441 protein-coding genes, 3 tRNA genes, 1 other RNA gene, 1 pseudogene and 2 riboswitches (1 of these 448 cut by a window edge) are annotated in these 453877 nt (G+C 58.3%); of the genes and pseudogenes, 223 read left to right on the top strand and 223 right to left on the bottom strand.

Translation table 11 applies throughout. The annotated features are described in order from the left end of the window. A protein-coding gene (phoB, locus tag DHN55_RS02225; protein ID WP_108879769.1) for a phosphate regulon transcriptional regulator PhoB crosses the window boundary here: on the top strand, positions 1-459 show its 3' portion. It extends 246 nt beyond the left edge of the window; 459 of the gene's 705 nt are visible here — the last part of the coding sequence; its start codon lies off the left edge, out of view; its stop codon occupies positions 457-459. A gap of 79 nt (positions 460-538) precedes the next feature. On the opposite strand, the gene DHN55_RS02220 is transcribed toward phoB, so the two are convergent. Then, positions 539-1090 carry a GcrA family cell cycle regulator gene (locus tag DHN55_RS02220; protein ID WP_337659826.1) on the bottom strand — a complete coding sequence of 184 codons (552 nt, stop codon included), beginning with the start codon at positions 1088-1090 and terminating at the stop codon, positions 539-541. A 416-nt stretch (positions 1091-1506) separates the two neighbouring features. Here DHN55_RS02220 and DHN55_RS02215 point away from each other — a divergent pair, with 416 nt between their 5' ends. From DHN55_RS02215 to DHN55_RS02205, 3 genes are all read left to right on the top strand, one after another. Then, positions 1507-2694, top strand: coding sequence for an acetylornithine transaminase (locus tag DHN55_RS02215; RefSeq protein ID WP_108879768.1), 1188 nt, complete (start codon positions 1507-1509; stop codon positions 2692-2694). A gap of 63 nt (positions 2695-2757) precedes the next feature. Next, positions 2758-3693 (top strand): ornithine carbamoyltransferase, encoded by a 936-nt coding sequence (gene argF / locus DHN55_RS02210; RefSeq protein ID WP_108879767.1) that lies wholly within the window; start codon positions 2758-2760, stop codon positions 3691-3693. A gap of 23 nt (positions 3694-3716) precedes the next feature. Next, positions 3717-4703 carry an Hsp33 family molecular chaperone gene (locus DHN55_RS02205; protein ID WP_337659825.1) on the top strand — a complete coding sequence of 329 codons (987 nt, stop codon included), beginning with the start codon at positions 3717-3719 and terminating at the stop codon, positions 4701-4703. An 87-nt stretch (positions 4704-4790) separates the two neighbouring features. Here the strand turns inward: DHN55_RS02205 and DHN55_RS02200 are convergent, their stop codons facing one another. The 4 genes from DHN55_RS02200 to apaG form a co-directional block, all read right to left on the bottom strand. Continuing rightward, positions 4791-5894, bottom strand: a complete 1104-nt coding sequence (locus tag DHN55_RS02200; protein ID WP_108879765.1) for an enolase C-terminal domain-like protein — start codon at positions 5892-5894, stop codon at positions 4791-4793. After that, a complete protein-coding gene (locus DHN55_RS02195; protein WP_108879764.1) occupies positions 5891-6970 on the bottom strand; it encodes a zinc-binding dehydrogenase in 1080 nt (359 codons plus the stop codon). Before DHN55_RS02195 ends, DHN55_RS02200 begins: the two co-directional genes overlap by 4 nt. A gap of 401 nt (positions 6971-7371) precedes the next feature. After that, complete coding sequence (argE, locus tag DHN55_RS02190; protein WP_337659824.1) at positions 7372-8535, bottom strand: acetylornithine deacetylase; 1164 nt, start codon at positions 8533-8535, stop codon at positions 7372-7374. 32 nt (positions 8536-8567) lie between these two features. Next, positions 8568-8960, bottom strand: a complete 393-nt coding sequence (gene apaG / locus DHN55_RS02185; RefSeq protein ID WP_108881658.1) for a Co2+/Mg2+ efflux protein ApaG — start codon at positions 8958-8960, stop codon at positions 8568-8570. A gap of 194 nt (positions 8961-9154) precedes the next feature. Between apaG and DHN55_RS02180 the strand changes: the two genes are divergently transcribed. After that, positions 9155-10255 (top strand): 2'-deoxycytidine 5'-triphosphate deaminase, encoded by a 1101-nt coding sequence (locus DHN55_RS02180; protein ID WP_108879762.1) that lies wholly within the window; start codon positions 9155-9157, stop codon positions 10253-10255. 294 nt (positions 10256-10549) lie between these two features. Here the strand turns inward: DHN55_RS02180 and lepA are convergent, their stop codons facing one another. Next, the gene (gene lepA, locus DHN55_RS02175) at positions 10550-12352 is read right to left on the bottom strand and encodes a translation elongation factor 4 (RefSeq protein WP_108879761.1); all 1803 of its coding nucleotides are present in this window, start codon (positions 12350-12352) and stop codon (positions 10550-10552) included. A 135-nt stretch (positions 12353-12487) separates the two neighbouring features. Here lepA and DHN55_RS02170 point away from each other — a divergent pair, with 135 nt between their 5' ends. The 3 genes from DHN55_RS02170 to mbfA all read left to right on the top strand — a co-directional run bounded on the left by DHN55_RS02170 (position 12488) and on the right by mbfA (position 15099). Beyond that, positions 12488-13663: an MFS transporter gene (locus DHN55_RS02170; RefSeq protein ID WP_108879760.1), complete on the top strand. Its 1176-nt coding sequence runs from the start codon at positions 12488-12490 to the stop codon at positions 13661-13663. A 151-nt stretch (positions 13664-13814) separates the two neighbouring features. Next, entirely contained in the window at positions 13815-14075 is a 261-nt protein-coding gene (locus tag DHN55_RS22170; protein ID WP_337659823.1) for a hypothetical protein, read from the top strand. A gap of 67 nt (positions 14076-14142) precedes the next feature. Further along, the gene (mbfA, locus tag DHN55_RS02165; protein ID WP_108879759.1) at positions 14143-15099 is read left to right on the top strand and encodes an iron exporter MbfA; all 957 of its coding nucleotides are present in this window, start codon (positions 14143-14145) and stop codon (positions 15097-15099) included. Between the two features lie 20 nt (positions 15100-15119). Here the strand turns inward: mbfA and DHN55_RS02160 are convergent, their stop codons facing one another. The 6 genes from DHN55_RS02160 to DHN55_RS02135 all read right to left on the bottom strand — a co-directional run bounded on the left by DHN55_RS02160 (position 15120) and on the right by DHN55_RS02135 (position 20628). Further along, positions 15120-15866 carry a DUF3750 domain-containing protein gene (locus DHN55_RS02160; RefSeq protein ID WP_108879758.1) on the bottom strand — a complete coding sequence of 249 codons (747 nt, stop codon included), beginning with the start codon at positions 15864-15866 and terminating at the stop codon, positions 15120-15122. Between the two features lie 53 nt (positions 15867-15919). Then, the gene (locus tag DHN55_RS02155) at positions 15920-16621 is read right to left on the bottom strand and encodes an ATP-binding cassette domain-containing protein (protein ID WP_108879757.1); all 702 of its coding nucleotides are present in this window, start codon (positions 16619-16621) and stop codon (positions 15920-15922) included. 4 nt (positions 16622-16625) lie between these two features. Then, positions 16626-17372 (bottom strand): ATP-binding cassette domain-containing protein, encoded by a 747-nt coding sequence (locus DHN55_RS02150; protein WP_108879756.1) that lies wholly within the window; start codon positions 17370-17372, stop codon positions 16626-16628. Next, positions 17365-18276, bottom strand: a complete 912-nt coding sequence (locus tag DHN55_RS02145) for a branched-chain amino acid ABC transporter permease (RefSeq protein ID WP_108881657.1) — start codon at positions 18274-18276, stop codon at positions 17365-17367. Before DHN55_RS02145 ends, DHN55_RS02150 begins: the two co-directional genes overlap by 8 nt. Before the next feature lie 93 nt (positions 18277-18369). Then, positions 18370-19290 (bottom strand): ABC transporter permease subunit, encoded by a 921-nt coding sequence (locus DHN55_RS02140; protein ID WP_108879755.1) that lies wholly within the window; start codon positions 19288-19290, stop codon positions 18370-18372. Between the two features lie 156 nt (positions 19291-19446). Further along, positions 19447-20628 (bottom strand): ABC transporter substrate-binding protein, encoded by a 1182-nt coding sequence (locus DHN55_RS02135; protein WP_108879754.1) that lies wholly within the window; start codon positions 20626-20628, stop codon positions 19447-19449. Positions 20629-20841: 213 nt separating this feature from the next. Here DHN55_RS02135 and DHN55_RS02130 point away from each other — a divergent pair, with 213 nt between their 5' ends. Both DHN55_RS02130 and DHN55_RS02125 read left to right on the top strand, forming a co-directional pair. Next, on the top strand, positions 20842-21288 hold the full coding sequence (locus DHN55_RS02130) for a cupin domain-containing protein (RefSeq protein WP_108881656.1): 447 nt from the start codon (positions 20842-20844) through the stop codon (positions 21286-21288). A 39-nt stretch (positions 21289-21327) separates the two neighbouring features. Further along, on the top strand, positions 21328-21897 hold the full coding sequence (locus tag DHN55_RS02125) for a DUF2199 domain-containing protein (protein WP_108879753.1): 570 nt from the start codon (positions 21328-21330) through the stop codon (positions 21895-21897). 134 nt (positions 21898-22031) lie between these two features. Here DHN55_RS02125 and DHN55_RS02120 read toward each other — a convergent pair whose 3' ends face one another. Continuing rightward, the gene (locus DHN55_RS02120; protein WP_337659821.1) at positions 22032-22430 is read right to left on the bottom strand and encodes a GFA family protein; all 399 of its coding nucleotides are present in this window, start codon (positions 22428-22430) and stop codon (positions 22032-22034) included. A gap of 84 nt (positions 22431-22514) precedes the next feature. On the opposite strand from DHN55_RS02120, the gene DHN55_RS02115 reads away from it, so the two are divergent. Further along, the gene (locus DHN55_RS02115; RefSeq protein WP_337659820.1) at positions 22515-22940 is read left to right on the top strand and encodes a winged helix-turn-helix transcriptional regulator; all 426 of its coding nucleotides are present in this window, start codon (positions 22515-22517) and stop codon (positions 22938-22940) included. 40 nt (positions 22941-22980) lie between these two features. Here DHN55_RS02115 and DHN55_RS02110 read toward each other — a convergent pair whose 3' ends face one another. The 3 genes from DHN55_RS02110 to DHN55_RS02095 form a co-directional block, all read right to left on the bottom strand. Then, positions 22981-24225 carry an FAD-dependent monooxygenase gene (locus tag DHN55_RS02110; RefSeq protein ID WP_108881655.1) on the bottom strand — a complete coding sequence of 415 codons (1245 nt, stop codon included), beginning with the start codon at positions 24223-24225 and terminating at the stop codon, positions 22981-22983. 79 nt (positions 24226-24304) lie between these two features. Next, entirely contained in the window at positions 24305-25498 is a 1194-nt protein-coding gene (locus tag DHN55_RS02105; protein ID WP_108879750.1) for an ABC transporter substrate-binding protein, read from the bottom strand. Positions 25499-25875: 377 nt separating this feature from the next. After that, positions 25876-27072 carry a 3-hydroxybenzoate 6-monooxygenase gene (locus DHN55_RS02095; protein ID WP_108879748.1) on the bottom strand — a complete coding sequence of 399 codons (1197 nt, stop codon included), beginning with the start codon at positions 27070-27072 and terminating at the stop codon, positions 25876-25878. 149 nt (positions 27073-27221) lie between these two features. On the opposite strand from DHN55_RS02095, the gene DHN55_RS02090 reads away from it, so the two are divergent. Next, positions 27222-28541 (top strand): Rieske 2Fe-2S domain-containing protein, encoded by a 1320-nt coding sequence (locus DHN55_RS02090; RefSeq protein WP_108879747.1) that lies wholly within the window; start codon positions 27222-27224, stop codon positions 28539-28541. Between the two features lie 3 nt (positions 28542-28544). Beyond that, complete coding sequence (locus DHN55_RS02085) at positions 28545-29999, top strand: glutamine synthetase family protein (RefSeq protein ID WP_337659819.1); 1455 nt, start codon at positions 28545-28547, stop codon at positions 29997-29999. A gap of 13 nt (positions 30000-30012) precedes the next feature. Here the strand turns inward: DHN55_RS02085 and pcaDC are convergent, their stop codons facing one another. After that, complete coding sequence (pcaDC, locus tag DHN55_RS02080; protein WP_337659818.1) at positions 30013-31170, bottom strand: bifunctional 3-oxoadipate enol-lactonase/4-carboxymuconolactone decarboxylase PcaDC; 1158 nt, start codon at positions 31168-31170, stop codon at positions 30013-30015. Positions 31171-31319: 149 nt separating this feature from the next. On the opposite strand from pcaDC, the gene DHN55_RS02075 reads away from it, so the two are divergent. The 3 genes from DHN55_RS02075 (at position 31320) to DHN55_RS02065 (ending at position 34252) form a co-directional block, all read left to right on the top strand. Next, complete coding sequence (locus DHN55_RS02075; RefSeq protein WP_337659817.1) at positions 31320-32246, top strand: DMT family transporter; 927 nt, start codon at positions 31320-31322, stop codon at positions 32244-32246. Positions 32247-32265: 19 nt separating this feature from the next. After that, complete coding sequence (locus DHN55_RS02070; RefSeq protein ID WP_108879744.1) at positions 32266-33447, top strand: aminotransferase class I/II-fold pyridoxal phosphate-dependent enzyme; 1182 nt, start codon at positions 32266-32268, stop codon at positions 33445-33447. 364 nt (positions 33448-33811) lie between these two features. Further along, entirely contained in the window at positions 33812-34252 is a 441-nt protein-coding gene (locus DHN55_RS02065; protein ID WP_108879743.1) for a rhodanese-like domain-containing protein, read from the top strand. Positions 34253-34296: 44 nt separating this feature from the next. Here DHN55_RS02065 and DHN55_RS02060 read toward each other — a convergent pair whose 3' ends face one another. From DHN55_RS02060 to DHN55_RS02040, 4 genes are all read right to left on the bottom strand, one after another. Further along, positions 34297-35595, bottom strand: a complete 1299-nt coding sequence (locus DHN55_RS02060) for an MFS transporter (RefSeq protein ID WP_337659816.1) — start codon at positions 35593-35595, stop codon at positions 34297-34299. Positions 35596-35763: 168 nt separating this feature from the next. Beyond that, positions 35764-36354, bottom strand: coding sequence for a TadE/TadG family type IV pilus assembly protein (locus DHN55_RS02050; protein WP_337659815.1), 591 nt, complete (start codon positions 36352-36354; stop codon positions 35764-35766). Between the two features lie 52 nt (positions 36355-36406). Then, positions 36407-36997 (bottom strand): TadE/TadG family type IV pilus assembly protein, encoded by a 591-nt coding sequence (locus DHN55_RS02045; protein WP_337659814.1) that lies wholly within the window; start codon positions 36995-36997, stop codon positions 36407-36409. A 342-nt stretch (positions 36998-37339) separates the two neighbouring features. Next, positions 37340-37831: a pilus assembly protein N-terminal domain-containing protein gene (locus DHN55_RS02040; RefSeq protein ID WP_337659813.1), complete on the bottom strand. Its 492-nt coding sequence runs from the start codon at positions 37829-37831 to the stop codon at positions 37340-37342. 532 nt (positions 37832-38363) lie between these two features. Here DHN55_RS02040 and DHN55_RS02035 point away from each other — a divergent pair. The 9 genes from DHN55_RS02035 to DHN55_RS01995 all read left to right on the top strand — a co-directional run bounded on the left by DHN55_RS02035 (position 38364) and on the right by DHN55_RS01995 (position 47464). Continuing rightward, complete coding sequence (locus DHN55_RS02035; RefSeq protein WP_108881653.1) at positions 38364-38531, top strand: Flp family type IVb pilin; 168 nt, start codon at positions 38364-38366, stop codon at positions 38529-38531. A gap of 299 nt (positions 38532-38830) precedes the next feature. Continuing rightward, entirely contained in the window at positions 38831-39346 is a 516-nt protein-coding gene (locus DHN55_RS02030) for a prepilin peptidase (RefSeq protein WP_108879737.1), read from the top strand. A gap of 170 nt (positions 39347-39516) precedes the next feature. Continuing rightward, a complete protein-coding gene (gene cpaB / locus DHN55_RS02025; RefSeq protein WP_108879736.1) occupies positions 39517-40320 on the top strand; it encodes a Flp pilus assembly protein CpaB in 804 nt (267 codons plus the stop codon). 12 nt (positions 40321-40332) lie between these two features. Then, positions 40333-41802, top strand: coding sequence for a pilus assembly protein N-terminal domain-containing protein (locus DHN55_RS02020; protein WP_108879735.1), 1470 nt, complete (start codon positions 40333-40335; stop codon positions 41800-41802). 23 nt (positions 41803-41825) lie between these two features. After that, positions 41826-42521 carry a CpaD family pilus assembly protein gene (locus DHN55_RS02015; RefSeq protein ID WP_337659812.1) on the top strand — a complete coding sequence of 232 codons (696 nt, stop codon included), beginning with the start codon at positions 41826-41828 and terminating at the stop codon, positions 42519-42521. A gap of 26 nt (positions 42522-42547) precedes the next feature. After that, positions 42548-43810, top strand: coding sequence for an AAA family ATPase (locus DHN55_RS02010; protein WP_108879733.1), 1263 nt, complete (start codon positions 42548-42550; stop codon positions 43808-43810). Then, the gene (locus tag DHN55_RS02005) at positions 43810-45339 is read left to right on the top strand and encodes an ATPase, T2SS/T4P/T4SS family (protein WP_108879732.1); all 1530 of its coding nucleotides are present in this window, start codon (positions 43810-43812) and stop codon (positions 45337-45339) included. The genes DHN55_RS02010 and DHN55_RS02005 overlap by 1 nt, the downstream gene beginning before the upstream one ends. A gap of 132 nt (positions 45340-45471) precedes the next feature. Continuing rightward, positions 45472-46470, top strand: coding sequence for a type II secretion system F family protein (locus DHN55_RS02000; protein ID WP_108879731.1), 999 nt, complete (start codon positions 45472-45474; stop codon positions 46468-46470). A gap of 22 nt (positions 46471-46492) precedes the next feature. Further along, positions 46493-47464, top strand: a complete 972-nt coding sequence (locus DHN55_RS01995; RefSeq protein ID WP_337659811.1) for a type II secretion system F family protein — start codon at positions 46493-46495, stop codon at positions 47462-47464. A gap of 113 nt (positions 47465-47577) precedes the next feature. On the opposite strand, the gene DHN55_RS01990 is transcribed toward DHN55_RS01995, so the two are convergent. Further along, positions 47578-48351: a tetratricopeptide repeat protein gene (locus DHN55_RS01990; protein ID WP_337659810.1), complete on the bottom strand. Its 774-nt coding sequence runs from the start codon at positions 48349-48351 to the stop codon at positions 47578-47580. A gap of 215 nt (positions 48352-48566) precedes the next feature. On the opposite strand from DHN55_RS01990, the gene DHN55_RS01985 reads away from it, so the two are divergent. The 3 genes from DHN55_RS01985 to DHN55_RS01975 all read left to right on the top strand — a co-directional run bounded on the left by DHN55_RS01985 (position 48567) and on the right by DHN55_RS01975 (position 51391). Beyond that, on the top strand, positions 48567-49973 hold the full coding sequence (locus DHN55_RS01985; RefSeq protein WP_108881651.1) for a leucyl aminopeptidase family protein: 1407 nt from the start codon (positions 48567-48569) through the stop codon (positions 49971-49973). A gap of 180 nt (positions 49974-50153) precedes the next feature. Then, a complete protein-coding gene (locus tag DHN55_RS01980; protein WP_108879729.1) occupies positions 50154-50510 on the top strand; it encodes a MarR family transcriptional regulator in 357 nt (118 codons plus the stop codon). Continuing rightward, entirely contained in the window at positions 50507-51391 is an 885-nt protein-coding gene (locus DHN55_RS01975; RefSeq protein ID WP_108879728.1) for an NlpC/P60 family protein, read from the top strand. Before DHN55_RS01980 ends, DHN55_RS01975 begins: the two co-directional genes overlap by 4 nt. On the opposite strand, the gene DHN55_RS01970 is transcribed toward DHN55_RS01975, so the two are convergent. From DHN55_RS01970 to DHN55_RS01940, 7 genes are all read right to left on the bottom strand, one after another. After that, complete coding sequence (locus DHN55_RS01970) at positions 51385-52332, bottom strand: NAD(P)-dependent oxidoreductase (RefSeq protein ID WP_108879727.1); 948 nt, start codon at positions 52330-52332, stop codon at positions 51385-51387. The two genes, DHN55_RS01975 and DHN55_RS01970, sit on opposite strands and share 7 nt — an antisense overlap. 2 nt (positions 52333-52334) lie before the next feature. Then, complete coding sequence (locus DHN55_RS01965; protein ID WP_108879726.1) at positions 52335-53972, bottom strand: dipeptide ABC transporter ATP-binding protein; 1638 nt, start codon at positions 53970-53972, stop codon at positions 52335-52337. Continuing rightward, positions 53969-55114: an ABC transporter permease subunit gene (locus tag DHN55_RS01960; RefSeq protein WP_108879725.1), complete on the bottom strand. Its 1146-nt coding sequence runs from the start codon at positions 55112-55114 to the stop codon at positions 53969-53971. Before DHN55_RS01960 ends, DHN55_RS01965 begins: the two co-directional genes overlap by 4 nt. Positions 55115-55116: 2 nt before the next feature. Then, the gene (locus DHN55_RS01955) at positions 55117-56232 is read right to left on the bottom strand and encodes a microcin C ABC transporter permease YejB (RefSeq protein ID WP_108879724.1); all 1116 of its coding nucleotides are present in this window, start codon (positions 56230-56232) and stop codon (positions 55117-55119) included. A 57-nt stretch (positions 56233-56289) separates the two neighbouring features. Next, positions 56290-58104: an ABC transporter substrate-binding protein gene (locus tag DHN55_RS01950; protein WP_108879723.1), complete on the bottom strand. Its 1815-nt coding sequence runs from the start codon at positions 58102-58104 to the stop codon at positions 56290-56292. Then, positions 58104-59960: an ABC transporter substrate-binding protein gene (locus DHN55_RS01945; protein WP_108879722.1), complete on the bottom strand. Its 1857-nt coding sequence runs from the start codon at positions 59958-59960 to the stop codon at positions 58104-58106. Before DHN55_RS01945 ends, DHN55_RS01950 begins: the two co-directional genes overlap by 1 nt. A gap of 159 nt (positions 59961-60119) precedes the next feature. Further along, a complete protein-coding gene (locus tag DHN55_RS01940) occupies positions 60120-60746 on the bottom strand; it encodes a c-type cytochrome (RefSeq protein ID WP_337659809.1) in 627 nt (208 codons plus the stop codon). Positions 60747-60950: 204 nt separating this feature from the next. On the opposite strand from DHN55_RS01940, the gene DHN55_RS01935 reads away from it, so the two are divergent. Further along, entirely contained in the window at positions 60951-61829 is an 879-nt protein-coding gene (locus tag DHN55_RS01935; protein ID WP_108879721.1) for a prephenate dehydratase, read from the top strand. Between the two features lie 34 nt (positions 61830-61863). On the opposite strand, the gene nudC is transcribed toward DHN55_RS01935, so the two are convergent. Next, a complete protein-coding gene (gene nudC / locus DHN55_RS01930; RefSeq protein WP_337659808.1) occupies positions 61864-62754 on the bottom strand; it encodes an NAD(+) diphosphatase in 891 nt (296 codons plus the stop codon). Between the two features lie 193 nt (positions 62755-62947). Between nudC and ffs the strand changes: the two genes are divergently transcribed. The 5 genes from ffs (at position 62948) to DHN55_RS01905 (ending at position 67506) form a co-directional block, all read left to right on the top strand. Then, positions 62948-63048: signal recognition particle sRNA small type (ffs, locus tag DHN55_RS01925), an RNA gene on the top strand. A 34-nt stretch (positions 63049-63082) separates the two neighbouring features. Further along, positions 63083-64912: a DNA polymerase III subunit gamma/tau gene (locus DHN55_RS01920; RefSeq protein WP_108879719.1), complete on the top strand. Its 1830-nt coding sequence runs from the start codon at positions 63083-63085 to the stop codon at positions 64910-64912. 57 nt (positions 64913-64969) lie between these two features. Then, entirely contained in the window at positions 64970-65296 is a 327-nt protein-coding gene (locus DHN55_RS01915; RefSeq protein WP_108879718.1) for a YbaB/EbfC family nucleoid-associated protein, read from the top strand. Positions 65297-65369: 73 nt separating this feature from the next. Further along, positions 65370-65975 (top strand): recombination mediator RecR, encoded by a 606-nt coding sequence (gene recR / locus DHN55_RS01910; RefSeq protein ID WP_108879717.1) that lies wholly within the window; start codon positions 65370-65372, stop codon positions 65973-65975. A 208-nt stretch (positions 65976-66183) separates the two neighbouring features. Next, complete coding sequence (locus DHN55_RS01905) at positions 66184-67506, top strand: TadE/TadG family type IV pilus assembly protein (RefSeq protein WP_337659807.1); 1323 nt, start codon at positions 66184-66186, stop codon at positions 67504-67506. 36 nt (positions 67507-67542) lie between these two features. Here the strand turns inward: DHN55_RS01905 and DHN55_RS01900 are convergent, their stop codons facing one another. The 7 genes from DHN55_RS01900 to DHN55_RS01870 form a co-directional block, all read right to left on the bottom strand. Then, positions 67543-68703, bottom strand: coding sequence for a DNA recombination protein RmuC (locus DHN55_RS01900; RefSeq protein ID WP_108879715.1), 1161 nt, complete (start codon positions 68701-68703; stop codon positions 67543-67545). A gap of 120 nt (positions 68704-68823) precedes the next feature. After that, positions 68824-69033, bottom strand: a complete 210-nt coding sequence (locus tag DHN55_RS01895) for a cold shock domain-containing protein (protein WP_108879714.1) — start codon at positions 69031-69033, stop codon at positions 68824-68826. A 229-nt stretch (positions 69034-69262) separates the two neighbouring features. Beyond that, on the bottom strand, positions 69263-69838 hold the full coding sequence (locus DHN55_RS01890; protein ID WP_108879713.1) for a lysozyme inhibitor LprI family protein: 576 nt from the start codon (positions 69836-69838) through the stop codon (positions 69263-69265). Between the two features lie 25 nt (positions 69839-69863). Next, the gene (locus DHN55_RS01885; RefSeq protein WP_337659806.1) at positions 69864-70868 is read right to left on the bottom strand and encodes a L,D-transpeptidase; all 1005 of its coding nucleotides are present in this window, start codon (positions 70866-70868) and stop codon (positions 69864-69866) included. Between the two features lie 19 nt (positions 70869-70887). Next, positions 70888-71595 carry a hypothetical protein gene (locus DHN55_RS01880; protein ID WP_337659805.1) on the bottom strand — a complete coding sequence of 236 codons (708 nt, stop codon included), beginning with the start codon at positions 71593-71595 and terminating at the stop codon, positions 70888-70890. A gap of 60 nt (positions 71596-71655) precedes the next feature. Next, the gene (locus DHN55_RS01875) at positions 71656-72135 is read right to left on the bottom strand and encodes a hypothetical protein (RefSeq protein ID WP_337659804.1); all 480 of its coding nucleotides are present in this window, start codon (positions 72133-72135) and stop codon (positions 71656-71658) included. A 46-nt stretch (positions 72136-72181) separates the two neighbouring features. Next, the gene (locus DHN55_RS01870) at positions 72182-72397 is read right to left on the bottom strand and encodes a hypothetical protein (RefSeq protein WP_337659803.1); all 216 of its coding nucleotides are present in this window, start codon (positions 72395-72397) and stop codon (positions 72182-72184) included. A gap of 257 nt (positions 72398-72654) precedes the next feature. Here DHN55_RS01870 and DHN55_RS01865 point away from each other — a divergent pair, with 257 nt between their 5' ends. Then, positions 72655-73647, top strand: a complete 993-nt coding sequence (locus tag DHN55_RS01865; RefSeq protein WP_337659802.1) for a helix-turn-helix domain-containing protein — start codon at positions 72655-72657, stop codon at positions 73645-73647. Positions 73648-74065: 418 nt separating this feature from the next. On the opposite strand, the gene groL is transcribed toward DHN55_RS01865, so the two are convergent. Beyond that, positions 74066-75718, bottom strand: coding sequence for a chaperonin GroEL (groL, locus tag DHN55_RS01860; protein ID WP_108879708.1), 1653 nt, complete (start codon positions 75716-75718; stop codon positions 74066-74068). A 93-nt stretch (positions 75719-75811) separates the two neighbouring features. After that, the gene (locus DHN55_RS01855) at positions 75812-76117 is read right to left on the bottom strand and encodes a co-chaperone GroES (RefSeq protein WP_108879707.1); all 306 of its coding nucleotides are present in this window, start codon (positions 76115-76117) and stop codon (positions 75812-75814) included. Positions 76118-76366: 249 nt separating this feature from the next. On the opposite strand from DHN55_RS01855, the gene DHN55_RS01850 reads away from it, so the two are divergent. Beyond that, positions 76367-76777: a hypothetical protein gene (locus tag DHN55_RS01850; RefSeq protein ID WP_108879706.1), complete on the top strand. Its 411-nt coding sequence runs from the start codon at positions 76367-76369 to the stop codon at positions 76775-76777. 138 nt (positions 76778-76915) lie between these two features. Here the strand turns inward: DHN55_RS01850 and DHN55_RS01845 are convergent, their stop codons facing one another. Then, positions 76916-77299: a hypothetical protein gene (locus DHN55_RS01845; protein WP_108879705.1), complete on the bottom strand. Its 384-nt coding sequence runs from the start codon at positions 77297-77299 to the stop codon at positions 76916-76918. A 310-nt stretch (positions 77300-77609) separates the two neighbouring features. Here DHN55_RS01845 and DHN55_RS01840 point away from each other — a divergent pair, with 310 nt between their 5' ends. From DHN55_RS01840 to DHN55_RS01830, 3 genes are all read left to right on the top strand, one after another. Further along, positions 77610-78782 (top strand): EAL domain-containing protein, encoded by a 1173-nt coding sequence (locus DHN55_RS01840; protein ID WP_108879704.1) that lies wholly within the window; start codon positions 77610-77612, stop codon positions 78780-78782. 8 nt (positions 78783-78790) lie between these two features. Beyond that, on the top strand, positions 78791-79675 hold the full coding sequence (locus tag DHN55_RS01835; RefSeq protein ID WP_108879703.1) for a TIGR01459 family HAD-type hydrolase: 885 nt from the start codon (positions 78791-78793) through the stop codon (positions 79673-79675). A gap of 103 nt (positions 79676-79778) precedes the next feature. Then, positions 79779-80792 carry a bifunctional riboflavin kinase/FAD synthetase gene (locus tag DHN55_RS01830; protein WP_108879702.1) on the top strand — a complete coding sequence of 338 codons (1014 nt, stop codon included), beginning with the start codon at positions 79779-79781 and terminating at the stop codon, positions 80790-80792. 16 nt (positions 80793-80808) lie between these two features. Here DHN55_RS01830 and DHN55_RS01825 read toward each other — a convergent pair whose 3' ends face one another. From DHN55_RS01825 to ubiA, 4 genes are read right to left on the bottom strand one after another with little or no spacing between them, the layout of a single operon-like run. Beyond that, complete coding sequence (locus DHN55_RS01825; protein ID WP_108879701.1) at positions 80809-81045, bottom strand: DUF4170 domain-containing protein; 237 nt, start codon at positions 81043-81045, stop codon at positions 80809-80811. 33 nt (positions 81046-81078) lie between these two features. Further along, positions 81079-81891 (bottom strand): inositol monophosphatase family protein, encoded by an 813-nt coding sequence (locus DHN55_RS01820; protein ID WP_108879700.1) that lies wholly within the window; start codon positions 81889-81891, stop codon positions 81079-81081. Further along, on the bottom strand, positions 81878-83218 hold the full coding sequence (locus tag DHN55_RS01815; protein ID WP_108879699.1) for a metallopeptidase TldD-related protein: 1341 nt from the start codon (positions 83216-83218) through the stop codon (positions 81878-81880). Before DHN55_RS01815 ends, DHN55_RS01820 begins: the two co-directional genes overlap by 14 nt. After that, complete coding sequence (ubiA, locus tag DHN55_RS01810) at positions 83215-84162, bottom strand: 4-hydroxybenzoate octaprenyltransferase (protein ID WP_108879698.1); 948 nt, start codon at positions 84160-84162, stop codon at positions 83215-83217. The genes DHN55_RS01815 and ubiA overlap by 4 nt, the downstream gene beginning before the upstream one ends. 98 nt (positions 84163-84260) lie before the next feature. Here ubiA and DHN55_RS01805 point away from each other — a divergent pair, with 98 nt between their 5' ends. The 13 genes from DHN55_RS01805 to DHN55_RS01740 all read left to right on the top strand — a co-directional run bounded on the left by DHN55_RS01805 (position 84261) and on the right by DHN55_RS01740 (position 98484). Next, positions 84261-84821, top strand: a complete 561-nt coding sequence (locus DHN55_RS01805) for a DUF3291 domain-containing protein (protein WP_337659801.1) — start codon at positions 84261-84263, stop codon at positions 84819-84821. Between the two features lie 9 nt (positions 84822-84830). After that, positions 84831-85598: a 16S rRNA (uracil(1498)-N(3))-methyltransferase gene (locus DHN55_RS01800; protein ID WP_108879697.1), complete on the top strand. Its 768-nt coding sequence runs from the start codon at positions 84831-84833 to the stop codon at positions 85596-85598. Positions 85599-85612: 14 nt separating this feature from the next. Next, entirely contained in the window at positions 85613-86113 is a 501-nt protein-coding gene (locus tag DHN55_RS01795) for a hypothetical protein (protein WP_108879696.1), read from the top strand. 127 nt (positions 86114-86240) lie between these two features. Further along, positions 86241-87623, top strand: a complete 1383-nt coding sequence (locus tag DHN55_RS01790) for a glutamate--cysteine ligase (RefSeq protein ID WP_108879695.1) — start codon at positions 86241-86243, stop codon at positions 87621-87623. 153 nt (positions 87624-87776) lie between these two features. Continuing rightward, positions 87777-89000, top strand: coding sequence for an enolase C-terminal domain-like protein (locus DHN55_RS01785; RefSeq protein WP_108879694.1), 1224 nt, complete (start codon positions 87777-87779; stop codon positions 88998-89000). A gap of 32 nt (positions 89001-89032) precedes the next feature. Next, positions 89033-89989 (top strand): NAD(P)-binding domain-containing protein, encoded by a 957-nt coding sequence (locus DHN55_RS01780; RefSeq protein ID WP_108879693.1) that lies wholly within the window; start codon positions 89033-89035, stop codon positions 89987-89989. A gap of 474 nt (positions 89990-90463) precedes the next feature. Then, a complete protein-coding gene (locus tag DHN55_RS01770) occupies positions 90464-91549 on the top strand; it encodes an ABC transporter substrate-binding protein (protein WP_337659800.1) in 1086 nt (361 codons plus the stop codon). A 154-nt stretch (positions 91550-91703) separates the two neighbouring features. Next, positions 91704-92600 (top strand): MurR/RpiR family transcriptional regulator, encoded by an 897-nt coding sequence (locus DHN55_RS01765; RefSeq protein ID WP_337659799.1) that lies wholly within the window; start codon positions 91704-91706, stop codon positions 92598-92600. Next, entirely contained in the window at positions 92597-93448 is an 852-nt protein-coding gene (locus DHN55_RS01760; RefSeq protein WP_108879690.1) for a nitrilase-related carbon-nitrogen hydrolase, read from the top strand. Before DHN55_RS01765 ends, DHN55_RS01760 begins: the two co-directional genes overlap by 4 nt. Positions 93449-93551: 103 nt before the next feature. Beyond that, positions 93552-95948 (top strand): FAD-dependent oxidoreductase, encoded by a 2397-nt coding sequence (locus tag DHN55_RS01755; protein WP_108879689.1) that lies wholly within the window; start codon positions 93552-93554, stop codon positions 95946-95948. A 111-nt stretch (positions 95949-96059) separates the two neighbouring features. Then, complete coding sequence (locus DHN55_RS01750) at positions 96060-97148, top strand: Rid family hydrolase (protein WP_108879688.1); 1089 nt, start codon at positions 96060-96062, stop codon at positions 97146-97148. A gap of 18 nt (positions 97149-97166) precedes the next feature. Then, complete coding sequence (locus DHN55_RS01745; protein ID WP_108879687.1) at positions 97167-98057, top strand: cobaltochelatase CobT-related protein; 891 nt, start codon at positions 97167-97169, stop codon at positions 98055-98057. A gap of 103 nt (positions 98058-98160) precedes the next feature. Next, complete coding sequence (locus DHN55_RS01740; RefSeq protein ID WP_108881646.1) at positions 98161-98484, top strand: low molecular weight protein tyrosine phosphatase family protein; 324 nt, start codon at positions 98161-98163, stop codon at positions 98482-98484. A 130-nt stretch (positions 98485-98614) separates the two neighbouring features. Here DHN55_RS01740 and aqpZ read toward each other — a convergent pair whose 3' ends face one another. The 3 genes from aqpZ to DHN55_RS01725 form a co-directional block, all read right to left on the bottom strand. Continuing rightward, positions 98615-99301, bottom strand: a complete 687-nt coding sequence (aqpZ, locus tag DHN55_RS01735; RefSeq protein WP_108879686.1) for an aquaporin Z — start codon at positions 99299-99301, stop codon at positions 98615-98617. Between the two features lie 195 nt (positions 99302-99496). Continuing rightward, on the bottom strand, positions 99497-99907 hold the full coding sequence (mscL, locus tag DHN55_RS01730) for a large conductance mechanosensitive channel protein MscL (protein WP_108879685.1): 411 nt from the start codon (positions 99905-99907) through the stop codon (positions 99497-99499). 16 nt (positions 99908-99923) lie between these two features. Next, positions 99924-100265 carry a DUF2853 family protein gene (locus DHN55_RS01725; RefSeq protein ID WP_108879684.1) on the bottom strand — a complete coding sequence of 114 codons (342 nt, stop codon included), beginning with the start codon at positions 100263-100265 and terminating at the stop codon, positions 99924-99926. Positions 100266-100444: 179 nt separating this feature from the next. On the opposite strand from DHN55_RS01725, the gene DHN55_RS01720 reads away from it, so the two are divergent. Continuing rightward, positions 100445-101311, top strand: a complete 867-nt coding sequence (locus DHN55_RS01720; protein ID WP_108879683.1) for a LysR family transcriptional regulator — start codon at positions 100445-100447, stop codon at positions 101309-101311. Between the two features lie 263 nt (positions 101312-101574). Further along, entirely contained in the window at positions 101575-103209 is a 1635-nt protein-coding gene (locus tag DHN55_RS01715) for a diguanylate cyclase (RefSeq protein ID WP_108879682.1), read from the top strand. A gap of 30 nt (positions 103210-103239) precedes the next feature. Here the strand turns inward: DHN55_RS01715 and DHN55_RS01710 are convergent, their stop codons facing one another. From DHN55_RS01710 to DHN55_RS01695, 4 genes are all read right to left on the bottom strand, one after another. Then, the gene (locus tag DHN55_RS01710) at positions 103240-104205 is read right to left on the bottom strand and encodes a DnaJ domain-containing protein (RefSeq protein ID WP_108879681.1); all 966 of its coding nucleotides are present in this window, start codon (positions 104203-104205) and stop codon (positions 103240-103242) included. Positions 104206-104451: 246 nt separating this feature from the next. After that, positions 104452-104754 carry a hypothetical protein gene (locus tag DHN55_RS01705; RefSeq protein WP_108879680.1) on the bottom strand — a complete coding sequence of 101 codons (303 nt, stop codon included), beginning with the start codon at positions 104752-104754 and terminating at the stop codon, positions 104452-104454. A 106-nt stretch (positions 104755-104860) separates the two neighbouring features. Beyond that, positions 104861-105077, bottom strand: a riboswitch (cobalamin riboswitch). A gap of 216 nt (positions 105078-105293) precedes the next feature. Continuing rightward, on the bottom strand, positions 105294-105887 hold the full coding sequence (locus DHN55_RS01700; RefSeq protein ID WP_337659798.1) for a hypothetical protein: 594 nt from the start codon (positions 105885-105887) through the stop codon (positions 105294-105296). 379 nt (positions 105888-106266) lie between these two features. Next, positions 106267-107142, bottom strand: coding sequence for a LysR substrate-binding domain-containing protein (locus tag DHN55_RS01695; protein ID WP_108879678.1), 876 nt, complete (start codon positions 107140-107142; stop codon positions 106267-106269). A gap of 173 nt (positions 107143-107315) precedes the next feature. Between DHN55_RS01695 and DHN55_RS01690 the strand changes: the two genes are divergently transcribed. Continuing rightward, complete coding sequence (locus DHN55_RS01690) at positions 107316-107564, top strand: DUF1127 domain-containing protein (RefSeq protein ID WP_108879677.1); 249 nt, start codon at positions 107316-107318, stop codon at positions 107562-107564. 8 nt (positions 107565-107572) lie between these two features. On the opposite strand, the gene DHN55_RS01685 is transcribed toward DHN55_RS01690, so the two are convergent. The 6 genes from DHN55_RS01685 to DHN55_RS01660 all read right to left on the bottom strand — a co-directional run bounded on the left by DHN55_RS01685 (position 107573) and on the right by DHN55_RS01660 (position 113427). Further along, on the bottom strand, positions 107573-108424 hold the full coding sequence (locus tag DHN55_RS01685) for a DUF937 domain-containing protein (protein WP_108879676.1): 852 nt from the start codon (positions 108422-108424) through the stop codon (positions 107573-107575). A 48-nt stretch (positions 108425-108472) separates the two neighbouring features. Then, positions 108473-109144, bottom strand: coding sequence for a DUF937 domain-containing protein (locus DHN55_RS01680; RefSeq protein ID WP_337659797.1), 672 nt, complete (start codon positions 109142-109144; stop codon positions 108473-108475). Continuing rightward, a complete protein-coding gene (locus DHN55_RS01675; protein WP_108879674.1) occupies positions 109141-110514 on the bottom strand; it encodes an MATE family efflux transporter in 1374 nt (457 codons plus the stop codon). The genes DHN55_RS01680 and DHN55_RS01675 overlap by 4 nt, the downstream gene beginning before the upstream one ends. After that, a complete protein-coding gene (locus DHN55_RS01670) occupies positions 110511-111134 on the bottom strand; it encodes an HAD family hydrolase (protein ID WP_337659796.1) in 624 nt (207 codons plus the stop codon). Before DHN55_RS01670 ends, DHN55_RS01675 begins: the two co-directional genes overlap by 4 nt. A gap of 11 nt (positions 111135-111145) precedes the next feature. Further along, positions 111146-112576, bottom strand: a complete 1431-nt coding sequence (gene tldD / locus DHN55_RS01665) for a metalloprotease TldD (RefSeq protein ID WP_108879672.1) — start codon at positions 112574-112576, stop codon at positions 111146-111148. Positions 112577-112740: 164 nt separating this feature from the next. Continuing rightward, positions 112741-113427 (bottom strand): invasion associated locus B family protein, encoded by a 687-nt coding sequence (locus tag DHN55_RS01660; RefSeq protein ID WP_337659795.1) that lies wholly within the window; start codon positions 113425-113427, stop codon positions 112741-112743. Between the two features lie 380 nt (positions 113428-113807). Between DHN55_RS01660 and coxB the strand changes: the two genes are divergently transcribed. From coxB to DHN55_RS01605, 12 genes are all read left to right on the top strand, one after another. After that, positions 113808-114677, top strand: coding sequence for a cytochrome c oxidase subunit II (gene coxB / locus DHN55_RS01655; protein WP_108879670.1), 870 nt, complete (start codon positions 113808-113810; stop codon positions 114675-114677). Positions 114678-114709: 32 nt separating this feature from the next. Next, entirely contained in the window at positions 114710-116368 is a 1659-nt protein-coding gene (ctaD, locus tag DHN55_RS01650) for a cytochrome c oxidase subunit I (RefSeq protein WP_108879669.1), read from the top strand. A gap of 107 nt (positions 116369-116475) precedes the next feature. Beyond that, on the top strand, positions 116476-117405 hold the full coding sequence (locus DHN55_RS01645; RefSeq protein ID WP_337660232.1) for a heme o synthase: 930 nt from the start codon (positions 116476-116478) through the stop codon (positions 117403-117405). 3 nt (positions 117406-117408) lie between these two features. After that, a complete protein-coding gene (locus DHN55_RS22165) occupies positions 117409-117573 on the top strand; it encodes a hypothetical protein (RefSeq protein ID WP_337659794.1) in 165 nt (54 codons plus the stop codon). Position 117574: 1 nt separating this feature from the next. Beyond that, positions 117575-118171 carry a cytochrome c oxidase assembly protein gene (locus DHN55_RS01640; protein WP_108879667.1) on the top strand — a complete coding sequence of 199 codons (597 nt, stop codon included), beginning with the start codon at positions 117575-117577 and terminating at the stop codon, positions 118169-118171. A gap of 61 nt (positions 118172-118232) precedes the next feature. Then, on the top strand, positions 118233-119096 hold the full coding sequence (locus DHN55_RS01635; RefSeq protein WP_108879666.1) for a cytochrome c oxidase subunit 3: 864 nt from the start codon (positions 118233-118235) through the stop codon (positions 119094-119096). Positions 119097-119225: 129 nt separating this feature from the next. Then, a complete protein-coding gene (locus DHN55_RS01630; RefSeq protein WP_108879665.1) occupies positions 119226-119606 on the top strand; it encodes a DUF983 domain-containing protein in 381 nt (126 codons plus the stop codon). Continuing rightward, positions 119603-120388: an SURF1 family protein gene (locus DHN55_RS01625; protein ID WP_337659793.1), complete on the top strand. Its 786-nt coding sequence runs from the start codon at positions 119603-119605 to the stop codon at positions 120386-120388. Before DHN55_RS01630 ends, DHN55_RS01625 begins: the two co-directional genes overlap by 4 nt. 21 nt (positions 120389-120409) lie before the next feature. Beyond that, positions 120410-121813 (top strand): threonine synthase, encoded by a 1404-nt coding sequence (gene thrC / locus DHN55_RS01620; protein WP_108881645.1) that lies wholly within the window; start codon positions 120410-120412, stop codon positions 121811-121813. Then, positions 121810-123069 carry an insulinase family protein gene (locus DHN55_RS01615; RefSeq protein ID WP_108879663.1) on the top strand — a complete coding sequence of 420 codons (1260 nt, stop codon included), beginning with the start codon at positions 121810-121812 and terminating at the stop codon, positions 123067-123069. The genes thrC and DHN55_RS01615 overlap by 4 nt, the downstream gene beginning before the upstream one ends. Before the next feature lie 40 nt (positions 123070-123109). Beyond that, positions 123110-123697, top strand: coding sequence for a GNAT family N-acetyltransferase (locus DHN55_RS01610; protein WP_108879662.1), 588 nt, complete (start codon positions 123110-123112; stop codon positions 123695-123697). Positions 123698-123892: 195 nt separating this feature from the next. After that, positions 123893-128041, top strand: coding sequence for an EAL domain-containing protein (locus DHN55_RS01605; RefSeq protein ID WP_337659792.1), 4149 nt, complete (start codon positions 123893-123895; stop codon positions 128039-128041). Between the two features lie 39 nt (positions 128042-128080). Here the strand turns inward: DHN55_RS01605 and DHN55_RS01600 are convergent, their stop codons facing one another. Further along, positions 128081-128668, bottom strand: coding sequence for a YqgE/AlgH family protein (locus DHN55_RS01600; RefSeq protein ID WP_108879660.1), 588 nt, complete (start codon positions 128666-128668; stop codon positions 128081-128083). 142 nt (positions 128669-128810) lie between these two features. On the opposite strand from DHN55_RS01600, the gene DHN55_RS01595 reads away from it, so the two are divergent. Both DHN55_RS01595 and DHN55_RS01590 read left to right on the top strand, forming a co-directional pair. Then, positions 128811-129647, top strand: a complete 837-nt coding sequence (locus tag DHN55_RS01595; protein WP_108879659.1) for a protein-disulfide reductase DsbD domain-containing protein — start codon at positions 128811-128813, stop codon at positions 129645-129647. Between the two features lie 51 nt (positions 129648-129698). Beyond that, the gene (locus tag DHN55_RS01590; RefSeq protein ID WP_108879658.1) at positions 129699-130184 is read left to right on the top strand and encodes a redoxin family protein; all 486 of its coding nucleotides are present in this window, start codon (positions 129699-129701) and stop codon (positions 130182-130184) included. A gap of 60 nt (positions 130185-130244) precedes the next feature. On the opposite strand, the gene rnhA is transcribed toward DHN55_RS01590, so the two are convergent. From rnhA to DHN55_RS01540, 10 genes are all read right to left on the bottom strand, one after another. After that, entirely contained in the window at positions 130245-130685 is a 441-nt protein-coding gene (gene rnhA / locus DHN55_RS01585) for a ribonuclease HI (protein ID WP_108879657.1), read from the bottom strand. Positions 130686-130711: 26 nt separating this feature from the next. Beyond that, a complete protein-coding gene (ispH, locus tag DHN55_RS01580; protein WP_108879656.1) occupies positions 130712-131701 on the bottom strand; it encodes a 4-hydroxy-3-methylbut-2-enyl diphosphate reductase in 990 nt (329 codons plus the stop codon). A 188-nt stretch (positions 131702-131889) separates the two neighbouring features. Then, the gene (locus DHN55_RS01575; protein WP_108879655.1) at positions 131890-132375 is read right to left on the bottom strand and encodes a F0F1 ATP synthase subunit B family protein; all 486 of its coding nucleotides are present in this window, start codon (positions 132373-132375) and stop codon (positions 131890-131892) included. A gap of 9 nt (positions 132376-132384) precedes the next feature. Continuing rightward, positions 132385-132870, bottom strand: coding sequence for a F0F1 ATP synthase subunit B family protein (locus DHN55_RS01570; RefSeq protein WP_337659791.1), 486 nt, complete (start codon positions 132868-132870; stop codon positions 132385-132387). 116 nt (positions 132871-132986) lie between these two features. Further along, positions 132987-133214: a F0F1 ATP synthase subunit C gene (locus DHN55_RS01565; protein WP_108879653.1), complete on the bottom strand. Its 228-nt coding sequence runs from the start codon at positions 133212-133214 to the stop codon at positions 132987-132989. A 51-nt stretch (positions 133215-133265) separates the two neighbouring features. After that, positions 133266-133988: a F0F1 ATP synthase subunit A gene (locus DHN55_RS01560; RefSeq protein ID WP_108881644.1), complete on the bottom strand. Its 723-nt coding sequence runs from the start codon at positions 133986-133988 to the stop codon at positions 133266-133268. A 119-nt stretch (positions 133989-134107) separates the two neighbouring features. Further along, positions 134108-134464 (bottom strand): AtpZ/AtpI family protein, encoded by a 357-nt coding sequence (locus tag DHN55_RS01555; RefSeq protein ID WP_108879652.1) that lies wholly within the window; start codon positions 134462-134464, stop codon positions 134108-134110. Positions 134465-134683: 219 nt separating this feature from the next. Next, positions 134684-138139 carry a chromosome segregation protein SMC gene (smc, locus tag DHN55_RS01550; RefSeq protein ID WP_108879651.1) on the bottom strand — a complete coding sequence of 1152 codons (3456 nt, stop codon included), beginning with the start codon at positions 138137-138139 and terminating at the stop codon, positions 134684-134686. A gap of 162 nt (positions 138140-138301) precedes the next feature. After that, complete coding sequence (locus DHN55_RS01545) at positions 138302-138946, bottom strand: thioredoxin domain-containing protein (protein WP_108879650.1); 645 nt, start codon at positions 138944-138946, stop codon at positions 138302-138304. A gap of 84 nt (positions 138947-139030) precedes the next feature. After that, positions 139031-139525: a DciA family protein gene (locus DHN55_RS01540; RefSeq protein ID WP_108879649.1), complete on the bottom strand. Its 495-nt coding sequence runs from the start codon at positions 139523-139525 to the stop codon at positions 139031-139033. Positions 139526-139632: 107 nt separating this feature from the next. Between DHN55_RS01540 and mutY the strand changes: the two genes are divergently transcribed. Further along, positions 139633-140706 (top strand): A/G-specific adenine glycosylase, encoded by a 1074-nt coding sequence (mutY, locus tag DHN55_RS01535; RefSeq protein WP_108881643.1) that lies wholly within the window; start codon positions 139633-139635, stop codon positions 140704-140706. Positions 140707-140756: 50 nt separating this feature from the next. On the opposite strand, the gene DHN55_RS01530 is transcribed toward mutY, so the two are convergent. From DHN55_RS01530 to DHN55_RS01515, 4 genes are all read right to left on the bottom strand, one after another. Next, positions 140757-141557 (bottom strand): sulfotransferase family protein, encoded by an 801-nt coding sequence (locus DHN55_RS01530; protein ID WP_337659790.1) that lies wholly within the window; start codon positions 141555-141557, stop codon positions 140757-140759. Between the two features lie 278 nt (positions 141558-141835). Further along, positions 141836-142330 (bottom strand): arsinothricin resistance N-acetyltransferase ArsN1 family A, encoded by a 495-nt coding sequence (locus DHN55_RS01525; protein ID WP_108879647.1) that lies wholly within the window; start codon positions 142328-142330, stop codon positions 141836-141838. Positions 142331-142333: 3 nt separating this feature from the next. Beyond that, positions 142334-143440, bottom strand: a complete 1107-nt coding sequence (locus DHN55_RS01520; RefSeq protein ID WP_108879646.1) for a DNA methyltransferase — start codon at positions 143438-143440, stop codon at positions 142334-142336. A 157-nt stretch (positions 143441-143597) separates the two neighbouring features. Then, a complete protein-coding gene (locus DHN55_RS01515) occupies positions 143598-144233 on the bottom strand; it encodes a ribonuclease HII (RefSeq protein ID WP_108881642.1) in 636 nt (211 codons plus the stop codon). 155 nt (positions 144234-144388) lie between these two features. Between DHN55_RS01515 and DHN55_RS01510 the strand changes: the two genes are divergently transcribed. After that, on the top strand, positions 144389-145330 hold the full coding sequence (locus tag DHN55_RS01510) for an EamA family transporter (RefSeq protein WP_108879645.1): 942 nt from the start codon (positions 144389-144391) through the stop codon (positions 145328-145330). A gap of 11 nt (positions 145331-145341) precedes the next feature. On the opposite strand, the gene DHN55_RS01505 is transcribed toward DHN55_RS01510, so the two are convergent. Continuing rightward, a complete protein-coding gene (locus DHN55_RS01505; RefSeq protein WP_108879644.1) occupies positions 145342-146274 on the bottom strand; it encodes an AEC family transporter in 933 nt (310 codons plus the stop codon). 91 nt (positions 146275-146365) lie between these two features. Next, positions 146366-147220: a LysR substrate-binding domain-containing protein gene (locus DHN55_RS01500; RefSeq protein ID WP_108879643.1), complete on the bottom strand. Its 855-nt coding sequence runs from the start codon at positions 147218-147220 to the stop codon at positions 146366-146368. Between the two features lie 96 nt (positions 147221-147316). On the opposite strand from DHN55_RS01500, the gene DHN55_RS01495 reads away from it, so the two are divergent. Beyond that, entirely contained in the window at positions 147317-148339 is a 1023-nt protein-coding gene (locus DHN55_RS01495; protein WP_108879642.1) for a permease, read from the top strand. 259 nt (positions 148340-148598) lie between these two features. On the opposite strand, the gene DHN55_RS01490 is transcribed toward DHN55_RS01495, so the two are convergent. Then, positions 148599-149729, bottom strand: a complete 1131-nt coding sequence (locus tag DHN55_RS01490; RefSeq protein ID WP_108879641.1) for a PA0069 family radical SAM protein — start codon at positions 149727-149729, stop codon at positions 148599-148601. A gap of 101 nt (positions 149730-149830) precedes the next feature. Between DHN55_RS01490 and DHN55_RS01485 the strand changes: the two genes are divergently transcribed. Together DHN55_RS01485 and DHN55_RS01480 are read left to right on the top strand one after the other, a co-directional pair. Beyond that, the gene (locus DHN55_RS01485; RefSeq protein ID WP_337659789.1) at positions 149831-150496 is read left to right on the top strand and encodes a TIGR04283 family arsenosugar biosynthesis glycosyltransferase; all 666 of its coding nucleotides are present in this window, start codon (positions 149831-149833) and stop codon (positions 150494-150496) included. Next, positions 150493-151089 (top strand): TIGR04282 family arsenosugar biosynthesis glycosyltransferase, encoded by a 597-nt coding sequence (locus DHN55_RS01480; protein WP_108879639.1) that lies wholly within the window; start codon positions 150493-150495, stop codon positions 151087-151089. The genes DHN55_RS01485 and DHN55_RS01480 overlap by 4 nt, the downstream gene beginning before the upstream one ends. A gap of 10 nt (positions 151090-151099) precedes the next feature. Here DHN55_RS01480 and DHN55_RS01475 read toward each other — a convergent pair whose 3' ends face one another. The 3 genes from DHN55_RS01475 to DHN55_RS01465 form a co-directional block, all read right to left on the bottom strand. Then, complete coding sequence (locus tag DHN55_RS01475; protein WP_108879638.1) at positions 151100-152089, bottom strand: MBL fold metallo-hydrolase; 990 nt, start codon at positions 152087-152089, stop codon at positions 151100-151102. A 339-nt stretch (positions 152090-152428) separates the two neighbouring features. Continuing rightward, positions 152429-152977: a molybdenum cofactor biosynthesis protein B gene (moaB, locus tag DHN55_RS01470; RefSeq protein WP_108879637.1), complete on the bottom strand. Its 549-nt coding sequence runs from the start codon at positions 152975-152977 to the stop codon at positions 152429-152431. A gap of 93 nt (positions 152978-153070) precedes the next feature. Then, positions 153071-153967, bottom strand: coding sequence for a uracil-DNA glycosylase (locus DHN55_RS01465; protein WP_337659788.1), 897 nt, complete (start codon positions 153965-153967; stop codon positions 153071-153073). A gap of 202 nt (positions 153968-154169) precedes the next feature. Here DHN55_RS01465 and DHN55_RS01460 point away from each other — a divergent pair, with 202 nt between their 5' ends. After that, positions 154170-155843: a 4Fe-4S dicluster domain-containing protein gene (locus DHN55_RS01460; protein ID WP_108879636.1), complete on the top strand. Its 1674-nt coding sequence runs from the start codon at positions 154170-154172 to the stop codon at positions 155841-155843. Positions 155844-156163: 320 nt separating this feature from the next. Then, positions 156164-157279 (top strand): hypothetical protein, encoded by a 1116-nt coding sequence (locus tag DHN55_RS01455; RefSeq protein ID WP_108879635.1) that lies wholly within the window; start codon positions 156164-156166, stop codon positions 157277-157279. On the opposite strand, the gene DHN55_RS01450 is transcribed toward DHN55_RS01455, so the two are convergent. Further along, positions 157260-158555 carry a lytic murein transglycosylase gene (locus DHN55_RS01450; RefSeq protein WP_337659787.1) on the bottom strand — a complete coding sequence of 432 codons (1296 nt, stop codon included), beginning with the start codon at positions 158553-158555 and terminating at the stop codon, positions 157260-157262. The genes DHN55_RS01455 and DHN55_RS01450 overlap by 20 nt on opposite strands. Positions 158556-158881: 326 nt before the next feature. Between DHN55_RS01450 and DHN55_RS01445 the strand changes: the two genes are divergently transcribed. Beyond that, the gene (locus DHN55_RS01445; RefSeq protein ID WP_337659786.1) at positions 158882-160588 is read left to right on the top strand and encodes a tetratricopeptide repeat protein; all 1707 of its coding nucleotides are present in this window, start codon (positions 158882-158884) and stop codon (positions 160586-160588) included. A gap of 21 nt (positions 160589-160609) precedes the next feature. Further along, positions 160610-161482 carry a 4-(cytidine 5'-diphospho)-2-C-methyl-D-erythritol kinase gene (locus DHN55_RS01440; protein WP_108879633.1) on the top strand — a complete coding sequence of 291 codons (873 nt, stop codon included), beginning with the start codon at positions 160610-160612 and terminating at the stop codon, positions 161480-161482. A 12-nt stretch (positions 161483-161494) separates the two neighbouring features. On the opposite strand, the gene DHN55_RS01435 is transcribed toward DHN55_RS01440, so the two are convergent. Further along, a complete protein-coding gene (locus DHN55_RS01435; protein ID WP_108881639.1) occupies positions 161495-162511 on the bottom strand; it encodes a polyprenyl synthetase family protein in 1017 nt (338 codons plus the stop codon). Between the two features lie 151 nt (positions 162512-162662). Here DHN55_RS01435 and DHN55_RS01430 point away from each other — a divergent pair, with 151 nt between their 5' ends. The 9 genes from DHN55_RS01430 to DHN55_RS01390 all read left to right on the top strand — a co-directional run bounded on the left by DHN55_RS01430 (position 162663) and on the right by DHN55_RS01390 (position 173422). After that, positions 162663-162887, top strand: coding sequence for a putative signal transducing protein (locus tag DHN55_RS01430; protein WP_108881638.1), 225 nt, complete (start codon positions 162663-162665; stop codon positions 162885-162887). A 20-nt stretch (positions 162888-162907) separates the two neighbouring features. Beyond that, positions 162908-163735 carry a tRNA1(Val) (adenine(37)-N6)-methyltransferase gene (locus DHN55_RS01425; protein WP_337659785.1) on the top strand — a complete coding sequence of 276 codons (828 nt, stop codon included), beginning with the start codon at positions 162908-162910 and terminating at the stop codon, positions 163733-163735. 97 nt (positions 163736-163832) lie between these two features. Continuing rightward, positions 163833-164732: a S49 family peptidase gene (locus DHN55_RS01420; RefSeq protein WP_108879631.1), complete on the top strand. Its 900-nt coding sequence runs from the start codon at positions 163833-163835 to the stop codon at positions 164730-164732. Between the two features lie 42 nt (positions 164733-164774). Further along, positions 164775-164954: a hypothetical protein gene (locus DHN55_RS01415; protein ID WP_108879630.1), complete on the top strand. Its 180-nt coding sequence runs from the start codon at positions 164775-164777 to the stop codon at positions 164952-164954. Positions 164955-165085: 131 nt separating this feature from the next. Beyond that, a complete protein-coding gene (locus tag DHN55_RS01410) occupies positions 165086-166015 on the top strand; it encodes a glycine--tRNA ligase subunit alpha (RefSeq protein WP_108879629.1) in 930 nt (309 codons plus the stop codon). Then, positions 166008-168122 carry a glycine--tRNA ligase subunit beta gene (gene glyS, locus DHN55_RS01405; RefSeq protein WP_108879628.1) on the top strand — a complete coding sequence of 705 codons (2115 nt, stop codon included), beginning with the start codon at positions 166008-166010 and terminating at the stop codon, positions 168120-168122. Before DHN55_RS01410 ends, glyS begins: the two co-directional genes overlap by 8 nt. Before the next feature lie 454 nt (positions 168123-168576). After that, on the top strand, positions 168577-171252 hold the full coding sequence (gene ppdK / locus DHN55_RS01400; protein ID WP_108879627.1) for a pyruvate, phosphate dikinase: 2676 nt from the start codon (positions 168577-168579) through the stop codon (positions 171250-171252). A gap of 198 nt (positions 171253-171450) precedes the next feature. Next, positions 171451-172377: a cell wall hydrolase gene (locus DHN55_RS01395; RefSeq protein WP_337659784.1), complete on the top strand. Its 927-nt coding sequence runs from the start codon at positions 171451-171453 to the stop codon at positions 172375-172377. A gap of 196 nt (positions 172378-172573) precedes the next feature. Next, positions 172574-173422: a branched-chain amino acid aminotransferase gene (locus DHN55_RS01390; protein ID WP_108879625.1), complete on the top strand. Its 849-nt coding sequence runs from the start codon at positions 172574-172576 to the stop codon at positions 173420-173422. Here DHN55_RS01390 and DHN55_RS01385 read toward each other — a convergent pair. The 3 genes from DHN55_RS01385 to ygfZ are packed head-to-tail and all read right to left on the bottom strand — an operon-like array spanning position 173419 to position 175518. Then, entirely contained in the window at positions 173419-174036 is a 618-nt protein-coding gene (locus DHN55_RS01385; protein WP_108879624.1) for an HD family hydrolase, read from the bottom strand. The two genes, DHN55_RS01390 and DHN55_RS01385, sit on opposite strands and share 4 nt — an antisense overlap. A 4-nt stretch (positions 174037-174040) precedes the next feature. Further along, a complete protein-coding gene (locus tag DHN55_RS01380) occupies positions 174041-174649 on the bottom strand; it encodes a DNA-3-methyladenine glycosylase I (protein WP_108879623.1) in 609 nt (202 codons plus the stop codon). Next, positions 174649-175518 carry a CAF17-like 4Fe-4S cluster assembly/insertion protein YgfZ gene (ygfZ, locus tag DHN55_RS01375; RefSeq protein ID WP_108879622.1) on the bottom strand — a complete coding sequence of 290 codons (870 nt, stop codon included), beginning with the start codon at positions 175516-175518 and terminating at the stop codon, positions 174649-174651. Before ygfZ ends, DHN55_RS01380 begins: the two co-directional genes overlap by 1 nt. A gap of 136 nt (positions 175519-175654) precedes the next feature. On the opposite strand from ygfZ, the gene acuI reads away from it, so the two are divergent. Continuing rightward, a complete protein-coding gene (gene acuI, locus DHN55_RS01370; RefSeq protein ID WP_108879621.1) occupies positions 175655-176644 on the top strand; it encodes an acrylyl-CoA reductase (NADPH) in 990 nt (329 codons plus the stop codon). 37 nt (positions 176645-176681) lie between these two features. On the opposite strand, the gene DHN55_RS01365 is transcribed toward acuI, so the two are convergent. The 3 genes from DHN55_RS01365 to DHN55_RS01355 form a co-directional block, all read right to left on the bottom strand. After that, positions 176682-176930: a hypothetical protein gene (locus DHN55_RS01365; protein ID WP_108879620.1), complete on the bottom strand. Its 249-nt coding sequence runs from the start codon at positions 176928-176930 to the stop codon at positions 176682-176684. Positions 176931-177153: 223 nt separating this feature from the next. Continuing rightward, positions 177154-178149, bottom strand: coding sequence for a DUF3179 domain-containing (seleno)protein (locus DHN55_RS01360; RefSeq protein ID WP_108879619.1), 996 nt, complete (start codon positions 178147-178149; stop codon positions 177154-177156). A 44-nt stretch (positions 178150-178193) separates the two neighbouring features. Further along, positions 178194-178619: an NUDIX domain-containing protein gene (locus DHN55_RS01355; RefSeq protein WP_108879618.1), complete on the bottom strand. Its 426-nt coding sequence runs from the start codon at positions 178617-178619 to the stop codon at positions 178194-178196. A 45-nt stretch (positions 178620-178664) separates the two neighbouring features. Here DHN55_RS01355 and DHN55_RS01350 point away from each other — a divergent pair, with 45 nt between their 5' ends. Then, a complete protein-coding gene (locus DHN55_RS01350) occupies positions 178665-179357 on the top strand; it encodes an SOS response-associated peptidase family protein (RefSeq protein ID WP_108879617.1) in 693 nt (230 codons plus the stop codon). Here DHN55_RS01350 and DHN55_RS01345 read toward each other — a convergent pair. Beyond that, positions 179349-179783, bottom strand: a complete 435-nt coding sequence (locus tag DHN55_RS01345) for a GNAT family acetyltransferase (protein ID WP_108879616.1) — start codon at positions 179781-179783, stop codon at positions 179349-179351. The genes DHN55_RS01350 and DHN55_RS01345 overlap by 9 nt on opposite strands. Before the next feature lies 1 nt (position 179784). Continuing rightward, positions 179785-181185: an FAD-linked oxidase C-terminal domain-containing protein gene (locus DHN55_RS01340; RefSeq protein WP_108879615.1), complete on the bottom strand. Its 1401-nt coding sequence runs from the start codon at positions 181183-181185 to the stop codon at positions 179785-179787. A 138-nt stretch (positions 181186-181323) separates the two neighbouring features. Here DHN55_RS01340 and DHN55_RS01335 point away from each other — a divergent pair, with 138 nt between their 5' ends. Beyond that, complete coding sequence (locus DHN55_RS01335) at positions 181324-181884, top strand: MarR family transcriptional regulator (RefSeq protein WP_108879614.1); 561 nt, start codon at positions 181324-181326, stop codon at positions 181882-181884. Positions 181885-181969: 85 nt separating this feature from the next. Beyond that, entirely contained in the window at positions 181970-182644 is a 675-nt protein-coding gene (locus tag DHN55_RS01330; RefSeq protein ID WP_108879613.1) for a DUF4166 domain-containing protein, read from the top strand. 235 nt (positions 182645-182879) lie between these two features. Here DHN55_RS01330 and DHN55_RS01325 read toward each other — a convergent pair whose 3' ends face one another. From DHN55_RS01325 to DHN55_RS01300, 6 genes are all read right to left on the bottom strand, one after another. Beyond that, complete coding sequence (locus tag DHN55_RS01325; RefSeq protein ID WP_108879612.1) at positions 182880-183668, bottom strand: DUF1194 domain-containing protein; 789 nt, start codon at positions 183666-183668, stop codon at positions 182880-182882. A gap of 89 nt (positions 183669-183757) precedes the next feature. Continuing rightward, positions 183758-184573: an ABC transporter permease subunit gene (locus DHN55_RS01320; protein WP_108879611.1), complete on the bottom strand. Its 816-nt coding sequence runs from the start codon at positions 184571-184573 to the stop codon at positions 183758-183760. Position 184574: 1 nt separating this feature from the next. Further along, entirely contained in the window at positions 184575-185489 is a 915-nt protein-coding gene (locus tag DHN55_RS01315) for an ABC transporter permease (protein WP_337659783.1), read from the bottom strand. Next, entirely contained in the window at positions 185486-186607 is a 1122-nt protein-coding gene (locus DHN55_RS01310; RefSeq protein WP_337659782.1) for an ABC transporter ATP-binding protein, read from the bottom strand. Before DHN55_RS01310 ends, DHN55_RS01315 begins: the two co-directional genes overlap by 4 nt. A 65-nt stretch (positions 186608-186672) precedes the next feature. Further along, on the bottom strand, positions 186673-187731 hold the full coding sequence (locus tag DHN55_RS01305) for an ABC transporter substrate-binding protein (RefSeq protein WP_337659781.1): 1059 nt from the start codon (positions 187729-187731) through the stop codon (positions 186673-186675). 55 nt (positions 187732-187786) lie between these two features. Then, positions 187787-189184 (bottom strand): FAD-dependent oxidoreductase, encoded by a 1398-nt coding sequence (locus tag DHN55_RS01300; protein WP_108879610.1) that lies wholly within the window; start codon positions 189182-189184, stop codon positions 187787-187789. Between the two features lie 112 nt (positions 189185-189296). Here DHN55_RS01300 and DHN55_RS01295 point away from each other — a divergent pair, with 112 nt between their 5' ends. Next, the gene (locus tag DHN55_RS01295) at positions 189297-190178 is read left to right on the top strand and encodes a LysR family transcriptional regulator (protein ID WP_337659780.1); all 882 of its coding nucleotides are present in this window, start codon (positions 189297-189299) and stop codon (positions 190176-190178) included. Between the two features lie 40 nt (positions 190179-190218). On the opposite strand, the gene DHN55_RS22160 is transcribed toward DHN55_RS01295, so the two are convergent. The 3 genes from DHN55_RS22160 to DHN55_RS01280 form a co-directional block, all read right to left on the bottom strand. Then, complete coding sequence (locus DHN55_RS22160) at positions 190219-190824, bottom strand: hypothetical protein (protein ID WP_337659779.1); 606 nt, start codon at positions 190822-190824, stop codon at positions 190219-190221. A 278-nt stretch (positions 190825-191102) separates the two neighbouring features. Then, positions 191103-191588 (bottom strand): hypothetical protein, encoded by a 486-nt coding sequence (locus DHN55_RS01285; RefSeq protein ID WP_337659778.1) that lies wholly within the window; start codon positions 191586-191588, stop codon positions 191103-191105. A gap of 11 nt (positions 191589-191599) precedes the next feature. Continuing rightward, on the bottom strand, positions 191600-192748 hold the full coding sequence (locus DHN55_RS01280) for an alanine racemase (protein WP_108879607.1): 1149 nt from the start codon (positions 192746-192748) through the stop codon (positions 191600-191602). Positions 192749-193350: 602 nt separating this feature from the next. On the opposite strand from DHN55_RS01280, the gene DHN55_RS01275 reads away from it, so the two are divergent. Continuing rightward, on the top strand, positions 193351-194583 hold the full coding sequence (locus DHN55_RS01275) for an amidase family protein (RefSeq protein ID WP_108879606.1): 1233 nt from the start codon (positions 193351-193353) through the stop codon (positions 194581-194583). 1 nt (position 194584) lies between these two features. Here the strand turns inward: DHN55_RS01275 and DHN55_RS01270 are convergent, their stop codons facing one another. From DHN55_RS01270 to DHN55_RS01245, 6 genes are all read right to left on the bottom strand, one after another. Continuing rightward, positions 194585-195952: an MmgE/PrpD family protein gene (locus tag DHN55_RS01270; RefSeq protein ID WP_337659777.1), complete on the bottom strand. Its 1368-nt coding sequence runs from the start codon at positions 195950-195952 to the stop codon at positions 194585-194587. A 78-nt stretch (positions 195953-196030) separates the two neighbouring features. Then, positions 196031-196990 carry an arginase family protein gene (locus DHN55_RS01265; protein ID WP_108879604.1) on the bottom strand — a complete coding sequence of 320 codons (960 nt, stop codon included), beginning with the start codon at positions 196988-196990 and terminating at the stop codon, positions 196031-196033. Between the two features lie 125 nt (positions 196991-197115). Next, positions 197116-197934 carry an ATP-binding cassette domain-containing protein gene (locus DHN55_RS01260; protein WP_108879603.1) on the bottom strand — a complete coding sequence of 273 codons (819 nt, stop codon included), beginning with the start codon at positions 197932-197934 and terminating at the stop codon, positions 197116-197118. Between the two features lie 4 nt (positions 197935-197938). Continuing rightward, positions 197939-198649 (bottom strand): ABC transporter permease subunit, encoded by a 711-nt coding sequence (locus DHN55_RS01255; RefSeq protein ID WP_108879602.1) that lies wholly within the window; start codon positions 198647-198649, stop codon positions 197939-197941. Positions 198650-198656: 7 nt separating this feature from the next. Further along, positions 198657-199319, bottom strand: coding sequence for an ABC transporter permease subunit (locus DHN55_RS01250; RefSeq protein WP_108879601.1), 663 nt, complete (start codon positions 199317-199319; stop codon positions 198657-198659). 117 nt (positions 199320-199436) lie between these two features. Next, positions 199437-200291 (bottom strand): transporter substrate-binding domain-containing protein, encoded by an 855-nt coding sequence (locus tag DHN55_RS01245; RefSeq protein WP_337659776.1) that lies wholly within the window; start codon positions 200289-200291, stop codon positions 199437-199439. A 220-nt stretch (positions 200292-200511) separates the two neighbouring features. On the opposite strand from DHN55_RS01245, the gene DHN55_RS01240 reads away from it, so the two are divergent. Further along, positions 200512-201393, top strand: coding sequence for a LysR substrate-binding domain-containing protein (locus DHN55_RS01240; protein WP_108879600.1), 882 nt, complete (start codon positions 200512-200514; stop codon positions 201391-201393). A gap of 383 nt (positions 201394-201776) precedes the next feature. Here the strand turns inward: DHN55_RS01240 and DHN55_RS01235 are convergent, their stop codons facing one another. Continuing rightward, the gene (locus DHN55_RS01235; RefSeq protein ID WP_108879599.1) at positions 201777-202721 is read right to left on the bottom strand and encodes an L-threonylcarbamoyladenylate synthase; all 945 of its coding nucleotides are present in this window, start codon (positions 202719-202721) and stop codon (positions 201777-201779) included. A 97-nt stretch (positions 202722-202818) separates the two neighbouring features. Between DHN55_RS01235 and DHN55_RS01230 the strand changes: the two genes are divergently transcribed. The 3 genes from DHN55_RS01230 (at position 202819) to DHN55_RS01220 (ending at position 205905) form a co-directional block, all read left to right on the top strand. Beyond that, complete coding sequence (locus tag DHN55_RS01230) at positions 202819-204576, top strand: acyl-CoA dehydrogenase family protein (protein WP_108881633.1); 1758 nt, start codon at positions 202819-202821, stop codon at positions 204574-204576. Positions 204577-204691: 115 nt separating this feature from the next. After that, on the top strand, positions 204692-205657 hold the full coding sequence (locus tag DHN55_RS01225; protein WP_108879598.1) for a histone deacetylase family protein: 966 nt from the start codon (positions 204692-204694) through the stop codon (positions 205655-205657). Further along, positions 205657-205905 (top strand): exodeoxyribonuclease VII small subunit, encoded by a 249-nt coding sequence (locus DHN55_RS01220; protein WP_108879597.1) that lies wholly within the window; start codon positions 205657-205659, stop codon positions 205903-205905. The genes DHN55_RS01225 and DHN55_RS01220 overlap by 1 nt, the downstream gene beginning before the upstream one ends. Positions 205906-205934: 29 nt before the next feature. Here the strand turns inward: DHN55_RS01220 and DHN55_RS01215 are convergent, their stop codons facing one another. Continuing rightward, the gene (locus tag DHN55_RS01215) at positions 205935-206741 is read right to left on the bottom strand and encodes a methyltransferase domain-containing protein (RefSeq protein ID WP_108879596.1); all 807 of its coding nucleotides are present in this window, start codon (positions 206739-206741) and stop codon (positions 205935-205937) included. Positions 206742-207047: 306 nt separating this feature from the next. Between DHN55_RS01215 and DHN55_RS01210 the strand changes: the two genes are divergently transcribed. Then, positions 207048-208433 carry a DUF3179 domain-containing (seleno)protein gene (locus tag DHN55_RS01210; protein WP_108879595.1) on the top strand — a complete coding sequence of 462 codons (1386 nt, stop codon included), beginning with the start codon at positions 207048-207050 and terminating at the stop codon, positions 208431-208433. Between the two features lie 85 nt (positions 208434-208518). Here the strand turns inward: DHN55_RS01210 and DHN55_RS01205 are convergent, their stop codons facing one another. From DHN55_RS01205 to DHN55_RS22155, 5 genes are all read right to left on the bottom strand, one after another. Beyond that, positions 208519-209811, bottom strand: a complete 1293-nt coding sequence (locus DHN55_RS01205; protein WP_337659775.1) for an adenylate/guanylate cyclase domain-containing protein — start codon at positions 209809-209811, stop codon at positions 208519-208521. A 409-nt stretch (positions 209812-210220) separates the two neighbouring features. Then, entirely contained in the window at positions 210221-210598 is a 378-nt protein-coding gene (locus tag DHN55_RS01200) for a hypothetical protein (protein WP_108879593.1), read from the bottom strand. A gap of 58 nt (positions 210599-210656) precedes the next feature. Continuing rightward, complete coding sequence (locus DHN55_RS01195; protein WP_108879592.1) at positions 210657-211121, bottom strand: YbaK/EbsC family protein; 465 nt, start codon at positions 211119-211121, stop codon at positions 210657-210659. 300 nt (positions 211122-211421) lie between these two features. Next, positions 211422-212333 (bottom strand): EamA family transporter, encoded by a 912-nt coding sequence (locus DHN55_RS01190; RefSeq protein WP_108879591.1) that lies wholly within the window; start codon positions 212331-212333, stop codon positions 211422-211424. A 24-nt stretch (positions 212334-212357) separates the two neighbouring features. After that, positions 212358-212615: a hypothetical protein gene (locus tag DHN55_RS22155; RefSeq protein ID WP_337659774.1), complete on the bottom strand. Its 258-nt coding sequence runs from the start codon at positions 212613-212615 to the stop codon at positions 212358-212360. Here DHN55_RS22155 and DHN55_RS01185 point away from each other — a divergent pair. Then, positions 212499-213326: a LysR substrate-binding domain-containing protein gene (locus DHN55_RS01185; protein WP_443111121.1), complete on the top strand. Its 828-nt coding sequence runs from the start codon at positions 212499-212501 to the stop codon at positions 213324-213326. The genes DHN55_RS22155 and DHN55_RS01185 overlap by 117 nt on opposite strands. A gap of 64 nt (positions 213327-213390) precedes the next feature. Continuing rightward, positions 213391-214482 (top strand): methyltransferase domain-containing protein, encoded by a 1092-nt coding sequence (locus tag DHN55_RS01180; RefSeq protein ID WP_108879589.1) that lies wholly within the window; start codon positions 213391-213393, stop codon positions 214480-214482. On the opposite strand, the gene DHN55_RS01175 is transcribed toward DHN55_RS01180, so the two are convergent. Both DHN55_RS01175 and aroC read right to left on the bottom strand, forming a co-directional pair. Then, a complete protein-coding gene (locus DHN55_RS01175; protein WP_108879588.1) occupies positions 214479-215195 on the bottom strand; it encodes a haloacid dehalogenase type II in 717 nt (238 codons plus the stop codon). The genes DHN55_RS01180 and DHN55_RS01175 overlap by 4 nt on opposite strands. Positions 215196-215200: 5 nt before the next feature. Beyond that, positions 215201-216286: a chorismate synthase gene (gene aroC, locus DHN55_RS01170; RefSeq protein ID WP_108881632.1), complete on the bottom strand. Its 1086-nt coding sequence runs from the start codon at positions 216284-216286 to the stop codon at positions 215201-215203. Between the two features lie 243 nt (positions 216287-216529). Here aroC and DHN55_RS01165 point away from each other — a divergent pair, with 243 nt between their 5' ends. Next, the gene (locus DHN55_RS01165; protein ID WP_108879587.1) at positions 216530-217894 is read left to right on the top strand and encodes an outer membrane beta-barrel protein; all 1365 of its coding nucleotides are present in this window, start codon (positions 216530-216532) and stop codon (positions 217892-217894) included. Between the two features lie 107 nt (positions 217895-218001). Here the strand turns inward: DHN55_RS01165 and DHN55_RS01160 are convergent, their stop codons facing one another. Continuing rightward, positions 218002-218607 (bottom strand): histidine phosphatase family protein, encoded by a 606-nt coding sequence (locus DHN55_RS01160; RefSeq protein ID WP_337659772.1) that lies wholly within the window; start codon positions 218605-218607, stop codon positions 218002-218004. Then, a complete protein-coding gene (fabI, locus tag DHN55_RS01155) occupies positions 218600-219421 on the bottom strand; it encodes an enoyl-ACP reductase FabI (RefSeq protein ID WP_108879585.1) in 822 nt (273 codons plus the stop codon). Before fabI ends, DHN55_RS01160 begins: the two co-directional genes overlap by 8 nt. Positions 219422-219686: 265 nt before the next feature. Between fabI and pdxH the strand changes: the two genes are divergently transcribed. The 4 genes from pdxH to DHN55_RS01135 all read left to right on the top strand — a co-directional run bounded on the left by pdxH (position 219687) and on the right by DHN55_RS01135 (position 223081). Further along, on the top strand, positions 219687-220307 hold the full coding sequence (pdxH, locus tag DHN55_RS01150) for a pyridoxamine 5'-phosphate oxidase (RefSeq protein WP_108879584.1): 621 nt from the start codon (positions 219687-219689) through the stop codon (positions 220305-220307). Positions 220308-220369: 62 nt separating this feature from the next. Continuing rightward, on the top strand, positions 220370-221131 hold the full coding sequence (locus DHN55_RS01145) for an SDR family oxidoreductase (protein ID WP_108881631.1): 762 nt from the start codon (positions 220370-220372) through the stop codon (positions 221129-221131). Continuing rightward, complete coding sequence (locus DHN55_RS01140) at positions 221124-222266, top strand: PLP-dependent transferase (protein ID WP_108879583.1); 1143 nt, start codon at positions 221124-221126, stop codon at positions 222264-222266. The genes DHN55_RS01145 and DHN55_RS01140 overlap by 8 nt, the downstream gene beginning before the upstream one ends. Then, the gene (locus tag DHN55_RS01135) at positions 222263-223081 is read left to right on the top strand and encodes an FG-GAP-like repeat-containing protein (RefSeq protein WP_108879582.1); all 819 of its coding nucleotides are present in this window, start codon (positions 222263-222265) and stop codon (positions 223079-223081) included. Before DHN55_RS01140 ends, DHN55_RS01135 begins: the two co-directional genes overlap by 4 nt. Here DHN55_RS01135 and DHN55_RS01130 read toward each other — a convergent pair whose 3' ends face one another. Then, a complete protein-coding gene (locus DHN55_RS01130; protein WP_108879581.1) occupies positions 223082-224470 on the bottom strand; it encodes an aminotransferase in 1389 nt (462 codons plus the stop codon). 110 nt (positions 224471-224580) lie between these two features. Here DHN55_RS01130 and DHN55_RS01125 point away from each other — a divergent pair, with 110 nt between their 5' ends. The 3 genes from DHN55_RS01125 to DHN55_RS01115 all read left to right on the top strand — a co-directional run bounded on the left by DHN55_RS01125 (position 224581) and on the right by DHN55_RS01115 (position 228971). Next, entirely contained in the window at positions 224581-225996 is a 1416-nt protein-coding gene (locus tag DHN55_RS01125; RefSeq protein ID WP_108881630.1) for an amidase family protein, read from the top strand. A 52-nt stretch (positions 225997-226048) separates the two neighbouring features. Beyond that, positions 226049-227686, top strand: a complete 1638-nt coding sequence (locus DHN55_RS01120) for a long-chain-fatty-acid--CoA ligase (protein ID WP_108881629.1) — start codon at positions 226049-226051, stop codon at positions 227684-227686. Positions 227687-227762: 76 nt separating this feature from the next. After that, positions 227763-228971, top strand: coding sequence for an oxidoreductase (locus DHN55_RS01115; RefSeq protein WP_108879580.1), 1209 nt, complete (start codon positions 227763-227765; stop codon positions 228969-228971). A gap of 33 nt (positions 228972-229004) precedes the next feature. Here DHN55_RS01115 and DHN55_RS01110 read toward each other — a convergent pair whose 3' ends face one another. Then, entirely contained in the window at positions 229005-229925 is a 921-nt protein-coding gene (locus DHN55_RS01110; protein WP_443111120.1) for an MBL fold metallo-hydrolase, read from the bottom strand. A 102-nt stretch (positions 229926-230027) separates the two neighbouring features. Between DHN55_RS01110 and DHN55_RS01105 the strand changes: the two genes are divergently transcribed. The 5 genes from DHN55_RS01105 to DHN55_RS01085 all read left to right on the top strand — a co-directional run bounded on the left by DHN55_RS01105 (position 230028) and on the right by DHN55_RS01085 (position 233859). Further along, entirely contained in the window at positions 230028-230624 is a 597-nt protein-coding gene (locus DHN55_RS01105) for a biotin transporter BioY (RefSeq protein ID WP_108879579.1), read from the top strand. Between the two features lie 7 nt (positions 230625-230631). Next, on the top strand, positions 230632-231837 hold the full coding sequence (pcaF, locus tag DHN55_RS01100) for a 3-oxoadipyl-CoA thiolase (RefSeq protein ID WP_108879578.1): 1206 nt from the start codon (positions 230632-230634) through the stop codon (positions 231835-231837). A 148-nt stretch (positions 231838-231985) separates the two neighbouring features. Next, positions 231986-232306: a DUF1294 domain-containing protein gene (locus DHN55_RS01095; RefSeq protein WP_108879577.1), complete on the top strand. Its 321-nt coding sequence runs from the start codon at positions 231986-231988 to the stop codon at positions 232304-232306. A gap of 277 nt (positions 232307-232583) precedes the next feature. Continuing rightward, positions 232584-233132: a hypothetical protein gene (locus DHN55_RS01090; RefSeq protein ID WP_337659771.1), complete on the top strand. Its 549-nt coding sequence runs from the start codon at positions 232584-232586 to the stop codon at positions 233130-233132. Between the two features lie 103 nt (positions 233133-233235). Next, positions 233236-233859, top strand: coding sequence for a hypothetical protein (locus DHN55_RS01085; RefSeq protein ID WP_108879575.1), 624 nt, complete (start codon positions 233236-233238; stop codon positions 233857-233859). A 148-nt stretch (positions 233860-234007) separates the two neighbouring features. Here the strand turns inward: DHN55_RS01085 and gcvP are convergent, their stop codons facing one another. The 4 genes from gcvP to DHN55_RS01065 form a co-directional block, all read right to left on the bottom strand. Continuing rightward, positions 234008-236914, bottom strand: coding sequence for an aminomethyl-transferring glycine dehydrogenase (gene gcvP / locus DHN55_RS01080; protein ID WP_108879574.1), 2907 nt, complete (start codon positions 236912-236914; stop codon positions 234008-234010). Positions 236915-236969: 55 nt separating this feature from the next. Next, entirely contained in the window at positions 236970-237347 is a 378-nt protein-coding gene (gene gcvH / locus DHN55_RS01075; RefSeq protein WP_108879573.1) for a glycine cleavage system protein GcvH, read from the bottom strand. 28 nt (positions 237348-237375) lie between these two features. Then, the gene (gcvT, locus tag DHN55_RS01070) at positions 237376-238512 is read right to left on the bottom strand and encodes a glycine cleavage system aminomethyltransferase GcvT (protein WP_108879572.1); all 1137 of its coding nucleotides are present in this window, start codon (positions 238510-238512) and stop codon (positions 237376-237378) included. A gap of 165 nt (positions 238513-238677) precedes the next feature. Further along, a riboswitch (glycine riboswitch) is annotated at positions 238678-238769 on the bottom strand. A 96-nt stretch (positions 238770-238865) separates the two neighbouring features. Continuing rightward, positions 238866-239738 (bottom strand): SIS domain-containing protein, encoded by an 873-nt coding sequence (locus DHN55_RS01065; protein WP_108879571.1) that lies wholly within the window; start codon positions 239736-239738, stop codon positions 238866-238868. A 139-nt stretch (positions 239739-239877) separates the two neighbouring features. Between DHN55_RS01065 and DHN55_RS01060 the strand changes: the two genes are divergently transcribed. The 8 genes from DHN55_RS01060 to DHN55_RS01025 all read left to right on the top strand — a co-directional run bounded on the left by DHN55_RS01060 (position 239878) and on the right by DHN55_RS01025 (position 248307). Next, positions 239878-240657: an N-formylglutamate amidohydrolase gene (locus DHN55_RS01060; RefSeq protein WP_108879570.1), complete on the top strand. Its 780-nt coding sequence runs from the start codon at positions 239878-239880 to the stop codon at positions 240655-240657. After that, a complete protein-coding gene (locus DHN55_RS01055) occupies positions 240657-241163 on the top strand; it encodes a TRAP transporter small permease subunit (protein WP_108879569.1) in 507 nt (168 codons plus the stop codon). Before DHN55_RS01060 ends, DHN55_RS01055 begins: the two co-directional genes overlap by 1 nt. A 1-nt stretch (position 241164) precedes the next feature. Continuing rightward, entirely contained in the window at positions 241165-242487 is a 1323-nt protein-coding gene (locus DHN55_RS01050) for a TRAP transporter large permease subunit (protein ID WP_108879568.1), read from the top strand. Positions 242488-242600: 113 nt separating this feature from the next. After that, a complete protein-coding gene (locus DHN55_RS01045; RefSeq protein WP_108879567.1) occupies positions 242601-243635 on the top strand; it encodes a twin-arginine translocation signal domain-containing protein in 1035 nt (344 codons plus the stop codon). A gap of 81 nt (positions 243636-243716) precedes the next feature. Then, the gene (locus DHN55_RS01040) at positions 243717-245084 is read left to right on the top strand and encodes a glutamine synthetase family protein (RefSeq protein WP_108879566.1); all 1368 of its coding nucleotides are present in this window, start codon (positions 243717-243719) and stop codon (positions 245082-245084) included. 8 nt (positions 245085-245092) lie between these two features. Further along, the gene (locus tag DHN55_RS01035; protein ID WP_108879565.1) at positions 245093-246475 is read left to right on the top strand and encodes an aldehyde dehydrogenase family protein; all 1383 of its coding nucleotides are present in this window, start codon (positions 245093-245095) and stop codon (positions 246473-246475) included. Beyond that, a complete protein-coding gene (locus DHN55_RS01030) occupies positions 246472-247617 on the top strand; it encodes an iron-containing alcohol dehydrogenase (protein ID WP_108879564.1) in 1146 nt (381 codons plus the stop codon). The genes DHN55_RS01035 and DHN55_RS01030 overlap by 4 nt, the downstream gene beginning before the upstream one ends. Positions 247618-247719: 102 nt before the next feature. Continuing rightward, positions 247720-248307, top strand: coding sequence for a class I SAM-dependent methyltransferase (locus DHN55_RS01025; RefSeq protein WP_108879563.1), 588 nt, complete (start codon positions 247720-247722; stop codon positions 248305-248307). Positions 248308-248737: 430 nt separating this feature from the next. Here the strand turns inward: DHN55_RS01025 and DHN55_RS01020 are convergent. Continuing rightward, positions 248738-248814 (bottom strand) — tRNA-Pro (locus tag DHN55_RS01020). A 151-nt stretch (positions 248815-248965) separates the two neighbouring features. Between DHN55_RS01020 and DHN55_RS01015 the strand changes: the two genes are divergently transcribed. The 3 genes from DHN55_RS01015 (at position 248966) to DHN55_RS01005 (ending at position 251345) form a co-directional block, all read left to right on the top strand. Further along, a tRNA-Gln gene (locus DHN55_RS01015) sits at positions 248966-249040 on the top strand. Between the two features lie 44 nt (positions 249041-249084). Continuing rightward, complete coding sequence (locus DHN55_RS01010; RefSeq protein WP_108879562.1) at positions 249085-250353, top strand: MFS transporter; 1269 nt, start codon at positions 249085-249087, stop codon at positions 250351-250353. Next, on the top strand, positions 250350-251345 hold the full coding sequence (locus DHN55_RS01005) for an asparaginase (RefSeq protein ID WP_108879561.1): 996 nt from the start codon (positions 250350-250352) through the stop codon (positions 251343-251345). Before DHN55_RS01010 ends, DHN55_RS01005 begins: the two co-directional genes overlap by 4 nt. 4 nt (positions 251346-251349) lie before the next feature. Here the strand turns inward: DHN55_RS01005 and DHN55_RS01000 are convergent, their stop codons facing one another. Further along, complete coding sequence (locus DHN55_RS01000) at positions 251350-252123, bottom strand: MmyB family transcriptional regulator (RefSeq protein WP_108879560.1); 774 nt, start codon at positions 252121-252123, stop codon at positions 251350-251352. Positions 252124-252263: 140 nt separating this feature from the next. Between DHN55_RS01000 and DHN55_RS00995 the strand changes: the two genes are divergently transcribed. The 3 genes from DHN55_RS00995 (at position 252264) to DHN55_RS00985 (ending at position 254249) form a co-directional block, all read left to right on the top strand. Continuing rightward, the gene (locus tag DHN55_RS00995) at positions 252264-252692 is read left to right on the top strand and encodes a hypothetical protein (protein WP_108879559.1); all 429 of its coding nucleotides are present in this window, start codon (positions 252264-252266) and stop codon (positions 252690-252692) included. Positions 252693-252864: 172 nt separating this feature from the next. After that, entirely contained in the window at positions 252865-254019 is a 1155-nt protein-coding gene (locus DHN55_RS00990; protein WP_337659769.1) for an aromatic ring-hydroxylating oxygenase subunit alpha, read from the top strand. After that, positions 254016-254249 (top strand): hypothetical protein, encoded by a 234-nt coding sequence (locus DHN55_RS00985; protein WP_337659768.1) that lies wholly within the window; start codon positions 254016-254018, stop codon positions 254247-254249. The genes DHN55_RS00990 and DHN55_RS00985 overlap by 4 nt, the downstream gene beginning before the upstream one ends. Positions 254250-254308: 59 nt before the next feature. Here the strand turns inward: DHN55_RS00985 and DHN55_RS22150 are convergent, their stop codons facing one another. The 7 genes from DHN55_RS22150 to DHN55_RS00960 all read right to left on the bottom strand — a co-directional run bounded on the left by DHN55_RS22150 (position 254309) and on the right by DHN55_RS00960 (position 258675). Then, complete coding sequence (locus DHN55_RS22150) at positions 254309-254449, bottom strand: hypothetical protein (RefSeq protein ID WP_337659767.1); 141 nt, start codon at positions 254447-254449, stop codon at positions 254309-254311. Positions 254450-254621: 172 nt separating this feature from the next. Beyond that, entirely contained in the window at positions 254622-255122 is a 501-nt protein-coding gene (locus DHN55_RS00980; protein ID WP_108879558.1) for a hypothetical protein, read from the bottom strand. Positions 255123-255136: 14 nt separating this feature from the next. Next, entirely contained in the window at positions 255137-255826 is a 690-nt protein-coding gene (locus tag DHN55_RS00975) for a L,D-transpeptidase family protein (protein WP_108879557.1), read from the bottom strand. Between the two features lie 171 nt (positions 255827-255997). Next, on the bottom strand, positions 255998-256366 hold the full coding sequence (locus DHN55_RS22145; RefSeq protein WP_337659766.1) for a hypothetical protein: 369 nt from the start codon (positions 256364-256366) through the stop codon (positions 255998-256000). Positions 256367-256469: 103 nt separating this feature from the next. Next, positions 256470-256910 (bottom strand): GFA family protein, encoded by a 441-nt coding sequence (locus DHN55_RS00970; protein WP_108879556.1) that lies wholly within the window; start codon positions 256908-256910, stop codon positions 256470-256472. Next, positions 256907-257803, bottom strand: a complete 897-nt coding sequence (locus tag DHN55_RS00965) for an EamA family transporter (RefSeq protein WP_108879555.1) — start codon at positions 257801-257803, stop codon at positions 256907-256909. Before DHN55_RS00965 ends, DHN55_RS00970 begins: the two co-directional genes overlap by 4 nt. After that, positions 257800-258675, bottom strand: a complete 876-nt coding sequence (locus DHN55_RS00960; protein ID WP_108879554.1) for an EamA family transporter — start codon at positions 258673-258675, stop codon at positions 257800-257802. Before DHN55_RS00960 ends, DHN55_RS00965 begins: the two co-directional genes overlap by 4 nt. A 108-nt stretch (positions 258676-258783) precedes the next feature. Here DHN55_RS00960 and DHN55_RS00955 point away from each other — a divergent pair, with 108 nt between their 5' ends. Further along, positions 258784-259248, top strand: a complete 465-nt coding sequence (locus tag DHN55_RS00955) for a winged helix-turn-helix transcriptional regulator (protein ID WP_108881625.1) — start codon at positions 258784-258786, stop codon at positions 259246-259248. A 37-nt stretch (positions 259249-259285) separates the two neighbouring features. Continuing rightward, complete coding sequence (locus DHN55_RS00950) at positions 259286-259720, top strand: DUF1801 domain-containing protein (RefSeq protein WP_108881624.1); 435 nt, start codon at positions 259286-259288, stop codon at positions 259718-259720. A 7-nt stretch (positions 259721-259727) separates the two neighbouring features. Here DHN55_RS00950 and scpA read toward each other — a convergent pair whose 3' ends face one another. The 3 genes from scpA to DHN55_RS00935 form a co-directional block, all read right to left on the bottom strand. Next, on the bottom strand, positions 259728-261884 hold the full coding sequence (scpA, locus tag DHN55_RS00945; RefSeq protein ID WP_108879553.1) for a methylmalonyl-CoA mutase: 2157 nt from the start codon (positions 261882-261884) through the stop codon (positions 259728-259730). Next, positions 261881-263743 (bottom strand): methylmalonyl-CoA mutase family protein, encoded by a 1863-nt coding sequence (locus DHN55_RS00940; RefSeq protein WP_108879552.1) that lies wholly within the window; start codon positions 263741-263743, stop codon positions 261881-261883. Before DHN55_RS00940 ends, scpA begins: the two co-directional genes overlap by 4 nt. Positions 263744-263822: 79 nt before the next feature. After that, positions 263823-264215, bottom strand: a complete 393-nt coding sequence (locus DHN55_RS00935) for a hypothetical protein (protein WP_337659765.1) — start codon at positions 264213-264215, stop codon at positions 263823-263825. Positions 264216-264320: 105 nt separating this feature from the next. On the opposite strand from DHN55_RS00935, the gene DHN55_RS00930 reads away from it, so the two are divergent. Next, entirely contained in the window at positions 264321-265835 is a 1515-nt protein-coding gene (locus DHN55_RS00930) for a helicase HerA-like domain-containing protein (protein ID WP_108879550.1), read from the top strand. A 12-nt stretch (positions 265836-265847) separates the two neighbouring features. On the opposite strand, the gene ribB is transcribed toward DHN55_RS00930, so the two are convergent. The 5 genes from ribB to DHN55_RS00905 all read right to left on the bottom strand — a co-directional run bounded on the left by ribB (position 265848) and on the right by DHN55_RS00905 (position 270836). Next, positions 265848-267149 (bottom strand): 3,4-dihydroxy-2-butanone-4-phosphate synthase, encoded by a 1302-nt coding sequence (gene ribB, locus DHN55_RS00925; protein WP_108879549.1) that lies wholly within the window; start codon positions 267147-267149, stop codon positions 265848-265850. A gap of 92 nt (positions 267150-267241) precedes the next feature. Then, a complete protein-coding gene (locus DHN55_RS00920) occupies positions 267242-268171 on the bottom strand; it encodes an EamA family transporter (protein ID WP_108879548.1) in 930 nt (309 codons plus the stop codon). A gap of 186 nt (positions 268172-268357) precedes the next feature. Further along, on the bottom strand, positions 268358-268957 hold the full coding sequence (locus DHN55_RS00915) for a Fe-Mn family superoxide dismutase (protein WP_108879547.1): 600 nt from the start codon (positions 268955-268957) through the stop codon (positions 268358-268360). Between the two features lie 38 nt (positions 268958-268995). Further along, positions 268996-270210: an acyl-CoA dehydrogenase family protein gene (locus DHN55_RS00910; RefSeq protein WP_108879546.1), complete on the bottom strand. Its 1215-nt coding sequence runs from the start codon at positions 270208-270210 to the stop codon at positions 268996-268998. Between the two features lie 254 nt (positions 270211-270464). Beyond that, the gene (locus DHN55_RS00905) at positions 270465-270836 is read right to left on the bottom strand and encodes a VOC family protein (protein ID WP_108879545.1); all 372 of its coding nucleotides are present in this window, start codon (positions 270834-270836) and stop codon (positions 270465-270467) included. 51 nt (positions 270837-270887) lie between these two features. On the opposite strand from DHN55_RS00905, the gene DHN55_RS00900 reads away from it, so the two are divergent. Both DHN55_RS00900 and DHN55_RS00895 read left to right on the top strand, forming a co-directional pair. Continuing rightward, positions 270888-271406 carry a winged helix-turn-helix transcriptional regulator gene (locus DHN55_RS00900; RefSeq protein ID WP_337659764.1) on the top strand — a complete coding sequence of 173 codons (519 nt, stop codon included), beginning with the start codon at positions 270888-270890 and terminating at the stop codon, positions 271404-271406. Between the two features lie 171 nt (positions 271407-271577). Beyond that, positions 271578-271949, top strand: coding sequence for a hypothetical protein (locus DHN55_RS00895; RefSeq protein ID WP_108879543.1), 372 nt, complete (start codon positions 271578-271580; stop codon positions 271947-271949). Positions 271950-272015: 66 nt separating this feature from the next. Here the strand turns inward: DHN55_RS00895 and DHN55_RS00890 are convergent, their stop codons facing one another. From DHN55_RS00890 to DHN55_RS00880, 3 genes are read right to left on the bottom strand one after another with little or no spacing between them, the layout of a single operon-like run. Beyond that, positions 272016-274109, bottom strand: coding sequence for a prolyl oligopeptidase family serine peptidase (locus DHN55_RS00890; RefSeq protein WP_108879542.1), 2094 nt, complete (start codon positions 274107-274109; stop codon positions 272016-272018). A gap of 36 nt (positions 274110-274145) precedes the next feature. Then, entirely contained in the window at positions 274146-274544 is a 399-nt protein-coding gene (gene msrB / locus DHN55_RS00885) for a peptide-methionine (R)-S-oxide reductase MsrB (RefSeq protein ID WP_108879541.1), read from the bottom strand. Then, on the bottom strand, positions 274541-275011 hold the full coding sequence (locus DHN55_RS00880; protein WP_337659763.1) for a MaoC family dehydratase: 471 nt from the start codon (positions 275009-275011) through the stop codon (positions 274541-274543). The genes msrB and DHN55_RS00880 overlap by 4 nt, the downstream gene beginning before the upstream one ends. A 128-nt stretch (positions 275012-275139) precedes the next feature. On the opposite strand from DHN55_RS00880, the gene DHN55_RS00875 reads away from it, so the two are divergent. The 3 genes from DHN55_RS00875 to DHN55_RS00865 all read left to right on the top strand — a co-directional run bounded on the left by DHN55_RS00875 (position 275140) and on the right by DHN55_RS00865 (position 277979). Beyond that, on the top strand, positions 275140-276495 hold the full coding sequence (locus DHN55_RS00875) for a DUF2336 domain-containing protein (RefSeq protein WP_108879539.1): 1356 nt from the start codon (positions 275140-275142) through the stop codon (positions 276493-276495). 246 nt (positions 276496-276741) lie between these two features. Next, positions 276742-277161 carry a MucR family transcriptional regulator gene (locus DHN55_RS00870; RefSeq protein WP_108879538.1) on the top strand — a complete coding sequence of 140 codons (420 nt, stop codon included), beginning with the start codon at positions 276742-276744 and terminating at the stop codon, positions 277159-277161. Between the two features lie 293 nt (positions 277162-277454). Then, positions 277455-277979 (top strand): PAS domain-containing protein, encoded by a 525-nt coding sequence (locus DHN55_RS00865; RefSeq protein WP_337659762.1) that lies wholly within the window; start codon positions 277455-277457, stop codon positions 277977-277979. A gap of 48 nt (positions 277980-278027) precedes the next feature. On the opposite strand, the gene DHN55_RS00860 is transcribed toward DHN55_RS00865, so the two are convergent. Continuing rightward, positions 278028-278453 carry a SufE family protein gene (locus tag DHN55_RS00860; RefSeq protein ID WP_337659761.1) on the bottom strand — a complete coding sequence of 142 codons (426 nt, stop codon included), beginning with the start codon at positions 278451-278453 and terminating at the stop codon, positions 278028-278030. Positions 278454-278775: 322 nt separating this feature from the next. Further along, on the bottom strand, positions 278776-279303 hold the full coding sequence (locus DHN55_RS00855) for a DUF5330 domain-containing protein (RefSeq protein WP_337659760.1): 528 nt from the start codon (positions 279301-279303) through the stop codon (positions 278776-278778). 289 nt (positions 279304-279592) lie between these two features. Here DHN55_RS00855 and DHN55_RS00850 point away from each other — a divergent pair, with 289 nt between their 5' ends. Beyond that, the gene (locus tag DHN55_RS00850; RefSeq protein WP_337659759.1) at positions 279593-280357 is read left to right on the top strand and encodes a peptidoglycan-binding domain-containing protein; all 765 of its coding nucleotides are present in this window, start codon (positions 279593-279595) and stop codon (positions 280355-280357) included. Positions 280358-280387: 30 nt separating this feature from the next. Beyond that, complete coding sequence (locus tag DHN55_RS00845; RefSeq protein WP_108879534.1) at positions 280388-280714, top strand: DUF1491 family protein; 327 nt, start codon at positions 280388-280390, stop codon at positions 280712-280714. Positions 280715-281179: 465 nt separating this feature from the next. On the opposite strand, the gene DHN55_RS00840 is transcribed toward DHN55_RS00845, so the two are convergent. The 3 genes from DHN55_RS00840 to DHN55_RS00830 all read right to left on the bottom strand — a co-directional run bounded on the left by DHN55_RS00840 (position 281180) and on the right by DHN55_RS00830 (position 284822). Next, on the bottom strand, positions 281180-281737 hold the full coding sequence (locus DHN55_RS00840; protein WP_108879533.1) for a DUF1254 domain-containing protein: 558 nt from the start codon (positions 281735-281737) through the stop codon (positions 281180-281182). Continuing rightward, the gene (locus tag DHN55_RS00835) at positions 281734-282270 is read right to left on the bottom strand and encodes a DUF1214 domain-containing protein (protein ID WP_337659758.1); all 537 of its coding nucleotides are present in this window, start codon (positions 282268-282270) and stop codon (positions 281734-281736) included. The genes DHN55_RS00840 and DHN55_RS00835 overlap by 4 nt, the downstream gene beginning before the upstream one ends. Before the next feature lie 266 nt (positions 282271-282536). Beyond that, positions 282537-284822 (bottom strand): PBP1A family penicillin-binding protein, encoded by a 2286-nt coding sequence (locus tag DHN55_RS00830; RefSeq protein ID WP_108879531.1) that lies wholly within the window; start codon positions 284820-284822, stop codon positions 282537-282539. A 195-nt stretch (positions 284823-285017) separates the two neighbouring features. Between DHN55_RS00830 and DHN55_RS00825 the strand changes: the two genes are divergently transcribed. After that, complete coding sequence (locus tag DHN55_RS00825; protein WP_108879530.1) at positions 285018-285461, top strand: YcgN family cysteine cluster protein; 444 nt, start codon at positions 285018-285020, stop codon at positions 285459-285461. Here DHN55_RS00825 and DHN55_RS00820 read toward each other — a convergent pair. After that, positions 285413-286309, bottom strand: a complete 897-nt coding sequence (locus tag DHN55_RS00820) for a LysR substrate-binding domain-containing protein (RefSeq protein WP_108879529.1) — start codon at positions 286307-286309, stop codon at positions 285413-285415. The two genes, DHN55_RS00825 and DHN55_RS00820, sit on opposite strands and share 49 nt — an antisense overlap. Before the next feature lie 137 nt (positions 286310-286446). On the opposite strand from DHN55_RS00820, the gene DHN55_RS00815 reads away from it, so the two are divergent. From DHN55_RS00815 to DHN55_RS00790, 5 genes are all read left to right on the top strand, one after another. Beyond that, positions 286447-286863: a globin domain-containing protein gene (locus DHN55_RS00815; RefSeq protein ID WP_108879528.1), complete on the top strand. Its 417-nt coding sequence runs from the start codon at positions 286447-286449 to the stop codon at positions 286861-286863. Positions 286864-286902: 39 nt separating this feature from the next. Next, complete coding sequence (locus DHN55_RS00810) at positions 286903-287823, top strand: 2-dehydropantoate 2-reductase (RefSeq protein ID WP_108879527.1); 921 nt, start codon at positions 286903-286905, stop codon at positions 287821-287823. A 106-nt stretch (positions 287824-287929) separates the two neighbouring features. Continuing rightward, on the top strand, positions 287930-288604 hold the full coding sequence (locus DHN55_RS00805) for a nitroreductase family protein (RefSeq protein ID WP_108879526.1): 675 nt from the start codon (positions 287930-287932) through the stop codon (positions 288602-288604). Between the two features lie 571 nt (positions 288605-289175). Beyond that, positions 289176-289847, top strand: a complete 672-nt coding sequence (locus DHN55_RS00795; protein ID WP_108879524.1) for a response regulator — start codon at positions 289176-289178, stop codon at positions 289845-289847. After that, the gene (locus DHN55_RS00790; RefSeq protein ID WP_108879523.1) at positions 289834-291225 is read left to right on the top strand and encodes an ATP-binding protein; all 1392 of its coding nucleotides are present in this window, start codon (positions 289834-289836) and stop codon (positions 291223-291225) included. The genes DHN55_RS00795 and DHN55_RS00790 overlap by 14 nt, the downstream gene beginning before the upstream one ends. Here the strand turns inward: DHN55_RS00790 and DHN55_RS00785 are convergent. After that, positions 291222-292214: a helix-turn-helix domain-containing protein gene (locus DHN55_RS00785; protein ID WP_108879522.1), complete on the bottom strand. Its 993-nt coding sequence runs from the start codon at positions 292212-292214 to the stop codon at positions 291222-291224. The genes DHN55_RS00790 and DHN55_RS00785 overlap by 4 nt on opposite strands. A 207-nt stretch (positions 292215-292421) precedes the next feature. Between DHN55_RS00785 and DHN55_RS00780 the strand changes: the two genes are divergently transcribed. Together DHN55_RS00780 and ddlA are read left to right on the top strand one after the other, a co-directional pair. Next, complete coding sequence (locus DHN55_RS00780) at positions 292422-293315, top strand: hypothetical protein (RefSeq protein ID WP_337659757.1); 894 nt, start codon at positions 292422-292424, stop codon at positions 293313-293315. A gap of 147 nt (positions 293316-293462) precedes the next feature. Next, positions 293463-294557: a D-alanine--D-alanine ligase gene (gene ddlA, locus DHN55_RS00775; RefSeq protein WP_108879520.1), complete on the top strand. Its 1095-nt coding sequence runs from the start codon at positions 293463-293465 to the stop codon at positions 294555-294557. Between the two features lie 12 nt (positions 294558-294569). Here the strand turns inward: ddlA and DHN55_RS00770 are convergent, their stop codons facing one another. From DHN55_RS00770 to DHN55_RS00755, 4 genes and pseudogenes are all read right to left on the bottom strand, one after another. After that, complete coding sequence (locus DHN55_RS00770; RefSeq protein ID WP_337659756.1) at positions 294570-295181, bottom strand: sarcosine oxidase subunit gamma; 612 nt, start codon at positions 295179-295181, stop codon at positions 294570-294572. Further along, entirely contained in the window at positions 295174-298212 is a 3039-nt protein-coding gene (locus DHN55_RS00765) for a sarcosine oxidase subunit alpha family protein (RefSeq protein WP_108879518.1), read from the bottom strand. The genes DHN55_RS00770 and DHN55_RS00765 overlap by 8 nt, the downstream gene beginning before the upstream one ends. 131 nt (positions 298213-298343) lie before the next feature. Beyond that, positions 298344-298637: pseudogene (locus tag DHN55_RS00760) on the bottom strand (sarcosine oxidase subunit delta); the annotation flags it as partial. A gap of 10 nt (positions 298638-298647) precedes the next feature. Then, positions 298648-299898: a sarcosine oxidase subunit beta family protein gene (locus DHN55_RS00755; RefSeq protein WP_108879516.1), complete on the bottom strand. Its 1251-nt coding sequence runs from the start codon at positions 299896-299898 to the stop codon at positions 298648-298650. A gap of 203 nt (positions 299899-300101) precedes the next feature. Here DHN55_RS00755 and ccmI point away from each other — a divergent pair, with 203 nt between their 5' ends. The 13 genes from ccmI to DHN55_RS00690 all read left to right on the top strand — a co-directional run bounded on the left by ccmI (position 300102) and on the right by DHN55_RS00690 (position 314620). Beyond that, positions 300102-301277, top strand: coding sequence for a c-type cytochrome biogenesis protein CcmI (ccmI, locus tag DHN55_RS00750; RefSeq protein ID WP_108879515.1), 1176 nt, complete (start codon positions 300102-300104; stop codon positions 301275-301277). Positions 301278-301301: 24 nt separating this feature from the next. Beyond that, a complete protein-coding gene (gene ccmE, locus DHN55_RS00745) occupies positions 301302-301763 on the top strand; it encodes a cytochrome c maturation protein CcmE (RefSeq protein ID WP_108881622.1) in 462 nt (153 codons plus the stop codon). Further along, complete coding sequence (locus DHN55_RS00740; protein WP_108879514.1) at positions 301760-303739, top strand: heme lyase CcmF/NrfE family subunit; 1980 nt, start codon at positions 301760-301762, stop codon at positions 303737-303739. The genes ccmE and DHN55_RS00740 overlap by 4 nt, the downstream gene beginning before the upstream one ends. A 6-nt stretch (positions 303740-303745) precedes the next feature. Next, entirely contained in the window at positions 303746-304216 is a 471-nt protein-coding gene (locus DHN55_RS00735) for a cytochrome c-type biogenesis protein CcmH (RefSeq protein WP_108879513.1), read from the top strand. 16 nt (positions 304217-304232) lie between these two features. After that, positions 304233-305453, top strand: a complete 1221-nt coding sequence (locus DHN55_RS00730; RefSeq protein ID WP_108879512.1) for an alpha/beta fold hydrolase — start codon at positions 304233-304235, stop codon at positions 305451-305453. A gap of 113 nt (positions 305454-305566) precedes the next feature. Continuing rightward, positions 305567-307072 (top strand): Do family serine endopeptidase, encoded by a 1506-nt coding sequence (locus tag DHN55_RS00725; protein WP_108879511.1) that lies wholly within the window; start codon positions 305567-305569, stop codon positions 307070-307072. 211 nt (positions 307073-307283) lie between these two features. Then, positions 307284-307964 carry a winged helix-turn-helix domain-containing protein gene (locus DHN55_RS00720; RefSeq protein ID WP_108879510.1) on the top strand — a complete coding sequence of 227 codons (681 nt, stop codon included), beginning with the start codon at positions 307284-307286 and terminating at the stop codon, positions 307962-307964. Beyond that, positions 307927-309333, top strand: coding sequence for an ATP-binding protein (locus tag DHN55_RS00715; protein ID WP_108879509.1), 1407 nt, complete (start codon positions 307927-307929; stop codon positions 309331-309333). Before DHN55_RS00720 ends, DHN55_RS00715 begins: the two co-directional genes overlap by 38 nt. Before the next feature lie 81 nt (positions 309334-309414). Further along, entirely contained in the window at positions 309415-312330 is a 2916-nt protein-coding gene (locus DHN55_RS00710; protein ID WP_108879508.1) for a bifunctional [glutamine synthetase] adenylyltransferase/[glutamine synthetase]-adenylyl-L-tyrosine phosphorylase, read from the top strand. Between the two features lie 139 nt (positions 312331-312469). Then, a complete protein-coding gene (locus tag DHN55_RS00705; RefSeq protein ID WP_108879507.1) occupies positions 312470-312940 on the top strand; it encodes an EF-hand domain-containing protein in 471 nt (156 codons plus the stop codon). A gap of 8 nt (positions 312941-312948) precedes the next feature. Next, the gene (locus DHN55_RS00700) at positions 312949-313599 is read left to right on the top strand and encodes a sigma-70 family RNA polymerase sigma factor (RefSeq protein WP_108879506.1); all 651 of its coding nucleotides are present in this window, start codon (positions 312949-312951) and stop codon (positions 313597-313599) included. Continuing rightward, positions 313596-314108, top strand: coding sequence for a hypothetical protein (locus DHN55_RS00695; protein WP_108879505.1), 513 nt, complete (start codon positions 313596-313598; stop codon positions 314106-314108). The genes DHN55_RS00700 and DHN55_RS00695 overlap by 4 nt, the downstream gene beginning before the upstream one ends. Beyond that, on the top strand, positions 314105-314620 hold the full coding sequence (locus tag DHN55_RS00690; protein ID WP_108879504.1) for a periplasmic heavy metal sensor: 516 nt from the start codon (positions 314105-314107) through the stop codon (positions 314618-314620). Before DHN55_RS00695 ends, DHN55_RS00690 begins: the two co-directional genes overlap by 4 nt. 63 nt (positions 314621-314683) lie before the next feature. Here the strand turns inward: DHN55_RS00690 and DHN55_RS00685 are convergent, their stop codons facing one another. The 5 genes from DHN55_RS00685 to DHN55_RS00665 form a co-directional block, all read right to left on the bottom strand. After that, positions 314684-315430: a sulfotransferase family protein gene (locus tag DHN55_RS00685; RefSeq protein ID WP_108879503.1), complete on the bottom strand. Its 747-nt coding sequence runs from the start codon at positions 315428-315430 to the stop codon at positions 314684-314686. After that, positions 315430-316266 (bottom strand): hypothetical protein, encoded by an 837-nt coding sequence (locus tag DHN55_RS00680; RefSeq protein WP_337659755.1) that lies wholly within the window; start codon positions 316264-316266, stop codon positions 315430-315432. The genes DHN55_RS00685 and DHN55_RS00680 overlap by 1 nt, the downstream gene beginning before the upstream one ends. Positions 316267-316427: 161 nt before the next feature. Further along, positions 316428-318812, bottom strand: coding sequence for a PAS domain-containing sensor histidine kinase (locus DHN55_RS00675; protein WP_337659754.1), 2385 nt, complete (start codon positions 318810-318812; stop codon positions 316428-316430). Between the two features lie 411 nt (positions 318813-319223). Then, positions 319224-321866 (bottom strand): aminopeptidase N, encoded by a 2643-nt coding sequence (gene pepN, locus DHN55_RS00670; RefSeq protein WP_108879501.1) that lies wholly within the window; start codon positions 321864-321866, stop codon positions 319224-319226. Between the two features lie 18 nt (positions 321867-321884). Beyond that, positions 321885-323153: an FAD-dependent oxidoreductase gene (locus tag DHN55_RS00665; protein ID WP_108879500.1), complete on the bottom strand. Its 1269-nt coding sequence runs from the start codon at positions 323151-323153 to the stop codon at positions 321885-321887. 89 nt (positions 323154-323242) lie between these two features. On the opposite strand from DHN55_RS00665, the gene DHN55_RS00660 reads away from it, so the two are divergent. Continuing rightward, a complete protein-coding gene (locus DHN55_RS00660) occupies positions 323243-323659 on the top strand; it encodes a Rid family hydrolase (protein WP_108879499.1) in 417 nt (138 codons plus the stop codon). 15 nt (positions 323660-323674) lie between these two features. Beyond that, positions 323675-324838 carry an SRPBCC family protein gene (locus DHN55_RS00655; protein ID WP_108879498.1) on the top strand — a complete coding sequence of 388 codons (1164 nt, stop codon included), beginning with the start codon at positions 323675-323677 and terminating at the stop codon, positions 324836-324838. Positions 324839-324884: 46 nt separating this feature from the next. On the opposite strand, the gene DHN55_RS00650 is transcribed toward DHN55_RS00655, so the two are convergent. After that, complete coding sequence (locus DHN55_RS00650; protein ID WP_108879497.1) at positions 324885-325697, bottom strand: LuxR C-terminal-related transcriptional regulator; 813 nt, start codon at positions 325695-325697, stop codon at positions 324885-324887. A gap of 209 nt (positions 325698-325906) precedes the next feature. On the opposite strand from DHN55_RS00650, the gene DHN55_RS00645 reads away from it, so the two are divergent. The 3 genes from DHN55_RS00645 to DHN55_RS00635 all read left to right on the top strand — a co-directional run bounded on the left by DHN55_RS00645 (position 325907) and on the right by DHN55_RS00635 (position 328962). Beyond that, positions 325907-326320, top strand: a complete 414-nt coding sequence (locus DHN55_RS00645) for a nuclear transport factor 2 family protein (protein ID WP_108881620.1) — start codon at positions 325907-325909, stop codon at positions 326318-326320. A gap of 79 nt (positions 326321-326399) precedes the next feature. Then, positions 326400-327566 carry an MFS transporter gene (locus tag DHN55_RS00640; RefSeq protein WP_108879496.1) on the top strand — a complete coding sequence of 389 codons (1167 nt, stop codon included), beginning with the start codon at positions 326400-326402 and terminating at the stop codon, positions 327564-327566. 97 nt (positions 327567-327663) lie between these two features. After that, the gene (locus DHN55_RS00635; RefSeq protein WP_108879495.1) at positions 327664-328962 is read left to right on the top strand and encodes an FAD-dependent oxidoreductase; all 1299 of its coding nucleotides are present in this window, start codon (positions 327664-327666) and stop codon (positions 328960-328962) included. Positions 328963-328975: 13 nt separating this feature from the next. On the opposite strand, the gene DHN55_RS00630 is transcribed toward DHN55_RS00635, so the two are convergent. Beyond that, positions 328976-329548: a TetR family transcriptional regulator gene (locus DHN55_RS00630; RefSeq protein ID WP_108879494.1), complete on the bottom strand. Its 573-nt coding sequence runs from the start codon at positions 329546-329548 to the stop codon at positions 328976-328978. A 78-nt stretch (positions 329549-329626) separates the two neighbouring features. Here DHN55_RS00630 and DHN55_RS00625 point away from each other — a divergent pair, with 78 nt between their 5' ends. Genes DHN55_RS00625 through DHN55_RS00615 form a run of 3 tightly spaced genes read left to right on the top strand, consistent with a single transcriptional unit; the run spans position 329627 to position 331241 of the window. Further along, complete coding sequence (locus tag DHN55_RS00625; protein WP_108879493.1) at positions 329627-330418, top strand: crotonase/enoyl-CoA hydratase family protein; 792 nt, start codon at positions 329627-329629, stop codon at positions 330416-330418. A gap of 23 nt (positions 330419-330441) precedes the next feature. Further along, a complete protein-coding gene (locus DHN55_RS00620) occupies positions 330442-330786 on the top strand; it encodes an antibiotic biosynthesis monooxygenase (protein ID WP_108879492.1) in 345 nt (114 codons plus the stop codon). 41 nt (positions 330787-330827) lie between these two features. Beyond that, a complete protein-coding gene (locus tag DHN55_RS00615; protein ID WP_108879491.1) occupies positions 330828-331241 on the top strand; it encodes a DUF1330 domain-containing protein in 414 nt (137 codons plus the stop codon). Between the two features lie 100 nt (positions 331242-331341). Here DHN55_RS00615 and DHN55_RS00610 read toward each other — a convergent pair whose 3' ends face one another. Continuing rightward, positions 331342-332478, bottom strand: a complete 1137-nt coding sequence (locus DHN55_RS00610) for an SRPBCC family protein (RefSeq protein ID WP_108879490.1) — start codon at positions 332476-332478, stop codon at positions 331342-331344. After that, positions 332475-333062: a TetR/AcrR family transcriptional regulator gene (locus DHN55_RS00605; protein ID WP_108879489.1), complete on the bottom strand. Its 588-nt coding sequence runs from the start codon at positions 333060-333062 to the stop codon at positions 332475-332477. The genes DHN55_RS00610 and DHN55_RS00605 overlap by 4 nt, the downstream gene beginning before the upstream one ends. Positions 333063-333149: 87 nt before the next feature. Between DHN55_RS00605 and DHN55_RS00600 the strand changes: the two genes are divergently transcribed. Beyond that, complete coding sequence (locus DHN55_RS00600) at positions 333150-334049, top strand: sterol desaturase family protein (RefSeq protein ID WP_108879488.1); 900 nt, start codon at positions 333150-333152, stop codon at positions 334047-334049. A 9-nt stretch (positions 334050-334058) separates the two neighbouring features. Next, a complete protein-coding gene (locus DHN55_RS00595) occupies positions 334059-334541 on the top strand; it encodes a DUF2141 domain-containing protein (protein WP_108879487.1) in 483 nt (160 codons plus the stop codon). 29 nt (positions 334542-334570) lie between these two features. Here the strand turns inward: DHN55_RS00595 and DHN55_RS00590 are convergent, their stop codons facing one another. Further along, positions 334571-336571, bottom strand: a complete 2001-nt coding sequence (locus DHN55_RS00590) for an FAD-dependent oxidoreductase (protein WP_108879486.1) — start codon at positions 336569-336571, stop codon at positions 334571-334573. A 211-nt stretch (positions 336572-336782) separates the two neighbouring features. Here DHN55_RS00590 and DHN55_RS00585 point away from each other — a divergent pair, with 211 nt between their 5' ends. Continuing rightward, a complete protein-coding gene (locus DHN55_RS00585; RefSeq protein ID WP_337659753.1) occupies positions 336783-338531 on the top strand; it encodes a tetratricopeptide repeat-containing sulfotransferase family protein in 1749 nt (582 codons plus the stop codon). 53 nt (positions 338532-338584) lie between these two features. Here DHN55_RS00585 and DHN55_RS00580 read toward each other — a convergent pair whose 3' ends face one another. The 3 genes from DHN55_RS00580 to argE (DHN55_RS00570) form a co-directional block, all read right to left on the bottom strand. After that, positions 338585-339634 carry a Gfo/Idh/MocA family protein gene (locus DHN55_RS00580; protein WP_337659752.1) on the bottom strand — a complete coding sequence of 350 codons (1050 nt, stop codon included), beginning with the start codon at positions 339632-339634 and terminating at the stop codon, positions 338585-338587. A 97-nt stretch (positions 339635-339731) separates the two neighbouring features. Beyond that, positions 339732-340184, bottom strand: a complete 453-nt coding sequence (locus DHN55_RS00575) for a hypothetical protein (protein WP_108879484.1) — start codon at positions 340182-340184, stop codon at positions 339732-339734. A gap of 174 nt (positions 340185-340358) precedes the next feature. Next, entirely contained in the window at positions 340359-341519 is a 1161-nt protein-coding gene (argE, locus tag DHN55_RS00570; protein ID WP_337659751.1) for an acetylornithine deacetylase, read from the bottom strand. Positions 341520-341662: 143 nt separating this feature from the next. Between argE (DHN55_RS00570) and DHN55_RS00565 the strand changes: the two genes are divergently transcribed. Next, positions 341663-342802 carry an oxidoreductase gene (locus DHN55_RS00565; protein ID WP_108879482.1) on the top strand — a complete coding sequence of 380 codons (1140 nt, stop codon included), beginning with the start codon at positions 341663-341665 and terminating at the stop codon, positions 342800-342802. 4 nt (positions 342803-342806) lie between these two features. Here the strand turns inward: DHN55_RS00565 and DHN55_RS00560 are convergent, their stop codons facing one another. Together DHN55_RS00560 and DHN55_RS00555 are read right to left on the bottom strand one after the other, a co-directional pair. Then, positions 342807-343445 carry an HD domain-containing protein gene (locus DHN55_RS00560; protein WP_108879481.1) on the bottom strand — a complete coding sequence of 213 codons (639 nt, stop codon included), beginning with the start codon at positions 343443-343445 and terminating at the stop codon, positions 342807-342809. Between the two features lie 6 nt (positions 343446-343451). Further along, the gene (locus DHN55_RS00555) at positions 343452-344327 is read right to left on the bottom strand and encodes a phytanoyl-CoA dioxygenase family protein (RefSeq protein WP_108879480.1); all 876 of its coding nucleotides are present in this window, start codon (positions 344325-344327) and stop codon (positions 343452-343454) included. A gap of 165 nt (positions 344328-344492) precedes the next feature. On the opposite strand from DHN55_RS00555, the gene DHN55_RS00550 reads away from it, so the two are divergent. Beyond that, entirely contained in the window at positions 344493-345482 is a 990-nt protein-coding gene (locus DHN55_RS00550; RefSeq protein ID WP_108879479.1) for a hypothetical protein, read from the top strand. Between the two features lie 179 nt (positions 345483-345661). Next, on the top strand, positions 345662-347110 hold the full coding sequence (locus DHN55_RS00545) for an aldehyde dehydrogenase family protein (protein ID WP_108879478.1): 1449 nt from the start codon (positions 345662-345664) through the stop codon (positions 347108-347110). On the opposite strand, the gene cobC is transcribed toward DHN55_RS00545, so the two are convergent. From cobC to cobT, 3 genes are read right to left on the bottom strand one after another with little or no spacing between them, the layout of a single operon-like run. Further along, positions 347107-347658: a histidine phosphatase family protein gene (gene cobC / locus DHN55_RS00540; protein ID WP_108879477.1), complete on the bottom strand. Its 552-nt coding sequence runs from the start codon at positions 347656-347658 to the stop codon at positions 347107-347109. The two genes, DHN55_RS00545 and cobC, sit on opposite strands and share 4 nt — an antisense overlap. Continuing rightward, positions 347649-348422 carry an adenosylcobinamide-GDP ribazoletransferase gene (cobS, locus tag DHN55_RS00535; protein ID WP_108879476.1) on the bottom strand — a complete coding sequence of 258 codons (774 nt, stop codon included), beginning with the start codon at positions 348420-348422 and terminating at the stop codon, positions 347649-347651. Before cobS ends, cobC begins: the two co-directional genes overlap by 10 nt. Then, the gene (gene cobT / locus DHN55_RS00530; RefSeq protein ID WP_108879475.1) at positions 348419-349474 is read right to left on the bottom strand and encodes a nicotinate-nucleotide--dimethylbenzimidazole phosphoribosyltransferase; all 1056 of its coding nucleotides are present in this window, start codon (positions 349472-349474) and stop codon (positions 348419-348421) included. The genes cobS and cobT overlap by 4 nt, the downstream gene beginning before the upstream one ends. 188 nt (positions 349475-349662) lie before the next feature. Between cobT and DHN55_RS00525 the strand changes: the two genes are divergently transcribed. Then, complete coding sequence (locus tag DHN55_RS00525; protein ID WP_108879474.1) at positions 349663-350787, top strand: efflux RND transporter periplasmic adaptor subunit; 1125 nt, start codon at positions 349663-349665, stop codon at positions 350785-350787. After that, the gene (locus DHN55_RS00520; protein WP_108879473.1) at positions 350784-353897 is read left to right on the top strand and encodes an efflux RND transporter permease subunit; all 3114 of its coding nucleotides are present in this window, start codon (positions 350784-350786) and stop codon (positions 353895-353897) included. The genes DHN55_RS00525 and DHN55_RS00520 overlap by 4 nt, the downstream gene beginning before the upstream one ends. 20 nt (positions 353898-353917) lie before the next feature. On the opposite strand, the gene DHN55_RS00515 is transcribed toward DHN55_RS00520, so the two are convergent. Continuing rightward, positions 353918-354349 carry a MarR family transcriptional regulator gene (locus DHN55_RS00515; protein WP_108879472.1) on the bottom strand — a complete coding sequence of 144 codons (432 nt, stop codon included), beginning with the start codon at positions 354347-354349 and terminating at the stop codon, positions 353918-353920. An 89-nt stretch (positions 354350-354438) separates the two neighbouring features. Between DHN55_RS00515 and DHN55_RS00510 the strand changes: the two genes are divergently transcribed. Both DHN55_RS00510 and DHN55_RS00505 read left to right on the top strand, forming a co-directional pair. Beyond that, positions 354439-354807, top strand: coding sequence for an antibiotic biosynthesis monooxygenase (locus DHN55_RS00510; RefSeq protein WP_108879471.1), 369 nt, complete (start codon positions 354439-354441; stop codon positions 354805-354807). A 20-nt stretch (positions 354808-354827) separates the two neighbouring features. Next, positions 354828-355268 (top strand): hypothetical protein, encoded by a 441-nt coding sequence (locus DHN55_RS00505; RefSeq protein WP_108879470.1) that lies wholly within the window; start codon positions 354828-354830, stop codon positions 355266-355268. Between the two features lie 70 nt (positions 355269-355338). Here the strand turns inward: DHN55_RS00505 and DHN55_RS00500 are convergent, their stop codons facing one another. Together DHN55_RS00500 and DHN55_RS00495 are read right to left on the bottom strand one after the other, a co-directional pair. Next, positions 355339-356937: an ABC transporter substrate-binding protein gene (locus DHN55_RS00500; RefSeq protein WP_108879469.1), complete on the bottom strand. Its 1599-nt coding sequence runs from the start codon at positions 356935-356937 to the stop codon at positions 355339-355341. Positions 356938-356993: 56 nt separating this feature from the next. Beyond that, positions 356994-358997 (bottom strand): CocE/NonD family hydrolase, encoded by a 2004-nt coding sequence (locus tag DHN55_RS00495; RefSeq protein WP_108879468.1) that lies wholly within the window; start codon positions 358995-358997, stop codon positions 356994-356996. 186 nt (positions 358998-359183) lie between these two features. On the opposite strand from DHN55_RS00495, the gene DHN55_RS00490 reads away from it, so the two are divergent. Beyond that, on the top strand, positions 359184-359993 hold the full coding sequence (locus DHN55_RS00490; RefSeq protein ID WP_337659750.1) for a helix-turn-helix domain-containing protein: 810 nt from the start codon (positions 359184-359186) through the stop codon (positions 359991-359993). A 27-nt stretch (positions 359994-360020) separates the two neighbouring features. On the opposite strand, the gene DHN55_RS00485 is transcribed toward DHN55_RS00490, so the two are convergent. Further along, entirely contained in the window at positions 360021-360404 is a 384-nt protein-coding gene (locus DHN55_RS00485; protein ID WP_108879466.1) for a Rid family hydrolase, read from the bottom strand. Between the two features lie 86 nt (positions 360405-360490). On the opposite strand from DHN55_RS00485, the gene DHN55_RS00480 reads away from it, so the two are divergent. Both DHN55_RS00480 and DHN55_RS00475 read left to right on the top strand, forming a co-directional pair. Next, the gene (locus DHN55_RS00480) at positions 360491-361021 is read left to right on the top strand and encodes an AsnC family transcriptional regulator (protein WP_108879465.1); all 531 of its coding nucleotides are present in this window, start codon (positions 360491-360493) and stop codon (positions 361019-361021) included. Positions 361022-361113: 92 nt separating this feature from the next. Beyond that, entirely contained in the window at positions 361114-361569 is a 456-nt protein-coding gene (locus DHN55_RS00475) for a VOC family protein (protein ID WP_108881618.1), read from the top strand. 37 nt (positions 361570-361606) lie between these two features. Here DHN55_RS00475 and DHN55_RS00470 read toward each other — a convergent pair whose 3' ends face one another. From DHN55_RS00470 to DHN55_RS00445, 6 genes are all read right to left on the bottom strand, one after another. Further along, complete coding sequence (locus DHN55_RS00470; RefSeq protein ID WP_108879464.1) at positions 361607-362206, bottom strand: short chain dehydrogenase; 600 nt, start codon at positions 362204-362206, stop codon at positions 361607-361609. 1 nt (position 362207) lies between these two features. Further along, entirely contained in the window at positions 362208-362561 is a 354-nt protein-coding gene (locus tag DHN55_RS00465; protein ID WP_108879463.1) for a MerR family transcriptional regulator, read from the bottom strand. 104 nt (positions 362562-362665) lie between these two features. Further along, complete coding sequence (locus DHN55_RS00460) at positions 362666-363598, bottom strand: arginine deiminase family protein (RefSeq protein ID WP_108879462.1); 933 nt, start codon at positions 363596-363598, stop codon at positions 362666-362668. A 149-nt stretch (positions 363599-363747) separates the two neighbouring features. Continuing rightward, the gene (locus DHN55_RS00455) at positions 363748-364938 is read right to left on the bottom strand and encodes a CoA transferase (protein WP_108879461.1); all 1191 of its coding nucleotides are present in this window, start codon (positions 364936-364938) and stop codon (positions 363748-363750) included. 96 nt (positions 364939-365034) lie between these two features. Then, the gene (locus DHN55_RS00450; RefSeq protein ID WP_108879460.1) at positions 365035-365769 is read right to left on the bottom strand and encodes an SDR family oxidoreductase; all 735 of its coding nucleotides are present in this window, start codon (positions 365767-365769) and stop codon (positions 365035-365037) included. Then, positions 365766-366494 carry an SDR family oxidoreductase gene (locus DHN55_RS00445; protein WP_108879459.1) on the bottom strand — a complete coding sequence of 243 codons (729 nt, stop codon included), beginning with the start codon at positions 366492-366494 and terminating at the stop codon, positions 365766-365768. Before DHN55_RS00445 ends, DHN55_RS00450 begins: the two co-directional genes overlap by 4 nt. A 146-nt stretch (positions 366495-366640) precedes the next feature. On the opposite strand from DHN55_RS00445, the gene DHN55_RS00440 reads away from it, so the two are divergent. The 8 genes from DHN55_RS00440 (at position 366641) to DHN55_RS00405 (ending at position 376591) form a co-directional block, all read left to right on the top strand. Next, positions 366641-367351 carry an FCD domain-containing protein gene (locus DHN55_RS00440; protein ID WP_108879458.1) on the top strand — a complete coding sequence of 237 codons (711 nt, stop codon included), beginning with the start codon at positions 366641-366643 and terminating at the stop codon, positions 367349-367351. After that, positions 367341-368246, top strand: a complete 906-nt coding sequence (locus DHN55_RS00435) for a dihydrodipicolinate synthase family protein (protein WP_108879457.1) — start codon at positions 367341-367343, stop codon at positions 368244-368246. The genes DHN55_RS00440 and DHN55_RS00435 overlap by 11 nt, the downstream gene beginning before the upstream one ends. A gap of 1 nt (position 368247) precedes the next feature. Continuing rightward, positions 368248-369750, top strand: coding sequence for an aldehyde dehydrogenase family protein (locus tag DHN55_RS00430; RefSeq protein ID WP_108879456.1), 1503 nt, complete (start codon positions 368248-368250; stop codon positions 369748-369750). Beyond that, entirely contained in the window at positions 369747-371306 is a 1560-nt protein-coding gene (locus DHN55_RS00425; protein ID WP_108879455.1) for a trimethylamine methyltransferase family protein, read from the top strand. Before DHN55_RS00430 ends, DHN55_RS00425 begins: the two co-directional genes overlap by 4 nt. 6 nt (positions 371307-371312) lie before the next feature. After that, complete coding sequence (locus DHN55_RS00420) at positions 371313-372656, top strand: FAD-dependent oxidoreductase (protein WP_108879454.1); 1344 nt, start codon at positions 371313-371315, stop codon at positions 372654-372656. Between the two features lie 243 nt (positions 372657-372899). Then, positions 372900-374492, top strand: a complete 1593-nt coding sequence (locus tag DHN55_RS00415; protein ID WP_108879453.1) for an ABC transporter substrate-binding protein — start codon at positions 372900-372902, stop codon at positions 374490-374492. Between the two features lie 166 nt (positions 374493-374658). Further along, positions 374659-375774: a cis-3-hydroxy-L-proline dehydratase gene (locus tag DHN55_RS00410; protein WP_108879452.1), complete on the top strand. Its 1116-nt coding sequence runs from the start codon at positions 374659-374661 to the stop codon at positions 375772-375774. A gap of 85 nt (positions 375775-375859) precedes the next feature. Continuing rightward, positions 375860-376591 (top strand): hypothetical protein, encoded by a 732-nt coding sequence (locus DHN55_RS00405; RefSeq protein ID WP_108879451.1) that lies wholly within the window; start codon positions 375860-375862, stop codon positions 376589-376591. 156 nt (positions 376592-376747) lie between these two features. On the opposite strand, the gene DHN55_RS00400 is transcribed toward DHN55_RS00405, so the two are convergent. The 3 genes from DHN55_RS00400 to DHN55_RS00390 all read right to left on the bottom strand — a co-directional run bounded on the left by DHN55_RS00400 (position 376748) and on the right by DHN55_RS00390 (position 379888). Beyond that, positions 376748-377800: a BMP family ABC transporter substrate-binding protein gene (locus DHN55_RS00400; RefSeq protein WP_443111119.1), complete on the bottom strand. Its 1053-nt coding sequence runs from the start codon at positions 377798-377800 to the stop codon at positions 376748-376750. Positions 377801-377951: 151 nt separating this feature from the next. Continuing rightward, positions 377952-378728 (bottom strand): nitrilase-related carbon-nitrogen hydrolase, encoded by a 777-nt coding sequence (locus DHN55_RS00395; protein ID WP_108879449.1) that lies wholly within the window; start codon positions 378726-378728, stop codon positions 377952-377954. 2 nt (positions 378729-378730) lie between these two features. After that, positions 378731-379888 carry a M24 family metallopeptidase gene (locus DHN55_RS00390; protein WP_108879448.1) on the bottom strand — a complete coding sequence of 386 codons (1158 nt, stop codon included), beginning with the start codon at positions 379886-379888 and terminating at the stop codon, positions 378731-378733. Between the two features lie 132 nt (positions 379889-380020). Between DHN55_RS00390 and DHN55_RS00385 the strand changes: the two genes are divergently transcribed. After that, the gene (locus DHN55_RS00385; protein ID WP_108881617.1) at positions 380021-380782 is read left to right on the top strand and encodes an arylmalonate decarboxylase; all 762 of its coding nucleotides are present in this window, start codon (positions 380021-380023) and stop codon (positions 380780-380782) included. Positions 380783-380784: 2 nt separating this feature from the next. Here the strand turns inward: DHN55_RS00385 and DHN55_RS00380 are convergent, their stop codons facing one another. Further along, positions 380785-381426, bottom strand: coding sequence for a LysE family transporter (locus DHN55_RS00380; protein ID WP_108879447.1), 642 nt, complete (start codon positions 381424-381426; stop codon positions 380785-380787). Positions 381427-381602: 176 nt separating this feature from the next. Between DHN55_RS00380 and DHN55_RS00375 the strand changes: the two genes are divergently transcribed. Next, entirely contained in the window at positions 381603-382205 is a 603-nt protein-coding gene (locus tag DHN55_RS00375; protein WP_108879446.1) for a LysE family transporter, read from the top strand. Between the two features lie 40 nt (positions 382206-382245). Further along, on the top strand, positions 382246-382875 hold the full coding sequence (locus DHN55_RS00370) for a LysE family transporter (RefSeq protein WP_108879445.1): 630 nt from the start codon (positions 382246-382248) through the stop codon (positions 382873-382875). Here DHN55_RS00370 and DHN55_RS00365 read toward each other — a convergent pair. Continuing rightward, a complete protein-coding gene (locus DHN55_RS00365) occupies positions 382863-383810 on the bottom strand; it encodes a DMT family transporter (RefSeq protein WP_337659749.1) in 948 nt (315 codons plus the stop codon). The two genes, DHN55_RS00370 and DHN55_RS00365, sit on opposite strands and share 13 nt — an antisense overlap. A 258-nt stretch (positions 383811-384068) precedes the next feature. Between DHN55_RS00365 and blaOXA the strand changes: the two genes are divergently transcribed. Further along, positions 384069-384869 carry a class D beta-lactamase gene (gene blaOXA, locus DHN55_RS00360; protein WP_337659748.1) on the top strand — a complete coding sequence of 267 codons (801 nt, stop codon included), beginning with the start codon at positions 384069-384071 and terminating at the stop codon, positions 384867-384869. Positions 384870-384929: 60 nt separating this feature from the next. Beyond that, positions 384930-385406, top strand: coding sequence for a nucleotidyltransferase domain-containing protein (locus tag DHN55_RS00355; RefSeq protein WP_108879443.1), 477 nt, complete (start codon positions 384930-384932; stop codon positions 385404-385406). A 45-nt stretch (positions 385407-385451) separates the two neighbouring features. Here the strand turns inward: DHN55_RS00355 and DHN55_RS00350 are convergent, their stop codons facing one another. The 3 genes from DHN55_RS00350 to DHN55_RS00340 all read right to left on the bottom strand — a co-directional run bounded on the left by DHN55_RS00350 (position 385452) and on the right by DHN55_RS00340 (position 387667). Continuing rightward, positions 385452-386339 carry a LysR substrate-binding domain-containing protein gene (locus tag DHN55_RS00350; protein WP_108879442.1) on the bottom strand — a complete coding sequence of 296 codons (888 nt, stop codon included), beginning with the start codon at positions 386337-386339 and terminating at the stop codon, positions 385452-385454. 233 nt (positions 386340-386572) lie between these two features. Further along, on the bottom strand, positions 386573-386845 hold the full coding sequence (locus DHN55_RS00345; RefSeq protein WP_108879441.1) for a hypothetical protein: 273 nt from the start codon (positions 386843-386845) through the stop codon (positions 386573-386575). Positions 386846-386857: 12 nt separating this feature from the next. Next, positions 386858-387667: a methyltransferase gene (locus DHN55_RS00340; protein WP_108879440.1), complete on the bottom strand. Its 810-nt coding sequence runs from the start codon at positions 387665-387667 to the stop codon at positions 386858-386860. A gap of 66 nt (positions 387668-387733) precedes the next feature. Between DHN55_RS00340 and DHN55_RS00335 the strand changes: the two genes are divergently transcribed. Further along, positions 387734-388639: a rhomboid family intramembrane serine protease gene (locus DHN55_RS00335; RefSeq protein ID WP_108879439.1), complete on the top strand. Its 906-nt coding sequence runs from the start codon at positions 387734-387736 to the stop codon at positions 388637-388639. A 337-nt stretch (positions 388640-388976) separates the two neighbouring features. Here the strand turns inward: DHN55_RS00335 and DHN55_RS00330 are convergent, their stop codons facing one another. After that, positions 388977-389858 (bottom strand): LysR substrate-binding domain-containing protein, encoded by an 882-nt coding sequence (locus DHN55_RS00330; protein ID WP_108879438.1) that lies wholly within the window; start codon positions 389856-389858, stop codon positions 388977-388979. A 107-nt stretch (positions 389859-389965) separates the two neighbouring features. On the opposite strand from DHN55_RS00330, the gene DHN55_RS00325 reads away from it, so the two are divergent. Further along, positions 389966-390442 (top strand): cytochrome c, encoded by a 477-nt coding sequence (locus DHN55_RS00325; protein ID WP_108879437.1) that lies wholly within the window; start codon positions 389966-389968, stop codon positions 390440-390442. Positions 390443-390868: 426 nt separating this feature from the next. Beyond that, positions 390869-391672, top strand: a complete 804-nt coding sequence (locus tag DHN55_RS00320) for an arylamine N-acetyltransferase (RefSeq protein ID WP_108879436.1) — start codon at positions 390869-390871, stop codon at positions 391670-391672. 21 nt (positions 391673-391693) lie between these two features. On the opposite strand, the gene DHN55_RS00315 is transcribed toward DHN55_RS00320, so the two are convergent. Genes DHN55_RS00315 through DHN55_RS00300 form a run of 4 tightly spaced genes read right to left on the bottom strand, consistent with a single transcriptional unit; the run spans position 391694 to position 393897 of the window. Further along, a complete protein-coding gene (locus DHN55_RS00315; RefSeq protein WP_108879435.1) occupies positions 391694-392059 on the bottom strand; it encodes a Lin0512 family protein in 366 nt (121 codons plus the stop codon). A gap of 2 nt (positions 392060-392061) precedes the next feature. After that, positions 392062-392322: a hypothetical protein gene (locus DHN55_RS00310; protein ID WP_337659747.1), complete on the bottom strand. Its 261-nt coding sequence runs from the start codon at positions 392320-392322 to the stop codon at positions 392062-392064. Then, positions 392319-392675, bottom strand: a complete 357-nt coding sequence (locus DHN55_RS00305; RefSeq protein WP_108879433.1) for a Lin0512 family protein — start codon at positions 392673-392675, stop codon at positions 392319-392321. The genes DHN55_RS00310 and DHN55_RS00305 overlap by 4 nt, the downstream gene beginning before the upstream one ends. 28 nt (positions 392676-392703) lie before the next feature. Then, the gene (locus DHN55_RS00300; RefSeq protein WP_108879432.1) at positions 392704-393897 is read right to left on the bottom strand and encodes an aminotransferase class I/II-fold pyridoxal phosphate-dependent enzyme; all 1194 of its coding nucleotides are present in this window, start codon (positions 393895-393897) and stop codon (positions 392704-392706) included. 200 nt (positions 393898-394097) lie between these two features. Here DHN55_RS00300 and DHN55_RS22140 point away from each other — a divergent pair, with 200 nt between their 5' ends. Next, positions 394098-394262 (top strand): hypothetical protein, encoded by a 165-nt coding sequence (locus tag DHN55_RS22140; protein ID WP_337659746.1) that lies wholly within the window; start codon positions 394098-394100, stop codon positions 394260-394262. Positions 394263-394276: 14 nt separating this feature from the next. Here DHN55_RS22140 and DHN55_RS00295 read toward each other — a convergent pair whose 3' ends face one another. The 6 genes from DHN55_RS00295 to DHN55_RS00270 all read right to left on the bottom strand — a co-directional run bounded on the left by DHN55_RS00295 (position 394277) and on the right by DHN55_RS00270 (position 400384). Beyond that, positions 394277-395437: a CaiB/BaiF CoA transferase family protein gene (locus tag DHN55_RS00295; protein ID WP_337659745.1), complete on the bottom strand. Its 1161-nt coding sequence runs from the start codon at positions 395435-395437 to the stop codon at positions 394277-394279. Between the two features lie 32 nt (positions 395438-395469). After that, on the bottom strand, positions 395470-396252 hold the full coding sequence (locus DHN55_RS00290) for an enoyl-CoA hydratase (protein ID WP_108879430.1): 783 nt from the start codon (positions 396250-396252) through the stop codon (positions 395470-395472). 20 nt (positions 396253-396272) lie between these two features. Further along, positions 396273-397556 (bottom strand): TRAP transporter large permease subunit, encoded by a 1284-nt coding sequence (locus DHN55_RS00285; protein ID WP_108879429.1) that lies wholly within the window; start codon positions 397554-397556, stop codon positions 396273-396275. A 2-nt stretch (positions 397557-397558) separates the two neighbouring features. Beyond that, a complete protein-coding gene (locus DHN55_RS00280; protein WP_108881615.1) occupies positions 397559-398050 on the bottom strand; it encodes a TRAP transporter small permease subunit in 492 nt (163 codons plus the stop codon). 114 nt (positions 398051-398164) lie between these two features. After that, entirely contained in the window at positions 398165-399148 is a 984-nt protein-coding gene (locus DHN55_RS00275; RefSeq protein ID WP_108879428.1) for a DctP family TRAP transporter solute-binding subunit, read from the bottom strand. A 39-nt stretch (positions 399149-399187) separates the two neighbouring features. Beyond that, a complete protein-coding gene (locus tag DHN55_RS00270) occupies positions 399188-400384 on the bottom strand; it encodes an aminotransferase class V-fold PLP-dependent enzyme (RefSeq protein ID WP_108879427.1) in 1197 nt (398 codons plus the stop codon). 181 nt (positions 400385-400565) lie between these two features. Between DHN55_RS00270 and DHN55_RS00265 the strand changes: the two genes are divergently transcribed. The 3 genes from DHN55_RS00265 (at position 400566) to DHN55_RS00255 (ending at position 404500) form a co-directional block, all read left to right on the top strand. Continuing rightward, positions 400566-403418, top strand: coding sequence for an FAD-linked oxidase C-terminal domain-containing protein (locus tag DHN55_RS00265; RefSeq protein WP_108881614.1), 2853 nt, complete (start codon positions 400566-400568; stop codon positions 403416-403418). Beyond that, on the top strand, positions 403415-404092 hold the full coding sequence (locus DHN55_RS00260; protein ID WP_108879426.1) for an FCD domain-containing protein: 678 nt from the start codon (positions 403415-403417) through the stop codon (positions 404090-404092). The genes DHN55_RS00265 and DHN55_RS00260 overlap by 4 nt, the downstream gene beginning before the upstream one ends. Before the next feature lie 177 nt (positions 404093-404269). Then, the gene (locus DHN55_RS00255) at positions 404270-404500 is read left to right on the top strand and encodes a hypothetical protein (RefSeq protein ID WP_337659744.1); all 231 of its coding nucleotides are present in this window, start codon (positions 404270-404272) and stop codon (positions 404498-404500) included. Between the two features lie 78 nt (positions 404501-404578). Here the strand turns inward: DHN55_RS00255 and DHN55_RS00250 are convergent, their stop codons facing one another. The 9 genes from DHN55_RS00250 to DHN55_RS00205 form a co-directional block, all read right to left on the bottom strand. Then, complete coding sequence (locus DHN55_RS00250) at positions 404579-405526, bottom strand: cyclase family protein (protein WP_108881613.1); 948 nt, start codon at positions 405524-405526, stop codon at positions 404579-404581. Between the two features lie 123 nt (positions 405527-405649). After that, positions 405650-406720: a 2Fe-2S iron-sulfur cluster-binding protein gene (locus DHN55_RS00245; RefSeq protein ID WP_108879424.1), complete on the bottom strand. Its 1071-nt coding sequence runs from the start codon at positions 406718-406720 to the stop codon at positions 405650-405652. A 10-nt stretch (positions 406721-406730) separates the two neighbouring features. Then, a complete protein-coding gene (paaD, locus tag DHN55_RS00240; RefSeq protein ID WP_108879423.1) occupies positions 406731-407234 on the bottom strand; it encodes a 1,2-phenylacetyl-CoA epoxidase subunit PaaD in 504 nt (167 codons plus the stop codon). A gap of 5 nt (positions 407235-407239) precedes the next feature. Then, a complete protein-coding gene (paaC, locus tag DHN55_RS00235) occupies positions 407240-408013 on the bottom strand; it encodes a 1,2-phenylacetyl-CoA epoxidase subunit PaaC (protein WP_108879422.1) in 774 nt (257 codons plus the stop codon). Next, positions 408013-408300, bottom strand: a complete 288-nt coding sequence (gene paaB, locus DHN55_RS00230; protein ID WP_108879421.1) for a 1,2-phenylacetyl-CoA epoxidase subunit PaaB — start codon at positions 408298-408300, stop codon at positions 408013-408015. Before paaB ends, paaC begins: the two co-directional genes overlap by 1 nt. Positions 408301-408552: 252 nt before the next feature. Beyond that, complete coding sequence (locus tag DHN55_RS00220) at positions 408553-409035, bottom strand: DUF3291 domain-containing protein (RefSeq protein WP_108879419.1); 483 nt, start codon at positions 409033-409035, stop codon at positions 408553-408555. After that, the gene (locus tag DHN55_RS00215; RefSeq protein WP_108879418.1) at positions 409035-409439 is read right to left on the bottom strand and encodes a VOC family protein; all 405 of its coding nucleotides are present in this window, start codon (positions 409437-409439) and stop codon (positions 409035-409037) included. The genes DHN55_RS00220 and DHN55_RS00215 overlap by 1 nt, the downstream gene beginning before the upstream one ends. After that, complete coding sequence (paaA, locus tag DHN55_RS00210) at positions 409439-410422, bottom strand: 1,2-phenylacetyl-CoA epoxidase subunit PaaA (RefSeq protein ID WP_108879417.1); 984 nt, start codon at positions 410420-410422, stop codon at positions 409439-409441. Before paaA ends, DHN55_RS00215 begins: the two co-directional genes overlap by 1 nt. 42 nt (positions 410423-410464) lie before the next feature. Then, positions 410465-411313 (bottom strand): PaaX family transcriptional regulator C-terminal domain-containing protein, encoded by an 849-nt coding sequence (locus DHN55_RS00205; RefSeq protein WP_108879416.1) that lies wholly within the window; start codon positions 411311-411313, stop codon positions 410465-410467. Between the two features lie 68 nt (positions 411314-411381). Between DHN55_RS00205 and DHN55_RS00200 the strand changes: the two genes are divergently transcribed. Then, entirely contained in the window at positions 411382-412311 is a 930-nt protein-coding gene (locus tag DHN55_RS00200; protein ID WP_108879415.1) for an aminotransferase class IV, read from the top strand. On the opposite strand, the gene DHN55_RS00195 is transcribed toward DHN55_RS00200, so the two are convergent. After that, positions 412308-413009, bottom strand: coding sequence for a UTRA domain-containing protein (locus DHN55_RS00195; RefSeq protein WP_108879414.1), 702 nt, complete (start codon positions 413007-413009; stop codon positions 412308-412310). The genes DHN55_RS00200 and DHN55_RS00195 overlap by 4 nt on opposite strands. Continuing rightward, on the bottom strand, positions 413006-414370 hold the full coding sequence (locus DHN55_RS00190) for a formimidoylglutamate deiminase (RefSeq protein ID WP_108879413.1): 1365 nt from the start codon (positions 414368-414370) through the stop codon (positions 413006-413008). The genes DHN55_RS00195 and DHN55_RS00190 overlap by 4 nt, the downstream gene beginning before the upstream one ends. Before the next feature lie 122 nt (positions 414371-414492). Between DHN55_RS00190 and hutI the strand changes: the two genes are divergently transcribed. From hutI to DHN55_RS00130, 12 genes are all read left to right on the top strand, one after another. Further along, positions 414493-415662 carry an imidazolonepropionase gene (gene hutI / locus DHN55_RS00185; protein ID WP_337660231.1) on the top strand — a complete coding sequence of 390 codons (1170 nt, stop codon included), beginning with the start codon at positions 414493-414495 and terminating at the stop codon, positions 415660-415662. After that, positions 415659-417200: a histidine ammonia-lyase gene (hutH, locus tag DHN55_RS00180; protein WP_108879412.1), complete on the top strand. Its 1542-nt coding sequence runs from the start codon at positions 415659-415661 to the stop codon at positions 417198-417200. Before hutI ends, hutH begins: the two co-directional genes overlap by 4 nt. A 4-nt stretch (positions 417201-417204) precedes the next feature. Continuing rightward, positions 417205-418878, top strand: coding sequence for a urocanate hydratase (hutU, locus tag DHN55_RS00175; protein WP_108879411.1), 1674 nt, complete (start codon positions 417205-417207; stop codon positions 418876-418878). 292 nt (positions 418879-419170) lie between these two features. Further along, positions 419171-420265 (top strand): TRAP transporter substrate-binding protein DctP, encoded by a 1095-nt coding sequence (locus DHN55_RS00170; RefSeq protein WP_108879410.1) that lies wholly within the window; start codon positions 419171-419173, stop codon positions 420263-420265. Between the two features lie 66 nt (positions 420266-420331). Next, a complete protein-coding gene (locus tag DHN55_RS00165) occupies positions 420332-420832 on the top strand; it encodes a TRAP transporter small permease subunit (RefSeq protein ID WP_108881611.1) in 501 nt (166 codons plus the stop codon). Next, positions 420829-422400 carry a TRAP transporter large permease subunit gene (locus DHN55_RS00160; protein ID WP_108879409.1) on the top strand — a complete coding sequence of 524 codons (1572 nt, stop codon included), beginning with the start codon at positions 420829-420831 and terminating at the stop codon, positions 422398-422400. The genes DHN55_RS00165 and DHN55_RS00160 overlap by 4 nt, the downstream gene beginning before the upstream one ends. A gap of 175 nt (positions 422401-422575) precedes the next feature. Continuing rightward, positions 422576-424006, top strand: coding sequence for an FAD-linked oxidase C-terminal domain-containing protein (locus DHN55_RS00155; protein WP_337660230.1), 1431 nt, complete (start codon positions 422576-422578; stop codon positions 424004-424006). Then, on the top strand, positions 424003-425145 hold the full coding sequence (gene glcE / locus DHN55_RS00150; protein ID WP_108879407.1) for a glycolate oxidase subunit GlcE: 1143 nt from the start codon (positions 424003-424005) through the stop codon (positions 425143-425145). Before DHN55_RS00155 ends, glcE begins: the two co-directional genes overlap by 4 nt. Positions 425146-425151: 6 nt before the next feature. Beyond that, positions 425152-426456 carry a glycolate oxidase subunit GlcF gene (gene glcF / locus DHN55_RS00145; protein WP_108879406.1) on the top strand — a complete coding sequence of 435 codons (1305 nt, stop codon included), beginning with the start codon at positions 425152-425154 and terminating at the stop codon, positions 426454-426456. 519 nt (positions 426457-426975) lie between these two features. Next, complete coding sequence (locus DHN55_RS00140; RefSeq protein ID WP_337659743.1) at positions 426976-427332, top strand: hypothetical protein; 357 nt, start codon at positions 426976-426978, stop codon at positions 427330-427332. Between the two features lie 265 nt (positions 427333-427597). Then, positions 427598-428542: a glycosyltransferase gene (locus tag DHN55_RS00135; RefSeq protein WP_108879404.1), complete on the top strand. Its 945-nt coding sequence runs from the start codon at positions 427598-427600 to the stop codon at positions 428540-428542. A 315-nt stretch (positions 428543-428857) separates the two neighbouring features. Beyond that, positions 428858-429076 (top strand): hypothetical protein, encoded by a 219-nt coding sequence (locus DHN55_RS00130; RefSeq protein WP_108881610.1) that lies wholly within the window; start codon positions 428858-428860, stop codon positions 429074-429076. Positions 429077-429092: 16 nt separating this feature from the next. On the opposite strand, the gene DHN55_RS00125 is transcribed toward DHN55_RS00130, so the two are convergent. Further along, positions 429093-430178, bottom strand: coding sequence for a glycosyltransferase (locus tag DHN55_RS00125; protein WP_108879403.1), 1086 nt, complete (start codon positions 430176-430178; stop codon positions 429093-429095). Between the two features lie 123 nt (positions 430179-430301). Here DHN55_RS00125 and argC point away from each other — a divergent pair, with 123 nt between their 5' ends. From argC to DHN55_RS00110, 3 genes are all read left to right on the top strand, one after another. Then, complete coding sequence (gene argC, locus DHN55_RS00120; protein WP_108881609.1) at positions 430302-431351, top strand: N-acetyl-gamma-glutamyl-phosphate reductase; 1050 nt, start codon at positions 430302-430304, stop codon at positions 431349-431351. A 2-nt stretch (positions 431352-431353) separates the two neighbouring features. Further along, complete coding sequence (locus DHN55_RS00115) at positions 431354-432505, top strand: oxidoreductase (RefSeq protein ID WP_108879402.1); 1152 nt, start codon at positions 431354-431356, stop codon at positions 432503-432505. Between the two features lie 134 nt (positions 432506-432639). Beyond that, positions 432640-433032, top strand: coding sequence for a DUF3775 domain-containing protein (locus DHN55_RS00110; protein WP_108881608.1), 393 nt, complete (start codon positions 432640-432642; stop codon positions 433030-433032). A gap of 163 nt (positions 433033-433195) precedes the next feature. Here DHN55_RS00110 and DHN55_RS00105 read toward each other — a convergent pair whose 3' ends face one another. Beyond that, the gene (locus DHN55_RS00105; RefSeq protein WP_337659742.1) at positions 433196-434422 is read right to left on the bottom strand and encodes an MFS transporter; all 1227 of its coding nucleotides are present in this window, start codon (positions 434420-434422) and stop codon (positions 433196-433198) included. On the opposite strand from DHN55_RS00105, the gene DHN55_RS00100 reads away from it, so the two are divergent. Continuing rightward, on the top strand, positions 434415-435518 hold the full coding sequence (locus DHN55_RS00100) for a GlxA family transcriptional regulator (protein WP_337659741.1): 1104 nt from the start codon (positions 434415-434417) through the stop codon (positions 435516-435518). The two genes, DHN55_RS00105 and DHN55_RS00100, sit on opposite strands and share 8 nt — an antisense overlap. 153 nt (positions 435519-435671) lie before the next feature. On the opposite strand, the gene DHN55_RS00095 is transcribed toward DHN55_RS00100, so the two are convergent. Beyond that, on the bottom strand, positions 435672-436610 hold the full coding sequence (locus DHN55_RS00095; protein ID WP_108879401.1) for an EamA family transporter: 939 nt from the start codon (positions 436608-436610) through the stop codon (positions 435672-435674). Between the two features lie 105 nt (positions 436611-436715). Here DHN55_RS00095 and DHN55_RS00090 point away from each other — a divergent pair, with 105 nt between their 5' ends. After that, positions 436716-437627: a LysR substrate-binding domain-containing protein gene (locus DHN55_RS00090; RefSeq protein WP_108879400.1), complete on the top strand. Its 912-nt coding sequence runs from the start codon at positions 436716-436718 to the stop codon at positions 437625-437627. A 222-nt stretch (positions 437628-437849) separates the two neighbouring features. Here DHN55_RS00090 and DHN55_RS00085 read toward each other — a convergent pair whose 3' ends face one another. From DHN55_RS00085 to rocF, 5 genes are all read right to left on the bottom strand, one after another. Continuing rightward, positions 437850-439670, bottom strand: a complete 1821-nt coding sequence (locus DHN55_RS00085; RefSeq protein WP_108879399.1) for a class I poly(R)-hydroxyalkanoic acid synthase — start codon at positions 439668-439670, stop codon at positions 437850-437852. 129 nt (positions 439671-439799) lie between these two features. Continuing rightward, positions 439800-440354 (bottom strand): dihydrofolate reductase family protein, encoded by a 555-nt coding sequence (locus tag DHN55_RS00080; protein ID WP_108879398.1) that lies wholly within the window; start codon positions 440352-440354, stop codon positions 439800-439802. A 31-nt stretch (positions 440355-440385) separates the two neighbouring features. Beyond that, positions 440386-441444, bottom strand: coding sequence for an ornithine cyclodeaminase (locus tag DHN55_RS00075; protein ID WP_108879397.1), 1059 nt, complete (start codon positions 441442-441444; stop codon positions 440386-440388). Between the two features lie 13 nt (positions 441445-441457). Next, complete coding sequence (gene ctlX, locus DHN55_RS00070; protein WP_108881605.1) at positions 441458-442345, bottom strand: citrulline utilization hydrolase CtlX; 888 nt, start codon at positions 442343-442345, stop codon at positions 441458-441460. Positions 442346-442377: 32 nt separating this feature from the next. After that, positions 442378-443307: an arginase gene (gene rocF, locus DHN55_RS00065; protein WP_108879396.1), complete on the bottom strand. Its 930-nt coding sequence runs from the start codon at positions 443305-443307 to the stop codon at positions 442378-442380. Positions 443308-443438: 131 nt separating this feature from the next. Here rocF and DHN55_RS00060 point away from each other — a divergent pair, with 131 nt between their 5' ends. Beyond that, a complete protein-coding gene (locus DHN55_RS00060; protein WP_108879395.1) occupies positions 443439-443870 on the top strand; it encodes an Lrp/AsnC ligand binding domain-containing protein in 432 nt (143 codons plus the stop codon). Between the two features lie 12 nt (positions 443871-443882). On the opposite strand, the gene DHN55_RS00055 is transcribed toward DHN55_RS00060, so the two are convergent. Next, positions 443883-444635 carry an SDR family oxidoreductase gene (locus tag DHN55_RS00055; RefSeq protein WP_108879394.1) on the bottom strand — a complete coding sequence of 251 codons (753 nt, stop codon included), beginning with the start codon at positions 444633-444635 and terminating at the stop codon, positions 443883-443885. Between the two features lie 183 nt (positions 444636-444818). Between DHN55_RS00055 and DHN55_RS00050 the strand changes: the two genes are divergently transcribed. The 3 genes from DHN55_RS00050 to recJ are packed head-to-tail and all read left to right on the top strand — an operon-like array spanning position 444819 to position 448923. Further along, positions 444819-446132, top strand: a complete 1314-nt coding sequence (locus DHN55_RS00050) for a homoserine dehydrogenase (protein ID WP_108879393.1) — start codon at positions 444819-444821, stop codon at positions 446130-446132. A gap of 32 nt (positions 446133-446164) precedes the next feature. Continuing rightward, positions 446165-447112: a class II fructose-bisphosphatase gene (gene glpX / locus DHN55_RS00045; protein ID WP_108881604.1), complete on the top strand. Its 948-nt coding sequence runs from the start codon at positions 446165-446167 to the stop codon at positions 447110-447112. Positions 447113-447117: 5 nt separating this feature from the next. Then, positions 447118-448923, top strand: coding sequence for a single-stranded-DNA-specific exonuclease RecJ (gene recJ / locus DHN55_RS00040; RefSeq protein ID WP_108879392.1), 1806 nt, complete (start codon positions 447118-447120; stop codon positions 448921-448923). Positions 448924-448946: 23 nt separating this feature from the next. Here recJ and DHN55_RS00035 read toward each other — a convergent pair whose 3' ends face one another. After that, complete coding sequence (locus DHN55_RS00035) at positions 448947-449912, bottom strand: hypothetical protein (RefSeq protein WP_108879391.1); 966 nt, start codon at positions 449910-449912, stop codon at positions 448947-448949. A gap of 226 nt (positions 449913-450138) precedes the next feature. Between DHN55_RS00035 and DHN55_RS00030 the strand changes: the two genes are divergently transcribed. Further along, positions 450139-450213 (top strand) — tRNA-Glu (locus DHN55_RS00030). Here the strand turns inward: DHN55_RS00030 and DHN55_RS00025 are convergent. Both DHN55_RS00025 and DHN55_RS00020 read right to left on the bottom strand, forming a co-directional pair. Further along, positions 450201-450773: a cytochrome b/b6 domain-containing protein gene (locus DHN55_RS00025; RefSeq protein WP_108879390.1), complete on the bottom strand. Its 573-nt coding sequence runs from the start codon at positions 450771-450773 to the stop codon at positions 450201-450203. The two genes, DHN55_RS00030 and DHN55_RS00025, sit on opposite strands and share 13 nt — an antisense overlap. 66 nt (positions 450774-450839) lie before the next feature. Further along, a complete protein-coding gene (locus tag DHN55_RS00020) occupies positions 450840-451259 on the bottom strand; it encodes a VOC family protein (protein WP_108879389.1) in 420 nt (139 codons plus the stop codon). A gap of 41 nt (positions 451260-451300) precedes the next feature. Here DHN55_RS00020 and DHN55_RS00015 point away from each other — a divergent pair, with 41 nt between their 5' ends. After that, positions 451301-452050 carry a Sir2 family NAD-dependent protein deacetylase gene (locus DHN55_RS00015; RefSeq protein WP_108879388.1) on the top strand — a complete coding sequence of 250 codons (750 nt, stop codon included), beginning with the start codon at positions 451301-451303 and terminating at the stop codon, positions 452048-452050. 15 nt (positions 452051-452065) lie between these two features. Here the strand turns inward: DHN55_RS00015 and DHN55_RS00010 are convergent, their stop codons facing one another. Next, positions 452066-452764, bottom strand: coding sequence for a DUF2161 family putative PD-(D/E)XK-type phosphodiesterase (locus DHN55_RS00010; protein ID WP_108879387.1), 699 nt, complete (start codon positions 452762-452764; stop codon positions 452066-452068). Between the two features lie 546 nt (positions 452765-453310). Next, the coding region (locus DHN55_RS00005) for a BCCT family transporter (RefSeq protein WP_337659740.1) at positions 453311-453877 on the bottom strand (567 nt) is incomplete at its 5' end.

The following is a 453877-nucleotide window of genomic DNA, read 5'->3' as shown; positions in this document are numbered from 1 at the left end:
ACGGCGCGCGGAGAGGAAACCGAGCGGGTGCGCGGCCTGGCCACCGGTGCCGACGACTATGTGGTCAAGCCGTTTTCGGTGCCGGAGCTTCTGGCGCGGGTCAAGTCACTATTGCGCCGCTCCAGCCCCGATGCTGTCGCCGACATGCTGCAGGCCGGCGATATCTCTCTCGACCGCCGCACCCGCCGGGTTCAGCGTTCCGGGCGTGACATAGACCTGTCGCCGACCGAGTTCAAACTGCTGGAACACATGATGCAGACGCCCGGGCGTGTCTACACCCGTTCGCAATTGCTCGATTCTGTGTGGGGCAGGGATGTCTATGTGGACGAGCGCACGGTGGATGTTCACGTCGGGCGCCTGCGCAAGTCCATCAGCCGGGCCCGGGAGGTTAACCCGATCCGCACCGTGCGCGGCATGGGATACTCGTTTGACGAGCGCTTCGGCGCAGTCAAGGCCTGACTGTTTTCCGCAAGCCACAAAAAAATCTGGTGGAGCAGGTGCGCCACCGGATCTTTTAAAAACTGCTGCGGTTTCGTGTTCAGCCGGTGCGGCGGCTTCTGTCGCGCTGCGGCTGGTAGGCAAGCGCTGCGTGACCGGCGCAGTAAGGTGCGCCTTCCTTTGGTGCCTTGCCGCAGAAGCAGAATTCCTCACTGCCGGGATCGCCGATCGGCCAGCGGCAGGTTTTGTCGGACAGCATCAGGATGGTGACCCGTTCACCGACCGGAATATCGGCAATATGGATCGGTACCGGTTCGAGGATGGGTTCGGGTTTCACCGACGCCAGTGGCTTCAGTGCGTTATTGCCTGCCGTGCGCGGTGTACTGCTTGACGAACTCGCCCGGCCTGGATGGCTCGGTTCACGTGTCTTGCGGGTGCGCGGTGTGGAAACCCGGGCCCGGGTAACGCGTCCGGACAGCCCCATGCGATGAACCTTGCCGATCACGGCATTACGGGTCACACCGCCTGCAAGCTTCGCTGCAATCTGGCTGGCGCTCAGGCCTTCGGCCCACATCTTCTTCAGCGCCTCGACCCGGTCGTCGGTCCAGGGAAGTTTTTGTGGGGGTTCACCCGGTAATTGTTCATCGCTCACAAGCGGAATCCTTCTTCATTCGCCGGCCATAATCGGTTCGGCGTGAAACGCATATGTACGGACAGAAATCGCTACATTTCGTAGACTGTGATCGGGACCCTACTAAATAGGCTGAATCTCGTGCAAGAGTCAGGCAACGGATTTCACCGGTTTTCCCCAGCTTCGGCCCAAAAACATGGTTAACCACAGGTTAATCCCCAGCTTTGTGGCAGGTCGATGCGGCGTTCTGACTCAGGCAGACGTCATATTGCGATTTTGAGACCCGATTTATCAGTTTCGGGTGGTTTGCCGTCACGGTGTTCACGTTGCCAACGTGTTAAAAACACAATATACTGACGGAACACGAAGTTACGCCGCCGCTTGCCGGTGGCGTTTGCTGTTTCAAGGGTTGGCGTACCCGGAAGGTCTGTTTGAGTATGACACAAGCTGTTCTGCCGACATATAATCGCACGGCGTTTTCCATTGAAAGCGGCGAAGGTGCGTGGGTAAAGGCATCTGACGGGCGCACGCTGCTTGATTTCGGGGCGGGTGTCGCGGTCAATGCGCTTGGTCACTGCCATCCGCATCTGGTTGACACCCTGAAAAAACAGGCTGAAAAGCTGTGGCACACGTCAAACCTGTATCGCATTCCCGACGGCGAACGCCTGGCCGAGCGTCTCTGCGAGGCAACCTTTGCTGACACCATGTTCTTCACCAATTCCGGTGCGGAAGCGATGGAGTGTTCCATCAAGATGGCGCGCAAGTACCACGCAGCCTGCGGTCACCCTGAAAAATACCGTCTGATCACATTCGAAGGTGCCTTTCATGGCCGCACCCTGGCCACCATCGCCGCCGGTGGTCAGCAAAAGTACATAGACGGATTTGGCCCTGCCGTTGACGGCTTTGACCAGGTGCCGTTTGCTGATCACGAGGCTGTTGAAAACGCCATTGGGCCTGAAACAGCCGGTATTCTGGTTGAACCGATACAGGGTGAGGGCGGCATCAGGACAGTGCCTGCCAAATGCCTGAAAGGCTTGCGCGAACTGTGCGACAAGCACGGCATCCTGCTGGTGTTCGATGAAATCCAGTGTGGAATGGGACGTACCGGCAAGCTGTTTGCTCATCAGCATTCGTCTATTGCGCCGGATATCATGGCGTCGGCGAAAGGCATCGGCGGTGGTTTTCCGCTGGGAGCCTGCCTTGCCACATCAGAGGCCGCCAAGGGCATGGTCGCAGGGTCTCACGGCTCTACCTATGGCGGCAACCCGATGGCCATGGCAATCGGCAATGCCGTACTCGACATCGTTCTGGAAGACGGCTTTCTGGATCATGTGGGCCAGATGTCATTGTTGTTGAGCCAGAAGCTTGCTGGCCTGACAGACGAATTCCCGGATATCCTTGCCGGGGGGCGCGGCAGCGGACTGATGCTCGGCCTGGAATGCAAGCTTCCAAACACCGACGTTCAGGCAGCCTGTGTTGCCAATGATCTTCTGGTTATTGGTGCAGGCGACAATGTCGTGCGCCTGCTGCCGCCGCTGAATATTAGCGCCGATGAAGTTTCCCAGGCGGTTGCGCGCATTGAAGCAGCTTGCCGCCAGCTTCGATCATCGACTGCCAGCAACTAGAAATCCGTTTCAATTCGGGGCCCCGGGTCCCGGCCAATAATTCAAGAGGTTCCGGCATATATCATGTCTGACACAACGAAATCATTTTTGGATATCTCGGGCGTCTCCACCGATGACCTCAATGCAATACTGTCCGGCGCATTGTCCGCAAAGCGCGCCCGCGCCGGATTGCCAAAGGGCGTCGCAGACGGCCAGCGCCCGCTTGAGGGTCATCTGCTGGCCATGATTTTCGAAAAACCGTCTACCCGGACGCGGGTGTCTTTCGACGTTGCCATCCGGCAACTCGGTGGTGAGTCACTTGTGCTGTCGGCTGCCGACCTGCAGCTTGGCCGCGGCGAGACCGTGGCAGACACGGCCCGGGTGCTGTCGCGCATGGTGGATGCCATCATGTTGCGCACCCATGGTGAGGAAAAACTGCACGAACTGGCCGCAGAAGCAACGGTGCCGGTGATCAACGGGCTGACCGATGCATCACATCCCTGCCAGATCATGGCGGATTTGCTCACGCTGCAGGAGCACAAGGGCGCGATTTCCGGCCGGTCCGTTGCCTGGGTCGGTGACGGCAACAATGTACTGACCTCGTGGATACATGCGGCCGGCAAGCTGGATTTCGAACTCCGCGTGGCAACACCGCCGGAGCTGGCGCCCGACAAGGCAGCGCTTGAATGGGCCAAGGACAACGGCGTCAGGCTGCATCTGGGAACCGACCCTCAGCAAGCTGTCTCCGGTGCCGACTGCGTGGTCACCGACACCTGGGTTTCGATGAACGACCAGGACGCAACAAACCGTCATAATCTTCTGATGCCCTATCAGGTAAACGATGCCCTCATGGCGCGCGCGGATAAAGACGCCGTCTTCATGCACTGCCTGCCGGCTCACCGGGAAGAAGAGGTCACAGGCTCCGTCATTGACGGCGCGAAGTCCGTGGTCTTTGACGAGGCGGAAAACCGGCTCCACGCGCAGAAAGCCATCCTGCGCTGGTGTCTCGGCAAGCTGTAGGAAACTTGAGGATAGATTTAGTCGTGACGGAACCTTCGATGCTGGACATAACAACCGTGATTTCGGTTGAGGACGCGGTACTGCCGTTTGACATCAAGCCGCTGGGCGTGCGCGGTCGGGTCGTGCGCCTTGGCGGCATTCTCGATGACATTCTGGGCCGCCATGATTACCCGATGGCCGCGTCCGCCGTGCTGGCGGAAGCTGTCGCACTGGTTGCCATGTTCGGCGCCATGCTCAAGTTCGACGGCAAGTTCATCCTGCAGACGTCAACCGACGGGCCGGTGTCTATGCTGGTGGCTGACTTCGTGTCGCCTGACCAGATCAGGGGCTATGCGCGTGTCGATACCGACGCGCTTGCCCGCCTGGAGGCAACCGGTGGCGTAACGGCGCAGTCCGTCATCGGAAACGGGCATCTTGCCATGACGGTTGACCAGGGTGAGGACATGGAACGCTACCAGGGCATTGTCGGGCTCAACAATGCCTCGCTGGTTGATGCGGCGCATGACTACTTCCGCCAGTCCGAACAAATCCCGACCCTGTTGCGTCTCGCGTCCGGTCCGCTGGTCGGCCGCGCCGGGCAGCAGGACAAATGGCGCGCCGGTGCCATCATGATCCAGCATCTGCCGGAAGACGGCGGCATCAGCCCCATGCAGGTCTATTCCGGTGATGATCCGTCAGGCAACGGCGAGCCTGAGGTCGATGAAGACGACAATTGGCGCAAGGCAAAACTGCTGCTGGAAACCGCGGAGGATCATGAGCTGATTGATCCGCTGCTGTCATCGGAACGCGTGCTGTACCGGTTGTTTCACGAAGACGGCGTCACGGTTTATCCGGAACTGAAACTCAAACGCTATTGTTCCTGTTCGGCAGACCGGCTGAAGGGCATTCTCGCCACCATGCCGGACGACGACAAGGCGCACATGGCCGAGGACGGCAACATCGACGTGAAGTGCGAATTCTGCTCGGCCAGCTACCGGTTTGACGCAGATGAGATCCTGAATGCGGAGTAACTCACGCTCGGTAGCGAGCAGTCTGTTCCAATGTCTGCAACGCGCAAACCTGTCTGACCTTTCGTGAGCTCAGGCCGGACTGGGTTTTTAATATTCGACAACCGGCGGGCCAAACGCCGCTTCATCAGGAGTGACGCCAAGCCCGGGGCCCTTGGGCAGATTGATGTGTCCATCTTTAGGTTCTATGCAAACTTCGGGGCAATAGTGGCCATCAATATAGGGCGCGGCCAGCCAGACGCCTTCCAACAAATCGGGGCGCACGGTTGCCCCCAGGTGCGTACAGGCCGCCGCGAGTATATCGCCACCCCACGCGTCGTCACATGTGTGTGGCAAATTCCTCGCGGCACAGATGTCACGCACCGTTGTCATCGGATGCAATCCGCCCAGCCTTGTGAGTTTACACCCGAACCCATCTACTAACCCGGATCCAGCAGCGCTGATAACCGTGTTTACGTCACGGGAACTCTCATCCATGTAAAGTGGATGGTGCAGCATTGACCGCACCTGACGCATTTCTTCATTCGTACTGCATGGTTGTTCCATAACAAGCGGGATGTCACGACATGCAAGGCTGATGTGTATGGTATCGCGTGTGGTCCATCCTCTGTTGGCATCAATGGCAAGACGCACGCCACTACCCCTGATGGCTTCCCAGACCTTGTGGATGACTTCAAGGTCGAGCTCCAGAGGATGCGCGCCGACTTTCAGTTGCAGCCGCGGGTAGCCCTCTGCACGCTTCTCGGCAGCTATCCGCGCTGCATCATCAGGCGTTTCAATCCCGATCGCGTAGTAAGAAGGGACGCGATCACGCACAACGCCCCCCAACAGATCCGCGATGCGCAGACCAAGTGACTTGCCCAATGCATCATGCACAGCAATGTCCACGGCAGCTTTGGCGTAGCTGTGACCATTCTGCAGCTGATCCATTCGTCGATGTACACTAAGCGGCAAAACCTCCGTTCCGATCAAACCTGGAGCCATGCCGGAAAGTGCTGCGCGTGCTCCTTCAGCGTGAGCTTCGGCATAGATCGGTCCAAGTGGGCACGTTTCGCCCCAGCCGACGATGTCTGTGTCCGTGACGAGCTTTACAAGCGTCGTGTCCAATGCCGATATTTCACCATAGGACATCGTATACGGGCCGTTTTTAACCGGCAGATCATGTTGGTAGATGTGCAACTGAGCGATTTTCATGATGCAATCCCCGGTGGGATCAGGACCAGTTTCCCGGTATGGTTCTTAGCCAGGAAGTCCTCTTGTGCCTGGGCGATGTTGCGCAGCGGATAGGTTTTGGCAACAACGGGACGAATTTCACCAGCTTCGATGTAGTTGATCAAATTGGCAAATACTTCATCTTCCTGAAAGGTGCATCCCATGAGTGTGAGATCTTTGAGATAAAGCGTACGCACGTCGATCTGAGCGATTGGTCCGGCAATGGCGCCAGCGGTTGCATAACGCCCGCCGCGTCGCAATACATCGAGAAAGGCGGGCCATTGTTCCCCTGCGACCAGATCAATCACCACATCGATCGAGCCGGCACCCAGTTCTGCCACCAGATCGGCGTTCCGGTCGAGAACCTGATCTGCACCAAGAGCTTCCACTTCTGTTGCTTTGGCCGCTGATGAAAGCGCAATCACCTTTGACCCGCGTCGCTTGGCGAGTTGTACAGCGGCGGATCCGACACCTCCTGACGCGCCTGATACCAAAACCCGTTCCGCGCCAACGCCTGCGCGATGCAACATGTTCTCTGCGGTGGAATACGCGCAAGGAACCGAAGCAAGTTCTGCGTCTGTCCAATCGCAGTCTACACAGTGAGTTTCGCGTGCCGGTGCCACAACAAACTGGGCGAAGCCGCCGTCACACTCACTGCCGATCGTCCAGCATTCATATGGACGATACTCGACATAGGATCGCAGCATATTGCGCACCACTACCCGCTCGCCGATACGGTCGTCGCTGACACCTTCGCCAACCGCCACGACATAGCCACAGACATCCGCGCCCTGAATCCGCGGAAAACTGAGCGGCTTGCCGGACCAGCTGGCGTCGTCGTCGTTGACACTTTCAAAACCCACAGCCCCGCCGGAATTCGTTGCTTCCTGGACGGCCTTTGAGTACCAGCCAATACGCGTGTTGATATCGGTATTGTTGACGCCTGCCGCCGCCGTCCGGATCAACACCTCACCGGGCATGGCTTTCGGGACCGGGGCGTCGGTTCGGTACTGTAGTTTTTCCAGACCTCCGTGGCCAGTTAGCACAACCGCGTGCATTGTCTTCGGGATTTCCAATGTTTATCTGGCCCTTCCTGCGAACGCATACCAAAGATACGAGTGGTTTTTCCTGAGCACTCTATATCAGCTAATTTCAGTGGCATGTCGGTTTGCGACGATTGCGAACCCATCTGCCGTCTTGGTTCAAAGTGCCACCAATTGTATCGCACGCTCAGGCGATAAGCGTGGAAACCGGCCATTGCCATGACTGCGGCGAAAGACAACGTCGTCCGCACGTCAGCTATTCGACGTTTGTTCGATTTATGGATCTGAAACCTGGAGCTCGATAATTGCAACATCACTACACCCCCCGGCGAAGGCTGGGGTCCAAAACAGCTTGCTGTCACCGTCTGGTTGAGTGTCTGCGCCGGCATGACGGATATGGAGACATCTGACCTCTCTTAAGACCCGCTGAGGTCATCTCCCAGCCGGTCGAGAAACCTGTCACATTCCACAAGCTGGCCTGCGGCAACGAACTCGTCCGGCTTGTGGGCCTGGTCAATCGATCCCGGCCCGCAGATAACCGTCGACATGCCTGCCGCCTGGAAGTGGCCGGCTTCGGTGCCGTACGACACCACCCCGGTGTGGTTTGTGCCGGTGAGCCGCATGGCAAGTGATTTTGCCTCGCCGTCCGGTTCCGGTTCCAGCCCGGGTACATTGACGTAATTGTCGGTCTCAATCCCGGCATCGGGATATGTCGCACGGATCACCTCGTTGCGGCCTTGCACGAACCGTGCGACCCGGTCGCGAATTTCACTGGTGTCCTGATCCGGCAGCAACCGTGCCTCCCACGAGATCGTAGCCAGGTTGGGAACGATGTTCACTGTCGTGCCGGAGTGCACGGCACCCACGTGCACGGTTGTGAAGGCCGGGTCGAACGGGCAGTTCGCGTTGTCCTTGTCGCGCATTTCCTGCGCAATGGCATTGATCTCGGTGATCAGCAGGTTGGCTTCATTCAGCGCGCTCCAGCCCAGCGCCGGTTTGCTGGAGTGGGCTTCAACACCGGTGATGGTTGTCACAAACGCCTGGCATGCCTTCTGGCCCGTCATCACGTCCATCATGGTCGGCTCTCCGACAATACAAATCGAAGGTGTCGGCATGTCGTGGCCGAAGCGCCTGACGGCAGGGATCACACCTTCACAGCTCACTTCCTCATCGCATGAAAACACCAGATGAACCGGGCGCTTCAGGTTGCGTGCCTTGAGCTGCGGGACTGCAGCCAGGCAGCACGCCAGAAACCCTTTCATGTCACAGGTGCCGCGGCCAAACAGATTGCCGCCGACATCGGTCATGCTGAACGGATCGGTGGCCCAGGTCTGGCCGGTTACAGGCACAGTATCGGTGTGGCCCGACAGCACGACCCCGCCATCAACGGCAGGCCCGATGCTGGCGACAAGATTGGTCTTGCCGGGCGCATAGTCTGCCCGTACGGCTTCGATGCCCTGTTCGCGCAAAAACGCTTCGGCAAATTCGATCAGCGGAAAATTGGAGTTGCACGACGTGGTGTCAAAACTGATCAGGTGTCCCAGCATTTCTGCTGACGACATGGTGTGCTGGATACTCAAGGCTTAAAGGTCTCCAAAATTCTCAGGACGCGTCAGTTGATGGTAAGTTGAGCATCTGGCGAGTCCAGCGAAAACGCCGGGACTTCGACCTGCAGCATTTCCCCGTTGGCGCCTTCCATTGTGTAGAAACCGGCCATGAAGCCGCTCGGCGTGGCCAGCGGGCAGCCGGAGGTATACTCAAACCGCTCGCCGGGGCCGAGCGTCGGTTGCTTGCCGATGACGCCTTCTCCGTCAACATCCTGGCGCTGGCCGTTGGCATCGATGATTTCCCAGTGTCGGGTGCGCAGGGTGACGGTTTTGTCGCCCTTGTTTTCAATCGACACCGTATAGGCCCAGACATAGTAGTTTTCATCAGGCGCGGAGCGGTCGTCCAGGTACTGCGGCAGGACCGATACTTCTATGTCGTGTGTAACTGCCTGATACATGTCCATGATTCGCTTTACCGATGGTTTGTCCGAGCGCCTTTGGCGATACGATGAAAGTTTGGACCAAACGTCTTGGTGCGCCTGTTTATCCACGAAAATCAACCCGTATGCGGCTGATAAGTGATCGTTACAGCCGACTCCGAATTGCCGATATGCTAACTCTGTTGTCTGAAACGCATCAGAAAGCATTACAGATGACCACTCAAGCTGCAAATGGCATTGTACCGGCCCATATTATCCGCCAGATGGTCGAAACGGGCCACATTATTGCCGAAAGCGTCCTGGATGTGGATCAGGTACAGCCTGCCAGCCTGGATTTGCGGTTGGGAGAGGTAGCCTGGCGGGTACGTGCGTCGTTCATGCCCGGCCCGCGCAACACTGTTGCCGACCGGCTGGATCAGCTTTCCCTGCACAAGGTTGACCTGACAGACGGTGCAGTACTGGAAGTTGGTTGCGTGTATATCGTGCCGCTACTGGAGTCGCTGGCGCTGGACCCCGCCATGTCGGCAGCCGCCAATCCCAAGAGCTCAACCGGCAGGCTGGATATCTTCACCCGCGTCATCGCCGACAACGCGGCCGAGTTTGACACAGTGCCTGCCGGATACGAGGGCCCGCTTTACGCTGAGATATCCCCGCGCACGTTTCCGATCCTGGCACGGACCGGTTCGCGCCTGTCGCAAATCCGCTTTCGCGCCGGCACCGTGTCGCCCAGTGACGATCTGATCCACGAACTGCACAATCAGAAACCGCTGGTCACTTCAGGAGAAGTCTCCATAGACAATGGCATAGCCCTGAGCGTCGACCTGTCGAGTTTCGGTGACAATCAGCCGGTCGGGTTCCGCGCCAAGCGCCATTCCGGCCTGGTAGATGTGGACCGCAAGGCAGGTCTTAAAGTCCTCGACTACTGGGACCCGATCTGGCAGCGCGGCTCCCTGATCCTGGATCCGGACCAGTTTTACATTCTGGCGTCGAAGGAAGCGGTTCGGGTGCCGCCGACACATGCCGCGGAGATGGTTCCGTTCAACCCGCTGGTCGGCGAATTTCGCGTGCACTATGCCGGCTTTTTTGATCCCGGTTTTGGTGACGTGTCGGGCGACGGTGAAGGCTCGCGCGCCGTGCTGGAAGTCCGCAGCCACGAAGTGCCGTTCATCCTCGAAGACGGCCAGATCATCGGCCGCCTCGTCTACGAACCCCTGAGCGAGCCGCCGGAAACCGTGTACGGCCAGGGCATCGGTTCGAACTACCAGAAGCAGGGTTTGAAGCTGTCGAAGCATTTCAAGGCGTTTGAGGGCTGAGTTTGGTTTGATTCCGCTCACGCGAACTGGCTGGTTTATTCCGCTCACGCAAGCAGCCTTCGGCTGCGCTCCGCTAGGGCGCGCTCCGCGCGGCGGCCTGTCGGCCTTGCCTCAGCACGTTCCGTGCCTCGGAGGAGTTCATCACTATGGTTGTTCGGGGTCGGAGAACGGCCCGCCGAAGGCGGATAAGCTGTTCGACTGCTTAGAAATAACCAGACCCGACGGGTCTCGGGCCGGTCAGGCCCGCCCCCGCGGAGCGCAGCCGAAGGCTGCTTGCGTGAGCGTTACAAAACTCTAATTCTCGTCCATCTTCAACGCTGCGATAAACGCGGTCTGCGGAATTTCGACGCGGCCGAACTGGCGCATTTTCTTCTTGCCTTCCTTCTGCTTGTCCAGCAGCTTGCGCTTGCGTGAGACGTCGCCGCCATAACATTTCGCCGTTACGTCCTTGCGCATGGCTGAAATGGTTTCACGCGCAATCACCCTGCCGCCGATGGCGGCCTGGATGGGAATCTTGAACATGTGGCGCGGGATCAGGTCTTTGAGTTTTTCAACCATGACCCGGCCGCGTTGTTCGGCGCGGCCCCGGTGCACGATGATGGCCAGTGCATCCACCGGCTCCTCATTGACCAGCACGTGCATGCGTACCAGGTCGCCGGGCTCGTATCCGGTCATCTGGTAATCGAAACTGGCATAACCGCGCGTCACTGACTTGAGCCGGTCATAGAAATCAAACACCACTTCATTGAGCGGCAGCTCATAGATCAGCATGGCGCGCGACCCGGCATAGGTCAGTTCCTTCTGACGCCCGCGGCGGTCTTCACACAGCTTCAGAACCGCACCGAGATACTCGTCCGGCACCAGGATGGTCGCCTGGATCCACGGTTCGTCAATGGTGTCGATATAGTTGGGTTCGGGCATGTCGGCAGGGTTGTGCAGTTCCAGCATCTCGCCCTTGATCTGGTGGATGTGGTAGATCACCGACGGTGCCGTGGTGATCAGGTCGATGTTGAACTCCCGTTCCAGCCGGTCGCGCACGATCTCCAGGTGCAACAACCCTAAGAACCCGCAGCGGAAACCGAAGCCGAGTGCGGCGGAGGTTTCCATTTCAAACGAGAAGCTGGCATCGTTCAGGCGCAACTTGCCCATGGCCTCACGCAGGTCTTCAAACTCTGCCGTATCTACGGGGAAGAAACCTGCAAACACCACGGGTTGAGCCGGTTTGAAACCGGGCAGGGCTTCGGCGCACGGGCGTTTTTCTTCCGTTACCGTGTCACCGACACGGGTGTCTGCGACTTCCTTGATGGCGGCGGTAAAGAAGCCGATTTCGCCGGGGCCCAGATCGGTCACCATTTCCTGTTTCGGACGGAACACGCCGACCCGGTCGACCAGGTAATTGGCGTCGGTGGACATCAGCTTGATGCGCATGCCCTTTTTGAGCCGGCCATCCAGTATGCGCACCAGCACGATGACGCCGAGATAGGCATCGTACCAGCTGTCGACCAGCATGGCTTTCAGCGGTTGGTCTGCCTCGCCTTTCGGCGCGGGCAACTGGTGGACAATTGCTTCCAGCACTTCCTTGATGCCGATACCGGTCTTGGCGGAGATTTCCAGCGCGCCGGATGCATCCAGCCCGATCACGTCTTCAATCTGCTGGCGCACCCTGTCGGGCTCCGCCGCGGGCAAATCCACCTTGTTGAGGACAGGCACGATCTCGTGGTCGTTCTCGATCGCCTGGTACACATTGGCCAGCGTTTGCGCTTCCACGCCCTGGGCGGCATCGACCACCAGCAGTGATCCTTCCACCGCCGCCAGTGACCGGTTGACCTCGTAGGCGAAGTCGACATGGCCCGGTGTGTCGATCAGGTTCAGTTCGTAGGTTTCGCCATTGTCGGCGGTATAGTCGAGGCGCACCGTCTGGGCCTTGACGGTAATGCCGCGCTCACGCTCGATCTCCATGGAATCGAGTACCTGCTCCTTCATCTCGCGCGCGGTCAGCCCGCCGCAGGTCTGGATCAGCCGGTCTGCCAGCGTGGACTTGCCGTGGTCGATATGCGCAACAATGGAAAAATTGCGGATGTGCGATGTCTCTGTCATGGGCTGGTGTTTGGCAGTGGATGAGGTTTCCGTCAAGCGGACAAATTGCTCTACTGCCGAACTTGGAGTTGCGGTAATACTGCGTTCACACACACACGATGGCAGATCAACACCGGCGAAAGGGTTTCATGGTTCATGGTTGAGGTCGCAGAACCGCAACCGGGTGGACGTGCCGGCCTTCTGGCCATCCTTTCGCTGGGGAATTTTGCCATTGGCATGGGGGCCTTTGTCGTCATCGGCATTCTCACCCCGCTGGCGTCTAGCCTGGCGATGAGCAATGCCGAAGCCGGACTTGTGCTGACGGTCTATGCCATTGCTTACGCGATCAGCTCACCCTTGCTGGTCAGCCTGACCGGTACGCTTCCTCGCCGCCTGGTTCTTGTCGCCGGCCTGTCACTGTTCCTGCTGGCGGCAGTATTGAGTGCCCTGGCGGTATCGCCCGCCACACTGTTTGCTGCACGCATTGTGGCAGCGGCAGGAGCCGGTATCTACACCCCTGTCGCGGCCGCCGTGGCCGTGTCGTGCAGTGCACCGGCGCAACGCGGGCGAGCGCTGTCCACGGTGTTCTTCGGACTGACTCTGGCACAGGTTCTGGGCGTACCGGTGGGAAGCTGGGCCGGCTATACCTATGGCTGGCAGGCCGCGTTCTGGATTGTTGCAGTCATCACCGGCGTAAGCCTGGTTGGAGTCATGGCGCTGGTCCCGGGCCGGGTACCGTTTCAACAGGCGTCTCTTGCCAGTCTGGGCAAGGTGCTGTCCGCGCCCCGCATCTTGTTTGCTGTTACCTTCACCGTCTCTTTTCTGGCGGCGAATTACATCCTCTACACCTATATAGCGCCCTTGCTGGAAGCAAAAATGGGCTTTGGCCGCAATGGTGTGACGTTCATGCTGACACTGTTTGGGCTGGGGGCCGTGGTGGGCAACATTCTGGGCGGCTTCCTGACCGATCGTGTCGGCGGATTCCGGACATTGATCGTATTGTGCGTGGCGCAAATTATGGTATTGCCGGTGTTTTCACTGCTGCCGCTTCCCGAAGCCCTGGTGGCTGCGGCCATGTTCGGATGGAGCGTCGTCGGATGGTCATTCATGGTGCCGCAACAGGCCCGCCTTATCGAGCTTGCACCGGACCAGCAGAATGTCGTGCTGTCGCTCAATTCAGCCTGCATCTACCTGGGTGCGTCTTTGGGGTCTGCCCTCGGCGCGCTGGTCATATCGACCTGGAGCATTGCCGCAAGCGGCGTGGCCGCGGCCATCGCTATGGCTGCGGCATTCGCACACTTACTACTGTCGGCGGCAGTGCAGCGCGACTAGGATCAGGTGTGGCCGTGAGCGCCAACTCCGGTTACGGGCGTTAAGGATCGCCGCTCTTTGGTTTCATTTTTATCAGTCCGGTTAACATTCCGTAGTCTGATGTTATCTAACATGTTGCCGTGTAACACCTGTATCTGATGGGGGAGCCGGCATGGCACGAGTTAAATCCGGAACACCAACCAGACTGACGGCAACAGCTGTGCTGGTATTGCTGATGGCAGTCATGTTCTCCGAAAGCACGCACGGGCAGTCTGCAGACAGCCAGATCACTGCTGCGGACACAAGCCAGTTGCCAGAAAGCTTCGTCAAAAATCTGACCAACCAGCCTGGAACCGAGATAGACCGGTCACCAGACAGGGAGAGCGGAGTTATCAGAAATTTGTGTCCCGGTCACCTGAGTGCTGGACTGTAATCTGGAATTATTCTAAAAACGTTTCCTGAAACCCGTAATCGATTCCAGACCAAGAAGACCGCCGCCCGTGAAACCTTTTGCCGACCTCTCAGAAAAAGAAATCCTCGCCCTTGCGATTTCAAGCGAGGACGATGATGCGCGCACCTATATGGCATTTGCCAATTCGCTGCAGGAGCAATATCCGTCCTCCGCGCGTGTGTTCATCGACATGGCGGAAGAAGAGCATGAACATCGCCGCCGTCTGACGGAATTGTACCAGACCAAATTTGGCGACTTCATCCCTCTGATCCGCCGGTCCGATGTGGCCGGTTTCGTCAAGCACAAGCCGGCCTGGCTGATGCAGCAGCTGTCACTGGACGTGGTGCGCAAGCGTGCCGAGGTGATGGAGCTTGAGAATTACCGGTTTTACAAGCAGGCCGCGGAGCGCACGTCGGATGATGATGTGAAAAAACTGCTGCTTGATTTGGCCGAAGAGGAAAAGGGCCACGAGAACCTTGCTGCAAAGTTGACCGAGAAGCATCTTGATGCCGACACCAAGCTGGAAGAGGCGGACGCTGAAAAACAACTGTTCCTGCTGCAGATCGTGCAGCCCGGCCTGCTCGGCCTGATGGACGGGTCGGTGTCGACGCTGGCGCCGCTGTTCGCCGCTGCGTTTGCAACCCATGACACTTGGCAGACATTTCTGGTGGGCATGGCTGCTTCGGTCGGCGCGGGCATCTCTATGGGCTTTGCCGAAGCCCTGTCGGATGATGGTGAACTGACCGGCCGCGGGCATCCGTGGATCCGTGGCTCTGCAGCCGGCATCATGACGGCTGTGGGCGGGATCGGTCATACGCTTCCCTACCTGATCAATGACTTCTGGACGGCGACAATGCTGGCCGTGATCATTGTGTTCATCGAGCTGTGGGTGATCTCGTGGATCCGCTTCAAATACATGGACACGCCGTTTATGCGCGCAGCGTTCCAGATTGCCGTGGGCGGCTTCATCGTGTTCCTGGCGGGAATACTAATAGGCAGCGCCTGACGACGATTCGCGGTCGAAAGCTATCTCAGCCCGATCTTCCCCAGCGCCGGCAGCTTGATGGCCAGATCGTCGAAATCGACGCCGATGGTTGCGCCCAGCACGTGCAGTTCGATCCCTTCACGCCGGCTTATGCCGACCCCGATATAGCCGTCATAGGAAATTTGAATACCGGTCCCCGACGGCATCACGCCGGTTCGGAGTCCAGGACCAAGCCAGTCCTTGCCGACACCGGCTGGGTCCAGTTCCGCGCCGAGTTCGGGCACCTCGCGCGCGATACTGGCGATAAAGGTATTTGAGTTGGGGCCGGGCCAGACGACATAGTCACCGAACGCCGACCATTCGTAGATGCGCGCTGCTGTGATAACCTTTGGAAGCAGGGCTTCTGCTTTCGCACCATGCACCTCATGAACGACGTAAGGCTCGTTGGAATACCAGCGCCCGTCCGGTGCATAGGCGTTGTGGCGCACCGGCGAGCCCCATCCTACCACTTCAAACCGCTCATATTCGGAAGCTCCGGCGGGCTTGATCACCAGCCAGTGATGAACGGCGAAAATGCCTTTCCAGCGACCGGACCGTGCCGCCATGATGTAGATGGCAGCCGGCTCATCCGTTGCAGCCTCCGGCAGAAGTCCCGAAGATGACCAGTCAGCCGAACGCCAGCTGCTGGGCCAGCCCTTGGCGTAGGAATAAGCCGCACCTGCCGCGATGGGCAGCGCGATCAGCACAATTGCAAAGGCAGAAAGAAATTTAACGAGTCGCCGCAACATGAACCTGATTGGACACTCCTATTGCGGCGGAACTTTAACACGCAAAATGGCAGTTAAACACCCAGGTAACGATGTTGAACGTCTTCGGCCTTGGAAAGTTGTGCGGACGTACCGTTCCATACAACCTGTCCCTTCTCGACGATGAAGTGGCGATCCGCCAGTTTTAAAAGGTCTTTCAGGTTCTTGTCGACCAGCAGGATGGACAGGCCGCTCTTGCGGATGTCGGAAAGTGCCGCCCAGATTTTCTCCCGGATCAGCGGGGCCAGTCCCTCGGTTGCCTCGTCAAGCACCAGCAGGCGCGGATTGGTCATCAGGGCGCGGCCGATCGCCAGCATCTGCTGTTCACCGCCGGACAGAAGATTGCCCATTGACGTTGCCCTCAGTTCAAGCTCTGGAAACATCGAGTAGACTTTTTCGATGGTCCATGGGTCGTCGAGCCCCTGATGATTGGACGCGGTTGCCACCAGGTTTTCGCGAACCGACAGGTTGGGGAAGACCTGCCGACCTTCGGGCACCAGTCCGATGCCGAGATTTGCAGTCTTGAACGAGGCGAGTTTCGATACTTCCTGGCCGGCAAACTCGATCGATCCTGAAGTCGGCGGCACGATGCCGATGATCGAATTGATGGTTGTGGTCTTGCCCATGCCGTTGCGGCCCATCAGGGTAACAACCTCGCCGGAGTTGACGTCAAATGTCATGCCGAACAGGGCCTGGCTAGTGCCGTAGTAGGTCTCAAGGCCGGATACTTTCAGCATTGCATCAGACCTCCCCGAGATAGGCGCTGCGCACGTCGGCATTCTTGCGAATGTCTTCCGGCTTGCCGGTGGCGATGATGCGGCCATAGACAAGTACCGAAATGCGGTCCGCCAGGGCAAACACCGCATCCATGTCGTGTTCCACAAGCAGAATGGTTTTCTCGCCCTTCAGGCTTCGCAGTATGGACACCATGGCGGCACTTTCCTCCACGCCCATGCCGGCCATCGGTTCATCAAGCAGCAGGAAGCTCGGGTCCGTGGCCAGGGCCATGGCGATTTCAAGCTGGCGGCGTTCGCCGTGCGACATGGCCGAGGCAATCGTCCCGGCCCGGTTGGCCAGCCCGACCTTTTCCAGCACCTCAAGTGCCGGTTTGCGCAACCGGGCCTGGGTAGTGGCCGGTTGCCAGAACCTGAACGAATGTCCGTCGTGGGCCTGCACGGCCAGCGCGACATTGTCGATGACGCTGAGCCCCATGAACACGGATGTGATCTGGAATGACCGGGCCAGCCCGAAATGCGAACGGCGATGGGTTGGTACGGTCGTGATGTCCTTGCCGTTGAACACCACATGACCAGCATCAGGTGTCAGGTCTCCGGACAATTGTGCAATCAGCGTTGTCTTGCCGGCGCCATTGGGCCCGATGATCGCGTGCAGTTCTCCGGCCTCAACGCCCAGTGTCACACTGTCGGTCGCGACAACACCGCCAAACGATTTCTTCAGGCCCTGAATGTCGAGCATGGTCTCAGCCACGGCGCCATCCCCGCTGGATCAGGCCGTTCAGGCCGCCCTTGATAAACAGGACGCTCAACACCAGCAGCACGCCGAACGGCAGCGCCCAGTAGGTGGTGAAGGTGGACAGCAGTTCCTCGATGAACACGAACGTAACCGCCCCGAACACCGGGCCGAACAGCGATCCCGTACCGCCCAGGATCACCATGAACATCAGTTCACCGGAGCGCGACCAGCCCATCATGTCGGGAGAGATGAAGGTGGTGAAATTGCCCAGCAGCGCGCCGGCCAGCCCGCACATGCCGCCCGCGATGACATAGGCAGTGAGTTTGTAGGCATAGGTGTTGTAGCCCAGCGCCTTCATGCGCGCCTCGTTGGACTGGCAGCCGCGCACCACCATGCCGAAGCGGGAATTGACAATCCGGTAGACCAGGTAGATCGACCCGGCAAGGCAGATATAGGTCAACAGGAACAGCACCATCTTGTTTTCGATATTGATGATGTTGAACACCGACCGCGAATAGATGGTCAGTCCATCGTCCCCGCCATACTCGTCCAGCGACAGGAAAAAATAATATCCCATCTGCGCAAACGCCATGGTGATCATGATGAAATAGACCCCCTTGGTGCGCAGCGAGATGGCGCCGGTGACCAGGGCAAAAGCGGCACTGGCAAAGATTGCCAGCGGGAAATGCAGCCACCCGGATTCGTAGCCGTGATAGGCCGGGATGCCGACGCAGTAAGCGCCGATGCCGATATATGCCGCATGACCGAATGAAATCATGCCGCCAAAACCGAGTATCAGGTTGAGGCTGACGGCGGCAATTGCCAGGCACAGGATGCGCGTGATGAAATCCAGCGAAACCAGCTGCAGGCGGATGCCGAGGAAATAGGCGGCCAGCGGCACGCACAGCAGGACGGCCATGAACACCAGGGTAATGATGCGGCCGCTGGCCGAACCGAAAAGGTCAGGCGCCCGCAGGTGCTCGCTGAGCTGGGCCGACGTGGTATCAGTCATCTAGCGCACCTTTGGTGGAAACAGGCCTTGCGGGCGGAACGCCAGCACAGCAGCCATGATGAGATAGATCAGCATTGACGAAATTGCCGGGCCTGCGGTTTCCGCCGCATTGACGGGGATGAACAATTTCAGGATATCGTCGAGGAAAGAACGGCCCAGCGTATCGATCAGTCCGATGATCAGGGCGCCGATGAAGGCACCTTTCATGGAACCGATACCGCCCACGATGATCACGACGAACGCGGTGATGATAATGTCATTACCCATGCCGATGGTTGCTTCGGTGATCGGTGCGATCAGCATGCCGGCCAGCCCGGCCAACACCGCACCAAGGGCAAAAACCGCCGTAAACAGGGTTTTTATGTCGATGCCGAGTGCCGATACCATGGTCCGGTTGGATGCGCCGGCCCGGATTAGCATGCCAAGACGGGTATGCGTGATCAGCCAGTAGAGCCCGAATGCCACCAGCAGTCCGCAGCTGATAATCACCAGGCGGAAAGTCGGAAAGATGATGCCCGGCAGTATCTGCACCTGGCCCTGCAGGTAGTCGGGCAGCGGGATGGCAATGCCTTCCGGGCCCCAGATCAGGTGCACGAGCGTGTCCGCGATCAGGATGAACCCGAAGGTGGCCAGTACATGGTCAAGATGGTCGCGCTGGTACAGATGTCGGATCACCCCCATCTCCAGCGCCAGCCCGACCAGCGCGGTCAGCGGGATTGCCAGCAGCACCGCCCACACGAACGACCCGGTCCAGAATGTCAGCGTGGCGCAGAAAAACGCACCGACCATGTACAGCGAGCCGTGCGCCAGGTTGACGAAGTCCATGATGCCGAACACCAGCGTCAGGCCTGCTGCCAGCAGGAACAGCAATACGCCGAGTTGCAGCCCGTTCAGGAACTGAATGAAAAACAGTGTGCTCATCGCCCCAAATTACCCAGCCTGGATATCAATCCCACAATAACACCAACCCCAATGCCAATCCCAGAGACCCATCCCATGGCCCACCCGCCATGAAACAAGTTTACGGGGAGAACAAAAAGTTCTCCCCATGAAACAGCGTTCTATTCGCCGTGTGGCTTATTTGGCCAACGGACACTCGCCGACATATGGATCAACGTGGTTTTCGTAAACCGTCTTGACCACCTTTGTCGTCCAGTTCCCGGCATCGTCGGCAACAACTTCACGCAGATAGAAGTTCTGTATCGGCATGTGGTTCTTGCCATAGGTATATTTGCCGCGCACCGACGCATAATCGGCCTTGGCCATGGCTGCGCGCAGTTCGTCGGTCTTGCTCATGTCGCCGCCGACAGCTTCAACACCGGATGCGATCAGGTTGATTGTGTCATAGGCCTGTGCCGCATAAAACGACGGGTAGCGCTTGTACTTTTCACGGAAGTCGGCAACGAACTTCTTGTTGGCTGCGTTGTCCAGTGTCGGGTCCCATTGCTGCGTCAGCCGCGAACCCAAGACACCTTCAAGCTTGGCTGCCTGCAGTTTCGGCAGCGAAATGGCATCCACGGTAAATACCGAATACAAATCCAGTTCGCCCTTCAGACCTGCCTGCTGGTACTGCTTGATGAACGCGCCGCCGGCCTTGCCCGGATAGAACACGAAAATGGCTTCCGCGCCGGATGCCTTGGCTTTTGCCAGTTCAGCGGAAAAATCAAGCTGGCTTGGCCATTTGGTCAGGTCCTTGCCCTTGATCTCGCCCTTGAAGGTGCGCTCCACGCCGGTCATCATGTTCTTGCCGGCGGCATAGTTGGGGCCGAGCAGGTACAGTGACTTGACGCCCTGCTGGTTCAACACTTCGCCCATCGCCATCGGAGTCTGGTCGTTCTGCCACGACGTCGAGAAGAAGTTTGCGTTGCACAGCTTGCCGGCAATCTGCGACGGTCCGGCATTCGATGAGATCAGGAATTTGCCCGCGTCCAGCACAGACTTGGCCGATGCCAGCAGCACGTTGGACCAGATATAACCGGCAACGATCGGCACATCGTCCTGCTGTACCAGCTTGTCGGTTTTCTGCTTGCCGATCTCGGGCTTGAAGCCGTCGTCCTCAAAAATGATTTCAACGGATTTTCCGGCCATCTTGCCGTCAAGATGCTCCACCGCCAGGTTGACGGCGTCCTTCATGTCGTTGCCGAGAACCGCAGCCGGTGTGGTCAGTGTCGTCACGTAACCGATCTTGATGTCGGCAGCGTACGAGGCTGATGCCATCAGCGCCAGACCAAGCGCCGCAATTCCTGTCTTCTTCAACATTATCAAACTCCTCCCGAGTGTTCTCGTATCTGAGTGCCGTCTTGTTTCGTCCCGACGAGCTACTGAATATGCACGATAGAGATAAAAGATACAGACTTCAAATGCCTGCAGTCTGAATTATTTTGCACTATTCAGGTCTTGCACGGCGCCGGTTCCCGGTGTCGAATGCACCCATCCAAGTTCATTGAACGAGCAATCCGGCAGGAGACAGACATGATCGAAATGACCGCAGGCGTCACGCCGGCAAGTGAAGGCATCGACGGCATCAAGTGGAATATCCTGGGACAGACCTATGTTCCCAAGCACCTGTGCGAAAGCTCGTTTTCCTGGCACGCGACGTTTCCCGACGGCACGTTCGTACCGCCGCATATCCACCCTGACCAGGATGAATTCATCTATGTTCTGGAAGGCCGCTTCGACCTGTTTCTGGACGGAACTGATGCAACCGCCGGTGCCGGTGAACTGATCCGCCTGCCGCGCGGCCAGGCGCACGGCATCTTCAACAATTCCGGTCACGACGTGAAGTGCGTGTTCTGGGTGTCGCCCACCCAGCAATTGTGGGACCTGTTCACCAAGATCAACAATGTGCCGGATCCGGCCGAGGTGGTGCGCCTCGCCAGCGAGCACAATATCCACTTCCTGCCGCCGCCGGATGCCTGAGTGAGTCATCATCCCGCTAGCTTACAAGAGAGTTAGGTAATGGATTTGACCATTGACAGCAGGTGGTCGCTTTTGAGCAGCGGTGACTGGCGCTGTCCTTGCTGCGGTCTGCAACACAATGGAGTTTTCGACCTGGCATGCGATGCGCCGGATTTCTGGCAAGGGTCAAGGGAGTGGCTGCCAAATGAGAAGCTTTTCAGTTCCGATAACATATTGACGGAAGACTTTTGCATCATCGACGGAGAGAATTTCTTTATCCGTTGCGTGCTGGAATTACCATTGCTCGGCTCAGATGGACAGACGTTTGGTTTTGGTGTTTGGAGCACACTTTCGAAAACGAATTTCGACATTTGCGTCAACACATTTGACGACGGCAAGCAGGGCCACCTGGGGCCCTGGTTTGGATGGTTTTCCAACCGCCTGAAGGGGTATCCGGACACGCTCAACATGAAATGCCAGGTTTATCCACTCGACGAAAGACAACGCCCGACAATTGAACTTGAAAGCTCTGATCATCCGCTGGCGGCAGCCCAGGCAGATGGCATCGATTTTGACCAGTTGTTGGATATCTACGCAGCCAACGATCATGACATAAGGCCTGCTTTGTGATCAGCAATCCGGAGAGTTGACTGCGTCAGTCACAGTTATGGCGTTTGCAGGTTTCCCGGTTGAATAGTGTGCGTGGCTGCGCAAGTTGCGGGTTTTCACAGGCCCGCCCGAACGCTTTCCGGCCTGTCTTCTGTCTACGGCATTGTTGCGAAGCCGGGAAGCGTCGCGTCCATGTGATCCCATGTGGCGGCGCGGTCGGTATAGACCCGCATCTGCGGTTTGAAGTTGTCCGGATCGTCGAGGCTGGACGCCCTGACAAAAACCATGCCGGGCATGGATGAATTGGTCGAATAGATAGCAGAACCGCACGCCGGGCAGAAACCGCGGCTGACCATGTTGCCGCTGTCGGCGGGCTTGTCGAAGAACCTGATCTCACCGGTCATTTCGAACCCGGCCTCGGGAACTATCATGTGTGAACCGTGTCCAGTGCCGCTGGTCTTGCGGCAGTCGTTACAGTGGCAATGGCCTCCACCGGTTTCCTCAGCACACGTGTACCGGACAGTCCCGCATAGGCATCCACCAGCAATGGTCATTGTCATTCCTCCTGTTCACTTGCTATCTACAAGTGATCATATTAATTTGCTTGCATATTGCAAGTGAAATATTTGGAAAATCACATGCCTCCGTCCTCTGAACCGCGCCGCTCCGATTGCCCGATCAGTTTTGCCCTGGAAATCTTCGGGGACCGCTGGACGCTGATTGTCCTGCGCGACCTGATGTTGAAATCGCGACAGCGCTACAGGGAACTGCTGGAGGGCGACGAAGGCATCGCCACCAATGTGCTTGCAGAAAGACTGAAGCGGCTTGAGCATCGCAAGCTGGTCACCAAGAAACGTGACCCGACAGATGCCCGTCAGTTCATCTACCTGCCGACCGAACTGGCGGTCAGCCTGGTGCCAATGCTGGTGGAAATGACCGTCTGGGGCCTCAGGACCAGCGACAACGGCATAGGCGCAGAGTACCTGGAGAAATTTGAAACCGACCGTGACAGACTGATCACTGAACTGCAGGCGAAGATCCGAAAGGACGCCGGCTTGCAATGAAGCTCACCAGGTTGATCATTTTGGGAAAAGCCTGGCTCGATTAGCGGTTGACTGAAGCCTTGTCGAAGCCCGCGGTCTTCTGATAGCCGCGCACCACTGCTTCCAGCTCTTCGTGTCCGGCGACATCCTCAAGCGTATCGAACCCGTCGGGTGCACGCTGGTTGACCAGGTCGATGACCCGCTCCGGTCCGCCGCCGCGGTTTTGCCGCACGATCTCCGACGTGGCAGGCAGGCGGTCTGCTTCGTAGGCCAGCAGGGCAGCGCTCGTGTCACCGCCGCAATCAGCAAGCTTGTCGGCCAGACAGCGGGCGTCGAGTATCGCCTGGCTGGCGCCGTTCGAGCCCACCGGATACATCGGATGCGCGGCGTCCCCGAGCAAGGTCACCGTGCCGAATGTCCACTGCTCGACCGGGTCCCGGTCACACATGGGATATTCGTAAAATGTCCCGGTCTCGCGTATAAGGGCCAGTGGGTCCAGCACGTCCAGTGTGAACGTGTCTTCGACGAACGGCAGGAGCTCGCTCATGAGACCTTCGCGGTTCCAGTCTTCGCGCCGCGGCATCGGTGTTGAGCCATCCCCCATCTTTGCCGCCACCGCCCAGTTCATCAGCACCTTGCCGTCGGCACGGTTATCGTTGGCAATCGGGTACAGCACCAGTTTCGCGTCCATGCCGCCGGCGATCACCATGGATCGTCCGGTCCCGAACGGTTCCCACAGGCACGCGCCGCGCCACAACATGATGCCGTTCCATTTCGGGTCGCCCTGATTGCGATAGAACTGCTTGCGCACAACCGAGTGAATGCCGTCACAGGCGATGACGGCATCGCCTTCCGCCAGCAATTCTTCCCTCTCGGCCGTTTGAAAGACTGCCGTCGCGGACCCGTCGCCCGGCCTCACCCCGGTACATGCATGGCCTGTCCTGATAGCGTCCGGCCCCAGCCGGTCGATCACCGCATCGCGCAGCACACCCTGCAGGCGGCCGCGATGAATAGAAAATTGCGGCATGTCGAGGCCGGCATCGGTGCCGCGCAGTTCCTGCCAGATGGTCTGACCCTGCCGGTTCTGGTAGATCAGTTCATGGGTGCGGATGGCGACCTGGTCCAGCGCATCGAGCAGGCCGATATTGGCCAGTTCCCTGATCGCATGCGGCAGGGTGTTGATGCCCACACCGAGTTCGCGGATTTCTTCCGAGCGCTCGTAGACTTCAGCTTCAATGCCGCGATCATGCAGCATGAGGGCCGCCGCCAGCCCGCCGATACCGCCTCCAACAACTACGACCTTCAACGACATTCTCCTTCAGCACAAAAAACCCGCCCTCAATACTGCTTGAGAGCGGGCTGGATTGTCGAGACGGAAATCCCGCCTACTTCATTGCGCAATCCTTGGCGTGGTCATCCCCGGTCGCTTCATAAACCGTTGATACCGTCTTGTGGGTCCACTTGCCGTCCGGACCTTCCACAACCTGGCGCAGATAGTAGTTCTGAACAGGGAAGTGGTTGTTGCCATAGGAATAGTCACCGCGCACGGACTTGTAATTGGCCTTTTTCAGCTCCGCCCGGAACGCATCCTTGTCCTTGACATTGCCGCCGGTGGCGACCACGGCTGAATTGATCAGGTTGATCGCATCATAGGCCTGTGCCGCATAGAAGCTCGGATACCTCTCATGCTTGGCACGATAGTCGGCCACGAACTTCTTGTTGGCTGCGTTGTCCAGGTCAGGGCTCCACTGCATGGTGTCATAAGCACCAAGCACTGATTTGATGCCGCCAGCCTGGAATTTCGGCAGCGACAGTCCGTCCACCGAGAACACGTTGAAGAACTGCATCTTGCCGGCAAGACCGGCCTGGCCGAACTGCTTCAGGAACGCGCCGCCTGCCTTGCCCGGATAGAACACGAAGATCGCTTCAGCACCCGAGGCGGACGCTTTTGCAAGCTCAGCCGAGAAATCAAGCTGGGCATCCTTGCCCCACTTGGTGAAATCCTCGCCCTTGACTTCGCCCTTGAAAGAGCTTTTCACGCCGGCCACCATGTCTTTGCCGGCAGCGTAGTTCGGCGCCATGATGTAGAGCGACTTCACGCCGCGCTGATTGAGCACTTCACCGAGCGCTTTCGGCACCATGTCGTTCTGCCAGGACGAGGAGAAGAAGTTCTCGTGGCATTCCTTGCCGGCCACATGCGAAGTGCCGGCATTGGCGCCGATCAGGAACTTGCCGCCTTCCAGGATGGATTTCTTCGACGCCAGCAACACGTGCGACCAGATAATGCCGGTCACGATGTCGACATCGTCCTGAGACACCAGCTTGTCGGCTTTCTGCTTGCCGATGTCGGGTCTGAAGCCGTCGTCTTCCGCGATGATCTCAACTTCCGTGCTGCCCATCTTGCCGCCCAGGTGCTCCATGGCCAGGTTGATGCCGTTCATCTGTTCAGCGCCCAGAACGGCCGCCGGTGTGGTCAGCGTGGTAATGACGCCGATCTTCACCTTGTCGGCGGCAATGGCGGCGGTTGCCGTTGCCGAAATGCCAAGCGCCAGCGCGCCGGCGAGAATTTTGCGGATCATGTTTCTACTCCCTGATACTCAATTCTTGTGTGATTGCCGTTGATGGCAGGTTCAGCCTCGAATTGATCCTAGAGCACATCCGGTTCAAATAGAAGCATTTGATGGTACCAAATCAGTTCACTCGGCTAGGCGCAAAGTGAAGCGCGATGCGGTGCATCGGGCAAGCTTTGCAACAACGCCGATGGACTGATTTGGTCCACCGAAGGCCGGATTTCTGCGCCCACTGGACTGCGTTACGGCTCCCTTGCGGTCAACCAGATCACGGCGGGACCCGCGCCTTGCCAGAGACCGCAAAAAACCGGTCAATTGTTTCTATTTGAACCGGATGTGCTCTTGCATCGGCGTTTGCCTTGGCAATGGCTTTGTTACAAAACGGTTTACTGCAGGATCTGCTGGCCGCGCGCATTGACGCCCGCGTACAGCCAGCTCATGCCGTCATAGGCCTGTTGCGCCGTTCTGCCCGACAGCATCATCTGCCTGAGTTCCGCCACCGGACCGGCGGCGTGATAGATATCCCCATAGAGCCGGGCCGTCATCTGCACCCGCGCGGTGCGCAGATACCGGTCGGCCTGGTAGGCGAGGAAAGCATCCGCCGGATCGCCGTGTGCCGCCACGTGGTGCGCCAGGCATACTGCGTCTTCGGTCGCCATGCATGCGCCCTGCGCCAGATATTGCAGCATGGGGTGCGCGGCATCGCCGAGCAGCGTAACGCGGCCCTTGCTCCAATTTTTCACAGGATCGCGGTCGCACAACACCCACATGCGCCAGCTCTCGATCTTGTCGAGCATGCCCATCACTTCCGTTCTCTGTCCGGCAAATCGCTGGTTCAGTTCGCTGATGTCGCCATACACATCCCAGCCTTCTTCATAGGCATCGGAATGAAATACCGATACCAGGTTGAAAATGTCGCCGCGATGTAAAGGGTAGTGCACCAGGTGGGTCTTGGGTCCGGCCCACAGGATCACTTCGTTCCTGTGGTTTGCGTCGGGCACGTCGGCTTCCGGCAGCACGGCCCGATAGGCAATGTGGCCCGAAACCCGGGGGCGGCCGTCCGAAACGATTGTCTCGCGAACTTTCGACCATAGGCCGTCGGCACCAATCAGGGCTTGCGCCTCGATTGTGCTGTCATCGCCCAGGGTTACGCGCACACCGTTGCCGGTGTCTTCATAGGCCTCGACCTTCGCGCCCAGCCTCACGGTCACCCTGCCGGTTGCCCTGGCCGCGTCGATGAAAGTGTCATGCAGGTCCGGCCGGTAGATCACGCCATAGGGGTATTCAAAGCGGTCAGTGAATTCAGGTGTATTTAGCGGTACCCGTGTCACTTGTGACCCGTCGAGCGCATCCATCATGACCAGCGCCTCGGGAAACACCGCATTGGCCCGGATCGCGTCGGTTACGCCAAGCGTGTCGAACATGCGAAACCCGTTCGGGCCGAGCTGAATACCGGCACCGGCTTCGCGCAGTTCCTCCTCACGTTCGATGACGATACTTTCAATGCCCTTTTGCGCCAGCGCCAGCGCGGCTGCAAAGCCGCCTATGCCGCCACCGGCGATCAGATAAGGTTTGGTGTTCAAGTTAGTTGCCCCGGTTCAGGTCGGTGTTGGTTGGTCATCCGCATACAACCCGCAAACCCCGGTTTCGGCAAGCCTTGCCCGGAACTTGCGCTATGCGCGCTGCCTGCCTAACGTGTGCGGCATCAGACCAGAAAACAGGACGCCCACCTATGCTGTCGAAAGACATAAACGATCTCATTACGCAAACCGGCTCCGGCACGCCGTGCGGCAAGCTGATGCGGCAATACTGGCAACCGGCTGCCTTGAGCGATGAACTTGAAGGCCCTCGCCCCGTCGTGCCGGTGCGCCTGCTTGGCGAAGACCTGGTGCTGTTTCGCGACAATGACGGTGAGTTGGGCCTGATCGGGCGTCATTGTCCGCATCGTGGCGCTGACCTGTGTCACGGCCGGCGCGAGGACAACGGCCTGCGCTGCCCGTTTCACGGCTGGCATTTCGACCGCTCCGGCCAGTGTGTCGAACAGCCCGGCGAGCCTGAAGGCAGCACCATGCACGAGCAGATAAAGACCGCATCCTATCCGGTCGTGGAGAAAAACGGCATTGTCTTTGCCTTCATGGGCGAGGGCGCACCGCCGCCATTTCCCGAACTGGACTGTTTTGTTGCCCCGGATACACACGTGTTTGCCTTCAAGGGTTTGTGGGAGTGCAACTGGCTGCAGGCCATGGAAGTGGGCATCGATCCGGTTCATGCATCCTTCCTGCATCGGTTCCTGCAGGATGAAGACCCGGCCGACAGTTACGGCAAGCAGTTCCGCGACACTGCCGCCAATACGGAAATGCCGATGACGCAGTTGCTGCGCGAATATCCACGGCCCGACATAGAGGTGGAAGAAACCGACTACGGATTGCGCCTGATTGCGCTCAGGCACCTGGATGACGGCCGCACCCATGTGCGCGTGACCAACCAGATATTTCCCGAAGCCATCTGCATCCCGATGTCCAACGATATGACCATCACCCAGTGGCATGTGCCGGTGGATGACGAGACCTGCTATTGGTATTCGATGTTCACCAGCTTCGCCGGCCCGGTGAACAAGCAGCTGATGCGTGAACAGCGGCTTGCCGAACACCGCCTGCCGGACTACGCACCGCTGAAAAACAAGCGCAACAACTACGGGTTCAACCCGGCTGAACAGGAAGCTGAGACCTATACCGGCATGGGGCTCGACATAAATGTCCATGATCAGTGGGCCGTAGAAAGCCCGGGGCCGGTTTTCGACCGCACCAACGAACACCTTGCCACGTCCGACAAGGCGATCATTGCCTATCGGCGCATGTTGCGCCGGGCGATTGATGCAGTGGGCGAAGGCGGTCATTTGCCAGGCATTCCCAATGGCGAAGCATTGAACACAAAGGGTCCCGTTGCCGTTGATGCCATTGCGCCGGATGCAGATTGGCAGGCGGTCTGGCGGGACCGGGATGCCGACCGCCGCGACGGGTGCTCGTGGGCAAGCGCAACGGCCGGGAACTAGTTGATGAGTGATGTAGGGCGCGAAGGCTTGGCCGCACTTGCCGGCATGGACAGTGCTGATCGACGCACGGCATGCGCAACTGTGCTGGAGCAAATCGAAAATCATGGCCTGGACACCGTGCGGCTTGCCTTTGTGGACCAGCACGGGGTGCTGCGCGGCAAGACACTGATGGCGGCGCAGGCTGCAGGCCTGCTGGCCAATGGCTGTGCCATGACCTCGACCCTGCTGGCAAAGGACACCTCGCATCGCACCGTCTTCCCCGTCTGGCAGGCCGGCGCCGGCCTTGATATGGCCGAGATGGAAGGTGCCGGAGACATGATGATGTTGCCGGACCCCGAAACCTTTCGTGTACTGCCCTGGGTCGAAGGCTGCGGCTGGCTGTTGTGCGATCTGTTTTTCACCGACGGGAAACCTGTGCCGTTTTGTGTGCGCCGGAAACTCCGTGATGCCGAGGCAGAACTTGCAAACAGGGAACTGGATATACGCTTCGGCCTCGAGGCTGAATTCCACATTCTGCAAGTCGACGACTGGAACAGGCGCCCGGAAGATGCCGGGCAGCCGGGAGCCGTGCCGGATGTCTCGCTGATGACGCACGGCTTTCAGTACCTGACCGAGGCACGTGGCGACCAGCTGGAGCCGGTGACGGAGGTGTTGCGCAAGGCGTGCGTGGCGCTCAATCTGCCGGTACGCTCGATCGAATGCGAGTTCGGCCCCAGCCAGGTGGAGTTTACCTTTGCTCCCATGCAGGCGGTGCAGGCAGCCGACGCCATGACCCTGTTTCGCTCCATGGTGAAACAGGTCTGCCGGCGCCAGGGCCTGCATGCAACCTTCATGTGCCGGCCACAGGTTGCAAACCTGTTCGCGTCAGGCTGGCATGTGCACCAGTCGCTGCTATCGGCGACATCCGGCGACAACCTGTTCACGCCTGAAGCCGGTAGCGACCTGCTGTCGCTGCTGGGCCTGCATTATACGGCGGGCCTGCTTGCCCATGCGGTTGAGGCCAGCGTTTTCGCGGCGCCCACCATCAATGGCTACAAGCGCTACAAGTCATTCCAGCTGGCCCCTGACCGGGCGATCTGGGGCAGGGACAACAAGGGCGTTATGGTTCGGGCTATAGGCGGTCCCGGTGATCCGGCGACACGGGTGGAAAACCGGGCCGCGGAAGCTGCAGCCAACCCCTATCTTCATCTGGCCGCGCAAGTCTGGGCCGGGTTGCAGGGTATCGATGACAAGCGCGATCCCGGTCCTGCCGCAGATACACCCTACAAAACCGATGCAACAATGCTGCCAACCAACCTGATGGATGCCGTCGACGCGCTTGAGGCGTCTCAACTGTTCCGGCGGCGCTTTGGCGAAAAGTTCGTGGACTACCTGATCCACATCAAGCGCGCCGAGATTGCCCGCTTCCTGTCAGAGGTGACGGACTGGGAACATCGGGAATATTTTGACCTTTACTGATGTTGTCTGACGTCTAGGTTTTCAACTGCTTTCCGGCGCGGGCAAACGCGGTGTTGGCTGCCGGCACGCCGGCATAGATGGCTGTCTGCATCAGCACTTCGCGAATGGTCTCCTGCGAAACACCTGCGCGCAATGCCGCTGCCAGGTGCAGGTCGAACTCCTCCCATCGCGACAGCGCCGCGCAAATCGCCAGCACCAGCATGCGGCGGGTGGTTTCGTCCAGCCCCGGCCGGGTCCAGATTTCGCCCCAGGCGCCGCGCGTGATCATGTCCTGAAACTCGGCGTTGAATTCGGTTCGGTTCCGAATCGAAGCATCTACATAGTCGTCGCCCAGTGCTGCTCTGCGGCGTTTCATTCCGGAGGTGAATCGGTGATCGCTCGGCAAGGTGTCGGCGCTCACGAAGCCTGCAAGCGTGCGGGTAAAGTCGTTCGGGCGTTCAGCATTTGACACATGAGCTGCATCCAGGACCACGTGGACAGCGCAGGAAATTTCCGCAGCCATCATTTCACCGCGCTCCGGCGGCGTTGACTGGTCATGCCGGCCGGAAATGATCAGTGTCGGCGTGGTAATCTCTTTCAGGCCGTCGAACGTGTCGGCTTCTCTCAGCATGGCCGAGCATCCCAGATAGCCTTTCGGGTCCATCTGCTCCAGGACACTGCGGAAATCGCTTACCGTGCCGGGATCGCTTTCATGGAAGCTCTCGGTAAAAAACCTGCCCAGTACCATGTCGGATATGGCGCTCATGCCGCCCTGGCGGATCATGTCCATGCGTTGGTCCCACATCTCCGGCGGACGGAAGTGCGGCGATGTATCAGCCAGCGTGAGAGTGGTGAGCCGGCTGCCGGCATTGATGCCGAGCCATTGCCCGGTCAATCCACCCATGGAAAGCCCGCAGAAATGAAATTCGTCGAGACCCAGATGATCTGCGATTCCGATAACATCTGCGCCTAATCTTTCCAGCGGGTACATGCCGTCCGGCACATCGGACGCACCATGGCCGCGCTGGTCATATCGCACGACACGGAAGCGGTGCTTCAGGGCATCTGCCTGTGCCTGCCACATCAGGTGGTCACAGCCCAGCGAGTTGGAAAATATGATGGCTGGGGCATCTGTCGGGCCTTCTGAGCGATAGAATATCCGGCAATCATCGCTTTGTGTCACGTACGGCATGGGCGGTTCCTTTTTTCCATTGATCCTGTCACATCGTAAAATTCCGGGTGTGTCAAACCTTGAAACCGGATTCTGGGCTGGACGCATTCCCATCATGCCTTTACGGCTGAAAAGACCCTGGCCATGCCACCCGCCTATGGCAGCTGAAAGTGATCGGACTTCTCTTCATGGCAATACCCGGCAGTGCCCAGTCGCCTCAGACGGATAATGTCACGACCGGCATAGTGTTGATGGTGGGCGCTGTTGCCACGTTCACCATCATAGACGCCTGCGCAAAGTATCTGCTGGCAGCCGCGGTGCCGCCGATGATGGTGGTGTTTGCCCGCTACAGCCTGTCATTGCTGTATGTGCTGGGACTGATGTGGTGGACCGGCACGCTGACCTTCAAATCCCATCATCCCGGATTGCAGGTGCTGCGCGGTGTCCTGCTGTTCGCTTCGACCCTGATGAACTTCATTGCCTTGCAGTATCTGCGCCTGGATCAGACATCCGCCATATTCTTCTCAAACCCGCTGTGGGTCTGCGCCCTGTCGCCGTTTTTGCTCGGCGAGCGGATCGGGCCGCGTCGCTGGGCGGCGGTGGTCATCGGGTTTCTCGGTGTGTTGCTGATCATCCGGCCCGGCGCTGACGGTTTTCACTGGGCCATGCTGCTGTCGGTGACGGTGGCGGTTATCACCTCGCTGTACCAGATCATCACCCGCAAGATCGGCGGTCGTGACCCGGCGCTGGTATCGTTACTGCTGCCCTCGATTGTCGGCTCCGCTCTTGCCATGCCGATGGGTATCCTCAACTGGCATGTGCCGGTCTGGGGACTTGTCGCCCTGATGCTGCTGATGGGGCTGGCCGGCGGTATCGGCCATCACATGCTGATCAAGGCACACACCATGGCACCTGCGCCTACACTGGCGCCGTTTATCTACACCCAGATAATCTGGATGATCATTGTCGGTTATGTCGTGTTCGGCGATGTGCCGGACATTCACACGCTGGTCGGCGCCGGCATCGTGGTGTCCAGCGGCCTGTATGTCTATTATCGCGAGCAGGTCACCAAGCGCCGAACCTTGCGATCGACATGACTTAGAAACAGGAACTTTCATGAGCCATCTCAAATTGAATCCCGCGGTCGCAAGCCTGGAAGAAGAGGGCGCATTCTTCGTTCTCGACAAGGCGTTGAAGATGAAGGCGGAAGGCCGTCCGGTAATTAATCTCGGCATTGGCCAGCCGGACTTTTCACCACCGGCCCACGTGCTGGACGCCGGGCTCCGGGCGGTCAGGGATGGTCCGCACGGATACACTTCCCCGGTTGGCATGCCGTCTTTGCGCGACGCCGTCGCAAGCAGCGTGGCCACCCGCTATGATGTGCCGGTCGAGGCTGATCGGGTGGTCATTGTGCCGGGTGGCAAGGTCACGATCTTCTTTGCCTGCATGGTATTCGGCGGGGCAGGGACCGAAATCCTGTATCCTGATCCCGGATTTCCGCCCTATCGCGAAGCCATAAAGGCGGCGTCGGCAGGGCCGGTTCCATATGCCATTCGTGAAGACCGGAATTTTGGCTTCGACGCCGACGAGGTGCTGTCCCAGATTACACCGGCAACACGCCTGATTATCATCAATTCACCCGCCAACCCGACCGGCGGCGTGGTTGAAACGGGCGAACTGGACAGGCTGGCAAAAGGCCTGGAAGCGCATCCTCAGGTGGCAATCCTGTCGGACGAAATCTATTCGCACCTGGTGTTTGAAGGATCAGGCTTTCGCTCTTTGCTGCAGTTTCCGGCGCTGGCAGACCGGGTCATCCTGCTCGACGGGTGGTCGAAGACCTTTGCCATGACCGGGTGGCGGCTGGGGTACGGCATCTGGCCGGCACAGCTGGTCGACGCGGTGCGCGGATTGATTACCGTCGATCATTCCTGCGTCAATGTTGCCGCCCAGTTCGCCGGCCTTGCGGCCATTGAAGGCCCCATGGACGAGATCGACCGGATGCGTGCAACATTTGCGCAGCGCCGGGATGTGGTTGTCGCCGGTCTCAACAGCATGCCGGGGGTCACCTGCCGGGTACCCGGTGGCGCCTTTTACGCGTTTCCCAACATCACCGGAACCGGTATCGGCTCAAAGCAGCTTGCGGATCGTTTGCTGATGGAAGCCAATGTGGCGCTGATACCCGGTGACAGTTTCGGGAACAACGGCAAGGGCTATCTGCGCCTGTCATATGCCGCCGGCCTTGACGAAATCGAAGAAGCTCTTGCGCGCATGCACGGCCTGATCAGCGCATCTGTGTGAAAAACAAGGTCCCGTGCCAGGAGCGGGGTGGGAAATGGCGGGTGCTTTCCCGGCACGGGTGTCCTTAAAGGCAAGAGCAGCATGCGTTCAAGCGCATGAATGACGTTGCTCGCGCACTTTCAAGTCGATCGGGTTCAGGCATTTCGACTGCTTCAGTCAAAGCGCCCCCTGATTTTGTGCAGGAAACAGGTTTCTTTTTTGGTTTACGCAACTGACGCCTTCCTTGCACGACGGTTGGCTTATCCGGTTTGCATGACAGCTACGTGTCAAAATGAAGTCGGTCGCTGCACAAGCGCAACTGCCACAAAGCTGATCGCGGAACTTTGATTTGATAATTTCAAGCCTTGATGACACTGGTTGACCCATGAATTTGACCCGCCGACATATTATTGCGCTCATTGGTTCAACCTTGCTTGGCGGTATCACAGCTCCGCTGGCATTTGCGTCATCCGGTATAATGTCTGCGCCGGATGCGCTGGCCGCAGCCGACAGGGGTGAAATCGTGCTCGTGGATATCCGCTCCCGCGGCGAGTGGAAGCAGACCGGTCTGGCAAAGCCCGCTGTTGCCATTTCCATGCACGAAGCCGGCTTTGTCAGAAACCTCGCCAAGGCACTGGGCGGCAATCGCGCCAACCCGGTTGCCCTGATTTGTGCCGTCGGAGGGCGCAGCGCTCACATGCAACGCATTCTGGCCACTGCCGGCTTCACCAATGTCATCGATGTGTCTGAAGGCATGTTCGGTTCCAGCGCAGGGCCGGGATGGCTGAAACGTGGATTGCCCGTAAAGGCCTGGGCGAAAAACTGAGCAGGTGCTGCGTCGGAAACCTCCAGCTATCACTCACCGGCAGTTCACTGCACAACAGGTTTGCAGTTTGTTTCACGCAAAGTGAGGGACAGGAGAAATCCGGCGCCGGACCAGACGACAAGGCAGATGAAAGCAAACCTGTAGTCGGCGGTCTGGTAAATCCTGGCACCTTCCAGCATCGTACCGTCCCAGCGCAGGTCCAGCATCCAGCCGATAATGGGCTGCAGGATAGCGCCTGCGCCCACCGTGGCGGCGTTCACCAGGCCCGAAACCGAGCCATGCAGGCGCCTCGCCGACACTTCCCGCGCCAGCGCGAAAGTGACCACCATGCAACCGCCCGTGAGGCCGGACAGAAAGAATGCTGTTGCCATGAATGTCAGGCTGAGGTTTGGAACGAAGGCGATGATGGCGAGGAGTGCGAAGTTTGACGCCGTGCCGACAACCAGGGGAAGTTTCCGGCGGCCGATCCTGTCAGACAGCCAGCCCGACAGGGGAGCGCCAACCGCCCAGCCCAGCAGGGACAGCGAGGTGTAAATGGCGCTGGTTGGCCGGTCCAGTTCATAGGCGCCGGCAAGGAAAGGCACCCCCCACAACCCGCCAAGCGCCAGCATTGGTCCGGACATGCTCATCGCCACAATGGCAATACGCCAGATCTCGGAACGTTTTATGGTGTCTTTCAGGCCGGCCCAGATTTCTGCCCAGCGGTTGTCATTGGCCTGTTCTGCAGTGGCGGCGTCGGGCGAGTTGCGCACGACGAGTGCGGTCAAGGCCGCCAATCCGGCAGCAAACACCCCGGCCCATATCATTGTCTGGCGCCACCCGAATGCTTCAACGGCAAGCGCCAGAGGCGCCTGGCCGGCTATGCCGCACACCATGGCAAAGAACATTGCAAGGCCGGTTAAAAGGGCAAAATGCCTGGGATGAAACCATCTGGCGGCCAGTGCCATGCTGGCGATAAAACCGACCGCGGAGCCGGCTCCAACCATGAACCGCCCTGTATAGGCGGCATTCACTGATCCCGCGGTTCCGAAGATGATGCTGCCGACCGCGGCAAGCAGTAGCGCAATGGTGAGCATGAGCCTCGCGCCATAGCGGTCAAGCAGAGCTCCAATGGGCAACTGCATTGCCGCGTAGGGGTAAAAGTATAAGGCCGAGAGCTGTCCCATGACCGCGCCGGTGACCGCGAATTCTGCCATCAGGTCCGGGATCATGACACTGGGGGCTACGCGCTGGAAAAAAGCATATCCGAATGCAAGTGCACTGAGAGACCAGATGCTCAGCGCCAATGCCAGGCTGGCCGGGCTTGCCGCCTGCGGTGATGATTTTACGGACTCTGTAACCACGATCAGTATCAACACCGCCTGGGCGCAGCATCCACTTCTGGAGACTGGCGAAACAATCAATCAGTGTAGAGTGTTTGACGGTGCAGGGCGCAAAAGTAAAGGCCCCTGAGAGGGTATCTCAGGGACCTTTGATGAATTTGCTGAAACGATATTAGCGAATACGCAAGATCAGCAATCGTTGCATTTAAGCGTCGGGCCGTTGCGGGGGCGTTGCGCATAGGATTCCGCGACACTCCACGCGGTGCCGCCGGCAATGTAGCCGACAAGTGGCTGGAATGTCAGGCATACCGTGGCAACAACGATGTCATTTTCGTCGCCTTGTTCGCCGGTCAGGTTGGTCAGCGCCGCGTTGGTCATGTTTGGCGGGTTGCCGCAGCCACCGCGCGAATGCGACCATCTCTCGACCACATTGCTGCCGTCCCGTTCAAAGTTGGTCACCTCGACATTGATGTTTGACGCCACGATGGGTTTCAGGATGGCGTCGGCTGCCAGAATGAAGTCATCCAGGTCGCTTTTGTCCAGGCTTACGGATTCCTGCGTCGTCAGGTCGACGACCGCACTTGCGGCCACGGCGAGTTTTCGTTTGATCGAGACAGCATGCGTCAGATCAACCATGCCGAGCAGCAGCAGGATCATGAAAGGAAACAGAAAAGCCGATTCAATGCTGACAACGCCATCTTTCTTGCGGCCGAAGCTCGCAAGTTTGCAGATAACACCGGCATGAACTGGGTCCGGCTTGGTGACTGGTGGGTTGTCCATTGTAGTGGCTTCCTGAACGGATGGAGACTTGGTTGAATAATGTGCCATTGGATCAATCAAACGGCTCGTTGCGGAACACTGCGACACCTCGGATCAGATGTTTTTTCTCGCCGTGATTTGCCAGCCAGTAAGGCTGGGCAGCGCCCGTGCCGTTAAGGGCGAGCAGTTCCATGACGTATGGGGTGAACAAATCCCACTCATAAAACGTCTCGACGATCACGACGTCTTCGGCGTTACCTGGCTCAAATGCTGAACCGGCTGTGACACCGTCGCTCAGTTCGCCATCTTCTGAAGCATCCGTCCGTTCGGCGGCCTCGGTAAAATTGTTGCGCACTTCGACATTGATGTAGATCTTGTCGCAATCGATCAGGGAAGGAAGCAATCCACACAACTCGGTCTTGAACTGGGCTTTTGAAAAGCCTTGATCCTGCACCTGTCCGGTCCGGATCAGGCGGGCCGCCGAGGTAGTTGCGCTTTGGACGGCATATTCGGACAAGAATGTAAGGCCGGTCTCAAAGGTTGCAATCAGCAGAAACAGGAAGGGTGCCCCGACGAATGCAAATTCGACTGCCGTTGCGCCGCTGTCATCTTTGCGAAAACCCCTGCGTACGCGGTTTAGGGTTCTGTTCAACTTCAAGATCATGCCGTGCTCCCGAACTTTCATCAACCGCAGTATTTCAAATCAGCTGGATTGGCGGTTATATCGCCTGTCCGACCCGCAGTTTCACCTGGGATTTTCTGCAGTTTCAATTATTCGGGAGAAGTTACAGGACTGACCTTTACAAGTTCTAAGTATCGACGGGCGAATTTTAGTGATTTTGTTAAGAAACTGTTAACCAGAGCTGCCAGCTGCTGGTGTTGCAAATGTAGTGATTGCCAGTGCGATCTGCTGTTAAACGGCCCAGGTGGACGGGGTCAGACAGGAACAGGTTTGCCTGACAGAACATATTTCTGCCCGGCAACGCCTGTGCGGATGAGACCCAATTTACTGTGCTTCGCCGCTTCCTGAGGTGGCTGCACCTGATGACAAGCCGGTCTTTCCGGATATCTGCGTAGTTTGATCCTTGAACCTGACAGCGTCGTCGTTCACGACCATTGTCTGATCACAAAACGGTTCGCAAGTCATGGTTCTGCGGACGCCGGCGCGGTATACGCTGACGATCTGGTTTTCCACGCGTTGAACCTTCACCATCATGTTGGCGAGCTGCTTGCCGTCAAAATCCAGTACGATAATTTTTGTGCGGCCGGTATTCTTGCCGATTACAATCAGCTTGTTTCCCTGGATGCTGGCATCGGCAAACATCGGATTGGAGACGACCACGGTCGACGGTTCTCCTGCCAGCTTCACCAGCTTGGCATCATCCACATCCAGTGCGAGAGATGAATCAGCAATGGCTGTGCCGGTTACGGCAAGCATCCCGGCCAGGCCAACTGCGGCGCCAAGAAAGAAGTTACGGGTTGTTGCCAGAGAACTCATTTTAATAACGATCCTTGTTCGCATGATCACTTTGCAGGCGCTGGACAGCGTCGCACCCAATCGATGCTGCCTATAACACCTGAAAATGGTGAATGAACCCTTACGATGAGGAAATTGATCTTGAGACATGCCCGCGCAGGACCAGCTTTCGACATTATAATATAGGGCTGTCCGATAAAGTGTTGAAAATGCCGGGGCGAGAGCTGCGCCAATCGAAGCGAGCGTGGTTCTCTCACTAGTCTTTATAGTGACCGCATATAGCCAGGAGCAATTGAAGATCAAAATATACACATCATTTTTATTGTGTAAAATTTAAATAAAATTCAATTTTAATTTTAAAAGTAATGATTTGTTTTCCATTCGATGATGACGGGCCTGTTGTCGATCGCTTTTCATTGGCTGTTTACTTGATGTTAATAGCTGGGGCCTAGGTTGAGCCTCGGTTCAGACGACAAACCCCTCAGGGGATCACCCATCAAGGGTAGTTTGATCCGGTGCTGTATAAACTGTGAGAAAATCTAAGGAGAGAATTATGTTCGCACGTTTCATTAAAGACGAGTCTGGTGCCACTGCTATTGAGTATGGCCTCATTGCTGCTGCTACCGGTCTTGCCCTGGTTGCTGTTATGCCTGTTATCGGCACTAGCTTGGAAGCAATCTTCCAGGCAATCTCTGATAGCCTGGCTGCTGCTGCTGCCTAAGTCGGAGCTAACAAGCTACCGACACGCGAAAGCGTAATCGCAGGCAGATGAGCCTGGCCAGCGATTGAAATTTACAGGGAGGCTCCCTAAGCCGCCGGTCATGTACCGGCGGCTTTTGTTTGTCCGTACCAGGTAACCGTGATGCGGTCGGACCTGGAGGCGGCTGCAATGCCGCATCAAAACCGTACCGTGTTTAACCGCCCCTTTACCGTCATTGTGAGACTTTGCTCCAATTATGAAATTACCCTGCCGGCAACCTGCCGTGCCGGATGAACGACTAAACGGGAGTTAAACCTGCAATGATCGAAACGCTGATATTCTCACTGTTTGCAACCTTGATGATTGCGGCAGGCATTGGAGACTGTCTGACAATGAAAATTCCGAACTGGCTGAACGGCCTGATCGGCATCAGTTTTTTCGGAGCCGCGTTTGTTGCCGGCATGCCGCTTGAGCAAATCGGCTGGCATGTCGCTGTCAGTGTGGTTGTACTGTTCCTCGGCTTCGGGCTGTTTGCGGCCGGGTTTCTCGGGGGCGGCGATGCAAAACTTCTGGCAGTTGCTGCGTTGTGGCTGGGAAGCGGGCAGCTGCTCGAATTTCTCGTCATCATGGCATTGGCTGGCGGTGCGCTGGCGATTGCCATGCAGGTTTGGTGGTGGATCAAGCTGGAAATCGAGCTGCGAGGCTCTGATAAGGTAAAGTCCAAGGTCAAAACGTCTATCGATTTGCCTTATGGCATAGCCATTGCCGTGGGCGCCCTGTTCGCCTTCAGGCACAGCTGGTGGCTGGAACCGGCGAACGCACAGCTTCTTGGTTGAGTTTATCAATGCCCGCGTCAAGCGGGCATTTTTGATTCTTGACGGCAGCAAGATGTTTTTTAGGCAAAACTAAGATTGTTTAGTGCCGGTTAACCATAATTTGACGTTTCCCGATCATTCTGCAGTTGAGATATCCGAACGAGCTTCCGTTCCTACTGGAGAGTTATCAGATGAGTAAATCACGTGTCCTTGCCATGGGCGTGGCCGCAGTTGCAGCCGGAGCCGCGGCGTTTCTGGCCAATGGTTTCCTGAGCCAGCCGCAGAAAGCGGAGGTTGTTGAGGTAAACAAGGTTGCCATGACGCCTGTCCTGGTCACATTGAAGGACGTTCGCGTTGGCGAAGTCCTGGATGCGTCCAACCTGGGATGGAAAGACTGGCCCTCCGACCGGGTCGGCAACTTCATGGTTACCAAAGGCGGCAGTGCCGACATATTCGAAGAACTCAAGGGCGCACGGGCGCGCGCGGGCCTGTATGAAGGTGAGCCGCTTAACAAGCGCCGTATTGTTGAAGTCGGCGATGCCGGCTTTATGGCCGCGGTCCTGCCAAAGGGCATGCGGGCAATTTCGATCCGCGTTTCTGCAGAAACCGGTGCAGGTGGGTTTATTCTGCCCAATGACCGGGTTGACGTTCTTCTCACCCGCAAGGTTGCAGGAAATCGGGACGTGTCCGAGATTGTACTGACCAATGTTCGCGTCCTGGCGATCGATCAGCAGATCAAGACCACTGATGATGGCGGGCAGGTGATTGTCGGCAAGACGGCAACGCTCGAACTCAACCCAAGCCAGTCTGAAGTTCTTGCGCTGGTCGAAAGTTCGGGCCAGCTGTCACTCGCCCTTCGCTCGCTTGCCGATGCAGGCGACAAGAAGCTCGGAGATGATGGTCCGCGGGTTTCGGAAAAGTATGCACGTGGTTCAAAAGGCACCATCCAGCAATTCCGCTACGGCATCATGAACCAAGTCGTGAATTCAAAGTAAGGCAGACAACTGATGTATCCCTCACCCCTCAGCATGCCCAGGCTTGATATGGGCACCAAGGCACCAGCCAGAGCGATTGTTTCTCTGGTCGCGGCACTCACAGTATTCTTCATCGTGCTGACGGCGGCTTTCGCACCCGCCCAGGCGGGCGATGATTCACGTTTTCTGCGCATGGGCTTGAACAAGTCGGTTGCGATCAGGTTGCCTGTCGCCGCCAAGGATGTTCTTGTCGGCAACCCGGCGATTGTTGATGCTGTGGTTCGCACCCGTACCACCGCTTATCTGTTCGCCAAGTCCAACGGACAGACGAATATCTTCTTTTTTGATGCTGCCGGCAGGCAGATCCTGAATCTCGATATAGAGGTTGCCGCAGATACCAAGGCGTTGAAGCAGCTGCTTGACCGCACTTTGCCGGACAACCAGATCAAGATTGATACAGTAGCTGACAGCATCATTTTGCGCGGTGTTGCTGCATCTGCGGGCGAAGCCAAGCAGGCAACCGACCTGACCGAGCGTTTTCTTGGTGCCGGTGGGACCGACGGATCCGCCAAGGTGGTTTCCGCCATGACCATTGCGGCGCGCGAACAGGTGACACTGCGGGTCCGCATTGCAGAAGTTCAACGTGATGTGCTGAAGCAACTCGGTGTTGATTACAATACTGCGTTTTCGTCGGGAAGTTTTTCCGCGGGCATGCTGACCGGAAACCCGTTCTTGCTGAACGGCCCACTGGGTGTCGGCACACTTCCAGCCAACCCGATTTCGGGTCTGGGTGGTGCCAACGCCCTCACCGGCGCCCGGCTCCAGTACGGCGACAGCATTGACGCTTTCATCCAGGCCATGGAGCAGGACGGCTTGCTGCGCACGCTTGCTGAGCCGACACTGACCGCAATTTCAGGTGAAAGCGCCAAGTTTCTTGCCGGTGGTGAATTCCCCATTCCGGTGGCCGTGGATGACAATACCATCTCGGTGGACTTCAAGGAATTTGGTGTGGCGCTGGGTTACTCCCCGGTCGTCCTGTCGTCCGGACGCATCAGTCTGAAAATAAACACGGAAGTTTCCGAACTGACCCCGCAAAACGGCATCCAGGTGCAAGGCATTACCCTGCCTGGCCTGACAACCCGCAAGGCCGAGACAACTATTGAGTTGCCGTCAGGTGGTTCAATGATCATGGCCGGTCTTATCCGCGATCAAACCCGGCAGACGATTGCAGGTATTCCCGGTGCCAAGGATCTTCCAATTCTCGGACAACTGTTCCGCTCGCGTGACTTCCAGAAGAACACGTCTGAACTGACGGTCATGGTAACGCCGTTTATCGTCAAGCCGGTCAATGAGCGTTCACTGACAAATCCTGCCGAGCAACTTTCGGTAGCCACCGATCGCCAGGCCATTCTGTTTGGCCGCCTCAACAAGATGTACGGCACCCAGGGCGGTACCGGAAAAGGAACCACCTATCACGGCAATGTCGGCTTCATCGTCGAATAATGGCAGCGCCACGGAGAATGAAAATGAACAAGTTTGTATCAAAGTCCCGCATAGCAATGCGTACCCTGGCCCCGGCTGTGACCCTTTTGGCTCTGACCGCATGTCAGCACCAGATGTCAGGTGGCGTGGATGATGTCTACATGCCGCAAATGCATTATGAAATCCATCCGATCGAGGTCGCCAAGGGCACTGTGAAACTTCAGGTGCCGACCCGGTCTGCCAAGCTCACCATCAAAGAGCAGAACGCAATCAAGCAATTTGCACATCAGGCCAACGAAACCGATGCGGCAAAGGTGTTTGTACGTCGCCCCGCCGGCGGCATGGTAGGCAATGCAGTAGCAGCGAAAGTCACGCAATTGCTGGAGCGTGAAGGCGTCAGTCCGTACCGCATCAAGCATTCTTCCTACAAAGGAGGTGCCCGTTCACCTGTTCTGATGTCATTCACCCGCAAATTCGCGGTTACCAGCGAATGTGGCGACTGGAGTGAAAACCTTTCTGAAACTTATTCCAATCAGAATTACAAGAACTTTGGTTGTTCCGGGCAGCATAATCTCGCCGCCATGGTCGCCAATCCGGAAGATTTCGAAGCGCCGCGCACATCCACGTCGGCAAGTGCAAGCAGGCGTAATGAGATCTTCAAGAAATACATTGGTGGTGAAGACACTACCGCCGCCCAGGCATCTCAGGCCGCAGCCCAGTCCAGTGGACTGGCTGAGTAACAGTTGAACAGACAAGAGTGGAAACCATGAACCAAACTGAACCACAAGCTTTAGCGGCCGATACCGCAACGCCGGTTGTTGCTGTAGTGCCTCGCATCAATATCACCGTGTTTTGTTCAACACAGGCGACACAAGCAGCGATGCAGCAGGTTGTTGTCGATCGCCGTATGGCAAGGGCGCATGTTGATGTGCGCAATGGCGGCATCATGTCGGCTGCCCAGGCATACAGTCAGGCAACAACACCTGAAGTTCTCGTTCTGGAAACCGAAGGCCATCGCGATCAGGTCCTGTCAGAGCTGAGTCAGCTCGCCCAGGTTTGCGACCCGTCTACAAAGGTTGTTCTGATCGGCCACGTAAACGATGTCATCCTGTACCGCGAGCTGATCCGTCAGGGCCTGAGCGAATATCTTGTGGCACCGGTCCATCAGCTGCAGGTGATTGACGCCATCAGTTCGCTGTTCAATGAACCCGGCGCTGATCCGATTGGGCGCATTGTCGCGTTCATCGGCGCGAAAGGCGGAGTTGGGTCCAGTACCATCGCCCACAATGTAGCGGCATTGGCCTCAGGTGAAGACAAGGTCGACACGATTGTTACCGATCTTGATCTGGCTTTTGGTACGGCCGGTTTGAATTTCAATCAGGACCCTGCTCACGGTATCGCGGAGGCGATTGCGTCTTCTGATCGCATTGACCAGACCATGCTTGAGCGCCTGCTGACCAAATGCGGCGAGCGGCTGAACCTTCTGTCAGCACCGGCGCAAGTGGAAAAGTCGCTTGGTATCGAAGATGATACTCTCGAGCCGATCATCGATGCGGTCCGCTCCAGCGCTCCGCTGATTATACTTGATATCCCCAACTTGTGGACCGTCTGGTCGAAGCAACTTCTTATCGGTGCTGATGATGTCATAATAACATCCACTCCCGACCTTGCCTCCTTGCGCAATACCAAGAACATTTTTGACTTCCTGACCGCTGCGCGTCCCAACGACAAGGCGCCGTTGATTATTCTCAACCAGGTCGGTGTGCAAAAACGCCCCGAAATTCCGGTGGCAGAGTTTTCAAAGGCAATTGGCGTTGAGCCGACCGCGGTCATTCCGTTTGATGCGCATGTGTTCGGTACTGCGGCCAGTAATGGTCAGATGGTTGGAGAAGTTGGTCCGAAATCCAAGGCCGCCGAACAAATCTCCATGCTGGAGCAGTTGCTGATAGGCAAAGATCCGGAAGCTTCGATGAAGAACAAGGGCGGCTCTGCGCTTGCCAAACTGCTGCCAATGCTGAGGAAGAAGTAATGTTCGGTAAACGGGGAGAAGATTCAACAGCACAGCCGCCGGCACAGCCCGCTGCGCCTGAGGGTGAATCGCAGCAGGCCGCGCCGGCACCGGCAGCTGCCAGCGCACAAGTTATTCCCGGACTGGACCTGGGCGGCGCAAGCGCCGCTCAGCCGACTGAGGCTGGTCCGGAGGTGGCGGCACCTGCAAAGGCTGCACCACCGAAGCCGGCACGTGAGAGCAAGTCCGGGCGCTCGGATAACTACTACGATATAAAAACCACTATTTTCAACGCGTTGATCGATGCCATCGATCTGACCCAACTTGGACAGCTGGAACGAGATGCAGCGCGTGACGAAATTCGCGATATCGTCAATGAAATCATTTCTCTCAAAGACGTTGCAATGTCGATTGCCGAGCAGGAAGAACTGCTCGAAGACATTTGCAACGACGTGCTTGGTTACGGGCCGCTTGAGCCCCTGCTTGCGCGCGATGACATTGCCGACATCATGGTCAACGGTGCGGACCTGTGCTTCATCGAAGTTGACGGCAAGATGCTGGATGCCGGCATCAGGTTTCGTGACAACGCCCAGTTGCTGAATATCTGCCAGCGTATCGTTAGTCAGGTCGGCCGCCGCGTCGACGAAGCCAGCCCGATCTGTGATGCGCGTCTGATGGATGGCTCACGTGTCAACGTGATCGCTCCTCCGCTCGCAATCGACGGTGCCGCGCTGACCATTCGTAAGTTTAAGAAAGACCGTCTGCGCCTGGATGACCTGGTGAAATTCCAGTCCATTACGCCTGACGGAGCTGAAATACTGCAGATCATTGGCCGGGTCCGCTGCAACGTGCTGGTATCGGGCGGTACCGGTTCGGGCAAGACAACCCTGTTGAACTGTCTGACGGGTTACGTGGATCATGAAGAACGTGTCATCACCTGTGAGGATGCGGCCGAGCTGCAGCTTCAGCAGCCGCATGTCGTGCGTCTTGAAACCCGCCCTCCGAACCTTGAGGGTGAAGGCGAGATCACCATGCGCGATCTGGTCAAGAACTGTCTGCGTATGCGTCCTGAACGCATCATCGTGGGTGAGGTTCGCGGACCTGAGGCTTTTGACCTTTTGCAGGCAATGAACACCGGCCATGACGGCTCTATGGGCACGCTGCACGCCAACTCGCCGCGTGAAGCCCTGTCGCGTCTGGAATCTATGATCACCATGGGCGGGTTTTCGCTGCCGTCCAAGACCATCAAGGAAATGATTACCGGTTCCATTGACGTGATTGTTCAGGCTGCCCGTCTGCGTGACGGCTCGCGCCGCATTACCCATGTGACCGAAGTTGTCGGTATGGAAGGCGACGTGATCATTACGCAGGATCTGTTTGTTTACGAAATTGTCGGTGAAGACGCCAATGGCAAGATCGTTGGCCGGCACCGTTCGACCGGTATTGCGCGTCCGAACTTCTGGGATCGTGCGCGCTATTATGGTGAGGAAGCTCGGCTGGCAACAGCGCTGGAAAACGCTGAAGTGGCCGATGAAGAATATAGCGGCTGACCGTCGCGACACTGGAGCGACATGAGTTCAACTGAACCCATGAAATCGTTCAAGCAAGTTGGAAACGATCAGTTTTATGAATTTTGATTGCTTCAATCAAAAGTCACACTGATCTAAGAGGCAAGACAGGAAATGGAATTTAGTCCGGAATTGACGAAAGTCGCGTTTGTGGTATTCGCGGCCTTGAGTGTGGGCGGCCTGGCAATCGGTCTGCTGTTTCCATACTTCTCGGGTCAGGCAGACGTCAACAGGCGTGCCCGTCGGGTCACGTCGGGAGAGGTCAGTGCCAAAGCCAAGACCGGCGGCAAGGACAAATCCGCCGCGCGGCGTCGCCAGATTCAGGATACCCTGAAACAATTTGAAGAAGCGGAAAAGAAGCGCCGCAAGAAACTGACTGTGCGTCAGATGATTGGCCAGGCGGGGCTCGATATCTCGATGAACGCGTTCGTTATCACGTCGATCATTGTCGGAGTGGTTTTCTTCATTGGTTCGTTTGTCGTCGGGGTTCCGATTTATGTTTCGGCCGTCGCCGCCATAGTCGGAGCGTTTGGCCTGCCACGCTGGTTCCTGAACTATCTGGCAAAACGCCGTCGCGAGACCTTTCTGCGGGAATTTGCCGATGCAATTGACGTGATGGTGCGCGGTATCAAGGCCGGACTTCCGGTGTCTGATGCACTCAAGGTGATTGCAAAGGAAACGCCTGCTCCCGTGGGCCCGGAATTTTCCGACGTGGTTGAAGGCCAGCGTCTCGGGATTACCATCGAACAGGGCCTGGAGCGCATGTATGAGCGCATGCCGCTGGCAGAAGTGAACTTCCTGGCCATTGTGATGGCCATTCAGGCCAAAACCGGCGGTAACCTTGCTGAAGCTCTTGGCAATCTGTCGCGTGTGTTGCGTGACCGCAAGAAGATGAAGCAGAAAATTACTTCCGTGTCCCAGGAGGCTAAAGCATCTGCCGCTATCATTGGCGCGCTTCCGTTCGTGATTGCCGGAGCCATGATGGTGCTCAACCCGACTTATCTGAATCCGCTGTTTGAAACCAAAATCGGCAACGTGATGCTGTTGGGCTCGGGACTGTGGATGAGCTGTGGCGTGCTGGTCATGCGTAAAATGATCAACTTCGATTTCTGATCAAACTGGAAACTAGACCATCATGATCGAGTTTATTTATTCCCTGCTGGAACCGCGTAATCTGATTACGATCCTCGTCGCAATAACAGCGTTTGCAACCGTTGTGACATTGACGGCACCGTTGCTCCAGGGCGACAAGGCCGAGGCCCGCATGAAGACCCTGGCGGTCGAGCGTGACAAGTTGCGCACTCAAAATCGCCAGAATCTGCAGGACAAGGATAACAAGCGCCTCAGGGACAATGCTCCGAAGGGTGTTGCCGCCCAGATTGTGGACGCACTGAACCTCAAGAATGTTCTGGAGGCGGAAACCTCTCGAATCCGATTGCGGCAAGCCGGACTTCGCTCGGAAAAGCATCTGGTGACGTATCTCGCTGCCAGGGCAATCACGCCGATTGTCGCCGGTGTCATCGTGTTTGTGTATTCTTCCACCGTGTTTGCCGATCAGGTCACCGGCTCCATGCGCATAACCACCGCGCTGATTGGTGCCGTTGCCGGCTTCTACCTGCCGAACCTGTTCCTTACCAATATCATCAAGCGCCGCCAGCAGTCGATTCAGCGGGCGTGGTCCGATGCACTTGATCTGTTGCTGATTTGCGTAGAGTCAGGCATGTCCGTCGAGGCTGCTCTGGCTCGCGTATCGCAGGAAATCGGGTCGCAGTCGGTGCCGCTTGCTGAAGAACTGACGCTGACGATCGCAGAGCTTTCATTCATCGGCGACCGCAGCAAGGCTTTTGAAAACCTGGCGCAACGTACCGGCATGGCAACCGTGAAATCGGTTGTGACCAGTCTTGTGCAGTCGGAACGTTATGGTACGCCGATCGGCGTTGCACTGCGCGTGCTTGCGCAGGAAAACCGCGATGACCGCATGGCCATGGCTGAAAAGAAAGCCGCTGCACTGCCGCCGAAACTGACGGTACCAATGGTCGGCTTCTTCCTGCCGGTTATCTTTATCGTGCTGCTTGGTCCCGCCGGCATCCTCGCTTTCGGGTCCTGACACCGCACTACACGAACGACCGCTACCAAAAAGGCCGGATCCTCAATGAGGTCCGGCCTTTTCATTTGGGCTCTGCAAGAGATGGGCCGCGAAGCATACGGTCAGGTCAAGGATCAGCTGGCGGCTTTCATCTGCTGCCAGGTGTTTCTCTGGTTCAGCATGCGTTTGAGAAACGCCAGGTTCTGTTCCACCTGCTCAGGCGGCAGGTCACGGCTTGCAATTTCGCTTGCTTCCTTGAACCTGCCCTGCAGTCCGACCGACAGTGCCAGATTCTGGCGCAGCGTCTGGTTGAATTCACCTTCCGGCAGCCTCTGTGCGGCCCGCAGTGAAGTTTCAGCCTGTCTGAGGTTGCCCTCGAGAATATAGGACATGCCGATATTGTTGTGGATCGAAACCTTTTTCGGCTGCTGGGCCAGTGCGCTTTGATAGGCGGCACGGGCCTGGCTGTGTTTGCCGGTCTGATCGTAGGCCGATCCAAGCGCCGAATACACTTTCCAGTTGTTTTCACCGGCGCCAATGGCCTTGTTCAATTGTTTGATGCCGGCTTTCGGGCGGCCGGACAAAACCAGCTCCTTGCCCAGATAGGCGACCAGTTTTGCGTCATCGGGATTGTGCGTCAGTGTTGTTTCCAGGACCTTGATCACCGCGGTCTTGTTGCCACTGGCATCCAGCAGCCGCGCATAGGTGACAGCCCGTCGAACGCTGTGCGGTTTCTCTCTCCACGCATTTGCAGCTTCCGCCGTCGCCCGGATGGAAGGTTGCGGCGCTGCGGAACCGGTGACAACGGGATCTGCCGCTTCGGACGAGAGTTTGTTGTCGCCGGCACACCCGGTGAGTAGCAGCGCTGCCGTGCAGGCCGCAGCTGTCAGTTGTTGACGCATTGTCATTGTAGGTCGTTGCCGCCGCATATGTTCACCCCTATCGATGGAATCACCGACTGGCCGTTAATCTCAAAGCCGATCTTGGAGCGCGAACTCTCAATAAACTGTTAACCATGATTGACGGTCTGTTGCGCGACCGCCATTTTGTGGCACACAGTCGAAACCTCCAGGCAAATTGCATTCAGTGTTTGCCGGCTCCACCCAGCAAGGTGCAACCAGCCATGATACCTGCAAAATCAATTCTTCTGAGCGCGTCAAAAGCCGGCAAAGCCGTACCTGTGCATGCGTTGACGCCCGATATGCTGCCCGCACTGGTCAAGTCCCTGTCGGCTGTCCAGAAAGCCTGGATCGAGGCCAATGGCTTCAAGGCCAAGCCCAACACCCACTTGTGCATTGCCGGTAATGACGGCAGCCTGGCGATGGTGCTGTATGGCGCCCGCACCGAAGACGATGCCGATCCTTTTGAACCGGGTACGTTGTCGTCCGCACTGCCGTCTGGTGATTATGATCTGGCGTCCGGATTTTCCAACCCGGATCTGGTTGCGCTGGGTTGGATACTGCACAGCTACAAATTCACTCGCTATCTGAGCAGCAAGAAGACGGCCAAATCCGGCCAGGGTGCCCGGCTGGTGTGCCCTGACGGTGTGGACCGGCCCGGCCTGCTGGCCCGCGCCGACGCGGTTATGCTGGGGCGCGATCTGATCAACACGCCGGCGGAGGACATGGGCCCGTCCCAGCTGGAAGCAGCAGTGCGCGATGCCGCCCGGCAGTTCAAGGCGGAAGTGACCGTCACCAAGGGATCAGTGCTGCAGAAGAAGTTTCCCTTGATCCATGCGGTCGGACGCGCCTCGGATGATGCGCCACGTCTTCTGGATTTGCGCTGGGGGCCGCAGCGGGCGCCCAAGGTCACCCTGGTCGGCAAAGGCGTGTGTTTCGACACCGGCGGGCTGGACCTGAAATCGGCCGCCGGCATGGTCTTGATGAAAAAGGATATGGGGGGCGCTGCAGCCGTGCTGTCGCTTGCATCCATGATCATGGCGGCACAGCTGAATGTCCGGCTGCGCGTGTTGATCCCGGCGGTTGAAAACGCCGTGGCAGGTAACGCTTTCCGGCCGGGCGATGTCCTGGCCAGCCGAAAGGGGTTGAGCGTGGAGATTGGCAACACCGACGCGGAAGGCCGTCTTGTGCTGGCCGACGCTCTCGATCTGGCAGATGCCGAACGCCCGGAACTGCTGATAGACATGGCAACCCTTACCGGCGCCGCGCGTGTGGCGCTTGGTCCGGACCTGCCGCCGTTTTACACCGATGATGATGAACTGGCTGCCCAGCTTGCGCGCCATTCCATGACGAGCAGTGATCCCGTCTGGCGTTTGCCGTTCTGGCATCGCTACAACGACATGTTTTCAAGCAAGATTGCCGATATCAACAATGCCGGTACCGGCGGCTTTGCCGGGTCCATAACAGCCGCGCTGTTTCTCAAGAGGTTTGTGGAGAAAGCGCGCTGCTATGTTCATCTCGACATATATGGCTGGGTGCCTGCCGCACGGCCTGGAAGGCCCGCGGGCGGCGAACCGCAGGCAGCACGTGCCCTGTTTTCCCTGCTGAGTGAGCGTTATCCTGGAGAGTAGGGCGTTTCCGGCTCAGATAATTCTTGTGCTGCGTCTGGAATCACGTTTAAATGAAACGGGTCCGTAACGATTTTTGATGGATGCTCTGTCATGTAACGGATCGGACCTGGTTGTTCTGGTAAGTTGTGATGTGTGCAAGTGAGTGGCAGTCGCTCTTGAAAAGAGCGGGTGAAGAACCGGATGAGTATTCAACTGACAACGGCTGAAGTTCTGGGCTTGTGGCACAATGTGCACCTGGCGCTGGTTCGTGATGATGAACCGGATTTGTCTGCCCGCCAGGTCACTATATTGTTGACCGTCTATCTGGAGGCGCCGCCACATACGGTTCGTGATCTGGCGGCGCGTCTCGGGGTGTCAAAACCGGTCATCACCCGGGCTCTGGACACAATGGGTAAACTGGGGCTTGTCAGCCGGCGCCGGGATGACAAGGACAGGCGCAATGTGCTCATCCAGCGGACCGTAGAAGGAGCGTTGTTTGTTGAACGCCTTGCCGATACTATTTCAGTGCGCGCACAAGAGTTGAGAACAGATCTATGACCCTTGATCCACGTCTTCATGCCTATCGCGAGGATATTGCCGACATCGCATTGCGCGGCAAGGTCGAAGCACTGCGCTTCGTAAAACCCGAACTGCGCCAGATTTCGGTTTCCATTGCCTCGGTTCATGCAGAACCGCGCATGGATGCAACGACGGTAACCGAGGCCCTGCTGGGAGAGCAGGTCAATGTATTCCAGGTCCAGGACGGCTGGGCCTTTGTGCAACTGGTCATTGACAGCTATGTGGGCTACCTGCCGGCACGCTGCCTGACCAACCAGGTGATGGAAACCACTCATCGTATCGCGGTGCCTTCGACACTGCTGTACGTCAAGCCGGATATCAAGTCGAACCCCGTACAGCACGTCTACATGAACTCGCTTGTGTCTGCGATCAAGATCGAGGGGGATTTTGCGCGTTTGCGGGATCATCGCTTCGTCTGGCTCAAGCATCTGATGCCGTCAGGCAAGAACTGGGATGATCCGGCAACCATAGCCGAAGCCTTCGTCAATGCGCCGTACCTGTGGGGTGGCAAAAGTGCCGCTGGCCTGGATTGTTCCGGTCTTGTGCAACTGGCGTGGCAGGCGTGCGGCTTTGACTGCCCGCGCGATTCCGACATGATCCAGAACGGGTTTGGAAAACCGCTGAAGCGGGATCGCGACCTCAGGCTTGCGCGTAATGACATGGTGTTCTGGAACGGCCACATCGGGCTGATGCTGGACGCAACCAATCTGATCCATTCAAATGGCCATCACATGCAGGTTGTGGTCGAACCGCTAAGCGGCGCAATCAAGCGCATTGCCAATCTGTACGGTCAGGTCACCGGTGTTTCCCGGGTGCCGGAGATGTACAAGGCCGAAGGTGCCAGTGAGGCGGCTCAGTAGCCGGCCTGGCGGCTCACCACGTTCTGCAGATCCTCGCCTGCTTCACGCCGTTTGATCTGGCCCAGAATGTATTTGCACAAGGCTTCAGGATCGCTGTCGGCGGCATTGTGAGGGGTGAGTGTTACCTTGGGGTGGCTCCATAACCGGCTGTCGGTGGGCAGCGGTTCGATTTCAAACACATCCAGTGTCGCAGCGCCCAGTTCGCCGGCATCAAGGCTTGCCAGTATGTCGTCCTCGACCTGGAGCTTGCCGCGTCCGGCATTGATCAGCACCGGTGCGCCCAGTGGTCCGTCAGATTTAAGTTTCCGGAACAGGTCGCGATTGAGGATGCCTTGGGTATCCGGCGTATGCGGCAACAGGCACACCAGGATATCGCTCACGCCCAGAAACGCATCCAGTTCGTCCTGGCCGGCATATGCAGTGACACCGTCGATCTGCTTTGCAGAATTGCTCCAGCCGTTTACCTGGAATCCGAGGTGAACCAGCTTCTCAGCCGCATCGCGGCCCAACTCGCCGAGGCCCATTATGCCGACACACATGGAAGCCGCTGACCATTGCGGTCTTTCCGTCCAGTCCAGTTTCGCCTGGTCTGCGTCCAGGAGCCTTTGCTGGCGGTGATGCATCAGCACATGCAGGCAGACATATTCGCTCATCCGCATGGTCAGGTCCGGATCGACCACCCGCACCAGCGGCACATCGGGTAATTTCGGTTCACGCAGAATATGGTCGACACCGGCACCAAGTGAAAAGATGGTCTTCAGGTTTGAAAACCCGGCAAGAACACCCTCCGGCGGTTGCCACGCCAGTGCATATTCAATGTCTTCAGGCGCAGTGTCGTCGTCAGGCCATTTGCAGACGTCGAGTTCCGGAGCCAGTGCTGCAAACCGGTCGATCCAGGGTTGCGGATCCCATCGTGATATGACCAGGGCGAGTTTCGTCATGCCTACTGTGCAATCTCCACGCCATGTTCGGTTTTCAGATCGAATGCGGCCGCAAGCAGAGCCCGTGTGTAGTCGGTTTCAGGCTTGTCGAAAATCTGTTGTGCCGGACCTTGTTCCACCACCAGTCCGTTGCGCATGACAACCACGTCATTGGCCAGCGCACGCACCACCTTCAGGTCGTGGCTGATAAACAGGTAGGCAAGGTCATGATCTTTCTGAAGCTTGCGCAAAAGGTCGACGATCTGTGCCTGCACCGACATGTCCAGCGCGCTGGTCGGCTCGTCCAGCATGACAAACTTCGGTTCCAGCACCATGGCGCGCGCAATGGCAATGCGCTGGCGCTGGCCGCCGGAAAACTCATGTGGATAGCGATCCATTGCGGCAGCGGGGACGGCGACCTCTTCCAGCACTTTCGCAATCCGCTCGGTGCGTTGATCATAGCTTAGTTCGGGTTGCTGGATCAGCAGTCCCTCCTCGACGATCTGGCGTATCGACATGCGTGGTGACAGGGAGCCGTAGGGGTCCTGAAACACCACCTGCATGTCTCTGCGCAGCGGGCGCATGTCCTTCTCGGTCTTGTCATCGATCCGGTCGCCCATGTAGACGATCTGGCCTTCCGAACTGATCAGCCTGAGAAGTGCCAGACCCAGTGTTGTCTTGCCTGATCCGGACTCGCCGACCACACCCAGCGTCTGGCCTGCACGCACGGTGACGGAGACATGGTTGCAGGCCTTGACGTGACCCACGGTGCGGCGGAAAAACCCGCGCTTGATGGGGAACCAGACCTTCAGGTCCGTGGTTTCGACCACAACCGATGCAGAAGCATCCGCCTGCGGGGGTTTGCCCTTTGGTTCAGCTTCCAGAAGCATTTTTGTGTAGGCGTTTTTCGGCTTGGCGAACAGTGTCCCGGTGGGCCCGGCTTCGACGATTTTGCCCTGCTGCATGACGCACACATGGTCTGACACATTGCGCACAATGCCGAGATCGTGGGTGATCAGCACGATCGCCATGCCGAACTCCTTCTGCAGGTCACGCAACAATTCAAGGATCTGCGCCTGCACAGTCACATCAAGCGCCGTGGTCGGCTCGTCGGCAATCAGCAGTTCAGGATTGTTGGCCAGTGCCATGGCAATCATCACGCGCTGGCGCTGGCCGCCTGACAACTGGTGCGGGTAGGCGCCAAGCCGACTCTCGGCATCGCGGATACCGACCTTTGCCAGAAGTTCCAGCGTGCGCTCGCGGGCCTGGGTTTCCCCCATGCCCTGATGGACTTCCAGAATTTCGCCGATCTGCCGCTCGATCGTATGCAGCGGATTAAGCGACGTCATCGGCTCCTGGAAGATCATGGTGATGTCGTTGCCGCGCACCCGGCGCAGGTCGCTCTCGTCACTGTCCAGCAACTCTTCGCCCTTGAACAGGACGGAACCGGACGGATGATGAGCTGCGGGGTAGGGAAGCAGCTTGAGGACGGACAGCGCGGTGACGGACTTGCCGGATCCGGACTCACCCACCAGGGCCAGTGTCTCGCCGCGTTTGACCTCGAACGACACGCCGTTGACGGCATGGGTCACGGTTTCGCCCTGCCGGAAGTCCACTGCCAGGTCTTTCACGCTCAGCAGCACGTTGTTGTCGGTGCTCATGAGAACGTCTTCCTCGGATCAAACGCATCACGTACACCTTCACCGATAAACACCAGCAGCGACAGCATGATGGACACGACTGCAAATCCGGTCAGGCCCAGCCAGGGCGCCTGCAGGTTGGCCTTGCCCTGGGCCAGGAGCTCGCCCAGCGAGGCGGATCCGGGCGGCAGTCCAAAGCCGAGGAAATCAAGCGCGGTCAGGGTGGTAACGGAGCCCGACAGGATGAAAGGCATGAATGTAACGGTGGCCACCATTGCGTTCGGCAACAGATGCTTGAACATGATCTTGCGGTCGGTGAGACCGAGCGCACGTGCGGCCCTGACATATTCGAAATTTCGCCCGCGCAGGAATTCTGCCCGCACCACCCCGACAAGGGCAGTCCAGGAAAACAGCAGCATGATGCCGAGCAGCAGCCAGAAATTGGGTGTCAGGAATGCCGCCAGGATGATCAGCAGGTACAGCGTGGGGATGGATGTCCAGATCTCGATAAAGCGCTGGAACAGCAAGTCCGTCCAGCCGCCGAAATAGCCCTGGACCGCACCTGCCGCCACTCCGACGATCGACGACAAGACGGTGAGGATGAGCCCGAACAGGACCGATATGCGGAAGCCGTAAATCAGCCTGGCGATAACATCGCGGCCCTGATCATCGGTGCCCAGCCAGTTCATGTTGCCGAAGACGCAGTTTATGTCATCAACGCCGTTGTCATAGCGTGCACAGGCTTTGTCTTTCGCCAATGATATGGCCGGTGGTGACGGGGCGGGGCTGGGCAGTTCATTGTTGACCGTTTGATAGCTGTAGCGGATCGGCGGCCAGATCATCCAGCCGCTGCCGTTGACCTCTTCCTGGATGAACGGGTCGCGGAAATCGGTTCGAGCAAGAAACCCGCCGAACTTGGACTCCGGATAATCGGCAAACACGGGCATCAGTATCTCGCCCTTGTAACTTGCAATAATCGGCCGGTCGTTGGCGATGAACTCTGCACACAGCGATGCAAGAAACAGAAACAGGAATATCCAGAATGACCAGAACCCGCGCTTGTTCGCCTTGAACAGGGCCAGCCGACGCTGATTGATGCCGGACAGCCGCGACGGTTTTTGCGGCTTCAGTTCGACCTGATCGACTGTGGTGGTGGCGTCCATGATCACACCTGCCGTGATTCAAAGTCGATGCGCGGGTCGATCCAGGTGTAGATCAGGTCCGTCACCAGGTTCATGAACAACCCGAGCAGGGAGAAAATGTACAAGGTGGCAAACACCACCGGATAGTCGCGGTTAACCGCGGCCTCAAAGCCGAGCAGCCCAAGCCCGTCCAGGGAGAAAATCTGTTCGATCAGCAGCGAACCGGCGAAGAAGGCGGAGATAAACGCGCCGGGAAAACCGGCAATCACGATCAGCATGGCATTGCGGAAAACATGGCCGTACAGCACGCGCTTCTCGGTCAGCCCCTTGGCCCGTGCCGTGGTGACATACTGCTTCTTGATTTCGTCCAGGAACGAGTTTTTCGTCAACAGCGTCATGGTGGCAAACGAGGATACCGCCAGTGCGGTCAGCGGCAGCACCAGGTGCCAGGCATAGTCCAGCACCTTCTCCCACCAGCTGAGATCGGCAAAATTGTCCGACACCAGCCCTCGAAGCGGGAAGATGTTCCAGAACGAGCCGCCGGCAAACAGCACGACAAGCAGGATGGCGAACAGGAACGATGGTATGGCATAGCCCACGATAATGACGGCCGACGTCCAGACATCGAATTTTGAACCGTCGTGCACCGCTTTTGCCACGCCCAGCGGAATTGAAATCGCATAGGACACAAAGGTCAGCCACAGTCCCAGCGAGATCGAAACCGGCAGTTTTTCCTTGATCAGCTGCAATACCGGCACATCGCGGAAGTAGCTCTGCCCGAAATCGAACGTCGCGTAGTTCTTGAGCATGATGAAAAAGCGTTCATGGGCCGGCTTGTCAAACCCGAACTGCTCTTCCAGTTTCTTGATGAATTCCGGATCAAGACCCTGCGCGCCGCGATATTTGAAGCTGCCTTCGCTGCCACCAGCGCCACCCGGCGCCTGGCCGCCGCCGACTTCGCCGCCACCGGTGCCGCCGCCGATGCGCGCGGTTGCGCCGACATCGGTGCCTGCCAGTTGCGCGAGTACCCGCTCAACCGGGCCGCCGGGTGCGAACTGGATGATGGCAAACGAGATCAGCATTATCCCGAACAGTGTCGGGATCATCAGCAACAGTCGTTTGGCGATATATGCGCCCATGCATTTTTCCGGTCTGGTTTCGGTTTTTCTGTTTAAGGCAGGCTTTTGTGATTCGCTCTATGGACCGCGTTTCACACTAGCGGCCCTGGCGCCATCAATCCACCATGTGTCGAATACGGCCCTGGCGAAGCGCGGTTTGGTCTCCGGTTTTCCGAATATGTTCCAGTACGCCAGCGTATGTGCACCCTTGTACCATTGCGGCACCCAGAACTGTTCTGCCCGCAACACCCGGTCCAGCGTCTTTGCGGCAACCGTCAGCGATTTCCGGTCCTCAGCCTGCATGATCTTTTCTATCAGCGTATCCACGGCCTTGTTCTTGATCCCGGCAAGATTGAAGCTGCCCGGTGTTTCTGCGTTGGCTGATCCAAAAAACGCCTTCAACTCGACACCAGGTGTTTCGGGCATTGAAAACCGCTGCACGGCGACATCAAAATCAAAATTCTTCAATCTTTCCTGATACTGGGCGGCTTCCACCTGACGGATCGACGCATCAATGCCCAGCAATTTGAGGTTGCGTACATAAGGCCCGATGATGCGTTCGAATGTTGGGGCGAAAATCAGGAACTCCACCGTCAGCGGTTTGCCTTCGGCGTTGACCCGGGTACCGTTCCTGACCTCCCACCCGGCTTCGCCCAACAGGTCGGCGGCCTTGCGCAGCATTTTCCGATCCTGGCCGGATCCGTTGCTGACCGGTGGCTCGTAGACGGCGTCAAACGTGGCAGCCGGCAGCAAGTCTTTCAGCGGTTGCAGCAGAGCCAGTTCCTCAGTCGTTGGTTTGTCGGAGGCGCGCAAAACTGAATTTTCAAAGAATGAGCCGGTGCGCTTGTAGGCATCGAAGAACAGGTTCTTGTTGGTCCATTCAAAATCAAACGCCATGTCCAGCGCCTTGCGCACCCGAATGTCGGCGAACTTGTCGCGCCGCATGTTCAGGAAGAAGCCTTGTGCACCCGACGCCCGCGCATCCGGCAGGGTTTCCTTGATCAGACGGCCTTCTTTCACCGCCGGAATGTCGTACTCGGTCGCCCAGCTTTTTGAAGTGAACTCCTCGCGCAGGTCCAGATTGCCTGCCTTGATCGCTTCCAGTTCTGCCGTCCGGTCACGGAAATACAGCAATTTTATCTCATCGAAATTATATCGTCCGCGATTGACCGGCTTGTCCTTGGCCCAGTAGTCCTGCCTGCGTTCATAGGTGATGAACTGGCCCTGCTTGAGTTGCTTTACCTTGTAGGGCCCGGACCCCAGTGGCGGGGCCAGTGTGGTCTTGTCGAACTCGTTGGCCTCATAGAACGCCTTGGAGAAAACCGGCAGCACGGCGACAGTTGCCGGCAGGTCACGAACATTGGAGCCCTTGAACTTGTAGGTTGCCTGGTTGGCGCCATCGACCGTGCAGCTCTCCACATCGCCCAGCGATATCTGGTAACTGGGGTGGCCCTTGTCTTTCAGCAGGCCGAAAGTGGCACATACATCATCCGCGGTCAGTTTTGATCCGTCGGAAAAGGCGGCAGCCTCGTCCAGCACGAAGGTGACGCTCATCCGGTCTGCTGCGACATCTGCCGTTTTCGCAACCAGCGAATATACCGCATCCGGTTCGTTTTGATTGCGCACCATGAGTGTATCGAACAGCAATGTCAGTTCCTGCGCCGCAACGCCTTTCAGGATAAAGCCGTTCAGGCTGTCGAATGTGATGCGGCCTGCCGTGCCCAGCGTTGTGATCCGCCCGCCCTTCGGCGCGTCCGGGTTGACATAGGGAAGCCGGTCAAAGTCTTCAGACAGGGCCAGTTCGCCAAAGGCCGATATGCCGTGGCGGGGCTCCGCCAGTGCGCCACCGGTTGCCAGCAACACCCCCAGCGCGCCTGCGAACACCGCCCGCATCAGGTTTTTACCTTTGCTGCTTTTGCTTCGTCGAACCACCAGATGGAGGGGAAGCCGAGTGAATGATCCGGTTGCACATCCGGCTTGCCGAAACGATTCCAGTAGACCACACGCTGATACGGGATATGCCACATGGGCACGACGAAATGGTTCCATAACAAGGCCCTGTCCAGCGCCTTGGTGGCTGCCACGAGTCCTTCCCTGTCCTTGGCGAAAATCACCTTGTCGATCAACTGGTCAATGGCTTCGTCCTTGATGCCGACGATGTTGCGGCTGCCATTGCGCTCGGCGGACGCCGAACCCCAGAAATCCCGCTGTTCATTGCCGGGTGACAGCGATTGCCCCCAGCTGCCGACGATTATGTCGAAGTCAAAGGTCTGGACGCGCCTTGTGTACTGGCTGTCGTCGACCGTGCGCACCCTGGTCTGGATGCCCAGCAGTTTCAGCTGTTGCACGTAAGGCAAAACGATGCGTTCAAACAGCGGAGACACCAGCAGGAACTCTATCGAAAAGGCTTCGCCCTTGGCATTGCGCAGCACCCGTTTGGCATCGACTTTCCAGCCTGCTTCCTGCAGCAGCTTGGCAGCGGAACGCAGGTTCTTGCGCTTGTTTTTCTGTGAGCCATAGACCGGATTGGTGTACTCGGTGGTGAACACTTCAGGAGGCAGCTTGTCCTTCAGCGGCTCAAGTATCGCCAGTTCGGCATCTCCGGGCTTGCCCGTTGCCGCCAGTTCGGAATTCGAAAAGAAGCTGTTGGTGCGCACATACTGGCCAAAAAACAGGTTCTCATTGGCCCATTCAAAGTCGAACGCCAGGTTAAGTGCCTTGCGCACCCGTGCATCGGCAAACTTTTCGCGCCGGGTATTGATGGCGAAGCTCTGCATGCCCTGCGAATTCTGCAGTGTGATCTCTTCCTTGATCACATCGCCTCTTTTCACGGCCGGAAAATCATAGGCCGTTGCCCAGTCCTTCGAGGAGTTCTCCACCCGAAAGTCATACTCGTCGCCCTTGAACGCCTCCAGCGCCACCGTGCTGTCGCGATAGTAGATGGTGAAAATCTCGTCGAAATTGTTCTGTCCGCGATTGACCGGCAGATCCTTGCCCCAGTAATCATCTGCCCGTTTCAGTGTAATGGATCGTCCGGGTTTCACGCTGGCTACCTTGTAGGCGCCATTGCCCAACGGTGCCTCCAGGGTGGTCTCCGCGAGATTGCGGGCTTCGCCCTTGTCGTTCTTGCCGGTCCACCAGGCTTTCGACAGCACCGGCAGTTGGCCAACGATCTGCGGCAGTTCGCGATTTCCGCTTTCGGAAAACTTGAACATCACTTCCCGGTCCCCGGTTTTTTCACCGGACACCACGTTCTTGTAATAGAAATTGTACGCCGGGTGCGCCTTTTTCAGCTCGGTCATCGACCAGATCACATCTTCCGGTGTAACCGGTGATCCATCGTGGAATTTCGCTTCCGCGCGCAGCTTGAATGTCACGGAAGAAAAATCATCCGGCATTTTTGCAGCTTCAGCGATCAGCCCGTATTCCGAACCGGCTTCGTCAAGTGATGATGCCATCAGGTTGTCTATCGTCAACCCGATCACACTGGTCGCATTGCCCTTGAAGGTATAGGGGTTGAGACTGTCAAATGTGCCGACAGAGAACCGTCTGGCCCGCCCGCCCTTGGGCGCGTCTACATTCACATAGTCGAACTTCTCAAAACCGGCGGGGTATTTCAGGTCACCGAACAGCGAAAGGCCGTGGCGCCATTCGTCTGCTTGCGCGCTGGCGGTCGTTTGCACTGAAAACGGAAGGCCTGCAGCGCCTGCAGCGGCGGTAAGTTGGAGTAGGGTTCTGCGATCTATCAAGGTCGGCTCCTGTGAACGGCAACATGCATAAACAATAGCGTTACGTCATATATGTGAAGTCTATGGGCTTCGCGCACAAAATAAAACACCGGCAGCACGCTACCGGTGTGAAATCTTCGTAATCATCTCGTGAACGCAACAGCCCTCAAAAGGGTCAGTTTACTCCTTCGGCTGTTCTGCCGCAGGGGCCGTCTCCGTCGCTTGTTCCGTTGCAGCTTCTTCTGCTTTCGGCTGTTCTGCTGAAGCTGCCGCGTCCACGGGTAACTCGGCAGGGTTTGCAGACAGTGTGCGCATATAGGCCAGCAGATTGGCCCGCTTGGCGTCGCCCTTCATGCCGCCATAGCTCATTTTGGTGCCGGGCGCCCATGCCTTTGGCTTGGTGAGGAAGGCATTCAGGTTGTCAAATGTCCATTTTTCCGACGCCTTTTCCTTCAGAGCGTCAGAATAGCTGAACCCGTCACGAGTGCCGATTGCATGATCGACAATGTCGTAAAGGTTAGGGCCGACCTTGTTCTTGCCGCCGTCTTCAACCGTATGGCAGGCCTTGCATGCCTTGAATGCGTTTTCGCCCTTTGCAGCATCGGCAGATGCCAGCAGGCTGGCGAGCGATACCTTGGGAGCTTCGGCTTCAGCAGCCTTTCCGGTCCCTTCAGCTTCAGGAATCTCGATGGCTATTGCCGTTTTTTCCGGCGTATCGGCATGATAAACGCCGTTTGCCACGATATTCAGTCCCATCACAAGAAGCACAGCACCCAGTCCGGCGCCGGCGATCTTGTTGATAGTCATTGTGTCCATTCCGAACATGCTAGCCCTCAAACCATCTTGTGTGACAACGGATGCAGCCACCCTGTCACTTTACCCCTTCCAATTCCGCGCGGAAACTAGTTGTTTCTATACGCGCGCGCAATACTTATAAGGCGCAAAGTGTCCATATGCCGCGCTGTTGTCCGGCAACACATCAGAACAGATTGACGAAGAAGGTTTTTTGACATGGCGGCCAACAGCCGAAAGATTGCCTATCAGGGCGAACCGGGAGCCAACTCTCACCAGGCGTGCATTGACGCGCGACCGGACCATGAACCGTTTGCCTGCCGGACGTTCGAAGACGCATTTGCCGCAGTGGCGACCGGTGAGGCGGAACTGGCCATGATACCGATCGACAACACGGTTGCAGGCCGGGTGGCCGATATTCACCATCTCATGCCGGCATCCGACCTGTTCATCACCGGCGAGCATTTCCTGCGGGTCAGGCATCAGTTGCTGGTGCTGCCCGGCACCAGGCCTGAAGACCTGAAACGGGTTACCTCACACACCCATGCACTGGGTCAGTGCCGCCGGTTGACGGCAGAAATGGGGCTGGAGGCCGCAGCCGCCGTGGACACTGCCGGAGCCGCCGCCGCGCTTGCCCAGTCGGGAGATCGTTCAACCGCCGTGATTGCCTCAAAGAAAGCGGCGGAGATCTATGGTCTTGAAGTCATGCATGCCGATATAGAGGACGAGGAACACAACACGACCCGGTTTGTCATTCTGTCGGCGGAACCCGATGATGCCGCACCTGAAGATGCGCCGGTGATCACGTCGTTCATTTTCACGGTACGCAACGTGCCGGCTGCCCTGTACAAGGCCATGGGCGGGTTTGCCACCAACGGTGTCAACATGATCAAGCTGGAATCCTACGTGGACGGGTCGTTCAATGTGGCCCAGTTCTACGCCGACATCGAGGGGCATCCGCAGAACAGGCCAGTTCGCCTGGCCCTTGAAGAGCTGGATTTCTTCACCAAGTCGCTGCGTGTGCTGGGCGTGTACAAGAGCTCGCCGCACCGTCTGGAACTGGCCAAACGTCGCGAGGCAATGGACACCACCGCGTAACCAGGCTCTAAGGTCTGTTCGGGTGGAAAAGGCGCTAACCGTCCATGATCTGCCTGATCAGGTGATGGGCAATGGAAATATCCGGCGGCAGTTGCAGACCGTCGGGGTGACTGCCATTGCCCATGGCGTTGATCTCGTCGAAGCTGAACCAGCGCGCATCATCAAGTTCGTCGGGATCGATGGTGATCTCCTCGCTGGTCGCCTCGCCGGCCATGCCCAGCATCAGGTTTGCCGGAAACGGCCATGGCTGGCTCATGACGTAGCGTACCTCGCCGACCCGGATGCCGGATTCCTCGAACACCTCGCGCCGCGCCGCATCCTCTGCCGTCTCGCCGGGTTCCACAAAACCGGCCAGTGTTGAATACATGCCGCTGGCAAACCGCGCCGAACGGCCAAGCAGCATGGATTGTCCCCGGGTTATGGCGATAATCGCAACCGGGTCGGTACGCGGAAAATGCTCTCCTGAACAGGTGTCACACACCCGCTTGTATCCGGCATCGTCCGGGCGGGTCGACGCGCCGCAATTTGAACAGAACCGGTGACGCACATGCCATTGCAGCAAGGCGCGCGCCTGTGCTGCCAGTCCGAGATTGTCATCGCTGACCAGTCCCTGCAGCGCAATGGATCTCAGGTCGAGCGCGATCATGCCGTCTGCCGGTTCAAGTTCGTTGTCGGCTGCTTGAGCCGCGAAATGGTTGACGCCCTCGGTGTCGATGCCCAAAAATACCGGTTCGGTGCCTTGCACCAGCACGGGCAGCTGTTCGCTCGAGTGCCATTGCATGCCACCGCTGCCTGCGGGCCCGGCATGAACCATCAGCTTGTCAGCGGTGAACACGGCGATCCTGGTGTCCGGCGCATTGAGTTTTTCCGAATACCATCCCGGTTCGCTGCGGTGGCCGGACAAACGGTCGAGTTTACCATCCATGAATGCCGGTTGGGTCCTGACCATAAGCATGCCTTCGATGAGTGTCGTATGAATTGATGGGATGAAATTACCTGCAACTGCTCCGGGTGTGCCATGCACCTGCATCACAGGCAAGACCCTTGCCGCAATACTTCCTTTGCCAGCACGCGACTTGTCCTCTTGCATCGCGCCTCAATCCGTCCGATATAGAAGGTGGGAGGTTGGCAGCAGACGCATCGCTCGCCAACCGGGTCAGGTCCGGAAGGAAGCAGCCCTAGTGAGTTTGGTTCGGGTTGCCCGTCCAGCCTCCCACTTCAAAAGCGGCTCAAGGCCGGCAAACCGGCGGGTTATGTCTGAAACAGCAGAAAACACCACAAATCCCAACACGCCCTATCGGGTGCTGGCGCGCAAGTATCGCCCGCAGACCTTTGAGGACCTGATCGGTCAGGATGCGATGGTGCGCACGCTCACCAATGCATTTGCCTCCGGCCGTATTGCACAGGCCTACATGCTCACCGGTGTTCGCGGCATCGGCAAGACCACCACCGCCCGCCTCATTGCCCGCGCGCTGAATTTTCAAAAGGCCGGCGAGGACACCGGTCCGTCCGTCGACCTGTCGGTAAAGGGCGAGCACTGCGACGCCATTCTTGAATCGCGTCATGTGGATGTGATCGAGATGGATGCGGCGTCTCACACAGGCGTCGACAATGTCCGCGAAATCAATGATGCGGTGAAATACAAGCCGGCATCAGCGCGCTACAAGGTCTACATCATCGACGAAGTGCACATGCTGTCCACAGCCGCCTTCAACGCCTTGCTGAAGACACTTGAAGAGCCGCCGCCGCATGTGAAGTTCATTTTTGCCACGACTGAAATCCGCAAGGTGCCGGTGACGGTTCTGTCGCGGTGCCAGCGCTTCGATCTGCGCCGCCTCGAGGCCGGGCTGCTGGTCGACCATTTCCAGCGGATTTCCGATCTGGAGGGTGTCAAGGCCGAGACCGAGGCGTTGGGCATGATAGCGCGCGCCGCGGAAGGCTCGGTTCGTGATGGCCTGTCCCTGCTCGATCAGGCCATTGCCTACGGAACCGACCAGGTTCGTGCCGACGATGTACAGTCGATGCTGGGCCTGTCTGACCGGGCTCGCATCATCGACCTGTTTGACGCCGTCATGCGCGGCGATGCGGCAGCGGCCATGGATGAACTCGAGGCGCAGCACAATCTGGGCGCGGATCCGGAAGTGATCATGGCTGATCTTGCCGGTTTCGTGCACTGGGTCACCAAGCTGAAAGTGTCGCCAAAATCTGCAGATGACGCTGCGGTGTCACAGGCCGAGCGAACCAGGGGCAAGGAGTTTGCCGGCAAGCTTGCCATGCCGGTGCTGGCTCGCAGCTGGCAGATGCTGTTGAAAGGCATGGAGGAGGTCTCGCGTGCCAACAATGCCCTGATGGCGGCGGAGATGCTGCTGATCCGGATGGCGCACGTTGCCGACATGCCGGCGCCCGAAGAACTGGCCCGCATTGTAAAGGGAGCAGATAGCGGCAGTGCCGCGTCGTCCGCGCAGGCCGCCGCGTCTTCGTCCGCTGCAGGCACGGAGACAGGGTCTTCGGTTGCAACGTCATCGCCAACGCCGGCTCAGGTTCCCGGTTCGCCGCCGGTTACCCATGCGCCGGTGATGACCGCGGCGCAACTCAAGCCGGCCGAACACGATGATGACGGCAATGCGGCTGAAAAACCGCCACAGCCAACCGGATTTGCGTCATTTGATGAACTGGTCGCCTATGTATCCAGCAAGCGCGATGTGAAACTGGTGCGCGAGCTGGAGCGCCACGTGCTGCCTGTATCGGTCGGCACAGGGCGCATTGAATTGTCACTGTTGCCTGATGCGCCCGCCGGCATAGCAAACGAGCTTTCCCGCCGCCTTGAGGCCTGGACGGGAAATCGCTGGATTGTCTCGGTGTCTACATCACAGACACCCGGCCAGACCATTGCGGATCAAAAGCGCGAGCGCCGTGACGATCTGTTTCGCCGGGCACGTGAAAGCGATGACGTACAGGCCGTATTGAAGGGGTTTCCACGGGCTGAAATCATGGAAGTGCGTGACTTGAGGGCGGAAACCGCGGCGCCGATTGACGAACAGCACGGGTTTGATGAAGAAGCCACTGATGATCTGGCTGACTGAAACTCCACGAAATGTGTAATCTGCAATGAATTCCGGAATGAACAAGGTAAGGGCTCAATGAAAAATATCGGCAATATGATGAAGCAGGTTCAGGAAATGCAGACCAAGATGGCCGATATGCAGGCTCGCCTGGACGAAATGACCGTGACGGGCCAGGCCGGAGCAGGTCTGGTCAAGGTAACGTTGAACGGCAAGAACCTGATGCAGTCGATTGAGGTGGACGACAGCCTGATGAAGCCTGAAGAGAAGGAAATTCTCGAGGATCTGCTTATGGCGGCCTACAATGAAGCCAGGGCCAAGGTTGATCAGCTGGTGGCAGATCAGATGAAGGATGTCACCGGCGGCATGGCGCTGCCGCCCGGCTTCAATATACCGGGCATGTGATGTTTGCGGCGTTTCGCGAAGCAGCAGCCTGCGTTTTTGGGAGCGCAGATGGGTCCGGCGGTCAGGTACTCTCATGAAGCGTAATGTTGTCGGGGTTGAAATTGAACGCCTCATCCAGTTGCTGTCCCGTTTGCCTGGCCTGGGGCCACGCTCTGCTCGGCGTGCCGCGCTGCATCTGGTCAAGAACCGGGAAAAACTGATGCAACCGCTCGGCGCCGCGCTTGCAGACGTACTGGAGAAAGTCTCCGAATGCGGTGTTTGCGGCAATGTGGATGTGGTCAATCCGTGCACATTGTGTTCCGACCCGCGGCGTGACGCTACCCAGATTTGTGTGGTCGAAGAGGTCGCGGATCTGTGGGCGCTTGAGCGCGCTTCTGCGATTTCAGGCGTTTATCACGTGCTTGGCGGTACTCTGTCTGCAATTGACGGCATCAGGCCGGAAGACCTTGGCATTGCCGAGCTGGTGGGGCGGGTGACAGGCGGTGGCGTGAAAGAGGTGATGATTGCCGTCAATGCCACCGTGGATGGCCAGACCACCGCCCATTACATCATGGACCAGCTTGAAGGATCGGGCGTAAAGGTGACCAGATTGGCACACGGCGTGCCGGTCGGCGGTGAGCTGGATTACCTTGACGAGGGCACGCTTGCAGCCGCCGTAAAGGCGCGGCGATCGCTGTAAACAGCGTGCATTAACGGTTTTTTCCCGGAAAACTCGCGGAAAATACCGACAGAGTTAACTATCTGTTTAAATCCTGCTCCCCTGTTTTGGAGGGTCACACACTGCGTCCGGCATGTTTGGCCCGAAGCTTGCTGTGTTGTTTCCAATTAGTTTCTCACATGTACCGGTCTTGGACTCCGGCGGCGTGAACAATACAGGGAGTTACGGCATGACATACGGTTCTAACAGGATCAAAACCGCTATCAGGCAACAGGCAGACGGGTTTTCCCGCGACACACAAGGTGCAGTGGCACTGATTGCCGGGCTTGTAGCGGTTCCGATGATTCTCGCAGCCGGTGCTGCGATTGATTTTTACCGGGTGGACGCTGCACGAGCCGCTGTCCAGGCTTCGCTCGACGCCGGCGCCCTGGCCGGGGCCGCCGCAAAGCCAGGCACCTCCGATACCGTCCGCAGCAAGATTGCTATCGATACTTTTGAAGCCAATCTGCAGGGCGGATTTGCCGACAAGTTGAAAGGCGCGCCGGAGGTCAGCTTTGATAATGACAACCTCACTGTCACGTACAATGGCGGCCTGCCTTCTACCCTGCTGCGGGTCGGCGGCTTTAACGAATTCAATGTAGGCGCAAGCTCGAGCGTCAGGATCAATCTGCCGTCGCGGGCCGAAATCGCACTTGTGCTGGATTATTCATCTTCGATGGAATCCTACTCCGCAGGCCAGCAGAAATACGTCACCATGCGCAAGGCAGCGATCGATATGGTCAATGGCCTGACCGACAACGGCAATAATGCCGAAGTCGAGTTCGGCCTGGTTCCGTTTTCGCACAATGTTTACACGACACTGCCCGCCAGCCATGTTGTTGGTGCCGGTGGTGGCAACTGGACCGGTTGCACCTATGACCGCCAGTATCCGTACAACACCACTTCCGCCACGCCGGGAGGTTCCGACAAATCAAAGTGGGGCCAGGCAACGCCGGCCAAGTTCGGCAGTTACAAGGGCCAGGCCAATTACCATTGCGACGGATACAAGCATAACGGAAACGGCTATCAGGCAAATCAGCTGCAGGTCCGTGAACTGTCGTCGAACCATTCTGACATCGTTGGCCAGCTTCAGGCCATGGAGCCATACGGCTACACCAATATTTCACTTGGTGTTGAATTCGGCTGGCATTTGCTGGAACCGGGCGCACCGTTTGCCGCCCGCAGCCACACCGATGAAGAAAACAAGAAGTTCATTGTGGTCCTGACCGACGGCAAGCAGACGACCCCGGCATTCGGGCCCGGCAACTCCAGGGACCGTTTCGACGGTGAAGACAACCTCACCAAGCTGTGCTCCAACATCAAGTCCGCAGATCAGATCACGGTTATTACCATCGCGTTTGCCCTCAAGGACAATGCTACCGAAACCCGGTTGCGGAATTGTTCCACCGATCCGGACAAGCACTTCTTCAAGGCTGAAAGCTCCAACGATCTGACCCGCGCATTCGAGGAAATTCAACAGCAGATTGCAAAGGCTATTTTCCTCTCCAAATAAGCTTGCGGGTAAGCGGATCGGGTTGAATGGTCTTCCTTATTCACCGGCGACAAGACGTGGTGGCGATGCATCGCCATCACGTTGTGCGGGCTCTGCAAATTCAACCTGTTCTATCTTCGCGCCGCGCCGCGAGATCTTGTCGGATGAAATGACGATCTTCTCGATGTCTTTTCCAGCCTGGCCAAAATGACGCTGCAGGTCCAGTACCCTGTCATGCATGCGCCCGACATCGTCCATCAACCGAACCACTTCGGTCTGAATGACCACGGCCTGTTCGCGCATTCGCGCATCCTTGAATACCGCCTGCATTGTCTGCACCAGCAACATCAGGACATTGGGTGAGGCAATGATGACATGCTTGCGATGGGCACGCTGGATAATGTCTTCAAAGTTCTCATGCAGGTCCGCATAGATCGACTCCGACGGCACGAACATGATGGCTGTCTCGTGGGTTTCCCCCTTGAGCAGGTATTTCTCCGAAATGTCCTTGATGTGTTTCAGCACATCGGCCCTGAAGCGCTGTTGAAGGGGCTTTGGATCCTCATCCGGACCTGCCTGCTTCAAGGCGTTAAAGCCTTCCAGCGGAAATTTGGCATCGATCACGACGGAGATATCATTCTCCGGCAGGCGGACAAGGCAATCGGGGCGTGTTCCGTTCGACAGTGTGGTCTGGAACGAATAGGCGGTTGAGTGCAGGCCGTCGCGGATAATAGCTTCCATCCGGGCCTGTCCGTAAGCGCCCCGTGATTGTTTGTTGGCCAGAATGTCGCGAAGGCTCAGCATCTCCGATGAGAGGTTGGTCAGGTTGGTCTGGGCAGTATCTATGACCGCCAGGCGTTCATTGAGTTTTTGCAGCGACTGGGTTGTGCGCTGGCTGCTTTCGTTCAAACCCGCGCCAAGGCGTTGCGATACCTGGTCAAGACGGGTGTCCAGCGTTTGCGTCAGATGCGCCTGTGTCGAAGCGGAATGTTCAGCCAGGCCGCGCAGTTGTCCGGACATTTCAGCCAGCTTGGTTTCAAGTTCGGCAGCCCGGCGCATGGCATCTATCGACTGCTGTCCGCCACCGCTGGCTGCGCGCCAGGCCAGAACGACCGTTGCGACCAGCAACGCCAGCGCCACGGTTGCGGCAAACACGGTCAAATGACCCCATGTCACGGCAGTCTCGCCGATCAGAATTGCTGTCTCGGAAAAATCCATTCCACCAGCATACCGCGATTCTGCAAATTAAAAAGATCAAAACATGAACATTCATGGCGAAAAAAACCGGCTTGCCGGGAACCCCGGCAAACCGGCTCAAACTTACCCTGAGTGTTTGACTCAAACAGCTTTGAGGTTGTCAGCGGACATCTTGCCGGACTTGCGGTCGGTAACCAGTTCAAACTCGACCTTCTGGCCTTCGTTCAGCGTGGACATGCCGGCGCGCTCTACAGCAGAAATGTGGACAAAAGCGTCCTTGGAACCATCTTCAGGCTCGATAAAGCCATACCCTTTAGTGGTGTTGAAGAATTTTACGGTACCGATAGTCATTGATTGTATTTCCTTGTTCAATGCTCATTTGGCCCCCGCGCTGCCTTGTGCAGACGGACAGGCCGGTCGTTCCGCTTTACATTGTCGGGAGATCACTGGGCTTCTCGGCTATACCGGGGTCGTTCAGAAAACTACTAACAATTTGCGTGCGCAGGGGCGTAGCATAATTGCGGCCTGTTGATAAGTGGGTTTGTTGTGAAGAAATTGTGTCTGCCAACCGCCGTCAGCGTCAGTTTACGATGAACTGGCCGATCTTTGTTCCATCACTGTTGAACGAGCACTGGAAGGTTTCTTCGACACTGCGCAGGTAAACTGTGCCGTTGACTGCATGAGTTCCGTCGGTGCGCTGGCCTTCATATTTTGTATCGATGTTGGATTGACGTGTGTGGAACACATGGGCGGCCCGGTCGCGGCAATTTGCTTTCATGGTGTCAAGGGCTGCCTGTACGGTTGCGCTGTCGGGTCCGGAGCCGGCGACTTCGCCGTATAGAACGCTGATACGCTGGTGATAGCTCTGACGCAGACAGCGTGGAGTTTCGCAGCGGTTGCGTTGCGCAATCCACTGTTTCTGTTCGGCACGGATGCGTCTGTTTGCAGATGCCCAGGGGGAATCGCGAAGGGCAGTCTTGTATGCATCGGCCAGGTCACTGTCCAGTTGGGCAATCTTCTGATGATCGCAGATCATGTTTTCAACCGCTGTGGCGGCCTTGCTGCAATCAAAACTCGGTGCGGCCTGTACTGTCCCGGCAGTTGATACGATGCCAATTACAAGGCCTGTGAGAAGCAGTTTTGAGCTGGTTTCCATGAGTTATCTCTTCTCTTGTTGCGGGTCAGCCTTCGGCCTGGGTGACGATGACGAAATCTTTCCCGGACCGGCGTGAAGGATCCAGCGGCAGGTCCGTCATCACCAGCATCATGCCCGGGTGCATGCGCTGCTGCAGGGCCGCAATCGAGGCGCGGTCCGCATTGATGCGCTTGATCACCTGTTCCTCCGGTTCATGAAAGCCGTTGCTCAGCGAATGGTGATGTCCAACAGCGTGCCACGCCAGGCCCCTGCGGCCGTCATGGGGCCGGTTCAGCACGAACACATGTTCCCCGAGCGGGGTCTGGGGATTGCGAATGGAAGCTTTGCCCTCTGCGACGATTTCACCGTTTTCCATGATCAGTATCTGCTGGTCGGCACGACTAACAATGACCGAGGTTGAGGTGCCGGTGTTTTTGGGGATGTGCTTGCCTTTCAACTTCGCAACGGCGGCTTCAAATTCACTTTCCGCATACTGGGCAAGCACCATGCCGGGGTGGACCACTTCGCGCGGCTGGGTGTGGCCGCTGGCAATGATGACCGGTGTACCGAGATGCGTGACGGTGAACAGCAGTGCGGAAAACTTCAGCGGCAGTCTGATACAGCCATGCGACGCCGGGTAGCCGGGCAAGCGCCCGGCGTGCAGCGCAATTCCCGACCAGGTCAGCCGGTTCATGTTGGGCATTGACGCATTGTTGTAGGTGGACGAGTGGTGATGCTTGTCTTTCTGCAAGATGGTGAACACGCCGGTCGGGGTGCGGTGGCCTTTCTTGCCGGTCGAACAGGTCGACACGGCAATGCGGATACCGTTGCGATACACATGCACCAGCTGGTCGGGCAACGACACGATGATGGAAACCGGTCCGGATTTTGCCCGTTCCGGATGCCATGAGAATTCTCCAGGCTTTAACTCATGGGCTTCCTTGTAAACCTGCTTGGCGATGCCGGGCGCAAATCCGGCAGCAAAACCAAAGGCGGCCATTGCCGCAACTGCGGTTCTGCGTGACAGCCTGTTTGTTTTCATCTCACTCATGATAACTTCCGAAGTTGCATCAGTAATATCCGTAGTGACCGTCCGTCACGTGCCCGAGGCGGTCAAATTTGCAGGCGTAATTGACCCTGCTGACGCCACCGTCGCGCCAGGATATCTGGCCATGGCCGTGCAACGTGCGCCCTTCAAGATGAGAATGCCTCAACCGGATTGCCGCTGTTGGCCCATTAAAGTCATAAGCCAGGTGACGCCGCAATTCGTGCCTGCAGGCCTTGCGCAGAAACTTGAGGTCGTGTCCGGGGTTGGCACCGGCCGGATGGGCCGGATGGCGGGACACGTGCTCGGCTGGAGCGGTTGTCTCCAGGCCAGCCAGTTGCACGCCCAAAATTCCCGCACCGTGCGCATTTGCGCGGTTGCCGCTGTTGAGATGCAGTACTGCGACCTCTCCATGCACGACCCGGCAATAGTATGTTAGGTCTGTCTGCGTAACAGCGGCGGCGGTCCCTTCTATGAGGAATTTTTCAACGCCTGCCTCGCTGACCTTGCTGGTGCCGGTCGGGCGATGCCCGAACTTTGAAACAACTGTCCTGGCGCATAGCCTGGAAGCTTCTTCGCCGGTCATCACGGCATTGAACGCGTCATTGTCAGGCGGGTCGAACACTAGTTCGTCCTTCAGCGGGCCTGCTGTGCCGAACAATGGTGTGTCCTGGGCCACTGCGGTCGGTGTGACGACGGCGATCGCAAGAACCGCGATTACTGTTTTTTGCACCAGATTGTCCTCTTCATGCGGCACCGGGGCATCGATCAGAATCGGTGCCCCGATCGCTTTTTAGCGGAACGAGAAGTTGCTGACGCGATTGCGTGCGACATCACATCTCGCCACCACATTGCGTCTCACGCCGCCGGCCAGGCGCTGTTTTACGGCAAGGCGAACCCTCCAGCTTGAACCTCTACGGTCGGCGCGACGGACCTTTCTCAGGGTGACGCCGTAGCCGCCACGCCTGGCGGTGCGGCGTTGCGCCTTGTGAAGGCACGCTGAGATCGCGTTGCTCCTGCTGCCGATACCCCGGTGATAGGTGTAGGAATCCTTGTTTTCATGTGACTTGGCAGCCGCCGCAATCGCCAGAAGAGCGGCTGCACCCACGGCAACTGCAATGCCCTTGTCGGAATGGCGATGATTGTGCTTGTGCTTGGACTTGTGTTTGTCACCATGATGGTGACGGTGACCGTTGTTGTCGTGCGCCGATGCTATTGGCGCTGACAGTGCCAGTGTTGTTGCGCACATTCCTGCCAGTAGTAACTGTTTCATTGCTAACACCTCTTCTTGCTCTGTGATCATGCTCAATTGAAAGCGGTCAACTCGTCATTCCCCTGCGCTGCCGTATCCAGCCGCCAATGGCCCCGCCAACGCCGGTTGCAATCATGGTGACGAGGTAAGATGACACATCGCCTTGATGTACATTCAGTATTTGGGCGAGGAACGCACCCAGGATACCTGCGATGAAACCTACAATTCCATACTTTGCAGGAAGTCCGAACTGGTTCAGGCCATCGAGCATGAATGTACTCACGATTACTCTACGAGGCTCCGATTATGCACGCTGAGCTCAGTGAAAAATAGGCGATTTGCGAAGCAAATACCGGTCAGAATACAATAAATGTACATAAAGCGAATTTTACTTGGTAATCTGCTTGCTGGTTTTGCGGTAAAGCTTCATACCATGCAGTATACGTCTGGTTTTGCGGCTGCTTTGGTCTTGGCGCTGATCCGGCGGTCGAATTATAGCGTACCATGCGTTGATCAAGAGTGTTTTCGGGGTAAGTTACATTGGACGTTCACGTCGAGGAATACCAGAGTTTACCCGGCTTGAACGATGCCAGGCGATCCAATCTGTTCAGCCGGACAAACGGTTTCCTGTTTTCCGATCCAGGCAATGGCCATCTGACGACCAGCACGGCGACCACCGACAAATTTGGAATCAGGATAGGCCGGGTGCGCTCCACAGGCCATGAAATAGACCTGACCGAACTGAACCATTCGACGATGTTGCTGCCGGTGCAGGGACTGCTGGAAGCGCGCAGCCGACGTGCCGAGCACAGCTGCAGGCAGGGCGAAGCGTTATTGTTTGGTCCAAACAGACGGACAACACGGGCTGTCAGCGAAGGCGGTGAGCATTTTGAAGCCAATGTTGTGCTGTTTCCAACTGATGTGCTGATGGCAAATCTCGACAGGCAGGCACTTGAAAGGACCGGTGATCTTTTGGAATCCGGAGTGGCCGTGCATGATGCGGATGCCGCCAGTGTGCCATTGCTGAAATTTTGTGATTTTCTGTCCGCCGCCATCATGAACGGCTCCGCTGCGTTGGGAAACCGCAGGCATGTGCAGACCATGGAAGCCCTGCTGATCGAACTCTATGGTGAGTTCATCTCGCGGCTGGCCGAAAAAACGGCTGGCCGGAAAGCTCCGTCAGCCGGTGCGCGCTATGTGGTCAAGGCCGAAGAGTACATGCGGGCCAATCTGGACGAACCGCTTACGGTGGCTGAGATTGCCGCTGCCATTGGTGTGTCGCAGCGCAGTTTGCAATTGGCATTCCGGGAGGTGCGCTCCGCCACCCCGCGCGAAATCCTCGCTTTGATGCGGCTTCACCTGGTGCATGAAAAGCTCAAGTCAGACAAAAGTGGGGCCGGAGTTACCGATATCGCACTGGAATGCGGGGTAGCCAATATTGGCCGTTTTGCGAGTTGCTATCGCGAAGTATATGGCGAGAAACCGTCAACCACCCGCCGTCGGGCCCGCGCTGGCCTTGCCCGGACCCGGTAGCGCCCCGGAGTTGGTCGGCGCAATCGAATGCGACATTCGTTTTGTGAACATTTCCGTGACAGTTTTACCGCAACATTTTCGCGTTTCGCATTTTATTGGCGGCCCGCGCATGTGATGATCAGTCCACGTTGGGTTTGAAGTTCCGAGCTGCCCGGAGTCAGGGTCGTTGACCTTAACTCTTGGAATGCCAGATTTTTTTACAGGCGGGCCGGGCTTTGTACCGGGGAGGCCCGCGCGGTGCGGTGGCGTTGCTGTGCAGCAGGAATGTTGCGCAGCAACCCCCGCCCGTTTAAATGCCAGGATCCAGGTGGCAGAACAACTTTACGGGGTCGATCGATCTCGTGTTTCTCCAGGCACTAAAAAACCGCGGGCCTTCCGGTCCGCGGTTTCGTATTTTCCGTTCCGTTCGGGGGGTGAACTAGAAGTCCATGCCACCCATACCGCCCATGCCGCCGCCTGGCATTGGAGGCATTGCGGCTGCGCCGGCATCCTTCTTCGGAGCTTCGGCAACCATGGCTTCAGTGGTGATCAGCAGGGCTGCAACGGAAGCTGCGTCCTGCAGGGCAATGCGAACCACCTTGGTGGGGTCCATGATGCCTTCACCAACCATATCGCAATAGGCTTCGGTCTGTGCGTTGAAGCCGAAGTTGCCGGATTTTTCCAGCACCTTGCCAACCACGATTGAACCTTCAACACCGGCGTTGGTGGCGATCTGACGGATCGGGGACTCAAGAGCCTTCGATACGATCTTGATGCCGGCCATGATGTCTGGATTGTCGTCGGTGACCTTTTCAGCAGCCTTCTTGGCACGCAGCAGAGCTACGCCGCCGCCGGGAACAATACCTTCTTCCACCGCAGCGCGGGTAGCGTTCAGTGCATCGTCAACGCGATCCTTGCGTTCTTTCACTTCGACTTCGGTCACGCCGCCAACCTTGAGAACGGCAACGCCGCCTGCCAGCTTGGCCAGGCGTTCCTGCAGTTTCTCACGGTCATAGTCGGACGTGGTGTCTTCAACCTGACGGCGGATCTGGTTGCAGCGGGCTTCGATGTCACCCTTCTTGCCGGAACCGTCGACGATGGTTGTGTTTTCCTTGTCGATGGAAACGCGCTTGGCGCGACCCAGCATGTCAAGGGTAACGTTTTCCAGCTTGATGCCGAGGTCTTCGGAGATGACCTGGCCACCGGTGAGAACCGCGATGTCTTCCAGCATGGCCTTGCGGCGGTCGCCGAAGCCGGGTGCCTTGACAGCAGCAACCTTGAGGCCGCCGCGCAGCTTGTTGACCACCAGTGTCGCCAGCGCTTCGCCTTCAACGTCTTCTGCAATGATCAGCAGCGGGCGTGAAGACTGAACAGTAGCTTCCAGCAGCGGCAGGATGGCCTGCAGGTTGGACAGCTTCTTTTCGTGCAGCAGGATATAGGGGTCTTCCATTTCGGTGACCATCTTGTCCGCATTGGTGATGAAGTACGGCGACAGGTAACCGCGGTCGAACTGCATGCCTTCAACAACGTCCAGTTCGGTTTCAGCAGTCTTGGCTTCTTCAACCGTGATAACGCCTTCGTTGCCGACTTTCTGCATGGCCTGAGAGATCATCTGGCCGATTTCACCTTCGCCATTGGCGGAGATGGTGCCGACCTGGGCAACTTCTTCGGAAGTTTTGATCTTCTTGGAGCGCTTGGTCAGGTCCGCAATGGCAGCAGCAACAGCCATATCCACGCCGCGCTTCAGATCCATCGGGTTCATGCCGGCGGCCACTGACTTGGCGCCTTCGCGAACAATGGCCTGGGCCAGGACGGTTGCTGTGGTGGTGCCGTCACCGGCCAGGTCGTTGGTCTTGGAGGCAACTTCACGCACCATCTGTGCGCCCATGTTTTCGAACTTGTCTTCCAGTTCGATTTCCTTGGCAACGGTCACGCCGTCCTTGGTGGTGCGCGGTGCGCCGAAGGATTTGTCGATGACGACATTACGGCCTTTCGGGCCAAGTGTTACCTTGACGGCATTGGCAAGAATGTCGACGCCGCGCAGCATGCGCTCGCGGGCATCGGCGGAGAATTTTACTTCTTTAGCAGCCATTTTGAGGCTCCCTTGAATTGAAATGGTTTACTTGAACGTTTCATTGTCAGGTGTGTCTGAGTGTCCGTGGACACAAAAAAAGCCCTGGAAGAATTACTTCTTGGACTTCTTGCCTTCCAGAACACCCATGATGTCGCTTTCTTTCATGATCAGCAGGTCGCTGCCGTCAATCTTGACTTCGGTACCGGACCACTTGCCGAACAGCACCTGATCGCCTGCCTTGACGTCTGGAGCAATCAGCTTGCCGGCATCGTCGCGCGCGCCTGCGCCGACGGCGACAACTTCACCCTGCATGGGTTTTTCCTGTGCGGTTTCAGGAATGATGATACCACCTGCAGTCTTGGTATCTTCCTCGATCCGGCGAACGACCACACGGTCGTGCAGAGGACGGAAATTCATCTACGCTTCTCCTTGAGTATACAAATACTGAGTATACAAACACTCTGGTTGGTTGGGATGATCCGGATCCGGCTCCTCGTGAACCAGCGTGCGGATCAACCTGTTAGCACTCACATGACATGAGTGCCAACAGTTGATGGGTGATGTATGATGCGTGGCCCGCTACGTCAAGGTTTTGCTATACAATTTTTTTGCTGCGGCGTGCATTTGTTGGCACGGATGGTTAATTCACAAGGGCGCTAGGCTGATATGTATGAGGGCGATTCATTCTTCACCCTGACCCTGATTGGGCGCATTGGGCTGGTCTTGCTGTCCGCAGGCCTGGCGGCTTTGACGGCGGCAGTGTTCATCAAGACCACCTGCCGCCTCGCCTGGTTGCTGCGTCTGCTTCTGGCCCCGGTATACTTATGGGTTTTCGTCTGGCTCAGCCCGCAGGTTTTCTATCTGTACTACATGGCGCTGTTTGATCATCTGCCGCCGCGAAACGTCGCGCAAATGCCACCGCAGCCATCGCAAATCATTCACCTGTTGGGTTTTTCCGGCAAAGCCGCCTTGTCGCATCACGCAACTGGGCTTTTGGGGTGGGGCCTGATTGTACTGGCATGGTTCGGCGAACGTGCAGTTCCCTCGGCACGGCTGCGCGCTGTCCTGGGTTTATGAAATCCGGCTTTCAATACGACAAACCCCCGGCCCATGACCGAGGGTATTAATTCGCTGTTTCATGATTTCGCATTATGCGGGTCGCGGTCTCAGCCGCAATATGTTGTCCACGCCGGACCGATAGCGGATTGCGTGTTGTTACTTGGCACCCTGACGCACGGCTTTCACCTTTGCCCGGACGTCCTTGCCCTTCCAGTCAACAACCGCGAAGCCATCACACCATCTGCCTTTGAAGAGCTGCTTTTCCTTGTCGATCTTGAAGGTGAAGCGCAGGCACTTGCCAGACCGTTTGACCGGCCCGCCGGTATAGACACCGGGAATTTTCAGATTGATGCGGCAGTCGCGCGTCAATTCAGCCCCGGCGGATTCCTTTTTGCCGCGAAAATTGCCTGTAATCTTGTAAACGCCCGGTTCAGCCCACGTCGCACCGCATGAAGCCGCATGCGCATCATTGCTCACGCCGGACAAATTCAGGCCGGCCACAGCTACGCCTGCCATGATGAAAAGTCTTCCAAAACTCATATTTCAGGTCCTGTCGGTCTAATTGTTGTCGTCAATGCAGTGGAAACACCCGCATAGAGCGGATTTTGCATCAACCCGTCCGCTTTCCCGTGCGGGGCATAATGAGGATATTTGACGTTATGTGCAAGACGCGACCAATTGGTTTTACGTAACAATTTGTCACGGCGTTGAAACAAACTGGCGCGCGCTTAACCATGTATTGACTTTTAAACATCGCTCAATTGGCTACACTTGTTGAGCGAGTTAGTATTTTATCCTATACCGGGCAACCGCTGCTGGATTCAGCAGTCATGGGGTGGGACTTGAACGAATGAAACTGCTGGTTTGGCTGTTTTCAGTTAGTGCGCTTGTTTTGGCGGCAGTGTGCATTTTTGTGCTGGTGCGCTATGACATTGCGCTGCTGGCAGCCGTGTCCTGTCTGGCCGTCGCCATGATTGTATCTGCGGCGGCTTCCATCCCCTCCCATGAAGACGGCAATACCCGTTTGAACAACATGCTGTCCCAGCGCCTGGGCAAAAACACCAATGACATTGAAAGCCTGTCGCGGCGCATGGCTGACCAGGCGCAGCGCCTGACCGATCTGGGATCGCGGCTTGATAACGGCAAATCCCAGCCCGATACGCCAGACAAAGCGTGGGCACATCAGCTTACCCCGGCCGCACAACGCCCGGCGGCAAAGACACAAACGCCTGCGATGCGGCCCTCAAGGGCACCGAAACGGCTGACCCATGGCCACAGGCAGCGTCCGCAACCGGTGCAGCTGTTCCTCGAGCCGGTGGTTCGGCTGGCCGAGGGACGCACCGCCTATTACAAGGCAAGCTTCCGGTTGCGTGATCAGTCTCCTGCCGATCTCACCCACATTGTTGCATCTGCCGACCTGCCTGTGCTGAACGGCCAGAGCAGCCTGTGGGACCCGGCGCTGGATGCCCAGTTGCTGCAGCAGGTGCTGCCCCTGCTGGAAAAACTGCGCGCCCGCCGAGGTGCGACCGGCATTTTCTGCCCGATATCTGTCGCAACTCTTGAAAACACCACGGCGTTGCAGGAACTCGTCGGCCTGCTTCAGGCCAACCCGGAGGCAGCCGCCGGCATAGTGCTGGATATCCACCACACCGCTCTTGCCGGATTGAGTGAGGCTGGCCTGCAGGGGCTGGCCTGGCTTGCAAGCCTCGGTGCAACGTTCTGCCTGACTGGCGAAGGCATGTTGTATGACGAACTGCCGGCACTGGCGGAACTGGGCTTTGCGTTTATCGATGTGCCAGGCGACGGACTGGTTCAACCGGTGCAGCAGGGAATGACCGCGGAAGAATTGTTGCGCGCAACAGAGGTCAACAATATTGCAGTGATCGCGTCCGGTGTTGAGCAACCCGACGATGCCACATCCGTGATGCATGCATCGTCACTCGGGCGCGGTCCCGGGTTTTCCAGCCCGCGAGCGGTGCGTGAGCGGGCGCTTCATTCGTCCAGCGCAGCCCAGGTTGCGTAACCGGCATCATGACCGCCAACAGTACTTTTTCAGTTGCCGAAGCAGCACGCGAACTGAGCGCTGCCTACCCGGTATGGCTGTGTGATGTCTGGGGTGTCGTTCATGATGGCCGGCAGGTCTATCTTGCAGCAGCTGAGGCGCTGACCCGGCACAGAGAGCGTGGCGGCTGTGTCGTCCTCATCACCAATGCACCCCGGCCCAGCCCGGTGATCGTGCCGCAAATGCAGCGCTTCGGCGTGCCGGACAGCGCCTATGATGCGGTGGTGAGTTCCGGTGATGTAACCCGTGAACTGGTCAGGCGCCGCACCGGCAGCAACCTGTTTCACTTAGGCCCGGATGAAGACACAAGCCTGCTGGAAGGACTGCCCGTGTCCTGGACGGCGCTGGACGAAGCCGAAGCCGTGTTGTGCACCGGACTGAACAATGATGGCCGTGACGGCGGCGCGGCGGAGACGCCCGATGACTACCGCCCCATGCTGTCGCAAATGCAGAAACGAAAGCTGCCGTTCATATGCGCCAATCCTGACCGCGTGGTCGGAGTGGGCGGCAAGCTGTACCCGTGTGCAGGTGCACTGGCGGAGATTTATGCAGAACTTGGTGGCGACGTCGAAATGGCCGGAAAACCGTACGCGCCGATTTACCAGGTGGCGCTTGAGCGCGCCGGTGACATCATGAAACGCGAAATCGGGCGGTCACAGGTGCTGGCGATCGGGGATGGTCTGCCGACCGATGTGGAAGGCGCGCGCGCCAATGATCTGGCCGTCCATTTTGTTACCGGCGGCATCCACGCAGATGATCATCGCGGTTCGGACGCACAGACTATTGCCCGTGAGCTGGCTGCCAGGATGCCACCGTTGCGGGTGGCCGGTGTGGCTGGTGGACTTGTGTGGTAATTAGACGTCGGTCATGTCATTTTTTCAAAAACACGGTACTACGACTTTGCATGAACCCGCTGGCCGGGTGTGTTGGATGTACCGGGTTCGGGATTGTTGACGCATGATTGAACTGATTGACCAGACCGAGGTGGCCGGTGCGCTGAAAGGTGCATGCGTTGCGATAGGGAATTTCGACGGTCTGCATCTGGGTCATCAGGCATTGGCGGGAACTGCAGTTGAAATTGCCCGCAAGGCCGGTTCGCCGTCCGGCCTGGTGACGTTTGAACCGCATCCCAAATCGGTTTTCCAGCCCGAGCAGCCGGTGTTCCGGTTAACGCCGCCGCGTCTCAAGGCGGCATTGGCGCGCAGTTTCGGCGTCAATTTCTGTGCCGCCATTCCCTTCAACCGCGACCTCGCCTCCGTGGAAGCGGAAGACTTTGTCGAGCGCTACCTGGTGCGCGCACTCGGCATCAGCCACATCGTGTCGGGGTATGATTTTCATTTCGGCAAGGGCAGGCGGGGCAGCCCGGCATTGCTGCAGGAACTGGGCGGCCGGTTCGGCTTTGGTGTGACCATTGTGGATCAGGTGACCCGCGAGGATGGCACATCGCCGTTTTCATCATCGTCGGTGCGTGCGGCGCTGCATGCCGGCAACATCGAACAGGCAAATGCCCAGCTGGGATATCGCTGGACAGTGATCGGCAACGTGGTCAAGGGAGACCGGCGCGGCCACACAATCGGGTTTCCAACCGCCAACATCATGCTGGATCCGGGTATGGAGCCCTGTCACGGCATTTACGCGGTGCGGGTCCGGGACTTGTCGGGCGACAGGCAAAAGGTGTTGATGGGGGCTGCCTATTTCGGCTGGCGGCCGACGTTCGACACGGACCGGGTATTCCTGGAAGCGTTTCTGCTGGACTTTGACGGTGACCTGTACGGTCACGAACTGGCGGTCGAGTTTGTCGACATGATCAGGCCGGACGAGAAGTTCGACGATCTTGATGCCCTGGTTGCGCAGATGAACCGCGATTGTGACGACATCCGCAAACTGCTGCATGAAGATGCAGCGGTTGATGCCGGCCTGCCGCTGCTGGCAGCTCAGATGTCAGGCAGGCTGTATCAGGAACTGAGGTGATCTGCAGCCCGGCCTGTCAGTCTTCAGGGTCGAGCAGGCGATGCAGGTGCACGATGAAATAGCGCATCTCGGCAATGTCGATGGTGGCGCGGGCCTTTTCCTGCCAGGCTTCCTTGGCCGCGGCATAGTTCGGATAGATGCCCACGACATCAAGGTGCTCAAGGTCCTTGAAGCGCACCCCGTCGAGGCTCTCAAGCTCGCCACCAAACACGAGGTGAAGCAGTTGGTCAGATTGTTTGGCGGTTTCAGACATCACTATGATTCCCGTTTTTCGATGGCGGCTGTTTCAGGCAGCAACCGTATGAAGCCGTTCACTGATCTCGTCAAGCAGTGCTTTTGAACCGGCCATCAGGCCGTTCTGGCGCGTGCTGTTGCGGTTGTAGACGAAGCGCTTGCCGTCGAGATCAAGCGTGCGCCCACCGGCCTCATGCACAATCAGGTCGCCCGGTGCCAGGTCCCAGTCATGTTTTTTGCCGAACGCAATGGCACCGTCATATTCACCCGTTGCCACAACACAGTGACGTAAGATCAGCGACGTGGTCATGGCGCAGTTGATGTGCGGAACCGGGGATTTCCATTTGCTCTGGCTGATAGCGCTCTTGTGCGCCACGAACCGGGAACCGTCCAGACCCGACTTGTCGGTTACATGCATCACATTACCGTTCAGGCGCGCTCCGGCGCCCAGCCTGGCCTCGTAGAACCTGTTCTGGGCAGGTGCAAATGCCGCGGCTGCGACCGGCCGGCCCTGCGACAGCAGACAGGCGCCGACGCACCAGTGATTGGAGCCGCCCACATAGGCTGATGTTCCGTCAATGGGGTCCACCACCCAGACATTGGGTTTCATTTGGGTCGCGTCTTCGCGGGTGGTTTCTTCCGAAAGCCAGCCGAAATCAGGGGTCACGTCGCGCAGTCTCGCTGCCAGCAGCCTGTCGACCGCCAGATCGGCTTCCGACACCGGCGTACCGTCTGTCTTGTCCCAGCTGTCGACACCGGACTTGCACATGTGCAATGCCAGTTCACCTGCCTCGCGCACCGCGTCGCATAACAGTTGGTGTTCTTTCTGCCACAGATTTGTTGATGTTGGCTCAGGCGCCTGCAACGGTCATTCCTTCCACCATACATGTGGGGGCGTTTGTGCTTGATTTCATCTCAAGGTCATCACCGGGTGTCAGGTTGATGAACATGTCCTTCAGGTTGCCGGCAATGGTGATCTCGCTGACCGGATGGGTGATTTCGCCGTTCTCGATGCGCAGTCCGGCGGCTCCGCGCGAATAATCCCCGGTGACCATGTTGACCCCGGATGAGAACATCGACGTGATCAGGATGCCATCGCCGACGCCCGAGATCATGTCGGGCACCGAAACCGTGCCGTTGGCCAGCCACAGGTTTGTCGATGATGGCGACGGCTGCCCGCCTGTCGAGCGCGCCGCGCGGCCATTGCTGGCCAGGTCCAGCTTGGCGGCAGTGCGCCCGTCCAGCAGCCAGTTTGACAAAACACCGTCTTCAACGAGATTGAACCCTTCGCACATCATGCCCTCGGCATCGAAGGGCTTTGAAGACAGTCCGCGCACCAGTTGCGGGTCATCGACGATGGTGATGCCGCTGGCGAAAACCTGTTGTCCCATCATGTCCTTTAAGAAACTGGTGCCGCGCACCACGCCTGCTCCGTTGGCGGCCTGTGCCAGCAGCGACGGGAACGAACTGGCCAGACGGGCTTCAAAGATCACCGGGCATTTCTGCGAAACCATCTTGCGCGGGTTCAGCGCCCGTACGGCCCGTTCACCGGCCTGCCTGCCGATGGCATGGGCATCTTCCAGGTCGGCAAAGTGCACCTTCGACGAATAGTCGTAGTCGCGTTCCATCGACGTGCCTTCACCGGCAATCGCCGATGCGGATACGGAATAGCCGGTACGCCGGTAGTTGCCCGAAAACCCGTTCGATGTGACCAGCGCAATTTCGCGATACCCCGCACTTGCCGCCGATCCGTCGGTCTTGGTGACACCCTTGATTTCCCGGCTCGCGGCTTCGGCGGCCAGGGCCAGGTCAGTCAGGGTTTTCGTGTCCGGCCGGGCATCATCGGCAAGTTCGAGCGTGTCCGGTGCGGCGGCCTTTCCGGTTGTGTCCTGCAGACCCAAAGACGCATCAGACGGTGCAATTTTCGCCATCGCAATGGCGCGCTCCGCCAGGGTCCGGTAGTCCTGCGCCGTGCGCGCCGTGCCGGACACCACCGCGCTGGCGCCGTTGACGAACACGCGCAGGCCAAAGTCCGTGGCCTCGGATCTCTCCACTTTGTCGGTGGCGCCGTTGCGGACCCTGACCTGCACCGATGTGCCGTTGACAGCCAGCACGTCAGCAGCATCCGCACCGGCCTTTTGGGCCAGTTCGAGAAACTGTTCGGCAGAGGAAAGCGTGCTGGAAGAACTCATAATGGCAGTCTCACTAAACTATCGATCATGATTCCGGCAAATATGATCAGGCCGAAATTGCGGTTGGAGCGGAACAGCATCAGGCAGCGGTCGGGATCATCCACGTCAAGCCGCGCCAGTTGCCAGGCCGCATGCAGAGCTGCGGCTGCCAGGCCGGTGTAGAAGATAATCCCGGCACCGGCGAAAAATCCTGAGGCAAACAGCAATATGAAGGTCAGCGCAAAGAACAGGGTGAGCCATTTGGGCGTCGCGGCACCGAACTTCAAGGCAGTGGACTTAATGCCAATGGCCAGGTCGTCCTCCTTGTCCTGGTGCGCATAGATGGTGTCATAGGCAAGCGTCCAGGAGATGCCGCCGAGATACATAAGTATGGCCGGCAGTTCCAGTTCACCGCGCACCGCGGCCCAGCCGAGCAGGGCGCCCCAGTTGAAGGCGATGCCCAAAAACACCTGTGGCCAGTATGTGAAGCGTTTCATGAACGGATAGATCGCAACGGTTGCCAGCGACAACACGCCGAGGCCGACGGCGAACCAGTTGAACTGCATCAGGACCAGAAAACCGGTCAGCGACAGTACGATCATGAAGGCCTTCGCCTGGCCGACACTGACCTGGCCCGACGGTATCGGACGCGACCTTGTGCGGGCCACGGCGGCATCGAAGTCACGGTCGACGATGTCGTTGAAGGTGCAGCCGGCCCCGCGCATGACCACGGCGCCGATGAAAAACAGCACCAGGTACCACAGGTTGGCCATGCCGCCGCCCGATGCGGTCTGGGCCAGTGCGATGGCCCACCAGCCCGGCAGCAGAAGCAGCCACCAGCCGATCGGCCGTTCCAGCCGGGCCAGGCGCGCATAACCCCGCGCCGCGCGTGGTAAAAGCCTGTCGGCCCAGTGTTCGCGCACCGCATCGGCCACCCGGCCGTCATTGTTCGATGTCTGCATCATTGCTGCGAGTGTTAGCCTAATCTGACGGGTCTTGAAACCATCAAACGGATGCGGCAACACATGGTGTGCGTAATCCCGCTACTGGAAGGAATGGAATTTTGAACGCCAGGCTTGCATTGTTCACCTTCGGGGTGTTTGCCAAACCGGCCGATGATCCGGCAAATGACGGCTTCCATGTCCGCAATGACCCGATCCTGGCGGCGGTTTCGCAGGCTGAAGGTTTTGTTGCACACTCCGGTTATCCGGATGAGCCCGGTCCGGAAACGTGGGGAGACTACGTGTTTCCGGCATTCTATGAAGAACGCGGCGACGGCTGGACACCGCAGACGCTGTCATTGTGGCAGGACCTGGAATCGGCCATGGCGTTTGCCTATCAGGGCCTGCATGGTGAAGCGCTACGCCATGGCAGGGAATGGTTCGAGCCGCCGCAATGGCCGCCCTATGCGATTTGGTGGGTTGCGAACGATCATACACCCACCTGGCGCGAGGCTTGTGCGAAACATCTGCAATTGCATGAGCACGGTGCCGGTGAGCAGGTTTTCACCTTCAAGCAACCGCTCGACCCGGATGGAAAACCGGTTGCACTGGACGGGCAGAAGATAAAGCAGGTCGCTGCCCGCAATGCCGGGCGCCTTGCGGGCATCCCCAAGGCAGGATAGTCAAACGTCATGGCCAGGTCGCAGGGGCGGGTGCCCCGTTTGTATTGTGAACAGACATTGAGCGCGCGCGGTGAACTGACGCTGCCGCGTGAGGCGTCGCATTACCTGGTGACCGTGCTTCGGTCCGAGGTGGGCGCACCGGCCAAGCTGTTCAATGCGATAGACGGTGAATGGCGGTGTGTCATTTCCCACGCCAACCGCAAGGCTGCCCGGGTCACCTGTGAGGAGTGCCTGCGTGCGGCAACACCACCACCGGACATCGATTATTTGTTTGCGCCCCTGAAATCGGCCCGCCTGGATTACCTGGCCCAGAAGGCAACCGAAATGGGTGCGCGCCGGATATGCCCCGTCATCACCCGCCACACGGTTGCAGCCAAGGTCAACCTGGAACGGATGCGCGCCAACGCCATCGAGGCGGCTGAGCAGTGCAACATGGTCTATGTGCCGGATGTGGCGGAACCTGAAAAGCTGGCCAGTGTGCTGGCAGGCTGGCCGGATGAGCGCACCTTGGTTTTCTGTGACGAGCGCGCCGGACTGAGCAACCCAATCGACACGCTGAAACAGGTGAAACCCGGGCCGATGGCCGTGTTGCTTGGCCCGGAAGGCGGGTTTTCCGAAGAAGAACGCGACATGATACTGGCGCTGCCAAATGTCGTGGCACTGTCGCTGGGACCGCGCATCATGCGCGCCGATACCGCTGCCGTGGCCGTCCTGGCGCTGGTGCAGTCGGTTTTGGGAGATTGGGATGATGGCAGCTCTGGCTTGTCTGACGCTTAGCAGGTTAAATCGATATGCGTAGAACCAAGGAAGAGATGCTGCAAGAGTTTCACCGTCTATATGACATCATCGAGACTTATGAAGAGTTTCTTGTCACTCAGATGGATACCGAGGAAGCAGCGGAGTACGTGGATGATACCATATCCCGTCAACAGATGTTGACTGCGTTAGAGCGTAATGAGTTGACGCTCAGCGAGGCCGTTTCAGGTGTACGGCAAGCCATAAACGACAACAATTTTGATTTGGCTGACAGCGTTAATTGTGATGATGATCACCTGTCCGATTTCTTAAACTTCTATAAAACCAGGACCGGCCGCACCTATTATGATGATGCCGGCTGCGTAAAGAACATGGCACGAGCAATATTCGGACGGGGAAAGATCGCTGACGACACGGAATACTACCTGATGAAGGAAATTCTGATTGATACCGCTCAGACCGTTTTCGAACCCAAGGAAATGAAGTCTCTCAACCTCATGATGGCAAATTACGAAGACACAGTTGCCAAAGGTTGACTAATGCGCGGACAAATAAGTTTGACTTGCCCTTGACGGAAATCACAGGCTAGACGTTCGGCAGATATTTTTGACCATGCGCTCAGCCCGACTGGCGTGTTTTTTTGATTTAAGGCGGACGTTCCCCATGAGTGTGGCTGTTCCAGATACCGCAGAGACCCGCGCCATCATCGAAGACAAGGCACAGCTGGTGTCTTACCTTGAGGCCGGGTGCAAACCCAAGGCCGAGTGGCGGCTGGGCACCGAGCATGAGAAATTTGCGTTTCTCACCGATACGCTGCGCCCGGTTCCCTATGACGGCGAACGCTCCATCAAGGCCCTGCTGGAAGGTTTGGCGGCCAGGTTCGGGTGGACGCCCGCCATGGAAGGCGACAAGATTATCGGTCTCACTGATCCTGCGGCCTATGGCAATGTATCGCTGGAACCCGGCGGACAGTTTGAGTTGTCCGGCGCACCGCTGGAAAACGTTTTTCAGACCTGCCAGGAAGTGCATGAGCACCTGGCGCAGGTGCGTGAAGTGGGTGACGAGCTTGGTATCGGCTTCCTGGGGCTGGGCTTCAACCCGCTGTGGAAGCGCGAAGACATCCCGGTCATGCCCAAGGGCCGTTACAAGATCATGCGTGAATACATGGCCAAGAAGGGCAATCTGGGCCGTGACATGATGCTGCGCTCCTGCACCGTCCAGGTGAACCAGGATTTTTCCTCCGAAGCCGACATGCGCCAGAAAATGCGCGTCAGCCTGGCCCTGCAGCCGGTCGCCACGGCGCTGTTTGCGGCATCACCGTTCACAGAGGGCAAGCCGAACGGATTCAAGTCGTTCCGGTCTGAAATCTGGCGCGATACCGACCCTGACCGCACCGGCATGCTGCCGTTCGTGTTCGATGACGGTTTCGGCTTCGAGCAATATGTCGACTATGCCATTGATGTGCCGATGTATTTCGTCAATCGCGGCGGTGACTATCTCGACTGCTCCGGCGAAAGCTTCCGCGCCTTCATGGCCGGCGAGTTGCCGCAACTGCCCGGTGAAAAGCCGTCCATGAAGGACTGGGCCGATCACATCACCACCATTTTCCCGGAAGTCAGGCTCAAGAAGTTCATCGAACAGCGCGGTGCCGACGCAGGTGCCTGGCGCAGGCTATGTGCCCTGCCGGCGTTCTGGACCGGCCTGTTGTATGAACAGGCATCTCAGGATGCAGCCTGGGACCTGGTCAAGGACTGGACCGCAGACCAGCGCCAGGCACTGCGTGACGAAGTGCCGGTCAGGGGGCTTGAAGCAAGCATAGCCGGGCGCAGCCTGCAGGATATCGCCATCGAGGTGCTGGCCATCTGCCGGGCGGGTCTTGAAACCCGCAACGTGCAGGGTCCGGCAGAACAGACGGAAGCCAAGTTCATCGATGTTCTCGATGAAATCGCCCAGTCGGGCAAATCCAACGCCGATGAATTACTGGCGCTTTATGAAGGCAACTGGAACGGTGACGTCACCCGCGTCTACCGCGATTTCGCTTTCTGAATTCCAGGGTCAGGACCCGCCAATCTTGTCCATCCTGTTTGAAAGAAAACAGCCGAATGACGGATACTGACCCTATCGGTCGTAAAACCGGTTTCCTGTTCCCCGATTGTGCTCTAGCTTCGCCCTGCAAGACTGTGTCCTGGAGCGCACCTGATGAAAATCACCGGCCTGAAAACCTTCATCGTCGGCAATCCGCCACCGCGCCGCGGCGGGCGCTATTTCATTTTCCTCAAGCTCGTAACCGACAACGGTATTGAGGGCGTTGGCGAGGTTTATACCGCCAGTTTTGCGCCCGACGTGGTGGTCGCCATGATCGAGGACGTGTTCCAGCGTAATGTCGAGGGCAACGACCCGTTTCACATCGAGACCTTCTGGCGCCGGGCGTACACGCGAGGCTATTCAGGCCGCCCCGACATTTCGCTGATGGGTGTCATGTCCGGCATCGAAATGGCCATGTGGGACATCTGTGGAAAGGCTGTGGATAAGCCTGTGTATGACCTGTTGGGAGGCTGTGTACATGAGCGGCTGCGTTCTTACACATATCTGTATGCAGACGCCGACATAGACGCCTATGCATATACCGACCCCAGCAATGATGTGTACAACAATGCAGACGTCGCGGCAGAACGTGCGCTGCACTACGTCAATCAGGGGTTCACCGCGGTAAAATTTGATCCCGCAGGGCCGTACACGGCGTTTGACCCGCACATGCCGAGCCTGGAGCGCATGGATATTTCCGAGCGCTTCTGCCGGAAAATCCGGGAAGCCGTGGGCAACAGGGCCGATCTGCTGTTCGGCACCCATGGTCAGTTCACCACCTCAGGTGCAATCCGCATGGCGCGCCGGCTGGAACCGTTCGATCCGTTGTGGTTTGAAGAACCGTGCCCGCCCGAAATGCCGGAAGAGATGGCGAAAATTGCCCGTTCGACAAAGGTGCCGATTGCCACCGGCGAACGCCTGACCACCAAGTATGAATTTGCCCGTGTGCTGGAGTTGGGCGCAGCATCGATCCTGCAGATGGCGCTGGGCCGGGTCGGTGGCCTGCTGGAAGCCAAGAAGATTGCCGGCATGGCGGAAGCCCACTATGCACAGATCGCGCCGCATCTGTATTGCGGGCCGATTGAAGGAGCGGCAAATGTGCAGATTTCGGCCTGTTCGCCGAACTTCCTCATCCTTGAAAGCATAGAGCAATGGGGCGGGTTCCATTCGGATATTCTGGTCAAGCCGATGCAGTTTGAAGACGGCTTTGTCATTCCGCCGAAAGAGCCGGGTCTCGGCGTGGAACTGAACGAGGAGGTGGCGCTGGCCAACCCTTACGCCACTGATGACGGGCTGCACATCGCACCGAGCGAAAACCACGCGGCCTGGAACGACTGATTTCAATGACAAGCAACAATGGGAGAACGGCCATGAAGGTCGGGTTTATCGGACTGGGCAATGTCGGCGGCAAGCTGGCGGGCAGCCTCATTCGCAATGGTATCGACACGGTTGTGCGCGACCTGGATCGCGATGCGGCACAGAAGTTCATTGACCGGGGTGCGGGTTGGGCCGACAGCCCGAAGCAAATGGCTGAAATGTGTGATGTGATCATCACCTGTCTGCCGTCACCGGCGGCCTGTGCCGACGTCATGGAGGGCGAGGACGGCATTCTGGACGGCCTGTCGCCCGGCAAGATCTGGATGGAGATGTCGACCACCGACGAAGCTGAGGTCAAACGCCTGGGCGCGAAGGTCAAGGCCAAGGGCGCGGAGCCGGTGGACTGCCCGGTGTCAGGCGGCTGCCATCGCGCCGACACCGGCAATATTTCCATCTTTGCGGGCTGCGAGCGCGACACCTTCGAGAAAATCCTGCCGCTCACCACCGTTCTGGGCCGCAGGGTGCTGCACACCGGGCCGCTGGGGTCTGCTTCCACGCTGAAGGTCATGACCAATTACCTGGCTACGGCAAACCTGCTCACTTGCTGCGAGGCGCTGGTGACCATGAAGGCGGCCGGCATGGACCTGGCCACCACCTATGAGGCCATGAAGATTTCATCCGGTACCTCGTTTGTGCACGAAACCGAGAGCCAGCTGATCCTGAACGGGTCGCGCGATGTGAACTTCACCATTGACCTTGTGTTGAAGGATATCGGCCTGTTCCAGACTATCGCGGAGCGCAACAATGTGCCGCTGGAACTCTCGCCGATGATCATCGACATCATGAAGGATGGCCAGAACCGCTATGGCCGGCGCGCCAATTCCGACGAAATCATCAAGCGCCTGGAAGACGCAACCGGCCTGTCTGTGCTGGCCGACGGCTTCCCGGATGATCTGATCGACGATGAGCCGGAAGAAAAAGGCTATGAGGTGGTGCCGCCGGGGCGGTAGAGGGTGCTCGCAGGTAAGTGTTCCTGAGACTACTGCCTGGCCCGTCTTAAACGGCGCAATGCGCGGTCAAAAGGCGTTCAATCCGCGCCATGTTCGTCACAGATGGTTGGTGCCGAACAAGACAGTTGCGTGTGCAATTTTCATATTCGTATGGACGGGTGACCGGGCGGTGACGCAAGTTCTGCTTGGTCGAGCCAGCGAGCCAAATTTTTTTTCCGCGCTGTCGTGATTTGTCACAAATTTCGGGTTCACCGACCGGGAGTTTACCAGGTCAATTCCCAACCGATGCGCGAAGTGGAACGTTGAAACGAAATTGAACATTTGAATTGCAATATAAAAAATATTGAACATTTGTGTGTTTTAGATATGATTGTGGTGCGGGCCATCGATTGGGTCGGCTTGATAGTGGCGCAAAAACGCCCGGTAAATCACAATTGAATGCAAGGCATTCTCGTCAAAAAAAGGGAGTCAGAAATGAAAGTCGGATCAATCAGGAGGCAGTTTGCAATGTTTGCAGTATCGGCCGGCATTGCCCTGTTGACGGCGGGTGGCGCATCTGCAGAAAGCCTGACGGTTGTTGGATGGGGTGGTGCGCTTAGCAAGGCCGAGAATGAGGCTTTCGAAAAACCGTTCACCAGGAAGACAGGGGTGAAGATTAATGCCCAGGTCTACAGCGGTGGTTTGGCAGAAGTGAAGGCGCAGGTTGAATCGGGCAATGTCACATGGGATGTGATGGATGCGGAGATGACCGACGCTGAACTCGGTTGTGCTGAAGGTTTGTTGGAAAAAATCAAGACAAGTGATCTGGCTCCCGGCGCTGACGGAAGCTCGCCTGAGAAGGACTTTTTTGCGTCAGCTGTCCATGAGTGCGGTGTTGCAAACTATGTTTGGGCAAATGTTTATGCATACGACAAAAACAAGTTCCCGAATGGTGGCCCACAGTCCATCGCCGATTTGTTCGATACGAAGAAATTTCCGGGCAAACGGGGCCTGAGAAAGAGCCCTAAGGCCAATCTGGAATGGGCAATTATGGCTGATGGAGTTGCCCGCGAAAATGTCTATGAAGTCTTGGCAACACCGGAAGGTGTCGAGCGTGCCTTTAAAGTGCTGGATAGAATTAAGAAAGATACCATCTGGTGGGAGGCTGGTGCTCAGCCGCCACAAATGCTTGCTGACGGGGAAGTCGCGATTACATCTGCCTACAATGGCCGGCTTTTCAACGCCATCGTGAAAGAGGGACAGCCTTTCCAGATTGTCTGGGACGGTCAGGTTTGGGACTATGGTGCGTTTGTTGTACCCAAAGGTTCACCCAATCGCGACCGGGCTCTCGAGTTTATCAGGTTTGCTACAGCACCGGAGCGGCTGGCCGATTTGACCAACTACATTTCCTACGGACCTTCGCGGGCTTCGGGTGTAAATCTGGTTTCTGAGAAAATGAAACCACATTTGCCGACTGCGAAAGACAATTTTGCCAGGGGACTGCGTTCCAGTGCGGCTTTCTGGTCTGACTATGGAGACCAGTTGAACGAGCAATTCAGTGCATGGCTGGCAACGAAGTGAGCAGCGGGAGCTGAGAATGTGCGGCGCGCCGGTTCCGGTGCGCCGTCCGCCGGCTGCTTCAGTTTCCCTGCATGATAGACTATGAGTGCATATCAGCAAATTCTGCTGGAAGATGGGCAAATTTTTTTGCCCCATTTTCAAGAGGAACGTTTACTTGACTGAGTTTGAGCAAGTTCAGGACAAACTTACCCGTATCAGTCCAAAATTGCCGCCCCAATTAAGGAAAGCCGCTGCGTTCTTGCTTGAAAATCCAGGCGAGATTGCTACGCAGTCAATGCGGAAGATCTCTACAGCTTCCGGAGTAACACTTTCAAACTATGCCAGATTGGCAAAAGTTGTCGGATACGAAAAATACAATGATTTGCGTGATGTATATCGTAGGCAAGTCCATCTGAAAACATCGGATCGCTATCCTGAACGTGCAGACCGTTTGCAATCATCAGGAAAAATTTCAGGCGATGAGGGCGTTTGGTCTTCATTCAAACAGTCGGCATTGAAAAATGTCGAGGCGGCATATTCCCAGGTGGACGTACGCCTCGTTGCAAGTGTCGCTGAACGTCTGTTGGAGCGCGATCAAATCTATATCTCCGGCATGCAGGCTTCGTCGCCGTTGATTGACTACTTTCACTATGTGGGCGGCATGGCGGTTCCGAAATTCAAGCTGCTGGGCAGACGTGGTGGTATCATTGCCGATGATCTCGTTGATTTGAATGAACAAGATGCGTTGCTCTGTTTGGCAATTCAGCCCTGTGCTCGAACAACTATTGAAGTTGCCGAACTTGCGTATCAGCGTGGGGTCTATGTTGTCGGAATCACCGATAGCCGGATTTCACCGCTTGCTGCTTACTCCACGGATATATTGTTAACGTCCTGTGACAGTCCGTTATTCTTCGAGTCTTATGTTGGCGTCACGGCAATCCTGGAGTTGCTTGTGGGCTTCATGACCACCCGTGCGGGCCCCGATGCGGTCAAACGAATTAGACAAATTGAGGCTGATCGGCAACGAATGGGCGAGTATTGGGATACGGGTAAAGGGGGCAGACAAACATGAGCTTGCCCGAGCAATTGACAATTCTGGCCTGCCAGATTGATGTGCCCGTAACTCGAACCGCAGCAGATCGCGATCAACACCTTGGGCGGGTATGTGAGCGAGTATCTGCAGAGCTTAAGCACAAGCGCGTCGACCTCGTTGTGTTACCGGAACTGTGCAGTATCGACTATTCGCGTGAAGCATTTGAGCGGCTCGACGTATTGTCGGAAACCGTTCGTGGCGCGTCCTTTCAGCACTGGCGCGAGATCAGCTTGGCCCACAGATGTCATGTGGCATTCAGCTTTGCGCGTCGCGATGGCGATGGCCAATATCTCATCACACTGGCGGTTGCGGGGCCTGACGGAGAACTGGTCGGTTACTACGACAAGATTTATCTGGCTCAGTTTGGTGCCTCTATGGAGAAAGAATTCTTCACGCCCGGCGCAGAGTTTTTCCGCTTCAGTGTTAATGGCTTCCGAATTGCTCCGATCATATGTGCAGACATCCGGTTTCCCGAGGTATGCCGCACACTTGCGATCGATCACGGAGTCGATGTGATACTGCACTCCAGTGCCTATTCACGAGACCCTTCTTTCCACAGTTGGCACAGTTTTGTGCACACGCGGGCGTTGGAAAATCAGGTCTTTTTTGTCAGCCTGAACCGGGCTGGTGCCGATTATGGAAGATCATTGTTTTGCCCGCCCTGGATAGATGAGTCCCTTGAGCCGACACATTTTTCCGAAAGTGACCAGCAGTTTACAACCCTAACCATCGACCGGTCCGAACTTGTCCGCGTCCGCGAACTCTACCCGTTCCTGAAGGATCGCCGGGAACAAATTGAACAATCGGGAAAAGGGTTTGCCGATTAAATGCCACACGTGCATCTCTCATTGCCTGTCATGCCGTGCCATTGAGCCGGGAAACCGATCTCGTCATTGAGCGGGAAATCGAAAAATCACCGGGATAATTGATATGTCTGACCTTCCTTCTCACGCTTCAGTCGTCGTTATCGGCGGTGGCATCATGGGATGCTCGACGCTGTACCATCTCGCCAAAATGGGTGTAGGTGACGCGATCCTGCTTGAGCGCAACAAGCTGACAGGCGGCACGACCTGGCATTCAGCCGCGCAGGTGCGCGCACTCAGGCATTCGCGAAACCTGACACGGATGATTCAGTATTCAGTGGACCTGTATTCACAGTTGGAGCAGGAGACCGGCCAGAGTGTGGGATGGATTCAGAAAGGCAGCCTTTCGATCGCCACTACACCAGGCCGGCTGACCCACATCAAGAGACAGGAAGCACTTGCCCATGCTTACGGGATTGAGGCCTGTTCGGTTTCAGCGGATGAGGCCAGGGAACGCTGGCCTCTGATGAATGCTGAGGATGTTCTGGGTGCAGTCTGGTCACCGGATGACGGCCGGGTTTCGCCCAGTGACGTATGCGCAGCACTTGTCAAGGCGGCCAAAGGGCAGGGCGCAAAAATCTTCGAGAACACCGGCGTAACCGGCATCCTGGTTGAAAATAACCAGATCAAGGGTGTGGAAACCTCCCGCGGTACGATCATGTGCGATCGTATCGCCTTGTGTACCGGCTTATGGTCCCGCGAAGCAGGCGCCATGGCGGGCGCCGAAGTGCCGGCTCTCGCGTGTGAACATTTCTATCTGCTGACCAAGCCGATTGAAGGGATTGTCGGCAACACACCAACGCTATCTGACCATGATGGTCATCTTTATATTCGTGACGACTCCGGCGGTCTTCTGGTTGGATGTTTCGAGCCGATGGGCAAGCCAATAAAGCCCGGCGTTCTGGACGAGAATTTTGAATTCTCGCTTCTGGCGGAGGATTGGGACCACTTCGAGCCCATGATGGTGAACGCGCTTCATCGTTTGCCTGCGCTTGAAACAGCGGAAGTCAAAATGCTTCTGAACGGGCCGGAGAGTTTCACGCCGGATGGTATGTTCATGCTGGGAGAAACTGCCGAGACGCGCGGCCTCTTTCTGGGCTGTGGAATGAATTCGGTTGGCTTGGCATCCGGTGGTGGAGCGGGCATGAACCTGGCTCATTGCATCGTGCACGGCCATACCGCCTATGACCTGTCCGAAGCAGACGCGAAACGGTTCGCGCCCGTCTTCAACAGCCTTGATCATCTTTTGGCGCGGGCGCCGGAAATTCTTGGTACGCACTACGAAATCGCTTATCCGGGTAAGCAGCTCAGGACCGCGCGAAACCTGCAGGCACTTCCTCTCGAGCCTGCATACCGCCAAGCGCACGCGCACATGGGACAGTTCTACGGCTGGGAGCGTCCGCTTTACTTCGGCAAGTCGGCAGAACCTGAACTGCGCTTTGACCGGCCTGACTGGTTCGAGAATGTCGCGGCAGAAGTCTGGTCTGCGCACAATGCCGCTGCAATTTTCGATTCCTCGTCCTTCGGCAAGATCGATGTGACTGGCCCGGATGCCGAGGCCTTTCTGCTGAAGACCTGTGCCGGCCATATGGGTCGCGCGCCGGGCTCCGTGATCTACTCCGCGGTGTTGAACGAGCGCGGTACATTTGAAAGTGACATTACCGCACACAGGATTGCGGCAGACCACTACCGGCTGTTTGTCGGCACCAATGCCGTCAGGCGTGACCTGGCTTGGTTTTCCCGCGCTTCCCGGGGCTTTGATGTGAGGATTGAAAACAGCACGACGAAATACGCGGTTCTCGGCCTGATGGGCCCCGACTCGTCGCAGATCGTGGCGGATTGCGGTGCGCCGGAACTCAACGATCTGGGGTATTTCCTGGTTGGCCCGGCTCAAATCGCAGGTAACCGCGTACGTGCGGCCCGGATGTCCTATGTCGGCGAGGCGGGGTGGGAGATTACCTGCCTGGCCGAAAACGCGGCCCCGGTTTATGGCGCGCTGACCGCCGCGGGCGCACAGCTTGCCGGCATGTTCGCGCAAACCTCCATGCGGATCGAAAAGGGATTTTGCGCGATGGGACACGAACTGGACAGCGATACCGGGCCAATCGAGGCGGGACTGGATTTCGCTGTGCGCAAGGCTGGCGGCTTCATCGGGTCCGATGCGATGCAGCAACGCCGTGCGGACGGCGCTGTGAAGCAGGTATTCTCCCTGATGCTTGATGATGAGGCCGCTGTGCCACTGGGGCATGAACCGGTTTATCTGGACGGACAAATCATGGGCCAGACCACGTCCTGCGCGTTCGGCCACAGGGTTGGCAGGCCAGTGGCGCTGGGGCACGCCAAGCTCCCTCTTGCAGACGGGGACCGGGTGCAGGTGGATATCGCACGCGAGTTTTTTGATGCAACGGTCACGCTCGGCCCGCTGTTCGACCCCGACGGGTCGCGAATGAGGCCGCAGAAATGAAGTTCCCACTGGCTTGTTGGTTCTGGCTGGCAGTTTCCCGGATGATCTGGTGGACGACGAGCCGGAAGATTGGGTCTGTGAGGTTGTGCTGCCGGGAGGGTGGAAACTCCCGTGGCTGAGCGTTCCCATGTACCGTTTGACGTGTTTGCCATGCGGGTCGAGGTGCCGGTGTCAACAGCAGTGCGCGACGGCGGGCTGGGTTGGACCTGCGGGCAGTGCCCGCTGACGGATCAGGGCGCCGTCCATGCGTCCGGCGATTTGTTGGCCCAGGCAGGCTTTGTTTGCGACATGATCGAAAATGTCATGGAAAGGGCAGGCTTCTCGCCATCATCCGTCGGCAAGCTGCACGTCTATTTTGCTGCCGAAACCGAACGCGAGGCCAGCGATATGCTGGCTGTGATCGCTACGCGATTTGACCATGGCCCGCTCGTCGTGCCGATCCCGGTGCCACACTTTTACTACGACGGCATGCTGATCGAGGTAGATGTCTTCGCTGCCGATAACCTTAAGGTGCACGCTCCTTTCGAGGCAGATGGCGTCCGGCTGGAAATGGCGGATGCCGGTGATCAGGTCTGGGTCCATGCCAGCGCATCGCTGGCTGAGGGCACATCAGCGGGTGCGGTTGATCGCATTGCCGGGGCACTGGCGCGGCATGGCCTGGATCACCGGCATTTGCTGGGTGATTTGTGGACGGTCTCCGGTAGCGACAATGATGCCCGCGAGGCCGCGCGCAATGCACAGCGCCGTCAGTTGACGGCAAACCCCGATGCATTGGTCCGGCCGTCCGATCCGGCGGTTCCGGTCATTGCGGCCGCACTGTCCTTCGCCAGGCAACCCGTTGCCGTTCTCACAGACGTAAAAACCGACGACGGGGTGCGCCTGACATTGAAGAAGTCCGGACGCATGGTCTGGGGCAGTGGCACGTGTGCACAGTCGAACCTCGATCTGGTCGGGCAGACCTCGATGATCATGCAGGGACTTGATACAGGCCTGCGCGCTTCGGGCATGAGCTTCGCCGATGTAGTCAAGCTGACGGCTCACTATACCGGCGGTGCAACCGAACAAGAACTCCATGGCAATATGAAAGTGCGGCACGGCTTCTACGCAAGCCCCGGCCCGGCTTCCACCGGTCTGCCGGTTGCAGGCCTGGGCAACGGGAAGTGCCGGATGGCCGTCAACGTGGTTGCGTTATCGAGTTGACGGCCCCTTACTGTGTGAATGTTTGGACTCTTTAAATCACGGACACAATCGTCGAAGGCCGACGAAGTTGCCTACAAGCCTTATTCGACGAAGTTTGATCTCGAGATACCGGCAGATCAAATCGACGAGATAGTAGGTACCGGAGACCTGAAGAGCTGGGGCGCTTACGCGGATGAATACGACAATGCCGCTGCTGAAATTTGCGGAAAGGCAACACTGGCTGCCAACAGGGAGGTAAGCCGGATCAAAACTTGCATGTCCGAAAAGGCGTTGTCGAACACTGTTGCCTGTCTTCTCATCGATCATTCCGGATCTTTACGTGGTCAACGCGCGGTAATGGCTTGCGCCATTTCCGAGGTGGTTGCGGATTTCTGGAGCAGTCTGGGGATTGCCTATGAAATTTTGGGTTTCACAACCCAGTCGTGGCACGGCGGGAGATCGCGTAAACTCTGGAAGCGGCGATTACGTCCCAGAAATCCTGGAAGATTGTGCGACTTGTTGCATATTGTTTACCGTTCTGCTGATGACACAAAGCCGGGAGTGCCGTGGAGCATCCGAAATGTTCTCAGGCCTGCTCTGTTGAAAGAAAATGTGGATGGTGAAGCAGTTTTGTGGGCTGCCGAACGTTTGAGGCGACGAGCCGAGCCTCGTAAGATAATCATCGTGCTGTCCGATGGTGCACCAGTCGACGATTCCACCTTGATGCACAATCATCCTGACATTCTGACCGACCATCTGAAGGCCGTCATTTCGCAAACTTCCAATGAAACCGGTTTCAGCATCGCTGCGATCAGTTTGGATGACGATTATTTTGGTTTATATTCAAACAGTATCAAGATTGCGCCGGCGGGCATGCTGACCGGTGACTTGCCGGAATTTGTTGCCAACCTGATGATTGATGAAAGCTGACGGAACCTTGTTCGTCTCGGTCAGCGTCCAGGTGTCGGGGTGCAAGTCAAATCCAGACGAGGCATCTTTGGAAAACAAGTCAGTGGGCCCGGTGAAGTGTGAAATGAGAAATGTCCTGTTTATTTGTTCGGCCAACAAATTGAGGTCTCCGACCGCGGAGCATGTCTTTGCCTCCTGGCCGGGAGTTGAAACTGACTCAGCGGGCCTGTCCAACGATGCCAGTGTGGTTTTATCGTCGGAGCAGCTGGAATGGGCCGATGTCATTTTCGTCATGGAAAAGGCACACCGGGCCAAGTTGAGCGGGAAATACCGCCGTTATCTGAATGGCCAGCGCGTGATCTGTCTTGATATCCCGGACGACTACGGGTTCATGGACCCCACGCTCGTCCGCCTGCTTGAAAGCAAAGCTGGCTCGTTTCTGCGATAGAGTGTGAGCAGTTTCCGGACGCAGATGCACTTGTATGATTGCGACTGTCGGATGATGTGATCCAGACAACCCAATGCAGCAGGTGCCTAAGGCACCCGCTGCATGGACGAAAACTGATAGTCCTATGGCATTAATGCTCAGGTGCGTTGAGCAGCCCTGTCCTGAAGACCATGCCGGCGGCGAGAGCGCCGATTGTCGGTGCAACGATAAACAGCCAAAGCTGCCCAAGGGCCGCCGGGCCGGCAAAAAGCGCAGGTCCGATTGAGCGAGCAGGGTTGACAGAAACGCCTGTGACATTGATGCCGACCAGGTGGATCGCAACAAGCGCAAGGCCTATCGCTATGCCGGCCACTGCCGCTGGGGCACCTGCGCCCGTCGCGCCGAGAATGACAACCATGAACAGGAACGTGGCGACGACTTCAAACAAGAAGGCTGCCAACATGGAGTATTCGCCCAGATAGCCTTCTCCCCAACCGTTTTGACCCAGGCCGTTCGCTGCAACGCTGTAGTCGGCCTTGCCTGTCGCAATGATCAGCAAAACCAGTGCCGCAGCGATAGCGCCGGCAACTTGGGCAATGATGTATTTGATGGCGGCCGGCATTGTCATGCGGCCAGCAGCCACCATGCCAAGCGAAACGGCCGGGTTGATATGGCAGCCGGATACGGGGCCAATTCCATAGGCCATTCCGATCAATGCCAGCCCGAATGCAAAGCTGATACCGGTCAATCCGATATCGGCCCCGGCGATGACAGCCGAACCGCAACCAAAGAGGACTAATGTGAACGTCCCGAAAAACTCTGCAATTTGCTTATTCATTTGTTGTTCCAATCCTGATTCTGGCAGGTTCAATCTAACCTCGGCATGATTGTGAGGTGCGGTTGAGGGAGGTGTTGTTCTGCCCCCTTCCACCCGGGCGAGGTGTAATCCGTCTCTGCTTCCGGCGTGCGCAGGAAATGCGGGGTCCAGGCCTGATCGGTCAGGTCCCCGCAGTTCCTGTCCCTGGACGCGGGCTTACTTTTTCTTCAGTACGTCACGGATTTCAGTAAGCAACTGTATGTCGGCGGCCGGAGCTGATGGCGCTGCCTCTTCCTCTTTCTGCTTCATGCTGTTTGCTGCACGCACGATCAAGAAGAGGATGAAGGCAATTATCAGGAAGTTGACCACTGCAGTGATGAAGTTGCCGTATGCCAGGACAGCTCCCTGTTCCTTGGCTGCGTCAAGCGTTGTTGCAGTGACACTGCTGGCCAGCGGCGCAAACATGTTCGAGAAGTCAAGACCACCGAATATGGCGCCGACAATCGGCATGATGATGTCGCCAACCAGGGAACTGACTATAAGACCGAAGGCACCTGCTATGATCACGCCGATAGCCAGGTCCAGGACATTGCCCTTGAAGGCAAATGCTTTGAATTCGTTGAACATGGAAAGTTCCCTCCGGCTATTTGTATACGGCTTCTTTGCCGAAGTGTTTGGTGAGCATGTAGTACACAACCGCCCGGTACTTGTTCCGGTTTGACCTGCCATAGGTGTCCATGACAAAGGCCAGTGCCTGATCAAGATCTGATCCGTTCGGCAATCCGAGCTTCTTGATCAGGAAGCTGTTCTTGACGGTCTCGAGCTCCGATTGGTCCGAACCCGATACGGTTGATGCATCGGCATTGTAGATCGAAGGGCCACAACCGACTGTGACCTTGGTGAGAAGGTTCATGTCTGGCGTCATGCCGCATTTGTCTTTCAGGTCGCTTGCATATTTGGCGATCAGGTCGTCTCGCTTGCTCATGGGAATCCCCTCTGCATGTTTGTCTGGTAGGTGTCAATTAATCGGCACGGGTTCGCTCAACACTCTCCGGCACGCACAATCAATCGCTCACAGGCAGCTTATGTACAGTATTGTATAAATTCTAAAAACGAATAATATCTATTGTTTATATGAAAATAATTTATAGATAGAAATCAACCATGGACATTGTACTGATCAAGACATTCCTGAACGTCCTCGCATCCGAAAGCTTTGTTGGAGCAGCCGATCGCATGTTCGTGACGCAGTCCGCCATCAGTGTTCGGATTCAAAAGCTGGAAGATACCCTGGGCCAGAAGCTGTTTGAGCGATCAAAGAGCGGCGTGGTCCTTACGCCCGACGGCGCAAAGTTTGAGCCTTATGCAAGATCATCACTGCAGCTATGGGATGAGGCGTTGTATCAGATTTCCCTGCGCGACGGCCTTGACGGTAGTTTGTCTCTTGCCTGTGAAGATACCTTGTGGCCCGAGCTTTCCAGCAGGTGGCTTGGTGAACTCAGCAAGGCGCTTCCAACAACGGCATTCAACTTCCAGATCGGTACACCGCAAAGCATGTCAAACATGCTGCTGCGCGGCGTGCTTGATATTGCCGTGATGTACAATCCGGAAATTCGCCAGGGCTTTAGGGTCGAACACATCATGGACGATCGTCTCATTCTGGTTTCAAGTGAAGAGGGCAAGGGCGACGTTCTGAGTGATGACTATATCTACACAAACTGGGGACCAGAGTTTGCCATGGCCCATAGTCGCTGGTTTCCCGAAGCCAAGCCACCTCAGCTGATGATGCAGGTCGGGGCGTCGGCACCGAAATTTCTGATGGAACGCAGGAAATCAACTTTCCTGCCCTACCGAATAGCTGATGACTATGTTGCGCGTGGACAGCTGCATGTCGTCAAGGACAGCCCGTCGTTTCCATTTCCCGCTTACGCAGTCTGGACCGAGAAAGCGCGCACCGAGTTGCGCGACGAAGCACTGAGTAGCCTACGCCACTCGGCCAAGAATGCCCCATGGATAGAGATTGAACACTGAATACAGGGTGATCTGTCGGTGTTTTCCATCGGTTCATTTTAACAAGATCGCAGATCAGTTTTCCGAAAGCGCGAAAAGAAAGAGTAATTTGATAAACCGCCGGACGAGCTTGAATCATGTTTTGTAACAAGTGGATAAAGGGCAGTTTTCTCTCAATAAAAATGGCCGGAAGTTAAGTTTTGTTAGTATATTTCGGCACTTGGCTAAGTTCTTGGTAGTATATTTATGTTAATCACGACCTCTAATCCCGGAGGTTGTGACCTGTGACTGATACAAATCACCTGCGCGCCATGGTTGATGATCTGAGAAGTTCAATTGACCTGAAGCCGTCAGATCAGGACAGGGATGATACTCAGATTCAAAGTCTGTTATCTGACCGATCAGCGCTGAAGCGACTGGTGTCGGAATACCGGATTCTCCGCGAAGCCCTCGACAAAAGCCCGATGGCCTATTGCGTCTATGACGAACGTGACCGCCTCATTGCCGCAAATCCTGCCTATGAACGCCTGCATCCGGGGCTGGCTGAACTGCGGCTTCAGGCCAGCGACAAGGGAATAGACCTTTTCTATGCCGACCTGGTACGCAGGGAACTTGCCGGCAAGGTGTCTTCTGATGAGCTTGAGGCTGCGGTCTCAGAACGGGTCGAAGCGCAAAAATACGCCGATGGTGCGCCTGTGGAGCGCAGTTATCACGGCAGCGGGGACTTCCGGATAATGAAGTACCGACTGTCATCAGGTGGCAGCGCCGGCATTGCCCTGGACATTACCGAGCTCAAGCAACGCGAAGCCGAACTGGACAGGGCCAGGAACGTGGCCGAAGAGGCTACCGAACGCGCGGAAACCTCCCTTAAATCGGAACGATCCCGCAAGCTGCAGGCCCGGCAACTGTCCGAACTGGGAGAGTGGCTGCAAAGCTGCAAAACCGTTCAGGAACTGTTTGTTGTCGTCGAGCGCCTGATGCCGCAAATGTTCCCGTCAAGCGAGGGCGAGCTGTACATTTATTCCAACTCCCGCGATGTCCTGGACGGGGCCTGCCAGTGGAACCGCGACGGCCGCCTGAACAAGCACATCCAGCCGGATGACTGCTGGGCCCTGCGGCGCGGGCGGATGATGCGCTACGGCGAAGGCCTGTCCAATATTCCGTGTGCCCATGCGGCCAAGTCGGAAGCGGATGGCGAGCAGATACCGCCCTATGTATGCATTCCGATACTGGCCCACGGCGAAACCGTGGGACTGCTGCACATCAGGTTTCCGAAACTGGGCTGTTCCGAGCAGCAATGCCTGGATGACAGGGTATTGTCATTCGCTCTGCAGTGCGCCGAGCACATCAGCCTGGCCGTTGCAAACGCAAAACTGCGCGATGAGCTTGAACAGCAGTCGATCCGCGATCCCCTGACCGGGTTGTACAACCGCCGCCACTTCATGAACCAGATGCACCATGCCATGAAGAAATCCGGCTCGGCTCAGAAGTCTGTCGGACTGATCGCGCTTGATGCGGACAACTTCAAGACATTTAACGATGTGCACGGTCACAATGCGGGCGACGTGGTGTTGTGCGCAATTTCGGAAGCCTTGCTGGAGGCAGTCAGGCCGACCGATACCGTGGCCCGCTTTGGCGGCGAGGAATTCGCTGTCCTGTTGGCGGACACCAACACACAAGCCGCGGAGGATCGCGCCGAAGCAATTCGCGCCGCCATTTCGGGCCTTTCAATCCGTTATGGTGAAGGTGTGCTGCCGCAGGTGACGGTATCGTGTGGCGTCGCGGGAACGTCCGAATTTGGATATGTTCCGCAAGAGTTGTTGCGGGCCGCCGACATGGCGCTCTACCGCGCCAAGGACACCGGAAGAAACCGTGTCTGCCGGGCAGACCCTGCCGATGCAGCCGGCCGGTCCTCCTGATCTGCTGCTGTGCCTGCCGGATCTAACGGACTAACAGACGTTTTTATTGAGTTGTGCAGCAGAAGCGGCCAGCGGCGTCGTAATGATGCAATTGGACCGGCCGAGACCCTGGACCTGGACCTTGGCCTGAGCCTGCTGGTTCATACTGATCTCGGATGGCGCCAGCAGCGGGCCAACGACAATGAGCGCGCCGAGTGCCACTGCCATGCCCATGCACAACCAGGCAATCGGACGGTTGTGGGTCGACTTGAGCGTGGTACGCTGCTGTCCCGGATAATGCCGGTGGGCGGTGCCACGTTGCACGCGGGTTCGCAGAGATGACCTGTTGGCAGCTTTAACCGGTGCCTCATCCTGCAAGTATCTCGATTCATAGCGCCACACTATCTCCGACCTGCTGCGTTTTGACACAAACCGCCTGCCTTTTATCTCCGTCTGCAGCATGCGCACCGCGTGCCGCCTGTGACTGGCAGCCAGTTTCCTGGCCAGCGTCTGAAGGTTTCTGTGATAGGAGAAGTGCCGCCTGTAGAACTGCCGCTCCAGCTTGGCTGCAACCCGTTTGAAACGGGCAGGATTCTGATTGCCCAGAATGATAAGCTTGTATTGTCTGCCGAGCTTGTGGGAGAGGAAGCAGAATTTTGCATAGTGCTGGCTGAGTTCGGGATACCTGCGAACCAGATGATCCCACCGGTCGTCCAGCTTCAGATAGACCCTCGGGCGGATATGGGGCCGCGCCGGTGCTGCCTGTTGCTGCTGCATCTGCAGTTTGATTTGCGCACGCAAAGCCAGGTATTGCTTGAGTTTGTCCTCATCGCGAAGGACTTCGTAAGCCTCTTGTATCTCCTGAAATCTTTTCTCGGCCTCGGTGTCCTCGCCTGAATGCAGGTCCGGATGGAATTTCTTGGCCAATGCCCGATGGGCCGCCTTTACCACTTCCGGAGGCGCCTGAGACGACAGCCCAAGTACCGCGAAGTAGTCCTTACTCGGATCACACTGCATTTTTACACAACCCACAACTGCCCTTCAACTCACGCATGCGTTTGGCACGTGTGTGAGAAAGAACCCTTCAGGAGCCATCCCAAGTTAGTGGAAGCCGCATCACGCCTCCCCCCTTAGCCTAAGTGAAGATGAATATATTGACCACAATGTGGCTTTATCGATCACGGCCCCAATCTTGCATTGTTAACTGCCCCTTTGGCCGCTGGAGTCCCTCGAAACGGACTTGCCAACAGTGCCCGGCATCTTTCAGTGCAGCATTCGCCGTCCCCTGGCACCGCCTCTGCGGTGCGGGCTGGGCAGCGACAAGTCCAGTGGCTGCGGCGGCATCCGTGTGGACGCAATCAAAAGGTCGCAGAAAACTCCAATCGCCGGAGCTGTTAACCTGAGCGGTAGCGCCTTTTGATACGCCGTCATCGCCTGGTGATAGTAATCGCTGTCAGCAGGCAGCGAGCCGAGCCATTCCATGAAACCGAGTTGGCCGAACTCGTTGGCCCTGTCATGCCCGGTGTGGTGCAGCTGAAGTCTGTCTAGAAGCCGGTTTAGTACCATGGCGCCCTCCGCGCAGTGGACGGGTCGTCTGGCGCAGGCATTCCATGGTGTCTCGGCAGTGCCGGTCTGTCATCACAATGCTCCTTGCCGGGGCACCCCGCCCGGGTTGAGTTGAATTGCGATGGCAGGTCTCCTGACTTGCGGGTCTCAGCCTTTTCCGAACCTTCCCGGGCAATCGGGCCCAGTGGTGTAACTCGGGTCGGCTCACCGCCTACAGTTGCGGGGGCAGTCACGGATTTGACGGGTTTTCACCAGCCGCACCGTATTCCCTTTAAATCCCGTGCCGCCGGAGCGGTTCGGGAACCATCAACATTCATTAAATATGAGGGGTCCGATTTGTCAATCGGCCGATGGAAAGTGTCAACGCCCGCCGTCAGGGAATAGTCACTCCGCTGCCATCGCAGGTGTCAGCTGGCACATGGCGTCGGCGATGTGGCAGGCCAGCCCGGCCGCGACGGCAGAGGTGATGGCCACTGAACTGGAACTGGTGTAAGCGAGCCGATAAGGCCGCCCATGATCTCCAGCACCGTCGGCGGGTTTTAGGCAGCGGCCATCCTCTGCGATGGTTCAGGTCTTAGCTGTCGACCCTGCAGAATATGCTCGATCGATAGCCCCAGGATGAGAACAATAGCACCCCAAATCGGCTCACCTTCGCGCACCAGATACAACCAACCTATGCCCCCTGCAACTTCCATCAGGGTAAAGAAAATCGTTCTGACATCGACGACATATTTCCAAAAACTGTCCCTTTTGAGCAGGGCCATTTCCATGCTGTGCTCAGCAAGCATGAGCACCATGAGAACTGCACCAGCCAACCAGAAGTCCACCTCGTCCGCCAACCATAACCAGACAATCCATATGACAATTTCGGTCAAAGTAACGATGACCAGGCCGACGGCTTTTTTGGCAACGGATGTGGTTTCGGACGCGACACCTTCCTTTGGCCTGTACACTCTTTGAATCCAAGTAATGACAGCGATGCGCTCGGTCAGGAAGCCCGCCCAGAGAATGATGTTCGCAAGAATAAAATAGCCGAGATCCTGATATGTCAGCCAGTAGTGAAGCGCCAAGAACTCTCCCGCTGTCGCAATGATAAAGGGCATTACATCAAGCTTGAAATTTGTTTCACTCATGATCCGCGGGTTCCGGTACAATTAGAGAAAATAGGTCCTAGGTCGTTTTGAGGTACTCAACCAAATCGCCGACTTTTTAGTTGAGCAACCGAGCGGCTATCTCGCCTCTTTCTGTAATTGGGTCTAGGCCTTAAGTATAATGAAGTGCCATGACGAAAGCAATATTGTGCTGACACTGCTTTCAGCCGAAGGGTTGAATGTAAATCAGCTCGGCTACGAAGCATTGTCAGATGTCTGCATTGGGTCAGAAGCGGGCTTTCGTTCGGTTGATTTGAACGGCAGCTTTGTCTGCTAAGCCGACATTCAGTCGCCGCTTTCCGCGCAGTCCATATTTGCTGAGTTGCGCTTGACTGCCGCAACGCCCGCCGTCAGGGAATAGTCACTCCGCTGCCATCGCAGGTGTCAGCTGGCACATGGCATCGGCGATGTGGCAGGCCAGGCTGTCGATGGCGGCATTGGTCTTCGATGACCTGATCAGTCCGATGTCGAATATTCCCAACGGTGGAAAACCATCGGTTTCGCTCAATACCCGCATGCCCGGGCGCATGCAGATTTCAGGGATGGCCGCAATGGCCAGTCCGGCCGCGACGGCAGAGGTGATGGCCACTGAATTGGAACTGGTGTAAGCGAGCCGATAAGGCCGCCCGATCACCTCAAGCCCGTCCAGCGCCATCTGCCGCCAGGCACAATCGAACTGGGACAGGGCCACCGGCAATGTATCACTGCGATGTACCGAATGGCGCGCGGACGTCACCCACAAAAGCCGTTCCGAGCGGATCACCTGTGCATTGGCGATGTCGCACTCACAGGTGATCATGGCCAGGTCGAGATCGCCTGACTTCACCATGTCGACCATGGTGCGGCTGGCCTGGCATTCGACGTCGACCTGGACTTTCGGGTTGGTACGGGCAAACCGCGCCATCACGTCCGGCAGGATGCGGTCCGCGTAATCGTCCGGCGTGCCGAAACGCACATGACCGGATATCTCCGGCTTGGTGAAAACCGTCATCGCCTCATCGTTCAGCTGGATCATCCGGCGCGCGTAATCCAGCATCATCTGGCCGTCCGACGTCAGCGAATTGGACCGTCCGACCCGCGCAATCAATGGCTTCCCAACCAGGTCTTCCAGGCGTTTGACCTGCATGGAAACAGCTGACTGGGTGCGGCCAACCGCTTCTGCGGTGCGGGTGAAATTGCCGGTTTCCGCCAGTACGGCGAAGGTTTTGAGCAGGTCGACATCCAGGTTGGGCAGCATTTGGAGTTCTATCAATATTGTTGATGATTGTCATAAATACTATTCGTTGGATTGATGTTTAGTCAAGGCGCATATTGTGAGGCAGTCAAAACGACAAGCAAATCCCGCCGGGTTCCGGCGGCCCACTGCGGAAGGCCGGAAAACCGGTTTTCCGCCAACAGGAGACTATTGCCATGACTGATTGCACCATCCAGCAAACTCGCCCGGCTGCAACCGGGTTTTCCCTGGCCGCGCTGTTGCGCAACTGGCGCGCGCGTTCAAAGGTTCGCGCCTTGTATGACCTTGATGACCGGATGCTGACCGACATCGGTGTGCGGCGTGACGAAGTCATCTGGGCTTCACACCTGCCGCTGACAGTCAATGCTGCGCTGGAACTGGAAGACGCAGCTTTCCGCCGCCGCAGAAAGCATCGCCGCAATTGAACCCGGTATCAGTAACCAAGCCGGCGATTGACCGAGTCCAACAAATCATCGGCGGCGTTGCCTGACCCGGTTCGGGTATCGCCGCCGAGAATGTCATCCAGCGTAGTGCGGCCGCGGCCGATGGCATCGTCATTATAGGTCGGGCGCTGTCTTGTGCTGCGGCTCCGGCCACCGCCACCCATGCCGCCGCCGAGAATGTCGCGCAGCAGATCATCAAGGCCACCGCCCGGTGCGGGTGCGCGCTGTTGCGGTTGCGGCGCCGGCGAGCGCTGCTGGCCTGATCCGCCACCCAGGATGTCACCGAGAATATCACCCAGACCACCACCCTGACCGCCCCGCGGTTGCCGCTTCTGGCCGCCGCCGAGAATGTCACCGATAATATCACCAAGGCCGCCGCCTTGCCCGCCGCCTGATCCGCCACGCGGGCTTGGAGCCGGTGCGCCGCCGGTCATGCGCTTGAAAATGGCGCCCATGACCATGGACGCAATCACCGGTAGCATTTTCTTCAGGATGGCGCCGCCAATGCCAGTGGTACCGGCTGCCTGCATGGCGACCTCGCGGCTGACTTCCTTGCGCCCGAACAGATGACCGAGAATGGCATTGCCGTCGTTTTTCACGCTGTCGTACTGAACCGCTGAATCGTCATCCAGGTAGCGCTCGTGCCCGCCGCCGGACAGCGCTTCGAACAAGGATACCATGCCATCGGGTTCCCGCGTATTGCGGCGCACCCCGGACGTTACCATGGGAGCGAGCTCGGCGACGGCAGCCAGTGTCTGCTCGCGCGACAGCCCGAACTGCTGGCCCAACACATCCAGCCCCTGCCCATTATGGGACCGGGCAATCATCTCAACGATATTCATGGCATCTACTCACTTTGATAAAGCTCCCTCATCCGAAGGCTAGTTTAGTCATATTGCGCGTTTCAGCAATTCCCCGAATACATCACCCAGATCAGGTGTTTTCTTGCGGCGCGAGCGGCTGCGCTGTTTGCGGCGCTTGCGTGAGTTCTTGTAGGATTTTGCATAGGTGGCACGGCTGCGCCGCCGCCTGCGTTTGGCCGGCACATGGGTGATGCCCTTGATGATGGCTTTGACAAGCTCTGACATGAATGTCGACGTGATACCGCCGGTATCAGCCGCCAGGTAGGTTTGCTGACCGCGTTTGACCAGCGCTGCGACACACAAGGTGGCCGCCAGCGTCATCATACGCTCCATCTTTTCTTCGGTAATGCCGTGCGGCTTGCGTAAGGAGCGTGCGACGGTGCGCGCCCGTTCCAGCGAACCATAGACATGGGCGAGAATCTCCTCGCCTTCTTCGACCGCTTCGCGCGACAGCAGTGCGTCCGGGTTGGTCAGGTAGTCATCATGCTCGCCGGCTTCGATCACGTCCAGCAGGAGTTCCAGCTCTTCCGGATCGCGCGCCTTGACGGCCATTTTCGAGCCGATCTCGCGGACATGGGTTTTCAATGCCTTTTCTGCTGTATCGATGCTGTAATTGCCGGCCAGCGCCAGGGCGCCGGCTGTCTTGCCGTCGTTTGCAGCCAGAATGATATCGATCAACTCGGTGGCCTGGTCGCTCATGTGGCGTCTCCTGTAATAGGGGCCCGCACGGCCATTGTCCGCACCAGCATGAAGGCAGTGACGGTGGCAGCCAGCCCGAACACGATATTGACCGCGCCCATCCCGACGAGCACGCCTGTTGCACCACCCCACGCCGCGCCAAGGTGCAACAGCGGAATGGTGCCGACGGTAGCCTTGCCCCAGTTGAACCACATCGACCATTTTGGCCGGTCGAGATTGTTGAACGCGGCTTGTGCCACGAACTGTGCGCCGGCAAAGGCCCAGGTTATGGCAATGAAGCTGTAGTAGAACGTGATCAGTTCCGCGGCCGCAGGAGTGGCGCTGAACCAGGCCGGCATTTGCCCGGCAACGGCGAGCAGGACAATGCTGACGCCGACGGTATAAAACGTTGAAAACACCATCGCATCCTTGAGCGTCTGGCTGACGCGATCAAGTTTGCCGGCACCGTAATTCTGCCCGATGATCGGCCCGACCGCGCCTGACAGCGAGAAGATGACCCCGAACGCCACCGGCACCAGCCGGTTAATGACGGCAACCGCGGCAACTGCGTCATTGCCGAAGGTGGCTGTGATGCGGGTCATGTAGGCAATTGCAAACGGGGTGGCGAGCTGGGTGGCGATTGCGGGCAGGGCAATGCGCATGATCGGACGCAGGTTTTGCCTGATGGAGGCAATCCGGGGCCGCACAACGAACTGGTGGTGGCGGTGCAGCGCATACAGTCCGACGGCAAACGAAGCCAGGTTGGCGAACACGGTGGCCAGCGCTGCGCCCCTGATCCCGAACTCCATCCAGAAAATGAAAATCGGGTCCAGCACGGCATTTGCAATGGCCGTGACCAGCGTGACGTACATGGCCCGCCTGGGGTCGCCGATAGCGCGCAGCACGAAGCTGACGGTAATCGCACCCGCCAGCAGCAGGAAGCCGGGTGCGATGGTCAGGAGATAGGACCGCGCCAGTTCAAGCGCTTCCCCGGATGCCCCCAAAACAGACAGCATGGGCCGGGCAAACACCACAATTGCTATGGCAACGGCGAGCCCGGTGAACAGGCTCAGGCACAACGCAGCGGATGCGGTTTCGCGCGCCTGGTCTTCGTCACCGCGCCCCATGGCCTGCGCTACCAGCGCACCTGCGGCAATTGCCAGGCCAAGCCCGACCGACAGGTTCGAGAACACGATAGTACCCGCAAATCCGATTGCGGCGGTGATCTCAATCTGGTTCAGCAGCGTCAGAAACCACAGGTCGGCCAGGTCAACCAGGAACATGGCCATCAGGCCGACGGCGCTGGTTGCCGTCATGACAACCACATGCCGCATGGTGGAGCCGGTTACAAAGCGTGCGCCTATGCGTGTGCCGTTGGAAGGAGCGCTCATCCGGAAACCTTCAGGATTCCAAGATGCGTCAAGCGGTTTTCCAGATCGCCGATGCCGTTGAACAGGATACCGGTCATGCCGGTCCTGGCCGCGCCGTCGCAATGGCGTTGCTTGTCGTCAATGAAAATGCAGTCTTCGCAAGCGCTGCCGAGCCGGGTTGCAACCTGTTCAAAGACTTTGCCATCCGGTTTCTTGGTGCCGAAGTCGCATGAAAAGAACGCCCTGTCGCCGAACAGGTCTGCAGTTTCAGGCGCAAGCTCAGCAAATGCGGCTTTGGTCAGCGGGCCGTTATTGGTCAGCATTGCCAGCTTGTAGTGTTTTGACAGCCTGGTGGCCAGGTCATGCATATCCGGCCAGTGCTGCATGGCGGCGGCGCGGCTGGCAATCCATTCATCACGGCTGAGCCGGTAACCGAGGTGGTCATTGAACGCGCTGAGGTACGCAGCATCATCCGCGCATTCGCCGCTGTCTGCGGCATCTTCGAAGCCGGAGCCCCAGATCCGGTCCAGGATGGTTGCCCTGTCCAGGCCGGCGATGCCGGACAGGGCATCAAGCCTTGCCGGACGGTCGTAGGCGGACAGGACGCCATCAAAATCAAATATGATGGTGGTGAACGTCATTGTTGTCTGGCTCAGGCCGCCGTGCCGCCGACGGTGATCCGGTCCAGGCGAACGGTTGGCTGGCCGACCCCGACGGGAACGCCCTGGCCATCCTTGCCGCATGTCCCGATGCCCGGATCAAGCTGCATGTCGTTTCCGATCATGGAAATACGGGTCAGCGCGTCCGGCCCGTTGCCGATCAGGGTGGCGCCTTTTACCGGCGCGCCGATCCGGCCGTTTTCGATCCGGTAGGCCTCGGTGCACGAAAACACGAACTTGCCGCTGGTAATATCTACCTGGCCACCGCCGAATGACACCGCGTACAAACCGGACTTGACCGATGAGATGATGTCCTGCGGATCGCTGTTGCCGTTGATCATGACCGTATTCGTCATGCGCGGCATCGGGTGGTGGGCATATGACTGCCGCCTGCCATTGCCGGTTGAACCTTCGCCCATCAACCTGCCGTTCATGCGATCCTGCATGTACCCGACCAGAATGCCGTCCTCGATCAGAGTGGTTTTCTGGGCCGGTGTTCCTTCATCATCCACCGACAGTGATCCGCGCCGGTCATTGAGAGTGCCATCATCCACGATGGTGACACCCGGGCTGGCGACACGCTTGCCCATAAGGCCGGCAAAAGCGGAGGTTTTCTTGCGGTTGAAATCCCCCTCAAGCCCATGGCCGATGGCTTCATGCAGCAGGATACCCGGCCAGCCGGGGCCCAGGACAACGTCCATTTCTCCGGCCGGGGCATCTTCTGCCTCAAGTGCCACAAGACTTTGCCGCAGGGCTTCACGCGCCGCTGCCTGCCAGCTGCCGGTGTCAATGAAGCCTGCATAGTTTGTGCGCCCGCCTGCACCATAACTGCCGCTTCCGCGTTTTTCCCCGTCACCGGTGACGACCGATACGTTGAAACGGACAAGCGGCCTGCGATCGCTGACGGTGTGGCCTCCCGGGCGGATAATGTCGACAGCCTGCCACTCACCGGCCAGCGATACCGTCACCTGTCGCACCCTGCTGTCGAGGTTGCGGGCAAATTCATCCACCTGCTGCAGCAGGCGCACCTTGTCTTCAAAGGCCATGGCCTGCACCGGGTTGTCGTCGCTGTACAGGCTTGTATTGGTGCGCGGCGGGGCTGCCGATATATCGCCGGAGCCGGACTGGATGCTGCGGACCGTGTCGGCAGCCCGGACCAGGGCCGCCTGGGACAGCTCAGCAGAATGTGCATAGGCTGATGTTTCGCCACAGACCGCGCGCAGCCCAAAACCCTGGTTCACGTCAAAACTGGCGGTTCTCAGTTGGCCGTCGTCAAACACAAGGTTTTCGGACTGGCAATACTCAAGGAACAGTTCACCGTCATCGCTGTTGACGAGGGCGTCCTCGGTCAGCCGCAATGCGGCTTCGCGTTCTAATCCGGTTTCCGCGAAGAAAAGATCGTCACTGGCAGTGGTGTCAGTCATGGTCGGCTGGCCTCCGGATAAACATACGAAGCTTCATCGTTAGCGATATCATCCGATGGTGCAACTGCAATGACAGCCAACCGGCGATACCGGCATACAGCCTGACGGTGAAAGTGAGGCAGGCTGAATCACAACAGCCTGCTCCATTTTCCGAGCAAGCTCTTCTAGCTGTTGTCGAGCAGGGCCTTGTAGGATGCCGTAAAGCCGTTCAGCGAGATCGGCATCTTGATGGCAGCACCTGGCGCTTCATAAATAATAAAGTTGGCCGACTGGCCCGCCTTCATTTTGGCCAGTGTCGCTTTTTGCGCCTCTGCGGTTGCCGTGCACAGGCCGGGTGCCGAGCGGGTTTGTGGCAGGCAGCGCACAAACGGGACCCGGCCAACCGCGGCGCCGTCGATCTCCAGCGCGATACCGGTGGGCAGGAACACGCCAATCGGGGCCATGATCTGCATCATGGTCGCTGACCTGTCGCCCTGCTTCTGCTGGCGCATGATCAGTGACAGGGCAATCTGCGGGCGTTTCGTGTCACGGCTGATCTGCACCATGGCGCAGACTTTTTGTGCCGGAATATCCTTGCCCTTGGAGTCCTTGCGGGCAGGGCGTGATTCACACTGTACTTTCCACTTGCCGTTTTCAGCAATCAGTTGCGGTGCCGGACGGTTTCCTCTTCCCGCAGCCGGTGCGTTGACGCGCGGCCCGAACTGCTTGGGTGACGGCGGTGGCGTCTGTTGCTGTGCCGTGGCGGATGTTGCCATGACAGTTACGATACCTGCCGTTGCCAGAGCTGACATGATACCGGCTGTTGCCAGCAGTGAAGCTGTGTTGCGAATCACGTTGAATGTTTTAGCCACTGGATACCTGCTCCCTACAGATTGACTGAATTTGAACTGCCGCTCATTCCGAATAATTGCCGTGTATGCCAGAGGCGAGGCCAATTTAGCAACCCGACTGTGCGATTTCATCTTCGAAACATGCTGATTGACTGATTTTGATGATCGATATGCACTCTTCGTGCGCAATTGAGGCTTTATTGCGATCATTGTCGACCTTGTGATGCAGCAACTCCAAACCGTGCAATTTTGACGCGCCCCATGACAGTTGCAGGCATTGATCGATTGTGGTTCAACAGACACATGGCAGAAGTGCGGCAATCATATCTACAGCCAAGCCTGCACATTTGAATGCAATGCATGGCGGTTTTACCACCGCCTGCGAATTTTAAGAGGGCAATATGCGCAAATTGTTTGCGAGCTTGACTGTATTGGGGGCGGCCTTGTCGGCAGCACCCGCTGCGATCGCGGCGGGCCTGGGCCAGCCGGTAGAATGGCAGATGGACCTTCAGGAATCGGCATCGCCGGTCATGACGTTCATCACCGACTTCCACAATGGATTGTTGGTTCTGACCACCATAATCTGCCTGTTTGTTCTGGGCCTGCTGATCTGGGTTTGCGTGAAATTCAACGCAAAAGCCAATCCGGTTCCGTCCCGCACGACGCACAACACTCTGGTTGAAGTAGTGTGGACCGTAGTCCCGATCCTCATCCTGATCGGCATCGCCATCCCGTCGTTCCGGCTGCTGTATTTCCAGCGCGACTTTCCCGCAGCTGAAATGACCGTCAAGGCAATCGGCAACCAGTGGTTCTGGTCTTACGAATATCCTGAGCATGATGTATCTTTCGACCAGTATCTCAAGGCCAAGGACGAACTGAAAGACGGAGAGCCTTATCTGCTCGCCACCGATACCGAGGTGGTGGTTCCCGTCAACAAGATCGTGCGTGTCATCGTGACTGCCAACGATGTTCTGCATGCCTGGACGATCCCATCCTTCGGTTCGAAGATTGACGCGGTACCGGGCCGGTTGAACGAAACCTGGTTCAAGGCGGAAAAGGAAGGCATCTTCTACGGCCAATGCTCTGAACTGTGCGGAAAAGACCATGCCTACATGCCGATTACTGTGCGTGTCGTGTCTGAAGATGAATACAAGGCCTGGCTCGAGAAGGCCAAGACAGCCGGCGTCGAACAGGCGCAGGAGCATCTTGCCGGTATTCTGAAGACCAAGGGCAAGCTGGCGCTTGGGACTGCCGGCGGGTCCGCAAACTGATTTGACTGTTTAGAACGAGGGAAAGCCTTATTATGGCAAATGCAACAACGGCACATGACGATCATGAGCACAACCCGACCGGTTGGCGCCGATATGTCTACTCCACCAACCACAAGGACATCGGCACGATGTATCTGTGGTTTGCGATCTTTTCCGGTCTCGTAGGCGGCTTCATGTCGATCATGATGCGCTGGGAACTGATGGAGCCGGGCATCCAGATTTTCCACGGCCTTGCGCACATGGTCTATGGTGTCGGAGACACGTCTGCCGATGCCATCGATGCCGGCAAGAACATGTTCAACGTGTTCGTCACGGCACATGGCCTGCTGATGATCTTCTTTATGGTCATGCCCGCGATGATCGGCGGCTTCGGCAACTGGTTTGTGCCGTTGATGATCGGTGCGCCTGACATGGCGTTTCCGCGCATGAACAACATTTCCTTCTGGCTGTTGCCCCCAGCGCTTATCCTGCTGGTTCTGTCCATGTTCGTGGAAGGCTCTTCAGGCACCTTCGGTGTCGGCGGCGGCTGGACGCTGTACCCGCCATATTCCACTACCGGCCAGCCCGGGCCTGCCGTGGACTTCGCTATTCTCTCCATGCACCTTGCAGGCGCGTCTTCCATTCTGGGTGCGATTAACTTCATCACCACCATCTTCAACATGCGTGCGCCGGGCATGACCCTGCACAAAATGCCGTTGTTCGTTTGGTCGGTGCTGGTCACCGTGTTCCTGCTGCTGCTGTCGCTGCCGGTCTTTGCCGGTGCAATCACCATGCTGCTGACGGACCGCAATTTCGGCACGTCGTTCTTCCGTCCTGAAGGCGGCGGCGATCCGATCCTGTACCAGCATCTGTTCTGGTTCTTTGCCCACCCTGAGGTGTACATCCTGATCCTGCCCGGTTTCGGTATCGTGTCGCAGATCATCTCCACCTTCTCCAAGAAACCGGTATTCGGGTATCTCGGCATGGCTTATGCCATGGTTGCCATCGGTCTCGTCGGCTTCATCGTGTGGGCGCACCACATGTACACCGTCGGCATGGCTGTGGATACGCAGGCCTACTTCGTGGCCGCTACAATGGTCATCGCAGTACCCACCGGCGTGAAGATTTTCTCCTGGATTGCGACCATGTGGGGCGGATCGATCGAATTCCGCACACCCATGTTGTGGGCGATCGGTTTCATCTTCCTGTTCACCGTCGGTGGCGTGACCGGTGTTGTGCTGGCCAATGCCGGTGTCGACCGTTCGCTGCATGATACCTATTACGTTGTGGCGCATTTCCACTACGTGCTGTCTCTGGGTGCCGTGTTCTCGATCTTCGGCGGCTGGTATTACTGGTTCCCGAAAATGTTCGGTTACATGTACAACCCAACCCTGGCGCGGGCTCACTTCTGGATCCAGTTCATCGGTGTGAACCTGTTGTTCTTCCCGCAGCACTTCTTGGGATTGGCCGGCATGCCGCGCCGCTATATCGATTATCCGGACGTGTTTGCAGGCTGGAACTACGTATCCTCGATCGGATCGTACATCTCCGCATTCTCGATCCTGATCTTCCTGTGGTGCATCATCGAAGCCTTCATGAAGAAGCGCGTAGCCGGTGACAATCCGTGGGGTGAGTCTGCAACAACGCTGGAATGGACGCTGTCGTCACCGCCACCGTTCCACCAGTTCTCCACACTGCCGGTCATCCGGTAGGCAGAAACAAGACACCCCGGTCCGCTGCTTCATTGTTGCGGGCCGGGTTCGCAATCGGTGCAAGGTGCCGGAATTTTGGGATACAGATGACAGACGTTCGCACAGACATGATGCAGCAGGGCCGGGAAGCGCATTCGTTTGCGCTTGGCGGCAAGGGCGCTGTTGAGGATTTCTGGGCGCTGCTCAAACCGCGCGTCATGTCGCTGGTTATCTTCACGGCGATTTGCGGACTGTTGCTGGCACCGGGCGATATTCACCCGTGGACGGCATTCATCGCCATTTTGTGCATAGCTGTCGGAGCAGGTGCCTCCGGGGCCTTGAACATGGCCTATGATGCCGATATCGACGCCCGGATGGGCCGCACCGCCAAACGCCCGATTCCGCGCGGCGCCATCGAGCCGGGCGAAGCCTATGTGTTCGGAACTGCACTTTCGGTCGGATCGGTTGTCGTGCTGGGACTGGCAGTCAACTGGGTTGCTGCAGCATTTCTGGCCTTCACGATTTTCTTCTACGCCGTGATCTACACAATGTTCCTCAAGCGCTCCACGCCGCAGAACATTGTCATTGGCGGTGCAGCGGGTGCATTTCCGCCGATGGTGGCCTGGTCTGCGGTGACCGGATCGGTTGACATGGCAAGCCTGTCGCTGTTCCTGATCATTTTCATGTGGACGCCGCCGCACTTCTGGGCACTGGCCCTGTTCCGGTTCGGTGATTATGAAACCGCCGGCGTTCCGATGTTGCCAAACGTGGCGGGTGTTGATGCCACGCGAAAGCAGATCTGGTGGTACTCGCTGGCCATGGCGCCTGTTGCGGCGCTGCCCGTTGCAGCAGGCATTGCCGGCTGGGTCTACGGTGTGGCCGCCTTTGCGCTGACCGCGAAGTTCATCTGGCATGCCTGGGCGGTGTATTCACTGCGCGAAGGTGAAAAAGCCGAGCGTGCGCCGAAGAAGCTGTTCGGTTATTCAATCCTTTATCTTTTTGCCATTTTCGGGTCCCTGCTTGTTGACAGGGCAGTCAGCCTGGCGGGGTTGATATAGACCATGGCTGAAGACATGCAGACACATACGCCTACTGCTGAGGAACGGGCCCGCCAGCGCAAGCGGTCGGTTGTGATTGCATGGTCGCTGGTAGCCCTGGTCATTCTGTTTTTCGTCACCACGGTGGTCCGCATGAGTTCAAACATTTCCATGCAGGCAGGAGGCTGACATGAGTTCCAGACAGCCTGGGGAAAAGTCAAACCTGCGGGTGGCCATTATGGCCGGCGGCGTGGCCATTGGCATGGTCGGCGTGGCATATGCGGCTGTGCCGCTGTACCAGATTTTCTGCCAGGTCACAGGCTTTGGCGGCACGACGCAACGGGCTGACGCATCGCCCGAGCAGGTGCTTGATCAGACAATTACCGTTGCTTTTGATGCCAATGTGAATTCCTCGCTCAGCTGGGATTTTGTTCCCAGCCAGCACAGCCAGACGATTCGCATCGGCGAACAGACGCTGGCGTTCTACAAGGCGGCAAACAACGGCAAGCGGCCGGTTACCGGTACGGCGACCTTCAATGTGACGCCGGTCGGAGCGGGCGTGTACTTTTCGAAGATCGAGTGCTTCTGCTTTACCGAGCAGACATTGCAGCCCGGCCAGTCCGTTGACATGCCGGTGAGCTATTTCGTGGACCCGGATATCGTCAATGACCCGGACATGAAATCAGTTAAGACGATTACACTTTCATACACCTTTTATGCCGTGGACGAAGAGCCGGTGAAAACATCATCTGCTTCAGATCCACAAAAAGACAACACGGTGAATTAATTGACTTTGTCCGCCGCCAGTATGCACATTGGCCGGACAGCTTGAGCGGGAGAAAAGGGCTATGGCAGACAGCCACGCTAAAAATCATGACTATCATCTGGTTGACCCCAGCCCATGGCCGGTTGTCGGCTCCATTGGCGCGCTGATCCTCGCGATCGGGTCCATCTACTGGATGCACAGCGGCCAGACCTGGAGCGTCTCGTGGGGTGCGTTGCTGGGCTTCGCCATTGTCTTTTACACCATGTTCATGTGGTGGCGCGACATTGTGATGGAAAGCCACAAGGGCGATCACACTCCTGTCGTGCAGCTTCACCTGCGCTATGGCATGCTGATGTTCATTGCATCGGAAATCATGTTCTTTGTGGCCTGGTTCTGGGCATTCTTTGAAGCTTCGCTGTATACGGATTCAGCCATACAGGCGACCCGTGTTGAACTGACGCAAGGTGTGTGGCCGCCTGCCGGCATGGAAGTATTTGATCCCTGGCACCTGCCGTTGCTCAACACGCTTATCCTGCTGTTGTCAGGCACGACTGTGACCTGGGCACATCATGCCCTCATCAACAATGACCGTGAAGGCCTCAAATGGGGTCTGATCTGCACGGTTGCCCTGGGTGCGCTGTTTACCTGCGTTCAGGCCTACGAGTACGGTCATGCAGCTTTCGCCTTCCAGGCGGACAACGGCGGCAACATCTATTCGTCGACCTTCTTCATGGCGACCGGTTTCCACGGTTTCCACGTGCTGGTGGGCACTATCTTCCTGATTGTCTGCCTGTTCCGCGCGCTGGCTGGTCACTTTACGCCGGAGAAGCATTTCGGCTTTGAGGCTGCCGCCTGGTACTGGCACTTCGTTGATGTGGTCTGGCTGTTCCTGTTCGCCTGCATTTATGTGTGGGGCAGTGTGGGTGCAACAATAGCGCCGCATTGATCAGGGCTTTCGCCTGATCTTCTGATCAATGGACCGCATGAGGGGCGCGCACAGTCCTCGCATGCGGTCTTTTTGTATAAAGCCGTGCATGTCCGTAATGGTCACCACACCCTAGAGGCCGCTTCCTGGATGAACCAGCAACCCTACTACCCGCCGCAATCGCCGGTCAGCAACGGCATCAGGGGGCTGTGCCCGCGGTGTGGCCGGGGCGGGATGTTCAGCGGTTACCTGACCATCCGGGAAAAATGCGACCACTGTGATCTTGATTTCTCATTTTCCGACAGCGGCGACGGCGCGGCATGGTTCATCATGCTGGTGTGCGGTACGCTTGCCATGGGCGGCGTGCTGTTTGTCGAGTTGAACTGGCAACCTGTCTGGTGGGTGCATGCCCTGGTGGCGCTGCCACTGGCGGTTGGCCTGCCACTTTTGCTGCTGCGGCCCGTCAAGGGTATTTTTCTCAACCAGCAATACCTGACCAGTGCGCGCGAAGGCAGGCTGGAAGACAAGTGACAACCGCAACCTCAAATCCTGCACTGCGCAGCTGGCCGGTCATTGTTGCGGCTCTTGCCGGCATCTTGCTGCTGGTTGGGCTGGGTTCGTGGCAAGTGCTGCGCCTGCAGTGGAAGCTGGACCTGATAGAAAAGCGCAGCTCATCGCTGACCGGCAATCCGGTGACCATATACGATGTCGAAGCCGGCATGGAGCATGGCTATGATGTGGACTTCCTGCGGGTTCGCCTGAACGGTGAATATCGTCACGGTGCTTCGCGCTATGTCTATCGCGCGCGCGGCAAGCGGCCCGGCTACCAGTTGATTACGCCATTCATCGACAAGTCCGGGTTTATCGTGATGGTGGATCGCGGGTTTATTGATCAGCGCATGCTGAAGGTGCCGATTGCGGGCGACACCCGCAAACCCGAAGGCGAGATCACGATTACCGGTGTCACCCGCAACCGGGCGTCTGATCGAAACATGTTCTCACCTGAGGCGGATACGGAAAAGGCCATCTGGTATTGGTATGATCTGGTTGGAATCTCTGCTTCAATGCCCAAAAACCTGCTGGAGGGATATGAAGGACCCGAGCCGATTACCTCCGCCATGTTTGTTCAACTGGAGCCTGGCGGCGAACCTGGCGCGGGCACCTGGCCCGATCCTGAGGATTTGAAGGTTGAATTACCCAACAATCACCTGCAATACGCTTTCACATGGTATGCATTGGCGCTGGTACTGGGCGTGATGAGCTGGCTGTTTATCCGCAAGCGCCGCCGTGAGCATGGTTCTGGCAAAGCGTAACGCGAACAAGTGACAACGATGATGAAGTATATTTCGACACGCGGGCAGGCGCCTGCACTTGGTTTTACCGACGTACTGCTGGCCGGACTGGCGTCAGACGGCGGGCTTTATGTGCCCGAGACCTGGCCGCTGTTGACTCCGGCCGAGTTGACGGCGTTGCGCGGCAGGAGCTATGCGGACGTCGCCTTTGCCGTCATCAAGCCGTTTGCCGGGGGCGAGATTGCAGATGCGGACCTGCGCCGGATGATCGATGAGGCCTATGCGACGTTTGCCCACAAGGCGGTGGTGCCGCTGAAGCAACTGGACGCAAATCACTGGTTGATGGAGCTGTTTCACGGTCCCACTCTGGCGTTCAAGGATGTCGCGATGCAGCTTCTGGCGCGGCTGATGGATCATGCGCTGGAACGTGCCGGCAGGCGTGCCACCATTGTCGGTGCGACATCCGGTGATACCGGTGGTGCTGCTATAGATGCGTTTGCGGCGTCGACCCGCACGGATGTGTTTATCCTGCATCCGCACGGCCTTGTCAGTGACGTGCAGCGCCGCCAGATGACGACCGTGGACAAGCCGAACATTCACAATATTGCGCTGCAGGGCAATTTTGATGACTGCCAGGCCCACGTCAAAGCCATGTTTGCGGATGCGGGTTTCCGCGACAACGTCTTGCTGTCGGGTGTCAACTCCATCAACTGGGCTCGCATCATGGCGCAGACGGTGTATTATTTTACCACGGCGCTGGCACTGGGCGCACCTGATCGCCAGGTGGATTTCTGCGTGCCGACCGGTAATTTCGGCGACATTTTCGCCGGCCAGGTGGCGCGGCACATGGGGTTGCCGGTTGGCAATCTGGTGGTTGCGACCAACGTCAATGACATTTTGCACCGCACCATGGAAACCGGGCGCTATGAGGTGCTGGGGGTCGAGGCCACACAGAGCCCGTCCATGGACATTCAGGTATCCAGCAATTTTGAGCGCCTGCTGTTCGAAGCCTGCGGCAAGGACGCCGGGCACCTGTCGACGCTTATGGCCGGATTGAAGCAGTCCGGCAGTTTCACCCTGAGTGATGACATGCGCGATTATATCTCCACCGGATTTGCGTCCGGGCGGAGCGATGAAGCAGAGACCGCCGGTATGATCCGCACGACACTTGCCGAAACCGGAGAATTGCTCGACCCGCACACCGCGGTGGGGTATAGCGTGGCCCGTGTCCGGGCCAGGCAGGATGTACCGATGGTTACACTGGCAACGGCGCATCCGGCAAAATTCCCCGATGCTGTCGAGGCTGCCAGTGGTGTGCGTCCGGCACTGCCTGAAAGGCTGGGCGATCTGATGCAGCGCCGGGAACGTTTCGAAGTGCTGGCCAATGACCTGCCGGCAGTCAAGCAATTCATTCTGGAACGCACCCAGGCGGTTAAGGTCTCATGAGCGCACGCACCACCACACTGGAAAACGGCCTGACGGTCGTGTCTCACAACATGGAGCATGTTGAAACCGTGTCGCTTGGCATGTGGACCAAGGCAGGTGCGCGCGACGAGGCTGATGACGAGAACGGCCTGGCTCATCTTCTGGAGCATATGGCGTTCAAGGGCACTAGGAACCGGTCTGCGTTCGAGATTGCTGCGGAAATAGAAGCCGCTGGCGGCGACATGAATGCATCGACGTCCATGGAGACCACGGCCTATTACGCCCGTGTGTTGCGCAACGACTGGCAGCTTGCCTTGGATGTGATCTCAGACATTGTCATGAATCCGGTGTTCGCCGCCGACGATCTGGCGCTGGAAAAGGGTGTTATCCTGCAGGAAATTGCTGCTGCGCAAGATACTCCGGATGATCTGGTTTTCGACCTGGTGCAGAGCCTGGCATGGCCGGATCATTCGCTCGGGCGCGATATTCTCGGCACACCGGAAACGGTTAAAAAATTCAGCGCGGATAACCTCGCCTCCTATCGCGCCAAACACTATACCGGCTCGCGCATGGTACTGTCGGCAGCAGGCCGCGTTGATCATGATGTGCTGGTGGAAGCGGCGGGTGAGCGCTTGTCGGCCATTGAACAGGGTGACGGCACCAGCCGGACCACTCCGGTTTACTCCGGCGGGGATGCAGCGCGCAAACGCCCGCTTGATCAGGTGCATCAGGTCATGGCGTTTTCAACGCCGGGTTATTATGACGACGACGTCTACGGCATTCATCTGCTGGCCAGCATCCTGGGTGGTGGCATGTCATCACGGCTGTTTCAGGAAGTCCGCGAGCGCCGTGGTCTGTGCTATTCAACATTCGCTCACGTATCCGCGTTTGCCGATACCGGCCTCATGCAGGTATATGCGGGCACCGCGCCGGATACGGCAGCCGAGTTTTGCAAGGTGGCAACGGACGTGCTCCTGGCAAGTACCCAGGACATAGATCAGGCTGAACTCGACCGCGCCCGGGCACAGCTCAAGGCTTCGCTGGTGATGAGCCTGGAAAGTCCGTCCTCGCGTGCTGATCAGATCGCGCGTCAGTTCCTGGCCTATGGCAAGGTGCCCGAGGTTACTGACATCCTTGCCAAGGTCGATGCGGTGACCACCGATGATGTGAAACGCCTCGCCAGCGCTACATTCAGTGGCACAAGCCTGTCACGCGCGGCAGTTGGTGACACATCACTGCTTGCACAAGGCAACGAACTTGCGGCAAGATTTGCCTGAACCGTCAGTACATGGCAGATCAGCTAAAACCACAGTCAATATGTCATTCTTGAGAACCTATGCCTATCTGGACGATGACCCGGTTATTCACACCGAAAAGGTCATATTGCGCCCTGCCATAGGGTCTGATTATGCCCAATGGGCGCAGCTGAGGTCGTCCAGCCGGGCTTTTCTGGAGCCATGGGAACCGACCTGGCCCCGCGATGACCTGACCAAGTCGTCCTATCGCCATCGTATTCGCCGCTACAACAAGGATATGCGGGACGACTATGCCTATGCGTTTTTCGTATTCTGCAGGCAGTCCGGCAATCTGGTAGGCGGGCTGACCATCTCCAATGTGCGCCGGGGCGTGGCACAAACCTGTTCTCTTGGGTACTGGGTCGGGCAATCATATGCAAACCAGGGATACATGTCGGCTGCGGTGAACGCAGCCGTATCATTCTCCTTTGACAGTTTGCGGCTGCACCGGATAGAAGCGGCCTGTCTGCCGGTCAATGAGGCATCCAGAAAACTGCTGCTGCGATGTGGATTTACGCAGGAGGGCTATGCCCGCCAGTATCTGAAAATCAATGGCAGGTGGCAGGATCACCTGCTCTTCGCCCTGCTGGATGCAGACCCGCCCGGATGATTGAAAGGTTTTGCAAAAATCCGGGGTCCTGTCCGTAATCGGTGGATATTGGGCACCATTGTCATCAGCAGGCTTTGGTCTTCTATAATAGTCAGGCTAAGATACATTTACCGTGCGGAAGTTATAGAAAGAGTGGCGATGCCATTTTGGCGGTTAACAATTGCGGGATGGATCGGCTTTTGCATAGCTCTGATCGTGAGTACGGCTGGCGTTTTGGCACAGGACTCCGGCAAGGTCGTGCGCGCCGATTTTTCAGCCAGCCATATCGATGTGGTTCCGTTTCTGGGCGCTGTTCAAAGCGACAACAAGCAGGTTGTGGTCAAGCTGCCGACAAACAGCGCCGGTCAAAGCGAAAGCATGAACCTGCAGGCAACGGGTGCCGGACCGCAATATCGCTGGGCCATCTTTACGACCGCCAACCCCTCAGGCATCGAACGTGAACTGGTCATTGATGCGGCGCGGCAGTCGTTTCCCGGCTCCGGAATTGCGTCGCCGTCTTACTCCAGCAGCCGCATATCGGCTGCGTCGTCTTCTCGAAGTGTGACATTACGCCGGCTGAACATACCGGACCGCGACGCATTTGCATTCACGGTGCCACCGAAAACAAGTCTTACGGTCGCTCTGGAGTTGTCTGAAGTCGGTGTTTCAGGCGTCAGGCTCTGGCAGCGTTCGGCATTTGATCACAATGCCTATCGGCAGGCATTGTATCGCGGCATCGTGTTGGGAATGGCGATGCTGGCGGTGGTGGTTATTACCTGCCTGGTGCTGCTGTCCCCGCAGATCGTGTTTCCGCTGTCGATGATTTTCGCCGTGCCAGCCGTCGGTTTCATCACGTTGGAGACCGGCCAGCTTGAAGCCGCATTGAATTCCATATTGCCGGTGCTGGTGCCGCGGCATGAGGTGCTCAGTGCCATCATTGAGGCGTTGATGACCGCCGGGGTGATGTTTATGGGCGTGACCATCATGCGTACCCGCAGGCAGCTGCCGACCTTGAGCGGCCTGCTGATATTTGCCGGCGGGGCCAGCGTCGCACTTGCCGCCTATTCATTCTTTGAACCGGTTCTGGTCAAGCAGATCGTGCGGGTCGGCTTCGCATCGGGTGTGGTCACCGTGCTGGTGGCCTCCGCGATCCTGGCTCATCGCGGTGGCGTGCGGGCAAAGTCGTCTGCCATGGTCTGGGTCCTTCTAGGGCTGTGGACTTCCGCTGCGAGCTTTATTGCAATCGCGCGTCCGCCCAGTGAGCTCGCCTCTCCGGTTCTGGTCGGGGGGCTGGCGCTGGTGCTTGTCGCCCTTGCGTTCGTGCTGGCCTATTTCGCGTTCTCCAGTGCACTGAACCCTGAACAGGACACGCTGGAAGCCGAGCGCAATGCACTTGCCTTGGCCAGTGCCTCGCAAGTCGTCTGGGATTACGAGCCGGGCGACAACTCGTTCTTTGTCGGCGGCGAGCTGGAAAAAGTGCTGGGATATGAGGAGGGCAGCCTGGACAACACCGATCCGAAGTCCTGGCTGACCTTGATTCACCCCAATGATCACAACGCCTATTTTGCCGCGCTGGAAGTGGCGAAGCTGCGCGGCAACCAGCATTTTGAACAGCAGTTGCGCGTTCGCCATGCCGATGGTCGCTATCGCTGGTACACACTGAAAGGCAGTTCGCTTCCGAACGGCTCGGAAACCGGCCTCCGCCTGACAGGCGTCCTGAGTGATGCATCACAGCAACGCAATTCGCAAAATCGCCTGTTGTCCGATGCCATCTTCGATGTGGTTACGGGCCTGCCCAATTACGCGCTCTATCTTGATCGCCTGTCACAAGCCACCAATCGGGCTATCGCCAATGATGATCTGCAACTCAATATCGTGATTGTCGATATTGACCGCTTCAACGTGGTCAATGACCGGCTCGGCCAGGAGATTGGCGACAGCCTTCTGAAGACCATTGCGCGGCGGATTGAGAAACTGTTGCCGGAAACCAGCAGTCTTGCCCGCATGCCCGGCGATCAGTTTGCGATTATTCATGAGACCTCCTCAGACCAGGACGCCATGGAATCGGCCATTATTTTCGTGGATCAGGTGCGCCACGCCGTCTCCCAGCCGGTACGGGTGCCGCCCAACGAAATATACCTGACCTGTTGCGTCGGCGTTGCCCACTGGGACCCGCAGATGGAAAGCGCGGAAGTTCTGCACAGGTGCGCCGACACGGCGCTGTTTAACGCCAAGACCCGCGGCAAGGACAAGGTGGCGTTTTACAAGCCTGGAATGATGCAGGAGGCGACCTCTACCGGCCTCAGTATCGAGGATCTGCAGGAAGCCCTGCAGGAGCGGCGCTTCGAGCTCTTGTATCAACCCATCATGCGGCTGTCGGATCGCCAGCTGGCGGGGTTTGAGGCGCTGGTTCGGCTGCGCAAGGCTGATGGCGAAATTCTTGAGCCGACCAGCTTCCTGCCGCTGGCTGAACGCTGCGGGTTGATTGGGGACATCGGCGCCTTCGTGTTGTCTGAATCAGCTCGCCAGCTCGGTGTGTGGCAACGGATGTTTACGCCTGCGCAACCGGTTTTTGTCTCCGTCAATGTATCGTCTTCCCAGCTTGCCGGCCCGCGCCTGCTGCATCTGGCCCGCACTGTGCTGTCGCGCGAGGAACTGGCGCCCGGCACGCTGAAACTGGAAGTCACCGAAACAATGGTGATGGAAAACCCGGAATTGTCGCTGCAGATGCTCGACAGGTTGAAGGCGTTGGGCATCGGGCTTTCCTGTGATGATTTCGGAACCGGTTACTCTTCACTTTCCTATTTGAGGCGGCTGCCTTTCGACACGCTCAAGGTAGACCGGTCGTTCCTGCAGGCCGGTCTTGAAACCGATCGCGGATCGGTCATCCTGGACGCCATTATTCTGCTTGCCCATGACCTTGGCCTTCAGGTGGTTGCGGAAGGTGTTGAAACCCAGGACCAGTTGAATCACCTAGTCACGCTGGAATGCGACCTGGCGCAGGGTTTCCTGATTGGCGAACCGATCGATGCCCAGCAGGTGCTGGCCGCGCTCGGTGCACCGTCGCGTGATACATCGGCCAGCCAGTCCGGAATTGCATCCTTGTGGAACCGCTTGACGCGCAGGCAGCCGGTTGCGCCCGCCGCGTCTGTTGCAGTGGAGCCTGAATTTGAGCCTGAAGTGGAATCACTGGCGCCGTGGTCACCATACGACTTCCATCCCGCACCCTGGGCGCCCCGGGTTGCAAATCCGGCCTACGCGCAACCGGCAATTGAGGGTCCGCAGGCAGCTGAGCCTGATGTGTCCAGTGAGGCAACAGAAGAAGAAGAAGCCTTGCCGGCGGCTGATTATCCTGAAGACATTCGCGAGACGGCGGGGGTTGATCTGGAAACGGTGTCGCGACAGGTCAACGACGCACTGGCGGATATCACGCAAGCCGCGGCGCCTGCGGCGTCGCGGCCGATTCCGTCTTTGAAGCCTGTCGCCAAGGCAAAACCTGCAGCAGAAACCAGACCTGCGCCGAAGGTAGACCCGGCACCTGTGGCGAAACCCGCAGCGGAGTTGAAACCGTTACCGGAATCACAGCTTGCGGCGGCGGCCAAACCGGCACCAGCGCTGGCCAAGGAAACTGCGCCAGTGCAAAAACCGGCATCAGCTCCGGCAAAAGAGCCTGCTGCGGAACGGAAACCGGCACCGGCAAAGGAACCGGCAGCAGCGCAAAAACCGGCACCCGCACCGGTGAAGGAAACTGCAACGCCGAAAAAACCGACACCGGCACCGGCAAAAGAGCCTGAGGTGGCGGCAAAATCGACTCCGGCTCCGGCAAAGGAACCTGCGGCGGCAAAAACGGCACCGGTAAAAGAGCCTGTGGCGGCAAAACCCGCACCGGCAAAAGAGCCTGCGGTGGCGGCAAAATCGTCCCCGGCGCCGGCAAAGGAACCTGCGGCGGCAAAAACGGCACCGGCAAAAGAGCCTGTGGCGCCAAAACCCGCTCCGGCAAAAGAGCCTGCGGTGGCGGCAAAATCGTCCCCAGCGCCGGCAAAGGAACCTGCGGCGGCAAAACCCGTACCGGCAAAAGAACCTGCAGAAGCGCAGAAGTCTTCAACTGCTGATTCTGTTGTGTCGAAACGTGCGCCGGTTGCTGAACGTCAGCCGGCAGCGCAGACTGTTGAAAAAGAAGCACCCAAAACAAACGGTGCAGCTAATGCTGGCCACGCCAAGGCTGAAACCGCCGGACAATGCAAGCCTCAGGCGCAGCAGAAACCCAAGAAAACAAGGTCAGCAAGGAAGCAGCCCGCGAAAAAGTCTGCGGCCCGAAAAAAGCGCAGCGTGGCGAAAAAGGCCAAAGGAACCAATGCAGCCTAGGTCATGTTGCGGATGTCAACATTGGGGTTTCATGAAAATTCAGGCGTTGCCGAAATGACCGCCTGACAGCATGGCTTCGCTGACCCCGATGCGGGCAAGCGCCGATTGGTATTTTGCGTCTAGGTCGCTGTCGAACAGCAAGCCTTCATCGGCGTCGCAGTGCAGCCATCCGTTTTGCCGGATTTCGCCCTCCAGCTGCCCCGGTCCCCAGCCCGTATAACCAAGAGCCAGAAGCGATTTGCGCGGGCCTTCACCACGCGCAATGGCCCGCAGTACATCAAGCGTCGCCGTCAGTCCGATATTGCTGTCGACACCCAACGTGCTTTCCGCGCTGAAATAGTCCCTTGAATGCAGTACAAATCCGCGGCTTGTTTCGACAGGTCCGCCCTGCAGCACCCGTGTTGATGCGATGCTTTCGGGCAGGCGGATTGCGTCATCATTCTCGACGAGATCAAGCCGCTCCAGAAGACCGCCGAAAGACAGGCTGTCGACCTCATGATTGACCACCAGTCCCATGGCGCCGTCCTGGGAATGAGCACACACGAATATCACCGCCCGTTCAAAACGGTCATCTCCGATACCGGGCATTGCAATCAACATCTTTCCGTCGAGATATTGCTCAGTCATCCAGGTTCATCCCAATGCTGTACACTGAGATACAGAATAGCACCTGCAAAGAGCTTCGGGCAAATTTCCTTGCGCCGGTTCTCGCATTAAATTGATAGCGGTTTAATAGAAGCGATACTGAATTTGCTGCTAGATAGGTGCTATGAAAACAGTTCGCAAAATAACCCTGACAACGCTGCTCGGTGCAGCTCTTGTCTCGGTGTCGGCGCTGGCAAGTGCCGGTGACAAACCGGCCCGGGAGTTTTCCTCGCCCTATACCTCATTGCGGTTGATGAATGCCGGCAAGCAGTCCGGCGTCTGGCACAGTGGTGTCTATATCACGATGCAAAAGGGGTGGAAGACTTATTGGCGGGTGCCCGGCGACGGCGGGGTTCCACCGAGCTTTGACTGGTCGGGATCAGAAAATGTGGAGACGACCAAGGTGATGATGCCGTTGCCACATCGTTTCACTGACGAAAACGGCGAAGGTATCGGCTACAAGACAGAAGTGGTTTTCCCGGTCGATGTGAAGCCGAAAGACCCGTCCAGGCCCGCCAGGCTGGACCTCAAGATATTCTATGCCGTGTGCAACGACATTTGCGTGCCGGTGCAGGCTCAGGTACAGGTCGACATTGACGCCAATTCCGTATCTGCTTCCGACAAGTTCCGGCTCAGGGTTGCACGCGCAGCCGTGCCGGTCGAGCCTGATGCAGGCAGGCTGGCAGTTACATCGCTCAAGCAGATTGAGGTGGATGGCAAGATGGCGTTGGAGGTATCCCTGAAAGGTATCCAGTCGCCCGCCGATGCGGATATTTTCGTCGAGGCAGCCGGCAATTCCTACTTTCGCAAGCCAGAGCTCGTCAGCCAGTCAGGCGGCGTAGACACCTGGCGGATTGCCGTTGACAGCTACGGCGATGCTGTTTCGCTGGCCGGAAAACCCGTCCGGCTGACCATCGCGGACGGCGATACGGGCCTTGTCCACGAAGGTGTGCTGCAGTAGACCATGTCGTTACTGCATGTTTCCAATCCCATTCAATCAAGTGAGTGACCCATGAGCATTTCTGTTGGCGATAAACTGCCTGAAGCAACCTTCACGACCATGACCGCGGAAGGACCTACCCAGATGAGCACCGCAGATGTGTTTGATGGTCGCAAGGTCGTCCTGTTTGCGGTACCGGGCGCTTTTACGCCTACTTGCCACATGAAGCACCTGCCGGGCTTTGTCACCCATGCCGCCGACCTGAAGGCCAAGGGTGTTGATACCATCGCGTGCGTTTCGGTGAACGATGTGTTCGTGCTCAATGCCTGGGCGGACCAGTCGGGTGCCAAGGATGTGGTCACCTTCCTGGCGGACGGCAGTGCGGACTTCACCAGGGCAATCGGCCTGGAACTGGATGCATCTGGCTTCGGGCTCGGCATTCGTTCCCAGCGCTATGCAATGCTGGTCGACGATGGCGTCGTCAAGGTGTTGAACCTGGAAGAAGTGGCCAGCTCGGCTGACGTATCCGGCGCAGAGAAAATTCTCGCTGCGCTGTAAACCAGCCGGCGATTTGCAAGCAATGTCAGGACCCGCACCGGCTCGTACCGGTTGCGGGTTTTATCTTGATTTGTAAGGGGCCATTCCTGCGCGCGCCAGTTCGTCGGCGCGTTCGTTCTCCGGGTGGCCCGCGTGGCCCTTCACCCAGTGCCAGTCGATGTCGTGCGGCTGCAGGGCAGCTTGCAGGGCCTGCCACAGCTCCGCATTCTTGACCGGTTTTTTTGCCGCCGTGCGCCAGCCATTGCGCTGCCAGCCCTTGATCCACTTGGTAATGCCGTCGCGGACATAAACCGAGTCTGTGTACAAGGCGACCTTGCACGGGCGTTTCAGGGCGTTGAGCGCCTCGATGGCTGCCTGCAGCTCCATGCGGTTGTTGGTGGTTTCAGTTTCACCGCCAGACAGTTCCTTGCGGGTCTCGCCATGCACAAGGATGGCACCCCAGCCGCCCGGTCCCGGGTTTCCCGAACAGGCACCGTCTGTGTAAATGGTAACGTCAGTCAAGCGGGCTCAGGCCTTGTCCTCAAGGTTCACGACGCAGCGCGTACAGGTGCGCCCGGTTCGCCTTCGCGGCGCAGTTGCCGGGGCAGTTTGAACTCGACGTTCTCATCCTTGGTCTTGACGGTTTCAACGCTGACATTGAACCGTTCGCGGAACGCATCAACAACTTCGTTGACCAGCACTTCCGGCGCCGAAGCGCCCGCGGTAATGCCCAGTGTCTTGATGCCGTCCATAACCGACCAGTCGATTTCCGAGGCGCGCTGTACCAGCATCGACCGGCCGCATCCGGCAGTCCTGGCAACCTCGACCAGGCGCTGGGAATTGGAACTGTTCGGTGCGCCAACCACCAGCACCATGTCGCACTTGTCGGCAATCGACTTGACCGATTCCTGGCGATTGGTCGTGGCGTAGCAGATGTCTTCCTTGTGCGGTCCGTGAATGCTCGGGAATTTTTTCTCCAGAGCCTCGATGATACCGCGTGTATCGTCGACTGACAGCGTGGTCTGGGTGATATAGGCCAGTTTGTCGGCATCCTTAGGCGTGAACGCAGCAACGTCCGCCTCGTCTTCCACCAGGGTAATGGCGCCGTCCGGCAATTGCCCCATGGTGCCGATGACTTCCGGGTGGCCGGCATGGCCGATCAGCACGATCTCGTAGCCGTCCTGGAAGTGGCGTGATGCCTCCATGTGCACCTTGGAGACCAGCGGGCAGGTTGCATCAAGATAGAACATGTTGCGGGTCTTGGCGGCTTCCGGCACCGACTTCGGCACGCCGTGCGCGGAAAAGATCACCGGGCGGTCACCGTCCGGCACTTCATCCAGTTCTTCCACGAAGATGGCGCCCTTCTGTTTCAGGTCCTCCACGACGTATTTGTTGTGAACGATCTCGTGGCGCACATAGACGGGCTTTCCGTGCAGCTCCAGGGCGCGTTCGACAATGTCGATGGCACGCACGACGCCGGCACAAAAGCCGCGCGGCGCTGCAAGATAAACCTTAAGGTCGGGAAGCTGGTTGGTCATGGCCACTGGTTCCGTTTCGAAGCAAGGACGTTATGTTGGCGTACATGGGAGGTCACAGGCACTGTTGTCAAGTTTACCTCTGGTCGCAGACCGCATGATTTGCCGATCAGTATAAAACAAACCCCCGACCTTGCAAAAGGGCCGGGGGTTCAACAATTCAGCGCCGGCTGGTGCAGGCGGAATTCACTCTAATTCAGCTGTTTGCGGACCGCTGAGATGGATTGGTCGATGAGGCCAGATGCCGTGGCACCCTTGACCTCGGCCCCGAGCACCTTGCTTGCAGCTTCAACGGCAAGGTCGGCGGCTGCTGCGCGCACATCCTTGACCGCCGCGACTTCTGCCTGCTGGATCTTCTGCTCCGCAAGGCGGCTGCGGCGCTCGATCTGTTCCTGCATCTTGCGGCGGGCTTCCTCGCCGTAGATTTCAGCTTCGCGCTTGGCCTGGGCAATGATCTTTTCAGCGTCGGCTTCAGCTTCAATCTTCTTGCGCTCGTAGTCGGCCAGCACAGCTTGCGCTTCTTCACGCAACCGCTTGGCTTCATCGAGTTCGTGCTGGATCGCATCGGCGCGCTCGTCGAGCGCCTTGGCAGCCATGCCCGGCACCTTCAGATAGACCAGCAGCACGATAAACAGGACGAAGGAAACACCGACCCAGAAATCAGGTTGACTTAACATGACTACACCCTAACCCTTGGCAGCGGATGATACCGCCGACGAAATTGCCGCTTTTGTCGGCTTCTTGCCGAGAAGCTCGGTTACAATGGCTTCCGTGGTGTCCTGGGCAATGCCGGTCACCTGCGCCATGGCGGCATCACGTGTCTTGGCAATCGAAACTTCCGCCTCCGCCAGCTTCTTCGACAGCCGCTCGTCAAGCGCGGCTGCTTCCTTGTTGATTTCAGCGGTCATCTGGGCACGGTTTTCGCTCACGATGGCGTGGGCGTTGGCACGGGCTTCCGCCAGTGCCGCCTCATAGGATTCGATGGCTTTTTCTGTATCTTCCTTCAGCCGTGCGGCATCGGCGATATCAGCTGCGATGCGGCCGTGACGCTGTTCTATCACGCTGCCGATCTTGGGGATCGCCAAACGTGAAATGATGTAATACAGCGCACCGAAGGTGATCGCCAGCCAGATAAGCTGTGGCAGAAAATCTGCTGCAATAAGTTGCGGCATAATGCCGGTCTCCTGTCTGACCGTCCGCAAGGGACGGCAGGTGGATTTGCCAGTCTCAATCGCAAAGAACCGCCGGCGCGGGAAACCCGCTGTCCGGCGAGATCAATGACGACTGATTAAACGCCGAACAGCAGGATGAAGCTGATCAGCAGGCCGAACAGGCCGGTTGCTTCTGCAAGCGCGAAGCCGATGAAAAGGTTGGTGCGCTGGCTGTCAGCTGCTGCCGGGTTGCGAAGCGCACCCTGCAGATAGCTGCCGAAGATGTTACCGATACCGACACCGGCACCGGCCATTGCAACAGCGGCGATACCTGCGCCGATCAGTTTTGCTGCTTCAGGTTCCATTTTAGAAAACTCCCGTTTGAGTGATGTAGTTTAAAGGTTGAGAAAGAAAACTCAGTGGCTTGGGTGCAGTGCATCGTTGATGTACATGCACGAAAGGATGGCGAAGACGAAGGCTTGCAGGAAGGCAATAAGAACTTCAAGCCCGGTGAAACCGACCATCACAGCCAGTGGAATAATGCCTGCCCATCCCAGAGCCACCACGAATGTGGCAAACACTTTAAGCATGGTATGACCCGCCATCATGTTGGCGAACAGACGCACCGACAGACTGACCGGACGTGACAGGTATGAAATGATTTCGATCGGCACCAGCAATGGCAGCATGACCGGTGGTGTACCTGATGGCGCAAACAGTTTCAGGTAGCCAAGACCGTGCTTGTAGAAGCCGTAAACGGTTGCGCCGACCCAGACCAGTGCGGCCAGGGCAAAGGTCACGATGATGTGGCTGGTGACGGTAAACGGATGCAGCAGCACCGGAAGCGCGAACAGGCCGAGCATGTTGGCGCCAAGGATGAAGCAAAACAGAGTCAGAATGAACGGAAAGAATTTGCGTCCCTCGTCGCCCATCGTGTCGCGCACCATGTTGGAGATGAATTCATAGATCATCTCGCCGACCGATTGCAGCCGGCTCGGCACAATCCGCTTGCTGCCCAGCAGCAGCAGGGCCGACACCGCAACGACCGTCAGCACCATCCACAGGCTGGAGTTGGTGAATGACGCATCAATGCCCCCGAATTTGATCGGAATGATGCGAGAAATCTCGAACTGGTGCATCGGGTCGAGCGCCAGCCCGCCTTCGCTGCCCTGTGAGGTATTACTGGCCACGAATCCAGCCCCTTTATCAATCTGCTGACCCGATCAATGCTTCCGGTCCCAAACGCCGGGCAATTGCATCAATCGTCGTCGTCCTCGATTACCGACGGCAGTTTGGACTTTGGAACAGGCCCGTCACCACCAGTGGATTGCGTGATCCTATAGACGTTCATGACGCCGGCAGCAACACCCAGAAAGAAGAACACGATGAGAAACCACGGCTTGCTGTCCAGCCATTTGTCGAGACCCCACCCGATTGCAACCCCGACGGCCACGGCTGCAACCAGCTCCGTGGTAATCCGGAAGGCAAATCCAAGCGCGTTGGACTGCCGTTGCCTGGGCCTGTTGCGCGCATCAACAGAGACTTGCGCTTTTTTCAGACGGTCTCCAAGTTTCTCAAGTCGCTCGGGCGATGATTTGTTGTTATCGCCGCCCATGCACCCGCTCCTGAAGGTATTGAGGCAGTTTCAGGACCACAAAACCCCTAAAACCGGGCCGGATAATAGGTTTGGGCCTATCAGGTGTCAAGTTCGGTGTGTGGGGCATAAGCATATGATAATATTGTGTTTTTTTGTGACGACATGGTGTGCGGCAATTCGCCTTTGGCAGGTGTTGCCATGAAACCAGTGTAGCGGTTCAAACCCGCAATGTCAGGGTCAGCTGGCCTCGCGAAGGCTTTCCGCGGTTTCAAGGTCAACCGATACCAGCTGGCTGACACCGCGTTCCATCATGGTAACACCAAACAGCCGGTTCATGCGTGCCATTGTCAGGCTGTGATGGGTAATGATCAGGAACCGCGTATCGGTACGTTCCAGCATGGCGTCAAGCAGATTGCAGAAACGCTCGACATTATGGTCATCAAGCGGTGCATCGACTTCGTCGAGCACGCAGATCGGCGAAGGATTGGTCATGAACACGGCGAAAATCAGCGCCATTGCCGTCAACGCCTGCTCGCCGCCTGACAGCAGCGACAGAACCGTCGGCTTTTTGCCGGGCGGGTTGGCAACCAGTTCAAGGCCCGCCTCGAGCGGATCATCCGATTCGACCAGCTTCAGTTCCGCCTTGCCGCCGCCGAACAGGGTTTCGAACAGCGAGCTGAAATTGGCATTGACCCGGTCAAAGGCTTCCAGCAGCCGGGTGCGGCCTTCCCTGTTCAGGCTTGAAATACCGTGGCGCAGCTTGCCGATGGCCTGAACCAGGTCGTCGCGCTCGGTGATCATGGTTTCCACCTGGGTGGAGATTTCAGCCGCTTCGTCCTCGGCGCGCAGGTTAACCCCGCCGAGGCGTTCACGCTGGTCTTTCAGTGTCGACAGCTTGCGCTCGGTGTCCTCGCTCGACGGCATGTTTTCCAGGTCAAGCCCGGCCCGCTGGGAGACTTCCTCCGGCTCGCATTCAAGGGCTTCGGTGATGCGCTGGGTCGCCTCTTCCACACGGGCTTCCGCCGCTTCGGAACGGGCGCCGACACGGGCGTGTTCCTCACGGGTCTTGCCGTGCGCATCGCTTGCTTCACGTAAGGCCTGATCCCGGGTGCGCAGGTTGTTTTCGGCTTCCGCCAGCAGGTCGGCAGCGGTCTTGCGTTCGGTTTCAGCCTCGCTTGACGCATTCATCAGCTTGGTGCGCTTGGTTTCAAACTGTTCCGGCAGGTCGGCAAGCGACGCAAGGTCATTGCGCAACGATGTCGCCCGGCCTTCCAGTTCTTCGATCTGCCCGCTGGCCCGCTTGGCGCGATCCGTCCACTGGGTGCGCTCCTGGCCGATCGCTGCCAGACGCTCGGTGCGGGTCCTGGCTTCGCGCTCCAGCCCGTCATGGGTAGCTCGGGCTTCGGTGTAGGCAGCGCGCTGAGTGTCGACGCCACCGCGCAGCGTGCGCAATTCCTCTTCAGCGCCGTCAGTTGGAGCCAGGCCGGATTTTTCCGCCGTGACCTGTTCGAGCGATGTGCGTGATTCTGCAATCTGGCTTTCGATACGTTTGGCGGTTTCTTCCAGGACGGAGGCCTGTCGCAACTTCTCGCCGGTCACTTTCTCATGTTCTGACAAGGCTTTACGGGCCATCTCAACGGCAGCTGTCGCTTCGCGCCATGCCTGGCGGCCGGCACGCTCGGCCTGTTCTGATGTCTTGACGGTTTCACGCGCTTCTTCCAGCTGGGCCCTGACCGTTTCGGTTGCAGCCGACGCGGTGGCACTTTCTTCCTGCAGCACGCCAAGCCGGTTGCGTTCCGCCAGCCGCTTGGCGGCAGCGGTTGGCGCATCCGCAGCAGCGGTGTAACCGTCCCAGCGCCACAGGTCGCCTTCAACCGACACGAGCCGCTGGCCGGGGGCCAGGCTGGCCTGGAGTCTGGCGCCGTCCGTCTTGCCGACAACGGCGACAAGCTGCAGCCGGCGGGCCAGGGCGGTCGGCGCTTTGACTACATCAGACAAACGTTTCAGGCCTGCAGGCAGGGGCGGCACGTTGTCCAGTGACGGCAGCGCACGCCAGTGAACCGGAGCCGCTTCATCGGCAGGCGCATCGATATCGTCACCGAGCGCTGCGCCCAGCGCGGTCTCATAGCCGGCATCCACTTTCAGCGCGTCGATCAGGGGCGGCCACAGTTCGTCATCTGCCACGTGCAGCAACTTGGTGAGTGTGCGTACTTCCGTTGTCAGGCTTTCGGACTTGCGCCTTGCCTCGTCATAGGTCTGGTGGACTTCGGTCTGCGTGGTGCGGGCCGTCTGCAGTGTCTGTTCCGCGGTTGTGGCGGCTGTTTCACACGATGCCGCATGAGCGATTGCGGCGTCTATCGACCCGCTCAGGCTCGCAGTGGCGTCATCGCCGCCGGTTTCAGCGACAATCAAGGTGTGTTTTTCGCGGGTTCCGGCAAGGTCTGCTTCATCACGGGCGATGCGTGCTTCAAGTTCGCCAATCTGGCGTGCAATCGCATTGTGGCGCGCCACCAGTTCGGACAATCGTCCATTGGCTTCGTCTGCGCCTGCCTGCGCCTGGGCGAGTTTTTCCGCTTCTGCCTGCAGAGCCTTTGCGGCATCTGCCCTGGCATCACCGTCATTGGCAGCCGCACCTTCAAGGACTTCCTGTTCATCCGCCAGCCGCTTCATGACACCGTCGGTGTCGCCAAGCAGTTCCTTTTCGCGGGTCAGGTCCCGGTTGATCTGTTCTATACGGCCTTCGATTTCGGCGCGGCGTTCGAGTGATTGTTTTTCCTCGCGTTCAAGACCTTCCAGTTCCAGCGTAATCCGCTGCAGGACCGCCGCCCGCACCGCCTCATTCTCACGCAGTTTCGGCAGGGTTTCGGAGGCCTCATCGCGCATGCGGGTCATTTCGGATACCGCGCGCGTCTGTTCGCCAAGCACACGGGTCAATTGCGACAGGTTGTTGTTTTCAGCCTCGACCGCGGCCCGGGCGTCTTTCCAGGCCAGGTACAGGCCGGTTGCTTCCAGCCGCCTGATCTCTGATGACAGTTCCTTGTAGCGCACGGCCTGCCGGGCCTGGCGTTTCAGGCTCTGCAACTGGTTTTCAAGTTGCGCCAGCACGTCTTCCAGCCTTTCAAGGTTGGTTTCGGCGGCTTTCAGCTTGAGTTCGGCTTCATGGCGTCGGGTGTGCAGGCCGGTGATGCCGGCTGCTTCTTCCAGAATTCGGCGTCGTGCCTGCGGTTTCGATGAGATGATCTCGCCGATCTGGCCCTGCCGCACCAGTGCAGGCGAGCGTGAGCCTGTCGAGGCATCGGCGAACAGCAACTGCACATCGCGGGCCCGCACGTCCTTGCCGTTTATGCGGTAGGCGGAGCCTGCATCACGCTCGATGCGACGCGAGATTTCCAGTTGGTCAAACGCGTTGAACGAAGGCGGTGCGTCATGGTCTTCATTGTCAAGCGTCAGCATGACCTCGGCCATGTTGCGCGAGGGCCTGCTGGAGGTGCCTGAGAAAATCACGTCCTCCATGCCGGAGCCGCGCATGTTCTTGTATGAGCTTTCGCCCATCACCCAGCGCAATGCTTCTAGCAGGTTGGATTTGCCGCAGCCGTTCGGCCCGACAACGCCGGTCAGCCCGGGCCGGATTTCCAGCTCGGTTGGCTCAACAAATGATTTGAAGCCCGACAGCCGCAGCTTAGAGAACTTCATCGGCGACCTCACCCCTCACTAAAATGACCGGAACCGGCCTCACAAAATGCCCATGCCCCATGGGTAAAGAGTGATTCTTGGCCGGTTCAGCCTGATTCGTCTGCAAGGGGAAGTCTCAACCTGCCAGTTTTTCCCCGGTAAAATCCGGGTATCAACCGGGCGTCAGGAAGAAGCTGCCGCCTCGATTGCCTTGCGGAATCCCGCAATGTCGCGGTTTCCTTCCAGCTTTTTGCCGTTCACATAGAAGGTTGGTGTCGCCTTGACATCAAACTTCTCCGCACCATCCTTGCGAATGGCAAGAATGCCTTTTGCCAGATCTTCGTTTTTCAGGCAGGCGTCAAAATCCGCCTCGCTGAGGCCCGCAAGCTTGGCCATTTTCAGCAATTCAGTCCGCGCATTCTGGCCGGCCCAGGTTCTTTGCTGCTCATAGATCAGGTCAAGCATGCCGAAATACTTGTCGTCCGGCACGCAGCGCGCAACCATGAAGCCTGCAAGGGCCAGGTCATCAAGCGGAAATTCGCGGGAAATGAACTTGATCTTGCCGGTATCGATGAATTCCGACTTGAGCTCCTTGAATGTGCCGTTATGGAAAGCGGCACAGTGCGGGCACGTGGCCGAGGCATATTCAACGACAATCACGCTGGCATCATCCGGGCCCAGTGTCTTGTCCCCGATAGCCGGTGCTGAGTGCAGGTCAGCCGGCGAAAAGCTCTGTGCAAACGCCCCGGCGGAAAACGCACCTGTGGCGGTTGCTGCTATGGCTGAAAGCGCCAGGGACTGGCTGAATGTGCGTCGATTTAGTTTCATAATGACTTCTACCTACTAGATGTTGGGGTTTGTGGCGAGCCGGAAATCCGGCTGTGGAGAACTTTCTTGATTTGGGTTTTCAATTTACCGGGCCTGTTTGGCCCTGGCTGCGGCATTTGCCAGAGCCGCGTTGCCCAGCCGGGTAAGCGCTGCCTTGAGATCGGTGTCTTCTACAGCGCCGGTTTTCTGCTGAACGTTTTCGATGACGGCCGGTGTCGGCTCGGCAACTTCTGTGACAGGGGACCTGCCGCGATTGGCCCGCGTACCTTGCACGATTTTTATCTTTTCGACCGCGTAATAGCCGAAAAATCCATTGATCCGGTCAATAATCGCTGATGTCTCGTAACTCAGCGCCAGCCCGGCTCCGTGATCTGCGCGCACCGTAAGGGTCGCGCCTTCTGTCTGGCGCTGCGCCTTGTCGCGCCCCTTTGGCCACACCATGCGTTCCGGCGAACACCGTTCGGCCACGTTGTCACCGACAATGGCGGTCCATTGCGCCACCAGGTCGCCATGGGCAAACCCGTACTGCTCAAAGGCAGGGCGCGTAATGTGCCGGAAATGATGATCAAGGCTTTTCATATCTTACATTTTGATCTTGCGTCCATGAACCTGTCCTGAATGATACGCCAAGAAAGGTCATAAGATTTCACATGTCCGTTATGTTGCAAGAAGTTAATGATGACAACATGGCCAGCCGAATTGAGCAGCTGCCACAGCGTTTGCTTGACTGGTACGACGCCCATGCCCGCGCGCTGCCCTGGCGGGCGAAACCGGGCGAAACGGCTGACCCCTACAAGGTCTGGATGTCGGAAATCATGCTGCAACAGACAACTGTTGCCACAGTCGGCAAATACTTCATTTCCTTCACCACGCGCTGGCCGACCGTAACGGACCTGGCGCTGGCCGAGCTTGATGATGTGCTGCGCGAATGGGCCGGCCTTGGCTACTATGCCCGCGCGCGCAACCTGCATGCTTGTGCCAAGGCCGTTGTAGCAGACCACGGCGGCTGGTTTCCCGACACCGAACAGGACCTGCTCGAGCTGCCGGGCGTCGGACCGTATACTGCCGCCGCTGTCGCAGCGATTGCCTTTGACCGCTCCGCTGCCGCCGTTGACGGCAATGTGGAACGGGTGATGTCGCGGCTGCATGCAATCGAGACCCCGCTGCCCGCTGCAAAGCCAGAGATCAAGGCGCATACGCTGAAACTGGTGCCTGCGGGCCGACCGGGCGACTTTGCCCAGGCGCTGATGGATCTGGGCGCAACCATCTGCACGCCCAAAAACCCCAATTGCCTGATCTGTCCGTGGATGACTGCATGCCGCGCCCGTGAACTGGGCATCGCGGAAACCCTGCCGGTCAAGGCGCCGAAGAAACAGCGCCCTGTTCGCAATGCGTGCATCTTCTGGGCCGAACGTGCGGATGGGGCGGTGCTGATGCGCCGGCGAGAGGAAAAGGGCCTGCTCGGCGGCATGCTGGAATTTCCGTCTTCCGGCTGGGCCACGGGCAAGGGCAATTCCGACCTCGCCCCGCCTTATGTATCGGGATGGGTGACGACGCAAAAGCAGGTCGAGCACACATTTACCCATTTCCATCTGGTGCTGGACCTGCATGAGACCGACGAGGTCTTCGATGACCTGCCGGCCCATGACGGAGACTGGCGCTGGGTGGGTGCCCACGAACTGGCAACAGAAGCCCTGCCCACGGCCATGAAGAAGGTGGCTGTGGCCATGTTGGGGGCGGATGTTTTCAGGAGGGGTTAGGTGTCGTGCAGCCTCGGCTCATCCCGGCGGCGCGCAGCCTCAGTTCACTGTCACCATTTGAACGTCTTGCCGATAAAATCGAACAGAGCCTGATTGAACGGCTTGTAGTAACCGTTCAGATAATCATACACGGCGGCATCAACAGGCTCCCGGTTGAATCCGACTTGTTGCGGCGATAAATCGCTGATCTCGACGTCCGGATCAACATCAAGAAACAGGCATATCTCCTTTAGCGTTTTGACGGGGTCTTCAAAGAAATTTTCACTGTTGATTATCATTATGTTATCAGCCGGGAACAACTTGTAGTATCGTTCGAGCTGCATTTTGTATGCTCCCTTGAGTTTGTATATTTCCCTGTCATTTTTTATGGTGTTGAAGATTTCGCCCTGCTTCCTGCCTTTCTTCAGGTCGTGAAAATAATGCGATATCGCCCGTTCAGTCGGATTTCTGAGCAGTGCAATCAGTTTGATATCTGGAAGCAGGCTTGCCATTCGTTCCGCGGCTCTTGGATAAAACAGATAGTCCGGAGATGCTTCGAAAATCAGAGAGTTTTCAGGGATGTCTTGTGCCAGGGGAAAGTGAATTCTGTACCATTTTTCACCTCTTGAAAAATGCTCGTCATGGGAAAAATATCTGACTTCCTTATAGTCGGAGCTGAAAAGCTGAGGGTGCTGATTGAGGTACTTGAACAGGCTGGAAGTACCGCATTTCATACCGCCGATGATAATGAAATCGGGAAGGGCCCGTTCCTGCCACTGTTTCTCCCGCCGCTTGCTCAGTAGACCGATGTAGGACTGGACCAGCTTGTTTTCAAATTTCTTAACGGACGGAAACCGGGTCAGTACATGCATGTAGGACATGGTTATGACCCGTTCGATCCGGCCTCGGTACTTGCCCATATTCGTCATTGCATGATGCCCGGATTCGAGCAGTCCCCAGTTAAGCGATCAAGATTGACCGTAGTGCATGGCGGGGGCTTGATCCATAGGGATCATGCTCTCCGGTAGCGGTGATTTTTGGTCAAGGCAGCTGTGTCGCCGTTGTTGGACATCAGGTCTCGCTGACGTTTGCCTCGGACCTGGGACATGTCAGTTCAGGTCGCGTCATTGCATAATCGGTGACAGGTCCTCTAGTCCTGATCCAGCAAGCGTTCGACCGTCACTACATCGCGCCATTCGCCATCAAGCCTGGCGTGGCGGACATGGGTTCCAACAACCCGGAAACCCAGTGATTTGCACAGTTCCAGGCTGGCCGTGTTTTCCGGAAAAATCCGCGATGTGATCTTCCAGCATCCCGCTTTGGCAGCAACGTCGAACAGGGCGATGAGCAGCATGCGCGCAATGCCGCGCCGTTTTGCCTCGCGGTGCACATAGATGGAAAATTCCCGGATGCCTGCATAGCATTCCCTCGTGCCGTAGGCGCTGGTCGAGGCGAAGCCAAGAACCCGGCCGCCTTCGTCCGCAACGAGCACAGGATAGGCATCGTCGCCGAACCAGTGGGCGATATCATCCGGCGTGCGCGTCTGCGTCTCGAAAGTGGCGACGCGATCCTCGATACCCTGATTATAGACAATACAGATGCCGGGCGCGTCGTCGGGAACTGCTGCGCGCACCGTGATGCCCATGGCTCAGGCCGATTTCATCTCGGCCCGCACTTTCTGGCGCAGCACGTCGATCGGCATCATCTTGCCGGACTTGCGGAAATGCCAGAATGTCCAGCCATTGCAGGCTTCTGCTCCCATGACATGCGCGCCCATCTTGTGGATGGACCCGGTGGCGTCCTTGCACACCAGTGAGCCGTCGGCCCGGATGCGGGCTGCATTGCGCTGTGCCGGATCAAACAGCGTGTCGCCCGGATTGAGCAGGCCGCGTTCAACAAGCGATCCGAACGGAATGCGCGGTTGACCCTTTTTGCCGGTGGACACTTTCAGCACTTCATCGTCGCCGGTTTCGATGGCTGCCACGCGCTGCTGGGCAACTGCGATGTAGGCTTCGTCGCGCTCAATGCCGATGAAATGACGGCCGAGCCGCTTGGCGACCGCGCCGGTCGTGCCGGTGCCGAAGAACGGATCGAGGATGACATCGCCGGGCTTTGTCGACGCCAGGATGACCCGGTGCAGCAGGCTTTCCGGTTTCTGCGTCGGGTGTGCCTTGCGCCCGTCGCTGCCCTTGATGCGCTCACTGCCGTTGCAGATGGGCAGCAGCCAGTCGGAGCGCATCTGCAGGTCGTCATTGAATGACTTCAGCGCTTCATAGTTGAACGTGTAGGTTTTCTGGTCTTCCGACCTCGACGCCCAGATCATGGTCTCGTGTGCATTGGTGAACCGGGTGCCGCGAAAGTTCGGCATCGGGTTGGTCTTGCGCCACACAATATCGTTGAGGATCCAGAAACCCAGGTCCTGCATCACCGTGCCGACACGAAAGATGTTGTGGTAGGAACCGATAATCCAGATGGTGCCGGTGGGCTTGAGGATGCGGCGGCACTGCGCCATCCATTCGCGCGAAAACTCGTCATAGGCTGCAAACGAGGAGAACTTGTCCCAGGCGTCGTCGACGCCGTCCACCTTGCTTTGATCCGGACGGGTAAGACCGCCGCCGAGCTGCAGGTTGTAGGGCGGGTCGGCAAAGACCACATCCACACTTTCAGATGGAATTTTCCGAAGCTCCTCGAGGCAGTCGCCCGCCAGAATCGAGTTCAGAAGCGGCGCAATGTCCGGCTTTGTGGCAATACCCATTTGTACGCATAACCTGTTTTGACGCATCACTGACAAACGGGCGTTTTTACGCATGCCCGCCACCCGGAGGCAGACGTCTTTTGCGTCTTGCCTTCATGGCTTGAGGCACATGTTGAATCACCCGGACTCCGAGGTGAATCAAATTCTTAATGAATGGTTAACGCGCTGCTGTGGCGAGCACCTTGCGTACCGGTGCAAACGAGTTGCGATGGTGTGGTGTAGCCCCGTGAGCTTTCAGCATTTCAAGGTGAAATGCCGTGCCATAGCCCTTGTGGCGGGCAAAGCCGTATTCGGGCAGTTGCCGGTCAAGCGTCGCCATGATCCGGTCGCGCGTGACCTTGGCGACAATCGATGCCGCCGCGATGGACATGGACTTTGCATCGCCTTTGACGATTGCGTCGGCGCGGCAGTCGAGTTTCGGGCACCGGTTACCGTCGATCAGTGCCAGGTCGGGTTGCTGCTCGAGGTCACCGATTGCTTCGCTCATGGCCCACATGGTTGCCCACAAGATGTTCATCTCGTCGATGCGGGCAACATCGGCCACGCCGACCCCGATATCCGCCGTTGCCAGGATTTCCGCAAACAGGGCATCGCGGGCCGGTTCGGAAAGCTTTTTGCTGTCGTTCAGGCCGTCGGGAACATGACCGGGATTGAGGATGACCGCAGCCGCCACCACCGGACCGGCAAGCGGGCCACGGCCGGCTTCATCCACGCCGGCGACATGACGCGCGCCGCCGTCAAGCGCAGCACGTTCAAGAATGAAGTCAGGTTGTATTGCTGATCGAATCGCCATTGCCGTGATCATAGCGAATGCGGCCGCAGATGCGATAGCTGTTTGCCCCGGCCAGGCCGCCAGCCGGCATTCTGACGATGCAGCGTTGCCAGGTTCTCGCATTTCATGGTCTGCTGGTTCCTGCAGGAACTCACAGTGGGCGGGAACCGTAACCGATGACAGACACTCGACAGGCACTGGCTGGAGCAACCGTTTCCAGTTGCGGTTTTCCAGGTCCGCCGGACTGGAAGTCCCTGACCCGCACCATGTCGCGGGTACTCGGCACGATCCCGCCGACGGGCCTGCTGCTGCTGGCAATTATTTCAGTGCAACTCGGCTCCGTGCTGGCAATTCATCTGTTCTCGACACTGGGGCCAAGCGGCACCGTGTTTCTGAGAGTGGCGTTCGGCGCGCTTCTGGTGGCGGTCGCAGCCCCGCCGGTGTTCGACGCGACATTGCGCAGGAATGCCGGGCTCATTGTGCTGTTTGGCTGCGTCATTGCCATCCAGAACCTGTGCTTCTTCCATGCAATTGCCCGCATTCCCCTGGGTACCGCAGTAACGATCGAGTTTATGGGACCGCTCGCGGTGGCGGTTTTCAGTTCCAGGCGGCCGGTTGACTTTCTGTGGATTGCGCTTGCCGGGCTTGGTCTTGCCTTGCTCACACCGGACATAGGCAGCGGGCTGGACCCGTGGGGCGTTCTGTTTGCGGCCATCACCGGGTGTGCCTGGGCCGCCTTCATTCTTCTGAGTGTCCGGGTCGGACGTATTTTCCCGGGCGGCAGCGGTCTGTCGCCGGCAATGATTGTAGCAGCCCTGATGCTGACACCTTTGGCCGTTGTCAACGCTGACATTCTTCAGGTCGCACCTACTGTGCTGCTGCTTGTGCTGGGCGTCGCGGTTCTGTCAACGACCATACCAACGGTTCTGGAGTTTGAAGCCCTGAAAACCATGCCGCTGCGCAGGCATGGCATCATCCTGGCGATTGAACCCGTTGTGGCCATGATAGTTGGCGCCATGCTGCTCAGCGAAGCCATCGAGGCGCGCGGTCTGCTTGCTGCTGCCGCGGTCATGTCCGCTGCCATCGGTGCCACGTTTACCGGCAGGAAGCGATCCTGACCCGGCCGCGTTCATGCAACCAGCACGCCAAGCAGAACCGACAGTGTCACAACCGACAACACCGTCGAAATCACCACGACAGCGTTGGCGCGGGCAACGAAGATTCCGTATTGCTGGGCCAGCACGAAAACCGGCACGCCACTGGGCAAAGCCGCCTGTAAGACCGCGACCGCAGGCAGTATGCCGTCCAGCTCAAATACGTGATAGGCCAGCCACCAGGTGATGAGCGGATGGATGGCCAGCTTCATCATGACCAGCCAGCCGATCTCCCGGCCATCGCCTTTGACGGAACATCCGACCATGAACAGCCCTGCCGAAAACAGGGCACACGGGGTGAATGCGCCACCCAGAAGGTCACAGAACATCCCGACGGGTTTGGGAAGTTCAAAGCCCGAAGCCGATACCAGCAGGCCCGCCGCGGTTGCCATGAATACAGGCGTGCGTGCTACATTGATAAGCGGTGCCAGGCTGAAGGCCCGGCCCTTGTCAGCATTGCCGATTTCGACAAGAATGATCGCAAGCGGCAGGAACACGGCTCCGGTGATCACTGCACCGATGATGCCGGGAACCAGTGCTTCATTGCCGTATGCGATCAGCAGGATTGGCAACCCGATATACCCGGTGCTGGAGTACATCGCGGTCAGCCCGTGCAGGCCAAGTTGCGCCAGGCCGCCGGGAAACACCACCCGGGCTACCGCCATGGAGATGAGGAATGTCGCCAGCATGCCGCCGCCCAGGGTGCCCAGGAACGGCCAGTTGAAGAACTGGTCCACCGTGACCCGGGACAGGGAAACGAAGACCAGGGCAGGCAGCGAAACCACGAACACAAAGCGGTTCAGGACAGCACTGCTGGTGTCTCCGAACAGGCCGGAACGGCCGGCGAAATACCCGGCCAGCAGAATGCCGAACAGCGGCAGTACGATGTTGATGGTTGTACTGCCCACTTAATGGCCTTTTCTTCGCAGCGTGAAAGGTTGTCAGACCAGCAATACGATGAATACGGTCATGTTGGCTAGGCTTGAGGCGACGCGTGGGTCATGCCGTGGAAAACGCCTGCCGGATTGCCGATTTCATCGCCCGCATGGGCGCATCATCGCCACCGCCCCGGGTGCCAAGGACAAGCTTTGATGTCGGCATGCCGGCAAAGCCGTGCTCTTGTCCCAGGCATGTCAGGTTGCCGGTCAGCGATGATTGTCCCAAAAGCCCGATTGCGACGCCCGCCTCGATGGCAGCGGAGACGCCTGTGACACTCTGGCTGGAATAGACAATCCGGAACCGGCGTCCTGAGCCGTGCAGCGCTGCAAGTGCCGCATCCCGCCACCAGCACTCACGGTCAAACAGCGCAACCGGCAGCGGGTCGCGCTGCAGCAGGTCATGGTGTCGCGACATCATCCAGAAGGTCTGTTCCTCCCGCAGTATCTCGTGCTCACTGCCGGGTTGCTCGACTTCGTAGACGGCAATATCAAGATCGCCGGACGCAAGGGCGCCGGGAAATCCGGCGCTCAGTGCGCATGACACTTCGAGTTCGACCTGGGGATGGGACTGGGCAAACTCGCTGATGATCTGGGACAACATCTGCTGGTTTTGGTCGTCCGGTATGCCGAGGCGCAGTTTACCGCGCAGGCCGTCCGATGTCAGTTCGCGCATGGCGGACGACAGGGTGCGGGTGACGTCGTGCGCGATGGGCAGCAGCCTCTCACCGGTGGCCGTCAGGGCGACACCGCGCCCGTGCCGGTCAAAAACCGGTTGGCCGAGCAATTCCTCCAGCTTCCTGATCTGCAGGCTGGCTGCCGACTGCGACCTGAAAATGCGGGCAGCGCCTTCCGTCATGCTGCCGGTCTCGGCCACCGCCAGGAAGGTGCGCAACAGTTCACTGTTCAATTGATCCATCGGAAATTCTCATAGCTGAGTTTTGTATTACCCGTTTTACATATGGCCCATTCAAGCGCATTTTCCAAGCAGTCCTTGAAAGACGGAGCACAGTTCATGTCTGACCACAGTCAAACGGCCAAACGTCCCACCTCACTGAAGTTTCTGCTGGGTCTGGCGGCGGTGTGTGGCCTGGCTTTCGCTCTGTTATGGCCGCAAACCCTGCTGGAAATGGCTGGATTTGTAGTCTGGGGCCTTGTGGTGGTGGCGCCGATCGTCATTCCCGGCATTCTACTTGCGGCCTGGATCATGGCCAGCGGCGCGGGCAGTCATATCGCAGGGGTTTTTGAAGGGCGCATACTCTATTCCATTGTTGCGGCATCGGCGATCGGCGCGATTACGCCTGTTTGCGGCGTGACCGTATTGCCGCTGATGGCCGGATTGCTGGCCGCCGGGGTGCCGCTGGCCCCGGTCATGGCATTCTGGTTGTCGTCGCCGGTGACCGACCCGGCCATGCTGGCAACGACCGCGGCGACCCTGGGTGTCGGGTTTGCGGTCGGCAAGACCGTGGCTGCCTTTGGTCTCGGATTGTGGGGCGGTGCCATCACCTCGGTCTTTGCCCGGCGCGACTGGGCGATGGTCTCCTTGCGCAGCAACCGGATCGTCGGGAAACTGTCGCAGCGCAATTGCGGCGCTGCCCTGCCGTTTGATGCCCGCATCTGGAAAGACCGGCAGCGCAAGGATATTTTTCGTGAAAACTTCGCCGCGACGACCAGGCTGATCCTGATTTGCCTCATCCCGGCGTTTGCAGCCGAATATGCCCTGAACGCGGTTTTGCAGCCGGATGCGCTGTCCGCCTATGTCGGCAGTGACGTATGGTGGGCGATACCGTTTGCGGTATTTGTCGGCGCGCCTGCTTATCTGGACGGCTATGCCGCCCTGCCGCTGACGCGCGGGCTCATGGATCACGGCATGTCACCGGGCGCTGCCATGGCCTTTCTGGTTTCCGGCGGCGTGGTCAGCATCTGGGGGGCAATGGCCATCTTCCCGGTGCTCAGGCTCAAGCCGTTTGTTCTCTATCTCGTGCTGGCGCTGTCCGGATCCCTGGCTGCCGGATATGCCTTCGACTGGGTGGTCTAGAGCCTTTTACACCTGAATATAGGCATTTGACCGGTTTTCTGCGTTTGCTGGCAAGGCACGGCTCCCGCCTTGGTCTGGTGACCACAAGGGAGGCGTAACGCTGTCCAGTGAGCGCAGAAAACCGGCCTTCGGTGAACCAAATCAGTCCATCTGCGTTGTTGCAAACCTTGCCCGATGCTCCGCATCGCGCTTCGTTTTGCGCCTAGCCGAATGAACTGATTTGATGCCATCAAACGCATATATTCAGGTGTAATAGGCTCTAGAGCAGCGACAGCTGTTCTCCCGGCTGAATGGGCCGTTCAAACAGGTCGGCGCGCAGTTTCAGTTTCACCTTGTTCAGGCCCAGTCGCTTGCAGGCCAGTTCAAACCGCCGCCCGATCTGCCAGGCATAGGGTCCGCGACCGGTCATGCGCGCGCCGAATTCGGGATCATTGTCGCGGCCGCCGCGAATGTCGCGCACAAGGTTCATCACGTGTTTTGCCCGGTCGGGAAATTCACGCTCCAGCCACTCGCAAAACAGGTCTTTCAACTCATGCGGCAGGCGCAGCAGCACATAGCCTGCCTCGCTCGCACCCGCGGCCTGTGCCGCGCCGAGAAGTTTCTCGATTGCCATGTCGTTGATCGCCGGAATGACGGGCGCCGTCATGACGACAGTGGGAATACCCGCAGCCGACAGAAGCTCAAGTGCCTGCAGCCTTCTGCCCGGTGTAGAGGCGCGTGGTTCCATCTGGCGCGAGAGCTTGTGGTCCAGCGTGGTGATCGACACGGCAACCTTGACCAGGCCTTTCTCGGCCATGGGTTTCAGAATATCGATGTCGCGGGTCACCAGCGCGGACTTTGTGACAATGCCGACCGGGTGATTGCACTCGTTCAGCATTTTCAGGATTTCGCGGGTCAGACGGTACTGCCGCTCAACCGGCTGGTAAGGGTCGGTATTCGCACCCAGGGCAATGGTCGCCGGCTCATAGCCCTTTGCGCCCAGTTCCTTGTGCAGCAACTCGACCGCATTGGTCTTGGCAAACAGCCGGCTCTCGAAGTCGAGCCCGGCAGACAGGCCCATATAGGCGTGACTGGGCCGAGCATAACAGTAAGAACAGCCATGCTCGCAACCGCGATAGGGGTTGATAGAACGGTCAAACGAGATATCCGGCGAAATGTTGCGGGCAATGATGGAGCGCGCAGCCTCTTCCGTTACATGGGTTTTCAGGACCGGCAGGTCTTCATCTTCACGGTACCAGCCATCATCGATGCCTGATCGCTTGAAGGCTTCAAAGCGTCCGCTTGAATTACTGCCGACACCACGTCCGCGCGCCTTGACCTGCGGTATTGCAGGCGCTGTTGCGGGCGCGCTGGACAGGTCAAGCCGGGAGGGATTGGGGTATACGTTCATGATTGGGGAATGCTATATCAGAAAATAGAACATAACAAGAACAAAAAACATGAAAATCACATGTTCCAACTCAATCATGCGGACGTTATTGTCCGGCCATCATGCTGTCGGTCATCATTCCAACCCGCAACGCCAATGCCAGTCTGCCGCGCACGCTTGCCTGTCTGGCCGCAGGCAGGGATGAGGCGGGTATCGCTGAAATCATCGTCGCTGACGGCGGGTCCGTGACGGCGCCTGATGTCAGCGAGTTCGACGCTGTGTTGTTGCGGGGACAATCGGGGCGAGGGGTTCAGATGGCGCACGGTGCGACAGCGGCAACGGGCGACTGGTTGCTGTTCCTGCATGCAGACACTGTGCTCGGCAAGGGTTGGGCCCGGGCGGTTCGCGCTCACATGGCAGGAAGCCGCAAGGCCGCAGTGTTTCGCTTTGAAATGGATGATGCGAGTATCAAGGCAAGAATTCTCGAAAAGCTTGTTGTCCTGCGCTGCCGGGTGTTTGCCATGCCGTATGGCGACCAGGGCCTGCTGGTGTCACGCAGCCTTTATGAAGAGGCCGGCGGCTTTCGCCCGCTGCCCCTGATGGAGGATGTCGACCTGGTCAGCCGCATCGGCAGGTCGCGTCTGGCCTATCTGGACGTTCCCGCCATCACCAGTGCTGAACGCTATGTCCGCGATGGGTATGCCGCACGCATCATCCGCAATCTGACCTGCCTTGCCATGTGGTCGGTCGGCGTGTCGCCCGAGCGCATCAGGCGATTTTACAAATGAGCCCGCGGCCCCAACACCTGCTGGTCATGGCCAAGCAGCCTCGCATCGGCCGGGTCAAGACGAGGCTCGGCGCGGGTATTGGCGCCATGGAGGCAACCCGGGCCTATCGCGTCATGCTGGCGGAAACCCTCAACACGCTGGCACGTGACCCGCGCTGGCAGACCTGGATCGCCGTATCGGGCGTGCATGAACTCAATGCCCGTGTCTGGCCGCAAGATGTCCATCTGGTCGACCAGGGAACCGGCGATCTCGGCGACCGCATGCAGCGCATGTTCAATACGCTGCCCACCGGTCCGGTGGTGATCATCGGCAGCGACATTCCCAACATTGAACGCGCTGACATCGCAAATGCCTTTCATCAGCTCGGGCGTCATGATGCGGTATTCGGGCCCGCGCCGGACGGCGGTTACTGGCTCGTCGGCCAGTCCCGCAGGCGCACGGTGCTGCAGATGTTCGACAATGTGCGCTGGTCAAGCGAGCACGCACTGGCAGACACCATGACAAATCTCGAAGGTGGCTCGGTAAAGCTGTTGCGACAGCTCGCAGACGTCGATGACGCTGCAAGCTATCGCAACTGGTTGCGTGGCCGATAAAAACCGGACGTTAAACGTCGAGCTGGTAGCTCACCGGTACGTAGTGATAGCCGCCGTCAGCGGTTTTATCGATGTATCCCACTGCCGGGAACGGCATGTGGTAACTGGTGAACGGCACCCGGTCGGCAGCCAGCATGTCCAGCATCTTCTTGCGCGTGGCAACAGCTGCGTCCTTGTCCATGTCGAATTTCACATGCCAGTCGGGCTTTGCGATCGACAGTGCCGGTTGGTTGGCGAAGTCACCGGCCACGATGATGCGCTTGCCGGCGCTTTCGATGGAATATGCCGTATGGCCGGGCGTATGACCATTGGTCGCCATGGCGCGAATGCCTGCTGCGACGTCATCGCCGTCTTTCACGAATGTCATCTTCTCAGCCAGCGGGGTGACATTGCTGGCGGTCAGCTTGGCGACGCGTCCCGTGCCGCCGGACATGCGGTCCGGCGCTGACCAGAAATCATGTTCGGTAGCACTTGCCACATAGGTTGCATTGGCGAAGGTCGGCTTGCCGCCCATCATCAGCCCGCCGATATGGTCCGGGTGGTAGTGGGTGATAACCACCTTGTCGACCTGGTCAGCCGTATAGCCTGCAGCTTGCAACGTGGAGTGGATCAGCTGGCCGGCAGCCGGCATACGGGCCTCGCCATTACCGGTGTCGAACAGCACCAGCTCGCTGCCGGTATTGATGATCACCGGTGTAAAGCCGATCTGCAGCTTGTCGGTGGGCAGGAAGTTGGCTTTTGCCTGGGCTTCAAAATCTTCCTTTGACGCGTTGGTGCCGAAAATGCCTTGCGGATTTTCCAGGTTGATGGCGCCGTCATTGATGGTGGTGACGTCAAACTCGCCAAGCTTGAAACGGCGGTGGGTCGGATGGTCCACCTTGGCCATCGGCGCCTTTGCGGCTGCCGGAGATACCGCGAGCGAACCTGCAAATGGTGCAGCGGCAGTGGCAACCGCTGCCCCTGCAAGAACGTTTCGCCGGGAAATATTGGAATTGGTCATCGGTCTTACCCCTGTTTTGTTGAGGATTTAGGAAGGCATACTCTGTGGGAGCATGCATGCACCGTATAACGATGATATGGCGGGACAGATCACATTCAGTTGAGTTGAATTCACATAATGGCGCTGCTTGTTAGTGGTCGAACTGCTTTCTTCGCTTCGCTCAGGCCGTTCTCCGACCCAGAACGACCGTCGTGATGAACCTCTTCCGAAGCGCGGTATGTGCCGAGGCAGGGCCGACGGGCCGACGCACGAAGTGCACCCTAGCGGAGTGCAGCCGCGGGCTGCTTGCGTGAGCGGAATAAGACAAGCAGCAACTGCCGAGCAATGTTGTTCACTCTTTCACCCCTTGCTGCGCTGCAGATGCTCGTCCAGCCGCGGCATGATTTCCACGAAATTGCACGGCATGTGCCGGTAATCCAGTTGCTTGGACAAGATCTCGTTCCAGCCGTCCCTGCACGCCCCCGGTGATCCGGGCAGGCAGAACACGTATTTGCCCGCCGCAATGCCGGCCATGGTGCGCGACTGCACTGTCGATGTGCCGATCTTGCCGAATGACATCATGTGAAACACCGTGGCAAAGCCGTCGGCTTCCTTGTCGAGCAGCGGCCGGACCGCCTCGATGGTGACGTCGCGGCCCGTCAGTCCGGTGCCGCCGGTGGTGATAATCGCATCGGTATCGCTGCGCTTGAACCATTTCCGCAAAGTCGTGCGGATGGCGCGGATGTCGTCCTTGCAGATTGCCCGTGCGGACAGGTCATGGCCTGCATCGGCCAACAGCTGAGACAGTGTGTTGCCGGATTTATCGTCGTCCAGGGTACGTGTGTCGGATATTGTCAGAACTGCAATCCGAACCGGGATGAACGGCCTGGTTTTGTCAATTTTCGACATGGACGTGCCACCAATCGTGAAAATTCATCGAAATCTCCTGCATCCTTAAGATGCTAGTTTCACACATTATTCTGATGTTCAAAGTTACAAATTCTACATGGCCAGCAGCTTTGCCTTTACCGCAAGCAGGTCGCGCCATGCAAACCTTTTGGCTTCCGGAGACCGCAGCAGATAAGACGGATGCAGCGTCGGCATGACATCTACCTCGCCATTGCCGGTGGCAATGGTTTTCCAGGTTCCCCTCATGCGGGTAATGCCGGTCGGTGCTTCCAGCAGGGCCTGGGCCGGAGTGGCACCTGCGGCAATGACGATGCGCGGTTTCGCCAGCTCGATTGCGCGCCTGACGAACGGCAGGCACATGGTCACTTCCGATGTCGACGGTTTACGGTTTCCCGGCGGCCTCCAGAACACGATATTGCTGACAAACGCCGATTTTGCCGGATCATCGCTGGTCCGGTCGAGATCTATGCAGGCCAGCATCTTGTCCAGCAACTGTCCAGACTTGCCGACGAACGGGCGGCCCTGTTCGTCCTCGTCGCGTCCCGGTGCCTCGCCTATGATCATCACATGTGCACCCGGCAAACCGTCGGCAAAGCAAAGCTGCGTCGCCGTGCGTTTCAACGGGCAGGCGTCAAACTCATCCAGTGTGCGGGCCAGTTCGTCGAGGCTGTTGCAGGACTGGGCAAGTTGCTCGACTTCGTCCATCGCCATGGATGGCGCGGCTGCCGGTTGCCGCGGAACCGGCCGCGGTGCCTGGCTGGCAGGAGCAGCGGGCCTGTTGAGCGGCGCGCGCGTTCCGCCACCGGAATCAACCTCTGTCCGGGCAGGGGCAGACGCTCTGCGCGCCGCCAGTTCGGCAGACCGGGCAAACCCGTCCACGCAAACATCACCGATCGCCTCGTCGACGCCCATATGGGCATACCATTGCAGGGCGGCCGCGGCTGCGGCACGTGCAGATGGTATTTGTGTGCTTTCAGCGTCCTCAACCACGTTGCAAATGTCCTTTCAGGAACAGATTGCGTCTTTCAACAAGTTCACTATAACACCGGAAACGGACTAGAGCGACATGGGTTCAACTGAACCCATAAAGTTGCTCTAGCACTTTAGAAACGATCAGTTTTATGGTTTTTGATTGAAGCAATCAAAAACCATACTGATCTAGTGGCCTTTGAATTCGGGAGTTATCAGGCACATGAATGAGGCAGCAGCAGTGGAACGCGAATCCATGGAGTTTGATGTCGTGATTGTCGGCGCGGGCCCTGCAGGTCTGTCGGCCGCCATTCGCCTCAAGCAGTTGGCGGAAAAGGCCGGAACAGAGATTTCGGTCTGCGTGCTGGAAAAAGGCTCCGAGGTCGGCGCACACATCCTGTCCGGGGCGGTGATCGATCCGGTTGCCCTGAATGAACTGATCCCTGACTGGAAGGAAAAGGGCGCTCCGCTGAAGACAGAGGTCAAGGAAGACCGCTTCTACATGCTTGGCCATTCAGGGGCCCTGCGCCTGCCGAACTTCATGATGCCGCCGCTGATGAACAATCATGGCAATTATGCCGTGTCGCTGGGCAATGTGTGCCGCTGGCTTGCCGAACAGGCAGAAGGCCTTGGTGTCGAGATCTACCCGGGCTTTGCCTGTTCCGATCTGGTTTACCGCGACGACGGCTCGGTCAAGGGTGTCGTTGCCGGTGTCTTCGGCCTCGGCAAGGACGGCAAGCCCGGCCCGGACTACGAACCCGGCATGGAACTGCATGGCAAATATGTCATGATCGGTGAGGGTGTGCGTGGATCGCTGGCCAAGGTGCTGATCGACAAGTTCAACCTGTCGGAAGGCAAGAGCCCGCAGAAATTCGGCCTTGGCATGAAAGAACTGTGGGAAATCAAGCCGGAAAACCACAAGCCCGGCCAGGTCACCCACACAATGGGCTGGCCGCTTGACACCAAGACCGGTGGTGGTTCGTTCATGTACCACCTGGAAGACAATCTGGTTTCGATCGGTTTCGTGGTGCATCTCAACTACAAGAACCCGCACCTGTTCCCTTACATGGAGTTTCAGCGCTTCAAGCATCACCCGATGATTGCCGATGTGCTGGCAGGTGGCCGCCGTGTTGCCTATGGCGCGCGCGCCATTACCGAAGGCGGTTACCAGTCGGTGCCGAAATTGGCGTTTCCGGGCGGTTGCCTCATCGGATGTTCTGCCGGGATGGTGAATGTGCCCCGCATCAAGGGCTCCCATAACGCCATGCTGTCCGGCATGCTGGCTGCCGATGCGGCTGCCGCTGCCATCGCGGCCGGCCGCGAAGGCGACGAACTGACCGGGTACCAGGCGGCCTGGGACAAGTCTCCCATTGCCGAAGACCTCAAGAAAGTGCGCAATGTCAAGCCGCTGTGGTCGAAACTCGGCCTGCTCGGCGGGCTTGCCGTTGGCGGGTTGGACATGTGGACCAATCAGCTGTTCGGGTTCTCGTTCCTGGGCACCATGAAACATGAAAAGAACGATGCGGATTCAACCGGCAAGGCGGCCGATTACCCTGAGATCGAGTATCCCAGGCCCGACGGTGTGCTGTCATTCGACAGGTTGACCAATGTGGCCTACTCGGCGACCAATCATGATGAGAACCAGGCGGCACACCTGCACCTTAAGGATGCATCGATACCGGTGAGCCGCAACCTGCCCGATTATGCAGAACCGGCGCAGCGCTACTGTCCTGCAGGCGTGTACGAAATCGTCAAGGATGAAGGCGGCAGCGACAAGTTCCAGATCAATTTCCAGAACTGCGTGCACTGCAAGACCTGCGACATCAAGGACCCGGCACAGAATATCAACTGGACAGTGCCGCAAGGTGGTGAAGGACCGAATTACCCCAACATGTAGCCAGACTCAGGCGTCGGGTCGACACTGGAAACTCAGTGTATACGAACACCTGAAACTTCTCTAACACTCTGGAATAAAACAGGTTTACGGTTTTTTGCCGCACCTGCCGAAAGGTAATGTGTTCCGCCGGGATTGATCGCCGTCAAGGACGCTTGTCCAGCCATGGATTAATGTTTTCGGCATGATGTTTGCAAAGGCATTTTCTGTGCTGTTTCGAAGCAGCTAAAGAATTGATTGAGTTGGTCAAATTGGCGTCATTTTGTTGCCTGTTTGTTAGTCATGCTGAACGGATGTCGGGGAGCCAAAAGGGAGCCCTTTATATGAATTACAAAATCTCAGCCATTGCGATTATGACAATTGCCTGTCTTGCAGGCACGACAGGCGCATGGGCAGAAAGCATTGAACGCTCCAGTGACGAGCGGATCAATACGGTGAAACCGCGTGGTATACAGGTTTTCACCGGTACCAAGCCAACCGGGATCAACGAGATTCCGGCCAGGCAGACGATTAACTCGGTAGGTGGGCGCACCATCAATATCGCCCAGCCGACTGCACCGGGTGGTGCGCAACCGGCTCAGGCCCAGCAGCAGGTGCAACAACCCGCGACGCGACCGGGACCGCGGCAATTGCAGGCCGCCCAGCCGGCACTTAAGCCTGTCAAGCGCAAGAAACGGACCTCGTCCCGCAAGCGCCGGAAGAAAAAGTCACGTGTGAGCGAAGCCAAGTGGTGGCGTGACAGCGGAAACCCGAAGGTGTTTGCGTTCCGCGACTGTATTTCGGCCTATGCCCGCAGCCGCGCCCAGAAAATTCCCAAGCTGAACCTGCGGTCCGTTGTGGCACGGTCCATCAAGCGGGAATGCGACAAGTCGTTTTCCTCCATGTCGAAAGTCCTCGCCTCAAGGTTCGGGACCAGAAAATCACGCAAGATCGCCAAGGAGCTGACCGGATCGACCTTCGTGCCGGCCGTACGCAAAGCTGTCCTGAAGGTGCGGGAAGAACAGAAGCTGGCTGCCGCCGCGGCCACGCCGGCTGTGCCTGCAGTGGCACCTGCCACCCAGGCCGCCGAGCCGACAACCGCCTCTCTGGTGCCCTCGGTCCAGGCGCAGCCCGACCCGATCAGCGTGGAAGCCGAACTGGAACTCGCCAAGGAAGAAATGTTTTCCTGTTACCGCGATGCCGCCGACCGTACCGCGCCGCAGTCGAACCAGCCTGTTGATGCGGTTGTGGACAATGTGCTGCTGGAATGCAGCGGCAACACAAGGGCCTTTTTCAAACGCCTGTTTGCCGTCTACCCGCACAGCCCGTCCGCACAGGCTGAACGCATGCGCGCGGCAATTTCCGACAATTACCGTCCCGCGATTGAGAAACGGGTCACCGCAATTCGCGCGACGGGTGTTTCGGTCATCAAGCAGAAGGTTACTTCAACCGCCCAATAAACGGCCTGTTTGGCCAGCAATCCACTGCCATGCCCAGTTTTTTCTGGTGCATGCCGGTGGCCGTGCGGGTGCGGAAACCGATCAGTCCGTCAATGCTGTCACCGACATTGTAGCCCAGTGCCACCATCCTGGACTGAACCTTCTTCATGGCCGGGCGGGTGAACGTATCGACCTTGCGCCATCCGGTCTTGAAGGCTCCGCCGCCTGAAATCCGGTCCGCCAGGTTGCCGACATACAGCACATAGAGATCGGATTCATTGTAGTTCTTGATCGCGTAGTAATTGTCAGTGGCAATGAACGCGGGGCCGAACCGGCCTGCGGGCATGATGACATAGCTTTTGACACTGTTGAGCCGGGAAGGCCATTTGCGGCCGGCTACCCTTTTGGCTCCCGCGGCAATCCAGTCTGCCGCCGGCCTGCCCTCATCAGGTCCTTCCAGCGTGCAGTCCAGCACTCTCGACTGTTCGACCTCGTACGCCCAGCTCAGGCCCGGCTTCCAGCCGCTTGCTTTCAAAAATGTTGCCGTGGTGGCCAGCGCGTCCGGAATTGAATTCCAGATATCCGATTTGCCGTCACCATCGCCGTCAGTGGCATATTTCAGGTACAGCCCAGGCAGCATCTGGGTATGGCCCATCGCGCCTGCCCATGAACTTTTCAACTGCGACACCGGCACGACGCCGCGCTGGGCAATCTCCATGATGGCCAGAAGTTCCGGTCGGAAGAAATCCGGCCTGCGCCCGAGAAAGGCTTGCGTCGCCAGCACCGACATTGCGCTGTGCGGGATTTTTGCGCCGGAAAAGGCAGTTTCCCGGCCCCAGATGGCGGCGACGACCTCTTTGGGAACCCCGCTGGTCTTTTCAATCCGGGCAAAGGTCGATGCGTATTTGCGGATGTTCCTGCGCCCGATTTGAGCCAGCTGGTTGAGGGACTTGTCTCTGAAATACCTGCCGGGCGAACCAAACTCTGCCTGGCGTTTGCGCGAAGCGGCCGGTTGTTCGCCAGCAATCTTCGGTGGCGCCAGGTCCGGGATTTTCCACTGCAGGGACATCCGTCTTACCGACGCATCGAAAACCTTGCGTGAAACGCCGCGTTGCCGAGCCTCTGGCCACAGGCTTTGCAGAAATCCGTCAAAGGCTTTTTCCGCATTTTTCCGGTAACTTGCCGACACTTCCAGCGCATTGCCGTCCACAGAGCCCGACAGAACCGACACAGCGCACACAAGGGCAGCTCCGGTGATGCGATAACGTTTGTGAATTCGAATCAGTTGGTTTTTCATGCCGGGCATGATGCGGGTGGCAGATTGCGCTTTCAAGGCGCTGGCTGCAGATTTTGCAACTGCGCCGGCCGGTACGCGATCGCGTGAACTTTCATTCGTGCCGGCACTCGCGGCGGTTACCGGTTGCAATAGCACATCTGTGACCGTGTGTAGCTTGCGGTTCGGTCCAAAAACCATCACATTGCACTGTATCAGTGATGCGTTATAGTTTGGCGGTCTTTCAGGGGCAGCTTCTGCAGCGCAAACAATTTTTCCGAAGATCGGACAAGGCAAACATGACATTGACCATCAGGACCCTGGGTGCAGCATTTGTGTTGGCGAGTTCGATGGCAGTTATTCCTGGTCATGCCGCGCAGTCACAAAATGCCGACCCGTACGCCGCCTTGCGGATTGACAAGGCATCTCCATCGGGCAGCTATCTTGCCGGGCGGTTCGCCAGTCGTCAGCGCGATACCGGGATTGCCGCGCGGTACATTGCCCGTGCCCTGGAAAACGATCCCAACAACCCGCTTTTGATTGAGCGCGCTTTCACGCTGGAAGTGTCGTCAGGCAATATCACGTCCGCTGAAAAGTTTGCTGAGCGGGTTCTCAAGTTCAACGATCAGCACAGATTGTCACTGCTGGTTCTGGGCCTCAAGTCGATGCGTGACGGCAAGGCTGCGCTTGCTCGCCAGTATTTCCAGAAATCGGCCTACACGCCTATTGGAGAGTTGTCCGCTGCGCTGCTGACCGGTTGGTCCTATGCCTCGGAAAACAATCTCAGAGAAGCCCTGGCTGAGCTTGACAAGCTGAAGCGCAATCAGGCGTTCGAAAACTTTCGGCTGTTCCACGCCGGCCTGATTGCCGACATGGTCAAAAACCGCAACCGGGCGGAAGTGTTCTACAAGTCAGCCTATGAAAAGGCCGGCACCTCGCTGCGGGTCGTCCAGGCCTATGGCAATTTCCTTGAACGCACCGGCCGAGGCGACCAGGCGGTTCAGATATACGAACTGTTCCTGAATTCGACCCAGAACAATCCACTGGTGCGCAGTGCGCTGGATGCCCTGAAGGCTGGAAAACAGGCCGAACCCTTTATTGACACCGCAGCCGGTGGTTCAGCCGAAGCGCTGTACTCCATTGCCGGGGCGCTGACCGACGAGCGCTCCATCGATATTGCACTGGTTTATGCCCGGCTGGCGCTGTCCAGCCATCCGGAGTTTTCCGAGGGCCAGACACTGCTGGGTGAGGTTTACACCCAGATGAAACTGCACGAGCAGGCCATCGCGGCCTATGACAGGATTGAAGCAGACTCCCCGTTGCGCTCCAGCGCGGATATTCAGACAGCCACCAATCTCAACCAGCTGAACCGGTTCGATGATGCGGTGAAGGTGCTGAAGTCCCTGATTGCCCGCGAACCTGAGAACTACAATGCTCTGCTGTCGCTTGGTAACCTGTACCGCCTGAATGAGAAATGGCTCGATGCTGCCGATTCATACACCCAGGCGCTTGCGCGGGTTGACGAGCCGGGCGCGAAAAACTGGTCGGTTTATTATTTCCGCGGCATTGCCTACGAGCGGGCCGGGCGTTGGGAAAGCGCCGAGCCGGATTTCCGCAAGGCACTGCGTTTTCAGCCTGAACAGGCATCTGTGCTGAATTATCTCGGATACTCGCTGATTGAAAAGCGCATCAATCTGACCGAGGCGTTTGAAATGGTTGAAAAGGCCGTTTCACTGCGTCCCAATGACGGCTACATCGTTGATAGCCTCGGTTGGGGACACTACCAGCTGGGGCGGTATGAAGAGGCTGCCAAGCTGCTTGAACGGGCAGCTGGCTTGCGTCCCGAAGATGCCGTGATCAATGATCATCTGGGTGATGCGCTGTGGCGGGTTGGCCGTAAGCTGGAAGCCAAGTTCCAGTGGCAGTACGCGCTTGACTCGAATCCGACCGACGAAAACGCAGTCAAGATCCGCAAGAAGCTCAGGCAAGGACTGCCGGACCCGAAGCCAGCTTCGGCACCGACGGCTTCCGGCACAGAAAAGCCCAACAAGTCCTGACCAGGCCTTTCCGGTATTGCGATGATCACCGAGTTCGCCGCAGCGAAAATCAATCTTGCCCTGCATGTTACCGGCAAGCGGGCGGACGGCTACCATCTGCTTGACAGCGCCGTGATGTTTGCATCCGACGCCGGCGACGTGTTGGAAGTATCGTTTGCCGATGCAACCTCCCTGACGGTTTCCGGACCCTTTTCGCAAGGGCTGGAAACGGATTCCGGCAATCTGGTGCTCCGGGCCTTTGCCGCTTTGCAGCACCATTATCCCGATGACGTCCGTCCCTGCGCCATAAACCTGCACAAGGCGCTTCCCGTTGCTTCGGGGATCGGCGGGGGATCCGCTGATGCAGCAGCTGCGCTGCGCGCGATTATCCGTCTCAACGGCTTGTCCGTTGAACCGCAGACACTGGCGGGACTTGCACTGCAGCTGGGTGCGGATGTGCCGGTCTGTGTTTCCTCAACGGCTTGCCGCATGCGTGGCATAGGAGAGATCATCGATAGCTGGACACCTGCGCCGTCGCTGTATGGAGTTCTGGTAAACCCGCTGGTCGGCGTATCGACGGCAGGCATTTTTCGTCATTTGGGCCTGTCACCGGGCAGTGCTGCCAACTCGGAAATCAGCGACAGGTTTGCGGACGTACATGACACCGGCGCTGTACTGGGCTGGCTTGCAGAATGCCGCAATGACCTGGAACCGGCAGCGTGTCATCTGGAACCCGTCATTCGTGATGTGCTGAGCGCCATTGCTCGGTTGTCCGGGTGCCGGCTGTCTCGCATGAGCGGTTCCGGCGCCACCTGCTTCGGCCTGTTCGAGGATTCCGGCAGCGCTGCCGCCGCAGCCGCAGATATTGCCCGGCAGCACCCCGAATGGTGGGTTGTTGACACTGCCCTGGTCTAGATTGCTGTGTCCCTAGTGCGCGCGGGCGACGGAGAACCTGATTGCATCCACCAGGGCGGACTTGTAGCGGCTCTGCGGGAATATCTCCATCGCATCCCGCGCAATGGCGCCGTAATGGCGGGCACGTTCAGCGGTCGCTTCCAGCGCGCCATGCTGCGCCATCAGGGCAATGGCGCGTTCCAGGTCGCCATCGCGCTGGTCGCCTTCTTCCATTACGCGCTTCCAGAATTTGCGCTGTTCGGTATCACCGCGCCGGTATGACAAAACCACCGGCAGGGTGATTTTACCTTCGCGGAAATCGTCACCGACACTTTTCCCAAGCTGTGCCTGCTTGCCCGAGTAATCCAGTGCGTCGTCAACCAGCTGGAATGCCACGCCAAGATTGCGGCCATAGGATTCAAGGGCTTCGCGTTCTGCCTCATTGCGTCCGGCAATGATGGCGCCGACCTCGGCCGCCGCCGAAAACAGTGCGGCGGTCTTCGCGTTGATCACCTTGAGGTAGGCATCTTCCGTCGTCGATGTATTGTGCGCCGCGGCCAGCTGCATCACTTCGCCTTCGGCAATGACGGCGGCCGCGTCAGCCAATACCTTCAGCGCTGCCAGCGACCCTGTCGTGACCATGATGCGGAACGCCTGGCCCAGCAGGTAGTCGCCTACCAGCACGCTTGCCTGGTTGCCCCAGATCAATCGCGCGGTGCGCCGTCCGCGCCTGAGATCGCTTTCGTCAACCACGTCGTCGTGCAGCAGGGTGGCGGTGTGCATGAACTCGACCGCGGTGGCCAGGTCAACATGATGATTTCCGTCATAGCCGCACATGCGTGCTGCCGCGATCGTCAGCATCGGGCGCAGCCGCTTGCCACCGGAATCAATCAGGTGCTGGGCAAGTTCCGGAATTAACTCCACATGGGACTGCGCATGCGACAGAATCTGTGCGTTCACCTTCTCCATGTCATTTGCCACGAGATCAAGCAGAGGAGACAGACTTGCATCCTTAGCTTCTGCTGCACTTAACGGAACCACCACGCCCACGGAATAAACTCCACCGCTGTCTTTGTTGTCTACATGAGTGAACATAAGCGGCGTTCAGGTTGCCAGCAAGAGCACTATGGCCGCATGTGACGCGTTGAACTAGACTGCTGCAAGATCATTTTGTTAACTGCCGAAAGGTAAGTTGGTATCCATGCGTGAATTACTACGGTCCAACGATGTTGTGCTGGTTTCCTATGTTGTTGATTTGCTTGGCCAGGAAGGCCTGAATGCGGCGGTGTTTGACGGTCATATGAGTGTTCTGGAAGGATCTATAGGTGCGTTTCCGCGCCGGGTGATGGTCGATGAAGATGATGAGATGCGTGCCCGCAGGCTGCTGAATGAGGCAGGATTGCGGGAGCATCTGGCGGATGGTTGAATGTGCGGATGTGCGCGCTGATGAAAAAGGCGGGAGAGGCTGTGATGGAGGATGAGTTTCAAGGTGGCCGCGAAGGCGGCCAAGAGGGCAAGACCGGCTTGTCGGACGATGCCTTTCTGGGGGGTAAACTGCAGATACTGCAACCTGAAAAGGGCTATCGCGCCGGTATTGATGCGGTATTGCTGGCTGCATCCATACCTGCAATGGACGGTGACACGCTGTTTGAAGCAGGTATCGGCACAGGCGTCGCGGCGGCCTGCCTGGCAAAGCGGGTGCCCGGTACCATCATAACCGGTGTGGAAATTGCCTCGCGTTATGCGCTGATTGCGGAAGAAAACTTCAAGCGCAACCAGCTGCATGAACGTGTCATGGTGCTGAAAGGTGACTTGTGCGATTCCATGCGCCACGATCAGCTGGACTGGCCTGCGCCGGGCAGTGTCTCACATGCCTATGCAAACCCGCCGTTTTTCGAAGACCATGCAGTGCAGGCTCCCGCTGATGGCCTGCGCGCGCAGGCCCACATGCTGAAAGCCGGTGAACTTGAAAACTGGGTCAAGGTCATGACCAACGCGGTCAGACCCAGGGGAACCGTCTCAATCATCCATCCGGCAAGCTCGCTGCTCACATTACTGGCGGCCATGGAGCCGAAACTGGGAGGACTGACTGTCCTGCCGCTGCGGGCACATCGCAAGGATGCCGCCTCGCGGATTATCGTGCGCGGTACAAAAGCTTCCAAGGCGCCACTGCGGCTTTTGCCCGGGCTGGTGCTGCACGAGGCAGAATCCAACTCATTTGTGGATGAAGTGAACACCGTATTGCGGGACGGGGAAGCTCTTGAATTCACGTGAACTTCCGGCGCTCCCTTGAGGTTTTCCCGCGCGGCCACCATGTAGGCAGCGGCAACTGGCCCATGCACGTCCCAATAACCGAAAAGGCAGCTCCACAATGGTCTCGCGCACATCTAACAAGAAGAAGAAAAAGAAGGCCGGATGGCTGACAAGACTGTTGCGCGGCAAGCGCAAGTTTGTCGCCCACGTCCGCCTCAGAGGGGCCATCGGCATGTCGGCGCCCATGAGCCAGGCACTTTCCATGGCCGGGGTCGAGGAAACACTGGAGCAGGCGTTTGCCATTCCCGGTCTCGCCGCCATGGCCTTGTCGATCAATTCGCCCGGCGGGTCACCGGTTCAGTCAACCCTGATCTTCAACCGCATCCGCCAGCTCGCAAAGAAGCATGAAGTCACGGTACTGGTTTTTTGTGAGGATGTGGCAGCATCCGGCGGTTATCTGCTGGCTGTGTCGGGCGATGAAATATTTGCCGACCGCAGCTCCGTGGTGGGTTCTATCGGCGTCATATCCACAGGCTTCGGCTTTGCCGGTGCGATCAAGAAGCTCGGTGTGGAACGTCGTGTGCACACGGCGGGCACCAACAAATCCGTGCTGGATCCGTTCCTGCCTGAAAAGAAGGAAGATGTCGCCCATTTGAAATCCCTGCAGCTTGATGTGCACGAAGCCTTCAAGGACATTGTGCGGTCACGCCGGCAGGAACAGCTCAAGGGCAGCGAAGACGAATTGTTTTCCGGCCTGTTCTGGGCCGGAGACAAGGCCCTGGAACGTGGCCTTGTGGACGGCCTCGGCACTATGCACGAGATACTGCAGGCCAGGTTCGGCGAGGACGTGATCATCAAGACCGTGGAGCCGAAGAGCGGGTTTTCCTTACGCAAACTCCTGATGCCGGGCGGTGGATCGTCTGTCGATGGTGCGGCCAGGGCAGCAGGACAAGGAGTCGCGTCCAGCGCTCTTGCGCTTGCAGAAGAGCGCGCTTTGTGGTCTCGTTACGGACTATGAGAGGCGAAACGGGCGGGACCTGTTTGAAGGAATGAAGACAAGATGATCTACAAACTGTTGTTGGCTGGCGTTGGAATTGCCTTGTCATATACTGTGGCGCGCAGGCTCTCGGACCTGCAGGCAAAGTCCGCCGTCAAGGTAAAGACAAACGATGCGCATCGTGTCAGGACAGGCCGTTTGCGTCAGGACCCCGAGACCGGCGTATATTACCCGGAAGACTGATTGATTCCGGTTCCGGCCCGAATGCAGGTATCATGCGGCTGGCCGCTTGACCAACTTCGGTCTGCGCAATAGGTTCCGGCCAGCGATTCACTGCCTCTGACGATACAGGGGCCCTTCAAAGAATCTTTGTAATGACTGCGCCATCCGGCCTAAATCCGAAAAAATCCTTTCAGGATCTGATCCTCACGCTGCACAATTACTGGGCAGCCAGGGGATGTGTCATTCTGCAGCCCTATGACATGGAAGTGGGTGCCGGCACGTTTCACCCGGCAACCACGCTGCGCTCCGTCGGCCCAAACCCGTGGAAGGCTGCTTATGTTCAGCCGTCGCGCCGGCCCAAGGATGGCCGCTTCGGCGAAAATCCCAACCGGTTGCAGCATTACTACCAGTATCAGGTGATCCTGAAACCATCCCCGCCGGATTTGCAGGAGTTGTATCTCGGATCCCTGTATGCCATCGGCATTGATCGTGAAAACCATGACATTCGTTTCGTCGAGGATGATTGGGAAAGCCCGACGCTGGGCGCCTGGGGCCTGGGTTGGGAAGTGTGGTGCGATGGCATGGAAGTCTCGCAGTTCACCTACTTTCAGCAGGTCGGCGGTATCGATTGCGCGCCCGTTTCAGGCGAACTGACCTATGGCCTTGAGCGCCTAGCCATGTATGTGCAGGGCGTCGACAATGTCTATGACCTGAATTTCAATGGTGGTGACGGTGAGGAGCGCGTGTCCTACGGTGATGTGTTTCTGCAGGCGGAGCAGGAATACTCCCGGCACAATTTCGATCACGCCAACACCGAAACCCTGCTGCAGCAGTTCCGGTTTGCCGAAGCTGAATGCAAGGCACTGCTGGCGGCAGGCGACAAGGGCGAAAAGCATCTCATGGCGCTGCCTGCCTACGACCAGTGCATCAAGGCATCTCATGTATTCAACCTGCTCGATGCGCGCGGCGTGATTTCGGTAACAGAGCGCCAGGCCTATATTCTGCGGGTCCGCGACTTGGCCAAGGGCTGTTGCGAGGCCTGGGCCAAAACCGCTGGCGGGAGCGCGCAAGACAATGGCTGAACTCCTGCTCGAACTTTTCTCGGAAGAAATTCCGGCCCGCATGCAGGCCCGTGCCGCTGCCGATTTGCAGAAACTGGTCACCGACGCGCTCGTCGACCAGGGCCTGACCTATGAAAGCGCCAAGGCCCACGTCACGCCGCGCCGCCTGGCTCTGTGTGTGGACGGGCTGGCCGTGCGCACCGCAGATCACAAGGAAGACCGCAAGGGACCGCGCATTGATGCGCCGGAGCAGGCTGTCCAGGGATTTCTCAAATCTGCCGGCGTCACACTCGACCAATGCGATGTTGAAGAAGACAAGAAGGGCAAGGGCGCCTTCTATGTGGTCCGCATCAACAAGCCCGGGCAGGAAACCACCGATGTGGTTGCTGCCATTGTGCCGGATGTGGTGCGCAAGTTCCCGTGGCCCAAGTCCATGCGCTGGGGCTCCGGCAGCCTGCGCTGGGTCAGGCCGTTGCAGTCCATCCTGTGTGTGTTTGACGGTGAGGTCGTGCCGTTTGAAATTGACGGCATCCGGTCGGGCAACACCACACGCGGCCATCGTTTCCTCAACCCGGATCAGATCACGGTCACCGCGTTTGACGATTACGAGCAGTCCCTTCGCTCTGCCCATGTCATGCTGGATGCCGCTGAGCGCATGGAGACCATTCGCACCGAGGCCGGCAACCTGGCGTTCGCTAAGGGCCTGGAACTGATCGAGGACAAGGGCCTGCTGGCCGAAGTGTCCGGTCTTGTGGAATGGCCGGTTGTGCTGATGGGCGAGTTTCACAAGAGCTTCCTGGATGTCCCGGCCGAGGTGATCGTCACGTCCATCAAGAGCCACCAGAAGTGCTTTGCACTCACCGACAAGTCGGGCAACCTGTCTAACAATTACCTGCTGGTATCGAACCTGATCGCCAGGGACGGCGGCCGGAAAATCACCGAAGGCAACAACAAGGTGATCGCGGCACGATTGTCTGATGCCCGCTTCTTCTGGGAGCAGGACAAGAAGATTGCACTTGAAGACCGCCTGCCGCAGCTTGAGAAGATTACCTTCCATGCAAAGCTTGGCACGCAGGCTGAACGGGTTTCGCGTATTGAAGCGCTGGCCGGCAATATTGCCAAAACCATCGGGGCCGATGAGGCCCAGGCCCGACTGGCGGCGAGGCTGGCCAAGACCGACCTGGTGACCGAGATGGTCGGCGAGTTTCCGGAGCTGCAGGGCCTGATGGGAAGCTATTATGCCCGGGCTGAAGGGCTGGATGAAGATGTCCAGACCGCCATCCGAGACCATTACAAGCCGCAAGGTCCATCGGACGACGTGCCGTCCGGCAAAGTGGCCCAGGCCGTGGCGCTGGCCGACAAGATCGACACGCTGGTCGGGTTCTGGGCGATTGATGAAAAGCCGACCGGATCGAAGGACCCCTATGCCCTGAGACGCGCCGCACTGGGGGTTATCCGCACTGTGCTTGAGGGCGAACTGCGTTTGAAGCTGCTGTCCCTGACAAATGCGGGCCTGCAGCCGATTCTTGACGCATTGCATAGCGATGCGGAAGACCATGAGGGCGACGTGACTGTCTCCAGCAGGGCCGAAGGCGACACGGCAGCCGACCTGCTGTCATTCTTCGCCGATCGCCTGAAAGTCTACCTGCGGGAAGGCGGTACCCGGCATGATCTCATCGATGCGGTGTTTGCGCTCGGCAATCAGGACGACCTGCTGATGATCGTCAGGCGCGTCGAGGCCCTGTCGGGTTTCCTAGAGACCGACGACGGCCAGAATCTGCTGGCCGGTGTCAAGCGGGCGTCCAATATCCTGAAGATCGAGGAAAAGAAGGACGGCCGCAGTTTCACCGGCGCGCCGGAAACCAAACTGTTGCTGCAGGGCGACGAAAAGGACCTGAACCGGGCCGTGTCCCAGTCGGAAGCCAATGCCAAGCGGGCCGTGGAGGCGGAAGACTTCGTTTCCGCCATGGGCCATATCGCCAAGCTCCGCGGTCCGGTGGACCAGTTCTTCGACAAGGTAACGGTCAACGCCGACGATCCGACGTTCCGGGAAAACCGTCTGAAACTGCTCAACCGCATCCGCGAGGCAACGCTGGCCGTGGCCGACTTCTCGAAAATCGAGGGGTAGAGAGGGTTGTTGCGCAAGGCCGAGTCGGTCTCGCTCGACCTTTTATCCCGCTCACGCAAGCAGCCTGCGGCTGCGCTCCGCTAGGGCGCACTTCGTGCGACGGCCGGTTGGCCTTGCCTCGGCACTTCGTGCCTCGGAGCAGTTCATCGCCATGGTTGTTCAGGGTCGGAGAACGGCGCGAAGCACGCAGTGCTGAGTAAAGCTGTTCGACCAGAATAATGCCTAACAGCTCACACCCGCGTGTGTGATGAACTCCAACTAGGCCCGACGGGCCTCGGGCCGGTCAGGCCCGCCCTGGCGGAGCGCAGCCGGAGGCTGCTTGCGTGAGCGAAACCCAGTTCTTCCAAAATCAAATGTTGATGTGGCAATGCTGCGACTTGAAAAACCTGTCTGGTTGTGGCCTTAAACACCCGCACATCATCCCACGGTGCGGAATCAGGACAGGGGCAGGAAAATGAGCACTTCTTCCGGCAAGATGGTCTATCAATTCGGTGACGGCCAGGCGGACGGCACGGCGAAGGACAAGGAACTGCTGGGCGGCAAGGGCGCCAACCTTGCTGAAATGTGCCAGCTTGGCGTGCCGGTTCCGCCCGGGTTTACCATCACCACGCAAGTCTGTACCGGATATTACAACAACGACAACGCTTATCCCGACGGACTGGAGGCTGATGTCGCAGCCGCCGTCAAATGGGTCGGTGCAAAAGTCGGTGCCGGTTTTGGCGACAAGGCCAATCCGCTGCTCGTGTCGGTTCGTTCCGGCGCCCGTGTTTCCATGCCCGGCATGATGGATACGGTGCTGAACCTGGGGCTCAACGACGAGACGGTGCGCGGACTTGCCGAACGCGCCGGTGACAAGCGCTTTGCCTATGACAGCTATCGCCGCTTCATCCAGATGTACTCCGATGTGGTGCTCGGCCTCGATCACGACGCCTTCGAGGACATGCTGGGCGAGTTCAAGGATGAAAACGGCCATGAACTCGACACCGACGTGACCGCTGATGAATGGGCGACACTGATCGAACGGTTCAAGGCGCTGGTCGAGGAAGAGTCGGGCGAACCGTTTCCGCAGGACGTCAATGACCAGTTGTGGGGTGCCGTTGGTGCCGTCATAAAGTCGTGGCAGTCGGCACGTGCCATCACCTATCGCAAGCTCAATGAAATTCCCGACGGCTGGGGAACAGCCGTCAACGTGCAGGCCATGGTGTTCGGCAATATGGGCGATACATCGGCCACCGGCGTGGCGTTCACACGCAATCCGTCCACCGGTACCAGGGAACTCTATGGCGAATTTCTGGTCAACGCCCAGGGCGAAGACGTGGTGGCCGGTATCCGTACACCGCAAAATATCACCGAGGCAGCCCGCATTGAAGCCGGCATGAGTGATCCGTCACTGGAACAGCTGATGCCTGAAACCTTTAAGGAACTGACCGGTATTTTTGACCGGCTGGAAGCGCATTATCGCGACATGCAGGATCTGGAGTTCACCATCCAGGACGGCAAGCTGTGGATGCTGCAGACCCGGTCGGGCAAGCGTACCGCGCAGGCTGCCTTGAAAATCGCCGTCGATATGGCTGAGGATGGCCTGATCACGAAATCGGAAGCTGTGGCCCGCATCGATCCCGGGTCGCTGGACCAGTTGTTGCACCCGACCCTCGATCCGAAAGCGGAGCGCGATATCATCGCGTCCGGCCTGCCCGCGTCGCCTGGTGCTGCCTGCGGCGAAGTGGTGTTCGACAGTGACGAGGCCGAACAGGCCAAGGCGCAGGGCCGCAGGGTTATCCTGGTGCGCGTTGAAACCAGCCCGGAAGACATTCACGGCATGCATGCCGCAGAAGGTATCCTGACCACACGCGGCGGCATGACCTCGCATGCAGCCGTGGTGGCGCGCGGCATGGGCAAGCCATGTGTGTCGGGTGCCGGCGCTATTCATGTCAACTATGACGAACAGAAGTTCACCGTCATGGGACAATCCGTCCAGGCCGGTGACATTGTCACCATTGATGGCGCGTCCGGCCAGGTGATGCGGGGTGAAATTCCCACCATAAAGCCGGAATTGTCCGGTGATTTCGGCCATATCATGAAGTGGGCGGACGAGGTTCGCCGGCTGGGTATTCGCGCCAATGCCGATACCCCGACCGATGCACGCATGGCCCGCGAGTTTGGAGCGGAAGGCATCGGCCTGTGCCGTACCGAGCACATGTTCTTCGAGAACGAACGTATTGCGGCTGTACGTGAAATGATCGTTGCCGACACGGATACACAACGCCGCACAGCGCTTGCCAAGCTGTTGCCCATGCAGCGTGCCGATTTTGTGGAACTGTTTGAGATCATGGCCGGCCTGCCGGTGACCATTCGCCTGCTGGATCCGCCGCTGCATGAATTTCTGCCGCATGGCGAGGAGGAAATACTCGAGGTTGCCAGCAATATGGACATTGATCCGGAAGTCTTGCGCGCCCGGGTTGCGGAACTGGACGAATTCAACCCGATGCTGGGCCATCGCGGTTGCCGGCTGGCGGTGACCTATCCCGAAATTGCCGAAATGCAGGCGCGGGCGATCTTTGAGGCCGTGGTGGAGGCAACCGGCAAGGCCGGTACGGCGCCGATCCCGGAGGTTATGATCCCGTTGATTGCCGGCCGCGCCGAATATGACCTAGTGGCGGCGAGCATTTCTGCGGTGCATGCCGAAGTGGAGGCCCAGTCCGGCCAGAAAATCGAGTTTTTGTGCGGCACCATGATTGAATTGCCGCGGGCGTGCCTGAAGGCTGATGATATTGCCGGCGCGGCTGAATTTTTCTCGTTCGGCACAAATGACCTTACCCAAACGGCGTTCGGCATCAGCCGCGATGATTCGGCCCGGTTCATGAACGACTATGTGAACAAGGGCATCTGGGAGCGTGACCCGTTTGTGTCCATTGATGTGGACGGGGTCGGCGAACTGGTGAAAATAGGGGTTGAGCGCGGACGTTCCGTGCGTCCCGACATCAAGCTTGGCATCTGCGGCGAGCACGGTGGTGACCCTGCGAGCGTGCATTTCTGCCATGCAACGGACCTGGATTACGTGTCCTGTTCGCCGTTCCGGGTGCCGATCGCCCGCCTGGCTGCGGCACAGGCCGCGATAAAGGATGCCTGAACCGGATAGTTTCGTCATTAACGATGCAGACTCAAAGCCTGTGTATGCTGCAGTTTTTCGGCACTGGTTAACTTGCTTGCATGGTTAACCTATGATAAACGCAGAGAGACTATCCTTTGGGGATGAGTGACGACTAATTCTTACGGACCTTGCAGGGAAAGGCCCGCTTGTTTGAGTAAATACGACAGACATATGCGGATGCGTGCACAGCACGACACCCGGTGGGATGATGCTGATCAATCAATAGGGTTGTCGGATATCCTGTCATATGCCTGTGCAGGCTTTGCTTTTGTCGGTGCCGTCGCGGTCGCCAGTCACTACATGTCCAAGGCCACGGCTTCAAACAACCTCGTTGAAATCAACAGTCAGTACAATGTCGCCTCGGGCAGCTCATCTGCATCTGCGCACTGGCGCGATGTTGTGTCTCCTGCAACGACCATCGCCAGCAAGGGATCATTGCTTGACGATTCCGTGGCGGAGGATTTCCGTGTTGTGCCGACCGACAATCAGGTCGTTGTGGCAAGCCTCGGCAAGTCAGATTTTGTCAGTGACGAGATTGAGCTGACCGTACCGGGCGCCGAAAAACAGATAATTACTCCGGCGGCCTATCAGCCGCAGTCCCGCATACAACTGGTTTCAATCCCGCCTTCGCCGTCAATCTCCCAGCTTGAATCAGGTTTCCGCCTGGGTCGCGGAGAAAAGCGCAAGGTTCTCAAAAAGCGCGAAGCGCGGCTTGCCGAGAAAAACTGCCTGGCACGTGCCATCTACTTCGAGGCCAGGTCCGAACCGGAAGCAGGCCAGATTGCAGTAGCCAACGTCATTCTGAACCGGGTCAAGTCGAAGCGGTATCCCAACACCATTTGCGGCGTGGTCTATGACGGGGCGCACCGGCTGAATTCCTGCCAGTTCTCGTTCGCCTGTGACGGCAAGCAGGACGCACCACGCGGACCGAAGGAATGGTCCAAGGCCAAGAAACTGGCGGCCCGCGCAATGGCGGGTGATGCCTATGTCCGCGTTGTATCAACGGCAACCCATTACCATGCCGACTATGTAAATCCGCGCTGGTCGGGGACCATGAAGCGGCTGATCAAGATCGGGCGGCATATTTTCTATAACGGCGTCTGATCCGCTCAATTTCATCTGCTGGAAATTTTCCGATACCTCGCATGATTTTGCGGGGTTTTTTCATTTGGGGCTGGACGCGACAACGGTTCATCACGCACATTTCGATCTGGTCGTCAGCATATTGAGTTTTGCAGGAACACGCACCGAACAACATGGGTTCAAGCGACCCCAAAAACCTGACCTAAGGAGGCGAAACATGGCTACATGGACGTGGATGAACGGTGACTGGCATGACACTCCGCCTATGGTGGCCAGCCCCATGACCCATGCAATGTGGTTGGGTTCTTGCGTGTTTGACGGCGCCCGCGCGTTTGAAGGCACGGCACCTGACCTGGGCCAGCATTGCGACCGGGTGGTTGCATCTGCCAAAACCTTTGGCCTGAAGCCGATGCATGACGCGCGTGCCATCGAGGCACTGGCGCGGGAAGGCATCGCGAAGTTTGCCGATGATGCCGAACTCTATATTCGCCCGATGTACTGGGCTGACGAAGGTTTCGTGGATGTGGACCCCGACACGACGCGGTTTGCCCTGGCGGTTTATGACGCGCCAATGCCCGCGACCGGCGGGTTTTCCGTTACCTGTTCGCCGTTTCGCCGGCCATCGCTTGAATATGCACCGACGGATGCCAAGGCAGCGTGCCACTACCCCAATTCAGCCCGTGCCATGCGCGAAGCCCGGGCGCGCGGGTTCGACAATGCGGCGATGCTCGATCCGTTGTCGAATGTGTCTGAGCTGGCAACGGCAAACATCTGGTACGCCAAGGACGGTGAGGTTTTCACACCGGTTCCCAACGGCACGTTCCTGAACGGCATTACCCGGCAGCGCATCATCAGCCTGTTGCGCGAAGATGGCATCAAGGTGCATGAGGGATCGCTGAAATGGCCTGATTTCCAGGCGGCCGATGAGGTTTTCTCAACCGGCAACTGGGCCAAGGTTTCTCCCGTCATCCGGATTGAGGACCGTGACCTGCAACCCGGTCCGATGTATGCCAGGGCGCGCGAACTGTACTGGGCCTATGCTCACGCCACGGGAAAAACAGGCTAGATCCGCAACTGCGCAAACTTCTTCATGAAAGTTGCACCGGCCTGCTCGGCGGATTGCGGTGTCAGTTTCTGCAGGGCTGAAACCGTGGACGCCTCAAGCCCGCGGGGTCGGCCGAAAAATTTCGCGGCCTCGCCGTCATCAAATCCGGCCAGCACGGTCGCCTCGAAAAACGCCGACGCCTTGTCCGCCCGCTTGATCCTGGTTTCGACCTTGTCCGGCAAATGCGCCGGTAGTCCGAAACGCACGTGCACGGCCTCCATCAGCCGGGCTTCGAATGCCTTGTAGTCGAGGCCGAGGGCAGCCTTGAACGGCGAAATCATGTCTCCGATCACATATTCCGAAGCGTCGTGCAGCAAGGCTGCCAGCCGCCAGCGCGGGTCGGTATCCGGATAAAACTCTCCCATCAGCTGCTCGACGACAACACAGTGCTGGGCGACCGAAAATGCGTGCGCGCCATGGGTCTGGCCATTCCAGCGCGCCACCCGTGCCAGCCCATGGGCGATGTCTTCGATCTCGACATCCAGCGGCGACGGTTCCAGCAGGTCCAGCCTGCGTCCCGACAGCATGCGCTGCCAGGCACGTGGTGCCTCCGGTTGTCTTGGTCGTGACGCCATTGAGCTAACGCGCCAGTTTTTTGCACGGCTCGTGCCGGTGGCACTGAACCAGGTGGTCGTTGACCATGCCGACCGCCTGCATGAACGCATAGACGATGGTGGGGCCGACAAAGCGGAATCCGCGTTTTTTCAGGTCCTTGGAGATTTTTTCAGCCAGCGGTGTTGCCGCCGGCACGTCCTCAAGGCGAGTGAACCGGTTGACCAGCGGCTTGCCGTCCATGAAATCCCACAGATAGGTGTCGAAACCCTGTGCCGCCTCGATTTCCAGGTAGGCTTGCGCGTTGGTGACGCTGGATTCGATCTTCAGCCGGTTGCGCACGATACCGGCATCCTGCATCAGGTCGGCCCTTTTGGCCTCGTCATAGCGCGCCATGACGACCGGATTGAAATCGTCAAATGCGGCGCGGAAATTATCACGCTTGCGCAGGATGGCAATCCAGGAAAGACCGGCCTGGAACCCGTCAAGCAGCAGTTTTTCAAACAGTGCCCGGCTGTCATACTCCGGCACGCCCCATTCCTCGTCGTGATAGGTCACATAGTCCGGTGCGGTGCCGGACCAGCCGCACCGGTCAATGCCGTCTTCATGGGTGATCAGTGAATGTTCCCAGCCCATCAGTCATTATCTCCTGCCGTATCAGCCGTGTCTGCCCAGTGCGCCCAGGCCGGTTTGTGCACGGTGATCTGCTGACCGTCAACTGACAGAGCCTTGCCAGCACTTTCAGCCTTTGCAACCCGGTCAAGCCTGATCAGTGCAAGGCCGTTCGGTCCCCGTGCACCCAGCAGCGTACCGACCTGCCTGTCATCGGCCATCACTTTTGCACCGGGTGCGGGCAGGGCGGCAGATGCATCGATCGGTACCAGGCGGGACCGGGCAGTGCCGCGATGCTGCATGCGGGAAACGACTTCCTGGCCCACATAGCATCCTTTTGAGAAATCCACTGACGAGAACTGGTCATAACACGCCTCATGCGGGAACAGGTCGCCGGAGCCGATCTCGGCAGCATCCCCGACGCCCAGTTTGTAGCGGTGGTCCTGGTAGGTTTCGGGCGGCTGGTTTGAGATTGAATCGATCATGGCCATTGGTGCGATCACTCTCGAACCCAGCCCGGTATTGCGCGGGTCCGGAAATACGTGACCATCGCTCAAGGATGAAAGGTCTGCGTCACCCCAGCCGGCCGCAACGGCCAGGTCATCGGCCTGTTCAATGCTCAGCGCCCGGCGCAGCCGGTACATGGTGAGCCTCTGGACCAGAGCGGCGGCGTTTTCCGCAGCGCAGTCCAGCAGTACACCGCCGTCGATGGCCAGAATGAAAAAGTCGAACAGTATCTTGCCCTGCGGTGTCAGAAGGGCGCTGTGCACCGCCTGCCCGCTGGTCAGGTCAGCCACGTTGGCCGTGACCAGGTCCTGAAGGAACGGCAAGGTGTCTTCGCCCTTGATCTCGATAACGGCGCGATCGGGCAGGCCTGCAATGAAAACTGTCATTTGGTGCGATTCTCTGTCTTGCTTGAGTGAACAGATTTACATAATTACTTCGTTTGGTATAAGCCAATGGCCATCATCAAAAAGTGTCCACGCCAAATGGTGCGGATGCCGGATTACCATAACAGGAGAGAATTCCATGTCGGGCACTTTTCGCGCAATTCAGATCAACAAGACCGATGACAAACAGACAGCTGCGCTGGTCGAACTGAGCGATGCAGACCTGATGGACGGTGACGTGACTGTAGATATCAGTCATTCCACGCTCAACTACAAGGATGGTCTTGCCCTGACGGCGAAAGCACCGATTATCCGCAAGTTTCCGCTGACACCCGGCATTGACTTTGCCGGCACGGTTTCAGCCTCCGACAATCCGGACTACAAGCCCGGCGATGCGGTTATCCTCAACGGCTGGGGGGTTGGTGAAGGCCATTCCGGCGGTTTCGCCGAACGCGCCCGGGTCAAGGGCGACTGGCTGGTGAAAATGCCCGGCGGCATGACCGCCGCCCAGGCAATGGCAATTGGAACAGCAGGCTATACATCAATGCTGTGCGTCATGGCGCTTGAAGATGCCGGCATCACGCCTGACAGCGGTGAAATACTTGTCACCGGTGCTGCCGGCGGCGTTGGGTCGGTGGCAATCGCCATCCTGTCAAAGCTGGGATACTCGGTAACCGCCTCTACCGGGCGGACATCCGAGGAAGCTTTCCTGAAAGGTCTTGGCGCCACCAGCATTGTGGATCGCGAGGAGTTCAATACGCCGCCGAAACCCCTGGCCAAGTCACGCTGGGCAGGGTGTGTCGACGCGGTCGGATCAACGACGCTGGCCAATGTGCTGTCGCAGATGAATTATGGCGGCGCGGTCGCCGCCTGTGGCCTGGCGCAGGGCATGGATCTGCCGGCTTCGGTCGCACCGTTCATTCTGCGTGGTGTCAAGCTGCTGGGAGTGGACTCGGTCATGTGCCCGAAGCCGAGGCGCGAGCAGGCCTGGGCGCGGCTGGCGCAGGACCTTGACATGGCCAAGCTGGACAGCCTGACATCGCATATCAAGCTGGACGATGTAATCGCTGCCGGTGCCGACATCATGTCCGGCAAGGTGCGCGGCCGTATTGTTGTGGATATCGCCTGAGCCGATACTGGCCCGGGTCCAGTCGCTGTTGCCGGAACTACTGCAATGTGCGGATGACGGTGAACTCACCGTTGCGAATGCGTTCCGGCAGGCGCTCGGCCATGATGGCGACCGGTTCTTCGCCATAGCTTGCGATCATGTCTGACAGGGCCGCGAAAATGGCCGCCGTGGCCACGCAGTCCGGATCCAGTCCGTCATAGACAGCTTCTTCCCACGCATCGAGAATATAGCGCAGGGCGGCCTGGCGGCTGCGTTGCGCTTCTTCTCCGTTGTCTTCTTCCGGCATTCGGAATTCCGGCGATTGTTTCACCTTGGCGTCCAGTCGTCTTTTTATTACCCCACCCGGCGACTGCTTTTCCAATCTGTCGGATGCGTCGCTCGAACCCTTACACTAACATGTGGCATGCGAGACACACGCTGATAGTTGGCAAAAGGTTAACGCGTCATGGTTAGCGTTGTGCGAGGTAAAATGGGGTCCGGCTTGCAGGGTGAAATTGCCTGGAACAGGGCTATTTCTTGATGACGGTGCCCGGCTCGAATGCCTCGACAACGAAAGCAAATGTCACATCATAGGGGATGTCTTCATAGCTGCCCGAGGCATTCTTTTTCTGAACGATAATGCTGCCCACATCGCGCCCTTCGGCAATCTCGCCGGTGTCCAGCGCGGATGCCTGGCCAGCCTTCCATTTCAGTGTCACGTTGCCGTGCATCAATTCTTCGGCTTTGCTCAGCATTGACAGGGCAATGGCATTCACCTTGCCGTTGATGCGATAGACCACCACCCGGGCCATGGGACTGATGCCCTCGGGCATCTTGCCGCGATACAGGAACGGGGAGGCGGCACTGTCATAACCCACATACGGGTTGCGGCCATAATTGCGAAAACCGGGATTGTTGGGCACCAGAACCCGGCCATCGGGAAACCGGTTGGTGAAGTCCGCCCAGCTTTCCAGCCTTGCCGGCATGAATTTCAGGCTGCTGCCGACCTGTGATCCGGCGATGGCCTTGCCGGTGAACTGTTGCCACCAGCTTTCGCTTTGCCGGTCATACATGATGAGGTCTGAGTTGCGTAAAAGGCCTGTCGTGCCGAAGTCCTTCAACTCGCCATCGACCATGCGGTCAAACACGATCGCAGCGTTGCACAACGGGCAATAGGTGATGGCAACCGGCTTGCCGCCAACCGTGTCATTGACGATTTCGTGCCAGATCAGGATGCGCAACGGGTAAGCCCGTGCATCGCCATTGATTTCGATGGAGATAACCGGGTCCTTGGCCGACAGGTCCTTCTGTGAGCTTGCAGGCTGGAACTGCGGATTGTCGATCGGAGGGATGCCGTCGCGCGGCGGTCCGCCGGACATCACTTCCGACAGCGGTACCGTGGTCCTGGAAAAATCGGTATTCGACCAGCCCATGCGGACAAACCGCTCGGCCTCGTCGCTTGCCAGCGAGGTCACAGCCAGGCTCGCAAGGAAAAATGCAGCGATTATGCCGGTTACCAGTTTCATCAAGACAAAGGGTGACGTATCGGCCGGTCACACGCCAATCAGTTTTATGTGAGGGTTTTCAGGGTGTTTCTGATCAGTTGCGCCGTGCCATGGGTCATGTCCAGGTTGTCCAGATCGGCAACTTGTGCCCACATGACGTCGGACACGTCTGTTGCCGCGATGGCTTCCCCGCGCTGCCAGTGGCACAAAAACACCGAAATCACGTAGTGAAAGATCACTGCGCCTTGCGCATCGCGGTGAATGATGTCCTGGCATTCGATCAGCCTGTCCAGGCGTGCCGTGACGCCGGTTTCCTCCATTAATTCGCGCAGGGCGGCGTCACGGGCCAGTTCGCCGGTTTCGATATGCCCGCCCGGCAGGCTCCACAGACCGTAACCGGCCCGCTTGGCACGCTTGGCCAGCAGCACCTTGCCATCGCGCAGTGTCATGGTGCTGACGCCCGGGAGCGGTTTTACACGTGCAATTGTCATGACTAACAGTTTGAATCCTGAAAGTGTCGTGGCAGATTGCCGACCATGTGCAATCTATACAGCTTTCGCAAGTCGCCCGAAGAGGTCAAGGCGTTGTTCGACTATCCAGAACAGCCCAACTTCCCGCCGCGCGACGTGGTCGCGCCCGGCCAGCCCATCGCCATTGTGAAGGGTGAAAAGGCCAACCGGCATTTTGCACTGGTACGCTGGGGCTTTGTGCCGTCCTGGACCAAGGAAATGAAAGCCGGCAAGCCGCTCACCAATGCCCGTTCGGAGACGGTTTTTGAAAAGCCGTCTTTCCGGCATGCCATCCGGCGGCGGCGCTGCCTGATTCCGGCTGACGGGTTTTACGAGTGGAAGGGCGACGTGCCCGGCCGCAAGCAGCCGTTTCATATCACCGGATCGCACGATGGCCTGTTTGCCTTTGGCGGTATCTGGGAACACTGGACCTCCCCGGACGGCTCGGAACTTGAAAGCGCCGCCATCCTGACCACCGAACCCAACGCCATGATGGCGCAGATACACACCCGCATGCCGGTGGTCATCAAGCCTGAAGATTTCACCCTCTGGCTCGATCATTCCCGGCCCGACGGCAAGCAGGTTGCCGATTTGATGAGGCCGGTTGAAGATGCGTTTTTCGTGGCCCGGGAGACGGAATTGCCAGGCCGCAAACGCAAACCGCCGGAACCGAAACCGGCGCCTGCAAAAACAACCGATGATCAGCTGAAACTATTCTGAAGGCTCAGGGATAAGCTTGCGGGCCATGCACAGTCGCGGCTCCACCTCATAGCCGAGTTTCTCGTAGAAGGACCGCACCGCCTCGTTTTCTGCCCGGACCAGCAAATTGAGTTTCCACACGCCGCGTTCAGTGAGCCAGCTTTCAGCCGCCCGCATGGCAGCCGCGCCCAGGCCCTGGCGCCGAAAATCCGGATGGGTGGCAACATAGTAGACAATGCCCCGGTGGCCGTCATGGCCGACCATGACGGATGCAATGACGGTTTTATTGTCGACCATGACCAGCAGGTCGGACGCCGGACCGGAGCGGGCAAAGGCGATATCCTTGTCAGGGTCGTTCCAGGGCCGTGTCAGGCCGCAGGCTTCCCACAGCGCAATGACACCGGCAACTTCCGCATCTTGAGCGGGCCTGAATTCAATACTTGCCATGTCAGAGGACCTTGCCCGGATTGAGAATGTTGTTGGGGTCAAGCAACTGCTTGATGCCGCGCATCATGGTCATTTCCACCGGCTGCTTGGTCGCTGCCAGCTCGACCCGCTTCAAGGTGCCGATGCCATGTTCCGCGCTGATCGATCCGCCATACTTGCGCACCGTGTCATGCACGCGTGCGCTCACCTCTTCCCACTTTGCCAGAAAGGCATCTTTGTCTGCGTCGACCGGTTGTGAAATGTTGAAGTGAATATTGCCGTCGCCAATGTGTCCGAACGGTACCGGCCTGCAGCCGGGCAGCATGTCTTCGGCCAGCGCAATCGTCTCGTCGAGAAAGGCGGGTACTTTTGACACCGGCACTGAAATGTCATGCTTGATTGAACCGCCTTCCAGCCGCTGCACTTCCGACATGGCTTCGCGGATGCGCCATAAATCCTGCGCGGCCCGGGTACTGGCGGCAATCGTTGCATCACTGACCAGGCCTTCTTCAAAGGCCACTTCCAGGATGCCGGTTGCCTTGCCGTTCATGTCACCTTCTGCGTCAAAGCCTGCCAGTTCGAACAACACATACCAGTCTGACGGCGCCTGCAGCGGATCACGGCAACCGCCATGCTTTATGGACATTTCAACGCCACTGCGCGGCATGATTTCAAACGCCACAACCGCATTGCCGCTCATCCGGCGCACCAGGGACAACAGTTCGAGCGCGTCGCGCGGTGACGGCACAGATGCGAACACGGTGGCACGGTCAACCGGTGCCGGCAGCAGTTTCATGGAGGCGGCGGTAATGACACCGAGCGTGCCCTCACAGCCGATGAACAGGTGTTTCAGGTCATAACCAGTATTGTCCTTGCGCAGGGAAGTCAGGCCGTTCCACACCTCGCCCGATGCCAGCACCACCTCGAGTCCCAGGCACAGGTCACGGGTGCTCCCGTAAGCCAGCACATTGATGCCGCCGGCATTGGTCGCCAGGTTGCCACCCACCTGGCAGGTGCCTTGCGACGCGATCCACAGCGGAAAAATCAGGCCCTTGGCGCTGGCTGCCTCCTGGGCATTGTGCAGTGTCACGCCGGCCTCGACGGTCATGCAGTTGTCGGCAGCATCGAGATCGCGGACGCGGTTCATCCGGCTTAGTGACAGGACGATTTCTCCGGCCGGCATCTGTCCGCCAACCAGCCCGGTATTGCCGCCTTGCGGCACGACGGCCGTACCGGTTTCGCTGGCAAGTTTGAGGATGGCGCTGACCTCCTCTGTGCTGCCCGGTTGCAGGACCAGTGGTGAATGGCCTGAAAATTTGCCGCGCGGTTCCAGCAGGTGCGGAGCTATGTCAGCCTCGTTCGTCAGCGCGTGTTGCGAACCAACAATTGCGGAGTACTTTTTGATGAGATCAGGTGTCAGCATGGGCCGGACGATAGTGTGGGCATCTGATGCAGTCTAGGCCTTTTGCCGAAGCCCGGAAGGCGGTCGTCCGGTGTGCGGGCCATGCACTGCGGTTTGTTCCGGCTTGACTTTACCGGGCAGATATCATAAATTTCTGTTATGACAGAAATAAAAGAAATAAAAACCGCCAAAGCCGTTGACCAGTTCATTCTCTATTGGGGTGACATGGGCGGGCAGTGGGGCGTCAACCGCTCTGTTGCGCAGATCCACGCCTTGCTGTTCCTCAGTTCAAAATCGCTCAATGCCGAGCAGATTTCCGAAACGCTCGGTATCGCCCGGTCGAATGTCTCGAATTCGCTGAAGGAACTGGTCAGCTGGAAACTGATCCGGCGGGTTCCGATACACGGTGAGCGGCGCGAGCACTTTGAAGCCGAAACCGATGTCTGGGAAATGGCGATGCGTATCGCCCAGGGCCGCAAGGAGCGTGAGATTGATCCTGCGGCTGCCGCCTTGAAGGAGTGTGTTGCAAAGGCAGAGGCGGAAACCGGTATCGATCCGGTTGTCCTGCAGCGGCTGCACGACATGCAGGAATTCATGGATACGACAAACCGCTGGTACGTCCAGATGCTGGGTGTTCCGAAGTCGCAACTGAACAGGCTGATGAAAATGGGCGACAAGGTTCTCTCGGTGTTGAAGTTCACCGGAAAAAGGACGCAGTAACCCGGGCGTCTTTTTATTTGCCCTGTTATTTCTGTTTATACAGAAATAACAGATTTAAAAGAAAACGCTCATAGGGAGCAGTACGATGAGATTGACACAACTCAGAAGACCCCGCACGGAGGCACCTCTCCCGCTCGCAGGTGATGACGTCTTTGACGGACGGTTTCGTAAACTCCTGGGAACGCATGCATGGGACATGCTGCCCGTTGCCATCCGCACACGGTTCAGCAAGCGGCTGCGGCAGGGCAGGAGCAATGCCTATCAGGGTGTGGTGACCCGCATGCAGATGAGCGGGCCCGGGTTCTGTCTCGCCCACGCCGCCCGCCTGGTCGGGGCGCCCTTGCCTTACGATATCAGGTCCGTTGACCAGCCGGCTGTCGTTGTAGTGACCGAGGATGTCGCCACCAACGGGCAATTCTGGATCCGCCAGTACGGGCGCCGGGGTGAATTTCCCCAGACGGTTCACAGTTCAAAACGATTTCAGGGGCCGACCGGGCTTGAAGAATACATCGGTTTCGGCATCGGCATGGCCCTGAACATCGAGGCAACGCCAACCGCGCTGCTGTTCAAGAGCGATCACTACTTCCTGCAGCTGTTTGGCATGCGCATGAGACTGCCGGGCTGGCTGAGCCCGGGTGCCCTGGTCATTGGACACCATGAACTGGGCAACAACCGGTTCACCTTCACCCTGTCACTGCGCAGCCGCCGGTTTGGCGAGCTCATTTCGCAGGAAGCCGTTTTCAGAGACGCAAAGGAGTAAACACATGGACAATCCTGTATTATGGACCGTTATCGCCGTTCAGGCTGCGATGGGCGCATTCGACACCCTGTACCATCATGAGGGAACCGAACGGCTGGCATCTCACAAGAACTAATTACGGCTGCATGGCGTGCGCAATATTTTCCATGTCGCGATTTTTATGCGTTTCGGCTGGTTCGAGCCGCACGGCCTGTTCACAATCGAAACTGCGAAAGAAGGCCTGACTACTCGCCGCTTAACGAACGGAACCCGGCTGGAATTCCGGTGTCATCCCTACCTGTGCTTTGACGGTTACACTGGAGTTCGTGTTGCCGGCTACCGGTGTTGTATGGATTTCCCGTATCAGTTTCTCGCGCATCGCACGGGGAAAGTCGGCGTAATTGTCCGCTGTCATTACGAAAGCGCCGTGCCCGCCGATCAGCTCGCTGTGAAAATACTCTTTAAGATCGGAGACCTCGTTGAGTATCGCCAGCCCGTTGATCGTAACGCCGTGTTGCAGCACGGTCTCCCGGGCCTGTTCCAGCGGAAAACCATCGTTTGAGCGACCGTCTCCGGAAACATCGATCACCCGCCGCAGGCCCGCATAGGAATTTGTGTTGAGTTCATTCAACCCAAATATCAGCGCACTGCCGATCGCTGTCTGGCCACTGGGGGTCTGTCTGGGCATTGACGCTATCTGCTGCGCCAGTTGCAGCGCATCGGTGTCCAGACGCAGGTATGTCCAATCTACAGATTTATACTGATAAGTTCGTTGAGCCCATTGAACGACACAAACCGCGATGCCGCCGGATGCCTGGATGGCTTCGTGCACGACCGGGTTTCGGAATGCAGCGGCAAGGCCCTCGATCTGCAGCCGATATTCAAGCTTGCTGACGCTCGCGGACACGTCGATCAACAGCACGAGTTCGAGGCCGGCTGTCTGGCGGTCTTGTCCTGCAGCAGGTGCCGCACCCTTGAGCATCGACAAAACCAGAAACAGCGCACACACAAGTGACCTGAATCTGGTTCTTTGATTGGTGGGCATGCGCAAGTTTACTCAGACTGCCGCTTCATTTCCAGACTTGGGACCTTTCGGCCCAAACCCTACTGACCTCCAAGTCTGAAGATGACGTCCTATTTTTCCTTGGCGCCTATGAACTGGGTCATCAGCAGGAGAACTGTCGAGACGAGCACCATGATCGTCGAGATTGCCGCAATCGTCGGGTCTATGAAGTCCCGCAGGGCGCTGAACATGTGCTTGGTCAGCGTGGCATTGACGCCGCCTGAAACGAAAATCGCGATAATCACTTCATCAAACGATGTCAGGAACGACAGCAGGGCGGCGGTAATGACGGAAAACCTGATCTGCGGCAGCGTGATCAGGAAAAACGCCTTCACCCGTGTCGCGCCCAGGCTTCGTGCAACGCGTTCCTGGTTCAGGTCATAGGAGCGCAGCGCGGCGGTGATCACGATCATCACCAGTGGTATCGCCATTGCCGTATGCGCGAGAACCAGGCCGGTAATGGTGTTGTTCAGGCCTGCGCGCCCGTAGGCGTAAAAAACCCCTATGGCAATCAGGATCACCGGCACGATCATTGGCGTGATCAGAAACAGGAACAGTGCCCTGGTTGCCCTGTGGCCGGACACGAAAAGCGCATAGGCCGCCATCGTGCCAAGCGGCGTCGCAACCAGCATGGTGATTATGCCGACCTGCACCGACGTTGCGGTGGCCCGCATCCATTTTGTTGAGCCGAAATAGACTTCGTACCAGCGGCTCGACCAGTTTTCCGGCGGAAACTCGAGATACTGGGAATCTGAGAACGACATCGGAATGACAATGAATGTCGGCAGCACCAGCAGCAGCATGATGACCGAGGCCACGACATACAACCAGAACCGGTCGCCGTGCGTGACCTGGGTATCCGATGCGGGACTGCACCACCAACTCATATCAGTTCTTCCCGAAAAGTGCGGCGTCGAACTTGAACAGGCGGCCTGCAATATACAGGAACGCCAGCGTGGCGATCAGCAGTACAACGCCAAGCGCACTGGCCGCGCCCCAGTCGAACTGGTTTTCCAGTATCGCGGTGATCTGCGTTGCCACCATGATGACCCGGCCGCCGCCGAGAACGGCGGGCGTGACGTAGAACCCCAGGCACAGAACAAAGACAATCAAAGAGCCGGCGACCATGCCGGGCAGGGACAGCGGGAAATACACCCGCCAGAAAGCACTGACCGGAGATGCGCCCAGGTTTCCCGCCGCATACATCAGGTCTCGGTCGATCTTTTTCATGGCGTTGTAGAGCGGCAGCACCAGAAACGGCAGCATGATATGGGCCATGCCGATCAGGGTGCCGGTCATGTTGTGAACCAGCTTGACCGGTGTGTCCCACAATCCGATCTGCATGGCAAAATCGTTGAGCAGTCCCTTCTTTTGCAGCAGGACCAGCCAGGCATAGGTGCGCACCAGCAGCGATGTCCAGAACGGCAGCAACACCGCCAGCATGAAAAAGCCGACCCATCGCGGCGGCAAAAGCGCCAGGAAATACGACAGTGGATAGCCGATCAGAATGCAGATCAGTGTTGTCAGCACGCTCACCTGGAAGGTCGTCACAAACACCCGTGCATAGGATTTGTACTGTACCATCTTGGCGTAGTGCTGCAGGGACAGTTCGCCGTCGCTGCCGACAAAGGACAGGTAGAACAGCCATCCAACGGGGATCAGGATGATCAGCACGACTATAATCATGGCCGGGACTGCGAGGCCCAGCAGGGTCCACTGTTCGCGTGCCTGTTGCCGGTGCAGCTCTTCCGCGTGCAGGGGCGCTTCTGATCGCCCGGTTTTCTCCATGCCGATTGCCGTCATTGCCGGTCTTCCTGAGGGATCAGGATCACATCGTCCCTGCCAAGGCCGAGTGTTACCTGTTCTCCGGATTGCGGGTAGCTCGACTTGGCTTTCGACCCGGTTGCAAACCGGACCACAAGCTCGGTTTCATCATCGATGGCAACGATGGAAAATGCCGTTTCCCCCTGGAATACCGTTTCGGTCACCGTTCCCTTGAACGCGATGGTCTGGTCCGTGCCGGATTTCTTATCCGCCATGATGGACAGATGTTCCGGCCGGACCACCAGTGACCAGCCGTTGGCGCCATCGCCTGACGGCTTCTTGCCGACCTTACTGCCCTTGTAGGTGAGGTTTCCAGCTGTGTCCTGATCCAGCGGCAGCATGGTGGACTCGCCGATAAAATCCGCAACGAATGCATTGGCGGGATGATTGTAGATGACTTCCGGTGTGTCCACCTGGGCAAGCCTGCCATGATTGATCACCGCGATGCGGTCAGACATGGTCAGGGCCTCACGCTGATCATGGGTAACATATACGGTCGTCACGCCCAGCTTCCTGTGCAGGATCTTGAGCTCGATCTGCATTCGCTCCCGGAGCTTTTTGTCCAGGGCCGACAGCGGTTCGTCCATCAAAAGAATGCGCGGGCCGAAAACGAATGCGCGTGCCAGTGCAACCCGCTGGCGCTGTCCGCCGGACAACTGGTCGATGCCGCGCTCCCCAAGGCCTGACAACTGCACCGTCTCAAGCGCTTCGGTAACCCGCTCTTCAATCTCGCTGGCACTGACCCCGCGAAGTTTCAGCGGAAATCCGATATTGCCGGCAACCGACATGTGCGGAAACAGGGCATAGCTTTGAAACACCATGCCGACATTTCGTTTGTGGGGCGGTGTGAGAATGACCTCCTGGTCGCCAAACCGGATACTGCCGCTGTCCGGTCTGTTGAAGCCGGCAATCGCCATCAGCAATGTGGTTTTGCCTGAACCGGAAGGCCCCAGAAGTGTCAGGAATTCACCGCTTTTTATCTCCAGGTCGACGGAATCCAGAGCATAAAGGTCGCCGTACTTTTTAGTCAGGCTGCTGATATGGATGGGCAGGGCCGTTGCAGTATCTCGCGACCCGATTGTGTTGTTGTCAGCCAAAACAAAAAACCCCAAAAATGACTGCCGGGCGGCATCGGCCACCCGGCACCCGATAACGTTAATGCTTATTCGCTCAGAAGTTCCATGTACATTTCAAGTGCTTCTGCGCGATGTTCGGCATACCAGGCCAGGCTGACCGGCAGCATCTTCGGCACATTGTTGGGATGCGACGGCAGGGCCTCGATCAGTTCCTTCGGTGCCGTCGTCAGCTCATAGGCCTTCTTGTTGGTCGGCCCGTAGGTGATGTGGAACGGCAGGTTCGCCTGATACTGGGGCTTGGAAATTTCCGCCAGGAATTTCATTGCCGTATCCTTGTTCGGCGCTCCCTTTGGCATGGCGAAGCAGTCATAATCAAGCAGTGCCTGGTTGAAGGTGTAGCCGACCTTGGCGCCGTCTTTCTTGGCATTGTCAAAGCGGCCGTTCCAGCCGGTGGTCATGTCCACTTCGGCATCTTTCATCAGTTGGGCCTGCTGCGCGCCGGACCCCCAGAACACGGCAATATGCGGCTTCAGTTCGCGGATCTTGTTGATTGCCCGCTCCTTGCCTTCCTTGGTGGACAGCACTTCGTAGACCTTGTCTGCGGGCACGCCGTCCGCCATCAGTGCCGGCTCAAGCGCGCCGTCCACATTGTTGGCGCGGTAGGCCCGGGTACCGGGAAACTTCTTCACGTCAAAAAAGTCTGCCCAGGACTTGGGGGCGCCGTCGCTGCCGGGTTCACCGTACTTGTCCGTATTCCAGGACATGACGGTCGCGAAGACATCGGACCCGACGCAGTAGTCGGTATACAGGTTGTCATAGAAGTCGCTGACATCAACCACACCGTAGTCAATCTTTTCCAGGCAGCCCTTGGCAGCAGCGGCTGCTGCGCCACCCGAACCGGTTACCACCAGGTCCCAGGTGACCGAACCGGACTCAACCTGCAGGCAGGTTTTCGACATGCTGGCACCGGATTCCCGGACAATTTCGATGCCGCTGTTTTTCGACGCATCGGTGAACAATGCCTTGTCTTGCGCTTCTCCGTAACTGCCGCCCCATGAAACCACGGTTACCGGGTCTGCGTAGGCAGTGCCGGTTATCGCCAGTGCCATGGCAGAACCCATAGCCAGTTGTTTAATTCTCATCATAGTTCTCCTCTCCTGAGTTTTTGATTTAGTTTTTCGGCCAGTCCAATCCTCTGCGCTAACTCCAGGCCATCCCGGCCGCCTTTTTGTGTTGCCGGCGATCCTGCCAGCGATACCAGGCGACCGCGGCAGGCAGAAACCACGGCTTTCCGGAGTAAAGCGGGCGGGTGGGAAACCGCAGGTCGTCAAAGGCGGTACGGCCCTCCTTCATGCCCAGCACCTTTTGCCCGAGACGCATGCCAAGATACCCGGCCATGGACACACCAGAACCGCAATACCCCATGGCGTAGTGGATGCCATCATGCACACCGGTATGGGCCAGTTCGTCAAAACTGTAGGCCACCGTGCCCTGCCATGCGTGGGAAATCCGATACTCTGCCAGTTCGGGGAATATCCTGCACATGTCGTCACACAGCTTTGGGGCGCTCTTGACCGGATCGGTTTCGGAAGCTGTCACCCGGCCGCCAAACATGATCCGCTTTCGGTCCGGTGTTGCACGATAGTAATACACAACCTTGCAGGTATCGCTGGCGATGCGATTGGTCGGGAACAGCTTGTCGACAAGCTGTGTCGGCAGCTCTTCCGTCGTAATGATGTAGCTGCCGATCGGTATGACGCGACGCTGCAACCAAGGGGTCAGCGTCGAGGTGTATCCGTTTGTCGCCACGACCACATCGCGCGCGGTCACGTCGCCTCGTTCCGTCTTGATGTGGAAACTGTCCTGGTTCTTCGAAATTTCGGTCACAGTGCAGTGTGGGGTCACGTGTACACCTGCATCAAGTGCAACCTGCAGGAAACCACGATGCAGTCTCGCCGGGTTTACGCTGGCATGCCTAGGGAAAACCACTCCGCCGAAATAGGCGTCCGTGCCCAGTTCGCTGTGTTGTTCAGCGCGGGTGACGATGTCCGCCTCGATACCTTCACTGCGCAGTTCTCTGGTCTGCTGCACCAATTGCTCGAACTGATCTGGTGCATGCGCTGCATGAAACCGGCCGCACCGGCTGAAGTCACAGTCAATTTGTTCGCGGGTGACGAAATCCTCTATCCAGTCCAGGGCGGCTTGCCCCTCAGACCGGATGGCCCTGGCCTTTTCCAGGCCGTACTTTTTCGCAAGAGCGTTCAGCGAAGGCTTGATGCTGGTGCTGATCTGGCCGCCGTTGCGGGTACTGCAACCATGGCCGGCGTCTCCGGACTCCAGAACCATGACGGAGCGGCCGCCGCGCGCAATTTCGATCGCGGAACTCAGGCCCGTATAACCTGAGCCGACCACGACACAATCGACTTTTCCCAAAGGATCGGCAGGCAGGCCGGGCGCAGGTTCTGCAGTTTCCAGCCAATAGGATGAGGTGTTCAGTCCGGCAGCAAACCGGCCATCACTTCCGGCAACGGACGTCTCTGGAAGCTTGGTCCTTCCGTTATCGCAACGACTGTCTTCGGTACCGGTGGCTTGCAACATGACTGACCCTTTTGCCCGCTATTGACGCTAGGCAGCACGGCGGATTAAATCAATTTAATTTCTGTTATATGTTTATTCATTTTGCTTATGCGCAAGGAAGGCAGGCCGGCCATTGAAAACACGACATCTGGAAGTATTCGATGCCCTGATCGAGGCCGGTTCGGTATCCCGGGCGGCTGAACGGCTGAACCTGACCCAGCCCGCTGTCAGCATTGCACTGGGCAAACTTGAAACCGAGCTCGGCTTCAAGCTGTTCCACCGCGAAAAAGGCTTCTTTGCACCGACCAAGGAGGCGCTTCAACTGAGCAGCGAGGTTTCGCAGGGCTTGCTTGCCTTCTCAAGGATCGAACAGCGCGCTGAAGAAATAAGAACCGGCTCGACAGGCAGCATCAGCATCGCCACGAACGGCACCCTGGCCGTGAACTTCCTGCCAAAGATCATCGTGGAATTTCAGCGCCGCAACCCCGGCATCAAGATCGATGTTGTCATGCACAGTTCGCGCCGCATTGCGTCATGGATCAGCGGTCGTCAGATTGACATAGGGTTTATCGATACGCCCGTTCCGGTGGCCGGCCTTAACGCCAAACTGTTCCGGCTGGAGTGTGTCTGCATCATGCATGAAGACGACCCCCTTGCCGCGAAGAAGGTCATTACGTCGGCTGATCTCGAAGGCAGGTCCGTGGTGCATATCACCGGTGATCACATGGTCGACCGGCAACTTGACGCGCTGGTGTCAAAGGCGAACGTCGATATCAGGCGGACTGTATCGACCTACTATTTTGCCATTGTCCGCAACGTCGTGGCGCTGGGTGCCGACGTTGCCATCGTCGATCCCATCAACGGCAAGGCGAACCTGTCCGACGGCGTGACGTGGCGGCCTTTCAAGCCGGCAATCTATCATGAAACCGCAATGATAACCTCGCGCACGCAGATGCTGAGTCTGCCGTGCCGGAAATTCATCGCGCTGTTGCTGGAGCACCTGGAGAAGTTCTAAACCGCCTGGCTGGACGCGAAGACCAGGATGCAAGTCGTGTTTAATCGCGCGGTGCAGCGGCCCGGGCCAGGCGGTCGTTTATCGCCACCCCTTCTTTTGGTGCCTGGGTTTGCTCTTCCGCAAATTCATCTTCAGCGAGAACTGCCGGATCAACCTCGGGAAGCTCCTCCGGCATTTCTTCCCCGTTATCCGGACATTCGACTGCATCGGCCGGGTCTCGGTTTTCCAGCTGTTCCGGTTCAGCCCGCGCCTTCATCTCCAAACGTCCTTTGACCTTATCCAAAGGGCTGTTTTCGATGGTCTTTACAATTTCGGAGACGGATTTCTGCAAAAGCGGGTTCGGCTTGAGTACGCCGTCTGCAATCAGGTGGCTGACATATCTTTTTGCATCGATTTCAGGGATGTTCAGCAAGCTTTGCAAAGCCCGCGGCGTGCATTCTCCGTGAAGAGTAGACATGTAAACAGCCCATGACCGGGCCTGCGCCGGAACCGCCGCAGCCGCTGGAAGGGCAGTTGTGACGGACTGCAATGACAATGCTGGACTGGCTGGCAGAGAAAACACCGCAACCAGCGATTGGATAAACCTACGTCTGTTCATGACCATAATATAGGGAGCATCGTTCAAAAAACGAGCATCGAATGGCATCTGCACTCTCGAATGCCTGACGTCTTCAGCCCAAAGCCGCCGTCCTTTCAATCACCAAGAAGGGTCCGTTATTGGGGCAAAGCAGTCATCTTAGGCGCAATCCCAAACCGGCCGCTTTTGACCCATATTGGACATGGGTAGATATGGCGGGATACCGGCTATGCGGACAAAACCGGTGTTGCGGGCCGCCACGAACACCCACTACGCGACATGGGTTGAGCGAGCAAATGACTTCGGAAGCCGAGTCGTATTGACAAATTGCTCAAGGCCGAAGGCGCTCAAGAACCACTTGTGCCACGAACAGGTCCTGTACCGGCAATCCGGAACTGCCGTATTTGCAATGTCGTCTTGTGTTGTACGCCCTTCAGCACGGCCAGTAGGCACATCGCCGATTGCGGATAGTTCCGTCGTTGCAGAGGTATGTTGGAGTTCGCAAATGACTCGGGGCTGGTTCGGGAGATCGCAAAGGGGGAAGCGTCAGGGTGTGCCAGAACATCCGCTGCAACGGCATCTGCCGCCGCAGTGAGATAGGCGTTCAGCTGTCCCGCTTCGACCGCGACACCCGTGCGCCCGCAATTTTGATCGAATAGAATGATAATCGAATTACACTGCGGTGTTCCGAATGCATCGCTGCCATGAGCCTGAACCACCGGGAAGATCGCCGTACCTTTCTCGCTAGCGGCAATCAGCGCATCGCACATCGCATTGTATGCCAGTTCGTGAAAAGCAATTTCAGCCGAAATCTCTTCCGGGACAAATTTCATTCTTTGTTTCCTCACCATCCGCCGAAACGGCGCCACATTTTTAGCGGCGCATCCGGCTCAGGCGTTATGACATTGTAGTGGTTGAATTGTGCGGCCGTGGCGCAGGCATGGTTGGGCAGAATTCGCAGCCGCGTACCCAGCGGTATGTCAGGCAGAGGGGTGCTTCTCCCGGACCTGACCGCTACAATGCCATGCTCCTGATTGGCCTTGATGACAATCAGGTCTGGTAAGACATTGCCAGCATCGTCGCAGACAACACCATATCTTTGATCTACTTCCTGCTGAGCAGTGCCCCGATCCTGAGAAAGCGCCATCCATCCTGCATCAATCAATATCCAGCCTTTCTCACGCTGATGACCGATTACCGTAGTCAAAACAGACAAGGCGATGTCTTCCAGTTCGCACACACCAATGCCGGCTTGCACCAAGTCGAAAAAGACATACACGCCGGCCCGCACCTCCGTGACGCCATCCAGGTTCTCTACCGCGTGGGCTGTTGGCGTTGAACCGATGCTGACAACCGGACAAGGCAGGCCCGCCGTCCTTAGATTTTTGACTGCAGCCACGGCTGCCTTGCATTCCTGCGCCGCAAAGGCCACGTGAGCGTCTCTGCCGACGGCTGAGTAGCTTTCGCCCGCATGGGTCAACACGCCCCGCAGTTCGGCCTTGCCCTCGTGCAGGGTGCGGCCGATCTCCACAAGCACAGGGTCGGTGGGACCCACACCGCCACGATGGCCGTCACAATCGAATTCGATGAGGGCCGGAATGGCCTGACCATGACGGCGCGAAGCCTCATTCACTGTCTCAGCCTGTTCAATACTGTCGAGAATGACTGACAAGTCACAACCACCGGCACGAATTGCGGCTACGCGGTCGAGTTTTTGGGGAGAAATCCCAACCGCATAGGTGATGTCGCGAATGCCCTCACCGGCGAATACCTCGGCTTCCGCCAAAGTCGAAACAACTGCTGGACCCGCACCTTCCGTGAGAAGCAACTTGGCAATGTCGATCGATTTGACCGTTTTCAGATGTGGCCGGAGAGTGGCGCCCTTGCCGGTGATGTGATCCGCCAACCGTTGGATATTGCGGCGCATCCGTAACTCATCAAGGACCAACGCAGGCGTTGGTAAAGCACTTAGACGGGGATCTGTCTCAAACATGAGCCATACCGGTTATAGGGGCAGGGTTCCTGCAGTTCATAATCTCAATCGCCAAGATTTACCATGGATCAGGAACTGCAGGAACCTGCGGCAGCGATCAGCGCTCGGGTAGGCCGTGAGCAAACAATCAACAGCCGTTTCGACACGGCAAAGACCCGTTGCAGACATATCAGTGTATCATCAAACTAGTGCGCCATTTGTTCGACCCCAGCGCTTCTCACCGCAACATGGTAGCACAGGACAAGGGTCATTTTTGCATCTAACAATTCGATGCCTTGCGAGATTATCTGGATAGCAATGCGTGATAAAACCGTTGAATTAATCAACCCGCTTCGTCAAACTTATCGAACTGCCAATTGCATAAGGAAGGGCAGTTCAGTCAAGCTGCCCGATCTCGCATCTGGAGAATAATAAGTACCCTCCCCAGCCCCGCCTGTTCCCCAGCTGCTGCGCACGACCTTCATCATGAGATTTCTGATTATGAGCGAAACGTTGAGATAGGGAATGGTTTAGCGGTTGGCAACGGCAAATCACATTGTCCAACTTCGCGAAGGACGCAAGGAACATCCCATGTTTATCGTCAAAGAAGACGACCTGCTCTGATGAAAAAGCGTGTTGATTTCATCAAACGGTACGAACCCAGCGTGCAGGCTTTTGTCGAAGGTACATTTGATGGCGACCGTGTTTTGGAAGCGAGTTCGGGAATCGATCAAGATCTGCCACTCGCCGGCCTGCTGCTTGGTGTCAAGGATATCATAAACGTCGATGGATATCGCACGCGATGTGGCTCTGAACTGCCCGCCCAACTGTTTGAGGGGCCGCAAGCGAGTTGTGTAACACGTCTGGTCAACGCCGGGGCGGTCATGGCGGGTAAAACCGTTACGGCAGAGTTCGCGGTGTCAGATCCGGGCCCAACGCGAAACCCCCGTAATTTGCTTCACACACCAGGTGGCTCGTCCAGCGGATCTGCTGCAGCTGTCGCTGCCGGGTTTTGTGATATCGCCCTCGGAACCCAAACATCAGGCTCTGTGATACGGCCTGCCGGCTATTGTGGGACCGTTGGTTACAAACCGAGTTTTGGACGCGTGGCGCTGGACGGGGTGTTGCCTTTTTCGAAATCCATGGATCATATCGGGCTGTTTGCAAAAGATATGTCGACGCTTGCTGCCGCGCTGCCAGTTCTGGTGAGCGACTGGCAGCGGGTTGAAGAAGGGCCTGCGGTCAATCTGTCCATCGGGGTGCCGAAAGGATCTTACCTCAATCTTGCACGCCCGCGTCTCCTTGCTCAGTTTCGGGAAAAAATTCAGGTGCTGGAACGCTTGGGCGCCGGACTGAAGCCCATCGTTTTGTGCGAAGACATATCCATCCACAATGACAACCATGACCTGATCGCCAATGCTGAACTCTATCGGGTCCATGAAGCCTGGTTTGCAGAGTTCCGAAACGTATACGGACCCATGGCTCGCGCCATTCTGGAGTTTGGACAATCCATATCCGAGCAGACTCTGGCGCGAAGCCTGAAGCAAGCCAGGGGCGTGCAGCTCTGGATGCAGGATCTTATGAAAGCACAAGCTATCGATGCCTGGGTTTCGCCGGTGGCGCCGGATCTGGCGCCGGAAGGCCTCAGTTCTACGGGTGATTTTCGTATGAATGCGATTTGGAGTTACACCGGGCTGCCAATCATCGCGATTCCAACCGGGATCGATGATAGAAATCTGCCCTACAGCCTCCAGATCGTTGGGCGCTTCGGACAGGATGAAGCATTGTTGAAAATTGCACAGCACATTTTCGACCATATAGGTGTTAGCGAACTGCCTTTGGCCTGGAACGCTTGAGTTATGTAAACAGCTCTTGAGCATTCCCAATGAGCTCAATGTTGCGCATTCTGCCATACAGAAAAAGAGGTGCGTTCGCGCTGTTGCGATACTCGGCGCACGAGTTAAATTTTTTCTGTAACATATCATCTGATAGTGGTCTCGACGCAGACCCAATTGGCGATGCGGCAAAGGCGAGTTTGCGGGCCCCGCAATGTGTCACCAACTCGACACTCCCCCATTCGGGACAGATCGACTCCGCAGATCTGTATCGCTCTGGAACATCGCCCACCTTCACCACAATCTTCCCCAAAAGCCGCTCGATTGGCGGGCTCGTCAGTATGGCAGTCTCAAGATGCTTGAGTTCTATGTCTCCGTGCTCAATGATTGATGAGATCGCAAACTCCAAGCTGAATTGGGCTTCAGCAGCGGTCTTCGGGGTGGAATATGTCAAATTGGATGCCACGAGGGGCGGCACCGTACATGTGACGGCGGCTACGTCATTGGCAGTTAAACCGTTGGAATTCATGATTTCCTTGGTCGCATCAGCAGCGGCGTGGCTTGCGTAGCAGACCGGGTACTTCTTGATATCAACGCCAGGCTGAGAAATACCAAACTCCACTCCCAACGCCTCGATTGCTTTGGGATCAAATTCGGCGCCATTTAGTACACGTGCAATCCCGGATTGATCTTCAAATGCGTTGATGGGCCCGGTGGCGCCTCGCTCGGCTGCCATCACCGCTAAAACACCACTTTCAGCGGCGCGTCCACAATAGTAATGTTTTGCAGTGGTTCCTCGAACAGCGCGTGTTGCACCCGCGCCAACCACAGCAAGGGCAAGCGCATTTCTTGTCGTTTCATTGTCGAGGCGGGCGATTTTGGCGGCACCGGCGGCACTACCTATTGTCCCGAGCACCGAGGTTGTCCACCACCCCCTGTCATAAATAGAATTGGACAGGGCTTTGGCGACGGCAAATTCAACTTCCAGACCTGTAACGAAACCAAGCAACAACTCAGCGCCTGTTGCACCTCGCTGCTGCGCAATCGCCAACACTGACGGGAAAACCACCGCCGATCCATGCACGATACCTGCATAGCAGTTGTCATCAAAATCAAGTGCATGCGCGGCTGCACCATTGGCAAACGCCGCCCCGGGTGCATTCAATACGTGTGAAGTTCCCAGGATGTTGCAGCACCCTGGCTTATAGGTTTCTACCGCAGTTTCATAAAGTGTTTTTGCTGAATCTGTCTTCGCCCCTGCAAGTGTCACACCGCATACATCGATCAAACATCGCTTGGCGTTGTTCACCGCATCATCAGGAACATTCTCGATCTCCATCGACAGCACTGCGTCCGCTAGTGTTTGTATCGCATGATTGTGTGCCGTCATTGATAACCTCTTGCCTCGCGCTGCAGTCGCCATGAAACGGCCGCCTGTCAAACAGGCAAGCGATCCGAACGGCGTACCCTATTTCTTATCAAAATAACCGGCTCTAACGGCGGTACCGATCAGGTTGCACATAAATCTGCCGGCAGTGATGGCTGTAATGCCGTTGACATCACGGCTTGGCGTAATCTCAACGATATCCATCCCCACAACATTGCCCTTCTTGACCAAACCCTGGATCAAAGTTCGCATTTGTGAGTAGTTGACGCCGCCAGGGGCAGGACCAGCTACCGCTGGCATGATGGTTGGATCAACACCGTCGGCGTCTATTGTCAGGTAATAGTCACCTCCAGCCGGAATGCGGTCCAAAATCGCTTTCATGCCGACTTCTTGAAGTTCCACGTCTGAGATGAGGTTTGAGCCGTAGGCAAGAGCCGCCTCGACCTCTTCTGGCCGCCCGCTGCCGGCGGACCGCAAACCAATCTGATAGATGTCGCCGATGTGGTCCATCTCCGAAGCGCGTCGGATAACGCTCGACAGGCCGTAGCTCACACCATGAAAAACATCCCGCCAGTCGACGTGAGCATCGACCTGGACCAAAGTGATCGGTCCACGCCCCTCATACGCACGAAAAACCGGGATCGGAACGCCATGATCGCCGCCCAGGATGATCGGAAGTGCTCCAGATGCGAGTATTTTGCGGACCACTTGTTCAGAGCGGTCATGGTTCCCCGCAACATCCTTGGCCTCAGCAGTGACATCGCCACAATCGACAACCTTGATGTCACGCCCGTCCAACAGGGTGCCGCCAATGTCAAAGTCATACCGGTCAAGGCCGCGAAGAGCGCGTTCACAATAGCGCCGTATGTGGGTTGGTGCGTTCGACTGATCGTTGCTGGCCTCACCCATCGAATAGGGATCGCCAAACGGAATCCCCAATATTGCAATGTCTGCTTCCAGGTTGTCCAAGTCTGTGACAATGGGAAAATCATGGAAACTTTGGAATTCTCTCTTGGGTGCCGCTGTGAGATTTCGTGCCATTTACTACGTTTCCTTTCTAGACATTGATGAGCCAGGTCATCCTGGAAACAGACCTGATATTCTTAAACTTGCCATGGAGCTCGACATCGACCTCGATTGTGGAGTCCCTGACTTCATTTCGTCGTCTATTTACCGGGATTATCCGGGTTCGGCATGAAGGCCGTAATGCTAAGCTTTTCCAAAAAGAGTTGGAGCCGTTCGGTTTTCGGATTCCGCAAAATAATCTCCGGCGCTCCCTCTTCGATGATCTGGCCACCTTCCATAAACACAACTCTGTCAGCCACCCTGGAAGCGAAGCCGAGTTCGTGTGTAACAACGATCATCGTCATGCCTTTTTCGGCAAGACGTTGCAGGACGGTTAAAACTTCGGCCACCAATTCGGGATCCAACGCAGACGTGGGCTCATCGAGCAACATCAAGACGGGATCCATCGCGAGCGCCCGGGCAATCGCCAACCGTTGCTTTTGCCCCCCTGAAAGATTGTCCGGCCATTCAGATATCTTGTCATTAAGGCCGACTTCGGAGAGCATTTTACGTGCGTTCTCTTCCGCCACTTCGCGCGAGCGCTTTGCAACAACTACCTGCGGGCAGATCACATTTTCCAAGGCGTTCAAATGTGGCCAGACGTTAAACTGTTGGAATACCATTCCGATGCGAGCCCGTAAGCTATTGAGGTTTCTCAATCGCTCTGATGTCGCGCGACCCTCCGGCGCTGAGCCGACTGTTTCGCCGCCTAATCGAACTTCGCCAGCATCTGGCGGGGTCAGCCAGTTGGCGGCGCGCAACAGGGTGCTTTTACCGCAACCGCTTGGGCCGATGATGCAAACCACTTCGCCCTTGGCGACAGAGAGCGAAACATCCTTCAATGCAACGATGTCCACGAAAGTTTTGTGCAAGCCGATCAGTTCGAGAAAATTGCCGGGGGCTGTGGAGCTGGAAACCATATCCTCAACCTCTGTTCACAGCAGGGGCTGAACGCGTCGCTGTAGCCGTTGGATCAGACCCGGGACGCCTGGACGCCTTGCGCTCGATCCGGCGCATAAGCGTGGCGATCGTCTCATTCAGTCCCCAATACAACAGGGCAATCATGATAAACGCTTCGAACGGGCGAAAGGTCTCGGCCTGCACAGTGATACCGGCCATCGTGAGTTCGCGGACGGTAATCGTGGACAAGATGGCAGATTCCTTGACCAGAGAAAGTGTCTGGTTGGTAAGCGGGGGCAAGATGATCGGCAGTGTTTGCGGCAAAATAATATGGCGCATGGCTTGCCAGTCTGTCATTCCGGTTGCACGCGCGCTCTCCAGTTGCCCCTTGGCGACAGCTTCAATGCCGCCGCGAATAACCTCTGCAAAATAAGCACTCCCGAATGCCGCCAACGCCAGCACTCCGACATATTCAGCGGCTAGCCGGACACCATAAAACGGCAGCACGTAGAAAAACAAAAACACCTGAATTATGAACGGTGTATTTCGAAATACTTCGATAAAGCAGGCGCAGACTGCTCGGAACACCAAAAACCTGGATCGTCGCCCGAGTGCGAGGATCAGCCCGAACGGCATGCCGAGAATGATCGCACAAACGACAATTTTTATGGTCATCCAGAAACCGAGAACCAGCTGCGGGCCGTAGTTCACAAAAATTGAGAAATCGAGACTCATTGTTTCTCTAAGCCCGCCTGATTGCAAAGTTAGCTTCAAGCAGCGACGAACACCGGCTTACGACAAAGCACATCAAAAAATACATCACAAAGGCGCCAGAAAGCACTTCGACGGGATGATAATTGCTGCTGAATATCTGTTGAGAAACACGCATCAGCTCGACAACAGTAATGGTAGAAAGCAGGGCTGTAGCTTTGAGCACCTGGGTAAATTCATTCACGAGTGGTGGAACCGAAGACATAAAGGTCTGTGGCAGTATAACTTTGCCCCAAAGCGCAAATCCCGATAATCCCAACGAGCGCGCGGCCTCAGATTGGCCTTTGGGTATCGATGCCAAGCCACCTCGCAAAATTTCGATCACAAACGCAGCGCTATTGAGTGTTAACGCCAGTATGCCAGCCGTTACCGGGCCGATATTGAGGCCGAACACCGGGAGCACATAGTAAACAAGAAAAATTTGAACCAGTAGTGGGGTTCCACGAATGAAACTTATGTAAACAGCAATTGCGACGTTGAGAACGCGAGAATTTAGGGCCGTCCGCACAACGGTCAAAAGAGTTGCCAACGTGACACTGAGCGCAAATCCGATCAGTGCAACCTCGAGTGTAATCAGCGCCCCTTCAAAGAGACGAGGAAACGCATCGAGTGTATAGGAAATATCGAACTTCACGGAGGCAATTCCTCATGAGAACGCAGCCAGCCGCATACTCCAAGGCCAACTAATAGGTTCGGAAACTACACCGCCCTAACTTCAGTCAGGGGCGGTGTAGTCTGTACGTCTCCGCGCTTAGAGTGCGCCGTCTGGCAAATACCCTTCACTGGGGATCTTCATCCGGAAACCAAACCATTTGTCCTGGAGCTCATCAATTTTTCCACTGTCGCGCATTTCAAGAATTTTTTTACTCAAGTAGTCGCGTAAGTCGGTGTCTTCAGGGCGTGTTACCCAGCCCATATAGCTCTTGTCGGTGATGGGTCCGACTAGTTCGAACACGCCCGGTTGATTTTTGATGATTACCGCCAAGTTTGGAAGGTTCTGAACAGCTACATCCAATGTGCCATTTGCCAATGCAAGTGTCACTTCCGGATAAGACGTAAAGAGTTTTAGTTCGCCATAACCCTTTACACCTCTGGATTTCATGTCTGTTTCGAATTCTTTTGCTGCTTTTTCGTTTCCCGAGCCGAGCTGTGTGCCAACAATTTTTCCTGCCATGTCATCCACTTTCATCACAGAGGTGTCGCCCTTGCGTTTCATAATCCAGGTCGTGCCTTCTGCGATTGGCACTGTAAAGGCGTACTTTTTTGCTCGCTCTGGACGGACGCTCACACTTGTTGCGACGAAATCGAACTTGCCCGCCAGAATTCCAGGCAGAATTCCCTGCCAGGGCAGGTCAAGCTGGTTCAATTCAACGCCGAGATCTGCAACGATGGTGTCGAGAATATCCTTGCCGTAACCGACGATCTTGCCATCCTCGACGAATTCGAACGGAGGAAAGGCAGCCTCCGTCCCCACAGTTACTTTTCCAGTCCGCTTTATTTTTTCAAGCGTGGTTTCCGCAGACGCCGCTGTCGCAAAAATTCCCACCGTCAAGACGGACGCGATGAGCAATCCACACATACGTAAGTTTGCAAAAACTGTCTTCATCTCTCTCTCCTGTTGATTTCTTTTCAATTCATAGGCGTCAGCTACGTTTGAACGGGCTGGGAGGTTGCCCATAGTCGCAAAAGCGACGCGATAAAGTTGACGGAACTTGAGTGCCTGTTCAACGGTATTTGACTTGAATGCCCATCTAAAGAATCGCTGGACCATCGAATAATTAGATGATTGATTGTGTTGCTGACCGAGCAGAAAGTTTCATTTCTCAATGAATAAGATCCGAAACCTCAATTCAATCCAGGTGTTTAGCGTCGTTTCCCGCCTGAAGAATATTACACACGCGGCGCAGTTTTTGAGCATCAGTCAGAGCTCGGTGAGCTACCACATCAAAAAACTGGAGGACGAACTGCACGCCCCTCTGTTTGAGAGAAAACGCGACGGTCTGGCCCTAACCTCTCACGGAGAGGTTCTTGCAACACACGTGGAAAGCGGCTTGAGGTCAATCCAAACCGGACTGGAAAAGGCATCGGGTCAAACGGGAGTGGTGCGCGTGGCGATTTTGCCGATGTTTGCCAGTCGGTGGTTATCGCCCCGGCTGGGGAGTTTCTGGGAGGCACACTCAGATATACAGCTGTCGTTTCACAACCATAACAACACCTACGCAACAAAAGAACGCCCGGGTGATTTTGCTGATTTGGGCATTCTATGGGGTCTCGGAGATTGGGAAGAATTTCACGCCACGCGCCTATGGACGGAGAAAATGGTTGTCGTCTGTAGTCCCGATTATCTGCGCGAAAATTCGATCACTGAACCAATAGACCTGAACAACTGCACGCTATTTCACGTAGACGACGAACTAAGGTGGCAGGAGTGGTTCACCAAAAACCAATTGGAGTTTTATCCGTCCCAAGTGAAAATGATCCCCCAGGAGCCCCATTTTCAACTGAGTTCGACGATTAACGGTCTGGGTGTCTCGTTGTTCCCCCATAGCATGATTGAAAGTGAGCTTGAAAGTGGGGTCCTGGTCAACCCATTTGGGCGCGCATTTGACACGTCCTTTGCCTATCATTTAGCGGTTCCATACGGAATCTCCCTCTCAAAACCCGCACGTGTTTTTAAGAGTTGGTTGCTCGGACATTGTCAGGATTAGAAGGGCTGTCGTCATCGAGCAGAGTTCATCAATTCTGTGAGGGGCATATTCGCCCGTAGCGCCAGCGCAACCACACGGTGCCTCTTGGCACATAACGGACATGCGAAGCACAGAACAAAAGAGTCCGGTTTCGAAGGTGAAACTATCGTGGTGCTGCGCCGCAACGAACGACCGTTCTCCGTCCATCTGCGCCATTGAGTACACTACAGCAGGTTTTCGGGACGGGTGTCACGCAGCCATCTTGAGGTTTGTATTTTAAAAGCGCGGAAGATGAAAGCCGCACCTGTGGTCAAACCATTGCGTTAATAGCGATATCATTACAGCCGCCAGCCTTCGCTGGGTGACCCGTGGGCGCTGGTCGTTACAGCCAATGTCATCCTGATCTAGTCGCGTGGTGCGGCGGCTCGCTCCAGACGGTCGTTTATCGCCACTCCCAGCCCTTCGTCCGGGATTGGTGCAACGGCTATGGTTTCAGCACCCAGCATGTCGAGTGTGTGCAGCATGGCGAACAGGTTTGCCGCTGCTTCGTTGAGGTTCTTCGTCGGGGAGAGGTTGCGCACAATGTGCGCTTCCGGTTCGCGTTTGCCGAAGGCCAGGTAGGCTTCACCCGGCCGGGCGTCCTTTGCGTTCAGCCGGACTGCGGCGTTCGGCGCATAGTGGCTGGCCAGCTGGCCCGGTGAAATCGGGTCATTGGTCGATCCGGTCTGGAAATCGACAGGTTTGCCCAGGCCTTCCTCAATCCTTTCCCGTGACAATCCGCCGGGGCGCAGGATCACCGGTGTTTCACCGAGGCAACTGACGATGGTCGATTCCAGTCCCACTTCGCAAGTGCCGCCGTCCACGACACCCCAGATGCGCTCGCCCAGCCCGGTGACCACGTGCTGCGCCATGGTCGGGCTGATCTGCCCGGATATGTTGGCGCTGGGTGCCGCGACCGGGCAACCCGCCAGCTGCAGAAATTCGCGCGCACTCTCCCGTCCCGGCACACGGATTGCCAGTGAAGACAGCCCGGCGCTGGCCAGTTTGCTCACCGGGCAGTCATCGGCGCGCTCGACCACGATTGTCAGCGGACCGGGCCAGAAGACTTCCGCCAGCTTCATGGCATCGGCGTTGAACCTGCCCAGCTTGAAGGCGTCCTCGGCCGCAGGCACGTGAACGATCAGCGGGTTGAACGAAGGCCTGCCCTTGGCCTCGTAAATGCGCGCCACGGCCTGTCCGTCACAGGCATTGGCGCCGAGGCCGTAAACGGTCTCGGTGGCAAAGGCGACCAGGGCGCCGTCGCGCAAGGCTGCAGCGGCGGCAGCAATGTCTTTAGTGACGTGGCTCATGTTGGATAGTATCAATGATAAAGCTGTTGCGGGTCAGGATGCATGCCTTGCCGCTATAACACCTGTCTCGTCAAGTCAAACCACGCTGGAGCCGTCCATGTTTTCGCCGCACACACAAACCCTGCACGATACTCTCAACGACGTGGCCGGGTTTTCGACCCTGATGTCATCGGGCGTGTTCGGCGAGTTGTCCGATGATGTCGTCGCGGCGATCCTGGAGGAGGCGGGCAAGTTCGCGGCCAATGTCGTCGCGCCGCTGAACCGCGACGGTGACCAGCACGGATGCACGCTGGACCCCGACACCAATTCGGTCGCAACCGCACCGGGATGGCAGGCCGCTTACAAACAATGGTGTGAGGCAGGCTGGGCGTCGCTGCCGTGTGACGAGGCTCTCGGCGGGCAGGGCCTGCCGATCATGGTGTCGCTTGCGGTGCAGGAACTGTGGAACACCGCATCCAATGCCTACGGTATCGGTACCCTGCTGACCCAGGGGGCAGTGGAAACCATAGAAGCGCATGGATCCGACCGGTTGAAGCAGCAGTTCCTGCCCAAGATGGTGGCCGGTGACTGGACCGGGACAATGAACCTGACCGAGCCGCAGGCAGGATCGGACCTGTCGGGCGTCAGGTCACAGGCGAAAGCCCTGGACGATGGCAGCTATGCCGTCACCGGCACCAAGATCTATATCACCTATGGCGAGCATGACCTGACGGAGAACATCATTCATCTGGTGCTGGCACGCCTGCCGGACGCACCTGAGGGCACACGTGGAATTTCCATGTTCCTGGTGCCGAAGTTCCTCGTCGATGAAGCAGGCAATCCGACCCGGCGCAACGACGTCAAATGCATCGGCCTCGAACACAAGCTGGGCATCCATGCCTCGCCGACCTGCACCATGCGGTTTGGCGATGACGGCGGCGCAGTCGGCTGGCTTGTCGGAGACGAGGGCCGTGGCCTGAACTGCATGTTCACCATGATGAACAATGCCCGTCTTCACGTCGGCATGCAGGGTGTCGCCATTGCCGAACGCGCCTACCAGCAGGCGCTTGCCTATGCCCATGAACGCCGTCAGGGCCGCAACAAGGGCGATGCTGAGCCCATGCCGATCATTGAGCACCCGGATGTGCGCCGCATGTTGATGGACATGAAGGCGAAAACCCAGGCCGCCCGGTCGATCTGTTATCTCACCGCACGTGCCATCGATATGTCCCGGTTGGCGGCGTCTGAAGCAGAACGCGCAGACAATGCCGACCTGGCGGCGCTTTTGACGCCCGTTACCAAGGCATTCAGTACCGATATCGGCGTCGAGGTGGCGTCCGACGGCGTGCAGGTGCACGGCGGCATGGGCTATATCGAGGAAACCGGCGCTGCCCAGCATTTGCGCGATGCCCGCATTACCCCGATCTATGAGGGCACCAATGGCATACAGGCACTTGACCTGGTGACGCGCAAGGTTGCCCTGCGCGGCGGCGAAACGCTTTCAAAGCTGATCGGCGAAATGCGTAAAACCGCATCTGCGCTTGGTAGTGATGCAGACGGTCTGTCGCAGGCAATCGAGGCACTGGAGTCCGCTTCACGTGAGGTCGGCAGCTGGCTGGCGAGCGGTGACGAGCGCGCTTTGGCATCGGCAACACCTTACTTGCGGTTGTTCGGCCTGACGGCGGGCGCCTTCGGCCTTGCCAGGGCCGCGCTTGCTGCACGTGGCCGCAATGCACCGCAGGCCGAGGCAAGCGCCCGGATGCTTGCCTATTTCTCGGCCATGCACGTGCCGCAGGTGGCCGGCCTCGCCGCAATGGTGCGTGATGGATCGCAAGCCATTACCGAGGTTACGCCTGACCTGCTGGCAGTGCGCTGACGGCGTTCCGGTGCGAAATGAGGGACATGAAACCGGCCTGTGGACTTGATTGTGCCACCGGTTTCCCGCAACACTCAGCCTCACAACAAACTTGCCGGGGAAGGCTTCCACCCTCATGAGTACACTGCTTCTGCACCACGATGTTTTCACCGAGCACGAACCGCCCGAAGGCCATCCCGAACGCGCCGACCGGATGCGGGCGGTGGAGCGCATTCTGTCTCATCCTCACTTTGAGGATCTGCGCCGTGAAGAAGCCCCCATGGGCCAGCGTGACCATGCGCTGCTGGTGCATCCGGAAGACTATGTCCATTCCATCGAGCAATCGAGCCCGACCGAAGGCGAGATTGCGCTGGATGCGGACACCTGGATGAATGCCTCCACGCTTGAAGCCGCCTATCGAGCAATCGGTGCCGGCACGCGCGCCGTCGACGCGGTCATGAACATGGAAGTCAACAATGCTTTTTGCGCTGTCCGCCCGCCCGGCCATCATGCCGAAGCAGCCCGCGCCATGGGCTTTTGCGTGTTTGGCTCTATCGGCATTGCGGCTCACTATGCCCGCGAAATCTACGATCTTGACCGGGTGGCGGTGGTGGATTTTGACGTGCATCACGGCAACGGGACGCAGGATGTTTTCTGGTCGCATGAAGACCTGTTCTACGGGTCCACCCATCAGATGCCGTTGTTTCCGGGATCGGGTGCAGTGTCGGAAACCGGTGAGGGTAATATCTTCAACGCGCCCCTGAGCGCCGGCGACGGCGGGGACGTGTTTCGTGAAGCCATGCTGTCGCGCATTTTCCCGGCGCTTGATGCCTTCCAGCCCGACCTTGTGATGATTTCTGCGGGCTTTGATGCCCATGAACGCGACCCGCTCGGCTCACTGCAGTTGAAAGAAGAAGATTTTGCCTGGGTCACACTGAGGCTGATGGACATTGCGGCAAAACACTGCGACGGACGTATCGTATCCATGCTGGAAGGCGGCTATGATCTGGCCGGGCTGTCAAGCTCGGTCGGTGTGCATGTCAAGGCATTGATGCATGGCACAGGCGAGGCCGCGCAACCGGTTGATGAGGATGAATACTGATGACTGACAAAGCTCCTGCCATTGCAGACATGACGTTTGAGGCCGCTCTGGCCGAACTGGAAGCGATTGTCGAAAAGCTTGAAGCCGGCAAGGTCTCCCTGGAAGACTCGATCGCCATCTATGAGCGTGGCGAGAAACTCAAGAGCCATTGCGACAAGCAGTTGAAAGCCGCCGAGGCGCGGATCGAGAAAATCACCCTGAAAGGTGATGGCTCCGCCGGCGGCACGGAACCGCTGGACGTGGGCTAGGTCGCCGGGGCGCACCGGTTTGTCGTCAGTCAGTGCGGCTTGCGGGCCGTCATGATGTAGGCCGATGTCTGGAACCGGGCTTCGCCGGACGGCGCGGCGTATTTCGACAGCTTTGCATCCGACTTGATCAGCACGTCGGCGATTTTTTCCTCGCTGAGATTGATGCCGAACAGCGGCAGCCATCCACGCAGTTCGACTTCCACCATGGTCCGGGAACTGGGGAAGGTCGCCTGTTCGGTTTTGGTTTCAAAGCCGACGTCGCCGAAACCGGCTTGTGAAAGAATATCGGCAACTTCATTCGCATTGCCCAGGCAGAACGGCACCCTCACGGCGTCTCCTGCGGCGGTGCTTACATGTTCGTCCAGGACAGCGACAATGTCCCTGTAGGCCGGGTTCTGGTCGATGGAGTTCCAGATGGCTGTCGCCAGTTTGCCGCCCGGTTTCGTTACCCGGTACATTTCATCGGCCGCCTTGCTGCGATCCTGAAAGAACATCATGCCGAACTGGGATACGGTACAATCGAAACTGCCAGAGTCGAACGGCAAAGCTTCGGCGCTGCCCAGGACCCATTCGATACCGGGCTCGGTTTCGCGTGCCGCGGCGATCATTCCCGGTGCCGGGTCAATACCGACGACACGTCCGGATTGTCCTGACCGGGCCAGCGCATCCCGCGCCAGCACGCCCGATCCGCAGGCAACATCCAGTACATGATCGTTGTCCTGCACTCCTGCACCGTCAAGCACATGCCCGGTCCAGGGCGCAAACAGCGCCGGTACGAAAAGCGCTTCATACCCGCGTCCGGCTTCGAGTTCCCCCTGCGTTGCAGAATTATCCATCGATAAATCTCCTTCTTCAGGCAGTCTGCGTTCGATCTTCTCCAGACGATAACAGCGCCGGTTTCAGCGCCTGACAAGTACACAATGGGCAGTCCAGTCTGGTTCGCTCGACCATCACCGCTCACAGAATGCTGATGCAATCGTGACACACGGCTCGGCATTTTGACACTACAAGTATTACAAACTGGTGCGCGCTGCTTGTCTTTTGGGACTCGGTTTATCTGAACTGTGCGCTGTTGATGACACAGGCGGTCCCGTCGGCGGCCTGTGCGTCCTGGATGAAGTAAACACCCGAAAGGCGGTTCCATGACACTGGCAACAAGCTCTCTATCCCGCATCTTCATTATCGCATCGCTGGTAGCGCTTTCGCTGCTCTGGATCGATGCACTGCGGGCCCAGGAAGCGCCGCAGCTGCCTGACCACGTGATTGAGAAATTCGGCAAACCTCCACCAGTGCCGAAAGGCCCGCTATCGGATGAATTGCGGGCTGCTGTGCAGGTGGCGTTTGTCGACAGTGTGAAGCAATCAAGCTGGGCGAATGATCAGGAGAAGGCCCTTGGTGAAATCGCCGGGTCCAAAGATGCCCGAATCGTCTGGATTATCAGCGACCTGATGCGCTTCACCAGCGGGCGGCGATTGAACACAGTGCTCGCCGAGGCCGCTTTCAAGTTGCTGGACAAAAAGCTGCCGGACAATGACCATTGGGGGGTCGTGACGGACCATCTCATTGCATGGAACATTCCGGCTCCCCCTGACTACCTGCGGGTGAAGCGAGCCATTTTTACCGAGACTGTACCCGGTTGGGAGAAGATATTCGTCGAGGGCGATATCGACTGGAGGCTGGTTTCCTGGGGAGGCGTGCCTATCGACGCCCGCAAGTACGATACGACCGATGAACCGTGCAATTGCATTCCTGCAGCGGACAACCCGAAAGTAAGCAGTGCAGAAGATGCCAAATGGCTCAAAGACGATGATGTCGTCTTTGGCATTCAGGTGAACGGCGAGTATCGGGCTTATCCGCGACGCATCATGGAAGTGCGCGAGATGGTCAATGACACATTGGGCGGAAGGCACCTTGGTATTCCATACTGTACTTTATGCGGTGCAGCGCAAGCCTACTTCACCGATCGACTGCCTGAGGGGATTGACCGGCCGGTACTGCGTACCTCCGGACTGCTGATCCGGTCCAACAAGGTGATGTACGACGTCAGGACATTTTCGGTGTTTGACACGTTTCTGGGCAATGCGGTGACGGGCCCTCTTGCGCAGAAGAAATTGCAACTGAAGCAAGCCAGCGTGGTAACGACCGACTGGGGTACCTGGAAGAAGGTTCATCCGGAAACGACGGTACTGGTTGAATCGCTGGCGCTTGGCCGCGATTTTGATTTTCGCAATGGCCGGGACGCCAAGGGTCCGATATTTCCGGTTGGTGATGTCGATCCGCGGTTGCCGGTTCAGGAGGACATCATTGGCGTTGTCACGGCGTCCGGCAAACCGGTGGCGTTTCAGCGAAGCAAGGCGTTTGTGGCTTTGAAGAATGGCAAGGAGATCGTCTTTGAGAATGTTCGTCTGCAACTTGATGCCGGCGGTATCAGAGCTGTGGACGCAGATGGCAGTGATATCGGCAGCCATCAGGCGTTCTGGTTTGCCTGGTCGCAGTTTCATCCTAAAACCGACCTCTGGCCGGGCTAGGGGTGATTTCCACACACGCATCCTCTACAGCCGAAGGCCGTGGTTTTCTGAATCTCATCGCGAGAACACCACGATGTCCTGTTTCTCAAGTGGTGGCGGTACCGGCAAGTCTGAATACTTCTACGGGTTCGCGAATTCCCTTCAGGTGGATATCTCCTCTGGATTCAATTTGAAAGTCATCCTCCACTGCGACACCGGCTCGCGGACTGAGAAGTATTTCGCCATCTTCTGCCTCATCGCATAGTCGGGAAGCCAGGTTGATCGCCGTGCCTGAAGCCGTGTAGTCAAACCGCCCTTCGAAACCGACCATTCCTACCGTGGCATAGCCCAGCGAGACTCCGACGCCAAAACCTAGCCGGTAGCCCAGCCGTTTCCATTGCGTGGACAATTCCGCCATCCGTGCCCGCATGGCAATGGCGAGGCGCACTGCGTCACCGGCTGGATCATCACAGGGCAGCGGATCGTTGAACAGTACCATGATACCGTCGCCCATGCGGTGATCGACTCCTGCGCCGTGAGCATTGATGAGTTTGCCCATTTCTTCGTGGTATGTTTGGAGGATCTCGATGGTCTCCTCCGGTTCGGCAGTTTCGCAAAATGCCGTGAAACCGCGGATATCGCAAAACAAGACTCCCAACAGTGCGCGATGGCTGGACAACATCTCATCTGAGCCCTGGCTGATCACAGTATCGGCCACCGCAGAAGGCAGGAAGCGTTTCAATCGGCCCATCCGCTCGATCTCACCAACCTGCTCCTGGACCCGATTGCCGAGTTCCGCATTTAAATTTTCGAGGGCCTTGAACTGGCGGACATTCTCAATGGCGATCACGGCCTGTGCGGCAAAACTCTCTATCAACGAGACGTCGTCCGCGGTGAAGGGCTCCACCTCCCGGCGATACAGGATGATGGCACCCAGCGGCATGCTGCGCTGGATCAGCGGCACGCCCAGTACCGAACGCGCGCCCTCCACATCTACCATCTGCCGTCGCCGGGGATCGCCCTTGTGGTAAGTCTCATCGTCCTTGATGTCGTCTTCACGTACGATCTGTCCGTCTGCAATCGGGCGCACAGCAACCAGCTCGGTGCGAGATATCGGCTCAATGAACCCGTCGAGGATATTGCCAAATTCAGACCTGGTGCCACGATGGGCGGGGATCAGCACATTGGTGCGTTCGGCATTTGCCAGTGAAAGGAATGCGAGTGGCGCATTGCACAGTCGCGAGGCATTTTCGAGGATGGCCTCGAAAACCGGCTGCTCGTTATCACGGCTTTCGCTGATGACCTCGAGAATCTCTCTCGTTGCCGCCTCGCGTTCGCGCATGCATTCCGCTTCAGTACGCAGGCTGGCTGTTTCGCCGTGTGTTGTTTGGCCTTCCAACTGATTTGCTCCCAAATCGCATTCCAATGGAGGAATACACGGTAAGATGTTTCATGACCATCTCCCTTTGGTACCGGACACCACACCAAAGCCGGTTAGGACCCGAACATCAGCCGATACCTGTGCCAAGAGGACGATGGGACTTTTTGGACCTTTGGACTTTCGAATATCCAAGCATAGTTCAAACAATTACGTCCAATCTCATTGGAAACCCTGCGTCAGCAACACAGTTCGAAGGTCGAAAAGGGCTCACAGCGGACATTCGTCGACATCGGTCGGTCAACGGGAGTGGGCGCGGAGTTTCAGGGCCTGGTTCTCTCAAAAAGCAGGCGTGTTCCAGCCGGTCCTGCCGTTCCTGGTGCCCAGGCATCGGTTTGCGGAGATGAAAAACGGAGTGCAGACGACTGGATTACGACATCACAACCCGCGCCTGCAAAAATATGGCACTGACGCTGAACACAATGGTTACAACCGCAATCTGTTGCGCAAACCACAGATACACAATGCGCAATGTTCTGCCGATAAGCCGCTGCGCAACGTCGGCCTGCGGGCGGTCACCCGGCTGCAGGATCAGCCAGGTTTCCGTTCGCTTGTAGTTGCGCGTTGGCGCGCGCCATGCGAACGCCAGCAGGATAAGGCTCAGGGCTATCGACAGTTTGCTGCCAACCAGCGCTGCCAGCCCGGCATCGAAACTCAGTCCGATCACGATGCAGAAAATGCCGAGGCCTGCAAAACCGCACGCCCTGCCAACCGACACATAAGCTGCATTCTCTATCGGATTTGTCATGCCACCACCCTTCAGATGAGGATCGCTTTCCAGGCCAAAGCGGCAATTCCGCCAGGTTCTAGGAACTCAGCCGGGCATGCGGAATGCCGTACATCAGGTGGTCGAACTGAACGCCGTTGACATGTACGAGGCAACGGTGGTCACCGCCTTCGAAGTAAACCTCGTCCTGGTCATCGAGCCGCCAGTCAACCACCGAGGCGATTTTGTAGGCCGGTCCGATCACTGGTACCGCGCCGGTTTTGCAATCGGGAAACAGCATGCTGACCTCCTGTTCCGATGCCAGCGTCACCGGTTCGCCGATGACTTTCTTGAGACGGTTCATGTCGAGGCGGCGTGAAGCCGGCAATACCGCGAGCACATAGAAGTCATCCCATTTCACGATCACTCCCTTGGCAAGCTGATCTGCCGGGACGTGACTGACTGCCGCTGTCTGTGCCGAGCAGTCTGTCTTTTTATGCGACGTCACATCGTATGCAATGTGACTGTCGTCCAGATATTCCTGCAATGTCAGTGCAATACCCATCGTCTTACCTCCCTTGCGGCGGTTGACCGCAAATGCTCTGGCGGAAAGAGACGGCGCGGCACAATCACAGGCCGCTAGGTCAAGCTTGGGGCTAACCGGGCGTAAGAGACTGGAACTTGAACCGTCTCATCGGCCAGCAACGTGTCTCGCATCAATGCCGGTTACCAAGATTGATCGAAGGATACATGCAATGTGAAGCCGTCACAAGTCTGTGCTCTGACGGCTCTCGCAACGAAGTCTCCGGATATGCAACAGGTCGGCCGACCGGTTCGGTCATGCTCAATGGCATCAATGCGGCGACTACCTGCGAACCGCGATAACCCCGGCGATGGTAATCAGGACAATGCCGGCGACCGCCAGGCCATCGGGTATCTCGCGAAAGAAAACCAGGCCCCAGATCACGGCAAACCCGACATAGGCAAAATCGAACGTTGCGATAATCGAAGAGGGGCCATTTTGATAGGCCACGGCTGTACCGATGCTTGCCACCAGGATCGCGATGCCAAGCAACACGACAGCAAGTATCTCGGCATTGCCCATCATTGCCCATGTGGATGACAGGAAGGGCGAGGAGATACCCAGACTTTCCAGAAACCCGCCGGAGAACGTGGCGAGCAGTCCAACGGCGATGAAGGTAATGTTCAACGCACCTGACAGGATCAGCGGATGCTCATCGCGACACTTGGTCCGCGTCAGTATCATCGCCAGCGCGTACAACATCGCAGAGGCCAGGGGCAACAGGGCATAGGTGTTGAAATCACCGGTTGCGGGTTTGAGTATGAGAATGACCCCGACAAAGCCCAGTACCACTGCAAACCACCCGGCGCGCCCGACCGTCTCTCCCACCAGAAGGGCGGAGAACAGCGTAATGAAGAGCGGCAGCGTATAATAGGCGGCCGCGGCGATCGACAGCTGAAGATGCGGCAGCGACGCATAGTAAAAGACCCACATCATAGCCAGCATCAAGCTGCGGACTGCTGTCCACCCGGGCGCTTTCGGCAGCAATGCCACAGAGTTGAAACGCATTCTGTGAATGAGCACCAGGAGCGGGACCGCCAGGCATGAGCGCAGGACGAAAATCTGCCACAGAACGAGGTTGCTGCTCAGTAACTTGATCACCGCATCACCGAACGACAGGGTCATGACTGTCAGAACGATCACGGTCACTGCCATCCTGAGATTGTCGGCCGGCACGCCTGATTTTGTTGTCATGTGAAATCTTTCAATAGCCTGTAGTTATGCTATTTTGATTTCAATGTACGTGTAAATTGACTTTTCATCCAATTTACTTAACTTGAAGTAATGGAAAAATTGCGCCGTACCCTGCCTCCTCTCAGCTGTCTGCTGCCGTTTGAAGCCACCGCGCGACTTGGCAGCATCACCAGGGCAAGTGAGGAGCTTGGCCTCACGCAGGCGGCAATCAGCAAGCAGATAAAATCGCTGGAGCAAAACCTGGGCACCCGGTTGTTCGAACGGCGCAACCGGGCGGTTCATCTGATGGACCACGGCCGCGAGTTCGGACGCGTTGTGTCTGAAGCCCTGAATTCAGTAGCGGTCGCGTCCCGGGACCTGCGCCAGCAGCATGAAAGCGGCGAGGTGGTGTTGCGTTCCCAGCTTTGTGAGGGGCTGTATTGGCTGATGCCCAGATTGTCTGGGTTTTATCAGAAATACCCGGACATTCCGGTACGGGTGACGGTCTCAACGAAACCACTGGCAGAATCCGAGGAAAGGTTCGACCTTGCACTGCAAACCAGTGGCAGGCAGCAGGGCGACACGAAACAGATATTCACGGCATCTGACGAAGTTTTCCCCGTTTGCAGCCCCGCCTACCTTGATGGCGAGACGCTGCCTCTGTCGATGGATCGCTTGAACGGCCTCCATTTGTTACACCACAAGGTGGAGCCTCAGGATTGGGTGAGTTGGGAAGCGTGGCTGGCGCGCCAGGGTATAGACCTGCAGATTGGCACCGACGGCACGGTCTTCGACAGCTATCCGATGATGATACAGGCAATGCTTGAAGGTCATGGCGTTGCTCTGGCCTGGCGGCGGACAATTGATTCTTACTTGAATGCCGGCACGGTGGTTCGCCCCTTTGAGGAGCGCCTTTGCCTGCCGGACGGTTTGTCGATCTATCAGCCTACCGGCTGGCAGGTGCGGCACGGCACGTCCGAGCTGCTGGAATGGCTGAAGCTTGAACTGTCCTAGGGCAGATTGACGGACGGGTTCATTTCTTCATGTGCCGACTTGAACAGATCCCCGATGCGGCAGCATGGTTCTTGAAAACATCACGGCCAGGGCGCACATTATCAAGACCATGCTGACACCGTTTGAAAAACTTGCCTACACGGCGCGCCAGGGCGCCCGGGTTGCCTGGTATATGGGCCATGGCCTGGCGGCAGGGCAGTTCCGCAAAACCAAACCGGGCGTGTCCGAAGTGACCCGCGACCAACCCCGGCAGAAAGGGCCCGGCATGGAGCGGCTGCTGGGCAGCCTGGCCGGCACGTTCCAGCGTGATCTCGACAATGTAGCAGCCGGCTACTACCCGCTGCCGCGCGATGCCGACGGATCGCCGGGCAGGCTTCTGAAAACGTCGCGTGCGTTTCTGGCCGATGTGCCGGTTGCCGCCGAGCGCAAGGCGAAAGGTGAGGGAACGGAGGTTTATTCATCCGACAAGGCAGATGAACTGCCGGCGTATTTCCTGCAGAATTTCCACTATCAGACCGGTGGGTATCTCACCGAAGACAGTGCCGAAATCTACGACATGCAGACCGAGGTGCTGTTTTCAGGCTCCACCAACGCCATGCGCCGGGAGTGCCTTGTGCCGCTGTGGCAGTTCATGCGCGGCCGTGACCAGCGCAAGACGAAAATTGCCGACATTGCCTGCGGCACGGGCCGGTTTGGCCGGTTCATCAAGCAGGCATACCCGCGTATTGACCTGACCCTGTCGGACCTGTCCGACGCCTACCTGGCTGAGGCAAAGCGGCACCTGAAAGACTATTCATCAGTCGGTTATGAAGTCGCAAACGCTGAAAAACTTCCCTTTGCCGATGCGTCACTGGATGTGGTGACGTCCATCTACCTGTTTCACGAAGTGCCGCCCAAGGTCCGGCGGATTATAGCGAAGGAATTTGCCCGGGTGCTGAAACCGGGTGGACGGCTGATTTTCATGGACTCGCTGCAGCTGGGCGATGTCGATGGTTATGACGGCATGCTGCAGTCGTTCCCGGTGAATTTCCATGAGCCGTATTACGGCAGCTACATCAAGGAAGACCTGGCCGACATATTCAGCCAGGCCGGGTTGATCCATTCAGAAAGCCGCCCGGTCTTTCTGTCAAAACTGGTGGTTTGCGACAAACCCTAGCAACCAAGCTGATCAGCCAGCGCGTTGAAGTCTTCCCCGACATGATCCACCGACCCGTCCGGAGCAGTCTCGGCACCGGCCCCTTTGCCGTGTTCGTCCGGTCGCGGCACATAGGCCGTGGTGAATCCGAGCTCGGCCGCTGCTTCCAGGTCATCGAGATGGGCTGCAACCATCATGCATTCTTCCGGCTTGAGCGACAGTGCATCGGCTGAGCCCAGATAGGCTTGCGGGTGTGGCTTGTAGGCTTGCGCAACTTCCGCGCCCAGTACCACGTCCCATGGCAGGCCGGCCCGCTTGGCCATGTTGGTAATGAGGGCGATATTGCCGTTGGAGCACGGCGCAATGATATGCTTGGCCTTCAGGCGCGCAAGCCCGGAAACAACATCCGGCCACGGGTCGAGCCGGTGCCATGCCGTCACCAGGCGGTGCAGCTCTTCGCCCGTGGGGGCATCAAGGCCATGTTGGACAAAGATGTCGCGCAGGTTTTCTTCGTGCAGTATGTCCAGGCGTACAAATCCGCGATTTCCTGCCCGAATTCGCTCCATTGCCGGCTGGTAGAGCCCGCGCCAGCCGTCGGCAATTGCAGGCCAGTCGGCCACCACGTGGGTGTCGTTACCCCATGCCGAGAGCTCGCGGATAATACTGGAGCGCCAGTCGACAACCGTACCGAATACATCAAACAGCAGCGCCTTGGTTTGGTATCCGTGGGCCATGAAGCTTACCCGTTCTGCCCGCGATGGCGCAGATAGTGATCCGCCAGCACAATGGCCATCATGGCTTCTCCGACCGGCACGGCGCGAATGCCGACGCATGGATCATGGCGACCCTTGGTGACGATGTCGGTTTCCTCACCACCACTGGTCACCGTCTTGCGCGGTGTGAGAATGGACGAGGTTGGTTTGACCGCAAAACGGCACACAACGTCCTGGCCGCTCGAGATGCCGCCGAGCACGCCGCCTGCGTTGTTGGACTGGAATTCCGGCTGGTTGCCTTTCATGCGGATTTCGTCGGCGTTTTCCTCGCCGGTAATGGCGGCGGCCTCGAAGCCGTTGCCGATCTCCACGCCCTTGACCGCATTGATGCTCATCATGGCTGATGCAATGTCCTGATCGAGCTTGCCGTAGACCGGCGCGCCCCACCCGGCAGGCACGCCCGATGCGACGACCTCGATCACCGCGCCGCACGATGAACCCGCCTTGCGGATATCGTCGAGATAGGTTTCCCAATTACCTGCAGCCTCGGCATCGGGGCAGAAGAACGGGTTCTCATTGACCTGGTTCCAGTCCCAGTTGTCCCGGTTGATCTTGTGCGGGCCCATCTGCACCAGGGCCGCACGCACTTCCACCATGGCAACCACCTTGCGGGCTATGGCGCCTGCGGCCACGCGTGCTGCAGTTTCGCGTGCCGACGATCTGCCGCCACCGCGGTAATCGCGCACGCCGTATTTTTCCAGGTAGGTGAAATCAGCATGGCCGGGACGGAACTTGTCGCGGATTTCCGAATAGTCCTTTGAGCGCTGGTCGACATTTTCGATCATCAGCGCAATCGGCGTGCCGGTGGTCACCTGACCCTCGGTGCGGTCGTCCTCGAACACGCCGGAGAGGATTTTCACCTGGTCAGGTTCGCGCCGCTGGGTGGTGAAGCGTGATGTACCCGGCTTGCGCTTGTCGAGGAACGACTGGATATCGTCCTCGGTGATCGCGATACCCGCCGGGCAACCGTCAATGACACAGCCCAGCGCCACCCCGTGCGATTCCCCGAACGTGGTGATGCGGAACATGTGGCCGAACGAATTGTGTGACATTGAAAGCGTATCCCTGTTGCGCGCCAAGTCTTATGCGCCGCGCCGGGCTTCGTCAAACTGAATGGAGTGCGGCTGGCGCCTGCTGCCGGCAATGCGCCACCGGCCCTGCTTTCGAAGTGTGGCAAATAAGTCACACTTCCCGAAAATCGACACAATTTCGCCCTTTGTCACTTGACCCAACGTCCGTGGCAGGATTAATCGTTAACCAATTGGTAAGTCGGGGGTTTTCGAGGAGTGAGTTGGATGGGCCGTTCTTTTTCCAGGCTTTTTGCCGTTTTTCTGTCATCAACAGCCTTAATTGGGACCGCTTATGCGGCTGATCTGCCGGAGCCGGTCATGCCGGCTGACGACTGGACAGGGTTCCACATTGGTGTTGGTGGCGGCTATGGCGCCGTGAACCATCGGCTTGCCTTGGATACACCCGGATTTGACGATTTATTGAGCTTCAGCGGCATTGGCGGCGAGGGTGGATTGTTCACCGTAGAAGGCGGCTATGACTATCAGTTCAGCAGCGATTTTGTTGTCGGGATTATGGGAGATTACACTTATTCCGGTATCGGCACCGAGCTGGATGTCGATTTAGGTTTTTTTGACGCCAACTTTACGCTGGACGCCTCACACAGTTTTTCGGTTCTGGGCCGCCTGGGCTGGCTGGCTAACCCGGACACATTGATTTACGGCCTGGTTGGCTGGACATGGACGGAATTTGAAGGTGACCTTGATATCAATGGGGGCAATGTTGCGAGTTATTCGTTTGACCTTGATGGCCTGACGGTCGGTGCGGGCATCGAGACCCGGTTTACACCAAACATTACTGGCAAACTGGAGTACCGTTACACAGACTATCAGGATAATTCACTGCTGGGCGGTGGCGGTTTCGAGTTGTACAACGATACGTCGATGCAGAGCATTCGGGCTGTTGCTTCCTACCGGTTCGGAAATCCCGGTGGCTACGTAACGCCGGTCGCAGATTACAGTGTGGCGTCAACTACCAACTGGAGCGGGTTCCGGCTGGGCGCAGGCGGCGGCTACGGTTTCATCAATCACGAACTCAGTCTTGATGTTGATCCCGGGGGCACTCTGGCAAGCCTCGACGGCATCTCCGGGGAAGGTGGTTTGTTCACGGTTGAGGTTGGATATGACCATCAGTTTTCCAACAATTTCGTCGCCGGTGTTCAGTTCGACTATACGGGAAGTTCCATTGAGACAGTTGCTGAACTTGACTTGGGCGTTCCCGGATTCACCGGTTACAGGCTGGAAGCGTCTGACAGCTATACGGTTGCTGGACGGCTTGGCTATCTCGTAACGCCGGACACCCTGGCTTACGGCCTTGTTGGCTGGACCTGGACCGATTTCGAACAGGACATTCTGGTCATCACCGGAACCCCGGTCATCACCAACGATTTTGACGCTGACGGCTTCACGGTCGGTGCCGGTATCGAAACAGTGCTTGCGGAGAATTTTACCGGCAAGCTGGAGTATCGCTACACCGATTACGGCAAACTGAACGTGTTCGAGATCGATGATGATCTTGACTTGAACAACGACATCTCGCTGCAGTCTGTTCGTGCGGTTGTTTCTTACAAGCTGCCGATTTTCAACCAGTGAACCTGTTTGCAGCGAGGCTGGCTCGCTGCACGAGATTTGATAGCTGACGTGAATAAAAAGGAGGCAGATTTTGCCTCCTTTTTTCATTTTGGCAGGATACAGTCCCCTTACGCGGCTGGTTTCGCCCGGAACCATTCAATCTCACCATCATTAAGACGGTAGAATTTCCATTGCGGATTGCGCAAACTTGGTATTTCGGCGATGGGCAGGTTCAACACCAGGCCGCGCACGATACGGCTGATGCCGCCATGGGCCACGGCAATGGTCGGTCGGGTCAGGCTGTCCAGCCAGTCACGTACCCGGGCGGTGGCGTCGGCATAGCTTTCACCGCCTTTCGGCCTGAACGCATGGTAACCTTCGGGATCTTTTTCCGGATCAAGTCCCCTGGCATTGAGTTCAGGCCAGGTCGAGCCTTCCAGGTCGCCGAAATTGAGTTCCTTCAGCCGTTCATCAATGGTGATGCTGGTCCAGTCGAGCCCGAACCCGTCAACAATGTATTGCATGGTCTGGCGCGGCCGGTGCAGTGGGCTGACGTGAAGGTCAAACCCGTCGAGACTGTCATGCAGCCTTGCCATGGCCTGCGCAATCGCACTTGCCTGCGCGTGGCCGGTTTCGTTGAGCGGTATGTCGGTCTGGCCCTGGATGCGCCGGCTCAGGTTCCAGTCGGTTTCGCCATGGCGGATAAACCACAGCTCCGGAAACTGGTCAGTCACTCGGCTCAAGGCTCATGTCTGGGGCGTAGGGGTTTTTCATGCCGACGACGTGATAGCCCGAATCGACGTGGTGAACCTCACCCGTGACACCGCGGCTCATGTCGGACAGGAGATAGGCGCCCGATTGGCCAACCTCGTCGATGGTTACGGTCCGGCGCATCGGCGAATTGTTCTCGTTCCATTTGAGGATATAGCGGAAATCGCCAATGCCGGACGCAGCCAGCGTCTTGATCGGACCGGCGGAAATGGCGTTGACGCGAATGTCTTTCTCGCCCAGGTCAGCTGCCAGATAGCGCACCGATGCTTCAAGTGCGGCCTTGGCAACGCCCATTACATTGTAGTGCGGCATCCACTTTTCAGCGCCGTAATAGGTCAGCGTCAGCAGCGAACCGCCATCGGTCATCAGCTTTTCCGCGCGCTGGGCGATGGCCGTGAACGAATAACATGAGATATTGAGCGATTTGTTGAAGTTTTCTTCGGATGTATCCACATAGCGCCCGGTCAGTTCGTCCTTGTCAGCAAACGCAATGGCGTGCACGACAAAATCCAGCTTGCCCCAGCGTTTTTCCAGCTCCGCAAACACCGCGTCCATGGAGGCACCATCGGTCACGTCGCACGGCAGCACGATGTCGGACCCGAGTTCTGCCGCCAGCGGCTTCACGCGCTTGCCCAGCGCATCCCCCTGGTAGGTGAATGCCAGTTCTGCGCCGTGACTGTGTGCCGCCTTCGCAATGCCCCATGCGATGGAGCGGTTGTTGGCAACCCCCATCACAAGCCCGCGCTTGCCGGCCATGATTGATCCCGCCTGGGTCATGGACAACACCCTTTGCTGTTCGAAACCATAAGAAAGTCACCTGTATTTGCACGAAAACCTTCAGTTGGTCCACCGCCAAATGTGTCTGGATCAGTATGATTTTTGATTGAATCAGGCAAAATTCATAAAACTGATCGCTTTCAAAGTGCTAGAGCAACTTTATGGGTTCGGCGAACCCATGTTGCTATAGTGGAAAAGAACTGGCTGAGCGGGCAAAGCCGTACCATATTGATCATACCGATTGAACATTTGACCCGAGGCTGGAATGACCACGACCGAGACAGAACAGCAAGACTTCACCACCCGCAGCGAACCGTTTCAGCTGTTTGCTGAATGGCTGGAAGAAGCCAGGGCGGCAGAACCGAACGACCCCACCGCCATGAGCGTGGCCACGGTTGATGGTGACGGCCTGCCCAATGTGCGCATGACGCTGCTGAAAGGTTTCGATGAGCGCGGTTTCGTGTTCTACACCAATTTTGAAAGCCAGAAGGGCACCGAGATACTGGCGTCGCGAAAGGCCGCCCTGGGGTTTCACTGGAAATCCCTGCGCCGCCAGGTCAGGCTGAGGGGACCGGTGGAAGTGGTTTCCGAGGAAGAGGCGGATGCTTATTACAAGTCCCGGCCCCGCGACAGCCGCATCGGTGCGTGGGCATCACAACAATCGCGCCCTCTTGAAAGCCGGTTTGCGCTCGAAAAGGCAGTTGCCAGATATGCTGCAAAATACGCCATTGGCGACGTCCCGCGTCCGCCGTACTGGTCAGGGTTCCGTGTAAAGCCCGTTCATGTCGAGTTCTGGAAGGATGGTGCTTTCCGTCTGCATGACCGGGTGGCGTTCCAGCGTCATGGCGATGATGATGCCTGGAGCAAGACGCGGCTTTATCCGTAACAGTGATTGCCGTATAGATCGCTGACCTGCCAGATCGTTGATCTTCCCCAATGGAGACTTTCATGTCCGCAACGCAGACTGACAATGCCGATCGCAAGACTCTGATCCTGACCGGCGCCTCGCGTGGCATTGGCCATGCGACGGTTAAGCGGTTTTCCTCAGCCGGATGGCGGGTCATCACCTGTTCACGCCAGCCGTTCCCGGAAAACTGTCCCTGGGAAATGGGACCGGAGGATCATATCCAGATCGACCTGGCCGATGTCGACGACGTGCGCCGTGGTGTCGATGAAATGAAGGAACGCCTTACCGATCAGGGCAGCCGGCTGAATGCACTGGTAAACAATGCGGCCATATCGCCCAAGCTTGAAGGCGGCGGGCGCATGAATACCTTCGATACCAGTGCCGCCGACTGGAACCATGTATTCAATGTCAATTTCTTTTCACCCGTGATGCTGGCGCGCGGTCTGGTCGATGAACTCAGGGCCGGGCAGGGGTCGGTCGTCAACGTCACCTCCATTGCCGGCACTGCAGTGCATCCGTTTGCCGGCGCCGCTTATTCGACGTCAAAAGCCGCGCTGGCTTCGCTGACCCGGGAAATGGCCAACGACTTCGGCCCGCTTGGCGTGCGGGTGAACTCCATTTCACCGGGAGAAATCGAAACCTCCATCCTGTCGCCGGGCACGGAAAAAATCATCCCGAGTATTCCGCTACGCCGTCTCGGCCAGCCGGAAGAAGTCGCCAAGGCGATTTACTTCCTGTGCACCGAGGCGTCGTCTTATGTCACCGGGGCGGAAATCCATGTGAACGGCGGTCAGCATGTCTGAAGATTCAAGGTCACCGGAGACATTTGTGGCCCATGCTCTGCACTCGGTTGAAGAGGCGACCGGCTCCGTAGTGCCGCCGCTGCACACGGCGACCACCTTTGCCCGCGACAACGATTACCAGCTTCGCGACAGGCATCTTTATTCGCGCTACGGCAATCCGACCATTGATCAGGCCGAAGAGATTATTGCCCGGCTGGAAAACGGCCATGATGCACTGGTGTTTGCCTCCGGACTGGCCGGCATCGCCGCACTGTTTGAGACACTCAAGCCCGGTGCTCATGTGGTGGCGCCTGAAATCATGTACTGGGGTACGCGGGACCTGATGACCCGCATGCTTGAAAAACAGCGCATCACGGTAACCTACGTCGACCCGTCTGACCTGGATGCACTGAAGACGGCAATTGTGCCGGGCAAAACCGAACTGGTGTGGATGGAGACGCCGGTCAACCCGGTCTGGGACGTAATTGACATCCGCGCGGTGGCTGAGGTTGCTCATGCCGCAGGCGCTGACCTGGCCGTTGATTCAACGTCTGCCAGCCCGGTTGTCACCCGCCCGCTGGATCATGGCGCAGACATTGTCTTCCATTCCATCACCAAATATCTCAATGGCCATTCCGATGTGCTCGGTGGAGCCCTGGTGACACGGGAGGACAATGCACGCTGGGCGGAGGCCCGCACCGTCCGCAATGTGACCGGTGGCGTTCTGGCACCATTTGAGTCCTGGCTGCTGATCCGCGGCATGCGCACGCTGTTTGTGCGGGTCAACAAGGCAGCCGAAAGTTCACTGGCGATTGCGCGTCACCTGGAGCACCATCCCGGGGTGGAGAAGGTATTGTATCCCGGCCTGCAGTCTCATCCCGGCCATGAAATTGCGCGCCGCCAGATGGACGGCTTCGGGGCCATGATGTCCATATGCGTGAAGGGCGGCATGGCGGAAACCGGCCGGGTGATCCGCGCGCTCAAGATTTTCCTGCCGGCAACTTCGCTTGGCGGTGTGGAGAGCCTGGCGGAACATCGCAAGGTGATCGAGGGTGAGGACAGTCCGATCCCCGACAACCTGATCCGGCTGTCGGTTGGCATCGAGAACACCGAGGACCTGATTGCCGATCTCGAACAGGCACTCGCCAAGGCATGAAGCGGCTCGTACTCGCATTGTCTGCGCTGCTGGTTTGCGGCCAGGTTCATGCCCTGGAGGCTGAGGGGTTGCCGGACGGTGTGATCTCAACCGGTTCGAATGACGTCGCCGAAGCGTGGCTGACACGTCCCACGACACGATATGCCCATGGCATCCTGGGTGATGCCATCGAGGCAGGCGGCCTGATGGTCCAGACGGCCGACGGCCAACATTATGAACATGTACTGCCTGACGGGTTCGTGTTCGAGGATCGCCGGGCTCGCCCGGTAGACCTGGACGGAGACGGCCGAGATGAGATCGTCGTGGTGCTCAGCAGCCTGAGCGAGGGCGCGGCCCTGGCGGTGTACGGTGTTGCTGACGGCAAGCTCCGGCTCAAGGCGAAAACCCCGCATATCGGCAGGTCGAACCGCTGGCTCAACCCGGCGGAGTTCGCCGATCTTGATGGCGACGGCACGCTGGAAATTACCGCCGTGTGGACTCCGCATCTGGGGAGGGTCCTGCAGGCCTGGACATTCACCGATGGGAAACTGCGCCGGGTCGCCAGTATCAAGGGCTATTCAAATCATGCCATCGGATCGCCGGTACAGGACCTGACGGAGGCTGTAACGCTGTCTGACGGGCGTAAGGCGCTTGCCATTCCGACCCCCGCTTATGATGAGGTTGCTTTCCTGACCCTGCAGGACGGCAGGTTTGCCGAGGTGGCCCGAAAACCGGCAGGAAGCCGCATCACCTCTCCTGTCCGGCGTCACAAAAACGGCCGGCAGCTTGAATTCGCTACCGGCCGGGCATCGCTTGTAACAATAGATGTGCCCTGATCAGGCGGCGCGAAGGCCTTCCTTTTTGATCCACTGTGCGGTGTCGTCCAGCGCCGCTTCATAGCGGTCGAACATCTCGTTGACTTCGCTTTCAGTGATGATCAGGGGCGGGCACAGCGCGATCGAGTCCACCATGGCACGGACCATGAGGCCGCGTTCCTGGGCAAACTTCATCATCGTCGGGCCAACCATCTTTTTCGGATCGAATGAGGCTCTGGTGGCTTTGTTCTCAACGATTTCAGCCGCGCCGATGAAGCCCTTGGCCCGTACATCGCCGATCAGTTCGTGGTCCTTCAGCTTGTTGAACCGGCCTTCAAACAACGGCCCCAGCTTGGCTACATGGTCGACAATGCCGTCGCGCTTGTAGATCTCGATTGTCTTCAGCGCGACCGCTGACGCGACCGGGTGCGCTGTATAGGTGTAGCCGTGGCCAAACACGCCGATCTTCTTCGACTGGTCGAGCATGGCCTGGTACAGGTCTTCCTCGATGGAAATGCCGCCCAGCGGCATATAGGCGGAGGTGATCGCCTTGGCCATTGATACCGAGCTTGGCTGCATGCCCATGGTCTCCGATCCGAACCACTTGCCGGTCCGGCCAAAGCCGCAGATCACTTCATCGGCGATGTAGCGGACATCGTACTTTTCCAGGATTGTCTGGATTTTCGCATAGTAGCCATCCGGCGGAATGATGACACCACCGGCACCCATGATCGGTTCGGCGAAGAAACCGGCAACGGTTTCAGGGCCTTCCCGGATGATCAGGTCTTCCAGTTCGGTTGCCATGCGGGTGGTGAATTCGTCTTCCGTCTCGCCGTCCTCGGCAAACCGGTAATGATGCGGACACGAGGTGTGCATGATGTTTTCGATCGGCAGATCGAAGTCGGCATGCACCGGCGGCAGGCCGGTGAGTGAGCCGGACGCAACCGTGACGCCGTGATAGCCCTTGATGCGCGAAATCAGTTTCTTCTTTTCAGGCTTGCCGCGCGCATTGTTGTAGTACCAGGTCAGCTTGACCTGCATGTCGTTGGCTTCCGAGCCCGACGAGCAGAACAGCATCTTCGATGCCTCGCACGGCACCAGCTCTTTGAGGGTTTCGGCAAGCTCGATGGCCAGGTCGTTGGACTTGCCGGCAAAGATATGCGTGTACGGCAGGCGGCTCATTTGCTGCGCGGCAACGTCGACGATTTCCTGGTTGCCATAGCCCAGTGATGTGCACCACAAACCGGCCAGGCCCTCGATGTATTGCTTGCCGTCACTGTCATAAACGTAGATGCCCTTGCCTTCCTCGATGATGGTAGGTCCCGTCTCACGGAACGCCGAGAGATTGGTGTAAGGGTGGATCAGGGTTTCGATATCCCGTACGGCAATATTCGACAGCTGTTTGTTCATCTTGAAATTTACCTTTTGACAAGCGCACGCTGGTGCGCACGATCTGTTTGGGATTGAATGCGCTCGATCTGCTTGGGGTTGAATATGTCAGAAATCATGAGGGGCACACAATGGCTGAAATGTCACTGATCAAGCAGAGCGCAACTGCGCTGGTTGCAAGGCTCAAAAGCGGCGAAATCAGCCCGCATGACCTTCTCGACGCGCTGGAAGCACGTATTGGTGAAGTGGACGGCAAGGTGAACGCGCTTCCCACACTGTGTTTCGAGCGCGCCCGTGCCCATGCCGATGAGGTGTTGAACAAGCCGGTTGGCGAGCGTGGTCTGCTGGCCGGCATGCCGGTTCCGATCAAGGACCTTGCAGATGTTGAAGGCGTGCGTTCAACACAAGGGTCACTGATTTTTGCGGATACGGTGCCGGAAGTGTCGGACCTGCTGGTCAGCCATCTGGAGGCCGAAGGCGGTATTGTCTACGCCAAGTCCAACACGCCCGAATTTGGCGCCGGCGCCAATACGTTCAATGAAGTGTTCGGCCGGACACTAAATCCGTGGAACACGGCACGCTCGGCAGCCGGTTCGTCCGGCGGTGCCGCAGTGTCGCTTGCAACCGGCATGGCATGGCTCGCGCATGGGTCTGACATGGGCGGCTCATTGCGCAATCCCGCCTCGTTCAACAACATCTGCGGTATGCGACCGTCGCCGGGCCGGGTTGCAGTCAGCCGGGCAAGCCAGGTAGACGGCAACCTCGGGCTTGAAGGGCCGATGGCACGCAATGTCGAGGACCTTGCATTGCTGTTTGACGCCATGTGCGGCGAGGAACCGGGAGATCCTGTATCCAAACCGCGACCGCAAACGAGTTTTCTGGACCAGGCCCGGTCGGGTTGGAAACCGAAACGGGTGGCGTTCTCGCGCGATCTTGGCATTACACCGGTTGATCCCGAAGTGGCGGAAATCGTCGAGGCTGCCGCCCGCCGCTTTGAAGAGGCCGGCGTGGTCGTCGAAGACGCCCAGCCGAACCTGTCGGAGGCCCATGAGTGTTTTCATGTCCTGCGCGCCATGGCGTTTGCCACCGGCATGAAACCATTGCTGGACGCCCATCGTGACAAGCTGAAGCCTGAAGTCATCTGGAACATAGAACAGGGACTGGCACTGAGCGCCGATGACATCGCCAGGGCCGAACACCAGCGCGCCGCCATGTTCCAGCGCGGGCTCGAATTCTTCAATACCTATGATCTGTTGTTGTCTCCGGCGACTATCGTGTCGCCATATCCGGTGGAAAACCGCTATGTCGAGGAATGCAACGGCGTGAAATTCGACAATTACGTTGAGTGGCTCGGTATCGTCTATGCGATCACCAATATCTGCGCGCCCGCCTTGAGCATACCGGCCGGATTTACGGCCGAAGACCTTCCCGTCGGTATCCAGATTGTCGGCCGGCCCAATTGCGACGGCCAGGTGCTGGCCGGCGGCAAGCTGCTGCAGGACATTCTGGGCCACCATAATCGGCTGCCGATTGATCCACGGGGCTAAAACAGTAGTATTCATACAAACAAGAAAACTTGACCATAAGTGAGGGATGCCCATGCAGGGTTTGATGCAGGACTGGCCGTTGCTGGTGCACACTGTTCTCGATCATGCTTCGAAATGGCACGGGGACCGCGAAATCGTCTCGCGTCGTGTCGAAGGTGATATATCCAGGACGACGTACAGGGAGCTGGATCATCGCGCCCGTGCACTGGCGTCGGCTGCCCAGGGCAGGCTGGGCCTGAAACTGGGCGATGTCGTGTGCACAATGTCGTGGAACGGCTACCGCCACGTGGAAACATGGTACGGCCTGATGGGCCTGGGTTGCGTTGTTCACACCCTGAACCCGCGCCTGTTCGCCGACCAGTTGGCCTATGTCATCAATCACGGGGAAGGCAAGTGGATTTTCATCGACCTGAGTTTCGTGCCGATCCTTGAAGGTGTGCAGGACAGGCTGTCGAATGTGAAAGGCTTTGTCGTCATGACCGATGGCGCGAACATGCCTGAAAGCACCGCGCTGAAAAACGCCATCTGCTACGAAGAACTTATCGGCGAAGGCGACCGTGCGATGGCCTGGCCGTCGTTTGACGAAAACACCGCATGCGGCATGTGCTATACCTCCGGCACGACCGGCAACCCCAAGGGTGTGATGTATTCGCACCGCTCCAACGTTCTTCACGCCATGGTCAGCGGCGGGGGCGATGCGCTGTGCATGGCAAGCAAGGACGTGTGGATGCCGGTGGTGCCGATGTTCCACGCCAATGCCTGGTCGCTGGCGTTTTCCGTGCCGATGGCGGGGGCCAAGATGGTGATGCCGGGCCCGCGCATGGATGGTGAGGCGATCTATGAACTGCTGGATACCGAGGCGGTTACCGCAACGGCCGCCGTGCCGACGGTATGGCTGATGCTGCTGCAGTACCTGGAACAGAACCCGCACCTGAAGCTGCCGCACCTGCAGCGCGTGGTGATCGGCGGTGCGGCCTGTCCTGAGTCCATGATGAAGGCATTTGAAGACAAGTACGACACCCAGGTGATCCACGCCTGGGGCATGACCGAGATGAGCCCGCTGGGATCGCTTGGCACCCGCAAGGCCGGAATGGAGCATCTCAGTGATGATGAATGGTGGCAGATCAAGCTGAAACAGGGCAGGCCGGCCTATTCGATCGAAATGAAGATTACCGATGATGAAGGCAAGGAACTGCCCCATGACGGCACCACATTCGGCCGTCTTAAAGTGCGCGGGCCCTGTATTGCGAAAAGCTATGCCAAGGGCGACGGTGCCGAAGTGTTCGATGATGACGGCTGGTTTGACACCGGCGACGTGTCGACACTGGATGAGTACGGCTACATGCAGATCACCGACAGGTCCAAGGATGTGATCAAGTCCGGCGGCGAGTGGATCTCGTCCATCGATCTTGAAAACGCCGCTGTCGGATGTCCCGGTGTCGCGGAAGCTGCCGCCATCGGCATGCCGCATCCGAAATGGGACGAACGCCCGATCCTGGTGATCGTGAAGAAGGACGATGCCGACGTGACCCGCGAGCAGGTGCTGGATTACATGAAGGACAAGACGGCAAAATGGTCGCTGCCGGACGACGTGATTTTCGTTGCAGAAATCCCGCACACGGCTACCGGCAAGATCTCCAAGCTGACCCTCAGGGAGCAGCTCAAGGATTACGTCCTGCCAACCGCCTAGCCGGTCAATCAGGCAACCTGTCAGGTTGATTTGCCGGTCCAGTGCAAAGTTTGACAACGTAGCGGCGGAGTAGTGCATGCGAAAACGAGGTAACCTGTTTGAGCCGTTGGATCTGCCCTGCGGTGTCACTTTGAAAAACCGGATTGCGAAATCGGCCATGTCGGACTCGCTGGGAGACGGTACCGGTCATCCGACATCCGAGCAGGTCAGGCTTTACCAGCGGTGGGCCAATGGCGGTATGGCCATTTCCATAATCGGTGAAGTGCAGGGAACTGCCGGCTACGCTGAGAAGCCTGGAAACCTTGTACTCAACGAGGCTTCCGAGCTTGATCGTTTCCGGTTACTTGCCCAGCAGGGCGGTGAAAACGGCACTCAGCTCTGGCTGCAACTCGGCCACGCAGGAGCGCTTGCTTATTCGCCGACCAGTAATCCCAAAGGCCCGAGCGCTCTCGACCTGCCGGGTCTGTGCTGTGCGGAATTGACGAGAAACGAGATTCTTGGATTACCCTCGGAGTTTGCGCGAACGGCCCGCCTGGCGAAGCAGGCCGGTTTCGGTGGTGTGCAGGTGCACGCGGCGCACGGATTTCTGCTCAGTCAGTTCCTGTCGCCGTTGTTCAACAGGCGCAGTGACGAATACGGAGGAGCCATCTCCAATCGCATGCGGCTCCTGCTGGAGACCATCGAGGCAATCCGCGCCGCCGTCGGAGAGAATTTCCCAATCGCCGTGAAGCTCAATTCCTCAGACAAGCTCGAGGGTGGCTTCGACGAAGACGACGCGCTTGCGGTTGTGGCAGCGCTGGACCGGTCTTCGGTCGACCTGCTCGACATTAGCGGTGGCACCTACTTCCCCGGAGCAAAGTCTGCTTCCGACGGGGCCGGACGTGGGCCCTATTTCATCGAATTCGCCAGGCGCGCCCGCGCCTTGACAACCAGGCCCCTTATGCTGACGGGGGGGTTCAAGACCCGTGAGCAGGCCGAGGAAGCTGTGGCCGGCGGCGTGGTCGATATCGTCGGGCTCGCACGCGCACTCGTCCTTGAGCCTTCACTTCCGAGCTTGTGGAAAGCGGATCAAATGCCTGAGCCGGTGTTTCCCAGGTTTTCATCCGCCCCCGAGGGCGGCATAACGGCCTGGTATACAATGCGGTTGACCGAGATCGGCGCTGATAAAGAAACGCCTGATGTCAGCGATCTTGAGCAGGCTGTTCGGGACTATGAAGCACGCGACAAGACGCGAACGGAAATCTGGTTGCGTTACTTTTCCAGTGATGACGCCGGGCGAACCTAGCTGGTGATCCGCATTCGTCAATGCGACCTGATCTTAACCGACCGCCTCATAATCCGTGTCCAGTGACAGGTCACCATGGGCCCTGACCAGGTTCTGCTCGATCAGGTGTTCCACATGCGCAAGTGTTGACAGCGCCGCTGCTGCGTGAAGCTTTGCATCGATGCCGGCATAAACCTTTTTCACCACGCCCATGATGGTCCGTTCGCCGGATACAATGTGTTGCAGCACCGCCTTTTCGCGCATTTGCCTGTGGGCCAGGAACGCCCGGGCAAACCGCTGCGGGTTCTGTTTGGCCGGACCATGCCCCGGCAGGTAAAGCCGGTCCTGGTCGCGTGCCATCAGGGTGCGCAGGGAGGAAAAATAATCAGCCATGTGCCCGTCGGGCGGGGCGATTACCGAGGTTGACCAGGCCATGACGTGATCGCCGCAAAACAGCGTCTGCTCGTCGTTCAGGGCAAACGCCATATGGTTGGAGCAATGGCCCGGCGTGAACACGCTTTCCAGCGCCCAGCCGTCGCCTTCGACAATGTCGCCGTGTTCGACGGTGACATCGGGGTTGAATTCATGATCGCCGGCGGCATCCAGCGTCACGTCGCCCGAGGTTATCGCCTTGGCGGCACGGCCCGACCCGTGCGGACCATATGCATAGGTCTTCGCTCCGGTTGCCTGCTGCAGTCGGCGGCTCAGTGGCGAGTGATCGCGGTGGGTATGGGTAATGATGACATGGGTGACGGTTTCGCCGCGGACCGCGTCCAGCAGGGCTGCAAGCTGGTCTTCGTCCTCCGGGCCGGGGTCGATGATGGCAACCTTTCCCGTGCCTACGATATAGGAATTGGTGCCCTTGAAGGTGAACGGGCCGGGGTTGTTGCAGGTAACGCGGCGCACCTGGTCACTCAGCCGGACGCAGTCACCTGCTTTCACGTCAAAATCATGATCGAACGACAACTCACTCATGTCAGGTATACTCATTGTTGTATTGCGGCAGAGCCAAAACGCAAATATACCCATGGACCAGCAATTAACATCCGTCAAACTTGCCAGAAGGGTTCCCCCAAAATGACCGCACTTTCCGCCACCTCTCCGACACTTGCCGGCACGTTGCTCGGCGACAATGGCCGTCTTTCCGCCGTTCGTATGGTGATGCTGGCAATTGCAGGTTCGCTGCTTTTGTGGGTGTCCGCCAAGATCGCCGTGCCGTTCTGGCCGGTGCCGATGACCATGCAGCCGTTTGCGGTGATGGGCATTGGCGCTGCCTTCGGCTGGCGCCTCGGCATGGCAACCGTTGCGCTCTATCTGGTCGAAGGTGCGCTTGGCATGCCGGTATTTTCCGGCACGCCTGAAAAGGGCATCGGCTTGGCTTACATGGCAGGCCCGACCGGCGGTTACCTTGTTGGTTTCGTATTTGCGGCAGGCGTAACAGGCTGGCTCGCGGAACGCGGCTTTGACCGCAATGTGTTGACCATGATAGCGGCCATGACGGCGGGCACTATCGTGCTCTATGCATTCGGGCTTGCCTGGCTGAGCAACCTGATCGGCGTTGAAAAGGCCCTTGTGTTCGGCCTGTATCCGTTTGTGCTCGGTGATGCCGTCAAGATCGTTCTGGCTGCCCTGATCTTCCCGGCCGCCTGGAAGCGGTTGTCGAGCAAGGGCTGAACCGACAATGCCTGAAGCCTTCATTTGCGATTACGTGCGCACACCCATCGGCCGCTTCGGCGGTGCCCTGTCCGGTGTGCGCACCGATGATCTGGGCGCAGTACCGCTCAACGCCCTGATGCAGCGCAATAGTTCCGTTGACTGGGCTCAGATCGATGACGTGATTTATGGCTGCGCCAATCAGGCAGGCGAAGACAATCGCAATGTGGCGCGCATGTCGTTGCTGCTGGCCGGCCTGCCGGACACGGTGCCGGGTGCCACCATCAACCGCCTGTGCGGCTCGGGCATGGACGCCATGCTGACCGTCGCCCGCGCCATCAAGGCGGGCGAAGCCGAAATCGGAATCGCCGGCGGTGTTGAATCCATGAGCCGGGCGCCGTTCGTGATGCCGAAAGCCGACACCGCGTTTTCGCGCCGGGCGGAAATGTACGACACCACAATCGGCTGGCGCTTCGTCAACAAGCTGATGAAGCAGCAGTACGGCGTCGATTCCATGCCGGAGACGGCGGAAAACGTGGCCGAGGACTACCAGATATCGCGCGAAGACCAGGACGCGTTTGCGCTGCGCTCGCAAGGCAAGGCCGGCAAGGCGCTGGCCTCAGGACGCCTGGCAAAGGAAATCACCCCGGTGACAATCCCACAGCGTCGCGGTGATGCGATTGTTGTAGATACGGACGAACACCCGCGCCCGGAAACAACAAGTGAGCAACTTGCCAAGCTGAAAGCACCGTTTCGCGAGGGCGGCTGCGTGACGGCGGGCAATGCGTCCGGCGTCAATGACGGCTCTGCCGCCATGATCATCGCGTCCGAGGCGGCAGCAAAGCGCCATGGCCTGACGCCCGTCGCGCGCATTCTTGGCGGTGCCACCGCAGGTGTTGCCCCGCGCATCATGGGCATCGGCCCGGTGCCGGCCACGCAGAAACTGTGTGAGCGCCTCGGCGTGAGACCGGCCGACTTTGACGTTGTCGAACTGAACGAGGCATTTGCCGCACAAGGCCTGGCGGTGTTGCGCCAACTGGGCCTGCCAGACGACGGCGAACACATAAACCCCAATGGCGGCGCCATCGCCATCGGCCATCCGCTCGGCATGTCCGGCACCCGCATAGCCGGCAGCGCCGCAATGGAGCTGGTAGAAAATGGCGGCAAGCTCGCACTCGCCACCATGTGCATCGGCGTCGGCCAGGGCATAGCTTGTGCGGTTGAACGGGTTTAGGTGTGATGTATCGTTATACTTGAGTCGCGCGGTGTAAACCGTGTTGTCCGCGCAACATCCCGCACACCCGGAAGCGGATTATGCGGGGGAAAGCACGTTAACCCGTGCATTTAGTAGATTGTCACCGTAACTGCTGCATGATCGTCCCATGGACCAACTGGCTTTGCTGATTCTGTGTCTCGCCGGCATCAATCTTGTCACCTTCGCCCTGTTCGCGTGGGACAAGGTCAGCGCGATCAAGGGAAGTCGGCGTATTTCCGAAGGCACGCTGCTGACGCTGGCGCTTGTCGGCGGCACACCCGGCGCGTTCATCGCCCAGCAGCGGTTGCGTCACAAAACCCGCAAACAGCCGTTCCGGTCGTACCTGATAATGATTGCGGTGTTGCACGCCGTGCTGCTCGTAGCGCTGGCAGTACCGCTTACGCGTCACTTCATGCTTGAGCAATTGCGTCTACTATTGGCGCAATAGGCAGCTGGGTCAAAAGCGTCCCTCCTCGAAAAACGCGGACCTAAGCCTAAAGATATCATCACCTAGTTAGTGCATTTGGTAAACTGTCACCGTAGCCAGTAATGCCAGAACGCCCGTCAGTGGGCCGCTGTGGCGGTCCCAGGGCCTGTCTACATGCCATCTGCCCTGGATGGTGGGTGAACCCAAGATGAATATCATCTTCAGGAGACCTTCAGCCCGGCTTTGCCAGGTTGCCGGGCAACAACTGAAACCGATTGAAATCGATGGGACCCGAACGATGAAAAAATTGACCAACACAATTATCGCATTCTCGATTGCTGCAGCTTTTGGCGGCTTCATGATGACTGCCGATTCCAGTGATGCCTTTGCTGCAAAGAAGCTCAAGCCAATGATCGGTGCTTACGGCATGAGCTACTACAAGAAGGCAAAGGCCAAGTCATCGGCTGTTGGCCGCTGGGAAAAGCGGGTTGCCATCAAGCATGGCCTGAAGTTCAGCCACTGGTCCAGGGCCAAGGCAAAGGGCACCAGCTGTAAAAGCAAGTTCCATCAGGGCAATGGCAAGAAACTGTGGACCTGCACGGCTTCTGCCAAACCGTTTGCCAATATCAAGTCATGCGTATCTGGCCGCATTGTTGCAAAGTGGAAACATCCCAACCCGGCAAAAGCAAAAGCAACAGCACGCAATACCTGGGAAAAGCTGACTGCCAAGCACTATGGCATCAAGTACAGCTTCTACAAAAATGCCAAAGGCAAGTCCAAGAGCTGCAAGCTGGTTTCCAATGGCACGATGACCCTTTGCACCTACAAGGCAACGCCTTGCCATTAGCCGACCACGATTGAATGGATTGCCGGGCCCAAGGTCCGGCAGTCCTTCCATTTTGGCGTATCCGATTGAGCAGCCAAAGGACCGGCGAAAGGGAAACAGAAAAATGAACAATGAAACTTTTCGTGCCGAGTACACGCCGCAACACAGCGAGGTGCTGCAGGTGGCTCGCGACGCGGCAAAATATCTCCTGCCACGGCGTAGCCAACCCAGGCGCTGGCTGTTCCTGATGGTTTTGATTCTCGGATATGTTGTTGTGTGCGACCTGATATTCAGTGCCGCGTTCCAAAACTTCGTATCCCGCTATGTTGGCTATGCTGCTGCTCCCTGGCTTTCGGTGGGCCCGGTCATAGCTGTCTCGTTCTTGATATTGTTGCGTTGGTCGAAATGGTCGCGAAAGCGCTGCACTGACTGGCTCGAGCAGCATGCGCCACATCCCAGTTTTGTGTTCGTGGCAGATGATGACAAGCTGCGGTGGACCAGTGAAAGGTCCGGATCATGGATCGATTACCGCGCGATTGACCGGCTTTTTGTAACACCGGAAAATCTGGGCATTATCTATTCCGGATCGGTCACCTATGTGCCCCGCACTACACTGGCCAACGAGGCGGAATTCCGTTCCTTGACCGGTTTTGTGCTCAGCAAAATTCGTGATGATGCCCGCCAGGCCAGTCTGTCAGACCCTTCAATAAACAATCTGCTGCAACAACCTGCAGAAGACTCGGCTTAATCTGACACCGCGCCCTTTTCACCGGAGTGAAATAGGCGCGGCGCATCTCTTGCAAGAATTACGGTGACTGTTTACTCAATGCACCAATTAGACGCTGTCATCTTTGATTTTCAGTTCCCGTTTTGCGGACAGAGAACGGTTCCCTCCGCTACTCGGCCGCCTCCATATAATCCTCCAGCGGCGGGCAGGCGCAGACCAGGTTGCGGTCGCCATAGACATTGTCGACGCGCGCCACCGGCGGCCAGAACTTGTCGTCGCGCTGCGACGGCAGCGGGAAGTAGGCCTGCTCGCGTGAATAGGGCCGGTCCCAGTCCTGCAACAGGGCATGATGGGTGTGCGGCGCATTGCGCAGGATATTGTTGGTCTTGTCCGCCTTGCCCGTCTCGACTTCGGCAATCTCGGCCCGGATGGAAATCATCGCGTCACAAAACCGGTCGAGCTCCGCCTTGCCTTCGGACTCGGTCGGTTCGATCATCAGGGTTTCCGGCACCGGCCAGCTCATTGTAGGTGCATGGAAGCCATAGTCGGCCAGCCGCTTGGCGACGTCTTCCACGCCGATGCCGGTCTCGTCCTTCACATCGCGCATATCGATAATGCACTCATGCGCCACATAGCCACCCGGTCCCGTATAGACGATCGGATAGTGATCTTTCAGGCGATTGGCCATGTAGTTGGCGTTGAGGATGGCGACCTGTGTCGCACGGGTCAGGCCTTCCGTGCCCATCATGGCGATATAGGCCCATGAGATCGGCAGGATGGAAGCCGAGCCCCACGGTGCAGCTGAAATCTGGCCGATGGTCGGCCTGCCGTGGCTGGCCGGATTGACACCGGAGACCACGTCATGGCCGGGCAGGAACCGGGCCAGGTGTGAACGCACACCAATGGGCCCGACGCCGGGACCGCCACCACCATGGGGAATGCAGAACGTCTTGTGCAGGTTCATGTGGCAGACATCGGCGCCAACCTCGGCCGGACGCACCACCCCGACAAGCGCGTTGAGGTTTGCCCCGTCGAGATAAACCTGTCCGCCATGGTCATGGATAGTGGCGCAGATGTCCTTGATGGCTTCTTCAAACACCCCGTGCGTGGACGGGTAGGTGATCATCAGCGCCGCCAGGTTTTCCTTGTGGGCGTCCGCCTTGGCTTTCAGGTCGTCAACGTCGACATTGCCCTCGTCATCACACTTCACCACCACGACCTTCAGGCCCGCCATGACGGCGGACGCCGGGTTGGTGCCGTGCGCCGATGACGGGATCAGGCAGATATCGCGCTGGCTCTGGTCGTTCGATGCGTGGTAGGCGCGGATGGTCATCAGGCCGGCATACTCGCCCTGGCTGCCGGCATTGGGCTGCAGCGAAACCGCATCAAAACCGGTGATTTCGCACAGCCAGCTTTCAAGCTCTTCAAACAGTTGCTGGTATCCTTGCGCCTGCTCCAGCGGCACAAACGGGTGCATGTTGGAAAACGTCGGCCATGTCACCGGGATCATTTCAGTGGTTGCGTTGAGTTTCATGGTGCACGACCCGAGCGGGATCATCGACCGGTCAAGCGCGATGTCCTTGGCCTGCAACTGCCGCAGGTAGCGCAGCATTTTGGTTTCCGACCGGTGCATGGAGAACACCGGGTGAGTGAGGTAATCCGACTGCCGGGCCAGTTCCGCCGGGATACACTCTGTCAGCTCTTCATCGATGGTGTTCATCGGCCAGTCGGCCAGCCCTTTGGTCTTGAAACAGCCAAGCAGCCGTTCTACTTCTGACCGGCGTGTCGTTTCATCAAACGAGATGCCGATGTGATCGGCATCCACATGACGCAGGTTGATGCGTTGTTCACGCGCCTTGGCAACCAGTGCATAGGCCCGCGCCGGTGCCCGCACGGTGATGGTGTCAAAGAATGCATCCGTGGTGACCTCATAGCCCCATTTCTTCAGCGCATGGGCAGTGATCTCGGCAAACCGGTGCGCCCGTGCCGCCATTTTCGCAATGCCGGTCGGGCCCTGATAGACGGCGAACATGCCGGCAATCACAGCCAGCAGAACCTGCGCGGTGCAGATGTTGGAGTTGGCCTTTTCACGGCGGATGTGTTGTTCGCGGGTCTGCAGGGCCATGCGCAGCGCCGGGCGTCCTTCGGCATCGACGGACACACCAATGACCCGGCCCGGGATGGCGCGCTTGAACTCGTCACGGGTGGCGAAGAATGCGGCATGCGGGCCGCCATATCCCATCGGCACGCCAAAGCGCTGGGCCGAGCCCAGTGCAACATCTGCCCCCAGTTCGCCGGGTGACGTCAGCATGGCCAGCGCCAGGAGGTCTGTCGCCATGATCGACAGGGCGCCTTCCGCCTTCAGGCTGGCGATTTCCTTGCGGTAGTCACGCGCCTGGCCGCTGGAGCCGGGATACGACAATAGCGCGGCGAACACCTTGCTGGCATCGAGGTCGGTTGCCGGATCACCCAGCACCAGTTCGAAGCCGAAGCCGCGGGCGCGGGTTTCCAGCACGGCGACGGTTTGCGGATGGGTGTCCTGGTCAACGAAGAACACATCGCGCCCGGTCTTTGATACCCGGTGCGCCATGGCCATGGCTTCTGCTGCTGCTGTGCCCTCATCGAGCAGCGATGCACTGGCCAGTTCCAGACCGGTAAAGTCGCACACCATCTGCTGGAAGTTTAAGAGTGCCTCAAGCCTGCCCTGGCTGACCTCGGCCTGGTACGGCGTGTAGGCGGTGTACCAGCCGGGGTTTTCCAGGATGTTGCGCAGGATGACCTTCGGCGTAACGCAGCCATAGTATCCCATGCCGATCATCGACGTGAAAATCTGGTTGCGCCCGGCCACCTTGCGCAGGTCCGACAGTGCATTGCGCTCAGACAGTGGCACAGGAAGGTCCAGAGGTTTTTCGGCACGGATGTTTTTCGGCACCACCTTCTCGGTAAGGTCCTGCAGCGTGGTCGCGCCAACAGCCTTCAGCATATCGGTCATTTCATCGTCTTGCGGACCGATGTGGCGGGGAATGAAATTTGCGCCAGCCTGCAGGTCGGTAAGGAGAGTGCGTTTATCAGCCATTTTCAGGACATTCCATATTTTCGATGGTGGGTTGGTAGAGGCTCGATCCGGGATATCAGCCCTGTTCTTCGACGAACGCCTTGTAGCCGGCTTCATCCATCAGGCCGTCCAGTTCCGACGGTGACGACAGCTTGAGCTTGAGAAACCAGCCTTCGCCTTCAGGCGCCTCATTGACCTTGCCCGGCTCGCCTTCAAGCATTGAGTTCACTTCGACGACTTCGCCGGACAGGGGTGCATAGACCTCGCTGGCGGCCTTGACGCTTTCCACGACAGCAGCCTCGTCACCGGGTGCAACCGTCTTGCCGATGGCGGGCAGTTCGACAAACACCAGGTCACCGAGCTGTTCTGCGGCGTGCTGGGTGATGCCGATGGTTGCAACGTCGCCGTCAACGCTGATCCACTCATGCTCTTTTGAATATTTTACGTCGCTCATTTTCGTATTCCTCCAGATTGCAGTTTGTTTATCGTTTGAATGATTTGGCCACGAAGGGCAGTTTGATGACCTGTGCCGGCAACGCCTTGCCACGCACCATGAGTTCAAGGGATTGACCGGCCTTGGCGAGTGCGGGCGGGACGAACCCCAGCGCGACAGGCCCGCCGGCCGAGGGGCCGAAGCCGCCTGATGTGATCACGCCGACTTCCTTGCCGTCCGACATGATAACGGTGCCTTCACGCGCCGGTGCACGGCCTTCCGGCTTGATGCCGGCGATCCGTCGCGACGCGCCGTCGGCGATTTCGCGCTGGATGCGGGCAGCGCCGGGAAACCCGCCTTCAGTGCGGCGATGTTTCTGGATAGACCACAAAAGGCCCGCCTCAACCGGTGAAACGGTGTCGTCAAGCTCGTGGCCATACAGCGACAGCCCGGCTTCCAGGCGCAGCGAATCGCGCGCACCAAGGCCGATCGGCAGCACATCCGGGTGTGCCAGCAGGGCACGCCACAGACCTTGTACTGTTTCGTTGCGCACGGTGATCTCATAGCCGTCTTCGCCGGTGTAGCCTGACCGGGTGACATAAATGGCCGACCCGCCAAACTCGAACGGTGCGCCCTGCATGAACTGAAGTGCGGCCACGCCCGGCACAATTGTTTCAAGGGCTGCTTCGGCTCTGGGCCCCTGCAATGCCAGCAGCGCCCATTGCGGCAGTTCTTCAACTGTCACGCTGTCTGGCAGGCGGGATTTGAGGTGGGCAAAGTCGATTGCCTTGCGCGATGCGTTGACCACCAGGTACAGGCGGCCTTCGGTGTCGGGCAGGGCAGAGCGAGCCACCATCAAATCATCGATGATGCCGCCGTCGTCATTCAGCAGTTGCGTGTAGCGCTGCTGGCCTGGCTCAAGTGACACGATATCGGCAGGCACCAGTGTTTCGAGTGCCGCAGCCGTGGTTTCGTGGTCGGGGCCTTTGAGCCACGCCTGTCCCATGTGCGAGACATCAAACAGGCCGGCCTTGTCGCGGGTGTGAGTGTGTTCGGTGAGGATGCCTGACGGATATTGGACCGGCATCAGGTAGCCTGCAAACGGCACCATGCGCGCACCTAAAGCTTCATGCTCCGGTGTCAGCGGTGTGGTTTTCAGGTCTTGTGGTGTGTTGTTTTCAGACAATTTCCATCTCCCGGCTCGCTCTTAAAGGTTGCATATGCGTAACGACATCCATTGTCGCTCACATATGCCCCCTCTGTCCGTGACCTGAGAGATTTCACTGGCTTTGTGGTGGCCAGCTTACGCCCTTCGGTGAGTGGCATTTGCGCCACTGCTCTCCAGAGATGTGCCGTCCCTGCGGTCCTTTTGCCTGAGAGTTTCCGGGGCGGTTGCTCCTTCGGCGCCGGGCTTTTCAGTCCGGTCTCTCCCGCAGGGTGGTACGAAAGTGCGACAACATGTGCCCGCTTCCTCGGCAAAAGTCAAATCGCTTCCGCATAGTGGGATAACCTTTGCGTGAGTTATACCAAAGGAAGTGGTTATTTGAACTTCCGGAAAAAGCGGGTGCGGTCAAACATCTCCTCCAGCGTCTGCATGCGTTGCTTCGTGTCACTCCAGGTGCGGGTTTCAATGGACGCGATCATGGTCTCGATCAGCAGCAGGGTTGCGGCGGATGAATCCCACGCCGACGGCACCTCGACATGCACGCCAAAGCTGTGGTCGGCGATCTTGTCGACCGGCGAGCGCCACTGATCGGTGAACAGGATGATGTGCGCGCCGCGTTCCTTCGCCATCTCGGCAAGGCGCAGGGTTGAATTTTCATAGCGGCGAATGTCAAACAGCGCCAGCACATCGCCCTGTTTCATGTCGAGCAGATAGTGCGGCCAGGCGTTTGAGATCGACTGTATGTTTGTGACATCCGGGCGAATGACCTGCATGTGCAGGAAAAAGTAGTCGGCCATCATCCGGGTAATGCGGCCACCGGCGATGAACAGATGCCGGTCAGTGTCGGCGAGCAGGTCGCAGGTCCGGTCAAAGGCCTGATGATCGATCTGGGCCAGTGACTGGCGGATATTGTCCAGCACGGCATCTGTAAACCGGTTGAGAATGTGTTCGGTCGGTGCCTTGCCGGCCCAGCTGTCGTGCTTGGCAATCGGGTTGGAAATGCGCGCTTCCAGCTCGTCGCGCAGGCTGGCCTGGAACTCTGCGAATCCGGCAAAGCCCAGCTTCTGTACCAGCCGGGCAACCGTCGGGGCTGAAACGCCGGCCTTGCTGGCCACATTGGTGATGCTGCCAAGCCCCGAAACCGGATAGTTTTCCTGCAGTGAACTGGCCAGTTGCCGTTCTGCACGGGTAAGGCTGTCAAACTTTTCTGTCAGCAGATCTGTAACGCTTACCGATTTTTGGACCAAATCCCGACCTCCGGTTTTGAAAACCTAAACACAAGCAATCCTCTTTAGAAGAAATATTTTCAGAAATTCTGTTGACAAAGCTGTCAGGTATGTAAAAATTTTTTCAGTTTGGGAGGGGTGTGATTTGACACACGCGGCAATGCAGGCTTTTGAAGGCGCATTTACGGCGCCTGCTCCGCTTGTGGTCAATCGCGACGGCGTCTCTCCGGTCATCGTCGTGTGCGAGCACGCCTCTTGCTTCATTCCGCCTGAACTGAACGCTCTGGGCCTGGATGCGGAAGGCGCAAAGAGCCATATCGCCTGGGACCCCGGTGCAATGGTGGTCGCCGAAGGCATCAGCAACAAGCTTGATGCGGTTCTGGTCGCAAGCCAGGTCTCCCGGCTGGTTTATGACTGCAATCGCCCGCCGGACGCCGAAGGCGCAGTCCCTTCAAGAAGCGAGATTTTTGATGTTCCCGGCAACCGGAACCTGGGCCAGGCGGAGCGTGATACACGGATAGCGCTGGTGTACGAGCCGTTCCGGGCAAGCCTGGCGAGCGTCATCGCGGCAGCAAACGACCCTTGCATTATCGTAACCATTCACAGCTTCACGCCCACCTACAATGGCAAGGCCCGTGACGTCCAGCTGGGTATCCTGCATGATACCGATACCCGCCTGGCAGATGCCATGCTGATGAATACCCATTGGCACACGTCTCTGGATGTGCGCCGCAACGAACCTTATGGTCCCGAAGACGGTGTGACCCATACATTGCGGGAAAATGCTGTCCGCGCCGGGTTGCACAATGTCATGATCGAGATCAGGAATGACCTGATAACCACGCCCCGTGAGCAGGACGCCATGGCAGCCACATTGTCCGGTTGGATCATCTCCGGTTTAAGAGAACTGGGTGTAGCCATACCCGGCGAGGAGGCCTGATGCCGGATTTCGTCAGGTCATATGTCCGCATTGTCGACGAAGTGAACCGGCGCCTGGGACGGATCATCATGTATTTCATCTTCGTGATGATCTCCATCCTGTTGTGGTCGTCTGTCTCGAAAGCCACAGGCTGGCCATCGCTGTGGACGCTTGAGATGGCCCAGTTTGCCATGGTCACCTACTATATCCTGGGCGGCCCGTATTCGATCCAGCTCGGCTCCAATGTCCGCATGGACCTGTTTTACGGCGAATGGTCGGTAAAGAAGAAAGCGTGGTTCGACGCCATAACCGTTTTGTGCCTGATGACCTATCTCGGCGTCCTGCTCTACGGTGCGATTGAAAGCACGGCTTACTCCATCGAATACTGGGAACGCAGCCGGACCATCTGGCGACCCTATATGTGGCCGATCAAGTCGGTGATGTGTATCGGCATATTGTTGATGCTGCTGCAGGCGATTTCGGAATTCTTCAAGGACATTGCGCGTATTCGCGAGGTGGAACTTTAGAATGGACCAGGACCTGATCGCAATTCTGATGTTCTCCACCATGATGCTGATGCTCATGACCGGGCAGCGCGTGTTCGGCGCCATCGGTTTCGTCGCCGTCATGGCGGCCCTGTTCCTGTGGGGCACCGGCGGCTCCGACATCGGCTTTTCCGCCGCCATGAAGCTGATGAAATGGTATCCGCTGCTCACCCTGCCGATGTTCATCTTCATGGGCTATGTGCTGTCGGAATCCAAGATCGCAGACGATCTGTACCGCATGTTCCATGTCTGGATGGGCGGACTTCGAGGCGGGCTTGCCATCGGCACCATCGGGTTGATGGTGCTGATTTCCGCCATGAACGGTCTCTCGGTTGCCGGCATGGCGATCGGTGCCACCATTGCGCTGCCCGAGCTTTTACGCCGCGGCTATGACAAGCGCATGGTGACCGGCGTGGTTCAGGCAGGCTCCTCACTCGGCATTCTGGTGCCGCCGTCCGTGGTGCTGGTGCTGTATGCCATGATTGCGCGTCAGCCGGTTGGCCAGTTGTGGCTGGCAGGCGTCATTCCCGGTCTGATGATGGCTGCGCTGTTTATCATCTATATCGTTGTCCGTTGCCGCCTGCAGCCGGAACTGGGACCCGCGCTTCCACCCGAAGAACGCAACATGCCGATGAACGAGAAGCTGAAGCTGCTGCGCGCCGGCCTGCTGCCGCTGGGCATTTTCGCCGCCATGATGGTGCCGTTCGTCAATGGCTGGACCAGCCTGGTTGAAAGCTCCGCCATTGGCGCCATGACGGCGTTTGTGGCCGCTGTCCTGAAGCGCCGCATGACCCGCGAGGTGTTTGAGGTGTCTGTGCGCCAGACGCTGGGTATCTCGTGCATGTTCATGTGGATCATCCTGGCGGCGCTGGGCTTTGGCGCGGTGTTCGACGGGCTCGGCGCGGTCAAGGCCATCGACAGCCTGTTCACCGAGCAGCTTGGCCTGGAACCATGGATGATCCTGATCCTGATGCAGTTGTCGTTCATCCTGATGGGAACGTTCCTGGACGATACGGCCATGCTGGTGATTGTCGCGCCGCTGTATGTGCCGCTGGTCGGTGCGCTCGGTTTCGATCTGGTCTGGTATGGCGTGCTCTATACCATCACCACCCAGATCGCCTACATGACACCGCCGTTTGGCTACAACCTGTTTTTGATGCGTGCCATGGCGCCGCCGGAAATCGGGCTGACCGACATCTACAGGTCCATAATACCGTTTGTCGGCGTGATGATCCTGGCGCTGATACTGGTCATGGTGTTTCCGGAAATCGCATTATGGCTGCCGAATTATGTGTATGGGAAGTGATGACAGGATTGAGCAGGATTGGGGGAGTGTTCGTGAGGCCGACAGGCCAGCGAGGACTGGAGTGAAGTGAAGAGTGAAAAGAGTAACTGAAAACCAAAGTGGAGGTTTGTGACATGACGACAAGACGTAAATTTATCCAGGGAGCCGGCGTTGCCGGTGCCGCAACGCTTGCCGCACCTGCCGTGCATGCCCAATCGAAAATCAAGTGGCGCATGCAGACCTATGCCGGTCCGGCTCTGGCCGAGCACGTTATCAAGCCGGCCATTGACAGCTTCAACAAGGTCGCCCGCGACGAGATGGAAATCGAGCTGTTCTTCGCAGACCAGCTGGTGCCGACGGGCGAGCTGTTCCGCGCCATGCAGAAGGGCACCATCGACGCTGTACAGTCTGATGACGACTCCATGGCATCGCCAACCGAGGTGACGGTGTTTGGCGGCTACTTCCCGTTTGCCAGCCGCTATTCGCTGGACGTGCCGGTGCTGTTCAACCAGTACGGCCTGAACGAGATCTGGGATGCGGAATATTCCAAGGTAGGTGTGAAGCACCTGTCAGCCGGTGCCTGGGACCCTTGTCATTTCGCCACCAAGGATCCGATCAATTCGCTGGCCGATCTCAAGGGCAAGAAGGTATTCACCTTCCCGACCGCCGGCCGCTTCCTGGCCCAGTTCGGGGTGATACCGGTGACGCTGCCGTGGGAGGACATCGAGGTTGCAGTTCAAACCGGCGAATTGGACGGCATTGCCTGGTCGGGCATCACCGAGGACTACACCGTGGGGTGGGCCGACGTGACCAATTACTTCCTCACCAACAACATCTCAGGTGCCTGGGCAGGGTCGTTCTTTGCCAACATGGACCGCTATAACGAGCTGCCCGAGCATCTGAAGGAACTGCTCAAGCTGACCATGGACCAGAGCCATTACTACCGCCAGTGGTGGTATTGGGGTGGTGAAGCGTCCTTGCGCGTCGACGGTACCAAGATGAAACTGACCTCCATTCCGGATGCCGAATGGCAGACGGTTGAAGATGCTGCCGTCAAGTTCTGGGACGAGATTGCGGCTGAGTCGGAAACCAAGAAGAAGGTCGTCGACATCTTCAAGAAGTACAATGCCGACATGACCAAGGCTGGACGGCCGTACCGTTACAGCTGATCGACCAAACCAGACTGCATGCCGGCCCCTGTGAAGTTGGGGCCGGCGTGTCGCTTATTTTGTGTCCGCGCGGAGGGTTGAATGCCGGGATTACTGACAATTGCCGAACTGACAACAGCTGTTGAGGCAGACGACATTGACACTGTCATCATGGCGCAGGTCGACATGCAGGGCAGGTTGATGGGCAAACGCTTTCACGCGCAGCATTTTCTTGACTCTGCCGTAAACGAAACCCACAGCTGCAATTACCTCATGACCGTCGACATGGAAATGGAACCGGTGCCGGGCTACAAGTCCGCCAGCTGGGAAAAGGGATATGGCGACTACATGATGAAGCCGGACCTTGCCACCCTGCGCCGCCTGCCCTGGCAGGACGGCGTCGCAATGGTGTTGTGCGATGTCATGGACCATCATGGCCACGAGGACATTCCGGTATCTCCGCGCGCCATCCTGAAAAAGCAGATTGCAAGGCTCGAAGCCATGGGCCTGTCGGCGATGATGGCGTCGGAGCTTGAGTTCTACCTGTTTGAAGAAAGTTTCGAGGAAGCCCACGGGCAGGGGTATCGGGACATGAACCTGATCAGCCCCTATAATGAGGATTATCACCTCTTCCAGACCACCAAGGAAGAAGACGTCATGCGCGCCGTTCGCAACGGGCTTTACGGTGCCGGCATTCCTGTCGAGTGTTCCAAGGGCGAAGCCTGGGCCGGGCAGGAGGAGATCAACGTCAAGTATGCCGATGCACTGACCGCGGCCGACAACCACGTCATCACCAAGAACGGGGTAAAGGAAATCGCCTGGGCTCAGGGCCGTGCGGCTACTTTCATGGCCAAGTGGGACTATGAAGCCGCCGGTTCATCCTCGCATGTGCATCAGTCCCTGTGGTCGAAGGACGGCACCGAGGCCCGCTTCCACGATCCTGAGGGCGAATACGGCATGTCGGACATGATGCGGCAGTATCTGGCCGGCCTTTTGGCCCATGCTTCGGAGTTCACCTGCTTCCTGGCGCCGAACATCAATTCCTACAAGCGTTTCCAGGCCGGCACCTTTGCCCCGACAAAGGCGATCTGGTCGCTGGACAACCGCACGGCCGGATACCGTATATGCGGCAGCGGCAAGGCGGTGCGCGTGGAGTGCCGGGTGGGTGGCTCCGACCTCAACCCGTATCTGGCATTTGCGGCCCAGATTGCAGCCGGTATTTCCGGTATTGAAAACCAGATGGAACTGGAACCGGAGTTCAAGGGCGATGCCTACGCGGCAAAACGGGCTCGCGAAATCCCCGCCACCCTGCGGGATGCTGCCGTGGCGCTGAAGAAGTCGAAAATGCTGCGCGCTGCCATGGGAGACGAGGTCGTGGAGCATTATGTCCACGCCGCCGAATGGGAGCAGTTTGAATATGACCGCCGGGTGACCGACTGGGAGATTGCCCGCGGATTTGAAAGGTCCTGACACCGAAGATGAGCACGTTGAAATGTATTTCACCGATTGACGGGTCGGTGTTCGCCGAACGCCCGGTTGCCTCCATGACGCAGGCCGAGGCAATTGTCGATCGGGCGCGCAAGGCGCAGAAGTCGTGGGCGGCGCGCCCGCTGGATGAACGCATCTCGCTGGTGCGCAACGGCCTTGCCCGGCTCGGCGGGATGAATGACGAGGTGGTGCCGGAAATCGCCCACATGATGGGTCGCCCGGTGCGTTATGGCGGCGAGTTCGGCGGCGTCGATGAACGCGCCTCCCACATGGCCGACATAGCGGAAGATGCACTGACACCGATTGTCATTGAGGACAGCGACAGCTTTGAACGGCGCATTGAGCATGAGCCGCACGGACTGGTGCTGGTGATCGCGCCGTGGAACTATCCCTACTTGACCGCCATCAACACGGTCGCACCGGCGCTGATCGCCGGAAATGCGGTTGTCCTGAAGCACGCCACGCAGACACTGCTGGCCGGCGAACGGCTGGTAAAAGCCTTCATCGAGGCAGGCGTGCCGGAAGACGTGTTCCAGAACATATTCCTGGATCATGAAACCACCTCTCGACTGATTGCCGCGAAATCGTTCGGGTTTGTGAATTTCACCGGCTCGGTCGGCGGCGGCAAGGCCATGGAGAAGGCCGCCGCGGGCACCTTCACCGCACTGGGCCTGGAGCTTGGCGGCAAGGACCCGGGCTATGTCATGGAAGACGCCGACCTTGATGCCGCCGCGGACACCCTCATCGATGGCGCGATGTTCAATTCGGGCCAGTGCTGCTGTGGTATCGAGCGCATTTACGTCACTGAAAAACTGTATGATGCGTTCGTGGAAAAGGCCGTGGGGATTGTCTCCGGTTACGTGCTGGGCAATCCGCTCGACCAGGCAACGACACTGGGCCCGATGGCCAATGTCCGCTTTGCCGATCTGGTGCGCAGCCAGACTGCTGAAGCCATCGGGCAGGGTGCGAAGGCGCACATCGACACATCCGCCTTCGCTGACGACGGCGGCACCTATCTGGCCCCTCAGATACTCACCAATGTGAACCACGACATGCGCGTCATGCGCGAGGAAAGCTTTGGTCCGGTCGTCGGCATCATGAAGGTCGCCGACGATGCTGAAGCGATCCGGCTGATGAACGACAGCGATTTTGGCCTCACGGCATCCTTGTGGACGGCGGATGCAGAACGCGCCGCCCGTATCGGTCGCGACGTCGAGACCGGCACCGTGTTCATGAACCGCTGTGATTATCTTGACCCGGCACTGTGCTGGACCGGCTGCAAGGACACCGGCCGTGGCGGCGCCCTGTCTGTCATCGGCTACCGCAACCTCACCAGACCCAAATCATACCATCTTAAAAAGGCACTCACATGAACCTGACTGCTAACTGGTCCTATCCGACCGCAATCCGTTTTGGAAATGGACGCATTGCCGAAATCGGCGAAGCCTGCGCCCAGGCCGGCATCAGCAAACCGCTGCTCGTAACAGACAGGGGCCTGCGCGACTTGCCGATCACCGCGAAAACGCTTGACCTGATGGACGAAGCCGACCTGGGCCGCGCGATCTTTGCCGATGTCGACCCCAACCCCAACGAAATCAATCTCGAAGCCGGCCTGAAAGTATTCCGCGACGGCGGCCATGACGGCGTGATTGCCTTTGGAGGCGGTTCCGGCCTTGACCTGGGCAAGATGGTCGCCTTCATGGCTGGTCAGACCAGGCCGGTCTGGGATTTTGAGGATGTCGACGACTGGTGGACGCGGGCCGATGCCGACGCCATTGTACCCATTATCGCCGTGCCGACGACGGCAGGTACCGGCTCGGAGGTGGGACGAGCCAGTGTCATCACCAATTCCGAGACCCATGTGAAGAAAATCATCTTCCATCCCAAGGTTCTGCCGGCCGTGGTAATCTGCGATCCGGAGCTGACGGTCGGCATGCCGCCGGCCATTACCGCCGGCACCGGCATGGACGCGTTTGCGCATTGCCTGGAGGCGTATTCCAGCCCGCATTTCCACCCGATGAGCCAGGGCATGGCGCTGGAAGGCATGGCGCTGGTCAAGCAATACCTGCCGCGCGCTTATGCCGATGGCTCCGACATGGAAGCCCGCGCCCAGATGATGGCGGCAGCCTGCATGGGCGCAACGGCGTTCCAGAAAGGCCTCGGCGCGGTACATGCGCTGTCACATCCCATTGGTGCTGTTTACAATACCCATCACGGCACCACCAATGCGGTGTGCATTCCAGCCGTATTGCTGTTCAACCGCCCGCAAATCGAGGACAGGATCAATGCCGCGGCTGCCTATATGGGCATTAATGGTGGTTTCGACGGCTTCCTGGCGTTTGTCGAAAACCTCAACGCAGAACTGGGCATTCCTGCCCGGCTCGGTGATATGGGTGTCGGCATTGACCGGGTTGACGAGTTGACCGCCATGGCGCTGGAAGACCCCAGCGTCGGCGGAAACCCCGTAACGATGACACCGGAAAACACCAGGGAACTGTTTCTGGAGTGCATCTGAAGACCCGCACGCCGGGATGATCCCGGCGCACAGGAAACATGGCCGGCCTGGTTGTGCAAGCCGGCCTTGCTGCAGGCATTTCCTGCCACTAGGTTCGCGCCGATGAAAAACCAGCCTGCCCAGTATTTGCGAGCTATTCATGGCTGGTTCTTCAAGCCGAAGCCCTGGCCGCTGGCTGAGGGCAGGCCGTGGATGTGCCGGCCGGCGGTAAATCAACTGGAAAAACTGGTTGTGCCCGGCATGCGCATACTGGAATGGGGCAGCGGCGGTTCAACAGTTTTCTTTGCCGAACGCGGCGCGCAGGTCACCTGTATTGAACATGACCCGGTCTGGGCAAGGCTGGTTCGATGGGAACTGGCGCGACGCAATCTGAATGCGCAGGTCAACATCAACCAGATCGACCTCGCCGCTGACTATGTCGACAGGGTCGAGCACCTGGAAGGCAGTTTTGACTTGGTGATTGTCGATGGCCGCAGACGGGTGGAATGTGTCAGCAAGGTTCACAGCCGGGTGGTGCCGGCGGGATGGCTTGTTCTGGATGATTCCGACCGGCAAGCCTATTTACCGGCAGTTGAGCAGTTGGCGGGCTGGCACAAGCTGGTTCTGAAAGGTCCGCGCCCGCACACAAAAGACGATCCCCAGACCACCATGTGGCAAAAACCGGATGAAGACGCAGAACGTGGCTGCTGAGTAATACGCGCAACCTCAGATGACGGCCAAATTTCGGCTTGTGACGAATTACACATCTTTGCGAGCATCTTTCATGGACACTGCAACCATCGAGAGACCCAGTAAAGATAGAGATTTAGTTATGCGTACTTTGAAAAAAACCCGTCAGACTGCCGTGATTATTCCATTCGTGCCAAAGGCTTCAGTTTTTGCCACTCTTCCCGGAATTCCGAAGTTCAGTCGCTGAAACAGCCAACCGGATTGATTTGTCTGGCTTGCGTTTGTGAGAACAGGCATGAATTTTCTTAGCTTTGTGGATGCTGCAGCCGACACGCTGCGCTGACAGCAAAGACAAATGGTCATCTGACAGCAGAACCCGGCATTCGGGTCACGAACAGCGGACCCCTCTGGAAACACCAGATTGCGCCAACCCGCAGAATTCTATCTCAAATGGTCGGAGTGGCGAGATTCGAACTCACGACCCCCTGCTCCCGAAGCAGGTGCGCTACCAGGCTGCGCCACACTCCGACATTTGAAGAATGTTCGCCGTTATACTGCCGGAAAACGTCGACTTCAAGCCATGACAAACAGGTGCGAAATCCACCGTTGCAGGCGCAAGGCGAAATCAGTATGTTGCCGCCATCCCGCTCAGGTGATGTGACCTGTTTTCGGATTTTGCTGGGGCGTCGCCAAGTGGTAAGGCAGCGGCTTTTGATGCCGCCATGCGCAGGTTCGAATCCTGCCGCCCCAGCCAGTTTATGTTTTTGGTGGAACAATTCAGGCGGGTAACTCAAAGCCATGACAGCCACCACTTCCGAACACTCGCGGGTATCGCTGGCACGACTGGTCCTGACCATCCTGCTGCCGTTCTCGCTATGCTATTTCCTGTCCTACCTGTACCGCGCGGTAAACGCCGTCATTGCACCCAACCTGGTGTCGGACATCGGGCTGGATGCGGGCGAGCTTGGCCTGCTCACAGCTGCCTACCTGATCGGTTTTGCCGGGTTCCAGATACCGCTTGGGTTGTTGCTGGACAGGTTCGGACCGCGAAAAGTACAGGCCGTGCTGTTGTGTGTCGGTGCCCTTGGCGCGGTGCTGTTTTCCTATGCCGCCGGCAAATGGGGCTTGAGCTTCGGCCGCATGCTGATCGGCATCGGCTCTGCCGGTGGACTGATGGCCGGGTTCAAGGCGGTGACCATTTGGGTGCCGGAACAGCGCCGCGCCCTGGCCAATGCCTGCATCATGGCGGTCGGCGGCCTGGGCATTCTGTCAGCCACCGTGCCGGCAGAATGGGCAACAGTGCAGTTTGGCTGGCGCGGCATGTTCGTCGGCCTGATGGCCGTCACACTCGCCGTGGCGGTTTTCCTGTATCTCGTCGTGCCGGAGCGCCCGAAGGAAAACGCGGTAAAAGCGGATGCAGGCAGTGTGTTCAAGGCTATCGGCATCATCTACCGGGACCCGGTGTTCTGGCGCGTGGCCCCGTTTGTGGCGCTTACGGCAGGGTCTCATATCGGCGTACAGACCCTGTGGGCCGGACCCTGGATCAGGGATGTTGCCGGCATGGACCGCGACGCCGTGGCCCAGGTGCTGGGGCTGTCGGCGATGGGTTTCCTCGTTGGTACCTTGATGACCGGCTATGTCGCGGACTGGCTGGGCCGCAAGGGCGTTGGCCTGCTCACCAGCATGACCGGTTTCGTGCTGGCGTTCATGGCGATACAGCTTGTGATCCTGCTTGAGCCGGTCGCCATGACGCCGCTGGTGTGGTTTGCCTTCGGCATGTTCGGCCAGGCCGGCATCCTGGCCTATCCGTGGCTGGCCCAGTATTTCGGCGCCCATCTTGCCGGGCGCTCCAACGGCTGTCTCAATACGCTGGTTTTCGGCATTGCCTTTATCTCGCAATATGTCATTGGTGCCATCATCGATCTGTGGCCGGTCACCGCGTCGGGCGGGTATGACCCGGTTGCCTACCAGGTGTCCTTTGGCCTGTTCCTGTCGCTGCAGGCACTGACATTCATCTGGTTTTTGCTGGGCGCGCCATCGGCGCATCTCAGAAGGGAAGAGACATGAGCGATCCTGTGTTGGTGGAAGTAACCCGCGGCGGCATTATCGAAAGTCGTCATGCCGGGGCTTTTGCGGTTGTCGGGCGAGATGGCGAGCTGGTCGCCTCGGCAGGTGACATTGACAGGCCCGTGTTTCCGCGCTCGGCCATCAAGGCGCTGCAATGCCTGCCGGCGGTTGAGGTCGGTGTGGTCGAAACCTATGGCATGGCGGATGAGGAAATCGCGCTGGCATGTGCCTCTCACAACGGCGAGCCAGCCCATGTTCGCGTGGCCCGCTCGGGCCTGGCCAAGGCCGGTGTCAGCGAACAGGCCTATGAGTGCGGCGCCCACTGGCCGTTTCCCGGTGATGTGTCGCGCGCCATGGTGGCCGCCGGCGAGCACGCTCTCCAGGTTCATAACAATTGTTCCGGCAAGCACTCCTTCATGCTCGCTTTCGCCACCAGGCTGGGCGTCGATCCCAAAGGCTATGTAAAGCGCGATCACCCGGTTCAGCAGGCCATCGAGAAACTGATCGGCGAGATGTGCGACTATGACCTCACCCACACACCGTGCGGCATCGACGGCTGTTCGGTGCCGACATGGGCAATCCCACTGCGCAATATCGCATTGGGCTTCCAGCGCTTCGGCTCAGGCGAGGGCGTGAGTGACGACCGGGCCGAGGCCAGCCGGCGGATCATTTCAGCGGTTCGCGCGCATCCGTTCATGGTGGCCGGAACCAAACGGTTCTGCACCGACCTGATGAAGGCTGTGCCGCGTGCATTCGTCAAGACGGGCGCGGAAGGGGTGTTTTGCGCCACCATTGCACACGCCGGTATCGGCATTGCGCTGAAATGCGACGATGGCGCCGGGCGGGCGGCGGAAGCACTCCTTGCAGGCGTCATGTCCAGGCTGGACTGCTGGACGGAGGCGGAACGCGCGGCGCTTGAAGCCATGTCCGACGTCACCGTGAAAAACTGGAACGGTATCGAAACCGGCCATGTCAGCGCGGTTAATCTCTAATCGTTCATTGCGGGGGCTGCAGGGCAAGCAGCGCGTCGCGCGTCGCGTCGTCTGCGGGAAACATCAGTTCGATCTTCAGTTCGGCGACCGCGATGTCTTCCGGCGTGCCGAACTGCGCCAGTGTTGAAAAGAACGACAAGGTGCCGGTGCCCGCACGGTACCGGGCCGGGATGACGGCAGGCAGCGTGCCATTGATACTGTGTGAGCCGGGGCCGAGAATTCCGGTCAGTTGTTCCACGGCCTTGTCAAGCACCGCGTCTCCGCCCAGATGTGCGCTTTCGGTGCGCAGGCGCACCGCCATGTGCTGCAGGACTTCCGACCAGTTTTCCAGCGCGGCTGACATCAGTTCCATGTCCAGCATAGCATCGAGCAGGCTGTCGCCCTGGGCAAGGCCGATGCCGCCCAGCAGGAATGTGGCCGATGTATTGGCCTTGACCACGCACCAGTGTTTGTCCAGCGCAAATGCCGGGAACGGGTCGTGACGCTCCAGGGTCCAGTCAACGGCGGCGCGAACATGGGCCATGTCATCATCGCTCAGTTCGCGGCGCCGGTAGGCCGGTGCGAAGCCTGCCGCGCCCAGGAAGGCGTTGCGGGCTGAATGCGGCACTTCCAGCGTCTCGCACAATTGCATGGCCATGGACTGGCTCGGCCGGGCCCGTCCGGTTTCCAGGAACGAGATATGCCGTGCCGAGACATTGGCGGTAAGCCCGAGATCAAGCTGGCTCATCCGGCGCTGTCCGCGCCATTGTCTGAGTGCCGTGCCAAAAGTGTTGTGCATGATCGGTGCCCTTCGGGTGTGGTTCCGCCCCATCTTACAGGCACCCGTGACCGAAAACACTTACCTCGCAGGTAATTGAGCAACGGCAGAATAGGCCCTAGTCACAAGTGCAAATGCAACGCATTCAAGGAGACGAGACAATGCAACATCAAGCAACCCTGCGCTGGCTGAAATTCGCCTGCATCTGTGTAATCGGCTTTGGCCTGCTGGGTGTGCTGGCCAGTGTTCCGGCCCTGTCTGGAGCAACCAGGCTGTTCATCGATCTGGCGTTCTGGCCGGTTGATGGTTCGCCCGGCGCACCGACACCAGAAAGCAATCTTCTGTGGGCCATCCTCAATGGCATCGTGATCGGCTGGGGTGTGCTTTTGTGGCAGGTAACCACACGGGTTTATGACAAGTTCCCCGATGTCGGACGCACCATGATCCTGACCAGTATCGGCACCTGGTTTGTCGTCGACAGCGCCGGGTCCGTTGCCGCCGGTGCCCCGGTCAACGCACTGATGAACACCATATTCCTGCTGCTGTTTTTCATCCCGCTGTGGCGTCCGGTGCACCAGGCGGAGGCATGACGTACCGCACGCGTCCGTCGACTGGCTGATAGGGCGTCGTGATATTCTGTGTAATACTCAAGATTGGATTTGACGTTTTCAGGCATGTTTCTGGCGCAAACCAGCGAGGAACCTGGCTGAAAACACGCTCATATCTGATGTTGGGATCATACTCAGGAGAAGGTATCTGACCATGACAGTTCTCGACCAGGAAATGATTGCAAACGTCCTGCGCCCGATTGAGGTGGCCAACGGCTTGCCCAACGCATTTTACACTGACCCTGATGTGCATGAGGCGGAAAAGCGTGTGCTGTTTGCATCGACCTGGGCCTGTGCAGGATTTGCCAAGGACGTGCCCAACAAGGGCGACGCCAACCCGATCAGCTTTCTCGGCCAGCCGCTGCTGGTGGTTCGCGGCGATGATGGTGAGGTCAAGGTGTTCCAGAATGTGTGCCGGCATCGCGGCATGATCCTGGTTGAGGAAAAGACAACCCTGCGCTCCGCCATCCGCTGCCCGTATCATTCCTGGTGTTACAATTTCGACGGGTCGCTGCGCACTACCCCGCACGTCGGCGGACCGGGCCAGAACCTGCACGATTGCATCAAGCGCGAGGAACTGGGCCTGATCGAGGTGCGCTCGCATATTTTCCTGGATACCATTTTCGTCAATCTGGACGGCAAGGCGCCGGACTTTGAAACACACGCCGCCACCCTGCTGGAGCAGTGGAAGGAATTTGCCGACAAGCCGCTTTATCACGGCGGTCCGGAATCATCCTTTACCCTGGAAGTTGACTGCAACTGGAAGCTGGCGGTCGAGAATTATTGCGAAAGCTATCACCTGCCATGGATCCATCCCGGCCTGAATTCCTATTCCAGGCTGGAAGACCATTATCACATCATGCAGCCGGGCGATTACTCCGGGCAGGGCACTGTTGTCTATAATCCGAAACTGGATGACAGCGGCCGCGCCTTTGCCGATTTTGACGGCCTGTCGGACAAGTGGGATACCGGTGCGGAATACATTTCATTTTATCCGAACGTTCTGTTCGGCGCGCATCGTGATCATGTGTTTGCCATCATGCTCGATCCGCAGGGCAATGGCAGAACCATCGAGCGCATTGAAATCTATTATACTTCGCCGGACATGTGCGGTGATGACATGCTGGACTTGCGCAAGAAGAACGCCGAGATGTGGAAGGGCGTTTTCGAGGAGGATATTTTCGTCGTCGAAGGCATGCAGCGCGGCCGGTCCGCCTCGCTTTATGACGGCGGCAAGTTCTCGCCCGTCATGGACCCGCCGACACACCAGTTTCACGAATGGGTTGCGACCCGTTTTGCCGGCAAATGATTGACGAGCAGCGCCTGCAGCGCGACATGCTGCAGGCCCATGAACAAGATGATGTGGCGGCACTGCCGCCCCTGTACCTGGCGGCAGCCCGATTGCGCGAAAGCCAGGGCGACATTGACGCGGCGTGTTTCTTCTATACCCACGCATACGTTTACGCGCTTGACTGCGGTAACCGGGAAATTGCCGACACGGCCCGCAGCCAGTTGAAAAGCCATGGGCGCGACAGATGAGCTGTACAGCTCACGTCACGCCCATGAAATCTGGGTGTTCCAGGGTAGGTTTTTGTGGTTCAGGACCCGGCGACCAGTGAAGCGGTAGTTACCCCGACGGCTGCTATGGCTGCCCAGACGGCAAACTTTTGCGATCCGGCATGGGCGGGTTGATCCGACATCGACAGCAACCAGAGTTCTTGTTCTTTGTCCGTTTTCATTTTCTTGTTCTTTCAGTTTACCTGCCGCGACCAGAACACCAGCGTTTGGCCCTGATCCGGCTCAATTCATGCTTCGGTAACGCACAATATGGGGTGTGGGTTCACCGGTTTTGATGGCGGCGGGAACAACAGTTCATCAAGAATATGTGATTGGTGTCTGCGGGCCCGCACCTTACCTGGCAACAAGCCGCTGGAAGGCCTGCCGCAATTGATTGCTGCCGCGTTGTCCGTTGATCACCTGGCGCAGGTTCCCCGTCTTGTCGAACAGCAGCAATGTCACATGTTTCACGCCATGCTTGTTGGCAAAGCGCAAGCCCTTGTCAGTCCGGATATCGGCGATGACATAATCAGGCCTGTCGCCATCAAGGGCGTCCAGTGCCTGCCGGGTTTCCTTTTGCAGGGCGAGGCACAGCTGGCACTGCGGATCATGAATCTGCACCACTGATGCCGTGCCGTTTCCGACCCGGGACAAATCATGCTCATGCGAGGTGGCTTGATAGAGATGGACCACATAGGCGCCGAGCCCGCCCGCGATCACCAGCCCAATCGCGCCATTGCGCATTGAACCGATGAAGTCGCGGCGGCTTGTATCTACAGGCTCTGCAGCCACTGCCGGGTTTGCCGGCTTTGACTGTTTCGCGCCGGGTTTTCTGGATTTGGCTTTTTTTCTCATACTACCCTCCCATGTCAGGTTACCAGAATCTGGGCGTTTGGTTTTACCCGGTCATACAGGTCGATGGCGTCCTGGTTGATCATCCGGACGCAGCCGCTCGAGACCGCCTTGCCGATCGACTCCGGTTCGTTGGTGCCGTGCAGGCGGTAAAGCGTGTCCACCTTGCCCTCGAATATGTACAGCGCCCGTGCGCCGAGCGGGTTTTCCAGGCCTGGCGGCATGCCACCATTGCGCACGCTCCACTTTTCCAGCGAGGGATCGCGGGCAATCATGGTGTCCGGTGGCGTCCACTTCGGCCATGGCCGCTTCCATGCCACCCGGGCCCGCCCCGACCATTCAAAGCCTGCACGTCCGAGCCCCACGCCATAGCGCATGGCAGAGCCCGCAGGTTCAACCAGGTACAGGTAGAAATCGCTGGTATCCACAATGAGTGTTCCAGGTTTTTCTCCTGACGGATAGCTTACCCGAGTGCGCCGGTACTCCGGTGCCAGAATGTCCGGATCGATTGCCGGCAGGGGAAAGCGTTCACCGGGTCGTGCGGAATAGTTGGCCGCAAAACTGCTGTCCGGTGCAAGGTCAGGCAGGGGTGCCCGCGCCTCCGGAGCATAGGTGTCTTTCGGTATCGTATTGCAGCCGGCAAGCGCCAGTGCGGCGAACCCGGTACTGAGTTTGGCGAAATGTCGCCGTGATAGAGATTTCGTCATAACTGAAATTTCCTGAAGTTTGCAGACGGCCCCCGTTACTCGTGTTCCGGAGAAAACGGGTTTGGTCATCGATGATGATGTCATTGATCATGTGGACAGATTGCTCTGCCTTCTGGTTCCGCAGCCAGGTCGTCCGGCCTCACGGAAACAAAAAATCACATGCACAAGATGTCAGGCTCGGGGAGGGGGTAAGTCGACCGGCCGAATGGTTGCAATTGAGGAAGTGTCGCGCGCCAGGAGATGATCATCAATGGCAGAAGGCGAGTTGTCGAATACCTTGCCAATCACGGCTTTGCAGTCCGATTTATGGGACTGCACCAGATTACCGGCGATGTCGTGTTTGTCATTGCAATCTGAGGCTGTCACGACAGTTGCCGAGAGCCCGGTTGCAAGGGTGAGCTCTGAGAAACTGGCGGAAGTTACGGTGACATAGTCCGGCGCTCGCTCAAAGTGTTTGAGCGACATGGTCATAACAAGCGCGAATATCAAAAAAATCCGTACCATGCCTACGACATAGAGGTGGGCGCTTAACAATTCCATAGTGCTGTAATCACTCTGTCGTGAGCGGCCGGTTCTGTTTGCATCAATCAGACGCGCATTCTCACAAATGCCCGAATTCCGCCGTGGACGAGGCGCATTTGGTCTACTCGCTGTCTGGTTTCCAGGCAGGCTGATCGTCAAATGTCGCAATGGTCTCGTCCATCATGTCCCAGGGTTTCCGGTTGCGGGCAAAAATCGCCACCTGGGGTTCCAGCATCGAAGAATCATCCATGGTACCCAGGCTCACGGTCACATGGCTGGGTGAACCGCTGTTGCGCCCCAGCACCTGGCTGCCGCAATTGGGGCAAAAGGCCTTGGTGACCTGATTGCCGTTCTCCGCAGCAAGCGTGTATTCAGACAACCGGCCCTCCAGTTGAAAGTTCTCTGCCGCAAACATCGCGCCGGTCGCATGGCCGGTTCCGCTGAGACGCTGGCAGTCTTCACAATGGCAATGGGCAACAATGACAGGGTTGCCGGTTGCCTGATAGCGGATGGAGCCACAATGGCAGCCGCCCTTGTGAACAGGTATTGCTTGTTTGGTCATGCGGGTCTCCGGCTGGTGCGGCTTTTCAGGCAGACGATCATGGCGGAAAAAACGATCAATGTGCAGACAATGGCGGTTGGTGTTATCTCTTCCCCGAGAAACAGGGCAGACCAGCCCAAAGCGACAAGTGGCAGCAGCAGGTTGATCTGGCCAATGCGCGCCACACCGCCGGCGGCAAGACCGCGATACCAGAATACCGAAGCCAGAAACATGCTGACGACGCCCAGATAGATCAGGGCGGTCCAGCTGTTCACGGCCACGGTTTCAAAGTTCATGCCCGCAACCGACCAGGCCGCTGCGATCAGGGCGGCAGGTGCAAGAAGCACCATTGCCCAGCTCAGTGTGGTTGTGCCGCCCAGTTCGCCGGAGACACGGCCACCTTCAACATAGGCAATGGCCACGCACAGCAGGGCCAGAAACAGCCAGCCGTCAGCCAGGCTGAGATGCCCGCCACCGGCATCATAGGCGAAGTAGAACACCCCGGCGAAACCGATCATGCAAGCCAGCCAGAATATCACCGGAGGGCGTTCGCCGCCTCTGGCGACGAAAATGATCGCGGTTGCCGCCGGTGACAGGCCGGTCACCACTGCGCCGTGAACAGCCGGGACATCCTCGAGAGCCAAGGCCAGGAAGAACGGAAACCCGACCGCAAGCCCCAGTCCCATCACGACGATACTCGGCAGCAGGCGCTTTTCGGGTAACCGTAGTTTTCGCGAAAAGGCCAGGAAGGCCAGCCCGAGAATTCCGGCCATGACAATGCGGGCGCAGGTGATTGTCAGCGGCGAGAAGTCAGACACGGCCACGCGCGTCGCAACCAGTGTTCCGCTGAAGCCAAGCATGCCAAGACAACCAGGCAAGACGCCGTCGGTCCAGTGGGGGTTTTTGTCGGTCATGCAGCCTCTGCCGGTTTGTGAACGGCCACACCAACCATCACCAGTACAACACCAAGAACATCCTGCAGGGTCGGAATCTGAGCCAGCACGATTGCGGCGATGATTGTAGCGGTTGCGGGCAGCAAGGCCAGCAACAATGCAAAAGATGATCGGGGCAGGCGCGACATGGCAAGCTGGTCGCAGATATAGGGGATGACCGACGAGCAAATGCCGACGCCGATACCGGCCAGCACCAGGTTGAGGGTTCCAAACGCCTGCCATGCTTGCATGAATCCAATTGGCATCAGCAGGATGAAGGCGATGAACATGGCTGCGCCGAGACGATCCACCCCGCCGCTTGCCCCGCCTTCAGCCGCTTTGTGGCCCAGGACGATGTAAGCGACGAACATGGCGCCGTTCAGAACGGCCCAGAACAGGCCGATTGGATCGGTTGACCATTTGACATCGATGAGGATTATGACGCCCGCAACCGCCAATGCGAGTGCCGCGATGTTGCGGCCGGTGCGCAGGCCATAAAGGGCCACGCCGATGGTGCCGATAAATTCCATCGCCGCCACAAGACTCATCGGCAAGCGCTCAAGCGCCAGGTAAAAGGCGGTATTCATCACCGCCAGGCAGACACCGAGGCCGATCAGCAGCAGCCGACCGTTGCGGTCAGCGGTCACAAACACCTCCCAGGGCTTCGTGACAGGCGCAAAGATCAATGCTGCGGAGGCAATCCTGAACCATGCCACGCCCAGCACACCGATCGCGGGAAACAGCAACACTGCAAATGATGGTCCGAGATAGTGGAACACCGCGCTGACACCGAACCATGCCTGTGGTGGTACGTTTTCCGCTGCCCTGTTGAATGCTGGTGTCCGGTTCGCCATGCTTCCTCACGCGTTGTGCCTCCCTGAGAGTAGAAGGTCAGTGTGCGATTTAACATGGCGTACAAAAAGTGATAATGTCTATTTGCCAACAAAATGAAGGTGAATGCCGTGAATAGACTGCGATATGAAAACGGAAGCATTGATGCAGTTGACCGCAAACTGCTCGACGCGTTGATTGAAAATTCCCGCACCAGCAATGCTGAGCTTGCCCGGCTGGTGGGGCTGTCGGCGCCGAGTGTTGCAGAGCGCATCAAACGGCTGGAGGAGGCCGGGATTATTGAAGGCTATACGACAACCGTCAATCCGGGCGCCCTTGGGCTTCCCATAGCCGCATGGCTGCGCATCAGGCCGATACCCGGCGAACTTCACCGGGTCGCGCAGATACTGCGTGAGCTGCCTGAAATTGTGGAATGTGATCGTATCACCGGCGAGGACTGCTTTATCGCCCGCGCCCATGTCGGCTCTGTTGCCGATCTGGAAACGCTGATCGACGAATTGATTTCCTATGCCATGACAAATACGTCCATTATCCAGTCATCGCCGGTTGCGCGCCGGTTGCCGCGTTTCCCGTGAATCAAGTATGGGTTCCGGCCCGGGTATGGAGGCCGCTATGGCAAAGTCAGACAACAAGACCAAACCGTCCGCTGCTTCCGTGAAGGCGTTTTTGAATTCGGTAGAGCACGAGACCCGGCGCGCGGACGGATTTGCCCTGCTTGAACTGTTCAACCGGATCACCGGCCTGAAGCCGAAGATGTGGGGTCCGTCAATTATCGGATACGGGCGTTATCACTACAAATACGAGTCCGGCCGCGAGGGGGATTTCATGATCACCGGTTTCAGCCCGCGAAAAAGCGCACTCAGCATCTACATCATGCCCGGTTACCGCGACATGTCTGAAAAGCTTGCGCGGCTCGGCAAGCACAAGACCGGCAAGAGCTGCCTGTACATCAACAAGCTTGCCGACATCGATCTGAGCGTCCTGGAAGAGATCGTGCTTGATGGAATCTCATACATGAACACACATTATGAGGTCTTCGACGAATAGTCGTGCGCTATTCCGCCGCTTCCTGGGAATAGCCCAGCTTGGCGTTCAGCTTGGTGAGCAGGCGCATGGCGGCTTCCGCGATGACCGTGCCGGGCGGGAAGATGACGGCAGCTCCCATATCCATCAGCGCCTCGAAATCCTGTGGCGGCACCACGCCGCCGACCGCGATCATGATATCGCTGCGCCCCTCTGCTTCCAGGGCTGCCCGCAAGGCCGGCACCAGGGTGAGGTGGCCGGCGGTCAGGGACGAGACGCCGACAACATGCACGTTGTTTTCCACTGCCTGGCGGGCGACTTCTTCCGGCGTTGAGAACAGCGGCCCGATATCCACCTGGAAACCGATGTCGGCAAAGGCGGTTGCAATGACCTTTTGCCCTCTGTCATGGCCGTCCTGGCCCATCTTGGCGACCAGGATTCTCGGCTTGCGGCCATCGGTTTCTTCAAATGCATCCACCATGGCCTGCGCCCTGGCGGCACTTTCCGACTTATCGCCCAGCGCCTTGCGGTAGACGCCTTCAATAACGTGGGTCTTGGCCACATGCCGGTTCCACACGGTCTCTAGTGCCAGTGAAATCTCGCCGACGGTCGCCTTGGCCCGTGCCGCATCAACCGCAGCTGCCAGCAGGTTGCCGTCGCCTGTCTTCGCGATCTGGGTCAGCTTGCCAAGTTCAGCTTTGACCTGCGCATCGTCGCGCTCTGCTTTCAGGCGCGCCAGCTTGTCCAGTTGCTGGGTCCTCACGGACGAATTGTTGACCTTCAGGATGTCGATCTGGGCTTCGTCGCTGGCCAGGTATTTATTGATGCCGACAACGGTCTGTTCCCCGGAATCGATGCGTGCCTGGGTGCGCGCTGCCGCTTCCTCGATGCGGAGTTTAGGCAGGCCCTGTGATATCGCCTCGGCCATGCCGCCGAGGTTTTCGATCTCTTCAATATGGGCCCAGGCTTTTGCAGCCAGGTCGGCGGTCAGGCGCTCCACATAATAACTGCCGCCCCATGGATCGGCGACCCGGCAGGTGCCTGCTTCCTGCTGCAGGAACAGTTGCGTATTGCGCGCAATGCGGGCCGAAAAATCCGTCGGCAGCGCCAGGGCTTCATCCAGCGCGTTGGTGTGCAGCGACTGGGTGTGGCCCTGCGTGGCGGCCATCGCCTCGATGCAGGTGCGCCCGACATTGTTGAAAACATCCTGGGCGGTCAGGGACCAGCCGGACGTCTGGCAGTGGGTGCGCAGTGACAGCGAGCGGTCGCTTTGCGGGTTGAACTCCTTCATCAGCTTGGCCCACAACATGCGCGCGGCGCGCATCTTGGCGATCTCCATGAAATAATTCATGCCGATTGCCCAGAAGAACGACAGTCTTGGCGCGAACTTGTCGATGGGCAGGCCCGCAGCCACCCCGGCGCGGGCATACTCGACCCCGTCGGCCAGTGTGTAGGCCAGTTCCAGGTCAGCCGTGGCGCCTGCTTCCTGCATGTGATAGCCGGAGATCGAGATGGAGTTGAACTTCGGCATGTTCTGCGAGGTAAAGGCAAAAATGTCCGAGATGATGCGCATCGACCGGCTCGGCGGGTAGATATAGGTGTTGCGCACCATGAATTCTTTCAGGATGTCGTTCTGAATGGTGCCGGTCAGTTTTTCCGGCGCCACGCCCTGTTCCTCGGCTGCCACTATGTACAGTGCCAGTATCGGCAGGACGGCGCCGTTCATGGTCATCGACACGGACATCTGGTCGAGCGGAATGCGGTCAAACAGCGTGCGCATGTCATAGATCGAGTCAATCGCGACACCGGCCATGCCGACATCTCCGGAAACCCGCGGATGATCGGAATCATAACCGCGATGGGTCGCCAGGTCGAAGGCGATCGACAGGCCCTTCTGCCCGGCTGCCAGATTGCGCCGGTAGAAGGCGTTGGAATCCTCAGCCGTGGAGAAACCGGCATACTGGCGAATGGTCCACGGCTGGGTGGCGTACATGGCAGGATAAGGTCCGCGCAGATAGGGGGCCGCACCGGGCCAGGTATTCAGGAAATCAAGACCTGCAACGTCGCCTGCATCATAGGCGGATTTGACCGTGATGCCTTCCGGCGTAGGAAAGGATTGTGCTTCCTGCGCGCTGGTGCCGATCGGCAGTTCAAAGCTGAATTTTGAGAAATCCGGCAACGTGCTCATGATGTTTCTCCCGTGGCCAGCATGGAAAGCTCGTTCAGTAGCGTCAAGACGTTTTGCCCGGCATGGACAAACTGCTGCACGCCCGCGGCCGTGAGTGTTTCTTCCAGCTCGCCCGGTTTGCCGGCCAGCAGGATACGCCGTGCCCCTTGCTGTGTCAGCGACCGGGCTGCGGCTTCTGCTTTTTCGGCATAGACCGCATCCGAAGAACAGATACAGGCAATGTCCAGCTTGCTGGATGCCAGTTCCTCCGCTGATCCCGTAACAACATCAATGCCGCCTGACGCCAGCAGGTTGCTCATCCAGGTAGCGCGAACCGTGAAATCGACGGGCTTTCCAAGCACCGCGAGGAAGACCGTAGGGCGGGTGCCGGTGTTCGCAAGGCTGGCGTCACTGGCATCGCGCAGCGCCTCGAAGCCTTCACCCAGGCGATGCTGGCGCAAAGGTTCGCAGGTTTCCATGCCCACTGATGCAGAGGCGTCACCGATGGTCCAGTCCGCCGGCGCGTTCATGTCGAGGGTCTTGTTTGACGCTTCATCGAGGTTTGGAAATTCCGAGACGCCGGTAAGAGGTATCTTGCGCCTGGCAATGTCGTGGTCGCGCGCATCGCGCACATCCTTGATCATGGCGTGCACCTTGCCGTTTTCCAATGCAGCCATCATGCCGCCGTCAGCCTCGATCAGATGGAAAATGTGCCAGGCCGACCGGGCCAGTTCATGGGTAAGGTCTTCGACATGGCCGGAACCCGCCGTGGCATCACGCACCCGGCCGACGCGGGATTCTTCCAGCAACAGCGACTGGACATTGCGGGCCATGCGCCGGGCAAAGCCGTCAGGCAACCCCAGTGCCTGGGTGAACGGCAGGACGGAAACACTGTCCGCACTGCCAATGCCGGCGGCAAAACTGGCCGTCGTGGCACGCAGCAGGTTCACGTGCGGATCGCGTCTTGACATCATGCGCGCAGCGGTTTCAACGTGAAGTGTGACCGGTATCGGTGCCAGCCCGGACACGTCCAGCAACCTTGCCCAAAGCAACCGGGCGGCGCGCAGCTTGGCGATGGTGACAAATTGGTCGGCGTCTGCCGTCAGCATCATGGAAATCCGCGGCGCTGCGTCCGCCGGCGCAATGCCGCCTGCCTCCAGCATGCGCAGGTAGTCGACCGCCGTTGCCAGTGCAAAGCCCAGTTCCTGCGCTTCGGAACTGCCGGCACCGTGATAGACGCGGGCATCTGCCTGCGCCACCGGTCCCTGGTGGTCTGCACTGGTGGCGAGTGTAAACATCTCGCCAAAGCGGCGGGACAGTTCGCCGCGTTCGGTCACCTTGCCGCCGTGCGCAAATGCGCCCAGCGGATCAAGGCCGAGCGTCAGGCTGCAGCGCGACAGGTCAAGCCGGCGGCGCTTGTATTCATCAAGCACCAGCAAAGCGAGGTCGCGTCCGTGGCGTCCGCCGTCAAGCCGCAGGTCGATCAGGTCCAGTTCAACACCTTCGAACAGGCGCTGAACGGAGCGGGCATCGGTGACAGCAACACCTGACGCGCCGGCGGAGATGCTGCCCGGCAGGACCAGGGCAATACCGCTGGCCCCGTTCACCAGGTCATCCAGCATCTGGGTGTTGGCTGCGGCAATGTCGGGCATGTCTGCACGTTGTACAAGCGTCCAGGCGTCTGCCGAGGCACGCAGCGGGGCGGCAGGCAGTACGGCGGGATTTTCCGCAGCACCGTAAACCGGCTCGATGACGATGCCGTCTGAAGTGCGGGTTCGCAGGCTCTCGAACGGCCGGCCTTTCAGGCTTGCATCGACAAGCGCGCGCCAGTCGTCGCGCTGAAGCGCCGGGAACTCATCTGCCAGTTTCAGGTTGCTCATCGTGCAGTCATATCCGTTCGCATGTTGCGTTGCACAAATTTTGTAGCGCAGCGTCCGGCTTTCTGCAAATCGACTTTCGTCACAGGTACCCGGATATACCCGGAATCGAATTGGCGACGTCCTTTACCAGGTCTTCCCCGGCCTTTTCCTTGGCATAGCCGAGCGTCTCTTTGCCCAGCGTCTTGATCTGGTCCATGCTGAGGCCGGTTGCCTGCAGCTTGCTGACGGCGGCCAGCGGCCCGCCCATCAGGCCTCCACCCAGCATGCCCAGCAATCCGCCGCCGCGCGCGCCGTCACCGCCATGCAACTGGGCCAGTTCGCCGGCACCCGGAATGGCATCGAACAATTGCGCCACCTTGGCCTTGTCACCCTGGGTCTTGACCAGCGACAGCATGATCCCGGTCGCTTTTTCCGCAACATCCGGCGCAAGGCCGGTTTTTTCAACGATCCGGTCAATCAGATCCTGCATCAACGTATTCCTTTTGGTATCTGTATTTGTAGGTTAGGCATTGCCCTCGCGGGAGTTGTATAGCAATTTCACACCACACCAACAGTTTTGGCAGGCAGGTAGAATAAAATGACCGATGGAACAGTTTTTCTGGGGACGAGCGAAAAACGCGAGGAGCTATTCCTGAAGCTCGCCAACCGGCACGGCCTGATTACCGGCGCCACCGGCACCGGCAAGACCGTGACCCTACAAATTCTTGCCGAAGGATTTTCCGCCGCCGGCGTGCCGGTGTTTGCCGCTGACGTCAAAGGCGATCTGTCGGGTATATCGCGCGAGGGCGAACCGAAGGATTTCCTGCTCAAGCGAGCCAAGAAGATCGGTTTTGACGATTACAATTTTGAAGCCTTTCCGACCATTTTCTGGGACCTGTTCGGCAAGCAGGGCCATCCCATCCGCACCACGATCACTGAAATGGGGCCACTGCTGATTTCCCGGCTTATGGGTCTGACCGATGCCCAGGAAGGCGCACTCAATATCGCGTTCCGGATTGCCGACGAGGAAGGCTTGCTGCTGCTGGACCTGAAGGACCTGCGCGCTATGTTGTCGGAACTGGCCAATCGCGGCAGCAAGCTGACCACCGATTACGGCAATGTCAATTCACGCACTATCGGCGCCATCCAGCGCCGGCTGATCGTGCTGGAAGAACAGGGCGGTGAAAATTTCTTCGGCGAACCGGCTCTCGACATCAAGGACCTGATGCGCACCACGCGCGACGGGCGCGGCTTCATCAACATCCTGGCAGCCGACGAACTGATGCAGTCGCCGCAACTGTACGCCACTTTCCTGCTTTGGCTGATGTCGGAGCTGTTTGAGGAAATGCCGGAGGTCGGCAATCCGGACAAACCGAAACTGGTGTTCTTTTTCGATGAGGCCCATCTGCTGTTCAATGAGGCGCCCAAGAGCCTGCTGACCAAGGTGGAGCAGGTGGTACGGCTGATCCGGTCGAAAGGGGTCGGTGTCTACTTCGTCACCCAGAACCCGCTTGATGTGCCCGACACGGTACTGGCACAGCTCGGCAACCGGGTACAGCATGCACTGCGCGCCTTTACTCCGCGCGACCAGAAAGCGGTCAAGGCAGCCGCCACCACCTTCCGTCAGAATCCGAAATTCGATACCGAGGAAGTGATCACCCAGCTTGGTGTGGGTGAGGCGCTGGTCTCCACGCTGGACCTGAAGGGCGTGCCGTCCATGGTCGAGCGCACGCTGATCCGTCCGCCATCCAGCCAGATGGGCCCGGTCATGCCGGCAGAGCGCACCCAGTCGGTCAAGAACAGTCCGGTCTATGGCATGTATGATGAAGGCGTCGACCGTGACTCCGCCTATGAGAAACTGCGCGTGAAAGCGGAAAAGATTGCCGAACAGCAGGCAGCGGCTGCTGAAGCCAAGGAAAAGGCCAAGGCAGACAAAGCAGCGGCCAAGAAGACTTCATCGCGATCAAAAGGACGGTCGAGGCGCACCGATTCCGCCACCGACCGGTTTGTAAAGAACATTGCCAGCACCGTTGGCCGCCAGGTCGGCAACATGCTCGTGCGCAACTCCGGCTCAATCGTGCGCGGCATTCTCGGCAGCCTGCTGAAGCGATAAAATATCCCGAAATCAGTTATCCAGGATGATGGTGTCGGCGATCTCGATGTCAAAACCGGACAGGCCGACATAGTGCCGCGACCGACTGGCAATCAGCCTGATTGACGTTACCGACAGGTCACGCAGGATTTGCGCGCCAAGCCCCACATCGCGCCAGCTTTCAGCCCGGGCACGCGAAGATGCGGTGTCTTCATCCAGGTCCGGCTGGCCCAGCTTGGAGGCCGGCACGCCAGCGACGCCTTCGCGCAGATAGATCAGGATGCCGCAGCCTTCCTTGCGGAAAATCTCGTAGACCGCATTCAGTGTGTCGCGGCTGCCCAGGACGTCTTCAACCAGGTCCTGCCGATGCAGGCGAACCGGAATATCTGTGCCGGATGACGTATCGCCATAGACCAGAGCCAGATGCTGGACCGGGTCGAACGAGGTTGAGTAGGCAATGCCGTTGGCCGGTCCTGACGGGGTGTCGACCTGGAACTCGCCGTCGCGCTCCACCAGGCGTTCACGCTGTTGGCGGTAGGCTATGAGATCGGCCACCGATATGATTTTGAAGTCGTGCTCGCGGGCAAAATCCATGACCTGCTGGCCGCGCTTGACCGTGCCGTCATCATTGACCAGTTCGCAGATCACGCCGACCGGCGGTTCGCCGGCGAGCCGGGCCAGGTCGACGGCCGCTTCGGTGTGGCCGGAACGCATCAGCACGCCGCCGCGCTTGGCGATCAGCGGAAATACGTGGCCGGGCCGCACGAAATCTTCCGCGTGTACATTGGCGTTGGCCAGCGCATGCACCGTGGCGCTGCGTTCCTTGGCCGAAATGCCCGTGGTCAGGCCTTCCTTGTAGTCGATGGACACCGTGAAGGCAGTGCCGAGCGGGGCGTCATTGTCCGATACCATCGGGTCCAGCTTGAGGCGGCGTGCGTCTTCCCGGGTCATCGGTGCGCACACAATGCCGGAGCCGTGGCGCACCATCATCGCCATCTGTTCGTTGGTGACCTTGGAGGCAGCCGCAATCAGGTCGCCTTCGTTTTCCCGGTCGTCATCGTCGACCACCACGACCATCTCGCCGGCCTTGATGGCCGCGATGGCGCTTGCAACGGTATCCAGCGAACTGGTCATGTCATGTTCTCCTTCAAGGTGGGACGAGAAATCCACCGGTTTCACCTTGTCGCGGGTCAAAACCTGAATTTTGATGGCCAGGTCCAGTGACGGCGTGTCGCCGGCCAGCAACTGCGAAATTCGCCCGGCGGAAATGTCCAGCGCGCGGGCAAATTTTGCCTTGGTCGTATCAGCCTGCTTTAGCCATTCATCGAGTTTCATAGGCTAAGGCTTTAGCAGGGCTAAAGGGTTTGGGAAAGGAGATTATGCGATGCCGGATACAAAACCCGCAGCCTGGGACCAGGTGAGCGACGTCAGGTTTTGCCGCCCATCAATCTGCGGGCGCCAGCCAGCAAGCGCCCGTCGGTAATCGCCAGGCCAATTGCGATGAGCCCGAAGCCGAGCCACGCCTCCAGCCCGAGCCGCTCACCAAGAAACGCGACGCCCAGGCCGATGGCAAAGGGCGGGATCAGCAGGGTGACCAGCATTAGGTTGGCGGCGCCGGCCCGCGCCAGAATGGCGAAATACAAAAGATACGCAATTGCGGTCGAAAATACCGCCACTGAAAGCAGCGACGCCCAAACATTGGCCGAAAGACTAAGGACAGGCAGCCCGTCCGACCAGATGGCGATCGGGATCATCAAAACGGTGCTGCCGACGAGCATGCCAAGCGCATTCATCTCCGGCGCATTATCGGACAGCGAGACTTTGCCCCACACACTTGCGAACGCATAAGACAGGGAAGCGCCCAGAACGGCGAGCTGGGCCAGGTTCCTGAGGTCGAGACTGGTGAGAGCGTCAAACCCCATAATCACGGCAACACCAAAAACCCCAAATACCGCGCCGATGATTTTTCGCGCTGTAAGCGGTTCGTCAACCAGCATGAGACCGGAGACGACGGCCCCGAAAACCGCTGTTGTGCCGTTCAGAATCGAGGCCAGTCCGCTCTCGATTGTCTTCTGGCCCCAGAAGATCAGTGAAAACGGTATGGCATTGTTCAAGGCACCCATGACCAGATAGGCGCCCCAGGTTCGCGGCGACGTGGGGATTTTCGTTCCGCGCCACAAGACGACCAGCAGCAGCACAGGCACCGCCCAGAATACCCGATGCAGCGTTATGGTCAGCGGCGGCACTTCCGCCAGTGCAACTTCGGCAAAGAAGAATGACCCGCCCCAGACGGCGGCCAGTGCCAGCAGCAGCAGGCCGGACATGAGATCAATCGTGGGTGCGGTTTTTTGGGTCATCAGGCCTGATTACATGAAATCCTGATTCAGACCACCCGTTTCTTGGGCCTGCTGACCATAATCGCCGAGCACGGCAACATTTCAGTTGGGAAAGACAAAACCCCGCCAAAATGACGGGGTTTGCGTGCAGGCTGCGGAGCCGTTGCAAGGGCTCCGCAGCCCTTTTGGAAAGGTGGCTGCTGTCGGTCAGGCGGTAGAGTGCAGCTGCTCGACATATTCCCAGTTCACCAGGTTGTCGAACCAGGCTTCCAGGTATTTCGGGCGCGCATTGCGGTAGTCGATGTAATAGGAATGTTCCCACACATCGCAGCCGAGGATCGGTGTTGCACCGTGCATCAGCGGGTTTTCGCCGTTGGCGGTCTTCATGACGGCAAGTTTGCCGTCTTTAACCGCAAGCCACGCCCAGCCGGAGCCGAACTGGGTCACGCCGGCATTGATGAAGTCTGCGCGCATCTGGTCATAACCGCCAAGGTCGCTGTCCACTGCTGCCTGAAGTGCGCCGGGCAGGCTCTTGCCGCCGCCGTTCGGTTTCATCCAGTTCCAGAAATGCAGGTGGTTGTAGTGCTGGCCGACATTGTTGACGAGACCTGCATTGCCTTCCGAAAAAGCTGCCTTGCAGATGTCTTCCAGCGACTTGCCCGCATGCGGGGAATCCTTCAGCAGGTTGCCGCCGTTGGTAACATAGGCCTGGTGATGCTTGTCGTGGTGAAACTCCAGGGTTTCCTTGGACATGTAAGGACCAAGCGCATCATAGGCATAGGGGAGATCAGGAAGTTCGAGAGCCATTTTGGGGTAAGCCTCCAGCTTTTTTAGAGTTGTTGATTTTAGAAGAATGCCTGAATACCGGTCTGTGCCCGGCCCAGAATGAGTGCGTGAACATCGTGTGCACCTTCATACGTGTTCACCGTCTCAAGGTTCACCATGTGGCGAATGACGTGATACTCGTCCGAAATACCGTTGCCACCATGCATGTCACGCGCCATGCGCGCAATGTCCAGCGCCTTGCCGCAATTGTTGCGCTTCAGGATGGAAATGGATGTGGGTGACAACCGGCCAGCTTCAAGCCCGCGGCCCAGCGCGAGGCAGCCGTGCAGGCCCAGCGTAATCTCGGTCTGCATGTCGGCCAGTTTCTTCTGAACCAGCTGCGTGGCGGCAAGAGGGCGGCCGAACTGCTTGCGGTCGAGCGTATATTGACGTGCCCGGTGCCAGCAGTCTTCAGCAGCGCCGATAACGCCCCAGGCAATGCCGTAACGCGCCTTGTTGAGGCAGCCGAACGGGCCGGACAGCCCGCGTGTGTTGGGCATCAGGGCATCTTCGGGCACTTCGACATTGTCGAGTACGATTTCGCCGGTCACCGATGCGCGCAGGGAAAACTTGCCTTCGATCTTCGGTGTTGAAAAACCCTTCATGTCGCGTTCAACGATAAAGCCGTGAATGCCTTCGTCTTCCAGCTTGGCCCAGATCACGGCGATATCGGCGATCGGTGAATTGGTGATCCACATTTTCGAGCCGTTGAGCACGTATCCGGATGAGGTGCGCTTGGCGCGGGTTTTCATGCCGCCGGGGTCAGAGCCCGCATCAGGCTCGGTGAGGCCAAAACAGCCGACCATTTCACCGGTGGCCAGCTTGGGCAGGTACTTCTTCTTCTGCGCTTCGGAGCCGTAAGCCTCGATCGGGTGCATGACGAGTGAGTTCTGCACCGAAATGGCGGAACGATAGCCTGAATCAACCCGTTCGATCTCGCGCGCGATCAGGCCGTAGGCCACATAACCCAGCCCCTGGCCGCCATAGGCCGGGTCGGTCATGATGCCCATCAGGCCAAGCTCGCCTGCTTCGGTCATGATCTCGCGGTCAAACCGTTCATCGCGGAACGCGGACTTGACGCGGGTTGCCAGCTTGTCTTCGGCAAACTCACGCACGCTGTCACGGATCATGCGTTCTTCTTCGGTCAGCTGGCCTTCCAGGTCGAGCGGGTCTTCCCAATTGAAGTCGGCAACCACGGCAGGTTTTGCGGAAATATTGTGGGCGGCATCTGACATCTGAGGCCTCCTTGTTGTTACGAAAATATTTGGCCGCAATGTGCGACGGATTGGAACCGGTTGCAAGGTTTGTGAGATAGCAGGCTGACGGTCACTTGTCGCACGCCGACCAGCAAGGGTGCGTCAACCGGTGAACCGGTGCTCCGGATTTCACTCATGTGCCGGGTTTTCCGACTGGTTGCCCGGAGCCCGCAGCTGACGCATGGCCTCTGTCCGTTCAGGCGGCGACTACAGTACGAGTTGTCTTTGTAGGCTTAGCCTGTGAGATCCTGGGCCAGCATCAACGCATTGCCGTCCGGATCGTAGAACGTCGCCGTGCTGACCATCCCCTCAATGGTAATCGTTTCACCGTCGAACCTGACATCGGCAGCCTCCAGGGCGCTTCGCGCGGAAGAGATGTCTGCGATCCCGAAAACCGGCACCGAATTGCCCGGATTTGGTTCAGCCTGCTCACCCAGTCCCAGGGTGACGCCGTCAGTCATTGTCTTCAACTCGCTCCAGCCCGCTTCGTCGGCGTGATACAGAAGTTCAAAACCAAGGTTTTCTGCATACCAGTGTGCACTGAGATGCCGATCCTTGACGGAGATTGCAATCGTAATGGTGTTTTCCAGTGAAACGACGGGCACGGGCTTTCCTCCAGACATAAAATATATATACTATACTTTATGGACATTGAGTTGCTTGTCAAGCTGACATCAAGGGCCTGGTCCCTGAGTATTCTGGCGCAAATGGATCGAGGCGTGCCCGGACGGCAGGCAACGTTGATCTCGGCGACCGGCGCCGGTCGCACGGCATTCAATCAAAGTCTTGCTCATCTGATCGATCTGGGACTGATGGAACGCAATCCCGGACACGGTCATCCGCTGCGTTCCGAATTCCGGTTGTCAGCCGAAGGTGCGCAAATTGCCGGTATTGCAAGCACGGTCGAATCCCTTGTGAAACAACCTTGCCAGCGAATACTGCTGCGGCGGGCCTGGAGTTTGCCCGTTCTCAGCGCAAGTCGGCATCCCCGTTACTTCGGCGAGATCAAAACCCGGTTACTTCCCATCACAGACAGGGCGTTGTCCCAGTCATTGAAGCTCCTGGAAACACACCAATGGCTTCGACGCGACGTGGAATCTTCGGGCAGGCCCCTCAGAGCCAGATACCGGGCCACGGACACTGGTGCGGAAATCAGCCGCGCGATCAGCTCGTAAAGCATCATGCGATCAGCCGTTTGATACCTGTGAGCGGCCGCTTCCGCAAATTGTGATCGCCGGGCCGGCGTTATCATATTGAATTTATGCAGTGCACGGCACACATAAAAAGCTACGACGACATATCGTCCGGGCCGGTGGGCATTTGTGTTCCTTTGAAAGGAGGAGACCATGTGTGACTACTCGCTCGAAACATATCGCAGCCAGCCCGCCCAGGAAGGCGTCAGCTACGAAACCCGTCGTTTCCCAAGCCACAGCATAGGTTTTGTCGACCCGAGAAACGTGTCGACCGCCATCTGCATGGCCTGTGACATGCGGCTCAAGCTGGAGGGCATTCCCCGACAGATCCAAAGCGCCTATGGCGTAACCGCCGATGAAGTTGTGACGTTCGTAAATCTGGAGACCGGAACCTATCACGACGGTGTGCGCTTCGCCGGTGGTTCTGAGATCACGCTTCGACAACTCGGCCCCGGCGTAAAGGCGCGCGTCATCGATGCCCTAAAGGCCTCGCCCGAGCTGCGTGAAACCGCTGACTGTGTTTAACCGATTTGCACGGCCTCGCTATGGTCGGGTCAAATGATGTTGTGATGTTCGGAAACAGGACAAGCCCTAAGACGCAGGTATCTCCATCCGGTCAGCCACCATCAGCCCGAACGCATAGACCAGTGCCACTTCCTTCAGACGGTCAAACCTGCCTGGCGAACCGCCGTGGCCGGCGCCCATCTGGGTCTTGAACAACAACAGGTTGTCATTGGTCTTGAGCTCGCGAAGTTTGGCGACCCATTTTGCCGGCTCCCAGTACGTCACGCGCGGGTCGGTCAAACCACCGACCGCCAGCAGGTTCGGATAAGCTTGCGCTGCTACATTGTCGTACGGGCTGTAGGAACGCATGTAGTCGAAGGCTTCGCTGCTTGCACCCGGGTTGCCCCATTCCGGCCATTCCGGCGGGGTCAGCGGCAGCGTGTCATCCAACATGGTGTTGAGGACGTCGACAAACGGCACTTCGGCGATGATGCCCCTGAACAGTTCCGGCGCCATGTTGGCGATGGTGCCCATCAGCATGCCGCCGGCGCTGCCGCCTTGCGCCACGATGTTTCCGTCGCTGGTGAAGCCTTCCGCCGAAAGATGCCGGGCGGCGGTGATGAAGTCGGAGAACGTGTTCTTCTTGTTCATCATCTTGCCGGCCTTGTACCAGCCATAGCCCTTGTCCTTGCCGCCCCTGACATGGGCAATGGCGTAGACAAATCCGCGGTTTGCCAGCGACAGGATGTTGGTGTTGAAACTTGCCGGTATGGCGATACCGTAGGAGCCGTAACCGTAAAGCCACACCGGTGCCGACCCGTCGAGTTTTGTGTCCTTGTGATAGAGCAGGGAAATCGGCACCAGGGCGCCGTCATCTGCTGTAGCCATGATACGGCGCGTCACATAGTTTGTCGGGTCATGGCCCGATGGCACATCCTGCTGCTTGCGCAAGGTGCGTTGCCGGCTCGCCATATCGTAGTCGAACACCTGTGAGGGCGTGGTCATGGACGAGTAGGAAAACCGGATCATGCTGGTGTCGAATTCATACCCGGACGACATGCCGAGCGAGTAGGCTTCTTCATCGAAGGAGACCGTGTGTTCCTCACCGGAGGCCAGTTCCCGCACGATGATGCGCGGCAGGCCTTCATGGCGTTCCAGCCGCGCCAGGTGGTTGGCAAACACAGTATGATCGAGGATCAGTGTGCCCGGTGTGTGCGCCACCAGGTCCTGCCAGTTTTTCCGGGCAGGCTCGCCGACCGGGGCAGTGACAATGCGAAAGTCTTCAGCGGCGTCTGAATTGGTCAGGATATAGAGTATCCCGTGCGCTTCATCGACACTGTATTCATGGTTCGGCTCGCGGGGCTCGACGATACGCGGCGGTGTTAGGGGCGCGGCAGCGGGGATCAGCCAGCTTTCCGACGATTGGTGGTCATGGCAGTCGATAATGATCCACTCGCCGGACTGGCTCTTGCTGACATTCATGAAAAAGCCGGCATCGGTTTCTTCATGCACCAGGACATCATCGGTGACCGGGCTGCCGACCTTGTGGCAAAACAGTTTTGACGGCCGGTGGTTCTCGTCCAGCCGGATATAGAATACGTACTTGCTGTCGGCAGACCAGACACCACCGCTGCCGGTGTCGGGAATTACGTCAGTCAGGTTTTCCGACGAACCGGCTTCGCGCAAAACGAGGGTGAAGAACTCCGATCCCTTGTCGTCATAGGCAAACGCTACCAGCTTGTGATCCGGCGAGTGCGACGCTCCGCCAATGCGAAAATATTCCTTGCCGTCGGCTTCCTTGTTGCCGTCGACCAGAACAGTCTCGTGATTGCCGTCCTGGCTGGTGCGCACGAAAAGAGGTTGCTGGCCGCCGGTGATGTATTTGACCCCGTATGAATAGTTGCCATCGCGCGATGGGACGCTGGAATCGTCTTCCTTGATGCGCCCTTTCATCTCGTCGAACAGCGTTTCCTGGAGGCTTTCGGTCGGCGCCATGGTGTTTTCAACCCAGGCGTTTTCGGATTCCAGGTAGGCCCGGATGTCCGCATCCAGAACCGACGGATCACGCATCACCTCCTGCCAGTTGTCAGCGCGAAGCCAGCCGTAATTGTCTGTCAGCGTATGGCCGTGAACATCGCGGGAAACAGGTTTTTTTACCGCGCGTGGAGGTGTCGTTGTCATCGAGAATCCGATTCAGGTGAGGGTAGGGAGAATTGTTCAGGCTTTCGGCCTGAACTTCATGGCGGCACCGTTCATACAGTAACGCTGTCCGGTGGGTGCCGGGCCGTCCGGGAACACGTGACCGAGATGACCGTCACACGCTGCGCATCGCACCTCTGTGCGTTTCATGAAAAGCGACCGGTCAGAGTGTTCGCTCACGGCCTCGGACGACTTGGGCTGAAAGAAGCTCGGCCACCCGGTGCCTGAATCGAACTTGGCATCCGACTTGAACAAATCCGTACCGCATCCGGCACACACATAGGTGCCTTCGTCCTTGTAGTTGTTGAACGGATGCGAAAAGGCACGCTCCGTGCCGTGCTTGCGCAGCACATGATATTGTTCGTCGTTCAGTTGCTCGCGCCACTCGGCGTCGGTCTTGCTCTTGTCGTCAATCATTGGCCTGATCCGTCCTGGTTGAAGTACAGTATTATCGATTGGGCAATCATTACGGGTTTTTCAAGTCGTTCAACGAAAATTGAAACATCAAAGATCGCTCTTACAAAATTGTCTTCGCACGTAACCCTGCCGATCGTGACCTCGGCACGAGCCCTGTCGCCGGCCAGCACCGGGGCGATGAAGCGGACTTTGTTCATGCCGTAATTGACGATGCGGCCGGCAGTTTCGATGTGCACCAGGTCGTACATCATGACGGCGAGCATGGACAATGTCAGGTACCCGTGCGCAACCGGCGCATGCCCCAGCTCGTTTTGTGTGCGTTCTGCATCCAGATGTATCCACTGCCGGTCATCGGTGGCATCCGCAAACGCATCAATGCGCGATTGCGGAATGTCGACCCATTTGCCGGGGCCGATGGTTTCGCCGACATGGCGTAAAAGCTCTTTCGGAGTGTCAATTTCAAGCACTGTCAGGGATCCGTTAACTAGTTCATTTTTTGCAGTTTTTTTCGATTTCATTAAGCCGGTTTACACTATTGCTGGTGTTATCTACACCACTGATAGGGACAATGCGTAGACAGTATTGAGCGGATTAGGTGAGTTTTGACGGCGATATACAGGCGGCGGCGGGCGTTCAACCCAATGAAGGGTTGATTGCAGCAGCATTGCTGAGCTGCCATCCGGCAAGGGTGATCCCGCAGGTTGATGAGCTGGCCAGCGACGGAAACAGCCTGATTGACAGGCTTTTGACGTCAGCTGCATCCCTGAAACTTGCAGAAAACGTCGTAAGTTGCCTTGTCGATGTGCCCCAGGTCGACGAGGAAGTTGCCGTGGCCGGCGACGAGGGCGATGCCCAGGAGGCAAGCACCGATCAACCTGCCGGCAAAGAAAAAGGCAAAGAAAAGGGCAAGGCAAAAAAGGCGTCACAGGATGTTGCGCCACCCGATGCTCAGGCTCTGGAGGACGCAAGCCGCGATCTGGTCGCGATTATGATACTGCCGTCCGGTCAGGCTCAGCCGCAGGAGCGGTTTTTCGCCGGTGATGCATTGCTTGGTATTCTGCCAAGCCTTCCACCTGCCGATTTGACCAGCCTGACCAGAACCGTGGCCCGCCTTGATGTCGTCTCCGAACGGTTGCGCACGTTCCTTGTTACCCATTCCGACGGCGACATTTCCTGCAGAATGCTGAAGGATGCTCACTACATCTCGGATGTTGATCTGTTGAAAGTGATACCAACCGGATCCGAACAGCAGTTACGGCTCATTGCACGGCGCAGGCTGTTGAATGTGGTTGTCTGTGACGCGATCATCGAGACAGGCAATGCGGCTGCGATTCTTGAGCTGTTGCGAAATGCCGAAAGCCAGTTGTCCACGTCGGCCTTTGTCAAGCTGATGCCGATCGTTGTCGGCAACAACGACCTGGAATCTGCGTTGTGCAACCGGAAAGACCTGCCACAGGCGGTTGGCCTGGAAATGTTCTGGCAGGGCGGGCAGAACTTGCGGCGCTATCTTCTGACCCGCTTCCTGACGGAATCAGCGGCGCTTGGGCGGGTGATGAGTATCGGCATGAAAGTGAATGCCATTCCGTCTTTTGGAAGCAAACCAACGCCGGAAAGTATTGAAACACTGATTTCACAAATTGAAAAAGGCGACCCTAAAGCCGCCGATACATTGTCAGGTTACTGTCGGATTAGTTCCGAGACCGCCAAGAAGATCGTGAATGATGCCGGTGGTGAACCCATTACCGTTGTGTTCAAGTGCCTGGCCCAACCGCGACTAATAATGGCTCAGGCCCTGAAGCGCTGGGTCGAATCCGACAAATGCCCGATAAATGGCGAAAAGCGCATAGCGGAACTGCATGCCCAGTTTGACGGGATGTCGTTCAACAAGGCCCGGATGTTGCTGGCTTACTGGGACTGGGCCACCCGTGAAACCGGGCCTTTTAGAGCTTAATAGTCAGACTACTGCAAGTTTCCAAATCCAAATCTGAATTATTAATGTTATCCTTACGTAAGAATTCAGAAACTGTTGTGGGTATTGGAAATATAGTGCTCAGAACAACATGAACTTTTTGAATATCTCTTGCTTTTAACTGATTTCACATTTAAATCCAACCGCATTCGAGTGTTCGAAAGAGGACTCGAGTGTAAGTTCTCTGGTGGGGAGAGATTTTATTCGACAATCCGGAGAGGACGAAAGATGTCTGAAATCGAAGAAAATGATACGACTTATGTTGAGCTGACCGCAGAGATAGTTTGCGCCTATGTGGGCAACAACGCTGTTCCTTCAGCAGATATACCCACACTGATCAAACAGGTCCACGGCGCCTTGGCTGAAGCAGCGGAGGAGAATGCTGCCAACAATGGTCCGGCACCCGAGCCGGCGGTCGCTATCAACCGCTCCATTACCGCCGACTATCTGATTTGTCTTGAAGACGGCAAGAAGTTCAAATCCCTCAAGCGGCATCTGCGCACGTCATACGACATGACGCCGGAAGAGTATCGTGAGAAATGGGGCCTCAAGTCGGACTATCCGATGGTTGCGCCGAATTATGCGGCAGAACGCTCCAAGCTGGCCAAGAAGATCGGCCTGGGGCAGGGTCGCCGCAAGCGGGCCTAAGACCGGATGGTTTTCTGATCAGGTTGGTCAAGCTCCGAAATCCTGATCGTTTTGAACCTTTCATGACAGCATGCGTCTTTGCGGACGCATGCTGTTTTCGTTTATTTGCCCCTGATCTCCATCGTGTCCCTTGCGGATCAGTTGCCCGATGGCCAATATCCACAACGAGCGAACAGGAGTGCTTCTGGTTCTGATTGCATCAAGACCAGTGCTCTGGACACTAGTGACTGCATGTCTTGCATTGTAAGACCGCATCCGGTTTTACCGGACATGCCACGGCTTTGAGGACGGAATTGATTTTGGTCGGCGATTTTGATGCCTTTCGGGCGCAATTGGTGGTGCCTGCGCAGTGTGAGCTGTTTGACTACTGGCTCTCCTGCAGCATCGACGGTGCCGTACCGTCCCGCCAGGTGTTTACGCCGGTCGCAATTCCCCAGCTGTTGCCGCACATAAGCCTGATTGACGTGGATCAGGCCGGTCGCTTTCGTATCCGGCTGGCCGGTACGCAACTGCGCGATGTGTTCGATCGCGAGATTACAGGACTTCAGGTAAGCGAACTTGAGCGCATGTCCAGCGCCGGATACTGGCAGCGCGCCTGCTCGTCGGTTGTCGAGACGGGCCTGCCGATGCAGGGCGCGATAAAGTCACCGCGCATCACCAAGGACCATCTGGTCCAGTTCTGGCTGCGTTTGCCGTTTGCAGCACAGGACGGATCTGTCACGCAGGTATTGGGGTTTGATGCCTGTATTCCTGCAGCCGACCTGCAAATCGATCTTTCGCAGTGCGATCAGGGCGAACCGGATTCACTGGCAGTCTAGAGGCTGATTGCGGAGCAGCATGGATTTGACGGAATCCATGAACCTGATCTAGGCCGATAACAGGGCAGCATCGGCCTTCAGCCGGGAAATCATGGCTGCCAGGCCGTTGGATCTCTGGGGCGTAAGCGCTTCGTGCAAGCCCAGTTTTCCCAGTGCCGCCTGAACATCGGTCTCGATGATGTCGCGGGGCGCACGTCCGGACAGCAAGATGTGCAAGATCGCAATCAATCCCTTGACGATTAATGCGTCGCTGTCGCCGCGAAACGTCAGAACCGGACGTGCACCGGAATTGTCCGTTTCCGACACCAGCCAGACCTGGCTTGCGCAGCCTTGTACCTTATTGCCCGGGGTCCGGGCCTCGTCTTCAAGAGGCTCAAGTGCGCGGCCCAGCTCAATCACGTATTTGTAGCGCTCCTCCCAATCATCGAGGAACTCGAAATCATCAAGTAGCTGGTCAAAATTCGGTTCGCTCAATGCACAGAACTCCCTGAAGCCCGAAATACTCGGCTCTTTGTATACTCGATAACGGCTCGGCTCGCTGTTAACAAGCCGCCAAAGCATCGCACTTGCCGTATCCGTATGGGCTTTGATTGCATCAATCAAACCTAATAAACGGATCGTTTCCAACCGGCATCGGCATTGATTGATATGTGGGGCGCAATTCCGAAAAAAAAGGGCCGCAAAGCACTAATGGGCAGGTGTGCTTTGCGGCCGAGTGGCCCGGTGGGATGCCGGGTGGGGTTATTGGTCGATTGCTGTCGCAGTGTGGCTGTCGAGTGGATGTACCTTTTGCTGTCTAGCCCTGACGGCTTGATTCCGGGCCGCGCCAGTCCGGCAGGATGTCTTCAATACGCAGCGTATTGGTGCCAGTATCAGCGTCGGCAATTTTTGTGGTCGAACCTGTGATCAGCGGATCGGCCGATGATGAATTGAGCAGGTCCGAAATGCTTTTTCCGCCGGAAGTGTGCGGCTCGAACTCCTGGTCCGTTTCAAGATGAGTGCCGGAAACAGGCAATGCATCGTCTGCGGCAGGTTGAACGGTATAGGCAGACGTGCCGCCGCCATTGGCCCATTCATAGGCCAGCCGAATTGAATACTTGGCTTTGGCCTGGGCAATGGATGCAACATCACTCATTGCCGTGCATGTCAGCGGCTGGCGCTCGCAGAACGAGCTGACATCGGTAAAGGTACCGATAGCCACGGACACCAGTTGATGTGTTTGCAATTCCGCCGCCGGTTGCTGGTTCGCGGATGTGTTTTCAGGAGGCATTGGCGCCAGTATCAGCACTGCCATCCCCACAATCAAAATTCTTGTAATACCCATCTTGTTCCCCATGACATTCGGTTGATCCAAATATTCATGGTGCAACTATAGGTGTCGCTCATTTCGTACTGATAAAATACATAAAAAGTATTTGAATCATATTTTAATAAAAATTGATTAGAATTCTAATTAAATTGCACCAATGAACCCGAAAGTCAGCAGTTTTCGGTGTTTTTTGCCGCATTCGACAGTGAAATTATTGCTGTCAGGCAAGGCTGTGTTAACCCAGTTGTGGCATCAATTGAAATTCGACCCGGACCGAAACCGGAAACCCATGACAGGTGGCTTGATGAACCAGGACTACGACGATACCGGCGAAATGCGCGAACCGCGCAATGGCGTCCTGATCGTTGGAGCTGGTTTGGCGGCCGTTCTGGCCGGATCGGTGTGGATGAATTTGCTGTCAGGCGAACATGCCGTATTCGAGCGTACCGCATCGGCCCCGGCGCCGGTGATTGAAGAAATCTCCAATGATGCTCCGGCTGGCCGCAGTACGGGTTTCTTTCCTTCCGCCAGAGTGAATGTTGAGGTCAAGTCCTCATCGTCCAGGCGGATCGCCGAAGATCCGCTGGCGCAACTCATTATGCAAACCGAAAACACCGGTGAACTTGAAATCCCGCTGCCGCCGGATATCGAGCCGGAACCGTCTCTTGTGCTTTTGGCGCAACGTGAACTGACCTCGCTGGGGCTTTATGAGGGCGTTGTGGATGGATTGGCCGGTGCCGACACGCGCGACGCGGTTCGCAAGTACCAGGCCCTGAACGGCCTGGCTGTAACCGGTGCGGTGACGCGCCCGGTGCTTGATCATATCCAGTTTGCGAGCCGATTGAGCGATGCCGGAAACACCAGTATAGCAGTGCACCAGGTGCAATCTGCACTGGCGAAGCTCGGTTATTCGCCTGGCAAGATCGACGGCCGGCTGGGCGAGCAGACAAAAATCGCCATTCGCGCGTTTGAGGCCGACAGGGACTGGCCGGTCACCGGACAGGTGTCGCACGAGTTGTTGCAGGAGCTTCAGGGCACGAATGAGCAGGCCAGTATTGCGGTTCGCTGAACCAGGCGCCCGTCCGTCAGGAAATCATGCATGTCAGTGAAATCCGATATCTGGGTTTCCGCCTATCGCAGGCGTTGCGATCTTGAAGTATTGCCATGCGTGATTGTCCGCAAAGGCGCTCTGGATGCGGGCAGCATCTATGTCTGCATTCGAATCAGCGATGACGAGGTCTGGTTGATGGGCCCGCCGGCGGGACCGCTGCTGGATGACCGGGGTGACAGGATTTTTGAGCCTCGTTTTGAAACCCCGGTGCCACAGGGCCAGATTGACGAGTATCTGGCCAGACAGGCCGGATATGACCCGGATATCTGGGTTTTGGAAGTGGAAGACCGGGATGGCCGGGCGTTCTTGAGGTAGTGCCGGCGGCGATCAAAATTCATCGTAATGCCTTGCTTGCCGCCAAGGTTAGTCAATTTTTAACCAAACCGGTTGCCTAATTGCATGTGTAGTTGCAATCAGAGGCCTCAAGGTGCCAACCGCAATGACAAATGTTTTGGATTTGTTGACCCAGCACAGGAAAAATGCGCCGCGAAAACCGGCGCCGGACGGCGAGTGCGAGGTCATTATTTTTCCCGGCGTGCGGCGAGAACGTTGCGAAAACTCGTTTGAGTATCCAACTCGCGCATCCGGCACGGAGCGATCGGTCTGACGCCGATCTATGGTCTGTTTCCAGATCAGTTCGGATTTTACATCACATTCGGAGCACGGTTTTGATCAGATCAAAACCGTGCTCTAAGTTTTATTCACGCATGCTTGTTCGGGCGCCATCATGAGCACTTTCACCGGACGGCCAAATCTTTGCTGCCCAACCCGGTGCATATCCTAACTGCTGGCCAGGGTGCACGAGGTATTCTGCAGGGCTTCGGCAGATCTTGCAGCTTCAAGCCGGTTTGCCGCTGCTGAGCGAATGACCACGATACCTGTCTGGGTGCCTGTGAGTACGGTGATGGAATTGATGCTGCTTCCAACTGAATTGGCCGCATTCACAATGGCTTCTGGATCCGGGTCGTCGTCATACAGGTACAGGCTGAACTGTTTGCGCGGCGCCTGCTTGTCGTTCAAGGTGTAGATGGTTCCGCCACGTGTATTATAGACCTCCAGGGCCCAGTACTGGTCAGGTACCCGCGCATTGATGCGAAGCGGCCCGGTGGACAGGTCAAACAGGCAAAGCGCATAGGTCAGTTCACCGGGATATTCTGCAATACTGGCCGCGGCTGTTCCCGGAACCGCCAATGTCAGCTTGTTGATGCCGTTTTCGGTAAGGATCGTGTCCAGTTTCGTTTGAAACTGCTGCGGCGGCACAAACAGAATGTAGCAAAGATGGGCAGCTATCGCCGTCAGTACGGTGAACACAGCCCAGAATGTTCTGGTCGAGGTCATGAGCAGGTCACCCGTGTCAGACTGGGCAGCCCAAGCGCACCGCTGCCTGTTCCCTGTGCGGTAATCGTGTCGCCGTCATACAAACGGAACACGACGCGCGGATCGTCGGCGTTCGACATGCGCAGCCAATTGCCCGGCTGAGGCAGGTTGGAAAACAGGACAATTACCTTCTCGCCCATTGAAATCACATCATCCTGGGTCAGCAATTGTGGTCTGCCGCCGGCGTTTCCCGTCAGGGAAATCGACCATCGGCGCGCCGTCGGCCGATCAATCGACAGCCGATAGGTGCAGTCTTCCGTCAACTTGTCTCCCTCGTCGTCCTGGCTCCGGTAAAAGGTCAGCACTTCACTGAAGTGTTCAGGCAACTGGCCGTTGGCAATGAATTTTGCCTGGGTGTAGGGGTTGTTTGCCGGGTTTCCGGCAACGGGCCAGTTGTACCAGTTGCCGTATTGCTCTGTGAACAGGGGGCTCTGCTCGGTCGTCATGTAACGGGCGCTGACAATGCCCACGGTAACACCAACCAGAACACTCACTGCAAATCTGACTGATGGATTCATATCTTTACAACGCCGGTAAAAGGCCGGTTCTCAAGTGAAAGCACGTCCACTGCCGAAACCGGTTCAAATTCTAATACACCTTTATAGTCCATAGCGGAGCAAGTTGTGACAAGAATCAACCTGATCCACAGGGGATTTTTCTGAAGCAACACAGGATCACGTGAACCCGAAAACCTGCTCTATCACTATGAAAGCTGTCAGGCTCATGATTTCTGGTCGATTCAATCAGAAATCATCCTGATCTAGCGTGTCTGAAGTAGCTGACGCAATCTTCTGGAATTGCGTTTGCGAACGGTTCCGCGCCGCCGATATCGTTTTTCGGCGCGACGGCTTCTCGCCGAACGGCGCGCCTTCTTTTTCCTCTTCTTCTTGACAACCTTGAGCTTGCTGTCCTCGTTCTTGAAGAGAGTGAACATGTCTCTGAGCACGTTGACAACGGCATCCTCGCCTGAACCGTCGCCGACGCTGTCTGTCTGGATTTCCTCGTCGGTCTGAACGGCTGCCACCTCAACTTCAGGACCGCCGATATTGTCCAGCGTATTGCGGTTGCTCTCCAGGAAGGCAAAGTGTGCCTCTTCAGCGGGCAGGCCGATAAGTGACACCGGTCTCTTGGCCCTGTCGGCCCGCAGCATGTAGGCTTTCCAGGTGCGTGCGGGGATCGACCCGCCTGTGGCCCTGCGGGTCGGCGTGTAGTCGTCATTGCCGTACCAGACACCGGTGACGTACTTGCCCGTGAAGCCGACGAACCAGGCATCACGATAACTCTGCGTCGTACCGGTTTTGCCGGCTGCAGGCGTGTATCCCAGGTCGGCCCGCCGGGCGGTGCCGGATTTTATCACCTGACCCATCATGCGGGTAAGGTCGCCGGCAACAGATGCGGGAATGACCTGGCGTTCAGGCGGTGCATGACGTCTGCGGTTGTATATGATTTCGCCAGATGCGCGGCGGATTTCCAGCACCGTGTGCGGGTTGGACAACCTGCCGCCATTGGCAAATGTTGCATATCCCCTGGTGATGTCCAGGACAGTCATGCCGTTTGCACCCAGAACCATGGACGGCACCGATAACAACTCGGCCTGGACACCGACGCGCTTTGCGGCTTCGATAATTTTCTTGCGTCCGATCTGGGCCATGATACGGACCGGGACGGTGTTGTAGGACTTGGCCAGCGCCGTGATCAGGTTTGTGCGCCCTGCATAGCGGTGTGAATAGTTTCTCGGTGACCACCTGCCAATGGATATCGGTGCATCGACAATGGACGTTTCAGGTGACATGCCGTCGAGCAGCGCAGCAAGGTAAACGAACGGTTTGAACGCGGATCCTGGTTGGCGCAGTGCGTCCGTAGCCCGGTTGAACTGGCTTTCTTCATAATTGTGGCCGCCGACGATGGCTTTGACAGCACCGCTCGGGGTCATCGACACAAGCGCTGCCTGGGTTGCGTTGTAACGCGGACCCTCTGTTGTCAGCATGTTGGCTGTCTCCAGCTTGGCCGCTTTCTGCATTGCCAGATCGATTGTGGTTTTCACTTCCACAACATAGTCATCCGTCAGGTTTTGTTCTTCCATGACGGTGAGCGTTTCCTTGTAGGCCCAGTCAAGAAAGTAATTGGGGCTTGCAAAGATATCGTTTTCGATTGCTTTGGCCGGGTTCTGGCTGGCTTCAAGGAACTGGCCCTGTGTGATGTATCCGACATCCAGCATACGGCCCAGAACCACATTTGCCCGTGCGATCGCGGCTTCGCGATTGACATGCGGCGCATAGCTTGACGGGGCCTTGAACAGGCCGGCCAGGATGGCGGCTTCAGGCAGGTTCACATCCCGAACCGACTTGCCGAAGTAAAACTGGGTTGCTGCCTCCATCCCGTAGGTGCCGCCGCCGAGATAGGTGCGGTCGAGATACAGTTTGAGAATTTCTGCCTTGGTCAGCCGGGCCTCGATCCACAGTGCCAGGAAAGCTTCATGCACTTTCCGGCGCAGGGAACGTTCAGGCGACAGAAACAGGTTCTTGGCAAGCTGCTGGGTCAGTGTTGAACCGCCCTGCACAACATCCTGTGCCTTGGCATTGGCAACCATGGCGCGGAAGGTGCCGACTACATCAACGCCGAAATGCTGGAAAAAACGCACGTCTTCGGTCGCCAGCACCGCCTTGACCAGATGCGGCGGAACTTCTTCCAGCGGAATGGCATCATCCTGCAGGACGCCGCGCTTGCCGATTATCTCGCCATTGATGTCGGTGAAGGTGACCGCATACTGGCGCCCGGAATTCCAGATATCATCGGTTTCATTCAGTGTCGGCAGGGCGACGGTGATAACGCCGAGGGCAAAGACGGTGCCAAATGTCGCAGCATCATCGAAAAGATCGACGATGACCCGCTTGATGCCGGTCACCCTGAAGCGCATTAGAAACTGGGAATACGCAACCCAATAGCGTCGCAGACCATCGTACAGTTCGAAGGCATAGTGGGAAAACAACTCGTCCAGCTTCATGAAGAACTGGAACAATTTCCTGAGTATCGAATTGTCAATCAATCTCTTGCTTCCGGTATTATCAGGTGCTGTGATGAGCCGTCGTCAACCAGTATTGTCAGTCGATTCATGCTCATGTGTGTGTTACGCCAGCCGAGCCCGCTGATATGGATACATGGTCCGGATCCCGCTATGAACCTAACTTAAAACAGATATTCGAACAACTTTCCAACTTCACATGATCTTGAGCACCGAAACATGAAATCCTCAGCCCCGTTTTGGGAGGTCAAGAAACTCAAGGATATGTCGCGCAGGGAATGGGAATCTCTGTGCGATGGATGCGGCCGCTGCTGCCTCGTCAAGCTGGAAGATGAAGACACCGGAGATATATATACTACCGACGTGAGCTGCAAGCTGCTCAATTGTGACACCTGCAGATGCAAGAGCTACGCAAACCGCCATGATATCGTGGATGATTGCATCAAGCTGGATCCGGGTAATGTCACTGAACTTGGCTGGTTGCCGGATACCTGCGCCTATCGGCTGATCTGGGAGGAAAAACCGCTTCACGACTGGCATCCCCTGATTTCAGGGACACCGGAAAGCGTGCACGCGGCGGGCATTTCGGTGCGCGGTAAGGTGACCAGCGAAGATCAGGTGGCGCTGGAAGACCTGCCGTCGCGCATATGCGACTGGCCCTGATCGCCGAGAACCTCGATAAGGGCGTTGATTTTTGGTGAAACCGCGCCTTTTCGCCAGATCAGCAGCGTTGCCGCCCTGTCCAGTCCTGACGGCGGCTGATGCCGGCTCAGCAGATGGCTGTCGGGAAAGGTGTCGAGCACACTGCCGGGTATGAGGGCGACGCCCATGCCAACCACCACACAGCCCAGCATGGCATGATAGGATGATAGCTGGATGGTATGTTTCGGCATGTCGCCGCGCCGTTCATACCAGGTCTCTAGACGTTTCCTGTGCGGGCAGCCTTGTTCAAACGCGATAATCGTGGACGGCAGCGGCTTGCTCTTGCCGATGGGCGGATGGTCTTTCTTTGCCACCAGGATCAGGTCTTCCTCAAAGGCGCTTACATGGTCGAAGCGCCCTTCGGCGACAGGCTCGGCCACCAAAGCCGCGTCAATCTCACCTGCCAGTATGGCGGTCGCAAGCTGCACCGGATTGCCGGTGCGCAGTTGCAGGTCAACGTCTGGAAAACGCCGGTAGTACTCTGACAGCGGCACCGGCAGCCGCACGGCAGCCGTGCTTTCCATTGCGCCAAGCCTGAACAATCCTTTCGGGTGCGGATCCTGTACAGCATCGCGGGCCTCATCGGCCAGCGCCTGCAGGCGCCTGGCATAGTCCAATAGCGTGTGGCCGGCAGGCGTCAGGTGCAGCTTCTTGCCTTGCCGCAGAAACAGCGGTGTGCCGAGATCTTCCTCCAGCTGTTTGATCCGCGTGGTGACGCTTGATTGCACCCGCAGCAGTTTTTCAGCTGCACGCGTGATCCCGCCTTCATCGACAACAGCGCGGAAAATCCGAAGATCGCTTAATTCCATTATCTTTCTCAGAGAATGATTTGATCTTAATTACTCATTTTACGTGATGAAATGAAAAACGTAAACCACGGTGATCTGTCACCCCGGTGTGGCTCGGACGAGCAATCGCATGACATTGGAAACAACGGAGAGATGCCATGAATAAGAGCGAAATTGAACTGATCCGGGAAACCTGGGCTCAGGTTGTCCCCATCGCGGACGCCGCGGCACAATTGTTTTATCAGCGGCTGTTTGAGATAGATCCGGATGCAAAATCACTGTTCGCAAATACCGACATGTCGGCGCAGAATGAAAAACTGGTCGATACGCTATCACTGGTTGTCGGGAAGGCGGATCAACTCGACACCATCGTTCCGGTATTGCAGGAACTCGGTCGCAAGCATCTGACGTACGGTGTCGAGGACCGGCATTACGATTCAGTCGGATCGGCGCTGTTGTGGACGCTGGGTCAGGGACTGGGGGAGGGTTTTACGGATCAGGCTCGTGCTGCCTGGACGGTGGCTTATGCGCTGGTGTCGGGTCCGATGCGTCAGGCAGTAGCAGACGGTGCATGATTTTTTGAAAACCGAATTGAGCAGAAACAGGAGGCAGACATGAAAGTTGCCATTATGGGTGCCGGCGCTATCGGTGCCTATGTCGGAGCCAGGCTCGCCCAGGCTGGTCTTGACGTCGCACTGATTGCCCGTGGACAGCACCTTGATGCTATCCGGAACGACGGGCTGTCTGTCGAAAGCCCGCTGGGCGAGGTCAGCGGGCTCGATTTGACCGCGACCGACGACCCTGCAGATATCGGCATAGTCGATCTGGTGGTCTTCACGGTCAAGCTGTGGGATACGGAGGCCGCCGCACAAGCCATGAAGCCACTGATTGGGCCGCATACCAGGGTCGTTACCCTGCAGAACGGCATCGACAGTGTCGCAACCATTTCAAAACACGTTGCAGGCGATCAGGTCGTCGGCGGCACGATCTACCTGTTTGCCGTCATTGACCGCCCCGGTGTGATCCGCAATTCAGGTGGCGTGCATAAAATGATCTTCGGAGCGGACAACGGAAATTCGGTGATGGGCCAATTGTCTGATGCGCTGGAACGTGCGCCAGGCATTGATGGTGTGCGCAGCGATGATGTCAGCCAGGTCATCTGGCAGAAATACATTCGCCTGGTACCGCTGTCTGCGGCCACTGCACTGACACGCAAATCTGTGGGAGATGTGCGCAGCGATGCCACCACACGCAAATTCCTGCAATCGCTGCTGGAAGAGCTTGTCAGTGTCGCCAAAGCTGAAGGGCACGGGTTTGCGGGTGACCAGGTGGCAGACGGCATGGCATTCTATGACGGGCTGCCTGAGCAGTTTAAATCTTCCATGCTGGAAGATGTCGAGCGCGGCAATCGTCTCGAGCTGCCATGGCTGTCGGCCCGGGTGTGCGAACTCGGCGAGTTGCATGCCATCGCCACACCCGCCAACTGGGCAGCAAAATGCGGGCTGCACCTGCTGGCCGCCGGGTCACGTGACTGATGCAGGAGAGAGGCGTTTACCGCAATGCGGCCTGACTGCTTCCAGAATGACAAGTCATGCTCTAGTCTGCCGGTCAACTGATGTTTCTCTGGCTGGTGGTACGCTCATGAACGTTGAAGACGCAGCACGTGCGCGATACAGTTGCCGCGCATTTCTGGCAGGCAAACCTGTAGATCGTAAAGCTGTTGAAGAGCTTCTCGCCGTTGCAGCCACCGCGCCGTCAGGCGGCAATCTTCAACCCTGGAACATCATTGCGCTGAGCGGCGAACCGCTTGCGGCTCTGATTGGTGATGTGCAGGCACAGGTGGGCGATCTGCCGCGTGGCGAGGGCAGCGAGTACCGCATTTACCCGCAAGACCTGAAGGAGCCGTACTTCGCCAGGCGTCACAAGTGTGGTGAAGACCTGTATGCCACCATTGGAGTCGGGCGCGAGGACAAGCCTGGCCGGATGAAGCAGTTTCGCCGCAACATCGAATTGTTCTCTGCGCCGGTTGGCCTGTTTGTCTATCTCGACCGCCAGATGCAACCTGGCCAGTGGTCCGACGCCGGCATGTTTATCCAGACACTGATGCTGGCTGCAACGGCGCGCGGGCTGGCAACATGCGGTCAGGAGTTCTGGGCCATGTGGCACAAATCGGTTGCCCGCCACACACATCCGCCGGATGACTGGATGTTGTTTTGCGGCATAGCGCTTGGCTTTCCTGATCCGGAAGCGCCGGTAAACTCCCTGAAAACAGACAGGGCACCGCTATCGGAGGTCGCGCGTTTCACTGGCTTTTGAAGGGTGTATTTAAGTGTTCATCACGTGTTCATGTGCAATAATGCATGGTCCGGCTCGAAATCGGCACCCCATGAAGTGAGCAAATTGAAAAAGCTATTTATAACATTGATTTGCCTTGTGATAGGCACCGGCATTGCAGGCGTTTCAGCGTCCGCGGTGCCTGTGACGTCTATGACGCAAGCCTCCGCCGTGGAAAGCATAACCGACGGCGCGGTGGCAGGTTCAATGGACACTTTGCCCCTCATGGACGCAACTGGCGGTTTCAGATTGAAACGGGCTATTGGCAGGCGTGCTGATCGCGCTCTCCGGCCGCGACGTGGTATTGGAAGGCAGGGTGGTCTTGCGGCCACTGCGCCTCTCATCCGTGTAGCCGGCGCATCCAGTGCAAAGCGCGCAGCCGAGCGCGCTGCTGGCGGGCGTGCGGTTAGAGTGGTCAAAAAAGGTGGCAGGTTTATAGTCACCGTGGTTTCGGGCGGCAGTGCCAGGCGTTGCGTCGTGGACGCAAAAAGCGGCCGGGTTCTGGGATGCCGCTAGATCAAATGGCTCAATGATCTGAACAAGCGAGGATGGTGTGCGTTTACTGGTAGTTGAAGATGATCCGGACTTGAACCGGCAATTGGTGACGGCGCTTGGTGACGCAGGCTATGCCGTAGACACTGCAACTGATGGCGAAGAAGGCCATTTTCTCGGTGACACCGAACCATATGATGCCGTCATTCTCGACATCGGCCTGCCTGTCATGGACGGGGTCAGCGTGCTGGAAAACTGGCGTCGCGACGGCCGCAAGATGCCCGTGCTCATCCTGACCGCCCGTGATCGCTGGAGCGACAAGGTCGCCGGATTTGACGCCGGTGCGGATGACTATGTTGCAAAGCCGTTTCACATGGAAGAAGTGCTCGCCCGGGTTCGCGCCCTGCTGCGCCGGGCATCCGGCAATGCCTCATCCGAGATGACCTGCGGCGAACTGGCGCTCGATACCAGCAGCGCACGGGTCACGGTCGATGGCGGAGCGATCAAGCTGACCTCGCTTGAATTCCGCCTGCTCAGCTACATGATGCACCACAAGGGCAAGGTGATTTCCCGCACCGAGCTGGTTGAGCATCTCTATGATCAGGATTTTGATCGTGACTCCAACACCATCGAAGTGTTTGTCGGCAGGCTCCGCAAGAAGCTTGGCATTGACGTGCTGAAAACCGTTCGTGGTCTTGGCTATTGCCTGTCCGAGCCGGATGATCAGTCGTAAATCACTTGCCTTCCGGCTGATCGCAGCTGCCTCGGTTGTCAGTGTGGTCCTGCTGATTGCCGCCGGTATTCTGTTGAGTTCACTGTTTACCGCCGCGGTCGAGCGCAGTCTCGATGCCCGCCTGCAGGCCGTCATGGACGGTTTGCTGGCTTCGGTGGAGCTTCAGCAGGAAGTGCCGAAAATCAATAACGTCCTGGCTGACACGCGGTTTGAAATCCCGCTGGCCGGCTGGTACTGGCAGATTTCGTCACTGGACGGCGATCCCACGCGGCAGGTTGCATCTGCATCATTGCTCGACGAACGGCTGCCGCTGACACAGTTCATGAAACCGGATCGGCGGCCCGGAAACCGCATGAGCGGATATCTCGAGGACCAGTCCGGCAACACTTTGCGGGTCATCGAACAGCGCTTTACCCTGTTCGGCAGCAAGGAGCAGTATTCCTTTCTGGTGGCCGGAAACTTCGACGAACTGCAAACCGAGGTGTCCGCCTTCAACAATGCGCTGATCGCCGTCCTCGGGCTGCTCGGTGTGGGCCTTGTGGCCGCGATCCTGCTGCAGGTCAGGTATGGCCTGCGGCCGCTGTCGGACCTGCAGGGCGAACTGGCGGAAATCCGGGAGGGTGAGCAGGAGGGCATTGCCGGCAGCTATCCAGACGAGATTCAAACGGTGACCGATGAACTCAACCTGCTGCTGAAGGCCAATACCGAAGTGATCGATCGCGCCCGTACCCAGGTGGGAAATCTGGCTCATGCGCTGAAGACACCATTAAGCGTTTTGACCAATGAGGCCGGCATTCACGGCGGCACCCTGGGCAAGAAAGTGTCCGAACAGACCGGCGTCATGCGTGACCAGGTGTCCATGTACCTGGATCGTGCACGACGCGCCGCGCGCGCCAAGACAATCGGGTCTTCAACGGACGCCAGCGATGTGGTGAAGTCGATCGTACGCACGCTGGAACGGATACACGTTGACCGGAAAATCTCGGTCAAGTCCAAATATGACACCAAGGTTCGCTTCCGCGGTGAACGCCAGGACCTGGAGGAAATGGTCGGCAACCTGCTGGACAATGCCTTCAAGTGGACCAATGGCAAGGTCGCCGTCGGCGTTCGCCCGTCAGCCTCTCCTGTCGACAAGCGGATTGCCTGGATCGACGTGTGTGTGGAAGACAACGGGCCTGGTCTGCCTGACGGCGGCGCGGCCATTGCCATGGAACGCGGCAAGCGGCTTGATGAAACCAAGCCCGGGTCCGGTCTGGGTCTGTCGATCGTCAGTGAGACCGCCGCCATGTACGGTGGCAAACTGCATCTCGACAAGAGCGGGCTTGGCGGTCTGCACGCAATCCTGACCTTGCCGGCAGCGCGTCGCGGCGACGGTTAAAGCTGTTCGTCCGGCACTGAACTGTTCGGCAGGCCGCGCTCTCGATAGGGTGTGCGCGAATAATAGGCGCGATAGCATTTGGAAAAATGCGATGGTGAGGAAAACCCGCACGCCAGGGCCACATTGATCACCGACATGCTGGTTTGCAGCAGCAGGGAGCGGGCTTTCTTCAGGCGCAGCTCCAGATAATAGCGTTTTGGCGAGCGGTCCAGGTAGCGCCGGAACAGCCTTTCGAGTTGCCGTGTTGACAGGCCGGCCTGGCGCGCCAGCAGGCTGGGCGACAGCGGGTCTTCAAGATTGTTTTCCATCTGCTCGATGATACCGACCATCTTCGGGTGGCGTGCGCCGATGCGTGCCGGCAGTGACATGCGCTGATGCTCACCCGGCTGCCGGATCGGCGAATGCAGGATGTTTTCGGCAACACTGGATGCCAGCACCGCTCCGTGCTGGGCCGAAATCAGCGACAGGATCAGGTCGAGGGCCGCAGTCCCGCCGGCACCGGTAAACCGGTCACGGTCCACTTCGAACAGGCCGGAGGTTACATTTATGTCCGGAAACTCCTCGATGAACCCCGGTTGGTTCTCCCAGTGGATCGTGCAGGTATACCCGTCCAGCAATCCGGCCATCGCCAGCAATTGCGCGCCGGTACAGATGGCCCCGATATCGGTGCCGCGCCGGGCCTGCTTGCGCAGCCAGTTGAACAGTGTCTTTTCACCGTAGCGGTGAACGTTGGTGCCGCCACAGACAATGACGGTCGCATGTTCAGGTATGGTGTCCAGATTGCCGTCTGGAACCAGTGTGATGCCGCTTGATGAAGTGATGGGTGATCCGTCAGTTGAATGGATCGACCATTTGTACAGGTCCTTTTCGGACAGTCTGTTGGAAAGCCGCAACGGGTCAATTACCGAGGTCACCGGCAATAGCGTGAACTCCGGCACCAGGACCAGGGCGATCGGCATCGGCAAGTCTCTGGATTTGTCACCAAACATTGGCTTCAGACTTTCCTCAAGCTGCGGGTGAGAGCGGGAGGAGTTTCGCAAACCCCCCGCAATAGTCCCGAACCACTATTGGCGCCGGACGCCGACCACATTGTGTGGAAACGCGTCGCATCTGTCACTGCCAAGTCGCAAAAACCATGCCTGCCTGTAGACAAATAACGCATGATCTGCAGCTATCTGCTTATGAGGACTTCGTCAATGGGTATCGCATCAACAACTATTATTCCGGCTGCCGGCAACCAAACCGCAACCGCGGCGTTCCTGCAAAACATGACGCTGGAGATTACCCCGCGACAGGCAGAGAAACTGCCGTTGATTGCGCAGCATGTGGCACCGGGAACCCACATTTTCGTGGCCCTTGTCGATCCTTCACATCTTGAAGATCAGATTGCAGCAGTGGCGGAAATCAGGAAGCTGGGCCTTGAACCGGTGCCTCATGTTCCGGCCCGGTTCGTCCAGAACGAGGATGACCTGAAGCGCCGTGTCGAGCGGCTGGCCGCATCCGGTGGCGTCACGCGCTACCTGGTTCTCGGCGGCGGTGCGCCGGAACCGATAGGCGACTATCACTGCGCCCTGCAACTGATGGAAACCGGTGTGTTCGAAGCCAATGGCGCAAAGGCGCTTGGCGTGGCCGGCCACCCTGAAGGTAATGCCGACATCGCCAAGCTGCACGGTGACGCCATGCTGATGCAGGCTCTGAGTGAAAAACAGGCGTATATCCGTGACGCCGGCCTGGAAGGCTTTATCTCGACGCAATTCCTGTTTGAAGCAGCCCCGGTTGCGGGCTGGGCGAAGATGCTGCGTGAAAACGGCATCGATCTGCCTGCCTTCATCGGTATTCCCGGTCCTGCTTCCATCAAGACGCTTGCGAAATATGCAGCGGTTTGCGGTGTCGGCAATTCGGCCCGCTTCATTCGCAAGCAGGCGCTCAATATCACCAAGCTTTTGACTGTATCGACACCGGACAAGTTCATCGAGGACCTGGCAGCCATTCACGCCACAAACCCTGAACTCAAGGTCATGGGCCCGCACATGTATCCGTTCGGTGGTTTCGACAAGCTGTTCGACTGGCTGTCGACTTTGCCGCGCTAGAAAGTCGGCTTTTTGGTGTAGCCCGCATCAACTCAGAGTACGAAAACACCCCTGGCGAACAACCCGGCAAAGCGAGTTGGATTGTCAGTATTGCACCTGATACGTTTGCGGTCAGGACTGCGATACTGATTCCAGGGCACAGGACATATGGCGAATAGAAAACTAAAGGTGGGCATTCTGTTCGGCGGTAAATCCGCAGAGCATGAAGTGTCGCTTCAATCGGCCCAAAATGTAGCCGACGCAATCGACAGGAGCAAATACGATGTTGCTCTCATAGGCATTGACAAGTCCGGCGAATGGCTGCTGCCGGATCAATCCCGGTTTCTGCTCAATGCCGCTGATCCGAAACTGATAAAACTCAACAGCGAAAACCCTGAGAGTGTGGCGCTGGTGCCTCAAAGCGGCGGACAATTGAGCAATCTGTCCAGTGGCGGCGCTCACTCTTCAATCGATGTGGCCTTTCCTATTCTCCACGGCCCTTTTGGCGAAGACGGCACGGTGCAGGGGCTGTTGAAACTTGCCGGTGTGCCTTTCGTCGGTTCCGGGGTGATTGGCTCGGCCGCCGGCATGGACAAGGATGTCATGAAGCGTCTGCTGCGCGATGCGGGTATACCGATTGCCAGATCCCTGACCTTCAGGCACGGGGACATTCTGAGTTTCGAAGCCATCTCGGCGGAAATCGGCCTGCCGCTGTTCGTCAAACCGGCCAACATGGGATCGTCCGTCGGTGTTCACAAAGTCTCCGACCAGACTACGTTCGACGAGGCGGTTGCAGATGCCTTTGCCTACGACACGAAAATCCTGGTTGAGGAGTTCATCGATGGCCGGGAGCTTGAGTGTGCGGTGCTCGGCAACCTGCAACCGGAAGCCTCGGTTGTCGGTGAGATCAAGCCCAGCCACGACTTCTATTCCTACGAAGCCAAGTATCTGGATGAGCATGGCGCAGCCTTGGAAATTCCGGCCAACATACCCGACACCGTCAGCGGCACAATTCGTGACCTTGCCGTGAAAACATTTCAAACGCTTGAATGCGAAGGCCTCGGCAGGGTGGACTGTTTCCTCAAGAGTGACGGCGAGATAATCGTGAACGAGATAAACACCATGCCGGGCTTCACCAAAATCAGCATGTATCCGCGGCTGTGGGAGGCAAGTGGTATTTCCTACCCGGAACTGATCACCAGGCTGATCGAACTGGGCCTGGAACGCTTTGAGCGGGAACAGAAACTGAAGACGTCGTTTTAAGGTGGTTTGCCCCTATTCCGACCGTGCACCAAACAACCCGATGGTCGCAGCAGGCTTGGCCGTCGCCTCGATCCATTTCCACGTGTAGTCCGCAAAAGACCGGAAGACGTAGATGTCGATCGTGCACGGCTTGTCCGTTACGATGTGGGCAAGGGCGGCGATTTCAGCGAACACCAGTCGGCGCACCAGTCCGGTCTTGTAGTCCGGCAGTGTGAAGTCGATCGATGAGCCCTTCATCATGACTTCACGTGCATTGTCGCCTTCAAGCCGGATAATGGCGCGCGCGTCGCTTACGTCCACGACCAGCGAATGAAGTGTATCAAGGTTCTTGCGCAGCTTGTCGACCAGGCCGGCCGCCTTGTTGCGCGGGCAGCAGACCAGCCACTGGTCAACCGACAACCACAACACCGTCACGTCGCCTTTGACGGCTGTGCTGCGTGGTTTCAGCGGCAGGTCGATACCGAGAGCTGTCTTGGCGGCCTGACGGAACTTGACCGAACCGGCTTCACCCCTCAGGTCTATCATGCCGCGATCGGCAACCTCAGAGATGGAAATACTCAACTCCGCAGCGTCATGACTGCCGTCAAGATGTGCGAGCGGGCTTGTATGGACTGCTTCAGACATTCTGGCGTTTTCCTTCTGCATCGAGGAACACTGGAGACGCAATCACTGCCTCGACGGTCTTGCCGCCCTCCAGCGGAAATGAAACCGTTTCACCCATTTTGCCCTGGCCGCCTTCGATCAGGGCCATGGCGATGGAGCGTTGCAGTGTCGGGCTGAAATAGCTCGACGTCACATGCCCTATCATCTTCATCGGCGGTGCGGATTTGACGGCCTCAACGGCATAGGCACCGTCCGGCAGCACTTCCTGCGGGTCCGTGGTCAGCAACCCGACCAGTTGCTTGCGGCCTTCAGACGCCAGGAAAGCCTGCTCCAGCGAGCGCTTGCCAATGAAGTCATCCTTCTTTTTCGATACCGCCCAGCTCATGCCGACATCATGCGGCGTGACCGTGCCGTCGGTTTCATCACCGATAACGATAAAGCCCTTTTCAGCGCGCAGCACATGCAGTGCTTCTGTACCGTAGGCGGTGATGCCTTCGTTCTCGCCGGCCTGCATCAGCGCATCCCACAACCCGCGACCATATCCTGATGGCGTGGCGATTTCGTAGGACAGCTCACCGGAAAAACTGATCCGGAAAACCCGCACAGGGTATCCGGCCAGCGTGCCTTCGCGATAACTCATGAACTCGAACGCCTCGGGCGACAGGTCGATATCGCAGTCCAGCTTGTCGAGCACTGCGCGGGCCCTGGGTCCGGCAATGGCAAACTGTGACCATTGCTCGGTCACTGCGGTCACGAAGACCTTCAGTGATGTCCATTCCGTCTGCAGCCACTCTTCCAGCCACGCCACGATGTTGTCGGCACCGCCCGAGGTTGTGTGCATTAAGTAGTGATCATCGCCCAGGCGAACTGTCACACCGTCGTCCATCAGGAAGCCCATTTCACTCATCATCAGGCCGTAGCGTGCCTTGCCGACTTTGAGGGTCGAGAACATGTTGGTGTAGACGAGGTCGAGCAGTTTCGCGGCGTCCGGCCCCTTGATCTCGATCTTGCCGAGAGTGGAGGCATCAAGCAGGCCGACCTTTTCCCGAACCGCAAGTATCTCGCGGTTGATGGCATCCTGTTTGGTTTCGTCGTGTTGCGGATAGCAATAGGCCCGCCGCCATTGTCCAACCGGCTCCCAGGTTGCGCCGCGCTGTTTGTGCCAGTCATAGATGGCAGTACGGCGAACCGGCAGAAACAGCTCGCCTTTCTTGGTGCCGGCGATGGCGCCAAACGAGTAGGGCGTATAGGGCGGGCGGAAGGTGGTGGTGCCGATTTCGGGAATCCGCTTGCCGGTCGCATCGGAGATGATGCCGAGCCCGTTGATGTTGGAGGTCTTGCCCTGGTCGGTTGCCATGCCGAGGGTCGTGTAGCGCTTGGTGTGCTCGACAGACTCATAGCCTTCGCGCTGCGCAAGCTCCAGGTCGGCCGCCGTCACATCATTCTGGAAATCAATGAAGTGCTTGTTGCCTTCATTGTATTTGCCGGTGGCAGGCGCAAACCAGATTGGCTGGAGGGGGGCTGATTTTTGGGCTTTGACCAGCGGCTTCTTGGGGGCTTTTGGAGCTTTGCCGCCGAGCGCCCTGGAGGCTGCTTCACCACCGGCGAAGCCTTCCTCGACGCAGGCCTTCAGGTCAAACGAGCCATTGGCACTGCCAACCACCGTGATCGGGTCGCCATGCCGGTCGGGCCGGAAACTCTGGATGTCGTCATCGAAACTGAGTTTGCCGCCATTGTGGCACCACAGATGCACCACCGGATTATAGCCGCCGGATACGGCGACAAAATCACACTCGACCCGTTCTTCATTGACCACCCTGCCACGGCCGGCGGAGTAGGGCGCCACCTTGACCGCAGTGACCTGCTTGCCGCCGGACGTGGTTTCAACACCGGCGATGGCCGATCCGACCTGCACGTTGAGGCCCGCATCACGCGCGGCATCTGCCTTGGCAGAAGGTATGTCCTGGCGCACATCGATGATGCGGCTGACGCCGACACCGGCGTCATGCAGTTTCAGGGCGGTGAGATAACCATCGTCATTATTGGTGAAGATGACGCCGTTCATGCCGGGCGATGTCGCATAGCGTTCCACCATGGCACGCGCGGCTGACGCCATCATGATGCCCGGACGGTCATTGTTGGCAAAGGCAATCGGACGCTCCAGTGCGCCGGACGCCACGATGATCTGGCCGGCGCGGATTTTCCAGAGCCGGTGGCGCGGGGCGCCCTGGGCCAAAAGGTCAGGATTGTGGTCACACACCCGTTCTGCCGCCAGCACGTAATTGTGGTGATAATGCCCGACCACGGTAGTGCGTGTCAGCACATGGCAATTTCCGGATGCCTCAAACTCCGCCTGGCGTGCAGCAACCCAGTCGGTCTGGCTGGTGCCGTCAATGTCGCCGGCGGAGATGTCCGCCACACCGCCGAGCACCGGGTTCTCGTCTGCCAGCATGACCCGCTTGCCGGATGCAGCGGCTGCATAAGCTGCGGCAATGCCGGACACACCGCCACCGACGACCAGCACATCCACATGAACATGCATTTGCTCGTAAGTGTCGGGATCGTGCTCGCGCGCTGCTTCGCCGAGGCCGGCCGCATTGCGGATAAACGGTTCGTAGATCTTTTCCCAGAAACTGCGCGGCCACATGAAGGTCTTGTAGTAGAAACCGCCGGGCAGAAACCGGGAGAACTTGTTGTTGATGATGCCGATATCAAAATCCAGGCTTGGCCAGCGGTTCTGACTGGTCGCAGTCAGGCCGTCATAAAGCTCGACCTGGGTTGCCCTGAGGTTCGGTTCCCTGCGGCCGTCTTCGCCGACACCGATCAGCGCGTTCATCTCTTCCGAGCCCAGCCCGATCAGGCCGCGTGGACGATGGTACTTGAAGCTGCGGCCCATCACCTTGCGCCCGCTCGCCAGAACAGCAGACGCAACCGTGTCGCCGGCAAATCCGGTCATCCTGGCGCCGTCAAAGCTGAACGAGACTTGCTTTGAACGGTCAATGCGCGAGCCTTTGGCGGCGGTCTCGGGCAGTCTGTAGGGTTTGCCGGTCATGACTTCTTCGCCTTTGCTGTGACGGTTTTGCGCGCGGCAGGCTTTTTGGCAGTTTTCTTCGCAGCCGCCTTTTTGGCAGCAGGCTTGCTTGCCGTGGCCTGCCTGAAGAAGTCGGCCCACTGGCCGGTTGCCTGCTTCATCACGTCGGCGGGCGGCAGTTCGGTAATGCCGTAATAGGCCTTGAACTCCAGCGACATCGTATCGCGCGCGGCATGAAACCACTTGCCGCAGCCGCGGTCGCAGCGCCAGCGTTCAAAATGCAGGCCCTTGGGATTGAACCGCATGAACAGGTAATCGCGCTGTTCGCCGTCTGCGATGTTGTGGGGGTCGGACGTTGCCGGGCGTGCGATATGAGCCTGCCCGCCGCAGTGGAAGTCGGTCTCATCGCCTTCAGCCCCGCACACGGGGCACTGGATAATCAGCATGTCATCATTCCTAGTGCGCTACGGCCGCGGCGACGCTTTCATCGATGAAGCGGCCCTCGGTGAAGCGGTTGAGTCCAAATGGTTCGGCGATCGGATGCGGCCGGTCATTGGCGATGGTGTCTGCAAATACGAAACCGGAGCCGGGAATTGATTTCCAGCCGCCGGTTCCCCAGCCGCAGTTGACATACAACCCGCCGACATCGGTCATGCTGATGATCGGTGAACGATCTCCGGTCATGTCCACGATACCGCCCCACTGGCGCAACATGCGCAGGCGCGAGATGATCGGGAAGGTTTCCACCAGTGCCGACACGGTGTGTTCAACGGCTGGAAATGAGCCGCGCTGCGAATAATTGTTATAGGGGTCCGCACCGCCGCCGATCACCAGTTCGCCCTTGTCGGACTGGCTCATATAGCCGTGCACGGTATTGGCCATGACCACACAGTCGATCACCGGCTTGATCGGTTCAGACACCAGTGCCTGCAGGCAGACGCTTTCCACCGGCATGCGCACGCCGGCCATTTCCATGATATTCGATGTGTGGCCGGAGGTGACGACGGCAACCTTCTTGGCGCGGATGGTGCCGCGCTTGGTCGCAACGCCGGTAATCTTCCCGCCTGAGCGCAGCATGCCAGTCACTTCGCAGTTCTGGATCACGTCGACACCCATATCGTCGATGGCGCGTGCATATCCCCAGGCCAGCGCGTCATGGCGGCCGGTGCCGCCGCGTGGCTGGTAATAGGCGCCAAGGATCGGGTAGCGCGCATCCGGGCTGTCATTGATGATCGGCACGATGCGCTTGACTTCTGCTGCATCAACCATCCGGCAGTCGAGACCCGCCAACCGGTTGGCATGGGCGGTGCGCCGGAACGCCCTGAGTTCATGCTCGGTCTGGCACAGCATCAGAACCCCGCGCGGCGAGAACATCATGTTGTAGTTGAGTTCCTGGGACAGTGTCTCATACAGGGAACGCGCCAGTTCGTAGATGGCGATGGACGGGTCCCGCAGGTAATTGGACCGGATGATGGTGGTGTTGCGCCCGGTATTGCCGCCGCCAAGCCAGCCCTTTTCAATGATCGCCATGTTGGTGATGCCATGGTTTTTGGCAAGGTAGTAGGCCGTCGCCAGGCCATGGCCGCCGGCGCCCACGATCACCACATCGTACTCTTCCTTGGGGTCGGGGCTGCGCCATGCGCGTTCCCAGTCCTTGTGATAGTTCAGGGCGTTTTTGGCCAGCGAAAATATCGAATAACGTTTCATGGGCGGTCTTCCGAAGCGACTCTCAACATAGGGTGAGCCAGATTAACTTCGTGCAATCTAGCAAACCGCCTTAATTATCACCAAATGATTGCGACATTCAGACCGGGAAGTGCGACACTGGTGCATCACATGGCTGCGCTGGTGACGCTAAACTCGCTGTTTCGTGAGTTGTATTGCTCTTCGTGCGATTGCTAAGTGGTATTATGTTGTTATGGATTTCATTTGCCGTCTTGACGGCCCTGGTTTTGATAGCGCTGCTATCGCCATTGCGTCCACGTGCTACGAGCGGGGATGTTGAACGTGCCTCCTTTGATCTTGCCGTATACCGGGACCAGTTGGCCGAACTGGAACGCGACCAGAAAGCCGGCCTGATTCCGGATACGGAAGCCGATGCCGCGCGCAACGAAGTGTCGCGCCGTATTCTGGCTGCCCAGGCAGACCTAGCGTCGGAAACAAAGGCCGCCCGTCCGGTTCCGGCCTGGCTGTCGATCGCGACCGTTGTCGCTGTGCCGGTGATCGCGCTTGGCGCCTATTTGCAGATCGGCCGCCCGGACCTGCCGGCCCAGCCCCTGCAGGCCCGCATCGATGATGCGGTCAACAATCAGGACATGGCGGCGATGGTGCGCCAGGTGGAACAGCATCTGGAACAGAAACCCAATGACGCGCGCGGCTGGATGGTGCTGGCACCGGCCTACAAGCGTATCGGCAGGTATTATGACGCGGCCAACGCATACCGGAAAGCCCTGGCACTGTCCGGCCCGGATGCCGACGTGATGACCGACATGGGTGAAAGTCTGGTGCTGGCCAACAAAGGTCTGGTCTCCAAGGAAGCCCGGGAGGTTTTTGAAGCGGTTCAAACGGCCGCGCCAAAGCATATGAAGGCCCGTTTTTATATAGCGCTTGCCCACCGCCAGGAGGGCAGGACGGCTGACGCCATTGCCCGCTGGACCGCCATGCTGGCCGAAAGCGCGCCGGATGCGCCGTGGCGGACTGCCGTCGAACAGCAGATTTCGTCCGCCGGCGGTCAGGTTCCCAAAACGCCGGCTTTGGCCGCGGGACAGAAACCCGAAGCTCCGGCTGTAGCTGGAGGCCAGATGCCCAAGGGCCCGGTGCTTACCGAAGAGCAGATACGGGAGGGCCAGCAGATGGATGCCACCGATCGCACGGCAATGATCCGGTCCATGGTTGAAGGCCTCGACGAACGTCTGACCGAAGACGGTGCGGATATTGATGCCTGGTTGCGGCTTATTCGCGCGCGCATGGTGCTGGGCGAAAAGGACAAGGCAGCCGACGCTCTCAGCCGGGCGGCTGAAGCTCTCAAGGATAACCAGCAGGCTGTTGCCCGGCTGGAGGAAACCCGCAAGGCCCTCGGGCTTTGATGACAGGAATGATGTGATATGGCGATGACACGAAAACAGCAGCGCGGCGCACTGATCGGAGCAGGTCTCGGGGCTCTTGGTCTGGCAGCAGGGCTGGTGCTCTACGCCTTGTCCGACACGATTACGTTTTTCTACACCCCGAGCGATGTTGTCGAAAAGGGCGTGCAGCCCGGAACCCGGTTCCGGCTGGGCGGCCTGGTGGAAGACGGCTCGATTATTCGTGGCCAGGGTAAAACCGTATCGTTCAAGGTGACCGATACCGCCGGCACCTTGCCGGTGACCTATGTCGGCATCCTGCCGGACCTGTTCCGGGAAGGTCAGGGCGTCATTGCGGAAGGCATGCTGGACGCCGGCGGCAGTTTCAAGGCCGATACGGTCCTGGCCAAGCATGATGAAAATTACATGCCGCGCGAAGTAGCCGACGCGCTCAAGGAAAAAGGCATGTGGAAACATGGTGACGGCGCAGCAAAAGAAGGTACCCAATGATCCCCGAGATTGGCCAGTTCGCGCTTATCCTTGCATTTGTCACGGCGATTTATCAGTTCAGCGTTCCGATGTACGGCGCCTGGCGCGGTGACAGCCGCCTGATGGCGGTCGCCCCTCCCGCAGCTCTCCTGCAGTTCGGGTTGATTACGCTGTCGTTCACCTGCCTGACCATGTCCTATATCGCGTCGGATTTCTCGGTCCAGAATGTGTTTCAGAACTCGCATTCCGACAAGCCGCTGATCTACAAGATTTCCGGCGTGTGGGGAAACCATGAGGGATCCATGTTGTTATGGGTCATGGTGCTGGCCCTGTTCGGCTCCGCCGTTGCGGCCTTTGGCGGCAATCTGCCGCCCAGCCTGAAAGCCCGCGTGATTTCGGTCCAGGGCTCCATCTCGGTGGCATTCCTGTCCTTTATCCTGTTGACCTCCAATCCGTTCAACCGGCTCGATCCGGCACCGATCGAAGGGCAGGGGCTGAACCCGATCCTGCAAGACCCGGCGCTGGCCATCCATCCGCCGCTTCTGTATTGCGGCTATGTAGGCCTGTCCATCGCATTTTCGTTCGCGGTTGCAGCGCTTATCGAAGGCAAGGTCGACGCGGCCTGGGCCCGCTGGGTCCGGCCATGGACACTGGCTGCGTGGATGTTCCTGACTGCCGGCATCATGCTCGGGTCCTGGTGGGCCTATTATGAGCTTGGCTGGGGCGGATGGTGGTTCTGGGACCCGGTGGAAAATGCATCGTTCATGCCATGGCTGATTGCCACGGCCCTGCTGCACTCGGCCATTGTGGTGGAAAAGCGCAACGCCCTGAAAGTCTGGACGATCCTGTTGGCCATCCTGGCATTTTCGCTGTCGCTGGTCGGCACCTTCCTGGTGCGCTCCGGTGTGCTGACCTCGGTTCACGCCTTCGCCGTTGATCCGGCGCGTGGCGTGTATGTGCTGGGTATCCTGTGCGTCTTCATCGGCGGCGCGCTGGCGCTTTATGCCTGGCGTGCCCCGACTATCAAGACCGGTGGCCTGTTTGCACCGATCAGCCGTGAGGGCGCTCTGGTCGTGAACAATCTGCTGCTGACGGCGGCCTGCGCCGCGGTGTTTATCGGTACGCTTTATCCGCTGGTGCTGGAATCCATTACCGGCGACAAGATTTCAGTCGGCCCGCCATACTTCAACCTGACCTTCGGACCGCTGATCCTGCCGCTTCTGCTGCTGGTGCCGATAGGCCCGATAATGTCGTGGAAACGCGCCGACATGTGGGCCGCGACCCAACGCCTTTGGGCAGCAGCCGTGGTTGCGCTGGTGGTCGGAGTGGCCGCCATGGCCTGGCAGTGGCGCGGTCCCTGGCTGGCGCCGTTTGGCGCAGCGCTCGGGGGCTGGCTGATTGCCGCCAGCGTTCAGGAAATGGTGGCCCGCACCAAGTTTACATCGGTGCCGCTCAATGTTGCCTGGGCGCGCCTCAAGGGTCTGCCTGGTGCTGCCTGGGGCATGATGATTGCCCATGCTGGCGTCGGCGTCATGGTCATCGGCGTTGTTGCCATCACCTCATGGAAGCAGGAAATAGTCACGGTGATGAAGCCGGGCGAAGTCATGCAGGTCGGCAACAGAAGCGTGACGTTCCTTGGCGAAAGCCCCATCACGGGTCCGAACTACACAGCGGACCGCGGGCGTTTCTCGATTTCCTCCGGCGGTGTCGAAGTGTCTGAAATCTGGTCGGAAAAGCGTGTCTTCAAGCCGTCCAACCAACCCACTACCGAAGTGGGGATCGAACCGTTCATCGATGGTGATCTCTACGTTGTTCTGGGTGATCGGGCACCGGACAATGCGCGCACCATCCGGTTCTATTTTCATCCGCTGGTCTGGATGATCTGGCTTGGGACCGCATTGATGTTCCTCGGCGGATGCTGTTCGCTGTTCGACCGGCGCTACCGGGTCGGTGCGCCGAAAAAGGCCAAAACCCCAATCATTCAACCTGCGGAGTGACATAAAATGCTGCGTCGCCTGGCCCTTGCTCTTGTTTTCGTGCTGACCACGCTGCCTGCCGCGTTCGCGGTGCAACCGGACGAAGTGTTGAGTGATCCGGAACTTGAGGCGCGCGCGCGCGTACTGTCGGCGCAGATGCGCTGCCTGGTTTGCCAGAACCAGTCCATTGACGACAGCGATGCACCTCTGGCCAAGGATTTGCGGGTGCTGATCCGTGAACGCCTGGTCCAGGGCGAGAGCAATGCGCAGGTGGTTGACTACCTTGTATCGAGATATGGTGAGTTCGTGCTTTTGAAACCGCGCGTCAACTCGCGCACGCTGTTGTTGTGGGGTGGCCCGTTTGCAATCCTGCTGATCGGATCACTGGTAATCTTCATGCGCAGGCGCAAGGGCTCTGGCCTTGCTGTGCCGGAACAGGCCCTGTCTGCCGACGAGCAGGCCCGTCTGGATGACATTCTCAGGGACAAGACTCAATAATCAAGGGAGTAGCGGGATGGCAATCAAGTCCACGCGGATCGAATTTCCGGGTTCGCAAGGCGGCAAGCTTGCAGCCCGGCTGGACGCGCCGAGCGGTACCGTGCGCGGCTATGCGCTGTTTGCACACTGTTTCACATGTTCAAAGGATGTGTTTGCGGCCAGCCGGATAGCTTCGGCCCTGGCATCTCACGGCGTCGCCACCTTGCGGTTCGACTTTACCGGCCTCGGGGCCAGTGAGGGCGAATTTGCCAACACGAACTTCTCGTCGAACGTGGCTGACCTGATAGCCGCCGCTGACTGGTTGCGTGACAACCATGCAGCGCCTGAATTGCTGATCGGCCACAGCCTGGGTGGTGCGGCGGTGCTGGCCGGCGCCGGTCACATTGCGGAGCTGAAAGCGGTGGCCACTATTGGCGCACCTGCCGATGCGGATCATGTGGTGCATAATTTCCAGGCCAGTCTGGACACGATTGAGGCCGACGGCGAGGCTACCGTATCCCTGGCAGGCCGCGAGTTCACCATCAAGAAGCAATTTTTGGATGACGTGCGCGGCACCAGCCTGAAAGACCGCATTGCGGCGCTGAAGCCGGCTTTGATCGTGTTTCACGCCCCGCTTGACCAGACGGTTGGTATCGAAAACGCGTCGGCCATTTTCTCTGCCGCCAGGCACCCGAAGAGCTTTGTCTCGCTGGACGGCGCCGACCATTTGCTGTCGCGCCGCCAGGACGCCGTGTTCGTGGCTGATGTGCTGGCCGGGTGGGCCAACCGGTTTCTGCCATCTGTTGAACGGCCCAAGTCGGCACCGGCAGGCGTGGTCAGGGTGCGCGAGACGCGCCAGGGCAAGTTCCAGCAGGATGTGCTGGTCGATGACCATCACCTGCTGGCGGATGAGCCGTCCTCGGTGGGCGGTGACGGTACCGGACCGTCGCCCTACGACTATCTGTCGATTGCGCTGGGTACCTGTACCTCCATGACGCTGCGCATGTATGCGGACTTCAAGAAGCTGGAATTGGGCCGTGTGACGGTCGATGTTTCGCACGGCAAGGTTCACGCGGATGACTGCAAGGACTGTGGTGAAGGCAAAACCGGCAAGATTGACCGGTTCGAGCGCACGATATCAGTAGATGGCGAGGTTTCGCCTGAACTGCGCGGTAAACTGGAAGAAATCGCCGGTAAATGCCCGGTTCACCGCACGCTTGAGGCCGAAGCTGCAGTGGTGACCAAGGTTATCGAGTGAGTTTTGCTACATTAACGTGTTTTAACCTGCCGGACACGGTCGTGTAATGTGACATCCACTAAACCTCCATGCATCAGATTCCTCTGAATCCCTGCAACGGAGAGTTTACCTAAATGCCTACTCACTCAAAACCTGGTTCCATGAACCGCAAGGCTGTCTACGCCGTGATGATTGCCGGCTTGCTCGGCGCAACCGCCCTGACCGGTACGATCAGCCATGCCGGTACGCAAGCAACGAAAACCCAGATTTCCCTCAATACCGCGCCGGCATCGGGTTTTGCCGACCTGGTGGAAAACGTGATGCCGTCGGTTGTGTCGGTGCAGAGCAAGTATACTCCTGCTGCTTCTCGCGGCGAAGATGGTGCGCGCGGCCAGCGCCGGCAATTCCAGTTCGGCTTCCCGCAGGGTTCGCCGTTTGAGCGGTTTTTCCGCAATCAGCCCGGCCGCAACGGCGGAGCAATGCCCCAGCCGCATCGTCGCAACGGCACCTCGCAAGGCTCCGGTTTCATCATTTCCGAGGACGGTTTCGCGGTCACCAACAATCACGTGATCAAGGGCGCCAGTGAAGTTACGGTGAAATTCGCAGATGGCCGCGAACTGGACGCAAAGGTGATCGGAACCGATCCAAAGACCGATCTTGCCCTGTTAAAAATCGACAGCGGAGACAAGTTCACCCCGGTAAAGTTTGCCTCTGAAAAGCCGCGCGTCGGTGACTGGGTGGTTGCAGTCGGCAACCCGTTCGGCCTTGGTGGTACGGTTACGACCGGTATTATTTCGGCCGCCGGGCGCGATATCGGCGCCGGGCCCTATGACAACTTCCTGCAGATCGATGCACCGATCAATCGCGGTAATTCCGGCGGTCCGGCATTCAACCTGAAAGGTGAGGTCGTTGGCGTCAACACTGCCATCTTCTCACCGTCAGGCGGCAGCGTCGGCATAGGATTTGCCATTCCGGCATCAACTGCGGAAGACATTATTGCCGATCTGCAGGACGACGGTAACGTAACACGCGGCTGGCTCGGCGTTCAGATCCAGAAGGTGTCGGAAGATATTGCATCCAGCATCGGCCTGGACAAGCCGTCAGGCACATTGGTCGCTGCGGTAACCGACGGATCACCGGCTGAAAAGTCGGGCCTGCGCACCGGCGACACAATCTTGAAAGTGAACGGCGCAGACATAAAGGGTCCCAAGGAGTTGTCACGTGCCGTTGCCAGGCTCAAGCCCGGAACAGCTGTGGACATGACCGTTTTTCGCGATGGAAAACAGCGTGATATCAAGGTGTCGATTGGCGAAATGCCGGGAGAAAAACAGGCATCTCTCAACCCCGGACATGACAGTGGGCCCGCTGCAGATGAGAAGCTTGGTCTCGCGCTGGCGCCGGCAGAAGACGGTGATGGTGTCGTCGTTGCGGACGTCATGCCAGGTTCACCGGCTGCCGAACAGGGCATTCGTCGCGGCGATGTGATCCTTGAAGTCGACGGAGCATTTGTTGATCAACCGGAGGCCGCAGTGGCTGCAATTCGCCAGTCTTCCGCCAAGTCCGGCAAGTCCCCAGTGCTGTTGCTGGTAAAAAATGATCGTGGACAGCGTTTTGTTGCACTTAAAATTGCAAAAGGCTGATACTATATAGGAAGAACGGCGGCGTGACCTCTGCCCCCTCTGTACCAACGCCGCCATCGTGCCTCCGTGTGCCTCACAATGCTGTTTCGGGTAGACCTCCCGCCCCCCCTGCCAACGGTCTTCTGAAACACGAGGTGTACGGAGGCACACTTGCATTTTCCTCGTAAAATAGGCACCAACAACGGGTGATCAGGTTGTGGACTCAAATTGCATGAAAATTCTTGTCGTAGAAGATGACCGCGAAGCAGCCAGCTGGCTTGAAAAAGGCCTGGTCGAGGAAGGTCACGTGGTTGATCTTGCGGCCAACGGAACCGATGGCCTGGCGCTGGCCCGGGAACAGACCCATGATGTGATTATCATGGACCGGATGCTGCCGGGCATGGATGGCCTGGAAGTGGTCAAGACACTGCGCGGCGAAGACGTCAGCACGCCGGTGCTGATATTGTCGGCGCTCGGCGAAGTGGACGACAAGGTGCTGGGCTTGCGGGCCGGTGGTGATGATTATCTGGCAAAACCATATGCATTCACGGAACTGCTGGCGCGTGTGGAAACCTTGCGGCGGCGCCAGGACGCAACCCCGCACACAACCAAACTGAAGGTCGCAGACCTTGAAATTGACCTGCTGGCCCGCACGGCAACCCGGGCAGGCGAGGACATTCTGCTGCAACCGCGGGAATTCAAGCTGCTGGAGTACCTGATGCGCAATGCCGGCAGTGTGGTGACCCGCACCATGCTGCTGGAAAACGTGTGGAACTATCATTTTGATCCGCAGACCAATGTGATTGACGTCCACATTTCCAGATTGCGGGCCAAGGTAGACAAGGAATTCGGCGAACCGCTACTGCACACAGTTCGTGGCGCCGGATACAGTATTCGTGCGGGCCGCTCTTAAACTCCTGCAAACGTCCACCTTCCGGCTGGCGACTGTCTATCTGACTGTGTTTGCCATTTCGGTGGGGGCGATTCTCGCTTACATTTACTGGAACACCGCTATTTTGCTGGAACGCCAGACCGAAGACACGGTCGAGGCGGAAGTGCAGGGCCTGGCCGAGCAGTACAGAATTCGCGGGCCCCGCGGATTGCTTGAAATCATCAAGGCGCGCAGCGCGGAAGCTGACGGGGCGGTTTACATCCTGACCAATGCCGTGGGACGCAGGCTTGCCGGCAACCTGCAATCTCTGCCCGTCGAAGCGGTGGGTGAACGCGGCACCATAGATTTCAAGTTCCCCTATGAAACCGGTCGCGGGTTGGTTGACCACACGGCACGGGCGTTTTTCATTCGCCTGGAAGGCGGTTTTCAGCTTGTGGTCGGCCGGGATGTGGAGGAACGCCGCCAGTTCAACCGCATCATCAGGACATCTCTGTTCTGGGCACTGGGCCTGACATTGGTGCTCGGTGTTGGCGGCGGCCTGCTGATGAGTCGAAACTTCCTGCGCCGGGTCGACGAGATCAATGGCGCAAGTCGCGCCATCATGGCCGGTGATCTGGGTGAGCGCATGCCGGTATCCGGCACCGGTGACGAAATCGACCGCCTGTCGGAAAGCCTCAATGACATGCTGGACCAGATCAATCGCCTGATGACCGGCATGAAGGAGGTGTCTTCCAATGTCGCTCATGACTTGCGCACGCCGCTGACGCGGCTGCGCGCGCGCGCGGAAGATGCATTGCGCTCGAGCTCGGCAGAAGATCACAAGGCCGCGCTGGAAGCCAATATCGCAGAAGCAGACGGCCTGCTCACCACATTCAACGCCTTGCTGTCCATCGCACGTGCCGAGGCTGGCCAGATGCGCGAAGGGTTCCAGGATACCGATCTTGTGGCGTTGCTGGATGATCTGGTGGAGCTTTATGGTCCCATTGCGGAAGACGCCGGCGGCACGCTGGTTCTGGAGGCGCCGGAAACTGCGCTGGTCAGGGCCGACCGGCAGCTTGTGGCCCAGGCAATGACAAACCTGCTCGACAATGCGATCAAGTATGGCCGCGATGCAAAAACCGGGGTCCCGGCCATACAATTGCAGATTGCCCGCTCGAAAGGCGACGGCTGGACCGTCTGTGTCAGTGACACCGGGCCCGGTGTGGATGCAACCGACAGGGAGCGGGTCAAGGGCCGCTTTGTCAGGTTGGACAAAAGCCGCAGTGAACCGGGAAGTGGGCTGGGCCTGGCACTGGTTGACAGTGTCATGAAACTGCACGGAGGCGATTTCGAAATCGAAGGGGCTGATCCCGGGCTCACCGCCAGGCTGCATTTTCCGATCCGGGCATAAAACACAGCACAACACTTTTGCTAATCCCGTTCCAGAGGTTAGGTTCAGAGCATTGATTTGGTTGTTTTGCGGTTGGTATCCATGAACAAGGCTTTGGCTGAAGCACAAGTAACGTTGCCTGCGCAACCTGATGAACAGGAGTTGCGTGCCGCAATCTTGGAGCATGCAGGCGTGCTGCAGCCCTTGTGCGAGACCTCCCCGGCCGTTCGAGCACTCCTGGCTCACATAGCCGCCGGGTCTCCGTTTCTGTCCGGGCTGGTGCGGCGTTATCCGGAGTTCGCGGTCGAGGCGCTGGCCACGCCACCGGATCAGGTGTTCGCTACTCTTTGCACACGCCTTGAGGCGGAGACGACGGCTGCGCCGTCGCAAGCCGATCTGATGCGGCATCTGCGTGTCGCGAGAAACCATGTCGCGCTGCTGGTTGCGCTGGCGGATATTGCCGGGTGCTGGTCCTGCGAACAGGTCACGGATGCTCTGACCCGGTTTGCCGATGTGGCGGTGGCAGGCGCGGTGAACTGGTTACTGGACGAGGCCGTGGAAGCCGGCAAGCTGACGCCCGAAAACGGCCAGGCCCCATCAGACGGATATACGGTTCTGGCCATGGGAAAGCACGGCGCGGGCGAACTGAATTACTCGTCTGACATTGATCTGATCGTGCTCTATGATCCTGAAAAAATACCTTTGGAACAAAGAGATAATGCTGCACAGGTCTATGTTCGCATAACCCGGACACTGGCCAGCGTGCTGCAGGACCGTACCGAGGACGGCTATGTGTTCCGCATCGATCTGCGGCTGCGTCCGGACCCGCGGGCAACCCAGATCGCCATCGCCATCGGTGCGGCTGAAAACTACTATGCATCGATGGGTCAGAACTGGGAACGGGCCGCCATGATCAAGGCGCGGGCAGTGGCAGGTGACCTGGAACTGGGCGCGGCGTTTCTCAAAAGCCTGACGCCGTTTGTCTGGCGCAAGTACCTGGACTTTGCCGCCATCGCCGACGTCCAGTCGCTGAAACGGCAGATGCATGCCCACAAGGGTTATGATTCCATCGTGGTACTGGGCCATAACATCAAGCTGGGACGCGGCGGTATTCGCGAGATCGAGTTTTTCGTGCAGACCCAGCAGTTAATCGCAGGCGGCAAGAACCCGGAACTCAGGGACAACCGCACCCAGGTCATGCTGGACAAGCTGGTGCAGGCCGGCTGGATAGAGCAGGTAGCCAGTGATGAGCTCAATGAGGCATATGTGTTCTTGCGCACCATCGAACACCGGTTGCAGATGGTCGCCGACGAGCAGACCCAGATCTTGCCGGCAACCGACGAGGCATTTGCCGGGTTTGCCCGGTTTTGCGGGTATGACGACCCGGTTGTGCTGGCTGAACGGCTTACTGACACCTTCAAGACAGTGCAGGGGCACTATGCCGGCCTGTTCGAGGACGCGCCTGAACTCGGCAGTGAGCTGGGCAGCCTGGTGTTTACCGGCGGCGACGATGATCCTGAAACCCTTAACACGCTTGCCGGTATGGGATTTGCGCAGGCCTCTGAAGTATCCGCCACCATTCGCGGCTGGCACTTCGGGCGCTACCCGGCAATGCGATCCTCCACCGCGCGCGAACTGCTCACCGAACTGATGCCGGCTTTGCTGATGGCCCTGTCACGGTCCGGCCAGCCGGATCAGGCGCTTATCGCCTTCGACCGGTTCGTTGCCGGACTGCCGGCTGGTGTTCAGCTGTTTTCGATGTTCAAGGCCAACCCCTTCCTGCTCGAGCTGATGACGACGGTGTTGGGATCCGCACCGCGTCTGGCGCAAAGCCTGTCACGCCGCCCGCGCCAGCTTGAAGCGGTGCTGGATCCGGGATTTTTCGGCGCCATGCCCGATGAGGTCGAATTGGCTGATTGCTTCGCCGCCTTGCGCACGGCAGACGCCACCTACGAGGAGGTTTTGAGCACCACGCGCGTCACCGCCCATGAATTGTTGCTTCGCATAGGCATGCGTATTTTGTCTGAAACGGTCAGTGCGGAGCAGGCTGGCCTCGCTTATTCAAAACTCGCGGATGCTGTGACCGCCCATATGCTCCAGGTCACTACCGCCGATGTGAGTTTGCGGCACGGGCATATTCAGGACGGTGCAATGGTTGTTGTTGCCCTGGGCAAGCTGGGTGGCTGCGAAATGACGGCGGCATCTGACCTGGATTTGATCATGCTGTATGATTTTCCCGACGACGTCGATGCCTCCGACGGCGACCGGCCGCTGCCGGCATCACAGTATTTCTCCCGGCTGACGCGGCGCTTTACAACCTCGCTGACGTCCCAGACCGATGAAGGCGATCTCTATGAAGTGGACATGCGGTTGCGGCCGTCCGGCAACAAGGGGCCGGTTGCCAGTCATATCGAGTCGTTTGAAAACTATCAGGCAACCCAGGCCTGGACCTGGGAAAAGCTGGCGCTGACCCGGGCGCGTGTCGTGGCCGGCGACACAGGTCTGCAGCAGCGTGTGGAAAAAACTGTCCGAACGGTGCTGTGCGCCAGCCGTGACCGGGAGCAGACCCTGGTTGATGTGAAGGACATGCGGCAGCGAATGCTGCAGGGCGCCGACACTGCCAGCCACTGGGACATCAAGCATGTCCGTGGTGGTCTGGTCGAGGTTGAGTTCATCGCCCAGGCACTGCAATTGATCCATGCTCACGAAACGCCGGATGTGCTGCAACGCAATACGATTGCTGCCCTTCATGCCTTGCGTGATGCCGGTCATCTGGCAGCCGCAGACCATGATGCGCTGGTTGCAGCAGCGACACTGTATCAGGGCCTGACCCATATGCTGCGTCTGTGTTCTACCGGCAGGTTTGAGCTGGAAAGCACACCATCCGGCCTCATCGAACTATTGCTGCGGGCAAGTGCGGCGCCGGATGTTGCAACCATGGAGGCCATGTTGATTGACGCAAACCGGCAGGTTTCTGCGATTTTCGACCGCTTGATAGGCGTCCCGCAAGATCTGTAGAATTTTTTTCGGGCCGAGCGACGGATTACTTCCGGTGTTCTCGTCTTGTTCATGTGCGTTGGCCAACTCACTCCGTGGGACCGGAGGTTTGCAAGCCTGAGGTTCCGGCAACAAACACAGCTAAGGAGATTGATCCGTTATGAGCATTCATTTTTCAGCCGCCTTGTCTGCCGCGTTGGTCATCGCAGGCATGTCCGCAAGCAGCGCATTGGCCCGTGAACCAGGCATGCCGCGTGGCGAACGCACTTTTGAGCGCCTCGACAAGAACAAGGACGGCGCACTTGCAATAGAAGAACTGGAAGCAAAATCGGTTCGCCGGTTCATGCGGCTTGATGCCGACAAGAATGACAAGGTTACCAGGGTCGAGCTTGAAAACTGGCTCAACCGGCTGTCTCAACGCCGCATTGACCGCATTCTGAGACGCATGGATGCGGACAAGGATGCCGCGGTTACCCGCGCCGAACTGCGCGGTTACATTGGCGGACTTTTTGTGTTGGCTGACAGCGACAAGTCAGGCGGCGTGACTTTGCAGGAATCGCGTGCCTATCATGTGACCGCACGCAAGAAACGGACCGAGGCTCGCAAGGCAAGGTCACAGGCCCGGCAATAGGAGGGCTGATGAACTGGCAAGTAGCGCGTCCGGCTTGGGGAATGGCAGGATATAGTGAAAACACAGCAGACAGTTCGACTGCCGGAGATGCATCTCCGGCAGTCGATGCCGTGTTGCTTGAAGGGGTTGTTGCCGGTGATGAAAGCGCCTTTGCCACGCTGGTTGACCGGCACTATTCACTGGTCTTCAGGCTGTCCGCCCGGGTGTTGGGTAATGCCGCAGACGCTGAAGACGTGACCCAGGAGGCGTTCGTCAAACTGTGGCGTGATCCGCCGGTTTTACGCAATCAGGCGGCCTTGAAGGGATGGATTGTCAGAGTGGCGCGCAATCTTGCCATTGATCGGTTGCGACGCGCGCGCAACACGTCTGACAGTGAGCTGGAATTGCTGGTTGATCCGTCGACGGCGCCTGACGGGCACCTGCGCCACGGTCAGGCAGCAGACGAAGTGTCCGCCGCCATGGCGCAATTGCCCGAGCGCCAGCGCACGGCCCTGCAGTTGACCTATTTCGAAGCATTGGGCAATCAGGAGACTGCATCGATCATGGAGGTCAGCGTCGAGGCGGTGGAATCGCTGTTGTCGCGGGCCCGGCGGTCCTTGCGAACACTGCTCAACCCGGTGTGGACGGACCTGATTGATGAACTGGAGCAACTGAAATGACGGCACGCAACAATAACGGCAAGGAGCAGGGCGGCGCCGGCGATGCGCGCCTGGCTGAAGTGCTGGCGGCCTATGGCCGTAATCCGCTGCGCTGGCCTGAAGCTGACCGGGTGCGGTTTGCCAACCTGTTGCGTGAACCTGAGTTGCTGCCCGGCGACCTGAGCGCTGGCGCTGATCAGTTGGACAAGTTGCTGGATACCGCCACCGCGGTGGCCATTGCAGAACCCGAAGGTGCTCGTGATCGGCTGCTTTCAGCTGTTGCGGCGGAACCGGACGCATCCGGGACTGCCCTGATGCACGGTGGGAAGTCCCGCTGGCAGTCCGGTTTCCGGCCGCAGCAACTGCTGGTGGCCGGTACCCTGGCGGCAAGCGTCATGCTGGGCGTTTTTGTGGGAGCAGGGACGGATGTCGGCACAATTCTGGCCGACAGCCTGCAATTGCCGGCTGCAACAGATGATGTGCTGGACGTTGTGCTGCTCGACGACGGTGATGACGGGAGTTTGCTATGAGCGATGCGCAAACCCCCAAGGCTCGCCGCTGGTCGTGGTTGTGGATAGCCCTGATTGCGTCCCTGGCCATCAACCTGGCGGTGGTTGCAGCCATTGTTGCCCACAACGCCGTCGGCCCGCACCGGCATCGCTCCATTACCGGGCCCGGTTTCACCCAGATATTGCCGCGGGCGTTTTTCCGCGAGCTTGACCGTGACCGGCGCGATGAACTGGTCGGTGAACTGCGTGGGCATCGCAAGGGATTTCGCGCCCTGCGCAAGGCCTTGCGTGAAAAGGCACGAGATGTCGCCTCCGCCTTGCGTGCAGAGCCATATGACGAAGCTGAGGTTGCAAAAGCGCTGGCGGTTTACGAGACCGAGGCGCAAACCATGGTGGGCCGTGGCCGCAACATTGCCGAAAATTTCTTCAGGCGCCTGACACCGGACGAGCGCAAGCAGATCGCCGACCAGATCGAGCGCAAGACCATGTCGAAACGGCGCTGGAAACGCTGGAAGCACGAGCGTAAGGAATAGGCCGGGATACTGGCTTGCCGGCGGCACTTTTTCCACAATGCGATGACAATCGGTCGGGTTCGCTCATGTAGCAACAGTGAGACGATGGTCATGTAAGCGGTCATAGTGAGGCTTCATGCGCCGATGAACCTGTTGCACCCGTGGTGCAGCGTTTTCAATGGATACGTATTTGCGTTTTTGTGGTTTCAGTCCTGTGGAGTTTTTCAGGTTGGCATGAAATGAACCACCATCCCACCAGCTGTAGTCCCCCGTGTCGGCGCCGGGGTCCCATGTCAGCGCCTTCTCAATGAAGTCAATGCCCACGGCTTCGCAATAGGCCGCGGTCATGCTGTGAGGGTCTGCAAGCAGGTCGTCACTATCGATAACCACAGGTGATTTGCCATTCAGGGCGGTGAGCAAATCGAACAAGGCCCGCTGTTCCGGAAACCCGACTTCTGCAGCATCGAAGTCGGGCCATTTGTCGTACATGGAGGATATGGTCTTGGCCGGGTCACGTATCAGAAACGAATGGGTGAAATTGCTGAGAAACGCCTCATCCCACATGTGATTTATGTAGTGTGGAAAATCCTTGATGAAGACCGGCCCCTCTGTCGCACGGGCGCAAATGTCCGCCCATACGCTGTCAAGGGTTAGTCCCGGTGTTGTTTTCTGGTCTGGTGTAAATCTGGGCCAAAACGGCTCCTCGCCCTGATACCACGCTTCACCGAAAGGTTCATGCAGGCAATCAAGGTCGCCGCGTTGACGCATCATCCATTCAAAAGCGGTAGAAGTTGAACGTGGCACCGCCCACAATGCGACTATCTTGTGCATTACAATGACTCCAGCAACTGACCGTGCCGACCTTGAGGTTTAACAGACAGCGATTTGAACATTCTCCAGTACAATGCCGTGTCATGAGCAATGACAGGTTTTCCCAGCATGGTTTCAAGACGTGGAGTCTGATGCAGCATGCGCTCCGGCTGCCCGTTCTGCCCGGTGCGAAAATTGCACATTCCGTTGACAATGTAGGCATCTGCTGCTGGTGCCTTTTCAGCAACATACTGAAAGCTTTTGTCCGCCAGATCGCCGTCAAATATCCAGCGTTGCTCGTTTACGGCACTCTGGTCAGCAAACCAGCCCTGGTCGACGAAATTACCCGCCCACAAGACGTCGAAGCCTGCCTCTTCTAAAAACCCGGCTGTGCCTTGCCACCAGTCAGGCCAATGATAGACAGCATTCAGCGCAATTTTCTCGACATTCATGGCCCGCAGGGCTTCAACCATCGCATAGCCCGCCATGTGAAACGCTAGGCCATGCTCGTCGCTCAGTTTTTCGCAGAACTCTCGAATGCCGTCCACGCCGAGACCGGAGGCATGCACCCAGTTGGAGCCGACCTGGCCACACGCATCCACACCGTTTCTCCCCATACAATGAGCGAAATCCTTGAGCATGCCAAAATTTCGTTTTCGCTGGTCAAGACCATGTTGGTAGTCCGGCACATGCAACATCCACCCGTGTACACCCACCGTTGGGGGCGCAATGCGAAGGAAATCCGTCGGTGCTGCGTCAAAGTCAAATGGCGGGCAGGTAAAGCCAACCTGGTGTGGAAACAGTTTCTGCTCTGGTGTCCATTCTTGCGGCATTTCCAGGTTTTCAGGCATTTTCAATCAGCCTTCCTTCGAACGAGCTCATTGCTGATCCTTTGCTGTGCATGCGGGCGTTGTCAAATTGGACTCTGCGCGGCTGCCCGGTCAACACCTGATGATGTCCGGTTGAGGGTACGGCTCATTGCAGACCGGATTGATCGCAAGACGATGTTGAGGCGATTTTACGCCTGTGTACCTGTGGCAATCGGCTCAATGACCGCGTCGGATTCGACGATGCGCTTCGGCTGCTTGCCTTTCTGGGCGATTGGCAAGGTTATGGTCACTGTGGTGCCTTTGCCTTTCTCGCTGGCAATATGCAGCGAGCCGTCATTGAGCCGGATCAGCGAGTTTGAGATGGCAAGACCGAGGCCGGAGCCGGAACGGGTCTTGGTAAGCTGGTTTTCCACCTGTTCGAACGGACGCCCCAGCTTGGAGATCTGATCGGGTGGAATGCCGATACCGGTATCGGCAATGACGATTTCCGCCATTTTCTTGACCCGGCGCGCCGAAATGGTGAGGCTGCCGCTGTCAGGGGTGAATTTGACGCCATTGGCGATGACATTAATCAGCACCTGCTTGAGCGAACGCACGTCTGCCATGGCGTGCAGCGAGTCGGGCAGGTCCTTGCGCAGGGTGACGCCGCCTTCCTGGGCGCGTCCGGACACGATCCGCAATGCTTCTTCTATAACGGCCGGCACCGAGCATTTCTCGACTTCCAGGGTAATCCGGCCGGCCTCGATTTTCGACATGTCGAGGATGTCATTGATGACATCGAGCAGGTATTGCCCGGAACTGTGGATGTCATGGGCATAGTCCAGGTATTTCGGGATTTCGACCTTGCCGAACAATTGCTGCTCGATGACTTCCGAAAATCCGATGATTGCATTGAGCGGCGTGCGCAGTTCGTGGCTCATGTTTGCTAGGAATTCGGATTTTGACCGGTTGGCCGCTTCCGCACGGGTCTTTTCGCGGGAGTATTTCTCAGCCAGGTCGGCGAGCCGCTGCGACTGCTGTTCAAGCTCCATGCGGGATTTCTGCAGGTCACGCACCGTGTTCATCAGTTCGCGTTCTGACTCCAGCAGTTTTTCCTCATGCATTTTCAGGTTGGAGATATCAGTGCCAACCGACACGAAGCCACCGTCCTTGGTGCGCCGTTCGTTGATCTGCAGCCAGCGTCCGTCTTCCAGTTGCACTTCAAATGTGTTGCCGTCACTGCCTTCGGGAATACTGGTCGGCAGGGCGGTTTCGGTTGACGCCGCCGAGCGCTGCCGGATTACCGGTTCGCGCGCAACCCGGGTGACGTCCTCATATGACGAACCGGGCCTGCATACGCTGGCTGGAAGGTTGTGAAGCTGCTGGTACTTGGAATTGCACATAACCAGGTGATTGTCTGAGTCCCACAGCACGAATGCTTCCGATACGTTCTCGATGGCATCCTTGAGGCGCAGTTCCGCCTCCTGGTTCAGCTTGTCGAGCCGCTTCTGTTCGGTAATGTCGATGGCGATGCCAACCAGGTTCGGAGAATCCTGGCCCGGCGCTTCCGAAAGTTCTGCGCGTGCGCGCAGCCACACCCAGTGGCCGTCGCAATGCTTCATGCGGAATTCCTGGTCGATGGCGGGTCGTCCGCCGCGCAGCATGACATCGACAAGCTGGTCAATCGGATCGTCGTCCGGGTGCAGGCGCTCGGCAACCTCGCCATAGGACAGGAACTCGCCCTTGGTCTCCAGGCCCAAAATGTCATACATGGACTTCGACCAGAAAATCCTGCCGCGTGCGATATCCCAGTCCCACAACCCGCAATGTCCGCGATCCAGCGCCTTGTCCATGCGTTCGGTCGCGACGGCGAGCGTCTGGTCAGCTTCGGCGGCGCGTGATGCCTGCCAGTGGAAGGCTGTTCCCAGCAGCACCAGCACTCCCAGTGTGACGACGAACAGGGTTGCTATCTGGGTCACATCAGAACGCCAGTCCTGCAGCACCTGGGCTTTCGGGTGGATAACAACGATCTGGCCCAGATAGGGGCTGAGCGAGCGCAGGCCGATATAGACTTCCTCGTTGGCTGGCGTGATGGCAAGCACCGGCGCGCCGAGTTGCTGCGCGGCGCCAAGGATGCCTTCCTGGCCGAACACGGTTGAGAGGTTCGCGCCCTTCAGCCCCAGGTCTTCCGGGTAGCTGGTTTGCACATAACCCTTCTCGTCGGTTGCAATGAACAACCGGCCACGCACACCGGTATCTTGCGGCAACACTTCCGCCAGATCCTCAGGGATCAGTGCGCGCACTGTCCGGCCGCCGGCAAAGCCCGCGCCAAGGGTCGCGCTCAGGTCGCTGGCGGCAGCCCGCAGCACCAGTGCGGTATGCTTGGTTGAGGCAACGATGGAGCGCTCGCGACTGGCCGACAATTGCAGGAACAGGGCTGTCGCCAGCGTCATCAGGAACAAGAGGATCAGCCCGGTGATCAGGTTGCGCAGGATGCGTTCGGAGATTGCAATTGACGGTACACGTTTGGAGCCGACGCTGACCTTCAGCGCCCGCTCCTTGAAAAACAGTTCTCCAAGTTTTGCCTTGGACACGTAATCATCCCCATTGCGGCCAGCTGCCTAAATGCAGCGACCCGTACAGGCAACACCCTTCAAGACTGTGATGGTCTGCCGCCCCCTGACAGTACTCACGCTTGGGCTGATACACCGCCCCCCAACCCTGTCGAATCAGTTCAGGCCATTGATTCGAAATGCACCTGATTTGGCAAGCTTGAAGGATACTTCCGGACCCGAAACGGCTTTAAAATACAGCAATTTCAAATGAATTGGGACAAAATTCTTACGTTGCGCGATGGAGTCCCGTCTGGTGGGCCAAATACCTGCCGTTTTGCGCTCGCCGCGAGGAAGTGAAGCGCAGGGCTGTGAAAGTAATGTTTCGCATCCGAAACAACAGGAGAACTGGTAGGCTTCAAGCGGGCAGGGTGAACCTGCCTACGGCTTGTTCTAGTCCAGCATTCTCGACACCATTTCCAGCGTATCGGCAGACAGGTTCTGCTTGTCGCGGATTAAGCCGAGTGCCGTTCGAGCCTTGTCCTGCCGGACCCGGTCCATCAATTGATAGGACCTGAACGCCGAGACCATGCGCGCTGCAACCTGCGGGTTGCGTTCATCCAGTGCCATGACCACTTCTGCCAGAACGTCATAGCCGTCGCCGGACGCGCTGTTGAAACCGGTCTGGTTCATGCCGGCAAACGTGCCGATCAGCGCCCGGACCCGGTTCGGCCGCGTGATGCTGAAGTCATCATGCTGCATCAGCGCGCGTATATGAGCGGCAGCGTCGGGGCCTTTACGCATGGCATGCAGGGAGAACCATTTGTCGACAATCAGGTGGTCGTCGGTGAACCTCTGGTGAAACATGTCGAGCGCCTGGTCCCGTTCTGCAACATCAAGACCGGCGAGCATGTTCAGAGGTCCCATCATGTCGGACATGTGCCGGGCGGCTTCGAACCGGCTCAGCGCTGCGGCTGCCGTCTTGGCCGGTTCCGCTGCGCCCAGCAGTGAAAGTGCCGCATAAGCCAGGGCCCGTTGCCCGGCAGCTGTCGCACTTGGCGAGTAATCGCCGGCAGGCAGGTCGCCAGCCAGGCTTTCCAGCTGCTCCGCCAGCCTGCCGCCGACCGCCTTGCGGACTTGATCGCGCGCTGATTGAATCAGGTCCGGATTGACATTGCGTCCCTGCATGTTGGCGATATCAGCCTCGCTTGGCAGCGCAAGCATCTGGGCCTTGAAGGCTGGTTCGAGTTCCTGCGAGGCCAATACACTGGCCAGTGCATCGGCATAGTCATCGATCACATCGGGCTCATCGCCGTCCTTTATTGCCTGCATGGCGGACATGATGATCGAACGCGACAGGGTCTGACCGGCTTCCCAGCGATTGAATGCGTCATGGTCGTTTGCCATAAGGAACAGCAGGTCTTCGTCGCGTTGTCCGGTGGTCAGGTTGACCGGGGAGGAAAATCCACGGTTGATGGACAGCACCGGACGATCCGTAATGCCGGAGAAGGTCCAGCTCTGCTTCGCCGAGCGCAATTCCAGAATACCGCTGTCGATACGCTGCCCGTCACTGAGAACCAGCTCCATGTCGGCGCCGTCCGGCCCGATCAGCCCGGTTGCAAGCGGAATGTGCATGTCCGGCTTTTCCGACTGGCCGGGGGTTGCAGACAGTGATTGGCTGACGGTGAGCGTGGCGGTAGCCGCCGCCTGGTCCCAGTCGAGCCGGGTATTCACTGACGGCGTGCCGGCATGATTGTACCAGTTGAAAAACTGCGCGAGATCACGCCCGGAGGCCTCTTCCATGCAGGTGACGAAATCTTCCACCGTGGCCGCATCGCCGTCATGCCTGTCAAAGTAGATATTCAGCGCTTTTGCAAACTTTTCCGCACCCAGCAAAGTCTTGAACATGCGCACGACTTCAGCGCCTTTTTCATACACCGTGGCAGTATAGAAATTGTTGATCTCGATGTAGGACTGGGGCCTGACCGGATGTGCCAGTGGCCCGGCATCTTCCGGAAACTGATGTGATCTCAACGTACGCACGTCCTGGATGCGTTTGACGGCGCGCGAGCGCATGTCCGAGGTGAACTCCTGGTCTCGGAATACCGTCAGGCCTTCCTTGAGGCACAGCTGAAACCAGTCGCGGCAGGTGATCCGGTTGCCTGTCCAGTTGTGAAAATACTCGTGCGCGATAATCGCCTCGATATTCACGTAATCCTGGTCGGTGGCCGTGTCGGCGCGCGCCAGTATGTACTTGTCGTTGAAAACATTGAGGCCCTTGTTCTCCATGGCGCCCATATTGAAGTCGGACACGGCGACGATCATGAAAATATCAAGGTCATATTCGCGGCCGAACGCCGTTTCGTCCCAGGCCATCGACGCCTTGAGACTCTGCATTGCCCAGTCGCAGCGGTCCTGCTTGCCCTGTTCGACATAAATCCTCAGTTCCACCTTGCGTCCTGACACGGTGGTGAAATGATCCGTGACGCAAGCCAGGTCGCCTGCCACCAGGGCAAACAGGTAGGAAGGTTTCGGCCACGGGTCCTGCCAGACCGCAAAATGGCGGCCATCGGCCAGTTCACCTGTTTCGACCGGATTGCCATTGGCCAGCAGCACCGGAACGGTGTCCCGGTCAGCTTCGACACGAACCTGATAGGTAGCCAGCACATCCGGCCGGTCGAGGAAATAGGTGATGCGGCGAAAACCTTCCGCCTCACACTGGGTACAGTACACGTCATTGGAGCGGTACAGACCCGACAGTGCCGTATTTGCATCCGGATTGCATTGCGTTTCGATGGTCAGTTCGAACTGGCCTTCCGGTACATCGTCGATGATCAGCTGGTTTTCCGTTAAAGTGTACCGGTTGTCGCCGATTGTCTCGCCATTGATGGCGACGGATTTGAGTTCCAGCGCCTCTCCATCCAGGCGAACCGGCGCGTTGACGGTCCTGGAGGCCGGATTGGGCCGCATCTTCAGGATCGAGACTACGCCGGTTGCCGTCGGCTGCAGGGCAACGTCCAGAGACACATGGTCAATCAGGTAGTCAGAGGGCTTGTAGTCTTTCAGGCGAATGGTCGGTGGGGTTTCGGTGCGCATCGTGGGTCCTGGGCGTGGCTACATGGGCCTGTTGATATGGAAGGGGGCAGGGTCGGTATTGCTGTTACGTGCGGTCATCATGTCGGCGATCATCCGGCCCGTCGTCGGGCCCCAGCTCAGCCCCATATGGCCATGGCCGAATCCATACCACACATTGACAAGGTTTGGAGACGGCGAAATCACCGGCAATGAATCCGGTGTGCTCGGCCTGCGCCCCATCCATTTCGTTTCGGATCCGTTCATATCCCGCAATTCCGGCAATATACGCTTTCCATAGACGTACATCTGGTCGGCACGGCGCCAGTCCGCAGGCGCATCGTTCGCGGCAATCTCGTCGGAACCGGCGATCTTGACGCCGTCATGATGCGGGGTCACGGCCCCGGGTTGCGCTGCGTGGGTTACAGCCCTGCCAAGCCCGACACCGGGATCCTTCATGATCACATGGTAGCCGCGCTCTGCCTGCAGCAACACTTTCGACCCCAGCATGCGGGCCAGTTCGTGTGACCAGGCTCCGGCACAGATGCACAGGTTCTGCACCGTCTGTTCCCCGCCTTTCATCAGGTGCAGCCGGGTGGCGCGGGACCCGTCCTGGTCTATGGTTATGACTTCGTCCTGCACGATGCTGCCGCCGTCGCGAACAACTTGCTCGGCCAGTTTCTGCACCATCGCATACGGATCGACAATCCGGTGCCAGCCGTCCCAGAACACCGCCTTGTAGATGTCGGGCGTAAGGTCAGGCTCAATCTCACGGGCCTCATCACCACTGAGTTCCTGGCCGGCAAACCCGTATTCGGCCCGCCTGGTGCGCCAGCCGGCATCGTCATCATACTGTTTGCGGGTGCTGTACAGATGCAGTCCGTCTTCCATCGCCAGCAGGTCGGACGCCCCGGCGTGGGAAAGAATGGAGCGATGATCCTGCAATGCCCGCATGCCGAGTTGCGCGCGTGCGTCAGTGATCTTCCGCACCTTGTCCGGCATTGCGTTCCGGGCAACAGCCAGCAGCCATGGCATCGCGACAGGCAAATGACGCCAGTGTACGGTGACCGGGCCTTTCGGATCGAGCAGCCAGCCGGGTACTTTCAGCAGCATGCCCGGATGAATGGGCGGCACGATATTGGATACCACAACACCGCCGGCATTGCCGAAAGATGCGCCTTCACCAGGCGGTACCTTGTCGATCACGGTGACTTTATAGCCGTCGCGCTGCAGGAACAGCGCAGCGGACATTCCGATGATGCCTGCGCCGATAATGGTGACGTGGGGCGGGGATGTTTTCAGCTTCGTCACAGTATTCTTTCTGCTTCGGCAAAACCTGCTTGTGGAACGCCTCGTTTGTGGAATTAATACACCGAAAGACGAACCAGGAGAACCAGCCAATGCCAGTGCACCAGCGCATCAGACCATTCAACACCAAGGATACGTATCCCGAGCAGAACTTGTCCAACGATCTGTCGCAGGGCGTCGTGGCCCGCGGCACCACGGTGTTTCTGCGTGGCCAGGTGGCCCAGGACCTGGACAGTCGCGAGAGCCTGCATGCCGGAGACGCCGGCAAGCAGACGGCAAAAGCCATGGAAAATATCAAGATGCTGCTCGAAGAGGCTGGTTCCGAGCTCGCGCATATCTGCCGGATTGTCGTTTATGTGACAGACATCCGTTATCGCGAGGCCGTATATCAGGAAATGGGCAAGTGGCTGGCGGGCGTGTTTCCCTGCTCCACCGGTCTGGTGGTGCCTGCACTGGCACGGCCTGAATGGGTAGTTGAAATCGAGGTAACGGCAGTCATTCCGGATTGATGGAAGGATGTTCAGATGGCTCTTCACGACGCACTTGGGAAGCTGCAGGACACAGCGGCAAGCCCGCTTGACGAGGCATACAGCTCACCGCCGGAGATTTACACCAACCCGGACATGTTAGAGCTTGAACGGTGTGAAATCTTCGAACGCGAATGGCACTGCCCGGGACTGGCTGCGGATATAGCCGAACCCGGCGACTATGTGACCTTCTCCATTGGCGATCAGCCGGTGTTCTGCATTCGCCAGAAAGACGGATCGATCCGGTCTTTTTCCAATGTGTGCCGGCACCGGATGATGCAGCTGCTGGAAGGCTCCGGCAGCACCAGAACCATTGTCTGCCCCTATCACGCCTGGACCTATGGCCATGACGGCTCGTTGCGCGGCGCATCGCAGATGGAAAAGTCGAAAACCTTCAAAAAGAAGGATTTCTGCCTCCCTGAAATCCGTACCGAGCTCTGGAACGGCTGGATTTACATCACGCTGAACCAGGATGCGACACCGGTGGCGGAACTGCTGGCGCCGATGAATGACCTGGTCGCGCAATACCGCATGGACAGGTATATTCCGTGCGAGACCCAGGATCATGTCTGGCAGACCAACTGGAAGCTGCTGGCCGAAAATTTCATGGAAGGCTATCATCTGCCGGTTGCGCACAAGGCGACCGTTGGCCAGTGGATCGGACTGGATGACACTGTGTTTCCAGACGAGACTAGCCCGCATTTCACCTGGCAGACCTTCACCAAGAGCGAAACCGCAACCTATGGACGCGCAGCACACGGCAATGATTATCTCGAAGGCCGCTGGCGTTACACGACCATCATGCCGACCGTGTTTCCGGCCCATATGTACATTCTCGCGCCCGACCATGTCTGGTATCTGTCACTGCGTCCCAAAGGTGTTGGCGAAGTGCATGTCCGTTTTGGCGTTGCACTGGCTCCGGAACGACTGGCGGCATTCCCCAGCAAGCAAGCAGCTCTGAAGGACCTCGTGTCGTTTTTTGACCATGTCAACGAGGAAGACCGTTTCGTGGTGGAGGGCATTTTCAAGGGCGCCCACGGTGCGCTGGCGAAAGCCGGTCCGCTGAGCTATCTGGAGCGGGAAATCCATGACTTCCAGAAATACCTGGCGGCGAAGCTGTGTCCAGGCAATGCCGGCGCCGCGAAAGTGGCGGCAGAGTAGGGGCCGGCCTGCGGATGCCGGCTGCCCGTCGGACTTTAGTTGAATGTCACTCCGGCTCCCCGATTTCCGAGCGCAATTCGCTCATCAGGCGGGCGTTCTCGATTGCTATGACGCTCTGATCCGCGAACATCCGCGCCAGCTGCACGGTTTTTTCATCGAACGGCCGCAATTGCTGGCGGTAAATCGTGAAGGCGCCAATGAGGCGTTTTCCCGCCAGCATCGGAATTGCCGTAAATGACCGTGCGCCCCCCAGGGTTGCTGTTGCATATCGCAATGGATCATCTGTCTGAAAAATCTCTTCGGCACGAATATCGATAATGTTTACAACGTCGTGGCCGGCCTCGAGGCGGCCGATCGCAGTTTGCGGGCTGGGTTGATAATCACCCTTCTCGACCCACCATTCGTGAAAGGCCCGGGGGATGCCCTTGGTGTATGAGGCACTAAAGCCTTTTTGTGGCTTGTACTCCAGCAGGAGCCCGAATTCTGCATCACACAGCTCCAGCGCGTAACCAAGCAGCGCCGCGATAACCTCATTGATCTGGCCCTCGGACCCGCTGATAATCCGCAGGATCTCACTCAGCGCCCGCTCCCGGCTGATGGCCTCTTCCAGGCTCAATGCGAGTTCTGAAATGATTTCCGACTGCTCGGACTGGCTCTTGCGGTGCCGGGCAGCGCCGTCCAGCATCCTGTGCAGTTCGAGTTTCGAGGACACCTCAAGTTTCCGGTAGATCGCCGCGAGATGGGTACGCACCGTGGATGGCGCGATGCATAACCGTTCGGCAATACGATGATAGGTATCTCCGAGCGCATAGGCTCTGGCAATTTCGAGCTCCCGGGGACTTAGGCGATCCTCGTGCAACGCCGGTTCCTTTCAAAGCGGTCTTTCCGGTCATGTTGAGCCTGTTGCCTGCCGGGGCAGGCGTCAATACTGCAAGTGCAGTAGGACACCTGCGGCAGGCCGCACAAAAAATACTGCATATGCCTGATACCTCTTCGCTCATTTATGGGCGACACTTGCTTCTCGGATCAAGGCGCAAACATCTTGGCCGACAAGTGGAGGATGAAACAATGACAGCTTACGAAACCGCGAGAGATTTCTTTGAAGCCTGTGAAACGGGCAAGGGCTGGGATGCATGCAAGGCATGGTGTGATGACGCAGCGACCTTCTCCTGCCAGTCTGACGCACTGGCAGAGGTGACCAGTCTGGAAGCCTATACGGACTGGATGAAGGGGCTTCTGGGTCCGATCCCCGATGGCCGCTATGAACTGAAGGCTTTTGCGATCGACGAGGATCGCGCCACGGTGATCGCGGCCGCCGTGTTTCACGGCACCCACACTGGCGAAGGCGGTCCGCTGCCGCCAACCGGCAAGACCGTTGCGGCGGACTATGCCTATATCATGCAGTTCAACGGCCCCAGGATCGCTCACATGACCAAAATCTGGAATGCCGATCATTCGCTCAAGGCACTCGGTTGGGCGTGATCTGAACTCCAAAGGCTGCTTTCGAACTCATGCTGCCCACAGATTATCACGTCCGCCGCCTGGGATAGAGAGACAGTTCATGGAACACCACGCCTCCAATCGCTGGTTTGTGCTTGCCGTACTGTTTGCGGCACGTGTGACAATGGCATTCCAGTTCCAGGCCGTCGCGGCCCTGTCTCCGGTCTACATGACGGTGTTCGGGGTTGAGCTGTCGGATATCGGCTTCCTGATCGGACTGTACCTGGCGCCAGGGTTGGTGTTTGCGCTGCCCGGTGGCGCCATAGGGCGCCGTTTCGGCGACCGGCGGGTCATCGCATTCGGAATGGTCCTGATGCTGGCTGGGGCCGCGATCATGTTTGCCGCACAGAGCTGGGAAGGCCAGATCGCTGGCCGGTTGATCGCGGGCGTCGGCGGGATATTGCTCAATGTCTTGATGTCCAAGGTGGTCACAGATCATTTTGCCGGGCGCGAAATCGCCACGGCGATGGGGATTTTCATCAACTCCTGGCCGGTTGGTATCGCAGCCGCGCTCTTGATCCTGCCCGTCGTCGCAGGCGCCGGTAGCCTGCCAATGGCACTGGCCGCCGTCGCGGTCGCCACGGCGTGCGGCTTGCTGCTTTTTGTAGTCGGTACCCGCGGAAGTGCTGCGCAAACTCCCGAAACCGCTGCCTCGGAGCGGCTGCTGGGGGTCAGGTTCGTCGCAATCGTGATTGCCGGTGGTATCTGGGGCACCTACAACGGCGCGCTTGCAATGGTGTTTGGCTTTGGCCCGGCCATGCTGGTCGAGCGTGGCTGGTCGTTGGCGGCGGCGAGTTCGACAACCAGCGTCACACTTTGGCTCGTGGCAGTGTCCGTGCCGTTGGGCGGTTATCTGGCAGATCGTCTGGGTCACCGGGATATCGTGATGCTGGCTGGATTTGTAGCCTTTGGGTTATTGCTGATGGTCGCTCCGGGTGCCGGCAATGTGTATCTCGTGTTCATCCTGCTCGGCTTATGTGCGGGATTGCCGGCTGGCCCGATCATGGCCTTGCCATCGGTGGTTCTCGGCGCTGGAACGCGGGCGGTCGGTATGGGCATCTTCTTCACGCTGTTCTATGCCGGTGTGGTGTTTGCACCTGTAATCGCAGGTCGCCTCGCCGACCAAAGCGGCACGGCAAGTGTGGCGTTTCATATGGGTGCTGCATTGTTGACGATCTGTTTTGCGGCAGTTTTCGTGTTCAGGGCGTTGCCCAAACCCTCCAGTTGACAAACATTGCGTCCTGCCCGCAAACCGCTGGTGTTTTCCGACACTGTTGATCAGACTTGATCTGCTGAAAGTTCTCTCCAACGAGGTTTGACCGAAGATGCAGATGTTCGCCCCCGTCGACAAACCCCCATCGCTTTGGGCCGCAACAGCGCCTGAAGCCAAGCTTCATCCGCGTCTGGAGGCAGACATTGAAGCCGACGTCACCATAATCGGCGCCGGGTTTACCGGCTTGCGCACGGCGTTGAAATTGTCCGAAGCAGGCGTCAGCGCCATTGTGCTGGATGCCGGTGATGTCGGCTATGGCGCGTCCGGCCGCACTGGCGGCCAGGTCAACCCGATGTTGCCCTTCAACACGCCTGAACGGCTCAGGAAATTGTTGGGACAGACTTATTTTGAACGCCTGACCGAAACGTCGCTTGGCTCGGCCGATGAGCTGTTTTCGCTCATCAACAGCTACCAGATTGACTGCCAGGCCCGGCAGAACGGCTGGCTGCGCGTCTGTCACAGCAAACGCGCATTGAGCGCGGCCAGAAAAAGTGTCGAGGAATGGAACATCCACGGCGCCGGGATGGTGGTGGTGGAGGGTGAAGAGCTTCACAGGCTTGCAGGGACGAAAGCCTATGGAGCCGGGATCATGACGCCCAAAGGCGGCGCGGTTCAGCCCATGTCTCTGGCGCGCGGTGTCGCGAAAGCCGCGGTGCAGCGCGGGGCCGCCATTCACGGGAACAGTGCGGTCATCGACCTGGAAAAAGACGGGCAGAAGTGGGTTGCAAAGACGGCGCACGGCAGCGTGAGGTCTGACTGGGTCGTTGTGGCGACCAACGGATACACTGGCGATCTTGTTCCCAAACTGTCCAGGACCATTCTCCCGCTCACCCCCATTCAAATGGCGACCGATCCGCTTCCAGGCGACGTGATAGACAGCATTCTGCCTGCAGGGCACACCATTTCGGACAGCCGCCGGATTATCATGTATTCGCGCAAGGAACCCGACAACCGCATGGTGTATGGCGGTCTCGGCAAGCCAGAGCGCTCCGGCGAGATCGGCGGTTTCGACTGGCTTCGCAAGGATGCAGAGCGCGTCTTTCCCCAACTCAAGGGGGTAAGCTGGACTTATAAATGGGGCGGGCGTGTCGCGCTTACAGATGATCATCTTCCGCATCTGCATGAGCCGCAACCGGGCATTCTGGTGGGGCTCGGCTACAATGGCCGCGGCGTTGCCATGTCGAACGTGATGGGCCGTGTCATGGCTGAACGTATTTTGGGTTCACAAGCCGATGCCTTGCCGTTTCCCACCTCGCCGATCAAGGTCATTCCGTTCCGGCCGGCCAAGATGCAGGGCCTTGGCACGGCGATCTGGCTCATGAGGTTTCTCGACTATCTGGAAACCCGGTGATCGCTGCACAAAGTCACTTGCCGGCGGAATTCACCAAAGACCTTGCTGCCGCGCCCGCCGCCTCGATGTAGTCCGGATCCCGGTGCACCAGCACGGTGGAGAAGGCACCGTCCATCAGCAGAACGACATGCCTGGCAAGCTGTGCATGGCTTGCAAACCCCGCATCCTGAAACCGTTCTGAGAGCCATTGCTCGAACTTCTTCTTGTGATCAGCACCGACTTTCATCGCCGGATGTCCCGGCATGTTGGCAAGTTCTGCCGCTGTCCTGAGAAAGCCGCATCCTTTCCACTTGGGATGCCGGGCAGCGTCTGCCACTTTCAGGAATATGGCCTCCACCTTATCGGCAACTGATCCGCCGGCCTCTTCAAACCATTTCTGATAGAGTGCCAGATTGGGTTGGTCGCGAGACTCAAGATAGGCCTCGATCAGGTCGTCCTTGCTCTTGAAGTGGTAGTACAGCGTCTTTTTGGTGAGGCCTGCCTTTTCGGCGATCGCGTCAACGCTAACCGCCCGAATGCCCTCGGCGTAGAACAACCGGTTGGCAGCATCGATGATGCGTTCTTTTGCTGGAGAGTCATGCGCCATTCACCAAGTATACTATCTAGTGAGTATACGTCAATTGCGAGCTGCAGTAACGTCTCCGGACCGAACCTGGAGAGACCAATGCCTGAATTGATTACATATGAAAAACACGACGCCATTGCCCTGTTGACGCTGAACCGGCCGCAAAAGCTGAATGCGTTGAATTACGCAACGAACGACCTTTTGCTGGCCCTGCTGGATGACGTTGAAAACGATCCGGCCGTCCGGGCCGTCATCCTGACAGGTGCGGGAGAGCGGGCGTTCTCAGCCGGTGCGGACATTCATGAATTCGCCGAAAGCATCAACGCCGGTGTCGAGGTGGCGGTAAGGGAGTTTTGCACGCGGGGTCAAACCATGACAGCCCGGCTCGAAGCATTCCCCAAGCCCGTCATCGCCGCAGTCAACGGTATCGCCTTTGGCGGTGGCTGTGAGATTACCGAAGCCGTCCATCTTGCCATTGCCAGCGACAAGGCGAGTTTTGCCAAGCCCGAAATCAACATCGCGATCCCGCCGACCTTTGGCGGGACCCAGCGCCTGGCCAGGCTGGCAGGGCGCAAGCGGGCACTGGAACTGCTCCTGACCGGCGACACGTTCTCCCCCGAACACGCCTGCGCGACGGGCGTGGTCAACAAGGTGGTCCCGCATAATGAGCTGTTGCCCGCCGCGGTTGAGCTTGCACAGCGCATCCTTCGCCATTCGTCACTGGCAGCGTCCCGCATCATCAGCGCCGTTACCCGCGGCATCAACACCACCATTGAGGAAGGCCTGCTGATCGAGCGCGAGCAGTTTGCCCGCATGGCGGCCACGCGGGACGTGAAGGAGGGTTTGAGTGCCTGGATAGAGCGCCGGACACCGAACTATGAAGGGCATTGAAGTGAAAGAATCTGGAGGCAAGCATGATCGCGGTAATTTTTGAATCCTGGCCGAAGCCCGGACTGGGTAAGGACTACATCGACTATGGACAGAAAATGGCTCACCTGGTTGAAGGGCGCGACGGGTTCATCTCGATCGAGAGGTTCGAGAGTGTTTCCGAACCGGGCAAGTTCGTCGCCTTGTCGTTCTGGCGTGACGAGGCGGCGGTCGATGCCTTCAGGCAGCACCCGGTTCATCGAAACATCCAGTCAAAGTCCCGCAAGGACGTGTTCATCGATTATCGTTTGCGCGTTGCCGATGTCATGCGCGATTACACCAGCACTGACCGGACCCAGGCGCCGCAAGACAGCCAGATAGACGATACATGAAATCATCACACCGGATTAATTCAGGCCATAAGGAGACATTGATGTTCACGAGCTTCAGCAAGGAGACCTGGCAGGCTTTCAAGGAGGCCGATCGTGCCGGGCCGATCCACATGCTCAATCTTGTCAAACTGCGAGAAAAGGCAGAATACGCAGACGGACATGAAGCGACCGGTGCAGAGGCCTATCAGCGCTACGGCGAGATCAGCGCGCCGGTCCTGCAAAAGCTTGGCGGTAAAATTGTCTGGCGTGGCGGGTTCGAACTGATGATGGTCGGACCGCAGGACGTAACCTGGGACATCGCCTTCATTGCCGAATATCCGGGCGTCGGTGCTTTTGTCGAGATGATGAGAGATGCCACATACCGTGAGGCGATGGTGCATCGCCAGGCAGGCGTTCTCGACAGCCGGCTTGTGAGGTTTAACGCACAGTCGCCGGGCGCCGGTTTTGCCGGCTAGGCCAGTGGCACCTGACGCGCCTGATGCATGCCAGCCTGTTCACCCGAATGAATGCGGCGCCGGCTCCGGATTTCGTAAGCAATGCCGATGCCGGCATTCGTTAGGTGACATGTTTGTCCAGAGTTCCGTGAAACCAGCGGATGGCGTCTTCTGCTCCAACTCCGTTGGATAAAGGTCCGTGGGTATAGGCTGGCGATTCCAGACCGCGTTGGATTTTTTCACAAATCCATACGTCTTCAGTTTGAAAGTCACCGGTCTCCAGAGGGTGCGTTTTCCAGTTGTCGGATGAAATAATGCCGGTGGATTTGTCGAAACCGGGAATATGTTTCCGCTCATCTTTCGACTGCCTCGGCCCGACCCAATGGCGAACTGTCATTCGACAACGTCCTGCAGCTGTGGGGTGTAGCGCCGAGATGGAGATACCGTACGGAGTTGGAACGATGATGGTTGTCGGGAAAAGGAAATAGACCCCTCCGTAACCCGTTTTGGACGCACTTTCTATGGTGCCAGAGTTGCCGGCCTCCTCTCTCACTTTCATGGGGAGGCGATGGCGTACACCTTCCTCGGTGGCGTGCCAGATCATGTGATCGCCGACAGGCTCCCACTCGTTCAAACCGGGTAATGGGCCACCGAGTGTGTTTTCATGCAGGTAGGCAAGATGATATCCATCAAGCGCATTTTCGACGAAAACCTTCCAGTCGCATTTCAGATCATAAGCCAACGGTATCGCTTCCTTGACGTCTGCGGCAGTCAGATCATGCGGCCAATGCTTGCCCTGGAGCGGGGCAATCCAGCTCTCGAAATCAGCATCTGCTTCAGGATTGACGAAAACCAGATCTCTGAATACGCCAACTGAAGCAGGATGCAAGCCGTATCCGGACCGGTCCAGATCCGGAAAGCATTCCACTTTGTTGGGCACTCCGCGAAGCGAACCGTCATGAGCATAGGTCCAGCGGTGATAGGGACAAACGATTGTCTTGCCGCAATTACCGGTCGACCCTTCCAACAGCTCCGCCCCGCGATGCCGGCACACATTGTGAAGGGCATTCAGGTTTCCGTCTTCATCGCGGACAATAGAAAGAAGGGCGTTTCCGCATGTTGCGGTGCGGTAATCCCCGGTCTGCTGGAAGTCATGGACAGTTCCGACAAAGATCCATGCATTTGCAAAGAGGGTGTTCGTTTCGTTCCTGAACCAAACGGCATCGGTGTAGGCTTCTTTGGGAGGACGGCTGGTCATTGGCTGGTCTCCAAAGACTCCAGCAAGATGATGGCGGCACGCTTTGAAGCAGCAACCAGAACATCCGTATCGCCCAGCGGATAAAGCGCCTCGATATTGAAATAGATACCGGTAATGCCTGCAGTTGCAGCTGCTACTTTCTCAGGATCGGCATCTGGAAATTCATCTGCGAGCAACTCATCGAGCCTTGTGATGAAATCATTGAGCCACACCAGCATTCTTGCTGCCACGGACGGATTTTCACAGGATGCGGCAATAAGGGCATTTGAAACCCGCACCAGTTGCGGATCGGAAAATTTCGGATCGAAAAGCCAGTCTATGGCCGTTTTTGCTTTGTTTTCAGCCGGTAGAGCAGAGATCATCGTCGCCATGCTGTTGCGGGTTCTTTCCAGGAATCGGTCAACCAGCGCTTCCAGCAACTCATCCCGATTGCCTACATTGTGACGAACAAGCGGACGGGCCAGTCCCGCCATTTCGGCAGTTTTGGCCAACGTAGCCCCTTCAACGCCGTAGCGCGAAACACAGGATTCAAAGGCATCCAATATCTGTTCTCGACGTTCAGTCTTGATGTCTGGTCTGGCCATTTTGCTCAATTCAATTGATTGTCTGTATTGACAAACAATTTAGTTGATGTCATTTGATTGTCAATATTGATAATTTTGGAATCTCTCATGGACTGGCTTCTTTCTCCAATCAGCACAGGCTATATCGAATGGCTCGAAAAGTTCGTCGACGACTGGTTCTTCGTTTTCGCACTGGCCTTTCTGGCATTCGAGTTCACCAGATATGCCATCTACAAGAAACTCTCGTGGGCATTGGTCGGTGATACGATCACCAACTACATCACACTCGCCTTTTTCATCGGACTGACAATCCTGTTTCTCGGCGCGTTTTATGTCTCGACGTTTTACTATGCGTTCCAGTTTGCCGTCTTTGACATCGAGATAAACTGGGTCACGGTCACAATTTGCGTGGTGCTGGCAGATCTCGCCTATTATTGGGAACACCGGTTTATGCACCGGGTGAATCTCGCCTGGGCAACCCATACGGTCCATCACTCGTCACCGTTTTTCAACATCTCCGTAGCCTATCGCTTCGGCCCGATGGATTCGTTCTGGCCGGTCTTCTTCCATGTTCCACTGGTGCTGCTCGGCTTCAATCCGATTGTCGTACTGTTCGCTGAAGTGGTCGTTCAGCTCTACCAGACCATCCTGCATACGGAGAGTATCAGAAAGCTCCCGCGTCCAGTCGAATGGATCATGAACACACCTTCGCATCATCGTGTGCATCACGGTTCAAACCCGAAATACCTCGACAAAAACTATGCCGGTATTTTCATTGTCTGGGATCGGATGTTCGGAACCTTCGAGGAAGAACGCGAGCAGGTTGTCTACGGTCTCGTGAAACCCATCGACAGCACCAATCCGATTGTTGCATTTCTGCACGGCTTCTACCGGCTTGCAAAAAGCGCCTGGGCCATGAGAGGTTTTCGAAACAAGCTTGGTGTAGTTCTTGGCCCGCCCGGGTGGAAACCAAAGGACAAGGCACTCCGGTCCGAAGCAGCGGAATAGGCACGCCTTATGCCCACCAATACCCAAAGACTGGTCGGCGCTCTTGCCACGATAAGCATTACCTTTGTTGGCGCCTGGCTTGCCAGCAATGTCCATTCCACGTACGGCGCTGCGAGCGCTGCAACATCCTTTCCGTCCGGGTTGACTGTCACTCTGGAGGGTGTTCGTGGGGCAACCGGCAAGGTTGTAGTGATTGTCTTTTCCAACAGAAACGCCTTTCGGGCGTATGATGTTGCAGGGGCGGCCGGTTACAAGGAGACGCCATCAAAGGCTGGAACCGTGGTTGTCAGCTTTCCTGATCTGAAAGATGGTCCCTATGCGGTAGCAGCTTTTCATGATGAGGACGAAAACCGGGACCTGAACATGAAGGGGCAATTGCCAACTGAAGGTTATGCCACCAGCGGTGCTGTGGATGCTTACGACACTCCGACCTTCAGAACCGCTGCAATAGTCCGTGGCAAAGTGACGATCAAAATGCACTACCCGGACTAGGCGTCCGGCGCTTCGGCACAGGCATTGCTTTACAGACGTGAGCCCAGCAATGTGCCTTCCTCGATGGCGCGCTGGGCGTCCAGTTCACCGGCAAAACTGGCCCCGCCAATGATATGAACCTGGCGGTCGGCGGCTTTCAGGTCATCAGCCAGTCCGTCGACCGACAACTGGCCGGCACACAGCACGATACTGTCGCATTTTACCAGCCTGTCCTGGTTGCCGACCGAGATGTGCAGGCCTTCGTCATCAATCTGCCGGTAACTGACATCGCCGATCATTTCGACGTTGGCGCGCAGTAATACCAGGCGGTGCACCCATCCGGTTGTCTTGCCGGGGCCTGAGCCCATTTTCCCGGTAGAGCGCTGCATCAGTACCACATCATGCGATGGCACATGATCGCCCGGTTCCTGGCCAACTCCCCATGTTGAGCGGAATTCGGTCGGGTCCAGGTGGCTTTTGAGTCCGCGCTCGACCAGGTGCACCGCGACATCGACCCCGACACCGCCGGCACCGATCACCGCGACCCGCCTGCCGGGTTGTCGCGCACCGGACAGCAATTCTTCGTAGGTCATGACGCTCGGGTGGTCGACGCCGGCAATGTCCGGCACACGCGGCGTCACCCCGGTTGCCATGACCACTTCATCGAATCCGGCCAGCGTGGCCGCATCGGCACGGGTGTTGAGTTTCAGCGATACGCCAAATGCTTCGGCCCGGTTGCGGTAGTAGCGCAGGGTCTCGTTGAATTCCTCCTTGCCCGGGATATGGCGGGCCAGCAGGAACTGCCCGCCGACCTGGCCGGCTGCCTCGAACAGGGTCACGTCGTGGCCGCGTTCTGCCGCTGTTACAGCACACGACAACCCGGCAACCCCGGCACCGACGACGGCGACCTTGCGCGTTGTTTGCGCCGGTTTCCAGGTCAGCATGGTTTCGCGGCAGGCCCTTGGGTTGACCAGGCAGGTGGCGTCCTTGCCCTTGAAATAGTGATCAAGGCAGGCCTGGTTGCAGGCGATGCAGGTGTTGATTTCCTCCGGCCTTCCACGGGCAGCCTTGTCTGCGAAGTCTGCATCGGCGAGGAACGGCCGGGCCATCGACACCATGTCGGCATGGCCGTCTGCGATTACCTGGTCGGCCTTTTCCGGTGTGTTGATGCGATTGGTGGCGATAAGCGGTATGGACACCTTGCCCATCAGCCGTCGCGTCGCCCATGTCCATGCGCCCCTGGGCACCGCCTGGGCAATGGTCGGGATGCGGGCTTCATGCCACCCGATGCCTGAATTGAGGATGTCGGCGCCGGAGGCCTCAGCCAGCCTGGCAAGTTCGGCGACCTCTTCGAATGGGCTGCCGTCTTCGACGATGTCGAGCACGGAAAGCCGGTACATGATGATAAACTGCGGGTCGGTTGCCGCCCGCACCGCCTTGATCACCTGGACCGGGAGCCGGGCGCGGTTTTCAAACGAACCGCCCCACCTGTCGGTACGCTTGTTGGTGCGCGGCGCGGTAAACTGGTTGATCAGGTAACCTTCCGATCCCATCAGTTCGACACCGTCATAGCCGGCTGCCTGGGCAATCTGCGCGGCGCGGGCATAGTCGGCGATGGTACGCTGGATGTCGTCGTCATCCATTTCGCGCGGTGTGGTCTTGTTGATCGGCGAGCGAATGGGCGACGGTGCTACGATGTCGGGCTGATAGCCATAGCGGCCCGCGTGCAACAGTTGCAGCAATATGCGCGAGCCGTGCGCGTGTACGGCATCGGTTACCTGCTGGTGATGCTCGGCATCGGCGTCAACCAGAAATCCGCCCTCTGTGCCCAGCCTGCCTTCTGCATTGGGTGAGAACCCGCCGGTTACCATCAGGGAACATCCGCCGCGGGCGCGTTCTGCGTAGAACGCGGCCAAACGGGCCAGGCCTTCCTCGCCCTGTTCTTCAAGGCCGGTGTGCATCGATCCCATCAATATGCGGTTGGGCAGTGTTTGCCGGCCAACTTTCAACGGGGTGAACAAATGCGGGAAGGGGGAGCTACTTGCTGTCACGGGGTAATCAGATCCGGTTGGTTGTTTCTCGCCAGTCTACCTTGAGTTGAGACTGTGTGAAGAGGGTGTGTCACACAGGTGGCACAGGTTGCAAGTTTGCGTCATGGGGCCTGCTTGCGATACAAAACATCAAGGCAGGGTCCGGCAATGTTTGACGGATCAGGCTGATGAAGGGGGCGATTGTGATGAACTGCAGTCTCTGGGGCGTCTGATGCAGGCACGTAACGCACTCGACAAGCGACTGCGCGCAGCCATTGAGGTGTTTGAGGCCGGCCAGCTCGACCGCGCCCGCAAGATGGTTGAGCAGTTATGCCGAAGCCACCGCGAGTTTGCCATCGTTCACAATGTCCACGGTGTCATCGCCGCCAAACAGGGGGCTTTCCAGGTTGCCATTGACAGCTATCAAAGGGCAATCGAACTGGATCCGGACAATTGCGATGTCCATTTCAATCTCGGCAATGTGTTGCGTGACGCCGGCGACCTGAAAACTGCGCTGACCAGTTACCGTGCGGCCCTGCAGATCAAGCCGGACGACCCGGACGTGATGTTCAACATGGCTGCCGTTCTGTGCGGGCTTGGAAAATTGAGCGCAGCCGAAAAGCTGTTTCAGCAACTGGTTGAAGTCTCCCCCAAGGATCACACGGCACACAGCAGTCTCGGCGGCGTGCTGTTCCGGCGGGGCCAGACTGAAGAAGCCATAGATTGTTTCCGCCGGGCGTTGAAGCTGCAGCCCGGCTTTGTCGAGGCGCATGACAGTCTGTGTGAGGTGCTGGAACAGACAAACCAGATCGGCGAACTCAGGAAGGCTGTTGCGCAGGCGCGCACCGTATGCCGGCCGGACGATATCAGGATCTCTATCCGCCAGGCGCAGCTGTTGCGCCGCGACAATGACCTGGATGGTGCGCGCCAGGCATTGTCCGGTGTTGAGAAATTCCATCCCGAGCAGGCACAGCTGAATTCGGCGTACTGGTATTTGCTGGGCGACATATGTGACCGCCTTGAAGATGTGCGCGCTGCCTATGATGCCTTTGTCAATGCCAACACCTGGGCTGCGAAGGCGGCGGGCGGGCGCGGTCTGGAGCCGGATGATTTCATTCGGAAACTGGAAGACCTGCAAGCCGCCTACAAGTTGGTGAGCCGCACGGCTCCCGCAGAACCGGACGCACAACCGGCTGCGCCACAACTGGTGTTTCTCGTTGGATTTCCCCGGTCCGGCGCGACGTTGCTTGACACGGTCCTGCTGAAGCACAGCCGGATCTCGGTGGTCGACGGAAAGCCGATGGTGCAGGACATGGTCCGGATGGCAAGCGACTGGCAGACGGGCGAATTGCCGGACCATGAAGGTTTGACGGATAAGCAGGTAACGCAATTGCGCGACGCCTACATGAAAAATCTCAATCAGCACCTGCCTGAAGAGGCTGCAGCCGGTGACGTGGTGATTGACAAGCTGCCGCTCAACATTGTCGAGGCCGGATTGATCAGCAGGGTTTTCCCCCACGCCAGGTTTCTGCTGGTGTTACGCCACCCTTGCGACTGTGTGCTGAGTTGTTTCATGCAGGACTTCAGGCTCAACGCTGCCACGGTGAATTTTCTGGACCTGAAAAGCACGGCACAGTGTTATGACGAGGTCATGTCACTTTGGGCAATGTATGCGAGTGCGCTGCAATTGCCGGTACACGCCGTAAAATACGAACAGATTGTGGGCGACCTGGAAGAGACCGCTCGTCAGGTGTTGAGTTTTCTGGAGCTGGACTGGGAAGACGCCGGGGCGGACAGCAAGGACGCGACACCTGATCGCCGGCAAACCGGCACAGCCGGCCATGACACGGTCATCCAGCCCGTTAACAGTCGTGCAAAAGGCCGGTGGCGGCGCTATCGTGCGCATATGGTGCCGCTATTGCCAACGCTGCTCAAATGGGCGGAAAGACATGGCTACTCCGACGATCCGGGGAACAGGTAGTCCGCAACCCTTTGGCCCGTCCCGCCATTCAGGGCAGGCTGGAAGGGGCCAGGTCAAGTCAGATCAACCCTCCTGCCGTCTCGGGCGGACGCCTTGATGGCTTCGACTACCCTCAGCGATTTCAGTCCTTCCAGGCCTGAAACGGCAGGCTGCTCTGCGCCTGCAATCACTCTGCAGAAATGATCGATCTGTTCGTCCAGCGGATCACGCGAAGCAGTCTCATAGACGGCCTGATTGATCGGTTGCCACCAGCTGCGTTCGCCACCTTGCGACCACACCTTGCCTTTGGGGATTTCAAGCGAACCGCGGGTGCCGCCGATGAAATAGCAGGTCTCCCCGGTTTCCGGATAGGCGGGATTTTCAGCCGCCGTCAGTTCCCAGCTCCACGGCGCGACGACACTGTCGGTCACGCTGATGGTACCCAGGGCACCATTGGCAAAGCTGATGATGATGGCGGCGGTGTCCTCGACGTCGTGGTTGCGGGCATGGGACGATTCAGCCGCCTGCACTGAAACCACCTCACCAACCAGATGGCGCAAGAGGTCAATGTCATGGATCAGGTTGATGAACACCGGCCCGGCACCTGGCTGGGTGCGCCAGGTCACATTGAAGTAGTCATCCGGCTTGTAGAGCCAGCAGGCGGCATGCACCGCGACGATGTCGCCAATGGCGCCGCTGCTGATTTTCTGCCGGGCAGCGCCAATCAGCGGATTGTGCCGCCTGTGGTGCCCGACAAGCACCGGTACCTTCAATTCGGCAGCAACGTCCACAAGCCGCGCGGCAGCGCGGGCACTGTCGGCAATCGGCTTTTCGACCAGGACAGGAACCCCTGCGCGAACGCACTCCAGTCCATTGTCGACATGCATCTGGTTGGGGGTAGCAATAATGACGCCGTCTGGTGAGCCGGCGCCGAGCATTTCCGCAACCGATGCATACCAGTCACAGCCGATGCTGCCGGCGAAATCTTTGGCGGCGGGGGCAGGGTCGACAATTGCCGATACGACGGTCGCGTCGCAACGATCCACAGCCTCGACATGACGCTTGCCTATAAGACCAGCGCCGGCGACAGCGATGCGAAATGGTTTATCAGGTTCAGAACTCACCAACCTACTCCGGAAAACGAATGCGGTTAGTGAGTTCTGGCCTTAAGATTGTCAACCCGGCAAGCTGGTTTTCCCGACAACCGGACTCAGCGCGGCATCAGTCGCCCAGTGGCTCCACGTTGATGATCTCGCCGGATGCACGGCTGACCTGGATGCGCCACGGCTCCCGCCCCCGGACCGCGTCATAGACATAGTCGCCATTTCGGCAGGTGACGACTTCAATATGCCGGAAACCGGCATCTTTCAGGTCCCCAACCGCCTGCAGGCAGGACAGCCTGCCATTGTAAGTGCCATTGCCATTACCATAATCATCACGATGGCGCGGGCGGCGATGCTTGTATTCGGGTTCGCGCTGATACACAGAGTGTCTGGGTTCATAAACCCGATCGTTTTGCCAGTCTCGGCGATACTCTTCGCTGTAGCGCTCATCATAGGATGGTGCAGCGGCGTTATCATAAAACCAGTGTGGATCGGCAGCCTGCGATTGCTGGCCGGAAAACGCAGTCAGTATTAGCGCGGCGGTGAGGGCCGCAATAGGGGTACGCAACATGACTAACCTCCCTTTCGGGCAGTTGATAAAGCCGTCTTGGAAACAAGCGTCCCCCCAGAATGTGAAAATTGCAGGGAGATAATGCGGCGGTAATCCGGCGTAACGGGTCTGATTCACCTATGTGTTTCAATATGATACACAAATTTAAGGTTTTCGAAACGATACCGTTCCAGATCAGGTTCCGGTCAGATCTTCCAGCAGTTTTTCCAGCATCCTGTCACACGCCGCCATTTCGGTTTCCGCTATGTATTCATCCGGCTTGTGGGCAACGCCGATGGAGCCTGGACCGCATACGACAGTCGGAATGCCGAGCCGGGTCTGAAACAGCCCGCCTTCGGTGCCGAAGGCGATCTTGCCGGTGGAGTTTCCGCCAGTCAGTGATTTCACGTAATTGACCACTTCTGCATCCGGCGCGGTGTCCAGTGCGGGATAGGCTGTGCCGGGGGCAAAGCTGATGTCGGCGCCGGGGAACACCTTGCGTGCTTCGCTGACAAGCTCATCGGCCTTCGCGTGAATGCGGTCTATCAGGGTTTGCGGGTCATCGGCCGGCAGGTGGCGGATTTCATACTCGAACTTCGCCAGGTTGGGCACGATATTGAGGGTTTCGCCACCGTGCAGGTTGCCGGCGTGAAGGGTGGTGTAGGCAACGTCATAGTCGCCATCCCTGGTGCCGGTCTCGGCAATCTCCGCCTGCAGCCGCCTGATTTCATTGATCAGGTCAATGGCCAGGTGAACGGCATTGATAGCAGTCGGTGCCAGGCTCGAGTGAGCTTCAAGGCCGGTACAGCTGACCCGCTCGCCGGCCTTGCCCTTGTGGGCGGTGACCACCTGCATCAGCGTCGGTTCACCGATTATGCAGCACCGTGGTTTTGGTGATACCGGCTCCAGCATGTCGATCAGGCGGCGCACGCCGACACAGCCGATTTCCTCGTCATAGGAAAATGCAAAATGTATCGGCGCCGACAGTTTGTCCTTGAGTTGGGCAGCGCGCGGCGCCATGGCGATGCAGCATGCAATGAAACCTTTCATGTCGGCTGTGCCGCGGCCATACAGCATGCCCTTGTCCGAGCGCATGACAAACGGGTCGGATGACCAGGCCTGGCCTTCCACCGGCACCACGTCCGTGTGACCGGACAGAACAACCCCGGACACGTCCTCAGGGCCGATCGAGGCATAAAGGTTTGCTTTCCGGCCGTCTTCCGACGGGGCCAGCTGGATACGAAACCCTAAAGGCTGCAGCAGTTCGCTGACATGGTCGATCAGTGCCAGGTTGGAGTCCCGGCTGACAGTGTTGAAGGAGACGAGTTTTTCAAGGTGGGTAATGCTTTGTGTCATGGTCAGCATTGCTAGCATGGGGCCGATCATCGGCAAAGAGGATCATCACACATTACTGATCGCCTGACGCATGGAGGCAGGTGGTCGTTTGTGTTAGGACGGATTTCCATCCTTTGGCGCCAATTTCATCAGATTGACAATTCATGACATCGCACCTGTTCAGCCCGTTCACCCTGCGCGGGCAGACCTTCAAGAACCGCGTCGCCATCTCACCGATGAGCCAGTACCGTTCGAAAGACGGTTTCGCAAATGACTGGCACATGGTGCATCTGGGCCGGTTTGCGCTGGGTGGAGCAGGACTGGTGTTCTGCGAAGCAACGGCGGTTGAGGCACGCGGCAGGCGCACACCCGGCGATCTGGGCTTGTGGGATGATGCGCAGATTACCGAGCTTACCCGTATCAACAGGTTTCTGGAGGCGGAAGGGGCCGTGCCGGGTATCCAGCTTGCCCATGCCGGCAGAAAGGCATCGGAGCGACGCCCGTGGCATGGCGAAACACCGGTCATGGACGAAGACATATCTTTGCGCGATGAGGCGCCCTGGTCAGCGATTGCTCCGTCGCCTCTTGTTTACGCGGACGGCTGGCCGGTGCCGGAAGAAATGTCGGTAGCCGACATAGCAGATGTGGTGGCGGCTTTCGGAACCGCGGCAGGGCGGTCCGTTACGGCCGGATTCAAGGTGATCGAAGTCTATGCCGCGCATGGGTTCCTGGTGCACCAGTTCTATTCGCCGGTCTCCAATCAGCGCAGCGACGGATATGGCGGGTCGCGCAGCAACAGGATGCGGTTTGCCACCGAAGTTGCACAATCCATCCGGGCAAACCTGCCGGATGACCTGCCGCTGATATTCCGCTTGTCATGCACCGACTGGGTGGATGGCGGCTGGGAGGCTGAAGATACGGTGGAATTGGCCAAGGCATTGAAATCCTGTGGTGTCGACATGATCGATTGTTCCAGTGGTGGCATTGGCGGTCGCGAGCGGCCCCGCCGCATGCAGCTCGGCGAAGCGTTTCAGACACCGTTTGCCGCTCGGATCAGGACTGAAGCGGACATGGCCGCAATGGCTGTCGGTTTCATCTGGAACCCTGAGACGGCGGAGCGGATCGTTGCGGAGGGTTCAGCCGACATGGTCGCCCTGGCACGTGAAGTGCTGGCTGATCCCAACTGGCCGTTGCGGGCCAGGGCAACGCTTGAGACAGATGCCGGCTACCAGCATTGGCCGGTGGAGGCCGGCTGGTGGCTTGAGCGCCGCGATCGGCTGTTAGGCAAACTTGGCCTGCGATGACCGGTCAGGCAGCGGCCCGCTCGGCCGCCACGGCCTCATCGCGCAGCGGGCTCTTGGTGCCGGCTTGCACGGTGGCTTCGGCATAAGGGTGGCGGGCGAACACTTCCCTGATCATGGGCTCGAAGAACTCCAGCGGCAGTGTGTCATAGTCAGGATCAAAGCTTGATTGATCCCAGAACTCACAGAAATCAACACATGACTGGAAATAGGGTTCACCGGCGAACTTGTCCCGCTCAAACTGGTTCCAATCATAGTGGTGCGCGTAGTACACCATCTGGAACGCCCCGTGATGATGCACGCACCAGGTCACTTCCTCCCTGAGGAACGGGCGCACGATTGCTGCGGCGAACTCGTCATGGTTTTGCGGCGCCAGCCCGTCGCCGATGTCGTGCAGGACAGCGCCTACGACCCAGTCAATGTCGGCGCCGTCGCGCCATGCCCGCGTGGCAGACTGCAGGCCATGTTCAAGCCGGGTGATCTTGTAGCCCTCAATGGTCTCGTCTTCCTGATCGCGCAGGGCTTTCAAAATGCGGTCAGGCGTCAGTTTTACGTGCGCCTGTTCCTTTTCCCGCAGCATCAGATATTCATCGCGGGTGCCGTGCTTCATTTCCGTGAATTTTACGGTTGGTGTCTGTTCATTCATGACAATCTACATCCTGTCTGCTGTATCGGCATACAGGCCGACCTGCTGTGCCGCGCCTTGCGCAAGTGCAACCGACTGATCGCGGCGAATTCGTGAATAGAGCGCCATCGCATCATCGCCAAATGGCTCAGACGGTGCTGCGACATTGATCCAGTTGCGCTCGGTATCGCAACCGCGCACCAGCATGGCATAGTCTCTTTCCGCCACCAGTTGTTTCACGCCAGGAGTTACATACCGGATAGCGCATCCGATGCGCCTGTCATCAGAGCTGTTCGGGCCTGATGCGTGAAACATGCGGCCATGGTGCAGGGACATCTGGCCGGGCTGCAGGACAATGTTGGTCGCCGACGCTTCGTCGACCTCCACCGCGATTTCCTGGCCGCGCGACAAAAGATTGTCTTCGTGAAACGTGTCGCGGTGCTCCACGATGCGGTTGTTGTGTGAACCGGCCACGAATTTCATGCAGCCGGACTGGGGTGTTGCCGGCGACAGGGCGATCCAGGCGGTCAATTGATCATCGGTTTCGCCCATCCCCCAGTAAGTGAGATCCTGATGCCAGGATACGACTTTGCTGGTGTTTGGCTCCTTGATGAACAGCTCGCAGGACCAGACAAGCAGGTCAGGCCCCAGGATCGATTCGACAGCGTCCAGCACGGCCGGGGTCTTTGCAATCTCGGCCATGAGCGGAACCACTACGTGTGCGCCGACGCGAAAGTACTGTGAGATCGGCTGCGGCAGTGCCCCATCCGGATAAGTCGTCTCCAGGGTTTCAATGTCAGATCGAAAAACCCCGGCTTTACTCGCCGGCATGACATCGACGGGAAACAGAAAACCATCACTGTGGTAGGTGGCGATTTGTGATGAAGACAAGCTGGCTGGCATGGCAAACCTCCGGCGAATGGCAACATGCGGAATTCAGGGTGTTCACGGGTCACTTGTCAAGTGGATTTGAGAGGCCGCGAATTGTGCTAGACATTGACTTGTCCGGCGCTGCCAATCTAGAAGTTGTATGTTGTTGCAGACGGGGGGAGCGCGGGGAGAGGCTTGATGTCTGAGCTGGGCACGTCTGATGGCTTCGCGCAATGGGTGGCGCGGATTTCTGATCCTGCAGGCGGTAAAGTGATCTGGAAGCGTCGGAAAACCGGTCAGTGCATCATTACGGTCGCGACTGGTTACCCGGCTAATTTATTGAAACCTCTGGTTGAATCACTGCGTGAGCATTCTGACGCTCACCTTGTTATTGCCGCTCATGCCGACAGTGGCTTCGAACAGATTTTTGCGGATCAGAACGTCACCGTCTATCCGGTAAGCGAAACCACCGGTTACCGGCCCTATCCGGCACTGGCCAGGCTCGAATACTATCTTGAGATCCTGAAAGATCTTCCGCAGGGTATCGATCAGCTACTACTTGTGGACAGCCGTGATGTGGTGTTTCAGGCTGATCCGTTTGACGGACTGTCGCAAAACGACCTGACCGTTTTCGCCGAAAACAACGACACCTCTAGCTGGACCCTGGCCAACACCAACGGCCGATGGGCCTGGGCCATGTTGCCCGGAACCTTGCGGCAGAGCCTGAAAGGCAAGCCGATCGTGAACGGCGGGGTGATTGCAGGAACACCTGCGGGCATTGAACGAATGTGCCGGGCCAAGTTGAATATCGCGCTTACCACCCATGAATGGACCAAGCACACAACCGGCCTCGACAATATCTCGACCAACCTGATTGCCCATTCGCGCATGGCAGGGCTTTGCAAGGTGGTGCCGAACCATGAGTTCGTGGCCAATGTCTACCGGGAGACGGACATGGTGATCGATCCGGACGGAAAAATCAGGATGCGAGACGGTAAACCGTGTCCCGTTGTGCACATGTATGATCGCCAGGCGGAATTGCTGGATCATGTCCACAAACGCTACAATGTACTTGCCGATACCTCAATGGTGGTCAGCCAGGACCGCTCGGTCGGAAAATCGCAGCCATTTGCAGGCCTGATCCACTGGTTGAAACTGGCGCGCATTTACATGGTCGGACACGCATAGGACAGGCCTGCTCCATGGCTGCGACATGGCTGCAACCGCCCCAGCGCGCTGGCGGTTCGTGCAGGAAATTGCATGACAGCAATGAAGCCTGGGGGCTTGTAAGCCTGCACCTGCACAGCTAATTGTGTGGCATGGTGAATTCCTGATGCATTCAACAACGCTCAAGAGGTAAGTTTCAAATGCTTCGCAAGACAGATTTCTATATTGACGGAAAATGGGTTGCCCCTGCCAAGGCGCAGGATCTGGAAGTGATCAACCCGGCAGACGAGACCGCATTTGCAACGATCTCGCTGGGTTCCGCTGCAGATGTTGATGCAGCTGTTGCCGCTGCCCGCACAGCGTTCAAGACCTGGAGCAGGACCAGCCGCGAAGAACGCCTGGAGTATCTGGAAAAACTGCTGGCGGTTTACGAAAAGCGGTCCGGTGATATGGCCAAGATTATTTCCAGCGAGGTGGGTGCCCCGATCACCATGTCCACGCAGCAACAGGCAGGCGCCGGCTGGGGGCATATCAAGTCATTTATCCGCACGCTCAAGAATTTCGAGTTTGACGCGCCGTTGAGTGAAAAAGTGCCGACCGAGCACATTGCCCATGAGCCGATTGGCGTGTGTGGCCTGATCACGCCGTGGAACTGGCCGATGAACCAGATCTGCCTCAAAGTGGTTCCCGCTGTCGCCGCCGGTTGCACGGTCATCCTGAAACCTTCTGAAATTTCGCCCATGTCCGGCATCATATTTGCCGAAATCATGCATGAGGCAGGCTTCCCGGCAGGTGTCTTCAACCTGGTCAATGGTGACGGGCCGACCGTGGGTGAAGCCATGTCGCGCCATCCCGATATCGACATGATGTCGTTTACCGGCTCTACGCGCGCCGGCATCGCCGTGCAAAAGGCGGCTGCTGAAACCGTCAAGCGGGTAACCCTGGAACTCGGCGGAAAGTCACCCAATATCGTTTTTGCCGACGCAGATATCCCGAAGGCCGTCAAACGCGGAACCTTGCACTGCTTCAACAACACCGGCCAGTCGTGCAATGCCCCGACCCGCATGCTGGTGGAGCGTTCGGTTTATGACAGTGCCGTGGAAATTGCCGCTGAAACTGCGAAAAACTGCAAGGTCGGCGATCCGGCGGAAGAGGGCAATCATATCGGCCCGCTGATTTCGCAAATGCAGTTCGACAAGGTGCAGACGCTGATCCAGAAAGGCATCGACGAAGGCGCCAAACTGGTGGCCGGCGGCACGGGCCGCCCGGACGGCTTCAACCGTGGTTACTTCGTGCGCCCGACCGTGTTTGCCGACGTCAACAATGACATGGCAATCGCCCGGGAAGAGATTTTCGGTCCGGTTCTGACCATGATCCCGTTTGAAACCGAAGCGGAAGCTGTCGAGATTGCCAACGACACCCAGTATGGCCTGGCGGCCTACGTGCAGTCCGGTGATCAGGCGCGGGCTCAGAAAGTGGCCCGCGAACTGCGTGCAGGCATGGTGTTGCTGAACGGCGCCCAGCGCCCCGGCGGCAGCCCGTTCGGCGGCTACAAAATGTCGGGCAATGGCCGTGAAGGCGGCGATTGGGGCCTGGAAGACTTCCTCGAAGTCAAGGCCATCAGCGGCTGGGACGAAAGCGCCGCTTAGCCCAGCGCCGTCACGGATTTGTCCGCCGATAACATCCAGCCGCCGCCATACGGCGTCTGGGTGACCCAGGCGTCGCGCACGCCGGCATGATCGAGCACGGCACGAATAACCCCTGCGTGGGTGACAACCAGGGTAGCCGTGTCGGCCCGCCAGGCGCCATGGGCCTCCAACACCGCCAGCGCGCGCTGCTGCATCTGGTGCACGCTTTCCCCGCCGTGGGGCCGGGCATGCAGCAGGTCGTTGGCCCACTGGTTCAACTCGTCGATCGGCACATTGTCCCAGCGCAATCCCTCCCATACCCCGAAATCCATCTCTTTCAGGCCATCATGAAATGACGGTTGAGTACTGTGCGAGGTGCTTATGCGGTCGGCCAGTTGGGCGCATCGGACAAGCGGGCTGGACAGGATCTGATCGGCTTTCCATGGCAGAGCCTGCAGGACGGCTTCGGCTTCCATGGCGAAATTGGCACCCGGCTTCAGGTCGGTGGAGCCGTAGCAGGTACCGTCTGCAATGTCCGGTTTGGTATGGCGCAGCAAAACTAGACCCATGCTGCAAGTCCCAGGTAAAAACCAAGCTCGCCGGCCTGCTGTACCGCACCGAGACAGTCGCCCGTATACCCGCCAAGTTTGCGCATGAAGACTTGCCGCATGGCGAGTGCGAGAATTGCGGCTCCGGCGAACGCACTCAGGGTTGCGCCGAACGGCATGATGAGCAGGCAGGCAACGACAACCAGCACCAGCGTCACGCCGGTGACGGCCCAGCTTTCCAGCGCCGGTTTTGTTGCGACGGTGCTGGCCGTGCCGCCTTCTGCCCGCGCATAGTGCGCTGTAGCCAGGATACCGAGAATGGCTGCACGGCTTGTCGCATGGGCACCCACAAGGGCCGCTACGGCCATCCCGGCAGGCAGACTGGACAGCGCGATGACCTTGGCGCCCACAAATACCATCAGGCCAAGCGTGCCATAGGCTCCGATGCGGCTGTCCTTCATGATCGCCAGGGCCTTGTCGCGGGTCTGCCCGCCGCCAATGCCGTCGCAGATATCCGCCAGTCCGTCTTCATGCAGCGCGCCGGTGATCATGATGGCGGCGGCAACTGCAAACAGGCTGGCGAGCAGCGGCGGCAACAACTGGCTGGCCGGCCAGTACACAAGTGCGGCAATAATCCCGACAACGACGCCGGATGCCGCATAATATCCGACCGAGGCGCGCTCGCGATCCCTGGTCCAGCCGGTTGCGCCGAGCCCGGGCAGGCGCGTCATGAACTGCAGCGCGATCGCGAAAGTCGAGAGCTGGTTGCGGAAACTGTCGTTCATGCCTTACCGGATACTCCGGCGCTTTCGAAACTGGCCATATCGCACAACATGGCGGCAGCACATCTGAGCAGGGGCCATGCGAGCAATGCCCCGGTGCCTTCACCCAGGCGCAAATCCAGGTCGAGCAGCGGCCGCACATCGAGGGCGGCGATCATGGCGCTGTGTCCTGCGTCGCCTGAGGCATGGGAAAACACCAGGTAATCGCGCACCTCCGGCTTGAGGTGCACCGCGGCCATAGCGGCGGCTGTCGCAATGGTGCCGTCCACGACGACGACGCGCCCGGTCGCGGCTGCACCCAGCATGGCGCCGGCCAACATGTCAATTTCAAAACCGCCATATTCCGCCATCACGTCAGTGGCGCACAGATTGTCCGGCGTGCGCGCTGAGGCTGCCGCCAGAATTTCCAGCTTGCGGTTAAGCCCGGCATCATCAACGCCTGTCCCGCGGCCCACGAAATCCGCAACCGGTTTGCCGCTGAGTTTGTGGGCCAGCATGGCTGCCGCTGATGTGTTGGCAATGCCCATCTCTCCAAATGCGACCGCGTCGCCCGCCGCGGATTGACCCAGTTCCACGCCGTGCTCGAGGCATTCAGCCAACTGTTCGTTTGTCATGGCTGGGCCATCTAGAAAACTGGCTGTTCCGGGTGCGACGCACCGTGAAACCAGCTTGTCATGCGACAGTGGTTCGCCGGCGAGCCCTGCGTCTACCACCCGCACACCAATGGCTTGCGTGTTGGCAAACACGTTGGCAGCGGCCCCGCCGGCCAGAAAGTTCAGCACCATCTGGCGCGACACTTCCTGCGGAAATGCCGATACGCCTGCCTTCGCGATACCATGATCGGCTGCGAATATGGTCAGCGAACAAGTGTCCATGACCGGGGTGAGGGTCTGCTGGACCCGGGCAATTTGCGCAGCCAGCACCTCGATGCGTCCAAGGGAGCCGGGCGGTTTGGTCTTGCTGTCGATGGCATGGGCAATCTGGCCGTCAAGTTGGGCACCGGGCGGCTTGATCTGGGGCAGGTTGAAGGAATTTAAAACGCTAGCTTGTGACATGCGCCAGACGCTAACCCAGTACACCTGCCGCTGACAATGCGGTGACGCACGCGTTCATCACGTTTATGACATGTTTCTGGTCGTCATCCTTGATTCAGCGTATATCGTATATGACATAGTTTGACAGGTGAACAACGGAAACCCGGCTGCCAATACGTCACAACAAAAACGAAAGTGCTGTGCGCATAATGTCGATTGTGAAGCAAATACTGGTCTTGATGGTGCTGAGCGCTGTCGCCTATGGCGGCTATGCGGGCTACGGCCAGTGGAAAGCCGGTATTGCGGCAACTTCGCCCGAGGCAGGCAAACAGGCAGGCGGCAAGCCGGCTGCCGGCAGAAGCCGCCGTGGCGGGCGGCAGACGTCCGTTGAAACAACAAAGGCAGAAGTGCGCACTCTTGCCCGCACCGTGGAAGCGGTCGGAAACACCCGGGCGGTGCGCTATGTCGACATCAAGTCAAAGGCGGACGGCACCATTACCGAGATTCGCTACAACCCCGGCAGCCGGGTTGCAAAGGGTGCGGTGCTGTTTACCCTCGACGATGCCATAGAGAAGGCTGATCTGGCGCAGGCCGAGGCGGAATTCCTCAAGGCTAATCTGGCCCTGAAACGTGGCGACAAGCTGAGCCAGTCGCGTATTACCGCGCGTGCGTCGGTTGATGAACTGCAGGCGGCAATGTCGGCAGCGTCAGCTCAGGTCGATAGGGCGAGGTCCCGGCTGGCGGATCGCACCATTCTGGCTCCGTTCGGCGGCACGCCGAGTTTTCATACGGTGGATGCCGGTGCGCGGGTTACCAAGGATACGGTGCTGACCCGGCTGGATGACCTGTCTTCGGTGTTGCTGGAGTTTGCCGTGCCGGAAGAGTATTTCGCCATTGCCAGGGTCGGACTGCACGCCAAGGCGACAACTGCTGCTTATCCCGACCGGGTGTTTGATGCGAAAATCACCCAGGTCGACACGACGGTCGATCCGATCAACCGGTCGTTCAGGGTGCGGGCTGAAATCGACAATTCCGATGGTGCGTTGCCATCCGGCATGTTCATGCAACTGACGCTTGAACTGGACAGCCAGGCCATGGTGATGGTGCCGGAGGCAGCCATAACCGTGGAAGGTCCAAACACGCATGTGTTCGTGATCGCCGATGGCAAAGCCAGGAAGCAAACAGTCACGATCGGCGCGCGTGAACCAGGGTTCGTCCAGATTGTGACCGGGCTTGCCGAAGGCGATGAAGTGGTAACCCACGGCACCTCCAAAGTGCGTCCCGGCTCTGCCGTCAAGGTTGTGAATGCCGAGACCGGGGGCAGTACCCAATGACATTATCGGAGCTGTCCATCCGCCGGCCTGTTCTGGCTGCGGTTGTATCGCTGCTGATCATCGTGGCCGGACTGGCATCGCTCAACGCCATTTCGGTGCGTGAACTGCCGGATGTCGACTCCTCCATCGTGTCGGTTACCACCACCTACGTAGGTGCTGCGCCGGAAGTCGTGGATACTGATATTACCGAAATCATCGACAGCGCCGTAGCGGGGATTTCCGGGGTCAAGACCATCACCTCGACCAGTCAGAGAGGGCGCTCAAGGACCACTATTGAGTTTGAGCTGGGCCGTGACATTGACCAGGCGGCCAATGATGTGCGCGATGCGGTCGGCAGGGTGCGGGGTCAACTGCCGGATGAAGTTGACGAGCCGCAGGTGGTCAAAAGCGATTCCGATGCCGATCCGGTCATGCGCCTTGCGGTATATTCCGACCGGCAGAGCCCGGAACAGGTAACCGACTATCTGGAGCGCTTCATCAAGGATCGCATCACCACCATTGATGGAGTGGCAGACGTCCGCATTTACGGCCAGCGCCGTGCCGCCATTCGCATCTGGCTGGACCGGCGTGCCCTGGCGGCGCGCAATCTCACGGTGGCGGATGTCGAGGACGCGCTGCGCCAGAACAATGTGGAACTGCCGGCGGGCGAGATTGAATCGACCACGCGACTGTTCACCGTACGCCTGGATTCACGGCTGACCGATCCACAGCAGTTCCGCGACATCGTGGTCACGGAAGCAGGCGGCGTGCCGATCAGGCTGGGTACGGTTGCACGCGTTGAAAGAGGCGTCGAGGACGACAGTACCATTGTGCGCTCCAACGGCCTGAATGCCATCGGCATCGCGGTTCTGCGCCAGTCGCAATCCAACACCATTGCGATTTCAAATGCAGTGCGCAAGCAACTCGCCGTGTTGAATACCCAACTGCCCGAAGGCATGCAGATTTTTGTCGGTTCCGATGATGCGGTTTTCGTCAGTGCCTCGATCAAGGAAGTGCTGATCGCGCTGGGTCTCTCGCTGGTGCTGGTGGTACTGGTGATCCTGCTGTTCCTGCGCTCGGTGCGCGCCACCCTGATCCCGGCCATAACCATCCCGGTGTCGCTTGTCGGCTGTTTCTTCCTGATTTACCTGCTCGGATTTTCGCTCAATGTGCTGACATTGCTGGCCTTGCTGCTGGCCATCGGGCTGGTGGTCGATGACGCCATCGTCATGCTGGAAAACATTGAACGCCGTCTGGCCAAAGGCGAGACAAAACTGCAGGCTGCCGTGCATGGGTCGCGCCAGGTGACATTTGCCATTCTGGCAACCTCGGTGACGCTGATCGCCGTTTTCATTCCCATTTCATTCCTGCAGGGAGCCGCGGGAAAACTGTTCACCGAATTCGGCTTCGTGCTGGCAAGTGCGGTCATCATATCGACCTTCGTGGCGCTGAGTGCATGTCCGGCTCTGGCGTCAAAAATCCTGAAGGCGCGCGAGGGTGTGACCGCCGATGAACTGAAGCAGCCGGAAGGCTTTGTCTACCGCTGGTATCGCAAGGCGGTCACGGCATCCATCAACGCGCCGGTTATTGTCATTGCGGCGTGCCTGGCGTTTTCCGGGGCCAGCTATATCGCGATGCAGAATACCCAGCGCGAACTGACGCCGACCGAAGACAGAAGCCTCATATTTGTTCCCATGACCGCACCGCAGGGCTCCACCCTGGCTTTCACCGATGCGCAGGTCAAAAAACTGGAAGACCAGCTCGTCAAGGTCAAGGACAAGCTCGACATCAAGATCATCTACTCGTTCACCGGCTTCAGGAGCAGGCCATACCGCTCGTTCATGGTGGTCCGGTTCGAGCCGTGGGATGAACGCGATATCTCGGTGGTTGAAGCCCGCCGCTCGATTATCCCGATGGTCGCCGGCATCACCGGCGCGCGCGGCTTTCCGGTAATGCCGTCCGGCCTGGGTTTGCGTGGCAGTTCCACCCCGTTGCGGGCAGTCATTGGCGGGCCTGACTATGAAAGCGTGAAGGTCTGGGCAGAAGAGCTGAAGCAGAAGGCACGCGACAATCCCGGCCTTGCCAATGTGGATATAGATTTCGAGCAGAACCAGCCGCAGTTCCGGTTGACCGTGGACAGAAAGCGCGCCGATGATCTGGGCATTTCGGTGCGCACCATCGCCTCCACCCTGCAGACCATGCTGGCCTCGCGCGAGATCACCAGTTACATCGACCGGGGCCGCGAATATCCGGTGATCGTGCAGGCTGAAGATCGTGACCGGCAGTCGCCTGATGATATCTCGAAACTGTTCATCCGCACCGATGACGGCCAGTCCGTTGTGCCGCTTTCGTCTGTCGTCAAGCTGGTGGAAACCTCCGAGGCGCCCGCCCTGAGACGTTACAACCGGTTGCCGTCGATCACCCTGTCAGCGGCCCTGAACGAAGGTTACGCGCTTGGCAATGCCATTGATTTCATCCGCGAGGAGGCCGCCAAGACGCTGCCGCCGGAAGCCAGTCTGAGTTTTTCGGGCCAGTCTCAGCAATATCTGGAAACATCGTCGGGCGTCGCGATAACCTTCGCGCTGGCCATCCTGATCGTATTCCTGGTTCTCGCCGGCCAGTTTGAGAGCTTCGTGCACCCGTTCATCATCATGCTGTCGGTGCCATTGGCGGTGGCCGGGGCGCTGTATGCCCTGTGGGGGGCAGGCCTGAGCCTCAATATCTACTCGCAGATCGGCATCATCCTGCTGATTGGGCTGATGGCCAAGAACGGCATCCTGATCGTCGAGTTCGCCAACCAGTTGCGCGATGACGGAATGGCCGTACGCGAGGCGGTTGTAGAGGCATCGGTGCTGCGCCTGCGCCCGATCGTCATGACGGTGATATCGACCGTCCTGGGCGCAGTGCCTCTGGTGCTGGCGTCTGGTGCCGGCGCCGAAAGCCGAATTGCAATCGGTACCGTGGTGATCGGTGGGCTGCTGTGTGCCGGTGTTCTGACCCTGTTCCTGACGCCGGTTCTGTATGACCTGCTGGCCAGGTTTACCCGGCCGCGCGGATTTGTAGAAAAACGGCTGGCCGAGGAGCTTGACGCCGCCAAGCCCGGTGAAGCAGTGCCGCAACCCGGCGAGTAACTGTTTGTCGCCAGCTGATTTTAGTCGGGGCGCATGGCGCCGATAACCCGGCGCATGTAATCAAGAAATTCAAGCTGTTCCTCGTCGGACAGGCCGGACATTGATTGGGCGTTCTGCTCCACGGCCGCCTGGTGCGCTTTTTCGCGAATGTCCCTGGCCTTTGGGGTCAGCCAGATCTGTTGCGAACGCGCATCAACCGGATGCCGGGTTCGTTTGATCAACCCGTTGCGCTCCATGCGTGTCAGCGTGTTGGCCAGTGTTGCCTGTTCGATATCGAGCTTTGCCAGCAATTCACTTTGCGTAGGGCCGTCGGTTTCCCACAATTCCAGCAGGATCGGAAACTGCCCGGTGACGATGCCCAAAGGCGCGATGCGTTGCTGCAGGCCTTTCGCAAACAGACGTGCCATGTGGTTGGTCAGGTATCCGGCAGAGTTTTCTTTTTCAAAGGCCATGGCTGTGAATTAACACTTGCATAGCATGCTATGCAATAGTACATAGCATGCTATGTATATAATTGAACACGTACCGAAAGGAACCGGCAATGCTGAAAATTGAAGAACTCGATACAGTTGTAACTCTCGCAGACCAGATGAAATCCGAAGACGGGCCAATTGTCCTGATCAACCTGTTCACGGTTGATCCGGCAGACGAAGCTGCGCTTCTCAAAGCCTGGGCACACGACGCGGACTTCATGAAGGCCCGGCCGGGCTACATTTCAACGCAGCTGCACGCTGGGATCGCGGGCAGTTCCACATTTATGAATCACGCCATCTGGCAGGACGTTGCGAGCTTCCGTGCCGCCTTCACCGACCCGGAGTTCCTGAAACGCCTGGCTGATTATCCAGACAGTGCCGTTGCCAGGCCGCACCTGTTCAGGAAGCTGGCCGTTGAAAATCACTGCACCGCCTGATCAATGGAAGGGCCAGTTCAATGAAACGCAAATTACACGCTGCTGCCGGCCTGATCGGGTTTCTTGCCATTGCCACCTTCTGGACGTCGACGGCGGTCAGTGAACTGTTCGGTTCCCAGGAGATGGTCATCGCGGTGAAAACCATGATTCTCAACGGCATGTGGGTACTGATCCCCGCCATGATGATTGTCGGCGCGTCCGGCATGGTCATGGGCAAGCGGCGTCGCGACGTTCCTGCCGTGGCCAAGAAAAAGCGAATGCCGGTTATCGCCCTGAACGGATTGCTGATCCTTTTGCCGGCCGCCTTCTATCTCCAGTCGAAGGCTGCAGCAGGCAGCTTCGACACGCCGTTTTATCTCGTGCAGGCGCTGGAACTGGTCGCAGGCGGGCTGAACCTGAGACTGATGGGGCTCAACATCCGCGATGGCCTGAAAATGACCGGACGACTGCGCCGGCAATAGGGGCAGGGCGCTTGCCGACACCTCTCCCGGCGTGCAGCCGGGAGAGACAGATCGGAGAAGCCTGCAGGGTCTAGACCATCCACCAGCGTTCCATGATCCGGCGGCCGTCAAAGGCGCGGCCCCAGGAAATATCGCCGTGGGCAATCTTCTTGTTGCGGGCAGATACACCGTTGGCGAACATCGGCACGATGACACCTCCGTCGTCGCGCAGCATCCTCTGCATGTCGTGGTACATGGTCTTGCGCTTTTCGGAGTCCAGTTCGGCCCTGGCAGACACCAGCAGGGAGTTGAACTTTTCATCCTTCCAGCGCGTCTCGTTCCACGCAGCATCCGGTGCGTAACCGGTCGTGAACATGGTGTCCTCGGTTGCATAGCCGCCCCAGTAACTGGTGCACCATGGTTTCTTCAGCCACACGTTTGACCAGTAACCGTCATTGGGTTCACGAACCACATTGATGTTTATGCCGGTGTTCTTGGCAGACGCCGAAAACAGCTGGGCGGCGTCAAGCGCGCCCGAGAACGCGGCATCAGAGGCACTCAGGTCGAGAGTTATGTCTCCCAGGCCCGACTTCTGCATGTGGAATTTGGCCTTGTCCGGGTCGTAGGTGGTCTGCTCGAGGTCCGCGGCAAAATACCGGTATGATGGTCCAATCGGGTTGTCGTTGCCGACCCTGCCGTGGCCGTTGAGTACTTTCTTGACCATTTCCTCCCGGTCGATGGCATGTTTCAGCGCCTTGCGCAGGTGCAGGTTGTCAAACGGCGCCACGTCTATCTGCATGGGCATGACATAGTGCAGTGGTCCGACGCCTTCCTCCACGACGATGGCCGGGTTGCGCGACATCAGGGCGACCGTTTTCAGATCGACCTGATCGATGGCGTCAACTGCGCCGGTGAGCAGCGCATTGTTTCTCGCCGTGGAATCGATGATGGACAGCAGCTCGACACTGTCTGCATGGGCCGCGCCGTCCTTCCAGTAGTTCGGGTTGCGCTCGAAATCGACCCTGACACCGGGATCATTGTTCTTGATGATGTAGCCGCCCGATCCGCCGGCCTGCCAGTCGATCTTACCATCCTTGGCCGGGTAGATGCCGAACGTTGCCTCGTTGAAGCTGAACGGGAAGTCGGCATTTCCGCCGGAAAGCTCGAACACAACCGTATCCGGCCCGTCGGCGCGGATATCGGTAACCGGCGCAAGAATGGGCTTGCCGACGGATTTGGTGTCCTTGCCGCGATGATGGTTCATGGAGGCAATCACGTCATCGGCAGTCATGGTCTTGCCGTTATGGAATTCCACGCCCTTGCGCAGTTTGAATGTCCAGACCTTGGCATCCGGGCTTGCCGACCATTCGGTTGCCAGTGCAGGCAGCAGGTCACCATTGGGTGCCAGCTCGGTCAGGGTGTTGGCCACGGCATAGGCCACGACCCACTGCAGCCCATTTTCAATGACGGCAGGGTCCTGGGTGTCGGTGGTGGCACCGTGCCCCATGGCAAGCCGCATATGGCCCCCCTTCTTCGGTGTAGCCGCAAGGGCGCTTTCGATCATGCTTGTTCCAAGTGTGGCCGCAATGCCCAGTGCGCCGGCCTTGCCGAGAAACTCCCGCCGCGAGAGGCGGCCTTTCTGCATCTGGCCGATCAGCCATTGTGCGTGCCGTTCATTATCGAATGTCATGGTTTTCTCCCTTTGGTTTATCCGTAATTTCCGTCGTGCAGTCGCTGCCCGGTTGCTCATCCGTGGTCTCTGGGGATCTCTTCATCCCATTTCTTCTCAAACAGCAGCTGGTCGCCCTCAAATGCCCGTAAGTACCCTTTCAGCCGGAAGCTGGCAGCGGTGCTGGTCATGCGCGTCAGCGTCTCGGTGCGCACCTGCCAGTCTCCGCGCTGGAATTCGAACGTCCAGGCGCCTTCCGTGCGCGCGGAAAGCGGGTCGTCGGGCCTGATCCAGTAGGAATGCCGGGCCTGGCTGTCGCTTTGCAGGCCATTGCCATCATCAAGCTGGCGGCCGAGATCGTCACGGATCTCCATGAAAACCTCACCGGTCTGGTCATCACGCTCCCACACCCGCTCATTGCCGGCAGGCCGCAGGATTGTGAATCCGTTGTCAGGCAGTGCCGGTGTCTGCTGCATGGTGATCTCGCTGGCAGATGATTGCCTGACCGGCAGAGTCAAACCGCTGCCGGCAAAGCGCAAGGTCAGCGTCGCTGTTTCGGGTGCCGGCCACAGTGCCGGCCAGTACGTCGATGACAACGCAAGCCGGATGCGGTGTCCTTTGGGGAAGACATAACCTGCGGCACACAGTCGGAACTTCACCTTGTAGAACTTGCCGGGTTGCAGGGGCTCGGGCGTCTCATGGGAGTTTCGGTGCGTGAGGTTGAGTGGATTGTGCGACACCCGCGTGCTGGCGCCATCCGGCGCAACATCGCACAGGCGCGCCGCGACAAACCCGACCGGTCTGTCGCAGGCAACCTCAAGTTCCAGTTCCGGAAACCCCAGAATGGCCAAAGGCTCATCAAGCGGTGCCGTCTCGAACAGCACCGATTTCGCATCGTCATCGCGCTGGTCGCCCGGCAGTTCGTCATCGACCCGCATGCCGGGGCAGAAATTGCCGAATGCTAGGCCGGTATCCTGCGGTGTCGAGATGGTGACCTCGCTGTCGTCACCCGGATTGGCGTCAAGACCGCCGTTTTCTGTCGGATGCAACTCAACCGGCCTTATGGACGGGGCGGGCCAGACCTCTTCCTTGATCCAGTGGCCGTGCCGGAACCCGTTCTTCACCGACGGTGCGGCCGCTTCCAGGAGATAGGCACGCAAGGCCGGGTCCCGGTCTGCGCCATTGTCGACGCCCTTTAGCCAGAAGTCCCACCAGCGAACCGCCTCGTCGAGAAAGTCGAAGCCCGGCGTTACCCGTGCCAGGTGCGGATAGGCGTGCTCCCACGGGCCGATGATCCCCTTTGCAGGTGACGTAAGCCCTGCCAGCAGGCGGGGGATGGCGTTGGTGTAGCAGTCGTGCCAGCCACCCACCGCCAGCACGGCGGCCTTGATGTCAGAGTAATCCTCGCAGACCGAACCGTGTTTCCAGAACTCGTCACGGCGTTGATGGCGCAGCCAGTTGGCGGCCAGCATCGGCATGTTATCCAGCCGCTGCAGCCACTTGCTGCGCCAATCATCTCCGACAATGGCCGGGTCAGGCGGGCGGGATGAATAGGCCAGCATCTGCTGTGACCAGGTCGTGTTGTCGTTGTTCAGGCATCCGCCCATATAGTGAATGTCATCGTTGTAGCGGTCATCGGTCGAGCATGATGTGATGACCGCCTTCAGCGCCGGTGGTTGCAGTGCAGCGACTTGCAGGCCGTTGAAACCTCCCCATGAATGGCCGATCATGCCGACATTGCCGTCGCACCAGTCCTGTCCGGCAATCCAGGCGATGAGGTGTTTGCCGTCATCCAGCTCCCGGACGGTATATTCGTCCTCCATCAGGCCGTCGGACTCGCCATTGCCGCGAATGTCCACCCGGATGCCGGCATAGCCGGCGCGGGCGAAATGATCGAAGGTGATGTTGTCGCGGGCGCCGGTGCCGCCGCGTTTGCGATAGGGCAGATACTCCAGAATGGCGGGAACCGGCTGGCTGTGGCACTCGTCGGGTATCCAGATGCGTGCGGCAAGACGGCAGCCGTCAGGCATGGCGATCCATTCGTTCTCTATAATCGTGTAGCCGTAATTGCGGACATCCATGTAAAGCGCCTCTGCCGATCGATCAGACAGCCTGATGATCGGGGCAAGAGAGGAACTGGCGCAATTTCGCGGCTTCACACTACCTGACGCGTTTTTATGCTACTGGCGCAATAATTCGCTTAAGATTTAGACGAGTGTGCGCTAGCCTTCCAGTCAAATTGTAAATAGTCGATGGGTCGGATCAGCATGGATATTGCCCAGAATCTGAAATTGCTGTGCAGTTTCGAGAAATCCATATCTCAGGTATGCCGCGCAATCGGCATCAATCGGCAGCAATTCAGCAAGTATCTGTCCGGTGCATCGCAACCTTCCGCCTACAACCTGAACCAGATTTGTGATCATTTCTCCATCCGCCCGGCTGACCTGTTCCTGCCGGCAGATGAATTTGCAGACCGCATGGAATATCGTGCGGGCAAGGTCAGCCGCGACAGCGGCCCGGTATCAGATCAGTTGTTCCGGCGGGCGTTTCCCGGTGACCGCAAGGCGCTCAGCCGCTATCTCGGATACTACATTACGCACTGCCATTCATTCAGTTGGGACGGGTATGTGCTGCGGGCCATCACCCACCTTTATGAGCGTGATGGCCTGGTCTGCTCAAAGACCATCGAGCGCACTCATGACCCGGAAGAGGGCGCTCTTTACCTGTCCAAGTATGACGGGCAGGTATCCCTGCTGGGGAACCGGATTTTCCTCATGGAGTACCAGAGCCTTGCAGATGACGCCATTGTGGAAACGGTCCTGTATCCATCTCCCCGCAGTCAGGTAACCCTGTTGCGCGGCGTGACATTCGGGCTGTCCAGCAAGCAGCGCCATCCTTACGTTTCGCGCTGCGTCTGGAAGTATATCGGTAGCAATATCGACATCAGGACCGCGCTGAACTCGACCGGGTTGTTCTCTGTGGACAGTGGACGTATTGACCCGAAGGTACTGCGCATTCTGGGTGACCGGCCGTTTCCCAACGAACTTTTGCACTATGACCTGGAACCGCATCATTGAAGTGCAGTGCCGGGTCTGCCGTGAAGGTTACTCAATGGCGACGGCTTCTATCTCCAGCAGCCAGGCTTCGTCGAAAATGCCGGTGATGATAACCGTAAGGGCCGGCTCCAGGTCTCCCAGCACCTTGCGGCGCACTTGCGAGTTCTGTGCCCGGTAACGCCGGTCTGCGAGAAACGTGGTGTGCTTGGCGATATTGCTTAAATCCATGCCGGCCGCCTTGAGCTGCGCCTCGACATTGGCCCACGCCTGTTCAGCCTGTTCGGTAAAACTTTCCGGCACGGTTCCGTCCGGCCGGACCGGTATCTGTCCGCTTACATAGACGCTCCGGCTGGCTTGGGAAACTGCCACCGCCTGGGAATATCCTGTCTTCAGGTTATGGGCATCCGGCGCATTTATGTGTTGCATGTTCATGGTGCATTTCTTTCAAATTGATTGATTTGGTTCGGTTGACCAGACAATATGCTGATTAAAAGTCGGATGAAATCGGGAATCGGCGAATGATTGAAAATACGAATACAGTTCAGCACAAGGCCTCATCAACGGCAGGGCTGGATACATTTGACCGAAAAATATTAGGCGCGCTGGTCGCCGATTCCGGTTGCTCTTACGCCAGGTTGGGTGAAATCGTCGGGCTTTCCGCTCCCGCGGTACACGAGCGGGTCAAGCGGCTGCGAAAGTCAGGTGTCATTCTGCAGTCGACCGTCAGGCTGGACGGGCCTGCCATCGGCAAGCCGCTGCTGACCTTTGTTCACGTGGAGTTCGAAGGCTGGGGCAAGAGCAAGCGGCTGATGCAGATTGCCGAATTTCCCGAAGTCGAGGAAATGCACTCGGTGGCCGGGGACAGCGGCATGATCATAAAGGTGCGCACGGCAGATGCCCATGCCCTGGAGCTGCTGTTGTCGCAGCTTTATCAACTCGCCGGTGTTCGCACCACCAGGAGCTATATTACGCTTTCGACGTTTCTCGAAAGACCGGTGCAGGCGGCGGTAACTGATGAATGGCCGGATCTCTCGATGCCTGATGAGTGATGTCTGGAGTGGCGGCAGGTCTTGCCTGACGAATTTGATCAACTACGCTCAGGATGCCAGTCGTCGTGTTGTCTGACGCAGGAGATGCAAAAATGCCGTGCCCGCCATTCAAGATCCAGCAGCTTGGTGAAATCGCCATCCGCTGTTCCGACATGGACACCATGTTCGAGTTCTACCGGGACATAGTCGGTCTCGACGTGCTGAGCGATACCCGCGATCAGGGCATTGCGTTCTTCAGGATCTGCGCCGGGTTTGGCGGTCACACGACCGTGCTGGCCCTGTTTCACAATACCGCCGGCCGACCGCATCTGCATCCCAGCGGAGCGGATGCGCCCGAGACCGGAGCCAAGTCCTCATTGCATCATCTGGCGCTGACAGTTGCCTATGAGGAGCAGGGGGCGATCAGAAAGTGGCTTGAAGACAATGCCATCGACTACAAGGTGCAGGTGTTCGACTGGATAGGCTGGCAGGGCATTTTCATCCAGGATCCGGAAGGCAATACGGTGGAGTTCGTGGCGGCGGACAAGTCACTGTTGGCCGAGAAATGATCACGGCATCAGAGGCTTTATCAAGCGCCCGGCGTTGTCATTCCACAATGATCACCTGCCCGGTCAGCGCCCCCTCGACACTCTTTGCATAGGCAAGGCCGACCCGGCGCGACGATACCGGCTCATGGCCTGGAAAGAAGCTGCCATAGCGCGAAACGGATACGTCCAGCAGGCCCGGGCTGACGACATTGATCCGCATACCCCTTGGCATTTCGATGGCTGCTCCTTTGACGAAACCGCCCAGCGCCCCGTTTGCAGTGGCCGCACCCGTTCCCTGCCTGATCGGATCGCGGTCCAGAACGCCGCTGGTCAGGGTAAACGACCCGCCGTCACTGACTGTGTTCAGACCGCCCAGCACGACGTTGATCTGCCCCATGACCTTGTTGGTTAGGCCCAGCATGAACTGGTCTTCGGTGAAGTCTGACAAGGCACCGAAGTGAACGTCGCCGAGGGTTGCGACAACCGCATCAACCTTGCCGGTTTTCCGATACATCTCATCGATGGACGCCCTGTCGGTGATGTCAACCTGGATATCGCCGCTGCTGCGTCCGGCTGTGATGACTTCGTGCCGGTCCGCCAGTTCGGCACATGCAGCACGCCCGATATCGCCTTGCGCCCCGATTGCAATTACTCTCATTTCATCCCTCCCGGTCTTCGTAGATTGCCAGCTTGTAGGCGAGCATCTCTTCACAACGGTCAAGATCAGCTCTTCGTTTTTTCAGGTGCTCCGCATGCGCCAGCAGAACCTGTTTGCGGTCGGGAATGGTGTGATCGCCGGCCTGATACAGGCTGGCAAACCGGTACATGGTCTTCATCGGCATGCCGGTTTCGCGCAGCCAGAACAGCAGGGTGAGCCAGTCGATGTTCTCCGCCGAAAAGCGGCGCTGCCCGTCCTGTCCCCGGTGAATCTCGGGCAGGATGCCGGATTTCTCGTAATACCTGATTGTCTCCACGCTCAGACCACTTCTGAGCGCAGCTTCCGCGATGCGCATCTTGTTGTTCCTTGCTCGGCAGTTTCAGCACACCTACCAAGCTGGAGTAACTCCAGGTCAAGGACTGTTTTTCAGTTTTTGCGAATTGCCGGTGCGCAATCAGTTCAGGCGGCTTCACGGCGCAGCGGCTGGCACATGCAGTGAACCCCGCCGCCGGCCCAGGTGAACATGGTCATGTCGGGATCGTAGACCTCGAACCCTGCTGCGCGCATTTTCGCGTTCAAGTCGCTGGCGCCCAGGGTGGACAATACTTTATCTCCACCCAGTGCCACGACATTGCAGCCCAGCGCCATGGTTTCCTTGAAGGTGGCGGGGATGATCTCGATTTTCTTTTCCTTCAGCCAGGCAACGATGTCATCCGGTGTCGTGTCGAGACAGACGGCCGCGCAGTTGTCGTTGAGCATGCACACCATCAGGTCGATGTGGACATAGAACTGGTCTATGGGCGCATATTTGATTTCCCAGCCCTCGGCCTTGAACCAGTTCGCCACCTGGTTTGCGGCAACCTCTTCGGAGCGATGGTCCGTATAGCCGACAAGGGCCACGCCGTGGCGGATGATGTTGAAATCGCCGCCCTCGAAATTGCCCGCCGATACCATGTCGTAGATCGGGATGTTGTTCTCCAGGTAAAAGCGCAGCACGGGCGCGTATTCGCCGCGCCGGCGCGGACTGGCCAGCTGGCAGATCACGGCGCCATAAGGGGACATGAAGGACGAATCCCGGGCGTAGATCTGGTAAGGCGTCTGTTCATCGGCCGGCAGGAAGTGGCAGGTGACCCCGGCACTTTCGTAAGCATCGACCATTTCACGGTGCTGGCGCATGGCCAACTGCTTGTCGAACCTCAGGCCGCGCCGCAGCGTGTCGCGAACCAGCGACGACCAGGCGGCGTTTTCCAGCCCCAGCCAGCGGAAGGTTTCAGCCGGACCAAGAAGAACATCACGCAATACACCGGTTTCAGATTTCAGGTACCAATCCGACATCTCCGGTGTGCCGCCACCTTCAACACGGGCCCGCAAGGGGTGGGTGTCTTTGCTCATTTCAGCGCTCCTTCAGGTCGGGTGTCATGGATGGAGCGCAGCATGATGTGACAAAAATTCTCATACAAGTGAATTTTTGCGTTGAATAATTGACAAAAATTACCCAATACGCATAGCGGGGATGATTGGTCTGGTCCCGGAAAAGCCTTCTATTTGGCCGAAATTGCCGATCCGTCTGCCAGCAATGATGCAATTTCCGCGTCAGAGAACCCGGCCTCGCCCAGCACTTGCGACGTGTGCTGGCCAAGCCGCGGTCCGCCCATGCGGTATTCAGCCGGCGTGCCGTCAAAACGCGCCGGTGTCCTGGTCTGCCGAAGCGGTCCTGCCTCGGGGTGCTGATGTTCGACAATAAGCTTGTTGGCCTGGATCTGCGGATGCCGGATCATTTCACTGCGCGTCATGACCGGGGCGTGGGGCACATCATACTCGTTCAGCCGGTCAATCCATTCCTGGCTGGTTCGCTGCTTGAGGGCGTCCTGTGTCATGGTCAGTCGCTCGTTCTTGAACTCTTCCAGCCCGGCAGACGTGAGGAAGCGCTCATCGGTTTTCCAGTCCGGACGCTCACAGGCGTCGGCCAGCTTTTCCCAGTCGACCCGCCGGAACGCCGCGACAGAAATGTAGCCGTCTGACGTTTCATAGATCAGGTCGATAAAGCTCTGGGCAGTCTCCGCCTCCAGCTCATCACCGATAAAGGTGTGCCCCCCCATGTCGGAAGACCACAGGAAATGCACCACGGTGTCCAGCATGGAGAGCTGGATGTGTTGGCCCGTGCCGGTGCGCTCGCGCGCAAAAAGTGCTGCACATATGGCTTGTGCAACGGTAAAACTGGTGAGCTTGTCGGGAACAATGGTGCGCACCAGGGCAGGGCGCACGTCATCGGAACCCGCCTGCACGGTGGTCAGCCCCGACAGCGATTGCACCAGCGGATCAAAAACCGGTTTATGGGCATAAGGCCCGTCTTCACCGAAACCGCTGATCGAAGCGTAGATGATGTCGGATTTCAGGGCCCTGGCATCTTCATAGCCGATGCCGAGACGGTCCACGACACCGGGGCGGAAATTCTGCAGCACCACGTCGGCGGTTGAGATCAGCCGTTTCAGGGCGTCCTTGCCATTCGGCTTTTTCAGGTCCAGGACAACGGATCGCTTGTTGCGGTTGTTGTTCAGGAAAGATGCGGAAAACCCGCCCCTGCGGGTGGCCACGGCGCGCGTGGCATCGCCTGACGGGCTTTCGACCTTGATAACGTCGGCCCCCTGGTCGGCAAGTATCATTCCACCAAGCGGCCCGGAAACCATGTTGCTCAGGTCCAGAATACGAACACCGTCCAGCGGTCCGGCCATGGAGATCTCCCTGTTGAACTCAAAGTGAATGTGCGAACGCCGCGACCTTTAGCACGAAGTTCGCCGGGTTCGTAGATCACAACCCGTTGAGGTATGTCAGGGCAGGCTCAACTGGCTCATGCGGCCGCCGTCCACCGTCCACACCTGGCCGGTAACGAAACCTGCATCCGGCGACGCCAGCCAGGTCACAAGGGTTGCAACCTCCTTCGGTTCACCGGTCCTGCCGACCGGATGGATGGTTCCGATTTTTGCGCGAAACTCGTCCGGTTCGCCCAGGCTGTCGATGAAGTCGAGGTTCAGATCCGTGTCGATCCACCCGGGTGCCACCGCGTTGCAGCGCACCCCGTCCGGCCCGTGATCAACGGCGACGGCCCGCGTCAGGCCATGCAGGCCTGCTTTCGAAGCGCAATAGGCCGGATGGCGCGGATTGGACCCCAGCCCTTCGATTGACCCGATGTTGACGATGTTCCCCTTGCTGGAGATCAGGTGGGCAAGCGCATGCCTTATGCACAGGAAGGGCGCGGTCAGATTGACCTGAAGTGTGTCAGCCCAGTCGTCAAGCGATGTTTCCCTTACGGTTCCCTCGCGCATCAGGCCCGCATTGTTGACCAGCACATCCAGGCGTCCGTGCCGGGCGATGACAGTCTGGATTACTGTTTCAGGCGCATCCGCATCGGCAAAATCGGCCTTGATGCAGTCGAAGCTTTTGTCCTCGCCGCGTTGCGCCGTCACCACTCGGGCTCCTTCGTCCGCAAACGCCTGTGCGCAGGCTTTGCCAATGCCGCTGCGACCGCCGGTGACCAGGACAACCTTATCCCTGAAACGTCTCATTGGACCTGTTTCCCGCCATTGACCTCGATCAGGGACCCACAAATGTAACGCGCCTGGTCTGACGCGAGAAACACTACGACATCGGCGATGTCTTCCGGTTCGGCGATACGGCCCAGCGGCACGGATGCATTCAGTTGTTTCACTGCGGTATCCGGATCGAGGCCGCGTTGGGTAAAGCCGGTGCGGATCATCGGCGTGTTCACTTCGTTCGGGCATACCGCATTGACGCGAATGTTCTGGTGTGCGTGATCCATGCCGAGGCACTGGGTAAGCGAGGCGACTGCTGCCTTGGACATCACATACAATGGATGATTGGGGCCAGGATGCACGCCCCAGCACGAGGATGTGTTGACAATCGCGCCACCGCCGGCAGCCGTCATTATCGGAATTGCAGCCCGGCACAGCCGAAACGGGGCTTCGACATTGATGGCCATTGTGCGCTGGTAGTCTTCATCGCTTGCCGCCGTAACGGGGCCGCGGGTTATGATGCCGGCATTGTTGATCACGATATCAAGACCGCCCATCGCCTCAAAAGCCCTGCCGGGCAAGGCATCGCAAAACTCTGCTTTCATCAGGTCGCCGTCGAAACTGAAATCCGTTGCGCAAGGCTGCCTGTCGGTGCCGGCAACAATGACCCCTTCGGTTTTCAGGCGCGCGACGATCGCCTGTCCAATGCCGCCGGCGGCACCTGTAACCAGTGCTCTCCTGCCTTTCAGGCTTGCCATATCTGCTGTCCCTTTCCTGTGGCCCGGGCAATCCTCATGTGCGGTGCGAATTGACAGCGGGGCCGGAATTTCATTGGCTCCACAAATGGAATATTGATATCTGTATACAATTTGTATATTAATCTTCTCACCAGAGGAAGACCGATATGAAAATCAACAAGAAGCAGGTATGCCAGGCTGACTTGAGGCAACGTATTTTGACGCTGGATATCGAGCCGGGCTCGGTGCTGGATGAAACCGTGCTATCCCAGCAGTACGAACTGTCCAGAACACCCTTGCGTGAAGTGTTCCAGCGTCTGGCAGGGGAAGGCTATCTCACACTGGAGGAAAATCGTGGCGCCAAGGTCTCGTCAATGGATATCGCCAGCATGCGCAATTTCTTCCAGTCGGCGCCGCTGATTTATGCCGCTGTCGGAAGGCTGGCCGCCGAAAATGCGCTACCCCATCAGGTTACCGCGCTCAAGAGCGCCCAGCGGTCCTTCCGCCAGGCCGGCGAAAGCGGCGATGTGTTCGGCATGGCAATGTTCAACCATTCCTTCCATCACATCGTCGGCGAAATGGCCGGCAATGCCTATCTGACCCCGAGCCTCAATCGCCTGCTGATCGACCACACCAGAATGGGTCAGCTGTTTTACAACCCGAAGAATGACCGCGAGCAGCAATTGATCTGGACCGCGTGCGATCAGCATGACCGGATGATCGAGGCAATCGAGAAGGGTGAACCCGCGATAGTTGTTGATCTGACCCTGGAGCATTGGGCCCTGTCGCGTGACAGGATGGAGAAATACGTCAAGCCTGATCCATTGCCTACGGATCTGGACATGGACTTGTCCGAGGGCAAGAAACATGCGCTTTGAAGGTATCTACACGCCGCTTGTCACGCCATACAATGCCGATTTTTCAATCAACACGGAGGCGTTCGGCGAGGCTATAGAGCATCTCATTGGTTGCGGTGTTCACGGCATTATCGTCGCCGGCACAACCGGAGAATACTACGCGCAATCAACCGAAGAGCGCATCGAGCTCATGGGACTGGCCCGGCAGATCATCGGCAAGCGCCTGCCATTGATCGTCGGCACAGGCGCTATTCGAACCGAAGACAGCATTGCGTTTGCCGAGGCCGCCAAAAAAGTCAGCGCCGACGCCCTGCTTATCGCGACGCCGCCTTATGCCTATCCGACCGGGCGGGAAATCGCCTTGCACGCACTGGCCATCGACCGGGCCGCAAACCTGCCGGCCATGTTGTACAATTATCCCGGCCGCATGTCGGTCAACATGGATGAGGAAACCCTTGACCGGCTTGGCCGTTCACCGAATTTCTGCGCCATCAAGGAAAGCTCCGGCGACCCCGACAGGCTGCACATGCTGGCGCGAGATTATCCGCATATCCAGCTGTCCTGCGGCATGGATGACCAGGCGCTGGAGTTCTTTGCCTGGGGAGCACGGTCCTGGGTCTGCGCCGGATCAAACTTTGCCCCGGAAGCCCATCTGGCCCTGTACAGGGCGTGCGCCATCGACGGGAATTTCACCAAAGGCCGCGCCATCATGTCCGCCATGCTGCCGCTGATGCGGGTGCTGGAGCAGGGCGGCAAGTTCGTCCAGTGCATCAAGCACGGGCTCACCCTGCGCGGCATCGACTGCGGTCCGCCGCGGCGGCCTCTGCAACCCTTGAACAAGGATGACAAGCGCGAACTGGCTGAAGTGATCGGCACCATGAACACCGCCATTGCGGCGATTGAGAAGGAAGCGTGAGATGAGCGATCTCCTGACCCGTGCGGAGTATGCTGCCATTGCTCAGGCGATGGATTTCCCCAAGGCAGCCTTCATTGACGGCAAATACCGCGCCGGGCGGGGTGCAAGACTCAACACCCACAACCCGGCCACCGGCAAGCTGATCTGCGAGATTGCCGCCTGCAATGCATCAGACGTTGATCTTGCCGTGTCGAAGGCCCGTGAAGCCTTCGACCAGGGCCACTGGGCAAGACTGCACCCGTCTGAGCGCAAGGATGTCCTGATCCGTCTGTGCAAGCTGATTACCCGCAACCGCCGTGAACTGGCGGTCATGGAGAGCCTCGACAGCGGCAAGCCGATCCGCGACTGTGAACTGATTGATATTCCTGAGACCATCCACACCATCAAGTGGCATGCCGAGGCCGCCGACAAACTTTATGACCAGACGGCGCCGGGCGGTGACGATGCAATTGCCATGATTGTGCGCGAGCCGGTCGGCGTGGTTGCGGCAGTCCTGCCGTGGAATTTTCCGCTGCTGATGCTGGCCTGGAAGATCGGGCCTGCTCTTGCTGCCGGCAATTCGGTGATCGTCAAACCGGCGGAACAGACCTCGCTGACCGCGCTTCGCGTGGCGGAGCTGGCTGCCGAGGCCGGGGTTCCGCGCGGCGTGCTGCAGGTGCTGCCGGGCGACGGTCCCGCCGTCGGTGAGCCGCTGGGGCTGCATGAGCGTGTCGACATGGTCAGCTTCACCGGCTCAACCGAGACCGGCAAGCGTTTCCTGCGTTATTCTGCCGACAGCAACCTGAAGAAGGTGGTGCTGGAATGTGGCGGCAAGAACCCGGCAATTGTGCTCGAAGATGCTGAAAATCTCGATCTGGTGGCGGAACATATTGTCAATGCCGCGTTCTGGAACATGGGCGAGAACTGCTCGGCCAACTCACGCCTGATCGTGCATGAGGCGGTCAGGAAACCACTGCTGAAGCGTATATTGGCCAGGGTGCGCGACTGGAAAACCGGCGATCCGCTTGATCCGCAAAACTATCTCGGCGCCCTGATCGACAAGGATCACTGCAAGAAGGTCGCAAGCTATCTGAAGTCCAGCAAGGCCAAGCTGCTTGCCGGGGGCAAGATAGACGGCAGCTTCGCGGCACCGACGATCTTCGACGACGTCAAGCGCGGCGACAAGCTGGCGCGTGAGGAAATATTCGGCCCCGTGCTGTCGGTCATTTCGGTTCGTTCGTTCGATGAAGCCGTCGAGATTGCCAACGATACCGACTATGGCCTTACCGCAAGTGTATTTACCGCCAACGGCAGGACGGCGTTACGCGCCGCCCGGGCCATCAGGGCCGGCACCGTGACGGTCAACTGTTATGGTGAAGGTGACATCTCGACACCGTTCGGTGGCTACAGGCAGTCAGGTTTTGGTGGCCGCGACAACGGTATTCATGCCCATGACCAGTACACTGAAATCAAGACCATATGGATTGATCTCGGTGACCCGGCAGCGGGAGACAATGTGGAATGAACACGGTGGATGAGGCTCCGCGCACCCGCCGTGGCGGGCGAGGGTCAAGGCGTGAACTGAGGAGCGCGATCGACACGACCATGCTGCCCGCCCTGAAGCGGAAGCTGCCGCTTGTCGAGCCGATGGATGCAGCCCAGATCGAGCAGATTGACCGGGCGTCGATGGACATTCTGGAAGACGTAGGCGTCATTTTCCGGGACCCGCAGGCCATTGCCGACTGGAAATCCGTGGGCGCGGATGTGCGCGATGACGACAGGGTTCACCTGGATCGCGGCCTGGTCAGGGAGCTGATAAAATCAATTCCGGAGAGTTTCACTTATCACGCCCGCAACCCGGCCAATAACCTGCCGTTCGGCAACGACTATTCCATCTTTGTGCCGATGACTGGCGCGCCATACCTGCGCGACCTGGAAGACCGTCGGCGCGGCCCGACGCTGGATGACCTGGCCAGTTTCCACAAGCTGTCACACATGCTGCCGGCAATCCATTCCTCGGCGCATCATATTGTGGAGCCGATGGATCACGTGGTGGCGCACCGGCATTTGCGTATTACCTACTCATCGATGAAGCATTCCGACAAGACCTTCATGGGCATGACGACCAGCCCGAAGAATGCCGAGGACGTGATGGACATGTGCGCCATCCTGTTCGGTGACGAGTTCATGGAAACCCATGCTGTCGTCACCGGCAACTGCAACGGCAATTCACCGCTGGTCTGGGATGAAACCATGCTTGGCGCGCTGCGCGCCTTCTGCAGGCGCAACCAGCCGATACTGTGTTCGCCGTTCGTGTTGGGCGGCGCCAACACTCCGGCCTCCACCGCTGCATCGGTTGCGCAACTCAATGCTGAAGCGCTTTCGGCCCTTGCCTATACACAGGTGGTTCGAAAGGGCTGCCCGGCGATCTATGGTCACTATCTGTCCACGGTGTCCATGAGGTCGGGTGCCCCCATGGCGGGCACGCCGGAAATCAGTCTGATGAACTTCATGATCGGGCAGATGGCGAGATACTACGGCGTACCATGGCGCACTTCGAACACGCTGGGCGGAGCCAAGACGTTTGACGCCCAGGCAGGCTATGAAAGTGCGTCCACGATGATGGCGGTCCTGATGGCCGGCGCCAACTATGTCTGGCATTCGGCCGGCTGGAATGAGGCCGGCATGCACTGTTCGATGGCCAAGTTCGTTGTCGACGCCGAACAGTGTGCCATGGGCTACCGGATGGCTGAGGGTGTGAAGTGGGGTGATTTCAATGAGGCGCTTGCCGCAGTGCGCGACATCGGTCCCGGCGGACACTATCTGGGCCATCCGCATACCCAGGCCAACTTCCAGGAAGCGTTCTTCATGCCTGAACTGTTCGACAATAATTCCATCGAGCAGTGGATTGCCGACGGATCACAGGAGATAACCGAGCGCGCCTTGAAGCACGTGAACAGGCTGCTGGCGTCCTATGAAGAACCGAAGCTGGACGATGCAGTGGACGAGGCGTTGTGTGATTACATTGCCAGGCGTGAACGCGAAATTCCGGCAGTTGACGCCCTCAACAACGAGCATTAGGCGGTGATGGCTAGCATTGGAGTGACCCATCAGGCACGCGATCCCGGTCCACCTGCCTGGAACAGCATTCTGCCGGCGGCTCCCGCCTATCCGGCGCTGCAACAGCATGTCATGGCCGACTGGCTGGTGATCGGTGCCGGGTTTGCGGGTCTGGCGGCGGCACGGCGGTTGCGGCAACTTCATCCCAAGGCCACGATTGTCGTGCTTGAAGCCCGCCGGATTGCCGAGGGTCCTGCCGGCCGCAATTCCGGCTTCATGATCGACCTGCCACACAATCTTGCCTCCGATGATTATGCCGGCACGCTGGACGCTGACCGCATTCAGACGGAAATGAACCGGTCTGCCATCAGCTTCGCCCGGCAAGCTGCCAGTGAATACGACATGGATGACGAGGCATTTGTCGTCAGCGGCAAGACCAATGCAGCCGCCTCGGCAAAGGGCATGAAGCACAACCTTGCCTATGCCATGCACCTGGCCGCACTGGGCGAGGAGCACGAACTTCTGGATGGTCGCCAGATGCAGGATATGTGCGGTTCGACTTATTATCGCAGCGGACTTTACACGCCCGGCACAGCCATGTTGCAGCCCGCAATGTTTGTGCGTGGCATGGCTGCCGGGCTCAGCGCGCAAGGGGTGAGGGTTTTTGAGAATTCACCCGTTGTGGAACTGCAGCGGGAAGCGGGTGCCTGGACCGCGAAAGCCGGTACCGGGTCTGTCCAGTCGCCCAAAGTCATTCTGGCAGTGAACGGCCACGTGGAAAGCTTCGGGTTTTTCAAGCAGCGGCTGATGCACGTCTGTCTGTATGCATCAATGACGAGGCCGCTGAGCGAGGATGAGCAGCGCAAGCTGGGGGGCGAGCGCATGTGGGCATTCACGCCTGCCGATCCGATGGGCACCACGGTCAGAAAAGTTGCAGGCACCGGCGGCACTCGCATTGTCGTGCGCAACCGTTTTACCTGGAACCCGAACCGGTCTGTGGACGAGGCGAGACTGAAAAGGTTTGGTGAGGCGCATGAGAAAACCTTCAGCGCCCGTTTTGCCATGCTTGGCGATGTGGAGATGGAGCACTGCTGGGGCGGGCTTTTGTGCCTCAGCCGGAACAATGTTTCTGCATTCGGCGAAGTGGACGAGGGGTTGTTCTCTGCCTGCTGCCAGAACGGACTTGGAGCTGCCAGGGGTACATTGTCCGGCATGCTCGCGGCGGAACTGGCAAGCGGCCATGAGACTGATCATCTGCGCTACATGCTGGCCCAGCCCGAACCCAGCCGGCTGCCGCCGGAGCCGTTTGCCTCGATTGGCGCCAACGCCGTTTTGCGGTGGGGAGAATTCAAGGCAGGCGCGGAACTGTAACCGGGCCCTTGCCGCTCACTCAGGCTGAACCAATCCACTTGTTTCAGCAATAGCGGCACCTGAGGGTGCATTATCGTCGAAAACCCGCAAAAAACATTCACAATCGCGGTTTCGTGCCATTGTGTTCTGTATACAATTTGTATTAGTGTGCCGGACCCCATGAGCCAGGACAACGGGAAAAAAATCCGCAACGGATCAGGGATTGAATGAAAAACACAGAAACGAAAACGGGTGGAAATTAAGATGGACGACAAAACACTGTTGAGCAGGATCCTCGGCGAAAGCCGCACGACCAGACGGGAGTTCATGGTTGGTGCAACGGCTATGGGCCTGACGGTTGCTGCTGCCTCCAACATGTGGAGCGAAGCGCGCGCGGCCGAGCCGAAACGCGGCGGTCACATGAAGGCCGGATTGAACGACAGCAACACAACCGATTCACTTGATCCGGCAAGCTTCAACGCTACCGGCATGATCTGCATCAGCCGGGCCTTTCGCGACAGCCTGGTAGAAGTCGGACAGGATAACTCTGCTGCTCCCGGCTTGGCCGAGAGCTGGGAGTCCTCAGCTGACGCCAAGATCTGGCGCTTCAAGCTGCGCAGCGGCGTCACCTTCTCCGATGGCAAGTCCCTGACTACCGAAGATGTAATCAACTCGATCAATGTGCATCGCGGTGACGATTCAAAATCAGGCGCCAAGGGCGTGTTTGCCGGCATCACCGATGTAAAGGCTGACGGCAAGGACGTGGTCGTGGTGACACTGGCCGAGGCCAATGCTGCCTTCCCATACCTGATGACTGACTATCACATGAACGTGGTGCCGACCAAGGACGGCAAGGCAGACGTAACCTCGACTGCTGGTACCGGTTGTTATCTTCTGAAAGAGTTCGACCCTGGTGTTCGGGCCACGTTTGAGAAGAACCCCAACGCCTGGCAGGGATCTGACTTCGGCTATGTCGACAGTGCCGAAATCACCACCATTCTGGATGACACAGCCCGCCAGACTGCCCTGAGCACGCAGAATGTGGACATTATCAACCGGCCCGCCCTGAAGACCGTCGGGCTTCTTAAGCGACTGCCCCATGTCAATGTCATCGCGGTGAAGTCGAACCTGGCGTTTACCCATCCCATGCGCATGGATGTGAAGCCGTTTGACAACATTGATTTCCGCATGGCGCTGAAGCACGCTCTGCCGAGGCAGGAGTTCGTTGACAAGATCCTGTTCGGCTACGGTTCGGTCGGCAATGATCAGCCGCTCGGCCCTGCCTTTGCGTCCTATGATGGCGAGTTGCAGACCGAGTACGATCTCGACAAGGCCAAGTCACTGCTCAAGAAAGCCGGCATGGAAGGCATGAAGATCGACATGCACTCGGCTGAAACCGCCTATGGCGGCGCGCTTGATGCAGCCCAGCTGTTTGCCGAGCACTTTGCCAAGATCGGCGTCGAGCTGAATGTTATCCGTGAAGCCAAGGACGGCTACTGGAACAACATCTGGAACAACAAGCCGTTCTGCTCGTGCTACTGGGGTGCGCGGCCGGTCGAGGACATGATCCTGTCGATCGCCTATCTCAGCGATGCGCCGTGGAACGACACCGTCATCAAGATGGACAAGGTCGACCAGCTTGTGAAAGCAGCCCGCGGTGAACTGGATGATGCCAAGCGCAACGCCATGTACAAGGATGTGCAGATGCTGATTTCCAAGAACGGCGGCACGCTGATACCGGCATTCGGCCAGGATGTTGCAGCAACCAACAAGAAGGTCGGCATTGGCCCGAACATCGGCGGTGGCTGGGAAATGGACGGCGGCCACTTCGTCAAGCGCTGGTGGCTGAACGCCTGATTGCTGATAAGGCTTTCAAGCAATCTGACAATAATTGGAGCGGTCCCCTCGGGGGCCGCTTTTTTGACAGGTCGATGAATTTGACGTGTCGACAGAGGCTGTCTTACAAGACCGGCCGGCCTAAACTGAGCAATTGAAGCATTTTTGCCTTTCAGGGAGTTCGCACGTGAAAATCACCCGCATTTCAATCTACCAGGTCGACCTGCCCATGAAGGAAGGCTCGTACAGCTGGTCGACCCAGTCGTTTTCAGCGTTTGACAGCACTGTCATTGCCATTGAAACCGATGAAGGCATTACCGGCTATGGCGAAACCTGTCCGCTTGGCCCGTCCTATCTGGCGGCGTATGCAGAAGGTGCGCGCGCCGGCATCGCCAAAATCGCGCCCGACCTGATCGGTGAAGACCCGACAGAACTTGATTGCATCAATGACTGCCTGGACCTGCTGTTGAAAGGCCATCCTTATGTCAAATCGGCTATCGACATGGCGTGCTGGGATATTCTGGGCAAGTCGGTCGGCAAGCCGGTCTATTCGCTGCTCGGGGGTAAACGCCAGGATCAGGTCAAGCTGTTCAAGGTGATTTCCCGAACCGATCCGGATGTCATGGCGGCACGTGTCGGTGAATATCGCGAGCTGGGGTTCAGCCAGTTTCAGATGAAAGTGGGCGAAGACCCGACGACCGACATCGAGCGTTTCAAAAAGGTTGCCGCGGCCATGCAGCCCGGCGAAGTGATGGATGCCGATGCCAATACCGGCTGGCGCCAGCACGATGCCATCCGGGTTGTCGATGCGGTTCGCTCTCTGGCCAGCGAACACGACATTCGCCTGTACATAGAGCAACCCTGCCTGACCTATGAAGAATGCCTTGTGGTGCGCCAGCACACGGACCTGCCGATGATCCTTGATGAATGCATGGAAAGCCTCGGCGTCCTGCTCAGGGGCTACAATGACCGCGCCATGGACCTGATCAACCTGAAGATCAACCGCATGGGCGGGCTGACCCGCGCCCGCCAGGTGCGTGACCTGTGCATTTCGCTGGGCATCGTGATGACCATCGAGGACAGCTGGGGCGGGGAGATTGCCACGTCGGCCATTGCCCATCTCGCCCAGTCAACGCCTGCAGGTTTCCACTTCCAGTCATCGGCATTCCATGACTATCACACGGTGGCCATCGCCACCGGCGGACCCGTTGTTACCGGCGGTTTCATGCACGCGCCTGACGCACCTGGTTTGGGTGTGGAGCCGGTCATGGATGTTCTGGGCGAGCCGCTGTTCGTTACATGAGTAGTGTATCGATACCATAACCTGCATTGACATTAATTGAACCCGGGAGTTTTTGAAGTTTGGCAACTCGTATGTGAGAAGATTTATGGCTCAGTGTGATCTGGAACGCATTTATCAGGATGTATTGAAGGACTTCGTTCAGAAGTCGTTGGTTCAGAAGAAGAGTGTTTTCCTCTCAGCATCGGCGTTGCCGTCTGCCCCGGAGACACTCGCAACTGACCAATTGATCTGCCTCAAAGGTCAGGCAGTCGGTCCTGGTGTTCCGCAGGACATAGTCCAGTTGTTCGCAAAACCAATGACATTTCAGTTGATGGGACTTTGGATACTTTCCGCAATCTTTCATGAACATCCTCACAGGACCACGCTGGAACTTCGCCATGAGGGCAGCGAAATTGTGAGGATAACAACTGACTACAAATATGACGGAAACTACTGGCGTCAGGACATGCTGGGATATTCGGCAACTCCTGCATCGTTCGACTATCGCCCGCAACGATTGGAACGCTATCCATGGACGAAAGAGAAGGTTCCAGATACGGAGCTGCCAATTCTTCTCCTAACCAATCAACAAGAAATGGTATTCACTCTCGAAGAGGCCGCCAACAGGGATACCATAATTGGATTTGGTTGTGACCGGGCTGCCGTCCGTTTCGCCAAGCTTTGCTTAGACTTGGGTCATGAGGAAAATACGGAGACTGAGGTGACGTTGGAAATTGGCCGGGGTGTTGATCATCGCAGTTCCAATGTTCAACTGATTACCCCCCAGACGCAACGGTGGGGGCGCATCGGATCTGACTATCCGAATTTCGGAACTTAGAAAACCTGGCCACGATGCCGAAAGACGTGCGTTTTGAACGGAGCAGATCCGGATTTCAGATGCACTATACTCCTGCCCTGGAGACATGCGTTGAAGCAACACCGGTCATATGAACCCGTGTTGCTCCAATTTGTTCAAATAAAACAGGAATCCGCCCTAGCTTTGGACGCCGGCGACGTACCAGTCCATCTTGAGCATTTCCTCGTCGGTTGCCGTGGCACCGGTTGCGTATTTCTCCATGCCCTTCTGATCGTTGATCGGGCCGGTGAACGGATGCAGCGTACCGGCAATGATGCCTTTGCGCACCGCTTCTGCCGCATCCACGACATCTGCCGGGATCACCTTGTTGTACTCGGAAAGCGCAACCTCGCCTTCCTTGAAACCGCCCCAGAATGACGCCGACGCCCAGGTGCCGTCCATAACGTCCTTGGCACGCTTGATGTAGTACGGCCCCCAGTTGTCGAGGATCGAGGTCAGGTGCGCCTTCGGTGCGAACTTCGACATGTCCGACGCCTGTCCGAACGCATAGATGCCACGCTGTTCCGCAGCCTGTAGCGCTGCCGGTGAATCGGTATGCTGGGTGATGATGTCACAACCCTGGTCCATCAGGGCCTTGGCGGCATCGGATTCCTTCGGCGGGTCATACCAGCTTGATACCCACAGTACCTTGGTCTTGAAGTCCGGGTTCACCTTCTGGGCAGCCAGTGTGAAGGCGTTGATGCCCATGACCACTTCGGGGATCGGGAACGAGGCAATGTAGCCGGCGATGCCGGTCTTCGACATATGGCCTGCAATGGTGCCGATGACCGCACGGCCTTCATAGAAGCGTGCATTGTAGATCGACATGTTGGCGGACTGCTTGAAGCCGGTGGCGTGTTCGAATTTCACGTCCGGGAACTGCTTGGCGACCTTCAGGGTCGGATCCATGTAACCGAACGACGTGGTGAAGATCAGCTTGTTGCCGTCCTGTGCGAGCTGGCGGATGACGCGCTCGGCATCCGGGCCTTCCTTGACGCTTTCAACGAACGAGGTCTTCACCTTGTCGCCGAGTTCCTTCTCGATCATCAGGCGGCCCTGATCATGCGCATAGGTCCAACCATGGTCACCGACCGGGCCGACATAGACGAAGCCGATTTTCAGCGGCTCGTCGGCAAAAGCGGCAGCATCAAGCATTGCCAGCGCGGCAGCCGAAGCGCCGGTCAGTTTCACAAAATCACGTCTGTTGAATTTACTCATTGGATCCTCCCGGAAAACGTCCCTGTACCTGCGACAGGATATGACGCGCACGTTAGCACGCAAGTTGAATGTGGCAACTGTCCACGCCGGATTTCAGGCGTTTTTGCGCGAATATGCCTGTCTATTAGGCAAGTTTTGTGCGCAAGGCCACCAGATCCGCAAAATAAGGTAACCGCTGGCGGGCTGCTGCCACGCGGCAGGCCTCCAGGCTCGCCGTGATCAGTTGTGGACGGTCGCCTGCGCGCGCTATGTCGCGGCCGTCAGGTCCGACAACGCAGCTGGCGCCTGCATAGGTGATGTCCCCTTCGCTGCCGGCATGATTGGCATACAGCGCATAACAGCCGTTTTCGAAGGCACGGGCCGGCACGACCCTGTGGGCAACCTGGTCCCACTGGGCGCCGAGTGCTGTCGGGATGATGACGATTTCGGCTCCGGCCATGCAGGCAGCACGTACGACTTCGGGAAATTCCACGTCATAGCAGATCACCAGCGCACAGTTCATTCCGCCAAGCCGGAAACTGGTGAGCTGGTCGCCTGGTCCAAAGAAGCTCTGCTCAAACCCCGGCGGAATGGCGAGCTTGCGATGATTGGAAATTGTGTCACCGGATTTCGACACGACCAGCGCCGAATTGAAAATCAGCTCACCGTCACGTTCGGGATACCCGTAGCAGATGGCGGTGTTGGTCTGGCGGGCAAGGTCTGCGACACTTCGCGCGAACTCCCCGTCTGCAGGTTCGGCAAGCCGGTGCAGGTCGGTGCCGACATTGTAGCCGGACATGAAAAGTTCGGGACATACGACCAGATCCAGCCGCTGATCCGTGATTGCCGCGTCCAGGGCGCCCAGCCGGTCTGCCGGTCGCAGGTTTGCACCGTTACTTTGGAAAATACCGGCCTTGAGCATGCTCACCGGTTCACCACCAGCAATTGCCGTGGATATTCGGTCAGGTATTCGCAACCGGTCTCGGTGACCACGATTGAATCGCCGATGCGTCCGCCGAGCTCGCCGTCGACGCTGATGCCACCGTCGACGGCAAAGGTCATGCCGGCTTTGAGCACCGTCTTGTCGCCGTGTTTCAGCTCCGGGCTTTCAAGATAGGCCATGCCGATGGACCGTCCTGTGCGGTATCCGGTGGCATAACCGCGTTCGTCGTAGACCTCGTTGGCGGCTTCCGCGATGGACTCAGCCGTGACACCGGGCCGGATGGCGGCAATGGCAGCCTGTTGGGCATCAATGGCGGCCTGCTGAATTTTCGCAGCTTCGTCCGACACCTCCAGAATGTGGAACATGCGGTCGAAGCCCAGCTTGTACTGCTTGAACTGCGCCATGTTGCAGAAACAGAAATACACCGGATCACCGCGTTCCAGCAGCTTCACGCTTGCCCGGCGATGAACCATGGACGTATCACGGCCCGATTGCATGACCTGCAGGTTATGGATCATCGGCGAGACAAATTGTTCCCAGCCCTTTGCCGTCAGGAAACCGGCCGCCTTGCGGGTGCCGGCATTGATCACCGCAAGTGCGGCTTCATATTCAGGGGCGTTTTCGGCCAGTGCGCCTTCGGCTGCGCCCATCATGGCCCCGGCAATCTGGCCGGCCTGTTTCATGATTTCGATTTCGAGCGGCGACTTGATCATGCGCATGGCGCCGATCAGGCCGGTAATATCGCGCAGCTCCACGCCGGTCAGCTGGTCATCGATCCAGTTGCGCACGATGATCGGCAGGCCGTCGCGCTCGATGCCAATGATTTTGTGCGAACTGCCCAGTGTGCGGGCCAGCACGTTTTCCCAGCGGTTGTCGCCTGCGTCTTCCCAGGTACGCACGTCGTCGACCCAGGTCATCGCACCCACCATTTCGCTTTCCATCAGGGGTGTGATGACGATCGGGGCATCATCGGCCCTGACGATCAGGAAGGTCGGGCGGCCGAATTCAACCGACAGATAACCCCAGAAACCGGCGAAATAGGCAATGGTGCTTTCATCTGTGATCAGTGCGACCTCAAGGCCTGCATCCTTCATGCGGGCCTGGAGTTGTGCGGTACGGGCGCGGGCTTCTTTGAGCATGTAAATTGTCCTGGATGGGTTGCCGGTAACTGCAACCTTAGGTTTGCCAAAGACAAAGTCTTTGCTGAAAACGACATTCCCGGCATAGGCTTGGCGATCGTCCGCACTTTTTCCTTGCTGGGGTCTCCCGTGGTGCTCACACCTGTCCAATCGGCAGCTTATGATGTTGTTTTTGATAATGGCCGCCACGACCGCGCCAAAATCGGTTATGTGTTGCTTGCCACGGAGCAAACCATTCAGGACGATGTGATGGCCCTGCGTCCGGATGGTGTCGGTATTCATATCGCGCGCGCTGCGATTCCCGACAGCATCACCAGCCAAACACTGGCCGCCCAGGCTGATCTTCTGGCACAAGCATCTGCCACATTGCTGCCTGACGGTACCCTGGATGTGGTGTGTTACGGTTGCACGTCGGGATCACTGGTCATTGGCGAACCGAAGGTGATGGTTGAATTGAACAAGGGCCAGCCGCAGGCCAGGGCAACCTCGCTGATCACCGGCGTCATGCGTGCGCTGCGCCAGGTCGGCGCCGAAAAAATCGTCGTTGGCACCCCGTATCTCGACGAGGTCAACCAGCGTGAGGCGGATTACATGGCCGCAGCCGGTTTCGACATTCTGGCGATTGAGGGACTGAATCTGGAAAAGGACAGCGACATGGTTCGTGTCGCGCCGTCCTTCATCCGCGACTTTGCCATATCACTGGACCGGCCGGATGCTGATGCAGTTTTCATTTCCTGCGGTGCCCTCAGAACCCTGGACGTCATCGGGGAAATCGAGGCGGCCATCGGCAAACCGGCCATCTGTTCCAACCAGGCCATGATCTGGGACACATTGCGTCTGGCCCGCATCGATGATCGGTTCGAAGGTTACGGGCAGTTGCTGGCCAGGCACTGAAATCAGGTCCTGCTGGTCAGAAGCCTGATACCGGCAAAGGCAAAGAAGGCACCCAGGGTTGCCTGGACATAGCGCCGGGCTTTCGAATAAATCATGACCATGATCGGTGTTGAAAACGCCACCGCGTAAAGCGTGTGAATGATGATCGACAGCACGAAGGTACCACCGACGATAACCAGTCCGACCCACATCGGCGCATCCTGCTTCAGGCCGAGCGAGATGATGGCGATCCAGGCCAGCGCCGCCTTGGGGTTGGTCATCTGGATTATGAAGCCGCGTGTCATATAGCCCATCGGTGTGCGCTCGCCGCCTGCAAGCTGCTTTGCCTCGATGTCATGGGCTGACGCGGCAGACTTGAACGACTTGTAGGCCAGCCACAGCAGATAAAGCCCGCCGAATATCTTGATCACAAACAGGGCGGACGAATAAGCGGCAAGCAGTGCCGACAGGCCGGCAACCGTCAGTACGGCCCAGGCGAACGAGCCGCCGGCAACACCGAAGGCCAGCGCGATGCCGGATTTGCGGCCCACGCTCATGGAAGTGCCGATCACCGCCAGGATGTTGGGGCCTGGACTGGAAATGGCCAGCAGAAACGCCGAATAGGCAAGAATGATGCCGGGCAGATAGACAGACAGGTTTTCCATAATGCGGTCCTCTCGAATTTTATGTTCGCTGAATGTTCCATTTAACCGAAGCGCAGTCAAGCGCCATGACCGGCTGTGCTGCGGGTGAGGTGACAGGCGAAGATTGCGGGTTGCGGTTGTCCGGAATTTGCCCTTCTATCCTGTTCTGTTCGTTTCGCACCTGAGGTCTTGCCCCCATGACAATTGAACATCTGATCGCTTTCAATATTGCCTTGTTCGCAGCCATTGCCAGTCCGGGACCGGCGCTGCTTGTGGCCATTCAGACAACGCTGAAATCGGGTCGGGCGTCCGGCATTGCCATCGGATGCGGTCTCGGCCTGATGGCGGCAGCCTGGACCATGATGGCATTGCTTGGCCTGGAGGCGGTCTTCCAGCTGGTGCCGTGGGCCTATGCGGCGGCTCGCATCGTCGGTGCCGCCTATCTCCTCTATATCGCGTGGGGCATGTGGCAGGGCGCGCGCGACAAGCTCGAACCGGCCATGAAGCCGGCCCGCCACGCCTTCCGGCAGGGCATATTGATTAATGTGACAAACCCGAAATCAGTGCTGTTTGCAGCGGCAGTGCTCATCGTCATTTTCCCCGCCGAAATAACCTTGTTCGAGAACGCAGTTGTCGTGCTCAACCACCTTGTCATCGAACTGTTGTTTTATACAGCGCTGGCTGTCGGGATGAGCACGGAAGCCGTCAGCAGGATGTATCTCAGGGCCAAGGTGTATATCGACCGCGTCGCTGCAGTGGTGCTTGGCGCACTGGGTGTCCGCCTGTTGATTGGCCGCTGAACCGGGTAGAGGTTTTCCAATTTGATTGAGGATATGAAAAGTGATTGACCAGACTACATTGATTACCTATGTCGCCATCGTCATCGGGTTTGTATTTATTCCCGGTCCTGCGACAGTGCTCACCGTGGCCCGCGCCACGACGTCCGGCACCCGCGTCGGGCTGGCCACCGGCCTTGGCATCGCGGTCGGTGACGTCATTCACACCGCCCTGGCCGTGCTTGGCATCTCGGCCATCATCCTGGCATCGGCTTTCCTGTTTTCCCTGATCAAATATCTCGGTGCGGCCTATCTGGTTTACCTGGGAATCCGTGCGATATTCGAGAAGGCCCCGGCCAACACCGCCGGCAGTCAGTCGATCCGGCTGACACCGGGTGAGGCGTTCCGGCAGGGTATTCTGGCCGAAGTCCTGAACCCGAAAACGGCCATGTTCTTCCTGGCGTTCCTGCCGCAGTTCGTGAAGCCGGAAAACGGATCCGTATTCCTGCAGTTGACCACGCTCGGCATCATCCTGATGGCGCTGGGGCTAACCAGCACGGTCATTTTCGCCCTGTGCGCCGGCAGCGTCGGCGGCTTCCTGAAGCGCAACCCGACCGTGGTGAAATGGCAGGGCAGGGTCGTCGGATCAATCTATTGCGCTCTGGGTGTCCGCCTTGCTTTTCAGGAGCGCTGATCGCTCACCACCCGGTTGGCCGGGCGCACGGCGACGAGCAATCCTGCTGCGGTTATCAAGACCATGCCGCAGATCGTGTAGACATCCGGTGTTTCGGCAAAGAAAATAAAACCCCAGACGGCGGCTGAAACCAGGTAGGCGTAGTCGAAAGTGCCGATAACGGATGGCGGCGCGATCTGGTAGGCGTGCGCCACACCGACAAAGTAGGCCGCTGACAGCACGCCGATGAGCGCCATCAGTCCCCATTCGCGCGCACCCATCGCCGTCCATCCGTTGAACAGGAACGGGAAGGTGGGTGTCGTGCCGGCGTCCAGGCCGATCAACGCGAGTATGCCGACGGCTATCACGCCGGTGACGAGGAACGAGCAGTGCAGGGCCAGCCCCAGCACTAGCGGCTGTTCGTCCTGGCATTTGCTACGGGTCAGGACCATGGCCAGCGAATAGCAGGCAGCCGCGATCAGGGGCAGGACGGTGAACCACGAGAAGGCATCAGTGCCGGGTTTGAGAATGGCGATCACGCCGAGGAAACCCAGCAGTACGCCCGCCCACTGCCGCGGGCTGACCCGTTCACCGATTACAACCGCCGACAGCAGGGCGGTAATGATGGGGTTGGTATAGACGGCAACCGCTGCCACCGACAGACTGAGAACTGGCAGCGAGGCATAGAAGAACAGCCAGGTCAGCACCAGCAGCGCGCTTCGGATCAATGCCCATTTCAGCGACGCAAGCCGGAAGCCGACGCCCATGGCTGGCAGGATTGCGATCAGACAGGGAATGGCAAACACGGAGCGGGCAACGAACACCTGCCAGACCGTCAGGTCCGCGCTGACCAGTTTCACCACCGCGTCGGCAAACGCCATGGTCAGGACCGAAGCCAGGATAATGCCGATAGCCAGGGCCGTCTGGTCGGGCTTTGCCGGCCTCATTTCCTGCATGGCGTGCTGGCCTCCTGGCATTCAACGTCACTGTTTGTATAGCAATGGATCGATACCGGCGCCGTTGTGTTTGCGACCGTTTCTGGCCACAACAACGTAGCCGGACCCGCGCAGTCCGAACGCTGGATAACCCCCGGCAAGCACCGGATGAACCGGTTGCAGAGCGACTGTTTCCCTATACCTGCAGGCGCTTTAGGCGGGCATCAAAACAGGTTAGTTTCGCCCGCCAAATCAACCAATCGGAAGGCTGTCACAATTTTGAAAACACCCCTGTTTGCGTCATTGTCCCTAATTGTCCTGTTGGCCCAGCCTGTTCATGCAAAAACCGTTTGTACTGTGGTCGCCGACGCAGCAAGCGGGCAGGCGATCAGCAAGGCCGGCGATTGCGATACGCGCGCCACGCCGGCTTCCACATTCAAGCTTGCGCTTGCCCTTATCGGATTCGACGCCGGTATCATCAAGGCCGCGAATGCCCCGAAACTCCCGTTCAAGGAGGGATATGTCGCCTGGGGCGGCGACAACTGGCGGCAGGACACGACGCCAAAGCGATGGATGAAATATTCCGTCGTCTGGTACTCGCAGCATATGACCAGGAAACTCGGCGCCGCCGCCATCACGGGGTACCTGGAAAAGTTCGATTACGGCAATGCCGATTTCTCCGGTGACAAGGGCCGGAACAACGCCCTTGAGCGCGCCTGGATCGGGTCATCGCTCAAGATTTCACCCATGGAGCAGGTTCGCTTCCTGTCCCGGATGCTGAACCGCAAACTGCCGGTAAAGACCGATACCTTCCAGCAGACTTCGAGCATCGTGGAAGCTGTCGCGCTGGACGGCGGCTGGCTGGTACGCGGTAAAACCGGCCTCGCCTATCCCCGGCGGGCTGATGGAAGTTTCGACCGGGCACGAGGCACGGGCTGGTTCGTCGGGTGGGCAACGAAAGGTGACAGGCAAGTGGTATTTGCGCGGCTGATCAAGGACGAAAAACGCCACTCGACAGGTGCATCTCGAAGAGCGCGGGCCAGCCTGCTCGAAGACTTGCCGGATCTGGTTGGAAACTAGTGCGGCACCCGGCGCAGCACAGACCCGTGGATTTGAGGTGTTTCTCCTCGGCACTGTGTTATGGACAATAGTGCAAATACCGTTTTGTCGATTCTGGATACGCTGGCCGGAGCGGGTTTTGCGACCTGTCTTTTTGGTGGCTGGGCAGAGGAAGTTCTGAAGCTTACGCGCCCGCGCAAGCATTCAGACATAGACTTGTTGCTCGTGGCACCGTCATGGGAAATGCTGGTGCACCACAATCCGCTGTCAGGTCTGGGCTTCACGGAAATTCCGGCTAAGCGGTTTCCGCACAAGCGTGCCTATATCTGTCTGGACCTGATGGTTGAACTGTTTCTGGTTAAACCAAATGGAGACAGGCTGAAGACATTGTTCTGGGGCGATCTACCCTATGTCTGGTCGTCACCTCTTTGCTGCGAGGGCACTCTCGCGGGCACGGCAATCCAGTGCACATCCATCGAAAACATGGTTCGATTTCGGGCGGAGCATTATTCCCTTCAACCCTGGCGATGGGAGACTTTTCCCCAGGACACCCATTAACCGGGGAGGCACTGCACGTCGCGCGAGCTGTCAATCCTGCAGCGCTCACGAACCCAGACGCGCCGTGAGCCAGTCAGCGAAATTAGCACCGGGCGGGGACAATTTTGAAAAATCGCGCGCCACCAGCCAGTAGGTGCCGAATTGCAACGGAACGTCGAACAGTTGCACCAGGCGGCCGTTTGCCACTTCCCGGGCAACCAGGCGCTTGTCCAGAATTCCGATGCCCTGGCCGTCCAGCATGGCCTGCATGACCAGCCCGCCATCGGCGAACAGGGGCCCGTGCTGGATCGGATCATGTGCAACCTGTGCTGCGGCAAACCATTCCTGCCATAAGATGCGGTCTTCCTCATGCAGCAAGGTGTACTGACGCAGATCGGCGGGATGTTTGGGAACGCCGGTTCTGGCCAGAAGGTCGGGCGAAGCGACCGGTGTCAGGTTGATATCGTAAAGCCGCTTCGCTTGGGTGCGCGGCCATTTCGATCTTTCGCAACTGAACCGGATGGCCAGTTCCGCGTCGCCGGAGCGGAATTCGATCAGGCGGCCATCCGCGTCCACATTCACGTCTATGGCCGGGTATTCAGTGCGGAAGTCGGCCAGGTTCTGCACCAGCCACATGGCGGCAAAGCCGGGCTCGACACTGACCGTCAGCACGGCAGTTTCCCGGGTTTCCGACAGCAGCTTGATGCAGTCTTCCATCCGGTCGAAGCCGTCGGTCAGGACACCAAGCAGTGTCGATCCCGCCGGTGTCAGCCTTATGCGCCGGTGCTGCCGCTCAAACAGCTTCTGCCCGAGGATAGTTTCCAGTTCGCGCACCTGGCGGCTGACGGCGGCTTGCGAGACATACAGTTCCGCTGCCGCCTTGGTGATGTTCTCCAGCCGGCCGGCCGCTTCAAAGCTGCGCAGGGCGGTCAGGGGCAGTCGTCCCCGTTTCATTCACATAACCTCAAGTTAATCAAAAGCGATGATTAACTCGTTTGAACGCCGGCAGCAAGCAGCGCTTCATGGGCCACAAAGGAATAGGGCCCGTGAGAGACTTGCTGCAGATACTCCAGGACGTTGTGCGGCTGCTGAGCTTCCAGTTCCGCGAGCCTGATTGCCCGGGGCAGCGTCGTGATCAACGGGCCGGCACACGCAACCGCCGCAGCAGAAGATGACGGCCGGCAGGGTTAGCCCTCATAGGTCTCCGGCGCGACCTGCAGGCCGTAGCGCTGGATGAACTTGCGCTTGACCTGGCGCACCAGGTTGGGCTCGTTGTCCGGCTTGAACCCGTCTGCTTCCAGCACCGCCCGGGTGAAATCAATGGCTGTGACAGGTGATTTCTTGGCGATCAGTTCCGCCCCGGTCAATTCGTTGCGGTAGTGCCATTTCGCGCACAGCTCATCCAGAAGCAGGTCGAGATCTTCCTCCAGCGTCGCGGCTCTTTGCTGTTTTACCGGCATTGCTTCTGTATCCTAGCCCACTCTGGCCAGCACCAGGTGGCCCGGCTGCGGTGTGCCTTCTTCATGGCGCACCGTAATATCGCTTGCATGCAGCAGGGTAAAGCCCGCCACGTTCAGGGCCGTCTCGATATAGGTAAGTTTGTGGACGAAACGCTGGTGCGGGCCGACCATGAAATCGTGCGTTCCCATGACCTCGTCCGGCAGCACTTCGGTTGAAAACCCGAACACCGCATTGGCGGTGCTGATGCGCTTAACGCCGGCAAACAGCGCTGCCACGCCGCCCAGGTAGGGCAGCACGTCGGTGGCCGCAACCAGGTCCCACGGCTCGTCGTCCACCTCTTCCACGAAGCTGACCGCATCGCCCACGTAAAGCTCGTCATAGAGCTCATGCTCGGCGGCAAGGTCGATCATGTTGGCGGACAGATCGATGCCGGTGCGATTGGACGACATGTCGGCCAGTGCAACGCCCGCCAGCCCGGTGCCGCAGCCAAGGTCGAGCAGGCGGGCATAGGGGCCGGGTGCATGATCCAGCAGCGCCTGGCGCATCAGCAGTGGCACATGATAGCCGAGCTGGTCGACCAGAATGTCGTCGAACACGGCGGCATGCTGGTCGAACAGCATTTCCACATAGGCTTCCGGCGCGCGCTCAGGCGTATCGCCGAGCCCCATGGCGGCCAGCCGCACTGCCGCACCGCCATGATCGTCCGGATCGAGAGCCAGCACGCGGGCATAGGCTTTCGCAGCCGCGGCATGGTCACCGGCCTTTTCCAGCGCCAGGGCTTCGTTGTAGGCTTCCGCCAGTTCGTCGTCGGGAGTGATCATTTGCGCTATAGTATCGTTGAGCCCATATAGAGATGACTTCGATTTATCCGGAAAGCACCAACCACATTGAGCGATGCTGATCAACAACAAGCTCCTGTCCGGGTTCGCCTGACCGAGGACGGCGAACTGGCTCGTGCCTATGCGCTGACCCTGACCGCCATGGACATGCGCGCCCTGCTGGCGTCGGAAGAGGGCGGTTATGCGGTCTACGTGGCACCGGAAGACGAGCTGCGCGCCACCTGGGAACTGGACCAGTATGACAGCGAGAACGCCACAGGCGCCGCTGCCGGCAAAAAACCCTTCGTCAAGCCGGCCATTGTAGTCTCGTTCTCTACGACAGCACTGGCCTATGCGGCTGTGCTGCTGTTCTTCTTCGGTGCTGCACGTCGCGGCACATTTTCAACCGACTGGGCCGGCGAAGGCGCCATGGTGGCTCATCACGTCACTTCCGACCTTGAGCTGTGGCGCACGGTCACTGCGCTGACCCTGCATCTTGACCTCGGCCACATTGCCAGCAACCTGGCCTTCGGCATTATTTTCGTGTGGTTGCTGGCCAAGGAAACCGGCCCCGGCATCGCCTGGGCCTCGACCGTGCTGGCCGGTGCTGCCGGCAACTGGCTCAACGCCTTGTGGCAGGCACCCACCCACACATCCATCGGCGCATCAACGGCGGTATTCGCCGCTGTCGGCCTGCTCGCGGCGCTGCGCCACAGGTGGCGGCCGCCGGAGTTTTCACTGCGCTACTGGGCGCCGCTGGGCGGCGGCATCATGCTGATGGCATTCCTGGGGTTCGGCGACGGCAACACCGACATCGGCGCCCACATATGCGGGTTCGCCGCCGGTCTGGCCGGTGGCTACTGGATGTCGCGCAAGGACAAGGCCTGGTTCGGCGACGAACAGCGCCAGGTAGACGGGCTGAAACTCACCGCGTACACAATCGCCGGTGCGTGGGCGCTGGCGTTGATGTTTTAGGGTTGGGTTATTGGTTGTCTGGCTGGGTGGTTTATTTCGCTCGTGAGTTCATATCGCTCACGCAAGCAGCCTAGCGGCTGCGCTCCGCGGGGGCGCGCTTCGCGCGGCGGCCAGTCGGCCTTGCCTCAGCACGTTCCGTGCTTCGGTCGGAGTTCATCACTGGGGTTGTTCAGGGTCGGAGAACGGCCTGAGCGAAGCGAAGAAAGCTGTTCGACCACTAATAACTAACTAGGCCCGACGGGCCTCGGGCCGGTCAGGCCCGCCCTAGCGGAGCGCAGCCGCAAAGCGGCTGCTTGCGTGAGCGAAATAAACCAACCCAACCCACTCTCCAACCCCGTCACACCGCAACCCCCATCTCCTGCCGCAGCGCCTCGCTCATGAACTCCATGAACGTATGTATCCGCGCGGCGTTGGCCAGGTCTGCGTGGGTGACGATCCACAGGCCGTTGCTGAACTTTTCATAGGCTACGTCGACCCGTTCGATCCCGTCCAGTTCATCGCCCAGATAGGTCGGCAGCATGGCCGCGCCGAGTCCGCGCTGCGCCGCACAACCAAGCGCCAAAAGGCTGTCCGTTCGCATGACGATTTTGGCCTTGGGCACCGTTCGGCGCAGCCAGCGTCCCGGCGTCGTGTTGGCCAGCGTGTCGCCGGGGGACAGCCAGTCGAGACCGGTCAGCGTTGGCGCTGGCCTGTCGCGCAGGTAGGCGGGTGCGGCATAGACGGCAAACTGGATATCGCCGACATGATGGCCGACCAGCGGCTCGGGCTTTGACTGGGCCGGGCGGATCGCCACATCGGCATCGCGCCGGGTCAGCGACAGGATGGAATTGGTCACCGACACGTCCAATAGAATGTCCGGATACTTCTGGTGAAACAGCGCTAAAGGCCTGCCGACAATGGTGTGCAACAGCGTGTCCGTCGTGGTCAGCCTTATGGTGCCTTCCAGCTTCAGGTCCTTGCCGGTGATCTTGCGCTCCAGCCCCCACACCGCCTGTTCGACCGCCTTGGCTGCCTCCAGCAGCTGCTGGCCCTCGATGGTCAGCTTGTACCCGTCCGGCTTGCGGTCAAACACCGTGACCTGCTGCAGGGCCTCGAACGAGGTGATGCGCCGCTGCACGGTGGAATGGTTGACGCCGAGCGCACGCGCCGCCGCCGCCAGCGATCCATGATTGGCCACGGCGAGAATGTATTGCAGGTCGCTCCAGTCCAGCCTGTGCATGTGCGCACACCTTCATTGCGAAATTCGGGAATTAGTGATCGTTGGCGCATAGCCTATTCTGAAACTCACGGTGTTGGGAAGTGGCAGTCTAGTAAGGAGCAGACAACATGAAGCGTATGATCGTAGCAGCGATGGTTGCAGCAGGTATTGTAGCGGGCACAGGCGTTGCCGTGTCGGGCGAGGCCGAAGACAAGGCCATCAAGGCGCGCCAGGCGGTGATGCAGCTGTATTCGTTCAACCTCGGCAAGCTCGGCGCCATGGTGAAGGGCGAAATGGAGTATGACGCAGCACAGGCCAAGTTGGCCGCCGACAATCTGGTGAAAGCCGCCAGTATCGGCCAGGACGCCATGTGGCCGAAGGGTACGGCCATTGAAGATGCCGGCATGGAAGGCAAGACCTGGGCCAAGAAGGCAGCGTGGGACACCTATCCCGAGGTTGCCAACAAGCACAAGGCACTGCAGGCAGCAGCCGCCAAGATGGCCGATGCCGCAGGCGGTGGCGTCGATGCCATCAAGGCCGCCATCGGCGGTGTCGGCAAGTCATGCAAAGGCTGTCACGAAGACTTCCGCGCGCCGAAGAAGTAGGAAGTTTCAAGTTTTTGACGAGTGTGATCCCCGGGCTGGTGGCCCGGGGATTTTTTGTTGGGTGTTGAGTGTGGGTGGTTGGTTTATGTCGCTCTAGTTTATATCGCTCACGCAAGCAGCCTAAAGGCTGCGCTCCGCTAGGGCGCACTTCGTGCCTCGGAGGCAGGCCGTTACACCGGTTGTTCAGGGCCGGAGAACGGCCCGAGCGGAGCGAGGAAAAGCTGTTCGACCAGAATAATGAGTTTCAGCGCGCACCTGCCTGCATGATGAATTCCAACTAGGCCCGACGGGCCTCGGGCCGGTCAGGCCCGCCCCCGCGGAGCGCAACCCAAGGCTGCTTGCGTGAGCGAAATAAACCAAAAACCAAACCCACACACCCAACGCCAATCTGGAATTCCCCACCCGATCCCGTCTAACATTCCCAACATGAACCTCGACCACTACCTCAACCGCATCCGCTTCACCGGTGACCCGCGCCCGGACAGGTCAACCCTAACCGCCCTCATGCAGGCGCAATTGCAGACCGTGCCGTTCGAAAACCTCGACCAGCAACTCGGCATCCCGGTACCGACGGATGTCGAAAGCGCCTACACCAAGGTGGTGGACAACCACCGCGGCGGCTGGTGTTTCGAGCTCAACGCCCTGTTCCGCTGGGCCCTGACGGAAGTAGGCTTCGAAGTCCAGACATTGGCCGGCCATGTCGGCGACAACGGCGAAAGCCGCACAGCGCCCGCCGATCACATGTTCCTGCGCGTGGATTGCGAAGAGCCGCTGCTGGTAGACACAGGTTTCGGCGGCAGCATGATCGAACCCATCTCGCTGTTCCAGGCAACCTCCCACCAGCCGCCCTACACCCTGTCGGTGACGGATGAAGACAACGGCTGGTTCCGGTTTTCAGAACAGCTTCCAGGCGGAGAGCCGACGTCGTTTGACTACAAACTGATCTCGGTAGATGACATCCATTTCGACGAAATCAGCAAATCCCTGCAGACTGACGAGACCTCATCATTCCGCCGCATGCTAAAGGCCCAACGCCGCTACTCCGACCGTCACATAATTCTGCGCGGCTGCATCAAAAGAACAATTGGGCCTCAGGGCATGAATGAACAAGTGCTCACCTCAAGCAAGGCGTTGCTTGATTGCCTGCAGGATGATTTCAACCTCGACGTACCCGAAATCGCTTCCATCTGGTCAAAGATCAACAATCGTCACGCAGAGCTTTTTGGCTAACAGCAAGTGAGTCGTTAGTTTTCACCCCACCAACCGATACCGCCCCTCCGGAATATCATACCGCGCTTCAACAGCTGCCGCTGCCACCACAGTCAACTGATTGTTCGCCTCGTCCGGCACATTCAGCCCGCCCTTGACCGCTGTAACCGTCACCGTGCCGTAAGGCAACTGCTTGGCCACCGCGCCCGTGTCCACCTGGTCCGGCTTCTGCACGCCGATGGTGACGTTGACGACCATCTTTGTCGGGTCCAGGTCCAGTGACTTGTACAGGGACAGGGAGGAATGGTGCAGGCAGTCCTGCACGGCGCGGATGGCGGCTTTGGTGTAGTCTTCGCCGTACAGGTCGTTGCCAGTGCCCATTTCCAGGATGAGACGTTTTTCAGCCATGGCTAATACCAAACGAAGGGATTACTGACCCATTTGATGGAGTCAAATCCGTTCACTCTGGCAGGCGCGGCGCGCAGCGCGATGCCGGTGTATCGGGCAAGCGCCGCAACGCACCAGATGGACGGATTTGGCCCACCAAAGGCCGATTTTTCGCGTCCGCCGGACGTCGTTATGCTCCACTTGTGGTCAGTCAGACCAAGGTGTGAAGCATGCCTAGCCAGCAAACGCGAAAAATCGGTCAAATGGATCAGTAATCTCTTCATTTGGTATAAGCTCCTTCTGCGATGTCGAAATAGACGACCGCTGCCGCATTGGCCATCACCGTGGTGTCGCCCTTGTCCTTTTCGATGTCGAGGCCGCCGTGTTCAACAATGACCTTGGCCGAGCCGTAGGGTAGCACGGCCGCGACTTGCGCCTTGTCCACCTTGTCGGGCTGCGCCACGCCGATCAGCACTTCCACCTGCATGGCGTCGCGCGGAAAGCCGAAGGCGTCGGCCATGGAAAGCGAGTTGTGCCACAGCGCGTCCTTCAGGGCGCGCACCGCCGCCTTGGTATAGTCCATGCCGTGCAGGTCGGTGCCCATGCCGAATTCCATCGCAACGCGTTTGAGAGTCATGAGGATCTAGATCCTTTCTTTTTGAAAATTAGTTCCGCGCCGCCAGCACGCACTCGCGGATAATGCGGCCGATCAGGTGGCAGTCGTCCAGCGAGAAGGTCAGCGGCAGGCGCATGTCGATCAGGGTGGACAGTACCTCATCCGTCTTCGGCAGCGACTGGTTGCCCGCATAGGTCCAGCTGTCATGGCGCGAGGTGAACGCCACCGGCTCATCGGCGCCGAACCATTTCAGCTCGACCCCGCGCGCCAGTGTCGTCTTCAAGAGCTTGTCGATCTGGTCGGGCGTGAACGTCGGCACATTGAACTGGAATGAGCTGGCGACAAACTGTTCCTTGTCGGGCCGGTGCGGCAGGCGCACATAGGGCACGTAGGACAACTCGCTGGCCATGGCGTCATACTGCTCGTTCCAGCGCCGGCAGTTTTCGTCCAGCAGTTTCAGTTGCGGGCGCAGGATCGCGGCCCGCAGATTGTCCAGGCGCCCGGAACAGTTGGGCGTCTCAAGCCGGATTTTCAGGAACACCTCTTCCGGCGGCGAGGCGAGATGGCGGCCATACAGCATGTACGAGCCCGACAATATGGTGGCCCGCGCCATCAGCTCCGCGTCCTCGGAGACGAGAAAGCCACCTTCGCCGGAGTTCATGTGCTTGTAGGTCTGGGTGGAATAACAAGCGGCAATGCCGTGCAGCCCGGATTTCACCCCGGCCCACTCAGCCCCCATGGTATGGGCACAGTCCTCGATGACGGCGACACCAGCTTCGTTGCAGGTCGCCATCAGCGCGTCCATGTCGGCGATATGCCCGCGCATGTGCGACAGCATCAAAACCCGTGCCTTGCTGGTCTTTATCTTCTTGCGCAAATCGTCCAGGTCGATGACCAGGTCCTCGGTGACCTCGACCAGCACCGGATGCCCGCCGGCGCCCGCTATGGAGCCCGGCACCGGTGCCAGGGTAAAACCGTTGGTCAATACCGCTTCGCCCGGTTGCAGGCCAAAGGCACGCAGCGCTGTGGTCAGGGCATAGCCGCCGGAGGTGACGGCCAGGCAGTAGTCGACGCCCATGTAGGCGGCATATTCCTGTTCCAGCAGCGCGGTTTCCGACGTCTCGCCCGGCCCGGTATTATAGCGGTGCAGGCGGCCGGACCGCATGATCTCGACAGCGCGCTCGATTGCGTCGTCGGGGATCGGTTCCTGCTGGGTGAAGGTGCCGGTGAAAGTGTCTGTCATGACGCCAGCATAGCTTCAATCAAACGCCTGCGCACTAGCCCAGTGACAGGAAGCTTTGGTGCCAATGCTGTTCAGGCAATCAAGACCCCTGAGTGCCGCTGCGCCGTTAATGTCTTGTTGTCGGGAAACGGCGACAATGGCCGCAGGCCATGGCTTTGTGGCCACGGTTTCATAAATCAGGTGATCAGGAAGGAGCGGACATGGGCTGGGGAAAGTTGCTTTCCGTGTTCTACTTCTTCGTGGAGTTCCTGAACTGGTGCGGGATGGACAAAGCGATGTCCAGGCGGGCGCAATGGATACTTGGCGCTATCTGTATCGCGCTGTTTGTGATTGCGGCATATGCGGATTACGCCGCTGGGAAGTGACTTTTCCTGCCGCTTTACTCGCCGTCGATGACAGCGCGGATCTCGTCTGCGGAAAATCCGGCCTCCTTCAGCACTTCTTCGGTGTGCTGGCCCAGCAGCGGGGCAGGGCGCTTGACGCCGGCAGGCGTCCCGTGGAATTTCACCGGCGCGCCGATGGTTTTGACCGTGCCGGCCACCGGATGCTCGACCTCCGGTACCATGTCGCGGGCAATGGTCTGCGGGTCGGCATGCATCTCGTCGATGGACAGCACCGGACCTGCCGGGACGCCTGCCGCCTCCAGTGCTTCGAGCCAGTGCTGCGTGGTTTCCGGCTTGAAATAGGGCGCCAGCGCATCGGCCAGCTCGCCGCGGTTCTCCATGCGGGTGCGGTTGGTCGCAAAGCTCGGGTTTTCAGCCAGCTGTTCCGCATCGATCACCTTCAGCATGCGCTCCCAGTTGGTCTGGTTGGCCGCGCCCAGGTTGAGCCAGCCGTCAGCAGTCCTGAACGCTTCATAAGGCGCGTTCAGCGGATGCGCCGATCCCATGGGCCCAGGCGCGGTGCCGGTGGCAAAACAGATCGCCGACTGCCAGTAGGTATGGGTGATGCCGGCCTCGAACAGCGATGTATCAACCCGCTGTCCTTCACCGGTTTTCAGCTTGTGGGCGTAGGCTGCCGCACAGCCCATGGCACCCAGGATACCGGCGGTGATGTCGGATACCGGGGCGCCGACCTTGATCGGCGGGCGGCCCGGCGCCTCGCCGGTGATCGACATCAGGCCCGACATGCCTTGCGCGATGAGGTCAAAGCCGCCGCGCTCGCGATATGGCCCGGTGCGGCCAAAGCCGGAGATTTCGCAATAGATCAGGCCGGGATTTATTCTTTTCAGCTCGTCATAGCCGAGCCCGAGCCTTTCCATGGTGTCATGGCGGTAATTCTCGATCAGGCAGTCGGCCCCTTCAATCAGCCGGATCAGCGCGGCTTTTCCGGCTTCCGATTTGAGATCGAGTTTTATGCCGCGCTTGTTGCGGTTCATCATCATGAAGGCGGCGGATTCGCCTTCAATGTCCGGCGGCAGGAACCGCCTTGTATCATCGCCGTTGGGCCGTTCCACCTTGATCACGTCGGCGCCCATGTCGGCCAGCATCAGGCCGGTGACGGGCCCGGCCATGATGTGGGCCATCTCAATGACTTTCATGCCCTTTAAGGGCCCCGTGTTCGGAACGCTGCTCACTTGCCCTTCCAGTCCGGTTTGCGCTTGGCCAGGAAGGCCTCCATGCCTTCGCGGAAATCCTCGCTCATATAGCATTCGACGATCAGGTCATGATCATCGCCGTCATGTCCGACGCGCAGGCGTCTGAGCGCTTCCTTGGTGGCGCGCATGGTCAGCGGTGCGTGGCCTTTCAGGGTTTCCGCCAGTTCATGGGCGCGCGCTAACACCGCAGCCTTGTCGTCATGCAGTTCCGACACCAGCCCGAGGGCGAGCGCTTCTTCCGCCTCGATCAGGCGCGAGGTGAAGATGATTTCCTTGACCCGGTGGGCGCCCAGCATGGACGACAGCCGCGCCAGGTTGTTGTTGGACAGGCAGTTGCCGAGCGTGCGGGCAATCGGAAAGCCGAAGCGCATGTCGCGCGCACCGATGCGCAGATCGCAGCACGCGGCTATGGCCGCCCCGCCGCCGGTACAAGCCCCTGAAATGGCGGCGATTGTCGGCACCGGCACCGCTTCAAGTGCCGCCAGCACCTTGTCGATGCGCGCTTCATAGTCGAGCGCATCCTGCGGCTTGGAGAAGTCGCGGAAGGCTGAAATGTCGGTGCCGGCTGCAAACGCCTTGTCGCCCGATCCGGTGATGATGACGGCGCGCAGGTTCTCATTACCGGCAGCGCGTTCGCAGATATCGCGGATGGCCTCGTACATGGCAAAGGTCAGCGAATTGCGCGCCTTCGGACGGTTCAGCGTGATCACGCCGACGCCGTTGTCTTCGCTCCACAGCAGGTCTTGCGGTTCAGTCATCGATTCACGCCTTCAAAGCCTCAGGACCGGTAGAAGTATTCCACCAGGAACATGGGTATGGCCGGAATATAGGTGCACATCAACAGCACCGTCATCAAAACCGCGATGAACCAGATATTGACCCGCGTCACATCCCAGATATTGGCCTTGGCGATGGAACACGCGGTGATCAGCACCGAGGCCACCGGCGGTGTCTGCTGGCCGATCGCCAGGTTCAGCGTGACCACCAGACCGAAATGCACCGGATCGATGCCGGCCTGCACGATCAAAGGCACCACGATCGGCACCACCAGGATGATGGCGGCGGCCGAGTGCAGGAAGAAGCCGATGATCAGGAAGAAGATGTTGAGGATGAGCAGGATGACGTACTGGTTGTCGGTGATCGACAGAAGCTGCGAGGCCAGTTCCTGCGGCACCTGGGCCCGGGTCAGGAAGCCGCCGACCAGCACCGAGGCCGCCACCAGCACCATTACGACGGCGGTCTGCATGCCACCGTCCAGCATCGCCTTGTAAAGTTCCTTCAGGTTGGTCTCGCGGTACCACAGGCCGATGCCGATGGACACCAGCACGGCCAGGCCCGCTGCCTCCGTCGCGGTAACGAAGCCGCCGAAAATACCGCCCAGAATGATGATCGGCAGCAGGAAGGTCGGCAGCGCTTCAACGAAGGTCTCCCGCAGACGCTTCAGGTTGAACGCCTTTTCCACCGGAAAATTGTATTTGCGGGCGAAGATATAGGCCACCATCATCAGCCCGAAGCCGCCGAGGAAGCCGGGCACGAAACCGGCCACGAACAATTGCTCCACGGAAGTATTGGCCGACGAAGCATACAGGATCATCGGGATCGACGGCGGAATGATCACCGCCAGCGAGGCCGACGACGAGGTGACGGCGGCGGCAAACGGCGCTGGATAGCCGCGTTTCTTCATCTCCGGGATCATGATCGAGCCCATGGCGGCAACGTCTGCCACGGCGGAGCCGGAAATTTCCGCAAAGAACAGCGACACGCCGATATTGACCATGGCCAGGCCGCCGCGCACGAAGCCGATCAGCGCGGTGATGAAATTGATCAGCCGGGTGGTGATGCCGGCCGCGTTCATGATGGCGCCGGCCAATACGAACATCGGAATGGCGATCAGCGAAAATTTCGTCGACCCGTCATACATGTCGAGCGCCACGGTTACGAGCGAACCCGGGCCTTCGGTCATCAGCAGGCCGACGACACCGGCAACGGCAAGCGCTACGGCGATCGGTACGTTGATGCAGATCAGCGCAACGAGAACGAGGAAGATGATCAGGACAACCATGGCTAATGCTCGCTCGACTGGCCGGCTGCGATCTGCCGCCAGTAGTCAGGCAGGCTGAGCAGTTCGCATAAAATGAACAGGATGGCGCCGATGGGGATCACCGACTGTGTCAGCTGCACCGGTATCCAGGTCAGGCTGTCCAGCGTCTCGCCCTGCAAGACATTCAGCACGGTAAACCCGGCCCAGGCCATCAGGATGAAGAAGCCGATGACGATGACCTCGCCGAACGCCACCGCCCACATGCGCATTGGCATCGGGATGGCCAGCAGCACCGAGTCAAAGCCGATGTGCTTGCGCCTGAGTGCGGCCAGCGCCGCGCCGTAATAGGTAATCCAGGATAAAACGACCGAGGCGACCTCGTCGTACCAGGACAGCGAGTTGCCGAGCTTGCGATACACCACCGCGACAATGACCAGCGTGGTCAGCGTCACCATCAGGGTGATCAGGATCCATTCGAGTGTGCGGCCAAGCCCGCGGCCAAATACGCCGGTCATGCTGGTTGCCCCTGGCATCGGTAAGAAGGTCTGAAAATGAAGGCCGGTAAACAAAGACCGGCCTTCATCAGGGAGGTCGGGGATGGGTAAATCATCCCCGAAATATTTCCTGTGTTAGGAACCGGAGGCTTCGGCCTGGACCTTCTCGATCAGTTCCTTGCCGCCCTCGACCGACGACGAGAACTCATCATAGATCGGCTTGGACGCCTCGATGAAGGCTGCCTTGTCGGCCGTGTTCACCGTGATGCCGCCCTTTTTCAGGTTTTCCAGCAGTTCGGTTTCCAGACCGGCCGCGGTGTCATACACAAACCCCTGCGTATCGGCAGCCACGTCCATCAGGGTTTTCTGAACGTCTTCCGGCAGCTTGCCGAAATGGGTGTCGGATACCAGCACATAGGCAGGTGTGTAGACGTGCCCGGTGATCGACAGGTACTTCTGCACTTCCTGGAACTTGGCTGACCAGATCTGTGCGTAAGGGTTTTCCTGGCCGTCGATCACGCCGGTCTTCAGCGCGGTAAACACGTCGGAAAACGCCATCGGCGTCGGGTTTGCCCCGTACAGCTTGAACATCTTGACGCGCCAGGCGCCCTTAGGCGTGCGCAGCTTGATGCCGGCCAGGTCGCCGGGCTTGTCGATCGGCTTGGTGTTGTTGGTGATGTGGCGGAAGCCGTTTTCATAGTAGCTCAGGATGCGGTAGCCCTTGGCCTTTGCCGCTGCCTGGAAGGTGTCGCCCATGGACGCCTGCACCCGCTTCATGTGATCGCGGTCCTTGATGATGTAGGGCATTTCAAACACGCCGAACGTGTCCGACACCGACGACATCACCGATGACGGCAGCGAGAAGGTGATCTGGCCGAGCTTGAGCTTCTGCAGGAGTTCCTTGTCCTTGCCGAGCTGCGAAGAGCCGAATACCTGGACTTCAGCCTTGTCGCCGAGCGCTGCATTGGCACGCTTGGCAAATTCGTCAACCGAGGCGGCAAACAGCGAACCCGGCTTGCCCACATGGCCGAACTTGAGGATCAGTTTTTCAGCGTGTGCCGCAGAGGCCATTGCGGCCAGTGCGGTTGAAAAGGCCAGAACCTTGATAATGCTTTTCATTTTCAGTTTCCTCCCAAAAGGAATTGCAGCAGGTCATTGTTATTCAGCCGCAACAGAGCTGCTTTCTTCTGTTGCGGCGGTCTTCAGATACTCCATGGCGCGTTGTGCACCGCCAATCTGGTGCGGAACGTCCGCGACGCCAAGCCCCATTTCAACGCCTGACAGGGTGCCCATCAGCATGAGATCGTTGAAGTCGCCGAGATGGCCGATGCGGAACACCTTGCCGGCCAGCCGTGACAGGCCGTTGCCCAGCGACATGTTGAAATGTTTCAGCGTGGTGGCGCGGAACTCATCGGCATTGTGCCCTTCCGGCAGCATGACGGCGGTCAGCGCGTGCGAATAGTCTTTCGGCTCGTTGCACAGGACCTCAAGGCCCCAGGCCTGCACCGCGCGCCGGGTGGCTTCGGAATGGCGCTTATGGCGGGCGAACACATTGTCGAGGCCTTCCTCGTGCAGCATGTCGATGGCTTCCGCCAGCCCGTACAGCAGGTTGGTGGCAGGCGTGTAGGGGAAGTAACCTGTCTGGTTGGGCCCGGCCATTTCGTCCCACGCCCAGTAGGATTTTTGCATTTTCGAGGTTTTGGCAGCCTCGAGAGCCTTGTCGCTGACTGCATTGAAGCTCAGGCCCGGCGGCAACATCAGGCCCTTCTGCGAACCTGCGACCGTGACATCGACGCCCCATTCGTCATGGCGGAAATCGATCGACGCCAGCGAGGAAATGGTATCGGCCATCAGCAGGGCAGGGTGGCCGGTTGCATTCATGGCGGCGCGCACATCGCCCATGCGCGATGTCGACCCGGTCGAGGTCTCGTTGTGCACCACGCACACCGCCTTGATGTCGTGTGCCTTGTCTGCGTCCAGCGCTTCGCCGATTGCTTCGGGTATCGCACCGCGTCGCCAGTCCGTCTCGATCAGGACCGGTTCAAGGCCAAGCCGCTTGGCCAACTTGCTCCACAACGAAGCAAAATGGCCGGTTTCGCACATCAATACCTTGTCGCCCGGCGACAGCGTGTTGACCAGGGCTGCTTCCCACGCACCGGTGCCCGAGGCCGGGTAGATCACCACGGTCTTGTCGGTCTTGAAGATGGATTTCATGCCGTCCAGGCATTTCAGGCCAACCTCGGCAAAGCCCGGTCCGCGATGGTCCATGGTCGGATAATCCATGGCGCGCAGCACCCGGTCCGGCACGTTGGTGGGGCCGGGGATCTGCAGAAAATGGCGGCCTGGGGCGTGCATGTAATGAAGTCCTTTGAAGTCTCAGGCGGCGGAATTGGTCAAGCCGGTTCGGCCTTGCCACCTCGATTGGAATGCGTATATTTAATTTTGCATTCAAAATTATGTCAAGGCCTATTGCGTGACCACACTTGCATTATCCTCGCTTACCAGACGCCTGCGCGATGCCGTGCAGGGCGAGGTGATGGATGATGCATTTTCGCGCGGGCGCTATGCCACCGATGCCTCGATCTACCAGATCATGCCGCGCGCGGTGGTCGTGCCGGAGACCTCTGAAGATGTGCGCAACGTCATCCGGCTGGCGCGGGAGGAAGGCGTGTCGGTGCTGCCGCGCGGCGGCGGCACCTCGCAATGCGGCCAGACGGTCAATGACGCCATTGTCATTGATACGTCGAAACACCTGAACCGGCTGGTCGAGCTGGATGTCGAAGCCCGCACCTGTGTCGTCGAGCCGGGTATTGTGCTGGACGAGTTGAACCGGCGCCTGAAGCCGCACGGGCTGTGGTATCCGATAGATGTGTCGACCGCGTCGCGCGCCACCATTGGCGGCATGGCCGGCAACAATTCCTGCGGCGGCCGGTCCCTGCGCTATGGCATGATGCGCGACAATGTGCTGGCTATCGATGCCGTCCTGGCCGATGGGTCCGAGGCACGGTTTGCGGAAGCCGGATCTGCCGGCGAGCCCGGCTTTGTCGCCGAGCTGCTGGCACTGGGGGTCCGCGAGCAGGCCGAGATCGCCAAGAAATTTCCAAAAGTCATGCGCCGTGTCGGTGGCTACAACATAGATGCGCTGGTGCCGAACGGGTCGCCGGTCAACCTGTCGTCACTGCTGGTGGGCTCGGAAGGAACGCTTGCCTGGTCCGACAGGATCACGCTCAGACTGTCACCGCTGCCGGTGCGCAAGGCCATGGGCGTATGCCACTTCCCGACATTTCATGCGGCCATGGATGCGGCCCAGCACATAGTGAAACTCGATCCGGTCGCGGTAGAGCTTGTCGACCGCACCATGATCGAACTGGCCCGCGGCATCGACATTTTCCGCCCGACCATCGAGAAGGTGGTGAAGGATGAACCGGACGCCCTGCTGCTGGTGGATTTCGCCGAGGATGACTGGGATGAAAACCTGCACCGGCTGAAACAGTTGCATCAGGTGATGGGCGATCTGGGTTTTGACTGGTCGCACACGGGCGAGCATGTCGGAGGAGTGGTTGAGGTCAACGAGCCGGGGTTGCAGTCAGACCTTGCCGAAGTGCGCAAGTCCGGCCTCAACATCATGATGTCCATGAAGCAGGAAGGAAAACCGGTCTCCTTCGTGGAAGACTGCGCCGTGCAACTGAAAGACCTCGCTGCCTACACCGCAGGTCTGACCGATATTTTTGCAAGGCACGGCACCAAAGGCACCTGGTACGCCCATGCCTCGGTCGGATGCCTGCATGTGCGCCCGGTGCTCAACATGCGGCTGGAACACGACGTGAAAACCATGCGCGCCATCGCCGAAGAGGCGTTTGAGCTGGTGCGCAAGTACAAAGGCTCGCATTCCGGCGAACACGGCGACGGTATCGTGCGTTCCGAATTCAACGGAAAAATGTTTGGCCCGCGCATGATGGCGAGCTTCCGGGACGTGAAGCAGGCGTTCGATCCTGACGGTGTGTTCAACCCGGGTAAAATTGTCGATGCGCCGAAAATGGATGACCGCTCGCTGTTCCGCTTCAACCAGGACTATGCCGTGCCGGAGATGCCGACCGCGCTCGACTGGTCGCAATGGCCCGGCGCCGGTGGTGGTTTTCAGGGCGCCATCGAGATGTGCAACAACAATGGCGCCTGCCGCAAGCTGGCCGGTGGCGCCATGTGCCCGTCCTACCGGGTCACCCGCGATGAGGCTCACCTGACCCGTGGGCGGGCCAACTCGCTCAGGCTGGCCGTATCCGGACAACTGGGGGCTGAGGCCCTGGCCGGTGATGCCATGGCGGACACCATGAAGCTGTGTGTCGGCTGCAAGGCGTGCCGTCGTGAATGCCCGACCGGTGTCGACATGGCCCGCATGAAAATCGAGGTGGCGGCAGCCCGCGTGGCCCAGGCGGGACTCTCCCTGCGTGACCGGTTGGTGGCCCACATGCCGCGCTATGCGCCTTATCTCGCCCGCATGCCCTGGCTGGCAAATGCCCGTGATGCAGTGCCTGGACTGGCCCGATTGAGTGAAACCATTGCTGGTCTGTCGGGCAAGCGGGCCTTGCCGAAATGGCGCGCTGACAGCTATCGCCATGGTGATGCTGCCGGTCCGGCTGACGGAACGCCGGTGATCCTGTTCGGGGACACGTTCAACACCTATTTCGACAGCGAGAACCTGCGTGCCGCCCGCAAGGTGCTGGCGGTCGGCGGCTTCCACGTGGTCTCGCCGTTGCCGGAAGGCTCATCGCGGCCGCCCTGCTGCGGCAGGACCTACCTGGCCTCGGGTCTGGTGGATGAGGCGCGTGCCGAGGCCAGGCGCCTGGTCGCTGCTTATCTTCCGCTGGTGCGTGCCGGGGCAAGAATCGTCGGGCTGGAACCATCCTGCCTGCTGACCCTGCGCGATGAACTGACCGCCATGAAACTGGGAGAAGAGGCAGAAGAGATTGCCGCTGCGGCTATGATGTTTGAGGAATTCGTGGTTGCCCATGCGGACAGGTTTGAGTTTACGCCGCTTGAGCGCAATGTGCTGTTGCATGGTCATTGCCATCAAAAGGCGCATAATGTCATGTCCAGCGTAACCGGTGCCTTGCAACTGGTGCCGGGCCTGAAGGTCGAGACGGTTGAAAGCTCGTGCTGCGGCATGGCCGGTGCGTTCGGATACCAGGCGGAAACCTATGATGTATCCAGAGCCATGGGCGAGTTGTCCTTGCTGCCGTCGGTGCGCGCGGCAGAATCGGATACACTGATCGTGGCAGACGGCACCTCTTGCCGTCACCAGATAGCAGATGGCGCGCAGCGCGAGGCCGTTCACGTGGCCCGCGTGCTGGAGATGGCGATCGCGGACAACAGGGAAGGAACCGGTGCATGAACATTACAATGGATGAAGCCATTGTGCGGCGCTCCCTGCATGATGAACTGGTGGAGCGCCTGCAGAGGCTGATCATCGAAGGCGAGCTGGCACCGGGTGAAAAGGTGCCGGAAAAGGAGTTGTGCGAGCGCTACAACGTATCGCGCACGCCGATGCGCGAGGCTCTTAAAGTGCTGGCCTCGGAAGGCCTGGTCACCCTGACCCCCAATCGCGGTTCGTCGGTCACCGCCGTCACGGTCGAGGACCTGGAAGAAGTCTTCCCGGTGATGGGCGCGCTTGAAGCGTTGTCCGGCGAACTGGCCTGTGAGAAGATCACCGACGCCGAAATTGCCGCCGTCAGCAAGTCCCATCACGAGATGATCGGGCATTACAAGGCGCAGCGCCTGCCGGAGTACTTCGCCGCCAACGAGGCCATTCACACCGCCATCCTGAAGGCTGCCCGCAATGACACCCTGGCCGCCCAGCACCGCATGCTGTCAGCCCGCGTGCGCCGTGCCCGTTATCTCGCCAACATGACGCGGGAACGCTGGGACAAGGCAGTGGCCGAGCACGAGGAAATCCTTACTGCCCTGCAGGCCCGCGACGGCCGCAAGCTCGGCATCATCCTGAAACAGCATTTGCGCAACAAGCTGGAAACCGTGTCGGAATGGCTCAGGGCCAACGATCGCGGGTAGTGCAGGCGTCGAAAACCCTAACTCAGGCTTCTATAGCCGGTTCAGGGGCTTGCCGCCGCAATTTGACTCAATACTGCATGTATTCTGTGCCCGTTTACCACTTGGAATGGCGGCGTTTGACCCAAAGGTAAACAAATGGTTACGATATTTGTATCAAAGTCAGTAATTGAGGTCGCCATGAGTATCAGCAAATTGGGGAAGTCCGCCTATTCTCACATAGCGGTGTGGTATGACAGCGACGATGGGTCAATCCATGTGTCGATGCCCGATGTCGAGGGTTTTCACACCACAGTCGACAGCGGCCAGCATCCTGAACTGTTCGAAAAACTGTCCGATTGCCTGCAACAGGTCGGCGAACAGGCACCACCTAACCTCAGCGTTGTAGACGATCACCGGCAGCAAGCCTGAACAGTCAGTATGGCACGGCGTCGCTGCGCCCTGCCACAGAGCAGGTACGCTCCGTGGCAGAGATAAACTTCGTTCAGATCACCACATGGCAACCGGGTTGATGATCATCTGAACCGTGCCCTTGATGCGGGCCTGGCCCAGGACGAACATGAACTCACCGACATTCTCTTTCGCCAGACGTCCGGTGTTCATGGTCTCCAGGATGTAGATGCCCTTGTTTCTCAGCAACTCGACGTGGCCGTAAAACACCTTCTCACCCTTGACCGGCGGGACGACATCAAGGCCCCAGGTGTCGGCCCCGACCGCCATCGGGTCCAGTGAGGCCAGGTACTTTGCCGCGCCATTGTCGAGGCCCGGTTCCGTGCTCACCCATTCCTTGGGCGCGCTGGCCAGTTTGCCGTCGGTCCAGCCGGTGTGGATCAGCACCACGTCGCCTTCATTGATGGTGACGTTCTGCTTGGCCATGGCGGCCTTGATGTCGTCGGTCGTGATGGCCTGGCCGCCCTCCATAACCTCGACCCCGAAATGCTCCGCCATGTCTATCAGCACGCCACGCGCGATCATCGGCGGGATCTTGTCCACACTGAGCTTGGTCAGGCCGGTGATTTTCACAAAGTCGGCCGCCTTGTTGCAGTTGTAGTAGAGGTTGCCTTCGCCCAGGTGACCGAGGCCGTCAATCTGAGGGCCGGTGCCGAACCACAACTGGGCCAGGTCGTCATTGTAGGTCATGTCGTAGCCGAACACCTTGGAGTTGTCGGCGCCCTGTATCTGGTTGGGTGCGATCACCTGCAGCTTGGTGGAGCGTGGCGGGAACGCCGGCATGTCGGGGTCGACAACAATGCCCAGGGGATGGCTTTCACCTGTCTTGACCAGCTTGGCAGCAGCGATGGTGCGCTTCGGCGTTACGTAATTGGCCGCGCCGATTTCATCGTCAGGGCCCCATTTGGACGGTTTACATTCCTCCGCAAATGCTGCAACCGAAAGGCAACAGCTCATCGCCAGTCCAAGTGCAATCTGTTTAAGCATGACTTCCTCCACAAACGCGACCAATTGTCGGGCCATGAAAGAAGTGGTCGCATGCCTCCCCCACGCTGGGTAAGGATGGTCTGCTATGATTAAGACGTGTTTGTGTCGAGCCGGACGTGCGGGTCAGGTCGCATCGAAGTCGAGCACCAGTTTTTCGGTTTCAGGCCGCGCCTGGCAGGCGAGGATGTAACCGGCTTCGAGTTCCCAGGGCTGCAGCGACCAGTTCTGGTCCATGGTGGCAGAACCTTTCAGCACCTTGCACCGGCACGTGCAGCACATGCCGCCGGCGCACGAATGCGGGATTTCAAGCCCGGCAGCCTTGGCCGCACCGAGCACGGTTTCCGCTGACGGATCGACCCGCAGCTTGCGCCGGCCTCCGTCCAGAATGATTTCGACTTCAGACCCGGTCAGGTCGGGCCTGGCAGGCGGGTGTTCACCGCCCGGCTGGCCATAGGGGGTCGGTGTGAACACTTCGAACCTGATCTTGTCGAAGGCAACACCCATGTCCGTTAGTGTCGAACGCAGCGTCTTGATCATCGGCGCCGGCCCGCACAGATAGACCGCATCATAGCGCGCCGGGTCGATCAGGCCGCGCTCCTTCATGTCATTGAGCCTCGCCGCGTCGATGCGGCCGGACAGGATCTCGGCATCCTGGCCTTCCTCGGAAATCACGTGCAGCAGCGAAAGCCGCGTCAGGTAGGTGTCCTTCAGGGCGTCGAGATCGTCGCGGAACATCACGCTGTCAAAATTGCGGTTGGCGTAGACCAGTGTCACCGTGCTCTCCGGCTCGTCGCGCAGCACGGTCTTGACGATAGACAGCACCGGGGTAATGCCGGAGCCCGCCGCGATCAGCAGGTAATCATGTTTGCCGCCGGTTTCGGCCACAAAGCGGCCCTTGGGCGCCATGACCTCGATCCTGTCCCCGGTCTTCAGGCCTTGTGCAAAGCTTGAAAACACTCCGCCTTCGAGATGCTTGACGCCGATCTCCAGCCCGTCATCGGGCCGGCAGCAGATCGAATAGGAGCGGCGCACTTCCTCGCCACCCAGCTCGGCTCGCACGGTCAGATACTGACCCGGCTTGAAGGCAAATTCGGATTTCAGGGCATCCGGCAAATCGAAACGGATGGCCGTTGCCTTATCGGTCTGCGGGCGGGTGCCGGAAACCGTCAGTTCGTGAAATTGATCCTGAACCATTGCCAAATCCTCAGATGCACTTGAAATAATCAAACGGCTCCGCGCACGCCTTGCAGGTATAGTGTGCCTTGCAGGCGGTGGAGCCGAATTCGGAGACTTTTTGCGTTTCGGAACTGCCGCAGCGCGGGCAGTTGATGACGGTTTCACCGAACAGCGCCATCTTCGAATTGCTGCCCTTGACCGGCGGGGCAATGCCGTAGGCGCGCAGTTTCTCGCAGCCCTCCGGCGTGATCCAGTCGGTGGTCCACGCAGGTGACATGACCCGTTCGATGCGCGCTTCAAAGCCCGCCTCCAGCAGGGCCGCTTCAATGGCCAGTTCGATGGCCAGTACCGCAGGACAGCCGGAATAGGTGGGCGTTACATAAGCTATCGCCACGCCGTCCTCGATGGCGACCTGGCGCAGGATGCCGAGATCGGCAACGGTCACGCACGGCACTTCCGGGTCCGGTACGGCAGCCGCGGCCGCCCAGGCGCGGGCTGCATCGAGGTTTTGGGTTGTGGCAGGATTGGCCATGCGGGCTACCACTGCAGATTGGGGTAGGTGCGCTGCATGTATTGCAGCTCAGTGAGAATATGCCCCATTTCCTCACCGTGTTCGCCACTACGGCCGCCGGTCTGCGGGTGGGCCACGTCCGGGACCTCGAGCAGGCCTTGCGCAAAGATGTTTGTGATGGTTTCCGTCCAGGCCGGGCGCAGGGTTTCGACATCGGGCAGTATGCCGTTTCCGGCACAGTCGGCCATGGCGGCGGATCCCTGGAACAGCTCGTCGGTATAATGGTGCAGGGCGTCGACCGCAGCCTTCATGCGCCGGGCACTTTCCCCGGTCCCGTCGCCGAGCCGCACCACCCACTCGCCGCAATGACGAACGTGATACGCCATTTCCTTTTCCGCCTTGCCGGCGATACCGCGCAAGGTGTCGTCGGCCGAATTGGCGGATACCCACTGCCAGAACGGATGCATGAACGCGGCAAAGTACAACTGGCGCAGGATGGAATGGGCGAAATCACCGTTGGGCCGTTCTACCAGCAGGCAGTTCAGGTACTGGCGCTCAAGCCGCAGGAAGGCGAGATCGTCTTCACTGCGGCCGGCGCCCTCAATCTCGGCGGCATAGGCATAAAGCGCGCGCGACTGCCCCAACAGGTCCAGTGCCATGTTGGCAAGCCCCAGGTCCTCCTCCAGCATCGGTGCATGACCACACCATTCACTGACCCTTTGGCCGAGTATCAGGTGATCATCGGCCAGTTGCAGCACGGCCTCGAACAGGTGTGAGTGCGAGATGGCGGCGCCGGTCATCACATGTGCCCCACTTCATCGGGAATGTCGTAAAAGGTCGGATGCCGATAGACCTTGTCATCGGCAGGATCGAACATCTCCTTGCCCGACGACGGATCGGACGCCACAATCTCGGCGGACGGCACTACCCAGATGGAATTGCCTTCTCCGCGCCTGGTGTAGACGTCGCGCGCCGACTGGATGGCCAGGCTGGCATCTGCTGCGTGCAGCGAGCCGACATGCTTGTGATGCAGGCCGTTGCGCGGGCGGATAAACACTTCCCACAAAGGGGTCATTGGTTCAGGCACAGCGTTTCTCCATCCATAGTTTAGGGTCAGGACCCATTAATCTTATCCATTCTGCGGGAGGATATTTTGCCTCTGACAAGGCGAAAGGGCGCAGGAAACCTAGCCGGTTTTCAAGCTCTTTCAACACAGTCAGGGGCAAAATAGACCCCGCCCTTCGGGTTTGAAGGAAAACACCCGCCTGAAGGCGAAAAATGCTCGACAAGGCACAAAGCCTTGCCTTGCGCTTTTTCACCATCATTCGGATGTTTTCGTTCAAACAGAATTGCATAAGACTAATGGGTCCTGACCCTTGTTTGTCATGGCTTCCCATCCGAACACGTCATCCGACGGCCCGTCGGCGTTGATCTGCGCAAGTTTTGCGATGGCTTCTTCCAGTGTCGGCTGATGGCCGATGGGCACATGCCACATGACGAAATGGCGTTCCTGCATCGGCTTGAACCAGTTTTCCCTGAGCTTGTAGATCTGGGCGTGAACGGTCCCGAAGGTGAAGCGCTCAAGGTCTTCCACGCTTTCCCAGACACTCAGGTTCGGGATCATGGCCGGATCATCGTCAGGCTGCAGGCTCATGGCGTTGCCGGCAGCATCGTCCTTCAGCCGCCACACAAAACCGGGCGAGCGTTCTGCCATCGCGTTGATGCGGTCGAGATTGTTGACGAAGCCGGCAAAGCGGCGGTCGTTCACGTCGTACTTGGGATAGGCGACGTTCAGTTCTGCGATATGGGTGTTTTCGTACATTATCCATTGCCTTTGTCAGCGCCGAGACCGGGGCCGTGCGGTTCGGCGTCGAGATCCTGCCCGAAAGCCAGCAAGTGGCCATCCGGGTCGGCGACGTCGAAATCCAGGCAGCCGTAGAATGCCTCTTCCGGCGGGCGGTCGATGTCGATACCGGCGGCCTGAAACTCCTCATGCACGGCCTTGGCATCATCAACATAGATATAGGCAGCCCAATGGGTGTTTACAGGCATCTCTTCCGCCCGCAGCAATTGCAGGGCTATGCTCACATCGCCGCGCTGCATGATGGCGAACGTTGCAGGTTCACCCCAGATGCCGTTGGTGGCGAAACCGAGCCGGTTGTAATAGTCAACCGAGGCACTCAGGTCGGAGACCTGCAGCACCGGCATGGCGCGACGGGTCTTCATTATTCTGCAGCCACCTTGCGGGTTGCGCGCTTTTCGGCATGGGCAAGCGCTGCCTCGTGCACCCAGGCGCCATCGTCCCAGGCCTTCGCGCGTGCTGTGATGCGGTCCCGGTTCATGCGTCCGCCGCCCTTGACCACGCGCCAGAATTCGTCCCAGTCAATGGGTCCGTGGTCGTAGCAACTGCGCTCCTCGTTCCATTTCAGGTCCGGGTCCGGCATGGTCAGGCCGATGAATTCAGCCTGTGGCACTGTCGCATCGATGAATTTCTGGCGCAGGGCGTCATTGCTGAACCGCTTGATCTTCCATGCCATAGACTGATCGCCATGCTCGCTGTCGGCGTCATGCGGGCCGAACATCATCAGTGACGGCCACCACCAGCGGTTCAGCGCGTCCTGCGCCATGTCCTTCTGCGCCTTTGACCCGTGCGCCAGCTGCATCATGATTTCATAGCCCTGGCGCTGGTGAAAACTTTCTTCCTTGCACACCCGGATCATGGCACGCGCGTAAGGACCGAACGAACACCGGCACAGCGGTATCTGGTTCATGATGGCGGCACCGTCCACCAGCCAGCCAATGGCGCCGATATCGGCCCAGGTCGGCGTCGGATAGTTGAATATGGAGGAATACTTCGCCTTGCCCGACAGTAGTTCTTCGGTCATCTGCTCGCGCGATACTCCTAGTGTTTCTGCGGCAGAGTAAAGATAAAGCCCGTGTCCGCCTTCATCCTGCACCTTGGCGATCAGCGCGATCTTGCGCTTCAGCGTCGGTGCGCGGGTGATCCAGTTTCCTTCCGGCAGCATGCCGACAATTTCCGAATGCGCATGCTGGCCGATCTGGCGCACCAGCGTGCGGCGATAGCCGTCCGGCATCGGGTCATTGGGCTCGATCTTTTCTTCCGCGTCTATGCGCGCCTGAAAGGCGTCGAGAAACTCCGGCGTTTCTTCCGTGTGGCTGTCAGCGCCGATCAACCCTTGGGAATACATGAGCGTCCTCCATATTGGGCATTACGTGTAACAAAAAATTTTTTATTTGGCAATATTTCGTAACACGTTAAACCGCTGTTGCATGGCTCCGGAGTCGGTTTGAACCGGTAAGCCATTGTCATTCAACCAGTTTTCACTGCCTTGCAGCAGGCCATGATAGGTCTGCCCGGCCAGTTTGCGGGCCTTGTCGCCGATCCAGCCGGCCGGCAGCAGGGCGTCCGGCAAGCCCGGGTCGCGCAGTACAATGCGCCGCCAGTCGTGCAACAGCAAGGTGCGCGCTGCCATGGCTTCACCGGGTGACAGGTTTCCAGGTGCGCTGAAAGCTTGCCAGCTGCTGATGAAGGCCGTGTAGTGGGCGGCGTGTTCGTCGAGTTTCCACAGTGACAAAAGCGGTTCCGGCAGGTCGGAACCGGTTCCGGAAATCACCAGCAGGTCATCGGGCAGGCCATCCGCATCGCCGCCGATCCGAAGCCATGCCTTGCCGCCCAGGGCAACGAAGCCGTGTTTGCTGAGGCGGTTTGAGGTGTCCTGCGCCTCAACGGCGACGGTCCACTCACCGTCCCAGTCACGCGCCGCGCCTGCATAGATGCGCCGTGTCGGCTCATCGAACGCCGCGTGTCCCTGATCCGTCAGCTTGTAGAAGCTCAATCGTCCTTCACGCTCGCGCTCAACCCAGCCTTCGCCGGCCAGCCGCGACAGGGCGGTCCTGACGGCGCCTGGTTCAATGTTTAAAAGTCCCATGGCGTCTTGCAGCGTGCTCAGCGCCACGCGGCCACCGCGCAGCGCCACCGCATCCCCGAAGAAGGTGATGATCAGCGACCATACCCGCAACCGGCCGTTGCTGTGCAGCCTGTCGATGTGTCGTTCAATTTCGCGGGCGGCGTTGGTCATTTCACCCCTGTTATACGGTTCGCAAGTTGGACTAGTGTGTGCCGCATTCAATTACCGGGAACAAGACCATGAATGATACGCCATCCAGTCACCACAGCCACGAGACGGAGGAAGATGTCCGTAATCGCGATATCAGGATCTGGGTGAACGGTGACATCGTGCATCGCGATGACGCGAAGGTGTCGGTCTATGATTCAGGTTTCATGCTGGGCGACGGCATGTGGGAAGGCATGCGGCTCTATGACGGCAAATGGGCCTTTTTCGATGAGCACATGGACCGGCTGTTCGGCAGTTGCAAGGCGGTCGGCATCGACATCGGCATGGACCGGGCAGGGGTGCTGGATGCCCTGACGAAGACGGTTGCGGCCAATAACATGGTCACCGACGCCCACTGCCGCCTGATGGTGACACGCGGCACCAAGGACAAGCCGTTTCAGCACCCCCGGTTGTCGCGCTCAGGTCCGACCGTGGTCATCATCATCGAGCATTCCAGGCCGAAGCAGGAAGTCCAGGTCCACGGACTGGCGCTGGTGACCGTGCCGCAGGTGCGCGGCGCCCCGATGGCGCAGGACGCCAAGTACAATTCCCATTCCAAGCTGAACTGCGTAACGGCCTGCCTGCAGGCGGAGCGCATGGGCGCGGACGAGGCGCTGATGCTGGACCCGCTTGGCTTCGTCAACACCACCAATGCCTGCAATTTCTTCATTGTGCGAAAAGGCGAGGTGTGGACGTCCACCGGGGACTATTGCATGAACGGCGTCACCCGCCAGAACATCATAAATCTGTGCCGGGCCAACGATATTCCGGTATTCGAGCGCAATTACTCACTGGTTGACACCTATTCCGCCGATGAAGCGTTTCTCACCGGCACGTTCGGCGCCCAGACCCCGGTTGCCTCGCTGGACGGTGTGAAAATAGGCGATCATGACGGCGCCGGGCCGGTGACACAGAAACTGCGCGGGCTCTATGCCGACCTGGTGAAGCAGAATGTGGGTTAAACGACGGTTCTCATGGAATATCCCGGTCCGTAGACCAGGCGTACCGCGGTGATTGCATCGTCTACCACGAAGGTGCTGCGATTGACGATGAATACGGCGGCGTCTCGAGGGCAGTCGAGCAGCTGGCTTTCAGCTGCGGTCGCGTTGGCGGCGGAGAAAGTGAATTCACCGCGTGACAGGGGCATGTTGCGCACCAGCCATTCGTTGGCACTCAGTGTTTCCAGGTCAGCGTCGACAATCTCCGGCACGACGGACAGGTTGATCCAGCGCTCTTCATAGGCAAATGGCTTGGTATCGGCTCGATGCAATGTCCATAATCCAAGCAGCGGCGCGGAAGCTGCCAGGGCGTATTGCTGTTGCAATATAGCGGACGGGGCCAGTTCCTTGCGGTCCAGCACGTCGAAACTGTAGACTTTGCCGCGAGACTCCACGTCCTGCCGGATAACCGGGATTTCAACCGTGGCCTTGCGCACCGGGTTGAGCGCGACCCGCGTGCCGGCCTTGCGCTTGCGGTCCAGCAGGCCACTGTCCGCCAGCTCCCGCAAGGCCCTGTTGACCGTGGCCCGCGCACAGCCGAATTCTTCCGCAAGCTCGACCTCGCCCGGGATCAGGTCGCCTGGTTGCCAGCGCCGGGAGTTGATCCGGCGCATAACCTCTGACTTGATGCCTTGCCAGGAATTTGTATCCAATTGAGTCACAATAAGTTGTTTAAACTCCTTATTGTATCAACATAGCGTTGAATTATCCGTCCACGCGCTACATGGTTACCTTCGTGCACACAGTATCGACCCGCTGCCCACATGTCCGAAACGAGCTCGTTGCCACCCGCAAAGATGAAACTGTCGAGGAGGGCGTCACCCGAACGCCCGGCAAGATTGGGATTGCCGGCATCAAGCGACAAAAGGTCCGCCATCCGGCCCGGCTCAATTGATCCTGAATTGCGGCCTGCCGCCTGGGCGCCGCCTGCGCAGGCCCCGTCGAACAACACCCGGCCAGTGGACTTGTCCGGTGTTGCCAGCATGGCCCGGCCCCTGTCGCGCAGGCGTTGCGAGTATTCCAGCGTGCGCAATTCCTCCGCCAGGGATATGCGAATGTTGGAGTCAGATCCGACGCCAAAGCGTCCATTCGCCGTCACATAGCGCACGCCGTCGAATATGCCGTCCCCGAGGCTGGACTCGGTAATCGGACACAGGCCGGCAACCGCGCCCGTCGCAGCCAGTGCAGCCGTCTCGTCAGGCGTCATCTGAGTGCAGTGGATCAGGCACCAGCGGTCATCGACCTTGTGGTTGGACAAAAGCCAGTCCACAGGCCGCTTGCCCCACGCCGCCTCGACCTCCGTGACTTCAGCGGCCTGTTCGGCCAGATGCATGTGGATCGGGGTGTCCGTTGCCAGCCAGTCGGCAAATTTCAGCCCGTCCCGGCTGACCGCGCGCAGGGAATGCGGCGCGACACCTACAATAGTATCGTCAGGCAGGCTGCCGGCCGCCTTGGCCGCCGCCTGTTGCAGTTTTGCATACCTGTCCGGCGCATTGCCGAAGCGCTTCTGGCCTGATCCCAGGGCGCGTCCGTCGCAGCCGCCGTGTTCGTACAGCACCGGCAGCAATGTCAGCCCGATGCCGGTTTCAGACGCGGCAGCACAAATCCTGCCGGAGAGTTCCGCCAGATCATCATAAGGCGTGCCGTCGGGCTGGTGATGCAGGTAGTGGAACTCGGCCACCGCTGCATAGCCGGCTTCCAGCATTTCCATCTGCACAAATGCGGTAATGGCTTCGATGTGATCCGGGGTCAGCTGGTCCAGAAACCGGTACATCAGCTGCCGCCAGGTCCAGAAACTGTCTGACGGGTCCGGCCCGCGCGCCTCGGTCAGGCCGGCCATGGCGCGCTGGAAGGCATGTGAATGCAGGTTCACCGGCGCCGGCAGCAATATGCCGGTGCGATGACCTGCCGGGCCGGTATCCGCCTCGACCGACGTGATGGTCCCGGCATTGTCGATTGTAACCAGTACGTGGTTCTGCCATCCGTCGGCGGTAAGTGCGGTTTCAGCCCAGATTTGTTGCATGGGTAAGTTTCCGGCATTGACTCGTATTATGTCTGCACATAATATCGAATATTCAGAAACATTCAAGAGTGCCCGGCGTGTCATCTTCCCAGAAACTGCTGACAAATCTCAACCTGGCCAGCATGGCGCCCGGTACCGAAGCCTACGGACTTGTCGAGGGCGCAGCGATTGCCTTGGACGCAGGACGGATCGCCTGGTGCGGTGGTGGCGACGACATCCCGTCGCACTATGCCGGCTGGCAGCACGATGACCTCGAAGGACGCCTGGTTACCCCTGCGTTGATCGACTGCCACACCCACATTGTATTCGGCGGCGACCGGGCCCGCGAGTTCGAAATGCGGCTGCAGGGAGCGAGCTATGAAGAGGTCGCACGAGCTGGCGGCGGCATAGTCTCCACGGTTTCCGCGACCCGCCGCGCCAATGAGCAGGAATTGCTGAATTCTGCACTGCCCCGGGTAGATGCGCTGCTGGCGGAGGGCGTGTCGATGATCGAGATAAAGTCCGGATACGGGCTCGATGTTGACACCGAGTTGGCCATGCTGCGGGTGGCGCGCAAAATTGAAGCCCAGCGCCCGGTGCGGGTGAAAACCTCGTTCCTCGGTGCCCATGCGGTGCCTGCCGACTACAAGGACAAGCCTGATGCTTATATCGACGATGTCTGTATTCCGGCGCTGGAAAAAGCCAATGCCGAAAATCTCGTCGATGCCGTAGACGGGTTCTGTGAAGGTATTGCTTTTATGTCTGCACAAATAGAGCGAGTGTTTGAAAAAGCTGAAGAATTGGGCCTGCCTGTGAAGCTTCATGCCGAGCAATTGTCCAATCTCGGCGGTGCAAAACTGGCGGCGAGCCACGGTGCCTTGTCAGCGGACCATCTTGAGTATCTTGATGAGGCCGGTGTAAAGTCCATGGCAGACGCGGACACGGTGGCCGTTATCCTGCCGGGTGCATTCTACACACTGCGCGAAACCCAGGCCCCGCCGATCGAGTTGTTCCGCAAGCACAAGGTGGCCATGGCGGTCGCAACCGACTGCAATCCCGGATCTTCCCCCATGACGTCACTGTTGCTGACCATGAACATGGCCTGCACGCTGTTTCGAATGACACCTGAGGAGGCCCTGGCAGGCGCGACCCGTAACGCCGCCATGGCACTTGGCCTGACCGATACCGGCACCGTGGAAGCAGGCAAACGCGCTGACCTCGCGGTGTGGAATGCCGGACACCCGGCAGAACTTGCCTATCGCATCGGTTTCAACCCGCTGCACAGCCGGATTTTCGCAGGTGTGGCCCAATGACCAGTCTCACCTTGCAGCCGGGAAACGCTACCCTCGCACAGTTGCAGCACCTGTACCGCTCCGGCGCCTCTGCAATTCTTGATGACAGTGCCCGAGCACACGTAGACGCCGCTGCGGCTCGAGTTGCCGACGCAGCACGCGGTGATGAAGCGGTGTATGGAGTCAATACCGGTTTCGGCAAGCTGGCATCGGTGAAAATACAGCCGGGCGATACGGAAACCCTGCAGCGTAATCTGATCCTGTCGCACTGTTCCGGCGTAGGCGACGCGATCCCGACTTCAATCGCACGCCTGATGATGGCGCTTAAACTGCTGTCTCTGGGCCGGGGCGCTTCCGGCGTGCGCTGGCTGGTGATTGCACAGATACAGGACATGCTGGCCAAAGGGGTTACCCCGGTTATCCCGGCGCAAGGCTCGGTCGGCGCGTCCGGGGATCTGGCACCGCTGGCCCATATGGCGGCGGCAATGCTGGGGGAAGGGCAGGCTGAATTGAACGGCAAGGTAATGTCTGCCGCCGAAGCCCTCAGCAAGGGCGGTCTCAAACCCATCGTGTTGGGCGCCAAGGAAGGCCTGGCGCTGATAAACGGTACCCAGTTTTCAACAGCCTTTGCGCTGGCCGGGTATTTCGACGCTCAGCGCAATGCCGAAGCCGCCATTGTGGCTTCGGCGCTCAGCACCGATGCCGTCATGGGCTCAACCGCGCCTCTGCAGCCGGAAATTCACGCACTGCGTGGTCATCGCGGCCAGATTGACGTCGCAGCCTCCATTCGCGCCCTGATGCAGGGTTCTGAAATCCGCGAAAGTCATCGTGAGGGTGATACACGGGTGCAGGACCCGTACTGTATTCGCTGCCAGCCGCAGGTCACCGGTGCCGCCATTGACCTGTTGCGCCAGGCAGGCCGCACGCTGGAAATCGAGGCCAATGCCGTCACCGACAATCCGCTGGTGCTGGCCGAAGCCGGCCTGATCGTGTCCGGCGGCAATTTTCATGCAGAGCCGGTGGCCTTTGCAGCCGACCAGATGGCGCTCGCCATCGCCGAAATCGGCTCCATCTCGCAACGCCGTACCGCCGTCATGGTTGATCCGACCCTGAGCTTCGACCTGCCGCCGTTCCTGACCCCTGACCCCGGACTGAATTCCGGCTACATGATTGCCGAGGTCACCACTGCCGCCCTGATGAGCGAGAACAAGCACCTCGCCACCCCGTGCTCGACCGACTCCACCCCCACCAGCGCCAACCAGGAAGACCACGTGTCCATGGCCGCCCACGGTGCGCGCCGCCTGATGCAGATGAATGCCAATCTGTCGAACATCGTCGGAGTTGAGCTGTTGTGCGCGGCACAGGGCGTTGAATGCCGGGCGCCATTGCAGACCAGCGACAAGCTGCAGGCCGTGCTGGCACGGTTGCGCCGGGATGTGCCGTCGCTGGGCAATGACCGTTTCATGGCGCCGGAACTGCAACTTGCCGCCGGCCTGGTGACCGGCGGAGACATTTCAAGCGCTGCCGGCAGCGAACAACTGATTGACTGGAAGGACTGACGTCATGACCACCAACCCGCGCCACAACCTGCGTGATGTGTATCCCGACACCGGCACCGACATCACCGCCAAGTCCTGGCTGACCGAAGCCCCGATGCGGATGTTGATGAACAACCTGCACCCGGATGTGGCGGAAAATCCGCATGAACTGGTGGTCTATGGCGGTATTGGCCGCGCCACGCGCACCTGGGCTGATTTCGACCGCATAGTCGCGTCGCTGAAAACCCTGGAAGACGATGAAACCCTGCTGGTGCAGTCCGGCAAGCCGGTGGGCGTGTTCCGCACCCATGCAGACGCGCCGCGGGTCCTGATCGCCAATTCCAACCTGGTACCGGAATGGGCCAACTGGAAGCACTTCAATGAGCTCGATCGCAAGGGCCTGATGATGTACGGCCAGATGACGGCCGGTTCGTGGATCTATATCGGCACGCAGGGCATCGTGCAGGGCACCTACGAGACGTTTGCAGAAGCCGGCCGTCAGCATTATGACGGCGACCTCAAGGGCAAATGGATACTGACCGGCGGTCTCGGCGGCATGGGCGGCGCCCAGCCGCTGGCCGCGGTCATGGCGGGCGCCTGCTGCCTGGCGGTCGAATGTGACGAGACCCGCATCGATTTTCGCCAACGCACCCGCTATGTCGATGAAAAGGCACAGACACTGGATGAGGCACTCGACATGATCGAGCGCTGGACCAGGGCCGGAGAGGCAAAATCCGTCGGCCTTGTCGGCAATGCAGCCGACGTGTTTCCCGAACTGGTGGCGCGCGGCGTCAAACCCGATATTGTCACTGACCAGACCTCCGCCCATGATCCGATCAACGGTTACCTGCCGCAGAGCTGGACCATGGCTGAATGGCGCGCCAAGCGTGAAAGTGATCCGGCATCGGTTGAAAAGGCGGCACGCGCGTCCATGAAAGTGCACGTGGCGGCCATGGTGGACTTCTGGAATGCCGGCGTGCCGACGCTTGACTACGGCAACAACATCCGTCAGGTGGCCAAGGATGAGGGCCTGGAAAACGCCTTCGCGTTTCCCGGTTTCGTACCCGCCTATATCAGGCCCCTGTTCTGCAAGGGCATTGGCCCGTTCAGATGGTGCGCGCTGTCCGGTGATCCGGAAGACATTTACAAGACCGATGCCAAGGTCAAGGAACTGATCCCGGATGACGAGCACCTGCACAACTGGCTCGACATGGCGCGCGAGCGCATTGCATTCCAGGGCCTGCCGGCGCGCATCTGCTGGGTCGGGCTGGGGCAGCGCCACCGCTTGGGGCTGGCATTCAACGAAATGGTCGCGTCAGGCGAACTGAAGGCACCGGTGGTCATCGGGCGTGATCACCTGGATTCAGGCTCCGTTGCCTCGCCCAATCGCGAGACGGAAGCCATGAAGGATGGCTCCGACGCGGTGTCCGACTGGCCGCTGCTCAACGCACTGCTCAATTGTGCATCGGGTGCGACCTGGGTGTCGCTGCATCATGGCGGTGGTGTCGGCATGGGCTATTCGCAGCATTCCGGCATGGTGATCTGCTGTGACGGGTCTGATGATGCGGCCCGGCGTATCGGGCGTGTATTGTGGAACGATCCGGCCACTGGCGTCATGCGCCACGCCGATGCAGGCTATGAAACGGCACTCGAGTGCGCCCGCGAGCACGGGCTGAACCTGCCCGGTATTTTGGGCTAATACCAAAGGAAGTGATTATTGACCCATTTGATGGAGACAAATCCGGCCACTCTGGCAGGCGCAGTGCGCAGCGCGATGCGGTTCATCGGGCAAGCGCTGCAACGCACCAGATGGACGGATTTGGCCCACCGAAGGCCGGTTTTTCGCGTCCTCCGGACATCGTTATGCTCCACTTGTGGTCAGCCAGACCACGGCGTGAAGCATGCCTCGCCGGCAAACGCGAAAAATCGGTCAAATGGATCAATAATCACTTACTTTGGTATCAGTGAGTTGAAAACAGAGGAGAGCCAAAATGAAAAGACGTGAATTCATCCAGAAAGGCGCTGTAGGGGCAGTGGCCACAGCCGCACTTGCCACACCGGCAATCGCTCAGGACAAACGCAAGTGGAAGATGGTGACCGCATGGCCGAAAAACCTGCCCGGACCCGGCGTCGCGGCCCAGATGCTGGCCGACCGCATCACGGCAGCGTCCGGCGGACGTATCGAAGTCGAGCTTTTCGCCGCCGGTGAACTGGTGCCCGGTCGTGGTGTGTTTGATGCCGTGTCTGAAGGAACCGCCGAGCTTTATCATGCGGTACCGGCTTACTGGGGCTCGAAATCCAAGGGTATCCTGCTGTTCGGATCGCAGCCGTTTGGTCTCAGGGCCGACGAACAGGTGGGTTGGCTCAACCATGGCGGCGGCCAGGCGCTCTATGATGAAATGTATGCCCGTTTCAACCTGAAGCCGTTCCTGTGCGGCAATTCCGGTCCGCAGTGGGCCGGCTGGTTCCGCAATGAAATCAAGTCGGTGGATGACCTGAAAGGCCTGCGTTACCGCACCACCGGCCTGGCGTCGGAAATGTGCTCCAAGCTCGGCATGGCGGTGCAGGCCATGGGTGGACGCGACATGTTCCAGGCGCTGCAGTCCGGCACCATCGATGCCGGTGAGTTCATTGGCCCGTGGACCGATTCCGCCCTCGGTTTCTACCAGATTTCCAAGAACTATTACTGGCCGGGTGTCGGTGAGCCGTCATCTGCGGAAGAGTGCGGGTTCAACAAGAAGGCCTACGACGACTTGCCGGACGATCTCAAGCAGGCCGTCAGCTTTGCCTGTGAATCGCTCTACAATCCCGTGTGGACCGAATACACCACCAAGCATGCAAAGGCTTTGAAGCAGATGGTGGCCGAGCATGGCGTTCAGGTGAAGATGCTGCCGGAAGGCGTGATCAGGGCCATGGGCAATGCAGCCGGTGAGGTGATCGATGATCTGCGCAATGACCAGGATGAACTGGTCAAGAAAATCACCGAGAGCTTCCTTGCCTATCGCACGTCCATATCCGATTACATGGTCTATGCCGATAACGGCCAGATGAATGCCCGGGCTCTGGACTACAAGTACGGTGGGTGATGAAATCACCGGCGGTCGGCCTCACAACGAGGCCGGCCGGCAATCATTGAGGGCGGTCGTTTCATGATGAAGGACTGGGCTGGGCGGCTTGATGCGGTCAACCGCTGGTGTGGGCTGACGGTACGCTGGCTGGCGCTGGCGATGGTGCTTCTGCAGTTCGCCATTGTGGTCATGCGCTACCTGTTTGGCGTCTCTTTCGTGTTTCTGGGTGAAGGCGTGCTGTACATGCACGCAGCGCTGTTCATGCTGGGGGCAGGCTACACCCTGCTGGTGGATGAACATGTCCGCATCGACATTTTCTACAGCCGCCGCGACGAGAAGGGCCGCGCCCGGGTCAATGCCGCCGGTGCCGCGCTGCTGCTGATACCCTCACTCATACTCATCCTGTGGGTGAGCTGGCCCTATGTGCGCAACTCCGTGTCCATTCTTGAAGGTGCCATTTCGGTTGGCGGTATTCCGGCCTCGTTTCTGCTCAAGGGCCTGATCCCGGCGTTCTGCCTGTTGCTGCTGGTGCAAGGTGTCGCGTGTCTGCTGCGTGACCTGGCGCGGCTGGAGCGACGTGAATGAACTTCATTGCCGAAAACCTCGATATTGCAATGTTCCTGGTGCTGGCTGCAGCACTTTTGCGCGGTTATCCGGTGACATTCACCCTGGCGGGTGTGGCGACGATCTTTGCCGGCCTTGGGGCCATACTCGGGGCGTTCGACACGGCGTTGCTGGGTGCGTTGTCGCAACGGCTGTTCGGCATCATGACCAACCAGGTGCTGATCGCCATTCCACTGTTCGTATTCATGGGTATCGTGCTGGAACGCAGCCGGCTGGCCGAAGAACTGCTTGAGGAAATGGGCCGGCTGTTTGGCACCAGGCGCGGCGGTCTGGCGGTATCGGTTGTCGTAGTCGGCACGCTGCTGGCCGCATCGACAGGCATTGTCGGGGCCACCGTCATCACCATGGCCCTGATCGCCCTGCCGGCCATGTTGCGCAACGGCTATTCGAAGCGCCTGGCTGCGGGAACCGTGTGCACGGCCGGGACCCTGGGCCAGATCATCCCGCCGTCGACCCTGCTGATCATCCTGTCCGAGGTGATGTCGTCCGCCTATCAGCAGGCGCAGTTTGAGCAGGGCAAGTTCACGGTTGAGACCATCAGTGTCGGCCAGACATTTGCGGCTGCCCTGCTGCCGGGCCTCGTACTGGTGGCGCTGTACATTGTTTACATACTGGCGCTGGCCTGGATCAGGCCTGAGCGCGCGCCTGCCATGCCGCGCGATGCGGCCGAGCCGGTCAGCACGAGGCAGTTGCTGCGCGTACTGCTGCCACCGGTATTCCTGATTGTCGCGGTGCTGGGCTCGATCGTCGGCGGGGTCGCGACCCCGACCGAAGCTGCCAGCGTCGGTGCGGTTGGCGCATTGTTGCTGGCAACCTATCGCCGTGACGAGGGCGCGCGCGGGGCCAGCCTGCTGGCCATCGCGGCTCTTGCCGGCATTGTCGTGCTGGCGTCATCGACGTCGATACGCCTGCAGCGTTCCGACGCTGATCTCGGTGTGTGGATCGTGGCGGCCCTCGGCGCCTGTCTGGTGGCAGTGGTGGCCTGGGGTATCTGGCGCGCCATTCGCCATGCCGCGCGTGAAGGTTATCTCGGCGTGATCAACACGCGCACCATGTCCGTCAGTTCGATGATCTTCGGCACCATTATCGGGGCCAGTGTGTTTTCTTTGGTGTTTCGCGGGCTTGGCGGTGACAAGCGCATCGAGCACCTGGTGGAAGCCATGCCGGGTGGTGCCACCGGCGCCCTGGTTTTCGTCATGGTGTTGATCTTCCTGCTCGGCTTCATTCTCGATTTTGTCGAGATATCGGTCATCCTGCTGCCGATCGTGGTGCCCGCGCTGATTGTCATGGGCCACGATCCGATCTGGCTCGCCGTGCTGATTGCCATCAACTTGCAGACCAGTTTTCTGACACCGCCGTTCGGCTTTTCCCTGTTCTATCTGCGCGGCGCGGCGCCACCGGAAATAACCACCGGCGATATCTATCGCGGCGTGATCCCGTTTATCGCCCTGCAGGCTGTTGGAGTCTCGCTTATCTGGGTGTTGCCAGGCATTGCGACCTGGCTGCCTGCGGTGATGTTTGGGCGTTGAGAACCGGCAGGTTCGACACGGGTTTGATATTCAGCCAAAGTAGGGGTATCAAAGCGTGAAATTAATTGGTAATATTTTTTTACCAATTAATGATCCACGCTGGATCTCGTGACGTTCAAAGGTTCACACACAGGTGTGCTGGTCGAACGAGCAGGAAGGATGACCCGATATGGAAATGCCGGTCCCGGATCAGGGTGTACTGGAGCGCAAGGCATCCATAGTGGCCAGGCTCGAAAAATTGCTGCCCGGCGAGGCGGTGATTTCCGATCCCAATGAAACCCGCGCCTATGAATGTGACGCACTCACCGCCTATCGTTGCCAGCCGCTGGCCGTCGTGCTGCCCGGCACTACGGAAGAAGTCGCTGCGTGCCTGAAGATCTGCCATGAAGAAGGCGTGCCGGTGGTGCCGCGCGGGGCGGGAACCTCGCTGGCCGGTGGATCACTGCCGACCGCGGACAGTATCATTATCGGTGTATCGCGCATGAACGCGGTGCTGGAAACCGACTACGACAACCGCTTTATCACGGTGCAGACCGGGCGCACCAACCTGTCGGTGACCGGCGCGGTCGAGGAGAACGAGTTTTTCTACGCGCCGGACCCGTCCAGCCAGCTGGCCTGTGCCATCGCCGGCAACATTGCCATGAATTCCGGTGGCGCCCATTGCCTGAAATACGGGGTGACCACCAACAACCTGATGGGCGTGAAAATGGTCACCATGGAAGGTGAGATCGTCGACATTGGCGGTGCCCATCTTGATGCCGCCGTCTATGATCTGCTCGGTGTTATATGCGGGTCGGAAGGCCAGCTCGGCATCGTCACCGAAGCGACATTGCGCATATTGAGGAAGCCCGAAGGCGCCCGGCCGGTTCTGCTTGGTTTTGACCGTTCCGAGGTGGCCGGCGCCTGCGTCGCTGACATCATCAAGGCCGGCGTGCTGCCGGTCGCGATCGAGTTCATGGACCGGCCCTGCATCCGGGCGACGGAAGATTTTGCCCATGCCGGTTACCCGGACGTCGAAGCCCTGCTGATCGTTGAGGTCGAAGGCTCGGAAGCCGAAATCGTCGAGCAGCTGGACAAGATCAAGACCATTGCGCGCCGGCATAACCCGGCAGAACTTCGCGAGAGTGCCAGCACGGAAGAATCGGCGGCGATCTGGAAAGGCCGCAAGGCTGCATTCGGCGCCATGGGCCAGATCAACGACTATATGTGTCTCGACGGCACCATCCCGGTGAGCCAGTTGCCGCTGGTGCTGCGCCGCATGGAAGAGCTGTCGAAGGAATATGGCCTCGACGTCGCCAATGTGTTCCACGCCGGCGACGGCAATCTGCATCCGCTGATCCTGTTTGATGCCAACAAGCCGGGAGACCTGGAAACCTGCGAGGCCATGGGGGCGGAAATCCTGAAACTGTGTGTTGAAGTGGGTGGCTGCCTGACCGGCGAACATGGCGTGGGCGTCGAAAAACGCGACCTTATGCTGACCCAGTATAATGAAGGTGATCTGGAGGCGCAGGTACGGGTCAAGGATGTGTTCGACGCCAAGTGGCTGCTCAATCCGGCCAAGGTGTTCCCGCTGAAAACCACCAGGACGCGGCGCGAGGCAGCATGAAACCAAAATCGGAACAGGACTTGGCTGACGCCATTAAGGCGTCGGCGGCAAAAGGCACGAAACTGCAAATTCGCGGCGGCGGTTCCAGGGCAGGACTGGGCCACGGTGTCACCGGCGAGCTTGTTGATACCACCGGTCTGAAGGGCGTGTCGCTGTATGAGCCCGGCGCGCTGACAATAGTCGCTGGCGCCGGAACGCCGCTGGAGACGATCGAAAAGACGCTTTCCAGGGAAGGTCAGAGACTGCCGTTTGAGCCGATGGATCACCGGGCGCTGTACGGCACCAACGGCAAATCCACCATTGGTGGCGTTGTGGCGGCGAATATTTCCGGTCCGCGCCGCATCCAGGCAGGTGCCTGCCGAGATTCTCTCATCGGGGTGCGGTTTGTGGATGGTGAAGGCACCGTCATCAAGAACGGCGGCCGGGTGATGAAGAACGTCACCGGCTACGACCTGGTCAAGCTGATGGCCGGCAGCCACGGTACGCTGGGCGTGCTCACCGAGGTCGCGTTCAAGGTCCTGCCCATGCCGGAAGCAGGCGCTACAGTCGTCGTCGAGGGCCTCGGCAGTGACAAGGCAGGGGCAGCGATGAGCGCGGCCCTGACCGCGCCTTATGATGTAAACGGCGCGGCACATCTGCCGGCGACCGCAGACAAGGCAGCTCGGACATGCATACGTGTTGAAGGCTTCGAAGGCTCCGTCAAATATCGCTCTGGCAAGCTGAAGGAACTGCTCGCCGAATTCGGCGATGTGAATATTGAAGCTGACCAGGCAAGGTCTGACAAACTGTGGCAGCATATCCGCGATGCCGAGGCCGTTGCCGCTGGCAAGGGCGACATATGGCGGATGTCAGTGAAACCGTCAGACGGCGCAAAACTGGCAAGTTTGCTGGGTGACGGGGCGCAGCTTCAGTTTGACTGGGGCGGGGGCCTGGTGTGGGCCTGTGTGCCGGAAGGTACCGATGCGAGGGCCGTCATGAACGGGATTGACGGGCATGCCACATTGATACGCTCAAGCGAAGCAACAGCCAAACAGCTTGGTGTGTTCCAGCCGGAACCGGCACCGCTTGCGAAAATCAGTGCCGGGCTTCGGGCCCGCTTTGATCCGCATGGCATTTTGAACCCCGGCCGGATGGGATAGGCGACAATGCAGACCAATTTCACCATTGAGCAGATGAAGGACCCGGCGATCAAACGGTCGAACGAGGTTCTGCGCACCTGCGTCCATTGCGGGTTTTGCACGGCAACGTGCCCGACCTACCAGGTGCTGGGTGACGAACTGGACAGCCCGCGCGGCCGCATCTACCTGATGAAGGACATGCTGGAAAAGGGCCGTCCGGCGGATGCCAAGACGGTCAAGCACATCGACCGCTGCCTGTCGTGTCTGTCGTGCATGTCCACCTGTCCGTCGGGCGTGCACTACATGCATCTTGTGGATCATGCGCGCGAATACATCGAGAAGACTTATACAAGACCACTGCCCGAACGCGTATTGCGCTGGCTGCTGGTGCAGGTTTTGCCCTATCCCGGCCGCTTCCGGCTGGCCATGTTCGGGGCCCGGTTTGCGAAACCGTTTGCCCGGTATCTGCCGGGCAGGCTGAAGGCGATGGTCGCGCTTGCCCCGACCGACCTGCCGGGGCCGAGCCCGATGGACCTGCCCCAGGTGTTCAAGGCACAAGGCGAACGTCGCAAGCGTGTTGCGCTGCTCACCGGCTGCGCCCAGCGCGCCCTGAACACGGACATCAATGAAAGCACGATCAGGCTGCTGACGCGGCACGGCTGCGATGTGGTCATTGCCAGGGGTATCGGCTGCTGTGGCGCGCTTACCCATCACATGGGCAGGACCAGTGACAGCCATGCGTCCGCGGCCGCCAACATCAACGCATGGATGAAGGAATATCGTGGCGAAGGCCTTGATGCGGTGATCATCAACACGTCCGGTTGCGGCACCACCGTAAAGGACTATGGCCATATGTTCCGCAATGACGCCCTGGCCGAAGACGCTGCCATTGTGTCGAAACTGGCCAAGGATATTTCCGAAGTCATGGTGGAGCTTGGCCTCAACCAGGCAAAGGTGCCGCAGATGAAGGTGGCCTATCATGCCGCGTGTTCCCTGCAGCATGGCCAGCAGATCAAGACCCATCCGAAAACCCTGCTGAAGGCGGCTGGCTTCAGTGTGCTGGAACCCGCTGACCCACATTTGTGCTGCGGCTCTGCCGGGACCTATAACATCATGCAACCGGAGATTTCAGCCGAGCTGAAAAACCGCAAGGTGGCGACCCTGGAAGCACTGACGCCGGATGTCATTTCCGCCGGCAATATCGGCTGCATGATGCAGATCGGCAACGGCACTGGTATTCCGGTTGTTCACACGGCGGAACTACTGGACTGGGCCACCGGCGGACCGCGACCACAGGCCCTGGCGGACAGCTTTCCACAGGCTGCGGAGTAGGCTGTTCCTGCCTTATTTGTAATCTTCCGCGAATCTGTCCTAGGATAAGTTTATCGGTGCTCGCCTTGCTGGGTGAGATAAGCAATTCGGGTGCTGATGCTGGGATTGTTCATTGGTTTCTTAAGCATTTGTTAAGGTTGAGACGCCGATGATGATTACTGGTCCTTGAGTAGGGGCCGGTAGGGCAACAAGCGGTTTCAAGCTTTTAGCCTTGCGACAGGCCGGGTCTCCCGGCCTGAACGAGCGATGTGACAGGTCTCACAGACGGACCTGCACGATCTCTGGTTTAGTCCCAGTAGACTTTTTTACGCCGTGCCTTGTCCGGACTTGTAACGAAGACAAAAAGACTTAGACGCAAGCAGGGTTTGGTCCTGACCCCGGAAAGGCACTTCACATTGGCATGCCCCGCACGCAATGCGTGCGGACTTACGAACAAGGGCATGCTGTAACTGAAGTATGGAGCACCGGTTTTGATGCGTTCAGAACCTGCACCGCTCCGATTGGCTGGGGAGCCTTTAGATGAAAAGATCACTGTTAATTGCTTTGAGTGCCGCAAGTGTGCTGTTGCCGCAAAATGCCCTCGCTGCCGACTGGATGTCGGGAGGCGAGATCATGAAGGAACTGGTTGGCCAGGAGCTTGCTTTCCGCGGCAAACTCAACGGCAAGATCATCTACCGCAAGTCCGGTGAGATGCGGATGCTGTCAACCAAGGGTCGCGTGGTCTATGGCGAGTGGCGCATTGATGATGAAAACGGCAGCCTGTGTTCCCGCATCAAGCAGCGCCGGCAGGCCAAGGAAATCTGCTATCGCACCCGCCATGACGGCTTCGGTTATCGCACCGATCAGGGCTACAAGCTGATGCCGCTGGGGTTTTAGGCACCTCAGTTGCCCAGATTGCCATAACTATTGCAGTACACGCGGAAACGTCATAATGCTGAATGGTATTCAGTGTGCGGCGTTTCTTGCTCCAGTTGTCTGTCAATGTTTGTGCGGTATGGCTTTTCAGTCACAGATTGCCGGCGCACGACTCTATTGTTCACTCGCCTGAACCGAGAACATGTAGCTCGCACGAATTGTGTTTCAGGCTGGCCGGAAGCCCGAACCTGCCACTGCAGTGACGTTTGGAGTGAAATATCGCAGCATGAAGGGAGCGGGCGAGCAGATTGCGCCGAAGCAAGATCACTCGTCGAATAGCCCGGGTTTCCCGACGCAACCTGGTCTGAGGCCGAGTGTATCGATTGTTACACCTGTAAAGAATGGGTCCGAAACAATCGGACGTGCCATTCAGAGTGTCCTGGCTCAGAGCGAACCGGATTTTGAGATGATCGTGGTCGACGACGGATCCGACGATGACACCGTCGCCATTGTGAGTGAGTTTGAAGATGACCGCATCAGCTGCTTAGGGTCGGCCGGTAAATCCGGCGCCAATGCGGCGCGCAATGACGGCATCAGACAATCCCGCGCGGATCTCGTCATGTTCCTGGATGCGGACGACGAGTTGCAACCCGATGCCGTCAGGGACCGGTTGACCCTGATGGCAGACCATCCCGACTGCGAATTTGCGCTGATGTCGTATCAAAAAGCCGGATCATCATCGCTGATCAGGCGGGTTAACAGCGATCGGCGGGCAACATCTTCCGAGATGCAGATGGCGCTGATGGAGTATACTATCTACATCGGCAGCACCGGCATTGTCGCGAAACGATCGGCGCTGGACGCGGCAAACGGCTGGGACGAGACGCTCAAGCGTCTGCAGGACAGGGACCTGCTCTTGCGCCTGTCGCGTGTCGGGCCTGGTTTCATAAGCAGCACAATTGACTGGATCAAACATGATACGCCGGGTTCCATCTCAGGCCACCAGTCAGGATACCTGCATGATCTGGCAAAGTTCGCTGCAGCACACCCGGATCTTGCGCAGGTCCATCGTAAGCTGATCGGCAGAAGGGTCGCACAACGTTTGCTGGTTCAACTGTTTGCCGGTCGGATTGGCCAGTTGATTGCAGATTTTCAGTCGAACAGGCGCGAGCCCGTGCTGGACTTTTCCGTTGCCGAACTGACGGCAAGCATGATCTGGCGCCGCACGTAGCCATCGTGTGGGTCCGTCAATGGAACGGCACGCAATCCACCACGCAAATTACCTCTCAGACAGACCGCAAGTGAGCGTTTACGCACATCAGATGTGGCACAATGCAGGGGGTGAACTACGTTCGTACACGCCACAATCGACCACAAATTGGTCCTGATCCACCACAAATTAGTCCTGACAATTCCTTGTGACCTGCTTTTCGCTGCCGCATTGGCAGGCCACCTTTTGCCTCGTGGACGGCAGCTAAACGATCTCACTGGCTGCTCTTTGAGGCAAGCCGTGCAGGTCGCTATAAGTCTAACTGGAGAATTAAACATGAAAAAGTTTCTCGCAATCGTACTCGCAACTGGTTTCGCTTCAACCGCAGCACTGGCTGCTGACTTCACCGCTGTAGACGCTGACCAGAACGGTTCAGTATCCATGGAAGAAGCCAAGGCTGCCATGCCTGATATGGCTGAAGACGCCTTCAAAGCTGCTGATGGCGACCAGAATGGCGAACTGAGTGCAGACGAATGGGCTGCAATCCAGGGCTAATACGAACTTACCCCTGCTAACGATCGGGCCCTGCCGGTTTTCCGGTGGGGCCTTTTGCTGCCAGCTTCAGAACCTCTTCCAGCCGATCTCCCATTGCAGTCATTGAAAACCTGTCGCGCACCGTGTCGCGGCCAGCTGCTCCAACCGCGCCGATGTTGTGATCCGACATGATGCCCGCAAGGTCAGCGGCTACCTGCGATGGCCTGCGTGAGCGCGCCGCATAGGCATTGCGTCCGTGCTCAACGAATTCGCCGTGCCCGCCAACCAGTGTGGTGTAAGCAGGCACTGCGCAGTTCATCGCTTCCAGCAAGGCATTTGATATGCCCTCCTGGGCGGACAGCAGGACAAACAGGTCACTTGCGGCTATGTGAGCCGTCGGGTTTTCGACATGTCCGGTAAACTCAACCTGGGCTGCAAGGTCCAATCTTTGCGCAAGGCTGGTGAGTTTGCCGCGTGCCGGTCCTTCGCCGATCAGCTTGATGTGTACCTTTTTGCGCAAACCGTCGGGCAGCAGGGCGACTGCCTTGATCAGGTGTTCCATTCCCTTGCGCCAGGACAGTGTGCCGACGCTGGTAATGGTGAACTTTTCAGGCTGGTTGGCCACGCCGCCAGCGGGACGTTCCACAATGCCGTTGTAAATGACGTGGATACGGTCCCGCTTCACGAACGGCGCCCGCGACAGGACCTGCTTGATGCGCTGTGTGTTGACGATAATGGCATCCGGATAGATGCCATACCCGTACCAGTCCACCACCGGCCGCCACGGCAGACGCACAATGCCCAGCCGCAGCACAAGCGCTATGCCCAGTTGCCGGGCAAGACGGCCGCAGGTGAAATACATTTTCTGGCTGAGCGGGATGATGCAGTCTATCTGCTGGTCACGGCAGAACCCGGCCATCCGGTCCATGCCGGCCCGGTCCCACATGGATTTGGGCCCTTCGTGCCACAAGCGCTCCGGGAGCGTAAAATTTTCGGCATGGGGTTTGTCGGGACAAGCCATCCATATCTGATGCCCGCGCCGTTCAAGCTCCGCGATTGCCATGCTGGCCCAGCGTTCGGTACCGCCGAAATGCTCAGCGGAGCTGACAAACAATAATCGCATGAAGTGTGACGCCTTAGATAGAAGCAACAAGAAATGGTTCTGACCAGATCAACATACCGGCTTTACGCCAACCAATGAACCGGTTATTGCAGGCAGGTTTTTTGATCCATGGAGTCGTTCAACATGAGCAGCGCACAGAAAATCCGCGTCGCGGTAATCGGAGCATCAGGCTATACCGGCGCTGATCTCGTGCGACTGGCGCATGCGCACCCGAATATGGAAATCGTGGCGCTGACGGCCAATTCCCATGCCGGCAAGCCGATGGAAGCTGTGTTTCCCCATCTCAGTAGCCTCGGGCTTCCTGGCCTTGTCACCAATGACGATGTCGACTGGTCTGGCGTCGATGCGGCGTTCTGCGGTTTGCCGCACGCCACCAGCCAGCAGGTCATCAAGGCGTTGCCTGACCATTTGAAGATCATAGATATGTCGGCTGACTTCCGGCTGCGTAATCCGGAAACCTACAAACAGTGGTACGGCAATGAACACGCAGCGCTCGATCTGCAGGCCGATGCGGTATACGGACTGACCGAACACTATCGCGACCAGATCGCCGGTGCCAGGCTGGTTGCCTGTCCGGGATGTTATCCAACCGCAGTTTTGATGTTGCTGCTTCCGCTGGTGGCGGACGGGCTGATCGATGCATCCGATCTGGTGATTGATGCCAAGTCGGGCGTGTCCGGTGCCGGGCGCGGCTTGAAACAGAACACGCTGTTTTGCGAATCCGGGGAGGGCATGGGGCCGTATTCCATCGGCAAGCACCGCCATGCGCCGGAGATCGAACAGGAACTGTCGATTGCTGCAGGCCGTGATGTGATCGTGAACTTCACGCCGCATCTGGTGCCGATGAGCCGCGGAGAATTCATCACCGCCTATGCCAGGCTTGCCCCGGGCAAAACCGCGCGCGACTGCCATCAGGTGCTTTCTGAGCGCTATGGCAATGAGCCGTTCGTCAACATGGCTCCGGATGGTATAATGCCTGCGACACAGTTTGTACGCGGCTCCAACCGCGTCATGATGGGCGTGGTCGCGGACCGGATCGAGGGCAGGGTGGTGCTGCTGTCGACGCTGGATAACCTGGTCAAGGGATCCGCCGGTCAAGCGGTGCAGAACTTCAATCTCATGTTCGGTTTACCGGAAGCAACCGGTCTTGAACAGGTAACCTTGTTCCCGTGACGATGGGTCCTCACCCCAAGTTGTTTTCGCCCTGTACCATCAAGCAGGTCACGCTCGCCAATCGCGTGGTCATTGCGCCCATGTGCCAGTATTCCGCGCAGGACGGCCTGTTTGCCGACTGGCATTTCGCCAATTACTCAAAATATGCCCTGGGCCGCCCGGGTGCGATTATCCTGGAAGCCAGCGCTGTACAGGACATTGGCCGCATCACACATGGCGACCTCGGTATCTGGTCGGACACCCACGCCGATGCCATGCGCGGCATTGTCGATTTTATAAAGGGGCAGGGCGCGGTGCCCGGTATCCAGATCGGCCATGCCGGCCGCAAGGCGTGCATTCAGCGCCCGTGGCACGGCAATGGCGCTCTGGATGAGACCGATGCCGCGCGCGGTGAGACGGCGTGGCAGGTCATCGGTCCAAGCCCGTTGCCTGCCGGCAGGGGCTGGCTGGTGCCGCGCGAAATGAGCGGGGCTGACATTGTGCAGGTCACCGCCGATTTTGTTGCCGCAGCCAAACGTGCAGATCATATCGGAATGGATATTCTGGAACTGCATGCCGCCCATGGCTATCTGTTGCAGCAGTTCCTGTCACCGCTGTCCAACAGGCGAGACGATGACTATGGCGGCAGCCGGGAAAACCGCATGCGGTTTCTGCTTGAGGTTGTCGAAGCGGTGCGACCGGTGTGGCCGGACACCAAGCCGCTGTTTGTGCGCATTTCTTCCGTGGACGGGTTTGAAGGCGGCTGGAGCATTGAAGACTCGGTGGTGCTGGCGAAGACGTTGAAGAGCGCAGGCGTGGATGTTGTTGACTGTTCTTCAGGTGGCAACGCCGCGGCAGGCGCAACTGCGTCAACCGGCTATCGCGGCCCCGGATTTCAAGTACCTTATGCCGATGAGATCAGGCGTGAGGCCGACATCCCGACCATGGCGGTCGGGCTGATACTGGACGGACCACAGGCCGAAGACATCCTGCAAAGCGGTCAGGCGGACCTCATCGCAATTGCACGCGAGGCCATCAACGACCCGTTCTGGCCCCGTCATCAGGCCCAGGCAATGGGCGTTGATCTGGATTTTGCAGGCTGGCCTGAACAATACGGCTGGTGGCTTGATCGCCGTGCCCGCGGCCTGCATCAACTGGCCAAGTCTGAAAAATAACGCTGCCGCCAGGCCCGACATTCATCGAGTGCTGAAATTTGTCGGATTTGAGATGGATCAATGAAGCACAATTGGGCTTCGAGCAATCTGGTGTTGACGAATTGTGCTGTGGCACGCTTCAGGAGGACACCGCCATGCTCGACATCTCCCCGGAAAAGGTGGCTCACGTTATCGTGCGGGCCCGCGAACTGGACGGCAAGGTTGCAGCCTGGGATGGCGACGGTGATGAGGCAGATTCAGACAGCATTCTGGAATCCCGCCGCGATGACCCCACAGAAGCTGAGTTGCGCGGTTTCATTGATGACATGAATGTCGATGAGCAGGTGGCGCTGGTTGCATTGATGTGGATCGGGCGCGGCACTTACGAACCTGACGACATTCAGGAGGCCCTGGAAACCGCCCGCTCCGAACGGGTCAACAAGACCGAAGACTACCTGCTCGGTGTGCCTCTGCTGGCGGACTACCTGGAAGACGGTCTCGACAGGATGGGAATTTCGGTGGAATCAGCGGAAGCCGGTATACTCTAGGTCAACAGGAGTTATCCCCTGACAACGGTCCTATCTGGCAAGTTGGAAGATCAAGAAAAGCGAACCTTGAAGACAGCTTCCGTGAATGACGAGAGAGCGGACAAGGTGACAGCTTCTCTGATCTCCATGAATGTCTGCTTCAGAGTTCAAGGATGAAGCCACCTTATGCTGGCTGTACCGACCTGGTTGCCGGTTTGTCATTCATTAAGAACACCAAGACACCTGCAAAAACAGCGAGCCAGACCGATGACCACCATACCCAATCATATTGGGCGTAGAGGTCGTAAAGAACGCCTCCGAAATACGCCCCGAGGGCAGCACCAACTTGATGCCCAGCCGAGATCAGGCCGAATGCCAGTCCCATGACGCTTTTGCCAATGTGACTTGCCACAAGACTGGCCGTTACAGGCACTGTCGAATAGTCAACCAACCCGAAAAGAATCGAGAAGAAGATCAGAATTTCAAAGCTGGCACCGACATTGATCAGAATGATGAAGGTCAATCCGCGCATTAGATAGATGCTTCCAAGCAGCAAGGGTCTGTTCACCCGGTCAGTCAGCCACCCGGCCAGGATCATTCCGACAAGATTGATGGCCGATAGCAATCCATAGGCCGTAGCCGAGGGAACCGGGCCGAAGCCACAGAATGAGGCATAGGGTAGAAAGTGGGTCTCAATCACACCGGATGTTGTGTAGCCGCAGATGAAGTAGCTCCAGAACAATATCTGAAACGCCGGAAGCTGCAGGATTCTGCCAAGATCCTGCCAGATACTTGTTTGCGTACCTGCACTTTTCGCAGGTTCAGGCAATGGCTTTGAATGCATTGGAAACCACCGGTAGACACAGGCCATGGTGACAAGCGTTCCAAACCCCAATGCGACAAAGGCGGCCCGCCAGTCATAGGCGCTGATCAGCAGTGCCAACAGCGGAACGAAAAGAAACTGACCACCGGTTGAACCAGAGGTTGCGACCCCGGTCGCGAGTCCCTTGTTCTCTGTCACCTCCTGTTCGACGGCAGTGGATACGACGTGCGTCGCGACCAAGCCAAACCCCACTGCAGCAACGCCACTGAATGCGAGAAAGAAAGCTATCGCATTGGCGGTCGCAGCGACGAGGAAACATCCTGCAGCGAGCGCGGCCAGGCCAATCAGCAGAATGGCCCGCGCGCCCTGCTTGTCTACAAGCCTCCCTCCAAACGGGGCGATACCTGCCATAACCAATAATGCCACAGCCGCGGAACCGGACGTGAAGCTGCGCGTCCAACCAAGTTCCTGCTCCAGAACAGGCATTACCAGGCCAAGGGCCGCACGCGCTGAGAAGGTCAATGCCAGTGCGATGAAAGAAAGCCCAATGATAAAAAAGGATCGGTGATTTTGAGATATTTTGGTCACGCCCGTTCGCCTTGATCTGTTTTCTCAGGCCAGTTTACAAACTGCAAGAATTGGCATAAATGACAATATGCAGTCAAAAACAGCCAATACATCAACCAGCGTCGAAGCAGTCACCAAGCGGGTGGTCTTTGTTGTCTATCCCGGTGTGACCCTGTTGGACGTCACCGGACCATTGCAAGCTTTCTCAAGCGCCAACAACACAGAGATCGCAAATGGGCAACGCATCTATGAGATCGTGATTGCTTCACCAACTGGCGGGTCGGTCATGACGGATTGTATGGTTGATCTTGGCACTGTCTCACTTGATCAGGCGGTGGCGCGGCCGATCGACACTCTCATCGTTGCAGGTGGCAACGGTGTCTTTGACGCGTTGGAACAAAGTCCCTTGGTGTCCTGGATCAAGGTAAACAGCACCGATTGCAGGCGTGTCGCCTCAACCTGCATGGGCTCCTTTCTGACGGCAGCAGCAGGGTTGCTGGATGGTCAGAGTGTCACGACGCATTGGCGCCAGGTGGAGGAACTGCAGCGGCGCTTCCCCAAAGTCGACGTAAAACGCGATCCGCTCTTTGTAAGAAACGGCAACATGTGGTCTTCGGCGGGTGTGACTGCTGGCATCGACCTCGCTCTTGCCATGATCGAGGAAGACATGGGCCACGAGGCCGCTATGCAGGTCGCACAGGCCTTGGTCGTCTTCTTCAAACGCCCCGGAGGACAGTCGCAATTCAGTGATGTTCTGAACATCCAGGCGGCTGAGACGGAGGGCTTGTTTGCAGACCTTCATGCCTGGATTGCAGGACATCTGCAAAGCGATCTAAGTGTCACAAAGCTGGCAGAACGCCTGGCCATGAGCCCACGCAGTTTCTCAAGAAAGTACAAAGATCGAACGGGCATCACACCGGCGAAAACTGTCGAAATGATGCGCGTGGATGCTGCCAAACGCGCACTTGCTCGCAGCAACCTTCCTCTGGCAAAGGTTGCGTTCAACACTGGGTTCTCAGATGAGCAGCGTCTGAGAAGAGCATTTCAAAGGCATGTTGGCATTTCTCCGATGGCCTACCGCGAAACATTCGGTGAAGCCAAGTGCAATGCAGTTTGACATTAGGCCAGCAGTCACAGGCCAATGCCACCACAATCAACGCTGACCTTCGCTGAAAGTGCGTCGGATGACCGAGAGGCGGACGAAGCGACCCTTGACGTTAATCGCGCAGGTGTCCGCGTTCTCAAATATGATCGTCAAGCAATTGGTCTGTTAACCGCCGCTCGACTTGCGGTGTAGAACCAATAACCCTGCCACCACAATCAGGATCATGCCCGTGATCGACGTTACCGTCGGCGCAGTGTCGAAGAACAAGATATCCCACACGGCAACAAAGACGAGATAGCTGTATTCGAATGTGGCAACGACGGATGGCGGTGCTGCTTGATAGGCCCCTGCCAGCATCATGCCAAGGACCACGGCAAATCCCGCCAGCAACAAAAGGACAAGCCAGTCAGTTGGATCGACCGTCGACCATCCACGAAAAATATACGGATAGACCTCAACCATTTCGGCTGGCGGCTGTAGCGAAATCAGAAGAATACTGACAACAATACCAGCGAGTAACATGACGATATTCTGCGATAAGGATAAGGCCGCAAGAGGAACGTTCTGACATCTCGCACGTGTCGTGATGTGCGCAAGAGCATAGAAGGCTGCTCCAATGATCGGCAGCAGGGCCCAAGGTGAGAACGCGTCTGTCCCCGGTTGCAACAAAACGACGACACCCACAAACCCAAGCAAGACCCCAATCCACCCGAGCCGTCCAACAGCTTCCCTGATGACGTAGGCAGAAAGCAACGTCACAAAGATTGGGGCGATGTAGTTCGCAGCGCCGACGGTGGACAGGCTTATGAACGGGATAGCCGCATAGAACGCCAGAAATGTCGTTGTAATGAACAGTGAGCGTAAAAGTGGCCATTTCCCAAAGGCGGCGCGCAGAACGCCCTGATGTGCGCCACGCGTCCAACTAACAGCCAGAAGCAAGGGGACTGCCAAGACGCCTCGTAGCGCAAATATCTGCCAGAGTGTCAGTTCGCTGCTGAACAGCTTGAAGATGACATCCTGAATTGAAATCGTGAACGCTGCCAAGACAATCAGCGAGACACCACGCGTGATGTTTTGTGGACGGGTTTCACCACTGATGCTCAACGTTGGCCTCCATGTTTCAAGTGTCTCGCTCCAAATGGGTTACCGCATTTGAATAAGTTTAACTATGCATTGCAAATTGAACATATTAGTTAGTAATATTAAATAATGAATCGCATACCAGTTCACGGCATTGAGGTTTTTCTGACCATCGTTCGCGAGGGTTCCATGCGCGCGGCGGCGGATGCTCTTGGCGTGGGTGCCCCGGCTGTAAGCCTGCAATTAAAATCGTTGGAAGAAAGGTTGGGCACTGATTTGTTGTTCCGCACGACACGTAGCGTCGAACTGACAGAGGCTGGCCGCGTTCTGTTCGATGCCGCCGCACCGGCTCACCGCGATTTGGCATATGCAATTGAGAAAACGCAAGAAATGACCAAGTCCACCACTGGGACATTGCGGCTCAGCATGTCACGCGGCGCTTACATTGCGGCGATTGCCCCTGTCTTGGACGCGTTCCTGTCTGAACACCCCGGTATCAACCTGGATATCTCATGGAACGAAGAACTGGTCGACATCGTGAAGAAGGGGTTTCACGGCGGCATCCGCATGGGCGATGTCCTGACGCCGGACATGGTTGCGGTGCGTATCACGCCACCCATCAAGTCAGCATTCTTCGCGGCACCATCATACCTCAAAATTCATGGACTTCCGGAGCGTCCCCGCGATCTGTTGACACATCAGTGCATCCGGCACAAGCAGCCAACCTCAGGGAGTCTTCGTGAATGGTGGGTTTCAGAGGAGGGGCAGGATATCCGTATTGACCCACCCGCGCGGCTCACATTCGATTCCGCGGCGGGCGTTATTCAAGCGGCTTGCGAAGGACACGGCATTGGATGGTCCATGCGGGCCACGATGCAAGACCATCTTGAAACAGGCGCTTTGAAGGTGCTCTTAGATCCCTTTGTCAAAGATCTACCACCGTTTTACATCTATTATCCTGAGCAAAACAAACGCGTCGAATGCCTCAGGCTCTTCGTCGAGTTCCTTCGATCACAACGACGAAAACAAGTGGTGACCTGACTTTCGCGGCGGGACGGAAAACTGGCAAAGAGGGTTCGATCCAGACCTTGGCTGCGTTTTCACGAATGGCAGGTTACAGGAGGGTGAGCAAAATCACTCATTTGTTAGGCGTAAGGCTTCTGTATGAAATCTCTACCGGGCACATGGCTTCTTACGGGCTCGGCAAATGCCGCGTCATCACGGGCTTCGTTGGGAACTGCCTCAATGTCACCCCATGCGTCCCTAATTCCCCTTTACCTTCACATAAGAGCCAGGTGCGGGTTCGAGCGGCTGCAGCTTTCCAAGTTCCGGATCCCGTGCCGGCACCATCTTGCCTGACCTGTCGGACAGCCACTCCATCCAGTGCGGCCACCATGACCCGGGGTGCTCTTCGGCGTTTGCCAGCCATTTTTCAACCGTGCCGGCACCCTTTTTGTTGGTCCAGTACTGGTACTTGCCGCCTTCAGGCGGGTTCACCACGCCGGCAATATGACCCGAGCCCGCGACGACAAGCTGTGTGTCACCGCCCAGTATCTCACCGATTTTGAACACCGATTGCAGCGGCGCGATATGGTCTTCGCGCGCGGCGAGGTTATAGACCGGGATCTTGACCTTGCTCAGGTCGATACGCACCTGGTCGAGTGTCATCTTGCCCTGGCTGAGATGATTGTAGAGATAACACTCGCGCAGATAGAACGAATGGGTGGCGGCCGGCATGCGTGTCGGGTCGGCATTCCAGTACAGAAGGTCGAAGGGCATCGGGTCCTTGCCCTTGAGATAATTGTTCACCACATACGACCAGATCAAGTCATTTGAGCGTAACAAGTTGAAGGCATTGGACATCTCCTTGCCGTCAAGGAAACCGTCCTTTGCCATGCGCTCTTCGGTGAGTGAAATCTGCTCTTCATCGGCAAACACTTTCAGGTCACCCGCATAGGTGAAATCCACCTGGGTCGTGAAGAAGGTTGCAGACTTGATGCGTTCATCGTTGCGCGCCGCCATGTAACCGAGCGTCGAGGCAAGCAATGTGCCGCCAATACAGTACCCGATGGCATTGACCCGCTGCTTTTCGCCGGTCTGCCGCTGAATCTGGTTGATGGCCTCAAGAATGCCGCCATGCATGTAATCGGCAAAGCCCTTTTCAGCGAGCTTTGCGTCCGGATTGACCCACGAGATGACAAACACGGTCAGGCCCTGTTCCACGCACCAGCGGATGAAGGATTTTTTCGGATTGAGGTCGAGAATGTAGAACTTGTTGATCCACGGCGGCACGATAAGCAATGGCGTCTTGTGCACCTTCTCTGTCGCGGGCGCGTATTGAATGAGCTGCATCAGCTCGTTCTGAAACACCACCTGGCCGGGCGACAGCGCCATGTTTTCACCCAGCGCAAAAGCACTCATGTCGGTTTGCTTGATGCGCAGCGATCCGTGGCCTGCTTCCAGGTCGCGGGCCAGGTTGTTCATGCCGTCCAGCAGGTTTTGCCCGTTTGAGGCAAGTGTCTGTTTCAGCACTTCCGGGTTGGTGACGGCGAAATTGGACGGTGACAGGGCATTGGCGATCTGGTCGAAATAGAAATTAGCCTTGTGCCGCGTCGCCTCGTCGGTGTCTGCGGTATTGGCAATGGTTTCATGTGCCCACCTGGCGGTCAGCAGATAGGCTTGTTTGAAGAAATCGAACACCTGGTTGCGCGACCAGTCTGGATCCTTGAAACGCTTGTCGCCGCGGTCCGGTGTTGCAACCGGGTCGGGTTGTTCTCCCATCATGCGCGCCCAGGAATTCTGCCAGAGCTGCGTGTATCCCTGCCAGAGCTGGAAGCTCGCTTCGGCCCAGCGTTCAGGGTGTTGGGCGTAGGACTGGGCAATTTCGGTGAATGTCTTCAGCACCGGTTCAATGGGCTTGAACGCCTCCCCGTCCACGCTGCCGGCTTCTTCCTGTTTTTGCTCCGCCATGTTCTGTGCGATTGCCGCGCCGACCTGCAGTGCCTTGGACAGATTATCCATCAACTGGATCGGGTCAGGCAGGATAAAGCCGGCAGGGTCTTGCGGTGCTGGGCTCTTTGACATGCGTGGACCATCCAATCGAAACTAAACGCGAACAAGTGTAATTTATGACAGTAAAGCAAGTCTGCTGCATGACAAGGGTGGGGTTTTTATGTCGTTAAAATCCGCCGCCACTTTGTTAGTGGGTGGTGATCACGGTGTCCGGTTGCCGGCTTGCCTGACCCTGTATGTCGAGCTTACCAGGCCGGACGGAAATGACCGGGTCTCGAGATGTTCAAGGTCGATATCTCGGTCCAGCTTGCCAAACAACGGCAAGCCTTCCCCGATCAATACGGGTATGTGTGTCAGTGTCATGTCTGAGATCAATCCAGCCTGAAGAAACGACTGGATCACCCTGCCGCCGTCAACATAGGCCCGCGCCCAGCCCTTGTCCGCAAGCTCGCGCATGATTTCAGCCGGTCCAAGAGCTGAAACCTGCACTTTGTCGCGCAGGTCGCCCGGAATGTCCGCATCGTTCAATGTTCCGCTCATCACGACAACCGGCTTGGGATATGACCAGTCACCGAAAGTCAGGACTTTTTCAAATGTGCCGCGGCCCATGATGATGCCGTCAACCGACGCCATGAACGCGTCATAGCCATGATCTTCACCGCTGGTTTGCTGCTTCATCAGCCAGTCGATGTTGCCGTCCCGGCGGGCAATAAAGCCGTCCAGGCTTATTGCGATAAAAACATGTCCGGTTGTCAATTTCGATCACCTGGCTGCAATGGTTGGATTTTCAGACTTTCGCTCTTTGTACCATGCCGAACAGGTCGCGTGGATCATCCGGGTCGGCGATCATGTCAAGCTCGTCAAAATGCCCGGTGGACTCGAGCTGGTCATGGACATAGCGCAGGGCGGAAAAATCCTCCGTGGCGAAACCGACGCTGTCAAACAGGGTGATCTGGTCGCTTGATGTGCGGCCCTTGGTCTTGCCGGTAATCACCTGCCACAGTTCGGTCACCGGATGGTCCGCATCCAGTTGCTGGATTTCCCCTTCAATGCGGGTCTGCGGCGGGTACTCCACAAAAATACTTGAGCGCAACAGGATATCCTTGTGCAGTTCCGTCTTGCCGGGACAGTCGCCGCCAATGGCATTGATGTGCACACCGGATCCGACCATGTTATCGGTCAGGATGGTGGCGTACTGCTTGTCTGCGGTACAGGTGGTGATGATTTCCGCGCCGGTCATGGCCTCTTCGGCCGACGTGCAGGCGACCACTTTCAGGCCGGTATTGGCCAGATTGCGGACCGCCTTTTCGGTCGCGGTTGCGTCAATGTCGAAAAGGCGGACGGTTTCAACGCCGACAATTTCCCGCATCGCCAGCGCCTGAAACTCACACTGTGCCCCATTGCCGATCATCGCCATGGTCCGCGCGTTCTTCGGCGCGAGGTGTTTCGCCGCCACCGCTGACGTCGCAGCGGTGCGCAGTGCGGTGAGAACCGTCATTTCCGACAGCAGGATGGGGTAGCCATTGTCCACCCTGGCCAGGACGCCGAAGGCGGTCACGGTCTGGAAACCGCGCGCCATATTGGCCGGGTGGCCGTTGACGTATTTGAAACCATAGGTCTCGCCGTCGCTGGTCGGCATCAGTTCGATGACACCTTCGTGCGAATGGGCGGCAACGCGAGGCGTCTTGTCGAACTTGTCCCAGCGCACAAAGTCGGCCTCGATATACTCGGCCATCTCGGCAATCATCTTTGCTGCACCGATGGTGTTGACGATGCGCATCATGTTTTCAACGCTGACAAACGGAACAAAAGCGAGCTTGGAAGGGGCCGGTGGTAACTTGGTCATGGGTTTTGTCTTTCTATCGCTGGGAAAGGTGAACGCCGGCCAGCATGCAGCGCACCGAGCCGCCGGCCATCTCGATTGTGGGAATGGAAATCGGCAGCAGGGTTGCCGACTGCCGGATGCGGGTCTTTTGATCTGCGGTCAGGCTTTGCTCGGCGCGGGCCGACAGGGCCAGGACCAGTCCGTCCCGGCCTTTCAGCTCAAGCGCGTTACCTGCAAAACCGGCAATCTGTTCATGGCTCAGCGCGACCACGTCACGGCCGCTCTCCTCCAGCCGCCGGACAACCTCGGCGCGGCGCTTGCTGTCCACGATCATGTCGAGGCACACGAGTGCAAAGTCTGTCCCCACGGTCATCATGACGTTGGTGTGGTAGATGGCCGAGCCTGACCGGTCCCTGGCCTGAAACACCATAGGTTCGAAGTTGAAATTGGTGCAGAACCGCTCAAGAATGACCGGATCGGCGCGGTTCGATTGGGCCGTGTAGGCAACCCGGCCCACATGATCGAGCACCATGGCCCCGGTTCCTTCAAGCGCCAGGTCATCTGTTTCCAGGCCGGAATAATCTATGACATCCTGAACCCGGTACCGGCTTTTCAGCATCTCGACAATGTCCCAGCGCCGCTCCCGTTTGCGGCTTGATGCAAACATCGGATAAATGGCGATATGACCGCCGGCGTGTGTCGAAAACCAGTTGTTTGGAAAGACGCAGTCCGGCGTGTCCTGGTCAGCGAGCTGATCGAACACGTGGACTTCAACACCGCTGGTGCCAAGTTGGCGCACGGCTTCGTCAAATTCCATGACCGCTGCTGCAGACACCTGCTCCGGGCGCCTCTGGTCGGTTGACTGAAAAGCATTGTCAGCCGCGGTTTCCAGGTTGGGCGAGAAACTGTGGGGTCGGACCATGACGACCGCTGCCGGAGCCTGCACACTCACTGTCAGTAGCTCCTGGTGGGACGGTCAAGCACCTTGCGGCCCAGAAGGCTGGCGCACAGGTCAACCATCAGCTTGGCCGTGCGCCCGCGATCATCCAGGAACGGGTTGAGTTCGACCAGGTCGAGCGAAGTGACCAGGTCGCTGTCGCACAGCATTTCCATGATCAGGTGAGCCTCGCGGAAAGTCGCGCCGCCGGGCACGGTGGTACCGACGGCCGGTGCAATGTTCGGTTCCAGAAAATCCACGTCCAGGCTGACATGCAGCGCACCGTCGGCTGCTTTGACTTTCTCCAGGAAGGTCCGCAATGGTCCGGCTACGCCATGCTCGTCGATCGCGCGCATGTCGTAGACCTTGATGTCGCTTTCAGCCAGCAGCGCCTTTTCCGCCGCGTCGACAGAACGAAGACCCATCATGCAAACGTTTGCAGGCTTAACCTTTGCCGTCTGTTCCGGATAGCTGTCCTCAAATCCGCCGTGCCCGGTCAGGTACGCCATTGGCGTGCCGTGCAGATTGCCGCTTTCGGTTGTTTCAAGCGAATGAAAATCCGGATGGGCATCAAGCCACAGCACGAACTGCTCACGGCCGCTTTGGTCCGCAGCCTTGGTGACGCCGGATACCGAGCCGATTGACAGGGAATGGTCACCGCCCAGGAATATGGGGAAATCGGAGCGCTCGATAGCCGCGTTGGCGACTTCGTTCAGCGCCAGCGCCCAGCCGACGGTTTCATTGAGGTGATGGACGGCATGGTTGCCGGGGCTCGGGCGCTCGACTTCTCGCGGTGAGACATTGCCATGATCGGCAACCTGGTGGCCCAGTGCCTGCAGTGTGTCTGCGATACCGGCAGTACGAAATGCGTCCGGTCCCATCAGGCAGCCAAGCTGGCTTGTGCCTGTTTGAACCGGCGCACCGACGAGATAACAGTTGAGCGACATCGAATTTCATCCCTGTTGTGACAGGCGTGTAGATTCCGATATTACGGATTGATCAGATAGTTGAATAATTGCGCATTTTATGCATAAGTTTTGTCATATTGATAATGCTGTAATGCAAAGTGAGCAATTCAATGCTGGACCTCTCGGCCACGGACAGGCGCCTGATTTACGCGCTCAAACAGGACGGACGCGCCTCGGTCACCACGCTGGCCGGCCTGTTGCGGGTGTCGCGGGCCACCGTACAAAGCCGCATGGAGCGCCTGATTGCCACCGGCATCATCCAGCGCTTCACGATTGAAGTGGATGCATCGGCGGAGGTGGAGGTTATTCGCGCGGTGATGATGATCGAGCTGGAAGGCACACTGGCCAGGTCGGTCACCGGAGCGTTGAAGCGCCTGGCGGAAATTGTCTCGTTGCACTCCACCAACGGTACCTGGGACCTGGTCGCACATATCGAAACCTCCAGCCTGCCGGAGTTTGACCGTGTCTTGCGCGAAGTGCGCGAAATCAAGGGCGTGCTGAACAGCGAGACCAGCATCCTCCTGAACAAGGCGATCGCCTGAAACCAGGCCTCGTCACTTCAACAGCAGCCCACCGTCCACCACCAGGTCAATGCCGGTAATATAGGATGCGCCGTCCGACAGCAGGAAAACTGCGGCTGTCGCCAGTTCAGCGGGGGTCGCGATGCGTCCCAGCGGCACGAAACTGCCTGCCTCGGCAATCTTTTCCGGCGTGTCCCAGCGGGCCTGCAACGGGGTTTGTGTCAGGCCGGGATAAATTGCGTTGGAGCGGATGTTGTCGGCGGCAAGTTGCATGGCGAGCGAGCGCGACAGGGCACCGACACCGGCTTTTGCGGTGGAATAGGCGTCCTGCGGCAATGGATCGCCACGCAGGCACTGCGTGGTGGAGAAGTGTACCATTGCACCACCATTTTCCTTGCGCATGTGCGGAACGACGGCCCGGGCCGTATGAACCATCGATTTGAGATTGATGTCGAACACCTGGTCCCACACGTCCATGTCCATGTCGAGAAGCGAGGCATCGCGGTCAAACCACAAGACACCGGCGACATTGGCAAGATAGTCGATGCGGCCGAACCGCTCTGCACCTGCGGTGATTGCCGCATTGGCGACCTCCGGCTCGGTCAGGTCGCCCTGTATGTACAGCCGTTGGCCCGGCGTTCCGCCCAGGTCATCCGGTTCTGGCTTCACATCGATCATGACGGCCGAGCCGCCCGAATTCAGGATCAGGTTGGAGATCTGCTGCCCCATGCCGCCACCCGCACCGGTGACGACTGCAACACGGTTGGAAAAATCAAATGTAATCATATGCCCGGTGTTTCTGCAGGTTGTGGTTTGCTGCAACTATCCCGGTTTTGCCGTTTGTCATCAATGCCACTTGACGCAACTGTTGACCTGCACGTCTGCATCGCTTGAAAACCATCGCCAAACAGCGCATAGAGGGCGCGAAATCCCATGACTTTCTTCAATTGATGCGAGCTTGACCCTCCGATGAGTGACCCTTTGCGAATTGGTATTGCCGGACTGGGCACTGTCGGAACCGGCGTTCTGGATGCATTTGCCCGGCATGGCGAATTGCTGGCTGCGCGCTGCGGCAGGCGTCTGGAAGTGACAGCCGTGAGCGCGCGGACGAAGTCAAAGACGCGTGGGAGCCATGATGTCTCACGCTTTGCCTGGTACGATGATGCTGCCGATATGGCCGCCAATGGCGATATCGACGTGCTTGTTGAATTGATCGGTGGCGAAGAAGGCGCAGCGCGCGCCTGTGTTGAAGCAGCCTTGCAGGCCGGTCGCCATGTCGTCACCGCCAACAAGGCCTTGCTGGCTCATCACGGGGTTGCTCTGGCCAGGCTGGCAGAGGCAAACAGTGTGGCATTGAACTATGAGGCTGCCGTTGCCGGTTCCATTCCGGTCGTCAAGACGGTGCGTGAAAACCTGGCCGGCAATTCCGTGTCGCGTCTGTTCGGAATCCTGAACGGCACCTGCAACTTCATTCTTACCAAGATGGAGCTCGAGGGCCGTGATTTTGCCGATGTGCTGAAGGAAGCACAGGAGCTTGGCTATGCCGAGGCTGACCCGACCTTCGATATCGGCGGTTTCGACACCGCCCACAAACTGGCCATTCTCACCTCGCTGGCATTCGGCACCGAGGTCGCACTTGACGACATGTATATCGAGGGCATCGAGGACATCACGCTTGCCGACATCCGAAATGCCCATTCACTGGGCTACAAGTTCAAGCTGCTCGGCGTGGCAAACCGGACCGAAGACGGCATCGAGCAGCGCGTTCATCCGGCACTTGTGCCGCTGGGCTCTCCCATCGCCGATGTGAGCGATGCCTTCAATGCCGTGGTCGTGGAGGGCGATTTTTCCGACACGCTGTTCCTTGAAGGCCGTGGTGCGGGCGGTCATCCGACGGCATCATCGGTGATAGCCGACATATGCGACATTGCCCGCGGTACGGTATTGCCGGTGTTCGGTGTCCCGGCAACCGGGCTCATGCCGTTCAAGCGTGCCGCCATGCGCGCCCATGAGGGAGGCTATTATGTGGCCCTGGACATGTTCGACCGGCCAGGCGAGTTGGCCGGGGTGGCAAAAGCCTTCGCAGATGAGGGCATCTCGATCGAAAGCGTCATTCAGCGTGGCCCGGCAATCAGCCGGTCGCAGGCTGATGCGGATATCGCGCCATTTGTGTTGATAACTCATGACACGCTGGAAAGCGCCATGCGGGCTGTACTGGACAAGATTGCAGCCGCCAAGCATGTTGCAAACCGTCCGCGCATGGTGCGGATTGAACGTCTGTGAGACAGGCCGAAACAAGAAGTGAAGATGAAATCATGCTGAACCGTATGCTCACCATTGAGATTGCCCGTGTGACCGAGGCCGCTGCGATTGCAGCCGCGACAATGCGCGGCCGCGGCGACGAAAAGCAGGCAGACCAGCTTGCTGTCGACGCCATGCGCACCGCGCTGAACGACATTGACATGGACGGCAAGGTGGTGATCGGCGAAGGCGAACGCGATGAAGCGCCCATGTTGTACATCGGTGAAAAGGTCGGCACCGGCAAAGGCCCGAGGATCGACATTGCGCTTGACCCGCTGGAAGGCACCACGCTGTGCGCCAAGGCGATGCCGGATTCACTCGCCGTTATCGCGATGGCGGTTGGTGGCAGCCTGCTGCATGCGCCCGACAGCTATATGAGCAAGATCGCCATCGGGCCCGGTTATCCGGCCGGCACCATCGATCTCGATGCAACGCCGGCGGAAAACCTGAACGCGCTGGCCAGGGCCAAGGGCGTGAACACCGAACATCTGACGGCCTGTGTGCTGGACCGTCCTCGGCATGCCGAGTTGATTGCCGGGATACGGGCCACCGGTGCCGGTGTCCGCCTGATCAGCGACGGTGATATTGCCGGTGTCATCCACACCACTGACCCGGACAATACCGGCATCGACATTTACATGGGCGTCGGCGGCGCGCCGGAAGGCGTACTGGCGGCAGCAGCGCTGCGTTGCATCGGCGGCCAGATGCAGAGCCGTCTGGTGTTTCACAAGGCTACCGACCGTGACCGGGCCCTGAAAATGGGTGTTGAGGATCCCGATGCCAAGTTCGACATGAACGAAATGGCATCCGGTGATGTGATGTTTGCCGCTTCCGGCGTGACTGACGGCAGCATGCTGGCCGGCGTCAAGTTCGGCAAGGCTCACATCACTACGGACACCGTGGTGATGCGCTCTGCCACCGGCACGGTGCGCTGGATCAAGAACCGCCGCAAGGTGGCGTGAGCTGAATGGGCCTGGGTCCTGACCCAAAATCCTTTCTGGGCGTTGAACGCTCCATCACCGGCAGACGGTGGATACCGCGCCTGCAATCAGACAGGATGGCGCAAGCCATCTCCCAGCAGGCCAATGTCAGCGACATTATGGGCCGCATACTGGCGGCCCGTGGCGTGTTGCCTGAAACCGCGGCTGGTTTTCTGGAGCCGACGCTGCGCGACCTGATGCCGCCGGCAGCACACATGATGGATGTGGACGCAGGTGCGTCGCGGCTGGCCGATGCGGTCATGGCCGGAGAGGCCATCGGCCTGATCGGCGACTATGATGTCGACGGCATGACCTCGTCGGCGCTGATGGTGGATTTCCTGACAGCGGCAGGCGTGCCGCCGCGCGTACACATTCCGCATCGTGTCGATGAGGGTTACGGCCCGTCCGTGGCGGCAGTGGAAGACCACAAGGCAGCCGGTGTGCAGTTGCTGATCACGCTGGATTGCGGGGTCATGGCGCATGATCCTCTGTTGAAAGCCCGGGAACTCGGCATGGACACGGTGATCGTCGATCACCACCAGGCCGGTGATGAACTGCCGCAGGCTCACGCGGTAATCAACCCGAACCGGCAGGATGACACATCGGGGCAGGGCGCCTTGTGTGCGGCAGGTGTGGTGATGGTACTGATCGGCGCAACCTCGAAGCAGTTGCGCACCCGCGGCTGGTGGTCCGATTCAAGGCCGGAGCCGGACCTGATGGCGATGATGGACCTGGTGGCGCTCGGCACGGTGTGCGATGTGGTGCCGCTGGTCGGGTTGAACCGGGCCTATGTGCGCCAGGGGCTGAAAGTCATGGCCAGGCGCGACCGGCTGGGCGTTGCCGCGCTTGCCGACGTGGCCCGCCTGTCGCGGCGCCCGGATGCCCATTCTCTGGGGTTCGTTCTGGGCCCGAGACTGAACGCCGCCGGTCGCATCGGCTCTGCCATGGACGGACTGGCGCTGCTCACCAGCCACGACAAGGGTCACGCCATGCAACTGGCCCAGGCGCTGGAGGAAATGAACAAGAAGCGTCAGGCCATCGAACTCGCCACGGTTGACCGCGCTGTCGAGCAGGCCGAAGCCATGCTGGGTAAGGAGGCGAAACTGCCGGTCCTGGTAGTGGCGGGCGAAGGCTGGCATCCCGGCGTACTCGGGCTGGTTGCCTCGCGCCTGAAAGAGCGGTTTGACAAGCCTGCCTTTGCCATTGGCCTGCCGAAGGACGGCTCTGACGCTTCAGGTTCAGCCCGCTCCATTGCTGGCGTCAATCTGGGGTTGGCGGTGCAGGCGGCGGTAGCAGCCGGTGTCGCGGTCAAGGGTGGTGGTCACGCCATGGCGGCGGGTATCACGCTGGAACAGGACCGGCTTGGCGACCTGCGGGCTTTCCTGGAACAGCAACTCGCTGCCGAAGTTGATGCGGTGGCCAGCATTGATACGCTCACCATAGATGCTGCCATTGCCGCCTCCGGCGCCTCGACGCGGTTCATAGAAGACCTGGACCGGGCAGGGCCGTTCGGCCAGGGCAATCCGTCACCGGTGTTCGCCCTGCCGTCGCACAAGGTGGTCTATGCAGCGCGTGCCGGTGCCGACCATGTCAGGTGTACACTGGTGCAGTCAGACGGCACCCGCTTGAAAGCCATCGCGTTCAGGGCCATGGGCACCGAACTTGGTGAAGTCCTGCTGTCGGAACGCCAGATGCCGCTGCACATCGCCGGCCAGCTCACCATCAATGACTGGGGCGGCAAGCGCGAAGGCCAGGTTTTCATCTACGATGCTGCCGAAGTGCCCGGCAGGTAGTTCAGGCACGTCCGCGCTAGTGATCAGTCGAGTTGTTCGCCGGCGGCGACCCAGCGACCGAAGGTTGGCAGATCAAGCGTGGCGCCGACGCGGTCGAACTCCAGCAGGCTCTGTCCGCCAAAGTGATAAGAGAAGCCGGCCATGATGGTGTGCTCGGTTCCCCTGGCGGAATCGTCTGGCCCGCAGCAGCCGGTATCGAAATGGGTGCCGCGGTAACCGATGAACACGGCACTGTCGCCGACCAGCGGCAGGCCGCTGATGACCGTGTCATAGCGGGCGCCCCATTGGATCACATCCATATCGAAAGGCCTGCCGATTTCGGAGCCGTCAGCATCATCCTGCTTGCCATTGGCATAAGCTACTTCACCTTGCAGCCGGCTGTCCGGCGTCATGAACCAACGGGCCACGCCGCGCACGAAAAATGCATCATGCAGGCCATCCTTGGGGCCATCGTCAGGGTCAACATCGACACCTTCCGAGTCCAGATAACCACCTTGCAGATAGAATGTGACATTGTCGGTATAAAACTGCGCCTCGCCGCCAACGGCCCAGAAATTGTGACGGCCCTCATTGTCATCGCCCTTGCCCTGCCCAAATGCACCAAACACACCGAACAGTCCGCGTGACGGATCACGTGCGCTCAAGTGAAGGCCAAAACCGAATGCATGAGAGAAATCATCATCAGTGTCATCTCTGAATGCATTTACGGTAATCTCGTTGTCCGCATCCATCTGAAGTGACAACATGTCACCAAGCGGCAGGCTCAGGCGCCCGCTTTGACCACTGGTGAAGTAGCTCTCATGGTCGGGATCAAACGTGTCGTTGTCACCATTGTCGATACCGGAGAGGAAGCTGTACCCAACCCACTTTTCAACCACCCCTGATACAACAAGCTGCTGAACTTGCGCCTCATAGTCGGCGGCCGTTGCGCTATTGGCCGAAATCGCAAGTGCGACTGCCACGGCCGAAATAGTGGCGAGATTTTTCATGCTGCTGTACCCCTGCTGGATCACTGACTGCGATCACATTAGCAACTCTCGGTTGCGACCGACACACTTTTGCGCCGGGCGAATCCCATTTTATCCAAAGTGTGACATATTTGTCACAGTGCTGGTTGATTGGGTCAGATAAACCGACATCTGAATTTTTTCGGGTTTTTCCCGAAGAGTGCTTGCCAGCGGGCCGGAACCTAGATATACGGACGCCCGGTGGTGCGCGCCCTTCGTCTATCGGTTAGGACACTAGCCTTTCACGCTGGAGAGAGGGGTTCGATTCCCCTAGGGCGTACCACCGCCTTTTCCTTCTTCAAAGAGTACCTGTTGCCGTCGGCTCGGTAACATGCGTGTCAGCACGTCATCGCGCCTGACGAAATGGTGCCAGATGGCCGCAATCACATGGATGGCCAGCAGGGGCAGCCAAAGATGGCTGGCCAGTTCATGTATGTCTTCCGCGTTCCCTGGCACCAGCCAGTCCGGCACGCCTGGAACCGGCAGGACACCAAACAGGGTGCCCTGACCGCGAAACTCCACCGCGTGGGCAGCCAGGCCCGACAGCGGGATCAGCACCATCAGAATGTAGAACAACACCTTGATGACGTTGGCAGCCCATTTTTCTGCCAGCTTCATGTTCGCAGGATAAGCAGGTGCCGCATGGGCCAATCGCCAGTAAATGCGAAACGCCGTCACAGCAATCAGCGCCAGTCCGGTTGACACATGAATCCCGTACCCGGTCGCCTCGGCAAACCGGTGCGAGGTGTTTTCAGCCACCAGAAAACCGCCGATGAGCAGTCCGGCGGCAGACCAGTGCAGCCATTTCGAAATAGCGTCATAACGCGATGGACGGTTCGGCATGGTACGGGCTCCTGAAGGTCATTTCTGCTTTGACGTTCAGGAGCCCCGTAATCCGTCGCAGGCCAGCTACCACTTGCCGATATTCTCCATGGACTTCCACGGCTCCTGGACCGGCAGGTTGTCGCCTTTCTGCAGCAGTTCGATGGAGATATTGTCAGGCGTGCGGATAAACGCCATGCGACCTTCGCGCGGCGGCCGGTTGATGGTCACGCCATTGTCCATCAGCATCTGGCAATACTCATAGATATTGTCGACCTCATAGGCCAGGTGACCGAAATTGCGGCCTTCGTCATATTCTTCCGGGTCCCAGTTGTAGGTCAGTTCGACCGGGCAGTCGGGCGACTCGTCCGTCGCCACGAACACCAGGGTGAAACGGCCCTGTTCGCTCTCATAGCGCCTGGTCTCCGTGAAGCCGAGCACGTCGCAGAAGAATTTGACCGATGCATCGAGATCCGTGACGCGTACCATTGTGTGCAGATATTTCATGTGTGACCCTCTCGGTGAGTGTGAGGTTAGGTTGGTTTTTGATGATGGATGATTTGAACGGCAAACGGGCGGCACTTGCAAGGCTTGTGGGTCAGGCAAACCGCATCGTGGTTTTTTCCGGCGCCGGTATCTCTACAGAATGCGGTATTCCCGACTTTCGCTCGCCCGGCGGCGTGTGGTCGAGGTTCAAGCCGCTGGACTTCAAGACCTTCATGTCATCGCCCGAGGCGCGCCGTGAAGGCCTGTCGAGGTTTCTGAAAATTCGAGACGAAATAGGTCCGGTTGAACCGGGCAGGGGACACGCAGCAGCGGCGCGCTGGCATCGCGCCGGCAAGCTGGCCGGCGTCATCACCCAGAACATAGACGGCCTGCACCAGCGCGCCGGCGTACCGGCATCCAGAACCGTGGAGCTGCATGGCAACGGTACCTACGCCCATTGCCTTGAGTGCGGCAGGCGTCATGAGCTGGACTGGATCGCCGAGCAGCTGGAGGCGCATAGCGGGGCGCCGGCCTGTGTGGAGTGTGCCGGCATTGTCAAAACCGCCACCATTTCGTTCGGCCAGTCCATGCCGGCAGATGCCATGCACCGGGCGGGGGAGATGACCGGCAATTGCGACCTGTTCCTGGCGGTCGGTTCTTCGCTGGTGGTGGAGCCTGCCGCCAGTTTTCCAGCACTTGCTGCACAGCTTGGTGTTCCGCTGGTTATCATCAACGGCGAACCGACCCCGGCAGACCGGCTGGCTGAACTGGTCATACACGATGACATCGGTGATGTGCTCGAGGCGGTCTGAACGAAGCCGGGCTGTTTAACTGTTGGCAGACAACGTCTCCAGTACGTCCGAGTATTCGGTAATTGCCCGCTGGCCATTGGGGCTCAGCTCGTAAATGCCGGTCTCTACCCGGTCGAACCAGCCATAGTGATTGGCAGACATGATCTGGCGGGCTTTTGCGACACCGGAAGCCTCAGCCACCCGCGCAGCCTTGGTTGCGCCATTGTGGTGCAGGGTCCCGGCACAGCGCAATGCGTCCTGCCGATATGCCGTCATCAGGGTCTTCCTGGTCATCCCACCGGTGTTCGGGTCACCGACACGGTGTGCAAACTCTTTCAGCAACCTGGTCTTTTTGCGTTTCGACTGGCGCGGCTTGTAAGGCGCCGGGTCGAGATGAATTTCAGCCAGCCCGTCCTTCAACCGCACGGTAATGAGCCCGAGCCCCAGCCTGCGGCACAGGGTCTTGTTGTTTTTCAGCGATTTCAGGAAGGCGCGCCCCGTTCCGCGCGGTACGCACACATAGACCGTGTCACTCAAGGACAGCCGTTCAATGGCCTGGTGGAACAGGGCCAGCGAAAAGCCGGTCTTCAGTTCGACGATAACCGGGTCTTCCCCGTCACGACAGGCAACCACGTCTGCTGCGCCCACCTCGCCCTTGACCTCATAGCCCTGGCCTTCCAGCAACGCCTTGACGGGCGCATAGAGCTCGGTTTCGCGGATGGGTGTGACTGCCATGTGACCTGTTTAGCTGATTCATTTTGGTTGGTCGAACAGCTTTACTCAGCACTGCGTGCTTCGCGCCGTTCTCCGACCCTGAACAACTGTCGTGATGAACTCCCCCGAAGCACGAAGTGCTGAGGCAAGGCCGACCGGCCGCCGCGCGAAGCGCGCCCCGCGGAGCGCAGGCGAAGCCTGCCTGCGTGAGCAGAGTGAACACCCTGTCCTCCAACTCCGAACAACCGCAGAGATCAACTCCTCCGAGGCACGTAAGTGCTGAGGCAAGGCCGACCGGCCGCCGCGCGAAGCGCGCCCCGCGGAGCGCAGGCGAAGCCTGCCTGCGTGAGCGGAGTGAACACCCCGTCCTCCAACCCCGAACAACCGCAGAGATCAACTCCTCCGAGGCACGTAAGTGCCGAGAGGCAAGGCCGACCGGCCGCCGCACGAAGTGCGCCCCGGCGGAGCGCAGCCGAAGGCTGCTGGCGTGAGCGATATCTGTTCAAACAAAAACCCCCGCTGCACAGGCAGCGGGGGTCTTTCAGTTTTTGTTTGGGTGTGCCTGGCTTATTCAGCCGGGTTGACCACCGTTTCCATACCGGCCTTTTCCCGCCGGCTGTCATTGTAGATGGCCTTGATCAGCGCAAAGCACATCAGCACCATCACAATGGAAAACGGCAACGCCCCGATCACCATCGCCGTCTGAATGGCTTTCAGGCCACCCACCAGCAACAGCGCGGCAACCACCGCTCCCAGCGCAACACCCCAGAAGATGATATGCGGACGCGCCTTGGGACCTTCATCACCGGCTGCATTGATGGTGTTGACAATCAGCACCGCACTATCAGCCGAGGTGACCAGGTAGGTCATCAGCAAGACCACGATCATGAACGACATCAGCCACGACAGCACTTCGGCTATCGGTGCCAGCATGAAGTTGGTCATGGCAAAGATCTTGTCACCGTCAGGCGCTGAGGTGATGACACCGCCTGCGCCACCGTTCAGTTCCAGGTCAATGGCTGTGCCACCGGCCCAGGTGAACCACACAAAGCACATCAGCGACGGCACGATCATGGCGCACAAAACAAACTCGAGAATCGACCGGCCCTTGGAAATACGCGCCAGGAACAGACC

This window comes from Anderseniella sp. Alg231-50, from assembly GCF_900149695.1.
Taxonomy (GTDB): domain Bacteria; phylum Pseudomonadota; class Alphaproteobacteria; order Rhizobiales; family Aestuariivirgaceae; genus Anderseniella.
Note: the sequence above shows the minus strand (reverse complement) of the source record. Positions and strands in the feature narration are given on the sequence as shown.

What these genes read in the sequence shown, in the direction of transcription:
- DHN55_RS01255 (WP_108879602.1), bottom strand. Translation starts at nt 198,649, where the DNA reads ATGAGTCTCGATTTCTCAATTTTTGTGAACTACGGCCCGCAGCTGGTT.
- DHN55_RS01130 (WP_108879581.1), bottom strand. Translation starts at nt 224,470, where the DNA reads ATGAACAAACAGCTGTCGAATATTGCCGTACGGGATATCGAAACCCTG.
- DHN55_RS01785 (WP_108879694.1), top strand. Translation starts at nt 87,777, where the DNA reads ATGAAAATCACCGGCCTGAAAACCTTCATCGTCGGCAATCCGCCACCG.
- DHN55_RS01035 (WP_108879565.1), top strand. Translation starts at nt 245,093, where the DNA reads ATGAGCACGTTGAAATGTATTTCACCGATTGACGGGTCGGTGTTCGCC.
- DHN55_RS00520 (WP_108879473.1), top strand. Translation starts at nt 350,784, where the DNA reads ATGACATTATCGGAGCTGTCCATCCGCCGGCCTGTTCTGGCTGCGGTT.
- DHN55_RS01340 (WP_108879615.1), bottom strand. Translation starts at nt 181,185, where the DNA reads ATGCTGACACCTGATCTCATCAAAAAGTACTCCGCAATTGTTGGTTCG.
- DHN55_RS01560 (WP_108881644.1), bottom strand. Translation starts at nt 133,988, where the DNA reads ATGCACCAGTTCGAGATTTCTCGCATCATTCCGATCAAATTCGGGGGC.
- DHN55_RS00990 (WP_337659769.1), top strand. Translation starts at nt 252,865, where the DNA reads ATGACAGTTCTCGACCAGGAAATGATTGCAAACGTCCTGCGCCCGATT.
- DHN55_RS01630 (WP_108879665.1), top strand. Translation starts at nt 119,226, where the DNA reads ATGAACCAGCAACCCTACTACCCGCCGCAATCGCCGGTCAGCAACGGC.
- DHN55_RS01825 (WP_108879701.1), bottom strand. Translation starts at nt 81,045, where the DNA reads ATGTCTGAAACCGCCAAACAATCTGACCAACTGCTTCACCTCGTGTTT.
- DHN55_RS02045 (WP_337659814.1), bottom strand. Translation starts at nt 36,997, where the DNA reads ATGATCTTGAAGTTGAACAGAACCCTAAACCGCGTACGCAGGGGTTTT.
- DHN55_RS01995 (WP_337659811.1), top strand. Translation starts at nt 46,493, where the DNA reads ATGATCGAGTTTATTTATTCCCTGCTGGAACCGCGTAATCTGATTACG.
- DHN55_RS00390 (WP_108879448.1), bottom strand. Translation starts at nt 379,888, where the DNA reads ATGCTCAAAGAAGCCCGCGCCCGTACCGCACAACTCCAGGCCCGCATG.
- DHN55_RS22155 (WP_337659774.1), bottom strand. Translation starts at nt 212,615, where the DNA reads ATGAACCGCCCGGTTGCGCCGTTCGAACAACCGGGTGCCCAGGTTTTG.
- DHN55_RS02215 (WP_108879768.1), top strand. Translation starts at nt 1,507, where the DNA reads ATGACACAAGCTGTTCTGCCGACATATAATCGCACGGCGTTTTCCATT.
- DHN55_RS22165 (WP_337659794.1), top strand. Translation starts at nt 117,409, where the DNA reads ATGGCTGAAGACATGCAGACACATACGCCTACTGCTGAGGAACGGGCC.
- DHN55_RS00685 (WP_108879503.1), bottom strand. Translation starts at nt 315,430, where the DNA reads ATGCACAAGATAGTCGCATTGTGGGCGGTGCCACGTTCAACTTCTACC.
- DHN55_RS02155 (WP_108879757.1), bottom strand. Translation starts at nt 16,621, where the DNA reads ATGCTGAAAGTATCCGGCCTTGAGACCTACTACGGCACTAGCCAGGCC.
- DHN55_RS00705 (WP_108879507.1), top strand. Translation starts at nt 312,470, where the DNA reads ATGAGCATTCATTTTTCAGCCGCCTTGTCTGCCGCGTTGGTCATCGCA.
- DHN55_RS01875 (WP_337659804.1), bottom strand. Translation starts at nt 72,135, where the DNA reads ATGAAACAGTTACTACTGGCAGGAATGTGCGCAACAACACTGGCACTG.
- DHN55_RS00465 (WP_108879463.1), bottom strand. Translation starts at nt 362,561, where the DNA reads ATGCGCATCGCGGAAGCTGCGCTCAGAAGTGGTCTGAGCGTGGAGACA.
- DHN55_RS01025 (WP_108879563.1), top strand. Translation starts at nt 247,720, where the DNA reads ATGAAAAACCAGCCTGCCCAGTATTTGCGAGCTATTCATGGCTGGTTC.
- DHN55_RS01770 (WP_337659800.1), top strand. Translation starts at nt 90,464, where the DNA reads ATGAAAGTCGGATCAATCAGGAGGCAGTTTGCAATGTTTGCAGTATCG.
- DHN55_RS02030 (WP_108879737.1), top strand. Translation starts at nt 38,831, where the DNA reads ATGATCGAAACGCTGATATTCTCACTGTTTGCAACCTTGATGATTGCG.
- DHN55_RS01395 (WP_337659784.1), top strand. Translation starts at nt 171,451, where the DNA reads ATGCGTGCACAGCACGACACCCGGTGGGATGATGCTGATCAATCAATA.
- hutI (WP_337660231.1), top strand. Translation starts at nt 414,493, where the DNA reads ATGGCGCCCGGTACCGAAGCCTACGGACTTGTCGAGGGCGCAGCGATT.
- DHN55_RS01145 (WP_108881631.1), top strand. Translation starts at nt 220,370, where the DNA reads ATGTCCGCAACGCAGACTGACAATGCCGATCGCAAGACTCTGATCCTG.
- hutH (WP_108879412.1), top strand. Translation starts at nt 415,659, where the DNA reads ATGACCAGTCTCACCTTGCAGCCGGGAAACGCTACCCTCGCACAGTTG.
- DHN55_RS01510 (WP_108879645.1), top strand. Translation starts at nt 144,389, where the DNA reads ATGACAGACACTCGACAGGCACTGGCTGGAGCAACCGTTTCCAGTTGC.
- DHN55_RS01490 (WP_108879641.1), bottom strand. Translation starts at nt 149,729, where the DNA reads ATGAACGTATACCCCAATCCCTCCCGGCTTGACCTGTCCAGCGCGCCC.
- smc (WP_108879651.1), bottom strand. Translation starts at nt 138,139, where the DNA reads ATGAAGTTCTCTAAGCTGCGGCTGTCGGGCTTCAAATCATTTGTTGAG.
- aqpZ (WP_108879686.1), bottom strand. Translation starts at nt 99,301, where the DNA reads ATGAATAAGCAAATTGCAGAGTTTTTCGGGACGTTCACATTAGTCCTC.
- DHN55_RS00605 (WP_108879489.1), bottom strand. Translation starts at nt 333,062, where the DNA reads ATGGCCAGACCAGACATCAAGACTGAACGTCGAGAACAGATATTGGAT.
- DHN55_RS00790 (WP_108879523.1), top strand. Translation starts at nt 289,834, where the DNA reads ATGATCAGTCGTAAATCACTTGCCTTCCGGCTGATCGCAGCTGCCTCG.
- DHN55_RS02065 (WP_108879743.1), top strand. Translation starts at nt 33,812, where the DNA reads ATGAATTTGACCCGCCGACATATTATTGCGCTCATTGGTTCAACCTTG.
- DHN55_RS01675 (WP_108879674.1), bottom strand. Translation starts at nt 110,514, where the DNA reads ATGAGCGCTCCTTCCAACGGCACACGCATAGGCGCACGCTTTGTAACC.
- pepN (WP_108879501.1), bottom strand. Translation starts at nt 321,866, where the DNA reads ATGCGCACCGAAACCCCACCGACCATTCGCCTGAAAGACTACAAGCCC.
- DHN55_RS00500 (WP_108879469.1), bottom strand. Translation starts at nt 356,937, where the DNA reads ATGACATTCGATAATGAACGGCACGCACAATGGCTGATCGGCCAGATG.
- DHN55_RS02105 (WP_108879750.1), bottom strand. Translation starts at nt 25,498, where the DNA reads ATGATCCGCAAAATTCTCGCCGGCGCGCTGGCGCTTGGCATTTCGGCA.
- DHN55_RS01515 (WP_108881642.1), bottom strand. Translation starts at nt 144,233, where the DNA reads ATGGCGATTCGATCAGCAATACAACCTGACTTCATTCTTGAACGTGCT.
- cobS (WP_108879476.1), bottom strand. Translation starts at nt 348,422, where the DNA reads ATGAACGACAGTTTCCGCAACCAGCTCTCGACTTTCGCGATCGCGCTG.
- DHN55_RS02090 (WP_108879747.1), top strand. Translation starts at nt 27,222, where the DNA reads ATGCTGTCGAAAGACATAAACGATCTCATTACGCAAACCGGCTCCGGC.
- DHN55_RS01330 (WP_108879613.1), top strand. Translation starts at nt 181,970, where the DNA reads ATGAGATTGACACAACTCAGAAGACCCCGCACGGAGGCACCTCTCCCG.
- DHN55_RS01680 (WP_337659797.1), bottom strand. Translation starts at nt 109,144, where the DNA reads ATGAGCGACCAGGCCACCGAGTTGATCGATATCATTCTGGCTGCAAAC.
- DHN55_RS00545 (WP_108879478.1), top strand. Translation starts at nt 345,662, where the DNA reads ATGCTTCGCAAGACAGATTTCTATATTGACGGAAAATGGGTTGCCCCT.
- DHN55_RS00090 (WP_108879400.1), top strand. Translation starts at nt 436,716, where the DNA reads ATGAATCGCATACCAGTTCACGGCATTGAGGTTTTTCTGACCATCGTT.
- DHN55_RS01695 (WP_108879678.1), bottom strand. Translation starts at nt 107,142, where the DNA reads ATGCTGCCCAACCTGGATGTCGACCTGCTCAAAACCTTCGCCGTACTG.
- DHN55_RS01800 (WP_108879697.1), top strand. Translation starts at nt 84,831, where the DNA reads ATGGCCAGGTCGCAGGGGCGGGTGCCCCGTTTGTATTGTGAACAGACA.
- DHN55_RS00840 (WP_108879533.1), bottom strand. Translation starts at nt 281,737, where the DNA reads ATGACCTCGACCAGAACATTCTGGGCTGTGTTCACCGTACTGACGGCG.
- DHN55_RS01610 (WP_108879662.1), top strand. Translation starts at nt 123,110, where the DNA reads ATGTCATTCTTGAGAACCTATGCCTATCTGGACGATGACCCGGTTATT.
- DHN55_RS00995 (WP_108879559.1), top strand. Translation starts at nt 252,264, where the DNA reads ATGCAACATCAAGCAACCCTGCGCTGGCTGAAATTCGCCTGCATCTGT.
- DHN55_RS01365 (WP_108879620.1), bottom strand. Translation starts at nt 176,930, where the DNA reads ATGCCGGAAGAAGACAACGGAGAAGAAGCGCAACGCAGCCGCCAGGCC.
- mutY (WP_108881643.1), top strand. Translation starts at nt 139,633, where the DNA reads ATGGCCAGCCGAATTGAGCAGCTGCCACAGCGTTTGCTTGACTGGTAC.
- DHN55_RS00960 (WP_108879554.1), bottom strand. Translation starts at nt 258,675, where the DNA reads ATGGCGAACCGGACACCAGCATTCAACAGGGCAGCGGAAAACGTACCA.
- ygfZ (WP_108879622.1), bottom strand. Translation starts at nt 175,518, where the DNA reads ATGACAGTTTTCATTGCAGGCCTGCCCGATCGCGCCGTTATCGAGATC.
- DHN55_RS02010 (WP_108879733.1), top strand. Translation starts at nt 42,548, where the DNA reads ATGAACCAAACTGAACCACAAGCTTTAGCGGCCGATACCGCAACGCCG.
- DHN55_RS00365 (WP_337659749.1), bottom strand. Translation starts at nt 383,810, where the DNA reads ATGCAGGAAATGAGGCCGGCAAAGCCCGACCAGACGGCCCTGGCTATC.
- DHN55_RS01450 (WP_337659787.1), bottom strand. Translation starts at nt 158,555, where the DNA reads ATGAAAAACCAACTGATTCGAATTCACAAACGTTATCGCATCACCGGA.
- DHN55_RS01005 (WP_108879561.1), top strand. Translation starts at nt 250,350, where the DNA reads ATGAGCGATCCTGTGTTGGTGGAAGTAACCCGCGGCGGCATTATCGAA.
- DHN55_RS01900 (WP_108879715.1), bottom strand. Translation starts at nt 68,703, where the DNA reads ATGGATTTTTCCGAGACAGCAATTCTGATCGGCGAGACTGCCGTGACA.
- DHN55_RS00160 (WP_108879409.1), top strand. Translation starts at nt 420,829, where the DNA reads ATGAACTTCATTGCCGAAAACCTCGATATTGCAATGTTCCTGGTGCTG.
- DHN55_RS01195 (WP_108879592.1), bottom strand. Translation starts at nt 211,121, where the DNA reads ATGGGTATTGCACTGACATTGCAGGAATATCTGGACGACAGTCACATT.
- DHN55_RS00785 (WP_108879522.1), bottom strand. Translation starts at nt 292,214, where the DNA reads ATGTTTGGTGACAAATCCAGAGACTTGCCGATGCCGATCGCCCTGGTC.
- DHN55_RS01720 (WP_108879683.1), top strand. Translation starts at nt 100,445, where the DNA reads ATGGACATTGTACTGATCAAGACATTCCTGAACGTCCTCGCATCCGAA.
- DHN55_RS00170 (WP_108879410.1), top strand. Translation starts at nt 419,171, where the DNA reads ATGAAAAGACGTGAATTCATCCAGAAAGGCGCTGTAGGGGCAGTGGCC.
- DHN55_RS01240 (WP_108879600.1), top strand. Translation starts at nt 200,512, where the DNA reads ATGAATAAGATCCGAAACCTCAATTCAATCCAGGTGTTTAGCGTCGTT.
- DHN55_RS01225 (WP_108879598.1), top strand. Translation starts at nt 204,692, where the DNA reads ATGAGTACACTGCTTCTGCACCACGATGTTTTCACCGAGCACGAACCG.
- gcvP (WP_108879574.1), bottom strand. Translation starts at nt 236,914, where the DNA reads ATGGCTGATAAACGCACTCTCCTTACCGACCTGCAGGCTGGCGCAAAT.
- paaA (WP_108879417.1), bottom strand. Translation starts at nt 410,422, where the DNA reads ATGTATTCCCAAGGGTTGATCGGCGCTGACAGCCACACGGAAGAAACG.
- DHN55_RS02180 (WP_108879762.1), top strand. Translation starts at nt 9,155, where the DNA reads ATGACCACTCAAGCTGCAAATGGCATTGTACCGGCCCATATTATCCGC.
- DHN55_RS00355 (WP_108879443.1), top strand. Translation starts at nt 384,930, where the DNA reads ATGGACAATAGTGCAAATACCGTTTTGTCGATTCTGGATACGCTGGCC.
- paaC (WP_108879422.1), bottom strand. Translation starts at nt 408,013, where the DNA reads ATGACCGGCGCCGCCATCTCGCACTCACACCTGTTCGAGGCCGTGCTG.
- DHN55_RS00975 (WP_108879557.1), bottom strand. Translation starts at nt 255,826, where the DNA reads ATGACGAAATCTCTATCACGGCGACATTTCGCCAAACTCAGTACCGGG.
- DHN55_RS01935 (WP_108879721.1), top strand. Translation starts at nt 60,951, where the DNA reads ATGGCGGCCAACAGCCGAAAGATTGCCTATCAGGGCGAACCGGGAGCC.
- DHN55_RS01690 (WP_108879677.1), top strand. Translation starts at nt 107,316, where the DNA reads ATGACTGATTGCACCATCCAGCAAACTCGCCCGGCTGCAACCGGGTTT.
- DHN55_RS00260 (WP_108879426.1), top strand. Translation starts at nt 403,415, where the DNA reads ATGAACATTACAATGGATGAAGCCATTGTGCGGCGCTCCCTGCATGAT.
- DHN55_RS01950 (WP_108879723.1), bottom strand. Translation starts at nt 58,104, where the DNA reads ATGCGGGCGGTGTTCGCAGGCGCGCTGGGGGTGTTGCTGGCAACCGGT.
- DHN55_RS01060 (WP_108879570.1), top strand. Translation starts at nt 239,878, where the DNA reads ATGCAGGCTTTTGAAGGCGCATTTACGGCGCCTGCTCCGCTTGTGGTC.
- DHN55_RS00220 (WP_108879419.1), bottom strand. Translation starts at nt 409,035, where the DNA reads ATGTACGAAAACACCCATATCGCAGAACTGAACGTCGCCTATCCCAAG.
- DHN55_RS01525 (WP_108879647.1), bottom strand. Translation starts at nt 142,330, where the DNA reads ATGGGCATCACGGTGCGCGCAGCAGTTCCCGACGACGCGCCCGGCATC.
- gcvH (WP_108879573.1), bottom strand. Translation starts at nt 237,347, where the DNA reads ATGAGCGACGTAAAATATTCAAAAGAGCATGAGTGGATCAGCGTTGAC.
- ccmI (WP_108879515.1), top strand. Translation starts at nt 300,102, where the DNA reads ATGTTGTTATGGATTTCATTTGCCGTCTTGACGGCCCTGGTTTTGATA.
- DHN55_RS01475 (WP_108879638.1), bottom strand. Translation starts at nt 152,089, where the DNA reads ATGACCAATTCCAATATTTCCCGGCGAAACGTTCTTGCAGGGGCAGCG.
- DHN55_RS00895 (WP_108879543.1), top strand. Translation starts at nt 271,578, where the DNA reads ATGTGTGACTACTCGCTCGAAACATATCGCAGCCAGCCCGCCCAGGAA.
- DHN55_RS00325 (WP_108879437.1), top strand. Translation starts at nt 389,966, where the DNA reads ATGAAGCGTATGATCGTAGCAGCGATGGTTGCAGCAGGTATTGTAGCG.
- DHN55_RS01975 (WP_108879728.1), top strand. Translation starts at nt 50,507, where the DNA reads ATGACCCTTGATCCACGTCTTCATGCCTATCGCGAGGATATTGCCGAC.
- DHN55_RS00585 (WP_337659753.1), top strand. Translation starts at nt 336,783, where the DNA reads ATGCAGGCACGTAACGCACTCGACAAGCGACTGCGCGCAGCCATTGAG.
- DHN55_RS00200 (WP_108879415.1), top strand. Translation starts at nt 411,382, where the DNA reads ATGAATGATACGCCATCCAGTCACCACAGCCACGAGACGGAGGAAGAT.
- DHN55_RS01670 (WP_337659796.1), bottom strand. Translation starts at nt 111,134, where the DNA reads ATGACGTTCACCACCATCATATTTGATTTTGATGGCGTCCTGTCCGCC.
- tldD (WP_108879672.1), bottom strand. Translation starts at nt 112,576, where the DNA reads ATGACTGACACCACTGCCAGTGACGATCTTTTCTTCGCGGAAACCGGA.
- DHN55_RS01725 (WP_108879684.1), bottom strand. Translation starts at nt 100,265, where the DNA reads ATGAGCAAGCGAGACGACCTGATCGCCAAATATGCAAGCGACCTGAAA.
- DHN55_RS00155 (WP_337660230.1), top strand. Translation starts at nt 422,576, where the DNA reads ATGCCGGTCCCGGATCAGGGTGTACTGGAGCGCAAGGCATCCATAGTG.
- DHN55_RS02020 (WP_108879735.1), top strand. Translation starts at nt 40,333, where the DNA reads ATGTATCCCTCACCCCTCAGCATGCCCAGGCTTGATATGGGCACCAAG.
- DHN55_RS00420 (WP_108879454.1), top strand. Translation starts at nt 371,313, where the DNA reads ATGGCTAGCATTGGAGTGACCCATCAGGCACGCGATCCCGGTCCACCT.
- DHN55_RS01960 (WP_108879725.1), bottom strand. Translation starts at nt 55,114, where the DNA reads ATGGACGCCACCACCACAGTCGATCAGGTCGAACTGAAGCCGCAAAAA.
- DHN55_RS01985 (WP_108881651.1), top strand. Translation starts at nt 48,567, where the DNA reads ATGATACCTGCAAAATCAATTCTTCTGAGCGCGTCAAAAGCCGGCAAA.
- DHN55_RS01795 (WP_108879696.1), top strand. Translation starts at nt 85,613, where the DNA reads ATGCGTAGAACCAAGGAAGAGATGCTGCAAGAGTTTCACCGTCTATAT.
- DHN55_RS00245 (WP_108879424.1), bottom strand. Translation starts at nt 406,720, where the DNA reads ATGGTTCAGGATCAATTTCACGAACTGACGGTTTCCGGCACCCGCCCG.
- DHN55_RS00515 (WP_108879472.1), bottom strand. Translation starts at nt 354,349, where the DNA reads ATGGCCTTTGAAAAAGAAAACTCTGCCGGATACCTGACCAACCACATG.
- DHN55_RS00405 (WP_108879451.1), top strand. Translation starts at nt 375,860, where the DNA reads ATGGCTCAGTGTGATCTGGAACGCATTTATCAGGATGTATTGAAGGAC.
- DHN55_RS00280 (WP_108881615.1), bottom strand. Translation starts at nt 398,050, where the DNA reads ATGACCGGCGTATTTGGCCGCGGGCTTGGCCGCACACTCGAATGGATC.
- DHN55_RS00290 (WP_108879430.1), bottom strand. Translation starts at nt 396,252, where the DNA reads ATGACTGAACCGCAAGACCTGCTGTGGAGCGAAGACAACGGCGTCGGC.
- DHN55_RS02085 (WP_337659819.1), top strand. Translation starts at nt 28,545, where the DNA reads ATGAGTGATGTAGGGCGCGAAGGCTTGGCCGCACTTGCCGGCATGGAC.
- DHN55_RS00310 (WP_337659747.1), bottom strand. Translation starts at nt 392,322, where the DNA reads ATGAAGAGATTACTGATCCATTTGACCGATTTTTCGCGTTTGCTGGCT.
- DHN55_RS00165 (WP_108881611.1), top strand. Translation starts at nt 420,332, where the DNA reads ATGAAGGACTGGGCTGGGCGGCTTGATGCGGTCAACCGCTGGTGTGGG.
- ppdK (WP_108879627.1), top strand. Translation starts at nt 168,577, where the DNA reads ATGAGCACTTCTTCCGGCAAGATGGTCTATCAATTCGGTGACGGCCAG.
- DHN55_RS00910 (WP_108879546.1), bottom strand. Translation starts at nt 270,210, where the DNA reads ATGTCAGATGCCGCCCACAATATTTCCGCAAAACCTGCCGTGGTTGCC.
- DHN55_RS01760 (WP_108879690.1), top strand. Translation starts at nt 92,597, where the DNA reads ATGAGCTTGCCCGAGCAATTGACAATTCTGGCCTGCCAGATTGATGTG.
- DHN55_RS00615 (WP_108879491.1), top strand. Translation starts at nt 330,828, where the DNA reads ATGTTCACGAGCTTCAGCAAGGAGACCTGGCAGGCTTTCAAGGAGGCC.
- DHN55_RS00275 (WP_108879428.1), bottom strand. Translation starts at nt 399,148, where the DNA reads ATGAAAAGCATTATCAAGGTTCTGGCCTTTTCAACCGCACTGGCCGCA.
- cobT (WP_108879475.1), bottom strand. Translation starts at nt 349,474, where the DNA reads ATGTCACAAGCTAGCGTTTTAAATTCCTTCAACCTGCCCCAGATCAAG.
- DHN55_RS01905 (WP_337659807.1), top strand. Translation starts at nt 66,184, where the DNA reads ATGACATACGGTTCTAACAGGATCAAAACCGCTATCAGGCAACAGGCA.
- DHN55_RS00920 (WP_108879548.1), bottom strand. Translation starts at nt 268,171, where the DNA reads ATGACCCAAAAAACCGCACCCACGATTGATCTCATGTCCGGCCTGCTG.
- DHN55_RS00765 (WP_108879518.1), bottom strand. Translation starts at nt 298,212, where the DNA reads ATGACCGGCAAACCCTACAGACTGCCCGAGACCGCCGCCAAAGGCTCG.
- DHN55_RS00340 (WP_108879440.1), bottom strand. Translation starts at nt 387,667, where the DNA reads ATGATCACTCCCGACGACGAACTGGCGGAAGCCTACAACGAAGCCCTG.
- DHN55_RS00740 (WP_108879514.1), top strand. Translation starts at nt 301,760, where the DNA reads ATGATCCCCGAGATTGGCCAGTTCGCGCTTATCCTTGCATTTGTCACG.
- DHN55_RS01335 (WP_108879614.1), top strand. Translation starts at nt 181,324, where the DNA reads ATGACAGAAATAAAAGAAATAAAAACCGCCAAAGCCGTTGACCAGTTC.
- glcE (WP_108879407.1), top strand. Translation starts at nt 424,003, where the DNA reads ATGAAACCAAAATCGGAACAGGACTTGGCTGACGCCATTAAGGCGTCG.
- DHN55_RS00345 (WP_108879441.1), bottom strand. Translation starts at nt 386,845, where the DNA reads ATGCCGGTAAAACAGCAAAGAGCCGCGACGCTGGAGGAAGATCTCGAC.
- DHN55_RS01565 (WP_108879653.1), bottom strand. Translation starts at nt 133,214, where the DNA reads ATGGAACCTGAAGCAGCAAAACTGATCGGCGCAGGTATCGCCGCTGTT.
- ctlX (WP_108881605.1), bottom strand. Translation starts at nt 442,345, where the DNA reads ATGGTCCGACCCCACAGTTTCTCGCCCAACCTGGAAACCGCGGCTGAC.
- DHN55_RS01980 (WP_108879729.1), top strand. Translation starts at nt 50,154, where the DNA reads ATGAGTATTCAACTGACAACGGCTGAAGTTCTGGGCTTGTGGCACAAT.
- DHN55_RS00655 (WP_108879498.1), top strand. Translation starts at nt 323,675, where the DNA reads ATGGCTCTTCACGACGCACTTGGGAAGCTGCAGGACACAGCGGCAAGC.
- DHN55_RS00285 (WP_108879429.1), bottom strand. Translation starts at nt 397,556, where the DNA reads ATGGTTGTCCTGATCATCTTCCTCGTTCTCGTTGCGCTGATCTGCATC.
- DHN55_RS01645 (WP_337660232.1), top strand. Translation starts at nt 116,476, where the DNA reads ATGATGCAGCAGGGCCGGGAAGCGCATTCGTTTGCGCTTGGCGGCAAG.
- DHN55_RS00440 (WP_108879458.1), top strand. Translation starts at nt 366,641, where the DNA reads ATGAAAATCAACAAGAAGCAGGTATGCCAGGCTGACTTGAGGCAACGT.
- cobC (WP_108879477.1), bottom strand. Translation starts at nt 347,658, where the DNA reads ATGGGTCTAGTTTTGCTGCGCCATACCAAACCGGACATTGCAGACGGT.
- DHN55_RS00010 (WP_108879387.1), bottom strand. Translation starts at nt 452,764, where the DNA reads ATGGCAGTCACACCCATCCGCGAAACCGAGCTCTATGCGCCCGTCAAG.
- DHN55_RS00415 (WP_108879453.1), top strand. Translation starts at nt 372,900, where the DNA reads ATGGACGACAAAACACTGTTGAGCAGGATCCTCGGCGAAAGCCGCACG.
- DHN55_RS00125 (WP_108879403.1), bottom strand. Translation starts at nt 430,178, where the DNA reads ATGCGATTATTGTTTGTCAGCTCCGCTGAGCATTTCGGCGGTACCGAA.
- DHN55_RS00980 (WP_108879558.1), bottom strand. Translation starts at nt 255,122, where the DNA reads ATGAGAAAAAAAGCCAAATCCAGAAAACCCGGCGCGAAACAGTCAAAG.
- DHN55_RS01700 (WP_337659798.1), bottom strand. Translation starts at nt 105,887, where the DNA reads ATGAGTGAAACAAATTTCAAGCTTGATGTAATGCCCTTTATCATTGCG.
- DHN55_RS01440 (WP_108879633.1), top strand. Translation starts at nt 160,610, where the DNA reads ATGATCACCGAGTTCGCCGCAGCGAAAATCAATCTTGCCCTGCATGTT.
- DHN55_RS01040 (WP_108879566.1), top strand. Translation starts at nt 243,717, where the DNA reads ATGCCGGGATTACTGACAATTGCCGAACTGACAACAGCTGTTGAGGCA.
- DHN55_RS01570 (WP_337659791.1), bottom strand. Translation starts at nt 132,870, where the DNA reads ATGCCGCAACTTATTGCAGCAGATTTTCTGCCACAGCTTATCTGGCTG.
- DHN55_RS02145 (WP_108881657.1), bottom strand. Translation starts at nt 18,276, where the DNA reads ATGGCCGTCCTGCTGTGCGTGCCGCTGGCCGCCTATTTCCTCGGCATC.
- DHN55_RS02035 (WP_108881653.1), top strand. Translation starts at nt 38,364, where the DNA reads ATGTTCGCACGTTTCATTAAAGACGAGTCTGGTGCCACTGCTATTGAG.
- DHN55_RS00140 (WP_337659743.1), top strand. Translation starts at nt 426,976, where the DNA reads ATGAAAAGATCACTGTTAATTGCTTTGAGTGCCGCAAGTGTGCTGTTG.
- ubiA (WP_108879698.1), bottom strand. Translation starts at nt 84,162, where the DNA reads ATGATGCAGACATCGAACAATGACGGCCGGGTGGCCGATGCGGTGCGC.
- DHN55_RS02200 (WP_108879765.1), bottom strand. Translation starts at nt 5,894, where the DNA reads ATGAAAATCGCTCAGTTGCACATCTACCAACATGATCTGCCGGTTAAA.
- DHN55_RS00645 (WP_108881620.1), top strand. Translation starts at nt 325,907, where the DNA reads ATGACAGCTTACGAAACCGCGAGAGATTTCTTTGAAGCCTGTGAAACG.
- DHN55_RS00450 (WP_108879460.1), bottom strand. Translation starts at nt 365,769, where the DNA reads ATGAGACGTTTCAGGGATAAGGTTGTCCTGGTCACCGGCGGTCGCAGC.
- pcaF (WP_108879578.1), top strand. Translation starts at nt 230,632, where the DNA reads ATGCCTGAAGCCTTCATTTGCGATTACGTGCGCACACCCATCGGCCGC.
- DHN55_RS01215 (WP_108879596.1), bottom strand. Translation starts at nt 206,741, where the DNA reads ATGGATAATTCTGCAACGCAGGGGGAACTCGAAGCCGGACGCGGGTAT.
- DHN55_RS01480 (WP_108879639.1), top strand. Translation starts at nt 150,493, where the DNA reads ATGAGCCCGCGGCCCCAACACCTGCTGGTCATGGCCAAGCAGCCTCGC.
- lepA (WP_108879761.1), bottom strand. Translation starts at nt 12,352, where the DNA reads ATGACAGAGACATCGCACATCCGCAATTTTTCCATTGTTGCGCATATC.
- DHN55_RS22160 (WP_337659779.1), bottom strand. Translation starts at nt 190,824, where the DNA reads ATGCCATTCGATGCTCGTTTTTTGAACGATGCTCCCTATATTATGGTC.
- DHN55_RS00710 (WP_108879508.1), top strand. Translation starts at nt 309,415, where the DNA reads ATGAACAAGGCTTTGGCTGAAGCACAAGTAACGTTGCCTGCGCAACCT.
- DHN55_RS02050 (WP_337659815.1), bottom strand. Translation starts at nt 36,354, where the DNA reads ATGGACAACCCACCAGTCACCAAGCCGGACCCAGTTCATGCCGGTGTT.
- DHN55_RS00435 (WP_108879457.1), top strand. Translation starts at nt 367,341, where the DNA reads ATGCGCTTTGAAGGTATCTACACGCCGCTTGTCACGCCATACAATGCC.
- DHN55_RS00015 (WP_108879388.1), top strand. Translation starts at nt 451,301, where the DNA reads ATGATGGATGATTTGAACGGCAAACGGGCGGCACTTGCAAGGCTTGTG.
- DHN55_RS00445 (WP_108879459.1), bottom strand. Translation starts at nt 366,494, where the DNA reads ATGGCAAGCCTGAAAGGCAGGAGAGCACTGGTTACAGGTGCCGCCGGC.
- DHN55_RS00525 (WP_108879474.1), top strand. Translation starts at nt 349,663, where the DNA reads ATGTCGATTGTGAAGCAAATACTGGTCTTGATGGTGCTGAGCGCTGTC.
- DHN55_RS02170 (WP_108879760.1), top strand. Translation starts at nt 12,488, where the DNA reads ATGGTTGAGGTCGCAGAACCGCAACCGGGTGGACGTGCCGGCCTTCTG.
- DHN55_RS02125 (WP_108879753.1), top strand. Translation starts at nt 21,328, where the DNA reads ATGGATTTGACCATTGACAGCAGGTGGTCGCTTTTGAGCAGCGGTGAC.
- recR (WP_108879717.1), top strand. Translation starts at nt 65,370, where the DNA reads ATGAAGCGTAATGTTGTCGGGGTTGAAATTGAACGCCTCATCCAGTTG.
- DHN55_RS00915 (WP_108879547.1), bottom strand. Translation starts at nt 268,957, where the DNA reads ATGGCTCTCGAACTTCCTGATCTCCCCTATGCCTATGATGCGCTTGGT.
- DHN55_RS00075 (WP_108879397.1), bottom strand. Translation starts at nt 441,444, where the DNA reads ATGACCAAGTTACCACCGGCCCCTTCCAAGCTCGCTTTTGTTCCGTTT.
- DHN55_RS00950 (WP_108881624.1), top strand. Translation starts at nt 259,286, where the DNA reads ATGGCAAAGTCAGACAACAAGACCAAACCGTCCGCTGCTTCCGTGAAG.
- DHN55_RS00725 (WP_108879511.1), top strand. Translation starts at nt 305,567, where the DNA reads ATGCCTACTCACTCAAAACCTGGTTCCATGAACCGCAAGGCTGTCTAC.
- DHN55_RS01055 (WP_108879569.1), top strand. Translation starts at nt 240,657, where the DNA reads ATGCCGGATTTCGTCAGGTCATATGTCCGCATTGTCGACGAAGTGAAC.
- DHN55_RS22150 (WP_337659767.1), bottom strand. Translation starts at nt 254,449, where the DNA reads ATGAAAACGGACAAAGAACAAGAACTCTGGTTGCTGTCGATGTCGGAT.
- DHN55_RS00395 (WP_108879449.1), bottom strand. Translation starts at nt 378,728, where the DNA reads ATGCTCAAGGCCGGTATTTTCCAAAGTAACGGTGCAAACCTGCGACCG.
- DHN55_RS01355 (WP_108879618.1), bottom strand. Translation starts at nt 178,619, where the DNA reads ATGACAATTGCACGTGTAAAACCGCTCCCGGGCGTCAGCACCATGACA.
- DHN55_RS00255 (WP_337659744.1), top strand. Translation starts at nt 404,270, where the DNA reads ATGAGTATCAGCAAATTGGGGAAGTCCGCCTATTCTCACATAGCGGTG.
- DHN55_RS01235 (WP_108879599.1), bottom strand. Translation starts at nt 202,721, where the DNA reads ATGAGCCACGTCACTAAAGACATTGCTGCCGCCGCTGCAGCCTTGCGC.
- glpX (WP_108881604.1), top strand. Translation starts at nt 446,165, where the DNA reads ATGCTGAACCGTATGCTCACCATTGAGATTGCCCGTGTGACCGAGGCC.
- DHN55_RS00890 (WP_108879542.1), bottom strand. Translation starts at nt 274,109, where the DNA reads ATGACAACGACACCTCCACGCGCGGTAAAAAAACCTGTTTCCCGCGAT.
- ctaD (WP_108879669.1), top strand. Translation starts at nt 114,710, where the DNA reads ATGGCAAATGCAACAACGGCACATGACGATCATGAGCACAACCCGACC.
- DHN55_RS01270 (WP_337659777.1), bottom strand. Translation starts at nt 195,952, where the DNA reads ATGACGGCACACAATCATGCGATACAAACACTAGCGGACGCAGTGCTG.
- DHN55_RS01265 (WP_108879604.1), bottom strand. Translation starts at nt 196,990, where the DNA reads ATGGCACGAAATCTCACAGCGGCACCCAAGAGAGAATTCCAAAGTTTC.
- DHN55_RS01745 (WP_108879687.1), top strand. Translation starts at nt 97,167, where the DNA reads ATGTTTGGACTCTTTAAATCACGGACACAATCGTCGAAGGCCGACGAA.
- DHN55_RS02070 (WP_108879744.1), top strand. Translation starts at nt 32,266, where the DNA reads ATGAGCCATCTCAAATTGAATCCCGCGGTCGCAAGCCTGGAAGAAGAG.
- DHN55_RS01835 (WP_108879703.1), top strand. Translation starts at nt 78,791, where the DNA reads ATGACCGCCAACAGTACTTTTTCAGTTGCCGAAGCAGCACGCGAACTG.
- DHN55_RS00315 (WP_108879435.1), bottom strand. Translation starts at nt 392,059, where the DNA reads ATGGCTGAAAAACGTCTCATCCTGGAAATGGGCACTGGCAACGACCTG.
- DHN55_RS00660 (WP_108879499.1), top strand. Translation starts at nt 323,243, where the DNA reads ATGCCAGTGCACCAGCGCATCAGACCATTCAACACCAAGGATACGTAT.
- DHN55_RS01210 (WP_108879595.1), top strand. Translation starts at nt 207,048, where the DNA reads ATGACACTGGCAACAAGCTCTCTATCCCGCATCTTCATTATCGCATCG.
- DHN55_RS00625 (WP_108879493.1), top strand. Translation starts at nt 329,627, where the DNA reads ATGCCTGAATTGATTACATATGAAAAACACGACGCCATTGCCCTGTTG.
- DHN55_RS00755 (WP_108879516.1), bottom strand. Translation starts at nt 299,898, where the DNA reads ATGAAACGTTATTCGATATTTTCGCTGGCCAAAAACGCCCTGAACTAT.
- DHN55_RS00300 (WP_108879432.1), bottom strand. Translation starts at nt 393,897, where the DNA reads ATGACAGACACTTTCACCGGCACCTTCACCCAGCAGGAACCGATCCCC.
- DHN55_RS01555 (WP_108879652.1), bottom strand. Translation starts at nt 134,464, where the DNA reads ATGGGCGGCGATAACAACAAATCATCGCCCGAGCGACTTGAGAAACTT.
- DHN55_RS00850 (WP_337659759.1), top strand. Translation starts at nt 279,593, where the DNA reads ATGAACCAGGACTACGACGATACCGGCGAAATGCGCGAACCGCGCAAT.
- DHN55_RS01220 (WP_108879597.1), top strand. Translation starts at nt 205,657, where the DNA reads ATGACTGACAAAGCTCCTGCCATTGCAGACATGACGTTTGAGGCCGCT.
- DHN55_RS00060 (WP_108879395.1), top strand. Translation starts at nt 443,439, where the DNA reads ATGCTGGACCTCTCGGCCACGGACAGGCGCCTGATTTACGCGCTCAAA.
- DHN55_RS01115 (WP_108879580.1), top strand. Translation starts at nt 227,763, where the DNA reads ATGCGAAAACGAGGTAACCTGTTTGAGCCGTTGGATCTGCCCTGCGGT.
- mscL (WP_108879685.1), bottom strand. Translation starts at nt 99,907, where the DNA reads ATGTTCAACGAATTCAAAGCATTTGCCTTCAAGGGCAATGTCCTGGAC.
- DHN55_RS00430 (WP_108879456.1), top strand. Translation starts at nt 368,248, where the DNA reads ATGAGCGATCTCCTGACCCGTGCGGAGTATGCTGCCATTGCTCAGGCG.
- DHN55_RS00940 (WP_108879552.1), bottom strand. Translation starts at nt 263,743, where the DNA reads ATGAGCAACCTGAAACTGGCAGATGAGTTCCCGGCGCTTCAGCGCGAC.
- DHN55_RS00965 (WP_108879555.1), bottom strand. Translation starts at nt 257,803, where the DNA reads ATGACCGACAAAAACCCCCACTGGACCGACGGCGTCTTGCCTGGTTGT.
- DHN55_RS01615 (WP_108879663.1), top strand. Translation starts at nt 121,810, where the DNA reads ATGAGCGCACGCACCACCACACTGGAAAACGGCCTGACGGTCGTGTCT.
- hutU (WP_108879411.1), top strand. Translation starts at nt 417,205, where the DNA reads ATGACCACCAACCCGCGCCACAACCTGCGTGATGTGTATCCCGACACC.
- DHN55_RS01845 (WP_108879705.1), bottom strand. Translation starts at nt 77,299, where the DNA reads ATGAGTTTTGGAAGACTTTTCATCATGGCAGGCGTAGCTGTGGCCGGC.
- DHN55_RS02195 (WP_108879764.1), bottom strand. Translation starts at nt 6,970, where the DNA reads ATGCACGCGGTTGTGCTAACTGGCCACGGAGGTCTGGAAAAACTACAG.
- DHN55_RS00600 (WP_108879488.1), top strand. Translation starts at nt 333,150, where the DNA reads ATGGACTGGCTTCTTTCTCCAATCAGCACAGGCTATATCGAATGGCTC.
- DHN55_RS01390 (WP_108879625.1), top strand. Translation starts at nt 172,574, where the DNA reads ATGGCTACATGGACGTGGATGAACGGTGACTGGCATGACACTCCGCCT.
- scpA (WP_108879553.1), bottom strand. Translation starts at nt 261,884, where the DNA reads ATGAGCACGTTGCCGGATTTCTCAAAATTCAGCTTTGAACTGCCGATC.
- DHN55_RS01685 (WP_108879676.1), bottom strand. Translation starts at nt 108,424, where the DNA reads ATGAATATCGTTGAGATGATTGCCCGGTCCCATAATGGGCAGGGGCTG.
- DHN55_RS01105 (WP_108879579.1), top strand. Translation starts at nt 230,028, where the DNA reads ATGACCGCACTTTCCGCCACCTCTCCGACACTTGCCGGCACGTTGCTC.
- DHN55_RS01120 (WP_108881629.1), top strand. Translation starts at nt 226,049, where the DNA reads ATGCAGGGTTTGATGCAGGACTGGCCGTTGCTGGTGCACACTGTTCTC.
- DHN55_RS00495 (WP_108879468.1), bottom strand. Translation starts at nt 358,997, where the DNA reads ATGGATGTCCGCAATTACGGCTACACGATTATAGAGAACGAATGGATC.
- DHN55_RS01965 (WP_108879726.1), bottom strand. Translation starts at nt 53,972, where the DNA reads ATGAGCACCGACAACAACGTGCTGCTGAGCGTGAAAGACCTGGCAGTG.
- DHN55_RS02015 (WP_337659812.1), top strand. Translation starts at nt 41,826, where the DNA reads ATGAACAAGTTTGTATCAAAGTCCCGCATAGCAATGCGTACCCTGGCC.
- DHN55_RS01445 (WP_337659786.1), top strand. Translation starts at nt 158,882, where the DNA reads ATGGCAGTTATTCCTGGTCATGCCGCGCAGTCACAAAATGCCGACCCG.
- DHN55_RS01850 (WP_108879706.1), top strand. Translation starts at nt 76,367, where the DNA reads ATGTATGAGGGCGATTCATTCTTCACCCTGACCCTGATTGGGCGCATT.
- DHN55_RS00215 (WP_108879418.1), bottom strand. Translation starts at nt 409,439, where the DNA reads ATGAAGACCCGTCGCGCCATGCCGGTGCTGCAGGTCTCCGACCTGAGT.
- DHN55_RS01430 (WP_108881638.1), top strand. Translation starts at nt 162,663, where the DNA reads ATGCGTGAATTACTACGGTCCAACGATGTTGTGCTGGTTTCCTATGTT.
- rocF (WP_108879396.1), bottom strand. Translation starts at nt 443,307, where the DNA reads ATGTCGCTCAACTGTTATCTCGTCGGTGCGCCGGTTCAAACAGGCACA.
- DHN55_RS01990 (WP_337659810.1), bottom strand. Translation starts at nt 48,351, where the DNA reads ATGACAATGCGTCAACAACTGACAGCTGCGGCCTGCACGGCAGCGCTG.
- DHN55_RS01790 (WP_108879695.1), top strand. Translation starts at nt 86,241, where the DNA reads ATGAGTGTGGCTGTTCCAGATACCGCAGAGACCCGCGCCATCATCGAA.
- DHN55_RS00320 (WP_108879436.1), top strand. Translation starts at nt 390,869, where the DNA reads ATGAACCTCGACCACTACCTCAACCGCATCCGCTTCACCGGTGACCCG.
- DHN55_RS00250 (WP_108881613.1), bottom strand. Translation starts at nt 405,526, where the DNA reads ATGCTTAAACAGATTGCACTTGGACTGGCGATGAGCTGTTGCCTTTCG.
- DHN55_RS01485 (WP_337659789.1), top strand. Translation starts at nt 149,831, where the DNA reads ATGCTGTCGGTCATCATTCCAACCCGCAACGCCAATGCCAGTCTGCCG.
- DHN55_RS01360 (WP_108879619.1), bottom strand. Translation starts at nt 178,149, where the DNA reads ATGAAACTGGTAACCGGCATAATCGCTGCATTTTTCCTTGCGAGCCTG.
- DHN55_RS02000 (WP_108879731.1), top strand. Translation starts at nt 45,472, where the DNA reads ATGGAATTTAGTCCGGAATTGACGAAAGTCGCGTTTGTGGTATTCGCG.
- DHN55_RS00855 (WP_337659760.1), bottom strand. Translation starts at nt 279,303, where the DNA reads ATGGGTATTACAAGAATTTTGATTGTGGGGATGGCAGTGCTGATACTG.
- DHN55_RS01345 (WP_108879616.1), bottom strand. Translation starts at nt 179,783, where the DNA reads ATGGCAAGTATTGAATTCAGGCCCGCTCAAGATGCGGAAGTTGCCGGT.
- DHN55_RS00425 (WP_108879455.1), top strand. Translation starts at nt 369,747, where the DNA reads ATGAACACGGTGGATGAGGCTCCGCGCACCCGCCGTGGCGGGCGAGGG.
- paaD (WP_108879423.1), bottom strand. Translation starts at nt 407,234, where the DNA reads ATGGCCAATCCTGCCACAACCCAAAACCTCGATGCAGCCCGCGCCTGG.
- DHN55_RS01200 (WP_108879593.1), bottom strand. Translation starts at nt 210,598, where the DNA reads ATGACAAATCCGATAGAGAATGCAGCTTATGTGTCGGTTGGCAGGGCG.
- DHN55_RS01165 (WP_108879587.1), top strand. Translation starts at nt 216,530, where the DNA reads ATGGGCCGTTCTTTTTCCAGGCTTTTTGCCGTTTTTCTGTCATCAACA.
- DHN55_RS02160 (WP_108879758.1), bottom strand. Translation starts at nt 15,866, where the DNA reads ATGTTGCGGCGACTCGTTAAATTTCTTTCTGCCTTTGCAATTGTGCTG.
- DHN55_RS00110 (WP_108881608.1), top strand. Translation starts at nt 432,640, where the DNA reads ATGCTCGACATCTCCCCGGAAAAGGTGGCTCACGTTATCGTGCGGGCC.
- DHN55_RS02140 (WP_108879755.1), bottom strand. Translation starts at nt 19,290, where the DNA reads ATGAGCACACTGTTTTTCATTCAGTTCCTGAACGGGCTGCAACTCGGC.
- DHN55_RS00820 (WP_108879529.1), bottom strand. Translation starts at nt 286,309, where the DNA reads ATGGAATTAAGCGATCTTCGGATTTTCCGCGCTGTTGTCGATGAAGGC.
- DHN55_RS00475 (WP_108881618.1), top strand. Translation starts at nt 361,114, where the DNA reads ATGCCGTGCCCGCCATTCAAGATCCAGCAGCTTGGTGAAATCGCCATC.
- DHN55_RS22145 (WP_337659766.1), bottom strand. Translation starts at nt 256,366, where the DNA reads ATGGAATTGTTAAGCGCCCACCTCTATGTCGTAGGCATGGTACGGATT.
- ispH (WP_108879656.1), bottom strand. Translation starts at nt 131,701, where the DNA reads ATGACCAACCAGCTTCCCGACCTTAAGGTTTATCTTGCAGCGCCGCGC.
- DHN55_RS00565 (WP_108879482.1), top strand. Translation starts at nt 341,663, where the DNA reads ATGACATCGCACCTGTTCAGCCCGTTCACCCTGCGCGGGCAGACCTTC.
- DHN55_RS01530 (WP_337659790.1), bottom strand. Translation starts at nt 141,557, where the DNA reads ATGCATGTACTGACCCGGTTTCCGTCCGTTAAGAAATTTGAAAACAAG.
- DHN55_RS00130 (WP_108881610.1), top strand. Translation starts at nt 428,858, where the DNA reads ATGAAAAAGTTTCTCGCAATCGTACTCGCAACTGGTTTCGCTTCAACC.
- DHN55_RS01640 (WP_108879667.1), top strand. Translation starts at nt 117,575, where the DNA reads ATGAGTTCCAGACAGCCTGGGGAAAAGTCAAACCTGCGGGTGGCCATT.
- DHN55_RS01575 (WP_108879655.1), bottom strand. Translation starts at nt 132,375, where the DNA reads ATGTTAAGTCAACCTGATTTCTGGGTCGGTGTTTCCTTCGTCCTGTTT.
- DHN55_RS01260 (WP_108879603.1), bottom strand. Translation starts at nt 197,934, where the DNA reads ATGGTTTCCAGCTCCACAGCCCCCGGCAATTTTCTCGAACTGATCGGC.
- DHN55_RS01190 (WP_108879591.1), bottom strand. Translation starts at nt 212,333, where the DNA reads ATGACAACAAAATCAGGCGTGCCGGCCGACAATCTCAGGATGGCAGTG.
- DHN55_RS01590 (WP_108879658.1), top strand. Translation starts at nt 129,699, where the DNA reads ATGAGCATTTCTGTTGGCGATAAACTGCCTGAAGCAACCTTCACGACC.
- DHN55_RS00730 (WP_108879512.1), top strand. Translation starts at nt 304,233, where the DNA reads ATGGCAATCAAGTCCACGCGGATCGAATTTCCGGGTTCGCAAGGCGGC.
- DHN55_RS01500 (WP_108879643.1), bottom strand. Translation starts at nt 147,220, where the DNA reads ATGGATCAATTGAACAGTGAACTGTTGCGCACCTTCCTGGCGGTGGCC.
- DHN55_RS01135 (WP_108879582.1), top strand. Translation starts at nt 222,263, where the DNA reads ATGAAGCGGCTCGTACTCGCATTGTCTGCGCTGCTGGTTTGCGGCCAG.
- thrC (WP_108881645.1), top strand. Translation starts at nt 120,410, where the DNA reads ATGAAGTATATTTCGACACGCGGGCAGGCGCCTGCACTTGGTTTTACC.
- DHN55_RS00490 (WP_337659750.1), top strand. Translation starts at nt 359,184, where the DNA reads ATGGATATTGCCCAGAATCTGAAATTGCTGTGCAGTTTCGAGAAATCC.
- DHN55_RS00510 (WP_108879471.1), top strand. Translation starts at nt 354,439, where the DNA reads ATGCTGAAAATTGAAGAACTCGATACAGTTGTAACTCTCGCAGACCAG.
- DHN55_RS00635 (WP_108879495.1), top strand. Translation starts at nt 327,664, where the DNA reads ATGCAGATGTTCGCCCCCGTCGACAAACCCCCATCGCTTTGGGCCGCA.
- DHN55_RS00985 (WP_337659768.1), top strand. Translation starts at nt 254,016, where the DNA reads ATGATTGACGAGCAGCGCCTGCAGCGCGACATGCTGCAGGCCCATGAA.
- DHN55_RS00265 (WP_108881614.1), top strand. Translation starts at nt 400,566, where the DNA reads ATGGATGATGCATTTTCGCGCGGGCGCTATGCCACCGATGCCTCGATC.
- glyS (WP_108879628.1), top strand. Translation starts at nt 166,008, where the DNA reads ATGGCTGAACTCCTGCTCGAACTTTTCTCGGAAGAAATTCCGGCCCGC.
- DHN55_RS01635 (WP_108879666.1), top strand. Translation starts at nt 118,233, where the DNA reads ATGGCAGACAGCCACGCTAAAAATCATGACTATCATCTGGTTGACCCC.
- DHN55_RS01030 (WP_108879564.1), top strand. Translation starts at nt 246,472, where the DNA reads ATGAACCTGACTGCTAACTGGTCCTATCCGACCGCAATCCGTTTTGGA.
- DHN55_RS01710 (WP_108879681.1), bottom strand. Translation starts at nt 104,205, where the DNA reads ATGCAGTGTGATCCGAGTAAGGACTACTTCGCGGTACTTGGGCTGTCG.
- DHN55_RS01140 (WP_108879583.1), top strand. Translation starts at nt 221,124, where the DNA reads ATGTCTGAAGATTCAAGGTCACCGGAGACATTTGTGGCCCATGCTCTG.
- DHN55_RS00735 (WP_108879513.1), top strand. Translation starts at nt 303,746, where the DNA reads ATGCTGCGTCGCCTGGCCCTTGCTCTTGTTTTCGTGCTGACCACGCTG.
- DHN55_RS00640 (WP_108879496.1), top strand. Translation starts at nt 326,400, where the DNA reads ATGGAACACCACGCCTCCAATCGCTGGTTTGTGCTTGCCGTACTGTTT.
- DHN55_RS02120 (WP_337659821.1), bottom strand. Translation starts at nt 22,430, where the DNA reads ATGACCATTGCTGGTGGATGCCTATGCGGGACTGTCCGGTACACGTGT.
- DHN55_RS00460 (WP_108879462.1), bottom strand. Translation starts at nt 363,598, where the DNA reads ATGAGCAAAGACACCCACCCCTTGCGGGCCCGTGTTGAAGGTGGCGGC.
- DHN55_RS01895 (WP_108879714.1), bottom strand. Translation starts at nt 69,033, where the DNA reads ATGACTATCGGTACCGTAAAATTCTTCAACACCACTAAAGGGTATGGC.
- DHN55_RS00455 (WP_108879461.1), bottom strand. Translation starts at nt 364,938, where the DNA reads ATGGCCGGACCGCTGGACGGTGTTCGTATTCTGGACCTGAGCAACATG.
- DHN55_RS01090 (WP_337659771.1), top strand. Translation starts at nt 232,584, where the DNA reads ATGAAAAAATTGACCAACACAATTATCGCATTCTCGATTGCTGCAGCT.
- DHN55_RS00700 (WP_108879506.1), top strand. Translation starts at nt 312,949, where the DNA reads ATGAACTGGCAAGTAGCGCGTCCGGCTTGGGGAATGGCAGGATATAGT.
- DHN55_RS01425 (WP_337659785.1), top strand. Translation starts at nt 162,908, where the DNA reads ATGAAAAAGGCGGGAGAGGCTGTGATGGAGGATGAGTTTCAAGGTGGC.
- DHN55_RS01420 (WP_108879631.1), top strand. Translation starts at nt 163,833, where the DNA reads ATGGTCTCGCGCACATCTAACAAGAAGAAGAAAAAGAAGGCCGGATGG.
- glcF (WP_108879406.1), top strand. Translation starts at nt 425,152, where the DNA reads ATGCAGACCAATTTCACCATTGAGCAGATGAAGGACCCGGCGATCAAA.
- DHN55_RS01125 (WP_108881630.1), top strand. Translation starts at nt 224,581, where the DNA reads ATGGCTGAAATGTCACTGATCAAGCAGAGCGCAACTGCGCTGGTTGCA.
- DHN55_RS01755 (WP_108879689.1), top strand. Translation starts at nt 93,552, where the DNA reads ATGTCTGACCTTCCTTCTCACGCTTCAGTCGTCGTTATCGGCGGTGGC.
- DHN55_RS00505 (WP_108879470.1), top strand. Translation starts at nt 354,828, where the DNA reads ATGAAACGCAAATTACACGCTGCTGCCGGCCTGATCGGGTTTCTTGCC.
- DHN55_RS01705 (WP_108879680.1), bottom strand. Translation starts at nt 104,754, where the DNA reads ATGGTACTAAACCGGCTTCTAGACAGACTTCAGCTGCACCACACCGGG.
- DHN55_RS00085 (WP_108879399.1), bottom strand. Translation starts at nt 439,670, where the DNA reads ATGTCAAAGAGCCCAGCACCGCAAGACCCTGCCGGCTTTATCCTGCCT.
- DHN55_RS01455 (WP_108879635.1), top strand. Translation starts at nt 156,164, where the DNA reads ATGAATTACAAAATCTCAGCCATTGCGATTATGACAATTGCCTGTCTT.
- ccmE (WP_108881622.1), top strand. Translation starts at nt 301,302, where the DNA reads ATGACACGAAAACAGCAGCGCGGCGCACTGATCGGAGCAGGTCTCGGG.
- DHN55_RS00470 (WP_108879464.1), bottom strand. Translation starts at nt 362,206, where the DNA reads ATGAGAGTAATTGCAATCGGGGCGCAAGGCGATATCGGGCGTGCTGCA.
- DHN55_RS01285 (WP_337659778.1), bottom strand. Translation starts at nt 191,588, where the DNA reads ATGAAATTTGTCCCGGAAGAGATTTCGGCTGAAATTGCTTTTCACGAA.
- acuI (WP_108879621.1), top strand. Translation starts at nt 175,655, where the DNA reads ATGTCGGGCACTTTTCGCGCAATTCAGATCAACAAGACCGATGACAAA.
- DHN55_RS01280 (WP_108879607.1), bottom strand. Translation starts at nt 192,748, where the DNA reads ATGTTTGAGACAGATCCCCGTCTAAGTGCTTTACCAACGCCTGCGTTG.
- DHN55_RS00550 (WP_108879479.1), top strand. Translation starts at nt 344,493, where the DNA reads ATGTCTGAGCTGGGCACGTCTGATGGCTTCGCGCAATGGGTGGCGCGG.
- DHN55_RS01385 (WP_108879624.1), bottom strand. Translation starts at nt 174,036, where the DNA reads ATGGCGTCACGACCAAGACAACCGGAGGCACCACGTGCCTGGCAGCGC.
- argE (WP_337659751.1), bottom strand. Translation starts at nt 341,519, where the DNA reads ATGACACAAAGCATTACCCACCTTGAAAAACTCGTCTCCTTCAACACT.
- DHN55_RS01245 (WP_337659776.1), bottom strand. Translation starts at nt 200,291, where the DNA reads ATGAAGACAGTTTTTGCAAACTTACGTATGTGTGGATTGCTCATCGCG.
- DHN55_RS00485 (WP_108879466.1), bottom strand. Translation starts at nt 360,404, where the DNA reads ATGAACATGCAACACATAAATGCGCCGGATGCCCATAACCTGAAGACA.
- DHN55_RS00035 (WP_108879391.1), bottom strand. Translation starts at nt 449,912, where the DNA reads ATGAAAAATCTCGCCACTATTTCGGCCGTGGCAGTCGCACTTGCGATT.
- DHN55_RS01595 (WP_108879659.1), top strand. Translation starts at nt 128,811, where the DNA reads ATGAAAACAGTTCGCAAAATAACCCTGACAACGCTGCTCGGTGCAGCT.
- DHN55_RS01885 (WP_337659806.1), bottom strand. Translation starts at nt 70,868, where the DNA reads ATGAGTGAGATGAAAACAAACAGGCTGTCACGCAGAACCGCAGTTGCG.
- DHN55_RS00695 (WP_108879505.1), top strand. Translation starts at nt 313,596, where the DNA reads ATGACGGCACGCAACAATAACGGCAAGGAGCAGGGCGGCGCCGGCGAT.
- DHN55_RS00620 (WP_108879492.1), top strand. Translation starts at nt 330,442, where the DNA reads ATGATCGCGGTAATTTTTGAATCCTGGCCGAAGCCCGGACTGGGTAAG.
- DHN55_RS01315 (WP_337659783.1), bottom strand. Translation starts at nt 185,489, where the DNA reads ATGACGGCAATCGGCATGGAGAAAACCGGGCGATCAGAAGCGCCCCTG.
- DHN55_RS01305 (WP_337659781.1), bottom strand. Translation starts at nt 187,731, where the DNA reads ATGATGAGAATTAAACAACTGGCTATGGGTTCTGCCATGGCACTGGCG.
- DHN55_RS01000 (WP_108879560.1), bottom strand. Translation starts at nt 252,123, where the DNA reads ATGCACAACACTTTTGGCACGGCACTCAGACAATGGCGCGGACAGCGC.
- DHN55_RS01815 (WP_108879699.1), bottom strand. Translation starts at nt 83,218, where the DNA reads ATGAGTTCTTCCAGCACGCTTTCCTCTGCCGAACAGTTTCTCGAACTG.
- DHN55_RS00295 (WP_337659745.1), bottom strand. Translation starts at nt 395,437, where the DNA reads ATGAAAGTCATTGAGATGGCCCACATCATGGCCGGGCCCGTCACCGGC.
- DHN55_RS00770 (WP_337659756.1), bottom strand. Translation starts at nt 295,181, where the DNA reads ATGTCTGAAGCAGTCCATACAAGCCCGCTCGCACATCTTGACGGCAGT.
- DHN55_RS00305 (WP_108879433.1), bottom strand. Translation starts at nt 392,675, where the DNA reads ATGACTCTCAAACGCGTTGCGATGGAATTCGGCATGGGCACCGACCTG.
- DHN55_RS01740 (WP_108881646.1), top strand. Translation starts at nt 98,161, where the DNA reads ATGAGAAATGTCCTGTTTATTTGTTCGGCCAACAAATTGAGGTCTCCG.
- DHN55_RS02135 (WP_108879754.1), bottom strand. Translation starts at nt 20,628, where the DNA reads ATGTTGAAGAAGACAGGAATTGCGGCGCTTGGTCTGGCGCTGATGGCA.
- DHN55_RS00805 (WP_108879526.1), top strand. Translation starts at nt 287,930, where the DNA reads ATGAACGTTGAAGACGCAGCACGTGCGCGATACAGTTGCCGCGCATTT.
- DHN55_RS00055 (WP_108879394.1), bottom strand. Translation starts at nt 444,635, where the DNA reads ATGATTACATTTGATTTTTCCAACCGTGTTGCAGTCGTCACCGGTGCG.
- DHN55_RS01540 (WP_108879649.1), bottom strand. Translation starts at nt 139,525, where the DNA reads ATGAAAAGCCTTGATCATCATTTCCGGCACATTACGCGCCCTGCCTTT.
- DHN55_RS01955 (WP_108879724.1), bottom strand. Translation starts at nt 56,232, where the DNA reads ATGGGCGCATATATCGCCAAACGACTGTTGCTGATGATCCCGACACTG.
- DHN55_RS01545 (WP_108879650.1), bottom strand. Translation starts at nt 138,946, where the DNA reads ATGAAACTAAATCGACGCACATTCAGCCAGTCCCTGGCGCTTTCAGCC.
- DHN55_RS01175 (WP_108879588.1), bottom strand. Translation starts at nt 215,195, where the DNA reads ATGGCCCACGGATACCAAACCAAGGCGCTGCTGTTTGATGTATTCGGT.
- DHN55_RS00205 (WP_108879416.1), bottom strand. Translation starts at nt 411,313, where the DNA reads ATGACCAACGCCGCCCGCGAAATTGAACGACACATCGACAGGCTGCAC.
- DHN55_RS00480 (WP_108879465.1), top strand. Translation starts at nt 360,491, where the DNA reads ATGATTGAAAATACGAATACAGTTCAGCACAAGGCCTCATCAACGGCA.
- DHN55_RS00560 (WP_108879481.1), bottom strand. Translation starts at nt 343,445, where the DNA reads ATGAATGAACAGACACCAACCGTAAAATTCACGGAAATGAAGCACGGC.
- argF (WP_108879767.1), top strand. Translation starts at nt 2,758, where the DNA reads ATGTCTGACACAACGAAATCATTTTTGGATATCTCGGGCGTCTCCACC.
- DHN55_RS00845 (WP_108879534.1), top strand. Translation starts at nt 280,388, where the DNA reads ATGTCAGTGAAATCCGATATCTGGGTTTCCGCCTATCGCAGGCGTTGC.
- DHN55_RS00930 (WP_108879550.1), top strand. Translation starts at nt 264,321, where the DNA reads ATGACCGATGGAACAGTTTTTCTGGGGACGAGCGAAAAACGCGAGGAG.
- DHN55_RS01600 (WP_108879660.1), bottom strand. Translation starts at nt 128,668, where the DNA reads ATGACTGAGCAATATCTCGACGGAAAGATGTTGATTGCAATGCCCGGT.
- DHN55_RS01300 (WP_108879610.1), bottom strand. Translation starts at nt 189,184, where the DNA reads ATGTTGCAAGCCACCGGTACCGAAGACAGTCGTTGCGATAACGGAAGG.
- ribB (WP_108879549.1), bottom strand. Translation starts at nt 267,149, where the DNA reads ATGAAACTCGATGAATGGCTAAAGCAGGCTGATACGACCAAGGCAAAA.
- DHN55_RS00610 (WP_108879490.1), bottom strand. Translation starts at nt 332,478, where the DNA reads ATGACCAGCCGTCCTCCCAAAGAAGCCTACACCGATGCCGTTTGGTTC.
- DHN55_RS02005 (WP_108879732.1), top strand. Translation starts at nt 43,810, where the DNA reads ATGTTCGGTAAACGGGGAGAAGATTCAACAGCACAGCCGCCGGCACAG.
- DHN55_RS00595 (WP_108879487.1), top strand. Translation starts at nt 334,059, where the DNA reads ATGCCCACCAATACCCAAAGACTGGTCGGCGCTCTTGCCACGATAAGC.
- argC (WP_108881609.1), top strand. Translation starts at nt 430,302, where the DNA reads ATGAGCAGCGCACAGAAAATCCGCGTCGCGGTAATCGGAGCATCAGGC.
- ddlA (WP_108879520.1), top strand. Translation starts at nt 293,463, where the DNA reads ATGGCGAATAGAAAACTAAAGGTGGGCATTCTGTTCGGCGGTAAATCC.
- DHN55_RS01010 (WP_108879562.1), top strand. Translation starts at nt 249,085, where the DNA reads ATGACAGCCACCACTTCCGAACACTCGCGGGTATCGCTGGCACGACTG.
- DHN55_RS02130 (WP_108881656.1), top strand. Translation starts at nt 20,842, where the DNA reads ATGATCGAAATGACCGCAGGCGTCACGCCGGCAAGTGAAGGCATCGAC.
- DHN55_RS00350 (WP_108879442.1), bottom strand. Translation starts at nt 386,339, where the DNA reads ATGAAACGGGGACGACTGCCCCTGACCGCCCTGCGCAGCTTTGAAGCG.
- DHN55_RS00555 (WP_108879480.1), bottom strand. Translation starts at nt 344,327, where the DNA reads ATGCCAGCCAGCTTGTCTTCATCACAAATCGCCACCTACCACAGTGAT.
- DHN55_RS01380 (WP_108879623.1), bottom strand. Translation starts at nt 174,649, where the DNA reads ATGGGCTGGGAACATTCACTGATCACCCATGAAGACGGCATTGACCGG.
- DHN55_RS00690 (WP_108879504.1), top strand. Translation starts at nt 314,105, where the DNA reads ATGAGCGATGCGCAAACCCCCAAGGCTCGCCGCTGGTCGTGGTTGTGG.
- DHN55_RS01095 (WP_108879577.1), top strand. Translation starts at nt 231,986, where the DNA reads ATGGACCAACTGGCTTTGCTGATTCTGTGTCTCGCCGGCATCAATCTT.
- aroC (WP_108881632.1), bottom strand. Translation starts at nt 216,286, where the DNA reads ATGTCACACAATTCGTTCGGCCACATGTTCCGCATCACCACGTTCGGG.
- pcaDC (WP_337659818.1), bottom strand. Translation starts at nt 31,170, where the DNA reads ATGCCGTACGTGACACAAAGCGATGATTGCCGGATATTCTATCGCTCA.
- DHN55_RS01320 (WP_108879611.1), bottom strand. Translation starts at nt 184,573, where the DNA reads ATGAGTTGGTGGTGCAGTCCCGCATCGGATACCCAGGTCACGCACGGC.
- DHN55_RS00810 (WP_108879527.1), top strand. Translation starts at nt 286,903, where the DNA reads ATGAAAGTTGCCATTATGGGTGCCGGCGCTATCGGTGCCTATGTCGGA.
- DHN55_RS01325 (WP_108879612.1), bottom strand. Translation starts at nt 183,668, where the DNA reads ATGCCCACCAATCAAAGAACCAGATTCAGGTCACTTGTGTGTGCGCTG.
- msrB (WP_108879541.1), bottom strand. Translation starts at nt 274,544, where the DNA reads ATGATTGACGACAAGAGCAAGACCGACGCCGAGTGGCGCGAGCAACTG.
- DHN55_RS00815 (WP_108879528.1), top strand. Translation starts at nt 286,447, where the DNA reads ATGAATAAGAGCGAAATTGAACTGATCCGGGAAACCTGGGCTCAGGTT.
- DHN55_RS00825 (WP_108879530.1), top strand. Translation starts at nt 285,018, where the DNA reads ATGAAATCCTCAGCCCCGTTTTGGGAGGTCAAGAAACTCAAGGATATG.
- DHN55_RS01110 (WP_443111120.1), bottom strand. Translation starts at nt 229,925, where the DNA reads ATGAGTGAGTTGTCGTTCGATCATGATTTTGACGTGAAAGCAGGTGAC.
- DHN55_RS01045 (WP_108879567.1), top strand. Translation starts at nt 242,601, where the DNA reads ATGACGACAAGACGTAAATTTATCCAGGGAGCCGGCGTTGCCGGTGCC.
- DHN55_RS01780 (WP_108879693.1), top strand. Translation starts at nt 89,033, where the DNA reads ATGAAGGTCGGGTTTATCGGACTGGGCAATGTCGGCGGCAAGCTGGCG.
- DHN55_RS00575 (WP_108879484.1), bottom strand. Translation starts at nt 340,184, where the DNA reads ATGTTGCGTACCCCTATTGCGGCCCTCACCGCCGCGCTAATACTGACT.
- DHN55_RS01970 (WP_108879727.1), bottom strand. Translation starts at nt 52,332, where the DNA reads ATGACGAAACTCGCCCTGGTCATATCACGATGGGATCCGCAACCCTGG.
- cpaB (WP_108879736.1), top strand. Translation starts at nt 39,517, where the DNA reads ATGAGTAAATCACGTGTCCTTGCCATGGGCGTGGCCGCAGTTGCAGCC.
- pdxH (WP_108879584.1), top strand. Translation starts at nt 219,687, where the DNA reads ATGACCACGACCGAGACAGAACAGCAAGACTTCACCACCCGCAGCGAA.
- DHN55_RS00720 (WP_108879510.1), top strand. Translation starts at nt 307,284, where the DNA reads ATGAAAATTCTTGTCGTAGAAGATGACCGCGAAGCAGCCAGCTGGCTT.
- DHN55_RS01920 (WP_108879719.1), top strand. Translation starts at nt 63,083, where the DNA reads ATGTCTGAAACAGCAGAAAACACCACAAATCCCAACACGCCCTATCGG.
- DHN55_RS00115 (WP_108879402.1), top strand. Translation starts at nt 431,354, where the DNA reads ATGGGTCCTCACCCCAAGTTGTTTTCGCCCTGTACCATCAAGCAGGTC.
- DHN55_RS02040 (WP_337659813.1), bottom strand. Translation starts at nt 37,831, where the DNA reads ATGAGTTCTCTGGCAACAACCCGTAACTTCTTTCTTGGCGCCGCAGTT.
- DHN55_RS01520 (WP_108879646.1), bottom strand. Translation starts at nt 143,440, where the DNA reads ATGGGTATTGCCACAAAGCCGGACATTGCGCCGCTTCTGAACTCGATT.
- DHN55_RS00380 (WP_108879447.1), bottom strand. Translation starts at nt 381,426, where the DNA reads ATGGAAAACCTGTCTGTCTATCTGCCCGGCATCATTCTTGCCTATTCG.
- DHN55_RS01050 (WP_108879568.1), top strand. Translation starts at nt 241,165, where the DNA reads ATGGACCAGGACCTGATCGCAATTCTGATGTTCTCCACCATGATGCTG.
- DHN55_RS00135 (WP_108879404.1), top strand. Translation starts at nt 427,598, where the DNA reads ATGAAGGGAGCGGGCGAGCAGATTGCGCCGAAGCAAGATCACTCGTCG.
- DHN55_RS00270 (WP_108879427.1), bottom strand. Translation starts at nt 400,384, where the DNA reads ATGCACGCCCCAGGCCGCCATTTTCTGCAGATCCCCGGCCCCACCAAC.
- recJ (WP_108879392.1), top strand. Translation starts at nt 447,118, where the DNA reads ATGGGCCTGGGTCCTGACCCAAAATCCTTTCTGGGCGTTGAACGCTCC.
- DHN55_RS01495 (WP_108879642.1), top strand. Translation starts at nt 147,317, where the DNA reads ATGTCTGACCACAGTCAAACGGCCAAACGTCCCACCTCACTGAAGTTT.
- DHN55_RS00330 (WP_108879438.1), bottom strand. Translation starts at nt 389,858, where the DNA reads ATGCACAGGCTGGACTGGAGCGACCTGCAATACATTCTCGCCGTGGCC.
- nudC (WP_337659808.1), bottom strand. Translation starts at nt 62,754, where the DNA reads ATGGATGGTAAACTCGACCGTTTGTCCGGCCACCGCAGCGAACCGGGA.
- DHN55_RS01085 (WP_108879575.1), top strand. Translation starts at nt 233,236, where the DNA reads ATGAACAATGAAACTTTTCGTGCCGAGTACACGCCGCAACACAGCGAG.
- DHN55_RS22140 (WP_337659746.1), top strand. Translation starts at nt 394,098, where the DNA reads ATGGGCTGGGGAAAGTTGCTTTCCGTGTTCTACTTCTTCGTGGAGTTC.
- DHN55_RS01460 (WP_108879636.1), top strand. Translation starts at nt 154,170, where the DNA reads ATGAATGAGGCAGCAGCAGTGGAACGCGAATCCATGGAGTTTGATGTC.
- DHN55_RS01275 (WP_108879606.1), top strand. Translation starts at nt 193,351, where the DNA reads ATGAAAAAGCGTGTTGATTTCATCAAACGGTACGAACCCAGCGTGCAG.
- DHN55_RS00780 (WP_337659757.1), top strand. Translation starts at nt 292,422, where the DNA reads ATGGGTATCGCATCAACAACTATTATTCCGGCTGCCGGCAACCAAACC.
- DHN55_RS00050 (WP_108879393.1), top strand. Translation starts at nt 444,819, where the DNA reads ATGAGTGACCCTTTGCGAATTGGTATTGCCGGACTGGGCACTGTCGGA.
- DHN55_RS01840 (WP_108879704.1), top strand. Translation starts at nt 77,610, where the DNA reads ATGAAACTGCTGGTTTGGCTGTTTTCAGTTAGTGCGCTTGTTTTGGCG.
- DHN55_RS00375 (WP_108879446.1), top strand. Translation starts at nt 381,603, where the DNA reads ATGACAATTGAACATCTGATCGCTTTCAATATTGCCTTGTTCGCAGCC.
- DHN55_RS00025 (WP_108879390.1), bottom strand. Translation starts at nt 450,773, where the DNA reads ATGCCGAACCGTCCATCGCGTTATGACGCTATTTCGAAATGGCTGCAC.
- DHN55_RS01230 (WP_108881633.1), top strand. Translation starts at nt 202,819, where the DNA reads ATGTTTTCGCCGCACACACAAACCCTGCACGATACTCTCAACGACGTG.
- DHN55_RS00630 (WP_108879494.1), bottom strand. Translation starts at nt 329,548, where the DNA reads ATGGCGCATGACTCTCCAGCAAAAGAACGCATCATCGATGCTGCCAAC.
- DHN55_RS22170 (WP_337659823.1), top strand. Translation starts at nt 13,815, where the DNA reads ATGGCACGAGTTAAATCCGGAACACCAACCAGACTGACGGCAACAGCT.
- groL (WP_108879708.1), bottom strand. Translation starts at nt 75,718, where the DNA reads ATGGCTGCTAAAGAAGTAAAATTCTCCGCCGATGCCCGCGAGCGCATG.
- fabI (WP_108879585.1), bottom strand. Translation starts at nt 219,421, where the DNA reads ATGACCCAGGCGGGATCAATCATGGCCGGCAAGCGCGGGCTTGTGATG.
- DHN55_RS01890 (WP_108879713.1), bottom strand. Translation starts at nt 69,838, where the DNA reads ATGGAAACCAGCTCAAAACTGCTTCTCACAGGCCTTGTAATTGGCATC.
- coxB (WP_108879670.1), top strand. Translation starts at nt 113,808, where the DNA reads ATGCGCAAATTGTTTGCGAGCTTGACTGTATTGGGGGCGGCCTTGTCG.
- DHN55_RS00020 (WP_108879389.1), bottom strand. Translation starts at nt 451,259, where the DNA reads ATGAAATATCTGCACACAATGGTACGCGTCACGGATCTCGATGCATCG.
- DHN55_RS01410 (WP_108879629.1), top strand. Translation starts at nt 165,086, where the DNA reads ATGACTGCGCCATCCGGCCTAAATCCGAAAAAATCCTTTCAGGATCTG.
- apaG (WP_108881658.1), bottom strand. Translation starts at nt 8,960, where the DNA reads ATGTATCAGGCAGTTACACACGACATAGAAGTATCGGTCCTGCCGCAG.
- DHN55_RS00870 (WP_108879538.1), top strand. Translation starts at nt 276,742, where the DNA reads ATGTCTGAAATCGAAGAAAATGATACGACTTATGTTGAGCTGACCGCA.
- DHN55_RS01940 (WP_337659809.1), bottom strand. Translation starts at nt 60,746, where the DNA reads ATGACTATCAACAAGATCGCCGGCGCCGGACTGGGTGCTGTGCTTCTT.
- DHN55_RS02115 (WP_337659820.1), top strand. Translation starts at nt 22,515, where the DNA reads ATGCCTCCGTCCTCTGAACCGCGCCGCTCCGATTGCCCGATCAGTTTT.
- moaB (WP_108879637.1), bottom strand. Translation starts at nt 152,977, where the DNA reads ATGTCGAAAATTGACAAAACCAGGCCGTTCATCCCGGTTCGGATTGCA.
- DHN55_RS00190 (WP_108879413.1), bottom strand. Translation starts at nt 414,370, where the DNA reads ATGCAACAAATCTGGGCTGAAACCGCACTTACCGCCGACGGATGGCAG.
- DHN55_RS01350 (WP_108879617.1), top strand. Translation starts at nt 178,665, where the DNA reads ATGTGCAATCTATACAGCTTTCGCAAGTCGCCCGAAGAGGTCAAGGCG.
- DHN55_RS01415 (WP_108879630.1), top strand. Translation starts at nt 164,775, where the DNA reads ATGATCTACAAACTGTTGTTGGCTGGCGTTGGAATTGCCTTGTCATAT.
- DHN55_RS01180 (WP_108879589.1), top strand. Translation starts at nt 213,391, where the DNA reads ATGGTTCTTGAAAACATCACGGCCAGGGCGCACATTATCAAGACCATG.
- DHN55_RS01830 (WP_108879702.1), top strand. Translation starts at nt 79,779, where the DNA reads ATGATTGAACTGATTGACCAGACCGAGGTGGCCGGTGCGCTGAAAGGT.
- DHN55_RS00970 (WP_108879556.1), bottom strand. Translation starts at nt 256,910, where the DNA reads ATGACCAAACAAGCAATACCTGTTCACAAGGGCGGCTGCCATTGTGGC.
- DHN55_RS01915 (WP_108879718.1), top strand. Translation starts at nt 64,970, where the DNA reads ATGAAAAATATCGGCAATATGATGAAGCAGGTTCAGGAAATGCAGACC.
- DHN55_RS01855 (WP_108879707.1), bottom strand. Translation starts at nt 76,117, where the DNA reads ATGAATTTCCGTCCTCTGCACGACCGTGTGGTCGTTCGCCGGATCGAG.